Origin of the sequence: Listeria booriae, assembly GCF_000766865.1 — a bacterium.
GTDB lineage: Bacteria > Bacillota > Bacilli > Lactobacillales > Listeriaceae > Listeria_A > Listeria_A booriae.
The window spans coordinates 115,344-576,716 of record NZ_JNFA01000011.1 but is presented as its reverse complement, the minus strand read 5'-3'; the positions used below and the strand labels follow the sequence as shown (position 1 = coordinate 576,716).

The following is a 461,373-nucleotide window of genomic DNA, read 5'->3' as shown; positions in this document are numbered from 1 at the left end:
ACAAAAAAACCAACGCGTTGGTGGCGTTGGTTCCTTCTTTCCATCACGAGGAAGTAATGGAAATCGACTTATTGTTGTGGTCTTACAAGTACTATAATAACCGTTATCCGCGAAATTCTGCTGTGGCGCGCGTTAAAAATTCATGAGATTACTCGAAATTGTATAACGCTGTGCTCAAATAACGTTCGCCGTTGCTTGCTACGATAGCTAACACTTTTTTGCCAGCGCCAAGTTCTTTTGCAAGGTTTAATGCGGCGTAGATTGTTGCTCCTGAGGAAATCCCGACTAGAATTCCTTCTTTTTTCGCTACTTCGCGTGCTGTTTCAAGGGCATCTTCGCTGGAAACTTGGATGATGTCATCGTATACTTTCGTGTCCAGTGTATCTGGAATGAAGCCTGCGCCAATTCCTTGGATTTTATGAGGTGATGGTGCGCTTCCTGAAAGTACTGCGGATTCGGTTGGCTCTAGGGCATAAATTTTGATGTCCGGGTAGTTCTTCTTAAGTACGTGTCCTGCGCCTGATACAGTTCCGCCTGTTCCAACGCCCGCGATGAAGGCATCTAGACCGCTTTTGCCGAATGCTTCGACGATTTCTGGGCCTGTTGTGCGTTCGTGGACTGCTGGGTTGGATGGGTTGTGGAATTGTTGTGGGACAAAATAGCCATGTTCTTTTGCGAGTTCTTCGGCTTTGGCGATTGCGCCTTTCATGCCGTCAGGGCCTGGTGTTAGGACTAATTCTGCACCATATGCTTGAAGCAACTTGCGGCGCTCTAAACTCATCGTTTCTGGCATTACAAAAACGGCGCGGTATCCTTTGGCTGCTGCAACCATCGCAAGGCCGATTCCTGTGTTTCCACTTGTAGGTTCGATAATTGTGTCGCCTGGTTTTAATGCTCCAGATTGTTCTGCGTCTTCAATCATCGCGTTGGCAATACGGTCTTTCACGCTACCACCGGGATTTTGGAATTCTAATTTCACATAAACGTCTGCGCTTCCGCTCTCTGGAAGTCTATTTAATTTCACGATTGGTGTTTTGCCGATTAAGTCTGTAATTGAGTTTGCAATTGTCATTTTCTCAACACTCCTTCAATAATCTTTCTTTTACTTTAATCAATTCCGACCTACTTTGTCAAATATAAAAGACGATTCAAACACTGAACCGCCTTTTAAAAATCAATTTGCTTCTTCGTAAAATTTCTCTAGTTCGGATTCGTCGAAGTGATATTTGTTGCGGCAGAAGTGACATTCAGCTTCCGCGCCGTGGTCTTCTTCGATCATTTGACGGATCTCTTCTTTGCCTAGCGAGATAATCGCGTTGCCGAATCGTTCTTTGGAGCAGTTACATTCGAAAGCGACTGGCATTTTTTCAAGGATTTGGAGATTTTCTTCGCCGCCTGCAAGTCTCGCCAAAATTTGTTCTGGTGTTTCGCCAGCGTCAATAAGTCGGGAAATGGTTGGGCAGTCTTTTAAGTTCTTCTCGATTTCGTCGATGATTGCGTCGTCTGCGCCTGGTAGTAGTTGCAACATGAAACCGCCAGCTGCTTCGATGGTGTCGTCAGGGTTTACGAGTACGCCGACTCCTAGTGATGAGTTGATTTGTTCTGATTTTGCAAGGTAATACGTGAAATCTTCGCCGACTTCTCCGGATACGATGGGAACTTGTCCTGTGAAATTGGTACGGAAACCGATGTCTTTAACGACAGACAGTGTTCCTTCTGTTCCGACACCGCGACGGACGTCTAGTTTACCAAATTCGTTTAGTTCGCTGAAATGGACATGCGGATTTGTTACGTAACCACGGACTTGTCCTTGCGTGTTGCTATCCGTAATGATTGGACCGATGGGGCCGTTTGCTTCAATTTTGACGGTTACTTTTTGGTCTTCTTTTTGCATGGCGCCTAGGAAAAGTGTTGCTGTCATGGATCTGCCTAGTGCTGCTGAGGAAATGGACCATGTGTCGTGGCGACGTTGTGCTTCGCCTATTGTTTCGGTTGTTATTGCAGCGTAAACACGGACCATTCCGCCATACGCTAAGCCTTTTACTAAATAATCGCTCATTCGTGATTAACTCCTTTATTGGTTATTGATTGCGTTCAAATAAAATGCGTAACCCTTTTAATGTTAAAAATGGGTCTACTTTATCTGTTATTTCTGATTTGCCGCTGATTAGTCTGGCAAGACCTCCCGTTGCAACAACGATTGGTTCTGTGGACGTCTCTTGCTTCATTGCCTTGACAATGCCTTCATATTGGCCGATAAAACCATAATAAATGCCTGATTGCATCGAGTTGATAGTACTTTTGCCGATGACTTTCGGGGCTTCTGTAACGTCCACGCGTGGCAGTTTAGCCGCACGATTGTATAGCGCCTCCGTTGAAATCATGATACCAGGCGCAATTGCCCCACCATGATAACGCGATTTTTCGTCAATATAACAAAATGTCGTCGCCGTTCCAAAATCAACAATGATAGCTGGCGCGCCGTATTCTTCAATGACAGCGACAGCATTCACAATTCGGTCCGCCCCAACTTCGCGCGGATTCTCGACTTGGAGATTTAGCCCCGTTTTGATACCAGGACCAACGATTAGCGGCTCAATTTCAAAATATTTAAAGCACATGGCTTCAAGCGAGTGCATAATCGGCGGAACAACAGAAGAAATAATAATCCCTTCGATTGCCTTTGATGAAATCCCACCATATTGAAAAAAATCCAAAACCATCATGCCAAGTTCATCTGACGTCCGGTGACGATCCGTTGTCATGCGCCAATGTTTCAGTAATTCCTTATCTTCATAAACACCGATAGTAATATTCGTATTGCCGACATCAATCACTAAAATCAACTTCGCCACCATCCTTTTTTGCGATTTTTCTAGAGTATCATAACACGGATTTTGTGAAAAGCCGAGTAATTTGTCTTATTTTGACCAATAACATGAAAAGCTGAACGGGCTCGTCCAGCCCCGAAAAAAACTGGAGCGGCCGCAGTAAAAATCCTCTTTTGATTTTTATGGAGGGCGTGAAGTTTTCGAGGGGCTAGCCCGTGAAGCTGGACCGCGAAACAGAGATAAGTCTATCCAAACATAGAATTCCCACCATAACATGATTACAACACTTAGAAAGACCATGACACCCAAAACCAGTAACCAAACCAAAAAATCCAGCATCAAACAAATCTAACAGCGGGAGCACCTTCTTTCGACTTTTTTCGTAGGGTGTGAAGTTCCCAAACAAAACACTAATCGCATAATAGAACCCCAACAAAAAAACCAGCACACAACAATCATGTACTGGCTCAAAAATCTTACTTATTCACCTTTTTTATCATCATTCGGTGTTTTTTCAGCATCTGGAGCTTCTTCAGTCACAACTTCTTTCGGTGCGTCTGATTCTGCTTCCTTCTCTGCTTTTTCTTCTTTATTCTCATAATCCCAAATCTTATCGTCCTTCGCTTCTTCAACCATTTCTTTCTTCTCTTCTTCAAAAGACTTTGGTGCTACTTCGTCTTTCTCAGATGGGAATTCAGACATTTGTTGGTCAGCGTCCATTTCGGATGGCATTACGCCGTCTTCATACAGAGAACGGATTTGGCGTGCGTCTAATGTTTCTACTTCTAGAAGCGTTTCAGCAATCAACGTGTGTTGCGCTCTGTGCTCTAGAATAATGTTCTTCGCACGGTCATAACAGTAACGGATTAAGCTTTGTACTTCGGTATCAATTTCGTAGGCAATCTTATCGGAATAGTTCTTGCCATTACCAAAATCGCGACCCATGAAGACTTGATCATTACCAGATGTGAATTGAAGTGGACCGATTTTATCGCTCATACCCCATTCAGTTACCATCCGGCGCGCAATTTGTGTCGCACGTTCGAAGTCATTACTTGCTCCTGTTGTTACTTCACCAAATTCGACTTCTTCGGCTACACGTCCACCTAATAGACCAGTGATACGGTCCATTAATTCGGCTTTCGTCATTAGGAAGCGATCTTCTTTTGGCAGCATAACGGCATAACCGCCTGCTTGTCCGCGTGGAACGATTGTTACTTTGTGGACTACTTCTGCTTCGTCAAGTACCATTCCGACGATTACGTGACCACTTTCATGATACGCAACGGTACGGCGTTCTTTGACGGAAATAACCCGGTTTTTCTTAGCTGGGCCGGCGATAACGCGATCGCTTGCTTCGTCTAAGTCTTTCATATCAATTTCTTTCTTATCGGAACGGGCTGCAACGAGTGCGGCTTCATTCAGTAAGTTCTCTAAATCGGCACCAGAGAATCCTGGCGTACGTTGTGCGATTGCTTTTAAGTCAACGCTTTTCGCAAGTGGTTTATTACGTGCGTGGACTTGTAGTACAGCTTCACGTCCTTTAACATCTGGACGGTCAACCATAATTTGACGGTCAAAACGACCTGGACGTAGTAACGCTGGGTCAAGTACGTCGGCACGGTTAGTCGCTGCAATAATGATGATTCCTTCGTTACCGCCGAAACCATCCATTTCTACTAGCAATTGGTTCAATGTTTGTTCGCGTTCGTCATGTCCGCCGCCCATTCCTGCGCCACGTTGACGACCAACTGCGTCAATTTCATCGATAAAGATAATACACGGTGCGTTTTTCTTCGCATTTTCAAAAAGGTCACGGACACGGCTTGCACCGACACCAACGAACATTTCTACGAAGTCCGAACCACTGATAGAGAAGAACGGTACGCCTGCTTCACCGGCTACTGCACGAGCAAGTAATGTTTTACCTGTTCCTGGAGGACCTACAAGTAAGACCCCTTTCGGAATACGTGCGCCAAGTTCAGCAAATTTGCGCGGATCTTTCAAGAATTCCACGACTTCTACTAACTCTTGTTTCTCTTCGTCTGCTCCGGCTACATCGGTGAAGCGAACTTTCTTCTTGTCGTCGTTATAAAGTTTGGCTTTACTTTTACCAAAGTTCATAACTCGACCGCCACCGCCGCCACCTTGTGCTTGGCTCATCAAGAAGAAGAACAAGATGAAAATAATAACGAATGGAATGATGGAAGTGAAGAACGTAATCCAGCCACTGTTTTGTTTGGCAGGAACGACTGTCATTTTCACATCATGGTCATCTGCTAACTTGTCCATTTGTGTTAGCAATTGATCGCTGTTGATTGCATAAGTCGTGAATTTCGTTGTTGTTTGGTCTTTGCCGACTTTGCTATCTGTTTTTACTGCGTCTTTTAGTTCTCCATCAATGACGTAAACGCTACGGTCTGGCTGAATGGAGAATGACTTGATTTGATCGTCACCCATTTTCGAGATGAACTCATCGTAACTAATTTCTTTCGCTGTTTCACTATTGTTGTTGAATGTGGCCACAATCCCTATGATTACTAGGAAAATGATAACGTAAAATATGGCATTTCTAAAAAAGCGGTTCATTCCTTACCTCCTCCCACGTAAGAGCTTAGACTAGTTTCTTCACATCTTAAAAATCGGGCGTAACTTGCTGCTCCCTTTCTTTGTGCAAAAACGAATCCGGCTTTTGTTCCCCTTACGAAGACTTTCTATTAAATAAAAGCATGGTTTATTATAATTTCTCAAATAGGCATATTGAGCTAAAAACTAAGACTAATGATAGCATACCGAACGGCAATTTCCCAATGATTTGCATGTTGTGGGTGAGGTTTTTTTATGACAGGAAAAATTTAGCGCGTTCTTGCTACATTGGCTACTGTTTTCTATATGTTAACAAACTTATTTCAATTTGTGAACTAAATTAGTCCGCGTAGATTTCTGGCTTTAGCACGCCGATGTAAGGCAGATTGCGATAACGCTCTGCGAAGTCAAGGCCATAGCCAACAACGAATTCATTTGGAACAACAAAACCGACATAATCTGCGTCAATTTCTACGTTGCGTCCTTCTGGTTTATCAAGCAGTGTTACAAGTTTTACGGATTTGGCTTTGCGGTATTTCAATAGGTCTACTAAATAGCTTAGTGTGCGTCCGCTGTCAATGATGTCTTCAATGATTAATACGTCGCGTCCTTCTACAGATGTGTTTAGGTCTTTAATAATTTTCACTTCTCCTGTAGAGACAGTGCCGTTACCATAACTCGATACGTCCATGAAATCCATTTCTAAGTGCGTGTCGACGCGTTTTAGCAAATCAGTCATGAATGGGGTCGCGCCTTTAAGCACACCAATGACTAATGGAAAACGACCTTCATATTCTGCCGTCAGTTCTTTACCTAACTCAGCAATTTTCTCCTGGATTTCTTCTTCGCTAATCAACACTTTTTGAATTTCGTTGTGCATGTTTTTGTTTCCTCCTAAATTACGATGATATCTTATAATATATTGCTTTGTTTCACGACTTGGTTTGGCTTGATACACAGAAGCTTGAACACCCGGAATCCATAAAATTTCACCCGAGTAGTCCGTCACGATTGGCCATGTATCACGCTCATGTTTGGGAATTTTGGCATCGATGAAAATGGATTTGAGCTTGCGCGTTCCTCCTGTTGTTTTCATGCGATCACCGTTCATCCGACCTCTAATAATTAGCGGCAACTGGATGTCTGCTTGATTCACGATGATACCGTCGAGCCCTGCTGTTTGAACAACGGAACTCTTTGTTTTCAAGCGAATCTCAGCTCCGTCTAGCAGTGTCACGCGGTCACCATCATATAATTGATGATAAAATTCTTGCGCTTTGCTAATCGTCTCTGTTAAAAACGCCAATTCTTCGTAAGCACGTCGCACAGTGAGTCCATTCGGCAAATGAAGTATACCAGATGGATTTTTTTCTGTGTTTAGGCGCATAATTTGGTCGATATGTCCTGCTGATATAAGTGAGATATTGTCTTTAAACAGATATTTCAATAGTAAATGAATTGTGCGGCGTTGTAAAGGTTGGGCTAGTTGCTTCCACTCTGTGAGCGACAACTTCACTTCCTTCTCGCCATAGGTCACCATTCCCAACATGGCTTGCTCTGCCAATTGATTCAAAAACTGAAAATCTGCCGTCGTTTCTTCGGAAAATCGTAAAAATTGCTCATGAACATTGCCATTTTCTTGTTTTAAAAAGGGCAATAAGGCCTTGCGGTATCGGTTTCGCGTGTAGCTGTCTTCTTGATTGCTAGCGTCTTCTAAATACGGTACTTCCTCCGCATCGCAAAACGCAACAACTTCCTCTTTTGTAATTGGTAGAAAGGGACGAATCAGCATTCCATTTGCAAAATCGCGCTTGGCTTGCATCCCGAGCCACCCTAAATCCGAACTCCCACGTACTAAACGCATTAGAATCGTCTCCATCTGGTCATCGGCATGATGCGCTAAAACAAGTTTTTGACAATGGTATTTGCGCATTAAGCCACGAAAAAAGGTGTAGCGGTATTTACGCGCGGTTTCTTCAATTCCGGTTTTCTCCTGTTCTGCTAGATGCCTTATGTCTAATTGCGTTGTTTCGAAGCGAATCCCATATGTATCGCAAACATCGGCAACAAGCTGTTCTTCGTCCACTGATTCAGCGCGCAAACCATGATTGATGTGCGCCACTGTAATCGCATGCCTTGGAACTATCGCAGTCTGGATTAAAAAATGAAGAAGCGCCATGGAGTCGGCCCCGCCTGAAACACCGACGAGCAGCTGATCTTTTTCATGGATAAGTTGGTGCTTCTTAATAAACGCCAATACCTTTTCCCGAGCATTCATGTGCTTCTAACCTCTTTCATTCATTAAATCAGGCAAAAAAAGGAGTTGTACCCAAGCCAAGTAAATCAGACTTTAGTTGACTTTGAACAGCTCCTTATTATTCGCTATTTATTATTAGCTACGTTTCGCGCCACGGCCGCCACGTTTAGACTCCGTTTGACGTTTCAGTGTAGATAAACGGTCTTCGCTATCTTTTAAGAATTTAGACATTTTATCTTCAAAATTCTCTGGACGTACTGGTTCAGCAGCTTTTTTGTTGTATTTAGGTTTGCGAGGTCCGTTATTGTAACTTCTCTCTGGTCTTTCTGGACGTGCTGGTTGATCTACAGCTTTACGAATGGACAAACCAATCTTGCCATCATCGCCAACATTCATGACTTTTACAGTAACTTCATCGCCAACTGTTAAAATATCATTGATGTCTTTTACGTAGTTATCAGCAACCTCACTAATATGCACAAGACCTGTCTTGCCACCCTCTAATTCAACAAACGCCCCAAAATTCGTAATCCCAGAAATCTTCCCTTGTAACTTGTTGCCTACTTCAATCGACATAAAACAATGCTTCCTCCTTAAAATTTCACTCTATCATTAATTATAGCTCATATAAAAAGAGTGTCAATTACACGAACCTGTTTTTCGCAAATTAATTGGACGACTCTTTCTTCTTCTCGTTATCGTCTGGAATATTGAAAATGATTTCCCCCTTCTCAGAAAGGAAATACTCACTCCTAGCCAGCTTTGCGATGTAGTCATCATCATGTAATTTGTTAATCGTGCTCTTTAGTTCTTTCTGTTCTTTCGCTACGGCAAGTGATTTCTTGTCTAATTCAACTTTTTCATTCTCTTTGGCATGAAGTAAACTCACTTGTTGCGAGTATACATACACTAAACCACCCGTAACAACAACGATGGCTGCTGCGATTATTAGTAGTCTCCGAAACAAGGCGACTCTTCTGCGTGAGCGTTGTTTCTTCATGACTGTTTCGTTCTGTACGTAGCGATTATTGATTCTCGTGACATTACGTTGTTCTTTCTTCACACATCATCCCTCATTTCTTTCGTACTAAAACCTGTGCCAGCCTCATTTTGCTGGTTAGCTTTCATACCTATTAAAAACCCCGATTTGAAAATGGGTTCTCGCTTAAAATCATACCAATATTTCAGACTTTTGTCCATCGCTATCCTGTGATTCTGCGAAGTTTTTTGATTGTTTTTGATCTATTTAGTTGCCATTTTTATTTTTTTGTGATTTAGTCATTTTTCTTACGCTCGAAAATTGGTGTGGCAATTGTGATGAATCCTGCAATTTGTATGCGTTCTTGATTTATTTTTCTAGCAAAAATGCTTGCACGGATTTTTCCATTACAAGCATTTCCATATTATTATTTATTCACTGTTTTTTTAAATTCAAACTTCTCCATCCAACCTTTTTTACGTTTTAGGTTCAAATAGCCGATGATGGAGAATGTAAGTGCGCCGAGGAAATCGACAAATAGGTCTTCCATTGTATCGGAAACTGCTGCGCTGCCGGCGAGTTTCGTGCCGTCTTCGAGCATTGTTTTTTGCATGTTCATGCCAAACCAGTTGTCCGCGGTGAACTCGTAGAATTCCCATACTACGCCTAGTGTTACGGCGAAACAAAGGGCGAAAAGAGCCACGAACGCCGGACTTAAATTCATCGTTACGTGTTCGTCTTCGTTTAGGAATTGCACGACCGAGAAGCCTAGCGCTCCAAGCATCGCGCCACTAAACGTATGCAAAATCGTATCCCAGTTTGGAATTAAATAATAGAAACTACGAACTTCGCCAAGATAAATGGCGCAATACAAGAAAATAATAAAAATCAAATACATATTGCCGGGAATTTCAAATTTAAAACGGCGGCCTACGATGGCTGGTAGGAACATCGCTACAAGACCAAGCACACATTGGCTGACCATTAAGGCATAGTCGCTACGTGTTGGATCTCCTTCTGGCGTTCCTGTCGCCGGTGTTGTTAACAAGTTATAAATCGAGAATACTAATGACACTAATAATGACGCAAAGATAAAGATGGCGATAATTTTTGCCCAATTCCACTTTTTCATAAATGATGTACACTCCCTTTTTTTACAAATCATATGTTATTTACCCCATTATAGAGATTTCCAACACAAAAAGGAAGTTTTATCTGAAACAATTTATAAATCGATGAGGTTTTTCTTGATGGCGTACTTCACGATGTCGGCTCGGGACTCTAAATCGAGTTTATTCATGATGTTGGCTTTGTGTGTTTCAACGGTTTTGACGGAGATACATAGTTTGGTGGCGATTTCTTTGTTGCCGTAGCCAAGCGCGATGAGTGGCAAAACTTCTTGTTCGCGATTGGAGAGCTGGACGTAGGAATCACTTACTTCCTCACTTGTATTTTGTTGTAGGAATTGGCGAACGAGTGCGGTTGTGACTTTTGGATAGATGTACATTTCGCCTTGATACAGGGCTCGGATGGCATCTAGTAGCTCGTCGTCTTTGGCATTTTTCAAGATGTAGCCGGATGCGCCTAGTTTGAGTGCGCGGAACAGGTATTCTTCGTCGTCGTGCATCGTTAAAATGAGGACTTTTGTTTCTGGAAAGTTATCCTTGATTCTTTTTGTGGTGACGAGGCCGTTTTCGCCTGGAGGCATGCTGAGATCCATTAAAATGATGTCTGGCTGGTGGCGCTCGGTTTCTAGATATGCTTCAAGGCCGTCTGCTGCATCGCCAACGACCGTCATGTCTTCTTGTGAGTTAATCATAAAGGACAAGCCGCTTCGGACAACCGCGTGATCGTCTACTACGAGTACCTTAATCATGTTGTTCCTCCCCTTTTTGTTCAATTGGAATGCGAACGAGCACTTTGGTTCCTTGGTTTGGCGCGGATCGTAATTCGAAGTCGCCGTGCAAAAGTTCCACTCGTTCTTTCATGTTTAGTAGGCCCAAACCACTTCCTTGCGCTGTGAAATGATCTGGTGAAAAGCCTAAACCTTGATCGTTGATTTCGAGAACAATGCTTTGTTTTGTTTTGAAAAGATAGACTTCGATTTCATCGACGTCTGCATACTTGGCGGCGTTTGTTAGTGCTTCTTGGGTGACGCGGTAAAGCATGGTTTCGACGCTTGCTGGAAAACGCGTGCCATATAATTCGGACACAAAAACCACATGCACCCCAAAAAGTTGCTCATAACGCTTGAAATACGCTTTTAAGGCTGCAAAAATACCGAGGTCATCAAGGGACGATGGGCGTAATTCAACCGCCATGTTTCGCACGTCTTCGAGAATTGTTGCTAACATCGAGTCCATTTCGGAGATGCTGGCGTCATAATCTTCTTGTTCTGTCATGTATTTGATTTTGCGAAGTTCGATGAGTGTGCTGTATAGCCCTTGTGCCAAGCCGTCGTGTAGTTCGCGAGACAGGCGTTTACGTTCGCTTTCTTGGGCGTTGATGACGTATTCGGTCATTGTTTTTAATTTTAGGATTTGTTCGGTGTATTGTTGTTGGGTTAGGTTGCGCAGTAATAGGACGCTGATTTGTTTGGCGTCGTCGATGGCTGTGTAGCTGGCGCTAAATGGGATGTGTTCGCCGTCTTTGGCTTGTAGGTATAGTTGAAAAGCTTCTTTGTCCGTCCGGTCACGCAAAGAACAGCCAAGGCAGGTGCGTTCTTCCGAGGCTGACATGTAGCCGCTGCAATAATTGCAGAACTCGCTTACATCCACATTATATCGTTCTAAAAGCTTTACGGCTGCGGGATTTGAGGCAATTATTTCGCTCTTATTATGCAGCAAAAAGACAGCGTCGCTCATTTGATTGTAGGCCTTCATCAGTAAGTCTGCGGTTAATTCCATTTCCATCATTCCTTTACGGCTAGTAGACTTGGCTCCATTTTGTTTGCGATCGTTTGAAAATCAGTGATGAGCGCTTCTTTTAGTTGGGTAACTTTGCGATTACCTCCAAGCATCACAGCGATCACGGCGCCTTCGGAAAGAATCGGAACGGCAATAATACTGGCCAAATTTTCAGTGAGGGCAATCGGATATTCTTGGATTGGAGCTTGGCGCTCGGTTTTGAGATCTTCGGCGATCATTGGTCTTGCAGTACGCCACACGATGCCAGCGATTCCTTTGCCAACTTGGAGGACAATTTTTTGGTAGCGGTTGTTGCGGTTGCCTGCGACGTATTTCCAGCGTATTTCTTTTTGGTTACCGGTCGCGATAGCCGTTGCAATACCTACAAAGTCGAGTCCTAGTTGGAGACGGATATCGATAAGTTCACTTGCTATATCTTGTTCGGTCATTAGTGTGTCATTCCTTTCTTCATTACTTATTTAGAATAACACGGAGCGAGGTCATTTGGGAATATGTGAAAGGTTTCATTTATGCCCAATCGAGACATTTCTTTTTGAAAAAGGCTTGGTGTGGCTTTGTCTTGCAAAATGACGCCGTCCCACTGCTGATTGGTTAAGGTTCGCGTAGTTATATCGTCGTAGCGCTGGTCAGGGTTGGCGAGTTCAGGTACGACGTAGATGTGTGCGCCTTGTTCGGTGTAATCATAGATGGTATCGAAGTCTGCGGCTGATGTAGTGGCTAGGATGAGGCGTTTGCCAAATAACGGCTTTTCTTCAAACCAGGATGTGGCTTGGCGTTCGGTAACAACTTGTCCTAGCAAAATAATAGCCGGATTCGCCATCGTTGTTGCGGCAAGTCGTTGTTCGATATTTTGTAGCGTTCCAGTCAAAACTTGTTGGCGCCCTAACGTTCCCCATTCGATAATCGCGACGGGAAGTTCAGTGAGCGTCTCGTTTTTGCTAATGTTTTCACAGATTCGTGGCAAGTTCTCGATGCCCATATAAAAAGCGAGTGTGCCGCCGAGTGCTAAATGGCTTAAGTCTTGTTCTGCGAGTTGGCCGTTGCGTCCGTGACCTGTTGCGAATGCGACGTGGGCGTTATGTTCGCGGTGCGTTAAGGGAATTCCCGCATAGATTGCCGCAGCCGAGGCAGCCGTAATGCCTGGCACAACATCGTACGTAAGTCCCACGTCAGATATCGCGCGCATCTCTTCGCCAACCCGTCCGAATATCGCGGGGTCGCCGCCTTTCAGACGGACAACCTTGTTGCCTTGTTTGGCGTACGCGATAATCGTTTCGTTGATTTGCTCTTGGCGCATCGTGTGGTGTTTCGGTAGTTTGCCGCAGTAGATGAGCGTCGCGTCTTGTTTCGCGTGATGAAGCAGAATCGGATTGACGAGACGGTCGTAAATAATGACATCGGCGGTTTGCAAGTGACGCTGGCCTTTTTGAGTTAGGAGTCCTGGGTCGCCTGGGCCAGCGCCGATAAGGTAAACATTTGTCATCATTCGGTAACCAAGAATATTTGGCCGTTTTCGACGACGGTTTCGTATGTTTGGACGCAGCCTTCGTCAGGAGCGGCGACTTCTCCTGTTGTTAGCGAAATTTTATAGTCATGTAACGGGCAAAATACGTGCGTGCCTGAAACGGTGCCTTCTGCTAGTGGGCCCTTCTTGTGCGGGCAGCGGTTTTCGATGGCTTTAATGCTGTCATCAGAAAGGCGAAACAGCGCAATCGCAGTATCATTGAATTGGACTTCGCGCCCGATTAGCGGCGTTAGGCTTGCCATGTCGGCAATATATGTTTTTGTCATCGCAAAATCACACTCTTTCTACGTGATATAGTTTTTGTTTTTCTTCGTCTTGCAAAACTTGTTTCCATGGGTCGTCGCGACCTTCGAGTGCTTCGTCGAGCGATGCTTTTAGTTGCGCTTGTTCGGCTGGGTCTAAGATGATATCGCGAACGTGTTCAAAGCCCATCCGTTCTAGCCAAGGCGCGGTACGTTCCATGTAGACGCCGGTTTCGCGGTAATATTGAACGTAGGCGCTGCAAATGTCTAGGACTTCTTGCTCGGTGGCGACAGTAGTCAGAAGTTGCGCTTCTTTGATTTCGGTTCCGCCGTTACCACCGATGTAGATTTGGAAGCCGTTCTCGACGCCGATGATGCCATAGTCTTTGACACCGGATTCGACGCAGCTTCTCGGACATGCGGAGACGCCCATTTTGAATTTATGTGGTGTGTCTACGAATTCGAAGCGACGTTCTAATGCTTCGCCGAGCGCGAGGGAATCTTGTGTTCCAAAACGGCAGAACTTCGCGCCGACGCATGATTTGACAGTACGCAATGTTTTTCCGTAAGCAAAGCCTGAACGCATGTCGAGTTCTTCCCAGATTTTCGGCAAGTCTTCTTTTTTGACGCCATATAAGCCAATTCGTTGCCCACCTGTGAGTTTTAAAAGTGGAATATCGTATTTTTCGGCGACTTTGGCAATTTTGATCAGTTGTTGTGGATCGGTTTTGCCGGCGTACATTCTTGGAATAACGGAGTATGTGCCGTCGTTCTGGATGTTCGCGTGCAATCTTTCGTTGACGTAGCGGCTTTCTGGTTCGTCTTGGTGGTCGTGCGGCCAAACCATGTTGAGGTAGTAATTGAGTGCTGGACGGCATTTCGAGCAGCCTTCTGGGTTGCGGAAGCCGAGTACGTGTCGGACTTCTTTGGCGTTTTGTAGGGATTTCGCACGAATTTGAATGATAAGTTGGTCGCGTGATAGGTCGGTACATCCGCAAATGCCTGCTGGTGCTGCGTTCACGAAGTCATCGCCTAACGTGTGTTCTAGAATTTCGCCGATAATTGGTTTACATTTTCCGCAAGAGCCGCCTGCTTTTGTGTGTGCAGTAACTTCGCCGATAGTTGTTAGCCCTTTTTCGGTAATGGCGCTGACGATGTCGCCTTTGCAAACACCGTTACAGCCACATACGGACTCGTCGTCTGGCATTTCTGCGATGTTGGTCGCTTCTGATTCGCCTGCCTTGTGAAGGAGGGAAACGAGCGTGAAATCGTCGATCGCTTCTTCTTTTTTGAGCACGTTGTAGAGGCGATTTCCTTCTGTTGTGTCACCGTAAAGCACGACGCCTACTAGTTTGCCGTCTTTTACGAAGATTTTTTTGTATTTGTTATCGATGCTGTTGAAGATGGTTACGCCTTTGACTTCGGCGTTTTCTTTGATGCTGCCTGCTGAGAACAGGTCGCAGCCGGATACTTTGAGTTGGGTGAACATTTTGCTACCTTGATAGCCTAGTGTTTCGATGTCGCACAGATGGTCGGCGAGGACTTTGCCTTGTTCGTAAAGCGGTGCTACAAGGCCGTATGCGATGCCATTATGCTCCGCGCATTCCCCTACTGCAAAAATATCTGGGTCAGCTGTGGTCATAAAATCATCGACTACGATGCCGCGCCCCGTTGGTAGATTGGCGTGTTGTGCTAATTCGATTTCTGGCTTAATTCCGATAGCCATCACAACTAAATCCGTCTCAATCTGCGAGCCGTCCTTGAAGGCTAGACCTGTTACGCGTGATTTTCCGAGGATTTTGGACGTTGCTTTTTGCATCAGGAATTTCATGCCTTGTGCCTCTAGATCAGCTTTTAGAAGTTCGCCTGCTTTGGCATCGAGTTGGGTTTCCATCAGCCAGTCTGCGAGATGGACAACGGTCACGTCCATGCCTTGGTCAAGAAGCCCGCGCGCTGCTTCTAAGCCAAGTAGACCACCGCCAATGACGGTAGCTCGTTCGTATTTTTGGGAGATTTCGATCATTTTTTCTGTGTCGTCGATGGTTCGGAATCCTAGAACACCTTCTAAATCTGCGCCTGGAATTGGTAGAATGAAGGCTCTGGAACCTGTCGCCAAAATGAGGCGGTCGTAGGAGATATTGCGTTTTGTTGTGGTGATAATTTTTGCTTGGCGGTCGATGAGTAGGGCTTTTTCGTTTGTATGTAGTGTGATTTGATTGCCTGCATACCAGGTTTCGTCATTTAGAACGATTTCGGATTGGGTCATTTTGTTTTGTAGAATATTCGAAAGCATGATCCGGTTGTAGTTAGGGTAAGGCTCGTCGCCAATGATGGTGATGTTGTATTTATCTGGATTGCGGTCGAGAATTTCTTCGATTGTGCGCACGCCTGCCATTCCATTGCCGATCATGACTAGATTTTGTTTTTGCATGGTATTCTCCTCCTAGCATTTGTGAATATGTGAACAAATAATGATATGAATAGATAAGTTCATTATAGGAGGATGGGGAGGATTTGGATATTGGGGAAAACACTGAAAAAAAGAGACCGCTTGGATTGGGCCTCTGGGTTTTACTTATTGGATGTAGGTTTTTCGAACATTTTTATGATGAAGCAGCAACTGATACCTGCTAAAGGGATGCTTATCATCAACCATAAGATTGTTCTTGGGAAAATTTCGTAATAATAGTACATGAAAACGGTTAGCCAGATGAATAATACGGTATATTTCAAAAAACGTTTCATAATGTGTTCCCTCTTTAGCTGGATTTATTTTCAAAGCTCTGTGCTTTGTTCGAATTTTTCGCGGATGGCTTTTGTTTTGGTTGGGTCGTTGCCGTTTGTGGAAATCGCGAGTAGGTAGTCTGGTTTCTGGATGGTGGCCATGTTGTAAAAATTGGATCTTTCCTTGGTGGAGCAGTCGTTTATGAGTTGGTGCGGGGCCGCGTCTTTGGTGATTTGTTCGTTGGTTTCTTGGTTGTTCGTGCAGCAGAAAATGAGGAAGGCGTCTTGGATGTGCTCTGGTTTGTACTCGGATTGGATGCGGGCGATGTGCATTTGCGCGAGTTCGGGCGTGCATGTTGGGGCAACGATGGTGATGTTTGCGCCAGTGTTTAGTAAGCCTTGTGCTTTGCGGGTCGCGATTTTGCCGCCGCCGATGATGGTGATGTTTTTGCCTGTGAGTTGTAGTGAAACTGGGTAGCCGCTGTTCATGGTGTGACCTCGGTTATTTTGCGGATGACGGCGGTTATCATTGCCGTGTCTAGGTCTAGGCTGTCTGCTTCGTGCCACTGTGTTCCGCTGATTTCGCTAATTCCAGCGCGGATTTTGTCGACGAGCTGGCCTTGAAAAAGGAAATAGGGCATCCAGTGGACGTTTTCGTGCTTGGCGGCGAGTTCGGTTGCGATGGTGCGGTAGTTCGGTTCGCCGTGAAGCATGCCGAGTGCGACGGGGAGCTGTAGTTGGGTGGCAATCGAGGCCGTGACGGTTTGCATTTCGGTCCTCGGTTCTGCGTAGGATGCGCTTCCGTGGGCGATGACAAGGATGGCGGCGTCTTGGTCGGGACGGGTGGCTTTGATTTTTGCTGCGGCAACTGCGGCGACTTCTTGCTCGGCGCCAAACGTGTCTGCGATTCGGAAAACTACATCGGGGTGCTGTTTTTTTAGTTGCGCGACTTGGTCGGGGATGTCTTTGGTAGCGTGCATCGCTGGGAATAAAAGCATTGGTACGACGGTGATTTCTTTGGCGCCTGCTGCGATGATTGATTCGCCGATGATGGCCATTGTTTCGTCTTCTTTTTCTAGGAAGGCGATTTTTTGACAGGATTCTGGGCGTTTTTGCATAATTTGTTCTACGAAATGGCGGAATTCGCGGTTTTTCTCGGGTAGGCGGCTTCCGTGGGCAACGTACATGATGGCTTTCATTGGTTTTCCTCCTCTTAGATGCGAAAAAAGAGCTTGAAATGGTTGCCCGCTCCAAACTCGATTATTCGTTTATTCTTCTTCTTTGCGTTCTTCTTTTAAGATTGTGTACATTTCGGTTGCGACTTCTTTGCGCGCGTTTTCTTCGAGACGGTCAATTCGTGCGGTGACGGTTTTTTGACCGAATTTGATGATTAGTTCGTCGCCTTCTTTGACGTTCGTGCCTGGTTTGGCTACTGTGCCGTTGACGGAAATGCGCCCTTTTTCAGCGACTTCTTTGGCAACGGTACGCCGTTTGATGAGTCTTGATACTTTTAAAAATTTATCTAAACGCATTGATACTGCCATGATACATCCATCCTTTTTTGGAAAATTTAACTCTATCTTCGCACGGTTAGGCGGAAATTGCAACTATCGCCGGCGGATTTTGGTCGTCAGCCAGAGCAATTTGGAGCCAAATGGCATGAAGACAAGGTCGCGTTTGGTGAGTAAATTGAATTTGATTAAGCAATAGAAAAAAATGATGCCTCCGATTAGGGCGCCAAATAAGGCTTGAACTGCGCTGCCAATGCGGCTTGTGAGTGGCCAGAAGGTTTCCCATGCGACGGGAACGATGATCATCGCTAAAAAGGCTAACAAGGCCCACCCAATCATGTTTTTGCGTATAAATGGAATGGGAAGTTGGCGTTTTAGTAGGATGTAGCAAATGATGAGTGTTGCGCCGAGGCCTATGACGGTGGACCAGGATGCGCCGTATGTGGCGAAACGTGGGACTAGGATGGCATTCGTTACTAGTTTGATGATGAGTCCGATACAGACGGCGACGGCGGGTCCGGCCATGTTGCCGAAGCCTTGCAGAATGCTACTCATAGAGACGATTAGCGAGCTTAGGAATAAGGACAGGATGAATACTTGCAAAACACCTGTGCCTGCCGCTGTTTCGAAAAGCATTTGGTTTGTTGGACGCATAATCGCAATTAAGCCTAGTGTTGCAGCGCCGGAAAGCAAGATGGTGAGCTTGATGATTAACAGAACGGAACGGCGTAATTCTCTTGTTTCTCCGCGTGCTTTGGCGGCTGTAATCATTGGCACGATGGCGAGCGCGAGGCCCATACATAATACCAAACCTAGTTGTAGCAACGGTTGCCCGCGATCGTAAATCCCTTTTAGTTCTTTGGCGGCTGTGGCATCGATTCCGGATGAGCGCATGAGACGGTAAACTTGGAAGGAATCTAATAATTGGAACAAAATGAGCATCGCGCTTGTTGTGCAGACGGCGATGCTTTGCGCCAAGAATTGTTTGGTGAACGCCCAACTGGCCCATTTTTTCGTGAACACGATTTTTTCAGGTTTTTTACGCCAATAAAAATAAATCAGTGTTCCGAAGGCGCCGAGTCCGCCGATAACCGCCCCACTCATTGCCACGGCTCCGGTCATGTATAAGTTCCAGCCCAGCGCTACAGCTCCAGTTGCTCCCGCGATAATAATAACTACGCGCACGAGTTGCTCAATCGTTTGCGATACTGCGGTTGGCATCATTTGCTCGTGCCCTTGGAAAAAGCCGCGCAAACTTGCCAAAAACGGCATGAGCAAAAAAGCAAAACTGATGACGCGAATTAATATTGTCAGGTGATAATCGCCCATAACGCGAGCAATGAAGTCAGCGCCAAAGAAAATTAACAGGAAGAAAACAATCCCCACGCCAAACATGACTTGTAACGAAAATTGAAAAATAGCTTCTCGCTTTGTGACATCTTTTTCTTCTGCGATCATTCGCGACACAATAACGGGAAACCCAACAAGCGCAAGCGTCATCGCAATCCCGTAAATCGGATATACTTGTTGAAAAATATAAAATCCAATATCGCCGACCATATTTTGAAAAGGAATACGGTAGACCGCGCTTAATATTTTAGAAAGCAGTGACGCAAGTGTTAGCCAAACCGCGCCTTGCATGAGGTTCTTAATCGTTTTTTGAGCCATTTTGCGTCACCCTTTCGCTTTATTCTGCTTCTGCTGGAGCAGTTTCTTTTTTCGCTTCGGAAAGCTTGTCTGTTAAGGTTTTCAGTTCGTATAGCCATTCTTGAAGTGGCTTGGCGCCAACGTTTACCGTGATTTTAAGTTGCTGCCCGTCCATGCCTACGCCGATTGCGCGACCATATTCGCCTATGACTTGCATGACCATGTCACCGCGCATATTTTTCGTGCCGTCTTCGGAGAATAGAATGGTGATTTTCGTACCTTCTTGTTTGACAGATTCGATTCCAACGCGCATTGCGTACACTTTTAATTCGGTAATCGTGAATAAATATTCCACTTGCTCTGGGTATTCGCCGAAACGGTCCATCATGTCAGAGCGCAGTTCTTCTAAATCTTCCATATCAAAAACAGTTCTGAAACGTTTGTACATCTCGATTTTTTGACGTCCGTCTTGGATATAATGTTCGGGAATGTAAGCATCGACTGTAATATCGATTTCGACTGGGACGATTTTTTCGTGTTCGTCTTTCGGTTGACGCGCGGCGATGGCTTCTTGCAGCATTTGCGAATACAAGTCAAAGCCGACAGAGTCGATAAAGCCATGTTGTTGCGAGCCTAAAATGTTCCCCGCACCACGAATGGAAAGGTCACGCATCGCGATTTTAAATCCGGAGCCGAGTTCGGTGAATTCTTTGATGGCCTGCAATCTCTTCTCCGCCTCTTCCCGCAAAATTTTATCCTTCTGATACATGAAGTAGGCATAGGCAATCCGGTTCCAACGCCCAACACGACCGCGTAATTGGTACAATTGGGAAAGCCCCATATGGTCTGCATTTTGAACAAAAAGGGTATTTACGTTTGGTATATCAACGCCGGTTTCGATAATAGTCGTCGTCACGAGCACGTCAAATTCGCCTTCAAGGAAGCTCAAAATCACAGATTCCAGCTCTGTTTCCGTCATTTGACCATGCGCCACGGCAACACGAGCATCCGGAACGAGCATCTTAATTTCATCTGCTTTTTGTAAAATCGAATCCACACGATTATGCAAGAAGAAAACTTGCCCGTCACGCGCCAATTCTCGTTCAATGGCTTCTCGTACCAGCACATTATTCTGCTCCACAACATAAGTTTGCACTGGGAAACGGTTAGCAGGCGGTGTCTCGATAACTGACAAATCACGCACACCGAGCATCGACATGTGCAGCGTCCGCGGAATCGGAGTCGCAGTCAATGTCAACACGTCAATTTTAGAACGCATTTGTTTGATTTTCTCTTTATGAGTTACGCCGAATCGTTGTTCTTCGTCGATAATCAGGAAGCCGAGATCATGATATTCCACGTCTTTGGAAAGCAAGCGATGCGTCCCGACTACGATGTCAACGTGGCCTGACTTCAAGCCTTTGATTGTTTCATTTTGTTGTTTTCGCGTTCGGAAGCGACTTAGTAAGCCCACTTCGATTGGGAAGCCTTGGAAACGTTCTTTCATTGTTTCGTAATGTTGTTGCGCCAAAATCGTTGTCGGCACTAGGAATGCGACTTGTTTACCATCCATCATTGCCTTAAATGCTGCACGAAGCGCGACTTCGGTTTTTCCGTAACCAACATCCCCAACAAGTAAGCGGTCCATTGGGCGTTCGCGTTCCATGTCTTTTTTGATTTCCATGATAGAACGAACTTGGTCTTCTGTCGCTTGATACGGGAACGCGTCTTCGAATTCGCGCATCATTTCACCATCAGGACTAAAGCCATAACCGCGCTCTGCCTCACGTTCTGCATATAATTTAATCAAATCGTCCGCAATATCTTGCACAGAAGCCTGAACCCGCGTTTTCACACGTTTCCATTCAGCGCCACCGAGCTTGTTTAACTTCGGCGCCTTACCTTCCGAGCCAACATATTTCTGCACTAATTCGAGTTGCTCCACAGGAATAAACAACTTGTCCTCGCCTTGATACACGAGCAGCAAATAATCTTTGTGAACACCGTTAATATCCAGCGTTTCCATCCCAACATAGCGCGCAATCCCGTGATTCACATGGACAACATAATCACCAACTTTAAGCTCCGAATAACTCTGAATCCGCTCTGCATTCGACAACTTCTGCCGCTTCTTCGGCTTCTGCTGCTTCTTATTGAAAAGCTCCGTTTCACTAATGAAAACAACCTTGGAAAGCGGCAATTCAAACCCATTCTGGAAACTTCCCAGCACAAATTGCGTCTGTCCAAACTTCGGAACTTCCGATTCATCTTTCAAAATAACACTTTCCATTTCATAATCGGCTAGCGTCTGTTTCATTTTCTCCGCACGTTCAATCGACGGCGCCAAAACAACAACCGCATAATTATTCTTCGCCCAGCTGTCCATCTCTGTTTTCAGCACATTCATTTGCCCGTGGAACTGCTGCATTTGCTTGTAAACAATGTTCGTCATTTTAGCAATACGCGCATTGTTCGGCGTTTTTTGGAACAGCGATAAATAAATCCGCGACAACGTATCTTTTTCTAGCAACGAGCGGAAATTATGACTCATCTTCGTATCGCGAACAGTTTCTAGGCGTTCTAGCGTCTCCGTTTGCCACTCCGCTTCTTCTTTTTCTAAGCGCTCATCCGTTTCTTGAATACGCGCAAATTCATCGAATAACAAAATCGAATTTTGTGGGACATAATCAAGTAATGACGCCGGATCAGGATAACTCATCCCAATATATTTGAAAAACATGTCCGGTTTTTGCCCGTCACGAAGCAATTCCAAATCGCCTTCTAAATTCTCCACTAATTGTTGCTTATCGCTATCGTTAGCCATTTGTTTCAGCGTCTCCGCTAAGCGTTTTTCAATCCGTTTCACCAAATCAGGGAAAAATGCCGGTTCCAGCAAAATCTCCGTCGCCGGTGACAAACGAAACTCTTCCACGGTCTCAATCGAGCGTTGCGAGTCCACATCAAAGAAACGTAGCGAATCCACTTCCGTATCGAATAATTCCATCCGGATAGGATGTTCCTCCGTAATTGGATAAATATCAATAATTCCACCGCGAATACTGAATTCTCCCGGCGTGTTAACCATATCACTTTTCGTGTAGCCCATTGTTACGAGCTGTTGGCGTAGCTCATCCGGATTAATCTCCGTGCCCTGAATCAACGAAATATTATACTTTTGCCAAATCGAAACTGGCGGTAAAATTTTGCGAAGTCCTGAAACTGGAACAATGACAATTCCCGGTTTTTTAGACAACAGAAATTGTAGTACCTCCACACGTTGCCCACGTAATTCTGGGCTTGAGATACTAAGTTCTGATGAAATCAATTCATCCGCTGGGTATAAGAAAAGCCTGTCGCTATCTAATAAAGATGACAAATCATCGTATAATTTCTGCGCATGGTATAAATTATGTGTTACAAAGACGACCGGACGCTGCGTTCCTCCCTCTACAACACTGGCAAATAAAGCTCGACTTGACCCAGAAAGCCCCGTAACTAACTGTGATTTTCCTTTTTCATCGAGCTCCTTTAATACGCCGCGAATTTCTTTTTGTTCGTATATAAGTTGCTGTAATCCCTTCACACTAAAAGGCCTCCTTTTATCTGAATATTCCATCTAAATTTCTCGCCGAAAAAAGACGGCTTGTTTATTTCACATTAAAATTGTTCATAACATCTTGAAAAGTCTTGCCTGGCCAAGCTTCGATGGCATCTGCGCTCTGTTTAATTGCCGCGATAATATCTGGCTGCTCCGCTTTCGGAAAATCTCCGAGTACATAGTTAATCACGTCACCATTTGCAGGCCTATCTACGCCGACACGAATGCGGTTAAACTCTTGTGTTTTCAAATGTTGAATAAGCGATTTCATACCATTATGCCCGCCAGCTCCACCTTTTTGACGCAGGCGAATTTTCCCAGTCGGCAAATCTAAATCGTCATACACAATAAGCACGTCTTCTACTGGAATATCGTAATAGTCCATTAGCGGGCGCACGCATTCTCCTGATAAATTCATAAACGTTAATGGTTTCACAAGTAAGACTTTTTCGCCGTTCACAACGATGTTACTTATCATTCCGTTAAATTTCGATTTCTTCCAAGGCGTTTGGTGACGAAAGCTAAGTTCATCAACGACCATAAAGCCCACGTTATGTCTTGTTCGTTCGTATTTTTTGCCCGGATTCCCGAGTCCAACAATCATTTTCATAATTACTCTCCTCAACGAATTAGAGTCTGGAACATAACCCAAATAAATCGGCGACAAGCGCTCGCATTCAGGGAGTTTGGCGGACTTCCGGTTCTCACATACACCAGTATGCTCCGCTTCCGGCTTCCACCAAACTCCCTGAATACAAACGCTTTCGCTCGATTTGTGTAAAGCAAAATTTTTCGTCCTACCCAAAGTAATGGATGGGCGATTTTGCTTTATCTTGAGTTTTATCCCAACCTCGTTCGCACTATGCGTTTTGTTGATTATACCATGATTTCGCCGTGTAAGAAAGCGACTACTGCTTTTAAACTGGAAATTTTTCTAAATTCTAAAAAGTTGAATAGACTTTACAGTGAATACGTCTCCACTACTTCAATCGTTTGACATACCAATAACAAATCTGGCGTGAATGTGCGGCCATATTGCCCTAACTCCCACGTGAAAAACCGCTCGTGTGCGCTGTACCAATAATCATAGCTTAAATCGCCTTCGCCCTCTGATTTCGCAAATGCTTCGGTGACTTCGTTCATTTTGACAAGTTCTACTTTGGTATATTTGATTATAACAAGCGGGTCATTCCTGCCATCTAGCACGATTTCATAGTCATTTACTTTCGGAATTGGCTCGTTTTCGATTTCATGTATGCAATGTGCCGCGCAAGTACCGGTTTTTAACCCCTTAACAACAAGATTTCCTAGTCTATCGGCCATTTCTTCCGTCCCATCGCCGAACATCCATGCGGGCGGGGTTGGCTCTAGTGGCAAATTGTTCTTTCGGGCGTAGGCTTGCCAGAAGTTTTTTACGGTTTCTGATGTCATGTTTTCTCCTCCTAATTTAGCGAAAAAAGATGTTTTTCCTATGAAGTCAGGTCAAACATCTTTTTAGGTTATTTTGAAATGCGTGCTATTTCCTCGTATAGCTCGTACAAAGCGTCTTTACTCGTATCTGGAATCGTGAAAACCGCGGCGCCCTTGTGCATCATCTGAATCTCGCCTCTTTCAGGCATATCAATATCTGCTAACGGCAAATCTGTCGTCAAAAAAGCGGGTGCACTCTTGGCATCGAAATCACTGAAAAGTATTGGCATATCTAGCTTGTTTAACTGTTTCTTTAGCTGCTCCTGATCAGACATTTCAATATAATCTTTCGTAATTAAAAGCGCGTCATACTGCTTTAAATCATCCGCGCCAATATCTTGTATCTCTGTTGTTGGCACATCCTTATACCAACCTAAACTCGCGATTCTCGGTGTGCCTGTCTCAGTCGGTACACACGCCGTCAAAATAATTGCCATCAATGCGACCATAAAAATGCTTCTTTTCATCGTCTCACCTTTTCATGTTGTATTTTTAAAACAAGAAAAACCGTTTTTGCGAGGGAACTGTGTAATCATCCGCCACGATAATATCATTTTTAAGTACTTTTATAGCATTGTCTTTGAGTTCTTGCACTTGGTTTGCTCCGATTTTCTTGACTAGGCGTTCTTCGATTTCCTTGTGTAGCAATGGTCGGCGCGTTGTGTCATGCGCATCTGTCGCTAGGAAATGCACCAACTGATTTTCTAACAAAATTTCGCTTGATTTCTTCGACTTCTTGCCGAATTTCCCATCCAAACTTGACCACGTAAGTTGCGCCAAAGCACCATGAGAAACGAATTCATAGAGGCGTTCTGGATTTTCCATAATCTCGAAATTCCGCTCCGGATGCGCGATGACAGGGACATAGCCCGCCATTTGTAAGTCATAAAATAATTGCTCTGTAAACACAGGAATACTTTGCGTCGGAAACTCAATAAGCGCGTAACGACTACCAGCAAGGGACGCCAAGTCGCCGTTTTTTAAACCCTCAATGATTTCGCCGTGCAGCCTGATTTCCTGGCCAACATGGACCGTTATATTAATATCGTTATCTTTTATCGCCGAATTGAGTTCTGCTACATGTTCCACCACAGAAGGACGCAGATTAAAATAATCGCCTTTTAAATGGTGGGGCGTTGCAATAATATCTGTAAATCCTTCTGCCTCAGCCTGTTGCGCCATGGCAAGACTAGCCGTTTCCGTCTTTGGTCCATCATCCACTTGATTTAAAATATGACAATGTATATCAATCATGCTTTTCATTCCTTCTACTGGCTTATTTTTGTAGACTAGAACTATCTATTTCCGCATAGTTTGCAAAGAATTCTCGCAACGCTGCTTTAATTTTTTCAGTTCCACCGATTTCATCACTCTCTAAGTTTACTGGCATTACTGGTTCATGTAAACTCATACGCAGTAAAAACCAACCGTTCCCGAAAGCGCCATCTGTGTTAACCCTTACGCCCTCTTGATTTGCCGGTTCTATCGCCAGTCCGTCTGTTTTTTCAACAAAAGCTTCAAAGTCTTTCAAAACTGCTAAACCGTACGTCTTAAAATCTTCGGCCAAAATGCTCAATCGAACCTCATCATTATCCGCCGGTACTTGTAAATCCCGTGTCAAGTCCGCCAAATCTTTGCCTTCCTTACGCAGTTTTGCATAGCGCATTAAGATTTTCGCAATTAAGTACGCGCCGTCGTCTAAGAAATAGTTCTCCTTCAAAGCCGCATGACCACTCACTTCAATCGCAATCTCGCTCTGCGTTCCCGCCTCATTCAGGCGAATCGCTTCATTAATCACGTTTCTGTAGCCGCGTTTAAAGCGATGTTGCTTCCCGCCAAGATTCGCAATAAAATGCTCCAAATGCGTAGAAGTCGTCGAATCTGTCACTATTGTCGTTCCAGGATGCTCTTCCAAAACAATCGCCGAAATCACTGCAATCAGCGGGTTCCGGTTCAAACTTTCGCCATCCTTATCCACAATCGCCGCACGATCCACATCCGTATCAAAAATAACACCTAAATCCGCCTTGTTCGCCGCAACAGCCTCTTTCAAGCTCGCCATCGCTTCGTTATTATCCGGGTTCGGAATATGATTCGGGAAATTCCCATCAGGATCTAAAAACTGGCTTCCCGTAATGTCCGCGCCAAGTTCCGCCAACACATCCGTCGCAAAAAAGCCACCAGCACCATTTCCCGCATCCACTACGATATGGCTTCCAGCAAGCGGTCTTTCATAATTCGTCGCATCATCAATACCCGCGCGAATTTTACCGACCAAATCAGCCGCATAATCCTGCAAAAGCGGTTTTTCCGTCACAGTTCCCGCCACTTTCGCAACAAAAACCTGTCCCGCGTTCTCCACAATATAATCAATATCCTCATGCTCCGCCCCGCCATCACGCGTAAACAGTTTCAATCCATTATAAAAATAAGGCAAATGACTCGCCGTAATCATAATCGCCGCATCACACGTGTACCCGTCATACTGCGTCGCCATAAACATCGCTGGCGTCGTCGCCAAACCAACATCTACAACATCCAATCCCGAACGCGTCAAACTCGCCGTCAAAACATCCTTAATCCGTCCCGCCGACAACCGGCTATCATGCCCAATTGCCACCGTCGCCGTTTCGCCAGCACCCTTCACATCTCGCAACCACGCCGCAAAACCAATCGCAATCGCCGCCACATGCTCATCCGTCAATGTCACCTGATACTTATCCGTTTCAATCGCAATACCTCTAATGTCCGAACCATTTTGCAAATCTTTCAAAGCCATAAATTCATTCCTCCATTTTTGATATGTATGTCTTTTCATTGTATCAAAAAACGCTTCCAATAGCGATTCCTGTTTCGTATCAATTTTGTAAATTTAGTTGTTTTCCGAGTCGCCACCTCATTTCACCGACCACACTATCCGGCGCCAACACTTGCATCATCGGCCCAAACGATAAAATCTGAATCACCAATTCTGTCAAATCCCCACGCGGACAATAAATTTCCAATTCAAACACATTTTCCCGCTCCGTTCGAAACGCCTTCTTCTTATAATCCGCAAAATGAATCAGCGCCCGATCCACCGCATTCCGATGGTTCACCACATGGCACCGCACCACAACAGCCTCCATCCCATGCTCCGGCAATTCCCGCACCATCAAGTCTCCCAACTCCACATCCAAAATTTTCGCCAAGTTCAGCGTAAACGGCTGCATATCCATTTTTCGAAAACAAAGTAAGCGAAACTTATCATTCTTCTGCGAAAACTCCAAACGCACCGGCAAAAAAGTCCCCATCAACGCCTTCTGATCCCGCACCTGATACACCAATTCCAATTCACGCTTCTCCTCCAAAGCCCGCAAAATCACACCAAAACGCGTCCGATACCCCGGCTCCAAGTACATATCCCCGCCCTGAAACCCATCAAAACACCAAATCGCATCCAAATCAAACAACGGCTCATAATCCGCCAGCTCCCGCTCCAAATCCGCAATCTCATCATCCGTCAAAAACAGCCCCATTCGCGCGTCTCGCAAAACCGTTTTTAACCAGCGTTTCTCAAGCACGCCCTGCACAGGAATCCAATCATGCCTCAAAATCGGCGCAAACATCCCGTCCCCGCGCTCCTCCAACAAATGCCACTGCTCCGTCAACTGCGGCAACAAATGCAATCCGCTCTCATCAAACCCCAGCTCCCGTACAATCTCCGCTATTTCCCCCTTCGACATCGGCCGTTTCTGCGCCAAAATCTCCAGAATCACGCGGTAATACATCCCGTAAATCTCATTAAATATCTCCAACCATCGTCCCCTCCTCAAAATAAAGCCGGTACATATCCGCCAACTCCGCATAAAACTGCCGTTCCCAAGCATCATCCTGCGCATCAATTTTTTCAATCCGTCCAATAAACGTTCGCAAAAATGGTTTCATCCCGTTCAAATCATACGTCGCAATCGCATACACAAACCGATTCGCCGTCACTCGTGTCAGCGTCCCGTGCCGCCCCTCATTCCGAATCCGCTCCAACATATAACTCTCCCGCACCTCATCAATGCAAAGTGTCACGCGCAACTCATGCACCACTCGCCGATCAAATCCCGCACTCCACATAAACTTGCGAACCTCATCAAAATGCGCCACATCCACCTCAAAATCCGTCGCAACCTCATCCAGCTCCACAAACTCAATCTGATCCAACCGATGAAACGCGAAAAACTGCCCCCGTTTCGATTTCCCAACCACATACCGCCGTCCCGACTGCGCACTCACCAACAATTTCACCGGCATAAACCGCACCGCGCGCTCCCGTCCATAAAGCGACAACAACACCCACCGCTCCGCACGAATCGCCTCCAACAAATCCAAGCACACCTGCTCCTCCAACACATGCATCACGAAATAATGTTTATAACTAAACACAGAATCAAGCGCCCTCTCCTGCTGCAACAAATAATGCCCCAACACACCAAGCGGCGCCATCTCTTTAAAGAACTGCAACGCCATCTTCGCCCGGTCCGCCAACACAACACCAGCCACCCGCGAGAAATAAACCTCCCGCCCACGCGACTCCCGCTGCAACACACCAAGCTCCACATATTCCGCCAATTTTTTCCGCAACGTCAACGCCTCAATCAAAAATCCATCCGCAAAACACGACAAATAATCCGCATCAATCCGCGCCAACACCTGATTCACCGAATACGCCTCGTTCATCTGAAAAATATCCATCAACACAAAATGCAAAAAAACATCATTTTTCGTAAAACTCTTCGCTTGCCATACCGCAAACATCGGATTTTCCGTAATCCCATTCGGATCAATAAACAACCGCAACGCCTTGCCGCTCCCCTGTTGTTCCACATCCACGTATTCCCGCAAATAACTCTCCACCCGCCGACGCACATTATCATAACTACGCCCACTTTTCTCCGTAAAATCCTCACGTTGCTTAAACCCATACACATAAAATTCCCGTACATAATTCCGAATCACAGCGAAATTTTTAATCAATTCATTAAACGACTTTGCCATGTTGCCCTCCGTTCGCACCTTTTTTTATAAGATAAATTGGCGCACATTCTCTATACTAAAACCATAAACGAGAAACGAGGAAAAAACAATGTTCACTTACTATGAAAAAAACGAAACAGCAAAACCAATTAAAATCTGGCTACCAGACCAATCAGCAATTGAAGCAGGATGTCTTGACCAAGCACGCGCTATCGTCAACTTACCGTTCGTCTTCAAATGGCTAGCACTCATGCCTGACACCCATCTTGGCGCAGGTATGCCGATTGGCGGCGTTCTTGCCACAGAAAACACTATTGTCCCTTACGCAGTCGGCATGGACATCGGATGCGGCATGTGTTACATCCAAACCGACATTCACGAAAGCGAAATCCCAAAGAACTTCATCAAAAGTATCGTCAACGAAACACTAGCAACCGTCCCAGTCGGCAAAGCCCGTCACAAAGAGCCACAACAATCTGCGGTCCTAGACATGGCAATCGCCCAACACAAACACTACGAACTCCTGCCAAATGGCATCGAACTCATCGAAAACGCCTACTATCAAGTCGGCACACTCGGCGGCGGCAATCATTTCATCGAATACCAGAGAGACGAGAACGGCTACATCGGTATCATGCTCCACTCCGGAAGCCGTCACCTAGGCGCTCAAATCTGCCAGAACTTCCAAAAAATCGCCGTCGCTCTGAACAAACAATGGTACAGCAACACACCAGACAAAAACCCGCTTGCCTTCTTGCCAACCAACTCACCAGAAGGCATCGCCTACATCAAATGGATGAACCTAGCACTCGACTACGCCTTCGAAAACCGCGAAACAATGCTAGAAGCAAGCATGGCCATCGTCACCAAACACGCCAAGAAAAAACTAGGCCGAACACCAGAATTCATCGACCGCATTAACTGCCATCACAACTACGCATCCCTAGAACACCACTACGGCAAAAACGTCTGGGTCCACCGTAAAGGCGCCACTCGTGCAAGAAAAGGTGAACTCGGCATCATCCCAGGAGCAATGGGCGCAACAAGCTATCTCGTTCGCGGACTTGGCAATCCCGAAAGCTTCCACTCCTCCTCACACGGCGCTGGACGTAATTTCTCCAGAACCCGCGCAAAAGAGAACTTCCCAATGGACGAAGTACTCCAAGACCTAAGCGCAAACAACATCACAATCGGCAAGAAAAACCTCCTAGACGTCGCCGAAGAGAGTCGTTTCGCATACAAAAACATCGACGAAGTCATGCAAAACCAAACCGAACTCGTCGAACCAATCAAAACCTTAACAACACTCGGCGTCGTGAAGGGATAAATAAAAACCGAGATTCCTCACTATGAAGAATTTCGGTTTTTATACAACATGAAATATTTTTTACATTTTTCCGACTGTAAGATATTGCATTTATTTTGTGATACGTTATACTTACATATAAAGGGAGGATGATAAAATGTTGTATTTGGCTGCAATTTTAATTTTTGTAGGCTTATTAACGATTTTTTCAAGGAAAACAAGTTTTAAAAAGGGAATGTCATTATTTCTAGCAATCGGGATGGTTGCGCTGATTTTAGCGGGGTGTAGCGGTTCAGAGGATGACCTGACGAAAGAGACACCGACGAAGCAAGAGAAGAAGACGCCGAAACTAAACATCAAGGCAGAAACGGCATTTACATCGGCGGAAAATGGGACCGTCACAATTACTGGGAAAACAAAACCTAACGCGGAATTAACGCTAACTCCAAGCGGGCAAGCAGCATTAACAACGACTGCGAACGATCAAGGGGAATTTTCATTCACGTTAAATGATATCCAAAACGACGGAACCGCAGTGCTCACGTCCAATTGGGAAGGCCAAGATAAGTCCAAGGAGCTTACATATACAGCCAACGAGACTTACGTCGCAAAAATAGAACAAGAAAAGAAAGTCGCCGAAGCTAAACGTATCGAGGCAGAGAAGAAAGAACAAGCCCGCGTTGCCGAAGAACAGAAAAAAGAAGCCGCTCGTGTCGCAGAAGAAGCTCGCAAGGCAGAGGAAGCACGTAAAGCAGAAGAAAAACGCGTCGCTGATGCAAAAGCCGAACAAGAAAGGCAAGCACAGGCTGCAGAAGAAGCAAGAAAACAAGAAGCTGAGGCTGCACGAAAAAAATCAGCTCAAGCAGAAGTGCAACCCCATTCTAACGAACAAGGCCAAATGGTATACATCACAGCGACCGGAAAACGATATCATTTCGATCCAAACTGTCGCGGTTTGAATAATTCCAACGGCGAAACTCAAGTAACACTTGCCGAAGCACAATCGCGACACCTAACAAAATGTAAATTTGAATAGAAAGAAGAAGCGAGGCACAATTTTGAAATCTAAATTGTACCTCGCTTCTTTTCTTTCTTAATAACTCAATGCTCGCCTCGACAACGCATTAAACGCCCTATTAAATGCAGTTTTGCTAATTTTTGCATTCTTTTTGTTGGTCCACGGGTCGTTGTAGTAGTAATTTCCGCTATCGTACCCTGTAAGAACAACGCAGTGTATATTAAATCCGCTAAGTTTGCCCCAGGCTGCTATTGGTTTGCCTGAGCGCAATTTCGCTTCTAATGTTGCATTGGATGCCCCTGTTAAATTAACTGCTGAGCCGGCGTATTTTTTCATGAGGTTCATTAAGGCTGGTGGGTAAATGGTGTATCCCGACTTCGTGTAGGGATTTCCAACATAGCCTTTGTTCGGGTTGCTAGAATGGCGCGGCATTTCCCTTGCTAACTTCATTTTATCTACCTTCGCGCCTTTGTATTTCAAAACCATGGTCACCGCTACAATCTCGCACCCTGTCGGTAATTGCGGCCGTTGTGCGATGAGCGGGACGTTTAGCAAGACTTTCGCTGTCGGTTTCACCGGTTTTGGTTTGGCTGGCGTGACAGCTTTTGTTGTTAAATAATTTCCTGACACAAATGACTTCTTCCCCTTAAAAGAAATTTGATGCCATTTTCCAGTTTTTGCGACGCTGCTCACTTTTGCACCTTTTGTTAGCCACCCAACAGCTTTGTAGTTAGTTCCAGGTCCGGACCTTACTGTCAGATTCGCGGTTGTGTAGTACGTAGTTGCCGCCGCAACTTTGGCTATGCTAATCGTACAAATAAGTAATACGAGCACTAGGCCAATTAGCCATTTTGCTCGCATCTGTCGGTTCATTATCACGATTGTAGCCCCCCATATTATTAAACTATATTACCTTGTTTAATACCCAAAAAAAGAGACTAATAGTCGCCCATCAGTCTCTTTTTTACTAAATCATGGTGTGTCTTCTAGTGTCCAATTGATCGTCGTTCCATATTCTTGATTGGCACGCGCCACGCCTGGACGGACATTTAATACTAATTCCGAAGCATCCGCCTCATTGAAATTAATTTCCGTTAATCCTAGCGAACCGTTTGCGTTACTAAATACCTCAGTTGCCGTGCCGTTTAATGGTGTCAAAACGGTATTTTCACCGTTATACTGTCTTAAAAATAAACTATCTTTCAGTTCTTTTCCGTCCGCCGTTGCAAATGGAGTCATCATCTGTGCTGTTAGCTTCCAGTTTGTTGCCTCTTTCCGTGTATCCTCGACGGTTAACATCACGTCATCTTCTGGCGTTAAGAACTGTTGTTTCGAACTAATTTTAGCGGTTCCGAAAGAAATTTCTGGTGTTGCTGACTTGAATTGAAGCGTTCCAGCAAGAACTGTCACCGTAATTTCGCGTTCTAAGTCACCGATTTTCAAGGTTACTTTGTACTCTCCAGGTGTTGCTGTAATCGCCTCTGAGCCAATGATTTCTACCGTGTTTGTTACGTCCACACCAGTTGCGATAGCGTACGCTTGCACATTTGCCATATCTAACACCATCGCCTTAAGCGCCGCTGGAGTTGCAGGTACATCTGTTGTTAAAACGGCAAAATTGGTTCCGTGTAAGAAGTAGTCATCGTTTTTGATTGAACTATCGTCTTGTACAAAAACGGGAATCGTGATATCCGCGCTGTTTCCTGCTTTATCAGTCAATGTTACTGTCGCTGTCGTGTAGCCGATTTTAGAAACGTCTGGTGTATTTGTAAGCGCATAACTGATATTATCATCACCATTTCCTGCATTATCAGCCACGTTTTCTACTAAATCACGCGGGTTTGTTGTAAAATCATCGCCCAATGTGATAAATTGTCTAATCGGATCTGCCGTTGGTGCCGTTGTATCTGCGACTGTTTCTTGATTCGAAGCCACACTCACATTTCCAGCAGCATCTTTTGCCACGGCGTAGTAGATTTTGTTCGGCGTTAATGGACGTTTATCCTCAGGAATCGCGATGTTAAACGCACCAGCACCATTCGCCACACCACTTACAAAAATGCTGTCATCCGCTGCATCATAAATCGTCACTTCCGCACCAGCCTCTGCTTGTCCGCTAAAAGTCGCATCTACATCTTTAATCGCCGCTAAAACTGGCGCATTAGGAGCCGTCTCATCTTGAACAACCGTCTGAGCCGTATTATCCTTACCATTCAAAAACGCATACACTTGTACCGTATTGCCCGCCGTCAAAAACTGACCTGCCGGCAACTCATAGCGGTAATTCCCATCATTGTCTGCAATCACGTGGAATTTTGTCGTTTTGTCATCTTCGTTTGGCGAGTTAAGCGTACCCGTCGGAATCGCCGGATCACCAGAAAGTTGCACCGATGCACCCGGATTCGCTTTCCCTGTAATGACATGGCTATTCTCGTTCGTCACCTTATCGCTCAAACTTCCAATCGTCACATCCACATCAGGAATTCCTTCAAAAAGTACCCGTTTGAAATTTTGCGTTCTAAAGTTTGTTGCAAAGCTGTCTCGAATCGCTGCAGAAACCGAGTAACCCGAAGCCGCCGTTACGTTCGCCGCACTATAAGTTACCTTCACGTTAAACATCGGATTCCAAGTGAAATTAGAATTATCATCCAAACCATCCGTCCAAGTTTTCGCGTTCCAGGCTTGAATCGACTGAACATCGACATCAAGATTTCCTGCCATCCGCAACAGACGTGCTCCCGCCGCTGGATTCGTATTATTAAATTTAATATCTACACGTTTCGCATTCGCAAATTGGAATTTCGACGTACCACGCAGATAAACTAAGTTTTTGGCACCCGTTCCATCCGAGCTAACATCGAATACACCATTTTTACCAATCAAAATTGTACCAGTTCCCGTACTAAAAATATCTTGCGTCGAAGTCCCAGTATCCGTTGCTTGCAACTTGAACTCTGCATCATCGCTTACATTCAGGACTCCAGCGCCATAAATATAAAATGGACTACCATAATACATCGCGCCTCGCGCCCTAATATCTACTTTTGCGTTATTAGAAACACTAAACGTACCGGCGTTCATCCAAATTCCGCCAACCGCAGTCCCAGTCGTAGGAACCGCATTATCCATTTTTAGCGTCGCGCCATTACGAACATTAATATTTCCGTAACTAGTGATTCCCGAAACCGCACCATCTGCGACCGTAGCATTCGTTCCAGATGTATAAATATCCAAAATCGAGTTCTCCGCAATATCTACCGTACCGCCTGTATAAATATACATCGCACCACTAGATTCATTCGTTACCTTTACTTCCGCGCCTTCCAAGATATTCATATCACCAACCGCAAACGTCGTCTGATTGGCTAGCGTCGTATAACTTACACCATCAAAAGGACTCACATAACTATTCGTCTGCGCAAAAGAAGATTTTCCTGAAATTTGCGTCGTCGTTGCAGGGGCGTGAATCGCTTGAGAACCGCGGTAATTCACGTTATTGTATATAATCGTATTGGTCGCATTCGTTCCACCAGCCGAGTTGTCCGTATAGAAACCGTAGTAATTTTTCCCATACGCATTTAAATCATTGAATGTAACGACTTTCGGCAATGAGTACGTGTCATATGGCGCGTAAGACTGGTTTCTAAAATCAATCGTATGCCCATTCCCATTTACCGTCAGCGGTCGTTCCGGCATCCGTTGATAGTAAGCACCCGTATTCGTCGGGCTTGCATCCGCCGCAGAAAACGCCGCATAATTAATATCCGCTAAAACATTGATTGTCGCAATATCCTTATTCATCATCGCATTGTGAAACTCCGTCAGCGTACTCACATTCGCGACACTCGCATCATCGATATCCGCACGACTCACCGGCGGCAATTCCACAGCTTTTGGCGTCACATCAGGTATCGTCACAGCTTCCGTCGGTTTCTCCGCCTCAGAAGGCTCCACGGCTTCCTGCTCCACCGTCACACGAAGCACATTCGACTTAATCTCATTCCCGTCAGCATCCTGTTGCACAGCCTCAAACACATAGTCCTGCGCCTTCTCAGCCACCAAAATCAAATCAAAACTACGTTCCGTCACGTCCTGATTCCACGTCACACGCGCAATCCCAGTTTCCGCATCAAACATCAGCGTCCCAGCGTTCACCGCACCATTACGCATCCTCGTTTCCTCAACATCAAGAATCATCCCCGTCGGAATCGCAATTTCCACAAAATCCCCCGTCTCACTAGGCGGATCATCCGAAGCACTAAGCGCCGTCTCGTCCAACAATTTCAAACTAAACTGGCGATTTTCCGTCTGTTTCGGCTTATCCACAACAAGCGACAGCCCCGTCCCAGCCGAAACCCCAGTACCAAACCAACTACTAAGTCCCGCACTATTTATCGGTCCAATCATTGTCATCATCAGAATCAATAAAACTACAAATGGCATCCTCTTCATCTTCTTCATGTATAAAACTCCTCTCCTAAATCACAAAGGCAAGTTTATTAACGTATCACATATTCATATATCTATATCATACACGCCAAACCATCCAAACCAGCCATATTATCAAAAATTTCACGCCCCTCGAAATAAATGATTCCACAAAAAAAGATGCCTCCCAAACGGGACAACACCTTCTCACACCTCTTATAAATCTGGATCTTTCTTAAAATTCAAATGAAAATCATTGTCCTCAAAATAAGGCTCTAATACAAATCCTTTCGCCCGAATCGCTTTCACTAAAGCCGGAATCGCATCCAACGTATCTTCCGTTTCATGCACTAAAATAACCGGTGAGATTTTATGAAAACCATCCAACTCTTGATTCACAAACGAGACCGTCTCTTGCGGTTTCCCTTTATGTTTCCAATCATTACTATCAATATTCCAATCCAACAAACGGAACTTATCTGCCTTCGCTTTTTGCACTTGGTCATTGTTTAAGTACGTACTACCATATGGCGCGCGAATCAACCCGACTTTTTTGCCGACAATATCACTTAGTAGCTTCGATTCCTGCTCCATCTCTGGAATAAACTGGCTTTGCTTATATAATTTATTCGCATCATGCGACATGCTGTGCATCCCGATACTATTGCGATCCTGCACCGCCTGTTTTATATCCGCTTTATATTCATCTTTAATATTGTTCCCTACGAAAAAAAATGTCGCCTTCACATTCTCTTTCTTCAAAGCCTCCACAATTCGTTTGAAGTACTTCGTCGGCCCGTCATCAATCGTCAAGTAAGCCGTTTTTTGGTTTTTGTCGATTGGTTTCGGCTTTTGCGCCAAAGCCTGTTCTTTTTTCGCTTCCTCTTCTTTCACTGCCTCTTTTTCCTTTTTCGCAACTTGACTTTGCTTCTTCGCTTGCTCTGCCTTTTGCTCTTTTTGCTGTTGCTGGAAGAAAAATACACCACCGACACCAAGGCACGCTACAACTAGCAAAATTGACGACATAATTATTATATTTTTTTTCATTCTCTATACCTCCATGCTTGTTGATTATGTCTACGATTTGTCATCATTCAAAAACTTCTTAATAGCCGCCTGATTCTTATCCAAATCCAATTCCAAAACAGCGCCAGCACCAGGATACGTCTTGTCTTCATAACTACCATTCGTTGGAACTGTCAATGAATCCAGTCCTGTAGGTGGGTGAAAATACATTTCTTGTCCCATATTAACGAGTAACTTAGTCGGGATATTCGTTGAAATATTTCCTTGCACAAGCCCGAGCAATGACGGGATTTTCGTAATACTAATATCCGAAACGCTTTGTTTCATCACACTTTGCACGACTTGTTGCTGTCTTTTTACACGACCAAAATCACTTTGCGCATCATATCTAAATCGCGAATAAGCAAGTAATGTCTTCCCATCCATTTGTTGCTTCCCAGGATAAATCGTCATTCCGATATTTTTAGACATCTCCTTGCCCGCCGTTATTGTAACACCATCCGGAAACGCCGTATCAATAATTTTGGCAAAACCACTAAAATCAGTCATTAAATAATAATCCATCTTTATGTCAAAATTCTGCTGAATCGTTTCGCGTAACAATTCGATTCCACCGTACGAATATGCGGCATTTAATTTTTGTTTCCCCCTATTTGGTATTTCCACATAAGAGTCCCTCATAAACGAGACAACTTTCGGCTTTTTCGCTTTAGAATCATAATGTAAAAGAAGTATCGAGTCCGAGCGTCCCTGATCTGACCCCCGCGAATCACTACCTACCAACAACACATTAAAATCATCTAACTTAGGGTCTTTCGTCGATTTAAAATCCTCCCCTTTGGCCGATGTAAAGTCCGCATTCACGGAATGTAACGCTTGATAATACTGCACATAATAGAATGTTAAACAGCCAAGAATCACTAGGAGTACAACAATAAGTATTTTTGCAATAGGTTTAAGTTTCCTTGATTTTTTTCGTTTCAATCGTGGCATACATTTCACTTCTTTCCATTCTATTTTGAGGTATAACTTCATGTTAACAGTGCCACATAAAGAAACTCCCAAGCCAATTTAAGTTTTTCCTAAAGAAAGGTTCAAGCCAGTTTCAAAACAAGAAGAAAACCGTCATTTAACGCACAAAAAAGCCTACCTCAACATAATGTCAAGATAAGCTTCCTTTCAAAATTTATTCAATTCCCGCTAATTTATGTGTCTGAATACTAAGCGCCCATTTATTCTCGCCACGCGTAGCGTTCAGCTGTCCCAATTGACGAATCGTTTCTAGCATATTAAAATCACCATCCACCTCACACGGCGATAAATAATACCGTTTCGCAGGAATCAGAGCTTCAATCTGCGCACAAAACGCCTGAACATCGCCATCCACAACAATCCGCACCTCATCCGCTTGCGACAAATGACGTTTCTCATACATGTTACTGTATAATCGCTTCGGACTCGTCGCCACATAATCAATTTCCACAGGCACATCCTTCAAGCCATTCGTCTCAATCGCCAAATAGTAACCTTCCGCTTTCAAAACTTGCAAAAGTTCCTCAATTCCGCGTTGAATCGTTGGCTCCCCGCCTGTGATAACAATGTTTCGCGCCTCATATTTATGCACTTCAGCCAAAATCTGTTCCCCCGTCATCATCACAAACTCATTATAATTCGTGTCACACCACGGACAATCCAGATTACACCGTCCAAACCGAATAAAAACGCTCGGCATTCCCGTGTTGTAGCCCTCACCCTGCATCGTCTCAAAAATCTCCACAATCCGATACTCGCGATGCATCATGACAGTTCACCCGTATACTCACAAAAAGACGTCGGTGTCTCCCCTAAACGTATCGCCGAAACCGGCAAGTACGGCGCTAACCAATCATAAATCACCATCGCAAGCCCCTCTGCCGTCGAACGACAAGGTAACGCCACTGTTTTCCGCTCCATTTCCTGAAGCAATTTTGCAACGCGGCACTCATTTTCATTTTCCTCAAAATACGCAAAAGCATGATCCAATTTCGCCGTCACATGTTCCTTCACAATCCGCTTAATATCGCCATAATCCAGCACCATCCCAGCGCTAGACCCCGTCGTAATCAGCGCTCCGGCAACTTCCACTTGCAGCGTATACGTATGCCCATGCAAATTATGACATTTCCCGTCATGCCCATCCAACATGTGCCCCATATCAAACGTAAATTCCTTCGCAATCTTCATCATAACGCCGTCCCAGCCTTCTGCGCCAAGTACTCCGTCAAGCCCTTCTCCCGCAACTCACAGCTAGGGCACTCGCCACATCCGCCGTCCACGCCCATATAACACGTATGCGTATGCTCCCGAACATAGTCCAGCCGTCCCAGCTCATCCGCCAAAGCCCACGTCTCGGCCTTCGTCAAATACATAAGCGGCGTCTTCACAACAAACGGAAAATCCATCGCCAAATTCAGCGTCACGTTCATCGACTTCACAAACACATCGCGACAATCCGGATACCCGCTAAAGTCCGTCTCACATACACCAATAATAATATCCGTAATGCCTTGCCCCTTCGCATACGTTCCCGCAAGCAACAAGAACAGCGCATTACGCCCATCAACAAACGTATTCGGATACTCCTCCGATTCCCCTTGCGAAATCTCCATCGAATCATCCATCAACGCATTATTTGTCGTTTGTTTTATAACCGACGTATCAATCACCGTCTGCTTCACATTCAAATCCCGCACAATCCATTTTGCCTTACTCAGCTCAATTGCGTGCCGCTGACCATAGAAAAACGTGATAACCTCCACGTTCTCTTTCCCATAATCCTGAATCGCTTGAAACAAACACGTCGTCGAATCTTGCCCACCAGAAAAAATCACTAACGCTTTTTTATTTGTCATTTTCATTTCCTCCTACCGATTATCCACTTTTTCAGGGTACATATCATGATTCATTAAGCGATGCATCGCAACTTCTTCAAAGCGCGTGCCTGGTTTCCCATAATTCGCATATGGATCAATCGAAATCCCACCACGCGGCGTGAATTTCCCCCATACTTCAATGTATTTTGGCCCCATAAGTTTGATCAAATCTTTCATAATAATATTGATACAATCCTCATGAAAATCGCCATGGTTTCGGAAACTAAACAAATAAAGCTTCAGTGACTTACTTTCAACCATTTTTTCGCCGGGCACATAAGAAATATAAATCGTCGCAAAGTCAGGCTGCCCAGTCATCGGACAAAGACTCGTAAACTCAGGGCAATTAAACTTCACAAAGTAATCATTATCTGGATGCTTATTCGGAAATGCTTCCAACACTTCCGGCGCGTAATCCATCCGATACTCCGTCCCCTGATTTCCTAAATGTGTGACACCAGCTAGTTCATCTTGGTTTCTCATATTTACTTTTCACTCCTTAGTTTTTTATCGTGGGATAGTTTCGAACCACGGAAACTTACTTTCTTAGCTTCTTTTAGAAATTAACACAGTTTTTGGAAATAGTCAAAGAAGAGGCAAAAACATTCAGGGTCGCCAAACCACTGAATATTTCAACCTCTTCTAGCGTTTCTAACAAAAATGTATATTCATTTTTTCCCAATAGCTGGGTAAGTGCTTAAATAAATATTCCCGCCTAACTCCAGAAAAAGCTCGTTTTCTAGAGGAATGTCATTAATCACGTCATGAATGATATGATTAATCAGATTCGCATGTTCCTTTATCAGAGGACCGTGCGAATCTGGTGTTGGCATAATAATAAGGTGAGAATCATAGCCATATTTTCTATATAGATATTTATTCAATTCCACTAATTGCTGAAAACCGTAATCCCTCATTCCTGTATAAAAATAGAACTTTTTATTTTCAACCGTAACAGGGTAACTGGAAAGCAAGCCTTGAAAATCTTTTACTTTTTTCTCAAAATTTGCATCGTTATTAAAAAATAACTTTCGGCCACTTTCTCCATACGGCGCTGTTGATATTCTTAAATCCGGAACCATTCCAAAAACTTTTGTAACGTAGGGATTTATTAGACCGTAAAGCGTTGACCCGACGCCTCCCTTGGAACTTCCAATTAATACGACTTCTTTATAATTATGTTTGCAAATAAATTGCGAAAGTTTATCATTGAAACTCCGGATAATCAATTCTCCATGATCAAACATGTACCAGCCATAGAGTTGTGAGTAATAATCCTCAATAAAAAAGAAATCCAGTTGAGTAATTTGTTCAGAAAGTTTATGGAAATGGTAATAGGTATGCGTATCTTGAATAGATTCTGGACTTACCGTCCCAGCAACAATTTTATTTGCATATTCTTCATTAAACTTGGTGAAAGCTCCTTGAAACACAACAATAAGTGTGTCCGAGCCTCTTTTTATATGTTTTCCCTCAAATCGAATAGCTATTTCGTTTACCTCCTTAGACAAAAACACTAGTTCAAATATTATACTTTCATCTTACCACAGTAATGAAAAAGAGGGAACATTCGTTTGAAATATTTTGACTATAATTGAATCTTATGAACTACACATTTCAGAGCCTCTCCTTCACACGATAAGCAAGCCTACAAACATTCCCACAACTACTAATACAAGACCCACAGAATACGTCACAACTTGATACAAAATAACTTTCTTCCATTTTCGTTCTGCCGATAATTGCACGCTTTCCAATTTGAACGTTGAAAAAGTCGTAAATGCCCCTAAAAATCCCGTTGTCGCGAGCAAATTCCAATCGGTGCCTAGTTGAAGTTGCACAACAACGCCCAACACAAAGGCTCCGCTCAAGTTAATAACTAACGTCGCAATCGGAAAGTCCCATTTTACACGGCGTTTTATCCAAGTCGACAAAGCGTATCGTGCGTTAGCACCGAAAAAGGCGCCAATTGCAATGGAAATCACATGTAGCCACATCACACATCGCCCTCCTTCACAGCTTCTCGCTTCCGCACAAACCGCCGCTCACCCAGCCTAAAACCAAGCCACGCCAACAAATTTCCCGCTAAAAAACTGAGCCCTACATATGTAACCGCTGAAATCGCATGCCCCGACTCAAATAACTGCACTGTCTCCAAAGTGAACGTCGAAAAAGTCGTATAAGCACCTAAAAATCCCGTCCCAATCGCCACGACCAAGTCCGTATTCAGTATCGTCAGCCGAAACAAATACGTCGTCAAATAAGCCAGCACAAAGCACCCACTCAAATTCACAAGCAGCGTTCCTAACGGAAAATCAGCACCCCAAAACGCACCAACTCCCATGCCAACAAAATAACGGCACAGCGCCCCAAGCACGCCCGCCGTTCCAATCATTAAAAACCGTTTCATCCGCGACGCTCACCTCATTTCCTTTTCAAATCAGCAAAACTAATACGTTCCAAATCGTGCGCATCAAACCAAGCCCGAACTCGCGGATCACACAACGTCTCAAGCTCCCGACAACGCGGCGTCGTCATCGAAGAATTATCCAACACAAACTGATCCAAAAAGCCAGCATCAAAATGCATCTCAATAACCTTCGACGTATCCTGCTTAAGCAACGCAAAATCATCGCGCAAGAAATGCTCCACATGCGTTCCCGCCTCGATAAACGGCAAGCCATTAACCTCTAGCAACAATCCCGTCTCCAAATACCCTGGCAATGACGGCCAAACTTTATCCCCGCTATATTTCAGCGTCGTATGAATCCCATATTCCAACGCAATATCATAAAATGCCTGATCCACCGTCTCGTCCCCAACCGCATGACAATCAATATGCTCCGGATAATACCCTAACAACTCGCGAAACCGCTCCACCTGCGCAATCGTCTCCCGTCGCACCTCATCATACACGAAATGCCCTTGCCCACTCCGATAATACGCTGACCGATGAAAATTCCCGTCCGCATCCACCATCGAAGGAATTTTTGCAGGGTCGGAACACGGTTTTCCTAATAAGAAGTTTGTATGCTGTCCAATGAACAAGTCTGGGCAAGCCACGCGCGAAATGTTCACCGCGTGCTCCGCCGCATCCAGATTAGGCATCAACAACGTCGAACTAACAATCCCGTTCAAATACGCCTCCATCACGCCATAATTAATCCCTTTTGACATCCCGAAATCATCCGCATTTACAATTACTTTTTGTCTCATTTTAGCGACCTCCATTCCAAACACTGCTTCCCTATTATGATATACTAATTTTAAAAATAAAGGAAATGAGGAATCATTATGAATATCGTTGTATATTGTGGCGCAAACAAAGGCAATAACCCCGTCTACGAACAAGCCACCATCGCAGTTGGCGAATGGATCGCTAGAAATAATAATACACTCGTATACGGCGGCGGTCGCTCCGGCCTTATGGGTATTTTAGCAGACACCGTTATCGCGTCAGGCGGTAAGGCAATCGGCATCATCCCGACCTTTCTAAAAGAACGCGAACTCGCCCACCCTCACTTAACCGAGCTAATCATCGTGGACACAATGGATGAGCGCAAACAAAAAATGCTTGACCTCGGAAACGCCTGCATCGCATTACCCGGCGGCCCCGGAACACTTGAAGAAATCACCGAAGTCGTCTCATGGTCCAGACTCGGCCAGAACAACAACCCTTGCATTTTCTACAACGAAAGCGACTACTACAGACCAATCCAACAATTCTACGACGACATGGTCCAAAATGACTTCCTAACCGTAGAAGACCGCAGCAAAATCTTATTTTCTAACTCCGTTGACGAAATCCATTCGTTCATCACAGACTATGTACCTCCGATTATACGTACATATTAAAAAAATGCCTCACAAAGCAGCGTTATGCTTTACGAGGCATTTCTTATTTACAGTTCCCCAGCAACAACATTACCGCGGAAAACGGTAGCTTTTCGTGTCGAACGTCGAGCAACTAATTCTGCCGTACAACTCGCATCCACTAAAACAAAATTCGCATCATCGCCCACCTTTGGCCAAACCTGATTCCCGTTTTTATCCAGCGGTGTGACACCATTTGTAATCAAACCTAGCGTTTGCGCCAATCTGTCTTCCGTCACGCGCCCCGTAATTTCACCAAGCCTACCGATTCGTTCCAATAAATCAGCATTACCATACGGCGACCAGCAATCATACACATTATCGCAACCAACATGCACCGTCACACCGGCTTCCTCCAAATCATTAATCGGCGGCATCTGACCACCAATCGGCACACTAGTAACAATAGCAACACGCTCCGTCGCAAGCTCCCCAAAAAGTTCTGCCTTCTCTGCCCCATCAAAATCTCCCAACGCAAACGCATGACTCACGGCCACCCGCCCCTGTAATTGAGACTCTTTCACAAGCTCCAACAACTTCCAAAACGTCGCTTTCCCGACTTCCCCACGGTCATGCACATGAATATCAACACCCGCATTCTCCGCCACAGCAAGCTCAAACATTGTTTCCAACGACCGCTCCACGTCCCCATCCACATTTCCAGGATCAACCCCACCAATCAAGGTTGCCCCATTACGCAATGCCTCTCGTACAAGCGCTACACTGTCCGATCGTAGCAAACCATGTTGCGGAAATGCCACTAGCTCTGACTCCAATTTCCCACTATATCCTTGCAAAACTTCCTGAATTGTCTCCAAGTATTTCAAACCCGCTCGCGGATGCACATCAATATGTGACCGAAACATTGTCGCCCCATTCCGAAGCTCTATATCAATCAGTTTTCTCGCCCGATCCGCCATCCCAACAGGCAAAGCTGCTAACTCGTCTGTCTCTAACGTAAATCGCTCTACAATCGAATTCACTGGCGTCACTGCACTCCACGGCGCACCAAGTTTCGTTTTATCTAAATGGATATGCTTCTCCACAAACGAAGGCACAACAAGATACCCGTCCGCATTTTTCACAGGCAAATTCGCTTTATCCGCCGTCCCCGCTGTCTGTATCTCTGTTATTTTTCCATCACGCACCAATAAATCGAAAAGATCAGTCTCCGTTCCAACAACACGTCCATCGCGCCAAACAAAGCCAGTCTCCAAACGCGCATTACTCAACCAATACTCCATCCAAATCACCCCTACACCATTTTCAAAAAGCCTATCATATTTAGCGTGATTTTCCCACTAATCTAAACTAAAAAACACCCCTTCACAAGCAACCCCAAAAACAGGTTACCCGCAAAAAGGTATTTTCATGCTATCTTATTTCATCTGCTTACGAATCCCGTTAAACAACAGCAAACAAGCAATCCCTTGGAAAATAAAGAATCCGCCGAGAATCAAGCCAACTGTCACAGCAACAATTGCTGAGCTAAATAGGGAAATAATCGCGATAATCGCACCAATAATACCGATAATCAATACGAAAATCCAACCCTTAGAACCTTTTACCGAGAATGCCATCATGATGTTTAGAATCGCCGAAGCAAGTACCCAAATAACAAAAATCAACACGATGAATTTCTCACCGATATTGTTGTTAATCAAAATAATCAAACCAGCAATCAACGAAATCGCTCCGTCAAGCAAAATCCAATTTGATATTTTCAACACTTTGCGTCCCTTAAAATACGAAATAATTTCATTCAAACCATTCAATAATAGTACAATTCCAATGACAAACGTGAACGCAGCAAGCGACGTGCCTGGATTAAACACGAAATAAAGTCCTAACCCAATCATGACAAGCGCCATCACTAAAATAAAATACAAATAAAACTTACGCATTGTTCTCATCCTCCTTCGTTAGCAATTTTGCAAAAACTTTCGCTACCTTACTATACCCTAAAGAAGCCCTATAAATCCAATTTTAAGAAGGAATTAAAACATTTTGCCTACATAAAAAAACCAAGCAGCCATTGACCACTTGGTTTCGTATAATTATTTAGTTCCTAAGAATGGACCGTATGCGTTGGCGAAAGCATTATTATAACTTACACCAGCGCTGTTTTTACCTGCATCCCAGTTTGCTGACCAAGTCATGATCCCTTTAAGCGGAGTTCCCGCCGTTTTCAACATATTGAATGCGTCGTATACATTTTGTGGATTAATAACATAGCCTGTTGCTGCCGCGTCATTATTCGATGGCAAGCCGATAACTAATTTATCCGCTGGGATTTGAAGATAACCGCGCGTGCCATGAATGAGCGAATCCGCCATGTAATACAAGAATTCTTTTTTCAGTGTGTCATTGTTTTGGGCGATCCATTGGTTCGTTTCGTCCACCCAAACACCGTCGCCACCTTGATTATAAAATTGAGGCGCGATATAGTCATAGTAACCAGTTAGTGACGTGATATAGCTTTGATACGCCGCACCTGGTTTCAAATATGGGAACTCCGGAGCCATTGTGATTAGGAAGTTCTTGCCTTCCGCTGCATAGTGATTTTTAACAATTTTTAGAGCTGCCGGAATCACTGTTTGGTTGTTACCAGCCGTAATCGCCGTTTGCTCAAGGTCAATATCCAGCCCGTCAAAACCGTACGTTTCCACTTGGCGAATAATTTCGTTTGCAAAAGCCTGCTCATCACCAGTTTGCAGTTGCACGTGACCATCAGCACCACCAAGCGCTAGCACAACACTGCGTCCCTGTTTATTTAAAGCTGCAACTTGCGCGCGGAACTCACTATCCGTAAGCCCAACCGGTTTGAAAGTCGGGATTCGATTTACGCCGTCACCCTTCATGAAAGAAACCGGAACAACATTGTAAGCCGAATTAACATCTTTTAGCGCGATATCCGCCGAAGTACCTTGTTTGTAACCATCTTTACCCGTGGATTTCCAACTGTGCCAATAACCAACTAGAACTTGTTTCCCTTGAATGCTAGGCATTGCTGACGCATCATCGACCACTGCTTGAGCCTGTGTACCTCCCGTTAAAGACACACCCAGTGCCACCGCTGCCGTTAAAACTCCACCTGCTACCCATTTCTTCGTGTTCTTCCATTCAACCATTCGTAAATCCCCCTCATTGTTTACGCTTTCACCAAGCGCTCTACTTTTTGCCAAAACTACTGACATTAAGCAAATACCCTGCTAAAACAATGCAAAACCTCGAAAAAAATTGGTTCAAAATGTCATGTGTATAGACCAATCCAGATAATTAACCTCATTTGTCAACGCTTTCAAGACTATCCATTGTGTTTAAATTATTACAAAAATAAAATTGGGCTTTTTTTAGACGAAGAAATGGACTGAGAAAGTATTTCTAAATTCGTCAGTCCAGTAAACTATATTTTATTATCGCCTTTTAGTAAATCCTTTTTTACAAAACGAAACAATTCTTGAAGGAAGTTATTTGTATTATTTTTGTCAATAGCCATCACAATATTTTGGCCCTTCGTATCACTTTTTAAATCAATAATTTTGACCCGGTATTTCTCTTCAAGGCTACCATCGTTCATTCCCGAGTATAAGAACGCCAATCCGTTACCTAATGAAACCATTGATAAGCCTTCATCAAGGTCTTTTACATAGTGATTAGCTTTTAAATGAAAGCCGTTTCGAATTCCTTGGTTAATGACATAATCAACAATAACAGGTGACTGCTGCCGTTCAAGCAAGATAAAGGTTTCCTGGCTTAAGTCGGCAAAATCTACTTTATTCTTATGAGCTAACGAATTATTTGTAGGTACAGCGATTTGTAAATGATTTTTCTTGAAAATTACCTGTTCAATATTTTCACTAGCTTGGAAATAAACCGACAAATCAAATACCAAATCATATTCCCCACTACAAAGCCCATCAGACAAGTTCATCGGCGTATCTTGCTTCATTAAAAATTGGAGATTCGGATAGTTCATTTTAAACCGATCCAGCAACTCATACATTTTCCCCATATTGAAATTTGCTAAATAGCCAATCTTTAATACTTGTGGTCTTTCATGCGGGCTAGTTTGAGTATCAAACATATGAGCTAGATTGTCCATGCGTTTCAATACATCATTCACTTCAACTAAAAATTTCTCGCCCTCCTCGGATAATTCAATCTTATGGCTATGACGGATAAACAATGCCACACCTAATTCATTTTCCAATTCCTGTATTCGTCTACTTAACGTTGGTTGCGAAATGTACAGTTTTTCAGAAGCTTTCGTAAAACTACCTTCTGTCGCGACTTCCACAAAATAATTCAAGCTTGATAACTTCATAATGGCTCCATTTCAGACAAAATATTTATAGTACGTTCATTATAAAGTGAACTATTTCATTTGACAAGATATTGCCATCCGTCCATTTTTAGAAAGTCGTTAGTAAAGGGAGTTGAAGATAAGACGCATATTCGCCGCCTGTATGAAGTGTATGAATTCCCTTATTATCAGGCGTACAACCTGGTGTGCCTGGCATCACTGAGCCTAGTTCATCTTTTGTGCTTATAACTATTCTAAGAGTTTCACCTGCTTTGTATGACAGACCAAGCGGGCTTAACACAATATCAAGTGCGATAATTTCTCCACTCGCTAATTTTTCAACACGGTCAAACGTATACGCCGGAATTTCATCTGTTGCCAGCTCCTTATCAATGTGACGCATGGAAGCACGAAGACGTCCCCAAGAACCTTTGTAACGTAGTGCTGATGCTCCTTCTTGCGTGAAATCTTGAAGCGCCGCACCATGATTCGGAACGACAAATTCACTTAAAACATTGCCAAACTTGTCTAACTTTTGCACCCAAACAAAAACATCCATATCATCATATCCATCCACTTCCATGAAAAGTTTTGCTTTAGGATAGCCTACAAATTGGGTTTCTTCATCGAAAGTCATCTGGAAGGAAGTCCGACCTGGTAAGCTTTCCGGAGAATACATTACTGGAAAATCTTCTAACTCTGGATTTTCTTGTAATGTACGGAATTTCCCATTCATGTAGTAGCGTTTGTTCTCACTAGACGCAGGTGGGAAAACTTCCGATTGTAAATCCGTTTGGTTTCCTCCTTGGAAATCGATGAGCGAGTAGCGTACCCTCGGTGTCTTGTCCCAACCGTTGTCTTTTTCAAGTAAATAGTAATCGAAAAAGCGGCGTAATTCTTCCGTGTTATTTTCATCGTAATAATATGGCCATTCTTGACTATCATGGATGCGAAGCCATTTTTCTTGTGAACCTAAGGAACGCCATGAACGGAATGTGCCCATCGTGTGCAACGTATTGGAGTAACTTGCTATAACGAAAGCAGGGACCGTAATAGCACTCGCATCAGCGACTTTATCTTTCCAAACCTCCGCGTCTGCAAGCGGATAAGCTTTCATTTCCTTTACTAAATCCTCCCGTTTAGCACCTTTAGCACTGACATGATTAATTTGTAGACGTTCGATGAAATTTTCATCAGGAATACCACCGATAAAAGCTAAGTCACGATAACCATCTGCAAGCCCTTCTGTAGGGTTGATACATGTCAAATGTGGTGGCTGTGTGGAGGCGATAAACCATTGTGAAAAAGCTAAATATGACGTGCCTGTGAGAGCTGTTTTACCGTTGCACCAAGATTGTGTCGCTAACCACTCAATTAAATCATAACCATCCTCAGCTTCTTGAGAACCAATCATTGTTGTATCTCCTTCGCTATGAGCAATACCACGCATATCAGGATTACAAACAGCATACCCATGTGCACACCAGTAAGCTGGATCAGGTGCTTCGAACTTTGTCAGACCTGAGTTCCATTGATTTCCCATACCTAGCATCTGGAATAGATTTTTGTAACGAGGTGCCGTTCCCGCGCTCTTGCCGTAAGGGCTCCAAGCAATAAGAACTGGCACTTGCTCCTCTGATATTGGCAAGTAGATATCCGTATAAATTGTGACACCATCACGTAATTTCACTGGGATGTCTTTGAGCATTTTAATATCGCAAGTTAGTGGTTTGAAGCCCTCTGCGATTACCTGTCCTTTTTTCAAAATAACTTCCTTTGTTTCAAACGGACTCAAAACTCCATGTTCGATTCCATTGTCAATATATTCAAATGATGGGCTGAAGTACATTTTTTCTGTAATTTTTGTAGTCATTTATATTCCTCCTAGTTCTTATTTGATTTAGTGTTGTGGATTACTTTTAATTATACGAGCCAAAATTATAGAAGTACAATCGTTTTTCTGCATGCTCGTGTTATGTATCTATGTGATATGCGTAAAATGAATATCACTTCATGAAGCTAAAATAAAAAAAAGATATATCCAGCTTTTCATGTGCAGCGCAAGTCCGCGAAAGGGAATTTTTAGGGTTTTCGAATCATCATTTAGCATGTATACTATTATTTGTGTAGGTTATTTTTCATATTCACATACAAAAGAGCGTAAACCCTTCTCACCAAAGGACTTACGCTCTTCTCATTTTATAATTCTTTCCCGTTTGTCTCAATCACTTTCTTATACCAATAAAAACTATCTTTCGGAATCCGCGTCATTGGTGCGTCGTCCGAAATATCACGATCTACATAGACGAAACCGTAACGTTTTTGGTAGCCGTTTAACCAGCTTAATAGATCCGTGAACGACCAAGTGCAGTAGCCAAGCATATCTACGCCATCATTGATTGCTGCTTGAATCGCGCCCACATGTGAGCTCAAATAGTCAATCCGGTACGCATCGTGTACTTCGCCATCTTCTAATTTATCAAAAGCTCCCAAACCGTTTTCCGTAATCAAAATTGGTAATTGGTAACGGCTATCAATACGACGAAGCGCAATGTGTAGGCCGTCAGGATCAATTGTCCAATCCCAATCCGTTGTTTTCACGTATGGGTTTTTCACTTTTTTATACAAGCCAGGAATCCCTGTCTCTTCAGAAGTTCCTTTTTTACCAGTCGTGTTGAATGTGTTGCTTTGACCAACGCCGTCTAATGGATTATGCGCCGCTGTTGCCGATTGGTAATAGTTCAAGCCCATGAAATCTGGTTTTGCAGAGGCTAGAAGTTCCATGTCGCCTGGCTCCACAGTCGGTGCCAAGTCGTTTTCCTCCAAATAGCGCCAAACTGCTTTAGGGTATACGCCCCATGCATAAATATCCATCCAGAAATGGCTGTTCAAATCTTCCGCGTTCTCCGCAGCAAGCACATTTTTCGGATCAGTATCCACTGGATAAAACGGCGTGTACGCAAAACTTGGTCCAATTTTTCCGTCTTTTACGATTTCGTGAAACGCATTGATAACACTAGCATTCGCCAAGTTCGCAATATGGTTTACTTGGTACATACGCTTGTCATCCGTTACTTTCGGTGGGTGTAGTGCCATCGAATAGCCTAACGACACGAAAATGTTCTGTTCATTTAGGGAAACCCAATATTTCACGCGGTCGCCATAACGTTTGAACAAGGCTACGGAATAGTTCGTGAAGTCTTCAATCACTTTACGCGATTCCCAACCACCATACTCGTCCATCAATGCTTGTGGAATATCCCAATGATACAGCGTTACAAGCGGCTCGATATCATATTTCAATAACTCATCAATCAAGTTATCATAAAACTGTAGCCCCGCCTCGTTTACTTCCCCTTTACCAGTCGGGAAAATACGGCTCCAAGCAATCGAAAAACGGTATGCCTTCAGTCCCGCATCCGCCATCAACTTCACGTCTTCTTTATAACGATTGTAATGATCTACCGCCACATCACCATTCGTACCTTCATACGTCGTTCCAGGAATTTTTACAAAATTATCCCAAACAGATGGACCTTTACCGTCCGCATCCCAAGCACCTTCAATTTGATAGGCCGCCGATGCAGATCCCCACAAGAAATCTTTCGGAAAAGCTTGATCTTGTTTATGTTCCATTATTAAAACCTCCAATTAGGTAAACTCTTTACCTCTTCATTTTAAAGTATAATCTTTTAAATTGAAAGCAAGAAGCCGAATTATTAAGTCATAATTTTGTTTCTTTTTGAGCAATCCCCTCAGAAATAGTGTATAGTGAAAGTATAGAACGGAAAATTTAAGGAGGTATTCAAAAATGATACTACATTTATTGGAAGTTGTACTTGTTACAAAAGAGAACGTGCTGATTGACTTGCAAAAAATCGAAGCAATTAACCTAACCAAATACCTGATCACAATTAATTCCGTAGAGTACAGTTTAACCAAAGAATCCATGGATAAATTCATGACCGCATTGAAACAGCGTGATGACTTAACACTCACAACTTACGAATCCCTATAACAAAAAGGCGAAGTGACTGCCGCACTTCGCCTTTTTCTATATCTATTTCCCGGGAAATATTATGCTTTAATATCATTATATTTATCTGGTTTACGCTCGAACTCTGCTTTAGCGAATGGACAAGTTGGGACGATTTTCTTACCTTCAGCTCGCATTGTGTCCGCTACTTTTTCAACAAGTTCAGAAGCGATGCCTTGACCGCGCAGACTTTCATCTACAAACGTATGGTCCAAAATAACAAGCGAATCCCCACTTGGAACCCACGTTACTTCCGCAATTAACTTCCCGTTCTCATCTTCTTTGAAAAAACGATTCTCACCTTTAACAAATTCCATCATCAACAACCTCCTATTTCACTTGATACTTAAGTGCGCCACTTGGACAGCGGTGAATGACTTCTTTGACTTTTTCTGGTGATGCATTATCTGGAACTATCCACGGTTTACGACTCGTATCAAATACAGCTGGGTCACCTTTTACACATTCTGCCGCATGCGCGCAAATCGCCGTATTAAAATACACATTGATTTCCTTGCCACGATATTCACGGTAGCCCTTCTCCATCCAATCACTCATCTTGTCACCTATCCTTCCAAAACATATTTATTGATAGCATGCGCAACACCGCTTTCGTTATTGGATAACGTGATAAAATCGGCCATGTCTTTAATTTTATCAATCGCATTATCCATCGCAACGCCAACACCTGCGTATTCAATCATTGTTGAATCGTTCTCTTGGTCTCCGATACACATAACTTCGCTTTGCTGAATGCCAAGTTTCTTCGCCAAGCGTTCCACAGCACTACCTTTGCTAGCTTCTGGATTCAGAACTTCTAAGAAATACGGTGAGCTACGAACTAAATTATATTTTTCGCCAAATGCAGTTGGAATTTTGGCAATGGCTGGTTCTAGAACTTCTGTTTCATCGATGAACATCACTTTCGACGCCATCACATCTTTCGGAATTTCTTCTACCGGCACATAAAATAGCGGTGTATTCGTCATATAAGATTCATAAACCGTGTATTTTCCAATATCACGATTCGGTGTGTACAAATTATCAACATCACTATAATGCATATGCAGCCCAATTTCGCGGCTCATATTATAAATATCCACAACACTATCATAATCAAGCGTTAAATGTGACATAACTTCTTTCGTAAATGTATCTTGCACCATCGCGCCATTAAAAGTAATAACGTAATCGCCTTCACGTTTCAATTCCAAATCTGTCAAGTACTGCTGAACACCAGTAAGCGGACGACCTGTACATAGAACAACTTTCACGCCTTTTGCCTTTGCTTTATGAATTGCCGTATGAACTTCCGGTGTAATTTCATGGTTATCACTCAGTAACGTACCATCAATATCAATCGCGACTAATTTTATCATTTGTTTAGACTCCTTCAGCTATTCCCTCAAGATGAGAGATATCATTTGCTTTCATTACGCGGAATTCGCCGTCCTCGTACTCGACAACCGTAATTCCAGTGTTCAATAAATGCGGTGTTTCCTCACGATGCGACTGCAAATCAGCACCTTCCAAAGCTACAAAAATCAATATTCGCAAAGCCATTCCGTGTGACACAACCAAAATATTACCCTCTGGCTGCTCATCTAAAATCTGCTCCACGGCTTGTTTTGTGCGTTCCTTCACTTGATGATATGTCTCGCCTTTACTGACTTCCGCTTTATAATGCGCTGGATTTCCCAACATCATCTCGTATTCCACACCATAGTTTTTCAAAATATCGACAAAAAGTTCGCCTTCCCAAATACCAAAACTCATCTCACGAAGTCCGTCAAGCGTCTTCACTTCCAAGTCGCGATCGCCAAGAATATAACCTGTCGTATCTATCGTTCGCTTACTTGGGCTAGAATAAACAGCCGCAAAGTCTACATCTCGTAGCGCCTCACCAGTTGCAATCGCACCCTCAATTCCTTCTGTAATTAGAGGTGAATCGCCCCAACCCTGCATTCTTCTAGCCAAATTCCATTCCGTCTTACCATGCCTTACAAAATAAAAAGTGCGTTTACCCAAAGTATTGCCTCCTCGAAATATTAACTTCCCACTTAAAATTGTACCACTTTTTCGCCAAAAGTTAAATGAAGTTTCGCACTTTTAACCAGTTTTCACATAGTTTAGGCCACATTCTAGCCTCTTGATTATACGGCGCCAAGCCCAATCCGTGCTCCCCACGCTCAAATGTATGCAACGAATGAGGAATATTGTGCCTTTGAAGCGCCGCCGCAAAAATAAAACTATTATTCACCGATACCGATTCATCATTTTCCGTATGCCACAAAAATGTCGGTGGCGTATGATTCGATACATGCAACTCGTTAGACAGCTCCAAAATCTGTTGCTTCGTTGGTTTATCACCTAAAAGATTGTGTTTACTGCCATTATGTGTCGATTCCCGCATCGTAATAACTGGATATCCTAACACCAACACATCAGGTCTCGTGCTATACTGTTGCATCGGATCATCCGCATCTGGCAGCCCGTCCTCAAAATGAGTCGCTAGCGTCGACGCCAAATGTCCACCTGCCGAAAAACCAAGCACACCAACACGCGCTGGATCAATACCCCAATCTTCCGCACGATGTCGCACTGTCCTTATCGCCCATTTTGCATCTTCTAATGGTATTGGATGTTTATACGGCGCAACACGATAATGAACCACAAAAGCTGCAATACCAATACTATTCAACCACTCCGCAACAGGTTTTCCTTCATGGTCAGCCCGCATTTCATAAGCTCCACCAGGAAAAATCAACATCGCCGGAACATCACGCTTACTTGAAACCAAAAACCGTTCTAAACGAGGACAATTTTCATTAGCAACGCCTTCATTTTGAATTTCTGTCATCCTGTTTCCACCACCTATGATTATGTTATCTCCATCATAAGCGAGATGGCATATTTTTGCTAATAATTAGATGTCCGTATCAAGTTCTGTTAAATGCGCTTCAATCTCTGCACGACGATTTTCTAAAGCAGGTGGCAACTCCACATACGTACCCCGCTCTTTCTCAAAATCCGTCTTAAAGCCCGGCCCATCCGTTGCAAGCTCAATCAAAATCCCATTTTCCTCTCTAAAATAAAGCGAATGGAAGTAATGACGGTCTACAAAACCAGAATTCGGGTACCCTAAATCTTGAATATACTCCACCCATTCACGCAACTCCGCGTCATCTTCCACACGAAACGCCACATGATGTACACTTCCGATACCTTCCACAGCATGCGCATCCTTAAAGTTTCCTTCTAACTGAACTTCCGCTCCATTACCACCTTCGCCAACTTGAAAAACAGTAACCAACTTTTCGTCATCCTCAAACGCACCCATACGGTCAAAACCAAGCACTTTCGACAACACACGATCGGTCTTCTCCTTCTTCAATGTAGAAAACAGAACAGGCCCCAATCCAATTATCGCAAACTCGCTCGGAACCGGGCTACCTTCCCAGGGCGTCCCACCAGCAACGCCTTCATTTCGACGGTCCGAAATTAATTGAACAGACAAGCCATCAACATCTTCAAAATCTAACACATTCCGGTCGAACTGCTCATAAACACCACTATGTTTCACGTGAAACATTGTTAAACGCTCTTCCCAATAAGCTAGCGCCTCATCACTTGGTACCCGCAAACCAACACGCGCAATCGAATTGTAGCCTTTACTCCCACGAATCGCATCCGGAATTTCAAAGAAAGTAAGCGTCGTACCTGGATTTCCAATCTCATCCGCATAATATAAGTGATACGTATAAGGACTATCCTGATTCACCGTTTTCTTCACTAATCGCAATCCAAGAACCTTCGTATAAAAATCAAAATTCGCCCGTGCATTTCCTGTAATCATCGAAATATGATGTAATCCCTTTAACCGCATAATTAACACTCCTTAGCTATCTAATTTTTTTAATAACTCTAGTAACTGTTTTTGCTCGTCACGCGTCAGTTTATCAAATTGCGATTGCTGAAACGCTTCCTGCGCCGGAACATTCTCCGCATAACATTGGCGTCCTAGTTCCGTTAGCGCGATATATTTTTCCTTGCCTTGTTTCCTTCTACAAATAAGTCCTTGCATCTCAAGCTTTGCTAACAATTGCGTGATATTTCCCTTCGTCACAACAAGCCGATCAGCCAAAGCCTTCTGCGTACTTTCCTCCGTAGCACCAAGCTGCGCAATGACATCAAATTGAGCCATCGAAAGGTTCGCCTTTTTCAAGTTTTGATTCGTCAGCTTAATATTACGATTGTAAAAACGACTAATTCGGAACCACAAAAGCACGCCCAGTCGTTGTTCTTTTTTCACCATCTCGATTCACTCCTTTAGTTTAGTTCTAAACTATAAAAAAAGCAAGGATTCACTCTTTTTTAATTATACGTTCTAAGTACTCCACGATACTAGCCGCACGACTCGCGTCCCAAACGCCACACATCGCGCCGTACCACATACCATCTAGCGCTACACTCAACAAATCCGCCTGAATGTCACCGATTTCAGGCACAAGTTTTGCAAATTCCCGTTCGTACACATTTTGCCAAACTTTCTTCGCCTCATCATCCGAAACCAATACCTCCATCGACGCCGCGTGGATTTTCACAAGTTCCGAATCATTCAGTTGACGCAAATTCCCATATAAAAAAGCATGGACATGGCGTAAATCATCATTTTCTGGCAATTTATCATATTCTGCAGCAATTGTTTGTTCATATTCTACCACCGTAAACTCCGTCACAGCCCGCATTAAATCCTGCTTATTCTTGAAATAATGGAAGATTGCTGGCTTTGTAATACCTACTACCTCTGCAATTTTGGCAAGACTTAGCTTTTGTATTCCTTCTGCTTGAATCACTTGTATCGCTGCATTCACTAACTCTTGCTTTTTCATCTGACATCGCCCTCTTTCCGCATTTATTCCCGCTATGACTAATGTAAACCAAAGCGCCCCAAGACGCAAGCAAACATAAAAAATATAATTGTTTGGAAAAACTTCATAAAACTGTATTTATGTCCAAAATATACTTTTCAAAGTACATAAAAACGAATATGTACTATAAAAATTATTTTCCGCTACCCATATTTGACTTTTTCCGTCCCGAATTGTGAAAACCTGAATATGTTATGCTATTCACTGTAAATAACGGTTCCAATACAACCATTTTGAATAGAGGTGATTCATATGTTCAAAAAACGAATATCGATGTTACTCGTAGCCCTCATTCTGCCGTTCGGGATGATCAGCACACCATCTGCTTCCACCGTAGATTCCCCAACCATCGAAGAACCCCCACAAGACACCACAGAAACGCCTGACGAAACAGCAGAAACCAGCAACGAAATCGCGGAAACAGCAGAAGTTCCCGATTCAGCCCTAACCGAAGAAACAGCAGAAGCCGTCGTCCCAGAAGAACCAACGACCGAAACCGAGCAAGAGGACACAATACTCGAACCTGACGCCATCACAGAAAAGAACGAAACCGAATCATCACCAACCTCGCCCCCAGCACCAAAAACTAATGAATCAAAACCAGCGACAAAGAACCTCAAAGCAAGCAAACCTGACGCCGACATCGTCTATGCCTCCGACTTTGACAACCAACAATGGCTCATCAACGAAATTGCTCGCCAAATTCCAAGTAAAACAATCGGTTCGACATTAACATTTGGCGATCTCAAGCAAATCACTAATATAAACCTTAGTGATATCAACGGAAGCATTCCACCTGGCATCGAATATTTAACAGAACTATCCTCACTCTCACTTAGAGGATACGGCATTTCTGGCTCATTACCAACATCCATCGGTTCTCTTAGCAAACTAAAAACTATAAATATCGGAGAAACCAGCCTAGAAGGTCAACTCCCAGCTTCACTTGGCAATTTATCCAGTTTAGAAACTTTATCACTTTACGATAACTTAATTACTGGTGAAATCCCCAAAGAACTCGCCGACGCGACAAACTTAAAATCGATTTACCTCGTAGAATCACAACTTTCTGGTGGACTACCAAAGGAACTCGCGACTTTACCACAACTTGAGTCACTAAATCTAGCCTTCAATGAACTCTCAGGTACAATTCCAGCAGAATTTGCATCCGCGTCGTCTTTAGAAATGTTCTACCTTAACTCGAACAAACTCACAGGTATCATCCCTGATGCCATCACCCAGTCATCACTTACTTTTAAATTTTCAAACAACCAACTAAGTGCTAACAACGCGAATTCACTGACATTGACGAATACAGATGGTTCTGCCCGTTACACCAACACATTCGTCACTAATTACCAGCTAGCATCCAAAACAACAATCCCAACCACCACGCACACCACAGTCATCAACCCCTTCGACCCAACAAGTGACACCTACTTTGACTTGCACTATCTCAATCAATCGTCCCGAGGCACGCTCCAATCCGCCCATACCTACAAAATCATCAATCAAGACACCCAAGAAGTCATGTACAACGGCCCTGCCAACCCAGACGTCTCTTTCACCCAATCAGAAAGCGCCAACTACCTTATCATCATGGACGATGCGGTCGGAAACTCGCGTAATACTGCCAACGTCTCCGTCCAAATGAGCATCTTAGAACTCGGAAATATGTCAGAATCCATCAACTTTGGCACCCATAAAATCACTTCCACAACACAGCTCTACAAGCCAACCGAAGACTGGAGCATCCAAGTAAATGACACCCGCACGACAAAAACACCATGGCGACTAAGCGTTGCAACTCCAAGCAAAATGCAAGGCAGTAGCGGCCACACTTTATCCGAAGGTCTCATTTACAAGGCTGAAAACGGCACCGAAACAACGCTCACCAATCAATACCTCGACGTTTACCAGTACACGCCAAATAGCACGGACACGCAGGTCAACATCACGTGGCCAGAAAACACCGGTATTTTTCTAAAAGTGAAGGCTGGTGAGGGCTACGCCGAAAGCTATTCTGGTGAACTCAATTGGACACTCACCGACGCACCGTAACCAAAATCACATTGAAAGGGGTGTTGCCAACCAAGTAACACAATGTACCACCGCACGAAAAAATTTTAGAAATGAGGAATACAAGAATGAATACATTTGCAAAAATCGCCACTATCGGAGTCATCACTGTCGCAGGACTTTTTGGAGCTAGCACACTCGCATCCGCGGATACCACCACATCTACTGGTAAGATCACGTTAGAGGCAGACGATAGCCCCGTAACCCCCCTCAACCCACTTGACCCCGATAGCCCAACCCCAGCCACTCCAGATCCAGCTGACCCAACAAACCCAGGGACAGGAAACAGCGGAGAATTGACCATTGACTTCCTTTCCAACATTGATTTTGGTACGCAAAAGGTCTCTGGTACTAGCGAAACCTACAAAGCTTTAAATACTAATCCATACATCCAAGTGACCGATAAACGTGGTAATGGTGATGGTTGGGTATTAACCGCGAGTGCCACTGATTTCAAAGATGGCGACAACGTACTAAAAGGTGCCGAAATGTCATTTAAAAATGGTCAAGTTCGCACACAAGCTGATAATCAATCAACAGCGCCTACAGCTTCTGACGTAACATTAAACAGTAGCGCACAACCAGTATTCCAAGCAGCTACAAACGCTGGTATGGGAACTTGGATTGACGTTTACTCAGGTACAGCAGGAGCAAACGAAAACGTAACACTCCATGTCCCCGCAGGTAACTTAGCAGGTGACTACGATTCTTCTATCACTTGGACACTAGAAACCTCTCCTTCCGCTGAATAACCTCCTCACCAAAAAAAGAGTCTACCAATCAGGATCTTTGCGCTTGAATCCTAATCGGTAGACTCTTTTTTCGTGCATACATAAAACTGTCTATCAATCGTTTTTATTTTCTGCTCTGCTTCGTATTTTTTTATTAAGGCCGATGTGTATGCTCGCGTAGCACCCGTATTGCGCGCAATAAAGCTTGCCGTCACAATTTCAGGTAGCGCAAGCCCCTCGCTCGTCGGTTTCCCAAAGTTCTCGCTTAAATGCTCGATTAACAGCCGCACCCGCTCCTCTTTTGATTGGCTTAAATGAATGATTTGCGCCTCCGCTAATTCCATCGCGTTCGTGTGCTGTAAGCCATATATCGCATAGAAAAACAGGTTCTTATCTAAATATTCTTTAAAAAAATACGGATCAATCTTGTAAACCGCACTGTTCTCCATCGCCTTCAATGTACTATTCAAGTGAAAAATCGTCCGCGGCCGAATCAGACCCGCACCATAAAACGTGTGTAGCGGCCTTTTCTGAACGTAATAGGTCGGCTTTCCTTTCGCGTTCTCAATCAGTTCCATGAAGCTTCCTTGAACCAAATAATAAATTTGCTGCCCTTGAATGGATGACAATACCTCACCAGGCTTTACTTCCACGTACTCTATCGCCTTCTCATCACCAGCTGATTGCAAAATTTCAAAAAACGCTGTATTTAATTTTTCAACTTCTTGCCAATCATCCGAATTAGCATCATTCATCTTTTCCATTAAGTACGATAATAACTCAGGCATCCCGATTCCCCCCTACAACCGATGAAAAAACACTCACTTCTTCATCTAGTAGCACATGGTCTAGAATCGAAATAACGCCATCATCTCCTCGGATAATCCCGTCGCGTTCCAATTTGCTGAAAGTTTCATTAATCGGAGTCATACTAATATTCGATAAGTTACTCAAATACCTACGCGTGATTTCTTTTGGCAGTACAATTTCCCCGCCACTGGGCATCCCCATCGCTTTGCTGAACAAATGCAACATGTATTTCACATACTTTTCAATCGGAATAATACTCAAAATTTGCGCCCGCCGCAAGTACTCCAATTCCTGCTGAATTTTCACAAAGACGTTCGAAATCAATTCCTCATGTTGCTCCAAAACCGATATGAAAAACTCCTTATCTATCTTGATTAAGCTACTATTCGTAATCGCTTGAAGTTCGTTAATATAATCCGCGCGCTCAATCTTAAAGAAATTCCCCATTCCAACATCATCACCCGCATGCAAAATCGCCACAAAAGTACGCTTCTCCTCTTCCTGAACACCTAAATAATTAACAAAATATCCCGAATGTATGTAGTACAAATACGTATCTACATCTAAAGTCACCCGCTTCTTAGACTTCACCTCTTCAAAAAAACAATAGTTCGGAAAGTTGTCCAAAAGCTGGCTCATGCGATATATATCTAATTTCTCCTGATCCGATTTATAAAGCATCGTCACCCATCCTTTTCAAATAGCATACTTGAAAATACCCTTAAAATTGGAGTTCAAAACGGGAGATAGCGTTACACTTTTTTCGCATTAATTATATTCTGTAAAAAGGCTATATACACAGAAAAACACATACCTCAAAGGTATGTGTTTTTCAATTCGTGCTATACAAGACATCATGCGAACAATCAGCTTGCGGGATTTCAATCCCATTCCTTAAATAAATAATACCAATATCAAACAAATTTGTCAACCAATAAACGCAATCCTGAAAAAAAGCGTTTTATATTCAGATTATCATTATAGTAATGTTGGTTTCTGTCATATCTTACGAAATATTCTTTAAATAATTCTATTTTGCTATCGTGCACTCCTTGACTACAATAGACTTTGTGCAATTTAAAAATCGCTAAAATATCATGTAATTTTTTTATACGAATTTGTTTTTCTGTAAACTTAATTTCTTTTGCTAATGTAGCCAGAAATTGATTTCGCTGTTTTCTTGGATCTAGTGACAGAATTATTGGTTTGCTGTGCGCGGAGGCATTTCTTATATTCTTTGCATACTTCAATAATTCATTGGCACACTTAAAATCTTTTTTATTTATCTTTGTCCGTTTAAAATAAAATTCCACAAACATTGTAAAAGCTCCATAATTCATTAATTCTAACGCAACCCATACAGGTGTTTCATTGTAGTATTTTTGATAAATTAGGGTTTTGTCCACTTGATCACCACTATATTTTTTAATCTCACTTTCGAATAACCTATCTTTAGTAGCCAACGTCTTGTCAAAAAAGTCTGTCATAATACTATATCCATCTTCCGAAGTGTCATTCGTAATATTTCTGAGAATACTCGTTTTTAAAGAATGTTCAATGTCTAGGCACATTTGAAGTAAGATGTATCTTAGTCTCATATCTAGGATAGCAAGATCTTCTAAATACGCAAATTCCAGCTTTTTATATTGACCTTCTTCATCTTGTTCATAATTTTTACGAAAAGCTCCTAATTTATAAAAATACGTGTTAATTTTTAAAGTATTTTCAGCCTCTTCTTTCGTTTTAATATTAAACAGAATCCCTTTATCCTGCATCTTTTTTATCAATTCATCATAACGTAAAAGAGGTTTTCTCTCTATCTCTAAAATTGAACTCTCATTTATCATTTTATGACCGCCATTCTCCGTAGGTATTCTCTCTTATTGTTTATCCGCCATACAATCATACAATTCATTTCTAAATTGATTAAATAAACCCTTAGCCTCGCCTACATTCATATTCGTCAAATCTCGAATTTGCTTAATCATCAAAATATCATTTTCTGACTTCGTTAAAATTTGTTTTCGCATCTCGTCTTTGATTTGTTTTTCTTCGACTTCTGTTAGTTCTCTTACCGTTCTTTTACTGAATAATCCCATAGCGCTACTCCCTCTCTTTATTCATTTTCTTGCTTACATATTACTCCAACAAAATTTGATTTTCAAAGAATAACTGACTAAAAAATGAGAAATTTTAGGCATATTCATGATATTGTCACAATATATCTAGAAAATACATGTAATTGGTTTTTTTAGTGCAAATAAAATAAGTATCGAAATCCAATTTTAGATTTTCGATACTTATTTTTTCTATATTCTCAGTTATGCTAAATCTTCACCATTTGTATCAATCACTTTTTTATACCAGAAAAACGAGTCTTTGCGAGATCTTGCGAGTGTGCCGTTTCCTTCGTCGTCTTGGTCTACATAAATGAAGCCGTAACGTTTAGACATTTCGCTTGTAGATGCGCTGATAAGATCGATTGGGCCCCAGCTTGTATAACCAATTAAGTCTACGCCGTCAGCAATCGCTTCTTTCATTTGCTCGATATGTTTGCGCAAATAATCAATGCGATACGGGTCGTGAATCGCGCCGTCAGCTTCTACTGTATCATACGCACCCAAACCATTTTCCACGATGAAAAGTGGTACTTGATAGCGGTCGTATAACGTGTTCAATGTTACGCGCAAGCCAATCGGATCAATTTGCCAGCCCCAGTCTGAGCTTTCTAGGTATTCATTTTTCACACCGCCCATGAAGTTGCCGCCCGTTTGGTCACGGTTTGGATCAGCTGAAACGGAAAGCGTCATGTAGTAGCTAAATGACAAGTAATCTACCGGATATTCTTGAAGCAACTCAAGGTCGCCATCTTCCATTTTGATTGTGATGTTGTTTTCTGCGAAGTAACGTTTGATGAAGCCTGGGTAGTAACCGCCAACTTGGACGTCCGTGAAGAATAAGTTCATTTGGTTTTGGTGTTGCGCCAAGAGAATGTCCTCAGGATTGTTCGTCGCTGGGTACGTTTCCATACGCGCTAACATACAACCGATTTCGAAATCCGGATTGATTTCATGACCTAATTTGACAACTTTTGAACTCGCAACGAATTGATGGTGCGCCGCTTGATAAGATACTTCTAACGGGTTTTCCACGCGGTCAACAACCACGCCACCGCCAGTGTACGGGCTAATCGCGATGATATTAATTTCATTGAAAGTAAGCCAATATTTCACTTTATCTTTGTAGCGTTTCATCGCCGTTTCCGCATAGCGCACATAATGATTGATAACCTCACGGCTCGCCCAACCATTATATTTCTGCGTCAAACCAAGCGGCGTTTCATAATGCGACAAGGTCACAAGCGGCTCAATACCGTACTTCACCAACTCATCAATCACATTATCATAAAATTTCAACCCAGCCTCATTCGGCGTTAAATCATCACCATTCGGAAAAATTCGCGCCCAGTTAAACGACAACCGGAACGTCTTGAATCCCATCTCCGCAAATAACGCAATATCCTCTTTATAATGATGGTAAAAATCAACCCCGTCACGCTTTGGAAAACGAGCCTTGGATTTCCCCGCCAAAATTTCTTCAATCTCTTCTGATGTTACGTCTAACGCGTGACCATTTCCACGCTCATCTTTCGGAACAAACTTCACCATATCCGCCGTAGACAAACCCTTACCATCTAGGTCAAATCCACCTTCTACTTGATTGGCCGCCGTTGCTCCGCCCCATAAAAATCCTTCTGGAAATTGCTTTTTAATTTCAGTCATTTGTTCGTTCGCTCCTCTCGAATCTTGTTTACTTTTTAAGTATAGTTCATGTAATGCATTACAGAGCAAGAGAAAAACGAGCCGAACTACAAATTAATTTTTTGCAGTTCAGCTCATTAGTTTTATGCTAAGTCAGTTCCATTACTTTCGATGACTTTTTTGTACCAATGGAACGATTTTTTCTTCGAGCGTTCTAGTGTACCTTGGCCTTGGTTGTCGCGATCAACATAGATGAAGCCATAACGTTTCTTCATTTCGCCAGAGCCTGCGCTTACAAGGTCGATACAGCCCCAAGGTGTGTAGCCAATCAAGTCTACGCCGTCTTCAATTGCTTCGCCCATTTCGCGTACATGTTCACGCAAGTAGTCGATACGGTAATCGTCATTGATAGAACCGTCAGCTTCGACTGTATCCACTGCACCAAGTCCATTTTCAACAACGAAAAGTGGTTTTTGATAACGGTCGTAAATCGCGTTCATTGTGATGCGCAGACCTAGTGGATCAATTTGCCAGCCCCATTCGCTCGCTTCCAAATTCGGGTTACGCAATGTTGCAAATACGTTGCCTTCTGTTTCCTTCATGACTTCTGGATCCGCACTTGTTAGACGAGAAGAATAGTAACTAAATGCTACATAGTCCACTGTGTGGTTTTTAAGAACCTCTAAATCGCCGTCTTCCATAACAAGATTGATGTTGTTTTCTTTGAAGAAACGTTTGCTGTAGCTTGGGTAGTAACCGCGCGCTTGTACGTCGATGAAGAAATAGCCTTCGCGGTCCGCTTGCATGGCTTTCCATACGTCTTTTGGATCGCATGAGAACGCATAAGTTGCACCCGCCGCTAACATACAGCCGACTTGGTTTTCAGGATCGATCTCGTGTGCCATTTTTGTAGCTTTTGCAGACGCCACTAATTGGTGATGCGCTGCTTGATATTTCGCTTGCTCTGGATTTGCTTCATTCGTCACGTCCATGCCACCACCGAAGAACGGCAAATGCAGAATCATGTTAATTTCGTTGAACGTCATCCAATATTTCACTTTCCCTTTATAACGATTAAAAATAACCTCACAGAAATTCAAGTAAAAATCGATGCAACGACGATCTTTCCAGCCACCATACTTCTTGAAAAGTTCCACCGGCGTATCAAAATGGTTAATCGTCACAACAGGCTCGATACCATATTTATGGCACTCATCAAACAAACGATCATAAAACTCCAAACCTTTTTCATTCGGCGTCGCGTCATCGCCATTTGGGAAAATACGTGGCCAAGCAATCGATGTACGGAATGATTTAAAACCCATTTCTGCTAATAATTTAATATCCTCTTTGTAACGGTGATAGAAATCAATAGACTCATGGCTTGGATAATAATCATATTCTGTCGCCAAAGCTTTCGTCGGGTTTAGCGCCGCTTCCCAACGTCCACCTTCTACTGACGGTAAAATATCGACTGGCGACAAGCCTTTGCCATCTTCTAAATAAGCGCCTTCACATTGATTGGCAGCAACCGCGCCGCCCCATAAAAATCCTTCTGGAAATGGTGATTTTGTCATAATAATTTTTCTCCTCTCAAATTAAAAATCTGCATTCGTTTCTTAAAATTTTGGTAATAACGAGGCTGCATCTTTGTCTAAAATGACCGTGATAGACGGGTGCAACTGTAATATTGAAGACGGTATCGCATTTGTAATCTCGCCAAAAAAGGCTTGTTTCACAATTTCAGCTTTATGCTTACCGTTTGCAAACATAATAATATTTCGCGCCTGCATCACTGCTTTAGGCCCCATTGTCACATAAAAATCCGGCACCTTCGCAGCATCACCACCAACTTCACCTAGCAAAATCTCACGCATTTCCGGCGTCGTTGGAACAGCAACTGTCTCATCATGAACTTGCGTCGTATTCGGCAGGTTCCCACAAAAATGCCCGTCCGCGCCGATACCAAGTAAAATTACATCCAGTCCGCCATCAGCCTTAAGCCTAGCGTCATGCGTTTCATAATTATTTTCATCCAAGGCATGAATTTGCTCCGCAGGAATCTCAGCAGGCGTGAAAAACGATTTCGCTAAATTGCTAATAGTAACACCAGGCTCATTCGTCCCTTTAAACGGAATTTCGTCAAAATTGTAATAGTGAACATTATCAAAATACGATTTCCCTTTCACCTGCGGGACAAGCTGCTCATACATACGCAACGGCGTGTTACCAGCCGTGATGGACATATTAACCCGTTTATTTTGGTACATATACCCGAGTAAGTGCTGCCCTGCAACCGTACTCATTTCTTCATAAGAATCTGTGACTATAAATTTCATGATTATCAACTCCTGATAGAATTTGAATTGCTTACAAACTAAGTATAGATTGTGTAATGGATTACAGGTCAACCGAAAAGCTGAACGGGCTCGTTCAGCTCCGAAAAAAACTGGAGCGGCCGTAGGAAAAGTCCTCTTTTGACTTTTTCGGAGGGCGTGAAGTTTTCGAGGAGCTAGCCCGTGAAGCTGGATCCGGAGGCGCTGAACAAGACGCACTCCATGGATTACATACTCACTTCGTTCCTATGCATAATGAGGTTCTAATTCAGCAAAGTACGCTTCATAAGAACCACAACAAAGCTGAACACGCCCGTTTAGCCCTGACAGAGCTTGGAGCAGGCGCAGTAAAAACCCTCTTTTGGTTTTTGCGGAGGCTGTGAAAGCTCCGAAGGGCTGAGTAAAAGGAAGGCAGTTTCATTTCATTCAACTGCATATTGAGGCTCTAATCAGTATTTCTCTCTTAAAAAGCCGCAACTTCCCGATTTCGAGTTATTCTAAGCTCACCGTCATAAGAGCCACTGATGGATTACATCTTCGCTTCGCTCTGATGCATATTGAGGCTCTAATTCAGCACAATACGCTTCATAAGAGCCACAACAAAGCTGGATCCGAAGGCGCCAAACACGACGCCCAATCCCCGCATACCCAAGCACAGACTATCTCAAGCCACCAACCAAAAACAACCCAAACCAACACCAATCCCATCACGCTTTTAAAAACGCCCTAGTCTTGCCGTCAGTTCAGGTTATGCCTGGTCGCACCAGTAACAATCCGTCATTTGATTGCCTTTATTCACTTGTCCTGTTTCGCTCTGTCACGCGATGTATGTGAAGCGTCAAATACACGCGTTCATCTTTTGTTAGCGTCGCATGGTGCGCTTTTTGCAAGTATGCATCGATTTTCGCCGTACAGGCAAAGCTCTCTGGATACTTCACTTGCACTTGGTCAAACAGAAAATCATCTCCCGAATCCACGATTTCATTTCGCAAAAGCCGCTGCGCAAAATACTGCAAATGCGTCACAAAACGCGTGTAATTAAGCGACGATTCATCCAAAACAACATTAAAATGATACGTCACAATGTTCAACACGTCTTGTACTACTTGCGTCATGTCAACCGTTGTCTTCATCGCCTGGCCGTCTTGGCGCGCATTCACAATATGAAGCGCAATAAACCCAGCCTCGTCCTCACCAAGCTGAACACCCAGTCGCTCATGAATAATTTCGAGCGCCTTAAGCCCAATCGCAAATTCGTCCTTGTAAAACTTCTTCACTTCCCACAACATCACATTGCGAATCGACATACCCTTCTCATGGCGTGTAATCGCAAAACTAATATGGTCAGTAAGCGTTAAATATACATTGTCACTGATTTTCACATCAAAAGTTTCCTTCGCATAATTCACAATCTCGTCGGCAATCTCTAAGTGTATAGCTGGAATCTCACCAAGCAAATCCATTAATTTCTCAGACAGCTCATCCGTTTCTAAAACAAAAATCTTCTCAATCACTGCATCGTCAATAATATCATCCGGCTTCTTCTGAAACCCAACACCTTTTCCCATGATAACAAGCTCATGACCCTGCTCGTTTACCGCCAGAGCAACATTATTATTTATCGCTTTAACAATCCTCATTGGAGCCTCCTCGCTTTCATGGACGAAAAAAATACCAATATCACACGTTGCAAACGCACAAAAAATACGCGTCCCCCGTCGATGTTGGTAATGCCTGATCGAATCAGTAACAATCCTCTTCTTGAAGATTAGTATAGCACTTTTTCGAAAGCGCTGTCAACGGGATATTTTAAATTTTATTCCAAGCTTTCTGTCTTGCTGTACAAATAGGAAAGTTCTCTCATCACATCGCTTACAATCTCTTCCATAGCAACACATTTCACGGCCTCATCGCGCGGAATAATTCGCCCAATTCGCAACCATTTTTTCGAGTTTTCTAGAAGCTCAGCAAACCGATCACGAACCTCCTGATTTTCCAAATAATCTTGCAGACAAACATAATTATCCAGCTCATCTTCATACGACGTCCACACCTGATACTGGCGCGCGTCAATCCCCAACTCCCGAACCCATTCCGGCAAGTAATCGACCCAGCGCACATGATCCTCATAACTCGTCACCGAATCCGCACTCCGATACGCGTGCCACTCCAAATAAATCCGAAAATTATTCTTATTCAACAAAATCGCAACCATGCTCGCCGAATCCTGCCGCGAAACACCCTTATAATACGCCCAAAAATGCGACCGAACCTGCCAGCCATTCGTCCAACTTTCCACTTTTGGCTTTCCAAAACCAACAGTTCTCTGCTGACATAACGCCGCAAACTCCTTCCAAACATCCCATCGCGCCTTATATTCCGCCTTCACACCTTCCACCAACGTCGGCTGAAACTCCTTCATTTGGCGAAACTGAAAATAATACCGATCAAAAAGCGCAAAATCCGCATCGCTAAACTGCATGATGCCCAACTCCTTCATATATGTACAAAGAGACTGGGACATAACCCAAATAAATCGGCGACAAGCGCTCGCATTCAGGAAGTTTGGCGGACTTCCGGTTCTACTTCGCATACGCTACGCTTAACTTCTCGCATGGTCGGGGATAATACTCCCTCCCTGCTTTCAGTCATCACATACACAAGTATGCTCCGCTTCCGGCTTCCACCAAACTTCCTGAATACAAACGCTTTCGCTCGATTTGTGTCAAGCAAAATTTTTCGTCCTACCCAAAGGTAAATGGCTCGGCGGTTTTGCTTTATCTTGAGTTTTGTCCCATCCTCTATACACTTACTTATTTTGCAGGTGCCGCAATCACTTCCACGCCACCCATATAACCTTGCAACACTTTCGGAATCGCTACAGAACCATCTTCCAACTGATAATTCTCCAAAATCGCGGCAACCGTACGTCCGATTGCTAGACCAGAACCGTTCAACGTATGCACAAACTCAGGCTTCGCGCCTGGCTCACGACGGAAACGAATGTTGGCACGGCGCGCTTGGAACGCCTCAAAATTACTGCAAGAAGAAATCTCGCGGTAGCTGTCACCACTTGGAATCCACACTTCGATATCGTATTTCTTCGCAGCAGTAAACCCTAAATCAGCAGTACACATGCTTAACACACGATACGGCAATTCAAGACGGCGCAATACATCCTCCGCATTATCCGTCAATGCTTCAAGCGCTGCATAAGAATCCTCAGGTTTCACGAACTGTACCATTTCCACCTTATTAAATTGATGCTGGCGAATCAAGCCGCGCGTATCACGACCCGCAGAACCCGCTTCAGAACGGAAACACGCACTGTACGCCGTGTATTTTTGCGGTAGGTCATCGGCACTCATAATTTGATCACGATGGTAGTTCGTCACAGGAACTTCCGCCGTTGGAATCAAGAAATAGTCCTCTTTTTCAATCAAGAACGCATCCTCTTCGAACTTCGGCAACTGCCCTGTCCCAGTCATACTATCACGATTCACCATATACGGCGGCAACATTTCATCATACCCGTGCTCCGTCGCATGCAAATCCATCATAAAATTAATCAACGCCCGCTCAAGTCTAGCACCCAATTTCTTATAAAAAACAAACCGGCTACCCGCAACTTTCGCAGCATTCTCAAAATCTAAAATTCCTAAATCCGTTCCTAAATCCCAATGCGCTTTCGGCTCAAAATCAAATGTACGAACCTCGCCCCACTTGCGAACCTCCACGTTATCGTCTTCCGTTTCACCAATCGGCGTAGATTCATGTGGAATATTCGGAATCGCCAACAAAATGTTGCGTAACTTCTCATCAATCTCGTTCAACTCAATATCAAACGTCTTGATACGGTCACCAACGACACGCATTTCTTCTATTTTGGCGTCCGCGTTTTGTTTCTCCCGCTTTAATTGCGCAATTTCTTGAGAAACTTCATTACGCTGACTTTTCAACGTTTCCACCTCAATAATCAATGTCCGACGACGCTTATCCAGCTCACCAAACTTCTCGAATTCACCAAGGTCTTCCCCGCGATGTGATAATTTCTTCTTCACACCTTCAAAATCCTCACGCAAAACTTTTACATCTAACATCTCAATTCCTCCTCACAAAATGATAATCATTGTTTTGGTTCAAGTTTGAGTTTGTTTGCGTTTATGTTTTGCGTAGAGCAAGTCATTTAAACAACTGGATGATTAACGCGCCGCATTCGCTCTGCCTTATATTTGGGCTCTAAGAAAGCAAAGTACGCTTTCTTAGAGCCCAAACAAAAAGACCCCCAAATCTCTCCCCAAATAAAATACATGGAAAGGGACGGAAGTACCGCGTTGCCACCCTAATTGAGTCTGAGATTTCTCCCATACTCCAGCTTAATTTCAGAATATAACGGCTCACACCGAAGCGGATTACTCACATTTCCTCCACTCACTCCAAGATGGATTCACAAAAGCGTCTTTACTGATTCGCACCACCCATCAGCTCTCTGCATAAAGCGACTTTCACTACTATTTCTTGTCTACATTTTAATTCGTTATTTAAAGCTATTCTAACCCATAACTAGCCAATTAGCAAGTAAATATTCCAACAAAACATTATGTGTTATTCTAGCAAAAAATCAAATAAATAAACAAAATCATAAACCCGAACATCCGTGCTATAATAGATGGACAGACAGGTTTATGATGTGGTTGGCAGCCTATTTTCAAAGAAAGTAGGTGATGCCATGTTATTCGTGGTTATCCCCAGAAAGGATAAAGCATGACTGTGTTTGAGTCATTGACACTAGCAATTGCGCTTGCAGGGCTAGTTGTTATGATAATGAACAGTAAAGATAGCAAAAAATAAAGCCACTCTCAGCTTGACGGCTTAGTGGCTCGCGAAACAATACAGGCTGTCACCATCTTAAATGGTGTTTGTATTTGGAAGTTATGTTAGCCGCATGACTTCCTTATTTGCACCTCCATTATAACATCTCTTTTTCCCACACGCAAATCCTCTTTTATAGTTTGTGAAATTTAAGTCTGCTTGGTGGACAAACTGTCTCGAATTTGCTATAAATAGGTTGGACGTAAAACCATTGAAATTCCATTTAGGAGTGGTCGTGTGATTCTGTTAATCGATAATTATGACTCATTTACATACAATTTGTATCAATATTTATTAGAGCTCGGCAAAGAGGTCAAGATTGTGAAAAATGATCAGATAACCTTAGCCGAAGTTTGTGAAATTAATCCCGAATCGATTGTTATTTCTCCAGGACCCGGCACACCCAACGAGGCAGGAATGAGCCTTGCTATTATCCGCGAATTTAGCGGTCAAATCCCGATTTTAGGAATTTGTCTTGGTCACCAAGCTATTGTTCAGGCATTCGGCGGAGAAATCGTTCGCGCGCCTGAACCTGTCCATGGCAAAGTCTCCACTATTTTAACCGATCAAAAAGGCGTGTTTAATAATCTAAACGCGCATTTTTCCGTGGCTAGATACCATTCTTTAATTGCTGCAGAATCCAATTTTCCGAAAGCTCTAGACATCACTGCAAAAACAGCAGACGACCTCATCATGGCCGTCCGTCATCGCGAGTTTTTAGTTGAAGGCGTGCAGTTTCATCCAGAAGCGATTCTTTCCGAATATGGGCATGAAATTCTAGATAACTTTGTAAAATTAACGGAACGGAGCTACGAAAATGAAAATGCAGTTCGATTTTAACGGGAAAACACAATTATTCTCCTCTCCAGAAGCCATTATTCAGACCGATAATATAGAAGAAGTAACCGAGCGAATGCAACAAGTCGAACAGGCTATTGACCTCGGTTATTATGTTGCGGGCTACGTTGGGTATGAGGCAGCGCCAGCCTTCAATAAACACCTCCAAACTCTCGCACCGGGAAAAATGCCTTTGTTATGGTTTGGCGTATTTAGAGAAATGCGTGAGGTCGCGCAATCAGAAGCTCCTATACTTCAACCGCCAAAGCTTGACTGGCAGCCAACAACCGATTATGCATCCTACGCAAAAGGAATTCGTTTTATTCGTGACCAAATCGCAGCTGGAAATACATATCAGACCAACTATACAATTCGCTTGGAGAGTGCCTTTGCCGAAGATGATGAGAACTTCTACGAGCAATTAAAAGTGGCGCAGCAAGCGGATTATTCGGCGTACCTTTCTACTGGTAGGTTTCATATTTTATCCGCATCACCAGAGCTTTTCTTCCATTGGAAAGACGGCGTGATTAAGACGAAACCGATGAAAGGTACTGCTAGACGCGGTATGACGCAGCGTGATGATGCGAAGGCGCGTGATTGGCTCAGCGCATCAGCCAAGAACCAGGCGGAAAATGTGATGATTGTTGATTTATTACGCAACGATCTTGGTCAAATTGCAAAACCTGGAACGGTAAAAGTGCCGCACCTTTTTGATGTGGAGCGATATCCGACGGTTTGGCAAATGACTTCGACGGTAACCGCGGAAACGTTGCCCGATATTCATTTGACGGCGATTTTTGAGGCGCTGTTTCCATGTGGATCAATTACAGGCGCGCCGAAAGTAAAAACGATGGAACTTATTACGCAAGCCGAGACTTCGCCGCGTAACGTGTATTGTGGCGCCATTGGCTATGTGACGCCAGATAAAGAAGCTATTTTTAATGTCCCGATTCGGACTGTCGTTGTTGATACGGAAGAAAAGACGGCGGAATATGGCGTTGGTGGCGGGATTGTTTGGGATTCACGGAGTGGTGCGGAATATGAAGAAGTTCAAGCCAAGGCTGCGCTTCTGACTACCTATCTACCTAAATTCGAACTATTGGAAAGTTTACGATTAGAAAACGGACACTATTCACGTACTGATCTTCACTTGCAACGCGTCGAAAATAGCGCTAATTATTTTGGTTTCACGTGGAACATTCATGACGCAAAACAAGCCCTAGCAACGTTTGCCGAAGAACACCCTAATGATATTTGGAAAGTTCGCCTCCTCGTGCAAAAAGATGGAACGGCAACCGTTGAAGGTTCGCTGGTTATCTCTGATCCAATCATGTGGACAGCGCATTTCGCAGATAAATCGGTCAACAGCACCAATCCGTTTCTTTATCACAAAACGACGCATCGAACTATGTATGAAAAACGTCGACGTATTGATTATGACGAAACACTTTTATGGAATGAACGCGGTGAAATCACAGAATTTATTAATGGCAATCTTGTCGCGGAGATTGACGGTGAATTAGTTACCCCCGCACAATCATCAGGATTACTCGGTGGCGTCATGCGCCAAACATTACTCGCAGATGGCACTATAACTGAGCGCGTACTACATCGCAATGACTTGCTGCAAGCTACGAAAATCTGGCTAACTAACAGCGTTCGCGGCTGGGCTCCAATCGATTTACATTGAATGAAGAAATACTAGCCAAACATTCATCAATTTCTCATTTTACTCACAGCAGGTTTTCGCTTGCGACCGTTATTATATAACCATAAGCTAACAACAAACGATATTTCATTCTTTTCCCCCTTTTTTGAATGAGATTCGTAAAACTCCCTTTTTGACCAGTGTGGTTACTCCCTTTTCCACGCTGGTTTTTTTATGCAAATTTTAAAGTTGACTTATTTCATCGGAATACTTATAATTAACAAAAAAAGCTAGAAAAAGAGGAGGAACATCATGCATTTTACAAAAAAGGGCTGGATTGCATTATCACTTACAGGACTTGTCTTGCTGGCCGCGTGTGGCAATGACTCAGGAGAAACCAAGGACAAAGCAAGCGAACCAGTGAAATTTCTAGAAACAGGGGAACTACTCACATTAAACACGACCGCAGAAGAAGATTTCGTTAGTTTCACCGCGCAAAATCAAGTTTTTGAAGGACTTTATACATTGGATAAAAAGGACAACTTCGTGCCCGGCGTCGCTGCAAACATGCCTGAAATCAATGCCGATCAGACAGAATATACAATCAAATTACGAAAAGACGCCAAATGGTCTGACGGTTCACAAGTTACCGCCAACGATTTCGTCTACGCATGGCGCCGCGCCGTTGATCCAAAAACCGCGCCAAGTTATGCCGCTCTTTTCAAAGATTCCATCAAAAATGCCACAGAAATCCACGAAGGTAAACTGCCCGTCTCAGAGCTCGGCGTGGTCGCACCAGATGCAGCAACCTTAAAAATCACGCTGAAAAAACCAGTTCCATACTTCATCTCATTACTTTCATTCGAAACCTTCTTCCCACAAAAACAAGCATTCGTGGAGAAACAAGGCGATAAATACGGCACAGACGCCAAGCACACACTATACAACGGCCCATTCGTGATGCAAAACTGGGACGGCAACACCTCAAAAAACTGGACTTACGCGAAAAATCCAGAATACTGGGATAAAAAGAACGTAGACGTCGACAAAATATCCGTACAAGTCGCTAAAGACATCAATGCAGGCGTTAATTTATACAACACAAAAGAAGCCGACCGCGCACCACTTTCTGGCGATTTTGCTAAACAGTACAAAGACCGCGCTGACTTTTTGACCGAAAAAGATGCACTTGTTAGTTATTTGCGCTTCAATCAAAACCGTGATGGCAAAGCAACACCACTCGCAAACAACGCACTGCGCCACGCGCTCAATCTAGCAGTCGACAAAGAAGCATTAACAACTGAAATCCTAGGCGACGGATCATTCCCTGCTAACGGATTACTTCCTAAAGACTTCGTACAAAATCCGAAAACAGGCGCAGATTTCCGCACTGACAGCGGCGATCACCTCCTGTACAACAAAACCGAGGCCAGCAAATACCTCGCACAAGCAAAAAAAGAACTCGGCACAAACACCATCACACTTGAACTTCTAGGCGACGACCAAGACACGACAAAAACCATTTTTGCCTTCCTAAAAAATCAATTTGAAACGAATTTACCTGGCGTGACAATCAACCTCCAAACCATGCCCGCAAAAAGCGCAACCGAGCTAACACGATCCAGCGATTACGACATGTCGCTAGCAGCTTGGATGCCCGATTTCAAAGACCCGTGGACGTATAGCAGCCTATTCCTATCCGATTACTACAACAACAGCATGCACTACAATAGCCCGAAATACGACCAACTCGTCAAATCCACCGACACAACACTAGCAACAGACCCTTCAGCACGTTGGAACGCATTCATCGCATCTGAAAAAGTCCTATTAGACGATGGTGCCGCAATTTTGCCATTATACCAACACCAAGTCGCTGTCCTTCAAAATCCAGATATCACCGGCGTTCAAAAACACACTTTCGGCTCGCCATACAGCTACAAATTTATTCAAGTGAGCAAGAACTAAGCGATAATTAATCATAATGTTACACAATTCACATTGGATTTTAGCACAAATTCGTTATTATAAACGCATAGCTAAACAACAAGTAACTTCAGGTCATCTCCCCTTTTGGCCTGATACTTGATAGCTCTCTTTTAAAACTGGTGTGGTTAATGCCTTTTCCACACCAGTTTTTGCATGCAAAAAAGCAGAAAATCACAAAACTCCTTTATGAGATGTGATCTCTGCTTCACTCCAAATCGAGCACCATTCGCCGATTCATTATATAATCCAGATTTAGAAATTCACAACACGGCCGTAGCCTGCGATGTATTTTTTCCAGTATCCGCTTGAGATTGTGTCGTATTTTACGCCATTGTTTTGGGCATTGATCATTTTGCCGCTGCCTACGTAGATTCCAACGTGTGCGATGCCGCTTCCGTAGTTGAAGAAGACTAGATCGCCAGCTTTTAGTTGGTTAGCTTTGACTTTTGTGGAGGCGTTGTATTGCTCTTTAGCCGTCCGTGGAATGGCTTTGTTGATGGATTGTTTGAAGACATAGCTTGTGTAGCCAGAGCAGTCGAATGATGTTGGGCCAGTTGCGCCCCATTTGTATTTCTTACCTAAGTGCTTCTTTGCTTCGTTGTTAAGCGCTGTGAAAGTTTGCGCCTTGTATGGTGCTAGGCATTTTCCTGATACATATCCCACTTTACCTTTATATGTAATGCGGTACCAATTATTTGCCGTTTTTCCTGTGAAAGTGACTGTCGTTCCTGCCTTGTAGTAGCCGATAATGGCATACTTCACGCTGTCCCCTGTGCGAATATTGCTCTCTACCGTTGTCGTCATTTTGTAAGTCGTCGCTGCATTCCCAGTCTTCGGTAACACTGAAACCCCTACTGCCAGAACCATTACCAGTACCAAAAAAATAACCCCATTACGAAACTTAACTGTCAAGATTTGCACTCCCTTTTCCCCATTTGAGAAACATCATACCAACCGAACATTACAGGACTAAGTCAATCCAACGACAATCCCTTTAAATCCCGATGTTATTTTTCATCAAATTCTAATGTTCCTCACAGCAAAATTTTTTCTGCAACGTTTAATATGTACTTATAAGCTAACAACAAGCAAATAATTTTCATACTTTCCCTTAAGAATGAAAATCCCAAACTCCCTTTTTGACCATCGCGGTTACTCCCTTTTCCGCGGTGGTTTTTTAATGTTTTTTTGTTCCTTAAAATAATGTTCTCAACTCATAATCCCAACCAGCCACCAAACCTCGAGCGGAGCGACAAATGCCCAGATCCTAGGCAAAAGCGAGTACCGAAGCGGAGCGTACTATAGTACGAGAGCATCGGAACGGAACTTTTAACGACGGAGATGGGCGTTTGTCGCTTCGCTCGACCCAAACTCGCTTTTTGACCATGGTTACTCCCTTTTCCGCGATGGTTTTTTATTTGGATTTTATTAAAAAATATTACCTACCCAAAATCCTGACCAGTCACTCTACCAAAAATTTTTTAATTTTTCTATTGAAACCGTTTGCACGATGTGGTATATTAGTTTTGTTGTAAATTTCATGTATATCTTAAAAGGATTGTTACCGTTTATTCGGGCATAACCTAAGTAGAATGGGAATGGCGTATTTATGCGTTTTTCTGAATCTATTTGGGTTATTTTTTTGCATCGATTTCCGCAGCTTCCCTCAGCTGTTGAGATAAATTTTAACAAAAAAAGGAGCAGAAGAATGAAAAAGCAGATGTTAAAAATTTTAATGGTGGTTTGTGGTTTATTATTGGTCGTGGGTTGTAGTAATACGAGTACAAGCGCGGATTCAAAAGACACGGCGAAAAAAGATGGGACAGTTACTTTTTATGTAGTAAGGCACGGGAAAACAATGCTTAATACGACGGATCGTGTGCAAGGTTGGTCTGATGCAGTATTAACGCCGGCTGGGGAAGAAGTTGTAACGAATGCTGGGAAAGGTCTTAAAGACGTGAAATTCGGTTCGGCTTATAGTAGCGATAGTGGTCGCGCGATTCAGACAGCTGATATCATTTTGAAAGAAAATAAAAAATCATCTGGCACTGAACTAAAAACAGACGCTCGTTTCCGCGAGTTCAATTTTGGTAGCTACGAAGGTGATTTAAATCACAATATGTGGACAGATATTGCGAAAAGCCAAGGAAAAACACTAGAAGAATGGCAAAAAGCTGGTATTTCACCGAAAGATTTTGCGAACAGTGTAGCAGCATTGGATAAAACTCGCGTAGAAGAAGGCAGCAACTGGCCTGCGGAAGATTATGCGACAATTACAGCTCGTTTGCAAGATGGTCTAGATGACATCGCGAAAAAAGAAAGCAGAAAAGGGGATCACAATGTCCTTCTTGTATCGCATGGCTTGAGTATTGGAGCGCTTTTAGATACGATTTCTCCTGGGTATAAATTACCTGATGGCGGACTAAAAAATGCGAGTGTTACTAAAATTGAGTATAAAGATGGTAAATATACGATTAGTGATGTAAATGATATGAGTTATGTAGAGAATGGTGAGAAAGAGAAGTAAACACGTAAGATAAAGCTTGTTATCCGATAAAAAGGGGAGCAAGCTTTTTAATTTTCATTAAATTCTCATCTCGATCACAGGCTAATCTCTCATTGTCTCGTTATAATAAAGTCATAAGTTAACAAATTAAATTTTCATTCTTTCCCCTGAGAACGAAAATCCAAACTCCCTTTTTGACCAACGTGGTTTCCTCCCTTATACCCACGTTGGTTTCTTTGTTGGGACTGTTCGAACAAAGTGAGTTACAGGCCCAATATAAGCGTGAACGAAGTGATGGGTTAATCCTTACCGACTGTTCGATGCACTGAGCCACAGCCTCAATATACCTGCGAGTTTGTGAGTAGCGTTCCATCAAGGTTTGGATGCGAGTTCCAAGCGGTTCTGCTACACTAACGTTACGCTTAACTTCTTGCATGGTCGGGGATACGACTCCCTCCCTGCTTTCAGTCATCACATACACAAGTATGCTCCGCTTCCGGCTTCCACCAAACTTTTAAAATGCAAACGTTTTCGCTCGATTTGTGTGAAGCGGAGTGTACGTCTTAACCACTTTAAAAAAAATCGATATTTACTACTTGCTTTGAGTTAGAATAAGAGCCCTGTATCGAAATACGGGACTCTTATTTTACATATATTTAGTTAAACCAACCTTTGACGCCGTCCGTGATGTAATTCCAGATGCCACTGAAGAAGTCGCCGATGCTGTAGAGGGCTAGCATGAACCAGTTGGCTTTGTCGACATTGTCTTTGGTTACGACGTTGATGGTGTCTACTTTCTTGCCATCGACGTAGCCTAGTGTGTCGCCGTCTTTTAGTTGGACGGTCATTGTGCCGACTTTGGTGTCTTTTTTGACTGGGGCGCCTAGTGTTTTCTTGTCGATTGTGATTTGTTCGTTTAGTTTAGGTTCTGTGGTTGTTTTTGGTACTACTAGTTTTACTGCGTCTTTGGTCATTAGGGCCACAGTGTTTTCTTTGCCTTTGTTTACTTTGGCGGTTTCTTTGATTGTTGTGTTGGCTTTGCGGACTTCCATGACTTTGAAATTATTGAATGCGAAATCGAGCATTTTGTTTGTTTCGGTGAAGCGTGTTTTGTCGTGGGCGCTCGTTCCGCCGTTTGCGTGCATGACTACGGTGATAACGCGCATGCCGTCTTGTACTGCGGTTGCTGTGAGACATTGGCCTGCGTAATCGGTTGTTCCAGTTTTCAAGCCGTCAACGCCAGCTCGGGCGTAAATCAAGCCTGGTAGTAGCCAGTTCCAGTTCGTCATGTCGATTTGGTCGCTGGTGCCTGCGCGGAACTTCATTTTTGGAATGCTCGATGTTTTGAGCACGTCTGGGTAGTCTTGAATGATATGTTGGGCAAGTTTCGCCACGCCGCGTGCTGTCATTTGGTTCTCGTCTGTTGCGCTTCCGACTTGTTGTTTGCCTTTTAAGTCGGCGTTGTTAAGGCCTGTTACGTTGACAAATTTGTGCTCGCCGAGTTTGAGTTCGTCGGCTTTCTTGTTCATCATGTCTACGAATTTGGCTTCTGATCCTGCTATTTTTTCAGCGATGGCGATTGCTGCTCCGTTGGCGGAATAGATGGCCATGGCTTGGTAAAGTTCTTCTACTGTGTATTGCTCGCCGCGTCGTAATGGTACGTTGGATAACGAGCGGTCTTGCGAAATTTCATAAGCGTAGTCGGAAATGGTTACTTTGTCGTCCCATGCGATTTTGCCTTTGGCTACTGCTTCGGAAAGTAAGTATTCGTCCATCATTTTGGTCATGGATGCGATGCCCATCAGTTGATCTGGGTTTTTGCCGTATAAAATCTTGCCGGTGCTTTCTTCAATTGTGATGGCTGCGTTGGCGTTAACTGTTGGTGGCGCTACTGCTGCGTCCGCCGTTACTGGCCCGTGTACTAAACTACTCATTGCTAAGGTTGCTGCTAAAAAGACAACACCTATTTTCGAAAAAATTCTCACCTTACCGCTCCTTTATGTGTATCTTGTTTATTGTTTAACTTCCAAGCTCCCTTAGTTTGCCTTGAAAGATACTTTACTTTAGACATACCTTATTATTCTACCATGAATTAAATGGCTCGTATAGGAACTTTAGTCATGAATTATCGGCAGTAAAATATGGGATGGATGTGCTTCGTCGTGCAAAATGGTTTGGTTCGCAATGACACTTTCGGTTGTGTCGATAAAACTCGCGCCAGTGTTAGGGTTAGCATCGAATCGTGGGAAGTTACTGGATGAAATTTCGACACGGATGGCGTGACCTTTTAGGAAAACGTTACTTGTAGACCAAAGATTAATCGTATATTTATGCACGTTTTTTTGTACTTGATCGCCGTGTTGTTTGGACGCGCGGATGATGCCTTCTGTGAGGTTGAATGCTGTGCCATCAGGTAAGACGTCGATTAGTTTTGCGGTGAAGTCGGTGTTGATGGCGTCGGTTTTTGCCCAAAGTACGACTTCGACTGGTCCGGTTACTTCGATATTTTCGGTTAGCGGCTCGCTCGTGTAGCACAGGATGTCTTCGCGTAGCTCTAGTTCGCGCTGGTCGCGTGGCCCGTCCGCTTGAATCGCTTTGTGCAGCGTTCCACCGCCGTGTGAAGGAACAGGATTCTCAGGGGCATACGCAAAATTATCAGTGGGTTCTGTAGCTTTTGGTCGTTTGAAATCCGCGGTGCCATCGCCATTTCGTGTATTTGCATTGCCGTTACTATGGAAGTAAAGCGGCGTGAAATTCGTGTTTTCTAGTGGCCAATTCTTCGCGCCTTGCCATTTGTTGATACCCATTGTGAAAATTTGAATTGGCGCTGTGTGCGGTAGTGGCTCGCCTTTTAGCCAATGGTTAAACCACTCGATGTGGCGTGTGTGCATGTTTGCTTCGCCCCAAGCGTTGGCAGCCGTCCCGAAATCGCGGTCACCAATCATTGAGATGAAGTTGCCGTGCGTCCAAGGACCAATCACGAGTTTGTCTCCGAGACCTTGACGGTGTCCGCCTAAGAAGTTCGCAATTGTTTTGTCTAGGAAGCAGTCATACCAGCCGCCAATGTGCAGACCTGGCGTTTTTACTTTGTCGTAGTTGTCTTTGACGCTCGTATTTTTCCAATGTGGGTGGTCTAGTGGGTAGTCGAGAATTTCTGTGAAATATGGCATCGCGCCAGTGTTTTTAATTGGTGGCCAGGCGTTGATTGGCTTGTATTTGTACCATTCTTCAAGGTTATCTATGTTATTTGCTAGTTGTTCGAATGCAGCTTCACGTTCTTTCGGGTCTGTGATATGGCGCGTAATTAAATCCGGGAGAATCGATTCGATGCTCCACGATGCCCACGCACCCAATTCGAGTGTACCGTCATGGTCATTAAAGACATCCGTCATATTATTTTGAGACATCGTTGGAACAATGACTTTCAGACTCGGTGGCTCAGCCATCGCGGCTAACAATTGCGTGTAGCCGTAGTACGACAAGCCAAACATGCCAACTTTGCCGTTTGCTTGTGGCAGTTTTGCGGCCCATTCCACCGTATCATAGCCGTCATTCGCCTCATTTATGTAAGGAATGAACTCGCCTTCTGACGCATAACGCCCGCGCACATCTTGCACCACAACAATATATCCATTCTCCGCCAACACATCTGGCCGTAAAAAATGCAATCCAAAAATTTTACTGTAAGGAAGTCTTGTTAGTAAAACTGGAAACTCGCCGTCCTCATCTGGTCGATAAACATCTGCATACAACGTCACACCATCGCGCATTTTTGCGGGAACATCTTTTTCAATTTTAATTTTACAATGTTTCACGTGAAACAACCTCCTTTTAATTCTATACCTTATTGTTTCGTATATGCGCCCCAGAGTCAAGAAAAGCGCAAAAAAACCGAAGTAAATTCTACTCCAGTTTAGGCAAACAACGCAACACTTGCCGTCATAATCATAATCGTTACTAATTTGTAACTTTCATTTATTAAAATCAGTCGGAATGGCTTCATTTCGAACATGTAGTTCTTAATTGCGGACAGGATTGCGATGCCTGCAATGAGAAGTCCGCCGAGATAAACCCCAAGGTCCAAATGAATTAAGACGAAGCTAACGAGTAAGGCTACTGCCATTTCCACGACGACCGTTACGATCATTGAGGCCATGGGTGAGCTTTTCTGCACGGTTTCCTCGCTTATTCCGACTGCTTTCATCCACATCTTTCCGAAAAATACGGTGTACCATAAAGCCCCGACCGCGAATGCTACGAGACCAGCTAATAATGCAATAATGATGTTCATAAAATATCCCCCTTCTTTGTGCCAAATCTAATCGTAGCACATTCAGAGGATATTTAACACTGTATGAGTTGATTATATACTATACATAACTATTCCAGTTCGTGCAAAATTAAATCTAGCGGCACTGGTCCAGCAATGCCAATAAAGACGAAATCGGTTGTGCCCGTGTTCTTCATGCCATGTTTTTCACCTGGTCTAGCGACACAAATCATACCTTTGGAAATCTCAACGGATTCGCCACATTCAGGGTAGTATGTGCCAGAATCGCCTTCGATACAGATCCAAATATCGTCTGCCTGTTTATGAGAATGAAAATAAAGTTCTTGTCCTGGTTTTAAACACCAAACCGCCCCTACTGTTTGCCCTGTTTCGTAAAAAACGGTTTTCTTCGCCTGCTCATTATCGAAAGACTTGATTTCATTTACATCAAAAATACGTTCTTTGTAATCTTGTACTTTTTTCGCAAACATCATTTGTTACAACTCCTCTCGAATTTGTGAATGTTATCACAATATTTATTTTACATCGACTCGGAGGAGAAAGCTTTGTTCTTTTCTGCTAGTTTTGTAGTGGGGATTTATCTAAAGGGTCTAAAAATACGTGTGAACTGGGGTGAATTGTCAGACGATATGGCTAGGTGCGCGATTTTTTTGTGTATTTTCGCTAAATGAGAAGGCCCACAAGGTCTTTTTTTCGGGTAAGACGTATTTTTCGCTATACACAAATCGTGATAGAGCGTTTGGTAAAGAAGTTTGGCGTCGAACAGGCTTTAAGGATTAACCCCTCGCTTTGCTCACGCTTATATTGGGACTGTAATTCACTTTGTTCATACAGGCCCAACAAAAACACCGTCCCCATCTCACTAAGGGGCGGTGTTTTCGCAAAGAGAGGTATGAAAAAAGGTGAGAAACATTGCAGTGACCCAAAAGGGAGTTAAGGAGTCACTGCTGTTATCTACTATATTTATCTTAACGGACAGACATGAATTTTATAAGATGAAAGTGTGAAATTTTTGTTAATAAAGTAGTGATCGGTATAGCTCTTGGATTTCTGTCGTGTTTGCTGGGCGCGGATTGCCTCCTGTGCAGACGTCTGCGAGGGCATCTTTGGACAGGGCTTCGATGTCTTGTTCTTTGACGCCGACTTCGCTTAGTGTCGCTGGGATGCCAACGTCTTTGGAAAGCTGGGAAACTGCGTCGATAGCTGCTTTTCGGGCTTCTTCGATGGGCATTGTTTCGGTATTCGGAACGCCCATGGCTCGCGCGATATCGCGGTATTTATCGCCGGTGTGTGCTGCGTTATAGGCCATGACTGTCGGCAGGATGATCGCGTTTGCGACGCCGTGCGGGGTGTCATACCAAGCGCCGAGTGGGTGCGCCATGCCGTGTACTAGCCCTAGGCCAACATTGGAGAATCCCATTCCCGCGATGTACTGACCTAATGCCATTTTTTCGCGGCCAGCGGGGTCTTCGTTCACTGAATCACGTAAGGAACCAGCAATGATTTCGATGGCTTTTATGTGTAGCATGTCCGTCATTTCCCAAGCTGCGTTCGTGATGTAGCCTTCGATAGCGTGTGTTAGCGCGTCCATTCCTGTTGCCGCACAGAGCGATTTTGGCATGGACATCATCATGTCGCTATCGACGAACGCCACAAGCGGGATATCGTTAGGGTCTACACAAACGAACTTGCGCTGCTGCTCTTCATCCGTGATAACGTAGTTAATCGTGACTTCTGCTGCCGTTCCTGATGTTGTCGGCACTGCAAAAATTGGTACGCAAGGCTCCGTCGTATTTGCTACACCTTCCAAGCTCCGCACATCGGCAAAGCTTGGATTTGTCGCGATAATTCCGATTGCTTTCGCGGTATCAATCGGGGACCCACCGCCAATTGCGATGATGTAGTCCGCGCCTGATTCGTGGAAAGCCGCCAGTCCTGATTTTACAACTGCAATCGTTGGGTTCGGAACGGAGCCGTCAAAAATGTCGTATGGCACTGACTCTGCGTCAAGTAGTGCCGTGACTTTTGCGACGATGCCGTGTTCTACTAGCGGTCGATCTGTGACGATAAATGCTTTTTGAAAAGCTGATTTTTGCGCTTCTTCGGTGATTTTTTCGATGCAACCAGCGCCGAAATATGAAGTTTGGTTTAAAATCATTCTGTTATACATTGAATTCTTCCTCCTCGATGATCTTGTCTTCTTTACCATAGCGTTCTTCTTCAATTTCTTTCAATGTTTTGCCGCGTGTTTCAGGGGCTAGGACAAGGCCGATAATTAGGTGGATAATTAGGAAAGCAATCATGACCATTCCTGCTGCTTTGAATCCTAGGAACGTGATCATTGCTGGGACGACGAGCGAAATCAAGCCGACACCAATCCGTACTGATCCGAACATGAGCCCTTGCACCATCGCCCGATATTGTGTTTTGAAAAGTTCGCCAGCCCATAATCCGTAAAATGCTTGTGCGCCAAATCCGGCGGCAACGCCCCATAAGATGATGAATAGTAGTAGTTCTGTCATTCCCATGGAACCAAATGTTAGGATTGCCCAAGCGACGATTCCCATGACTGCACCGATACCGAATAGTAGTTTGCGGTTGACTTTGTCGCCTAGTTTAATGAATACGAAGAATGTGGATAGAATCGTGAATACCCATAGCGTACCTTGCAAAAGATTGGCGTGTGCTGAGGATAGTCCGCCGACAACTTGGTAAATGTATGGCATGAAGTAACCCATGACGCCAGCTACTAAGTTCCAGAAGAAATAGATTCCCATGACTAAAATAATAGCAGTTCGGTTAGCTTTGATTGTAAATAGTTCCTTGATGGAAACTTTTTTGCCCTTATTTTCAAGTTTTGCGTCTTCTTTTTTCTGATCGACCCATACGGCTGATTCACTGATTTGTTGTTGCATTACCCAAGTGATTAAAGCGATTACAAACAGCATCCCAAAAATAATTCGGCTTCCGAGTAGACCAAGTGGTGCTAGTAAAACGGCTAGAAATAGCATTACTGCGGGTCCTACTGACCAAGCGAGTTGCCCGTAACCGACGTGTGCGGCCCTGTTTTTTGCTGGGGCTTCTTCGGCGATGTATGTCCAAGCTGCTGGAATCGCGGCTCCAACGGCAATCCCTGTTACGATATAGCCTGTTAGCAACATACCGAAGTTCATTGACAGCGCTATCAATAAAACACCAATCATGTAAACGATTAAATCATATTTGTAGATGAATTTACGACCGTACTTATCTACGAGTGCTCCACCGATAAAGGCGCCGACTGCGGAACCAAATCCATTCGCACTAACCGCTCCGAGTAGTCCTACCGATGCATCCGATAAGTTTAAGTAATTGACCCATAATGTCAAACCGCCTGCCCCTGCAACTATGGAACCTGCTTCCAAGAAATTCGACATCGACACAGTTAGAGTTGCTTTTAAACTTCCCTTTTTCGCGTTTGCCATGTTTTTTCCTCCTTTTAATTATGCAAGATAGAAAACTTCTGTTAAATTTTTTGAGACTGGACTGTTGTCGCTGTTCGTGTCCATCAGCGGTTCCATGTATGCCCACCATTTTTTGCAAATGTCTGTCGATGCTATTTTCTCGTATTTTTCTTTATTTTCAACTTCTAAGTATGCGAACAGAACGTGTGTATTATCATCGAGGAAAATCGAATAATTCTGTGCGCCATGGGCTTTTAATGCTTGCTCCATTTCTGGCCATAAATCGTCGTGCCGCGCTTTGTATTCTTCGGCAAAACCATCTTTTAAGTACATGATTGATGCGATTCTTTCCATTTTGCTGTCTCCTCCTTTTATTTTGCGGGGAAACTTGGACTGTGCTTCCCCGCTTGTTTGCTTACTTCACGCCAACTTGTAGGTATCCAGATTTTGCGGTAACACCAAATGCGTCCGCCAAATCTTGTAGTTGTTGATCGGTGATTGTTTGTTTTACGCCGCCTTGTGCTTGAACAAGTGTGTAGACTTCTGCCGCTTTTTCAGCCGTTTCAATCAAGCCAAACACTTCGTCCATCGAACTTCCAGCACCAAAAATACCGTGATGTGGCCAAATGACCAATCGGAAATCGCGCATTTTCGCAGCTGTTGCCATGCCAATCGCGTCTGTTCCAGGAACCATCCATGGCAAAATGCCAACACCTTCTGGGAAAACGACGATACATTCTGTGCACATTTGCCATAAAGTACGTGTGAAATCGCGTTCTTCTAGGGAATGCGTGAATGTCATCGCGATAATATTTGTTGCATGATTATGCATAATAATACGGTGATTCGGATCGATTTTTAGTCGTTCGATATGACTCATGAAATGGGCTGGTAGCTCGCTTGTTGGCACGCCGCCATCTGTGAAGCCCCATAATAGTTCAACGCTTGTACCCGTTTGCGCGACACGGATAATGCCGAGGTTTACATCTGGTTCATCGATGACATTTTTAAAGTATTTTCCGGAACCTGTCACGATAAAATATTTTCCTGCCAGTTCGGTTGCGTCGAAAATCATTGGTATTGTGCGGATAACTTGATTTGGATTGATAAACTCGCTCACTTCTTGTTCTGTCAGCAAATAACTAATGTTCCCGCCGTTTCGTTCATCCCAGCCAAGGCGATATAGATTTGCCGTTACTTTCATCATTTCTTGTACGAATGGTGCTTTTATTACTTCATTCATCACTTTTTGCCCCCTTATTAACGTTTCAACAATGTATTTTCTTCATATTTCTTCACTTCTTCTAACCACGCTTCACGAACTGGCACGTTTTGTGCTTCGCAATAGTAATCCCAAACCGCGGCAAACGGGAAGTCTTTCAGTTCTTCTGTTAGCGCCAAACGTGTTGTGTAGTCGCCTTCTAGCTCGATTTTTTTCAAGTATTCGGTTGGTTCAAGCATTGCTTTTAGTAGCGCTTTAATCGTATTGCGTGTGCCGATAACCCATGCTGCGACGCGGTTAATCGTGGCATCGAAGAAATCCAAGCCGATATTCGTTTTGCCGAGTAGATCATTGCGAACTAGCTCGCGGCCGATTTCCTGCAACTCGTCATCCATAATCACCACATGGTCGCTATCCCAACGCACCGGACGACTCACGTGTAGCAAAATACCATCACTAAACAGCGACAAGGAAGACAACTTGTTCGAAATTACTTCTGTCGGGTGGAAATGGCCCGCATCGAGGCACACCAGCTTGTTACGCGTAATGCCATACCCCATATAAAATTCGTGCGAACCCACCGTATACGCTTCTGCGCCAAGCCCAAACAACTTACTTTCCACCGCATCCAGCGTATATTTCTTGTCCAAATCTTCCGCGAAAATCTCATCCAGCGATTCCATCAAACGCTTACGTGGCGCCAAACGATCAATCGGATTATCTTTAAAACCATCAGGAACCCAAAAATTATTGACCGATGTTTGTCCTAATTCTTCACCAAAATACGCCGCAACTTTCCGTGCTCGTTTGCCGTGTTCAATCCAGAAATCACGAATTTTCTTATCTGGATGGCTCAGCGTGAATCCATCTTCGGAATTCGGATGCGAGAAGAACGTCGGGTTAAAATCTAGTCCTAATCCTTGCTCTTTCGCCCATGCAACCCATTTTTCATAATGTTTTGGCTCGATTTCGTCAAGGTCAATTTTTTCGTCTGTATCAATATACATCGCGTGCAAATTCACTTTATGTTTGCCGGGAATGAGTGAAAAAGCTTTTTCTAAATCAGCGCGTAATTGTTCTGGTGTATGCGCTGCACCTGGGTAGTTTCCCGTCACCGAAATGCCGCCAGTCAGCTCTTGATCTGGGTTCATGAAGCCTGCAACGTCATCGCCTTGCCAGCAATGCATGGAGATTTTGATGTCGGCTAATTTTTTCAAAACATCGTCTGTGTTTACGCCGTATTTCGCATAGGCCGCCTTGGCCCACTCGTATTGTTGCTGTAATTGTTCGTTACTCATTTTAAAACGCCTCCTGAAATGGTTTCGTATTTTGCCTTTATTATCGAAAAATTGGTGCTATTACTTGGTTTATATGTAGTTATTGGAACGGATTGGCGAATGATTTCTCGGATTTCCGTCATATTTCGCGCCTCGCCACTCGCAATGAACTGTACCGCCAAATTCCCAAGACCTGTAGCTTCCGTCGGACCCGCGTGAACCATAATCCCCGTCAAATCCGCCGTCAATTGGTTCAGCATCGCGATGTTCGCGCCACCACCAATGATGTGTAGATGCCGTATCGTTTTCCCCGTCAACGCTTGCAATTGCTCGATTTGCAGCGCGTATTGAACCGCCAAACTATCATAAATAACGCGCGCCAATTTTCCCGGTGTTTGTGGGATTTCTTGGTTTGTCTCCGCGCAATAAGCTTGAATCTCGGCAATCATGTTTTCCGGGTTTAGGAATCGATTGTCATCGACGGGAATCAGCACCGCAAAAGGTTCTTCGTGTGCCGCTAATTCGGCGAGTTCTGCATAACTATACGCATAATCTTGCATCCTCGCGACTTCCTGAATGAGCCACAATCCCATGATATTTTTCAAAAAGCGGAAAGTATCGTAGGCGCCCCACTCGTTCGTGTAATTCGCCGCAAAAGCCTCTCGCGTATTAATCGGATTCGGCAATTCCGCGCCCAACAAAGACCACGTCCCGCTCGACAAAAACGCCCAATCATCGCCAACACCTGGCGCACCAAGCACCGCCGAAGCCGTGTCATGCGTCGCAATGACCACCACATCACAATCCGGCAAATCATATTTCTCATGTAAATCGCGACTAACCTTCCCAAGCAACTGTCCCGGTTTCGCAAACGACGCAAACTGCCCCGCAGCCAATCCCACAACATCCAACAATTCTCCGTCAAATTTCCGCGTACAAAGATTCAACATCTGCGTAGAAGAAGCATTCGTCACTTCCGTCACGCGCTGCCCAGTCAACAAATATCCCAAATAATCAGGCACCATCATCACGCTCTCTGCCTGCCTCTTAAGCTCCGCATCCTCCACAAACAACTGATACAACGAATTAAACTGCAAAAACTGAATCCCCGTCTTCTCGTATATATCCGCGGCAGGAACCCGCTTCAAAACAGCATCCATCGCCTGATCCGTCCGTGCATCACGATAACTTACTACCTCGTGTAACCGCTTTCCTCCAGGACCCACTAAACAATAATCCACCGCCCACGTATCAATCCCAAGCGTACAGCTCGCCACACCAGACTGCTTCAACTTCTCAAGTCCAACAAGAATATTTGTGAATATATGATCAATATCCCATAAATCGACACCATCGACCTGCGAAAATCCATTTTTGAAACGGTGCACTTCCGTCAGCGCTATTTTCCCATCAACCAGCTCACCTAACAACAAGCGGCCACTTGAAGCGCCAACATCCACAGCTACATGTTTCATTCTCCAAACCTCCTTCATGTCTTTCATTTATAAGACAAGAATAAACCAAAACAAACATTAAGTCAACATTTTTATTTGTATTTATGTTGTTTTCTATTGTTTTGTGTGAGGTTCATTATAAAACTTGCTTGTAAATATTTCTTTGTTTACAATAAAGAAGACAAGGATGTGATGAAATTGCTAGCTTTTGAGCGAAAAGATAAGATACTATCGGAAATCAAGAAAAATAAAAAAGTTCACGTCTCCCAACTTGCCAAAACATTCAACGTATCAGAAGAAACGATTCGCCGTGATTTGGACAAACTGGAGAAAGAAGGCATTGTCGACCGTAGCTATGGCGGCGCAACACTCAGTCAACACACCAACGAAGACCTCCCATATGCCACAAGAAACATCATCAATGTCGAAGAAAAGAAAAACATCGCAACAAAAACAACATCATTAATCAAAGCCGGTGACTCATTAATCGCCGACACAAGCTCTACTGTTTTCGAGTCCCTCAGCCTTCTAGCGCGCGAGAAAGAGAATCTCACCATCATTACTAACTCCATCACAGCCGTGGACCTGCTCTCTAATTTCAAAGTCCACCTCATTCTCACAGGCGGCACACTGCGCACGAAATCCAACTCACTTGTTGGTTCAGACGCCGCCAACACAATTAGCCGCTACTACGTCGATTACGCGATTATAAGCTGCAAGGGGCTCTCCATGGAAAACGGCATCACCGACTCCAACGAACCCGAAGCCGAAGTCAAAAACCACATGTTAAGACGCGCCAACAAAGTCATCCTAGTAGCCGACTCCTCCAAATTCGACAGAAACGCATTCATCAAAATCGTCGATATTTCGGAAATTGACTACTTGATTACAGACAAGGAACCATCACACGAATGGCAACAGTTTTTGAAAGAAAAAGATGTGACATTGATTTATTAGGCATAAAAATAATACTAAGACTATTAGACGGGATAGGACCCTATCTAATAATCTTAGTATTTCTTTTGCTACATTTTTCTCCAACGATATGCGGTCGTCAAGATAAGAAGTCCACCACCTACGAACCACCAATCATTTTCTTGATCGCCCGTATGAGGTAAAATTTTTGTCTCTGTATCCTCGTCCTTACTTCGAATCTCTGTTTGCAAAGATACCACTGATGGAACTGTTTCTTTTAACCTGCTTGTTGGATCTGGATCTTGAGGCTCTCTAGGTGCAACTAATGAGAATGGTGTCTTTGCTTCTCCTATAGCTTGATATATGAAGGTAACGTGTTGGGAATCAGCTGTATACTTCCCTTTAGTTTGCCCTATTACTTGTAGGACATCATAGCCCTTAATAACTTTTGGTGTTGCTTCATAATTCGTTCCTTCTAAGCCAATTAAACGTGTCTCTGGATGCAGTGTTTTTCCATCTTTGCTCTCGTAGTTAATAATAACTGGTTTTCCTTCCAACCGAACATACTGATAAGTCACAGTTTGAGGAGTCAAAGTAAATGTTCCTGCCGCATTTAGGGGTGAGCTAACCAAGGCATAATGCGCAATATCAATGGCTTTTGTATGATATGCTGTATCAAACGCTCCTTCTAAAAATGTATCTGGCTTCAACTGTTTTCCTTGGTCGTCTAAGTATTGCACAGTAATTGGCGCTCCTTGCTCAGCCTTATACAAAAAAGTAACCGTTTGTGTTTTATCTATGAAGGTACCTTGTTGGTTCTCTGGTTTTTCTATCAATGTATATCCTGGTATCCCTTTTTCTTCTGCCATATACTGCTCGTCTAATTTACCTTGTAGTGTTTCACCTGGCGCGATTATTTTGCCTGTAGTACTTCTATACTCAATCGTCACGGGAGATGCGTCTACTTTGTCGTACACGAAAGTGATGGTTTGTGGTCTTTCTGTGTAGGTACCCATACGATTCTCTGGTGTTCGAACTAGCGTGTAAGTAGGAATATCTTTGGCCGCCGCCGTATAATTGGTGCTATATTCGCCGGTTAACGTTTCATCATCGGCAATGGATTCCCCCTTAGTGTCCACATAACGAACCGTGACCGGCGCTGCTTCTACGACTTCAAACGGAATCGTGACACGACCACTATTATATGAAATTCCTTTTCCATTCTTCTCTCTATATATGAAACTTACGCTTCCCGTTCTTTGCGTAGGGGATATAGGCCACCTAAATTGATTGCCCTCCTCTTGATAAACCCCATCGTCATTTATTGAATCTGGTGCTAATATGGATCCTTTCGTAGACAACACCGGATTCGAAAAGATAAAGTGAGATGCTCCCGTTTTTTGCACAGGTAGTGTCACTTCTTGGCCAGATGTGTCGATAATGTTACTTTCCCAATCTAACATACTGACATCTAAAATACGATTCTTTACAAGTTCAATGTCTGCGTTATGAGTGTTAGCAAGCGGGGAAGCATCTGAGATGTTATTGTAGCCCAATGATACAAACTTCAAGGTAGAAGATACGTTTCTCGCAAATTCGGCACTTTGAATTTGATTTCTACCAAACCATATCCAATTCAACTGTGTCAGTTTCGATAAATCTGGAACTTCTCGAATCGCACACCAATCCATGATGATCCTTTGCAACCCTGTCATCGTGGCCAACGATTGAACATCCGTCAAATTATGGTTTCCTGTCATAATGATTATTTGAAGTTTAGAAAGATTTGCGAGCGGTGTAATATCTTGTATATCGTTTGCAGTAGCATAAAAATAGGTTAGATTCACTGCATACTGTAATCCTTCAAGACTTTTAACATCACTATACCCAATATTTATTTTCTTTACTTTCTTCATCGCTTCTTGCGTAATTGGAGTAGTTCCGTACACTCCTGTCTCCACGCGTACTTCTCGTTCCACCGTTTTATCAGGAAAAGTTACAATCTTGTCCTCTGCTCCGACTGTCGTGTCCGCAATTGCTACTGGCGATGATGTCGAGAATGGAAATGCCAATAAAAGGCCTGCCACCACCATACCTATTCCCAGCCGTATTCTATGTTGCTTTCTCTTGTTCATCCAATATTGCCTCCTTTTCTATGGAGCTTGAAGTAACTCCATTTGTTGTTAAGCATCACTCATATCACAAATCGGCCTACAATAAGATTTGACCTCAGTATAGCATGCTACTCGCTACGATTCGATAGCGTTTCCATTAAAAGTGTGATTTTTTTCGTCTATATGTGTCTATTTTTTGAATTTTACTCATTTAGAACCATTTTTTTGTATTTATATGCTATAGTGAATGCACTGAAAATAGTGTTTACTGCTTTTTCAGATATTAACTAAGGAGGCGTATGCCCATGTCCACACGCATTATTGAAACACCGATTACTTCCCTTTCTGAACTTGAAAGCTTTACCACTATTCAAGCCCGCTACATTGAGCCTTTATCCAAAGATATTGATTGGTTACCCGCCCTCGTCAATATCGTATCACCGAAAGACAAAACAGGAAACTATATTCCCATTGAAAATATAGTGCTAGAAAATATTGTTTTTGACCTTAACAAAAGTAGTCACTATGGGCTTCGGCTTGTCGGCTGTCGCAACATCACAATTAGAAATTGCGTGTTTAAAGGCTATGCTTTCAATCAAAACCAAGTATTCGAAAATATGGCTACAGAGAGTACCTTATATATTAGTGATTGCCAGAATATCATGATTGAGGCATGTCACTTTGTCAACAACGATTCCGGTAAGCCGCTAGAAGTAAATGATTATCAACCCCGCCAACTCAATCGATGTATCACCCTAGAAGGCTATACTACCGCCAACGTAACGATTCAAAATAACCATTTCGGTCCCTCCCCTTCTGGTACGCCTAAACCCGCGATAATCTCCCAAGAAGAATGGGCGGTAGATCAACAACAGCCTATTGTTCAAGGCATTACCTGTGTCGGTTACGCTTTAATTGAAAGCGATTTCATAATTAAGGGGAATACTTTCAAAAACGCGATAGACAATGCCTTGTATCTAACTGCTTGTCATGGCGCAACAATCCAAGACAATACCTTCCAAGAAATCGAAGAAGCCATCGTATTATACGGTTCCGCGAATACAATAGATGAAGCACTAGCTACAGGCTCCTTCACCATCTCAAAGAATCGTTTCTACAATATCTCCAACACTATCCTAGGCATCAGCGGTAATATTCAAAACGGAAAAAACTTCCGATACACGAAAAAAATCGATTTCTGCGCCAATATAATTAATCAGAAATACCAGCGAGACAGCTCCCTACCAGGTGAAAAAGGCACGCCTATTTTCTTCCGTTCTGCGCAAAATCAACTAGGGGAGCCAGAATCTTATAAAGTCCTCACTCTTAACGTTCAGGCTAATGCATTCACGTCACTTCATCGGGATTTTCATGTGTTTCATTTTGGCAATATCGGGGTACTTCATTTTGATGATAATCAACTGGATGGGGATATTAACACAGCGAACCAACGCGCCTTCTTTTTCTGTCGGATGAACCAGCCACTCTCCCCAGGATCAACCATTCGAAATAACCGCATTCGTAAGAAAAAAGATCCGTATACGCATCAACCTATGTTACCGTTTGCGTTTGAGAATACTATTTTGGCGTATACTCCAGGACTTACACCAGCAGATATCCTGCAACATGTCCGGCCAACCGAAACATTTGCGACTTACTACCCGTTACATGAAGGAGATACGACTTTTCAATGGAATGAGTGGGACTCTGTCAAATGGCGTTCTGTATATCAAGGAGCAACATCGCTCACCTCTCATCAAGTGCATGCGGAGCGTTACGAAGCAACATCCCCAACCCCACTTCAGGCAGGACAAACGATACGTTATTTCTCTACGTATACACCCGTCAGTAGTGTCCCTCCCTTTTATACCGAAGATTATGTGTGTCAGGTTTATGCAAAAGGGCTAGTGGCGCAAGACTTCACGCTGGGACAAGACTGGCTACAAGGCACCTGGTTACGGGCGGAACCTTTCACAACAATTCGCCTCGTGATTGATGGAAAGCCATTACAAGAAGTAAAAGCAACACCTGCTCCCGACGGCACATATGATTTCCGCTACTATATGAAAAACCAGCTAACAAGTGAAAACGAAGATGTTCGCCTTCAAGCATTAGGTAAGAAAAATAGTAATTCAGACACCCCTCTGATTCTTGATGAAATTCGTATTCCCATACTTCAAAAAGGACTTTTAACAAGTCATAGCTACCATCAAGAAGATACCACCCTACTCGTCCACGTCACAGAAAACCGGCAACAAGTGTATGCCTTACATAGCTTAGTGAACGAAAAAGTGGTCGCATCTGTTGTGCTTAGTAACGAATCTTCTTTTTATTATCCTGTTCCACCAAAGCTGACACATCAAGATAGTTGGGTAATAGAGGCACATAATATCTACGGAGATGTAGTCGCAAAGTGGACACCGCCTGCTTCTACTGGTGAAGTATGGACCGATATTCCAAGCTATACATTGGACACAAAACCAATTCTTTCCTTAGGTTATGACGGTGAAAAAGTGCATAGCATTCAAATCACGGTTAATCAGGTTCTGATAGCTACAGTGACTTCTTTGCCCTATGCTGCTACAAAAAATGTTCTGTCCTTAGATCTTCGTAAACATGTAAAATCTATTAAAGACCAGGTTCAAATGATTGCATTGGATGAACAGCTACAACCACTTGATAGTATGGATATTCCCATTATATATAACGGACTAGTATTAGAGACCGCGCGCCGACAAACAGATTCATCACAGGTTATCGTCCAAGGACAGCTGGATCTAACACTTGTTCCTGACACAGACTTTCAACGCCCCGCCACACTGGAACAGTGGGCTAAATGCTTTCAGGCGACTATTCTTTCACATACACTCTCCGTCCGTGTAATTAAAATGGAACAGCAACCATCCAGCACGAACGAAATCTACCTATTCACATTGTCCGTAGAAGAATCGAATGCTTCTATTCCTGTCACAAAGCTTCATATAGAACTGCAACACGCACTTGGCTTCCCAATGATGCATGCCGAAACTACCGTCTACATGCCTATTTTGAAAGCCATCCAGCCTTTCACTATCCAGCAAAGCCGTTTTATAACAGGGTCTTTCGATACAACGTTTCGAGCACACCTTACTGGAAAAATAGCCCTACAACTTCGTATAGATGGTGTCTTACAAGGCTCTCCAGCTTACTGGGATGCGGCGCAATTAGACTGGCAACATTACGCGAAAAGCTGGATTACTTTTTCAAAGCAACATGTAGAGCTACTTGTTTATCATGGAAACACAGTGATTGACTGTCGACCCGTCCCATTATACACCTACGCCATAAAATCCGTTTCCACCCTACAACTAGGCAAAACACAACAACTAATCATAATCCTTGCTAAATCTGCTGAATCGTTAACTGGGCTTACGTTATATCGAAATAATCAATTCCACTCTGGCATAGGAGGCGCTTTAAACTCTGCGCTAGAAGAAAAATCACTCACTTTTTACGTCAATGCGACTGATTTTACGCTTAGCGATGTCCTTTCTCTACGAGCCTATATTTCTGGTCGTTTAGTACACGAAATTCCTTTACCAGTAGAAGTTCCTCTTTTTCAATCTGCGGTGTATTCATTAGGGACTACAGATGTTACAGGCACATATCAACAGCATACTAAATCAGAGTGGCAATTGAAATTACTAGCGATTCAGATTGATGACGCTCCAGTTTTAAGCAAAGTTCCTCCACTCACGTCCACTACCTTTAAATACTACGCAAAAGGTAAAATTGATGCTACAAGCAATGTTTATGTATGCGGTTACAATACAGTGGGAGAACTTCTGCAAAAATTTCTTGTTACATTGATATAGACGAAAGAAAAGAGGCCAGCAAGGATAACAAATTTGCTAGTCTCTTTGGATTATTCAGATTCAGTTAATACTATTCATGAATCAAAATCCTTCAATTTCTCCTCCGCCGGAACCATATGACCTCGATAATTCTCTATCTTAAAATCAAGCCGTTCCAACGCTTCTTGCATCACATCAATCCGGTCTTTCAACTCATTTCGCTGTTCTTTCAACAAGTTGATCCGCGTATCAATCGTAGCGTCACCCATCCGAAACAGCGCCAAATACTCAATCAACGCTTCCACAGAAAGCCCCGCATGGCGCATATGTCGGCTAAATTCCAACCAGCGCAAGTCCTCATCATCAATCTGCCGCACGCCATTATGATTTCGCTCAATCGGTGGAACTAAACCAATCCGTTCATAATAGCGAATCGTATCGGCCGAAACCCCTGTGCGTTCACTCGCTTCTTTTATATTCAATGGTATTCTCAGCTCCTTTACAAACTATTATGCAACACAACAATACCTTTTGTCTTCGGATTATGCATTTCTTCCGTCAAATAACGCGCGGCCTCTTTACCAATCGTCGTTGAATAATCGATGAACGGCAACTCGCTCACTTGCTTCCACCCGTTCTTCTCACGCTTCAAATAAACCGGTATCGACACATCCGCGCCATCCTTATACGTAAACTGATAAATCATGATGTCCTCTTTCTCTAAAGCCGCAAAATAGTAAGCGCCATCATTCTGAATCGCTTCCAACGACAAATTCGGTGAATGCTTCGGAATCTCCTCTTTTACTATCGCGAGCGCCGCTTCATTCGGCTCCATTTCCAGACGTACATCACTATCCGCCTCCGCGCTGCAGCCCACTAATAGGAACATTGCTAGTACAACAAATAGCCAACCTTTTCGTTTCATGCCCTACCTCCCGTAAATCTCTTTTGCAATATTAAATGCTGGTCACGCCCAGCCGTCTGTTTTTTTGCTGTCATTGGTATCATCTCCTCATATATCACTTTAACACTTGGAGTTCACTTCAATGCAAGCAATTTTATAAAAAAATCTTACTAGCAAAAAAAGCCGCGCCCAGCTCCACGCCAGGCACGGCTTTTCCCGTTTTACATTAGGTGATTCATATGTCCAAGTTCCATAACCCAGTACGAGCCCATTACAACGACAATTGCGATGAAAGCTGCGAACAGGATGTTACCGACTTGGATGCGTCCATTTTTACCTTCCGTCATGTGCATGAACATGAGTAGTTGTAGTGCTGCTTGAATGAACGCGAAGATAAAGATAACCGTTACGATTACTGATTTATCAAGCGTGGATTCGAAGACAACCCAGACAGCTAGCAATGTTAACGCGATCGATAAGGCAAAACCAATGATATGTTTCCACGGAATGCCTTCTTCGGCATGCGCAGTATTCGCTTTGTTTTTCGCCATATTAATTCACCATCCCTAACAGATAGACACCTGTGAAGATGAAAATCCACACAACGTCTAGGAAATGCCAATAAAGGCTTGAAATGAAGACTTTAGAAGCTGCTTGAGCCGTTAAGCCTCTCATTTTAATTTGAATCAGAATAAATGAGATCCAGAACAAACCGATCGTTACGTGGAGACCATGGGTTCCAAGTAAAACGAAGAATGCGGACCAGTAAGATCCTACTTTCAATGTTACGCCTTCCATTACGTAATGCGCAAACTCGTAAATTTCAAAACCTACGAATCCAGCACCTAGAAGTAGCGTAATAATAGAATAGACCATCAGACGCTTCACGTTCCCTTTACGCATCTCACCAATGGCAAGACCACACGTAAAACTACTTGTTAAAAGCAAGAATGTCATAATCAGAACGAGCGGTAACTCGAACATTTCGGACGGCGGATGACCCGCATTTGAGCCACCACTGTACATAACAAAATAAGTTGCAAACAACGTACCGAATAAAGCAATTTCAGCGCCAAGGAAAATCCAGAAGCCCAAAATGTTTAAACGTCCTTGTTCGGATTGATATTCTAACGGAAGGCTGGAATTTTCTTTTATAGGTTCCATGGGTTACCCTCCTTTATGCCAGTTTTGAATTCACGTGCCGCTTGTTCTTCGGTAGCAATGATTTCAGGAACTTCCACATGATAGCCATCGTCTTTCTTGAATGAACGATAAGCAAGACATGCCAGCACCCCAAGGCCACCAAGGATTCCAAGCCAGTACCAATAGAAGACTAGACCAAAGCCGGCAATAAAGAAGAACACCGACATCACAAAACCTAGCAATGTATTGTTTGGCATATGAATATGTTTGTAATCTTTGTCGTCGTTATACGTTTCGCCGCGTTGTTTTTTCTCCCAGAAATCGTCCAAATCGTTCCATTCTGGCAATTTAGCGAAATTATATTTTGGTGGTACAGCAGAAGAAGTTGCCCACTCCAGTGTACGCGCATCCCATGGATCACCAGTTGTTTCACGTTTAGAGTTCTTGTAACTGTAAACGATGTTCCAGCAAAGAATTAGGAATGCTGCTCCCATTAGGAACGCACCAACCGTTGAAATAAAGTTAAGTGTAGTCCAGCCGTCACCTTGCACATATGTGTGGATACGACGTGGCATACCATCAAGACCTAGGAAATATTGCGGGAAGAAACATACGTTAAATCCAATCACAAATACCCAGAAGAACCACTTACCAATTTTCTCATTCAGGCGATAACCGACGATTTTCGGATACCAATAAATCAAACCTGCGAAACATGAGAACACGGTTCCGGCGATTAAAACGTAGTGGAAATGCGATACTAGGAAGTACGTGTTGTGATATTGATAATCGGCCGCTGCCATCGCAAGCATAACCCCTGTAACCCCACCAATAACAAAGTTCGGTATAAACGCTAACGACCAAAGCATCGGTGTGGTGAACGATATTCGCCCTTTGTACATCGTAAAGAGCCAGTTGAATATCTTAATCCCCGTCGGTATCGCAATCATCATTGTTGTGATTGAGAAGAACGAGTTAACTGCTGCGCCTGAACCCATCGTGAAGAAGTGATGGACCCAAACTAGGAAACTTAGCAAGGAAATGACAACAACTGCCGCAACCATCGCTGGGTAACCAAATAGTTTTTTCTTGGAGAAAGTAGAGATGATTTCCGAGAAAATACCGAATGCCGGCAAAATAACAATATACACCTCAGGATGCCCCCAAACCCAGAACAGGTTGGCCCACATCATCGGAATACCGCCATTTGCTAGCGTAAAGAATGCCGTTCCAAACAAACGGTCAAACGTCATTAAAGCAAGCGCCACAGTAAGTACTGGGAACGCAAAAACAATAATTAAACACGTGATTAGCGATGTCCACGTGAACATTGGCATTTTCATAAGTGTCATGCCCTTCGTTCGCATCCGTAAAATCGTAACCATGAAGTTAATACCCGTCATCAGCGTACCGATACCGGCTATCTGAACCCCGAGTAAGTAGAAGTTAATCCCGTAACCAGGACTAAATTCCTCGGCTAATGGTGCATAGTTTGTCCAACCAGCTGCTGGGCTACCACCAATTACGAAGGAAATATTGAAAAGCATTGCCCCCATAAAGAATGTCCAGAAACTTAAGTTGTTCAAGAATGGGAATGCAACGTCACGCGCCCCAATTTGAAGCGGCACAACGATGTTCATTAAACCAATAACGAACGGCATCGCCATAAATAAAATCATAATCGTTCCGTGAGTCGTAAATACCTCATTGTAATGCTGGGCGTCCAAGAATTCCATCCCTGGCAACGCGAGCTGAGTACGAATCATAAGTGCATCGACCCCACCACGGAAAAACATCAATACTGCTGCCAAAAGATACATGATCCCAAGGCGTTTGTGGTCAACAGAAGCAATCCATTCTGTGAATAGCCACTTCCATTTCTTTGTATAAGTTAGTAACACGACGATACCGATACTGACTAGAGCGATCGAAATTTGGGCTCCTAAAATCAGCGGGTCGCCGGTGATGATAAATTCATCTAAACTCATGTTGAAATACCCCCCTTTTTAGTGTCCCGATTTGTCGTGATCTTTCGCCTCATCGGTATTGATTTCTTTACCTAATTTCTTCATTTCTTCATCATAATGTTTATCTTGCTTATAACCAGTGCCATTTTTGATAATCATTGGTTCCATGTCCATCTGCTCGAAACGCGGATTCGTAATCGTGACTGGACGTGGTGGCAAGATTGGCTTGGTTGTTCGCGTATCTTTGGCGTGCGGATCATGTGGGTTCGTTAATTCAAATCCAAAGCGCTTATACGCATAGAAAACGTACTCTGGATCTGCTGCTGGATCAACAAAGGCCATGTGGGTTCCCGCATAAGACTGTTCTTTCACGTTACCAGGTAATAATAATTTATCATAGCGGTCTTGCGATAACGTTGGTGAATCAGCTTTTGTTTTTAACGCCCATTTCTCAAACTCTGCCGGTTTTTGTGCAACAACATTAAATGTTTGTCCCGCAAAACCTTCTCCATTAAAGTTCGAGTTCCGTCCTTTAAAAGTACCTGTTTCATCGGCTTGCAAATACAAATCCATCGTCATACCACTCATCGCGTACTTCTGTCCACCAAGTTGTGGCACCCAGAAACTCGTCATCGAGTCTGCCGCGGTAAGCTTGAATAATACCGGTCGATTCGTTGGAATATGTACATAATTCACAGTTTCAATCGACTGATCTGGATAACTAAAGAACCATTTCCAGTTTGCGCTAGTCGCATAAATAACAATTGGGTCTTTGTGAGAAGTAACCTCTGGCGCCTTTTCGTTCGCATAAATCGTCTTAACAGTAGGAATCGCTAAGGCAATAACAATCGCAACCGGAATTAACGTCCATAAAATTTCTAATTTGGTACTACCGTGCATGTTTGGTTCGTAGTTGGAGTGATCTTTTCTCTCGCGGTATTTCGTAATCATAATCACGAACAACACGAAGATCGTTAATACAATAATCAGCATAAAAATAATCGAATAAATGATTAAATCGCTTTGACTTTGCGCTACTGGACCTTTTGGATCTAGTACCGTCAAATCACCACAGCCGCTAAGAAGTCCGACAAAGACTAACGAGACTGTAAGTAGTAATGACTTGAGCATTTTTGACACCCGAATCCCCTTCTTTCCTTTTGATGTTTGTGTTGCTGTGTATTTTTGCGCAAAAATACAAACGTAACCACCTCAGATCCCCATCTAAAATGGCCCTCCCTAATTGTATAATCTCGGATTTATGTATCACAATATAAACAACTAGATAGTGAATATTTTTCACAATCTCACTAAACGCTTGTTCGTGAAATTATGAATTTGAAACTGCATGTGCATACTCGTATATCATTATAGCTTATTTAGAATGGAGATTCAAAGTATCCACACTAGTTATTTTTTTCACAAACTCAAGTAATACTTTTTACGTGTTTCTGCTCTATAAAAATGGTTCGCCCTACACTATTTTTTTGGTATTAAAACCCTTTCGTACCAGCATTTTCTAGTTGTGCGGCATATCACAATTATTGCCAATCGACCTAGTATATTTGGATAAGTAAGTGCTTTCTTTGCTCGGGAAACAGAGCTTTATATCCATAACATTTCGCCGCAATTGGTCTAGTCCTTATGCATATTGTTTCATTTTCACCTCATTCCGGTTTATTTTAAAATGCTAGGGTAAACAAAAATGAGCGCGGAAGATGGCTCAACTAATGAAAAGGAGTGTTTTGTTGTATGAGAAAAATTTTGGGTAAATCGGGATTGTTTTTGGCAGCGTTTGCATTATTATTTGCAAGTTTCGCACCGGGAGCATCTGCGCATGGGTATATTTCCAAACCGGAAAGTCGTGCGTATTTGGCGAAACTAGGAGTTAATCAAAATGCAGGACCTATTCAATGGGAACCGCAAAGTATTGAAGCTACAGGCAATTTCCCACTTGGCGGACCAGCTGACGGAACGATTGCAGGCGGCGGAAAATTTCCAGACATGGACGTACAAACACCGGATCGTTGGCATAAAGTCGATGTGTTAGGAGGACAAAATACATTTACTTGGACATTAACAGCGCTTCACAGAACGAAAGAATATAAATATTACATTACGAAAGTCGGCTGGAATCCTAATGCTCCGCTAGTTCGTAATGATTTACAGTTGCTAACAACGATTGATGCGCACAATGAAGTTCCCGCTTCTACAACGGTGACACATCAAGTTCCAGTTCCTACAGATCGCAACGGTTATTATGTGATCCTCGGTGTTTGGGAAATCGCGGATACTGGCAATGCGTTTTATCAAGTGATTGACGCGAATGTGATTAATAATGGAACAATGACATTGAAATAAGCATAGAAAACCCTCTAAGCACTTGGTTTCATCGCCAATGCTTAGAGGGTTTTTTGCATAGATTTTTCTGAATGTACTATCGCTGGAAGAAAAGGATCAGGTTGGGACAAAACTCAAGATAAAGCAAAACCGCCGAGCCATTTACTTTGGGTAAGATGAAAAATTTTGCTTTACACAAATCGAGCGAAAGCGTTTGTATTCAGGGAGTTTGGAAAGGAATAACCGTTCACGTTGTTCACGCTTATATTGGGACTGTAACTCAATACTTCGAACAGTCCCAACAAAGCGGAGCATACTTGTGTATGTGATGACTGAAAGCAGGGAGGGAGTCGTATCCCCGACCATGCGAGAAGTTAAGCGGAACGTTAGTGTAGCAGAACCGCTTGGAATTCACCGTCCAAATCCTGATGGAACGCCTACTCGCAAACTCGTAGGCATATTGAGGCTGTAACTCAGTTTCTTCGAACAGCCTCAACAATGCGACGGCGCTAGTTTTTAAGTTCCACCAAAATATATAGCAATCGTTATATAAACATGCTAATATATAGTTATCGTTATATTATTTGGAGAAGGGAGTGAAAATTAGGACATGCAAAAAGAAGCTGCCTTGTTTGTATATATAGATATTAGTAATAGCCGCACTATTTTCCAGGCAATGAGCGAAGGAACGGCGATTTTGAACGATTTCGCGGACATGCTTAATACGGCGTACAAAGACATTCTGATAACACCGTTTTCTATTAAAGATGGCGACGCGATTGTTGGCGGTGTGCGGGATTTCACGGCTTTACTACACATCTACAGTAACTGCCTCACGCATTATTATTCCGAAGATTTCAAGACCTCATTCAAACATCTACCAGCTGTACAAAATGAAACGCTAAATTTCTATTTTGGCGCTGGAATTGGCTATATTGACACGCAATCAGACAATATCAACATCGTCAACGGAACGAGTATTATCAACGCGATTGAAGCCTCCAATATCGCAAAAACAATTACAAAATCGCAAACCAATCAGAAGAAAAGCGCCGTTTCTAATAACGAAAATTACTTTTTCGCCAAGCAGCCGTTTAAATTTTACTGCCTTGCCGATTCGCAATCGTTTGGAAACGTTATTACCGCCTTATTTTTCTTGGCATTTGAGCAGCTTATTCGAAGTGATAAACAGCAGCAACTTTTTCGTGTAAAAGACGAGCATCCTGAATATAGTAATATTGAAATCGGGATGGAAATGGGCTATAACACGCTGAGTAAGGCGGATATTTCTTCTCGTATCAGTGTTTTAATGGCTAATTCGGATTATTATTTATATACAAAAGTTCGCCAAGATATTATTCATTTTTTGGTGGATTTACAAAAAATTATGAAGGGAGCGCCTAATGACTAACTTACTTTTCCCTTTACTTCTGGGTCATTTTTTAGGAGATTTCGTGTTGCAGACAGACACGATGGCAAATGTGAAGAAAGAGGCCTTTTCATCGCGCAAATTGCGGATTTTGGGTCTCCATGTTTTTATTCATTTTTGTTTGTACTTTTTGGCGGTGCTTGGTTATTGGTTTGTTGGAGGGAATACCGATATTTGGCTTTTGATGGGGATGATTGTTGGTATTTCGTTGTTACATCTCGTAATCGATCTAGCGAAAGCGCCAGTGGAACGTGTTTTGGGAGACTCTAGCCTTGTTCGTCTGTGCACCTATGTTAGCGATCAATTGCTGCACGTTCTCATTATTTTTCTTGCCGTTCGCGCGCTTGCTCCGATTTCACTGGACGGTCTGAGCCTATATGCTAAACTCTGCGCACTCGGTTGTCTCCTAATTGTAATCGTTTACTTTGTTGGCTATTTAATTCCATACATCCTTGAAGTGCTGATGCCAGGGTTTAATAATGAAAAGCGAATCGTTTCTATCACGAAAGTGGACGGAAAAATTCTTCTGACAAAAAATCAAGAGGCCGCGGCCGTGACAAACAAAGAATTGAAAGCTGGGCGCTATATTGGTGGCTTGGAGCGACTGTTACTACTCATTTTCATGGCACTGCAAATCTATTCGGCTATTCCGATTATTGTCGCTTTGAAGACACTGGCACGCTTTAAAGATTTGGAGAACAATCGCGCATTCGCGGAATACTATTTGATTGGTAATTTTCTTAGTATGATTTTTGGTGTTTTGATTGGGATTGTTTTTAATTATGTTTTGTTGCTATAAAAAAAGCTTGTTTGGCGCTTCAAACACCAGACAAGCTTTCGCAAATTAATTACTTTCTAAGTCATGCACGAACAATCCGCTCAGTAGCTTCGGCTCAAACCACGTCGATTTCGGCGGCATGATCTCGCCCGCATCTGCCACATCAAGCAAATTATCCATCGTTGGCGGGTACATCGAGAACGCAATCGTATATTTGCCGGCATCCACTAACTGTTCCAGCTCGCCAAGACCGCGAATTCCACCGACAAAATTAATACGGTCATCGCGACGGATATCCTCGATTCCGAATAATGGCGTCAATACTTGGTCTGCCAAAATGGAAACATCTAGACTTGCAATGACACCGTCACCAGCAAATTCTGGTTTCACTTTCAAGCCATACCACGAGCCATCCAAATACATTCCAAACGTGTTTGGCGTCGCCGGTTTATAAGCCTCTTTGCCAACCTTTTCAACATCAAATTTTGTAGCAATTTGGTCTAAGAAATCAGCAGCAATCGGCACGTCGACCACGCGGTTATAATCGAGAATCTCCAACTGATCTTGCGGGAACAATACGGATAGGAAAAAATTGAATTCCGCGTCCGCGCTTGCCTCTGGATGCTCCGCACGGCGTCTCAAACCGACCTTCACCGCAGATTCCGTCCGATGATGCCCATCCGCAATATAAAGCGCAGGAATCGTCTCAAACGCCTCCGTAAGCGTATTTACCACATCCGCATCATCCACCGTCCAAATCCGATGCGTCACATCATGAAAACTCTTAAAATCATACACCGGGTCATGCTTACTAATCCAAGCATCCACAACCTTATTCACCGTCGCGTCCGACCGATACGTCAAGAAAATCGGACTCGTATTCGCATCCGTCACATCCACATGGCGAATCCGATCCAGCTCCTTCTCCTCACGCGTCAACTCGTGCTTCTTAATCGCGCCACTCACATAATCATCAATCGCCGTACACGTCACCAGCCCCGTCTGAGGCCGCCCATTCATCACTAGCTGATACAAGTACAATTCCGGCTTATCATCCTTGGCAAGCCATCCCTTGTCCTGAAATTCCGCCAAATTCGACGCAGCCTTCTGATAAACCGAAATATCGTATGGCGACACATCTTTTGCCAAATCAATTTCCGCCTTATCAATATGTAAAAACGACAACGGATTCGCGTCACCAAGCACCCGTGCTTCCTCCGTATTCAACACATCATACGGCAATGATGCCACATCTTTCGCCACATCCACACTTGGCCGAATCGCTTTAAACCCTCTAATCTTAACCACAAAAACCCCTCCTTGTTTTATAAAAATAGCCACGACAGAACAATCCATCGCAGCTATTCATTTCTCTTTTAATACGCCGTCACACCAGCAGGTTCAATCACACGAACCCGAATCACGCCCGGAATCGCACTCAGACGCTCCTCAACAGCCGATAAATTGGCTTGCGTACCTTTTTCCATATCAATCAGCGTATACGCATAGTCGCCCTTACTACGGTTCGTCATGTCCAAAATATTAATCGAACCATTCGCGAGCTCCGTCGTCACCTGACCGACCATGTTCGGCACATTATGATGGAAAACACCAAGACGCGGATGCCCATTATAAGGCATATCCACATTCGGAAAATTCACCGAGTTCTTAATACTACCAGTCTCCAAGAAGTACGCCAATTCCTTCGCGGCCATCTTGGCACAGTTCGTTTCAGCCTCTTCCGTCGAAGCCCCTAAATGCGGCAAAACTTCCACATTCGGGTGTTTCACGAACGATTCCGACGCAAAATCCGTGATGTATCTGCGCAATTGACCCGCGTTAAGCGCCTCAACCATCGCATCCTCATTCACCAATTCCCCACGCGAGAAGTTCAATAAAACCGCATTTGGTTTCAGCAACTGCAACGTTTCCCGATTGAACATCCCAGCCGTGCCATCCGTTAACGGCACATGCACCGTCAAATAATCACACGTCGCCAAAACTTCCTCAATCGTCATCGCCCGTTCCACTTCCTTGGCAATCCGCCACGCCGTGTCCACCGAAACATACGGATCATAACCGACAACATCCATGCCCAGCGCTAGCGCATCATTCGCAACAAGCGCACCAATCGCGCCTAAACCAATGATACCGAGCCGTTTTCCAGCAATTTCTGTACCAGCGAACTGCTTCTTCCCAGCTTCCACTTTCTTTTCTAAATTATCACCATCAAGCGTCTTCACCCATTCCGAACCTTCCAGAATCGGCCGCGCGCCCATAAATAAACTTGCTAATACCAGTTCTTTCACCGCGTTTGCATTCGCTCCAGGCGTGTTAAAAACCACGATTCCGCGATCCGAACAAGCCCCAACAGGAATGTTATTCACTCCCGCACCAGCCCTAGCAACAGCTTTGACACTGTCCGGAAAATCAAAATCATGCAAATCATAACTACGCAACAAAATACCATCTGGAGCCTGATTCCCGTCAATTAAATATTTTTCCACATCGAACTTACGTAATCCTTCTTTCGCAATCGCATTGAAAGTCTGAATATTAAACATGTATTTCTCCCCCTTTATGAGTCGCTACAAATTGATCCATCAAAGCAGTGAGCGCTTGTACACCCTCATATGGAAACGCATTGTAAATACTTGCCCGCATTCCACCGACCAAACGATGCCCCTTCAAATTTTCAAAATGAAGTTGCTCCGCTTCTTGAATAAATAATTTATCTAAATCAGGCGAACCCGTGACAAACGGTACATTCGTAAGCGAGCGATCCGCCTTTTTAACAGGAGACGAGAACATCGAAGACGCGTCCAAATAATCATATAAAAGACCCGCTTTCTTCCTATTCAGCGCTTCAATTCCCGCAACCCCGCCTTGCTCTTTAATCCACTCAAACACCAATTTCGACACATAAATCGCAAAAGTAGCCGGCGTATTATACATCGAACCATTCTTCGCTTGCACAGCATAATCAAGCATAGACGGTAATCCAGCGACGTTTCCAATCAAATCCTCTCGAACAATAACGATCGTAAGACCAGCTGGCCCAATGTTTTTCTGAGCTCCAGCATAAATCAAACCGAATTTACTTACATCGTACACACTCGACAAAATATTGGAAGACATATCCGCAACAAGCGGCACATCACCGGTTTCAGGAGGAGTAAAAATTGCCGTACCCTCAATGGTATTATTCGTCGTAATATGCAAATAAGCCGCATCCGATGGCACACGCGGTATTTCTGGAATATAACTGAAATTCTTATCCTTCGACGAGGCCAGAACCTCAATATCACCAATTTTAGCCGCTTCCTCCATCGCTTTTTCAGACCACGAACCAGTATTCACAAAATAAGCTTTCTTCCCGCCCATCAAATTCATTGGAACCATCGTGAACTGAAGACTTGCTCCACCTTGTAAAAATAAAATTTTGTAATTTTCGGGAATGTTCATTAATTCACGCAATAATGACTCTGCTTCCCCTAAGATCTCCTCAAATAAATCTGACCGATGACTTAATTCCATTACTGACATTCCTGAACCCTTGTACGATAATAGCTCCTTTTGCACCTTTTCTAAAACTGGCACTGGCAAAATCGCAGGTCCTGCTGAAAAATTATACGCCCTATCCACACAACATCTCTCCTGTTCCCCATCGTATTTCCAACCTTCAACTACATCTACACCATCTGGTTTTAATACAACTTACTGTAACGAGCCTAAATAAGTGTTGCGAAAAGCCTATTCTACGATTGTTATACGTATCTCATTCCCACTTCCAGCTGAATCAAACCACAGAATAAATACGTATTCTTAACACTTGGATACATTATATCAGAAAATACGAATATTTTCAGACTAATTGCACTCATTGTTGCGGTTTTTATTGAAAAACTTGAAGAAAGCGTCACCATTCGGCTTTACTTACGCTTTTTACGCCTTAACGAAAAAAAACAAGATTTCCTATCCAATCTAGAAATCTTGTCTAGTTATTAAAACGCAGAGGCAATCATAATAATAATCGGTAGTATAATAAGCACAGCTAAAACAGATAAAACAATTTTCCATTCTCTACTCATACTTCTACAACCTTCTCCAATTATTTCCCGGGTAATAATCTCTTCCCTCTAAAAACAAGTAAATAAATCACCAAGAAAATCACCAACGTCACAATCGACCAGCGATACATCAAAGCATAGTTATAATGCGCCGCGATAAAACTCAAACCAAAGCTCCCCAGCGCCATGCCAACATCCATCCCCGATAAAAACGTCCCATTTGCGATTCCCTTTTTATCTGGTGCCGCACGATCCACAGCTAAAGCTTGCAAGGACGGCTGAACCATCCCATACCCAAGTCCAAAGAACAAGGAAGATCCAAAAAGACTCCATGCGCCCATCGCCATCGACAACCACCACAAACCGATTCCCATCAGTAAAATTCCGGGGATAATCACCACGCGATGCCCTTTCAAATCATAAAGACGCCCCGCGAAAACACGACTTACCAATACCATAATCGCTTGCCCGACAAAGAAAATCCAAACCATTTTCACATGTAATTCCAAGCCATAAATCATCATAAACGTCTGAATTCCGCCTAAAGGAAAAGCCATCAACATACAAAGTAAAGCAGGCAATAACGCTCCCTTATCAAAAAGCTGCATCTTATGCTTCACAACCCGCGCCTCTTTTGGCATCTTCAATCTCGTCACTAATAGAAATACCAGCACCATCAAAACAATCGAAAAACCAATCAAGAAATTAAACGAAAACTGGTTCATTAAAATAATCGCGATAATCGGCGCAAGCGACATACCAAGCGCTGTCGTCAAACCATAAAAACCAATCCCTTCACCCGTCCGATTTGGCGGCACCAACGTCGAAACCCCTGTGGCAATCGAAGTCGTCGTAATCCCCCAACCAACACCATGAAAAAGCCGCAACACTAACAGCGCCGAAACCACCGTAGACCAATAAAAATTCACCGTAACCGCAATCAATACAAAAAAGCCTACCAAAATCATAATTTTTGCACCAAAACGATCATTTAGCCCACCCGCAATGACGCGCATAAACAACGCAACCAGTGAGAACAAGCCTACAGCAAGACTAGCCTGCGTCTCCGTTCCACCCAATTTAATAATTTGCGCAGGTAATGTTGGCATAAAAATCTGAAATCCAATATATAAAAACAAACTTGCAATCAATAATATAACATAATCCTTCGTCCATAACTTCGCCTTCAAAAAATCCCTTCTCACTCTAAATTATTTTCAATCCGCGCTAAAATATGTACAAACACTGCTAACTCCTGTTTTGTCAGCCCTTTATAAAAATTCCCACACGTTTCTTCTACAACATTCCGAATCAGCTGCACTTTCTGCTTGCCTTCCACAGACAAAGACAACAATGTGATCCGCCGATCTTTCGCATCCACCGCTTTATCAATCAAGTTTTTGCGAAGAAGAACATCGATAATTCGGTTCACAGTCGGCGCGTCCTTCTCAGCAAATTCCGCGACATGCCGTTGTGAAATTGGCGCTTTTTGATCAATCACATTCAACACCGACCATTGCTCAGGCGTCACCTCAAATCGCTCCAAGCCGTGTTGCAGCGCAAGACTGGCCTTCTTAGCAACTACATTCGTCCGAAACGTCATTTCATCATAAAATTCACGCATCACAGCCACCTCCAAAATTAATTGTCATGACAACTATATCATAAAAAAAGATATGATAACAGCAAATACCGCTATCACATCTTAAAATGAATCTTATTTTTCACTATCTAAAGCAAATTTACCAACAATCGCAGCCACGATACCACCAACGATTGGCGCTACAATGAACACCCACAGTTGAGATAAAGCTTCACCGCCAGCAAATAGAGCTGGACCGATACTACGAGCTGGGTTAACAGAAGTTCCTGTCAACGGAATACCTAGCAAGTGAATTAGAACTAATGTCAAACCGATTACTAGACCAGCAAAAGCAGGATTTCCTTTTTTACCAGTTACGACGATAATAACTAAAACAAATACGAAAGTTAAAATTGCTTCTACAAGAAATGCGCCGCCAGCACCGATATTTCCGAATCCGTTTTGACCTAGATTTTTTGTTGACATGTCTGATAGGTTTAGGAATGATAACAATGTAGCAGTACCAACAATTGCGCCTACTACTTGAGCTACGATGTAACCTACTAGTTCGCTTCCTGAAATACGTTTGTTCAAGAACATTGCAACAGAAACAGCTGGGTTGATATGGCATCCAGAAATAGTTCCAATGCTATACGCCATCGCAACGATTGACAAACCAAATGCCATCGCAATACCTAGCGTTCCAATCCCTTCGATTCCGCCGCCTAATACAGCAGTCCCTGTACCGAATAAGACCAAAACGAAAGTTCCGATAAATTCAGCAAATAATTTCTTACTCATGTGTGTTTTCCTCCTTTTTAAAATTTTTACGCACCTACTATATATACCTCGAAACAGACTAATTGTAAACCCTTATTTTAGTAATATACCATACAAAAAGGGTGATTGTTAACAGTATTGACAAATTAAAACGCTTCCTTTAACTTAAATACTAAGACTATTAAAAAACCTGTTTCACGTGAAACATCGGAAACTGAAAAGGAGACTCCAAATGGCTATTGTTCAATTAAAATCAACGAACCCCAACTTCTCCTTCCTAATTAAGAAAAATCCCGATTCTGGAATGATTTTACGGCAAGTTCGAAAAGGCGTCGCATATGGTTGGTACGGAACGCCTGACACGTATAACGTCTATTTTAAAGATGCGGATAACGAAATATCTTATAGGAAAGAACGCGAGGAAAGCTTCGAATATCTCAATCTAACCCGCTATAATTCAACAATTTTCCCGTTAAATGCCTTGAATGAGTTCTTTTCTTTAAAAGAACTTGATGCGCGCGACGGTGAGGGTTATGCTCACCAATTTCATATCAACATGTTGCACATTCATCGGATTCATTACGTCGCCTTCTTTCAAAAATACATGACAAATTACACTTTTGAAGTGGAGCATCTTGCCGATGACAACTGGTCGGTAACGATTTCCACACGTACGAGTCTTTATGAGCTGCTACACATTGCTAATTTATTTTGCCTGTTTTTCGCCGGATTTAGTCGTGAACACCTGGATATTACCGATGATTTATTGACAAAATATATCAAAAGCGTGCAAATTACTGATCCGCCGTTCTATATTCGGAATTTATTTGTGCATAATTTCTTAAAGAATCGGCGCACATTTAATCGCTTCAAAGAGCAACTAGAAGACACGAATCGCTATCAAATTGCTTTTGATTTCGGTGGTACAGCGACGCAAAGACGTAATTTCATCGCTGAAAACCTGCTTTTTGATAAGACAATGGTGGATGTTGGCTGTGGTGAAGGCTTTTACGCCATTCCATTTGCCGAGAAGACGAAGCTGGATTATTATGCAATTGATATTGACGCTGAAATGTTGCGGATTATCGCTAAGAAAGCGGAGAAAAAAGCGCTCACTAATATTATTACCTACCCATCGCTGGACGCATTCCTAGACAACACCCCAGCAGAAAAAGTAGATGTGATTTTAACCGAAGTTATTGAACATATGCCAAAAAATCACGCTAAACGACTTATTCGCCAAATCATTCAAGCACTTGATTTTGACACGTTTATCATTACGACGCCAAACAGTGAATTCAATGTTTTTTATGGTTTAGAAGGTTTCCGCCATGATGATCACGATTGGGAAATGAGCACTATGGAATTCCAAGAATGGCTCACAGACGTAACGAAAAACACCGATGTAACGGTTGAATTTCAAGCCATTGGCGATGCGGTAAACGGCATTCATACAACACAAGGCGCCATTTTAAGAAAGAAGGAGGTTTGATTGATGGAACTAAAAACACAAGTCCACACGATTTTCATGCTCGTCGGCCCTACAGAATGCGGAAAATCAACATTTGCCCAAAACATACTCTTACCAAAACTCGCATTCACAGCACCCGACAAAAATTTCCATTCCAACGTCCAATATTTGTCCTCCGACCTGATTCGCCAAGAAATTCTCGGCAAAGATTACGACAAATATGCCCAAATCATGTTGGAATCTAGCGATCAAACATTTGAATTCCTATTTAAAAAACTAGATTTAGTCACAAAATTCCCAATCAACGCCGAATTTGTCGTTTTAGATACTACAGGACTCGCCGCTGATTTCCGCGAAAAAGTACGTGAAGTCGCGAAGAAAAACAATTATAACTTGGAAATCATCCTTTTTGACTACCGAAATCGCGATGACTATTATGCAAGCGAGCGCTCCAAAAAAATCATTTCAAGCCATGTAACACGCCTGAAAAAAGAAATTTTGCCGACGATTTCACGCGAAAACTACAAACAAATTCACCGCATTCGCACAAAAAATACAACATCTGAAGATTTTACTGTCACAATTACGAATAAAGACGAGTTTCTCAATACATTGCTGCCGGCCGCTCAGAACTACACCATGATTGGCGATGTTCACGAATGCGTGGATGAACTTAAGCTTTTGCTTCAGAAGGTGGGCTGCCAAATCGACGGAAATACCATCACACATAGCCCTCAAAAAATCGTACTTGTCGGAGATTGGATCGATAAAGGGAAGAAAACGCGGGAAATCACGGAATTTCTTCATGAAAACCAGCAACATTTCCTATTCGTGCTTGGAAATCATGAAAACTTCGTGCATAAATATATTTTAGGTGAAATCAAGGGTGCAAATCAGGAAATTGTCGATAATTACTTCGATTCCATTCCAGATTTAGTCCAAGATCCAGCACTTTTCGCGAAATTTGAGGAACTTTTCCACTTAGCGCAGCCGTTTTATCGCTATATCGGTGAAGATAACGCCTCTTTTTACGTCACGCACTCCCCTTGCAAAAATAAGTATATCGGGAAATTAGATGCCAATTCTGCGCGCCACCAACGAAACTTCCATCTTGATCGCACGCGGCCAGTACAAGAGCAACTCATATTTCTAGAAAACGACGCGGTGCATAATTATCCATACCATATATTCGGCCATGTCGCTGCAAAACAAGCTTTTCGCATCAAAAACAAACTGCACCTCGACACAGGCTGCGCGCATGGAAACACGTTAACCGCGGTAACAATCAAGTACCGCAAAACCAGCTATCATTCCGTAAAATCGGAAAACGGCCAACTGACAGGCGAATTACCAACCCTATTCAAACAAAATAAAACCGTCTCACTCGCTGATTTAGATACCGAATCACTGCGCCGCCTTCATTACATCAGCAAAAACAAAGTAAATTTCATCTCAGGAACAATGTCTCCCGCACCAAAAGACTTAGAAACAAACAATTTGGAGTCACTCGAACAAGGACTAAAATATTTCATCAGCAAAAATGTATCACATGTTATTTTACAACCTAAATACATGGGCTCCCGTTGCAACATTTACTTGCATAAAAATACAAAATCAAGTTTCGCGACCAGCCGAAATGGCTTTAAAATAACACATATTGACTTGTCACCAGTTTATGCAGCTTTACATCAACGTTTCGGCGAATACATGACGCAAAACAACATCCAAATGCTCATTTTAGACGGCGAACTACTGCCATGGCAAGCGCTCGGCAAAGAGCTCATCGAGAAACAATTCCAACCTATCGAAACCGCGATAGAAACTGAGCTCCAATTTTTACAAAACAATGGTTTTGAAGATTCCTTAGCTCAATTGATTGAGACATACGATGCTTCCGACTTTGCCGAAGAACAAAATCAGCTTTCCAAAAAGCAACTCATCGACAAATATAGCTCGCGTTTATACCAGAATTTCAAGCCCTTACAACAAGTCAAACAACATCTCATGCCACTTTCGGAACATGAAAAGGCATTGCAAACATATAAAGAGCAACTGAATATTTATGCGACCGAATCGGAACTAGACTATAAGCCATTTTCTCTCTTAAAAATCATTTTCAACGATGGCACCGAGCAAATTCCAAACTGGCCGACATCGGAAATGTATCGCTTTTTAAATGACGATGATTATGTGTTGCTTGATCTCGCGCAGCCGGATTACCTTGAAATTGCCGAAGCGTATTTTCACACCATCACAACAACGAACAAAATGGAAGGTATCGTCATTAAGCCCGAACACCTGCAAAAGCATACAGCGCCATACATGAAAGTCCGCAACATGGACTACTTAACACTCATTTACGGCTACGATTTCCAATTTCCACACAAATTCGCAAAACTTATTAAACAGAAAAATATCAACAAAAAACTGCGGACTTCTATCAATGAATGGCATTTTGGCACCAAACTGTTAGAAACCAAATTTGCCGACATATCAGAAACGAATAAAACCTTCCAAGAAACCGCAGCAAACCTACTATTCGAAGTGGAGCAAGAACAAACGATTGATCCACGCTTATAATGTTCCACGTGAAACATCAAAAAAGGACGAATCAGGCCGATGCTTATCGTAGCATCTCCTAATTCGTCTTTTATTTTACCCTTTAACAGGTTTAATCACGATATAACGATATGGTTCGCGACCTTCCGAATGTGTTTCCACACGCGTATCTTCGCTTAAAATCGCATGAATTGTTTTTCTTTCAAACGAAGGCATTGGTTCTAAATGCACAACTCGGCGCGTTTTCACTGTTTTATCAGCCATTTTCTTAGCTAGTAAAGTCAGTGTTTCATAGCGACGTTCGCGGTAGTCGCCAACATTAACGACCACATTTTTGTATTGGTCTGTATCTTTATTAGCGATGAGTTGTGTTAAATATTGCAGTGCGTTCAACGTTTGACCATGTTTTCCAATCAGCAGTCCTAAATTGTTACCTGACACTTGGATACTGACTTCTTTTCCTTGTTCAGAGACATCGACGGTTACTTCCGCCCCCATTTTCGTAGCAACGTCAATCACGTATTGGACGGCGGTTTCGATGGAATTATTTTTCTCAATAACTTTAACCATTGCTAGTCTTGAGCCAATTCCGAAGATACCTTTTTTGCCCGCATCCATGATTTCCACGTCTACTTTTTCCCGCGTTGTGCCTAAGTCCTTCAACGCGTTTTGAATTGCTTCTTCAACGGTTTGGCCTTGCGCAGTTATATCTCTCACTTTCTCTTCTTACCTCCCTTTTTCGATGCTGACATTGTCGCTGCTTTCTTTTTAAGCTTTTCTTCTTCCTTCTTAGCTTCTTCTAAAGCCGCGGCTTCACGTTTCGCCTTGAATGGATTGTTGATTAGCATCGTTTGGAAAATCGTGAAGATATTTCCGACTACCCAGTAAAGCGCTAGTGCTGACGGCAAGCTAATACCCGCTACTAAAATCATCACTGGCATGAAGTAAATAATCATGTTCATCGATTTATTTTGTTGTGTTTGACCCATCATCGACAATTTAGAAGAAATAAACGTCGTCAGTGCCGCTAAAATTGGTAAAACGAAATACGGATCTTTGTCTCCCAATGTCATCCATAGGAAATCTTGCGTCTTAATTTCCGCTGTCCGGCTAATAGCTTGATAGAAACCAAGTAGAATCGGCATTTGGATTAATAACGGCAAACATCCCATCATTGGGTTGGCATTGTTTTCTTGATACAGACGCATTGTTTCTTGTTGTAGTTTTTGTTGTGTTTCGCGGTCTTTTGATTTGTATTTTTCTTGTAGTTCTTTGATTTGTGGTTGCAATGATGTCATTGCTTTTTGGCTCTTCAGCTGTTTGATCATTAGCGGCATGATAAGAAGTCTGATAATGACAGTTGTCATAATAATCCCCATTGCATAGTTGCCACCGAATAAATTAGCGAACCAGATAATTACTTCCGATAAAGGATAAACGATGTAATGACTCCAAAATCCCGTTGATTCTGATGTAATTGGTGATGTTGAAACGCCGCAACCTGCTAAAATAGCTACGAGTCCGATCATCAGTCCTGCGAATAGTAACTTCTTCTTCCATTTCATTTTCTTCTTCAAATAGTGCTACCTCCACTCTCCGCCTGTATTATTCCCACAAAATTACCGTTTTTGACCTTGCTTCAAAACTCTTGCAAGTCTCAAAACATGCGTCAAACTCTTCTTAATTTCATGAAAATCCATATTGGCCGCCGGTTTTCTGGCGATAATAATATAGTCATGACCTGGAACGATTTGTTCATTCAGTTCATGAAAGGTTTGTCTAATGCGCCGTTTAATATGATTACGCACGACAGCGTTTCCAATTTTTTTACTTACAGAAAGTCCAATTCGAAAATGCGCCAAATCTTCCCTCTTTAATATGTAGACAACAAACTGGCGATTTGCGAACGATTTTCCTTTTTTGAATACGAGTTGAAATTCATCATCTTTCTTAATACGATATGCTTTTTTCATAAAATCTCCATCTTCAATCAGAATTAATAGGCATCCCTGTTAACCCATCAGCCACATACGTGCATCTTATAGGAAGATACTGATGGATTAACGGTTCACTCCGACGTAGTTTCTTTGCTAAAACACTAGCGCTTTCAACAAAAAAACCACTGAGTCTTTTTCAGTGGTCTACGCAGATAAAACTTTTCTTCCTTTACGACGACGACTTGCTAAAACTCTACGTCCGTTTTTAGAACTCATACGTTGACGGAAACCATGTACTTTTTTTCTTTTACGCTTGCTTGGTTGGTATGTTCTTTTCATTAGTTACACCTCCTATAAAAAGGCCTAATACAAATTCACTCGTATAGACAGTCTTAGATATTGTACAGAAATATATAGAATTTGTCAATATACTTTACTAAAAAGCAAATATAAAAACTCCATCTTCCATAATATCATATTTTGCATGCGAAATATACCCAAAACTGCAACAAAAATAAAATAGTTCCTTTACTGTGGATAATTGCTAATTAACTGGGATAAGTGAACAAATATACTGTTTTTGTGGATAACTTTAAAGATTTTACGAAAGTTATACACAATTAGGGCATAGTTAACCACAGGTAGATGTGGATAAGTCTATTTCACCAATTTTTTTATACAGTTCTAGTTCACAAGTTATGCACATGCTCATATCCTGTGGACATCTTTTTTCCACATCCGCATAACTTTGTGGATAGAATTTGAAATCCCTTGCGATTGTGTTGCTTTTCTGATATTATATCAATTGTCGAATAGAAAAATATTTGGGGATAACATTATTTATCCACAGTTAACTTTTGCTTTGTGGATAACTTCTAAACAACCCCTGTATAACTTTATCCACGGCTTTATAACTCTGTGGATAACTTTTACGTTTATTTAAAAAGGGGGGAAAACAGTGCAGACAATTGAAGATATATGGAAAGAAGCCTTGCGGATCGTCAAACAAAATATGAGCAAACCTAGTTTCGATACTTGGATGAAATCGACCACTGCGCATTCACTGGAAGGCAGTACCTTTATCGTCACCGCACCAAATAATTTTGTTCGAGATTGGCTTGAAAAGAGCTATTCGCAGTTCATATCCAATATTTTGCAAGAAATTACGGGCGAAAATTTCGAAGTTCGTTTTATTGATGGCGAGCAAGATGAAGTTTTTGATAACTATATTCCGCCAAAACCGCGCAATTTAGATGATGACATGGATGAGGAGAATTCCAAACACATGCTAAATCCGCGTTATGTTTTTGATACATTTGTTATTGGATCGGGAAATAGGTTCGCCCACGCAGCGTCACTTGCTGTAGCCGAAGCGCCTGCCAAGGCTTACAATCCGCTGTTTATTTATGGTGGCGTTGGACTTGGAAAGACCCACTTAATGCATGCGATCGGTCATTATGTCTTAGAACATAAAACAAATGCGAAAGTGATGTATCTTTCGAGTGAGAAGTTTACCAATGAATTTATTAACTCTATTCGTGAAAATAAAGCCGAAGAATTTCGGAATAAATATCGGAATGTTGATGTTCTTCTTATTGATGATATTCAATTTTTAGCTGGAAAAGAAGGAACACAGGAAGAATTTTTCCATACGTTCAATACGCTTTATGATGAGCAAAAGCAGATTATTATTTCAAGTGACCGCCCGCCAAAAGAGATTCCAACACTGGAAGACCGCTTGCGTTCGCGCTTTGAGTGGGGCTTGATTACAGATATTACGCCGCCTGATTTAGAAACTCGGATTGCCATTTTGCGCAAAAAAGCTAAAGCGGATGGGCTTGATATTCCAAACGAGGTCATGCTTTACATTGCGAATCAAATCGATTCCAACATTCGTGAATTGGAGGGCGCGCTAATTCGCGTTGTCGCTTACTCTTCACTCGTAAACAAAGACATCAATGCCAACTTAGCGGCGGAAGCTCTAAAAGACATCATTCCAAATTCCAAATCCCACGTGATTCGAATTCCCGACATTCAAGAAGCAGTTGGCGAATATTATCACGTCCGTTTAGAAGACTTCAAAGCAAAAAAACGCACGAAAAGCATTGCCTACCCAAGACAAATCGCGATGTACCTATCCCGTGAGCTAACCGATGCCTCCCTACCAAAAATAGGCGACGAATTCGGCGGACGCGACCACACAACGGTCATCCACGCCCACGAAAAAATCTCACAACTACTAAAAAGCGACCAAAACCTAAAAAACGACCTAGCCGAGATTGAAAAGAATCTAAGAAAACCGCAGAATTTGTTTTAACTAAAGTGCCGAAGAAGCCCGTTAACCCTGACAGAAACTGGAGCGGCCGCAGTAAAAATCCTCTTTTGATTTTTGCGAAGGGCGTGAAGTTTCCGAAGGGTTGGCTTCTGAGGCCGGATTAGAAAGAGTGCCGAACAGGCTCGTTCAGCTCCGACAAAAACTGGAGCAACCGCAGAGAAAGTCCTCTTTTGACTTTGTCGGAGGTTGTGAAGTTTTCGAGGAGCTAGCCTGTGAGGCCGGACTAGAAAGAGTGCCGAACGCGCTCGTTCAGCCCTGACAGAAACTGGAGCAGCCGCAGTGAAAATCCTCTTTTGATTTTTGCGGAGGTTGTGAAGTTTCCGAAGGGCTAGCGCGTGAGGCCGGATTACAGAAAGTGCCGAAGAAGCCCGTTAACCCTGACAGAAACTGGAGCGGCCGCAGTAAAAATCCTCTTTTGATTTTTGCGGAGGTTGTGAAGTTTCCGAAGGGCTAGCGCGTAAGGCCGGACTTCACAAGTCACAAAACCAAACACAATCCCTGTGCATTTTGTGGATAACCGAAACAACTTACTAACAAGTTATCAACATGTGGAAAACTTTCTGAGAGCTAGCTTCAACTATACTTATCCACAAATCCACAGCGCCTATTACTATTACTACGATTTTTTATTAATTAATTAAACATATTCGCTAAGAAATGCTATACTTAGAAAAAGAAATTAAAAATGGGGGTTTTCTCATGAAATTTGTAATTCAGCGCGACCGTCTTGTTCAAGCGGTGAATGAAGTAACACGTGCTATTTCTTCACGAACAACGATTCCAATTTTGACTGGGATTAAAATTACTGTAAATGATGAAGGTGTAACGCTTACTGGGAGTGACTCGGATATTTCGATTGAAGCTTTCATTCCTCTTATTGAAAATGATGAAGTTCTAGTCGAAGTCGAAACTTTTGGTGGTATTGTACTGCAAGCTCGTTATTTTGGTGATATTGTTCGTCGTTTACCTGATGAGAATGTCGAAATTGAAGTAACGACTAACTATCAAACCAATATTCGTTCTGGTCAAGCATCGTTTAACTTGATTGGACTTGATCCCGCGGAATATCCGAAATTACCGGAAGTTAGCGCTGGAAAAAGTATTCAAATCCCGATTTCTGTACTTAAAAACATTATTCGTCAAACCGTTTTTGCTGTTTCGGCGATTGAAGTTCGTCCTGTTTTAACCGGTGTGAACTGGATTATTAAAAACAATGTTCTAACAGCAGTAGCAACGGATAGTCATCGTCTTGCATTGCGCGAAATTCCATTGGCAACAGAGATCGATGAGGAATATAATATCGTGATTCCTGGTAAAAGTTTGTCAGAACTAAATAAAATTTTGGATGAAGGTACGGATTCTATTGAAATGGTGCTGGCCAACAACCAAATTTTGTTTAAATTGAAAGATTTACTTTTCTATTCGCGTCTTTTGGAAGGCAGTTATCCTGATACTTCTCGCCTTATTCCAACTGAAACGAAATCTGATTTGGTTATTAATGCTAAATCATTCTTACAAGCGATTGATCGTGCGTCTTTACTTGCTCGTGAAAATCGAAATAACGTGATCAAATTGATGACACTGGAAAATGGTCAAGTAGAAGTTTCCTCCAATTCACCAGAAGTCGGAAATGTTTCTGAAAAAGTGTTTAGTCAAAGCTTTACTGGTGAGGAATTGAAAATTTCATTCAACGGGAAATACATGATGGATGCGCTGCGTGCTTTTGATGGTGCGGATATTCAAATTTCGTTCTCTGGAACAATGCGACCGTTCGTATTGCGTCCGAAAGATGCGGAAAACCCTAATGAAATTCTACAATTGATTACGCCAGTTCGTACGTATTAATCTAAAATTTGCCTGCCTAATGAGAATTGGGCGGGTTTTGTTGTGTACATAGCATTACATGGTTTGTGTAAGGAGGAAGGACAATGGCGAATATTAAAGACATGACAACGGGAAATCCGACAAAAATTATTTTTTATTTTGCGATGCCGATGCTGATTGGGAATCTATTTCAGCAATTTTATACGATGGTTGACGCGATGATTGTTGGAAAATTTGTTGGTGTGAATGCGCTGGCTGCTGTTGGGGCTACGAATGCTTTGAACTTTTTCATTATTTCGTTAGTGATCGGTTTGATGAGCGGGGTTTCGGTTGTTGTGGCGCAATATTTTGGTTTTCAGGATTATCATCGTTTGAAGCAAGTTATTGCGACGGCTAGTATTATGATTGGATTGGTTTCAGTGGTTTTAACGATTATTGGGATTGTGCTTGCCAAACCGTTGCTACTTTTATTGCAGACACCGAAAGAAATATTAGATGATTCTGTGCTTTTTATGACGACTTTGTTTATTGGTATTTTACCGATGGGGCTTTATAACGGGGTTTTCGCGATTTTAAGGGCGCTTGGGAACTCGATTACGCCGCTTTATTTTCTTATTATTTCGTCCTTATTGAATATTGCGCTCAGCTTTCTTTTTGTGGTGGGATTTGGTTTAGGAGTCGCTGGTGCAGCTTGGGCAACCGTTGTGAGTCAGTTGGTTTCGGCTATTTTATGTATTATTTATGGATATCGGCATGTGCCTTATATGCGTTTGAAAAAGAAGGATTTGCACTTTGATCGCGCGATTTTCAAGGAGATTTTCCGAATTGCGCTGCCTTCTGCGTTACAAGGTTCGTTTATTTCGATTGGAAATATGGCGATTCAAGGCTTGATTAATAGTTTCGGTGCGACGGTTGTTGCGGCTTACACGGCGGCAAGTCGGATTGATTCGCTTACATATCAGCCTGGTATTGCTTTTGGCGCGGCGTCTTCGATGTTTGCAGGTCAAAATATCGGAGCTGGAAAAATTGATCGTGTCAAAGAAGGCTTTTGGTCTGGGATAAAAGTCGTGACGGTTGTCAGTTTGGCGATTACTGTACTAGTACAGATTTTTGCGCATCAGTTTTTGACGTTGTTTTTGGATAGTTCGGCGACGGAAGCTTTGTCTATTGGAACGGGCTATTTGAAAATTGTGTCGTTGTTTTATGTCGTTGTCGGAATTTTGTTCGTCGTTCGGGAAACGTTGCGCGGAACTGGTGATGCGATTGTGCCGCTTTGGATGGGTATTTTTGAACTGGCTTCTAGGCTTGCGATTGGTTTCATTTTGTCACAATTCTTAGGGTATATGGGCTTGTGGTGGGCGACGCCGGTTGCTTGGGTTAGTGCGACAATGCTCGGTTTGTGGCGATATAAATCGGGCCGTTGGATGCGCAAAGCTGTTATCAAGAAAGATGTATAGTAGAATAGATATTAAAGTTAAGATAAAGGAGTAGAATCTAGATGTTTGTAAGAAAATTAAAACCTGAAAAATGGGAAGCAGCTTCAGAATTAAGTGTTTTTCGTGAACAAAAACCGTTTGTAGACTCGGTTGCCGACTCTTTAATGCGGAGTCATGACGAGCCTGCGGATTCAGATCTTGTATTCACGCCGTATGGAATTTATTCAGAGGACCAACTTGTTGGTTTTATTATGTATACATTTGAAAATGACTCGAAGGACAATCATTGGATTTCGGGATTCTTAGTCGATAAAGATTATCAGCACCAAGGAATCGGACGCCGCGCTTTGGAGCAACTGGTGGACTTTGTTTTTGTAAAAAATCCGGAAAGCATCGAAGTAAAAGTCGCCGTGACACCTGAAAACACGATTGCGAAAAACTTATTTTTGTCTATCGGTTTTAAAGATGCAGGTTGGAAGCAAGGAACGAAGGAAGTTTTGTGCTTTAAAAACAAAAATCCGCTCAGAAGCCCCATATTTATTTATAAACCAAAATAATATCCCCCTACTTGGTTTTGCAAAAATAAGCTAAAAAACGCATATATAAATAATTTCGTTGTGTTCTGCCTGATTTTCGAGTAAAATAGAAGAATAGGGCTTATTAAGATTGGACGTGAAAAAATTGGCGGATAGTATTAAAATTAATACCGAATATATAACACTCGGACAACTGCTTCAAATGATGGATGTTATCTCATCTGGTGGCATGGCAAAGGCATTTTTAAGTGAGAATGTTGTGTATATTAACGGGGAAGAAGATAATCGTCGCGGTCGTAAGTTGCGAAATGGCGATGTTGTTTTAGTTCCAGGTGAGGGCAAAGTCCAAATCCAACAAGGCTGATTAAAGAGGGATAAGGGGTTATATGCATTTAGAGAACTTAGTTTTGCGACATTTTCGGAATTATGAAGAACAGGAACTTTCATTCGATAATAATGTCAATGTTTTTTTAGGCGAGAACGCGCAAGGGAAAACGAATCTGTTAGAGGCGATTTTAATACTAGCGGTTGCTAAGTCGCATCGGACAACGAATGACAAGGACTTTATTAGCTGGGACGCTGAATCGGCCAAGATTGAAGGTCGCGTGGAGAAACACGGACAATCGGTTCCACTAGAATTAACACTGACACAAAAAGGCAAGAAAGCGAAAGTAAATCATTTAGAACAGAAGAAGCTAAGCCAATATGTCGGAAATCTGAATGTGGTCATGTTCGCACCAGAAGATTTGTCGCTCGTAAAAGGCGCGCCTGGTGTTAGAAGACGCTTTATTAACATGGAAATCGGTCAAATGCAGCCGGTTTATTTACACGATTTAAGTCAGTATCAGCGAATTTTGCAACAACGCAATCATTTTTTAAAGCAAGCGCAGATTAAGCGGAAGTCAGATCCGACGATGTGGCAGATTTTGACGGAGCAGTTTATTGAAGTAGCTGTGAAGTTGACGAAGCGGCGCGCGGATTTTATTGAAAGATTAGAACAATTCGCTGTTCCGATTCATTTTAAGATTTCGCGTGAATTGGAGCATTTGAAATTAGAATACAAGCCATCCGTGGAGCTAGAAGGTGCAAACCCCGAAGAATGGCAAGCGAACTTATATAAGAAAATGGAATCCATTGCCCAAAGAGAAATCGATCGAGGTGTCACGCTAATCGGCCCACACCGAGATGATCTCTTCTTTTACGTTAATGGGCAAAATGTGCAGGTGTTTGGTTCGCAAGGGCAGCAACGCACGACGGCTCTTTCGGTGAAGCTCGCAGAAATTGATTTGATTTTTGAGGAGACGGGTGAGTATCCGGTTTTGCTGTTGGATGATGTGCTTAGTGAGCTGGATGATTTCCGGCAATCGCATTTGTTGGCGGCGATTCAAGGGAAGGTGCAGACATTTGTGACGACGACAAGCACGGATGGCATCGACCATGAGACGATCAATAGTGCCACGACATTTTTAGTGGATAAAGGTACAGTAACGAAGCAATAGCGCCGAATTTGGCGTCATAATAGATTTAATGAAAAAGAAAGCGCGGTGGAATGTTAGGATGACTGAGGAAAATATGACGAATGTGCATGAAAGTGCGGCTGAATATAGTGACGATCAGATTCAAGTTTTAGAAGGTCTCGAAGCGGTTCGTAAAAGACCGGGGATGTATATTGGTTCGACTAGTCAACGTGGCTTGCATCATCTAGTTTGGGAAATTGTTGATAATAGTATTGATGAGGCGCTGGCTGGATTTTGTACGGAAATTGAAGTAACGATTGAGAAGGATAATAGCATCACGGTTAAAGATAATGGTCGTGGAATCCCAACTGGTATCAATGAAAAAGTGGGACGTCCAACGGTTGAAGTTATCTTTACGGTGCTTCATGCTGGCGGTAAGTTCGGCGGTGGCGGGTACAAGGTTTCTGGCGGTTTGCATGGTGTTGGTGCGTCAGTTGTTAATGCCTTGTCTACAAGCCTAGAAGTACAAGTTCACCGTGACGGAAAGCAGTATTATCAACGTTTTGAACAAGGTAATGTGGTGATGGACTTAGAAGAACGTGGTGAATCTGATTATCGCGGAACGATTGTTCATTTCACGCCTGATCCAGAAATTTTTAAAGAAACGACAGAGTTTGAGTATGACACGCTTAGAACGCGTACGAGAGAGCTTGCTTTCTTAAACCGTGGCTTGAAAATATCGATTGAAGATAAACGTGCAGAACATGAGCAACGCCAAGATTACCATTATGAAGGCGGAATCAAGTCGTACGTAGAGCATTTAAATCGTTCTAAAGAGGTTATTCATGAAGAGCCGATTTACATTGAAGGCGAACGTGAAGGCATTATGGTTGAGGTTTCGATGCAATATAATACAGGTTTTGCGAGCAATATCATTTCGTTTGCGAATAATATCCACACGTATGAAGGTGGAACGCATGAATCTGGCTTTAAAACAGCATTGACGCGTGTTATTAATGACTATGCGCGACGCAATAAGTTGTTTAAAGATAATGATGATAATTTGTCTGGGGAAGATGTGCGTGAAGGTCTAACGGCAATCATCTCGATTAAGCACCCTGATCCACAATTCGAAGGACAAACGAAGACGAAACTTGGAAACTCGGAAGCACGTACCATTACCGATAAGCTATTCTCAGCGGCTTTAGATAAGTTCTTAATGGAAAACCCTACAGTAGCGAAGAAAATCGTTGAGAAGGGTGTTGTGGCGAGTCGTGCGCGTCTTGCTGCGAAACGGGCGCGTGAAGTTGCACGTAAATCAAGTGGACTCGAAATTTCGAGTTTGCCTGGTAAATTAGCCGATTGTTCGTCTAGAAATCCTGAAATCAGCGAACTGTACATTGTTGAGGGTGACTCAGCCGGTGGTTCTGCGAAACAAGGTCGTGATCGTTTATTCCAAGCGATACTTCCAATTCGTGGTAAAATTTTGAACGTTGAAAAGGCTCGTCTAGATAAGATTTTGGCGAATGAGGAAATTAGAACCATTTTTACAGCGATGGGAACTGGTTTTGGTGGCGATTTTGATGTGGCGAAAGCGCGTTATCATAAATTGATTATCATGACCGATGCCGATGTGGATGGTGCGCATATTCGGACGTTGCTATTAACATTGTTTTATCGTTATATGCGTCCGCTTGTAGATGCTGGCTATATTTACATTGCCCAACCACCGCTTTATCAAATTAAGCATGGTAAAACGCAAGAGTATGTTTATAGTGATAGCCAATTAGAAGATTACTTGGCGACTTTAGAAGCTGATACGAAATACGGTATTCAACGCTACAAAGGTTTGGGTGAGATGAATCCTGAGCAATTATGGGATACAACGATGAACCCAGAACATAGAACGTTACTTCAAGTAGGTATTGAAGATGCGATTGATGCGGATGAAACGTTTGAAATGCTGATGGGTGACAATGTAGAGCCACGACGCAAATTCATTGAAGAAAACGCACAATACGTGAAAAATTTAGACGTGTAAGCTCATAAAAATAAATAATATTTCCCGGGAAATAAATGCGATATGATTATTTCCCGGGAAATACATACGGTTTGTAATTTGAAGGAGGTTTCTTAAAAAATGTCAGAAACACCAGAATCAAGAATAACGGAAGTAAATTTAAATAAAGAAATGCGTACTTCTTTTCTAGATTATGCGATGAGTGTTATTGTTGCTCGTGCACTTCCAGATGTTAGAGATGGCTTGAAACCTGTTCACCGTCGTATTTTATATGCGATGAATGATCTTGGGATGACGTCTGATAAAGCGTATAAGAAATCTGCACGTATCGTTGGGGAAGTTATCGGTAAGTACCACCCACATGGTGATACGGCGGTGTACTTCACGATGGTTCGGATGGCGCAAGATTTTAGTTATCGGAATATGCTTGTTGATGGACATGGTAACTTTGGGTCTGTCGATGGAGACATGGCGGCTGCGATGCGTTATACGGAAGCTAGAATGTCGAAAATTTCGATGGAACTTTTGCGTGATATAAATAAAGATACGATTGATTATGTTGATAACTATGATGGTTCGGAGCGGGAACCTAATATTTTGCCAGCGCGTTTCCCGAACTTGCTTGTCAACGGTTCTTCAGGGATTGCGGTTGGTATGGCGACAAATATTCCAACGCATCATCTTGGCGAGGTTATTGACGGGGTGCTTGCGCTTAGTCATAATCCGGATATTGAGATTCGTGAGTTGATGGAACATATTCCAGGTCCTGATTTCCCAACGGCTGGGATGATTATGGGACGTTCTGGGATTCGTCGTGCTTATGAAACTGGCCGTGGATCCATTACGCTTCGTGCTCGTGTTGAGATTGAGACGAAGAACAATGGGAAAGAAACAATCGTTATTACAGAATTGCCGTACCAAGTCAATAAAGCTCGCTTGTTAGAACGGATTGCCGAACTTGCTCGTGAGAAGAAAATTGATGGTATTACTTCTGCCAATGATGAGTCTGACCGTACTGGTATGCGTATGGTTATCGAAGTTCGCCGAGATGTTAGTGCTAGTGTTATTATTAATAATTTGTATAAAATGACAGCTCTGCAAACGACTTTTGGTATTAATATGCTTGCTTTGGTTAATAATCATCCGAAAGTGCTGAACTTAAAAGAGATTCTATACCATTATTTGGAACATCAAAAAATCGTTATCCGTCGTCGTACGGAATTTGAACTGCGTAAAGCAGAAGCTCGTGCGCATATTTTAGAAGGTTTGCGAATTGCGCTAGATAATATTGACGCAGTAATAAAACTAATTCGGGCATCAAAAACGGCAGATATTGCCAAGGAAGGTTTGATGACACAATTTAGTCTTTCTGATAAACAAGCTCAGGCGATTTTAGATATGCGTTTGCAACGTCTAACTGGTTTGGAACGCGATAAAATTGAGGATGAGTTTAATAGCTTGATGGCTTTAATTACAGACCTGAAAGAAATTTTAGCGGATGATGAGCGTATTTTGGAGGTTATTCGTGAGGAATTGACGGAGATCAAAGAGAAATATGCGGACAAACGTCGCACGGAAATTTTGGCAGGTGATTTGGTAAGTTTGGAAGACGAAGATTTGATTCCAGAAGAAGAAGTTGCGATTACGCTTACGAACAAAGGCTACATCAAGCGTTTGCCACTTTCTACTTATCGTAGTCAGCGCCGTGGTGGTCGTGGTGTGCAAGGTATGTCAACGCATGAAGATGATTTTGTAGAGCATCTTGTGGCGACTAGTACGCATGATACGTTGCTGTTCTTTACGAATACAGGGAAGGTTTATCGTGCGAAGGGGTATGAAATTCCAGAGTACAGCCGAACTGCGAAAGGTATTCCGATTATTAACTTGCTCGGTATTGAAAGTCAAGAGAAGGTCAATGCGGTAATTAACTTGCGTGATTTCACGGATGATCAATATTTGTTCTTTACAACGAAACTTGGTGTTGTGAAGCGTAGTACGTTGACGCAATTTGCGAAGATTCGTCAAAGTGGCTTGCGCGCCGTGGAACTTCGCGAAAATGATGAGCTGATTTCTGTGCAAATGACGGATGGCAGCAAGAAAATCATTATTGGAACGAAATTTGGTCAGTCGATTTACTTTGAGGAAACCGATATTCGCGTAATGGGTCGTACGGCGGCTGGTGTGCGTGGTATTCGTTTGCGTGATGAGGATGAAGTTGTTGGCATGGAAATCCTTGAAGACGACGAGAAGGTGCTTGTCGTGACCGAGAAGGGTTATGGGAAACAAACACTTGCCGAGAATTATCCGCTTCGTAATCGTGGTGGTATGGGTGTTAAAACAATCAATATCACGGAGAAAAACGGAAATCTTGTCGCTCTGAAAACTGTTACTGGTGAAGAGGACTTGATGTTAATGACTATCGGCGGCGTTCTGATTCGCTTCTCTGTCGGTGATATTTCGCAAACTGGTCGTAGTGCAATGGGTGTGAAACTGATTCGTTTAGATGATGAGGAACGCGTTGCAACGGTGGCGAAAGTGCCGAAAGAGGAAGAAGATGAGTTTGTGGATGATGAGACTGAGGGCAATGAAGTTGTTGAAACAGTTGAGAATCCAGAAACCGATAATGGAGAAACAACAGAAGAATAATATATGAGGAATCCTGTGAATGAGTTGGCAGGGTTTCTTTTTTGTGCTATTCTATGATTAAAAACGGAGGTTCTACCATGAGCGCATATATTCCAATAACGATGGTAGCAGTTGTCGTGATTATTGTAGCCATATTGACTTTAGTTATTAGAAAATCAATAAAAAGAAATTAGTGAGTCAGACCTTTGGATTTTGTTCAGAGGTTTTTTTCTTGTGGATAAATGAAGAAATTATTCCAAAACTATTGTTATTCACATGTGGATAAGTTAAAATAAAAGGTATGATATTTTTAAAATCGAAAAAGTTCTGGATATGTGGATAACATTTCTGGATAACTTTATATACAGACCAACATTATTAGCTTTGGTGAAAGCGGAGCAAATGTTGATGATACGCACAGGTCATGTGCCAAAATTTATTCGATTGGGAAATCGGGCTTGTTTTTGTGAGCGGATTTTTCTAGGAAGGTGGGTAAAGAATGGAATTTGATACAATTGCTGCGATCTCAACACCGCCAGGCGAGGGAGCCATTGCTATTATTCGTTTGAGCGGTGATGAGGCGATTCAGATAGCGGATCGTATTTTTTATGCGCAAAAATCGTTAGGGGACGTGGAAAGTCATACGATTCATTATGGTCATATTGTGGATCCGAGTACGGGTGAGACGGTCGAGGAGGTCATGGCGACTGTGATGCGGGCGCCGCGCACGTTTACACGGGAAGATGTGGTCGAGATTAATGCGCATGGTGGGATTGTTTCGGTGAATCGGGTGTTGCAACTTTTGCTGCGAAATGGGGCGAAGTTGGCGGAGCCGGGAGAGTTTACGAAACGGGCCTTTTTGAATGGACGGATTGATTTGTCGCAAGCGGAAGCTGTGATGGATTTGATTCGAGCGAAGACGGATCGTGCGATGGGTGTCGCGTTGCAGCAGATGGACGGGAATTTGTCGCGGTTGATTCGCAGTTTGAGACGGGAAATTTTAGATGCGCTGGCTCAGGTTGAGGTGAACATTGATTATCCGGAGTATGATGATGTGGAAGAGATGACGCAACGGATGCTTGTGGAGAAGGCGCAATTGGTGCGTGCTTCGGTGGAGCAGTTGTTGTTGACGGCGCAACAGGGTAAAATTTTGCGTGAGGGATTGGCGACGGCGATTATTGGTCGACCGAATGTCGGGAAATCGTCTCTGCTTAACCAGCTGATTCAAGAGGAGAAGGCGATCGTGACGGATATTGCGGGGACGACACGGGATATTATTGAGGAGTATGTGAATGTTCGTGGTGTGCCACTGCGCTTGATTGACACGGCTGGAATTCGCGAGACGGAAGATATTGTTGAAAAGATAGGCGTGGAACGTTCGCGCAAAGCTTTGCAGGAAGCGGATTTTATTTTGTTGGTGCTAAATCAGCATGAACCGTTGAGCGTGGAGGATGAGGCGTTGTTTGAAGCGGTCGCGGGACAGAATTTCGTGGTTGTTTTGAATAAGACGGATTTGGCGCAGAACATTGATGTAGCGCGGGTTAGACAGCTTGCTGGTGAGAACCCGGTAGTCGAGACTTCGCTTGTGAATGAGGCTGGGATTGCGGAATTGGAGCTGGCGATTAAGGAATTGTTTTTTGCTGGTGAGATTGATGCAGGAGACGCGACGTATGTTTCGAATGCGCGTCACATTGCGCTTTTACATGAGGCGATTCAGGCGATTGATGCGGTGATTGAGGGCGTTGAGGCTGGTATGCCAGTCGATATTGTGCAGATTGATATGACGCGAGCTTGGGATTTACTTGGAGAAATTATCGGTGAGTCGGTGCAGGATGAATTGCTCGACCAGTTGTTTAACCAATTTTGTTTAGGAAAGTGATGTGTTAAAAAATGCAAACTTATGATGCGGGAAGCTATGATGTGATTGTTGTTGGTGCGGGTCATGCTGGCGTTGAGGCTGGTCTTGCGAGTGCTCGAATTGGCGCGAAAACATTGATGCTTACGATTAATTTAGATATGGTGGCGTTCATGCCTTGTAATCCTTCTGTCGGCGGTCCGGCAAAGGGCGTTGTAGTGCGGGAAATCGATGCGTTGGGCGGCGAAATGGGCCGTAATACGGATAAAACGCACATTCAAATGCGGATGTTAAATACCGGCAAAGGTCCTGCGGTTCGTGCTCTGCGTGCGCAATCGGATAAATGGGATTATCAACACGAAATGAAGCATACGATTGAAAAAGAGGAACATTTGACGCTGCGTCAAGGGCTTGTAGATCGCCTTGTAATTGAGGATGGCGTTTGTAAAGGTGTTATTACGAACAGCGGCGCGATTTATCATGCCAAAACGGTTGTACTAACGACAGGAACTTTTTCACGTGGGGAGATTATTGTTGGGGAATTGCGTTATTCGAGTGGTCCGAACAATCAGCAGCCTTCGATTAAGCTTTCAGAGCATTTGGAGGAACTTGGTTTTGAGCTACGTCGATTCAAAACGGGTACGCCGCCACGTGTGAAATCGAGTTCGATTGATTATTCGCAAACGGAAATTCAGCCGGGGGACGATGTTCCACGTGCTTTTAGTTATGAAACGGTAGATTTTATTATGGATCAGTTGCCTTGTTGGTTAACGTATACGAATGAAGCGACGCACCAAATTATAGAGAAGAACTTGCATCGCTCGCCAATGTTTACAGCTACGAAAAAAGGAACGGGCGCGCGTTATTGTCCTTCGATTGAGGATAAAATTGTTCGTTTTAGTGATAAGCCGCGCCATCAAATTTTCCTAGAACCTGAGGGTCGTAATACGGAGGAAGTTTATGTGCAAGGGTTGTCGACGAGTTTGCCAGAAGATGTGCAACGTGAGATGTTAGCGACGATTCCGGGGCTTGAAAATGTGGAAATGATGCGCGTTGGTTATGCGATTGAATATGATGCGGTAATGCCAGATCAGTTGTGGCCATCTTTAGAAACAAAACGTGTGGAAAATCTGTATACGGCGGGACAATTGAATGGAACGAGTGGTTATGAAGAAGCTGCGGGACAAGGATTGATGGCTGGTATTAATGCGGCGCGTCGTGCTTCTGGTAAGGAACCAATTGTTCTTGGTCGCGATGAAGCGTATATTGGTGTTTTGATTGATGACTTGGTGACGAAGGGGACGGAAGAGCCTTATCGTTTGTTGACGTCTCGTGCGGAGTACCGGTTGTTGTTGCGCCATGATAATGCAGATTTGCGTTTGACGGAGATTGGTCATGAGATCGGTCTGATTAGCGATGAACGTTACGCTCGATTTGTGGCGAAACGAGAAGCGATTGAGGCGGAGAAAGAACGTCTGAAAACAACGCGAATTAAGCCGACTGCGGAAGTTCAGAAGATGCTTGTTGATATGGGCAGTACAGAGTTGAAAGATGGTGTCTTGGCGGCAGATTTCTTACGCAGACCGGAGATTACGTATGATATTTTGATGGGAATTGTTTCACGTGAAACATCGCTTACGCCTGATATTGAGGAACAAGTGGAAATTCAGATTAAGTATGAAGGTTATATTGAGAAATCATTGAATCAAGTGGAAAAAATGAAGCGGATGGAAGACAAGAAAATCCCTGAAAACATTGATTACGATGCGATTGGCAGTTTGGCGACGGAAGCTTTGGAGAAATTGAAGAAGATTCAGCCGTTATCGATTGCCCAAGCTAGCCGTATTTCAGGCGTGAATCCAGCTGATATTTCTATTTTGTTAGTGTATATTGAACAAGGCAAAATCGCAAAAGTAAAGTGAGGGAAAAACGTGAATCCAGAACAGTTTAGAGAACAGTTATTGCAACAAGGTATCGCTTTATCGGATGGGCAAATGGCGCAATTTGACGCGTATTTCAAGATGCTCGTGGAATGGAATGAAAAGATGAATTTGACGGCAATTACGGATCGTGATGAAGTGTATTTAAAACATTTTTACGATTCGATTTCTGCGGCTTTTTATGTGGATTTCAAAGAGGTTGGAACGGTTTGTGATGTTGGTGCTGGAGCTGGGTTTCCAAGTATCCCGATTAAGATTTGTTTCCCGCACTTAGACGTGACGATTGTAGATTCTTTGCAAAAACGGATTACTTTTTTGGATGCGTTGGCGGCTGAATTAGGATTGGACCGGGTTCATTTCCATCACGCGAGAGCCGAAGAGTTTGGACAGAATAAGGCATTCCGCGGGACATTTGATCTTGTGACGGCGCGTGCTGTGGCGAGAATGAGTGTGTTGACAGAGCTTTGTTTGCCACTTGCTAAAAAGAACGGTTTTTTCCTTGCGATGAAAGGGATGCAGGCGGAGCAGGAGCTAAAAATTGGTGCGAAAGCCATCGCAACACTCGGCGGTAAAGTGAAAGATCATTTTGCTTTTTCGCTTCCAGTTGAGGACAGTGAGCGGAACTTGTATTTGATTGAAAAAGTGAAGGAAACGCCGAATAAATATCCGCGTAAGGCTGGAACGCCGAACAAGCAACCAATCGAATGATAGTTCAGCGTGCCGACAAATACCCATCTCCGTCGTTAAAAGTTCCGTTCCGATGCTCACGTACTTTAGTACGCTCCGCGTCGGTACTCGCTTTTGCCTAGGATATGGGCATTTGTCGGCACGCTGAGGTTTGGAGATACGGACAGGTTTTGCCGTTAAAATATAATTTTTCTATAGTCTAGATATATTTATGGGGGATTTTCTGCTAGAATGGATAGTAGGTTTAACTAATTAGAAGGGATGATAGGAATGCCTTTTTCGCGTTTGTTCGGAAAGAAAGATAAGGAATACATTGAGATCGAGACGGAAGAAATTGTGGAGGACTTCATGCAGAAAATCGTGGAACTTCCTATTGCAGCTATCATTCCGAATCGCTTTCAGCCAAGAACTGTGTTCGATGCATCCAAAATTGAAGAATTGGCAAGAACAATTAGGATTCACGGTGTTATTCAGCCAATCGTTGTACGTGAATACGAGCCTGAAAAATATGAAATTATTGCTGGTGAACGTAGATTTCGCGCGGTTTCTTCACTCGAATGGGAGCATATTCCGGCAATTATCCAAAGTTTAACGGATGATGAAGTCGCGGCGATTGCTCTGATTGAGAATTTGCAGCGTGAGGAATTAACACCGATTGAAGAGGCTAAAGCGTATCAAAGTTTGCTAGATATGCAAGGAATTACGCAAGAAGCGCTGGCGCAACGTGTTGGTAAAAGCCAATCTGCGGTCGCTAATAAATTGCGTTTGTTACGATTGCCAGAATCGATTCAGCAGGCTGTTTTAGATAAGCAAATCTCTGAACGTCATGCGCGATCGTTGTTAGTTTTAGAAGAGGAAGAGCAGCAATTAGCCGTGTTGGCGAAGATTGTGGAGAATAAATGGAATGTGAAGGAGACGGAGCAATATATCGCTTCTCTTCATGCCAAACCTGAACCAAAGAAAGCAAAACCGCAACGTAAAGCGATTAGTCGTGATGTGCGGATTGCTGTAAATACGATTAAGCAGTCAATCACGATGGTGAAGGATAATGGAATGGATCTTCAAATGGAAGAAGAAGAGTCGGATGATTTTTATCAGATTACGATTCAAATTCCAAAGCAGTCGAAGAAATAAGAATAAGGCTATTTCACAAACAATGTGTGGTAGCCTTTTTGTAGTTAATTTATGTGAAATTAGTAACGAAAAATCACCGCATAAAATATAGAACTTCTCCTTGACTTTCTTGTAAGCGTTTTATATACTGTAGTTAGTTGCTAGAGAATTGAGATAAGCGACTCCTAATTTGTAGGAGTGCGCTTTTTTTGTGCTCTAAAAACAGAAATATTTACCATTTTTGGTGAAAAAGCAGATCGGAAGGGGTTATTTTAACATGGTTTTATCGACAGTTTTATCTCGTGAGGAAATCGTTGAGGCAATGGAAGGTTTGGTTGGGGGCGCTAATGTTGTGACGGATGAAGAGACGTTGCAGCACGCGAGTATTGACCGTTATCGCAAGTATGAGGACATTTCGGGAATTTTTACGCAACCGATTCCTGCTGCTATTGTGAAGGCTAGAAATACGGATGATATTGCGAAGGTATTGAAATTTTGTAATGAGAATGGGGTTAATTGTATTCCGCGGACTGGGAATTCGGCGCTTGAGAGTATGTTGGAATCGGTGAAGCCGAATCATATCGTGTTGGACGGTTCTGGATTGAATAAGGTAATCAAAATTGATGAATATAATATGCAAGTGACGTGTGAAGCGGGTGTGGTGTTAGAAGACATCGAGAACTTGCTACGCGAAAAAGGTTTAACAACGGGGCATTCGCCGCAGTCAAAACCGTTAGCGCAAATGGGCGGTCTTGTGGCAACGCGCAGTACAGGGCAATTCTCCACACTTTATGGTGGGATTGAAGACATGATTGTTGGGCTTGAAGCGGTGTTTCCAAATGGAGAAGTGACGCGGATTAAAAATGTGCCAAGGCGCGCGGCTGGGCCTGATATTCGCCATGTTGTGGTCGGTAATGAAGGGGCACTGTGCTACATTACGGAAGTTACGGTGAAAATTTTTAAATATCAGCCGGAGAATCATCGTTTTTATGGTTATACGTTGGATGATATGTCGGTTGGGTTTGAGATTTTGCGTGAGGTGATGGTGGAGGGTTACAAGCCTTCGATTGCAAGACTTTACGATGTGGCGGATGCTGCGGGACATTTCTCTCATTTTCAAAAGGATAAATGCGTTCTGATTTTCATGGCGGAAGGTCCTGCGGGAATTACGGAAGCGACGGGTGCTGGAATCGAGAAAATCGTGGCGAAATATGAACAATGTGAGCAAGTGAAAAGCCAGTTGATTGCGGATTGGTTCGCGAATTTGAATTGGTTCCCAGAGCAGGTTGCAGAAGAGCGTGAAGAAATCGTAGCTACAAAAAATATGGGATTCACGACCGAAATTGCGGCGGATTGGGGCAATATTAACGCGATTTATGAGTCTGCTTGTCGTCGTGTGAAAGCGGAAGTGCCTGATGTGACTTGGGTTGGCGGACATTCATCGCATAGTTATATCAACGGGACGAATCTTTATTTCGTATATTATTACGATTTGAACTGCGAGCCTACAGAGGAAATTAATAAGTACCATAATCCGATTAACAAAATTATCGTGGAGGAATCGCTGAAACATGGTGGTACGATGGTGCATCATCATGGTGTCGGAAAAGCGCGCGCGCCGTGGATTAAAGATGAGTACGGTTCTTCATTCTATATTTTGAAAACATTGAAGCAAGCATTTGATCCGAATAACGTGATGAACGCTGGAAGCATTATTCCGCTTGAGTTTTTGGATTAAAGCAAGGTAAGATGGTGTTTCAATTCTTCTAGACTGGGAGGATTGAAACACTATTGAAAGTAGGGGAATTAGAATGAGAGAAAATATGTTAGATTTGTTGGCGGATAATCCGATTATTGCCGCGGTTAAGGACGAAGACGGGCTTCAAAAAGTAGTGCAATCCAATTGTCAGCTGGTTTTTATTTTGTTCGGGAATATTTGTAATATTGGTCAAATTGTGGCGCAAGTGAAGGCGGCGGGCAAGGTGGCTTTTGTAGATATTGATTTGGTGGAAGGTACGTCGAATCGGGAAATTGTTGTTGATTTTATGCGTAAAAACACGGAAACGGACGGTATTATTAGTTCGAAGCCATCGATTGTTCGGGCTGCTAAAATGAAAGGTTTCTACACGATTCACCGCTTTTTCTTGATTGATTCGATGTCGTATCATAATTTGCCAAAACAAGTGGCGGCTTCTAAAACGGATTGTGTGGAGATTTTGCCGGGATGTATGCCTAAAGTTCTTGGTTGGGTCCAAGATGCGATTTCGCAACCGGTCATTGCAAGTGGGCTCGTGTGTGACAAAGAGGATGTTCTGACGGCGTTACAAGCTGGTGCTGTAGCGATTTCGTCAACAAGTCCAGATGTGTGGGATAATATTTAATTTAATTTTTTTAAAACGATGATAGGAAAAGACAATTTTAACTAAATAATGTAAGCGTTTTCGAAAGATTAGGGGGCAGACGATGAAAAAGACAAAATTTAGTCGCTGGTTTATCATCGCAATCATTGGTATGACTGGCGGAATGAGCTTTGAGTTACCTTATTTGAAATATAATTATCAAGTGCCGATGGAATCGCTGATGGGGCTTAGTGCCACGCAGGTTGGTTTTATTATGAGTGTGTATGGGACAGCAGCAATGATATTGTATGCGCCAAGTGGGATTATCGCGGATAAGTTCTCTCATAAAAAATTAATTACGTTTTCGATGTTAGTTACGGGAGGTCTGGCGTTTGTTATGGCGCTGTATCCGCCGTATTGGATGTTGCTTGTGATTCAAGTGTTGCTGGCGATTACGACGGTATTGTTTATGTGGTCGGCAACGGTGAAGGCTGTGGCGATTTTAGGGACGGCTGATGAGCAAGGAAGTTTACTCGGTTTTGCGGAAGGAATGCGGGGATTTGGTGCGCTTGTGACGGCGTTTTTGACGTTATGGATGTTCCAATTGTTTGGCGCTGACTCGAATCCGAATAGTTTGAAAGCGGTTATGATAACGTACGGTGTTTTTTATATTGTATTTGGGATTTTGTGTTGGTTTGTTGTGCCTGAAGAGACAAAGCAGGCTCGCGCAAGTATTCCAAAAGCGGAGAAAGTGACGGCCAAGGATATTGTGACAGTACTTAAAAAACGGACGACTTGGTATTGTAGTTTGATTATCATGGGTGTGTATACGATTTTTGCGGTGCTTAGTTATACGACGAGTTATTTGATTGATATTTTTGCGATGCCGGTTGTGATGGCGACGTTTATCGGGATGATTCGGAATCAGGTTTTCCGGACGATTAGTGGTCCTGTGGGCGCGATTGTTTCGGCTAAGACGCGGTTGAAATCGCCGACGAAGATTATTTTTATTGGTGGGATTGTGACGTTTGCTGGGCTGATTTGTTTGATTGTGATTCCGGCGAGTAAGAATATTATTTTCGTGATGATTGGACTTGTGTTGTTGCTTGCGTTCTTTAACTATGTGTCGCGCGGGATGTATTTTGCGACGATTGGTGAGGCTGGAACGCCGAGTAAGACGATGGGAACGACGATTGGTGTGGCTTCTTTGATTGGATTTTTGCCAGATGTGTTTATTTATCCGTTGATCGGAAGTTGGCAGGATACGTTGGAAGCAACGCAGGCTTATCGTAATATGTGGATTTTAGGGCTTGTTGCGACGGGAATGGCGCTCGTTTTCTGTATGTTATTGATGCGCGATATTAAGAAAAATAAGGCGGTTGTAATGGCTGCTGCAGAGACAGTTTAAGGAGGAAAACACGATGAATATTCAAGATTTTCAAATGGACTTCTTTTCTTTGAAGGGCAAAAATGCGATTGTGACGGGTGGCAATTCTGGATTGGGGCAAGCTTTTTCGTTGGCGCTGGCTAAGGCGGGGGCGAATCTTTTTATTCCAAGTATTGTGGCGGATGATGGCACGACGGAGCGGCTGATTGAAGAGGCTGGCAGCAAGATGGTGTTTATGGAGGCCGATATTACGAAGGAAGGCGTGCCAAAGCAGATTATTGAAAACTGTGTGGAGGCGCTGGGGTCGGTGGATATTTTGGTGAATTGTGCGGGGATTTGTAAGCTGGCGGAGGTGCAGGAGTTTGGGCGCGCGCAGTGGGATCCGATGATTCAGATTAATTTGACGGCTGCTTTTGAGTTGAGTTATGAGGCGGCGCAAAAGATGATTCCGCAACGGAGCGGCAAAATTATTAATATTTGTTCGCTGTTTTCGTTTCTTGGTGGGCAGTGGTCACCAGCGTATGCGGCTACGAAACATGGGATTGCGGGCTTGACGAAGGCGTATTGTGATGAGTTGGCGCAGTATAATATTCAGGTGAACGGGATTGCGCCTGGGTATTACGCGACGGAGATTACGACGGCGACGCGGAGCAACCCAGAAACGAATCAGCGTGTGTTGGATCATATTCCGGCGAATCGTTGGGGTGAGACGCAGGATTTGATGGGAACGACGGTATTTTTGGCGAGCAGGGCTTCGGATTACGTGAATGGGCATCTGCTCGTTGTGGACGGCGGCTACTTGGTTCGTTAGATTGGAAAATTTGATAAGAGAGAAAGGTCTAGGATTATGACGAAAAAATACATTATGGGAATCGATGGTGGTTCGCAAAGCTCAAAAGTAGTTATTTTTGATTTGGATGGGAACATTGTTTGTGAGGGAAAATGTGCGTTGCAACCCATGCATATGCAGGAGCCTGGGGTTGTGGAACATCCGAATGATGATTTGTGGGATTCGCTGATTGTGGCGAGCAAGGAAGCGATGGATTATTTCCCGGGAAATAATGAAGATATTATTGGATTGGGTCTTTGTACGATTCGTTTTTGTCGGGCATTGTTGAAGCGTGACGGGAGTCTTGCGGAACCTGTGCTGAGCTGGATGGATGCGCGGGTTTCGAAGCCTTATGAGCATGTGAATCCGGAGGTGGCGTATGTGACGACGACTTCGGGGTATATAACGCATCGTTTGACGGGGAATTTTGTGGATACGGCGGCGAATTATCAGGGGCAATGGCCGATTGATACGGATACGTGGGAATGGGACGAGACTCCGGATGTGATGGGGCAACTTTCACGGGAGATGTTGTTTGATTTGAAAATGCCGGGTGATGTTTTAGGGACGGTTACGAAGGCTGCTGCGGACGCGACGGGGATTCCTGAGGGGATTCCGGTGATTGCGACGGCGAATGATAAGGCGGTTGAGGCGTTAGGTTCGGGATTGCTGGCAGAGAAGACAGCGCTAGTTTCGCTCGGAACGTATATTGCTGCGATGATGCCAGGGCTAGAGAATCCGCGAGATACGACGGCTTTTTGGACTAATTTTGCATCGACACCGCATCAATATTTGTATGAAAGCAACGGGATTAGACGGGGCATGTGGACGGTCAGCTGGTTTAAGGAACTTTTAGGTGATGACATTATGTTGAAGGCGCATCAGGACGGGCATTCTGTTGAAGAGTTTTTGAATCGGGAAGCGCAACATGTTCCGGCAGGTTCAGATGGCTTAATGACAGTGCTTGACTGGCTAGCACCTGGTGATGCACCTTATCGTAAAGGAATCATGATTGGTTTTGATGCAAGACACGGCAGGGCGCACATGTACCGCTCCATTTTAGAAGCGATTGCTTTAACCATGAAAAACCGCGTAGATGACATGTGCGCCGAACTAGGCGTACCTTTGGAAAATTTGATTATATCTGGCGGCGGCTCTAATAGCACATTGCTTATGCAAATTTTTGCGGATGTTTTTGGCGTTCCGACATCGCGAACAGAAGTAAACGGCTCGGCAAGCCTTGGTGCAGCAATTTGTGTAGCTGTGGCGCTCGGCATTTATCCAACCTACGAAGCAGCAACACATAAAATGGTCCGAACACGCGATAAATTCCAGCCAAACCAAGAGAACCAAACACTGTACCATCGCATCAATCAAGAAGTATACAAGGACATTACAAAAAGTACAGATACAATTCTTAAAAAAGCAGCAGCGATATTTCAATAGAAAGTAAGAGTCTGGATATATCATTCAGGCTTTTTCTAGTTTCAAATATGACAATAAAAAACAATATTGGCGCAAATAAAAATAAAATAGGACTTTCTCACACATGGAAGGTGCATTTTTTTGTAAAAACCGATACAATAAAGATAGAACGATAGATAAAGGAGGGGAGCAGTGCATCAAGCATGCGACTGCGAATAATATGGCGAAAATAATTTTTGTAAGAGACGAACAAGATGAATTTCAAGCATATGATTTCCTACACAGTTTGATTACCGAACAACCTTTAATGTCGACCCTTTTATTGCAAGGTTTACTGCAATTAGAAAAGGCTGAAACGCGAAAATTAACAACTGGACGACAAATTCTACCGGAAGTCCATTTAACAATTGGCAAAAATCAATCATATTCACTACAAACGAATAAAATCGAGACTTCTATTGATCAACCAATTCAAGAAATGAAAGTCCATTTTAAAGATAAGAATTGCCGACTTCTTTATTTTACAGCTTTTTCGGACTCAGAAACGTATTATTGTTTCGTAAAAGGCTATTTTAAAGATCGCAATCCATTTAACGACAAAATGAGCGCATATCGTGAAGAAGTGAAGCGCATTTTCTTACGTCGTGCTGAAGCGAGACTTAGTATTGGTAAGGACGACTACGAATTCGAAACGCTAAAAGATTTGGCTTGGCAAAATGAGGCCATTGTTCACTATTTAGGCAGTTTCTCAGCGCGTCTTGGCCAGTTTATCTTCGCAAAACGAGTTAAAAAGAGATGGTCGCAGCTTGATTTAGGTTTGAAATCTGATTTATCGCCGCTCGTTATTTCGAGATTAGAGGCGGGCGACCCTGACATGACCGTGCGCATGTATCAAAAAGCATGTGAAGTGCTAGATGTAAAAACGGATTATGCAGACGATCATTTAACAATCGAATAATGATGTCATTAGAAAATGGTCTCTGTATCGCAGAAGCCATTTTTTAAAAGTTTAGATAAGAACATACATTCCCTTTTACTTGACTTTGCTTGTGAAAACCAGTAAAATGAAAGCTTCACGCAATGAAGGTGAAAAGGGGGAAATTTTTTTGAATACAACAGCACAAGAAAAGCAAGAGTTTAAAACGATACCAATTGTCACGGCTTTCTTAATTGCAGGATTTATAGGCTTGTTTAGTGAAACAGCTTTAAATATGGCACTTACAGATTTAATTCGCGTATTTAACGTGAGTTCAGCAACAATTCAATGGTTAACGACAGGATATTTACTGACACTGGGGATTTTAGTTCCTGTATCAGGCCTGCTGTTACAATGGTTTACAACGCGGAAGTTATTTTTTGCGTCCGTAGGTTTTTCAATTGTCGGAACATTTATCGCGGCAATTGCGCCAGATTTTGGAGTATTAATGGTTGCTCGGGTTATTCAAGCGATTGGAACGGGGCTATTATTACCATTAATGTTTAACACGATTTTGGTGATTTTTCCAGAGCATAAACGTGGCTCGGCAATGGGACTTATCGGTTTAGTTATTATGTTTGCGCCAGCAGTAGGGCCAACGATTTCTGGATTGATTATTGAGAATTTAACGTGGAACTGGATTTTCTGGATTGCGTTACCGTTTTTAGTTTTCTCATTATTGTTTGGTTTACGTTTCATGAAGAACGTGTCGGAAGTTACGAAGCCGCGGATTGATATTTTATCGATTATTTTATCGACGCTTGGTTTTGGTGGAATCGTGTATGGATTCAGTAGTGCCGGTGAGAGTGGTTGGGGCAGCGCGCTTGTAATTACGACGATGATTATTGGTCTTATCAGCTTAGCGTTATTCACATGGCGCCAATTAACGATGGATCAGCCAATGATGGATTTGCGGGTCTTTAAGTTCCCAATGTTCACGCTCGGTTTACTTATTGTTTTCATCGCATTCATGATTATTTTGTCAACGATGATCCTATTACCGCTTTATTTGCAAACAGGACTGGCCTTAGCGGCGTTTTCTGCAGGATTGGTACTTTTACCGGGCGGAGTTATTAACGGCTTGATGTCGCCGGTTACAGGGCGTTTATTCGATGCCTTCGGGGCACGCGTACTTGTTATTCCAGGCTTTATCGTAGCAGTGGTCTCGCTGTTTTTCCTAACACGAATTACGCTAGATACGTCCGCAGTAACTATCATTATTTTGCACAGCGCGCTAATGATTGGCGTATGTATGATTATGATGCCAGCACAAACCAACGGCCTAAACCAACTACCACCAAAAATGTATCCAGATGGTACGGCGGTCATGAACACATTGCAACAAGTATCAGGAGCAATTGGTACAGCAGTGGCAATCACGATTATGTCGGCTGGTCAAAAAGCATACATGACAACAGTGACGAATCCAGGTCCGCAAGATTTGGCGGCATCACTTGTCGAAGGTTCGCGTCATGCCTTTACTTTTGGACTTGTTATGGCCATTATCGGTTTAGTAATCTCATTATTTATACGTAAAAAAGCATAAAAATTAGCCGTGCCTAGGAAATCTGGACGCGGCTTTTGACTATTATCAAATTTATTTTCGCATAAAGTAAGACTAAACCTTATTTTTTTGATAGAATAGAGTAAAAGGACCGTGGCAAAACTATTAATAGGTGAGGGTTGGTGAAATAGATTGAGCAAAGTGATCGCACTGGCAAATCAAAAGGGTGGCGTAGGCAAGACGACGACATCTGTTAACTTAAGTTCAAGTCTTGCGTTTTTAGGTAAGAAGGTTCTGCTTGTAGATATCGATCCGCAGGGGAACGCATCGAGCGGAGTTGGCATTAATAAAGGTGAGATTGAGCATTGTGTTTACGATGTGCTAGTTGATGATGTTGCCCTTAAAGATGTAATCAAGCCAACAGCCATGGAAACATTAGAAGTGGTACCTGCTACGATTCAACTTGCTGGAGCAGAGGTCGAACTTGTTCCCGCAATTTCACGTGAAATTCGACTCAAAAAAGCGATTGATTCGGTACGTGATAACTATGATTATATTATTATCGATTGTCCACCGTCTCTAGGTCTGCTTACGCTTAACGCGCTTACAGCATCTGATACGGTTTTAATTCCGGTTCAATGTGAGTACTACGCGCTGGAAGGTTTAAGCCAGTTGCTGAATACGATTCGAATCGTTCAGAAACATTTGAACGAAGATTTACAAATTGAAGGTGTTCTGCTAACAATGCTTGATGCTAGAACGAATTTGGGCATCCAAGTCATTGATGAAGTGAAGAAATACTTCCAAAATAAAGTGTTCGAAACAATTATTCCGCGCAACATTCGTTTAAGTGAAGCGCCGAGTCATGGCAAGCCGATTCTTTTATACGATGCGAAATCACGCGGAGCTGAAGTATATTTAGATCTTGCAAAGGAAGTGACTGCTCATGGCTAAGGGATTAGGAAAAGGGATTAGCGCGCTGTTCAACAACGTCGACCAAAACGAGGAAGCCGTGCAAAACATTCCTGTGAGTGAAATCCGTCCAAATCCGTATCAACCACGTAAAACGTTTGATCCAACAGCACTTCGCGAATTACGCGATTCTATCAAGCTTCACGGCATTTTGCAACCAGTTATTCTGCGAAAATCCGAAGCGCAAGGTTACGAGTTAGTTGTCGGCGAACGTCGATTCCGAGCTGCCAAAGAGGCTGGACTTGAAGAAATTCCAGCAGTTGTGCGCAATTTAGATGACCGTGAAATGATGGAACTAGCTGTTTTGGAGAACTTGCAACGCGAAGACTTATCGGTGCTAGAAGAAGCCGAATCCTACGACTTACTAATGAAAAACCTAGATATGACCCAAGCCAAATTAGCCGATCGTTTAGGCAAAAGCCGTCCATACATCGCAAATATGGTTCGCCTGCTATCTCTACCTGCAGAAGTACAAGTGATGCTTCGCGATGGCGCGCTATCGATGGGACATGCCCGCGCACTACTAGGTTTAAAAAATAAGAAAAACATCAAACCAGTCGCTAAAAAGGCTGTCACAGAAGGCTTCACAGTACGTCAATTGGAGAAGCTAGTTACCGATATAAATGACAATGTTTCACGTGAAACACCCAAGAAGCAAGAAAAAATCCCAGTTTTCATCAAAGAAAGTGAATCCCAACTGCGTGATAAATTTGGTACAGCAGTATCAATTAAACGTCGCGATAACAAAGGGAAGATTGAGATTGAGTTCTTATCAGATGATGATTTAGATCGGATTTTAGATATTTTAGAAATTCAGTTTGACGAGGACTAAGCGATATGGAACAAAATTTTGGATTGAATGATATTGTAGAAATGAAGAAGCCGCATCCATGTGGAACAAACCGTTGGCGCATTATTCGATTGGGAATGGACATTCGGATTAAGTGTGAGGGGTGTGGACACAGCGTGATGATTCCAAGACGCGAGTTTACGAAGAAAGTGAAGCGAATCTTGGAGAAGGCTGAAGAATGAGAATGAAAAATACGTTGCATGAGTGGTTTGGATACTCGTGCAACGTATTTTTATATTTGAAAGTCAGCGCCTACTATTTTCCGCCAAACAAGTCTTTCACACTATTTACAATATTGCCCACATCGCCAAGTGACTCTGTAATGTTCGCGTTTTCTGTTACTTGATCGATGACGCCACCAGCTTGCTCGCTAATTTGACCAGTAATTTCTTCGGGATTGATTTGTTCTGTTAAGTTTTGTGCTTGCTCTGTAAGATCTGTTGCGCCTCCAGTTACTTGATCGACAACATCACCTGCGCCCCCTAGTAAATCTGTTACTTTCTCAGTTGCCATGTCCTTCAAAAAATCGAATAAAGCCATCTAAATCATCTCCTTTTCTTGCTATTTTCATAAGTCTCGTTTCAAAAAGAGGACGCAAAAAGACCTTACGTAAGAAACGTAAGGTCTCGCAAACAATGATTACATTGCTAGTAAAGCCGGGGTTTCCCCGTACTGACGACTCTACTATTACTGCTACTCCCCTTATCGGGAACGAGAATATGAATTACTTGTAGAATACCATAGTTTCATGGCATGCGCAAGGTCATCCTTATTTTGTCAATTTGAAAGAACCCATTGATTTGAAGTCATAAGACACGATAGAGTTATCGTTAGCGAATGATTGAACGGATAGGTTTGTTCCAGATACGGCTAGGGATGCGCGCAGATTTTTTGCTGTGTAGATGGCGTCTGTTGTCTTTGTGCCGAGTGTCAATGTTTGTGGTGAGTCGAATTGCACGAAGCTACCTGAACTTAGGTAGAAAACATTGCCTTTTGCATTGTTGGAAGTTAGCGCCACATTTGCTATATCGTTAAATGAAATGACAGATTTGGCTGATTTGATAAGTTGTACGGATTTAGCGCCGCCGTTTAGGACGAAGTTAGCGTCTTTTCCTACATCAAGGCCAGTAGAAGCATAGATTAAGCCCGTTGTCCCGTTTGCATCTTGGTTGAACTCAGTGCTTGAATTAGCGCCAAAATTAGCTTTTCCGTTCATATATAAAGCTACGTCTACAGATGTTGTTGTCAGTTTCGAACCAGCTTCTGTCGCGAAAAATGGCGTCGCACCAGTCATGTTGAAAACTTTTTTCGCAGATGTGACGTTGACTGTGGCGTTATTATTAACGTAAACTTTTGGATTTGCTTGAGCCATCAGGAAGGCGTCAGCTGTTGTTTTTGCTGAAAAATTCGAATTTGCGCCAAAAATTAAGACGTTTACTTTTGCAATTTCTAATGTGGATGTTGTTTCTATGTTTGTCGCGCCGTAGAAGGTAACAGAGCCTTTTGGTAAGTAGGCAACTTGTTTACCTGTGAAAGTCAGATTTGTAAAAAGAAGTTGTGATGGTTGATCGGAGCGATAAATTCCGTAAGAACCTGTAGATGTAGCGGTAAGATTCTCGATGGCTACGGCGCCGGCTTGTTTTGCGTTGATTACATATTTGCCCATATCAAGCGTATGATTGTTACCTTGGATAGTCGGGTTATGTTGTCCTGGAATGACGATATCGCTTGTCGCAGTAATGTCTGCTCCAATTGAGATGACGTCGGTCGGTGATGTTTCTAATGCGCTTTTTAGTTCTGCAAAAGTAGTTACAGTCACTGTTTTCACTTCGGCTGCTTGTGCGACAGTGCTAGACGCGCTTTCCCCTAAAGACAATGATACTGGCGTTAGCAAAACTGCTGCGGCGGTTAGAACGGATACACCTAATTTTGTTGTTTTCTTCATTTTTTTCTCTCCTTTTTTGTTATTCTCACTACACTTAACGCGTAGTCCCACCTATGGTATCACGTTCCATGACGCTTTCGTAAGTGACATTTCAGTGAATAAAAATGGCTTAAAATCGCGTTTTTGTAAGGCATGAAAGGTTTTTTGGTAAATTAGCGCATAATCCGCTATGAAAATGAAATCTATTTTATGTTTTACCGTTCACAATTAAAAGAGATCTTGCCCCCACAAGAGCTAATAGTTGTTTTCCGAGCATATGTTTTGTAAAATAGAGTTAGTATTACTTTATAATAATTATAAAAAACGGAGGTAAGATATTAGATGAGTAAAAAATTGACAACAAACCAAGGCGTTACAATCGGTGATAACCAGAATTCGATGACGGCGGGACGTCGCGGACCTACTTTGCTAGAAGATTACGTGTTAATTGAGAAGTTGGCGCATTTTGATCGTGAACGTGTTCCTGAACGTGTTGTACATGCTCGTGGAACTGGGGCACATGGTGTTTTCACAGTGAAGAATAGCATGAAGAAGTATACAAAAGCGGGATTCTTACAAAAAGAAGGACAACAAACAGAAGTCTTTGCTCGTTTTTCTACAGTTATTCATGGCTTACATTCTCCTGAAACATTGCGTGATCCGCGTGGTTTTGCCGTGAAATTTTATACAGAAGAGGGAAATTACGATTTTGTTGGTAATAACTTGCCTGTATTCTTTATTCGCGATGCTATTAAGTTCCCGGATGTTATTCATTCGCTGAAACCAGATCCAAGCACAAACATGCAAGATGGTAATCGTTATTGGGACTTCATCAGCTTGACTCCTGAGGCTACAACAATGATTACATATTTATTCAGTGACGAAGGAACGCCAGCTTCATACCGCCAAATTCGTGGTTCTAGTGTTCATGCGTTCAAATGGACAAACGAAGAAGGCAAAACAGTTTATATCAAAATGCGTTGGGTGCCAAAAGCGGGTATCGTGAACCTGTCTACGGACCAAGCATCACAAATCCAAGCAAAAGAATTCAGCCATGCGACTCGCGATCTTCATGAAGCGATTGAAAACGGCGATTTCCCTGAGTGGGACTTGTTTATTCAAGTACTTGACCCAGCGGACATTGATAAATTTGATTTCAACCCACTGGATGCAACGAAAGATTGGTTTGAAGATGTATTCCCATATGAACATGTTGGTACAATGGTGCTTAACCGCAACCCTGAGAACGTGTTTGCCGAAACAGAATCAGTTGGTTTCAACCCAGGCGTATTAGTACCAGGAATCTTGCCTTCAGAAGACCGCTTATTACAAGGTCGCCTGTTCTCTTATTCCGATACACAACGTCACCGCGTTGGCCCGAACTACTTGCAATTACCAATCAATAGCCCGAAAAATGAAGTTCACAATAACCAACGTGACGGCGCAATGCCATTCAAGCAACAAATGAGCTCGATTAACTATGAGCCAAACAGCTATGACACAGAGCCAAAACAAGATCCGCGTTATGTAGAGGACGAGCAAGACCTAATTGCTGGAAAAGTTGGACGTTTGGAGCAAGAAAAACCAAATAACTTTGGCCATGCGCGTGAAGTTTGGAATCGCTACTCTGATGCTGAACGTGATGCATTGGTAAACAACATTGTTGGCGATTGGGAAGGTGTACGCGAAGATATTAAAGTTCGCAACCTACGCAATTTCTATCAAGTAGAACCAGTTTTCGCTGAACGTGTAGCAAAAGGTACTGGTGTAGACTTAGAAAAACATATTGCTGACTTAAAATAAGATTTTATCAAAACCGGTGAGGTATATGCTTCATCGGTTTTTTTGCGCAAAGATAAGGGAATAGAGAAGCAAAGACAAAGGGGTGAGGCAGATGCGATTCGTGAAAGATCATATTTTGATGATTATTATCATAATTATTGGCTTACTATTTATTATTATCCCCGTGATGATGCAAAGTATCGACAATGAACTGACAATTGACGGCATGTATAACTTTATTGGCTCCTTTTTCGGAATTATTGGGGCTGTTATGTTAGCATTTAGCGAAACAAAGCAACAAAATCGCGTTTTACGTGAAGAAATTGAACTAAATGCGCGCAAAGAACGCGAAATCCAAGCAGAATTTCTATATAAAGAACTGCTTTTTCAAAAAATCGAGCGGACATATGGGCTGCTGAATACCGCAATTTACAAAAACGAGGAAATTATGAGTTTCATCAAAGATACAGGGCAAGTGCTAGAAAGTGAGAAAATTCGAGAACGGCTCATCGAAAACCGTAATGACACGGAGAAATATATACACGACATTGAATTAATGGGCATTTATTTCCCGGCAAATATGGAGAAAGTGCAGGGGATTGTGAGTGTTTTCAATTATAGTAATAAATATTTGAGTACGATGGAACATGAACTATTAGTAGGAGACACGAAAGGGTTTAGGAAGGAATTGGATAATTATAATGCGGTAGTGAAGCGTTTAGTGAAAGTGATGGACGAGTTGTCGATAGATATGATGGAAAGTATGAATACAGAAATTAACAAACTCAATAATATCGGGAGTAGCGTGTGAAGTTTTTAGGCATTTGTTAAATTCTTGTGTCTTTTTATTGGAAAAACCTTTATAATAGATAGAGGTGTAGACAAAATTTAGTCTTAATAAAATGAGGAAAGTGTTGACGCTTTTCGATCAAAGGAGTTCATTTAAATGGCATTAACGGCAGGTATCGTTGGTCTTCCAAACGTTGGTAAATCAACACTTTTTAACGCAATTACAAAATCCAAAGTAGAGGCAGCAAACTATCCGTTCGCGACAATCGAACCGAATATGGGCGTTGTTGAAGTTCCGGATTCACGTTTAAATAAGTTAACGGAACTTGTGAAACCTAAGAAAACAGTACCTACAACGTTTGAATTTACGGATATTGCAGGTATCGTGAAGGGCGCGAGTAAAGGAGAAGGACTTGGAAATCAATTCCTATCACACATCCGCCAAGTGGACGCGATTTGTCACGTGACACGTTGTTTTGAAGATGAGAATATCACGCACGTGGAAGGGCGCATTGATCCGCTAGATGATATCGCGGTTATCAATTTGGAACTTATTTTAGCAGATTTAGAGACGGTGGATAAGCGTATTAGCCGTGTAGAGAAATTAGCGACGAAACAAAAAGATAAAGATGCGATTGCGGAATACAATGTTCTTGTGAAGCTGAAAGAAAGCTTGGAGAACGACAAACCAGCTCGTTCTGTAGAATTCAATGAAGACGAGGACAAAATTGTACGCGGACTATTTTTACTGACACGCAAACCAGTTTTGTATGTGGCTAATGTGAGTGAAGATGAAGTTGGCGATCCAGATAACAATAAATACGTACAACAAGTGCGCGAATTGGCCGCTGGTGAAGGTTCTGAGGTTATTGTGATTTGTGCACGTGCGGAGGAAGAAATTGCTGAGTTGGATGAAGAAGACAAAGCAGAATTCCTAGAAGCGCTAGGCATTGAAGAGTCTGGTTTGGATCAATTGATTCGCGCGGCATATTCTTTATTAGGCCTGTCTACGTATTTCACAGCGGGCGTTCAAGAAGTTCGTGCTTGGACATTCCGCAATGGTATGAAGGCACCAGCCTGTGCGGGGGTTATCCATACTGATTTCGAACGTGGGTTTATCCGCGCCGAAGTAGTTTCATATGATGATTTGTTAGAGCATGGTTCTGAACAAGCTGCAAAAGTGGCAGGAAGACTACGCTCAGAAGGAAAAGAGTATGTGATGAAAGACGGCGATGTCGTTCATTTCCTATTCAACGTATAAAACAGAAACAGGCTACTATATCAACAAATGTTGGTACGGTAGCCTGTTTTTTGGGTTACTATTTGATATTGAAAAGGAAGTCTATGATAATATCACCAATGCGGCGATTTTCTCCTTGGTAAGGGAAGGAGTGAATTTGAATCGCAGGATTGAAGTTAAGTTCAATAATCGCATGTGGTCCTTCAGGGATTGTTTCACGTGAAACAATGATATCAACGCCACAAATGTTGGAGTCCACGACCTTCGCAGCTTTAATAGCCAGTTCTTGATAGTAGGGGTGGATTTTGTCTGTCACGTCGATGCTATCGCCACCAGTACTAATATTCGAATTCTCACGAAGGTAAACAAGTTGGCCTTTTGCTGGAATATCAGACATTTCGTAGCCTTGCATCGAAAGCATCAGCGTTTCTTCTGGGCCTTTTAGAATTTTTTCGAGTGGTTTAAGATGGTCTGTACCGCGCAATGGGTCTAGGTTCTTGTCATCGATTAGTTCTGAAATAGTATGAATGCCATCGCCAGTTACGTTTGCTGGGACGCGTTTTAAGATACCGGCGATTTTTCCGTCGATTACGAGGAAGCGGTATTCGTCACCAGGAATGTAAGTTTCGATAATAATAGAAGAATCGTAGCTAAAAGCGATTTTTAGAGCCTCTTCGAAGTTTTCTTTGGTGTAGGCGTCTTTGAAAATGCTAATTCCAAGTCCGAAGTTGGTTGATTTCGGCTTCACTACGATAGCTTGGTCTGCAAATTTCGCGAAACTATTACGGGCAGCCACTATATCAGAGAAGTCTTGCCCCCGTGGAACTGCGATGCCGTTTTCCGCTAGGATTTCTTTGGTTACGACTTTGTTCTCCATAATTAAAGCGCTGATGTAGCTGTCGCGCGATGTTTTTGTGGCTTGTTTGATGTATTCCACATGGTCTTTTTTCTGCAATCGGAAGAAGTTCTCGGCGCGATCTAGAATATCGATGGCCAGACCTTTTGTGACTGCTGATTTTAGAACGATTTGTGTGGAAAGTTCCATGTCTTCATAGCCGATAAGCTTGTAGGCATTTTGTAAACTGCCGTCTAAATAGGTTTTCGCTTGTTGCATGTGAAAAGGAACGTAGCCTGCGCTATTTGCTAGTATTTGGGCCGCGATTGTTTTGTCGGGATGCTTGGCGATGTCTCGTTGTTCTGCTAATAAGTGCAGAAGTGTGCCATTTTGCGTTAAAGTTGCTACTTTTTCCATGGAAGTAAGCAATTTATTAGCCGCTTCGTCAAAACTGATTTCTGCACCTTCGACATACATATTTGGCTTCGCAAGGCCGTCTATGGCGATTCGGTCTTCGTTCAAGTCTGATTGTTCTTGATGTGTTTTATCAAATGGCTCGCTATCACTTAAAAGACCGGTGATGAGCAGGAGTTGTGTGAAGTGAAGAATCTCCTTTGTGATGCCGTTCGGGTCAAATGGGTTTAAATCTAGAGAACGGATTTCGATGTATTCGACGCCAGCTTCAGCGAGACCGGCAAGTGATTGGTCCGTGTGTGAATTCTTGAGTCGAATAGGGTTGTATAGTTCGCGCATACTGTCGATTTTGCCGCTGTCAATCCATGTTTGAATGCTCGCTATATATTGTTCGAAGCTTTCATAATTAACGTGAAGAGACGCTTTATTTTTATAACCAACGTGGCTATTGCGTAGAGAAATGCCGTTTTTCAGAGCTAAGTCAGATGTTTCACGTGAAACTTCGTTGGCTGCGGGGCTGTTTAAAAAGTCTGGTAAGTAAAGTGGGCTTGCCCCCGTTAAATAAAGTAAAAACCAGCGATTTTGCATGAAAAATTTCGCGACTTTAAGATAAATCTGGTTTTTGAATGCTTGAAGTGATGATTTACAATCAAGTTCGACGCGCAGTGCTTCTAGAAACTCATCGGAAAATGAGAAGTTATAGTGAATGCCTGAAAATAGTTGGATTTTCTTTCCGTATTCGCGGGCAAGGTGTTCACGATATAATCTGCTTGCTGATTGTGGGTCTTGGTAAACAGCGATAGGGATGTCCTCTTCAGCGGGAAGCATCGGCGGATTGCTGTTTGGCCATAAATATTCATCACGAATCCGGTCAGATACAATGTTTTGCAGGTTTTCCAAGGAATTGTACACTGCATCGACAGAGTTGCTGACGGGAGTAATCATTTCGATTTGACTTTCTGAAAAATCGGTTTTGATATATGGATTTTCTTCTTTTAAGCCAAAAATGGCAGGGTGCGGTGTTAGCGCTAAGTTCCCGTTCTTATCTACACGCACGTTTTCTTTTTCAAGCCCGAAATTACCGTCGAACAGCATTTTCTTAAGCTCGTTGTTTTCTTCTAATATTGTCATCAAGTTGTTATTTTTACATAACATGGTTTCACCTTCTTGTAGTCCTATTTGTAACATAGACTTATCTTACAATAATTAAGGTCAATAGTATAGAAAAGGGTTTTGGAATATGTATATTTTCTTAGAAATGTTTTTGAAACAAAAGTGAAATATTTGTAATGTAATCCTTTACTTTTATATAGGGCGTCCGTTATAATAGGTAACATGAGGAGAGTGATACGGATGTACACTGTGAATTCTCAAAGTCATGTTCCAATTTATGAACAAATTGTGGCGCAAATTAGAGACCATTGCATGTTGGGATTGCTCGAACCTGGGGATGAGTTGCCGAGCGTGCGGGAAATGTCTACTAACATGTTGGTTAATCCAAATATTGTAAGAAAAGCCTATGAGGAGTTGGCGCGATTAGGTGTTATTGAAATAAAACAAAATGAGGGCGCCGTTGTTACGCCACTTGAAAAACATGAGTTAAGCGAAGCGCACACGTCATTTCGACAGAGTTTGGAACAATTGATTTTGAATGCAAAAGAATTACGTATTGAGGAACAACAATTGCAATCGTGGGTAAGGGAACACTATTTGCGTCTGGAGGAATAAGCGAATGATGATTGAAAATGTGTCAAAGAAAATCGAGGGGCATCTTGTTTTGGAGAATATTACGTTTGAGTTGAAGCCTGGCGAGATTACGGCTTTGATTGGTCGAAATGGTGTTGGTAAGACGACGTTGTTTTCGATTATTGCGGGGCTTTATTTGGCGGATGAGGGTCGGGTACTGATGGACGGTGCTGACTTACGCAAGAATCCAGTGCTGAAGAAGAATATTTTCTTTCTGGAAGATAATATGAACTATTTTAATCCGTATAGCGTGAAATCGGTCGTGAAAATATACAAAAACGTGTATGCAACTTTTGATGAGGCGTTTTTTGATGAGCTGATGGCGCGTTTTGAATTGCCTAAAAATGTGAAGGTGATGTCTTTTTCGAAAGGTCGGAAAGCATTGTTTTTCATGATTTTGGCGTTTGCGCTCGATGTTCGTTATTTGCTTTTGGATGAGCCGATGGATGGGCTGGATGTTATTGTGAAGAAGCAGTTGTTGCAGTTTATTTTGGAGACGGTGGCGGATCGGCGGACGAGTGTGTTGATTGCGTCGCATCGGTTGGATGAGCTGGAAATGGTGGCGGACCGGGTTGTGGTCTTGAAAGGCACGAAGGTCGAGCTGGATTATTACTTGGAAACATTGCGAGACACGGCCTTAAAAATACAAGTTGCATTTAAAACGAAGCGGGTTCCAGAGTTTGTGAAACAGGAATCGCAGCTGCTCTATCGTGATGGACGGATTTTCACGTTGTTAATAACGGATCAGGCGGATGATTTTGTGAATAAGTTGAAGGCGGAGGAGCCAATTCTTTATCAGGAGATGGCGATTACGATTGAGGATATTTTCAGAGTTCGATTGGCAGACGACAAGGTAGATTACTACGAGATATAGAGGTGAGAGTATTGTTTAATAAGCATATTTGGTTGAAGGAGTTTCGTAGTGTACGCTGGATATTGTTAGCGTTGATGGTCATGTTTTTGTATGCGCAAACTGGGGGATTGTATTCAGATACGCGTATTTGGGAAGATCAATATAATTATTTTCAGTCGGATAGTTTTAGTAAAGACCAGGAGCAAAGTACTGATGATGCTAAAATGAAACCGGAGGATGTGAAGGAAAGTTTAACGTTGAATTACTTTACTACTGGTTTTCCGGGGGATCATTATCAACCGCAGTATACGATGTCACAGTCTTATTTTGCGCTGAGTGTTCTGGTTGCGGTGCTTGGTTTAGCGATGGTTGCTTGGGAGCGCTACACGCGAAAAGATCATTTTACATTGGCGACTCCTTTTAAACGAGTGCATATTATCGGTACAAAAATCTTATTAGGCGCGTTCGGTATTATTGTGTCATATGGTATTAGTTTATGGCTTGGATTGATGCATATGTTTAACGTGATTCCGAGCGAATATATCGATTTAGATATGAAAAAGGTTTATTTAGGCTTGATTGGGAATTTAGGGACGTTTTTGCTGATTTTTCTGTTGGCTGTGTTTCTTGGGACGGTGATGGGAGAATTGTTGTCAACCGTTGTGGCGATTGGTGTTATTGCGATTATGCCTAGTTATGTTTATACGACTTGGATGATATTTATGCAGGCAGTGAACCCGAATGTTGATTTATCGAAATTGGCGAATTGGACGTCTTATATGAATGTTTTTATTGTTTTTGGAAATAGTGATTTCAAGTATGGGCCGTTTGTGCTTCAGATGATTTTGATTGCATTGTTGATTGCCAGCGCTATCTTTTTCTATCATCGGTATTCGGTGGAGAGTAACGGGAAGATTTTCGTTTTTCCGTATATGCGCATTCCGAGTGCATTGCTGATATCTTTTGGCGGTGCGATTTTACTGATTAATTTCTGGGTGAATGGGAGATATGATTCAACGACGCCGTTATCGCTTACGGAACTGTCCATATTTAGTGTTATTGCGTTTTTAGGATGTTTGGCAGTGTGTTATGCGGTGTTGTATCGAAATGCTTGGATGCGAAAATAGGAGGGACTTCATGCGAGAAAAGGGGCTTTGGTATAAGGAATGGCGCGGAATTCGCTGGATGGTTCCGTGTGTTCTTTTAGCGTTTTTGTTGGCTTTTATGGTTGGGTTTGTGAATGAGGCGAATAGTTGGAAGGAAAATAATGCGCATTATCATTCGGCGGAGTTTCTAGAGTCGCAGAAGGTGGATGCGGATTTTGCGATGACGGATAAGGAGATTAAGGATGATTTGACGGTGCGCTATTTGGCGCATGAGACGAAACTAGCGCACGAGGATCAGTATACATATTTCTTTCTAGGTTTTACGGTAGGAGTTCCATTTACACTGACTTTGATTTTTTCGGTGGTTTTTGGGGCTTGTTTGGTGATTTTGGAGCGCTATACGCGAGGGGATCATTTTACGGCGCTGTTGCCATATTCGAAAAAGGCGATTTTTGGTGTGAAGGTGTTGCTCGGGGTTATTGTGATTACGGTGGGCTATTTTGTGAGTTTAGGGCTTGGTTTGCTGTACTTCACAACGCATGTCCCAGCGGAGTTCATTGATTTCGACTTGCAAAAATTATGGATGGATATTTTGGGTTCGTGGCTGGCGTATTTGATTCTGTTTTTAGTACCGATTGTGGCGGGGTATTTGAGTGGAACGGCGCTTGGCGGGATTTTGTTGACGATTGGTGCGTTTTTGTTGCCGAGTGTGGTTTTGCAGTTTTCGATGAATGTGCATCAGCATGTATATGATGGGAAGACGGGGCAACTTAGTTATTGGAGTGATTATTTCCGCGTGTTTGAGCCGTTTGGGTTTGTTCGACCGGCTTATGTGCCGCTAGTTTTGCAAGTGGTGGTTTTGTGTGGGTTGGTTTTGATTGGTTTGTGGGCAGTTGTGCGGGAGTCGTTGGAGACGAATGGGCGGTTGTTTGTTTATCCGAAAATGCGAGTTTGGATGTTAGTTATTGGTAGTTCGATTGTTGGGATGTTGGTGGCGAATATGATTCAAACGTTTGCAAAATTGTCTGATTCGCTGGGATTCTTGTTGTTTATCGCGATTTTTATTGTGATCATGGGGATTTGTGTTTGGAATGGGGCGCGATTTATTTTTGGAAAGCGTTTGTAAATTTATGCTTCTTCTCGGTGCTAACTTAGGTTATAATGGAGTTAAGTAAGTGTGAGGGAGGATTTTATCGGTGACAACAGAAGTAGAAACAGTGAAGCCGCAAATTGACGAGATGAAGTCGGATTTGACGAAGCGTAATTTGCAATATGTACAAGAAGTTGAGAAGCATCTTCGTGAGTTGGGACAGTACGGTGAGGAACAGCAGGCGAATATGATTTATGAAATGACGGAGAAAATACTTGAGAATCAGAAACAAGGTGTGACAGCTCGGAAATTATTCGATGTGACGCCTACAGAATATGTAAAAGCTTTGACAGTGAAGGCTGCGCCAGTTGGTGAAACGGCTGGTAAGTGGTGGATCGCGTTAGATGGCGGTTTGCTCGTACTTGGTGCGATGATGCTAATTAGTGGTGTGAGCGCGATTTTCCAAGGGCAAACGCTTGGCTTGGCAGTGTTGTTCGTGACATTCCTTGTCGGTGGTGCGGCCATGATGGTATTGCGTAAGTACGCTGGTGCTATGCGCCAAGGCGAAAAGGGTGGAACGTGGAAGTATCTTGTGATAGCGATGGTTGTTATTCTGGTTTGGATGACGATTATGACGGTTGTGCAAGTGATTGTTCCGGCAAGCTGGAATTACGAAATGGATCCATATCCAATGGTTATTGTGGGTGCATTGCTTCTAGTATTACGTTTCTACTTGAAGAAAAAGAAAAATATCCCGAATTTGTAAGGGAATTGGATGCTGTTCTGTGATGGACAGCATCTTTTGTTAGGTGCGGATGGTTTTTAGAAATAGAAGGAGGAACTTAGAATGGTGGAAAAACTGAAGATTTTCAATGTGGAGCATCAGCAAATTGGGACGGCGAGCCGCGACGATGTGCATCATAAGGGTTTGTGGCACGAAACATTTCATTGTTGGTTTGTTTCGGAGGATTTGACGGAGATTTTTATTCAATATCGCAGCGACAAGAAGAAGGACTTTGCGGGGCTTTATGATATAACGGCAGCGGGGCATTTGACGCAGGATGAGACGGTGCTGGACGGGATTCGTGAGGTAAAAGAGGAGTTAGGTGTGGCGGTTACTTTTGATGATTTGGTGTCGCTTGGCGTGATTGCCACGAGTTATGTGACGGCTGGCTTTGTGGATCGCGAGTTTTGCCATGTATTTTTGTATAAGTTTGCGGGAACTTTGGCCGATTTTGATTTGCAAGAGGAAGAAGTCGGCGGAATGGTGACGGCGAATTTGCAGGAATTTCGGGCTTTCTTTAAAGGGGAAGCGGATGCGTTGCGTGTTCGTGGATTTAAATTGGGCGTGGAAGAACCTGTGGATGAGATGGTTGGCATGCGCCAGTTTACGTTGGAAGAGAATAATTATTATGGGAAATTGATTGACGCGATGGAGCTTCGGGGAATATTATGAGTTTATTTCCCGGGAAATAATTCACCTTGACAATTTTGACGGATAATATTTAAACTGTTAAAAAACACGGAGTTAACGTATACTCAATTTATAGTATCTGTAGAAATGTTTGGTCGCAATGGTTGTATGGGCGAATATTTTTTGAAAGGATGAGTTGTGAATGTTTCCTTATGAAGTGGTGAGTAAGTTTACGGAGACGGAATTGCATTTATATCGATACATAATGGATAATCCTGAAAAGGTAATGTATATGCGGGTGCGGGAGTTGGCGGATGAGACGCATGTGTCGGCGGCTTCGATTGTGAGGTTTACGAGGAAACTGGGGTATGACGGATTTTCGGAGTTTAAGGTGCAGCTGAAACAGGCTTCTAAGGAAAAGGGCAAGAAGAAGACGGCGGATACGATTGAGGTTTTGGAGGAGTTTTTTGAACGGACGTTGCGTCGGGATTATGATGAGATTCTGGATAAGGCTGTGGATGTGATTGATGATGCGCAGCTGGTCGTGTTTGTGGGAATTGGGACGTCGGGTATTTTAGCGGAGTATGGGTCGCGCTTTTTTTCGAATTTGCAGAAGCGGACGTTTTATATTAAGGACCCGTTTTATCCGAACGCGGCGCAGCAATTTGATAATGCGGTGATGGTTATTTTGTCGGTTTCGGGTGAGACGCCGCAGGTCATTATCCAGGCGCAGAACATGAAACAGTATGGTAGCAAGATCATTAGTATTACAAACTCAAGCAAAAATACGTTGGCGGGCTTGTCGGATATTAATATTCCGTATTATGTCACGCAGGAAATGATTCATGAGACGAATATTACGACGCAGATTCCGGTTTTGTTCTTGCTGGAAGCGATGGCGAAGAAGACGTACAATAGACATCAAATATGAAAACAAGGCGGAAAGCTCCGATTCAGGAATTTTTCCGCCTTGTTTTTTATATTTTAGTTAGTAATAGGTGATGATATGCTGCGCCTAGAAGGCCGGCTTGGTTTTTGTGGGAGACGAGTTCGAGTTCGGTATCGCGAAGGCCGAAGAAGGCCATGTGATGTTTGAGCTCGTCTAGGAAGGTTGGTCGATCTGTGATACCGCCGCCGATGAAGATATGGCTTGGATCGAAGCAGTAAATCAGATTGTACAAACCGCTACAAAGACCTGTGTAGAAGTCGTGAATCAATTTTTCAGCGATAGGGTCATGATTGTCGTACGCCGCAAAAATTTCTTCGCCTGTGACTTCCTGAAGCGCCTTGCCGGTATGTGCCGCGTATTGGCGACGCAAAACGAGCATGGTTGTTGTTTGGTTCATTGTGTAGCTGCCGGGTTCGAAACTGCCTGGACGGTCGCTAAAAAGGTAGCCGAATTCGCCAGCGCGGAATTTAGAGCCGCTGTACAGCTTGCCGTCGATGAAAATGCCGCCGCCGATGCCTGTTCCGACGGTCATACATAGAAAATTATCTAGGTCTTGTGCGCCGCCGACCCATTTTTCGCAAAGGGCAACGCAGTTCGCGTCGTTTTCTACAGTGACGGGAAGACCTGTTTTTTCTTCTAGGTATTCGCGAAGTGGAAAGTTATCGAAAGCGCGGATGGCACCGCCCATCGTGATGAAGCCAGTTTTTGGGTTGATGTAGCCGGGCGCGCTGATTGCAATGCCCGCTACATCATGTTTTTTCGTATAATCTGAAATTCCTGCTAATATTAGTTCGCCATCAAAATCAGGAATTGTCATTTTTTCATGTTGGATAATGGTGCCTTCGCTTGAAACGAGTCCCATTTTTAAGGTTGTTCCACCAATATCAAATGCTGCCAGGTTTTTCAAATTTTTTCAACTCCTATTTTTCAGTAGCTACTGCTGATTCTGTTGCGTTTGCGTCCATTTGCGCGTCACTTGCGGCTACTTTATTAGATACAAGAACGAACGGTAGGTAACACAAGGTTGCAACGGCTAGACAAAGCAGACCGACAAGTAATGCGAGCCAATTTCCTCCGGTACCAAGGAACGGAATTAGTGGACCTGGTGTTGTCCAAGGTACTTGATAGGCCACTGGCGGAATGATTTTGAAGTGAATGAAGAAGTAACCAATTAATGTGTTGATCGCTGGAACAAAGATGAACGGAATAACCATAATCGGATTCAGCACGATTGGAAGACCGAAAATAACCGGTTCATTGATGTTGAAAAGACCTGGTGCAATCGAAAGTTTCGCAATATCGCGGTGATCGGCACGTTTAGAAGCAATGAAAATCGCAATCAAAAGACCGAGCGTCATACCAGAACCACCATAGTTCGCAAAAGCGTCATTTAGACCTGCCCAAGTTGTTGGGTAAGGCGCGCCCCATGAAGAACCGTGTGCGGCTACGTAGTTTAAGTTTGCTAAGTTAGGCTCTGTGAAAATGGTGTCACGAATCGCAGCAATCGTATTTGGTCCGTGAATACCAAGAACCCATAGTAAGTTGGAAATAAAGCCAAGTAATAGTACAGAATAAATATTCGTACCCATGTCTTTTAGCGGTGATTGAATCACTGTATAAACAAGGTCATGCAAGCCATCTGGAGCGATTAAAGAAATCAAATAGTTCAAAACAGAGAACAAAATCATAACTAAGATAACTGGAATCAATACTTTAAAAGAACGAGAAACTGCTGGTGGAACTTGAGCTGGCATTTTGATTGTAAGTCTCGGCGCACGTGCAAGACGGCTGAAGACTTCCCCTGTAATAATACCAACGATTAGAGCTACGAAAAGACCTTGAGCCCCTAAGAATTTTGTAGTCATATATGCTTGGTTATCGACAACTAAGTAAGGCGTGTAGATGATGAAGAACGAGCCTATCGCTGTCAAACCACATAATAAATCATCTTGCTGGAAGAAAATTGCTAAATTACGTGCTACTAAAAATGTAATAAGAATGGCCATAATATTGGTTGAACCTTGTAGTACTGGCGCAAAAATCGCTTGAGCCTCCGCAAGATTCGGGAATATTTTACCCAAGAACAAGATTTTTGCGATAAATCCGTCTGGACTAAGTACCGCGAAGTTAATTAATAGGATGATAGAACCCGCCATAATTAATGGGAAAACTAAAATAAAAGCATCACGAATGGCAGCAATGTGCCGCTGTGAATTCAGCTTATTGGCAACCGGTACAAGCGCTTTCTCCATCCCATGTTCAAACTTTGTCATTAAACTCATTGTATAAACCCCTTTCTAAATTGAAAAGCCGAGCACGCCCGTTTAGCCCTGACAGAGCTTGGAGCAGGCGCAGTAAAAACCCTCTTTTGGTTTTTGCGGAGGCTGTGAAAGCTCCGAAGGGTTGGCGTGTGAGGCTGGATCCGAAGGCGCCAAACAAGACGCCAAATCCTTACATGCCCAAACACCCACTAACCTCCCAATCCCAAGTCATTCTAAGCTCACTGTCATAAGAACCACTAATGGATTACATACTCACTTCGTTCCTATGCATATTGAGGTTCTAATTCAGCAAAGTACGCTTCATAAGAACCACAACAAACCCAGCTTTGTTAACGCTTTCTCTTCAACCAAACCATATTCACCAGACATGCTTCAAACCATGCCTGGTGAACCCTATTTTTACTCGTTAATCAAATTTGCCCCATTTTCTTTAATCGTTTTTTGATACCAATAGAAACTATCTTTCTTATAGCGAGCTAATTCTTTCTCATCATTCTCATCACGGTCCACATAAACGAAACCGTAACGTTTCTGATAGCCGTTTAGCCAGCTTAGTAAGTCGGTGAACGACCATGTGCAGTAGCCTAGCATTTCCACGCCGTCTGTGATTGCTTCTTGAATGGCAATCGAGTGAGCGCGGATGTAGTCGATGCGGTACTCATCATGAATCTCGTTTCCTTCTTCTAATGTATCATATTCGCCAAGACCGTTCTCAGTAATAAGTATTGGTAAACGGTAACGGCTTGCGATACGGCGAAGGCCAACGCGTAAACCAGTTGGGTCAATGTCCCAATCCCAGTTTGTTTTTTCTAAATATGGATTATTAACGTGACGGTAAACACCAGGAAGTCCGCTTTCTTGTGTGGAACCTTTTTCACCGGTTGTGTTCATTTTACCAACGCCAACGCCATCTAGCGGGTTCGCCGCGTTTGTCATTGTGCGGTAGTAGTTCACGCCCATGAAGTCTGGTTTTCCTTTTTTAAGAAGTTCTGTGTCGCCTGGTTCTAAGTCCGGTGCGAAACCGTTGTCTTCTAGCCAGTTCCAGACAGCGATTGGATATTCGCCCCAAGTGTAGACGTCCATCCAAAGGTGCGCGTTGAATTCTTCGCTGTTGTCAGCTGCTAACGCGTTCTCTGGTTTGCCATCAATCGCATAGTTCGGACCATATGCAAAACTTGGACCGATTTTGCCGTCCATGCCTAGTTCGCGGAATTTCGCGATTGCTGAGGCGTTGGAAAGGTTAGCGATGTGGTTGGCTTGGAACATCCGCTTGTCGTCAGTAAGACCTGGCGGGTGAAGTGCCAATTTGTAGCCATGCGAGATGAAAACATTTTGTTCGTTCAAAGTTACCCAATATTTCACGCGGTCGCCATAGCGTTTGAAGCAAACTTCGGCATAATCGGTGAAATCTTGAATGATGCGACGAGATTCCCAACCGCCGTATTCGTCTTGAATGGCTTGCGGAATATCCCAGTGGTAAAGCGTGATAACAGGTGTAATGTTATGAGCTACCAATTCGTCAACAAGTGCGTCGTAGAAAGCTAAACCAGCTTCATTTACTTCACCATGACCTTTCGGGAAAATACGACTCCAAGCGATTGAGAAGCGATAAGCCTTCAATCCTTGTTCTGCCATTAGCGCAACGTCTTCTTTGAAGCGGTGATAATGATCGACTGCCACATCACCATTTGTTCCTTTAAAAGTTTTGCCGGGAATGCGAACAAATTCATCCCAAACTGATGGACCTTTACCTTCTGTGTCCCAAGCACCTTCGACTTGATATGCTGCGGACGCTGAACCCCAAAGGAAATCTTTTGGGAAAGGCTTTAATGTTTTGTGTTGCATAATGCACCTCCGAAAAATTAAAAACGCTGATTTTGTCTTCTTGTTTATAGTTTAAATGTAAACGGTTCCGAGGTGAATGTAAATATTATTTGGCGATTCGGGTTGATGTTTCAGTGGGTTGGAATATGTTTCAGGGGTGGAACGTGGTGTTTCATAGCGGGGAGCTTTGCTGAGTTAGAACCTCAATATGCATAGGAACGAAGTGAATATGTAATCCATTGGTGGTTCTTATGGCGGGGAGTTTAGAATGATTTGGGGTTGGGAGGTTGTTGGTGTTTGGGCATGTAAGGAATTGGCATCGTGTTTAGCGCCTCCGGATCCAGCTTCAAGAGCCAGCCCTTCGGAAACTTCACGCCCTCCGAAAAAGTCAAAAGAGGACTTTTCCTGCGGCCGCTCCAGTTTCTGTCAGGGCTAACGGGCTCTTTCAGCTTTTCAATTTGGGAGACTCCCCCTATTTACAAATCAAACGTATGTTCGTATAATGAATGGTAAGGAGGTGATATGAAGATTTTTACTGTGTGTAAATAGGTTTTTAGTGAATTGTGTATGAATATTGAGTTATTCGAAAAAAAGAATTGTTTTCCAATGTAAAATATGTTACTTTAAAAGTTGGTGAACGCTTTCACCTAAGGGAGAGCTAGAAAAAATACAAAAAACAGAGGAGTTTTTGCATGAAGATGTGGCTGAAAAAAGGGTTGTTAGTCTGGATGGTTATTGCTTTGGTAGTTTCGACTTTACCGGCATTTGAACCGCGGGCTGAGGAAGTCAAGGGAGATGTGTTTCCAACGCCGAAAACGACGGTGCAAGCGAAACCGGTTGAGTTGGTTGAGGAACGTACGGAGAATGAGATTGTTTATGATAATCAGAATGGGACATTTACGAAACAGATTTTCACGGAGCCTGTGAATGTGAAGGAAGATGGCGAGTGGGAACGGGTGTCGAACGATTTGGTGACGACGGAAGATAATGTTATCGAAGCGGAACGTACCGAAATTAAGGCAAGTTTTTTACCGAAGATGGAAGACGGGAAGTATAGCGTTTTTGGCGAGGGGAATGAAGCGATTGCGTTTCGTTTTGAATCTGCTGAGGGCGAGAAGGAACTGACTGCCGTAAAGGACGTGGAATCAAGCGTTGACGGTAATGAAGTGCGATTTAAAGATGTTTTGCCGAACACGGATTTGCGGAATTTGCATTTTAACACGTCTGTGAAGGAAGACATTGTTGTTAATGAATATAATGGATTTAATATGTATAATTTCCGATTGGACACGAAGTTGAAAGTGGAGCAGTTGGAGGATGGTTCGATTACGTTTACGAACCGTAAGGGCAAGGTAGTATTTGAACTGCCAAAACCGGTGATGTCGGACTCGAATGTGGATGAGAAGTCGGGTATTGCGGCGAGTTCGGATGCGGTGGAATTCAAATTGGAGGCTTTGACGAGTACGGCTTATGCGCTACAAGTGGTTGCTGACGCGGACTGGTTGAAGGCGGAAGATCGTGAATATCCGGTGTATATTGATCCGAGTGTGCAGTTGAAGAAAGTGACGGATGCTCATATTGCGAGTGCCTATCCGACGACGAATTATTCGGGAAGTAAGTTGTGGGACGCGGGACAAGGTGAGTATACGTTATCTGTTGGGCAATATGACGGCACGACAGGGATTAACTACGCGTACATTAAGCCGGATGTGTCATCTTTAGCGAAGGCATCGATTGAGTCGGCGACGTTTAAGGCGTATGCGACATGGCATTACTACCCATCTACACCGAACTTGGTGAAATTGGATGAGGTTAAGGGTGCGTGGACGCCGGGCGCGATTACGTGGAATAATAAACCGACAGCGACGAATATTGCGCAAACGAACGTTGGACGGGATCAGTGGGCTAGTTTTAACGTGAAGGATACGGTGCAGGCATGGGCGCAGGGCACGCGGGTGAACTATGGCTTCATGATGCACACGACGAACACGCAAGGTTTTTGGAAGAAGTTCACCGCGACGGAAACTGGCAAAAATGTGCCGTATTTGGAAGTGACGTATTCGTATGCGCAACCTGCCAAAGCGACGGTGAAAACGACATCGAATGGTCCGGGAACTGGCACGGGGTATATGGATTTGACGTGGAACGCGGTGCCGGGTGCGACGGGGTATCGACTGCTTATTTCGAATGGCTATAATTATGAGCATATACCTGTCGGAAACGTGACGACTTGGACATCGAAAGGGAAGAAGATTTTCCCTACGCAAGCAGAAATTGATGAGGGAGAATTTGAGTTTCATACCGATGGCAAGGGTGTGGAATTTGCGAATGATCCGCGAGAACTTTATGAAAATGGATATCAGGCCGGAAGTGGTTTTGGCTTGCGGAATCAACAAAAATATATCGTACGTGTTTTAGCGACATTCCCAGGCGGGGATAGCCCTGCGTCGGATATTACGGACGTATATATGCCAATCGAAACGCCGGAGACGCCAACTGGAAAAGCGTATGCGAATTTGGCGGGAAGTAATAGTGGCTATGTGCAAGTGAACTGGGCGCCTGTTGCAAACGCGGAAGGCTACTACGTCACAATGTTTGACGGAAAGAAAGATGTTCAATTTGATGTCGGAAATAAAACGAGTTGGACGACGCAAGGCAAAGGTTTATGGGCAACGCCAGCCGAGATTGCAGCAGGTGGCTGGGAGCTTCATACAGATGGAAAAGGCGCGGAATTAGCGCAAGACCCGTCGCCGGTATATAAGAACTCGGGCGGAACGCTAGGTCATTTGAAAACGTACGCTTTCCGAGTAAAAGCTTATACGAAGACGGGCAAACAAGCGGCTAGTGCCATTTCGGGTATTTACAAGCCAACGATTCCGCAAGTTGGTTCGCAACAAGGGATGGTGGATTATTGGACATCGATTCCTGTTATTGGCGGCGAAGTGAATGCGACGAATGGGAATTTCTTGTTTAGTGAGACGGATTTTGAATTAGAAGGACGCGGGCCAAGTATTAATATTAGCCGTACTTTTAATAGCCAGAATGATCAGGTTGGTCTTTTTGGGAAAGGTTGGACGAGTACGCTGGAAACGCGTGTGGCGGAGCAACCGAATGGTGATGTGATTTTGTTTGAATCGGATAACAAAACGCAGCTATTTACAAAAAATGACACGAAATATGAGGCGCCTGCTGGTGTTTATAGCGAGTTATCGAAGACTGCGAATGGCTTTTTGCTAGTGGAGCAGGACAAGTCGGAAGTGGCGTTTAATGCTGCGGGGCAGTTGTTGTCGGAGAAGGATCAGAACGGCAATACGTTAATGTACACGTATACTGGTGGTAAATTGACGAGCATGAAGGATGCGTCGGGTCGCACGGTGAGCTTTGGGTATGCGAGTGGCGGAGCGCAGATTACGAAGGTTTCAGGACCGGAAAATCGTGATGTGACGTTTAGCTATGATGCGCAGAAGCAGTTGACGATGTCGACAACGCCGCGCGGGAAGCAGTATCGTTATGGCTACACGGATGGCTTGTTGACGGCGATTTATGATCCGAAACATACGGATCAGAAGCCATACAAGACGGCTTATGAATATACGGATAAGAAACTTGTGAAAGTGACGGATCCGGTTGGAAAAGCGACGACGCTGAGCTATGCGCCTGAGAAGCGCGAGGCGACGCTTGTGAACGCGAAGGGTAAGAAGACGGTTTATACCTACAACCTGGCGGGAAACCCCGAGAAAGTGATTGTGGACGCGGATGGCTTGAAGTTAACTACGACGACGAGCTATGAGGCGAATAACCTGATCAAAGAAGTGAGTCCGAAAGGGCAAGAAGAGACGTATACGTATGACGCGGACGGGAATGTGACGTCGGTGACTGATCCTTATGGAACGGAGAAATACGCGTATAACGAGAATAATGATGTGATTTCTGCAACAGATACGGAGAATCGCGAAACAACGACAGCGTATAGTGGTGCTGACGCAGTATCGGAAACCATTCAGACGGAAGCCAATATGTCTTCTGTGACGCAATATGATGCTTACGGGAATCCGATAAGTGGCAGTGGTGATTTGTCAGCTGCTGGGAATCTATTGTTGAATAATGGTTTCGAAGGCGGCGAAACTCTCCCAAACTGGAAGATGCTTCAAAGCAACACGACGGGCGGTTTAAGTTTTGATAGTAGCGAAAAAGGACCTGGTAGTTTGGGTGGCAGTGGTGCTCTCAAAATTTCGAGTGAAGGAGCAAGTACGGAGAAAGGTTACACAGCAGCGACGCAATATGTGGATGTGGAACCGAATACGACGTACACGTTGAGCGCGACTATTAAAACGGCGAATATGACGAATTCAGATGCTTTCCTAATGGCACGTTTACAGACAGCAGCAAGTAAAGATGTTACGGATGGCAATGTGTGGAACTCGAACCGTGCGGCTACCATGCAAGGAAATCGTAACTGGTTGAAGCGCCAAATGACATTTACAACAACGAAAGAAACCAATAAAGTTTTGATATACCTTATGAGCGAGCAAATGGCTGGAGCAAAAGGAAAAGGCACAGTCTGGTATGATAACGTGCAACTTGAAAAAGGAAGTACTGCGTCGAGCTACAACCCACTTGTTAACAACAGCGTGGAGAATAGCACCGAACTAACAGCAGATGGCTGGGTGCGTGCCGGCAACACTAGTCTAACGGCGATGCGCATCACCGATACAGAAGCATTCAGCGGCGACAGTTCCGTCCAACATGAACGTAAAGCAACGACAGAAGAAAATGCTTTCCTAAGACAAACTGTCACTTTAAATCAAACAACCGCAAAAGCAGTAACGATTACCGGCATGTCCAAATCGGAGAACGCCAAAGCCAGCGGTACAAGCAAACTAAGCGATGACTACGCGTTATGGGCCGATGTCCGCTATACAGACGGTACAAATGAATACGTACGCGCACGATTCCCATTAGGAACCAACGATTGGAACCGAAGTGCAGTTGTTGTGAAACCAACGAAGCCAATCCAAACCATCCGCGTATCTACCATGTTCCAAAACAGCGCGACAGGAAAAGCTTGGTTTGACGACGTACGGATTCTAGACGGCGAAGTAATGACGAAAAACACCTACGATTCAAACGGCAATTACGTGGTCGCTTCCTACGATGAAGAAAACCGCAAAACAGCCTTCACATATGACGTCTACGGCAACAAGCTGACAGAAACCGATGAAAAAGGCAATACGAAGAAATTAGAGTACAACGCGGATAATCAACTGACAAAAACAACATTAGCGAACGGTACGGCGGTTGCTTATAAGTATGATGATAATGGAAATACCACAGAGAAATTCGTGACGGCAGACGGTAAAGAGCAGCAGAACAGTTACGCATACGATAGCGACAACAAAGTCACACAATTTACAGATGCATTAGGACGTAAAATCAGCTATGAGTATGATGCAAATGCGAATGAAACAAAGCTAACTAAGCCAAATGGTGATATTATTGAAAGTATTTACGACTCAGCCGATAGGGCATCAGGAATTAAGTGGAATGGGCAAACAGCATTTAATTTCCAATTCGATCCTAATGGTAATGTGACAAAAGTGACAGATTCAGTTAATGGTGTAGTTCGAGATAAGTCATATGATGATGCAGATAGAATCACCAAACAAGTAGAAAGAGGCGGTAGCACTTCCTGGGTGTATAAAGATAAGCCAAGCAAAGATAATAAAGGGAAGTCAGATAAAATTAGTGAGATAGCAACTACACATGGATCACATAACTATAAAGCTACTTATAGTTATAACAATATCAATCAAAATACAAGAGTAAACGATGGTACGCGTAATTACTATTTGGATTACGATGAATTTGGTAATGTGAGTAGCTTTATTACTGGAAACGGTGTCGGATCCACTTACAATTTTGACGCTACAAAAAAAATTACAGAAGTTCAAATTGGGACGAAAGATGGCAGCACTCTTTTCGAGGAGAGTTATACCTACGATGATGCTGGAAATCGCATTAGTATTGAAAATAAGAAGGACGGAAAAACGTCGTACTCCTATGATTCTATTAATCAGTTAACAAAAGAAACGTTAAGTGATGGAACTGTTAAAGCATATTCGTATGATGGCTTTGGTAACCGTACAAAAGTAATCGATTCTAACAAGACAGAAGATACCATAGCAAGCTATAATGAAGGTAATCAGCTGACTACATGGGATAATGATAAAATTACGTACGATACTAATGGTAATCGTCTAAGTGATGGTAAATACAGCTACACATGGAATATAGCAGATCAATTAACAGCTATCACTAGAAAAGGTGATAGTACACCATTTATCACCTATAAATATGACGATGACAATCGCCGTATTGAAAAAAATAATGAGGGTGAAGTTACAAAATATTATTACCATGGAGACAGTATCGAAGTTCTGTATGAGACTGATGGTACCGGAAATGTTTTAAGACAGTATGTTTATTCAGACAATAGAGTTCGACTAGCAATGAAGGTGGGTACTAAAACACTATTTTATCAATACAATGCACATGGTGATGTAATTGCGCTGACGGACGAGACAGGTACAGTTGTCGCAAGCTATAGTTACGATGCATGGGGAAATGTTTTGAGTTCCAATGAAAAAACAATAGAAGCAAAACAGAATACATTCGGTTTTGCTGGATATAAATACGATAAAGAGATTGGAATGTACTATCTTATTGCTAGATACTATGAGCCAGAGCAAGGTGTATTTATTTCTATTGATCCGGATCCAGGTTCAGAAGACAACCCAATTACAATGAATGGTTACAATTATGCAAATAACAACCCAGTTATGTATTTTGATGCAGATGGGCGTTTAGCTTGGGTCGCGGGTTTTTATTTTGTACCAGGTATAGGTCAAGTAGCAATGGTAGCGACTGCTGTTGGAGCCGGAATTTATGTAGGCTGGAAATATAAAAAGCAAATAAGGAGAGGGGCTAGCCGCGCATGGAAGAAAGTTAAAGGCTGGGGTCGATCGATTAGGAAGTTTGCGAAGGGTGGTAAGCAACGTATAGGAGATACAGCTTTTCAAGGTGTTTCGACTGAAACTTTGAAAGAATGGTATAAAAAGGCTAAAGGCCAAGAAAAGCTGAGGATTAAGAAGGAATTGAAAGCTAGGGAAGAAGCAAATGCTCGAAAAAGACAAGGTAATAAAAAAAGTAAAGGAAAGTCGAAAAAAAATTAGATGATTGGTAAGGAGGTGAGATCTTGTCCAGCAAAGATGAGTGTAATATATTGATTAAGCAAGCTAAAATAGCTTCTGACCCAGATGAATTAAGCAATATTCTCGAAGAGTTGAAAGAATGCCCTTCCAATAAACAAGTTGAATCGTTGTATGAATCGTATGTGGATCATGAAAATCAACTTGTTCGTTGTATTGCTTTTGAAGGTCTAGGGAAATCAGAGAACTTAAGTAATGAGGTGTACCGTAAAGCAATTGAGCATCTGCATGATGAGGTACTTGTGGTGATGAGCTGTATAGAGTTATTGAGTAACTCGAATTTTGAAGGAAGTGTCACTAGTATAGCGGAATTATTAAATCATCCGGATGCTAATGTTCGTTGTGTAGCTGCAGAAGCGTTAGGAAATATGAATAGTCCTGAAGCATTGCCTGACATCATGCGAATATATCAAACCGAGGTGGATGAATTGGCAAAAGTCGGACAAACGTATGCAATATATTTGTTATGTGATTCATCAGAGGAGGATCAGGCTTTAGCTGATATGGCGGATTTGCTATACGCCAATAATGAAACGGCCACTTATCGCGCAATGAATAATTTGATAGCTATTTTAGATGACACAAACGAAAATATGATTTATAAAGCATTTAAGGATAAGAGTAATAGTGCTGCTAGTGAAGCATTTCTGGAAGAATTAAGAGGAAATATGAAGGCATATTTTGAGTAAGTGAGTATTTGTTTATTGGAGAAAGAGTATGTCATATAGAATATTCTTATTGAGAAAGGTGAGTATGATTCAGTAAGTGATATAGCAAAATTAAGTGTTGATAGTGCTTGCTTTATGTGGAACATAGATGGTGATGGTGGCTTCTTAGCTGTTAATGGTGATGCGATAAATGTCCAAGGAAATCATATAGAGATCTTCGCTAAATATTTGTTACAGCAAGAAGGGATGTAAATATGTTTGTTTTGCGCAACATTAGAACAGAGTAAGAGATTTTAAAATTTACGGAGAAAAAATACTATTGCGGGGCTGAATTTTAGCTCCGCACTACATAAATTTTGTTCGAAAAATAAGAGCTGGAGAAGCTTCGGCATGGTAGTGATTTATGGTGTGGCTTATGGTATCGGATTTGGATAATTATATAAAGTAGGAAGGCATATCAAGTCAACGAAGATAGCTAAAAAATGATGTTAAAATTATCGATGTAGAGAGGGCTTTTAAATGCTACTGACAGTATATATACTATTGGTTATTACTAGTATTATAGTGTGCATTATGCTGGAGTCTAAAGGTAAGTCAAAAGTTTTATTTGGACTAGTATTTGCCATGGGTGTATTTTTTACAATTCAAATAGGTCGATTATTGCTGTAAAAAAGAGTGAGTGAGAGGATTTCAAATAGAAATAGTAGACAAAACTATCAAAAAGGAATGAGTATAATTGGATTCTCTATTAAATATATTGATACATCTATTACTGATATTTACCGTCCTGATTCTGGGAGTCATCAAGAAATTTAAAAATGAGTCTGTTGACAAAGTGGTATCGTATATTATGATGGGGGCAATGCTTTTAATTATAAGTATTGGCTTCTATATAACAATATAATATCAAGATATGAGGTAGGTGGAAAATGGAGTTTTCAAATATATACCGTTTGGTTTATTTTGCTGTATTTCTGTTATTGTTCTTGGTTAGTATAGTACTTTATTTTGCGTTTAAGGCTTATGGGCATATTAGATGGTTAAATATCAGCGCTGTCGTTATTTTTTTACTTGTCATTGGTATCTATACGAAATATGCGGTTGATACCTTCATTTATTATGAATAGTTTCGAAAGTAATGAAAGAACATACAAACAAGTTGAGATTCATGAAGAAATTTTAAAGGGAGAATAAGAAATGGAACTGTTGAAGGCATTGGATAAGATAGAAGAAGCCCTAATTGAGAGTCACAGTATCGATATACAATTAAACAAAATCCAACTAAACCTTATATATCCTGATAATGGTGAGAAAGCTACTTTGATTTTTAGGAAAGTTAGTACGTTTTATTTTGTGAATGGATATGAGGATAGTCGTTATGCTACAAGCGATTATGAATACGGCGAAAAGCGGGAGCTGTTATCTATTGTTTACGGCAATTCGAGAAACCAAAGCTTGCTGATAAAGGCCAAAGATAGATTCTATAATGGATTTGATGCTACGTTTAATTTCACATTAGAATTTATGGAAGGTTTACTACTTATTGAGGCGGATGAAATTGAAATTAATGACTGTAAATTTGAGAATTTAATTTAAATATGTTTTTCAAGGGCCAGCATGTATACATAGGTAAATCGAAGCCGCGGATGGCAGATTTATAAAGAAATAAGGGTGTGTTTAAATGATTTTAAGGGGAATTCGAATATTTAGTGATGAATATAATCCGAACGAAAAGCTAGAGGAAGTATTTCATATACAAGCTGAGTCGATGTGTAGCATGTTTTCTAGCTTTGTGTATGAGAAAAAAATTAGGACTAGCGTGACGGTTATCAATATTGAGTGTCGATCTACCAATGCATTAGAACGAACAATAGAAATTGATGGGTTTCTGGATGTTTGTGTACACTATGATGTTAAAAATTTCGCGAAATTTAGTGAGCAACAGAAAAAAGAAATCCAACTGGAAATAATCATGCTAGGTTTGAAAAAGGCGTGCGAACATCTTTCGCTAGAATACGCGCCCTTTGAAGAAATCCAAAAGCAGATTATCTCTTTGAACTACAATCATTGTTTTATTTGGAAAAAGCCAAAATTTTCTCCAAATAGAAAGCGTAAAGTGTTTGTGAAAGTAGACTGGGGAATATACAAGATTGACTTGATGCTAGTTATTGAAGGGAGAAACGGAACTATCTTATTACAAAGAGCAGTGCCCATCAATCATCCAGGCACTATGGGATTGGATATTTTAGGGGAGTTAAAGTGGCTTGATAACGATACGGTGGAATTAAAACATCGTTATATCAAATCGGAAGTGTATACTTTTACTTTATAAGGTGAGTGATAATTCAAGTGTTACTAGTTATTTTTTCTCTTGCTATCGTTGTGTGCATGGTCATCTGCTTTAGGGTGGAGTCTGATAGCAACTTGGCGGGTTTTGATAAATCTTTTTGTCTCTGCTTTGCAATATTATGTGGGGGATACTTTGCTAAGATGCTGTTTTTTGAAATTTTTTGAGAGGAGAAATCAGATGTCGTTTATATACCCAGCTTTAATTTTATTGAGTTTGATTGCGTGTTATATCACGGCAAGGTCCTCAATTAATGTAGTCGTAAAACGATTTTTTATGTGCTTTTTCGTGCTGATAGCTTTTTTAATGACTGTGTTCATAGAAACAGATATGATGGTTTGAATTAGATATTTAGAATTTATTATTATGGAATTGATGGTGAGTGTTTATGCAGCCTAGTTTTAGTAAGCAGAGTGTTTCAAAGAATCAATTTTTCTTACATAAATTAGTTAAGGGGAGTCTGGCAACTTACGAGGTCAAAGGACGTACCCTAGAAATTGTCACGGATAGAGATAGGCTCATTTTTCCGTATGAGACCTATAATCAATTACATTTCGAAATCCAAAAGGCGATTCAGGCTGAGAATAACGATTTATTTTTGTATGTAAGTGACTGGATGGGTGAAGGAAGGCATATTGTACATTTTAGTGATCAAGGGATTAATCCAATTCAAGTTGTGAATGGCCTAATCGACTTTCTAGTAATTGATGAGTATCTGTATATGTTATTTGATGAAGAAGGTTTGTTTGATGAGAATGCGGATAATCAACTGAATTATTATAGTGAAAATGCTTTAGTACGGATGAAGCCTCACAATCAAAGGATAGAAAAAGTATTTCCTGAATCCTATACGCACTCGATTGTTGATGCAGAAACATTTTGCTACGATGGACAAGATGAACTATTTATATATTATTATGCTGACGATGGAGAAGAACGCTGCTTGATGTACAATCTACAGTCTCGAAAAATGAAAGAATATAAGCTATCTAATGTTGGTTGGAGTCGAGCTTCGTGTATAGATGGCCAGTTTACGTATACTACAAATAATACGGAACTGCTAAAGTATGATAGGGACATGATGCTACGCCAATCGTATCCAATATTTAACGAAAACACTTTGAGCATCCATGCGACTGGCGGTTATCAAGATATAGCGATTATGGTAAACGATAATGCTTGTTATTTACTCGATAAATAATGGATGATGTGTAGCTACGGAAATTCTGTTAGAAAGTAGGGATAACATGAAACTGAAGTATGTAACCATCCATGATTACTACGGCGGACAAAGGGATATCATGAAAAATTTTCAAAGACAGGCATCTTGTATGGATACTTTATTTGTTAAGTGCCTGCCAGATGTTGAGACAAAGGCAATTGAATCGCTAATAATAAACTGCTGCCCGACAGAAAAGGTCAAAACTTCTGAGTTAATAGACACCTCATATGAAGTGTACTATGGGTATGATACTAGATCATTTTTGGAGCTATCTGATCAAGATAAAAAGAAAGAGTTGTTAGAAATAATCTGGGAAGGAGCGAAAACTGCAGCAGGAGAGAATGGCTGGTGTATAGCCCCATTTGAAAAGGCGAAAAGAGCTGTTATAGATTTAGATTATAAGAATGCCTATCTGTATAAAAAACCTAAGAGTAGTCCTAATAGGAAGTATAAAGCGGTATATCTAATTCAACACGAGCTATATAGCGCGGAGATATTTCTTGTGATACTAGATAATGCAGAAAATGAATTACAACGAATACATCTTTTCTCAGAGGAACCGGAGGAAGGTCTATTTCTGCAATTAATCAGTGATATCACATGGAGAGGAAATAGTGAGATATTTATAAAAAACCAATATCAGGAATCATTATCCAAAATCGTTACTTTGCAAGTTTAATAATAAGGTAGTGATTTTAAAAGGAGGACAAAATGTCGTTTAACAAAGATAAGTATAACGGATTGATTAACCAAGCTAAAACAACTTCTGACCCAGATGAATTAAGCAATATTCTCGAAGAGTTGAAAGAATGCCCTTCCAATAAACAAGTCGAATCGTTGTATAAATCGTATGTGGACCATGAAAATCAACTTGTTCGTTGTATTGCTTTTGAAGGTTTGGGAAAATCAGAGAACTTAAGTAATGAGGTGTACCGTAAAGCAATTGAGCATCTGCATGATGAGGTACTTGTGGTGATGAGCTGTATAGAGTTATTGAGTAACTCGAATTTTGAAGGAAGTGTCACTAGTATAGCGGAATTATTAAATCATCCGGATGCTAATGTTCGTTGTGTAGCTGCAGAAGCGTTAGGAAATATGAATAGTCCTGAAGCATTGCCTGACATCATGCGAATATATCAAACCGAGGTGGATGAATTGGCAAAAGTCGGACAAACGTATGCAATATATTTGTTATGTGATTCATCAGAGGAGGATCAGGCTTTAGCTGATATGGCGGATTTGCTATACGCCAATAATGAAACGGCCACTTATCGCGCAATGAATAATTTGATAGCTATTTTAGATGACACAAACGAAAATATGATTTATAAAGCATTTAAGGATAAGAGTAATAGTGTTGCCAGTGAAGCATTTTTGGAAGAATTAAGGGGCAATATTAAGACATATTTTGAGTAAGTGAGAAAGGTACGTCATAAGAGCAAGGAGAGGCATGTTATGGTAATAAGTATTTATATTGTTATTATCCTCATTTGTATAGTGGGGTGTGCCTATTGGGATCATAAAAAGGGAATGCAAAAAATCCTCTTTATCCTTTCATATATTTTAGGGACAGTTACGGCGATATTACTTGTAAATTATATTTTTCATTTGTGGTGATTAGGAAGATACAAAGTCATTGGATGTCAGCAAAACAAAATATGCTTTCCAACAAGGCGCTTTATAGAATGGAGAGGGTTAAGATGAATTTTCAGCGTATGGAGACGAGGCAAAAAGAATTACTGTATGATTTACTCAAAGAATTCCCAGAATATATTGATGAGATAGAAAAGAACGGCATAAACAATCTTAATTCTGAAAGCGTAGAAAAAATTATAGATATACTTCTTACTGCTTTTACAAATTACGGTCTAGAAGAGGATGATGAACCGAATAAATATGGTTTAGAAATAGAAGACTTAATCGATATAGTTAATGATGCTGATTAGAGGCTGCTGGATGGCCATAAAGTAGAAAACTAAATAATAATGTTTAACGGCGATATAACAGTTACGAATCTTAAAGATACGCTCAATGGTGTAATCACTTGCGAACAATTATAAGTGAGAATACAAGCAGTACTACATAAAGAAGAGGTGTGAACCAATGGTATGGCGTGAACTAGAAAAATCAGAGGGCAATGTGTGGACGAAATTCAATGAACTATACAGGTTTCACCCGTCATCTGGTATGAATAACGAGATCATTCCCAAAAAGGCATCAACACCCTATAGAGAATATCGTGTGAAAGTAAACATGATTGCATACACGTTCAATGAAAATGAGGATTTGACTCCGACCTATACAGCTGCTGAAAAACAGGTCAGAGAGGCTTTTAAAGAGATATTTGGAGATTTTACATATGCGCTAGATTGGCAGCATACTTGCTACGAATTCAATCCGAATGAAGCCTATCCGCAAAACGAATTTGGAGAATGGCTCGTTCCGTTTTTTCCAGACGGTGACTATCATTTTTTCTTGGATAAAAGTATGCAAGCGGGCTGGCTAGGTCATCCCTGGCGGCGTACGATAACAATTATTGGAGCAAGAGCCATTAACATCGTGGAGGAAAAGCAATTTGATTTTTTGGAATATGGCGTGTAGGGCGTATTTGATGTGCTAAGGAGAACAAAATGTCTGTAAGGGAGTTTTAAAAATGGTTGGGTTAATCAATGACATTCTTTATGTATTTATAGTACTCGCGAGCCTATTGTTAATCAATTTTAAAAGTGAAAAATGGAAAAGCTTTTGGACGGTGATACTTACTGTGTGGTTTATAGCTGTCATAGGTTTAGTAATATATTTATAAATAGGGAGTGGCATGGGTGTACACAGAAGTAAATATTATTTCATTGCTAATTAATGCTATAGTTATAATTACAATGTTGATCATTTATAAAACAAAAATATATAAGACGAAAGAAAAACTGGTTTCATTAGTTACGGTTTCTCTTTTTATCGTAGCAACAATTGCGTATGTGGCGACTAAAATACTTTTTTGGACAGAGTTATAGCACTTTGCTTAAAAGAAATGGTGTATTTCAGTAAGGAGGACAAAATGCCAAACAACATCTATCAAAATCTGTTAATAGCCTTCCAAAACGCGGATTTAGAAGCAATCGAAGCTTTACTAATCGAGCTAAACAATTCAGAGAAAGAAAAACAAATACTGCTAGAGTTCGCAGACTCCACCGACAGAGACGTCCAATCTTTCGTATACTCAAAACTGTACGATTATGATGGAAATGATGTCATCCAAGCGGCCGTCAAAGGCTTGCAAAACGAAGATGAAATCGTCAGAATTAGTGCAATCGAAATCATCGGCAAGCAACAAGTTTTTGAACAGTTGCCAGCTCTCATCAACAGTCTCACTGATTCAGACGAACTCGTTCGATGCTATGCTGCAGAAACCATCGCTTTTCTAGGCACCAACCTGAAAGACCAGCTCGTCATGCAAGCAAAAGCTGAACAAGACGAGGTAGCGCGCACGGGGCTTTATTACGCGCTTTATTCGCTAGGCGCGACAGAATACTTAACTGCACTTTTGGAGCTCCTAGATAGCGAATCACACGTCGTGGTTATCCGAACCGTTCACCATCTGATGGACATCATGAACGCGGCTAACAAAGATGCCATTTTATCAACACTTCACAACTTGAACAAACGGGAACTTCCAGTCTCGATAAAAGAGGTTTTGAATGAATATCTAGACTAAGCTACGCGTTCAATAAATGCTTTCAAGTCGTTCGCAATCACCTCGGCAGAATCCTGTTCATGGTTTTGATAATAAACTTGAGGCTGGCCACTCATCATACACAAAAAATCGCCAGTTCCATCTTCCGCAATCACAACAAAAGCTTCAGGTAACCCGAATTCCCGTGCGATTTTCGTATTTCTCACAATATCATCAAATGTTTTTCGCAAATTCCGCTTATCTTTCACGGGATAAAAAAGCCACTCGCCAAATTCAGGTGCATTCACCAGCTGAACAAGCGCTTTATATTGCGAATCAAGCTGAACACCCAGAAGCTGCTCGGCGTCCACCAAATCTTGAGGCGAAACACCAGTTTTACAAGTAATACTTAAATCAGCATATTTTTTCATTTTCAACATCCTTTCAGTGATACAACGATTTTACCATAAGGAGCGGATACAATTGAACATGAACCAAATTCAACTAACGCAATCGCAATTCTATATATATAGCCCAAATGGCGGTTTTGTAGCTACTTATACTATCCAAAATGAGAAAATCAACATATCATTTGGAAATCAGAATCTCTCATTGGCATATATATTTGACCACCCTAATCTCAAAATATACAATGCTATTCTGACTGAGAATAATGAGGTGTATCTAATTGTTGATGGTTTTTCAGAAACGGAAGCGCTGGCAATTCTTTTTTTGAGCGAAACGGCTTGTGCACGAGATATAGTGGGGCATGGACTTACTGATTTTAAAGTCATTGATGGGCAAGCTTATCTGCTGTATCATGAGGAAGGCTTATTTCACGAGAACAGTGACAACGCGTTGAATGGCTACAGTGGGCATGTTTTACTGAAATGGAATCCTGCGGAAAACAAGATGGAGCAAGTGCTGCCGGACGGATTTCTCGAACTAATCGTAGATGCGAACTCGTTTTGTGCGGATGAAAAAGGGAACTTGTATATCTTTTATTATGGGGATTTTGAAGAGGAGAGCGGAAAATTTTGCTTGAAATATCAGATGCAGACGAAGCAAGGCGAATTTTACCCGGTTTCTGAGTACTATGATGCTTCGTTCTACCAAAATAATCACTTATTCGCATGGGATGGTAAAGGGATCGCCAAGTTTAATGAGCATTTGGAAAGGCTGGACTATTCGCTCATCGATACGGAAGGTTATACTGGGGTTAGCGCGGCGTATCATGAGATGGTTTTTATGAAGCGTGATTCCTGCCATGTTTACCGGCAACTCGCATAGCTTGCCAATCCCCGCCGTTTCACCTATAATGTTAACCTACTAAACAATAAAGGATGGGAACTAAATATGGAAGAAAATGTTTTCGAACGGATGGCAGAGAAGTATGATTCGCCGGATCGGATTGCGCTTGCGAATATTGTGGCGAACAGGGTGAAAGAGGAATTGCGTGACGCGGAAGACAAAACGCTGATTGACTACGGTAGCGGCACTGGTTTGGTTGGTTTGCAGCTTGCGGAACTTGTGAAATCTGCTACGCTCATAGATTCTTCTGAAAACATGGTCAAGATTATCCGTGAAAAAATTACTAATCATCCTATCACGAATGCTGAAACATTGGTTGCTGATTTCACGACAGATACGCTCGATTTAAAAGCTGATATCATCGTCGTTTCGCTCGTTCTGCTCCATATTCCCGATACAAAGGCGATTCTCAAAAGCCTCTATGAAACGCTGAACAAAGGTGGTCGGCTAATCATTATCGATTTCGAAAAAAATCCCAATGTTAGTCATCCAAAAGTACACAATGGCTTCGATTTTGAAGCATTAACGGCCTTGCTTACGGATACAGGTTTTGAGTCGACGGACATTCAAGTTTTCCACCATGGCAAGCAGGTTTTCATGAAACAAGATGCGTCGCTTTTCATTGCGGTGAGTGAAAAATAATAGTCAAATAGGTTCTAGAGTAAGCGCCAATATGGGTTGTTTACTCTGGGGCCTATTTTTTTATGAAACAATGGTTTGTATAGTTTTACCTTTAATTTGTCTATATAATCCAAATCTATCTATGTTAGAATGATTTTGAAAGCGCTTTTTTAGTGAGTTAACTCGAATAAACAGAGAATTTGGTGAAGGAATTTTTAGAAAACGAGGAAAAGGGGTTTTTGCATGCGTAAAAAAAGCTTTATTGCCGCGATTATCGTTGCTTTGTGTATCAGTTTGGTGCCGATGTTTGCGTTGCCGTCGCGGGCTGTTCAGGCGGAGGAAAGCACGAATAAGAATTTCATGATTTATTACCGGGCTTGGCGGGATGTGGAGATGAAGGGTGTTAACACGAGCCTGCCGGATGAGAACTGGATTAGTATGAGTGATATTCCGTATGGGATAAATATTGTGAATGTGTTTAGTTATGTGCCACCTGGTCAGGAGGAGTTGGCAAAACCGTTTTTTGATAAGTTAAAAGCGGAATATGAGCCGGAATTGCATGCGCGGGGCGTGAAGTTGATTCGTGGCTTTGATTATTCGAAATTGCTGGCCATTCCTTATGCGGGGGATTTCCCGACGGAGCAGGAATTTGATAGTTATGCGAAGGCTTTGCTGGATGAACTAATGATACCGTGGGGCTTGGATGGCTTGGATATTGATATGGAAACGCATCCAACTGCGGACGAGGTGAAGATTTCTGACGGTGTTGTGAAGGCGTTGTCGAAATATATTGGTCCGAAAGCCAACAATGGCACGCTCTTTTTGTATGACACGAATGCGCAAAATATGAATCCGTTCAAAAATGTGAGCGATAGTTTTGATTTGCTGGCGTATCAGCAGTATGGCAGTGGGCCGAGCAGGACGGAAATGGCGGCGAATGCTTATGCGCCGTACTTACCGAAGTCGCAATTTTTGCCGGGGCTTACTTTTCCAGAGGAGCAGGATCGGAATCGGTGGTATGATACGCGACTTCCGTATGAGGATTCGAACATTTACCAAGTCGCAAAGCATGTTCGGGAGAATGACTTGGCGGGAATGTTCTTGTACGCCTTCGATCGTGATGGAAAAACCTACAATGAGCCTGACATAAACAGTGTTTCACCGTCGAACCTGCTGTGGACAAAAACGGCGATTCTAGAAGTGAATGGTTATTCTGTCGATACTGCAAAAGCGTTGGCAAAACACCATTTACAGCGGATTAAGTACAACAGAAATCTGACGAGTGAACAAGTAACGGAAGTGGAAAGTGCTATCGATAAGGCGACGAACTTGTACGAGGCGAACGTTGCGATTCTAGGTGCGAATTTTGAAACAGCGCTAAACCCAAGCTACGACCCAATTTTAGAGCAAAAACTAACATCGATTTACCTCACATCAGCATTCAGCGCGCTCGACGAAGCTAACGCGATTCTATCTAAAGTTAAAACGAATTCGGCGGACATCGAGGCATTGAAAAACAACAAGGAAGCTTTAGAAAACCTTATTGGCGGGAAGAAATATTCGGAATCTGAAGTGAATCAAGCTGTGGAGGAACTTTTAAATAGCATCGCAGCCGTTCCAAAACCAGTGACAGTGAGCTATCAAGACACTGATGGGCAAAAATTAGCGGAGGATGTGCAACTTACTGGCAAATTTGGAGGTAGCTATGAAGCACCGCAAAAAGATATTCCGAATTATACATTGCAAGAAGTGAAGGGGCTAGAGCGTGGCACGTTTACGGAAATAGGACAAAGTGTTACGTATGTTTACGCGAAATCTGCACCGAAACCAGCACCAGTCGTTGATGATAATGATCCAGTCGTCGAAGAAGTAAAAGCAGAACCAGCACCACCAGTAGTAAAAAATACAGAAGATACCGCAAAACTTCCACAAACGGGGGATAAAGCGGCAAGTGAATGGCCTGTAGTTGTTGGGGCATTGGCGGTTTTTGCATCGCTTATTGTATTGCGTAGAAAAGGTCTGTAATATAAATAGGTTCTACAGTAGCGAGCTTGGCTGTTACTGTAGAACCTATTTTTTAATTTCTTACGTAAGCTTGTATAATCGCGTGTTTGGCATTGGTTGTAGAAGTTACTCGAATGCGATAGCGCTTTACTTGTTCCGGGACAATGAATGTTTCGCCGTAATGGACTGTGAACGGCGCAAAGGCATCGTTAAGCGATTCTACTTGGATTTGCTCGCCTTCCACGAGATTGAGCATATTCACACTGTCATGCGTATCTAAATCGACGTAATCGCTGAACCAGTGACGGTCTGTTTGGATGAACTCTAGTTCGTGAAGCCCGGTGCTTTCTGAATGAACTTTTTCGTCTTTATGCAAGGTTTTGAATTGATTAATAAGGTTTTCTTTTACCCAACTCGTGGAGCGGTCCATCAGCAAGTTAGGTTCCCCGTGGTCGATATGAACGGGGCGCGGCAAGCCATCTAAGCCTTTACGACCCCAGTCCCACAGTTTGAATGTAAAAATATAAGGTGTCGCGCTGATTTCTAATACAACGGTATCGGGACCGCCACAGTGAATCGTTCCTGGTGGTATTAAAAAATGGTCGTGTTTTTTGACGGGGAAAACATTGATGTGCTTTTCGTCTGGGAAGTTGAAATCGCTGTTTTCGGCGCGTCTTAAGTCTTGAATCAGTGCTTCTTTGGTCGTGTCTTCTTTGACGCCAAGATAAATGGTGGATTTCTCGCTTGCTTGTAAAATGTAATAGCTTTCTTCTTGGGTGTAGTGGATGCCGAACTTGTCTTGGGCGTATTCCACAAGGGGATGGACTTGCAAGCTTAAGTTGCCGCCGCCTACAGTGTCTAGGTAGTCGAATCGAATCGGGAATTCGCGTCCGAAGCGACTATGGACTTTTGGGCCCAGGAGTTCATCAGGGAACTGGTGGACAATGTTTGTTGCGGGAACTTCTATTTTTACATTTGCAAAGCTTAAAATAATGCTGTTTTCTTCGGGAACGCCGTCGAATGCCCAGCCGTAATTTTGGACGTTTGGGTCTAGGTTGAATTGCTCTTTCATCCATTGACCGCCCCAGACGCTGGAATCAAAGTAGGGAACGAGGCGGAATGGCTGTTCTGTGAACTGTTTGAGGCCAGCGCGATAAGCGGCACCGGAGATCATTTTTGGCGTGTTTTTGATATTTGTATCTAGTAGGAAGTCGACGCTGTTGTGCAGGCGGTTTTTGAGGCGGTCTGCGATGCGCCATTCGAAAAAGTAGCCGCGTTTGAATTTGCGTAGCGCGTCATCGTCATGGTTGTCAGCTTTCCAGTTGCTCATGTTTTCGTTGCGGAAGCGACATTGGATTTCCCAACGTGTGATGTCGGCGTAAATTAGAATATCGGCTTCTGCTAAAAGCGTTGCGCCAGTGCCGTAGACGACGATTGTTCCGGTGGCTGCTTTTATTTGTTCGCTGTAGTGCGCCACTTTGTCAGGGTCGAAAAATTCGGCTAGTTCGTAGTGGGACATGACGCCAAATACGCGGTCATCGGTTAGTGTGCGCTTGATGAGGGCGTTAATTTCGCTTACTGGAAGTGTGGCGGCGTCGGCTTGGATTGTAAGTTCTGGGTCAAGAAGGGGGACGAGTTGTGTAGCGATTTCGTCGTTGTTTACGCCTGGATAACATTCGATTGCGATAACTGTACGGCCGCTAATTTGTTTTTTTAGAGCTTGGGCAATGTTTTCGTATCCGTTCCAGCCAGTTTCTTGCGTCGTTATTTTTAGTTCTGGTTTTAAGTCGTAGTGGGACATGATTTAAGTTCCTTTCAGTCTTGTAATATCCATAAAACTTCGTAAGGCGCGAGTATTACTTGTCCGGAAATCTGTTGTTCGTTTAGCAGATTCACGCCGTCTGCCGGAATTTCTTTCGTGATTTCGCTGCACGTGACATTAACGATTCCATAAATGCACTCGTCCGCCGATTTTCTTTTCAAAGCAAAAACTTCAGAACCGAGATTCAAAATTTCTTGTTCAGCAAATGGCGAAAATGCTTGATGTGCGCGCCTGATTTGAATCAAATTTGTTAATGATGTAAAGATTTTGTTGCGGTATGGGTCTGATTCAAGTTGGGACACGAGCTGGTTAATTTCTAGTTTTTCACGGTTGATACGGCGGTTAATGCCTGATTTTTCGTAGCCAGCGATGTCGTTTTTGGAGCCTAGCAGGGAATGGTAGTAAATCGCTGGGACACCTTGGAACATAAGTAAAATGCTATGTGCGGCGATGATTTTCTGGATGACGAGTTGGTCTGTTGTGTCTTCTTCGGGGTTCTTTAAGGCCTCGCCGTAGTTGATATTGAGTTCGTAAACAGATTGTGTGCCGTTAGGATTGTCTTTATAGGAAATTTGACCGCCGTTTTGTACTGTTTTTTGAACCAGATTATCGATTTCTTGCTGGGATAGCAGGCCGGTAGCTGGGCGCATGCCGATGCCGTCGTGGCTCGCTAGGAAGTTGAAATATGTCGCTGTTTCTGAAATCGGCGCGATGCTTTTTGCCCAATTGGAAAGCTGTTCGGAATTATGGCAGGTCATTGTGTGCAGTACGAGTGGCGGTAATGGGAACTGGTAGACCATGTTTGCTTCGTTTTCGCCTTTTCCGAAGTAGCTAATATTTTCTTCGTGTGGCACGTTTGTTTCGGTGATAATCTGCAAGTTCGGATAGAGTTCGTCAATTAACAACCGCCAAAGTGAGATGATTTCATGGGTTTGCTCTAAGTGCATACAAGTTGTGCCGGAAGTTTTCCATAAAAATCCGATGGCGTCTAGTCGAATGCTTGTGGCACCCTGGGACGCGTAAAAGAGAAGCACGTCGGTCAGGGCGGCAAGGCAATCAATGTTTTGAACGTTCAAATCTACTTGGTCTTCGCTAAATGTTGTCCAAAGTTCTCTGCCGTTTTCATAGGTGTGAAATAGCGGGGACGTTCTTGGACGGACAACTTTGCTGTAGTCGAATGTCGCATCTTTCTCAATGAAAAAATGGTCGTAGTGCTTGAACCAGTCGCTCGATTTAGAAATGTGATTGGCGACAAAATCAAGCATGACGCGAAAGTCTGTAGACATTGCGCGCACGTCATTCCAGTCGCCGAGTTTTTCATCGATCGTTTTATAATCGGTTACCGAAAAGCCGTCATCGGATGTGTACGGGAAAATTGGCAAGAGATGGACGTCGGTAATGGTGTCTGCAGCGTGTTGATTTAGAAATGTGTGCAATGTTTGTAATGGCGCCTTGTCTTCTTCAAAAATGCTGTCGCCGTAAGCAATAAGATAAATGTTTTTTTCAGATATGGGCGCGATTGGTTTTTTTGAAGCATCGATGTAGGGCTGAATGCATGTGTCTATTTTTTCTAGATAGGATGGTTGATAAGCGTCTTGATAAATCTTTTTTAGTTTTGCTTCTAGTTCTGTACGCAATTTATTTTCCTCCTAGTAACAGTGTAACGAAGCCTTTTGTCGGGATGTGAATGGATTCGTTTTCGATTTTGGCGATTTTTTCTTCGGCTAGTGAAACGAGCCAGTTTGAGTCGCCCAGTGAAGTGGTTAGGCGAACTTTTTCGTCGTTGTCGGTTGGGTTGAATAGGCGGATGACAGTGCCTTCGACGTCCCATGCTTGTTTGCAGGTGCTCATGAAGATGTTTGGATTGTCGATTTCGAAAAGGGATGTGTGTGCTGGCAATTGTTGTACGGGATAATCGATTTCGAAGCGCTCTATCCGTTCTTCAAATGTGTTTAGTGACTGCAATTGATATGTCGCGATATGGCCCTCAAAAGCGTTGGACTGTGCGAAAAGATCGCGTGCGTTTAGCGCCTCATCCTGAACGTAAACGGCGTATTCGAAAATCATTTCTTCAAGCATTTGTCCGTCCGGTGTTGGCACGACTTTGTTATTGATACCTGAAGCTCGGCCGGGACGCCACATTAAATCATCTTTTCCTAACAAGCCATTACTTCTGAAAAGGGTCAGGGCGATTTCCGCTGATTCTGGCAAAATTTCATATTCTTTCATACCGCCAACGAGTAGCGCGAATGTTTTCTCAGCTTCGGATACGGCGACGATGTTTTCTAGCGGATAAATCGGGACTGGTGCTTCAACAAACCCGTCTTTGCGCCAGTTGGTTAAATAAGGATTGGTCACGCTGCGTTTCATCAAGCTGTAGCCTTGATCGGCATAAGAAAACTGAGGTTTCTCGACATTTGTTTTAATTAGCGCTCTGACGCGGTGGTCTTTGACGTGATTATCAACGCGATGGCGAATACGAGCAAATTCCTCCCCATCAATTAACTCAATTTCTGTCAAAATTTCAAAGGATTCTGTGCGGTTTTTCGCGATTCTAGCATCTAAATCTTTTGGGACCGTTGCGCTGTGTTTTAGGGTCATTTTGCTGTATAGGTCGCTTGTTTCAACGGTTTGCAGCTCGGTTGATGTGATATAAATCGTTTCGTCATCGGCGAGTGGCGAGAAGTCAAAGGAATCGCCGGCATCTGCCACATTTTCGAATTGGATAAGGTTTTTAATGCAATTCTGTGTTTTTTTATTCAAAAGATTGATTTTTCCGTCTTCGAATTGGACGCGGATGGTGTCGTTTTCGATTTGGGATGTAGAGGTTGTAGCTAGATAATTCATGGTTGCATCGGTCGGTTTGATTTGCATCGTCGTATATCCTAAAGCAGGAGCCGTCTTGTTTTTCAAGAAAATTTCTGTGCGGTAGTAAGATGGGACGGCAACTTCTTTTTCACCGTTTGCAGTGACAATGATTTTGCGACCGCCATCGAGTTCTTCTTGGTGAACGACGCTAAATGGCACTTCTTCGCCGTTTGCAGTGAGTGTGAAGGCTTTTTCTGCGGTGAACACGACAAGTTTTGCGACGTTTTGTGCGACGATGGGGTTCGTATGGAATAACACCGCGATGTTTTCATTTTCCGAGTCATTGCTAATTGCTTTGGCGATTTGTTTTTTCAAAAGATTAATAAGATCGTCGGTCATCCGCAGAGCACTCGTAAGTCTGACGACAATGTCATGGTTCGCATCATCAGAATTGGAGGCACCGATACCGTTGTGCGCGTGGCTATCAAAGAGTTTCTTCCAAATGATGTCCAGCCAAGGTTGCGGGTATTCCAGCCCAGCGTCTTTGGCGATAACTGCAAGCGGTTCTAAAATATTCACGATTTTGTTTTCGACGATGTAATTCAGTCGTTTTATATCATAACGCTCGGAACGGCACGTGTTGTGAATCCGCGATTTTTGACAAGCAAGTAGTTCGCCGCTAATTTCATTCGGGAAGGGGTCGCCCGCCCACGCATCATTCATAAACGTTTCATAATCAGAAAGCACAAATGTGTAGCCTAAATTCATCGCGTTCAGTTCTTCAATAATTTCAGGAAAGCCTTTGCGGACAAGCACTTGATCGCCGCCAGCCGGCAAAAGTAAGACGTCCGTATGCGTATTCATCGCAGCAAGCTTATCTAAAATAGGCAAAAGCCGCGTCTCAACATAACTTTTTTCACTACTTAAAAATTTCCCAGGGCCGTACCCGAAGAAAATATTATTCGTTGGAATCGACTCGTTATCCGGTGAAATCCAGTTAAAATGAAGGTCCGTTTTCACTTGGTCATTGTAAACGCCGCGTTGGAAAATGCTGTGCGCCATGTTGAAAGACTTATAAATAGCAGGAAGATAGGCATGCTGTCCGAAAATATCAGGCGAGTAACCGATGCTCATACTATGTCCAAACGCTTCACCCATTTTGTAGCCATAAAGCAGGTTGCGAATAACTGCCTCTGTTTTTACTAAAAGGGAATCGGTTTGGGTGTACCAAGGACCAACAAATAGTTTGCGGTCTTGGATAAGTTTTTTCACACGAGCTTTATTTTGCGGACGAATGTCTAAATACCGCTCAATTACAGACATTTGACCGTCAAAGGAATAACTCGTGAACGATTCTTTCGTTTCTAGAACATCAAGTAGATAATCCAGATTTCGAACTAATAAAATATTGGAATCTTCAATCGTAAAATACCATTCGTGATCCCAATGCGAGTGTGCCACAACGTGAACTATTTTGTTTTTATTCATCATACCTAACCTCTTTCAAGTTGCAGGCGCCGTAGATTTGAGCGCCTGCTTGCTTTTTTCGATTTATTTGTTCTTCTTTTCTTTTCTGCGTATTAAACCGTAACGAACGAAAATATTGGCAAAAGTGATAAAGGCAATACCGACGATAAGACCAATCGCATACGCCCAGAAGTTCTCAACAAGCGGCCAACCCCAGATGGCTGGAAGTGGGAGCCATTGAACGGCGCCAAGAGATACAGCTGTTACCGCGCCGAGCGATGCTCCAATCATATTAATCGGAATCGTGATAAGCGGATTTTGCAGCATAAATGGAATCGCACCTTCTCCAATGGCAATAAAACCAAGGAAAATAGAAGTGGTACCTGCTACGCGCAAATTCTCATCGAACACGCGACGTTTCACGATATATTTATCTAAAACAGTTGCCAAACCAATACCGATTGGCGGAATAACAATAGCTAAAACACGAGCTGTTAGTGGGAAAATACCGTCTGCAGCAAGGCCAATCGCAATGGCTCCAGCGGCTTTGTTGACCGGTCCGCCTAAATCAAACGCTGTGAGACAGGCAATAATAGTGGAAAGTACAACATCACTAGCGTCTTTGTTTTGGATAATAAGGTCTTGTAGCCAAGCATTTAAGCCACCGAATACAGGATCAACCACATAATAATTAGCGAAGAAAATGACGAGAACGGTTATTCCTGGAATGAGAAACATCGGTTTCATGGCTTGCAAATTTTTGTGCAAGTGGATTTTTTCGTTTAGGAATTTAGCGACGAATCCAGCGACAATACCGAGAATCAGAGCACCAAAGAAGCCAGACGGAATCCCGCCATCAACGCCCCAAAGCGTGTAGTGCAAACCAGCAGCAAAAGCGCCACCGATAAAACCAGGGGCAAGTCCAGGACGATCCGCAATCGAATACGCTAGGAAGGCCGCAAAAACAGGATACATGAATTTCATAATCATATTTCCGTATAGACCGAGATAATGAAAAATAACAACGAGATGATTAGAGTTAGTTGCAAATTCTGGATTCGCGATGACTTTTTGCAGGCCGAATGCTGCTGCGCCAAGTTGGGCAATCCCAATCATCAAACCTCCAGCGACGATAACGGGAAGCATGTACGAAATCCCTGTGAGAACGCCACGATAAATTTGTGAGAAGAAACTGCTTTTGCCATTGTCAGAAGAGGTTCCGCCATTATCGTCCGCGCTAACACGACCATCAGGTTTGCTTAGTACGGTTTCAATCATTTCCTTCCCATTTCGAAGTGGGTCGGCAACACGCCGTTGAATAAAAGGCATGCCGTTAAAGCGATGTTTGTCTTTAGCCGCAATATCTGTCGCGAAAATAACAGCTTCCGCGCCTTGTAAAACTTCGGGTGTAATGCGGTTTTCAATACCATTCGCGCCTTGTTTTTCGACGATGACTTGGATGCCGAGCTCCTTCCCAGCTTTTTCGAGGGCTTCTGCGGCCATATATGTGTGGGCAATACCCGCCGCGCATGCTGTAATCGCAACGATTTTTCTTGAATATTCTTGTTCGGTACTTTCTTCTTGTGCACTATCTAGGACGTTCATAAATTCAGTGACACTCGCTGCTTGTTGGATGTTCGTAATAAATGATTCATCGAGTAACCGCTTACTTAATTCTGCTAAAAGTTCTAAATGCGTAGACCCGGCTTCCGCTTCTGGAATGGCAAGCAAAAAGATGTATTTCACTTTGTTCGCAGGATCAATACTCTTCCAGTTCTCGATAGGCTGGTTCAGTCGTGCAAAAGCAAATGCAGCTTTTTGAACGGCTTTCGATTTACCGTGTGGAATGGCAAAACCTTTTTCTAAGCCTGTTTCAGAGATTTCTTCACGTTCTAAAACGGCATTTTTGAATTCCGCTTTATCATTTACAGCGCCTTGTTTATACAAAGCATCAATTAAAGCATCGAAAACTTCTTCTTTCGTACGCCAGTCTTGATTTAAAAAGACGAGTTGTTCCGATGTTATTTGGCTCAATTTCAACGCTATCCGCTCCTTTATTTGCAATCGTTTACCTAGGTTGCTTTTACTATATCATATTTAATTTTGATAAAAGTACGAAAAACGTACAATTGTACGGCAGATGTATCCGTTTTCTTTCAATTCATGTATACTAAGTTGTAGGGAATTGAATATATGGAGGGGTAATCATGTCGTCCATCTCGCTTTACCGGTTATTTGCAAAGAAAATTGAGCTTTTAAGCCCAGCAGAAAAACAAGTTTTTTTCTATATTGATAATCATATTTCTGACGTTGAGAAGATGACACTCGTCTCGCTAGCTGAAACAACGAATGTTAGTACAACAACAGTGATTCGAATGTGCCACAAACTCAAGCTATCAGGTTTTTCCGAACTTAAGTTTCTACTTCAACCTTCGAAAGCCGAGCCAGAAAATCATTCGGAAGACTACGCGCTGACTTTTTTAGAAACGATTCGTTCAGGTGTAGGGCAGCTTCCGAGGAGAGAAATTGAGCAGTTGTCTACGCGAATTGTCTACGCGTCTAAGATTTATATCGCTTGCCTTGGCATGACAAAAACACTCGGTGAATATTTTTCGAAAAGCCTTGTGACATCTAAGAAAAATGTGGTGTTTACGTACGATTCGTTTATTATTGATATTCTCCCTCAAATTGTGGAGAGGGATGATTTGATTATTATTATTTCGGAGAGTGGTAATACCGCGAATACGCTCTCGCTGGCGGAACATTTGAAGTATAATTTGTCGAATGTGGTGGCAATAGTGAACAATCCGAACGCACTTATTTCGCAATATGTGGAAACAGTGATTTACGCTTCGAGCGAGGAATTTGACGAAGATGTATTCAAGCATCATCATGCGCCGTTGTTAATTGTCATCGATTTGATTTTGAATATTTTCGAAAAAAAGAAATAAGCGGTGGACAAATAGCTACAAACCTAGTATTATGAAATCATATTAGAAACGAAAAGAGGTGAGGAATCCATGAAATTCTCAATAGCGCGTTTGAAGTTAGTAAGTAATTTATGCAGTATCATCCGTGCAGTTTTTTCCATTATGTCAGTTACAGGGTACAAGTCTGCCCAATTTCAGTAACTGAATATCGGAAAATAAGAGAAGCATGGATTCCCACGTTGAAATAAAGAAGATAAGAAGCTTGGGCATTTGTCTCGAATTCTGAAGTAAGGCGTTTTGTAACGGTTTATTTGTCAGGGTGTCGAGAAGTTGCTCAAGCTTCTTTGTTGTACAAAAAAATCATTGTTTCACGTGAAACATCGGTATGCTGAAAGCCCGTGTGGCATTGTATTGCGGTTGAAATGCTTCTCGGATAATGAAGAGGAGTAGAAATTATGACGATTGTAGCTTTAAATAATGTAACGAAACGGTTTACAGGTGATTTAATTTTAGAGAAAATTAGTTTGCAAGTGGAAGAGGGCGAGCGGATTGGCTTAATTGGGCGCAATGGAGAAGGTAAAAGCACGATTTTGAAAATTATCGCCCGGCTTGAGACAGTCGATGACGGGATTGTTTCGGTGAAAAGAAGCGCAACGGTAGGGTTATTAAATCAAATGCCTAATGTGTCGGGAAATGCTATTGTTCGGGATTATTTACGGACGGCATTTGCTGATGTGCTAGCGTTGCAGGCCGAGTTAACAGAGCTTGAACAGCGGATGACGACGGATATGAGCGAGAGGATGTTGGCACAATATGGCGAGAAACAGGCGCGATTCATTGATTTAGGAGGCTATAATTTAGATACGAATATGGATAAAATTTTGCATGGGCTAGGAATTCCGCATCTAGCCGAGAAGGTCTGGGAACAGCTTAGTGGTGGGGAACGAACGAAGGTGTCGCTTGCCAAAATGTTGTTAGAAGAGCCGGATTTGTTGCTGCTGGATGAACCGACGAATCATTTGGATTTGCAAGCCGTAGATTGGTTGACGCAGTTTTTGCGGGCGTATAAAGGGACGGTTCTTGTGGTATCGCATGATCGCTATTTTTTAGATGAGGTTGTGCAAAAAATTGTTGAACTGGAAAACAAAGAATTGATTACGTATCACACGAATTTCTCGGGGTATTTAGTGGAGCGGGAAGAACGATTGCTGAAGGAGTTCCGCGATTACAAGGATCAACAAAAGAAAATCAAAAAGATGCAGCAAGCGATAAAAAGACTGCGGCAATGGGCGATGGAGGCAAACCCACCGAATGATGCGTTGTTCCGGCGTGCGAAAAACATGGAGAAGGCGCTAGCTCGCATTGATGTACTGAAAAAACCAGCATTGGAACAGAAAAACATGCGTTTAGAGTTTGAAGAATCGAAGCGTAGTGGGGAAGATGTCGTGATTTTTGATGCGGTTTGGAAGCAGTTCGGGGATCGTGTATTGTTCGATGGGCTTGATTGTCATATTAGGCAGAAAGAGCGGGTCGCGATTGTCGGCAATAACGGCGCGGGGAAATCGACGTTTCTTAAGATGGTGCTTGGCGAGGTTGCTCCGGATGTTGGAACGGTGCATGTTGGGCCGAGCGTTGACATTGCTTACTTATCGCAACATATGGATGTCGGCGATGAGAATCAGACGGTGTTGGAGGCGTTTCGTGATAAGGTCGCTGTTGTGGAAGGGGACGCGAGGCATATGCTGGCAACGTTTTTGTTCTACGGTGAAATGGTGTTCCGCAAAGTAGCGAATTTGAGTGGTGGCGAGCGGATGCGGCTTAGTTTGGCGCAGTTCATGAATCAGCCGGTAAATACGTTGTTGCTGGATGAGCCGACGAATCATTTAGATATCGCATCACGGGAAGTGCTGGAGGAAGCACTACGGAATTTTGAGGGGACGATTATTACGATTTCACATGATCGTTTCTTCATGAATCAGATTTGTGATCGCACACTTTGGTTAGAGAATGGGGAAATAGTGTCGTATGGCGGAAATTATTCGTACGCATCGGAAAAACGAAAAGCGATTGTTTCACGTGAAACATAGGGTCTATATACCTATTGCGAAATACTGTGAAAACAGACGCAAACTCCTTTCATATCAAAATAAGACTGGTTATTTATGCAGGCTAGTGTAAAAGTCAAATTCGTTCAGAAAAAACTGATAATTATCGAACTCTTGACATAAGTCGATATTTCTTGTAGCATTTATACAATTAGCAAAATCTATCGGCGAATCGGACGGTGGTTTCGGAGTAGTTTTTTCTATAGAAGGCTCTGGGGTTTCGAATGTGATGCCAAACTAAATTTAAGGAGTGTTGCGACCCATGTGGGAGACTAAGTTTGCAAAAGAAGGTCTTACTTTTGATGATGTATTGTTGGTACCGGCTAAATCGGATGTACTGCCAAATGAAGTGAGTTTGAAAGTGGAAATGACGCCAACACTTAAGTTGAATGTGCCGATTTTCAGTGCAGGTATGGATACGATTACGGAGGCGAAAATGGCGATTGCGATTGCGCGCCAAGGTGGTATCGGGGTTATCCATAAGAATATGACAGCAGATCAACAAGCAGAAGAGATTGAGAAGGTGAAACGCTCGGAAAGTGGTGTTATCATCGATCCTTTCTATTTAACGCCAGATCATAAAGTATTTGACGCGGAGCATTTGATGGCGAAATATCGTATTTCAGGTGTGCCGATTGTTAATAATGAAGAAGATCGTATTCTTGTTGGGATTTTGACCAATCGTGATTTGCGTTTCATTACAGACTATTCGATCGTGATTTCGGACGTGATGACGAAAGATAACCTTGTCACAGCGCCAGTTGGCACGACCTTAAAGCAAGCTGAGAACATCCTACAAAAGCACCGCATTGAAAAGCTTCCACTCGTGGATGATAATGGTGTTTTAAAAGGTCTCATTACAATTAAAGATATTGAAAAAGTGATTGAGTTCCCGAATTCGGCGAAAGATTCTCACGGTCGTTTGCTTGTTGCAGCGGCAGTTGGCGTGACACATGATACGCTAAATCGTGCGGAGAAACTGATTAAAGCTGGTGCTGATGCTATCGTTATTGATACGGCACACGGGCATTCTCAAGGTGTTTTAAATAAAATTGCCGAAATTCGTGCAGCATTCCCAGATGTTAATATCGTGGCGGGAAATGTGGCGACGGCGGCGGCTACGCGTGAACTTTTTGATGTTGGTGTAGATATCGTGAAGGTTGGTATTGGACCTGGTTCGATTTGTACAACACGTGTTGTTGCTGGTGTTGGGGTTCCTCAAATTACAGCGATTTATGATTGTGCGACAGTAGCTCGCGAGTACGGCAAAACAATTATTGCAGATGGCGGAATCAAGTATTCTGGTGACATCGTGAAGGCACTTGCCTCTGGTGGTCATGCGGTTATGCTTGGTAGTATGTTTGCTGGAACGGATGAAAGCCCTGGTGAAACAGAGATTTTCCAAGGTCGTCGCTTCAAAACGTATCGTGGTATGGGAAGCTTAGCTGCGATGGAAAAAGGTTCTAAAGATCGTTATTTCCAAGCAGATGCGAAGAAACTAGTTCCAGAAGGTATCGAAGGTCGCGTTCCTTACAAAGGTTCCGTTGCCGACGTACTTTTCCAACTAATCGGTGGTATTCGTTCTGGTATGGGTTACTGCGGTGCGCCTGATTTACGTCATTTACGTGAAGAAGCACAGTTCATTCGTATGACTGGTGCGGGTTTACGTGAGTCGCATCCACATGACGTACAAATTACAAAAGAAGCGCCAAACTATAGTATTTCCTAAATAAAGTGAGACTGTTTACACTTCGGTGTAGGCAGTTTTTTTATGCCAATTGATAAAATTCATAATTTCGACAAACAAAAACATACTAAATGTAAAAAAGTCTAGCATATTTAACCCTAACTCGCTATGAATATCGAATATATTCGTATAATTAACAGATTATTCATTCACAAAAACAATATTTATGTATAAAACATCACGTTTTTATAGTGAATTAGTATAATATTTAACTGTTTTTGGAATAAAATTCAGAGGCCGGAAACCCTTGTCAATCCCTTCTTTGCAACATGAATATTGGTGTGATAGAATTTGAAATCGTAAACAAGAAATACCAAAAATAAGGAAATTATTAAGGAGGCGTCATAATTTTTTCGTGTATAAATATAAGTAGTGGTTTATATTTAACGCGCCTAAAAACGATTCTATCAACAATACAAAAGACGGGGAGACAAGCAATGAAAAATAAACAAAAATATTTAATCGTATTGATGACTTTAGTAATGATTTTGCAGTTGGTTAGTTCGGTGATTATTTCGCCAAGAGCTGCTGCTGCGCCTAGTTCTACGGATAGTATTAAAACATCGATTTCAGTACCAACGGGTGAAATTTCAAACCGTGAGAGTGTGACACTGCAAATCAATATTTCAGGAAGTGCGGGTGCTTTTACGGCGGCAAATGGGGACGTGAAGGTGACGATTCCTAAAGATATCGTGTATGATGCTTCTGATTTCACGACGAAATTGGCTGTTCCGCTACCTTTTAAACTGGAAAATGTGACGACGGATGCAGACAATTATATTTTGTCTTTTTCTGTGGATACTTCTTTGATTGATTCGAATGATGCTTTTAATGGTATTTTCCAAGTGAAGTTTGGTGCACCGATTTTGACGATTGGTGATGTGCATCACGATACGCAAACATTTACAGTGGCTTATGCGGGGAAAAACGATGCAGTGACAGCTGATGTTGTGAAGCGAAATCCGATTGTTAGATCTGTTTTTGATAAATGGTATAAAGGTGATTTGGATGAGAACAGTGTGGCGATTTTAAATACGAAAACGCCGACGAATAACAGATTTCAGCTAGTTGTGAACTATAGACAAGCGCAGCTAAATGATGTTGTTGTGTCAGATACGTTGCCAGAAGGTACGTCATTAATCGCATCCAATACGAATTCTGCGATTACTGGGGACAAAATGACAGTGGATAATATTCGGATTTTGAAGGCGAAGACATTCGATGCGGATGGCACTGCTACTAGCTTTGAATATGTGACGGATAAGTTTGCTGATAAAATTAGTTATGATGCTAGTACGCGACATTTTGAAGTAGTTTTAGGGGATGTGGCGCCTACTGATACTTATTTTATTGAATATGCGTTGGATGTTGATGATGTGAATATGAGCAACCAGGTTAATACTGCGACTTTCACGGCTTCGAATATGGCTACGATTACGAAGGTTTTCCCAGTGAAAGTGAGCGATTACTACGGAACTAGTTATGTTCTAAGCAAGAGCGTGGATAAGCAAGTAATTAACTATGATGAAAATACATTGACTTACACGCTAAAATTGGCGCTGCTTGATGGTGCGGATATTCCTGCGGGAACGGTGATTACAGACCCGCTTGATTCGAAAATTCATGTGACATCGATTCTTGATTATGATAAAACGCGCTTCGATATTAAAGCCGAAGATGGCAAAGTGACGATTACGACGCTGGTTGATATTGTGAAAGATGATTCGGTGCAGTGGAGCTTCCAAGCCGATGTGGAGAAATTGAAGGTTGGCGAGAGCTTGCCGAACTCGGCGTACATGGAAGTGTATAATAATACGATTCAGTCCAATTCGGTGACGACGAAGAAATATGACGGCCGTATTGAGATTGTGAAGGCGGATAATTTCGGGAAACCTGTTGCGGGTGCGGAATATCAAGTGAAAGATAGCACGGGTGCTGTTGTTTTCCAAGGTACGACGGGTGCGGACGGTAAACTTGTGACGAGTGCGATGAATTTAGGAACGTACACGGTGACGGAAATTGTGGCTCCGGAAGGGTATGTTTTGGATAGCACGCCGATTACTGTTGTGGTTTCGGATAGTGATAAGACGCCGATTGTGACGCAGACGATGAATAAACTGCAAACGGGTTCGGTGGAATTGACGAAAGTCGATAGCGCGGATCATAAAATCGTGTTAGACGGTGCGAAGTTCAGTCTTCTGAATGAGACGGGGGCTGTGTTGCAGAGCGATTTGACGACGGGTAAGGACGGCAAGCTGGTCGTTTCGGGATTGAATCCTGGGAAGTATAGCTTGGTTGAGACGGCCGCGCCGAGTGGTTATGTGCTAGATAAGACGCCGGTTGCTTTTGAGATTGTGAAGGGTGCGAATACGACGCCGGTGCGTGTGGAGAAAGACAATACGTTGAAAACTGGTTCGGTTGAGCTGACGAAGGTGGACAGTGTGGACCATGATATCGTGTTGGACGGTGCTGTGTTTAGTCTGCTAGATGAGACGGGTGCTGTGTTGCAGGAAGGTTTGACGACGGATGCTGATGGTAAGCTGGTCGTTGCGGACTTGAAGCCAGGGAAGTATAGTCTAGTTGAGACGGATGCGCCAGAGGGTTATGTGCTGGATAAGACGCCAGTTGCTTTTGAGATTGTGAAGGGTGCGAATACGACGCCGGTGCGTGTGGAGAAAGCTAATACGCTGAAAACTGGTTCGGTTGAGCTGACGAAAGTGGACAGTGTGAATCATGATACGGTTTTAGAAGGGGCTGTTTTTAGTCTTTTAGATGAGACGGGAGCCGTGTTGCAGGAAGGTTTGACGACGGATAAGGATGGTAAGTTGGTCGTTGCGGACTTGAAGCCAGGGAAGTATAGTCTAGTTGAGACGGCCGCGCCAGAGGGTTATGTGCTGGACGAAACGCCGGTTGCTTTTGAAATCGTGAAGGGTGCGAACACAGAGCCAGTTCGTGTGGAAAAAGATAATACGCTGAAAACGGGTTCGGTTGAATTGACGAAAGTGGATAGCGCGAATCATGATGTCGTTTTGGAAGGTGCTGTTTTCAGTCTGCTAGATGAAACGGGAGCAGTTTTGCAAACGGGATTGACAACGGATGCTGATGGTAAACTTGTTGTTTCGGATTTGAAACCAGGGACGTATCGTTTTGTCGAGACAGCGGCGCCAGCAGGCTATGTTTTGGATGATTCGCCTGTTACTTTTGAAATTTTGAAGGGTGAGAATAGCGAGCCGGTTCGTGTGGAGAAGGAAAATACGATGACTCCTAAGCCTGTGCCACCGCTAGATCCGGTTAATCCAGTTACGCCGGTTGACCCGGTAGCGCCAATTACACCGAATGATCCGAACAGTCCAGTGAAGCCTGTTACACCGCCAGCGCCAGTGGTTCCTGCGGATGTAACGCCAGTTCCAGATAGCAATTTACCGCTTACTGGTGATGAACTTCCTCTTGATTTTGTCGGTCTTGGGTTATTGCTAATCGCGATGGGCTCCATATTCTTATATAGAACGAAGAAAACAAGATAAAACATGAGGGTATCAGTGAATGAATTTTTGCTGGTACTCTTTTTTGTTGCGAAATAGTGCTTGAAAATGGTGTTTTGCTAGGTTGGAAGGTCTTGAAAAAACGTATTTGGCGAAAAGCCTTCTTTTGTTTTGCGAAAAACGGTATACTAGAGAGATAGAAAATGTTTGTACGGGACATAAAGGTAGGTGTTGGTAAGTGATTGAACAATATTGGAGCAGATCACAGCAGGTTTTGCAGGAGAGTTTCGGGTACTCGACGTTTCGGGATGGGCAAGAGGATGTGTTGCGGAACTTATTTGCGCGTAAGGATACGTTAGCGATTATGCCAACGGGAGGCGGGAAGTCGCTTTGTTATCAGATTCCTGCGCTTGTTTTGGATGGGCTGACGATTGTGGTTTCGCCGCTGATTTCATTGATGAAAGATCAGGTCGACGCGCTGAATGAGCAGGGGATTGCGGCGACTTATATTAATAGTACGTTGACGGGAAATGAGATTGATAATCGGCTCTGGGATGCGGAAAATGGGGCGGTAAAATTGCTTTATGTGGCTCCGGAGCGTTTGGATACGGCGAGCTTTCAGCGATTGGTGGATACGACGGATATTGCGTTGTTTGCCATTGACGAGGCGCATTGTATTTCGCATTGGGGGCATGATTTCCGTCCGAGTTACTTGACGCTGTGCGATACGCTGGATCGGATTCATCCGCGTCCGCTAATTATTGCGTTAACGGCAACGGCGACGCCGACGGTTTCGGAAGATATTATGAAACTACTCGATATTAATTCGGAAAACATTGTGCAGACTGGTTTTGCACGGGAGAATTTAGCGTTTCAGGTTGTGAAAGGTCAAGACCGCGATCGTTATTTGCTCGATTATGTGAAAACGAACGGTGAACAGTCGGGAATCGTGTATGCAGCGACGCGTAAAGAGGTTGAGCGGCTATATGAGATGCTGACGAAGCAAGGGATTCCGACGGGGAAATATCATGGCGGGATGTCTGATAATCAGCGGAATGATTGGCAGGAGAAGTTTCTATATGATGATGTGCGCGTGATGGTGGCGACGAATGCGTTTGGTATGGGGATTAATAAATCCAATGTGCGATACGTGATTCATTATAATTTACCGCGAAATATTGAGGCGTACTATCAGGAAGCAGGACGTGCTGGGCGTGACGGTGTCGCGAGTGATTGTATTTTGCTTTTCGGCCCGCAAGACACGCATATTCAGCATTTCTTGATTGATCAGTCGGAAATGGACGAGGAACGCAAACAACATGAGTATGCCAAACTTCGCCAAATGGCGGGCTACGGCTACACGGAAATTTGTTTGCAGAAATACATTGTGCAATATTTCGGCGAGGAAGGCGAGAACTGTGGACGTTGCGGGAACTGTCTAGACACGCGGGAAGCGCAAGATATTACCGTGGAAGCCCAACAAGTTTTTTCCTGTGTTAAACGAATGCAAGAACGATTCGGCAAGGTGATGGTTGCCAAAGTTTTGACAGGTTCTAAAGATCAGAAAGTGCAGCAGTGGCATTTCGAGGAGCTTTCGACGCATGGTTTGATGAAAGACCGCTCGCAAAAAGATGTTTTGCAACTGATTGATTATTTGGCGGCTGAGAAGTATTTGAGTTACACGGACAGCCAGTTCCCGTCGTTGAAATTGACGAATGAGGCGGTGGCAGTTTTGCGGGGGAAAGAGAAAGTGACGCGGAAAACCGCCCGCAAAGTTACGAAAGTGGTGATTAATGTCGATGAAGGTTTGTTCGGCGAATTGCGTGAGGTGCGCCGTGAACTCGCTTCCAGACACAAAGTGCCGCCATATATCATCTTCTCCGACGAAACATTGCGCCAAATGTGCGAGTATTTACCGCAAGACGAAGACGCATTGCTCGAAATTAAAGGCGTCGGCATGAATAAATTAGAGAAGTACGGCGCGGAATTCTTAGCTGTATTGCAAGAACAGGCGTAAAGAAAAAGCAGTATTTGGGCGTGATTTAAAACCCAGGTACTGCTTTTATTATTTAATTCTGATTCGTGATTCTTACATAGTTTGCGAGGCTGCCGAATGTGTTTTTCAGTTCAGCGGAGCTTGTTGTTAATGTGCCCATGTTTTTGCCGCTTAGAATGTTGCTTAGTTGGAAAACTTCGACGGAATCCCAGCTTTGCGTCGTATTTGCTGCATTCCAGGCGCTGATTTTGCCGCCGTAAATGCTGATGGAACTGTTGCGATAGGCGTACATGAAGCTTGTTTTTGTTGGGCTCTCCAAGTTCAGATACATGGCGTGATCAAAGACATAATCAATGCCGTAGCTGAATGAGAAGCCTTCTGTTGCGTCTGTAGTGCGAACATCAAAGACTGCATTTGGCGCCACTTCGACACGCGCATTTTTTGCTGTATATTCTGTACGAAACATTGGACGGGCACCGTTTGCTGTGAAGCTCGCGCCGTTTTCAATGCTTATTTTTGAGAAGCCATAAATCGCATTTTGGCCGTAACCTGTACCTTTGCTGCCAGGATATAGCTCGACTTTTGCTTGGGGCTCTACGATGAAATTCTTATCGGTATTGCCGACGCCCATTGTGATGACTGTTGAACCGCTTTCGTTAGTGGAACCGCCGCCTTCTGTAGAGCCGTAGTAATACGCGCCAGCTTTGATTGTCATGTTGCGAACGTAGACATTACTGCCAGTCGTCGATTTAATGACATTATGGCCATCAAAAGTAACAACGGTATTCAGTACGTTATTACGAATAAAAAGTGTACCGTTAAATGTGATGTCTTTTGCATTAATATTCATGCCGTAGTTGCTGTTCTCAGAAGTACCGCTGTAAATGCTTCCGTAGACGTTCTTACCAGCGACATTACCACCAAAAATGTCAAATTGGATTCGTTTTCCTGCTGCGTCATTTTTGCTTAAATAATAGTTTGCTGTGTCCATCGTGTAGCCATTCAGATTTAGTTTCGTATCGTCTGAAAGTTGTAGGTTTTTCGTGAAAGTAATGTTATTCATCAGCTTCAGGTTTGTAAGCCCACTTGCTAACGCAGCCTCAAGGTCTTGCGCTGACATGATTTCTGTCGGTTTCGCAGCATCATAAGAAAAATCAATACTACCTAAACGCACTAACTCCACATTTGTTGCTGTAGCAGGTCTGCTAAAAATGATATAAACATCATGTGTGCCACTCACAGTCGTTGTTGGAATGGTATTAAGCGCCCATGTATTCACATTACCAGTTCGATTCAAAACTTTCGTTCCAATCGTTTGGCCTGTTGGGCTATCTAGTTTTACTTCAACCGACGTCGCATCGTAAGGTATTGCCGCCGACATTTGTAAGCTCCCTAGAGATTTATCAAAATTCACGTTTTTATAAGAAACCCAGTTTTTTGTCGAAATGTTCGATAGGAGTAATGTTTTGTCCGCCGTTGTAGGAACTGCATTGATCGCGCCATAGCTTGTATTATAAGCATTTGCCGCTACTTTTCCAGACAACTCAGGCTGTTCGCCAGTGATCGTATGATACACATTGTTCGCCAATATCGCAGCGCCTTTACCGTTAGGATGCACGCTATCAGGTACAAATTCTTTCGCACCAACCGTTGCGGTCTGGTTATCAATGATAGAAACGTCAACATTTGCTTTTTCTGCGGCTTCTACAATTTTTGGCAAAATTTTATCCATGTTTGCTTGGTTAATCGTGTACGCTGTGTTAAATACAACTGGTGGTAGCGTCACATAAACAACAGGTTTTGTCGCCAAGGTTTTATATTTATTGATTAACTTTACGTAATCTCCAACGTATTGATCGATTTTTGCAAAATTAGCAGGTTTAGAATCATTTGTTCCTAGTTGGATAATCACGATGTTAGGATTGGATGCGAGACTTTGCGTATACTGCGTTGTGCGGATATACGGATCATTACCGCCTTCTAGCAACGTTTTCCCGCTGTTTCCATAATTCGTGACATTGTAATTTGCGCCAAGTCGGTTGTTCAGTTGTTTCGGATACGCGTTGTAAAGTACGTTTTCTACATTCATGCCATACGTAATGCTATCGCCAATCGCCGCCACATTTACTGGCTTTGCTTTTGAAAACACATGAATGACACCTTTGACTGTTTTTTGCCCATCCTCCGTTTTTCCGAGTACGGCATGTTCCCCAACGTCGTTAAAAATTTCAGGATTAATACTTTCCCACTGCACTTTCGTTGTTGCTAATTGATATCGGCTATCTGCTTGCTGTACTTCAGAAGGCAGTGCCACGACATCTCCAGCTGTTGTTACAATGTTTACTGTTGGAATAAAGCCGTTTTCCGCTGCTTTCGTTGATAATGGTAGCACCAAAAGAACTGCGAGCATTAAACATGCCATCCAAAAACAAGTAAATAATTTCTTCAAAACTTTCACCCTTTCTTTTTGTCGATCCCACTAAGCATACGAAACTTCAACTCGCAATACCATTCTTTTTCGCCATTTAAAAAAGAGAAAATAGACATTTGTAACACAATGTTCACAAAAAAGCCTTTCCATTCTTAAATGCGTAAAACCAGCCCTTCTTAGTTTTTAAAATCGATTCTTCGGGTACTGGTAAAGGAGGTATTTAAAATTTTTAAAAGAGAGAATGGAGAGGAGTTGGGTTTTTGTGAAGAAATTGATATTACTTTTCGTGTTGCCAATCGTGTTAATAGGGGTATTATTCCACCCTTTGAGCCCACAAGCGGCGGCGAATTTTTCCGTAACGGCGGTTATTCCGGATAACCAAATCGATAAGACGAAGACATATTTCGACTTGCGCATGAAGCCAGGTCAAAAGCAAGATTTAGAAGTTGTACTTAAAAATGATACGGACAAAGAAATCACCATTGAAACCAACGCAAACACTGCGGTGACTAATGATAACGGGATTGTCGACTACAGCCAGACCGACCCGAAACTAGACAAATCCTTAGAAACGCCATTTTCATCGATTGCAAAAACGGATGATGAAGTCGTGCTTCCAAAAAACAGCAGCAAAACAATAAAAGTCACCGTAACGATGCCCGCAGAATCGTTTGATGGCATTATTTTAGGCGGCTTGCAATTCATTGAAAAAGAAGGCGATGACGCGAAAAAAGATAGCGGGGAAGGCGTGCAAATCAAGAATCGTTACGCGTATGTGGTTGGCGTGCAACTATCGGAAAATGATACCGTCGTTGAACCTGACATGAAATTGCACGAGATCAAAGCGCAGCAAATCAATTACCGCAACGCAGTGACAGCGAACCTGCAAAACCCAGAAGCGACACTCATAAAACCGCTTGCCATTGATGCGAAAGTTTACAAATCAGGCGACGACCAAGTGTTGCACCAAGCGAAACGTGACGGCTTGCGAATGGCGCCAAATTCCAATTTTAATTATGCGATTGATTGGGAAAACCAGCCACTAAAAGCCGGGAAATATCGTCTGAAAATGGTCGCAACATCCGGCGATAAAACGTGGAAATGGGACGAAGAATTCACCATCAAAGGCGATGACGCTAAGAAATATAACGAAACCGCAGTAGACCTTGAAAAAGACTATACTTGGTGGTACATTGCCGGCGGAGCATTAGCAGTAATTTTACTTATTTTCTTAGCATTCTGGTTAGGAAAACGTTCGAAAAAAGATAAGGATGAAGACAAGAAATAAGCAGGCGAAGAAGCTCTGAATTAGGGCTTCTTTTTTATTCGACTTGTTCGTACATTTATGATAATCTATATTAAACATAGGTAGCCATTGATATACGAGGAGGGATGAAAATGGACTATGAAAGAACCTCATTGGTGCTTAAGGCTATAGCTGATCCTAAAAGAATGAAAATCATTGATCTTCTTTCGTCTGGTAGTTTGTGCGCGTGCGATGTGTTGAAGCACTTCGATTTCACGCAACCAACGCTTTCGCATCACATGAAGGCATTGGAGAAGGCGGAAATAGTTTCGGTAACAAAACGAAGTCAATGGCACTATTACACGTTACGGGAGGACTTTATAAGCGATTTTATGGATTCCATGACCCAGCTACTTTCCAGTAATAAAGAACAGAATCATACACAGTAAGGGGATAGTTATTAAATGACATATGCACTCGAAATAACAGACTTGAAAAAAAGATATGCGACTGGCGTTGAAGCATTACGCGGCATTAATTTAACCGTAGAAGAAGGCGATTTTTACGCATTACTCGGTCCAAACGGCGCCGGAAAATCAACAACGATTGGGATTATCACATCACTTGTCAACAAAACATCGGGCAAAGTAAAAGTTTTCGACTACGATATCGATACTGATTTAGTCCGCGCAAAACAACAAATTGGCTTGGTGCCTCAAGAATTCAACTTCAACCCGTTCGAAACAGTCCAACAAATTGTCGTTAATCAGGCTGGCTACTACGGCGTTTCTCGAAAAGAAGCACTAAAACGTAGCGAAACATACTTAAAACAATCAAACCTATGGGAAAAACGAGATGTTCGCGCACGAATGCTCTCAGGCGGGATGAAACGGCGATTGATGATTGCCCGCGCCTTGATGCATGAACCGCGGTTACTTATTTTGGATGAACCAACAGCCGGCGTAGACATCGAATTAAGACGCGAAATGTGGGATTTCCTAAGAGAATTAAACATGAAAGGCACAACGATCATCCTAACAACGCATTACCTCGAAGAAGCCGAAATGCTTTGCCGCAACATCGGAATTATTCAATCCGGCGAACTCATTGAAAACACTAGCATGAAAGCACTTTTAGGAAAATTGCAGTTTGAGACATTCATCTTTGACCTCGCGCCATACAGCACAAAACCAGAGATTGCAGGGTATAAATATGAATTTGAAGACGATCTAACGCTTGCCGTTGAAGTTGAGCGAAATCAAGGCGTCAACGAGCTTTTCGAACAGCTCACGAAACAAGGGATACAAGTTCTTTCGATGCGCAACAAGTCGAATCGTTTAGAAGAACTATTTTTGAAAATCACAGAAGACACACATCAAGTGGAGGGGAAAAATGTCTAATCTTTATTTCACGGCCTTAAAAAGCCTAGCAGTCAAAGAAACAAACCGGTACATGCGTATTTGGGTCCAAACGCTAGTACCGCCAGTCATCACAACAATGCTTTACTTTGTCATCTTCGGAAACCTAATCGGCAGCCGAATCGGGCAAGTAGGCGGATTCTCTTACATGGAATTCATCGTACCCGGACTTATCATGATGTCCGTTATCACAAGCTCGTATTCCAACGTAGCCTCCTCCTTCTTCTCGCAAAAATTCCAGAAAAATATTGAGGAATTACTAATTGCCCCAGTGCCAACACACGTTATCATTTGGGGATTCGTCATCGGTGGACTTGGCCGAGGCGTTCTCGTTGGTGCGCTTGTCACGGTTGTTTCCTTGTTCTTCGTACCGCTTTACGTACACTCATGGTTGATTGTTGTTATTACATTGCTCATGACAGCCATTCTGTTCTCGTTAGCAGGTTTGCTAAACGGTCTTTTCGCGCGTTCCTTTGACGACGTGTCGATTATTCCGACCTTCGTTTTGCAGCCACTAACGTATCTTGGCGGCGTATTTTACGCCATTTCGATGTTACCACCATTTTGGCAAGCCGTTTCCAAAGTAAACCCGATTGTTTACATGGTTTCCGGATTCCGATACGGTTTTCTTGGCAAGACCGACATTTCCGTGATGGTTTCCATCGCGATTCTTGTTTTATTTAGCCTCGTGCTTTATATTGCTTGTTGGTATTTGATTGAAAGAGGCCGCGGGTTGAGAAGTTAGGATGAAAAGCCCCATTTGCGTTTTGGCGTAGGTGGGGTTTTTGTGGTTTTGTTTATGTTATATGTCCCATTTTTTAGACGACAATGCAATTATTTTCCTTTATAATGGAGGTATATACTAACATTAGATGGGAGATAGAGATATGACACAAATAAAAGTAACCAGAGAAAAGATGATGCATCACGCGGCAGAACTCGGAGATAGCGTCTCAGGAATGACCCACCATACAAAGAAAAATACGGCAATGTCTTACACTCAGTGCAATTCTATGACCAATTGTCAGAAGGCTTTACTCGATTTGGTGAATTATGTTGATTTATTTGGGAAAGTAGTGCAGGAAGACGCTATTCGTATCAAACAAATTGGGGAAGCTTATGCTGCCAAAGACCGAGAAGTTGGGCAGAAAATGCAACTGGAGGTACGCTAAGATGGAGCTAAGAAGCGAGCAAATTCATCAGACATTACAACAATTAAAGCGAAAGACAGAGCAACAAGAGGATGAACTGTATGCTATAAGACAACGGCAAATACAGCTAGAATACACAGGAACCGAACTTCGGCATATCGAACGTGAAAAAGAAAACCTTATTGCCCAAGCTCATGATGTCTGGCGCGGGAATCATGGCAAAAGTGTGGCTTTTCATGCGGAAGACACAGCACATGAAAGTTGGCGAAAATTACGCAGACATATCGAAAACACGCGGGAACAGCTAAAACAAGAGCAGAAAACCATTCAATCGAGCTTATCTCAAATGGAAGAGGAACGGAAACTGTTACATAAGGAGTTGGTTTTATGACTCGCATCGATATTGCGGAAGTTACGCATTTCTCACAACAATTGCGTGCATCGAATCAGGAACTGAAACAGTATGTAAATGCCGTAAAACAAGCCGTTATCGCTTATATTAATGATACATCGATTAGCGGAGACGCTATTGCCAGCTCGAAAGAATACTATGCAGCTGCCTACTTTCCACTCTGTGCCTCCATTAAGCAAGCGCTTGATTTAAGCGAGAGAAAGTTGCAAAAATATATTACTGATTTCCATTCTCAAGTGGATTCGGCACCTAATTCTAGGCTTGACGTGGATGGTATTCATGATTTAAATCAAAAAATAACAGGTTTCGAAAATCGTTTGGAAAGCGTCACCTCTCAATTAACGGCTATTAATGGAACTGGGCACGCATCCGAACTAAACTATTTAGCCACACAAATCTTCGAAGCACATAAAAAAGAAGATATATTGAATAAATTTATGGATTTCGAACAGAGTCACGGGAATTTTTTCGATGAAGTTGGGGAACTAGCGTATTATATTAAGCAGGCGTTGGATGACATTCAGCAAAACCTTAAATTCGATGGCAAAACTGGCATGTATCAGCTTGAAAAATTAAGACCTGAAACATTTAGACAGCTCACTAAAATGTACGCAAGCCAGCAAGAAATCGATGATAAGATAAAAGAAATTGAAGAAATCGGACTGACACCAAACGTTCCAAAAGGAAATAGTGCGGGATTCATCACGATTGATGGTAAAATGAGTACGGAAGCGACCCTTGATTTTGTGAATCAACAAATGATTTATTGGCAGAGTGAGACTGTTTTTCGAGAAGTGCTTGGTGTAGGTTCGTTTTATCGTGCTGTTTATGGTGTTGATTCTGTCACTGGAGAGAGAGTAAGTATTTCTAGGCGTTCACTGGATGGTCTAACATTATTCGCTCAGTATGGGGTTCCTACCTTAGGTCTAGCTAAATTTACAACAAAATATGCGACCAAGAATGCCTTTAGTAATGCCGAACGACAAATTAGTGCGGCTGAAAAAGTTAAACTTGAAGGTTGGGCATATCCGCCCGACGAAGCAAAGTATCTTAAATATAAAGCTGTTTATGATAATCCTAAATACTATGATCAAAATACTGGTAATATTAATTGGCCTCCAAATAATGGCTTTGAAGGGGTACCTATTAAAGAAAATTTGAAGCCAGGTAAAATTATCGACCGTTATGGAGAGCCCGAGAATGCTTACTTCACATCGCCTGATGGAATTTTATATGAGGAGCGAGCACTGGCTCTGCATAGTGATGAAGCTAGCTATTACAGATATAAAATTGTGAAGGCATTTGATGTGGATTCAGGAAAAGCCGCACCGTGGTTTGATCGAGTCGGTGGAGGTATTCAATATTTCTCTGGAGAGACTAAAATACTCAATAAAAAGGGGCAACTTATTGATGCTACAGTTGAGAATTTGCTTGCCAATAATTATATTCGTCAAATAAAATAGAGAAAGGATGATAAGCATGAATTTGGAACAAGTAGCAAGATTACTAACGGATGAAGGAAAAGAAACACGCTACAACGGTGAAATAATAAAAGAAATACTCCCTCCATATAGCAACTATCATGAGATTTGTAAAGTAGGGGATAATTGGATACTTAATTTGGTCGTTGTGGATCATCAAAATACACCAGTGCACCAACAAATAGCTACATTCACCTCAGAAGATTCTGCGGCAATATATTTTTATATAGATCGTCTTTCATCGTTGTATTCAAAAAAATATGTCCGAAAGTTTATACAGGAACAAAATGATTTAGACGTTGGTGGAGAGTTATTTGACTTACCACTTTTAATAGCAGCTATTGAAAGACTAAAAATCGAGAAATTTTTCTCTAACGGAGTAATAAATTTAAAGCCAATGAGTATTCTACTAAATAATATAAATGAAACGGACTGGAAAATTTGTTTTGTTAACTCAAATATGCAGATTTTAGATGAGTCCCAAATTTTAGATAGAATGGACGCTCTTTTCTACGCTTTTACCAACACCTACCTTTTATCTTTACTGCAATCTAGAGAAAAAGAATTGCTAGATCAAGGAGAAATTACAGAACCGTTTTCTGATGGAGAATATATTCAATTTATTGCATGAATGAAAAGCAATTTGTATTCTACTTATTTTATCTATGGTAGTAGCATTAGATCATTTTAATCGAGTTTAAAAGTGGTATTCACAATGATTATTGACGAATTAAAAAAGATAACCAAAGCAAGGCTTAAAATGGAATTCGATGTGTATATGCAAGAAATACATCTGGTCGAAAGGCAACACATCACAAATCATTTGAAGTGAGGAAACTAATATGACAATAATTGAAAAACTTAATAATGGTCAATACGAGATAGGTGATTTAGAGAACTATCTTAGCATAGGGAATGCCATCGTATTTTACAACACGATGCATGAGATTATTGATAAAAAAATTACTGACCCTTCTATAGTTCAAGCACTTATTAACATTTCTGGAAGAAGAGAGCAAACATTGGAAGATAAAATGTTAGGATTTTATACAGTCGGAGATTTTGCCTTAGCTACTTTAAAAAAATTGGGAATTGATTTGGCTTCCCTCAAAGAATATACACGTTTAGACTCCTTTGAAAAAGAGCTAATTGATGAGCTTGCAGAGTCAGGGGATTTGTAAATTAGGAGTGACACAATGGCTGTTTTCATTATCATGACAAAAGAGTACGAAAATGAGGAAAAAGTCGTTTATAAATACGGTCCTGATGAAAAAATTTCAGGCATTATTGAATATAACAAGGATAGCGGCATGATTAGCTAGCAAGAACCTATTGTTTCAGAATTTTATCCAGATGAATTTTTCTTTAAGCGAGCTGGAAGGTACTTGGCTAGAATCGGAAAAATACGTATCAAAAATCTAATTTTAGATTTTTGATACGTATTTTTTAGGTCAGCAAGCTTATTATTTCAGAATCGTGTCGTTTTTAGCTTTAAGCTACCCCAACTTCCTCTCACGGTTCACGATGATCTAACATAATAAAACTTCGCGTATCATAACGGTGTCGCGAACGAGAATATTCAATCGGACGTCCATCTTTTGAATACACAACTTGCTCCACTTCAAGAACCGGGTCATGTTCACCGCAATTCAAATACAGTTTGTCGTAGTCAGACGGCTTGTCCGCATTAATTTTTCGGAAGGCACCGCTCATAACTAGTCCAAGTTCTTGTTTTAAATAATCATAAATCGAACCGTGCAAAATCGTTTCATTCAAACCAGTGACAACATTTAGCGGCATGAACGTGTGCTCCAAAACATAAGGTTTCTCATCAAGAAGTCGCAACCGTACGATGGAATACACTGGCTCGTCTTTTTTTATCAGCAGTTGTTCTTGTACTTTTGCATTAGGAAAGCTAATCGTAAATTCGATAACCTGGCTTGAAATATGTTCTTTTCCCATCATTTTGGTCAAGCCTTCATAGTCGCGCAAGCTCGCGTCCTGCTTGTTCGCTAAGGCATTTTTCATCACAAAAGTTCCTGCACCACGTTGTCTGTAAACCAAGCCTTCCATCGCCAAAATATCAAATGCTTTTTTTATCGTCATGCGGCTGCAATCGTATGTTTTACAAAGGGTTAACTGGTCTGGCAGTAATGATTCTGGAGGATAGATGCCGGAATGAATTTTGTCCCGAATATCTTTAGAGATTTCTTCGTATTTCGTCATCTTTGCGCCTCTCTTTCTAATTGTCTAGTCAAACATAGACAAATTATAGCGCATGATGAGCAGAAAGGCGAGTTATTCCTGTGTCGCTTCATTTTCACGAGCAAGATTGCTACGGTCAACCAATTTCAAGAATGGATACCAAATCAGGAAGACAATGAAGAAATCGACTACTTGGAGTGCGCCGCCAAGCCATGAATTCGTTGCTAAAATCCCGTTAATAATAATCGGAACTGTCCACGGAACGGCAACTCCGGTCGGAGGTGGAACAATGCCCGCAGCCATAACGAGATAGTTAAATAGCGTAACAACAAGTGGTGCAAGTATCCACGGAATTAAAATCGTCGCGTTAAGAACAATCGGCATCCCAAACAAAATCGGTTCATTCACGTTGAAAAGCCCTGGCCCAAGCGCCAAACGACCAATCTCCTTACTTTGCTTACTCTTCATAAAGAAGGCGAGCGTAATAACCACGGCAAGCGTCATTCCAGACCCACCAAGCCCAACTGTGAAAACTTCCATAAACGGCTTGGTAATAATATGCGGCAACGGCAGCCCAGCTTTATAAGCATCTAAATTTTCGAGCATCAACGTATTCCAAATCGGATCCATCACTGAATTGACAATAATTTGGCCGTGAAGCCCGAAGAACCACAACACCTGAACAAAAAACAGGGCGATCAATGTCGGCACAATTCCAGAACCTAGTCCGACAAGCGGTTTTTGAATTGTTGTATAAATCACATCGTGCAAGTTCGTATTAAACAGCGCCTGCACGAAAATATTAATAAGTAGAAAAATAGATAAAGTTAAAATAGCAGGAATCAAGGCTGCAAAGGACTTAGCAACGGCTGGCGGTACTCCAGGAGGCATCTTAATTGTCCAATTCCGACCAACGAAAAAGCGGTACAACTCAGCAGCAACGAAAGCCGTAATCATACCAATAAACATACCCTTAGCGCCCAAACGATCTAGCGAAAGCGCACCAGTAATCAGTTCTCCCTTTTCACTATTGAAAAAGAATGGCGTTAAAATCAAAAAACTGGCAAGCGCGATAGCCCCGCCGTATATAGCTTCAACTTTATAGTAATTAGAAAGCGCATAACCAATCCCAAAAACGACAAACACGGTCATAATACTCATCGTTGCACTTTGCGCACTTCCCAAATAAAGTTGTAACGTCTCCTTCGTAGAATCGCTCCAAAACGGCAAATTCATTAGAACAACGGCTATCGAGCCAAACATTGTTAGTGGAAACGCTAACATAAATGCGTCGCGTAAACTACCTAAATAGCGATTTTCGCCAAGCTTAGCTGCAAACGGCATTAATTTTTCTCCAAGCAACTCCATAAATTTATTCATGAAAAAACTCCTCCATTTTTAAAATCGCGAAAACGTTTTCTAGTTTTTATTATACGCATTTTATTTTAAATGTCTAGTCTTTTATTTTTAAAAGAATGGACAATAAAAAGAAGATGAATATTGTTTGGCGTCGTATTTAGAATCTCAATGCGCATGTAATCCTTTTCCTGAGTGAAGTTTAGCGCCTCCGGATCTAGCTTTGTTGTGGCTCTTACGAAGCGAATTCTGCTGAGTTAGAAACTCAATATGCAGTTGAACGTAGTGAAACTGCCTTCCTTCTGTATCTAGCCACTCGAAGCTTTCACAGCCTCCGCAAAAACCAAAGGAGGGTTTTCGCTGCGCCTGCTCCAAGCTTTTTCGTGGCTGAACGAGCCGTTTCAGCCTTGTTGTGGTTCTTATGAAGCGAATACTGCTGAATTAGAACCTCAATATGCATGTGAACGCAGTGAGCATGTAATCCTTTTCTATGTTAAAATAAACGTATCTCAAATCCAGAAAGGAATTTTAAAATGACAAAAATAGTAGTTTTAGCAGAGAAGCCTTCTGTTGGGAAAGATATTGCGCGCGTTCTTGGTTGTAAGCAAGGGAAGAACGGGTACTTGGAAGGCTCGAAGTATATTGTTACATGGGCGCTCGGTCACTTGATCACGCTCGCCGATCCAGAGAATTATGACACTAAATATAAATCGTGGAACATGGAAGATCTGCCAATGCTTCCGCAAAAAATGAAACTCGTGCCAATCAAGCAAACACGGAAACAGTATGAAACGGTGAAAAGCTTGATGACGCGTAAAGATGTCAGTGAAATCATCATTGCAACGGACGCGGGGCGTGAAGGGGAACTTGTGGCTCGCTGGATTATTGAATACGCCAAAGTCAAAAAGCCAATTAAACGCCTCTGGATATCGTCTGTAACCGACAAAGCGATTCGTGAAGGCTTCAATCGTCTGCAACCAGGCAAAGCTTACGAAAACTTATATCGTTCTGCTGAAGCCCGTTCTGAGGCTGATTGGGTGGTCGGAATTAACGCCACACGTGCCTTGACGACAAAATATAATGCCCAACTTTCTTGTGGACGTGTGCAAACGCCGACACTTGCGATGATTGCGCAACGCGAAGAGGAAATTCGCCAATTTAAGCCGAAAGAATTTTATCAGCTAACGGCTGTGACGGAACAGGGTAGTTTTTCGTGGAGCAAAGGGCAGACATTTGATGAGGCGGAAGCTGAGAAAACGGCGCGGAGCTTACGTGGCAAAGACGCGATCATTACAGACGTGGCCGTGAAAGAAAAGAAAACACATGCACCAGGCTTGTACGATTTGACGGAGTTGCAACGTGACGCCAATAAACGCTATGATTTTTCCGCAAAAGAAACATTGAATATCATGCAAACCTTGTATGAGCGCCACAAAGTGTTGACATATCCACGTACCGATTCGCGCTTTATTTCGGATGACATTGTGCCGACGTTAAAAGAACGCGTCGAAGCTTGTGGTGTTGGACCTTACGCGAAACCCGCACGTGCCGTAGCATCCAAGCCAATCAAAGCCAACAAATCGTTCGTCGATAATAGCAAAGTAAGCGATCACCACGCCATTATCCCGACTGAAGAAACGCCAAGCTTGTCCGACCTAAACGACCGCGAACGCAAAATTTACGACCTTGTTGTGAAACGCTTCTTGGCCGTACTTTCCGCACCATTCACGTACGAAGAAACAGCTGTCCAAGCTAAAATCGGCGACGAAACATTCGGTCTTAAGGGCAAAGTCGTGAAATCACTCGGTTGGAAAGCCGTCTATAATGAAGACAACGACACAGACACCGTTACCAAACTCAAAAAAGGCGAGCAAATCAAAGTCCGCGACATCCAGATTCACACCGGCAAAACAAAGCCACCAGCCCGTTTCAACGAAGCAACCCTACTTTCCGCAATGGAAAACCCGAGCCTGACGAGCGGTAAAAAAGACCTTGCCAAAACACTCGGCGAAACCGGCGGACTAGGAACTGTCGCAACACGCGCGGACATCATCGAGAAACTTTTCAACAGTTTTTCCATTGAGAAGCAAGGCAAAGACATCATGATTACCTCTAAGGGCCGCCAACTGCTTGATCTAGTGCCAACAGACTTGAAATCCCCAGAGCTAACCGCGATTTGGGAGCAAAAACTATCCAAAATCGCCAATGGCAAGCTGGATAAAACAACATTCACTACCGAAATGCGCGACTACGCCAAAAAAGCCGTGAATGAAATCAAGCAAAACGACAAGAAATTCAAACACGACAATATCACATCTACAAAATGTCCAGACTGCGGCAAACTAATGCTACGCGTCAAAGGCAAGAAAGGCACGATGCTCGTCTGCCAAGATCGCGAATGCGGACACCGCGAAGCCGTTGCCAGAACAACAAACGCCCGCTGTCCAAACTGCCATAAACGCATGGAACTACGCGGCGAAGGCGACAAACAAATTTTCACATGTTCTTGCGGCTACCGCGAAAAGCTCTCCTCATTCAACGCCAGACGCGGCAACGAGAAGAACAAAAACGTCTCCAAAAAAGAAGTCGCTAACTATATGAAGAAACAGAACAAACAAGAAGACGAACCGTTCAATAACCCGATGGCCGAAGCACTTGCCAAATTAAAACTAAAATAAAGCAAAAAATACACGCCCAAATCTCCAAACTGGGCGTGTATTTTTTTATGACTTCGTAAACAACAATGGAATTTTTTCTTCTTTAAGTAACGCAATAAATTTCGCAACATCCGTAATTACCCAAGGACGTTTATTGGAAAGCAACAACCCGCTTTCGTGCAATGGTCTTAAAGAAGTCGACAAATAAGAAGGATTAATGTTCGCTAGATCAGCGAGTAAAGCTAGTGTCACAAACTCAGGCAACTCCACTTGACTGGCCGAAGTATGAAATCCTATGTCCATCATTCGATACATATTAAACAAAGCCCGCTGCGTTGGCGTCAACCCCGATTGAATCGTATTAATATAAAGATGCCGCCGCGATCTGATTAAATGATCAATCAGCAAAGAATTACTAGGGTCCTCCATAGCCGTAACCTCTTGAAAAAAAGCATATTCTACCTTCCATAGAACCATATCCGTCAACGCTATCCCAATCGGCTCATTATTCAACTCATTGTCAATGGTCGGAAACACGATCGAATCGCCAGGCCCCGTCAAAACACTATATTTATGTTCATAATGATTATCAAATTTATATTTCAAATACCCGCTTTCAACAAAAAAGAAATACGGCGTCGCCGAGAACTGGACATGCTCTCCCTTCTTAATCCGTTCCTGCGAGCCATGTTCCAGAAAGTCTGGCCGATTCTTAAATATCTTTTTAACTTTTTCAATAGCCGAAAAATCATTAGCTGGCATTCCTGCGTACATCTAAACCCCTCCTAAATCTAAACTTTACTATTCCTATACCCTAAACTAATATTACAAAATCTAACTAATTTTTCTGGAAATGTGCTACACTTATGGTGATTTGGAGGGGATTCGTGTGTTACATAATGGAGATGTGATTGGTTTGGTGGGATGTTCTAATGCTCGGACGCGGGACCGTGTGGCGGATGTAGAGCGTGTGGAACAATTGTTGTTGGAGCGGTTTGGGATTAGAACGATACGGTCGGCTTCGATTTTTGAGGATGAGGATAGAGAGGCTCGCGTGCGTGCGGCGGATTTGATGGCGATGTATCAAAATCCAGAAATCAAGGGAATTTTTGATATTTCGGGAGGCGATTTGGCGAATGAGATTTTGTCATATTTGGATTTCGCGGTGATTGAGAAGGCGGGGAAGCCGTTTGTTGGGTATAGTGATTTGACGGTGGTTTTGAACGCGATTTTTGCGAAAACAGGGGTTGCTGGGTGGAATTATCAAGTGTTGCATTTGGCGGGGAATGAGACAGAATTGCAATTGCGCCAGTTTGAAAATGCTTTTGTAAGGGGAGAAAATGCGGCGATTCCTTATGAAATGGTTTCGGAAAGTAAGGATATGACGGGGATGGTGATTGGTGGAAACATTCGTTGTTTGCTGAAACTTGCCGGTACGCCTTATTTGCCAGACCCTGCTGGCAAGGTGGTTTTGCTGGAGGCGATGAGTGGTGATCGGAATAAGATTGCGACCTACTTAGCGCAACTCGATCAAATAGGCTATTTTGCGAAGGCGAACGGGGTTATTTTAGGTACTTTTACAGAAATGGAAAAACTGGGTTTGGCGGCGGAAGTTCCTGAAATGGTGCAAGCTTACACGCAGAAATACGAGAAGTTTCTCGTGAAAACAACAGCGATTGGACATAATGAAAACGCGAAACCTTGCCCGTTTGGGAGTAATTTTAACGATAAGGAGTGGCAGAGATGCAGTTCACAATCACAGTGAAAAATAGTACAACACAAGCACTGACACAGAAGATATTTTTATATATTGAAGGGCAAAAAAAAACAACAGCGGTTAAAAAACTAGCAATTGGTGAATCAGAAGATATTGTCTTTGAAACGCACCCATCCGATACAAAAATCATGTTATCGTACTTAAATACAGAAAGCGCCATTATAATTAAAGCAATCGGTGACATAAACAATATATCGCGTCGAAACCTAGAGATTCAAGACATAACGCCACAAGGCACGGTGAAATACAGCTTTACATGAGTGAAAATACCGTAAACTATCATGAAATTCTCATGAATGCCCCTGCATAATCTCATCGAAGCCCTGTATTATAGAGAATGTAAAGCAAGGACAGCAATTAGTTTCCCCCCTTTTTCTAATTGTGTTGTCCCTTAACAAACTCCCTTTTTTTAGACCAGTTTCCCCTGACTGGTCTTTTTTAGTTTGGGGTATACCCCGAATAAATCGGCGACAAGCGCTCGCATTCAGGAAGTTTGGCGGACTTCCGGTTCTCACATACACAAGTATGCTCCGCTTCCGGCTTCCACCAAACTTCCTGAATACAAACGCTTTCGCTCGATTTGTGTAAAGCAAGATTTTTCGTCCTACCCAAAGTAAAAGGCTGGGCGGTTTTGCTTTGTCTGGAGTTTTGGCCCAATCTTTGTTTGTGGATAAATCAAAAAAATAGCTAAATCGCGCCTTAGATTGTTATAATAAACCAAGCATAAAAAAATAAAATAGGAAAGGTTCGCGGTATTATGTATTTTGCTAAGTTAGCTGGAATTGCCTTCGTTGTTTTCCTACTGATTGATGCCATTTGGTTAGGTCTGATTGCCAAAAATTTGTACCGAAATTACCTTGGGGATTTGATGGCTGGAAACGTACGATTTGGCGCGGCGTTATTGTTTTATGTGTTGTTTGTTTGCGGGATTGTGTTTTTCGTGATAGAACCTGCATTGGCTAAAGAGAGTCTTTCATTTGCGATTTTTGCGGGAGCTTTCTTAGGATTGCTTTGCTATGCGACGTATGATTTGACTAATTTGGCGACATTGAAAGATTGGCCTGTGTTGATTACTGCGCTTGATTTAGTTTGGGGCGCATTTGTTACAGCAGCAACATCGGGTATTGTATTTTGGCTAGCAAAGATTTGGCATATTTGAGAATAATAGGGGGAATAAATATGACAGATTTTTTAGACAGTAAACGGCTATATCATGCCTTTTTAGGTGGGGCAAGAGCGGTTATTCATGCAAAAGATGGCTTGAATGCGATTAATGTTTTTCCTGTGGCGGACGGGGATACGGGGAGCAACTTGGCGCAGACGATGCATTCGATTGTCGAAGATTCAAAAATTGGTAATACGGTAAAAGAGACGCTATACACGATTTCAGAAGCGGCATTATTCGGTGCTCGTGGGAACTCGGGGATTATTTTCGCGCAATACATTAATGGCATGCACTTTCACCTATCGGATGATAAACAAATGACGCTACACGACTTCTCAAAAAGCGTTTCTGGCGGTGCGAGTTATGCTTATAATGCGATGGAAAACCCAGTTGAAGGAACGATGATTACGGTTATCAAAGTCTGGTCCGAAGCCATCTCGGAGGCTGCAAACAAAGGTATTGCTTTCCAAGAAGCACTGATGAATGCGCTGGATCACGCCAAAAAAACATTGGAAAACACGCCGAAAATGTTACCGATTCTGCGTGACAAAGGTGTTGTAGATGCTGGTGCCAAAGGATTTTTCACGTTTGTAGAAGGGTTTACGTTGGCACTAGGGAACAAAGCGTATGTTCCAAAAGTGGAAAGTTTGCCGGCTTTGTCAGTTCAGGAGGAATTGGACGAGGCGCCGACATTTCGTTACTGCACGGAAGTATTAGTTCGCGGAGAAGGACTTTCACGGGACGCTATTTCGGCACATTTGAAGCCATTCGGTGATTCGCTGATTGTTGCGGGAAATGAAACGAAAGTTCGCGTGCATATTCATACAAATGAACCGCAGAACGTGTCGGATTTTTTAAGCAAGCAAGGGACGATGATTCAGCAAAAAGTCGATGATATGCAAAATCAATACGATATTATACATCACCGCAAACATCGCATTGCGCTAGTGACTGATTCTGTCGCCGATTTGCCACCAAGTTTACTCGAGAAATACCAAATTCAGATGATTCCACTGCCGATTTCGTGGGATGACAATGTTTATTTGGATAAATTGACGATGACAACCGAGACATTACTTACAAACATTAGTGATAGCAAGGCGTATCCAAGTTCCTCACAGCCAAACGAAAAAGCAGTCGCGAATCAATTGTCGTTTTTGGCGAATCATTACGATGAGATTCTTGTTTTGACGGTGGCGAGGAAACTTAGCGGCACGTACGAAACGATGAAGCGCGCAGCAGCGGGGATTGAGGCAAATATCGCTGTAATCGATACGATGCAAAACTCTGGCGCGCAAGGCCTCATTGTGAAAGCGGCGGCAGAACAAATTGCTGCCGGAAAAACATTTACCGAAGTGCAAGATTTTGTGAAACAAAGCATCACGCGAACGAAGATTTTTGTTAGTGTTCCGAATTTGGACGCGATGATTCGTTCTGGGCGACTAGGCGAGAAGGGTGGCGCGATTGGTAATACGCTAAATTTAAAACCGGTCGTGTCTTTATCGGAAACTGGTGCGGGAGTGGTGAGCGACATTGCGTTTAGTTTATCTGGAAGCACCAATAAAATCGTGAAACGCGTGAAAAAAATGATGGCGCAAGGAAGCGTGGCGGATTACGCGATTGTCCACGCCAACACACCAGAACGTGCGGAAGAATACACGGCACTTTTTACAGATCTTGTTGGGAAAGCACCAGCTTATGTAACGGGAATATCGTCGATCATCGCGATGAATGCAGGAAATGGCTGTGTCGCAATCGCAATACAATTAGAGGGGGAAAAGTAACACAATGGTATATGGAATCGCGGGATTATTATTATGGATTTATTTCACAATCATTTTCATCTGGGCGCAAAAACTAAAAAACAACTCCATCGTTGACTTGGCGTGGGGACCAGGATTCGTGATTGTCGCTATTTACACGTATTTCTGGGGCGGACAAATGACGACGCAAGGCTTACTCGTCACCATTTTCGTATTTCTATGGGGCATGCGCTTATTTTTCCACTTAGCGAAACGGAATATCGGCAAACCCGAAGATTACCGCTACGTCAATATGCGCAAGCGTTGGGGCACAAAGGCTGTCAAACTGAAAACATATTTGAATGTCTTTGTTTTGCAAGGTGTGTTGCTGTATATTATTAGTTTGCCGATTCTGCTTGTGAATACAACGGCGGCCACGGAATTTATGTGGTGGAATTATGTTGGGATTGTAGTTTGGCTAGTTGGCTTTATATTTGAAGTTGGCGGGGATGAGCAGTTGCGCCGTTTCAAGAAGAAACCGGAGAACAAAGGAAAGCTGATGACGACAGGGCTTTGGCAATACACGCGTCACCCGAATTATTTTGGTGAAGCGCTAAGCTGGTGGGGTATTTTTCTAATCACAATAACAAGCGCCGCAACCCTTTGGGGATTCATTGGCCCGCTCATCATCACGCTACTTCTCCTCTTCGTTTCAGGCGTGCCGTTACTTGAGAAGAAGTACAAAGATCGCGCCGACTTCCAAGCTTACGCAAAAAGAACGTCGAAATTCATCCCAACCATACCGAAAAGAGAGAATTAGGCGGATTGAAAGACCAGTTTTAGCAGATTGGTCTTTTTGTTTACTTTTTCTACTATATATACTATAATAGCTGTATGCAAATATAAAGGGAGTGTTACATGTATGAAGAAACTACTAGGAATTGCGCTTTTAGCATCGCTTGCACTTGCTGGATGTGGCGATAACACAGTGGAGAAGGACAATGCAGACTTGAAGAAAGCCGAAGAAAAGATTGAGGCGCTGAGTAAAGAAGTCGACAAAATCAAAGAAGAAAACACCGAACTAAAAGACGCTAACGCAAAAGTAGAGGCATCAAAAAAAGCAGAAGCAGACGCAAAGGCGAAAGTAGAAGCAGAAAATAAAGCGAAAGCCGAAGCGGAAACCAAGGCAAAAGCTGAGGCCAAAGCCAAAGAAGAAAGCACCCAAGAACAAACAACAGCCAGCGCGCAAACAGAAACACCAAAAACCGAGACACCAGCGAAACAAGAGACAACAACCCCAGCAGCACCAAAACAAACACCGAAAGCAGAAACGACAACCCCGGCACCAACGCCAAAACAAGCAGAACAAAAACAGACCGTCCAATCCCAGCCAAAACAAGAATCTGGCACGATTACGGGTGAAGAAAAGGGCCGTCTAATTGCTACTGAGAAGAAAAAACTGAATAATCCTAACCTAACACAATCAGAAAGAAACGCGATTATCGCTGAAATTAAACGACTTGGACAATTACGCGTATCTCATTAATTCTAATTTTAAAAACAAGAGAAGCAAACAGAACTTCTCTTGTTTTTTTCGTGGTACAATAATAGAAAGACTGAACGGAAAGGAAGCAAAGCGATGAAAATAAATACGCAAGAAGCGGAACAGTTTATCACGCAAGCCTATAACGAGCTCTCCAAAAGCAGCGCGGAAATCGAAAGTCGGATCAACGCGATACACGAAGAAATCGCGCAAACAGGTACATACACGCACACGTTAGAAGAACTAACCATCGGAGCAAAAATGGCATGGCGGAACAGTAATCGCTGCGTTGGTCGGCTTTTCTGGGATCGGATTCAAGTCATGGATGCCCGCGAAGCCGTGACGGCGCATGAAATCGAAACCGCATTGTTCGCACATATTGAAAAAGCAACGAATGGCGGGCAAATACGGCCATACATCACTATTTTTAAACCGGGTGAGGACGGACCTCATGTTTGGAACCACCAATTAATTCGGTACGCAGGTTACGAGACAGAGCAAGGCGTGATTGGCGACCCTGCCTCCGTCGCAGTCACCAAAATCTGCGAACAACTTGGCTGGCGTGGTGCGAGGACGCCGTTTGACATTTTGCCATTCGTTTTTCAAGAAAATCATGCGGCGTCTCCGACATACACCGAAATCCCGTCCGAACTCGTACTAGAAGTCCCCATCGCGCATCCCGATTACCCAGGAATCGCCGAACTCGATTTGCGCTGGTACGCCGTGCCCATCATTTCCGAAATGAAGCTCGAAATCGGCGGCATCACCTATCAAGCCGCGCCATTCAACGGCTGGTACATGGAAACCGAAATCGGCGCCCGCAATTTTGCTGATGAGGGTCGCTACAACCAACTCGCCGCCGTCGCAGAAAAAATCGGACTCAACACGAAACGGCTCGACTCCCTATGGAAGGATCGCGCATTAGTCGAACTAAACGTCGCCGTCCTGGATTCCTATCACAAAGCCAAAGTCCAAATCGTAGACCATCACACAGCGGCCCGCCAATTCGGCCAATTCGAAACAAACGAGCAAAAAGCAGGGCGCGAAGTCACCGGAGAATGGGCATGGCTCATCCCACCAGTCTCACCAGCCACGACGCACATTTTTCATCAACGCTACCCAAATAAAATCGTCAAACCGAACTTTTTCTATCAAGAATCACCATTTCATCGCCAAGACATTGTCCCCGTAAAACGCGGCGGCTGTCCATTTCATTGAGTTGCCAAATCGTATGTAAAAATGGTAACATAACAGTATCCACACGTTTGCGTTAGCTTATACGCGAAAACGGATAAATATGTCTATCGAATGGAGTTTTTTACGATGAATTTTGAGAAAACATTGGGGATTATTGGCGCATTGCTAGCGATGGGACTTAGCCTAACCGTTATTTCCGTAGATAGCATTGCACGCGTTTTGGAAGAAGACTCATTAGTGTTCACGATTTTAAACTTCGCAACACTAGCGATGTCATTTGTCGGCCTATTCGGCGCAATTATTATGCATAAAGCTCCACTAAAAGGCGGCGTTATGCTAATTGCCTCAGCAGTAGCCTGCACAATGAGCGTTTCCATGATGTTCTTACTTCCAATCGTTCTTTTGTCAGTAGCAGGTCTAATCGGACTTAGCACTGCAGACGATTTGTCAGAAGCAAAAGCCTAAGCAACACAAGAAAGTCGGTAGGAAAGCCATCACTTGGCGCCTGCCGATTTTTTTAATTCCAGACTAATATTGGTATCCATGAAGCCACTTCATACCAGTACTAGTCTTTTTTCACGTTTTCTCATGTTTTTTAACTCTTCACAAAAAGTTCACAAACACGCTCTACAGCCACTTTTTGACCTATTTTAGAATACCAAAATCCAATTTTCGTACCACCACAAGTACGCAACAACCCCATACATACCACAACAAACCCATCACCCCAAAAGTACAAAAACCAAAAAAGATGTATACTAATCTTGTTCAAAAAATACATTTTGGCTCCGCGAAGTTTGTTCACAAATTCTCTAAAATAAAGTGAGTTTTGTGACGTATAGTTTCCGTCCAGAAAAAAATCACCGTGATATGATATGTATATCGAAAGGCGATTGAGAAAGGAGCTTGCTAACATGAGCTACATGGAATTATTCGACAAGGATGTTATGGAAGAAGAATTTAGCAGCACAGAATTATTACACGTTTTATCAGACAAAACATCTTTTCCTATAGATACAGAAAGAAAAGTATTCCGAAAAAAAGACCAGATAGTAATTGAAAATGAAATACACGATTACATCTACTTCATCCAATCCGGTATTTGTGGCGTATGGAAAAACGAGCATATTAATAGCTTCATCGGCGAAAGCGACATTATCGGCTTCAACGAAATACTAGGAAACGAACCTTCATTCACAAGCGTCATCGCCCTAAACGAAATCGTCACTTGGCGCTTCTCCAAAGAACAAGTCATGAGCAAACTAATGTACTCCCAAGAAGGCGCGTTCTACCTCTACCAATATATGAAACTAATCAACGCCAACCTCTTACAAAAACAAACCCTCCAAACAGAAGAAACCAAAAAACAACTTCTCCTAACGCTCACTTACCTAGGACAACAATACGGCGAAGAAAATCAACATCATATAATATTACCGAAAATTTTCACAAAAAAGATAATTTCGAATTACCTCGGTATGACAAGACAACACATGACGTATCTCTGCAAAGATTTCGAAAGTAACGGGATTTTCGAAACAGACACAAACCAATTCATTTTAAATAAAGACAACATCACCATATCGTATTGAAAATAGTTTATTGAAAAATCAATCTAAAACACAATTCACTCAGGAGGGAAAAACAATGACAAACACACATCAACCTGACTCCAGCTAAATTCGGAAGTATCAGGTTAAAAAAATTCAAACTGTAGTAAGGAGGCTAAGCAATGAGTCAAGGTGGTAATTTAAACCCATTGGTCCCAATGACCGGAGGCGGTCCCATTATCGGCGCAGCAATGCTCCAAGGGTATCCGCTCATGGCAGCAACCATAGGCATTGGAATAGCAGCAATAACAGCCGTTCTTTTATTTGCAAAGAATAAACGGAAGCAACACGATCAAGTATCATAAGCCCATATTTTTACAAAACATCATAAGTGTTTCAAAGAATCAGGAGGAATTATTAACATGTATAAGAAGACAATGAAAAAATGGGGACTTGGCGCTATCACAGGCGTATTGGTTTTAGGAAGCTTAACACCAATTATCCAACCCTACACGACTGTATCAGCAGCAGAAAACACAATCAAACAACTAAAAGCATCTGGTCAAGGTACTATCAGCGATGTTATGTTTGAAGATTTAAACGGAAATTCCGTACAAGATAGCAACGAAACAACAGGCGTAGCCGGCATTAAAGTAGAACTTTACAATGATCAAGGCACACTAGTAAGCACATCTACAACAGGAACAGACGGCAGATATACTTTCTCAAACGTTCCAGACGGCACATACTATTTGCATGTAGATATGTCTACATTACCATCCGATGAAAAACTTTATACAACACAAGGTATCAACGGCGCGGACGGTAACTCAAGCTACTTCACGATTTCTGGTGGCAACACAATCACAGGTTTCCATTTCGGTTTCTACCCACAACAAGGTGCAATCCAAAGCTTTGTTTATAACGATACAAACAAAAATGGACAAAAAGACAGCGGAGAAGCTGGAATTAGCGGCGTTCACATTGCTTTATACAACGAAGCAGGATCAAAAGTAGCCGATGCAACAACTGATAGCTCAGGCGCATATAGCTTCACAGCTGTAAAACCTGGTAAATACTACGCAAAAGCAGATATTCCGTCCGATTATAAATACCAATCAAGCACATACTTTGGTGCTGACGGAACAACAGGTTACTTCTCAGTAGCAAGCGAACAAACGCTTCATAACGAGTTGAACTTAGGTCTAAGCACATTAAACAACTCTGCAGTTAGCGGAACAGTAACAGACGCAGCAACAGGTAACGGACTTGCAAACACACGCGTAGAACTACATGACGTGCAAGGAAACCTAATTGACGCACAACAAACAGACGCAAGTGGTCACTACAACTTCACAGGATTAGCAGCAGGAGACTACTATACAAAAGTAGTAATTCCAAGCGACTATGACTTTGTAAGCAGTAATGGCTTCGGTAGTGATGGAAACAGTAACTACATCCAACTAAACGGTGAAAACACATCATCTAACTACTCGATTGCACTGAAAAAACAAGTAAAAGACAACTCTGCAGTTAGCGGAACAGTAACAGACGCAACAACAAGCAACGGACTTGCAAACATCCGCGTTGAATTACATGACGTACAAGGCAATCTTGTTGACTCACAACAAACAGATGCAAGCGGACATTACAACTTCACAGGTCTAGCAGCAGGAGACTACTATACAAAAGTAGTAATTCCAAACAACTATGACTTTGCAAGCAGTAACGGTTTCGGTAGTGACGGTAACAGTAACTACATCCAATTAAACGGCGAAAACACATCATCTAACTACACGATCGCACTGAAAAAACAAGCAAAAACAACAATCTCAGGCGTTATTAACACACCAAGCGGTCAAGGTGTCAGCGAAAACGTATCACTTTACAACGTAGACGGTACACTTGTTAAGACTGTTGCAACAAACAGCCAAGGTAACTTCAGCTTTGACGGAATTGCAGAAGGTAACTACTATGTGAAAGCGTCCATTCCAGAAGGCTACACATTCGAATCTTCACAAGGTTTCGGTAGCGACGGTAACAGTTTCTACTTGCAAGCTGACGGCACAAGCAACATCTCAAACCTACGCCTAACACTAGCACAAAAAACAGGCCAAATCCGTTCAACAGTCTTCAATGACTTGAACAAAAATGGTACACAAGAAGCAGGCGAAACAGGTGTAGCTGGAGCAACAGTAACACTTTACAGCAACACAGGTGCAGTTGTAGAAACAACAACAACAGACGCTAACGGATTGTACAAATTCGAAACAATTACACCAGGAACTTACTACGTGAAAGTGACACCTCCAACAGGCTATGAAAACCTTGCTAATGCAGCATTTGGTGATGATGGCGTGTCTGGATACATCGCAGTTGAAGCAGAACAAACACGTACAGACATGAACGCATCCGTTGTAGCAACAGTAAATCCAAACGAAGTAAGCGACATGAAGTGGATTAACAACAAAGACGGCTCTAAACCAAGCGTAGGAGACGGCGGAACAATCACTATTGCAAATGATTACTTGGATAGCTACAACAACAAAAATGTGAACGTTCAATTCTTCAACAAAGAAGATCAAGTAGTTTCTACAAAAGGTTGGACTGTAACACTATCTGACCCATCACTACTAACACCGATTACTGGTAACCCTGTATTACTAGCATTCACACACACAGAAAAAACAGGAAGTACATTAGTAACAGTGAAAGACGCAGATGGCAAAGTAGTACGCACATTCACAATCGTTGTCACAGGTCCAGCAACCGTGTTAGCAACAGACATTGATTTGAACACAACAAACATTAACACAACAGTTGGCGCAACAGGCAAAGTAGATGCGACAGTACAACCAACAAATGCAACAAACAAAAACCTAACGTATACACCAGCAGACTCAAGTATTATTTCTGTTGACGCAAACGGCAACTGGACAGCTAAGAAAGCCGGAACAACAACGATTGCAGTGAAGACAACAGACGGATCAAACATCACGAAAACAATCACTGTAACAGTAACCGATCCAAATGCAGTAGCTAATGCGAAATGGATTTACCAAACAGGATTCACACCAGATACGAATCTTGCGAACGGTGACACAATTACTGTACCAAATACGTACAAAGATGGATATAACGAAAATCAAGTAGACGTAGCCTTCTACAACAGTGCAGGTACACTTTTGGATCCTACATCGTATCAAGTGACTCTATCAAATCCTGATTTATTCTCTTCAGTGAAAGCTAGCGCAACTAAAACACATATTGCTTTCACGCACACAGAAAAAACAGGTAGTTCGCTAGTAACAGTGAAAGACGCTGCTGGTAATACAGTACGTACATTCACAATCGTTATTACAGCACCAGCAACGGTGTTAGCAACAGATATCGATTTAGTAACAACGAATATTAACACAACAGTTGGCGCAACAGGAACAATTGGTGCGACAGTAGAACCAACAAACGCAACAAATAAAAACCTAACGTACACACCAGCAGACTCAAGTATCCTCTCTGTAGACGCGAACGGTAACTGGACAGCTAAAAAAGCTGGAACAACAACAGTTCAAGTCAAAACAGCAGACGGTTCCAACATCACGAAAACAGTGAACGTAACAGTAACTGACCCAACCGTGTTAGCAACTGATATTTCACTAGCAGCATCGAGCATCACAGCAGAAGTTAATGACACAGGTAAAGTCGATGCTACAGTACAACCAACAAACGCAACAAACAAAGTATTAACGTACACACCAGCGGACGCAAGCATCATTACAGTAGATGCAAACGGTAACTGGGTAGCGAAGAAATCAGGTAAAACAACAATCACAGTTCGTACAACAGACGGTAGCAATATCAGCAAAATAGTAGATGTAACAGTCAATAAGAGCATGGCTGATCGTATGAAGAGTGCAGACTTAGAATTTGTTCTTGGACGTAATGCTCCAAGCTCAACAAAAGCTTATGTGTACCCTCATTCAGCAGATGTTCCAGCTGGAGTAACTTATCGAGTAGAGTCAGATACTAATCCAGCAAGTACTATACAAGTAGGAACATCTAATGGCGTATATCACCAAGAGATTGAAAGTAGTCTTTCACTCGGTGCTTGGAGCGCAGCAGGTAATGGACCTAATGTTAGGCTAATTGCGACTTATCAAGGTGTAGACTATCTAGTAACAGAAGGTAGTAGTACGAATTACTTGAAAGCAAACTATACTAAACACGTTTTTACAGACTGATACAAGTATCTAGGTAACTAAAACAAGTTAGAAGCTGTGGCCTTACCCCCACATTCGGCATCACGCGTGCCACAGCTTTCTTATAAATTGTAGCAAGGAGGAAAGACGTGCTGAAAAAAAGCTTACTCGGAATCGCATTATGGATTCCGGCACTAATTATGATTGTCTTACTGGTTAGTACGGCCATTTTATTACCACGACCACCTGATGATAGCTTGTATGCTATTTGGATATTGTTAACAATTGGCGCAGGTATTTGCCTAGTTCTATTCTTAAGCATTTGGGGCTTCACAAAACTATACCAGTGGAAGAAAAGTTATTTCTATCTAGCACTTGGTTCTTTAATTATAATCCCTAGAATCATTTGGATTATCTGGATACCAACACATGCTGTTTCTGATTTCTATTACTATCAAGTAATCGCAAGTTACATCGCAGATAACAACAATTGGACAACACTATACAATCAAGGCATTTTATTTTATGCTCCGTACTTTACACATATACTTAATTTTTCCAACATATTATCTATTGTTTACAATATTTTTGGAAATAACTATCTGGTTGGGCAACTGTTTAACAGTGTTTTGACATTAGCAGGAACATTTCTACTTTTTAAAGTCGTTAAAAATTGGTTTCCGCTTGGTGTTGCCGTAGGTAGTAGTTTGATTTTCGCATTATGGCCGGCGTATTTTATGTACAGCACTTTACTTGCGACAGAGCCATTATTTATTTTCCTATTTGTTTTAGCGCTTTTCTTTTATCAACAAGTTGAGCAAAGAGCGCCGAGCTTTATCTGGTCGTTGCTACTTGTACTCACACTAATAGGATTGAACATGATTCGTCCACTCGCTGTGGTTATACTGATTGCCTTTGTGATAACTTCTTTCTTACTTCGACCGAACCGCAAAGAAACGCTAAAAAGATATGCCATAGTGGTAGCTTTGTTTCTTATTTTCCTCGCTGGACAATCAACGATCAATAAATTGGTATACCACATCCCGACTGCAAATAGCACGGTAGGTTACAACGTGTTTGTAGGAGCGAATGAAAAAACTGGCGGACAGTGGAACGAAGCGGATACGAAGACATTCTGGAAATTATACAACGACAATAAAACAAATACAGCAAAAGTGGACAGCACCTTGATGCAAAAAGGTTTAGATCGCTATAAAACAATGGCCGAAGATGGCAAATTAACAGACCATGTCATCGCGAAAATGAAAAATTATAGTAATGAAGGCTATGGTTATGATTGGAATATATATAGTGATGCGCCATATATTTGGTACCATTCTGCTATCATTTTGACTATTTGTAACGTGTTTATGTACATCATGTTGGGGCTTAATTTTCTAGCAGTTGTGTTGGCACTATATTTGAGAAGGATTGCGGATATTTATTTATTCGTGTTACTACAAATTGGTTTCACGGTAGCTACGCTTCTTGTAGAAGTACAAGGTAGATATCACGTGCCTTTACTAATCGGCTATGTCGTAATCGCTGCTTGGGGATGCTGGCAAGTGTACCGACTCGTGTTGGGAAAGACCAAGAAGAAACCAAAAAAAGAAACACCGATGAGTGGAGAAGACATGGGGCTTGAGCTTTGGAATGAAACAAAGGAGCCGTCTCAATAAAAAAGGAATTCATTATATGGAGTGGACGATGATTATGAACAATAAAAGACCGCGGCTAGAAGAAGTCGCATACGCACATGTTTTGAAAAGTATTAAAGAAAATCGACTGAAGATGGGCGATTTTGTGAGTCAACAAGATTTGGCGCAAGAACTTAATATGAGTAGGACGCCAATACGAGCTGCCATTACGAAATTAAGTGGTGAAGGTTACATTCGAATGTTGCCATATCACGGCGCGTTTGTTGCCTTTTATAAAGAACAGTCTGTCGAAGGGCGGGTCCGCGAATGAGAAAAAGAATCATTGCGGCTTTGTGTGTCATGGTACTTTTGGTGGGCGCTATTATTGTTTTTGACTATGTTAATGCGAACTCAGAAACGTTGCCACAAGGTAATCAAGAAAAAGAAATTGCGACGATTCCGAAGAAAACAGCAAAAGCCGCTGAAAAAAGTATCGCGCCAGTACAAATCATTTTCCGCCAAGGGACGAAAACGCAAATTGAAAACCCAGTACGTCCAGTAGGAACGGATAAAGAAGGACGAATGGAAGTACCCGATGGAATTGACGCCGTATATTGGTACAAGTATGGCCCGTCGCCAGGTGATAAAGGCAATGCTATTATTGCAGGTCACCGAGATTGGGGCGGTGAGCTAGGTTTGTTTAAGTATTTGGAAGACATATCGGTCGGTGAAAAAGTCTCCATTGTGTATGCCGATAATGAAAAGAAAACCTTCGAAGTCAAATCCAAAAAATCTTATGCATTCAAAGATTTTCCACAAGAATTAATGGATACGACAAAAGGCAATAAAGTCACGCTCATCTCATGCACAGGCTCATTTGATCGCTCACAAGACGGCTATCAAAATCGCGAGGTTGTCATACTACAACCAGTGAAAAAGTAGGAGCGTCATAAAGAACATGGAGGAGAAAATATATGAATGCGTTATTAACAATTATGGCTGGGGTGAGTGTCTGTCTCATATTTATCTATTTTTCGTATACGAGCTTAATTTTACTACTCCCACCATTTGCAGGAAATAAGAATAGAGTGAGCGAAGATGACGATAGCGAGCTGGAATACGTATTCTTGATACCTTGTTTAAACGAAGAGGTCGTTATTGAAAAAACAATTCGCTCGATTTTATCGCTAGCCTATACGAAAAAAATGGTAATTGTAGTAGATGATGATTCTTCTGATAATACAGTGGCCATCGTTCGCCGAATGAACCTCCCTAATGTTCGGGTTATTGAACGCAAAAAACCAAATGCTCAATTAGGAAAAGGTGAGTCGCTGAATTACGCCTATACAAAAATAACAAAGGCAGCACGCCGTTTAAATAAGAACCCGAACAATTTGATTCTTACAGTTATCGATGGTGACGGTCGCCCGAGTGATAATTTGTTAACGGAAGCCAATCGTGTATTTCGTGACACGGCAGTTGGCGCAGCGCAGGCTCGGATTCGGATTACCAACCGCAGAAGCATTTTACCGATGATGCAAGATATTGAGTTCTACTCGACAGTTGCAGCCATTCAAAATAGCCGAGAATACACCGAAAGTGTTGGATTGGGCGGGAACGGTCAGTTCACACGATTAAGCGCGTTAATCGAACTAGGCATTACCCCATGGTCGAAATGTTTATTAGAAGATTTTGACTTAGGATTATCAATTTTGCTGAAAGGTTGGAAAAGTAAATATATTGGTGAGGCGGTCGTTTACCAACAAGGTTTAACATCTGTTAAGAAATTCATTCGGCAGCGCGCACGATGGGTGCAAGGAAACATTCAATCGATTAAGCGACTGCGAGAAGTTAGAAAATCAGATACGCTCAGCAGTGCCTCTAAGTTAGATATTTATTATTTTCTAGCGCAGCCTTGGATTAATCTACTCGGAAGTATCATCATGATCATTTCTTGGGCGTTAATGCTCATTTTCTTCCGCTCCGTTGACTGGGGCGCAGGATTTTCGAACACAGTTCAAGATTGGGGAGCTCTGCTAGTCATTGTCGGTTTGATTTTTGGACCGGGCTTGGTTTGGTGCATTTATCATTACGAACTTGGCCGCAAAGACAAGGACGGCATTTCCTTTTTACATTGCATGGGCGCAGGGCTTTTCATGCCAATTTATAATTTATTAGCGATCCCAAGTATTTGGATTGCATTTTGGAGACAATCAACAAAAAAAGAAGCATGGGCGAAAACAGAACGTGTCGCCGAATAATAATAAAAGTGAGGTTTTATTTATGATTAAAAAAAGCATTTCCGTATCTCTTTTAGCAGTAGCAACAAGTAGTTTATTAGTATTAGGAGCTTGCGGCACAACGGATTCATCGAGCAGCGACAAGAAAACCGATGATACTAAAACAACGCAGACAACAAAAGAAACAACAACAAAAACCGACGAAAAAGCATTGCTTGACTGGTCATATTCTGGCAGCACAGGCCCATCAGACTGGGGTTCTATCAAGCCAGCATACAAAATCAGCGACACAGGCAAGAAACAATCACCAATCAACATCGAAACAAAAGATGCAAAAGTAGACAAGGCAAAAGTAACGCTAGGCTATAAATACCAACCAACGATGTTTAAAGTGACACGCAAAGACAAGACAGTCCAAGCAGTAGCCCAAGCGGCAAAAGGCAGAGCAGACAGCAAAGTCACCATCGCAAACAAAGACTACACATTAAAAGAAATCAACATCCATACACCAAGCGAGCATCAATTGGACGGCAAAGATTACGCGGCGGAACTGCAATTAAAACACGTTTCAGCAGATAACAAAACGGCCATTATTAGCGTTTTTGTCAAACAAGGCGATAAAAACCAAGCCATTGGCGACATGACAAGCGTTATCGCGAAATCAGAAAACGGTTCAACAACAGCGATGAAACAAGCAGTCAGCACACTCGGACTAATCCCTGAGGACAGCACAGTATTCACATACGACGGTTCACTAACAACACCAGCAACAACAGAGGGCGTGACTTGGTACGTGTACGAAAAACCAATCACAATGTCCAAAGAACAATTAAGCGATCTGACAAAACAACTAAGCGATAACAACCGCCCCGTACAAAAACTAAACGATCGCCAAGTAACAAGTAACTAAAAAAGCAAATGGAGCTTCCAGTATGAAAAAAATAATGATGGTATTTGATACGCCCGAAGAAGCCATGAGAATATGTCCTGTTATTCAAAAACTAAAACAAATGGAATACAAGCCAGTCGTTCTTATCCCTAAGCAGGTTGAGACGGCTGGAATAATGGAGCAAGTTTTGGCGTTATTTGAAGTAGAACCAACACACATATTGAGCGTTGATTTGGAGCCACAAACATTAAATCAGCTGACGGCCTATGCCTTAAATGAGTTAGCAAGAATTGTAAAACATGAAAAGATTGATACAACATTCGTGTGTGGCAGTACGAAAATCGCTTTTATCGCGGCGCTCGCATCGTATTACAACGGTGTACCCGTGACCCAAGCCCAAACTGGCGAGGGCGAAGAAGCAGCCGCCTTCTTAGGAAAAAGCACAGAAGCCTTAATGGCACCATTAGTAACAAATCATGTCGTTCTGGGTTTAGAAACAGCGCTAGAAAAAGCGGCGGATCAGTACGTTCACAGCATGCCAATCGACAACTACGACACACAAAAAATCATCTTGTTTGACTACCAAGGCAAATCCAATCAGCGCCAAATACTCGAAAAAAGCTTCCAAGCAATCAAGCAAATTACCGATATATACAAAGAAGTCATTTTTATCATACCGATTAAATTAACCACCCTAGTAATGGAGTTAGCAAACAAAATTCTCAAAGGGCAAAAACAAGTTTATTTTGTAAAGCCGCTTAACGTTTTAGAATATCAGAGTTTCATGACCCGCGCGTGGCTGGTAATGACAGATCATTACAATAGCCTAGAAATGGCGCAGATTCTACAACTTCCAGTATTAATCATGGAAGGCCCGCGCAACAAGAACAGCCACGACAATTATGGAGTGGGAACCGTTATCCGGTTTTCCAAAGTACAGATTACCGAGTGGATAGAACGGCTGCTTGTGGACAGTGGCTTTTACGAAGAAATCGCCAGACGTCCATCACCGAACAAAAAAATACAGACGATAGAAGAGATGATTGAATCGTTCGTTCAAAAATAGCTAGGAGGAGAGAGGATGTATCACGATTGGCCAGAATTGACCTTTTCAGAGAAACAAGAAATTGAATTTCATTGCACGAATCACTTTTTTATTATTAGAAAAGGAGTTATTGCGATGGAAAGTAAGACGGGAAGCGTCGTAGATTATTTAACGGTAGGAGAGCTTATCGTGACTAATTTAGTAGATGCAGATATTACTTTTTTTGCAAAAACAGAAGTCAAGTTGGAGAAGCGGGGACTCAGCGCCTCAAGCGTCGAAAACTCTGCCAATATGTATAACAAACTGTTGATCGAACGGTTAGATGAATACAAATATGGCGCTCCAGCGAGATTAGGACTTTGCTTGAAGCGACTAGCTACCAAATTTGGAACACCGATAGATAGAGGCATTCAGATTGCTCCAGCCTTTACACAATATGATTTAGCGAATTATTGCAATTTAAAACGAGAATACGTATCGCTATTATTACGAAAATTAGTAGAAGCAGGCATTATTCGTATTAGACCAAAGCCATGGTTAGTTTTAAATATGGAGAAATTAGACGATTATATAGCACGAAACGGTGTCTAATTCACACAAGGAGTATCTCAAATGAAACAAATTTGTATTTTAATACCTGCATATAATGAACAAGAAGCATTGCCATATCTCTATGAACGCTTAAAGCGAATAGCAGATCAGTTAACAAATTATAGTTTTTCATTCTTGTTTGTGAACGATGGGAGTACAGATGGAACCTTAGCTATCATTCATAATTTACAACGGCAGGATAGACGTGTATGTTTTGTCAATTTGTCGCGGAATTATGGAAAAGAAATTGCCATGGTTGCTGGGTTTGACCATGCTTCTGGGGATGCGGCGATATTGCTAGACGCCGATCTGCAAGACCCGCCTGAACTCATCGCGCAGATGTTGGAATATTGGGAAGAAGGCTACGAGGATGTCTATGCCAAGCGAACTTCGCGTAAAGGAGAAACTTGGTTTAAGAAATGGTCTTCTAAAAAATACTATGAAGTACTTCAAAAAATATCCACGATTAATATTCCGAAAGACACCGGTGATTTTCGTTTGCTAGATAGAAAATGCGTCGAGGCACTAAAAGAAATGCGTGAATCACAACGCTACACCAAAGGTTTATTTAGCTTTGTGGGCTTCAAGAAAAAAGAAATTTTGTTTGAACGTGATGCTCGCATTGCTGGGTCTACCAAGTGGAATTACACAAAACTGTTTCAGCTAGCCATTGATGGCATCACTTCTTTTTCTGTGGCTCCGTTGCGATTAGCGGCGCTTGCTGGATCTGCTATTTTGGTTATTTGTGTTTTGATGCTAGTTTTCTTTTTCATTGAAAGTGTGTTTCTAGGTAGGACACCGACTGGAGCCGCAGGAATTATTACGGTCATCTTGTTTTTAGGTGGGATTCAATTGGTCAGCATTGGCTTATTGGGTGAGTATATTGGACGTATTTTTATGGAGACGAAAAATCGACCGCTTTATTTTGTGGAGTCTCAGACCGATAGTTTTGCTTACCAAGATAAATCAAGAAGAATTGGATAAGGAGTGGTAGTTATGGACATCATGGAACATTTTTTACAGACAGAATTGCAAAATCAAGTCGCGTATACGGAGATGTTACAGTTCGTCGCCTCACTCTACATTCGGAGTGGCGAATATGAAGGTGAAGAATATGTGATTCGTAAGCTGGATCATCTTAATTTTATCATTGCTAGAGAGTATGTGGGATTAGACGGGGAGCGGGAAATTAGCAGACCGGTTGTTATTGATCGGCAAGCTCTCGTCGCCAAAATAAATAAGCACGTTCGAGCTCGTGGAATTGCGCTGATAAATGTGTGCGTGTGAGCTGTGCCACAACGTACGATTCCTGTCACGCTACTCCAGCATTTGGCGAAAGAAAATACATTACTGCACGAATTGGAAAAACGATTCATACAAGAAATAGACGTGCTAGATGAACGCGAACTTAGAGAAGTCATAGGCATGTTTCATCGGCACGGCTATATTTTTCTAGTATATACAAACAAAGACGTTATTTGTTGCATCACGACGAAAGGCCGCAAGTTAGCGCATCTTTCGCGGAAGCATTGAATAGATAGGCAAAATAGAAAAAATGGAGGGTTTACTAATGAATAAAAACATCGTCAAAATTGCAGCAGGAACCATGATCGCATCAGCCATTCTTGCTGGAAACACAGAACTACCGTACAACGTGATGAAAGATCCGGTGGCGCATGCTGCAACGACTAACGTACACGGCGTTCCAAAAGAACCGATTTCGGTAATTAGTCTTCAAAATGGTAGCTTCGAACAACCAGCAGTCGTTTACGGAGGTTGGAATACTTTCGATCAATCGCAAGTTCCGGGTTGGCAAACGACAGCATCCGACGGCTTAATCGAAATTCAGAACCATAACGAGAACCGGGACGCGGCGGACGGCGAGCAATATGCCGAGCTAAACGCATACGAAGCATCTGCTTTGTACCAAGACATCGCGACCACACCAGGCGCAAAAGTAAGATGGCAAGTTTCCCATCGCGGCAGACACACGACGGATACGGCAACTGTTGAATTTGGCTCCCCAGGCAATTTGAAGCTCATCGATACGATGACAACATCCGTAGACGCTTGGAAAACTTACTCAGGAACCTATACAATTCCGGCAGGACAAACGACAACGCGATTCCAATTTGAAGCAGTCGGCGGAGACCCAAGAAACGGTAACCTGCTAGACAATATTGTTTTCGCAACACAATCTTTCATCACTGTAGCTGGCAACGTCGACAAAACATCTGTGAAAAAAGACAAAACAGCGACGTATTCTTTTGACGCTAAAAATGAAGGCGGAATGGCATCGCAAAACACGACATTGACCATCCCAATCCCGCAAGAAGTCACGCTAGATTCACCGAATGTTAAGGTAGACGGCGTTTCTGTAGCAGGTTCATATGACAGCAACACCCGCATTTTGTCTATTCCACTCGGAAGCATCACCAAAGACGCAACTAAACACGTTACATTTGATGTGAAAGGCGCAGTCGTAGCAAACAACGTTACAACGCAAGCGACTGTTACCCATCAAGATTTAGGTTTTACAGATGAAGATTACACGAACTACTCCAACGATGTCACTTTAAGTGTACTTGCGAACAATGCGCCAACAATCACAGCAACCGACCACACGTTGAAACAAGGTGGTACATTTAATCCGCTAGCCGATGTGAGCGCTACTGACCCAGAAGACGGCAACCTAACAAGCAGCGTGAAAATCACGGCAAACGATGTCGACACAACGAAAGCAGGCGTTTACCACGTCACATATAGCGTAACCGACAGCGATGGTAATGTAACGACAAAACAAGTGACGGTAACAGTAGTCAGCAATGATTTTCCGACAATCGAAGCAACCGACCATACGTTGAAAAAAGGTGCTACATTTGACCCGTTAGCCGACGTGAGTGCTACAGATAAAGAAGATGGCGACCTGACAAAAGACATTAAGGTTACTGCCAACGATATCGACACAAGCAAAGAAGGAACGTACCACGTGACTTACACCGTGACAGATAGCGACAACAATACAACGACAAAAACAATCACAGTAACGGTAACAAGCAATGAAGTACCGACGATTGAAGCAACCGACCACACGTTGAAAAAGGGCGATACATTCAATCCACTAGCCGACGTGAGCGCAGCAGATAAAGAAGACGGCGACATGACAAAAGACATCAAGATTACTGCTAATGACGTCGACACAAGCAAAGAAGGAACGTATCACGTGACCTACGCCGTGACAGATAGCGACGACCATACAACAACAAAAACAATTACGGTAACCGTGTTAAGCAATGACGCTCCAACAATTGAAGCAACCGACCACAGCTTGAAAAAAGGTACCACATTCGATCCGCTAGCCGACGTGAGCGCAGCAGATAAAGAAGACGGCGACCTAACAAAAGACGTCAAAATCACTGCCAATGACGTCGACACAACGAAAGAAGGCACGTACCATGTAAGCTACGCCGTGACAGATAGCGATAAAAACACAACGACAAAAACAATCACGGTAACAGTAACAAGCAATGACGCCCCAACAATCGAAGCAACCGACCACACATTGAAAAAAGGCGGCACATTCGATTTGCTAGCCGACGTGAGCGCAGCAGATAAAGAAGACGGCGACGTGACAAAAGAAATCAAAGTCACTTCAAGCGACGTCGACACAACGAAAGAAGGCACGTACCATGTAAGTTACGCCGTGACAGACAGCGACAACAATACGACAACAAAAACAATCACGGTAACAGTAACAAGTAACGATGCCCCAACAATCGAAGCAACCGACCACACACTGAAAAAAGGCGGCAAATTTGACGCGCTAACCGATGTGAGTGCAGCAGACAAAGAAGATGGTGACCTAACAAAAGACATTCAAGTCACTGCCAATGATGTCGATACAACCAAAGAAGGAACATACCACGTGACCTATGCCGTAACAGACAGCGATGGCAATACAACAGCAGAAACAATCACAGTAACGGTAACGAGTAATGATGCCCCAGAAATTTTTGCAAATGACCGTACGTTCAAAAAAGGTGGGACATTCGATCCGCTAGCCGACGTGAGTGCAACAGATAAAGAAGACGGCGACGTTACAACAACTGTGAAAGTGACTGAAAACAATGTCGAGCCTGACAAAGAAGGCGTCTATTCCGTGACATACGAAGTAACAGATAGCGACAACAACACGACGACGAAAAAAATCGCTGTAACCGTGACGAGTAATGACGTTCCAGAAATCACAGCCGAAGATCATACCGTGAAACGCGGCAAAGATTTCGACCCACTTCAAGACATAAAAGCGACCGACAGAGAAGATGGAGATGTTACGGATGCAATCAAAGTAACAGAAAGTGACGTGGACACAAGTAAAGAAGGCATTTACCACGTGACCTACAGCATCACCGACAGCGACGCCAATACTGTTTTCAAAACAATTACAGTGACCGTGACAAGCAACGAAGCACCAGCCATCACAGCAACGGACCACACAATCAAAAAAGGCGCCAAATTCGACCCAATGGCAGAAGTTAGCGCAGCAGACCAAGAAGACGGCGACCTAACAAAGAGCATCAAAATCAAATCCAACGATGTCGATACAGCCAAAGAGGGCGTCTACCACATCGAATACGAAGTAACAGACAGCGATGACAACACAACAACTAAAACAATAACCGTGACGGTAACAAGCAACGACAAACCAACCATAGAAGCAACCGATCACACAATCAAAAAAGGCGGCAAATTTGATCCACTAGCAGAAGTTACCGCAACAGATTTTGAAGACGGCGACCTGACAAAAGCCATTAAAATCATTCACAACACAGTAGATATCAGCAAAGAAGGCACATATCAAGTCACCTACGAAGTAACAGATAGCGACGGCAACAAAACGGAAAAGACAATCCAAGTGACCGTTACATCCAATGAAAAACCAGAAATAGAAGCAACCGACCAAGTCGTGACTGCAGGAGACAAATTCAACCCATTGGATATCGTAACAAGCGAGGACAAAGAAGATGGCAACATCACAAACAAAATTGAAGTCATCAAAAACAACGTAGACACATCAAAACCAGGCGTCTACCAAGTAACATATCGCGTAACAGACAGTGACGGCAACCAAACAGAAAAAACAATTTCCGTTACCGTTCTTCCAGTAGCTGCAACACCAGTTCACCCAACAAGTCCACCAGTTAAGCCAGTAGTTGAAATTGCGAGCACAATCACTCCAGATCAACCACAACCAAGCCAAACGGTGGCAGAACTACCAACAACCGGAGACCAATCAAACAAAGGCGCAGTAGCCCTAGGTAGTGGCCTTATCGCACTCGCCTACCTATTATTCAGACGCAAAAAATAACGCCAAAGAGAGCGCATCACTCTATTTTCGGGTGATGCGCTTTTTCTACATACATTAATATTTGAATAAAAAGGAAATATTTGATAGAATGCGTTTGTGCAAGAAAATGAATTTTATATTACATTTTTATTCATGGGATATTTTATCAATAAAACAAAAATGAATATAAAGTAATAAATATTAATTAAATGAATTGAGCGCTACAGAACTGGAGGCTTATTTAAAAACAATAAGTTAATATTCTTAACTAACCCGATTCTCCTTCACTAAAAACATACATATCCTTAAAAAAATAAAACAAAAAACAATCAAAAAAAAGCAACGTAAAAGCGAGAAAGAAAAAATGTGTTCCAAATTTGAAAAAAAACGTGATATTTCTTTGTGAAAAAAACCTAACCGCTATATAACGCGATTTAAAGTGCTGATTTTATATAAAAAATGTAATATTTTTTAGTATATAGTGAGAATGTATAAACGGTAAATGTATCGTTTGTATACTATTACACGTGTAGCTGGGAGGTTGATCTATGAGTCAAGGAGGGAACATAAACCCGCTAGTACCAATGACTGGTGGAGGTCCTGTGATGGGGGTGGTTTTTTTGCAAGGCTATCCATTAGCAGCGGCTGCCATCGGGGTTGGTATGGCCATACTAACTGCAGCAGTGCTAATTGCAAAAACAAGACGCAAACGAAAGGCGATCTAGTAGTAAGCAAGGAGATGACACTTAACAAGGCATCTCTATCTATCTGAGGAGGGGAAAACATGAACAAAAACAAGCTAGTTAAAAAATGGGGCTCTGGCTTACTTGCTGGAACACTCATCATCGGAAGTTTAGCACCTATTGCACACCCATACACAGTATCCGCAGCTGAAAACAAGGTACAACAAGTAGCAGCGGCAGGACAAGGCAGTGTTACAGATACCATGTTTGAAGATTTAAACGGCAATGCCAAACAAGATAGCGGCGAACAAGGCGTAGCAGGAATCAAAGTGGAATTACACAATGATCAAGGCGCACTCGTAGCTACAGCAACAACAGGCGCAGACGGTAAATACGAATTTGCTAACCTAGCAGATGGCACCTATTACCTTCATGTTGATCTTTCCACACTTCCCACAGACGAAAAACTATATACAACAGAAGGCATCAATGGTGCAGACGGCAACTCAAGCTACTTCACCATTTCAGGTGGCAATACTGTAACAGGCTATCATTTCGGCTTCTATCCACAACAAGGCGCAATCCAAAGCTTTGTATACAACGATAGCAACAAAAATGGTCAAAAAGATGGCGGCGAATCAGGCATCAATAATGTGCACATTGCCTTATACAACGAATCAGGCACAAAAGTAGCCGACACAACGACAGACAGCAATGGCGCATACAGTTTTTCAGGAGTAAAACCGGGCAAGTATTATGCAAAAGCGGATATTCCAAACAACTACAAATACCAATCTAGCACGTATTTCGGTAGCGATGGCACAACTGGTTATTTCTCAGTAGCCAGCGAACAAACTGTACAAAACGAATTGAATTTAGGTCTAACAGCATTAAATAATTCTGCAGTAAACGGTGCGGTAAAAGATGCGACAACAGGTGCAGGAATTGCCAATACACGCGTAGAATTGCATGACGTTCAAGGTACTTTAATTCAAACAGTCCAAACAGCTAGCGACGGTACCTATAGCTTTACAGGTCTAGAACAAGGCAACTACTACACGAAAGTGATTATTCCAACAGGATATAACTACGCAAGTGGAAACGGCTACGGTAGTGACGGCAACAGCAACTATATTGCACTTACCGGCGACAACACAGCTAGCGGCTACGCAATCAACCTACAAAAACAAGCAAACGCAACAATCGCAGGCGTACTCAATACACCAAGCGGACTAGGCATTGATGGCCAAAACGTATCCTTGTACACAGTAGACGGCACATTAGTAAAAACTGTGGCAACAAACTCTGACGGTGATTTCCGCTTCGGCTCCCTACCAGAAGGCGACTACTACGTCAAAGCCCCAATTCCAGATGGCTATACCTTCGATTCCTCTTACGGATTCGGTAACGACGGAAATAGCTACTATCTACACGTCGATGGAAATGGCAATATCAATAATCTCCGTCTAACCCTCGCACAAAAAGTAGGCCAAATTCGATCCACCGTTTTTGGTGACCTAAACAAAAATGGCACACAAGAAGTCAGCGAATCAGGCATACCTGGCGCTACTGTAACATTGTATAGCGTGAGCGGAGCCGTCGTAGATACAGCGACTACCGATGCTAACGGTTTATACAAATTTGAAAATATCGCTCCAAATAACTACTACGTAAAAGTTACACCACCAGCTGGATACAATGTATTAGCAAACAGCGCATTTGGTAGCGATGGCGTATCTGGATATGTCCAAGTACAATCACAACAAACAATCACAAACCTAAATGCATCACTTGTCGTACAAGTAAACCCAGCCGAAGTATCAACAGCACAATGGATATACAATAAAGACGGCTCAACACCAGCAGTAAACAATAGCAGTACACTAACAATTGCTAACAACTACTACGACAGCTACAATAATCCAAATATAAATGTCCAATTCTACAACAAAGACGGTGGCGTTGTACAAACAACAGGCTTTACAGCAACATTCTCCAATCCTGGTCTTGTAACACCAATCTACTCGAACTCTCAACTACTTGCCTTCTCTCATAGCGATAAAACAGGAAGTACACTTGTCACAGTTCGCGATTCAAAAGGAAATGTTGTACGCACATTCACAATCGTTGTGACAGCATCTGACGTAAAAGCAAGCGATATCGTACTTGGAGCTTCTAACATTAACACAATCATCGGCGGAACAGGCAAAGTAAGTGCAACAGTACAACCAACTACTACAACAAATAAAACGTTGAGCTACACACCAGCCGATCCAAGCATCATTACAGTTGACGCTAATGGAAACTGGACAGCTCACAAAGCAGGCACAACGACGATTGCTGTAAGAACAACTGATGGTAGCAACATTACAAAAACAATCACTGTAAACGTAGGCGAATCCGTTGTAGTTAAAGAAGAAAACATCCCTAACTATCCAGACGATGTTATTACAGAAGGCAAAAATATCTATATCGATACAGCCTTCACAAACACATACAATTCACACGACATGAACTTCAGAGAATATGATACAGCAGGAAATATGTTGAACAGCAGTAACTACGTCTATACATCTAGTGATACTTCCGTGTTAGCTCCAAAAGCAGATCAAGGAGATAACTGGAATAGACTATTGGTTGTTGGCGCAGGAACAGCAACAATTACAGTGAAAGACAAAGCAGGAAACACCGTACGCACATTCATCGTACACGTAGCCCAAGCGAACACAACGGTCAAAGCGGCAGATCTTACACTGAGCGCATCGAATATCACTGCTAACGTAGCCGACACAGGCAAAGTAAGCGCAACAGTTTCTCCAGCAAATACAACAAACAAAGCACTAAGCTACACATCAGCCGATCCAAGCATTATAACAGTTGATGCTAACGGAAATTGGACAGCGAAAAAAGCAGGCACAACAACAATTGCTGTGAAAACACTAGACGGCTCTAACATCACAAAAACAATCAACGTAACTGTCGCGGATCCAAATGCAGTATCTAATGCAAAATGGGTTTATCACCCAGGATTCACACCAGACACAGATCTTGCAAATGGTGGAACAATCAGTGTACCAAACACTTACAAAGACGGTTATGGTAATGGGCAAGTAGATGTAGCCTTCTATAATAAGGCAGGGGGTATCTTGTTAGCAACTGATTTTACGTATACTCTATCGAACCCAAGCCTATTCACGAAAGTGGGTCCAAGTGGTAACTTAGCAGTATTTACTCTCGATCAAAGCAAAACAGGAAGTTCTTTAGTAACAGTAAAAGATGCATCTGGCAATACAGTGCGCACATTCACAATCACTGTTACAGGAAAATCGATCGCAGATCGTATGAAGAGTGCTGACCTAGAAATTGCTAACTCCCGCCATGGGGCAAGTTCTTGGAAAGCTTACATTTATCCGCATAATGCAGATGTCCCAGCAGGAGTCACATACCGCTTAGACGCCTATTCTACAGTGACAGGTGCCTTAGGATTCAGCACACAAATCGGTACTTCCAATGGCGCATACCATCAAGAAATTGAAAGTGGTACATCCATTGGCGGATGGGGACAAGCTGGTGCGTATAACTTCAAACTATATGCCACATATCAAGGTGTTGAGTATCTAGTAACAGAAGGTATTAACACGGGCTATATCCAGCCTATCGGATCACAACACGTATATACAGATTAATAATATCTACTAATGAAAAAAGTTAAAAGTAACCAAATCAACAAGGGGTCGCCATCACGACAAATGTCGACCCCGTTGATTTATAATTCCCTACTTAGCTATATGACAACGCAGCTACCAGTTGTCATATATATGTGTACGCCACTGGCAGATACAAAGCATACACCTTGTATTAATTTTGGACTAGAAGAGGAGATTTATATGGACGATCGTAAGACACGGCTAGAAGAGAAGGCCTATGAACACATTCTGCAACGTATTATTGATGGCACATATGCAGTTGGGGATTTCGTGAATCAGCGTGATTTGACCGAAGAGCTTCACATGAGTCGAACGCCAATCAAAGCAGCACTATCACGGTTATCTGGTGAAGGATATATTCGTGTTTTTCCATACAGCGGTGCATTTGTATCCCACTATCATAACGAAACCAAAGAAATTGAATGAAAAATTAGAAAGAGGGTTGTTACATTGAAAAAAATGATGATGTCAGTATTAACGGTGATTGCAGGAAGCGTATTTGTATTAGGAGGCTGTGCGCCACATTCCGATACAACAGACAAACAAGCGAGTGCAAAAAAAGAGGCAACATCACAACAAGTAGCAGCAAGCAACACATCAGAAAAAAGAATTCTAGACTGGTCCTATTCCGGCAAAACAGGACCAAAATACTGGGGCGAACTAAATAAAGCCTATCAAATCAGCAATACAGGAAAAGAACAGTCCCCAATCAACATCAACACCCAAACCGCAAGAACAGACACTAACAAAACAACAATCAGCTACCAATACCAACCAACCATGTTTCAAATTACCCGCAAAGACAAAATGGTCCAAGCCGTCGCACAACAAGCAAAAGGACGAGCAGACAGCAAAATAAAAGTCGGTGGAAAACAATACACACTAAAAGAAATAAACATCCATACCCCGAGTGAACACCAATTAGACGGCAATAAATACGATGCTGAGTTACAACTAACACATAAATCCACAGATAATAAAACTTTAATTATTAGTATTTTCATAAAACAAGGCGTTAAAAACCAAGCCGTGGGGGACTTAACTTCCGTCATCTCAACACTAGGAAACGGCAAAACAATGAAAATGAAATCAGCCGTCAGCACATTAGGACTCATCCCAGAAAACGGAAAAATATATCAATACCAAGGCTCACTTACAACACCAGCAACAACAGAAGGGGTAACATGGATGGTTTACCAAATGCCAATCACCATGTCCAAACAACAAATCCAAGACTTACAAAAGAACTTGAATAACAATAACAGACCCATCCAAGATTTAAACAAGCGCACAGTTGTTAGTAATTAAGGGAGTTGTCTAAATGGGAGTTACAAAGGTTCTGTTACAAATCGAAAAAAAGACGAATCAAATGGTGCAACTATTAACGGCTCTAGACGAGACAATGACGTGGTACTCCATTAAGAAAATCGCAATTGATCTTAATGTCACTGTCTCCACCGCGCGCCGTTACGTAGAAGAATTACAAAGTTCCCTGCCAAACGGTTGGGAGATTGCACAGCAAGCATACAAAGGGATTATGCTAATCAAGCCAGCAGATCAATCAATTCAAGCTATCATCCAGTCATGGATTACCGACACCTTGATGTTCCAAATGCTTGAGCTGGGCTTTCGCGAACAAGCATCCAATCTACAAACAATCGCCCAGCAAAGCTACACATCGATACCATCACTCTATAGAATGATCCGCAAAGCAAACGAATTTTTCGAAAAAGACGGTATTACCATCTCCAAAAGCCCTTTTAAAATTCAAGGCAAAGAGGAGGATATCAGAACTTTCTTTTTCCATCTTTTTCGGGAAACCGAAGCGATGACTAAGGTGTTTCCTCAAGATTTGCTAGCAATTATTCACGAGCATGTGGCCCAGCTAGAAAATATAACCCAATTTCACTTTTCCTTCACAGAAAAAAAGAAAATTACCTTGTTCATCGCCATTTGCATCTACCGTTCTAAAAAGAAAAAGCACATCACGACAATAACCCCAACCCAAGAAGACATAGATCATAGCGTTGCTTTCATGATTTTTTCGTTCAATCGGAAATTAAAGGATTTGCTTGGCATGTCATTACCGGTGGAAGAACAGCGCTTTTTAAGCCAAGTATTTCATCAATATACGAGCCGAAGAGTATCCGGAATGCTAGATTACAGCATGATTGAAACCGTTGAAGGCTTTCATTTTTTAGCAGACAGATTAGGACAAATCGCCGGAACCAACCTCAAAAACAACAACACCTTCATTGACTTAATGAACCGCCAACTCAGATTCTTTAGCGAGAAAAACCAGCAAAAAGATTACTTATACTACGATGACGAAAAACTGTTTTTAGAAGTACAGACACGATTTAGAAGCTTGTACCAACAAGTCTCTCTGAGCTATCAATTATTCGACCGCCAATCCGCCATGTATCAAATTGAATCTGAAAAAAATGTCATAGAGATGGTTTTGTTTTTAGTGTCGATTCAGAATAATTTAGAAGTTAAAAAAGTATTGTTATTCATTAATAAAGGACCGATTTGGGTGCATTTTTTGATAGATCTATTGCGAGCCAAGTTTCACCGCGGAATGGAAATACAAATTGTTGATTATATAGATGACTTGTATACCTATGACATGCGGGCAGTCGATTTCGTGATTAGCGATACAGAAGTTGGAAAACTCGCGAAACCAGTAATTGTCATTGCGCCACTACCATCCATTCGCGACTTTAATACAATCGAAGAAATGTTAGTAAAAACACGTACCAAAGAAGGCTACCACATCGATACAAACCAAGAAACAAAAAGAACAATCCAAAATAACTACATGAAAAATTAAAGCGCACTACCAAAGGAGGAAAGTGAATCAGATGAATATCGAATGGAGAAATAGAACCTTTTTCGGGAAACAAGCTTTGGAATTTTCCGAAGAAGATAAATTTTTTGTTATTAAGAAGGGCATTGTGGAAGTGCAGACAAAATCAGGAAGTGTGTTGACATATTTAGGCGTTGGGGACATGGTGATTGCCAATGAGAATCTCGACTTCTTTGCGAGGACAGCACTTGATTTAGAAGAAACGAAAATAGATCTGCCACTATTTCCGGGATATTATGATGCACTGTTAGTAGAGCGATTGGATGAATACCATTACAACGCAGAAGCACGTGTGAGCATTTGCCTTAAAAAATTAGCAGAGAAATTCGGAACTAATAGAGATGGCGAGATTCAAATAACGCCTATCTTCACACAGTATGACATTGCGAACTATTGCAACTTGAAACGCGAATATATCTCCGTGTTGCTCCGCAGAATGGCGGGAAGAAAAATCATCCGCATGAAGCCAAAACCATGGGCAGTACCAGACATGCAAGCACTAGAACAATATATTTCAGAAAATGGCTATTGATTAGAGGTGTCGATTTGAAAGGGTTAATGGAACTATACAGTAAAGAAGAAATTGATAATTTATTCAGCGAAACAAGATTAATTAACCTTTTGATGGATAAATACCACTTGATACCTAAAAAAAGAATAATGACGAAAAATCAAATACTTGTGGAAGAGGGTCTAGACAACGAGCGTGTTTTCTATATTAAACAAGGAATTGTAGCATTTACGCGGAATGAGAGTATTTTTAATTTTGAACAAGAGGGGCATTTTATCGGCTTGGAGACGTTTTTATTCAATGACATCCAACCGTACACCATCGTGGCTATGGAGAAAATGGAAGTATTGCTATTTGTAAAAGAAGAAATTCTTGATATTTTAATGGGGCTGCAAGAAGGTTGGCTATATTTATACTTATTAAACAAAGCCGAACAGCAACGTATTCAAAAAAACTGCATCCATCTGCATTTGAAAGGGAACGACCGCTCAAGAAAGATGCTTGCCGATTTAGCTAAAAACTTCGGAAAAGTTGAAGGAGAAGCCATCGTCTTGCCGAAATGTTTCAGTAAGAAAATCGTGATTAGCTATTTAGGACTGAGCTTCAATACAGGCAAATCACTCATTGAAAAACTACAAAGAGAGAATTTCCTACTCCGACCTGAAAAAGAGAAGTTATTTCGAGTAAATAAGGAGTTTTGTTAATTTATATACAGAATTTTACGTATAGTGTCCGCTTCACGAAATGAAAAACTGTGCCAACAGCAGGGAGGGCCGCAGTTGACACAGTTTTTGCTAGCTGTAAGTGTTAGTCTTTCCACACATGTGTTGTTTGAACAGAGTAGTAATTAGTGGATGGACCTTCTGTCACTAGGTATTTAACGCCTTGATAAGTAGCGTATACTTTGACAGTTTGTCCCGCTACACCCCAGGCAGCTGTTGGATTTTTCGTGTTTTGTAATACTTGGTGATACGTACCATTTGTAACACCAACTGTGATGTTTGAGATTAAGACACCTGTGTCCTTGTAAGTCTCAATCGTATATGTTACACCAGCAGGTACATCTGCGGAATGTGGATAGATGTAAGCATTGGTTCCTGTGCTACCAGTGTTTGGACGTAGGTTGACGAGTTCAACATCTGCACTCTTCATACGATCGGCGATACTCTTATTGACGGTGACCGTTATTGTTTTAGAGAGGTTGCTTCCATCTGTTGTTTTTACTGTGATGGTTGTTGTACCAGCTTTTTTGGCTACCCAATTCCCGTTTGCATCGACCGTAATGATGCTTGGATCTGCTGCTGTATAGCTGACTGTTTTATTTGTTGTGTTGGCGGGTGATACGGTTGCGTTGATTTTGCCAGTATCAGCTACATTTGCAGTGATGTTCGATGCGCTTAAGGAAAGATCTGTTGCTTTGACAGTTGTTGCTGCTTGGGCGACGTGAACGATGAATGTACGCACAGTGTTACCAGCTTTATCTTTTACTGTGATAGTTGCAACGCCAGCACCATTAATCGCCAGTCTACTCCAATTATCGCCATTGTCTGCTTTTGGAGATAATACGGCATTATTGCTAGATGTGTACACGAAATCTTTACTGTTCAGTAATGTTCCCGATGTACTGTATTCTCTGAAATTCATATCGTGAGAGTTATACGTATTTGTAAAATTAGTATCAATATAAATGTTTTTGCCTTCTGTGATCACATCGTTTGGATAGTTAGGGATGTTTTCTTCCTTCACAACGACGGATTCGCTTACGTTTACAGTGATCGTTTTTGTGATATTACTACCGTCCGTTGTTTTCACAGCGATGGTTGTTGTGCCTGCTTTGTGAGCTGTCCAGTTTCCGTTAGCGTCAACTGTAATAATGCTTGGATCGGCTGGTGTGTAGCTCAATGTTTTATTTGTTGCGTTCGTTGGTTGAACAGTGGCATCGATTTTGCCTGTGCCTCCGATTGTTGTATTGATATTTGTTGTAGATAAGCTAATATCGGTTGCAAGGACTTTGTCTGCTGTAATGTTTAGCGTGTATTGACGCACTGTTTGACCTGCGGAATCTTTTACTGTGATGACTGTAGAACCAGTTCCTTTAATCACAGCGGCGTATAGTTGTGCACCACTATTTCCATAAATAACGGTGGCTACGGCTGGATTGCTAGATGTAATTGTATAATCACGAGGGTCTACCGTATTTCCGCGTTTATCAAGTAATGAGAAATTCAGATTATGATATCCGCTTGCGTCTGCATAAGACTGTGAAACCGTGATGTTATCATTGTTTGGGACAATGCGGTCAGCCGATGCATCTTTGTTGTAAATCCATTTTACGTCTTGCGCGCTAGCTTTCACATTGATAGTGTACTGGCGTAATGTATTTCCCGCTTTATCTTTGATTGTGATAACGCTTGAACCAGGTCCTTCAATGGTTGCGGCATACAATTTAGCACCGCCGTTTCCTAAAATGATATTTGCTACAGATGGATTGCTCGAAGTAATCGTGTAATCGCGTGGATCTAAGATGTTGCCATCATTGTCTTTTAAATTAAAATTCAGATTGTGATAGTTGTTTTCGTCCGTATAGTTTTCGAAAACGGAAATGTTATCGCCATCTGTAATTACGCGATTATTTGCTGTGTCTTTATTGTAAATCCAATTTACTGTGCTCAATTGTTCTTTTTTAGCTAATGTGATGTTGTAATTGCTGGCTGTATTATCGCCATTAAGATTGATATAGTCACTGTTTCCGTCGCTGCCATAGCCATTACCAGTTACATATTCATAATCGCTTGGAATAACAACTTTTACATAATAGTCGCCAGCTGATAGTTTGGTGAAATTGTAGTTACCGTTGCTGTCTGTTTGCTGTGTATCAAGGAGATTTCCATTTACATCATGCAGTTCAACAGTTGTATTTGCAAATCCATTCCCTGTATCGGCATTTGTTACTGTACCGCTAATTGCCGAATTGTTTAACGATGCTACAACCGTTGAGGCTGGATCGCTAATATTTCCAGCAATATCTGTAGCAGTTGCTTCAACTACGGCATTGGCTGGTTGTGGTGTGATTGGAATGTTGTAGTTACCATCTGCATCTGCTTTACCAGTACCAATGACTGTACCATCAACTGTCAAAGTAACATCCGAATTCGGTTCTGCAGTACCGCTAGCGCTTGTTGAATCCGTAGTTAAGTCATTGATTGTCGGCGCATCAGGCGGTGTTTGATCGGCGTTTATTACTTGTACGTTTTTGTATTGGGCCGTCATTTTAGTTTGCTCTGAAAAATCAATTGTACGCGCATACAGTAGGAAAGAAATGGTTGCCTCTGTTCCGCTAGCTACAAAGCTGTAATCATAAGTTTTCCAAGCATTATCGTCTTTATCAATTTGCTCTTGTTGAACCACTTGTTGATCTCCAGCATTGTCCAAAACGAGACCTAATATATTTGGTTTCTCTCCTGTAAACGGAGGCTCTGGAATATCTGAGGATAGAAGGCGATAATCAGCTCCAATATGATACGTTTGCCCAGGAATTAAATTCGTAATCTTTTGTTGCACCCAAGCCAATGTAGTTCCCACAGCTGCCTTATTATAGACTTGGACACCAGGTTCGCCATTGATATCAACGTGTTCTGTGTTTGCTAAAATATGATCGTTGGTATCATTTTGAATATCGTATCCGTTTCCATTTGGTATTAGCGGCAGGTTGGTTAGCTTATCCGAACCTATTTGACTCATGTACACCCAGCCTGTGTTCTCATCATTCGTAAATGACGTGAAATCGGGATCTTGAATTAAGTTCTTATTTTGAATAGTGGCCTTTAATGCGTTTTTGGCTGATGTTTCCCCTGTTTTGACTGGTGACGCGTGCGCTAGCGTCGGAGAAACTAATCCCGTAATTAGTAACCCAGACAAAGCGACACACGTCAGTTGCTTCCATCTTTTTCTCTGTTTCATTTCAACATCTCCTTTTATTTTTAATAGGTTCTCATCCTAACATGGAGATTTTGAAAAGTACATAGAAAATTTGGTAATATTAGATACTTATTGTCAATAAATCGTAGAGGGAAGCTAGGTAATTATTTTTAAGAATTTTCAACAGCCTGCTAATTTCAATAAATGGATAAATCTAAATTAAGATGTAGTCTGAATTTTTATGTGTCAAATAGGTTTCTAAGAATCGTCTTATTGATTCGAGGTCTAGTTCTGTTGGCTTTGGGGATACTAAAATATTGTTGGAATCTTCAATCATTAATGGCTGGTCGGAGATAACTATCGCGCCTTGTTGAATGTCATCCCATTCTTCGTCGGTCTCAATGGCCTTGAAAAGCCAAGGCTTAAACTGTAAATTAAATAGATTGATGCAGTGATTTTCATAGGAAACTCCTTTTTTGATGAGTACGTAAACGGTTGGAGTTTGTTGTGTAGATTCCAGTGAGATACTGCGAATGAAAAGCGCCGTTTGAAAAATAATATCGGTATCAGACGCGGTAATCACGTTAAATGGCGGATCGAGTTGCTCATAAATAGTCACAATTCTAGAGAAGAGTTCGGGATGTGATTTCATAAATTTGGTTTCTTCTGAGCTGAATTCGTTCCAACTATTGAATGATGTTTCAGGAAAATAGAATTTAGACATGATATGATGACTAATCATTTGTATAAAGGAGGAATTGTTCGGATTGCTTTTAGGGACTAAAGCGTTGAATTTAACGGCTTGCTGTTCTAAGAGTTTGAATGGACCGTATCCTTCTATTTTCTTTTCTTGAAAAATAATCTGGAAAATTTTTGTTAGTAGCCAAGTCTTGTCATTATCATGAAGCAACATTTTATGATGGTATTGAATAGAGAGCAGGAATTTGATGATTTCAAAATTATTTTCGGGTAATGCTTTTAGAGTCGTTGCGCAGACAGGTATTTCTCGTCTTGTTACAGCGACAATGCAACATATTTCTAGTTGCTTGATGGCGGGTTTTGGTAAATTAATTCCGAGCTCCTGCAAAATTTCATCCAAATCTAGAGGAGATTTTCCGGCTAAATCGGCTTCATTGGCGTAGGTTAATAAGCATAAGTAGAAATTCCGTACTATTTCTTCTTTGCCACGAAGGGACAATGTTTTTTTATCAAAACGTAATTGATGGGGTTCGAGAGCGCTGTTTAAGTGATTGATTAAATCATAAAGCGCCTTCTTAGAGACGAATAAATTATCCGCAGCCTCCGCAACAGTATGGAATCGCTCACTAAATGGAGCAAATACCAATTGGAAAACTAGACTTTGTTGTACAAAAAAAGCGATGAAATCATTTTCCGTTTGGTTAAAGGGTTTAATAAGCTCAGCACCTGTATAAGGATCGATATGAAGGCTCCAATCATTTGGTAGACAACGCCTAATTTCTTCTAAATCATTTTGGACGCTGCTTCTGGAACGATTAACAGCGAGACTAATAGCTCGGATAGATGTTTTTCTAGAGTTGCATAGGTAATTTACTAAGTTTAATAGTTTGTTTAATTTCTTATCTGCTTTTTTTAATAATGATATAACCATGTCAGTAATTGTTCTCCTATCTCACGAGTTTTAAAAATTTATACTATATAATAGTAATTATAATAACAATTGTATCATGGACTATATGAATAGAAAGTGCAAGTGTTTTGCTTTTTTATTATGCTTTTTATTGGTAATTTTAAAGGTTTTTTGGCTGGTCTGTTGGGCTCGTTAAGGATAAGTAAATTATTCACGTTTTTTGATGTAATGTATTTTTTAATACAATGTGTATTCGTTTGCCTTGGTGTTGACTCTAAGGTTTATAATGAAGTAGATATGGAATCATATGGAGGTGGCAAAAATGAATATCAAACAAGCGGCAGAGATGTTCGATTTAACGGTAGACACGTTACGCTATTACGAAAGAGTTGGTGTAATCCCGCCTGTACAGCGCAATTCGAGTGGCTACCGTGATTACGCAACAAGCGACTTAAACTGGATTTACTTAGCCAAAAGTTTACGCAAAGCAGGGCTGTCTGTCGAATCACTTATTGAATTCGCGACATTAGCACAATTACGTGAAAAACAAAATGTCGAAGCTGCGCAAAAACAGATTTTGCGAGATCAATTGAGAGAACTAGAAGACAAATTAGCAGAAATGAACCAAGTTCGTGATTTATTAGTTTACAAACTCGAAACTTACGACGATCATATCGCCAAATTCCAAACAGGCGAGCTAAACGCCGACAATATTGAAAAACTTTGGGAAAGAAACCGCGAGTAAATTGCTTGCTCTGGAGTCGACTCCAAGGTTTATAGTAAGTAAGAGATACAAATGAGGAGGAATTTTTCATGAAAAATATCACGTTAAATAATGGCGTAGAAATCCCAATTCTAGGATTCGGAACATTTCAAATTACAGAACCTGAGCAAGCGGAAACGGCGGTACGAGAGGCAATTCAAGCAGGCTACCGGCACATCGACACCGCGCAAAGCTATATGAACGAAGAAGCAGTAGGTCGCGGGATTGCGACATCGGGTATCCCACGCGACGAACTATTCATCACAACAAAAATCTGGGTAGAAAACGCGAGCTATCAAGGTGTTATCGAATCATTCGAACGTTCATTGAAACGTCTCGGCTTAACTTACATTGATTTACTGCTCATCCACCAACCGTTCGGCGATATCTATGGCGCTTGGCGGGCAATGGAAGAACTGCAAGGTCAAGGCAAAATCCGCGCAATTGGCATTTCAAATTTTGCAGTAGATAGAGCGGTTGACCTTGCCGAATTCAATAAAATCACGCCGCAAGTGAACCAAATCGAAATCAACCCGTTCCAACAACAAACGAAAAACATCGCGGCGCTAAAAGCAGAAGGAATCATGCCAGAAGCCTGGGCGCCGTTTGCAGAAGGTAAAAAAGACATTTTCAACGACCCAATCCTAGTGGAAATCGGCGAAAAGTACAAAAAATCAGTCGCCCAAGTCATCACGCGCTGGTTGGTAGAACAAGATATTATTGTTCTCGCAAAATCTGTGAAAAGAGAGCGCATGAAAGAAAATCTAGACGTATTCGATTTTGAATTAACAGAAGCAGACAAAAACGAAATCGCGACTTTAAATGAAGGCGAGAGCCAGTTCTTCTCCCATGCCGATCCCGAAATGATTCGCTGGATGGCAAGCCGCAGAATGGATGTATAAAATCGTGCAAGAAGCTCATAATTATGGGCTTTTTTTGCGTTTTATGATATAACAATGTTGTACGTTATACAGGAGGGATTGCCATGAATAACTATGTATTAGAATTTGAAAAAATCGATCAAACGAACAAAGCGCTAGTCGGCGGAAAAGGTGCGAACCTAGGTGAATGCGCCCAAATAAGCGATGTTCAAGTTCCAACTGGTTTCTGCCTCACAACCGAAGCCTATCAGAGAGCCGTTAGCGAAAATGAAGCATTGCAGGCATTGTTGCATCAATTAAGCGCACAAAAAATCACCAACCAAGACCAAATCAGCAAAATCGGCCAGTCCATTCGCGTTTTAATAGAAGAAATCGAAATACCTCGAGAAATCGAAGCAGAAATCACCGATCACCTTGCTAAAATTGGCTTCGAGCAAGCCTACGCTATCAGATCCAGCGCCACCGCCGAAGACCTACCGACCGCCTCATTCGCGGGCCAACACGATACCTATCTAAATATCATCGGCAAAACAGAAATCTTAAAACACATCAAAAAATGCTGGGCATCCCTATTCACCGACCGCGCCATCATCTATCGAATCCAAAACAATTTTGAGCATACCGACGTCCAGCTCTCCGTCGTCATCCAACAAATGGTCTTCCCATCAGCATCTGGCATCCTATTCACCGCCGACCCAATCACAGGCAACCGCAAAACCCTATCCATCGACGCCAGCTTCGGTCTCGGCGAAGCATTAGTTTCCGGCCTCGTATCCGCCGATGTCTACAAAGTCCAAGAAAACACCATCATCGAAAAAAACATCGCCACTAAAAAACTCGCAATTTACAGCATCAAAACAGGCGGAACCGAAACAAAATCCCTACCTGCCGCCCAACAAACCAACCAAACCATCACCGACCATCAAATCCTACAACTAGAACAACTCGGCAGAAGCATCGAAGCTTATTTTGGCAAGCCACAAGACATCGAATGGTGCCTCGCAGACGACCAATTTTATATCGTTCAAAGCCGCCCAATCACAACATTGTTTCCCGTCCCCAAAGAAGCGGACAACGAGAACCATGTCTATCTATCCGTAGGCCACCAGCAAATGATGACCGATCCAATCAAGCCACTCGGCCTCGCGTTCTATCTATTAATAACTCCCGCTCCAATGCGCATAGCAGGCGGCCGCTTATTTGTCGACATCACACCGAATCTGGCCGCCCCAGCGAGCAGAGAAATTTTGATCAACGGCATAGGGCAATCCGATCCGCTCATGAAAGACGCCATCGAGACCATTGTAGCGCGCAAAGGCTTCATCGAGACGAACACGACCGAAGAAGCACGCCCAATTCCGACCCCAAGCGCAGACAAGCCAATCGAGAACATCCCAGAAATCGCGACAAATCTCATCGCAAACAACGAAGCATCCCTTGCAAAACTAAAACAAACCATCCAAACAAAATCAGGTTCCGCCGTTTTCGACCTCATTTTAGAAGACATTCCAGAATTCAAACGCGTCCTGTTTAACGCCGACAATCTCCGCGTCCTGCTAAGCGCAATGAATGCCGCAACATGGCTGAATGAAAAAATGCAAGAATGGCTCGGCGAAACAAACGTAGCCGATACACTATCCCAATCCGTGGCCAACAACATCACCGCAGAAATGGGGCTAGAACTACTCGACGTAGCAGACGCCATCCGACCTTACCCAGAAGTCATCGCCTTTTTACAAAACACAAAAGACCCGAACTGCCTAGAGAAATTAGGCGATTTACAAGGCGGAGAAGCAGCCCGCGATGCCATCACGACGTACCTAGACAAATACGGCATGCGCTGCGCCGGCGAAATCGACATCAGCAGAACCCGCTGGAGCGAAGACCCAACCATACTGATCCCAATGATTCTCAGCAACATCAAGAACTTCCAACCAAACGCCAGCCACCAAAAATTCGAACAAGCCCGCCAAGAAGCGCTACAAAAAGAACAAGACCTCCTAGCACGGCTAAAAAACCTCCCAGACGGCGAACAAAAAGCGGCCAAAACAAAAGAAGTCATCACAGTTCTAAGAAATCTTACGGGCTACCGCGAATATCCGAAATACGGCATGATTAACCGTTACTTCGTCTATAAACAAGCCTTACTAAAAGAAGCAGCCCAACTCGTCCAAGCAGGAATCATTAAAGAACCAGAAGACATTTTCTATCTCGATTTTGAAGAATTACACGAAGTCGTGCGCACCAAGCAACTAGACTACACCATCATCACGACCCGAAAAGCCGACTACAATCAGTTCGACAAACTCACACCACCACGCGTTCTAACATCCGACGGCGAAATCATCACCGGCAAATACAAACGTGAGAATCTACCATCAGATGCCATCATCGGACTTCCCGTCTCATCAGGCACCATCGAAGGTCGCGCCCGCGTCATCCTAAACATGGCAGACGCCAACCTAGAAGAAGGAGACATCCTCATCACACCATTCACCGACCCAAGCTGGACACCGTTATTCGTCTCCATCAAAGGCCTAGTAACCGAAGTCGGCGGTTTAATGACACACGGTGCTGTCATCGCCCGCGAGTATGGTTTACCCGCAGTCATCGGAGTAGAAAACGCAACAACACGCATCCAAGACGGCGACCACATCCGCGTCAATGGCACAGAAGGCTACATCGAAATACTGTAACGTCTGGAACATAACCCAAGTAAATCGGCGAGAAGCGCTCGCATTCAGGGAGTTTGGCGGACTTCCGGTTCTCACATACACAAGTATGCTCCGCTTCCGGCTTCCACCAAACTCCCTGAATACAAACGCTTTCGCTCGATTTGTGTAAAGCAAAAATTTTCGTCCTACCCAAAGAGTTAATGGGAGGGCGATTTTGCTTTATCTTGAGTTTTATCCCAACCTTTTTTTGTATTCATATTTTTGACAAAAGCCATCAATTATCTGGAATTCGCCAAGTTTCCCGTTTTTAGATGCTAAACTAAAATCAATAAGCCAGCACTTGGGAAATCACAACCACTTCTAAATAACCTCGAACCAAACCACTCGAAAGGCGGAATTTAAACAATGAAAATTACAGTAGTAGGTCTCGGATACATCGGATTACCAACAGCCATTCTTTTTGCAAAATACGGAAATACAGTAGCAGGCGTCGACTTATCACCCGTGATGACTGCAAACTTGAACGCGGGTCGAATTCATATTGAAGAACCTGGACTCACAGAAGATTTACAAGAAGCTTTAGCACTCGGCAAATTCCACGCGAGCACAACCCCAGTAAGCGCCGATGCTTACATTATCGCTGTTCCAACACCAAATAAAGATGACCAGCATAAATCATGCGATACCACATATGTTGCGTCCGCATTAACGAATATTATCCCCTTACTAAAGAAAAATGACACCATAATCATCGAATCTACAATCGCCCCACGAACAATGGCAGACGTCGTCCAACCAATGATTGAAAAAGCAGGTTTTACAGTCGGTGAAGACATCTATTTAGCGCATTGCCCAGAGCGCGTTTTACCAGGAAACATCATGCACGAACTAGTTCATAACCCACGAATCATCGGGGGAATCACTGAAAAATGTACGGAAAAAGCAGCCGCAGTGTACGGCGAATTTGTAGAAGGTGAAATTATCAAAGCCCAAGCAGGCGAGGCAGAACTAAGCAAACTGATGGAAAACACGTATCGCGACGTCAATATCGCATTAGCTAACGAACTCGCAAAAATCAGTAATCACCTCGGAATCGATGCTTTACGCGTCATCGAAATGGCTAACAAACACCCGCGTGTCAACTTACACCAACCAGGACCAGGCGTTGGCGGACATTGTTTAGCCGTAGATCCATATTTTGTAATCGCCGCCGCACCAGAGCAATCTCCACTTATGCAAACGGCTCGCGAAGTCAATAACAGCATGCCAGAATACGTCGTGTCGCAAGTAAAAGCATTGATGGAAGAACGCGACGGCAATCGTGTTACCATTTTTGGCCTAACATACAAAGGAAATATCGACGACATCCGCGAAAGCCCAGCGATGGAAATCCGCGATATGCTTGTTGAAACAGGACTTGATGTGAAAACATTTGACCCACACGTTGCCTCAGAAGTCCTGACAGGAGAAGAAGCGTGTGCTGACAGCTCATTGATTGTTGTATTGAGCGATCACAGCGAATTCCGCGAAATTCCAGCAACATACACAGACCAAATGCGCGACCCAATCATTTTTGATACGAAAAACACAGTAAAATCAGTTGCTAGCGATGTTACGTATTTGAACTACGGCAACCTACATCAAGCGCCAAAAGTAGCAGTAACCGCTTAATTTAAACAGACTGTCCTGATTTTTGAAAAAACCGATCAAAAAGCTAGAAAATACCGATTTTAAGTCGCATTCTTGATACACTTAAAGTATCAAATAAAGCAAAGGACGTGTGACCCGATTGAAGCAAACAAAAACCTCATTTGTCGCTAAAAACCTCCTGATTGGCAGCGGGACACAAGTCATATTCCTTCTTCTCAGTTTCGTTAACAGAACCGTGTTCATTTACTTTCTCGGCAAGGAGTACCTCGGGCTAGACGCATTATTCACTAACATCTTGATGGTACTATCTTTCGCCGAGCTCGGTATAGGTAATGCCATCATTTTTAGTTTATACCGCAGCATGGTCGATAAAAACAAAGCCCGCATTAAAGCCATCATGGCACTCTACGCCAAAGCTTACCGCATCATTGGTCTCACTGTTTTCATCGTTGGTCTCCTCCTCATGCCGTTCCTAAACCTCTTCATCAAGAATCCCCCAAACATCCCAGAAAACCTATACATCATCTACTTCCTGTTCCTACTAAACACCGCGATTTCTTACATGCTCTCCTACAAAAAAGCCATTTTCTCCGCAGATCAAAAAGAATATGTCATCAACGTCAGCCAACAAATTTTCTTTTTCATCCAATCTGCCATCCAACTTGGCTACCTATATGTTACGCATGACTACATCGGCTTCGTCCTTATCCAAGTCATCGGCACATTCGGACTCAACGTTTTCCTGAGCCTCTACGCCAACAAAAAATACACCTTCCTCAAAGGCAAAACGACCGAAAAACTCGCCAAATCAGAAGTAAAAACGATTTTTCAAAACGTCAAAGCTTTAGCAATGTATAAATTCGGTTCCATCATCATGAACGGCACAGACAGCATCATCATCGCGGCTTTTCTAGGACTAGGCATCGTTGGCATATACTCGAACTACTTGCTTATCATTGCCGCAGTAGTCACCGTCTTATCCCGCGCCTTGAACTCGATTACCGGAAGTATCGGTCACCTCAACACAAGTGATGACACCGCGAAAAAAGAACAAGTTTTCAAGCAGTTATTTTTCATCGTTTCGTGGATTTATTTCGTGCTTGCTATCCTCTTGTTCAATGTCATCAATCCGTTCATCTCCCTCTGGATCGGCGATAGCTTCCTACTTGGCACCGGCACCGTGCTCGCCATCGTTGCAAGCTTTTACGTCAATGGCATGCAGTTCGCCAGTTACACGTACCGCACAACCATGGGGCTGTTCCGTCAAGGCCGCTACGTCCCAATCGCAATGGCCGTCCTCAACATCATCCTATCCATCATCGGCGCCATTTACTTCGGTCTAATCGGCATCATCATCGCAACCATCATCTCAAGACTTGTCACCACAACCATCATCGATCCATACCTCGTTTACCGTTTCGGCTTCCAAAAGAAAGTGCGCAGTTACTTCAAAATGTACCTCACTTACACAAGCATTACTGCACTCGCATTTGCCGCTTCCATCCCCGTCATGAACTGGATTTACCAAGGCACATGGCTAACCCTCATCCTAGGCGCCGCCGTCCTGTTCCTTCTATTAAACCTAACCTATCTCGCGATTTTCTACAAAAAGCCAGAATGCCAAGCCATCATTCGCCGCATCAAAAGCATCGCCAAGCGCCCCAAAACAAGCACCACCCCCGATTAAAATCAAGAAAGGAAGATTCGCCAAATGAAGCACGTAATCATGATCGGTCCAGCATCCGTATCCAAAGGTGGCATCGCAACCGTCATCGCCAATTTCGAAAAAACATTTAACAGCAACGAAGTCCGCATTCATCATATCGCGAGTTGGAAAGAAGGCAATCCACTATTCAAACTTTGGATGTTCCTAAAAGCCATCATGCAATTCTGCTACTTGGCAATCACGCGTCGCATCAGCATTGTCCACATCCACACCTCCCAACGCGGCAGTTTTTACCGAAAAGTAATGTTTATCCAATTAGCCCGAATTTTCCGAGCAAAAGTCATTCTGCATATGCATGGCTCAAGGTTCGGCATCTTTTTCGACAACCAATCCCCGTGGTTACAAAAACGCATTATTCGCCAGCTAAACCAGCTCGACCACCTCATCGTGCTTAGCGAAGCATGGAAAACCTACTACGAAAACCTATGCGACACCCCCGTAACCATCATGGAAAACGCCGTCCAAGTCCCCCAAGCAAACCCCTACAACAACCAAAGCAAAACCATCGTCACATTCGGCAACGTCACCAAAGAAAAAGGTAGTTACGATCTCTTGCACGCCATCCATTCTCTCGGTTCCACTTACCAAGAATACCAATTCATCTTTTACGGCATCGGTGACATCGAAAACGCCCAAAAACACATTCACGAAAACCAACTAACAAACGTCACACTTGGCGGCTGGGTCGAAAGCGAACAAAAACAAACCATCCTAGACAGCGCACTTCTCCACATTTTACCCTCGTACCACGAAGCCTTACCAATGGCTATCCTCGAAACAATGGCTCACGGCATCCCGAATATTAGCACCAACATCGGCGGTATCCCCCAAATCGTCCAAAATAAACAAAATGGCATTCTCATCGAACCTGGTGACACAGACACATTAGAACAAGCCATCGCAACGTTACTACACGACGAAACAACCCGCGACGAAATGAGCCAGAAAGCCCACGAAGCAGTACAAGCCAAGTTTTCCATCGACGCATGCAACGCCAAATGGGAACAATTTTATCAACAATTATAAAAGAAAGGAGTGTGAATCATGGTTGCCTTTTTAATCGCTTTGTTACTATCTTTATTCGCGAGTCTCATACAACAACTCATCCCACAAATCGACGCCATTGATAAAGTAATCGCAGTCATCTTTGCCGTCAGCGCCATCGCGAAACTCGCTTACCTCGAAACAAAACGCCGATTCACACTCCGTCCAAGCGACATCGGATTGTTCGCCATCAGTATTATTTTCATCATTTACTGTTTCATCCCGAACGCATTCCACCAACCAAGCAACACGATGTTCCTCCAAATTTATTCGATGTTTTCCATCCTCAAATTCGTCATTGTCTTCTGGAGCGGCCTATTCCTTTTCCGCAACACAAAATTTCAAAGCACCACCCGTTTCTTTCGCATCATGTCCACAACACTCACAACAATTTTCCTCATCATCGGCGTTCTCAACGTCCCACTACATTTCCTAGAACCGTTCGACATCCGATTTGGCATTGAAACCGTCTCATTCGGCTTCCGCCACCCAGCCCAATTCGCCGCCACAATCATCGTCATGACAATCATCCACATCTTCATTGGCTGGTCCGAACAAGGCAAAATGCCATACTACATCCTTTTTGCCAACTTCATCTTAGTTTTTCTAGCAGGAAGAACGACGTCTATCGGTTTCTATTTATGTTTACTGCTTATCATTCTAATCTTTCCATACATCAAACGCATTCCGATTTACGTATACGCCTTGATTGGCGGGGTCTTTTACTGGTTAGGTAGCGACCGCATTAGCAATCAATTCCTCGGAACAGATGGCGAAGCGCGCGGCGTCTTGCTTGATACTAGCTTCACGATTGCTAACGACCACGCACCATTTGGCGCAGGCCTCGGTATGTTCGGCTCCCACGCATCCCGTCTCAACTACTCGCCACTTTACGAACAATATGGCATTTCCCGCGTTTGGGGACTCACACAAGAAAACCCGAACTTCGTCACCGACTCCTACTGGGCGATGATTATCGGCGAACTCGGCTATCTCGGCATGTTTTTCGTTTTCATCCTCATCGGCTACATCTTCTGGCTACTTTACAAAGAAGTCGCCGGCAGCCAATACCAAATCAAACTCCTCATCTTCTTACCCCTCATTTACGCATTGCTCACCAGCCCAATCGACACCGTTTTAGTATCTAACACAAGCGTCTTCCTTGTTCTAGCAACAATCTACATGGTCGCGCTAAACAACGAATACCGCACGAAAAAACAATAATTCAGGAGGCAAAAACAATGACAAAAACGATTTTTATTACAGGTGGCGCAGGTTTCATCGGCTCCCATTTAAGTGAAATGTACGTCAACCAAGGCTACAACGTGATCTGCATCGACAACCTCGTATCCGGCAACCTAGAAAATCTAGCGCAAATCCGCGATCATGCCAGATTTACCTTCATAGAAGCAGACATTCGCGACCACAAAACCATGCTAGCCTTATTTCAAAAATACCGCCCCAACATTATCAACCACCACGCCGCCCAAAAATCCGTCGCAGATTCCGTCGAAAACCCAAGTTACGATTTAGACGTGAACCTCGTGGGCCTAATGTCCATTTTAGATTGTATAAAAGCCTATCCAATTGAGAATTTCATCTACGTTTCCTCCGGTGGCGCGCTGAGCAAGAAAATCGAAGGCAGCGAGAAATCCAAAGAAACTGACACCCCCCAATTGATTTCCCCATACGCCCTAACAAAATTCACAGGTGAAAAATATGTCGAAATGTACGCCGCCCAATACGGTTACCAATATACCGTAGTCCGTTACGCCAACATTTACGGACCAAGACAAGTTCCCGACGGCGAATGTGGCGTCATCCCCATTTTCCTAAACAACATCTTAGCAGACAAACCATCCATCCTGATGACCTATCCCGACATGCCAAACGGCTGTACCCGCGATTACGTCTACGTTGGCGACGTCGTGCGAATCAACCAACTGGCCACAGAAAGCCCAACAAACACTGTCATCAACGTAGGAACTGGCGAAGAAGTCGCGATTTTGGACATCTACAAAGAAATCCTCACCGTTTTCGAAAAAGACGTCGCCATTTTCATCGAAGCCCCACGCGCCGGCGACGTCAAACGCTCCGTACTAGACGCAACCCGCGCATCAGAACTATTAAACTGGAAAAGCAACGTATCCTTACACGAAGGCCTACTCGAACTAAAAAACCACCTAACCATCACAAAATAAGACATGAAAAAGCAGTGATTCCCCCCAAATCACTGCTTTTTAACATATCACGAACCAAAAATCCATCCAAACCCTAAATAAAGATAAATCAAAAAATCACAAATCAACAACACCTGTATCAAAACAAACAACAAAATATGCTGTAAAAACCGATCATATACATATAATAGCCCTAAAGTGACAAGTAACAACACAATGAAAAGAAAATATTGTATAATCGAATCTGAAGTAATCTCAATATCTCCCCAAATAACCCCACCAAGCAAAAATGTAATGAAAAGTAAAACCCCATTTAGCGTGTAAACCCACTTCACTTTATTCCGTTCAATCAATTCCATGAAATAAAAAAACAACGCACAAAGAAGCAATGCCAACAAAACCTCAAGGATAATCCCAACAAACCCAAGCATAAACAGCCCAGGATTAAAAATAAATCCCAACAAAAAGACACCAATCAAGCAAACCAATAACAAACTAGAAAGAAATCTTCCCAAAAACAAAACTCCTCCATTAAGATATAGATGTATAAAGTATAACAAAAAGCACGTCATAATCCCACCAAACCCTGATTACAGCACATAAAAATACGCTTTTTAACCTTTTAGATAAAAAGACTTCGTAATAAAAAATACACAAGAAACATAGGAAAAGCTGTAAAATTACCTTTTTTTATATTTTTATCCTGTTATTATTAGAAGTGCATTAACGATATACGTTTTTGAGCAACGAAATTAAGAACATTATTGATTTTTGTTCAATCGAAATGTTAAATAACGATCTTAAATGTTATGAAAAAGATCATTAATACGATTTTCAAACATGTAGCTACAATAAACTTACACATAGAAATAAACAAGAAATTCGCTTTCTTCTTGTTTTAATTTTGAAATGCTATGATGCTATGAGGAAAGAAGATATACAAATAACAACTAATTAATTAAAAAATCTAAAAATAACACCGTATGGAAGGGTGGATATCATGATTTCAGAAATAGAAGATCTCTATTCTATGGAAAACGTGGAGGTCGCATTTAATCAACAAAATCTAATTGAATTACTTCTCCAATCTCCACGAGTTGATTATGAGTATCGGAAGTTAAGAAAAAGAAGTAGCCTAGATCCAGTAAAAACAAATGAAGTTTATTTTTTATCAACGGGAGCAATTGTTACAGCACATGAAGAATTTCCAGTCGGAATAAAAAAAGACGGAGAATTCATCGGCTTAGATACAATTATTTTACAATCAGATAGCACCTATCACTATCACACACTTGTAGAATGCGAAGTCATCGTTTTTCGCAAAGAAGATGTTTTAATGGAGCTATTCAGCCATCAAGAAGGTTGGTTATTTTTAGTGTTAGAAATGCAAAAACAAAATAGATTACTCATTAACCGAAGCCTTTCCATGCGAGGAAATAGTATTTCGATACTGAGCGCCACATTCCTTGAACTTGCTTCACGATTCGGCATGAAACACAACGATGCATACATCCTACCAAGATATTTCAGCAAAAAATTCATCGCCGAGTATTCAGGCCTCAGCACAAGTTCCGTCACTAAAACCGAAGTTATCCTAAAGAAAGAAGGATTTATCGAGTTTTCAGATAAAGTTTACGTCGTTCATTTGAATAAATACCATTATTTAGAACCATTATTTTCTTAAAGAGGGGGCTGCCACCTATGGAGAAGTTAAACAATCCGATTGATTCAAGTTAAACCTCTTGAATTCAGTCCAAAAAATAGTTGCGCAACTATAATATACTATTAATTTAAAACAAGAGGAGGACATTTATTAATGTCAGCGAAAAGAAATTTTATCAAAAAAAGTGGAACAATTGCCTTAGCAACCGTATTGGTAGGGAGCTCGCTATTAAATACATTACCATTTAATGTATACGCAAGCGAAGCCGGAATAAAAGCCGCGGCGTTAAAAGCAGCTCCTGCGAATGCAACCGAAGTAGCAACGTACGATCAATTGAAAACAGCACTATTAAGCGCAAGCGTAACGGACATCAAACTGACTGCAGATATCGATGTAACATCAAGCTTCAACTTCACGTCAGCAAAAAATCTTTACGGTAACGGCCATACGATCAACATGAATGATTACAGAATCGGAATCGCAAAAGCAAGTTCTGTCAATCGTATTGAAGATCTAACCATTACAAATCAAGATATTTATCCGTTGTTCTGGTCAGAATATTCTGGCGTACAAGTCACTTACAAGAATGTAACTTCTAGCGGGGAACAATTCGTGTATAACAACGCTGGTACAACCATCTTAGAAGGCAACATCGAAGCAAGCTCTACACGAGAAGAAGTTTACCAAGGTACTACTTTCATCATTAGAAGTGGCGCAAATGTTAACTTCTCATCTACCTCTGGATGTCCTGCACTTCGCGTATACGGAAGCGTAACGCAAGAAGCGAATTCAGATTTTAAAGTAAATTCTAAAGATTATGCAATTTATGGTCATAACAGCAACACACAAATCTCTGTAGCAGGAAACATGGAATTATCAGCGACAGACGAACAAGCTATTTACACATCTGGTTCAGGTGGAAATATGGTTGTTAAATCAGGAGCTAAATTCAAAGCAACTTCAGGTGACACGGTTGAGGAAGCTGTCTCACTTACAAGTGGTAACTTAACGGTTGAGTCTGGTGCAGATTTCGTCGTTAACGCTTCAGGTAAACAAGGAGCTGTACAAACAGGTGGAAAATTAGTATTTGAGAACGGTTCGAACTTTGCAATTACAAACACGAATGACGTGGGATCTGTTTTTGCGAACTACGCGGGTTCTTCAACTAATATTACTATTAACTCTGATAAAGGCCTTTCTACTTGGGATTCAGGTTCAATCAACACAGAATTACCAACACACAACTACAATGACTTTACAACAGCAACTTTTGATTTGTCTGGATGGGATAAATCAAACTTAAGCCAAAAGAACTTGACTTCAAATAGCGCACAGTTCAAATCTCAATTCGTAAGTAAAACAACAGGGAAACTTTTCGGTGGTAGCTACGCGATGACACATATCGCTCAAACTACAATTGATGACCTTACAACAGATTCAACAAAAGTAACTGGTTCAGCAGAGCCAAACGCAACAATCACAATTAAAAACGCTGCAGGAGTAACATTAGGAACAGGTCGCGTAGGATCAGACGGTTACTACGAAGTTACTATTCCTAAACAAGCTGCTGGAACAGAAGTAACAGCAACAGCAACTTCTAACGGTATTTCATCTTCCGCAAAAACAACAGTTAAACAAGCGACTATTGCACAAACAACAATCGCAGCACTAACTACAGATTCAACAATCGCATCTGGAACAGCAGAACCAAATGCAGCCATTGAAATCCTAGCAAATGGTGAAGTTATCGGTAGTGGAACAGTAGGATCAGACGGTAAATACAACATTACCATTTCACAACAAGACGTTGGCACAAGAGTAACAGCAACCGTAACAAAAGGAACAGCTTCATCTTCCGCAACAACAACAGTTACACAAGGCTCCATTGCACAAACAACAATTGCAGGATTAACAACCAAATCAACTGCAGCTGAAGGAACAGCAGAACCTAATTCAACAATTGTAATCAAAAATGCCGCTGGAGATACTCTTGGTAGTGGTCGAGTAGGATCAGACGGCAAATACAGCATTACGATTCCAAAACAATCATTCGGCACAATTGTAACAGCAACAGCAACGAAAGATGGTAAAACATCAACGGCACAAACAACTGTTGTTCGTGGTGAAATTGCTGATACAACAATTAATAAAGTTACAACAGAAACTACTAACGTATCCGGAACAGCAGAACCAAATGCAACAATCGTATTAACAGATCAAGACGGTAATGTACTAAAATCTGGCCGTGTAGGATCAGATGGCGCTTATAGCATGACAATCGCTAAACAAGCAGAAGGTACAGTGATCACAGCAACAGCATCTGCAGATGGATTCACATCAACAGCATCAACAATTGTAGAGCGTGACGGTATCGACCAAACTACAATCGACGCTTTGACAACAGAATCTACAACTGTATCAGGAACAGCAGAACCAAATGCAACAATCGTTATAAAAGACCAAGCTGGTAACGAGCTAAAATCTGGCCGCGTAGGATCAGACGGCATTTACAGCCTTACTATTGCGAAACAAGCAGCAGGAACAGTTGTAACAGCAACAGCAACAAAAGATGGCAAAACATCTTCTGCACAAACAACTGTAGTAGACGATTCTATCCCAGCAGCTCCAACAGTAAATGAAGTTCTAGACACAGCTACAGTTGTATCTGGTAAAGCACTTCCAAACGCTGATGTAACAGTGAAAATTGGAAATGCAACATATACAGGTAAAGCTAACGCACAAGGTAACTACAGCATTACAATCGATAAACAAGTAGCAGGAACAGATATTTCAGTAACACAAAAGAACCCAATTAACAACCGTGTCAGCGCACCAAAAACAGTTAAAGTTAAAGACACAACACTAGGCGCACCAACTATTGCAACGGTTTCAGTTGGAGATACAACAGTTGAAGTTACTGGGGAACCAGGAGCTAAAATCAACTTAACATTACCAGGCGGTAGCACAATGTCAGCCGTAGCAAACGATGCAGGTAAAGCAGTATTCACTATTTCACCAGCAGCTAAAAACAATGACGAATTCTCAGCAACACAAACAGGAGCTAACGGTAAAGCAAGTCCATCAGCATCTGTAAAAGTTATTGCATCTGTTGTTAAAACAATCGTAATTAACGAAAACATCACTACTGCATTCACTGGAACAACACAACAATTCACAGCAACAACAACTCCAGAAGGCGAAGCAGTAACATGGTCAACATCAAACAGTAATTTTGCAACAGTAAACAAAACAACTGGTCTTGTAACATTCAAAGCACCAGGAACAGTAACAATCACAGCGAAACTTGCAGACGGAACAGCAGCAACTAAGAAAGTCGTTGTATCGAACGCAACTCCAGACGTTGTTGAAGCTCCAATCGTAGCAACTGATATTTATACAACAACAACATCTGTAAGCGGAACAGCAGTAGATGCAAGCCAAGTTATCGCTTATGTGAACGGTTTACAAATCGGTTCAGCAACTGTAGCAGCAAATGGTAGCTTCACAATGCCAATTCCAGCACAAGCAGCTAACCAAACAATCGCATTCGTAGCAGAAAACGCGAAGAAAACAGTAAGTCAACCAACAAACGTAACAGTAAAAGCAACAACAATCAAAATCAATGAAGACATCACTACTGCTTACACTGGAACAACAAAACAGTTTACTGCAACAACAACTCCAGCAGGACAAGACGTTGCATGGTCAACATCAAACAGTAACTTCGCAACAGTAAACAAAACAACTGGTCTTGTAACATTCAAAGCACCAGGAACAGTAACAATTACAGCAAAACTTGCAGACGGAACAGCAGCAACTAAGAAAATCGTTGTATCAAACCAAACGGTAGCAGCACCAGTTGTTAGCACAGTAGTTTACGACAATACAACATCTGCATCAGGAACAGCTCCAGCAGGAAAAGTAACAGCATACGTGAACGGTCTTCCAATCGGAACAGTAGCTGTAGCAGCAGACGGAACATTTAAAGTTAACTTCCCGAAACAACCTGCAGGTACAATCATTAACTTTGTTGCTGAAGACGCACAAGGAACTACAAGTGCACCAACAGCAGTAACAGTTAAAGGATCAACAGTTAAAATCAACGAAGATGTAACAGCTGGTCTAGTTGGAGACTCTACAACATTAACAGCAACATCAACACCAGCAGGACAAACTGTAACATGGTCAACATCAAGCGCAGCAATTGCAACAGTAAGTGCAGCAGGTGTTGTAGCATACACAGGTCCTGGAACAGTAACAATTACAGCAAAACTTGCAAACGGTGCAACAGCAACTAAAACTATCGTAGTATCCGATCTTCCACAACCAAAATTAAGTGACGTAAAAGCAACAGACACAGTGGTAAACGGGACAATCGATACAAGCAAATATGATGTAAAACAAATTCTAATCTTAGTAAATGGCGTAAACAAAACAATCGTTAACGTAACAGATGGTAAATTTAGCGCATCAATCGGCGTACAACCAACAGGTACAGTTATCGAAGCTCGCTATAAAGACAAAGACGGTAACTATTTAACAGCAGACAAATATGTTGGTAAAACAACCGTTAAATCAGCAGTTTCCGACAACATCAATGTGAACGACGTAAACTCACTTCAAAAAGTGGTAACTGGTAAATCTACTGTAGCAAACGCTCAAGTTCGTCTATTCGTAGATGGTGTCCAAAAACGTACGTCAACAACAGATGCAAACGGTAACTACTCATTTAGCTCAGGTTACCTAAAAGAAGGTCAAGTAGTGAAAGTAGAACTACGTGAAAATGGCGTAGTAACTGGAACAGCAGAAACCGTTGTTGTAAAAGCAACAGAAGAAATGGTATTAGACGATGTAACAACATCTGATCGTTTCATCACAGGTAAAGGAACTGAAAACACGCAATTCCGCCTAACTGTTAACGGCGTAACAAAAACAGTCGTAACAAGTGACGCAGATGGTCTGTTCAGCTTCTCTACTAAAGCACTTCCAGCAGGAACAGTAGTTAAAGTAGAAATGAAATCAGCAGGAACTTACTCTGTATCAGAAGAAACAACAGTTATCGCTGGCGAAGTATCCGACAATGACCTAACACTAGATCAAACAGATGTTGGCGATACAAAAGTAACAGGAACTACAAAACAACCAAGCACACAAGTACGTCTAAGCATCAATGGCTCAACGAAGAGCACAGCAACAACGAACGCATCTGGCGAATACACATTCACAGTACCAGCATTGAAAAAAGGCGACGTTGTTAAAGTAGAAATGAAAGTTGACGAAGTTTATGCTGTATCAAAACAAGTAACAACAGGTGACGGAAGCGGAAGCGACACACCAGACGCAACATTAAACGTTGACGCACTTTTAGACACAGCAACAACAGTAACAGGTAAAACAGAACCAAACAGCCAAGTACGCATCAGCTTAAACGACGTAACAAAATCTGTTGTAACATCAGACGACAATGGTAACTTCTCATACTACATCGGAACATTAGTAAAAGATGACGTAGTAAAAGTAGAACTATCTGTAAACGGCGCTTACTCTGTATCTAAAGAAGTAACAGTAACATCAGACGATGCAGCAAAAGCACTTACAGTTAACCCAGTTATTGCAGCAGACAAAAAAGTAACAGGAACAGCAACAGCAAGCGCATCATTACGTATCAGCTTGAATGGCGCAACAAAGAGCATCATTTCAGCAGATGCAGAAGGTAATTTTTCATACAACTTGAGCAAACTAGCAAAAGGTGACATCATCAAAGTTGAAATGAAAGTAAACAATGTATGGGCAGTAACAAAAGAAGTAACTGTTCAATAAGCTTGTAACACGTTAGTGACCCAGTCAGATGAACTCTGGCTGGCGTCACTAATATATTGTTAAAAAAATACAAATTTAATCAAAATGAAGGAGTTGCTCATGAAAAAGCAGGCCATTAAATATCTCGCAATACTTTTAGTATTTACAGTTTTCATCGCAGGGTGTGGTCAAACAAAAGACCAAGAAGTTAAAGCAAACAAAGATACCGTGTATAAACAAGGCCAAATAGTAAACGTTTCAGGTTTAAAAATCAATATGGAAAACGCGAAATTATTAGACGGTGACGGCAAAGAAAACGCTGTTGTCCAATTCAACATGAAAGTTACAAACGGAACTGCAGACGTAAGAAGTTTTACAAGTCTCAGTTTAGTTGTTAAAAATGAAGATGGTAAAGAGCTGGACATTTACCCAGCAGAGAATGTTGGAGCAGATATCAAAGCAGGCGATTCAATCTCAGGACCAGGCTTCTATAAAGTAAAAGGCAAAGGCCCATTCAAAGTAACCTACACAGATCCCGACACAAAAAAATCCGCCACATGGGAAGTTAAAATCGATAAATAAGAAACTAAGCGAAATGGAATGTGTAAAATGACAAACAAAACGAAAAATAACCGAAAAGTAGCGCAACAAGTTTTGATTATCGGTGCAGGGGTTGCAGGAATTATCGTCGCTAAGCAGCTCAAAGAACAGCCCGCTAACTTCACACCAATCGCATTTTTAGACGATGATACAAACAAGCACAAACAACACATTATTGATATTCCTGTTGTTGGGAGTATCGCAGCACTTGATAGCGTGATAGCAAGCCATCCTATTGATCTAGTAGTCTTAGCAATCCCGTCACTAAACGACGTAAAGAAAATGCAGTTCATAAAAAAATGCCGTGAGTTACAATTAAATCTACGTATTATAACAGGTGTGAACGATACGATGTTTCAAGAACAAGCCCATATTGATGTCACGATGGAGCAACTTCTTGGCCGCGAGCCGGTAAAATTGGATCAACACCAAGTAAGCGAACAAATTAAAGGAAGTACAGTGCTTGTCACAGGTGCAGGCGGTTCGATTGGTTCTGAAATTTGCCGTCAAGTGTGCTCACTCCAACCAGAAATGTTAATCCTACTAGGACACGGCGAAAATAGTATTTACGCAATCCACATGGAGTTGCGCAAAGCGTTTGGCGAACAAGTCCGAATTCAACCGGTCATCGCGGATATCCAAGATGCCAACCGAATCAACGAAATCATGACGAAATACCGACCAAATGTTGTATATCATGCCGCTGCCCATAAACATGTCCCATTAATGGAACAAAATCCACGAGAAGCTGTGAAAAACAACGTATTAGGCACACGAAATGTTGCTTTAGCTGCGGCCAAAAACTATGTTGAATCTTTCATCTTAGTTTCCTCTGATAAAGCCGTAAATCCCAATAACGTGATGGGTGCCACGAAGCGCATCGCTGAAATGACCGTCCAAATGATCGCGACACAAACCAATAGCCATTTTTCGATTGTGCGTTTTGGGAATGTATTAGGTAGTCGTGGTAGTGTCATCCCACTTTTTAAAGAACAGATTCGACAAGGTGGACCAGTGACGGTAACACATCCAGAAATGACGCGTTATTTCATGACGATTCCAGAAGCAGCAGGATTGGTAATTCAAGCAGGAGGCCTGCAACAAGGTAGCAAAATTTATGTGCTAGACATGGGTGAACCAATTAAAATTACAACGCTTGCCGAGAAATTAATTACAATGTCAGGTTTTACACTCCAAGAAATCAATATTGCATTTACTGGCATTCGTTCTGGAGACAAGCTTTACGAAGAGCTCATGAACGAAGGCGAAATGTACCCAGAACAAATTATTCCGAAAGTGCATATTGGCCGGCCGACGACGTTTTCTGCAGAATCTATTACCCATTTTATCGAAACTTTTAACCAGCTTGACGATGAGATATTAGTACAGACGATTTATGATTTAGTCGCTAAGAAAAAAGTGCTTAGCGTGAAGCAAAGTGAGGTCATTCCCCATGAAAACCTTATTCGCTCATGATCACCGTTTTTTTCAACAAGGAAGCACCATGTTATCTAAAAATGCCTTTGATGCGGCGGTTTGGGATCGATATTTAGAGCATACGGATGAATTAGTCGTTGTGGCACGCGTATTCGACCTTCCAACAGATGCGGATATTTCTAAATACGGGATATCAAGCGCGCCTCATGTGTCTTTTAAATACCTACCAGCTTCGCATCATTGGACAAATATGTTGCCATACAATCAAGCACAACAAAAAATGAACCAAGAAGTTTCCCAAGTGGATGCCGTCATTGCAAGATTACCATCGCGTATTGGGACAATGGCTGTGAAAGCTGCGAAAAAACTAGGCAAGCCGTATGCCATTGAAGTCGTTGGCGACCCAGTAGAAAGCTATCTCCACCACGGTTCTAAAACGTTAAAACTGCTCGCCAAACGCACAGGTAACAGGATGAAAGAAAACATTTCTTCATGCTCACACGTACTCTATGTGACGCAGCGGGACTTGCAAGAAAAGTACCCCACAACGGGTATGCAACGAAGCGCGTCCAACGTTGAAATTGACACGATTTCCGAACATATTGCAAGCGCTCGAGAAGCACGTATTCACACGCAACAAAACAAAATAGTGAAAATTGGGATAATTGCGACGTTAAATACGAACTATAAAGGCATCGATACAGCAATCGAAGCCATGCAATTACTTCAAAATAGCCATCCGCAAACACATCTTTATATTTTAGGTCCAGGAAATCCAGACAAATGGTTACAGCTCGCAGTGAATCATCATGTGGCAGAGGCTGTTACGTTTTGTGGAATTTTGCCCGCAGGAGAAGCCGTGTTGAACTGGCTGGATACGATGGATATTTACATTCAGCCGAGTCGAACAGAAGGCGTTCCAAGAGCACTTATCGAAGCGATGGCACGAGGTTGTGCAGCAGTTGGTTCGACCGCAGGCGGTATTCCTGAACTACTTTCCCCTGAATATATCCACGAAATAGGAAATGCACATGCGTTGGCAGACATACTATCCGACCTGATGCAACACCCCGAGAAACAAATCCAACAAAGCAAGCAGAACATCGCGATGGCAGCTAGTTACACCAAGCCAGTCCTGCAAAAGCGCCGCGCGGAATTATTTGCATCCTTTTTTGACACAGTAAAAAACAAAGAAAGGACACTATCATGACAAAAAAAATAATGGTGACTGGAGCCGCAGGATTTATCGGCTTTCATGTTAGCGCACGTTTATTAAAAGAAGGCTACATCGTGATTGGTGTCGATAATATCAATGATTATTATGATGTCCAGCTAAAACATAAAAGACTAGCTTTATTAGAACATCCGAATTTCACTTTTTACAAGCAAGATTTGGCACATAAAACGGCAATGGAGGGTATTTTTCAAGAGGAAAAGCCAGCGATTGTCATTAATCTAGCCGCTCAAGCAGGTGTGCGTTATAGTTTGGAGAATCCGGACGCTTATGTGCAATCCAATGTTGTTGGTTTCATGAATATTTTAGAAAACTGCCGACATCATGCGGTAGAACAACTCATTTATGCTTCCAGCAGTTCGGTATACGGTGCCAACCAAGCCATGCCGTTCTCGCCACACCAAAGCACAGAACACCCGCTATCGCTTTACGCGGCAACGAAAAAAGCGAATGAAATGATGGCCCACGCGTACAGTCATTTATTCGGCTTAAAAACAACGGGCTTACGATTCTTCACTGTTTACGGACCGTGGGGACGCCCAGATATGGCGTTATTCCAGTTCGCAGATGCGATTTTGAATGATAAGCCACTTCGTTTATTTAATAACGGCGACATGATTCGCGATTTTACGTTTGTCGATGATGTCGTGGAATCGATTTATCGCCTGACACTAACAGAACCTGTGCCAAATCAGGAATGGGACGCGATGCAACCTGACCCAGCAACAAGTAGCGCCCCGTATCAAATTTACAATATCGGCAATCATAGCCCGATTAATTTAATGAAATATGTCACGACATTAGAAGAGAAGCTTGGCAAAGTTGCAACGAAGGAAATGCTACCGATGCAACCCGGCGATGTTCAAAAAACACATGCAGATGTAGAAGACTTGATGAAAGCTGTGGACTTCAAACCAAGCACGACCATCGAACAAGGCATTAGCGCTTTTGTCGAATGGTATGTCACGTATCAGTCAGAAAACAAGCAGGGAGAGGTTTATAAATGATGGATTTAAAAATAGCAGTAGTCGGACTTGGGTATGTAGGATTACCCGTAGCCGCAGAATTCGGAAAAGAGTTGCCAGTCGTTGGCTTTGATATTTCCGACGCACGTATCGCGGAGCTAAAAAACAATTATGACCGCACAAATGAAGTAGACACAGCGACATTAGAAGCAACGACGATTGATTTTACATCGAATCCCGCTAAACTACAGGCTTCGAATTTTATCATTGTAGCGGTACCGACGCCAATCAATGGCAGTAACCAACCCGATTTGACGGCTTTGTTAAAAGCTTCGCAACTCGTCGGTGAAAATTTGACGAAAGGTGCGATTGTCGTTTTTGAATCGACGGTTTATCCAGGGGCTACAGAAGAAGAATGTGTGCCTGTTTTAGAACGCGCATCAGGTCTTACAGAAGGCAAAGATTTCTTTGTTGGCTACTCGCCAGAACGCATCAATCCGGGTGATAAAGTCCACACCTTTCGCACCATCACCAAAGTCGTCTCTGCCAACCACCCAGCAGCGCTTGACATCATCGCTAACACCTACGGCCGTGTCGTAGAAGCAGGTGTGCATCCTGTTGATTCTATCAAGGTCGCCGAAGCTGCGAAAGTTATTGAAAACACGCAACGCGATTTAAATATTGCACTTATGAACGAACTATCGATGCTTTTCCGCATTTTAGATATTGATACGGATCAAGTTTTGAAAGCGGCAGGTACGAAATGGAACTTCTTGAACTTCCGTCCAGGGCTTGTTGGTGGGCATTGTATCGGCGTTGACCCGTACTATTTAACACACAAAGCAGAAAGCGTAGGCTACACGCCGCAAATCATTTTGTCCGGTCGTCGCGTCAATGACAATGTCAGCAAATTCGTCGTATCGAACATCGTGAAAGAGCTTATTTGTAAAGGTATTGATTTAAAAGGCGCCAAAATTTCTGTGCTAGGCCTCACATTCAAAGAAAACGTGCCGGACTTACGGAATTCGAAGGTGTTTGATATTTTGGATGAGTTAGAACAGTATCAATTCGACATCCAAATCGCAGATCCGATGGCGGACCCAGAAGAAGCCAAAGCGGATTATGGTGTGGATTTGATTCCATATAACGAATTGGAACCTGCGGACTTGGTTATTTTAGCCGTCGCGCATGATGATTTCCAAGCGCATTTACCGGAGAAACATTATTTGCTGAAGCAAGATCAACCTGCTTTATTTGTAGATTTAAAACGGGTGTTTGATAAGAAAACAATGCCAGCGTCGATTCATTACTGGGGATTATAAGTCATGAAGCCAACACTCGTGTATGTCGTCACAGCCGCGCGTAGCATTAAATTATTAGACGGACAGTTGGCGTTCATGGCGCAGTATTATGACGTGCACCTCATCGCATCGAGCGGCGAACAAGCGCAAGACATTCCTGCCGACATCATGTTTCACGCTTTAGACATGGAACGGGAGATTTCCATTTGGAAGGACATGCGAGCTTTTGTTCAGATGCTACGTCTGATTCGTCGGCTAAGGCCAGCCATCATCAACTACGGCACACCGAAAGCGTCATTACTCGCCGGGATGGCAAGCTGGTTTTGGCGGGTACCAAAGCGCATTTACACGTTGCGAGGCCTGCGCCTAGAAACCATGACTGGGAAGAAACGCCAACTCCTCCTCACCATCGAAAAACTCATCAGCGCGTGCTCCCACCAAGTCCTCTGTATCAGCCCAAGTCTTCTTGAAAAAGCGGATGAACTACGCCTTGTCAAACCGGAAAAGCTCGCCATCGCGGGTGCGGGAAGCAGCAACGGAATGAATATGACGAAATTCGACGCCCAGCAACAGGCTAGCACACTGTCTCCTTTCCGAGAAGGCGCCCAAGTCATCGGCTTTGTGGGACGGCTCACCAAGGACAAAGGCATCGATGACCTCGTGCAAGCATTCCAACTCCTGACACCCGACTTTCCAAATGCAAAACTACTACTAGTCGGGCGTCTAGACGCAGATCATGGGTTAACGGAGCAAACGATTACGCAGATTCAAAACGACCCAGCGATTACGTTACTGGATTACCAACCAAACATCGCGCCGATTTATCACTGGATGGATATTTTTGTTTTTCCAACTTACCGCGAAGGCTTCGGTAATGTCGCGATGGAGGCTGCTTATAGCGAACTTCCCGTCATTACGACCAACGTGACGGGTGCGAAAGACACGATTATTCCAAACAAGACAGGATATCTCGTGCCGCCGAAGCAACCAGAAGCAATCCGCGTCGCAATCGCGAAACTACTGTGCAATCCAGATTTACGCCGCGAGATGGGAAGTGCAGGTCGAATGCGCATTATACATGACTTCCAACAAGAAACGGTATGGGAGGCCATTTTACAGCAGTATACAGGAATCAAAAAGGAGGAACAGACATGTACCAAGCTATCAAATCCAAAGCAGACATCGTGATTGCGAGCCTATTGCTTGTCCTACTAGCCCCCGTTTTCCTAGTCCTTGCGCTCCTCATCGCGTGCCTGAACGGACGCCCGATTATTTTCAAGCAAGTCCGCGTCGGCAAAGACGAGAAATTATTCACCATCTATAAATTTTGCACGATGAATCACGCCAAAGACGCGTCTGGCAATCTCTTACCTGACGCCCAGCGCCTAACGTTCTTCGGCAAACTATTACGCAAAACAAGTCTCGACGAACTTCCGCAACTTATCAATATTGTCCGAGGCGACATGGCTTTCGTTGGACCAAGACCATTACGTGAGGCATACTTGCCGCTTTACTCGGAGGAACAACGCAAGCGCCACAACGTCAAACCTGGCATCACCGGCTGGGCGCAAGTGAACGGACGCAACGCCATCAGTTGGGAACGCAAATTTTTCTTGGATGTCTATTACACTCATTATGCGAGCTTCCAATTTGATATGAAAATCATCGGGATGACGATTCAAAAAGTCCTGTTCGCCCATGGTGTGAGCCAAGAAGGGCATGTCACCGTCGAGCGATTTCAAGGGAATAAACAAACCATGTAAGAAAGAAGGAGAACCGATTGCACGAGCATATACCGCTTAGTATTCCGCATGTGAGCGGGGAAGAAATGAAATACATGAAGCAAGCCATCGACACGAATTGGGTGGCACCGCTTGGACCAAATGTCGATGAGATGGAACGTTTGGCGATGGAATTTACCGGTGCTGCCGCGGCACTTGCCACGAACTCTGGGACAGCTGCGATACACTTGTCGCTCGCCGCACTAGACATAGGTCAAGGGGATACGGTTTTCTGTCAAAGTTTCACCTTTGCTGCGTCCGCGAATCCGATTGTATACCAAGGTGCTACGCCCGTGTTCATCGATTCGGAGCCGGATACGTGGAACATGTCGCCACAAGCATTGCAACGTGCTTTACATGATGCCGCTGCCAAAGAGAAGCTACCTAAAGCGGTGATTGTTGTGCATCTTTATGGACAAAGCGCCAAAATGGCAGAACTTCAGGCGCTAACCGACCGATACGGCGTGCCGATTATCGAAGACGCCGCTGAATCACTTGGCGCCACCTATCACGGCAAGCAAACGGGGACGATTGGTAAAGCAGGTATTTTCTCGTTTAACGGGAATAAAATCATCACCACATCTGGCGGGGGAATGCTCGTTTCCGATGACATCGCGTTCATCGAAAAAGCACGCAAACTATCGACACAAGCCAAAGAGCAAGCGCCATATTATCTACATGAAAGCATCGGTTTTAATTACCGGATGAGCAATGTTTCCGCAGGTATTGGCATCGCGCAATTTGGTGTCTTGCCAAAACGGATTTTGACGAAGCGTTTTATTTTTGATTATTATAGCAAGCATTTGGTTTCCAACACGGCGATTCAGATGCATTCGGAGTTTACAGGGACATATAATAACTACTGGTTGACGACGCTGACCTTGGATGTCAATCCACATGACGTGATGCAAGCTATGGCGCGCCACAACATTGAAACTCGATTACTCTGGAAGCCGATGCACACCCAACCATGCTTTGCGGGCTGCGCTTTTTACGCTCATGAAGTGAATGAAACATCGATTAGCGAGCAGCTCTTCGCCACTGGCCTATGTTTGCCGTCCACGACGAGTCTCACGGAATCCGACTTAGCTCACGTCGTCGCCACGCTAAACACCGCCGTACAAGCGATACAAGAAAAGCGGGAGATTGAGGTTTAAAAACGTATGGAACAAACCAATTCGAATAAAACTACCTGGTTGCGCATGCTTCTGCATAGTGTGATTTACGTGGCGTGTTTTGCGAGCTTCACGATTGTCAGCCTAGGGACTCCAGCCGCTGGATATGAATGGCTTTCGCTTTTACCGGTCGCTTTTGCGGCAAGTTATGCGCTTGTCTTGGCACCGTCATTGAAACAAGAGCTACGCGTGTTCAACTTGGTCTTGACGCTGATGCAGTTTTTACGATTTGTCATTATGCCGATGTTTCTCGTCTACGCGAACTATTACGGCGGCCGCTCGCCCGTTGCACCACTACCAGAAACGATTCAAAACGCCACGCTACTTATGGTATACGAGTTAGCTATATTATCGCTGACGATTTTCATTCTAGATCAACGCATCAAACGCAAACCAAAACGCGTACAAGCAAAATTAACAAAACGACCGCAAAACGGTATCTACTTCTTGCTTTTTGCCGTATCGATTGTGAGTCTGCTGGCTTTTCCAAGCGTTATTCGCAAAATTGGCTTTTTCATGCCAGGTGCTGGCGGCTCCACAGAAAGCGCGTCGTTACTCACAGCCATGGTCGGTTTCCTATTCATGGTTGCGAAACAACTCTTTTTCCTGATTGTGATTTGGTATTGTCATCAGAAATACGAAACCACTGGCAAAAACCGTTTTGTCTGGTTTGCCGCACTTGCCGTCTTTGTGAACATAGGTATTTTTATGGGAACGAACCGCGCGGATATCGTGATTACGGCGATTGCCTCGATCTTGATTTTCCGGCAGCTATTTCCGCATTTTTTCAAACATCTTTTCTTCGGGGTATGTCTTATTATTCCGACGATGTTATCGGCAATCGCCACGTTTCGGAAGATTTCGTCAATCTCAGATGGCGGGAGCAAGCTCATTGACTATACGGATAAATTACAAGTGTATTTGGCGGGACCGTACAATGTTGCGATTGCGCTGGAAACGAAGCATCTTTTTCCGGAGGCAGGTAATCTTAGCGTGTTTTTCTATGACATTTTCCGGCCGATGATTGGTATTGGGTCCTTCATTGCGGATTGGCCGATTAAATATTCGTCGCTCTACTTTAACGAACGCTATTTTTTCTCCGATCATATGACGCAAATCATCCCGATGGTCGGACAGGGCAATCTGTTCTTTGGTCCGATTTTCGCGCCGATATTAGGTGCTGCGGTCATCTGCTTTGCCTACTATTTACACAGCAAGAAATTACAAAGCCAAAACATCGAGATTTACTACATTTTAACGCTTGCCTGTGCCCGTCTAGGCTTGATGGCTGGGCAAAACCTTACTATTTTAATCAATGATCTGAGTTTCAATTTATCCCTATTCCTGATTGTCTACTGGCTTAACAAAAAAATCGTCTTCACGCGCCAAAGCAGGCATCAGATGGTGACGAACAGAGGAGAATCGTAAGTTATGCATGCCATCAAAAAAATACTCACCAGTTCTTACGGGATGACTTTGTTTAAAAAAGGAATTGTCATTTTAACCGGCTTGTTGTCTGTCGTTTTCTTAACGCGCTATCTTGGTCCGACCTTAAAAGGCGAATATGCGTATTATATGAACATGGTAAACATCGGTGTCTCCGTACTCAATATGGGTATTTCATTGGTTTACGTCAATTACAAACGCCAAGAACAGCGTCCGCGCCAGTTCCAAGCCACCTTCATCGCTTTGTCGATTTTCCAATATCTCTTTTATATCGGAATCGCAGTGGGCATGTACTTCTTGCATCAACCCGCAGACTACGTCACCATCATGGTGCTTATTGCGCTGAACGTTTTATCCATCCAACTCACACAAATTAACCTCGTTGAAAATATCAAAAAACACACGATCATCGCTATTACAACCGCGGTTTCCAATTGCGCGCTGACCGCTGTCGTCTACTTTATTGCCCCACAATACGTATTTATTGCACTACTCGTTTATGCCGCCAAAAATATCGTCCCCATTATCATGACGTTACTGGCGAGCAAACCAGCAAAAACACCGCTTATTAGTCGGAAACAAAAGCGAATTAAGGTTTGGAAATGGCCTAAAATTGCGCGTCAAGGAATTCTCCCGATGGTGGTCACGTGTCTCATTGCCTTGAATTACCGCATGGATATTCTGTTCCTCGGCTGGCTTCACGTGGCTGCATCTGACATCGGATTGTACAGCACGGGCGTTCAACTTGCGGAATACGCCTGGATGTTACCTGATGTGTTCAAAGAAGTCATGCTAAACAAAAACGCGAAACGCGATGCGATTGACAGTCTCACTTTTTCGATTCGGATGGCGATGACATTAGTGTTACTCTTTATCCTTTTCATGGCCGTGTTTGGTCAGTACATCATCATTTTCCTATTTGGAGCCGAATTCGCAGGCGCGTACTTCACTACATTACTGATGTTTCTCGCGGTTCCGTTCATTATTTACTCCAAAATCATCGGCACGCTTTTTAGTGCCCAAGGAAAATGGGGATTCTACCTCTGGACATTGATTATCAGTGTTGTGCTCAATGCGGGCTTGAACTTCCTACTCATCCCGACGATGGGCATTGTAGGTTCTGCGTTTGCCTCGATTTTATCGTACGCCGTCTGCGGTCTTATGTGTGTCCTATGGCTAAAACGCCGCTACCATATCCGTTTTCGCGACCTATTTATTATAAAAAAAGAAGACTATCACATGATTCGAAGCTTTATCAAAAAAAGATAACCATTCCAGGAAGGAGCCGATTTTTTTGCAAAATAGCCAAACCGTTATTTCCATCTTCGACATCTTAAAAATCATCAAAAAGAATATCTGGATTATTCTAGCCATCGTCATTGTTACTTTTGTCGCAGTGTTTACTATCACGAATTTCATTTTAACGCCACAATACAAGGCGACCAACCAAATCCTCGTCGTGCAAAATACAAACAAAGCCGACAGCAACGTCCAAAACTCTGAGGTGCAAGCGAACTTACAAATGGTCAACACGTATAGCGCCATGATTAAAAGCCCGCTCGTGCTAGACAAAGTCTCCGAGAAGCTACGCGGCCAATATTCCACGAACGAACTCAGCAAGAAAATTGTTACCAGCAACGATCAAAACTCCCAAGTTCTAAACATCCAAGTACAAGACGAAAGCCAAGCCATGGCCGCCAAAATCGCCAACGAAACGGCTAGCGCATTCAAGGAAAACTTGCCAGTCATTATGAAAGATAAATCAGTGACAGTGATGTCCCAAGCCAAAGTTCTAAAAAACGCACATCCCGTTTTTCCAAATAAAACAATGTTCTATTTTCTAAGTCTTGTCGCAGGTCTCGTGCTTTCCGGTCTGTTCTGTTTCCTACGCGAAATCCTAGACACCACAGTCAAAACCGAAGATCAAATCATGGAAAAACTCGGCTTACCAGTCCTTGGCACGATTTCTAAAATTCCAGATAACAGCGTCAAAAATAGACCGAAATACGAAGCCATGAACAAAACCCACACGGAGGCGAAACCAGTCTATGAGAAATAAAAATAAGCAAAAGAAAAACAACCGTAAAAAACTCGTGACCTATTTTGACCCAAGATCTCCAATCTCCGAAGAATTCACATCTGTCAAAACAAATATCGAATTCACAACGATTAGCCAAGCCAGCCAAGTATTAATGATTACCTCCGCCGAACCAGACGCAGGAAAATCGATTATGGCGTCTAATTTAGCCGTTGTTTTTGCCCAACAAGGGAAGAAAACATTGTTAATTGACTTAGATTTACGAAAACCAACGCAACATCGTGTCTTTTTTAGTAATAATGAGATTGGTTTAACGGGTTTGCTTGTGAAATCAGAATGTCGAACGAAAGCCATTCAAGATACGGAAATCGACAAGTTGCAAGTATTGGCATCGGGTCATATACCACCGAATCCGACAGAAATTTTAAATGCGCCGAAGCTAGCCGAATTGATTGAGACTTTGCGTGAGGAATACGACCAAATTATTCTAGATGCGCCGCCAGTGCTTGTTGCGTCTGACGCTAGACTCATTGCAAGACTTGCAGATGGCATTATTTTTATCATTAAAAGCGGTGCGTCAGAGTACAAGAAAATCGCTAAATCGATCGAATTGCTGCAACAAACACAGACTAAAATTCTGGGAACGGTGCTCAATAATCCAAACGCGCAGGCCGCCAGAATGTACTACACATACAGTGATAAATAAAAGACGAGGAGTTAAACATGATGCATAAGCAAAAACTAATTCTAATCGGGGATGGCAGTGTTGCTAAAATGGCCAAAGAAATTGTTGCTCTAATGGGGATACATGAAATTATCGCCGTTCTGGATGATAAATATACGACGAGCTACCAAGATGAGGCTGGCGTGCATATTGGACCTTTTACGAACAGTGCCAAGTTTTCGGATGCGGATGCCTATTTCATCGCTATTGGAAATAATGAAAAACGCCAAGAAATTGTTGACGCGCTAAATGTACCGATGACGAACTATGTCAATCTTATTCATCCACGCGCCATTATATCTCCCAACGCCAAAATCGGATACGGCAACTTCATTATGGCAGGCGCTATCGTTAACGTGGACGCAACCATTGAAAACCAGTGTATTGTTAATTCGGGATGTATCGTTGGTCATGACGCCGTTTTTGCGGATTTCAGCCAAGCGTCGCCGGGAACGGTTATTACGGGTTACGTTAACGTGCAAACGGGTGTCAATATGGGCGCTAATGTCACCGTTTTACCGAGTGTTTCTTTAGGCGAGTGGTCGGTTGTTGGCGCTGGCTCAACGGTTACGCGCGATGTAGAGGAACATACTATCGTGGTCGGCACGCCAGCTAAGTTGTTAAAACGACGAGAAGTTAAAGAAGTCATTCATGCATAGTTTTCAAACAAGAGGGATAAGCGATTTTTCCCTCAACATACATAATGAACCAGCGCAGACTTTCTTATCAAATAAGCCATTAGTTCTCTCTAACATCCAAACATTCTCAACTAAAAATAGACATTGTTGGTATTATCACATTCTCGCTTGGCAAGCTTTTTTTGAAATTTAATTACTTGTGCCTATTTTTGCTCGCTAGTCGATTATCATTAGAAAAAACATATATATTGTGTCATAATAGTTAAGGAGATACAGTATATAGTGTTTGAAAGGAAGAGGGAGCATGTACGTTGAAAAAGAAGTAGAGCAATTGGTGATTAAACGAGACGGGCGGAAGGTTGGCTTTGATCTTATTAAGATTCGGAATGCAGTACAGGCTTCGATGAAAAGTTGTGACATAGATGATGCGGCTTATTTGGAACAAGTTTTAGTTGACATTGTGAAGGTTTTACCAAATGATGCGGCGCTGACGATTGATGAAATTCAACATGTGGTGGAGAATCAGTTGATGAAATCGGCGTATCCGGATGTGGCGCGGGCGTACATTGAATATCGGCATGATCGGGATATGAAGCGTTCTAGTATGACGGATATGACGGTGAGTGTGCAGAAGTTGTTGGCGCGGGATAAGACGGTGGTCAATGAGAATGCGAATAAGGATGCGACGGTTTTTAATACGCAGCGGGACTTGACGGCGGGCGCGGTGGCGAAGAGCTATGCGCTGAAATTTATGTTGCCAAAGCATGTGGCGAATGCGCATTTGAAGGGGGACATTCATTTTCATGACTTGGATTATAGTCCGTATCACGCGATGACGAATTGTTGTTTGATTGACATTGCGGGCATGCTTGCGAACGGCTTTACGATTGGAAATGCGAACGTGGAAAGTCCGAAGTCGATTCAGACGGCGACGGCTCAGATTGCGCAGATTATTGCGAATGTGGCGAGCTCGCAGTACGGTGGTTGTTCGGTGGACCGGATTGATGAAGTTTTGGCGAAGTACGCACAGCGGAATTATCAGAAGCATGAACAGGAAGCGGAAAAATGGGTTTTGGCGGAGAAGCGTGAGGAGTTTGCGCAGGAACGGACGCGAAAAGATATTTATGACGCGATGCAAAGTTTGGAATATGAGATCAATACGCTGTACACGAGTAATGGGCAGACACCGTTTGTGACGCTGGGCTTTGGACTGGGCGAGGACTGGTTTGCACGCGAAATTCAAAAAGCAATTTTGAACGTGAGGCTTGGTGGTATTGGGAAGGACCGGCAGACGGCGATTTTTCCGAAGTTGGTGTTCTCGGTAAAACGGGGGACGAATTTGGATGCGGCGGACCCGAACTATGATATTAAGCAGTTAGCGCTGGAATGTTCGTCGAAAAGGATGTACCCGGACGTGCTGAATTATGATTCGTTAGTGCGCTTGGCGGGGGATTTCAAGGTGCCGATGGGATGTCGTTCGTTCTTGCCTGCGTGGCGGGATGAGAACGGGAATTTTGTGAATGCGGGACGGAATAACTTAGGTGTTGTGACGCTGAATGTGCCGCGGATTGCGATTCAAAGCGGCGGTGACAAAGAGCGATTCTGGGAAATTTTCACGGAGCGGATGCAGACTGTGAAGGATGCGCTACTTTTCCGATTGGAGCGGGTTCGCGAGGCGAGACCGGAGAACGCGCCGATTTTGTATAAGTACGGTGCTTTTGGAAAACGATTGGATGATGGGCAGGACGTGGATCAGCTGTTCAATAAGGAACGCTCGACGATTTCGATTGGCTATATCGGCTTGTATGAGGCTGCGACGATGTTTTATGGTGGCGAATGGGAGTCGAATCCGGAGGCGAAGGCGTTTACGATTGAGATTGTGAAAGAGCTGAAAGAATATGCGGATGCTTGGAAGGACGAGTATGGCTATTGGTTCAGCGTGTATTCGACGCCGAGCGAGAGTTTGACGGATCGCTTTAATCGTTTAGACCGCGAGAAATATGGCGACATTAAAGACATCACCGACAAAGAATACTATCAAAACTCGTTCCATTATGATGTCCGCAAAAAAGTGACGCCGTTTGAAAAATTGGATTTTGAAATGGAATATCCGCAATATTGTTCGGGTGGTTTTATTCATTATTGTGAGTATCCGAAGTTGACGCATAACTTGAAAGCGTTGGAGGCTGTTTGGGATTATTCGTATGATCGTGTGGCTTATCTTGGAACGAATACGCCGATTGATCGTTGTTATGAATGTGATTTTGAAGGGGAGTTTACGCCGACTGCGGAAGGATTTAAATGTCCGCAATGTGGCAATACGGACCCAGAGACGGCGGATGTGGTGAAGCGGACGTGTGGGTATCTTGGCAATCCGATGAAGCGTCCAATGGTGCATGGCAGACACGAAGAGATTACGCAACGTGTGAAACATATGGAGTCACCAAATGAATAATCCAAAACCACAGGAATGGCGTGCAGAAGCGCTTTCGGCAAACTATATCGCGGATTATAAGCCATTTAATTTTGTCGACGGTGAGGGTGTGCGTTGTAGCTTATATGTTTCGGGTTGTCCGTTTCATTGTGAGGGTTGCTACAACAAGGCGGCGCAGTCGTTTAAGTATGGGAAGCCTTACACCGAGGAGCTGGAAGACCGAATTATCGCGGACTTGTGGCATGAGAGTGTGCAAGGATTGACGTTGCTTGGCGGAGAACCATTTTTGAATACAGGTGTTTGTTTGCCGCTTGTGAAACGGGTTCGCGCGCTGTTTGACGATACGAAGGATATTTGGTCGTGGACGGGCTATACGTGGGAGGAAATGATGCAGGAAACGCCGGATAAATTGGAATTGCTATCTTATATCGATGTGCTTGTCGATGGGCGTTTTGAGCAGGATTTGTTTGACCCGAACTTGGCATTTAAGGGTTCGATTAATCAGCGGATTATTGATGTGCAGGCGTCGTTAGCAAGTAATAAAGTAGTCCTATATATGTGATGAAATCCAATGATGGTAGCTCGCGTGGCTAGTTATTATCATTGGATTTCGTTTTATGTGTTATGATTGATATAGCGAGAAAGCGTTAATATAGCAACACTTCATATTGTTTTACTTCCTTGCTGTGCGTGGAAAGGGATGAGGACTAGAATAGATACGGGGATTTACCTAAATCGCTGTCTGTAGAGTAAAGCAGATTGCCTATGTTCCTAAATGCGACACAAGCTTGTCAGGTGAGAAATGGTCAGAAAAGTCGGTATAAATAAGATATCAGACTTGAATAATCTAAATCACAAATACGATGGAGGTAAAAAAATGTTAGAAAAGAAAACGATGGGTTTTGTTAATAGTCATAAGGAAAATGAAAAGCGAATTGCCTTGCTGCCTGAACACATTGCGACAATTACGAATAAGGAAAAACTCTTTTTTGAAAAAGGATACGGGGATGCGCTCGGTATTCCAGATGCTGAATATATGGCATTAGGTTGCGTGATTCAGTCCAGAGAAGAAGTATTGCGCCAAGATATTATTTGCGAACCGAAAATTGGTGATTCGGATTTCTTAAGCCGATTGCGCAAAGGCCAGACGGTATTTGGTTGGGTTCACGCCGAGCAGAATAGAGATATCGCGGAGAAATTAGCCCAGTCGGAAGTAAAAGCGTATGCGTGGGAGAACATGGATTACATGAATCGTCATTGTTTTTGGGTGAATAATGAATTGGCCGGAGAAGGCGCGATTATGCACGCGTATCAACTGATTGGCGAAATGCCTTACAATACAAAAGTAGCGATTTTAGGACGTGGAAATGTATCTCACGGCGCACAAAAAATATTACTCAACCTAGGCGCGGAGGTTCATATTTATAATCGGAATCAAGAAGAACTTTTCAAAAAAGAATTACCGAACTATGATGTGCTTATAAATGCGATTCTTTGGGATTTGAAGCGGACAGATCATATTATGTATCGGGAAGATTTACAACGAATGAAGAAAAATGCGATGATTATTGATGTGAGCTGTGATCGTGGTGGCGCGATTGAGACGACTGTTCCGACAACGATTGATAATCCGACGTATATGGTGGATGGTATTTTGCATTATGCGGTAGATCATACGCCTAGCCTGCTTTACCGAACGGCGTCACGGTCTATCTCTGAAGAAATTTCGAAATATATTGACGATTTGATAGAAAGTAGAGCCAATGCAACGTTAGAAGCTAGTGTTGTAGCGGTTATGGATCCGATGTATAAATAATATGCACAAACCCCAATGTTTCGCTGTCATTTTTCATGATTAGCGGTCATCGGGGTTTTTTTGTGTTGGTTTTTAGCTCGCACGATTAACTTCCTCTGCCATTTTCACTGGGTTCACGAGTGCTTCGCCGATAGCTGAGATTACTTGCCATGCTTTTTTCATAATGAACAGCTCCTTTCTACTTGATAACTCTATTATAGCTGGTAAACATGGGAGGTTCCCGCGATTTAAATAACAATTTGCTAAGTTTATCTTACGGTTTTATCATAATTCTTGTAAGGGTTTAAAATTTACAAGCCGCCAACAAAATCGACATACCTTCTCAAAAAAGCCTTAACATTACTAAGTTACACTTGATGGGTGAGTGAAATTCAATTTAGGGGGAGTAAAAAATCGTGAAAAAGTGGAGATCAATGTTTATTGGCTTGTTAGTTGTGGCTATTCTAGTTCAAATTGGGGCTACATATGCACCGAGTGTGGTAAAAGCGGAAGATGCAACGGGAGATGTATTGCTTGCGAAACAATCGGATTGGAAGTATTGGGATAAAGGGACATATCCGGGAGACACATGGCGTGATGCGGATTTTAACGATACAGCTTGGAAAACGGGGAAAGGAGCACTTGGCTATAATCCGAAAAATGCGGATGTAGGGATTAATACGACGATTTCGTACGGGGATGATGCGAATAATAAATACCCGGTTTACTTTTTTAGAAAAGAAATCGATGTGAAGGATGCAGGCAAATATTTGCGGGCGAACTTGGCGTTGAAAGCGGATGATAGTGCCGTGGTTTATGTGAATGGGACGGAAGTGAAACGGGTACGGTTAGCGGATGGCGCGATTAATTTTAATGATTATTCGGGTGAATTAGGGCCGGACGCGATGGAATATGAGGGCATTAAGTTGGGCGCGATTCCGCTGAAAGAAGGCAAGAACACGATTGCTGTGGCGGTTTTTCAACAGAAGGGATCGAGTTCGGATGTGACGTTTGATGCGGAATTGACGGCGTTTACGACGGAGGACACTGGTGAAGTCGCGGATTATACGCCTTCTAAAATTGCGGTGACTTTCTTTGGCAATACGCAAACGCAAAAAGGTTTTACATGGCATACGAAGGTGGACGCGGGTTCTGATTTGCAGTACGTGAAAGCGGTGGCTGGTGTGACGACGCCAAATTTCGGGCAAGCGCAAACCGTGACGGGGAAAAGTGAAGCGAACGACGCTGCGATAGGCGGATACTCGCATCAGGTGGCGGCGAAATATTTGGATGCGGGCGCAACATATTGGTATCGTGTCGGTGATAAGGCGCGCAATGTGTGGACGGAACCTGCGAAATTTACGACGCAAAAACGGGATACGAAGGCTTTTGACTTTTTATATGTGACGGATTCGCAAGGGAGCAGTGAAGAGGAGTATAGTTGGACGGATGCGACGCTGAACAAAGGTTTTGGGCTGTTTCCAAAGTCAGAATTTATTTTGCAAACGGGGGATTTGGTGAATACGTCTTCTAGTCCTGCAGAATGGGGATGGCTGTTTGGGACTTCGCAGAATTTGTTGAGCAACACGACAATTGCGGCTGCGACGGGGAATCATGATGCGTTTAATAATTCGTTCCGCCAGCATTTTTACTATGATCACCCGGCCAATGCGAATAATTTGAACAAAGGTGTGTATTATTCATTTGATTATGGTCCTGCGCATTTCATGATGTTAAACACGAACGACCAAGATTCACGAGCGCTTGATCCGACGCAACTTGCTTGGTTAAAAGCGGATGCCAAAAAAGCGCGTGAAGATGGTGCGAAATGGCTTGTTGTTGCGTTCCATAAAGGAATTTATACGGTGGCTAGTCATATGACGGATAGTGAAATTGTGACGCTGCGCAATCAGTTGGCGCCAGTTTTTGATGAAATTGGTGTGGATATTGTGTTGCAAGGCCATGATCATAGTTATTTCCGTTCGGAGCAAATGGACGGGATGACACCGATTGCGACGGACACGATTGGCAAGGAGACGGAAGATGGTGTTACGCGTGATGTGGACCCGGGCGGGCAAAGCTATCACGTGATTAATACGAGTGGTTACAAGTTTTACCAACCGCAGTCGGAAGCCAAGATGAAGGAGTCTGGCGTGTATCCAGCGAAATACGCACAACCGATGTTGCAAATGTTCGCGGGAATTAGTTTTACAGAGGATCGTTTCACCTATAAGGCTTACACATATGACGCGAAATCAGCTCAAACAGCGCGCGTAGGAACGGATGCGACACTTTTTGACACGTACGGTATTTTGAAAACAGACCGAGCGAAAGCCGTAACTTCTGAAATCGAAGCCCTACCAGCAAAAGTGGCACTGACAGACGAAGCGGCAATTTTGGCGGCAAAAGCTTCTTATGACGGACTTGATAGCACGCTGCAAAAATATGTTAGCAATGCGTCGGTATTAACGGCGAAACTGGCGGATTTAGAGGCATTAAAAGCGGAAGAACCTAATCCAGTGGACCCAGATCCGAATCCAAACCCAAACCCAGATCCTGACCCAGAGGTTACCAATCCAGACCCTGATCCAGAAGTGACAACCCCAGTAACACCAGGGAATGAAGAGACTCCAGTTGTGCCAGGCGAAACACCGACTACGAATGACCAAGCCACAGAACAAGTGACAGATTCAATATCAGTCACGACACCAAAACCAGTGGCAAGCGAAACAACGGAATCGGTAGCAGAAGGCGACACAGCACAGTCCGACCTTCCATCAACTGGAGATACAAACACCTTGTGGGCGCTAATTGTTCTTGGAGCCAGTTTCATCGTACTAGGCACATCTCTACTATGGCGCAAAAAACTTAAATAAGCATAATAAAAACTAGTCTTTCACAGGGCTAGTTTTATTATGTTTGGAGTTGGCGATTCACGGGAAAAATTTGGAGAAAGCGTTGTAACATCATCTAGCAGACAAGACGAGGGGGAATAGACAAATGATAAACCGCGAAAGATTAGTGGAAACATTTATGGAGCTTGTTCAAATTGATTCGGAAACAAAGCATGAAGGGCATTTTCAAGCGTATTTAATAGCACGTTTTAAGGCATTGGGGCTTGAGGTATTAGAAGATGATTCGATGGCAAAGACAGGATTTGGTGCTAACAATTTATTGTGCCGTTTACCGGCTACGACGAATGCAGACGCGATTTTCTTTTCATGTCATATGGATACGGTTACACCGGGTGTGGGCATTAAGCCGCAGATTAAGGATGACGTGATTTATTCAGATGGAACAACGATTCTGGCGGCGGACGACAAAGCCGGCATCGCGATTATGATAGAAACGATTCAGCAAGTAAAAGAACAAAATACCCCGCATGGCACGCTCGAATTTGTCATTTCAGTTGGAGAAGAAAGCGGACTGATTGGTATCAAAGCTTTTGATATGAGTTTGATGCAAGCAGATTACGGTTTTGTTTTAGATACAGGTGGTCCAGTCGGAAGTATCACGGTTGGTAGTCCGACGCATGCGGGATTGGAAATAAATATTCATGGCGCCGCAGCACACGCAGGAATTGAGCCAGAGAAAGGGATTTCAGCACTGGAGATTGCCGCAAAAGCGATTTCGCAGATGAAATTAGGACGTATTGATTTTGAAACGACAGCAAATATTGGTATAATTGAAGGCGGAACCGCAACAAATATCGTCATGGAAAACGTCAGAATGCGTGCGGAAGTAAGATCTATTTCGAGTGAATCATACGAGGCACAAATCAAACATATGAAAGAATTATTCGAAAAAACAACAGCAGAAATGGGTGGGGCGATAACAATAAAAGTAGACAAAATGTACGGTGGCTTCCGATTTAATGACGAGACGCATGTCGTACAAATAGCAACAAAAGCGTTGGCAGCAATCGGCCTCAAAGCAAATCATGAAGTGAGCGGTGGCGGTAGTGATGCTAGCATTTTCAACGAACAAGGAAAAGAAACAACCAACTTATCAATCGGCTATGAAAAAATCCACACGGTTCACGAGTACATTCCGATTCACGAACTCGAAAAAGGCGCGGAATTAGCATATGAAATCGTGAAACAAGTCGGAACAACAGCGGATTAAAAGTGGAGATGAACCCTTCGCAAGTCGACAGATTGATAAGACAAATTAGGATAGAAGGTGTTTAAATGAAAGATTTAGCGAAACAATTCGGACTCGTAGCAGTTTCCATCGCGCTTATCGGGGCAAGTATTAACTTGTTCTTAGGCCCACATCACATTGCAGCAGGCGGTGTTAGTGGGATTGGGATTTTAGTGGAGCAGGCATTTGGAATTAACCGTGCTTTGACAGTATTGGTTTTGAATATTTTGATGCTCGTATTAGCCTTTGTTTTTCTTGGACGCGCGGTATTTTTACGGTCGTTCTTGGGAAGTTTACTATTGCCATTGTCGCTTGCGCTTATTCCAGAAGTGATGCTTGCGCAAGATCGATTATTGTCAGTTATTTTTGGAAGTATGATTTTTGCGATTGGTGTGGCAATTCTGTATCGCATTGGTGCTTCAAGTGGCGGGACAACGATTCCACCACTGATTTTGCATAAGTATTTCCATTTGAACACGTCACTTGGCTTGTTTTTAGTAGACACGATTATTGTTGTTTTCAATATTTTCGTGTTTGGTGTAGAAGAATTTCTATTCGCGATTCTCTCACTTATTTTAGTTGCAATCATTATGAATTATTTAGAAACAGGACTCAAAAAACGCAAAGCCGTGATGATTATGAGCGACGAAAAAATGGAAGAAATCAAAGCAGGTTTACTAGAAGAAATGGGACGCGGCGTTACTGTTTTTGCAGTATCGGGCGGTTATACAGGCAGTGAAAAATCGATGCTGATGGTTATTCTGGAGAGCCGGGAATATCCTGCGGTGTTGAAGATGATTAATTCCTATGATAAGCATTCTTTCGTCATCGCCTACTCGGTTTCGGAAGTGCACGGTTTAGGTTTTAGTTATCATACAATTGAATAAAAACAACAGGCTTAACAAAATGGGGGGATTTATATGAATCCAGTTACAGCTTTTACGATTATTATGCTTATTTGGGCAGTCAGTGATTTTGTGGCGAAAAAGACGAAATCATTAGTTTCATCGCTACTTGTGGCGTCTATTATTTTCTTGGTTGGCTTTAAAACGAATGTATTTCCAGAAGACCTGTTGACGAGTTCTTCTTTGTTGGCGCTAGGTCAGACGGTTGTTGGCTTCATCATTGTTCATATTGGGACGATGATTAGTATTGACGAATTGAAAAAACAATGGAAAACCGTTGTTATCGGTGTTGCGGCAGTGGTTGGTATCGCCGCGTTTATGTTCCTTATCGGTTCGCTTTTCTTAGATCAAAATTACGTTATCGGCGCGATTGGAGCGGTTAGTGGTGGAACTATTTCCGTCATCATCGTTCAGGACGCAGCGCTGGCATCAGGGTTGGTCATGGTTGCCGTTTTCCCAGTTTTAATTGCGGCTTTCCAAGGGTTGATTGGTTTCCCGCTAACTTCTCTTATTTTGCGAAAAGAAGCGACACGGTTAAAAGGGGAATATCGCGCAGGAACGCTAAAAGTAGAGAAACCAGAAGAACATCACGAAGCAGAGCCAAAGACCATTTTGCCAAAAGCGTTGCAAACAACGGCAGGAACGCTGTTCGTAGTTGGTGTGGTCGTTATGGTTGCGGCGTACGTGAATAACATTACGGATGGCGTGCTAAACAAGTTCGTTGTTGCCTTGTTACTCGGTATTTTACTTCGCGCGTTTGGTGTTTTGAAACCGAATATTTTAAGTGGTATTGATGCCTACGGGTTGATGATGTTAGCTATTTTAATTATTATTTTTGGACCGCTTGCCACGTCTTCGGTGGATGATTTAATTGCGCTTGTTGGACCGCTTTGCATTGCGTTTGCAGTTGGTGTGTCAGGAAGTGTTGTTTTCTCCGGAGTGATGGGAAAAATTCTTGGTTACAGTATTCCAATGTCGATTGCGATTGGCCTCACGACGCTATATGGGTTCCCAGGAACGATGATTTTGAGTCAGGAGGCCGCGAGAAGTGTTGGTGAAAACGAACAAGAAGTCGCGGCAATTGAAGGCCAAATTTTGCCGAAGATGATTATTGCTGGTTTTTCGACAGTGACGATTACTTCGGTTGTGATTACGAGTATTTTGGCGGAATTTATACATTAAAGGAGGAGACTCTGGTTGTCATATGGCAGCTGGAGTTTCTTTTTGTTGATGACTTTACAAATAAGTTTGTGTGTAAGTAAAATAGGTTATGGTAGTGAAGAGGACTATAAAAAGGAGATGACTCACTATGGCATTACTCGGTGGAAATAAAAGCGATTCAGAACACGACGAAATACAACTATTTTACGGAAAAGGTTTATCAGAGCAGCCATTGCCACGATATGAAATTCCAAAAGATACAATGCCAGCCGGTGCTGCGTACGATTTTATTATGGATGAACTGCGTGATGAAGGCAGTGCGCGTCAGAACTTAGCGACATTTGTTCAAACATGGATGGAGCCAGAAGCGCAGCAATTGATTATGAATACGCTAGATAAAAATGCGGTCGACAAATCAGAATATCCGCAAACGGCAGAAATTGAAGAGCGTTGTGTCAACATTATTGCGAACTTATGGCACGCTGATCAACGCGATGAATTCATTGGGACATCGACGGTCGGCTCTTCCGAAGCTTGTATGTTAGGCGGAATGGCGGCACTTTTCCGGTGGAAGAAACAAGCACGCGAATTAGGCTTAGACATGAGTAAACGGCCAAATTTGGTTATTTCTTCAGCGTATCAAGTCGTTTGGGAGAAATTCGGCGTGTATTGGGACGTGGAATTACGCGAAGTTCCTGTTACGAAAGAATGCCTTGCGCTCGACCCAGAAAAAGCGATTGAGTTAATCGATGACTACACGATTTGCGTCGTTGGTATCATGGGCTTGACGTACACAGGTCGCTATGATGACATTAAAGCGCTGGACGCGGCGATTACGACCTATAACGAAACAAGTAAGGTAAAAGTCTACATTCATGTGGACGCAGCGTCAGGCGGCTTATACACACCATTTATGGAACCCGATTTAGAATGGGATTTTCGTCTCGATAACGTCAAATCAATCAACACATCAGGTCACAAATACGGACTAGTTTATCCAGGTGTCGGTTGGGTTTTGTGGAAAGACAAAACATGGCTTCCCGAAGAACTGATTTTCAAAGTAAGTTATCTCGGCGGTGACATGCCAACGATGGCTATTAATTTTTCCCGTCCAGCCAGTCTCATCGTCGCACAATATTACCTATTCCTGCGCCTCGGTTTCGAAGGCTTCCGCCAAGTGCACGCCCGCACGCAAAAAGCAGCCAAATACATCACCAAAGAAATCGAAAAACTGGACCTGTTCGAAGTCATCAATGGCGCAGACCAACTACCGGTCATCGCATGGACATTAAAAGAAGACCCAGGTGTAGCATGGGATTTATACGACCTATCCGATTTCCTACGCATGCGCGGCTGGCAAGTCCCTGCTTATCCAATGCCTGCGGACTTAGAAGAAATGGTCGTTTTACGCGCAGTAATCAAAGGCGATTTCAGCTACGATTCAGCCCTATTATTCGTACGCGACCTCAAAGCCTCCATCGAAAAACTAAACAAATCACATATCATCCCAAACGCAAACAATCACCCAAAAACATCCCACGGTTTCACACACTAATTCGATGGATAACCTAAATAAATCGGCGACAAGCGCTCGCATTCAGGGGATTTGGCGGACTTCCGGTTCTCACATACACGAGTATGCTCCGCTTCCGGCTTCCACCAAATCCCCTGAATACAAACGCTTTCGCTCGATTTGTGAATAGCAGGAAACACGTCTCACCCAAAAAGGGGGCTCGTGGTTTCCTACATATTTTGCGTGAAAATTTGTTTTGTTTCAAACTGTTTTTCGAATAAACTTCTGAAAAAGGCTTGACGCCAGGGCTGAAAAATGATTTAATAAGGAAGTGCCAAAAATGGTGCAGCAAAAAAGGTTCCGTGGTGTAGGGGTTAACATGCCTGCCTGTCACGCAGGAGATCGCGGGTTCAAATCCCGTCGGGACCGTCAAATAAGAATCGCGTTTTGTGCTTAGAGATGACTCTAAATTACGAAGCGCGATTTTTTTCATTAGCAATACCTATTGTTACATTTTTGCTTCATAGTAACATTCAAATCTTGATTTATGGTATGATTATAGTATTCTTATCCAAACGGGGAATAGGGATGCTTAAAGCACGTAAGACATAGACTACATAACACGAAATATCCAAATGAAGGGGTCAAAATCTAGCAATTCCAATTAAACTAAGAAAGCAAGGGGGCTTCAATAGATGTCAGGCTTTTTTCGGAAGAGAATGCTAAAATATCCGTTGTATGGGCTAATCGCAGTCGTACTTGTCCTGACAGTTGTCACTTTTTACTACAAGTGGTGGTTGGCAGTACTTTTATTTGTTGCTGTAATGTCACTCGTTATTTTGCTGTTATTCATGGAGAGTTGGATGACGAAAGAAGTCCAGCAGTATATTTCGAATCTATCGTATCGGATTAAGCGGAGCGAAGGTGAAGCGCTCGTTGAAATGCCGATGGGGATTTTATTATATGATGAAGATTATAATATTGAGTGGTTTAACCCATTCATGGCAAAATATTTTGGGCAGGATGATGAGATTTTAGGGTCGTCACTTGCCGATGTCGGACCGGAATTCTTGGCGGTGATTCGTGGTGAAGAGGATCAAGGAATCCAGTCGATTGCATGGCGGGAGCACCGATTCGATACGATTGTTAAACGGCAGGAACGGATTATTTATTTGTATGATAGAACGGAATATTATGATTTAAACAAACGATATCAAGCGGATAAATCGGTTTTTGCGATTATTTTTCTTGATAATTATGATGAGTGGACGCAAGGCATGGATGACCGTCGTCGCAGTGCGCTCAACAATCTCGTGACGTCAATGCTAACGAACTGGGCGAAGGAGCACCGTATTTATTTGAAGCGGATTTCCTCAGATCGGTTTATGGCCTTTTTGACAGAGGCGCAGTTGGCACAGCTAGAAGAAGAGAAGTTCCAGATTCTTGATCGGATTAGGGAGCGGACGTCCAAGCAAAATATCCCACTCACGCTCAGCATTGGGATTGGGTACAATGAAGAAGATTTGATTGAACTTGCTGATTTAGCGCAGTCAGGGCTTGATTTGGCGCTCGGTCGTGGCGGGGATCAGGTCGTAATCAAACAACCAGAAGGTCAAGTCCGTTTTTACGGCGGTAAAACAAATCCGATGGAAAAAAGGACACGGGTTCGCGCACGGGTTATCTCGCAGGCATTGCAAGAGCTCATTACGCAAAGCGATCAAGTCTTTGTTATGGGGCATCGCTATCCAGATATGGATGTCGTCGGTTCCAGTCTCGGCGTGATGAAAGTCGCAGAAATGAACGAACGTCAAGGTTTTGTAATCGTCGAACCTGGTAAAATGAGTCCGGATGTGCAGCGTTTAATGCGTGAAATCGAGAAATATCCCGATGTTATACGCAATATTATTACGCCACAAGCAGCGCTCGACATGATTACCGACAAAAGTCTGCTCGTCGTAGTGGATACGCACAAGCCGTCGATGGTTATTAATAAAGAACTACTAGACACTGCGGCACACGTCGTTGTTGTCGATCACCATCGTCGTTCTGAAGAATTCGTCGAGAACCCTGTACTTGTCTACATCGAGCCATACGCTTCTTCAACGGCGGAACTAGTAACCGAACTTTTCGAATACCAACCAGCCACTGAAAAAGTCGGCAAAATCGAGGCTACGGCGCTTCTTTCGGGGATTGTCGTCGATACGAAGAACTTTACGTTGCGCACCGGATCGCGTACCTTTGATGCGGCGAGTTATTTACGCTCACTTGGCGCTGATACCGTTCTCGTACAACAATTTCTAAAAGAAGATATTGAGACGTTCAGACAGCGGAGTCGCTTGGTCGAATCACTTGAGGTGTATCACGATGGTATGGCGATTGCGATTGGGCGTGAAGATGAAGTTTTTGGCACCGTTATTGCGGCACAAGCAGCTGACACGATGTTATCCATGGAAAGCGTTCAGGCATCGTTCGTCATCACGCTACGTCCCGATAAAATGATTGGCATTAGCGCCCGCTCACTAGGCGAAATCAATGTGCAAGTTATTATGGAGAAACTGGGCGGCGGCGGACATTTATCCAACGCGGCAACTCAGCTTAAAAATATCACAATAGTAGAAGCAAAACGGCAACTTTTAGAAGCCATCGATGCTTATTGGAAGGGAGAAAACTAAGATGAAAGTTATATTTTTAAAAGACGTAAAAGGCAAAGGTAAAAAAGGTGAGGTTAAAGACGTGGCAGACGGCTACGCGCAAAACTTCCTAATCAAAAATGGCTATGCAACACCAGCAACAAACAGCAATATCAGCGCCCTAGAAGGTCAAAAGAAAAAATCAGCTAAAGAAGCAGCGCAAGAACTAGCAGATGCCAAAGCGTTAAAAGAAACAGTCGAGAAACTAACGATCGAATTAAAAACAAAATCAGGTGAAGGCGGCCGTCTTTTCGGTTCCGTAACATCTAAACAAATCGCCCAAGCCCTAGAGAAAGACCACAAAATCAAAGTAGATAAACGCAAAATCGATCTTCCAGAAGCGATTCGTACACTCGGACATACAAAAGTTCCAGTAAAACTACACCATGACGTAGTCGCAACTTTGGACGTTCATGTTAGCGAAGAATAAATCAAACGCGATGAAAATACTATTTTCAAGCAATACGTTGGAAGGAGGCCAAGTGAGTGGATAACATACAAGATCGAACACCACCTCAAAATGTCGAGGCTGAACAAGCCGTTTTAGGTGCGGTTTTTCTGCAACCAGAAGCGCTGATTACGGCCTCTGAAATATTAATGCCCGATGACTTTTATCGTCAGGCGCATCAGCTGATTTTTGAAGCGATGTTGGAATTGAGTGACCAAGGCAAAGCGGTCGATGTCGTGACAATCTATGAAGCGTTAGCCTCTACTGGCAAGATTGAGGACGTTGGTGGATTGCCATATTTGACGGAGCTATCAGGCGCGGTACCAACTGCGGCGAACTTGGAATATTATGCCCATATCGTAGAAGACAAAGCCTTGCTACGTCGCTTGATTCGTACGGCGACACAGATTGCAACAGACAGCTATGCCCGTGAAGATGAAGTCGAACTGCTGATGGACGAAGCCGAGAAGAACATCCTCGAAGTTTCCTCACGCAAAAACGTCGGAGCTTTTAAAAACATTAAAGATGTTCTCGTAAAAACGTACGATGACATTGAAATTTTGCATAATCGAAAAGGGGATATTACAGGGATTCCGAGTGGATTTAGCGCGCTCGATCATATGACGGCAGGTTTTCAGCGCAATGATTTAATTATCGTGGCCGCCCGTCCTTCCGTAGGTAAAACCGCCTTCGCACTTAATATCGCGCAGAACGTTGCTACAAAAACAGATGAGAACGTCGCGATTTTCAGTCTCGAAATGGGCGCCGAGCAGCTGGTCATGCGGATGCTCTGTGCAGAAGGCAATATCAATGCGCAAAATCTGCGTACAGGTTCTTTAACCGCCGACGATTGGCAAAAACTTACCATCGCGATGGGGACTTTATCGAATTCAGGCATTTACATTGATGACTCACCAGGCGTGCGCGTCAATGAAATCCGTTCGAAATGTCGTCGCTTGCAACAAGAAGCAGGACTTGGCATGATTGTAATTGACTATTTGCAGCTCATCGCAGGAAGTGGCCGTGGCGGCGAAAACCGTCAACAAGAAGTATCGGAAATTTCACGTTCCCTAAAAGCCTTAGCGCGGGAATTGAAAATCCCAGTCATTGCCCTGTCACAGCTATCTCGTAGCGTAGAGTCCCGCCAAGATAAGCGCCCAATGATGTCGGATATTCGTGAATCAGGTTCCATCGAGCAAGATGCCGATATCGTCGCGTTCTTATACCGTGATGATTACTACGATCATGAAAGTGAGAATGACGGCACCATCGAAATTATCATTGCAAAACAACGGAATGGCCCAGTTGGAACAGTTCAGTTGGCGTTTGTGAAAGAATACAATAAATTCGTTAACCTAGAAGTCAGGTATGACGATATGCAAGTTCCCTCGGGAGCTTAGAGGAAGATTAGAACAGCAATATGGAGGGCTAGATAGCCACTATGTTGCTGTTTTTTGTTATTTCGTTTAAATTTTGACAAAAAGGGCGAATGGTATTATAATTTTGGTGAGGTATATTGACGCGGTTCAATTTGCATAGTTGTACGAAATAGATAATTATTCTGAAATATTACGAGAATTGGAGGAGAAATAAGATGAGAAACAGCTTTAGAAATGTCTTTCAATCGTATAGAAATTTGTTTTATGCTGTGAAGAATATGTTTAGCCGTCGTGAGAAAGTGGTTACTAAATCGGTTGACACTAAGAAATCGAGCAATCAGGCGGAAGAATCCAGACGTATCCGTAATGACTTTTACGTTATCGGTCGTGACATGGAGGTGGCGATTAACAAGTATGAGTCAACTAGATAATGAGCTTGCAGACGTTTCGTGTGATGACATTACAGAAATACTAGACACTGTGCAACAAATGCCTGATGAGAGACAGGAGGAAGTTATGATTTCACTTGAAATGCATTACGGTCCTATTCCTCATCCGTCCATTCTAGGAAGATACGAAGAATTAAATCCAGGTGCTGCTAAGCTTATTATTGAAAATGGAGTAGCGGAATCAACACATAGGCGCTCAATGGAGAAAGCCACGCTGCATAAAGAAGTTAGAGACAGACAACGAAGCCAGTATTTAGGTTTCACAATTGGGATTATTGTGATTGTCCTTGGTTTTATTTTAATATTAAATGGACATGCAATAACAGGAACAGCTCTTTCGGGGGTTACTGCGTTAGGTTTGGTGGGTTCTTTTACAGGAATTCCTGCGAAGGAAGTAGATACAACTGACGAGAGGATAAATGAGAAAAACATAGCTTAGCTAGTCCGTCAGCGTTTGTAGACACGCTGAGGTTTGGAGATACGGACAGGTTTTTTTATAGTCTAGGAGCTTTCACTTATGTGGAGGTTCTTTTTGTGTTTGCCTAGCCAATTATGAAAAAAGCCTGCGACAGAATTGTTCGCAAGCTTGGAGTGGTTATTTTGTTGTGTTGTAGGTCATCGTGTAGTCATCCATAATAAAGTTGTTGCCGACGTCGGTGATTAGGGCTTTCTCTACGGTGAAGCCCATTTTTTTGTAGGCTTCGATGGAGTTGCTGTTGTATTTGTTGACGTAGAGGCGGATGGTTGGCAGGTTTTGTTCTTTGGCGTGGGTTGTGACGCGGGCGAATAGGGTTTTGCCGATGCCTTGGCGGTGGTGCGATGGGTCTATGTAAAGCTTGCTTAGGAAGAGTTCGTTTTCTTGTTGGTAAAATGCGGTGTAGCCGACGAATTTGTCTTCTTGGTAGGCCATTAAATAGATGGTGCCGCTTGTGATGTCGGCTTCGATGGCTTCGGGTGATTGGAATTTGGCGAGCATGTAGTCGATTTGTTCGGTCGTGATGATGGTTGGATAGTGTTCGTGCCAAATTTTATGGGCTAGTGTAGAAATGTCTGCACTGTCTTTTTTTGTTTTTGCGGTTTTGATTTGCATGGTGGTTCTCCTTTTTTGAATTATAGTAGCATATTTGGCTGGATTTAGGAAGTGAGCGGGTTTGGGGTAGACAAAATTTATAAATGTAGACTTATCATAGTAAATGGACGCAGGTCATTGATTTTCGAAAAATAGCCCGATATACTGAGAATGAAAACGAATACAAAAATTGAGTATATGCGGGGTTGGGATAGATATGAAGAAAACGGCGTACATAATTTCACATTCACATTGGGATCGGGAGTGGTTCTTGCCACTGGAGTCGTTGCGGTATCGACTTGTTACGTTGGTGGATGAGGTTGCGGATTTGTTGGAGAATAAGGATGGATTTGAGTATTTTCATATGGACGGGCAGACGGTTATGTTGGATGATTATTTGCTTGTGAAGCCTGATGAGCGGGCGCGGATGGAGCGGTTGGTTCGTGACGGGAAACTGCGGATTGGTCCTTGGTATATGTTGCAGGATGCTTTTTTGACGAGCAGTGAGGCGAATGTGCGTAATTTGATTTATGGGAATCAGGATGCGCTAAAATTTGGTGCGGTTGAGAAAATTGGTTATTTCCCGGATACGTTTGGGATTTATGGTCAGGCGCCGCAACTTGTGAAGCAGGCCGGGATGGATGCGGTGATTTTTGGTCGTGGTGTGAAGCCGACGGGATTTAATAATCAGGTTTTTGAGAGTGATTATACGTCGCCGTTTTCGGAGATGTATTGGCAGGCGCCGGACGGGACGCGGGTTTTGGGTGTTTTGCTAGCGAATTGGTATTCGAATGGGAACGAGATTCCTGTGGATGCGGAAAGTGCGAAGGCGTTCTGGGACAAGAAGCTTGGGGATGCGGAGAGTTACGCGTCGACGGGAGCTTTGTTGTTTATGAATGGCTGCGATCATCAGCCGGTGCAGGTGGACTTGCCGGAGGCGCTGGATGTGGCACGGGAATTGTATCCGGACGTAGAGTTTAAGCATAGTCATTTTGCGGAGTATGTGACGGCATTACAGGAGTTGGTGCCGAGTGATGATTTGCAGGTGATTGAGGGGGAACTGACGAATCAGCGGACGGATGGCTGGTCGACGTTGGTGAACACGGCGTCTTCTCGGATGTACTTGAAGCAGGCGAACCAGCGTGTGCAGCAGTTGCTTGAGAAGCAGGTGGAGCCGATTGCGGTGATGGCATCGCGGGTCGGGACGGCGTATCCGGAGGAGTATTTGAAATTCACATGGAAAATGCTGATGGAAAATCAGATTCATGATAGTATTACGGGCTGTAGTTTGGACGCGGTGCATCGGGAGATGGAGACGCGGTTCATGAGGGCGGAGCAGGCGGCGCGTGCGATGCTTGCGGATAGTGTGACGCGGATTGTGCGGCAGGTGGATACGACGACGGCAAAATTGGATGGGAAGACTGTGCCGATTGTGGTGTTCCATACGTCGGGTTATGAGGCATCGCGGGTTGTGACGGTGGATGTGGAGCTGGACCGGACGTATTTTGCGGAGATGCCGTTTGAGGAGATTCCGGCGTATTTGGACGGGTTGCCGCGTGCGACTTTGGAAGTTCGGGATGCGGACGGAAATTTGGTGGACGCTAGTGTGACGGAGCTTGGGATGCAGTTTGATTATGAGTTGCCGGATCGAGCGTTCCGGAAGCCTTATTTTGCAAGGCGTTATCGTGTGACGTTTGTTGCGGAAGGTTTGCCGAAGATGGGGTTTGCGACGTATTTTGCGACGCCTGTGGCTGAAAAAGAGCTAGTAAGTCTTGAAAGTGACGCGAAGCATTTGGAAAATCAGTTTTTGAAGGTGGACATTGCGGAGAATGGCAGTTATGCGGTGACTTGTAAGGAAACTGGGCGCACTTTTGCGGGGCTTGGTGGTTACGTGGATCAAGGCGATATTGGTAACGAGTACATGTTTAAGGAAACTGGCGATGGCCTGCGGGTGACGACGGAGAATCTGACGGCTAATTGTGTGGTGACGGAGGATTCTGCGGTGCGCAAAACGGTGGAGATTACACATGTGATGATGTTGCCAGAATCGGCGGATAAGGTGAGTTTTGCAGATGAGAAGGCGCGCGTTGTTTGGCATCCGGGACGTGTATCGCCGCGTTCGGAAAAGTTGCGCGAGTTTGTGATTCGGACTTCACTGACACTAGAAAAAGCAGGGCATGCGCTAAAAGTGGATGTTCAGATGGAAAATCAGATAGAAGATCATCGTCTGCGCGCGATTTTCCCGACTGGGACGAAGCGCGAAACGCATTTTGCAGATAGCGTTTTTGAAATTGTGGAACGTCCAAATCAGGTGAGCGAGGAATGGCAAAATCCAAGCAATGACCAGCGTCAGCAAGCTTTTGTGGCACTTGGTGGCTTGATGGTTGTGAACCATGGTTTGCCAGAGTATGAGGTGAACGCGGATGGTTCGGAAATCCGTCTGACATTGCTGCGCGCGAATTCGGAGATTGGCGATTGGGGTAACTTCCCAGCTCCTGAGGCGCAGTCACTTGGTGAGCAGGTAGCGCAGTTTTATGTGATGCCATATAAGGAAGAGGAACTTCGATCGGAAGCCGCTAAATGGGCGTATGAGTACCAAATGGAGCCATTCGCGGTACAAGCAGATTCGCAACATGATGGGCGACTTTCCAATCGTGAAGAGTTCGCAATGTGGCAAGATGCGCCAGGCCTTATTTTCTCAAGCTGGAAACGGGCGACGAGCCAAGATGCGGAAGTTTTACGTTTTTATAATGTAACAAAAAGCGTGCAGGAGCTCGAATTACTGCAAAACATGTGCAAAACGACAATTTTAGAAGAAAAAGTAGCGACCGAATCGGCAAAACGTTGGAATGTAGCGCCGAGTGAAATTATCACGTGGAGAAAAGAGGACAAGAAATGACGACGAAAAATGTGCCGAAAAGCTTTCAAAAAATGATTGATACCGTAGCAAAAACATTTCCGGAGTATCCAAAATTACAGGAAATGTTTCAAAAATGCTTTTTAAATACGTATGCGACAACGCTGACAGAAACGAAGGAAGGTTTGCCGTTTGTCATTACAGGAGACATTCCAGCGATGTGGTTACGCGATTCAACGAGCCAAATCAGACCGTATTTGATGGTGGCAGAAAGTGACCCGGAAATGGCGGAAGTGATTGCGGGACTTGTGAAGCAGCAAATGCGTTTCATCCAACTGGACCCGTATGCGAATGCGTTTAACCAAGAAGCGAACGGCAAAGGTTTTCAAGAAGATAAAACGGAGATGTCACCGCATGTTTGGGAACGTAAATACGAGATTGATTCGCTTTGTTATCCTATTCAATTAGGCTACTTATTATGGCAAAGCACGGGCAGTACGGCGCATTTCGACACTGATTTTCGCGAAGCTACGGCTACGATTCTGGATGTTTGGGAGACGGAGCAACGCCATGAGACAGATTCGCCTTATTCTTTTGAGCGTGTGGATGTTCGCCAATCGGATACGCTAAATCGCGATGGCAGAGGCACAGAAGTTGCGTACACAGGCATGACGTGGAGCGGTTTTCGCCCGAGTGATGACGCCTGCCTTTACGGTTATTTAGTGCCTAGCAACATGTTCGCGGTCGTGGCTCTCGGCTACCTCGAAGAAATCAATGCGGCATGCTGGCAAGACCAAGAACTCACAACCCGAATCACAAAATTAAAAAATGAAATCGAGCGGGGCATTCAAGAATTCGCCGTTCAAGAACATCCATATTACGGCGATATTTACGCCTACGAAGTCGACGGCACAGGACGCAAAAACTTCATGGATGACGCAAACGTTCCGAGTCTACTCGCAGCGCCATATCTTGGCTACGGTGCTTTCAATGATCCGAAATATATCGCAACACGCCGCTTCATTTTGAGTCGAGAAAATCCGTTTTACGTAGAAGGTACGCAACTAACAGGAATCGGTAGCCCGCACACGCCAGACCATTACGTATGGCCAATCGCGCTTAGCGTACAAGGGATGACTGCAACGAGCATTTCCGAAAAACTAGCCATTTTAGAAATGCTTATCGAAACGGATGGCGATACAGGGTTCATGCATGAAGGCGTTAACGCGAGCAACCATCACGAATACACACGCGAATGGTTCGCTTGGTCAAACGCAATGTTCAGCGAATTTGTCCTCAGTTTGTGCGGAATCTATGTCAAAGGCTCGCCGCTAGCCAAAAATAACAAATAATAATCACGAAGAGTGCGCCAAATCAGGCTCGCTCTTTCGTTGTAGGAGTTGGGATACAATGAATAAAGTTGAAAAAATAGATAAGTTTTTCGTTGCCAGCCAATGGCTCATCCGTTTTGTTTGGGCGAACTTGGTTTGGATGTTCCTCATCATTATCGGTCTTGGTATTTTCGGTTTCATGCCAGCCACTGCCGCACTGTTCGCCGTTACGCGCAAATGGTCGCAAAAAGATATCGATATCGCGATTTGGCCTACCGCTTGGAAAGCCTATAAAAAAGCCTTCCTCGAAACGAACATTGCAGGACTTTGTTTTGCGGGGATTCTCGGTTTTCTTTACGTTGATTTACGCATTGTTTTTGCGACGATGAATGGCTTGGTGTCAAGCTTGCTGTACTTCTTTTTGTTCTTCCTATTTGCGATGACATTGCTTGCGCTGGTGAATTATTTTTCCGTCTATGCGCACTTTATCTACCCATTGCGAGGCTATCTCATGCAGTCATTCCTGCTCGCATTCACTAGTTGGAAAACATCATTGCTACTAATCGCAGGGTTCGGCGTCGCCGTCTACCTCATCGCCCAAGTACCAGCGCTCGTCCTGTTTATTTCCGGCGTCCTGCCAGCCTACTGGGTCATGAAAGTCAACCTCATCCGCTTTCAAAAAATGCAAGCTAAAATGACAGCCCAATCAGCAGAAAGTGTGGCATAATAAGGACTGGGGGGTGTATACAATTTGAGTGCTAACAAACGAAAACGGCGAATTTTCCAACGAATGCTTCTCGTATTTTCTCTGACATCACTGTTCACCGTTGGATTATTGCTGTTTTTCATATCTAAATACTATACGAACATTAAAGTCGACGCAGTGTTGCAAGAAACGAAAGCGGTTTCAGAATCGCAAGTTGTTGCCGTAGACCGAAAAGAACAGGCGCTCGTTGGCATGACGCAAGAAATTTACAAAAACAGTGACCTCATGAACGACGTCCAAATTGCGATGACACACGATTACGCGGACTACATCCAGAAAAACATCGATAACTACTACGCAAAACAAGGTTTTTACAGCGTTGATCTACAAAGTTTTCTACGTTCCTATTTTACATATGACGACGATGTCATTGCCGTACAGCTCGTGTCCGCGGACAAAGAATTCACCTACACGTTTCCGACCAACTACAGCAAATGGCAACCCCTCTTTGAAAAATACGGCGAGCAAAAATTACTACAAGCCGTGTCGCGTAAAGAAAACATTTTCCGTCTTGACGCGAGCATCGTATTCAAACAAGTCGTCAATGACCCGAGTACGCTACAACCGCTTGGCACGGTGTTGATGTACACCGACGAAGACTTTCTCGCGGACCTCATTCCAAAAGCAAAACAAGCATCAACATTCGCCGTCATGAACAGCAACGATGAGCGTCTGTACAGCAATCACCTCCTGCCGGACATCACAGACGCCGATCAAGAAAACGGCTACCGTCCTGGCAGCGGCTACCTACAAACCACCGAACCGCAAGCATCAGGCGCATTCGGCCAAGTCATTGTTCCCGAAAGCCAAATCGGCGGTATTCCCGTTCTACAATGGACTTTGTTTGGCGTCGGCGTTGGACTTGTCCTCATCTCAATCACCATCAACTTCTTCATTAGCCGTCGTTACTCCAACCGCATTCAAGTCATCGTTGACGGCATGGATCAGATGGAAAAAGGCGGGCTTGACGCGAAGCTTCCCGTCGACGAACGTGAAGACGAATTGACGCTAATCAGTCAAAGTTTTAACAAGATGGGTGACAGTTTGAACGATTATATTAAACAAGTATACACGCTCGAAATCGAGGAACAGAAGGCCCAGCTGAAGGCGTTGCAAGGCCAAGTCGAGCCGCACTTTTTGTATAATTCGCTAGAAGCTATTCGGATGAACGCGAGGCTTGAAGGCGCGAAAGTGACGAGCAACATGATTTATCATTTATCGACGTTGCTTCGCTACACGGCGGATAATATTGAAATGGTGACGCTGGCCGATGAAGTGGGATACGTTCGTCAATATTTGCAATTCATGGAACTGCGCTACCAGCAAGAGGTCCCATTTTTCTTAGAGGTGGAGGAGCCGTTGTTGGAGCACCCGTTTTTGAAGTTTACGCTACAGCCTCTTGTGGAGAATTTCTTCAAGTATGCGCGGCATGATGATCGGCGCACGAGCCTGACGTTTAGCGCCAAGCGGGTTGGGGATGTGTTGGAAGTGAGGATGCGCGACGATGGCAAGGGGATTACGGAGCAGAAAATGATGCAGATTAAGACGGATTTGGGAGGCGAGCAGCAAGGTCGGATTGGACTCGTGAACATTCACCGCCGGATTCAGCTTTATTTTGGAGAGCAGTACGGTTTAGAAATAACGAGTATTCAAAACCAAGGCACGGAAGTCGTTCTGCGCGTTCCGTACACATCTGATGGGAGGAAAAACTATGTTGAAAATGCTTTTAGTAGATGATGAACCGTTGATTGTGCAAGGATTGCAGGCCGTGATTCGGGAATTTGATGAGGAAATTGAAATTATCGGGACGGCGAAAAATGGGATGGAAGCCTTGACGCATTTTGCGACGCAACCGTGTGATTTAGTGATTACGGATATTAAGATGCCGAAAATGGACGGTTTGCAGTTGATTGAGGCTTGGAAGAAGGAACAGGACACGACGAAATTCATTGTTTTGTCGGGATTCCAGGAGTTTGAGTATGTGAAGCGGGGGCTGGCGATTGGGATTGAGAATTATTTGTTGAAGCCGCTGAATGAGACGGAATTATTGGAGACGATTACGCAAATCAAGGAGAAAGTGGAGGCTGATTTTCAGGCAACGGGAGATGATGAGGCGTATTATATTTTGCGAGACAATGCGCTGTGGCGTTGGTTGAACAACCGAATTGGGACGGAGGACTGGAAGGAGCGGATGGCGCTGTACAAGATGCCGCTTGCGCAAGACCAGATGACGGCGCTGATTTGGATTCAGCCGATGTATGGACGGCGTGATTGGACGGCGGACGGGTGGCGAAAATTGCAGTCGTATTTGCGTGCGGAATATCCGTTCATGTTGCTAAATCCTGAGGAGGAACTGCTGATTGGCTTGATGGCAGAGGATGAGACAGGAATCGCGACGCAGATTGCCAAGGTGTACGACGAGATAAGCGCGATTGTTGGCGCGGAGCAATGTTTCTTTTTGATGAGCGAAGTCGGAACTGGGACGGCCTATTTTCCGAAAGCCTTCCGCCAATTGGAGCAACTTTTGCAAGAACGGCTTGTTTCTTCACCCGGCACACTTATTTCCGCAGACAAAATTTTGCCTCATAGATGGCGCCCGAATTTTAGCCAACATCAGCTAGCTCGCGCCCTTGTTTTGCGAGAAAAAGAGGAAACATTGGCTTGGCTCGATGCCTTTTTTGCGGAATGGGAGCTTCATTTATACGAAAGCGACCCACATCAAGTCATCCGCGTCCTAAGCGAAGTTGCCCTCATGATGTCCGAATCCGACCCGGAACAACTGCTCACCGTAATTCGCAGGCTAGACGGCGCAATCACCCCATGCGAACTCAAAAACACAATGTTAGAACTCATCCACCCGTTTTTTGACCGCAAACAACATGACGACAACAGCAAAAGCCCAATTATCCAAAAAATCCTAACCTACGTCGCTGAAAATTTCACAGAAGGCATGTCCTTAAAAACACTCGGCGCAAAATTCCACATTAACGCCGTCTACCTCGGTCAACTTTTCCAAAAAGAAGTCGGCGTCCATTTCACAGACTACCTAAACCAATTCCGCGTCAACCACGCCAAAGAAATCCTAATGGGCACCAAACAACCCGTCACAACGATCGCCGAAGAATCAGGCTACACAGACATGGCTTATTTTTACCGTCAATTCAAGAAATACACCGGCTACACACCAAACGGCTTCCGCAAAAAAGAGACCGTACAGTAAAGCGCAGTTGTTATTTGCCAAGTAGAAAGCACAAGACTATAATAAAAGTAGATTGTGAAAAAATACGGCGTCTATACGTGTGAAGTGGGGGAGCAAGAAATGAATACCCGTATAAAAGTAATGCTCATTTTGCTAGGCCTCATCTTAGCTGTTCTACTTGGTTATGTGTTATACAAAGATTACTACGCTGATTTCATGCTGTTCCTTGACCCAAAAGCAGATAGGGCGCATTTAATGGCTAGTATTCGCGATCATAAACTAAAAGATGCGTTGTTACTCGTCGCCTTGACCGCTGTTATGTGCGCCATTCCAGGTGTGCCAAACTCCGTCATCGGTGTTTTTATCGGGGTTGCATTTGGTCCTTGGTTAGGTTTACTCATGAATGTTACTGGGAATTTAATTGGTAACCTAATCGTTATTCTACTGTTGCGCCGCTTCGGATTATCTAACAAGGCGAAAGACCCAAGAGACATCATGAAGAGCATTTCACATATGAAACGCCCCGCTGTAGGTATTTCGCTCGGCTATATGGTGCCGGTCATCCCGTCCGTCATTGTAAGCTACACAGCCGTTAAACTAAAAATAGCTTTTAAATCGCTATTGCTAGCCGTGACCGTTGGCGTTTTACCGACCTCTTTTTTGTACGCATTTGGAGGAGACGCGCTGCTTAAAGGGAACACCAAAATCGCTATTATATCCATCATTTGCGTGGTATTGCTCGTTTTTCTAGTTCGATTTATTCGCAGAGGACAAGTGAGAAGTAACGCCTAAATGTGGAGTTTTAGATAGTTTATAAACGATGAGAGTGAGTGAAGTGACATGACAAATAAAAAAAGAATTTTAGTGGCCGTTGATGGTTCGGAACAGTCAAATGATGCGTTCCAAGAGGCGCTGAGACTGGGAACGTTAGAACCAGTTGAGTTTATCTTTTTGACCGTGATTGTTGAAATAATGCCGAATAACGACGAGTTATATTTATCGTTAAACGTACGCCCAGAAATGGACGATGTGTACAGAGCTTTGGCAGAAAAACGACTAGAAGAAATGACTGCAGGACTTGGTTCCGACGTTAGCTACAAAAACGAAGCAGTACACGGTGACGCAAAAAGAAGCATTGTCAGCTATGCAAAGGATAACAATGTGGATTTAATCGTCATCGGCGCAACAGGAAGAGGCGCGCTAGAACGATCACTTATTGGCTCAACCACAGCGTATGTAGTCAATCATGCGCCATGTAATGTGTTAGTGGTGAAGTAAGGACAAAAAACACTGTGAAACTTTTGAAAATAGAATGCTTGAAAAAACAGAGTTGTATACGTTAGATGCCGTGAATGGGATTTCCCATCAGCATTTATTTAGTAAGCTTATATTTCATGTGGCATACATGATGTATAAGCTTTTTTCTATGGTTAAGCCGTGAGAACTGAATCAGAGCCATCAAGAAAGACGCTGATCCAGACCTTACTGCGATTAGTTTGCCACTTCCACTGGAACTTTTGCGGCCTGGAAAGACGCTGTTAATTCGGGGGATAGTGACTGGTCTGTTATGAGTCGGTGAATATCGTCTATTTTAGCAAATGTGGCGATGGAACTTTTGCCGAGTTTGCTGTTATCGATAAGTGCGATTGTTTTATGAGCGGTTGCCACCATTTCGCGCTTGAGTTCGACTTCATATAAACTAAAATCAGTCAGGCCATCAGAGGCATTTAGTGCATAAGCGGATGTGAATAAGGTGTCTACGTTCACTTTCTTCAATAATTCGTGACCAATCAAGCCTTCAATAGAGTTAGAGCCACTGCGAACAATGCCTCCAATGATAATAACGGTCAAATTCGGATTCTCTTTTAGCATCGTTGCTGTTGTTAAGCCGCTTGTCACAATCGTTAGACGCTTTGTTGATTCTTTAATGAACTTCGCGAGTTCAAAACAGGTTGTGCTGGCATCGAGTATGATGCATTGACCATCTTCAATATATTCAAAAGCCACAGCTGCAATACGTTGTTTCTCGGAGCGATGTTTTTTTTCACGAATGGCGTATTTTTTGTCGATGTCTTCTTTTTCTTTCATCATGGCGCCACCGTGTGTTCGTATAAGTAATTCTTGTTTTTCCATGGCGTTTAAATCTGTGCGGACAGTGGCTGCAGAGACGTTTAATTTCTCGCTTAGCTCCTGAACGGATACTGTTTTTTGTTCTTGAATCATATGAAGAATCTCATTTCGACGTTGATTTGCGAACATGGATTTTCACCTACGCTTTCATATAATAGTGTAATTCATCGTTTTTTTCTATTTGCTTTCAATAAATCACACTTTTATTTTAACACATGCCTAGCCATAATTGTAGTATCTGGAAAGTAGAAGAGAGCCCAAGTCAGCATCCGCCACACTCAGACTCTCATTACTTAATTTTTTTGTAGTGTTGCTAAAATTTGATTTGCTATTTTGGTAGCGGAGAATCCGAAATCTTCGGCGAGTTCTGCGCCAGGACCGGATTTTCCGAATGTATCGATGGCGATAATCGTGCCTTTGTTGCCGACATATTTGTGCCAGCCTTGAGAGGATGCCATTTCGATTGCTACGCGGTGTGTTATTTCACTTGGAAGAACGGTCTCTTGGTAGTCTGCGGATTGGCGTTCAAATAGTTCCCAACTTGGCATGCTGACAACGCGAGCGCCGAGTTGTTCTGTCGCTAAATAGTCGCGAACTTCCATTGCTAAGGAAACTTCGGAGCCGGTTGCGATTAGGAGAATATCTGTCGTATCTATTGGCGATTCGGCTAAGATATAAGCGCCTTTTTCGACGTCTGTGCTAGCTTTTATGTCTGTGGTTGGTAAATTCGGCAACGCTTGACGGCTAAGCACGAGCATAACTGGATTTTCTTGCTGCGTTAGCGCGTATCTGTAGCTGGCGACTGTTTCGTTGGCATCCGCGGGTCTTAGAACGACAAGGTTTGGCATGGCGCGGAAGGAAGCTAAATGTTCGATTGGCTCATGCGTCGGGCCATCTTCTCCAACCATGATAGAGTCGTGTGTCATCACGTATGTTACTGGAAGGTTCATGAGAGCTGCCGAACGAATCGCGCTCCTTAAGTAATCTGAGAATACGAAAAAAGTCGCGCCATAAGGCTTTATTCCACCGTGCAATGCCATTCCATTCAAAATGCCACCCATCGCAAATTCGCGTACGCCAAACCAAATATTTTTGCCTTCGTAATGGTTAGCGAGGAAATCGTCGCTGTCTTTAATCATTGTTTTGTTAGAAGATGATAGATCTGCTGAACCGCCAAACAAGCTTGGTAATTGTGGCGCGAGGGCGTTTAAAACGGTACCTGAAACGTCTCTTGTTGCCATCGGAGCATCATTTGTCGTATAGGTTGGTAAAATGAGCGTCTGATCTGTCGTTTCTTGGTTATCGATGAGGCGTTGCAGTTTTTCTGCTTCTTCTGGGTAGTCGTTTCGGTATTTGTTGAAGGCTTGGAGCCACTTCGATTCGTGATGATTTCCTTTGGATAGGTAGTAGTCTTTCTGATAGCCGACTGCTTTTGGTATTTCGAATGGTTCTAGTTCCCAGCCATAATTTTTCTTGATTTGAGCGATTTCTTCTTTGCCAAGTGGCGCGCCATGTGCTGCGGCTGTGCCTGCTTTGCTCGGACTTCCGTCGCCAATCACGGTTTTTATTTCAATCAAGGTCGGTTTTGTCGTTTCTGCTTTTGCGAGACAAATGGCACTGTCAATCGCTTCGACGTCATTTCCATCAGGGACGCGCAATGTTTGCCAACCCGCCGAGCGAAAACGCAAATCAATATCTTCGGAAAAACTTTGCGCAAGATCGCCGTCCAAAGAAATATCATTGGAGTCATATAGAACGATGAGTTTGCCGAGTTTTAAATGGCCAGCAAGGGAACTTGCTTCATAAGAAATGCCTTCCATCAAGCAACCATCGCCGCATAAGACAAAAGTGTGATGGTCAATTACTTCGTGGGTCGCCTTGTTAAACATTGCCGCAAGATGCGCTTCGGACATCGCCATTCCAACGCCCATTGCGATACCTTGGCCTAGTGGACCTGTTGTAGCGTCAACGCCAGGCGTGTGGCCGAATTCTGGATGCCCTGGCGTCGCGCTGTCTTTTTGCCGGAAGTTGCGCAGGTCTTCTTTACTAACATCATAGCCGAAAATATGAAGCAAACTATAAAGTAGGGCGGAGCCATGACCCGCAGAAAGTATGAATCGGTCTCGGTTGAACCAGTTCGGATGTGCCGGATTAAATTTTAAATGATTTTTCCAAAGACAAAAAGCCATTGGTGCCGCGCCCATCGGTAGGCCTGGATGTCCGGAGTTGGCTTGTTCGACCATATCCATTGATAGTACGCGGATTGTTTTTATCATTTGTTGATTCATTAATGACATGTGCGTCCTCCTTTTCTATTTAATCGTGTAACCGCCGTCGATTACTAGATTTTCACCGGTTATTAAATTAGCGGCGTCGCTTGCTAGGAACAGGGCGGATGCTGCGACTTCTTCTGGATAGCCGAAACGACCAATCGGAATCTGCTTTTTCATTGCTTCGCCGACTTCTCCGGCCCATGCTTTTTTGCCCAGCTCGGTTAGGATGACAGTGGGAGAGATGGCATTAACATTGATTTTATGAGGCGCCCATTCCATTGCCAAAACTTGCGTCATCGAGACAATCGCCGCTTTACTAGCGCAGTAAGCTACATGTTTATCCAGCGCTACGACGGAAGCTTGGGAAGCAATGTTGACGATTTTCCCGCCGCGTCCTTGTTGTATCATCGCATTTCCCGCCGATTGTGCGATTAGGAAGGATGCCTTGAGATTCAGCTCCATTGTTTTGTCCCAATAAGATTCAGGAAGGTCTTCAGCTTTTTCCAAAAGGGCGATGCCGGCTGAGTTCACAACAATATCGATGCTACCGAATTGTTCAGAAACTGTTGCGATGACGCGTTCCACGTTTTCTTTTTTAGTAATGTCAGCTTGGATGCCTAGGGCACGTGACTTCCCGATTTGTTCCGCGATCTCAGCTACGTCAGGTTTGATATCAACAAGCACGACTTTTGCGCCTTTATCTAGAAACAGTTCTACGATAGCTCGGCCAATCCCGCTTGCACCACCAGTTACGATAGCGACTTTATCAGTTAATGCAAAATTTTTATCGAACATGATCTAATCACTCCTTGTTTTGATTTTTAATCTAATACGCTTTCTGGTAAACTCACGAGAAAATTCGTCAAAATTAGGTAGGCAGACGTTGCGCCAGGGTCTTGATTGCCAAGAGAACGATCGCCGAGTCTGCTGGAACGCCCACGTTTGGATAGCAAATCAATGGTCGAAATCATGCCCGTTTCTGCTGCACTAACCGCCACGCGAAATGCTTCTTCAAAATTACCAGACGCTGTAAAGGAGTCTTCTAATGCAATTCGTGCCGGTTCTAACGTGTCAATCATCGTTTTATCGCCAACTTCTGCTTGGCCGCGTTCTTTCACACCGCTCATAAATGCCAGCCAAAAAGCCGTTAAATCGGTGTCGCTGAGCACGTCTTTTCCTTTAATTGCTTTTGCTCCTCGTAAAAATCCAGTCGCGTAAAGCGGACCAACCGAAGAACCGACTGCCTCCAAAAAGGTTTTGCCAGCAAGAATCGCTAATTTTGAGCAATCCAGTGTCTCAATGGCTTCTTGTTGCGCCAGTTCTGCCTTAATGGCTTGCCAACCAATCGACATTGTCACGCCATGATCACCATCACCTAATTTTCGATCGAGTTCGCACAAATAATCTTTTTCCCGTTCCATCGTTTCTGTTACGTTGTTTAAAAAATCGCGAAAATTCGCCGGATAATACATCCTTATCACGCCTCCTTATTTTTGAACATACATTGGGCAATCAGCAGGGTAGTCAATACATTGCTTGAGCTCTGCATCCAATTTTATTAGCGTCACGGAGCTTCCGCCCATCTCAAGCGAAGTGCTGTAATCACCAATAAATGACCGATAAATGCGAATACCACGTTCTGTCAAAATTTCCTCCACACGCCGGAACATAATGAGCAGTTCCATTCGCGTTGTTGACCCCAAACCATTGACTAGCACAGCGACTTCTTCACCCGTTTCGATTGGCATATCTTCTAAAATCGCCGTAACGAGATGATCCACCACTTTATCAGCCGTCTCCAATTTGCCTTTTTTAATACCAGGCTCACCGTGATGACCGAGACCAATTTCCATCTCATCCTCCGCAAGCGTAAAACTTGGCTTCCCAGTTTGCGGTAACGAACAAGGTGACAAGCCTACGCCCATCGTCCGCGTCACGTCATTCGCGTGATTCGCAAGTCGCGTCACACCCGCCAAATCATGACCCAGCGCCGAAGCAACACTCGCCACTTTCGTCACGAAAAATTCACCCGCGATACCGCGCCGTTTCTCCTTCTCATGACTAGGAGCCGAAGCAACATCATCCGTCACAACAACCGACGACACCTCAATGTCATGCTCCAAATCCGCCATCTCAGCAGCCATCCCGAAGTTCATAATATCACCAGCATAGTTCCCATAAACATAAACCACGCCTTTGCCTTGATCAATGGCTTCCGTCACAGCAACAATCGGTCCAGGAGGCGGCGAAGCGAAAATATTCCCGACCGCAACACCGTCCGCCATTCCCGCACCAACATAACCCATGAAAGCTGGCTCATGTCCCGAACCACCGCCAATCAAAACACCGACTTTGTCAGCATCCAGCGTCGAACGCACCAACGCACGAGGATTTTCCAGCTGTTTCACATATTGTGGAAATGCCTTCACATAGCCGTCAATCATTTCTTCTACCACAGAATCTGCGTTATTGATTAGTTTCTTCATTGTTCCACACTCCCCATCTTCAAATATGCCTGTTCCTGATTCGTAATCTGATCAATTTTCCGTTTCGATTGACCGCCTACAAACTGCACACCAAGGTACGCGTCCACGATTTTTTTAGCCAATTCCAGTCCAATAACCTTCGAACCTAGCGTTATAATTTGCGCATCATTACTAAGTTGGGCGCGCTCCGCCGAATACACATCATGGCACTGCGCCGAGCGAATGCCCGGCACCTTATTCGCCGCAATGGACATCCCGATACCCGTCCCACAAACCAAGATGCCACGTTCCACCTTATCCTGTTGAATCGCCGTCCCAACCTGAAACGCGATATCCGGATAATCTATCTCACTCTCCGAGAAACAGCCGAAATCAATGACCTCATTACCCGACTGCTCGATATGCCGTCGCAACGCCTCCTTCATTTCAAACGCATTATGATCCGAACCAATTCCAATTCTCATTTTCCAACACTCCAATATATTTATTCCACTGTGCTAGCCGGTACGACAACATCGTGATTTTTCGGCAAAGTCACGAATTTCATCAAAAAGGCACTAAAAACATAAAGTCCCGCGAACACCCAAATGACACCAACCGTACCAAGACTTCCAATAAAAATTCCAACAACAGCAGGCCCTAAAAACGTGCTCAGTCCCGCGCCTAAATTCAAGATAGACATCGCAGCACCCTTATTTTCAGGAGCAAGCGTCGGCATAATCGCCGAAAGTGGCACATAAGCCGCCAAACAAGCACCGAAGCAACCCGCGATTAGCATCGTCAGCAAGAAGTTCGCGCCAGACCAAAGCGGCACATAATAAAACAGAACCGTAAACGTCGCGCAACCCATTCCGCCAAACCACATCACCGTATTTCGCCAACCGAGCCGATCACTAATAACCCCAAACAATAAGTTGAAAATAATATTCACCGACCAAAGGCAAGCATAGATTTGCAGCCACTCACCACGCGTAAAGCCAATCTCCATAAAGAACAGCGGCATAAACACCGTGAAACCATACGCAGCTGATGTATTAATCGTCCGAACAATACCGCCCATACCGATTTTTGGCTTCTCAAAAGCAATCGTAATTCCTTTCAATAAATAGCCTAAACTTGGTCTTTCACCCGTAGCCTTCTTCGCTACTTTTTCGCGATTCAAAAAGATGGCGATCGTCGCGCCGATAACAACGAAGATTAGCGCGCTCCACAACGTCATCATTTCGCCTAAATACGGTAGCGCAATACTTGAGTACAACGCACCCAAAACATTAAGCCCACCACTATAGCAAAACCAGAAAATTCCGACTGCTGATCCTAGTTTTTCTGTAGGCGCTTCATAAGCTACCCAAACGAGGAACGAATAAGCAAACAACGGATAACCGAAGCCGCGAAGGGCATATGTCGGTAACATCACGTACAAATTATGGCTCGGTAGTCCAACCGAAATAAAGAAGACAGAACCAATAATAAAGATAATCACACCAGCAGTCATCACTCGCTGCGCTCCGAAAATTTCCGATAAAACACCAGAAAACCAAGCCGCAAGCGCCGCCGCGATGCCATAAACACTAAATAATAAAGCGGACTGTTGAATAGAAAGTCCACCGCTGATTAAGAACGGTGATAACCAGCCTTGTTCTAGACCTTCACCCATCATAAAGACGACAAGTCCCGCATAACCCATCATTAATTTTGGAGGCAAACCGATTCTGTTCGTTAAGCTTTTCATCTCATGATCCCCTTTCGATTACAAGTTTGGATTTAATACAACTTTCAGCGAATCTGCACCACTTCTTACTAAATCAAAACCATCCTTAAAATCTTCAAGCGGCAACGTATGAGTAACAACACCTTCTGTTGGTAAGTCTCCATTTTGAATGCCTTCAATCACGAGCGGATAACAATACGGCCCTAAGTGTGAGCCAAGAACGTCAAGCTCCTTCCGGTCACTAATAATACTCCAATCCACCGTCACTGGCTCTTTAAACACCGAAAATTCCACAAAAGTTCCCAGTTTACGAATCAGCGTCAAACCTTGTTCGACCGATTTTTGCGCCCCAGTTGCTTCAATATAAATATCGCAGCCATAGCCATCCGTCAAATCCTTAATAATCGTGACAACATCATCTTTCGCCGGATTTAGCACCATATCAGCACCAAATTTCTTCGCAAGTTCCAAACGATCGTCAAACAAATCAAGAACAATCAACTTCTGAGGACCTGATTTTTTAATCGCACCAATCATTCCTAAACCAAGCGTCCCAGCCCCAGCAAGCACGACCACATCACCTAATTGGATATTGGCACGCTGCACCGCATGGAAAGAACACGCATAAGGTTCAATCAAAATCGCTTTTTCAATCGGCAAATCCTCTGGAACTAAATAATTTATCGCTTCTTTCGTAAATTTCATATATTCCGCCATGCCACCGTTTACATTTTTCTGGAAACCATATAAATCATGTTTCTCACACATCCAATACTGACCGCGCTTACAAAAACGACAATCCCAACACGGTACAATCTGTTCCGAAATAACACGATTTCCGAGCTCAAACTCCGTCACTTGGTCCCCATAACCAACAACGTGTCCAATAAACTCATGACCCGGAATCATCGGCGCCTTTATGTAAGCAGGTTGCTTCTCGTCACCCCAAAAACTAGGAGCCCCGTCAAAAGCTTTCAAATCTCCCGCACAAATGCCGCACGATTCCACTTTCACTAAAATCTCGTGAGGTCCAATCTCAGGAACAGCAACTTCCTCCAAACGATAATCTCCAGGGGCATAAGCGACAATAGCTTTCATTTTTTGAGGGATATCTTTGCCTAACACCACATTGTCTGTACTCTTTTGACACATAAGAACATCTCCTTTTATTTTGATAAAGCGCTTTCTTGATTACTTCCCCATTATATTTTTATTTTCTGACTTTGTCAATCATTTGTTTTCGTTTGTTTTCGTTATTTATCGATTTAGTGAAAAACAAGAATACTATATTGCGATTGAGATACAATTGGCTTTATTATGCTAACACTTAGTTAAAGAGTATCCCTTTCCTAATTTTGTCCACAAATCTATATTTCCACCACTATCCCGACCTGCCAGAAAAAAGGTACACTTATTATGTTGAAAACACTTACAAAAAGCGGGGTGACACGAATTGACGAAATTCTTCAAACAGCTCTACGCGAATAAAATTTGGCTATTCATGGTTTTACCGGGGGTTATCTGGTTTTTAATTTTTGCTTATTTACCGATGTTCGGGACTGTGATTGCGTTTAAAGATTACCGCGTAGATGGAAACGGTTTCATTTCAAGCCTTATGAACAGTGATTGGGTTGGATGGGACAATTTCAAATTTTTATTTAGAACAGATGATGCATTTATTATCACAAGAAATACCGTGCTTTACAATTTAGTCTTTATTATTGTGGGATTATTGCTAGGCGTGGCTTTGGCGATTGTCTTTAACAGCCTCGTGAACAAGCGAATGGCAAAAGTATATCAAACTGGTATGCTATTTCCGTACTTCTTGTCTTGGGTTGTTGTCAGCTACTTCCTTTACAGCTTCTTGAGTGAGGATAGCGGGCTACTTAATTCGCTTATTGTCTCCTTTGGCGGCGATCCGATTTCGTGGTATAGCGACCCACACTACTGGCCCTTTATCCTGATTTTTATGAATATCTGGAAGGGAATGGGTTACGGCAGTATCGTGTATCTTGCGGCGATTGCAGGCATCGATCGGAACTATTATGAAGCAGCAATGATTGATGGCGCGGGTAAATGGCAGCAAATCCGCCACGTCACGATTCCAGCTTTGACGCCACTGATTATCATTTTAACAATCTTGAATGTCGGCAAAATTTTCAACTCCGATTTCGGTTTGTTCTATCAACTTCCGCGAAATTCAGGGCCACTTTTTCCAGTGACGGATGTTATTGATACATACGTTTACCGTGGTTTGACTTCACTTGGAGACATCAGTATGAGTGCTGCGGCCGGACTTTATCAGTCTGTTGTCGGTTTCATTCTCGTTATGCTGACAAACTATATCGTGAAGAAAATCGATCCTGAATACGCACTATTTTAGAAACGGAGGCGAGTTAATTGGCAGAACAAATCGAACGAGTCGAACAATTAGAGCAGGTCAATGGAGACTTACGCCTGCCAAAACGCGAAAAACGCAAAAAAGCAAAACCAGATGTTGTCGACTTCGGGAAAAACATGAACGTCGCAATGAATATCTTACTTGGTTTTCTAGCCATACTATGTGTTTTTCCATTCTTGTACATCATTGTTATTTCATTCAGCAGTCAAAATTCACTAGCAACAGATGGGTTTCGGCTGATTCCAAATGAGTGGAGTACAGAGGCATACAAGTACTTATGGAACATGAAAGGGCAACTGATTCAATCTTACGGAATTACGATTGCCGTGACGGTCATTGGGACGGTATTCAGTGTCGCGATGATTGCCCTATACTCATACGCGATTTCACGTCCACAATTCCGCTATCGCAAGCAGTTCACATTTTTAGCATTTTTCACGATGCTATTTAGCGGTGGAATGGTTCCAGCATACATCGTCATGACACAAGTACTACAATTGAAAAACTCTATCTGGGCACTGATTTTGCCACTCGCAATGAACGCTTTTTACATCATGATTATGCGGACCTTCTTCATTCGCTCGATTCCAGAGCCAATCTTAGAAGCTGCACGAATCGAAGGTGCGAGCGAACTGCGAATCTTATTAAAAATCGTGTTGCCATTATCACTTCCAGGTATCGCAACGATTGCCTTGTTTAGTACACTAGGCTACTGGAATGACTGGTTCAACGCGTCACTTTACATCGATAACCCACACCTAGTTCCACTCCAATCCTTATTGATGAAAATTGAGAATAACTTAGAGTTTATGCGTCAAAATGCAGATATTGCGTTCACATCAGGTGCTTTTAAAGGCATTCCGCAAGACGGTGCGAAAATGGCGATGGTTGTTATTTCGACATTGCCAATCGCGATTACGTATCCATTTTTTCAAAAGTATTTTATTAGTGGGTTGACCATCGGCGGCGTCAAAGAATAGTTTCAGCGAGCGGACAAGCATTCATCTGCGTCGTTAAAGACTCTGTTCCGATGCTCACGTACGTTTGTACGCTCTGCTTCGGTACTCGTCTTTGCCTAGCAGCTAAACGCTTGTCCGCTCGCTGAGATTCGGCGGATGAGTCAGATATTTAGGGACAGTGTGTTTTTTGAAAGATGATGATAAAATGGGGGTTAGAGGGATTTCTGGCCCCAATAAAGGGAGGATTTTTGATGAAGAAGAAAATGTTTCTGATGTTGATTTTGAGTGGGATTTTGTTGGTGATGGCGGCTTGTGGCAGTGATAAGTCGGCGAGTGGGGATGATGCGGTGACGTTGAAGTGGTATATGATTGGTACGCCGCAGAAGGATCACGACAAAGTTATGAAAGAAGTGAATAAATATACGCAAGAGAAGCTTGGCTTTGGTGTGGATATGACGCAAATCGACTGGGGCGACTACGGTAGCAGAATGCAGACGATGATTAATTCGGGGGAAAATTTTGATATCGCTTACACGGCGGCCGGAGAGTTTGCAACATACTCGCAAAAAGGCGCGTTCATGGATATTTCGAAGTATCTAGATAAAGAAGGTAAGAAAATGAAGGCGGAGCTTAATGATGAGCTTTGGAAAGGTGTGACGATGGACGGGAAAGTCTATGGCGTGCCTTCAAACAAGGAAATCGGCGAGCAACAAGTGTATGTTTTCAATAAAAACCTCGTAGATAAATACAAAATGGATGTTTCAAAAGTTAATTCGCTAGCTGATCTTGGGCCACTTTTGAAAGTGATTAAGGAAAATGAGCCGAGCATCACGCCGATTGGTGGGAATAAGGACTTTAAACCGGTGACGCCGTTTGATTACTTGATTGATTCGGCTGTTCCGCTACCATTTGCAGTGAATGAATATGACGATACTGGCAAGATTGTGAATTTTTACGATCAGCCTGAAACGAAACAAATTTTGAAAGACTTGCACACGTTTTATCAAGATGGTTATGTAAGTAAAGACATTGCGACGTCTACGGACCCGTGGTCTTATGAAAAGGAAAACTGGTTTGTGCGTATTGAGAAATATCAACCATACGCAGAATCGATTTGGAACAAGCAAACAAATGGTCAATATGAAGTTGTCACACAACCGATTATGAAAACACCGGTTATCAAAAATAGTTCGGTAACTGGAGCAATTCAAGCAGTTTCTGTCACATCGAAACATCCGAAAGAAGCTGTGGAATTCTTGAATCTATTAAATACCGATCCATATTTGCGTAATTTGGTGGACAAAGGAATTGAAGGCACGCATTACAAAGAGCTTGATGACGGCCGTATCGAAGACTTGCCAGCGCGCGTGGAGAACTACACAATGCCAACATATGCGCTTGGAAACCACTTCATTTTGAAATTGTATGAAGATGAGCCAGCAGACAAATGGGTGAAATTTGAAGAGTTCAACGCAGAATCCAAACCATCACCAGGTCTCGGTTTCTACTTCGATTCTAAAAACGTCCGCACAGAAATCGCGGCAATCACCAACGTATGTAATGAGTTTGGCCCAGCGCTACTAACAGGAACCGTTGATCCAGACACCTACATGCCGAAATTCAAAAAGAAACTAAACGACGCGGGCATGAAAACCGTAATGGAAGAAATGCAAAAACAATATGACGCGTTTAAAAAAGAGAATCAATCTTAAAAAGTAATCACAAGCCATCTATCCCTATCGAAATGTGGGGCTAGGTGGCTTGTTTTATTGGGCGATTCTGCAAGATTTTCCAATAATTTAGTTTGATGTAGTCACGATTTACGGTATACTAAAAGTAGAAAATGACAAACAACAGAAAAGGGAGATTACAATTATGAGAAAAACAGCAAGGCAACGCTTATCAGGAGTGTATTTTTATTCATTTATCGTTTGGCTCGTGTACATGTATGTGACGAATGAGATGGGATTCAACCAAGTTGGGTTTGGAGATTATACAATTAGTATACCGACTTTAGCGGATTTATTCCCTGACACCATCTTAATTTCCATCGTTTGGGGCCTCATTTATTTATTCATTATTTTACCGCTTGGTGCCTCGATGGAATGGTTCTTCTTAGATATTGCGGACAGTGAGAAACCAAGTTGGCGCACGCTTTTATCTGTGTTTACAAATCAGAATTATATGCGCTTTTTCGTGGCGAGTTTACTCATTTTGATCTTTCTTTTTTTATGGTCGCTACTACTGCTTGTGCCTGGAATTATCAAATCGTTTAGTTACTCGCAAACGTTCCGATTGATGCGGGAAAATCCAGAAATGGGCGCGCTAGAAGCAATAACGGAGAGTCGGAAACGGATGAACGGTATCAAAACCGAACTTTTCATTCTGCAACTGAGTTTCATCGTCTGGCTGATCGTGCCAATTATCGTCCTCATAACAGGTATCGTGATGGACAGCCAAGCGATTAGCGCAACTGCGGACATCCTATTCTTCATTGTTTGGGCGTTCATCGGACCGTATTTCCAAACAGCAAATGCCGTATTCTATATAGAACAAATTCGAAAAGCAGATTGGGAGGAATAAACATGGCTGAAACAGTAGAACAATATATGGCGGATTTAGAAATGGACGAACAACGCCAATGGACAGCAAAATTCGTAACGTTTATGCGTGAAAATTACCCTGACTTTGAAGAAAAAATATCCTATCAAATTCCAACTTTCAAATTTGGCAAGCAATACATCGCTTTTTCAAACGCCAAAACCCATTTTTCCGTGCATACGCTTGATTTTGAACTAGTTTCCGAGATGAAAAATCGTCTGCCAAACGCGAAATTTGGTAAAGGCTGTGTCAAAGTGAAATTTAAAGACGAAGACGCGATTCCAGTACTATTTGATTTTTGCCGAGAAGTCGTCGTTCGTAATCAGGTCGGTTAAGGAGGGCAAAGCGATGAATAAATATCCAGCCATCCATAAAGCAGCGCTACAACTAAAAGGCGCAACGCATGATTATAAAGAAGAATGGACAGCCGACCGTTATTTTGTGGGTGAAAAAATATTTGCAATGTTAGGTACGAACAAAGAAGGTCGCGACATTTTGACAGTGAAAGTGGAACCGAGTCAAGGTGAGATTTTGCGAACAGAGAACCCTGCGATTATTCCAGGCTATCATATGAACAAGTCGCATTGGGTTTCCGTGCTGTTGGACGAAGAGAAGAACGAAGAATTCTTGGCTAAACTGCTGGCGCATGGTTATGAACAAGTTCTGCGAAAGTTGCCGAAGTATAGACAGAGAGAGATCGAAACTATGTAAATAACGGGTATTTTAAAGGTTGTGATTTAGGATACGATTTCCTGAATTGCAACCTTTTTGCGAGCAATAAAATGAGTAAAATTTAACATCTCAAGGAAGCGCTTGCCTATATATATTTGCAAAAACAAAGGGATATAAAGCACATATTGTTGGCATTTCATAGTTTTTCTTGCCAAATGTTCACAAAAAATTCACAATTGAACCTAACAAATATTAGCTTTTATTTGCTATAATTACAGAGATAACTCAAATATGAGCTATTGATTTTATAAAAAAAGAAGGAGTTGAATGGCATGTCAGGACAAATTAGAATGAGTCCAGCAGAACTACGTGATCGCTCAAAAACTTACGGTCGCAAAGGACAAGACATCGAACAAATTTTAAGAGAATTAGAACAGTTACAAGAACAATTACGTGGTGAATGGGAAGGGGAAGCATTCCGTAAATTCGATGATCAATTCCAACAATTGAAACCGAAAGTAACGGATTTCTCTAACTTAATGCACCAAATCGAACAACAATTAAGCAAAACTGCAACAGCTGTGGAAGAAAACGATGCAGCTCTATCTCGCAACTTCGGCTTAAACTAAAGCGCTACCAGAAATTGCATGAAGTATACATATTACTAGTCTTTATGCAGTTGTCAAAAGGCCATGCAACCAAGAGTGTATGGCCTTTTCTTAATTTTATAAGTAGAGATGAACGATCATCTGAAAAAAAGAATTTGATGATTCGAAGTACAGGGGTGCTTCTTCTATATAACTAACTACGGGAGTGGATACAAGTGAAAAAAATAAAGTGGAGCGTGCTGGTCTTTTTTGTGCTGGCCTTGCTTCTTTCTGCGGGGACTTCGTTCTTAGCATTAGAACAAAATGCAACGAAGAAGGAAACAGAAGGAACGATTAAGAAGTTATCAATCGCACTTGTGGATAATGATAGCGGGACGGTAGTAAATGGCAGGGATATTAATTTTGGAGAAGCACTAACAACCAAGGTTTTAAGAGAGAATGACCAAGAATGGCAAACGGCCCCGGCTAATTTTGCTAGAAACGGGCTGAAAAGTGGTACATATGATTTGATGATTACAATCCCGCAAAATTTTTCCGAAAAAACAATGTCTATGGACTCGGAAAACCCAGAAAAAGCGACGATTGAATATCAAATTAGTAAAACAGGTAATAAAGACGCCGAAGCGGAAGCTGAACGTGTGGCATTAGAGAAAGTCAATGAACTGAACGAACGTGTTATCGAGGTTTATTTTGGCACGATTTTAAACAGTTTACAAACAGCGCAGGATAGCATTCAGAAATTGGTAGCGAAAGAGGAAACATACGGCTCCATCTACAATGACCACGTGAACGCACCACTGTCACAATATACGCAACAATTCAAAACTGTGCAAGATTATACAGGCACATCCAAAGAGAGCTTTCGTAGCTTACAGGACATTCTAAAAGGGTTCGGAACAGGGCTTGCAGACGGCACTAAAACCAATGAAACCTATTTCCAATCCCTCGAAAAACTAGCAAAAAACCAAGAAACCAATGCGCTAGTGACGAAATCATTCGCAGAAAAAATGACACAAAACGACCAAGCGATGTCAACAGGAGACGTCTCCGAACAATTGGCTAACCTCAAAAGCTCCAATGACGCCATTTACGCACAGTTTCAGAAAATGGAAGAAAACAAAACAATGGCAGTCCAAGTCGACAATGTTCAGAAATATCTCGACACAATAAATGAGCAAGTAGCTATGATCAACGACGAAGTAACAACAAAAATGGGCGATGGCCTCACAGAAAACGTCCGAACAGATTTGCAAAACTACATTTCAGGGCAAGACTCAGGAAACCCTAAAACGATATCGCTAAATGATTTGGCGGACAGCAAGTTACACGATCGCTTTAACGATGCTATTTGGCGGGCGATGCAACAATTGAGCAACCACGATAAGCGCGTTTTTGAGAAAGCGATAGAAGACGGTGCTTATGATGCCGGAACGTATTTAAACGTCCTGAAACTAGCAGAAAAATACGCATCCGAGAATAACAAAGATTGGGATTACAGCATTTCAGCTAAATTACCGCGTGATAAAGAAGTCGACGATGCGATGGCGGCTTATATGACGGAGAAATTGGATGAAATTAAAGCTGTAAGCAGCAGTGTATCAGGCTATTATCGCTATCCAATCACGACGGAAGTCCAAATTGAGCCATCGAAAGGAACACAGCGATTGTATTTTGCGGTTCCACGTGACTTTTACATTTTTGAAGGAATCGACGCTGTTAAAATTAGTTCAGATGCGCATCCAGATGCCATTGCTGATATTAGTTACGATGCGGATAAAGAGCTGTGGTATATCGATTTGAAACCGGAAGTTACGGCAGAAACCGAACAGGCATTTAGGGCGAAATTAGCGATTGATTTGTATATGAAGCCGGAAACGTTAACGAGTTCGTTTATCCAGCAGCCGATTGCGATTGACTTGTATAAAGAAATTACGACACCATCAGAACCAGTGACACCGATAGATCCAACAGATCCAACAACTCCAGGTGAAGAAGAAGGCGAAGGTGGAGAAGAACCGGTAACACCAGTAGTGCCAGACCCTCCAACAGTGGAAACGAGCCGTATTGGAATCGACACGCAGTACATGTTGAAACCAGAAGAAGTCGAGCAAAAACGCCAAGAAGTGCTAAACGACTTGCGATCAACCGTTAAAAGCACTGCAGATGATACCGCAAAATACGTAGCGCCATATTATCGTCTTGCAGAACTATTCCGCGTGTATTACGGCATCAATGCAAGCAATGAAACGCTTGATTTAGACGGAAAACGACTCACAGAACTGGCAACTGCTAATTCATACTACACACAATTCAACAACGACCGCATCGCAGCCATTGTTTCGGCAATTACCGATAGCGTCACAAGATTCATCCAGCGAGACCTCACAATTTTTAAACAACAAGTAGACGAATCGCAAACACGCGTGGCGACAACGAAAGAAAATGCCAACGTGCTCACAGAACGCCTAAACGAAACGACCGCACAAGCCGCAACGATGAACCAAAGCGTCGCAAAAATGCTTGAAAACGTCGAAGCGTGGCGCAAAGCAAGCCTTGAATTACTTGACAAAGGCGGTGTTGTAGTCACCAATACAGGCGATGAAAAGTCAGCAACATTAGCACTAGGTAGCGAATTCCAAACACTGCTTACACAAAGTAAATCGCTTGCCGATGCTTCCACATCCAACCTTAATTCCGCAGACAATGTTTACAAAACATTCGACGCCATCGATCAACAAGCTAAAAACATTCAAAATAGCGGACTCGGTATCGTCACGCAAGCCCAGCGACTATCGACAAACATGTCTGATAAATTAGGGCAAGACCAAACATTTGCTGGTAATTTTGCTGATGTGATGAAAAATAGTCGTGTCGGCGATCGTCCGAACGAAGATCTATACAATTTCTTGAGTAACCCGGTAACGAAAGTAAAAGGGGACACGATTGCAGCGGGAGACACGTTTACACCGTATTTGATTGTATTAGTATGCTTTATTGTGGCGCTTTTCACAGGCTATGTTATCGCGGCACAAGAACGTAAACGTAGGCAAGAAGATGATTTTGAAGAAGAGATGGCGCTGGCTTACCAAAACACGCCGATTACATTGCTGACAGTTGGTATCGGACTCATTGAAGGGGCAATTATTGGCGCGATTTCTGCGTACTTCCTTGATTTGCATAACGTCCTTTTTGTGTCATGGATGGGGATTATTGTCCTTATTATGCTCGTATTCGTAACGATTGCGACGTACTTGTTACGCCAACTACGAATGATTGGGATGTTCCTGCTCCTCGTGATTTTGGCGATGTACCTATTCTTAACCGAAGCAGTTGGTCTGAAAATTGATAAGGACTCGATATTAGCAACCGTGCGTTCGATGTCACCACTACAATACGTGGAGAATTTGCTCAACAGTTTTGCGAGTCGAGCGGATGATTGGTTGATCTTGATGTATAGCTTAATTGGTGCGGCTGTTATTGGTATCGCAGTGAATCTCTTTGTATGGCACCGCAGCAAACAAGTAGAAGGAGACGATGATCATGACGCATAAAAAAATAACACGTTTCCTCTTCGCCACTAGCATGGTGGTTGGCCTTAGCCTCGCGCTTCCAACCGCTACGCTAGCTGCAACAGACGAGGATTCCTATCTCGGTGATGACGGCAAAATGGAAGTCCAAGTAGACCGCGCTACAAAAACCGAAGCAGAAAAAGCTGCCGAAAAAGACAAAAAGCAAACGGCGGCCGAAGAATATCAACTCAATTTGTTCTCCAAAGAAAATGAAGCACGCGACGCTGAAATCAAAGCGTATGAAGATAAGCAACTAAAAGATTTGAAAGCCTCCTTATTTGCAGACGAAGGCACGAAAGTCGATGCGTCAAAAGTGACACGAGCTACATTGTTCAAAGAAAACACATCGGCTGCACAAATCAACACAACAGATGCAAACGAGACGGAAAAAGAAAGCAAGACGATCTGGTGGGTACTCGGAGGCATCGCGGTTCTTATTTGCGGGTTGCTCTACACACTAGTTCGTAAAGTATGGGAATAAAGAAGGGAGCATAAAACAATGGCACAAGACACACATATCAACGTCACAATCAATTTTAAAAAATGGGGTGGCCGGACGCATGACTTGCGAATTCCGAAACACCAACCAGTCAAAGCGTTGCTGCTCAACCTTGTCGAAACGTTAAAAATGACGCAGCCAAACATGTCGCACTGCGCGATTAAAGTGGCGAATAAAGAATTATTGCTTACAGACGACGACAGACTTACCGATTTTCAAATTACAGACGGGGACATTATTGAAATTTTATAAAAGGGAGACTAGAGAAAAATGATTACAAGAAAAATAATGGTAGATGCGATGGAATATAATTTTCAAATAGATGGAGCGAAATGGCAAGTTGGTTTTTCAAAATCGCAAACAAAGGTAAAAGACATGCGTCAATTGGCGTTATTAAAAGAACGGTCAAACTTCTTTGTGCCAGCAGATTTCGAAGATAAAGGAGAAGCACTTACGATCACGTTTGATACGGAAGACAAGATGACATGGGAGAACTTGCAAGCGCTTGGTCGTAACGATAAACTACGTGCAGTCGGCAATGTCGCGCGTTTTTCCGAGTTGTTGAAGACACGATTTACGTTTTTCCTACATCCGGATAACATGGTTTTTGATGTGAATGAGGTGCCGTACTTGGTGTACCGCGGGATTCGGGATGTTTTGCCGCCGTATACGATGACGGAAGAGAAATTTTTGAAGCAATATAAATGTCTGATTGTGGCGCTTTTTTCGAAAAAGTATTCGTACGATGAGCTGATTTCGGGGTCGCTGAACAATGCGAAGGGCACGGCGTTTGAGCGCAGCGTTATTGATGCGAAAGATTTGGCGGAGATTCAAACGATTTTGACGGAAAGCTATACGAAAGAAAAAGCATCCGTGGAGCGCAAAATGACGATGGTACCGCGTAAAAATTACCGTTTGTTTAAAGGCTTGACGATTGGTTTTATCATCGCAGCACTAGTTTTGGCAGTACCGGTTGTTTATTTTTCGTTTGTGAAAGTGCCGTTTCAGGAGAAATTGTTGAGCGCGAATGCGGCGTTTGTGGCGGGAGATTATGAGAAGGTAAGTACGGAATTAGAAGATGTTGACGCGAAGAAACTGCCTGTGGCGAGCAAGTATGAACTGGCGAAATCGTATTTGGAAATAGCGAGTTTGGCGAATTGGCAAAAAGATAAATTGCGTAAGCAGCTAACGTTGAAATCACCAGAAGACTTCATGTTGTATTGGATTTATGATGGCCAAGGCGAACTAGCGAAGGCGAAAGAAATTGCGATGGCACAGGAAGACACGCAATTGCGCCTTTATAATTTGTCTCGAGAATTGGATCAAGTAAACGCGGATAAAGAGATGAAAGCTTCCAAACAAGTGTCAGAGCGCGAACGAATCAAGAGCGAAATGACCAAAATCCAAGAAGACCAGAAGAAAACAGAAGAACAAATGGCGAAAGATGCTGCCGACCAAAAAGAAAAAGATAAAGCACAAGCAACATCGGAAGTAGAATAGGGGGATGGCAATGGAGAAGCAACTACTCACGATTAGTTATGGCAACCAGCTACATAAATGCCAATTAGATATAAAAAAAGAAGTGACGATCGGCGGCGATTTGCATCATACGGTGACTTATGAGAATTTCGCGGATACGTTGCAAGTGGCGTGGAATGAGGACGCAGAGCAATGGTATTTGGGAGATATGCCGCTTGCGTTGAATGAGCGTCTGAATTTGGAAACATCGGACGGGCAAGTGTTACAGCTTTATTTGACGGAAGATGTGGCGTCGCAAGTTTTTGATACGACGACGAAATATTCGATTACGTTTGGCGAGAAGGATTTTAATGATGTGGTGATTGCGGGTACGACGGCGGATTTGTTGTTTATTCGTGAAGAACTGGGTACGCCGTTTAAATTGAGCGTGTACGGCGGTGTCGTGTACCACAATTATTATCGCGTGGAATCGGAATGTTGGCTACAAGCTGGCGATCAGCTGTATTTCGACGGGGTGACAATGCGAATTGGGAAGGAAGACATCGAAGTGATGGCTGGCGAAGGCCGTGTGCATGCGACGCTAGCTCAACTTGTGGCGCCAGATAATGCGTTTAGTGATGATTATCCAGATTACCACCGTTCACCACGGATTATTTATCGCGCCCCAGAAAGCAATATTACGATTGCAAAACCACCTAGTAAGCCGTCAAAACCAAGTGAAGAACTGATGAAAATCATTATTCCGCCGCTAATTATGATTGCCATGTCGATTGTGATGATGATTTTGCGACCGAATCCGATTTTTGTATTGATGACACTCGGGATGACTGGCGCAACGCTAATTTTCTCGATAGTAACGTATGTGAAAAACCGCAAGAAATATAAAGTGGATATGAAAGAACGGGACGCGAGCTATCGTCGTTATTTGAAGGACAAAACATCCGAACTTCACGCGGCAGCCGAAGAACAAGCCCATTCGCTCCATTATCATTTTCCGACAGTATCAGAAGTGCGTGATATGGCGCTCTCTGTCGATTCCCGAATTTACGAAAAGACGATGTTCCACCATGACTTTTTGACGTATCGTGTTGGGACTGGGGAAGAGAATACCTCGTTTAATGTCGAATTTCAAGAGGAAGAATTTACACAAGACAAAGACGAGTTAGTAGACAGCGCAAAAGAGCTGAAATCGCAATATTATTCGGTAAAAGACGTGCCGATGGGGACGGATTTAATGCACGGACCAGTTGGCTATATCGGGCACCGTTCGCTAGTCATTGAGCAGTTGCAGCTGTTAGTAATGCAAACCGCCCTTTTCCACAGCTACTATGATTTGCAATTCATCACTGTTTTCCCAGAAGAAGAAAAAGAACAGTGGGACTGGATGCGTTGGTTGCCTCATGCGAGCCTGCGTGACATCAATGTTCGCGGTTTCGTATACCATGAACGTTCGCGCGACCAAGTGTTGAACTCACTGTATCAAATTTTGAAAGACCGTAAGATGGCGATCGATGAAAAAGGCAACAAGAACGAGCAAATGTACTTCTCACCGCATTACGTAGTATTAATCACCGATGAAAAACTAATGTTAGACCATACCGTCATGGAATTCTTTAACGAAGACCCGAGCGAGTACGGCGTGTCCCTTGTCTTCGTGCAAGACGTGATGCAAAGCTTGCCAGAACACGTAAAAACCGTTATTGACATCCGCGACGCAAAAAGCGGTAACATTTTGCTAGAACAAGGCGAACTAGTCAATCGTCATTTCGCACTGGATCATTTCCCAGCAGACTTCGACAAAGAAAGCGTCAGCCGAGCATTGGCGCCACTAAACCACTTACAAAACTTGAAAAACTCGATTCCAGAAGCCGTGACATTTTTAGAAATGTATGGTGTAGAGCGCGTGGAAGAACTAGGAATCAGTGCACGTTGGGAACAAAATGAGACCTATAAGAGCTTGGCCGTTCCATTAGGTTTGCGCGGAAAAGACGACATCGTCAACCTGAACCTACACGAAAAAGCCCACGGGCCGCACGGTTTGGTCGCAGGTACAACAGGTTCCGGTAAATCCGAGATTATTCAGTCCTACATCATCTCACTTGCCGTGAATTTCCACCCGTACGAAGTCGCGTTCCTGCTCATTGACTACAAAGGCGGAGGCATGGCGAATCTATTCAAAAACCTGCCCCATCTATTAGGAACAATCACGAACTTAGACGGCGCACAAAGCATGCGGGCCTTAGCATCCATCAAAGCCGAACTACAAAAACGTCAACGCTTATTCGGCGAACACGACGTCAACCATATCAACCAATATCAAAAACTATACAAACTAGGCGAAGCAACAGAAGCAATGCCCCATCTATTCCTGATTTCCGATGAGTTCGCCGAGCTAAAAAGCGAACAACCAGAATTCATGAAAGAACTAGTCTCCACCGCCCGTATCGGTCGTTCCCTAGGTATCCATTTAATCCTAGCAACCCAAAAACCAAGCGGCGTCGTGGATGACCAAATCTGGTCCAACTCGAAATTCAAACTAGCATTGAAAGTACAAAACGCGTCCGACTCCAACGAAATCCTAAAAACACCAGACGCAGCCGAAATCACACTACCAGGACGCGCCTACCTCCAAGTCGGCAACAACGAAATCTACGAACTATTCCAGAGCGCATGGAGCGGCGCCGACTACGTCCCAGACAAAGACGACCAAGAACAAGTCGACACAACAATTTACGCCATTAACGACCTCGGCCAATACGAAATTCTAACCGAAGACTTAAGCGGCCTAGGCGACAAAGAAGACATTTCAAAAGTACCATCAGAGCTTGACGCGGTTATTGACTATATTCATGACTACACAGAAGAAGCCAACATCGCGATGCTGCCACGTCCGTGGTTGCCGCCGCTAGAAGATATGATTTATTTGCCGGATTTGCACGTTGTGGATTACAAAGAAGCGTGGGCGAAAGAGAAATCCGAACTAGCGCCAGTCATCGGCTTCATGGACATTCCCGAAATGCAAGACCAACGACCAGTGGAAGTAAACCTATCGAAAGACGGACATATCGCCGTGTATTCAAGCCCAGGTTACGGGAAATCGACTTTCCTACAAACCGTTGTTATGGACTTAGCTCGCGCGCATAATCCAGCACACCTACACATTTACTTACTAGATTTCGGAACAAACGGGCTACTACCACTACGCGATTTACCACACGTTGCCGATACAATCATGCTAGACGAAGAAGAAAAAGTCGGCAAATTCGTTCGTCGTTTTGACCGCGAATTAAAAGACCGTAAACGCAAACTAAGCCAATTCGGCGTAGCAAACCTAGAAATGTACGAAAAAGCCAGCGGTGAAATTTTGCCAAATATCGTGGTTATTATTGATAACTTCGATCCTGTCAAAGAATCACCATTCCAAGAAGGCTTCGAAAAAGTAATGACACAAATTGCGCGTGAAGGTGCCGGCGTTGGTATCAACCTAGTCATCAGTGCAGGCCAACAAAACGCGATGCGCACGCCATTACTTTCTAATATTAAAACGCAAATTCCGCTTTACTTAATCGAATCATCCGAAGCACGAGGAATCATCGGACGTACCGAATTAACAAGCGAAGAATTACCAGGACGCGGCTTAGTCAAACACGATGACATTTCCGTATTCCAAACCGCGCTACCAAACCGAGGCGAAGACACATTACAAATCATCAGCGCAATCCAACAAGAAGCAAAAGAAATGTCCAGCGCATGGACTGGCACACGACCACTCCCAATCCCGATGGTTCCAGAATTACTACCATTCCAAGATTTCGCCTCATGGCAGTCTACACAAAGCATGTTAGCTCAAGGAATGTTACCATTTGCCGTTGATTTCGAGAACGTCGAACCAATCCCACTAGACTACAAAGAAAATCAAAACACACTAGTTATGAGTGATCGCACAGAACTTATCGAATCCACGATGGTTACCCTACTAGACGTGATGGTGGTCAACCCACAAATTGATATTATTCTGACGGACAATCCAATGTTGCGCTTTGCAGCATACAAGCCAAACGTAAACGCATATGGAAACGACACAGACACAATCACAGCCATTTTCAAAGAACTGCACAACCTTCTAGAAAATCGCCAAGACGGCTTCGCAGCATTGCAAAAAGAAACAGGTGGTCTAACAACAACAGCCGAATTCCTCAAAGACTCCCGCCCAGTTCTAACAGTTATCGGCGATCTAGATGTTATCGTCAATGGCATCAGCAGCGATCTAGAAACAGACTTTGTCAACCTGCTTGAAAACGGTCCAAGATTCGGCATCTACTTCATCATTGCCGGCAACACCAGCACAATGGGCCGCGGCTACAGCAAAGTCAGTGACACAATCAAAAAACAAAAATCCGGAATCGCACTATGCAAAGTCAGCGACCAAACCGTCATCGATGTCAGCAACAAAAACTACAAAGAACCAAACCTACTACCATTCGAAGCATACTACATCCGCAACGGCATAGCAGAAAAAATCAAAGTTGTAAAACCAGCGAAATAAGGAGGGATTTTAGTGGTACGAATTTTAGGAATAGACATCATGTCGAGCGAACTCGAGAAAAAACGAGACGATTACGACCGCTTGCATGACCGATTAAAAGATGCTATTCGAGAACACGATAAGCTAATAGGGGAAGCCAGAAATGCGCTTTCCTCCTATAAGAGCGCACATCCTAATTTCAACAATTCCGTGATTCCATCCAAGCATTTCGATTCGAAACGTGAGGAATTGACCACGAAATTAGAGAGCTACATTAACGACGCTAGCGATAAGCGTTCCAGTTTAACCGCAGCACGAGATAAGGCCTACGAGCGATATGTCCACTATAGAGATGCCGCGGCAAAGGAGGGGTAATTCATGGCAGATAAAGTAACGATTTACGGAGATAAAGCAATTGAAGCCAAAACCATCGCTAAAGAAATCGACAACTCGCTAAAAACAACTTACACCCAAGCAAAAGACTTACAAAACTACGTTAACGGAGTCTCATGGAAAGGAAAGTCCAAAAAAGCCTTCGTTGCCTATCTAGATATCATTGTTCAATATCATAACGACGTCAAATCAGCAATGAAAGAACAAAGCAAAGCTCTAGAGAATCTTGAGAAATACATCCAAGCTTACGATAGCGAAGCAAAAGTACGGGAGGTCAAAAACCTATGACAGAACAACACCATCCCAATGACTATTTTAGCTTAGAAGAAATGTATTTATTATTAGCGGCCACTGATGGCAATGTCCTATTTGGTTTTCCAGGCAAAGAAATGTTCCTTTTGCGCGATGATGACCCAATGGCTTTTGCCCATCAGCAACTCATCGCCAAAGAAATCCTAACCCCAGAAGGTGCCGTAACAAAAAGCGGGGCCTTCGTAATCAATAAATTATCCGCCTACCACCAAAGTAAAAAATACGTACGGTGCAATAACATCATGTTTTCATTCCAAGAAGAGAACAAAGAAGAAGTCGTTCTCATCATTGAAGCCGAAAAGAATAAATACTACCGACTACTCGTTTTATCCAAAGCACACGCGCTAAAAGTTCTTTACGACGGTTTTCCAATCGTTTCACGTGAGCCTGCAGAAGACGAGAAAACCTTCCTTACAGCCGAACTAAGCAACCAAGAAAAAAACGAAATCAAAGCCATGGAACTAAGCGACCCAGTATTCAATTTAGAAGTTTTTTACCTAGATAACTATCCAGCCGACATCACCGAACCAAGCTTCTATCAGAACTGGCTACTTTTCCTATACGGCGACAAACTCATCACACTAGACATTGCCCGCCAACAATATCAACAAGTTAGCCAATACTGGTTTATGAAGCAATTGTTTGATGAAATGGAGTTCCCATACAAGGAGGTGGCACAACATGGCTAATCAAATGATGGAAGGCGCAGGAGCAGGCGGTGGAGCAGCAGACATCTCCATTAGCGTCGACGAAATCTCAGCTATTTTCAACAAAATCAACGCGATTATAGTCGAACTCGAGAACCTTAATAAAACCACAGATGCCATCGGGAAAATCAAATTTTACGAAGATGGAGAAGCAAAAAAAGCGTTAGAAATATACGATAAAGCCAACAAAAAAGCAATGGATTTATACGACAACTATTCTCAGATTGCAGGACTAGTCGCGTATACCATTAATACGATGATGGAGCAAGACCAGTCACTCGGTCAGGAATTCTACACCAAACTAGACCTACCCGAGTAAAGAGGGGGAAAGCAACAGATGGATGTGAAATACAGCAACAATTCATGGGACAAGTCCAAAAATGCCCTAAAAACCCTGATCGGCCTCGGTTGGGGAAAAGGCGTCACAGACTATTTAAAAGACATCAATCGAAACTTCGAAGACGCCCAGAATGATATCCGTAAAGACGACCGCGACGGCGTTATCTCATTTAGTTTTACGGACAGAGAAAGCAAATACCAACAACTATTCGAAAAAATCGAAGTGCTGCACGACTACGCAAGCGACGCAGGCAGTATGGTCGAACGCGTCATTGACGAACCATTCTACAAAGACATCGACAAATTCGCCGAAAAAATGCGCGACCTATCCATTGACGATTACGAAACAAAAAATACCATCGGTGCCACGACCATCGTATCCACAGGCGCATACGGTTATGGCTACGGACAAACGACGACGGAAGTACCAAAAGACAGCATCAAACTGAGCGACATCATGGCAGGCGACAACTTCTTCGCAACAAACTTGAAAGCCCAATTCGCCGAATACAGCAAACAAAATCCCGACCAAGAATTCACATACGAACAGTACCAATCCGCGGTATCCAGTTCCCGAGCGTTCGAATACGAATCCATTCGAGACGGCCAACAAAACATCGAATTCTGGCGAGACATCGGCATTGCCGTCGTCATCATCGCAACCAGCATCGTCTGCCCACCCGCAGGATTGGCACTCGGCATAGCATATGGTACACTAGAATTGAGTAGCGCAGCGACCGGAAAAGACTGGCTAACAGGACGAGAAATGGACGCCGGAGAACGCGCGACCCGAGGCGCTTTTGCGTTGCTAGACATTATTCCGGGCGTAAAAGGCTTACACGCATTCAGCACAGCAACCAAAGCTGGCGGCGTAGCACTGGATGCCGTACAAGCAGGAAGTAAGCTAACATTGAAACAGACCGCAAAACAAGGACTATCCAACTTGGACGCGATGGGCAAACAAGCGTTGCGTGAGAGTGCAGAGCGGATAAGGAATGTGCCGAAGGTGTTGAAGGATGTTGCCAATATAACCTCGACCTCAATGAAAACACAGATGAAGAATGGCGCTGTACAGACAGGTAAAATACTAGATGTCTTGGAGGCTGGGGGAAGAAACCTTAACCCAAGAAGAATTGCTGTGTTACAAGATACAACTGGTAGCTTACATATAGCTCATAATACGGCAGAAAATGTGCATAGATTTGAGACTCTTGCCAAAGGCATCGGGGGAGCAAATATTAAGGATATCAGTAAATTTATTGAGGGATCTAAGAAGTTTGAAGATGTTCTAGGTGACTATGCTAAAATATACAAAGAGGCTGTGGAGTCCAATAAGCCTTGGTCTTGGGATGATACAATACCAGGTGGAGACAGCTTATCTGCTTCACAAAGAAGAAAAATAAAAGAAATGGCAATAGGTAAAGGGCATATTCCTGATGTGAAAGTTCATAAATCGGATGGAATGAGATATGGATTTGCTGATTTTGCTGAAGCAGGTGTGGTTGAAGAGACAGTTGATTTACCTGAATCACTCTGGAAATTATCTGATAAGGAACAATTTAGATGGCTAGATAAAAAAATTGGAGGAACAAGATCGGGAAGAACATGGCATCACACTGAGACACCAGGAAAGATGGAACTAATTCCGTTTGGTATACACAATATTACACCACATAATGGAGGAAGAACAACAGGAATGTGGGCAGATGCACCAAGATAATATATTTAGGAGGAGTAAAAATGGACATTAGAGAGGGAACGATTATCACCCCTTTACCAGAAGAAACACTTTTATTGGATAGAGAACGCAAATGGCGAGTAAAGTTACCCATCGCATATAAGGAATTTATAAAAAAGTACAATGGATCCTCACCAATCAAAGATAGCTTTTTGTGTAATAAACATGAGTATACAGTAGATCGTTTTCTATGTATTCTACAGGTTACTGGAAACAATGAAAATGAATATTATGATATCGGTGTTGTTAAAACTCAATTAGATGAGCGTATTGTTACAGATGAGGATTTGGTTGGTACTGAATTGTTGCCGATAGCTGTATTATTTGCAGGGGATTTTGTATGTTTAGATTATAGAGATAGTACTGAAGAACCTACTGTGTGCGTGTGGAATCATGAAGAGTCAGGAGATTTAGATCCCGTCACATATTTTTTGTGTGATAGTTTTACTACTTTCTTGAACTTATTAAGATAAAAATTATCAAACAGTAGCTATATAAATTAATTGATATATTGGCTAAATGTTGCCCCATTTTTAGCAGTATGGGAATAAAGAGTGGAGTCTATGGCTTAAGAATAGTTAGAGTCCCTATAGCAAAGATTTGAATAGATGTAAAAAAATAGAGAGAGCTATCGATATAGGTATTATGGCTCTCTCTGTATACTAGATTTGAATAAGTCTCGCTACATAAGAATAGCTACCTATGTGTTTATTAAAGCTAGGTGAGTACATATGATTTTAACATTCAATTTGTGCGCCTCTTTGTTATAGAAACTCTATTTGTGACAATTGATTGCTAGCAATTTACTTGGTTTAAGGAAACAAACACTGCGCGAGAGGGCGAAGTGAACTTGAAATGTGCCAAAAATATGACTCCCAATCAACTAAGCAGAACCTATCTAAATGTTAGAACACATTGATTTTCAAAGGAATGAGGCAGATGGACAATATTTTTTCAGACTTCAAAGCAGTTGAATCTGCTAGTCAAGAAATCATTAGAGAATATGAAGACAGTCTTCCAAAAGAAATAATAGATATTTGGAGGCTACATGGATTTGGTAGTTTTTTTAATGGATATATAAAAGTTGTCAACCCAAATGATTATAGGCAAGTTTTAGAAGAATCATATTTCAGAAATGATGTAGCGATACCAATATTTACAACTGGATTAGGCGATATTATAACATGGGAAGAGAATAAATACTTGATGCTAATTAAGTATAGAAAAAGCCAATTAAAAGGTATATCTTTTAAATATTTTTTCTCAGATTTAGAGGATGAGGAATTTGTTGAAGAAGAATTAGATTCCACTCAGTATTTTTCGGCTGTAGAAAAGCACGGGTCATTAAAACAAGAAGAGTGTTTTGGGTATACTCCACTTTTAGGATTAGGTGGGGCTGAAAAAGTAGATAATCTAAAAAAAGTTAAGCTAAAAGAACATATAATGATTATTACTGAATTTATGGGGCCAATTCAATAAGTTGGTAAAGGGAGCGGGCTATGGATGAAGCAGTTTAAAAGAAGTATCAATGGTAAGAGTGTAGCTGTTAAAGCTGAAGCAAAACTTAAACCGCAAGTTGATTTACTTTATAAATTTTTGTCAAATATTGAGACTAGCAATATAATCGATGGCTATTCCATTCAAATTGGTTGGGCTGTTTATTTTATAAGAGGAGCGGGTGACTCCTTTCAGCTCACTGTGCCTAATTTCAGTACCAACCCATTTGAAGATGAGACAACCGATCTCACAGTGGCTTTATGGATTCAGTTGCAACAATCTCATTTTTTGCGAAAAGTGAACGTAGATGGTGAGACAATCAAATTCAGTGATAAGGTAGTTGTAGCCAAGAATATTCTCCAGAAATCCGATATATACTTACAGCGTAGTGATGGGCAAGAAAAAGGAGACTCTGGCTGGTATAGTGGGGCGGTCAATGAAGTAGATGATACTGATGAGTTAGAAGCTTTTTATGCTTATCAGTTATTAAAAATCAGACCAGAATTGATTAAGGTTCTTGCGTTACCTTTTGAGTATATGGTTATTTTTAATAATGATGAAATCAAAGCAGTTTTGGATGCTGAGGATAATGATATATGGCTTAGCACAAAATAAATAATCTTTTTATAGCCCATAGAAGAGATGAGTTAACGAAACAATCATAAGGAGATAAATAAGATGGGAAAAGTAGAATAGCAATTTGCAGATGAAGTAGTAAGTTTGGAAGGTATAATCGCAATTCAAGAGTATTTAGGAATTAAGTTCCCAAACGATTATGTTGAGTGTGTCCAAATAAATAATGGAGCTAGTTTAGAACCAGAATTATTTGAATTAGAGACAGGCGCTGAGAAGGTTTTTGGTACATTATTGTCTTTTGACAAGGATAGTGATGAGTTCATTTTAGACGTTTTTGATGATTATAAACCCACTGTACCTGCAGATGTTATTCCTTTTGCTTTTGATCCAGCGGGAAATCTTATTTGTTTTGACTACAATAACAATGGAATCAGCCCAACTGTAGTTTACTGGAACCATGAGAATACTGAGGCAAAAGAGACTTTGATGCATGAAGCAGGTTTAAGCGCTGAGCAAGTTGAGGATTTGGCAAGAGAACATCTAACAGGTATAGCAACCACTTTTACTGCTTTTTTAGAAAAGATGCACGACTGAGGCAATGCAAAGTTAAAATGAGGTGCTGTGGACTAAATCAGTTCACAGTTCTTTGCTTAATTTAGATGGGAAACAGACTTTGTTTGAAAGTGCGGGACGGATACTGGATCTGATTGTATAGGGCAAGGCTACTTGCTGATGATTCATAGCATTGTAAAAATTCAGTTGAGCCAACTATTTGGTATGAAGTCATAAGGAGTTTGCAGAATTTAATTTGGTAACTCCCCCCTTTGACATGAATTTTGGAGGGGTTCTGCTTAGTTTTAAGCGTAAAAATTGTCTAGGTAAATTTCTAGCAAGGAGACAAAATTATGAGAGATAAGATCAAGCAAAAAACATATTTTAAAGCATACTTAGAGAATGAGGACCGTAAAATTGAAAAATACAAAATGATGGCGAACAAGGTGAGGGAAGAGCGTGGAGAAGATGATGAAGGTTTAAGAAGAGCATATATAATTATTCAAACATCATATTTCAACAAGCTCAATTGCCTATATTCAATGGGAGCGGAAATTGAGGAAATAAAAAAATTATATCCAAGTCTAGTCGAAATAATGACAAAAGTATGGAATAAAGAGAGTGGATATGTCCGGTTGCTATGGATGATTTCGATTGGAATCATGTTGGACATAGAAATAAAATATGTTAAAGAATTAGAAAACCTAGTGAAAGGTGACGCTCTTGAAGATTATTTAGTTGACTATTTACTTAGTTGTTGGGATAAAGAGTGGTCAAGTAGTTCAGAAACTTTCGTCTTCCCAGAACCGTATGGTGAACTTTATAGAGTTATAAATGAGCCAGATAAAGATAGTGCTTTAGATAAGCTGTCTCAGTATTTGAACGATTTATGGTATGCGGGGCATGATGATATATCTTGGTATGACTCGCATAAAGGAAAGAATGACACATATAACGGATATTGGTGCTACGAAAGTGGAGCGCTAGTAAAGATACTGAAACTAGACGATTCTAGCTTACAAAATTCCCCTTACTACCCATATGACATGGTTAATTACAAGTAATATAAAAATTTTTCATTAAATCATTGATAAATATTTTTTGGAATACCCAGAGAGTTCAATTTGATATTGGTTGTTTGAAGGGCTGTAAATAATCTTTTGTAGCCCTTTAGCATAGCTAAGTTAAACAATTAAACAAGATAAGAAAAATACCATAGCAGTTTGCAGATGAGATAGGAAGTTTGGAAAATATAGTCGTAATTCAAAATTATTTAGGAATTGAGCTCCAAGCGATTATGTGCAGTGTATTTAAATAATGTAGCTAGCTTATTTGAATTGGAGATGGGTACTAGGCGTTTAGATGCTTGTTGAAGTTTATTAAGTACATATGATGTTAATAATCAATTTGTGGTTCATTATCTAAAATCAACTCTTTCCGTGCTGATTTATTGTTAGTAATTTTATCAAGCAAAGGAAAAGCGGCTTAAAAAAGAAATACGAACACGCCAACGAACTCGTCACTTTAGCTGGTCGTATACACAAAGAAGTCATGCAAAACATTGACGGAAAGATTACCCAAGCAATGAATGACGCAGTAAAAACACTCGATAATGTCAATGAGGGGAACAATACCTACAAAACAAACAAACTCACATTTGACCAAACACACACCATCACTGATACTTATTCTGGGATGACTTCGACCTACACGACACAAAGCAAATACACCTTAGATCAAATACTGAACTCGAGTGACACACCTATCCATGCAGCTAAAATACTCTACGACGAACGCGTAAAACTAATCAATCAACTCATGGAAAATGGCGAAATTACAGACAAAGACACCATCAAAGAATTAAAAGGAATGAGCAACGACGACTTAGTCCGCGCATTCTATCCAACCCAACTAGGCGAATTTGAAGAACTAAAGTCAACCTGGCATGAAAACAATGCGGGCTGGCTAAAATGGGTAGACATCGGTTTAAGCGTCGTGGTAGGCGTGGCCTTAGTAGCCTCCGCATTTGTCACAGGTGGCGCTTCCCTCCTGTTAGCAGCCCCCGCGCTCGCTTATTTAGGCACGAAAGCCGTCGTCGGAATCACAGGCGGCACAAACATGATTACAGGAGATATACTAGACACTGAAGACAAAGTATGGCTAGGCGTAGATTTCATCGCCTCAAGCCTATCGTTCGGAGCAGGAGCCCTCGTGACAAAACTAGGAACAAGCCTAAAAGAAGGCTCAACACTCGCAAGCACACTCAAACTCGCAGGCAACGCAGAAAATATAGCGGGAAAAATCGACCTAGCCGTAACAACCATCAAAAACCCACTACTAGGCATGACACTAATCGGAGGAGAAAAAGGCATTGGCCTCATCGCATCCAAAGTCATCAGCAAATTCAACGTCCGCCGAGTAGCCGCAGCAATTGACGAATCCAGCCTAGGCAAAGGCTGGCACGATTATTTCGACACCTCGGATTTTAATGATTTGTATGGTACTCAGCGAAATCGTCTGAAAGACCTGTCATCGAAACTAGGTGGTGGCTTTACCGAAGAACAATTGGCTATCATTAATAAGTACTATGATTTCCAATTGCCACATGGTGTGGGAGATGGGGCTTATACGGGGATTGGGATTAGAGAATGGCACAATGGGATAGACATAGATATTGATGATCAAGCAACTGTAGATAAATTCATTAAAAAAGTTGTTCAATTCAATGATGACAATTCGTTACGGATAAACGTACTATCAAATGAACAAAGCAAGCACTTAAAAGGCCTTGCAGAAGGGACAACTATACGATTGATGAAGGATGGTATTCCAGAAGAATTCTGGAATGATATATACAGTAAACTCAATATTCCCAAAGGCATAAGAGGTATTGAAATACTAGGGAAATGATGAATAGTGAGGTGTGCAGACATGAGTTTTTTTAAAAAAATACTGGGTGGAATTAATTATAATAGTGCCAAAAATCTATACGGAACAGTGGAAGATTGGGAAGCGGCGAGTCCAAGTGAGCTAAAAAAATATAAAGAAAACATTGCCCAAGCTGTGGAAGCAAAACATATAACACCGGGAATGTTAGGACGTTTTCTCATAGTAACAGGTGATGCTGAAGAGGGAGAGAGGATTCTTAACAATGCAGTTCAAGACGGTGTAGAGAATGCTGAAAAGGATTACTCAGATACTTTGGCTTATTACTATGTGCAAAAAGGGAAGTATAATACAGCAGTGAAGCAGGATAAGTGGTTCAATAAATGGATAAATGCCAGTGAAAAATGCGTAGAGCAAGGTCAAAAAAATGCAGAATCAAGTTTGGCGAATATTTACACAACTTGGTATGGTATAAATGATTCTGAATTCGAAAATATAGTGGGAAGGATTGTTGATTTGTTTGAGGTAGCTACTACAAAACATCAATCTATGGCAGCACTGAATTATGGAAGGTTTATTGAGAGTACACTAAGTAGCGATGATTATAGGCGGAGAAATACACCGAACTACAGATCTTTACAAGATGCTGAAATATATTTTATCCAGGCAGTAAAAGATGAAAAAGGAACTCAGTTTGAAGAATCTGCTCATAATTCTCTCGTTAGCTTCTACTCAAGTTTAGTAAATCTAAGGCTACATGAGATTTTGGATTCCTATTTCAAACAGGAAGAATTTTCTACTACATCTAAGGAAACTGTATCTATATATCAAAATGGATTAAAATATCTTAAACAAAATGATGAAGTATCCAAGGCTGTCAAGAAGTCATTGGATAATTATATGGCACATTTTGATTTTGTAATATTAGCCAGCATATTGAGAAAAAACAAAGATTTCAAAGAGATTGCAGATAATTATGTTTGGCAAGTAAGTAAAAAACATTTTCCAAATGCACATGTAACTATTCCGAAAGATGAATGTCTCACTGAAATGACAACCTATTTTATGGGAAATGAAGATGAATTAATCAAAGAACATAACTTTAGTCAAGCATTCTATGATTTTATAGAAAAAATATTAGCGAAGGCTTAAAACCAGTGCAAATACAAAATGAAATGATAAGGTACTAAAATTTGTAGTAGCTTATCATTTCTTACATAGCAAAGAGAATATAGTCTTGAAATAAGATGCCTTTAATATAGGTTACTCAATTTAGGGACAGTTAAATTTATAGAAAATATAGCTGGAGGTTAATTTAATGGAAAGAGAATTAAATAGTCAATATAAGAAAATAGCGGAATTAGTAAATAAAATGATTCCCGAGCCTTGGGAAATAATACATTTGTATGCGCAGATTTCAGATACAGGTGGTGGAGTCTATTTTTATTACAAATCAGAACAGTATGAGGACTATGTATATAGTTTAGAACTAACTAAACTATATAATATAAATAAAGCAGAACATGATAAGAATGAATATGAGCTATATAAATTGGCAAAAAAATTACAGGCGATTTTCAAAGAAAATGATCAAGAACCTTGGTACTCTTTTACGATGAGTTTACAAAAAAACGGCAAATTTAAAATGCATTTTGATTATACTAATTGGTTTGATACAGAATATAGTTTTAGCGACCAGATGACAATTTGGAAGTATAAGTATTTAGATGAAAAGCCACAAGACATGAAATTGCAACAAGTCATTGAAAAATATTTAGCAGAATATCCATCCAATCCTATTTAATCCAAATAGACTTGAAGTACGCGGTGCAGAGTCTATTTTTAATAATCAAAAATACATTTATTCCGTAAGAGCTTAGCGCAGGAGGTCAGACATTATGATAAATTTACCAGATTTTAAAAAAGTTTTATCTATGCCACAAGAAGTAATAAGTGGATATGAAGGCAAAATACCCGAAGAATTACTCTCGGTGTGGAAAGATTCGGGTATTGGTAGCTTTTCAAATGGATATTTAAGAGTAATAAATCCTAATGATTACTTGGAAATATTAGAAGAGAGTTATATTCGTTTTGAAAAAGCAATTCCTATTTTAACAACTGGGATGGGAGATATTCTTGTGTGGGAAGATGGTTACGTTTTACAACTCAAATATCGCAAAGGGGAGGTTGAAGTTGCAGCTGGTAAATTCAAGTTCTTCTTTAAAAATGCAGTGGACGATTATTTTTTAGAAAAGGCACTTGATTGGGGTTCATATGAAGAAGCAATTAAAGTATATGGCGAGCCAGATTTTGATGAGTGTTTTGCTTACACACCATTGCTCGGCTTAGGTGGACCTGAGAAAGTAGACAACTTACAAAAGGCTAAGTTGAAGGAGCATATATACTTAATTACTCAGTTCATGGGCAAATTAGAATAGCAAATTGTTGTTTAAACCGGATTGTTGGATAATATTTCTATAGTCCGGTTTTTGCATAACCTGTATCAACACTAGGATACAAAGGAGTATTTATGAAAAAAACAGAATTTCATCAACCTACAGGTGAGGTAATTGAAAATATAAGTATTGACCAAATGAAGAAGTACGTTATTGATGAGTTTATAGAATACTGGAAACAAGGCAGTGGAGATGGATTCATTAATTATTAAGGTATGTAAAGTAGTTACTGATTCAAATAAACTAAATTATTCTTGGAGCAGAGTTTATTTGATGGGGAGCAAACAAATGTCATTGATATAATAGAGCGTGGGAAATACATAGATTAGCGTGAGGGTGAATAAAAATGATTGAAAAAGTTGAGGATATTTGCTCAAGTGAGCAGGCATTATTGTTATTAGCGCTATCAGAACATATTAGTGTACAGTTGTCTGATTTCGAAGATTTTTCCATTGCTCGGCAGGCTTTGAACGCTTGTTGGGATAGGTTAGTAGATAAAACAATAGATCCGGACAGCTTATATTGGTTCTTAGAGAATCTGGACGATACAGGTATTTTAACCGTCATGCAGTCAGAAGATGATGCACGAAAATTAAAAGTATGGATTTGCATAGCTAACGCGATGGTGCTTATTCTTAAAGAGGCATATGCTTCTCAGGCTGACGAGTATTTACCAGCGACTATAGAAGCAGCAGACATAAGGATCGTGGAAGAATTTTTTAATAACTTTCAAAATGTTTGTGAACATTCACGAATTATTATAAATAAAGTATTAACTTATTTAATGGAAATTGATGCTGTTGAGAGAATTAATAGGGCTGAAATCTTAGAGTTAGTGGGTATTTGCGATAGCAAGTCATCAGATAAACATGAAAAAAAGTGTTATCCAAGTATGTAGCTACTTGATCCAAGCAAGAATAGGAGCAGAATAAGAAGCTTATAGATGAATACCATTTAGGAGGAATAAATATGAGCTTTGAAACAGAATTAAACCAAATATATCAAAAAATAGCGCAGAAAATTAATGACATGATTCCAGTGGAATGGAAAGAGTTTCATTTCCATGCAGAGATACAGGATGGGGATGGGGGAGTTTATTTCTTCTTCCAACCCTCTAACAAGCAAGAATATGTATATAGCTATTTCATACCTGAAGTATATGGTGTAGAGAAATCAAGCTTTGATAATTCTGAGGATGAATTATTTGATTTAGCTATTGATTTACAAAGTGAATTTATAGAAAATGAAATGGAGCCTTGGTTTTCGGTTACTTTAAGTGTAGATGAAAATAGAAAAATAAAAATACATTTTGATTACTTAGATTGGAATAAATCAAATTTTGGTCCATCAGATAGAATGAAATATTTTCAATTCAAGCAATTGAACGCGTTAGACTTAAATGAAAATAATAAAAAATTAGTCGATGCGATGAGCGAATATGAAAAAATAAATGCTTAATAAGAATTTGTAGCATTCGACTAAAAACATAGGAGAAGATTGCCTTGATGCAAGACAACCAACAAATTGCTAAACATATATTAGAAAATGTGGGTGGACAACCTAAGGTCATTAAGTACAGAGATGCAAATGAAGCATCAGCAATTGATATTTTTATGGCTGAAAATAAACCCCAGCTGGGAGTTACAACCTGTGCAACGATAGGATTATCTGAAAGTTCCATAGGTCTGGTATTGGGAACTGGTAAAGAGTTAAGAACAGAATTTATTGGAGTTTACGGTAATAACTTCACTAAATTTCCCAATATAGTTAGCAGTTGCGCATTCAATATTATGAATGATAATTTTCTATGCAGACCAGGAACTGTATATCCCAATGTTATAGACGAATATTACAAGGATACTGAAATGAAACATGTATTACTTACTTCACCCTTCTTATGGGAGAACCTAACTAACATTGAGACGGAAAGTAAAGTGATCACTTGGTTACTACTAATTCCAATTTCTGAATCTGAACTTGAATATCTTAATGACAATGGAAGTGATGCACTGGAGAGTTTATTTGAAGAGGAGCAAATAGACATTTTCGATATAAATAGGAAATCCATGCTGTAATGATCTGGTCTGCTTTCAACTTCCAATAAGAATAAACATATTCGTTAAGCCTCATCATTTATGTTATAGGAATCAAATTGTGTCATCCTTCAATTTAGACAACATTTTACGCTCTTTTTCTCCCAATCCCACCATACCCATCATATAAACGAACAATCTAGAACATCTTTTCACAAATCGTTCGATAATTGATTGACTATTGAAATGACAAACGGTACAATTAAGAGTGGAAAAAGTATGGGATTCCGTACTTAAAAGATCAATTAAATGAGGTGTTTAGATGTCTTCAGTTGTTGTTGTAGGAACACAGTGGGGCGATGAAGGAAAAGGAAAGATTACAGATTTCCTTTCGGAGAATGCAGAGGCAATCGCGCGTTACCAAGGTGGTAATAATGCGGGTCATACGATTAAGTTTGATGGGGAAACGTACAAGTTGCACTTAATTCCATCGGGTATTTTTTACAAAGAGAAGATTAGTGTAATCGGAAATGGTATGGTTATTGACCCTAAGGCGCTTGTAACCGAGCTTAAATACTTGCATGACAGAGATGTGGACACTAGCAACTTGCGTATTTCTAACCGTGCGCACGTGATTTTGCCGTACCACATTCGCATTGATGAAGCTGACGAAGAGCGCAAAGGCGCAAACAAAATCGGTACAACGAAAAAAGGAATCGGCCCTGCGTACATGGATAAAGCTGCCCGTGTGGGAATCCGCATTGTTGATCTTTTAGACAAAGAGACATTCAAAGAGAAATTAGAACATAATTTACAAGAGAAAAACCGTTTATTAGAGCGTTTTTACGAGCTTGAAGGTTTTAAAATTGAGGATATTCTTGAAGAGTATTACGAGTATGGCCAGCAGTTCAAACAATATGTTTGCGATACAGCCGTTGTTTTAAATGACGCGCTTGATGATGGCAAACGTGTTCTTTTTGAAGGTGCGCAAGGGGTTATGTTGGATATTGACCAAGGTACGTATCCTTTCGTAACGTCGAGTAACCCGATTGCTGGTGGTGTAACGATTGGTAGCGGTGTTGGTCCGTCGAAAATTAACCATGTTGTTGGTGTGGCGAAAGCTTATACAACGCGTGTTGGTGATGGCCCGTTCCCGACAGAATTAGATAATGAAATCGGCGACAGAATCCGTGAAGTTGGCCGCGAATATGGAACAACGACAGGCCGTCCGCGCCGTGTAGGTTGGTTCGACAGTGTTGTTGTACGCCATGCCCGCCGTGTAAGTGGTTTAACAGACCTTTCCTTGACACTGCTTGACGTATTAACAGGCATTGAGAAATTGCAAGTTTGCGTAGCCTACAAATTAGATGGCAAAGTAGTCGAAGAATTCCCAGCGAGCCTAAAAGAATTAGCCCGTTGTGAACCAGTTTACGAAGAACTACCAGGCTGGACAGAAGACATCACAGAAGTAAAATCCTTAGACGACCTACCAGCAAACGCCCGCCACTACATGGAACGCATCGCCCAGCTAACCGGCGTCCAAGTCTCCATGTTCTCCGTAGGACCAGACCGCTCACAGACACATGTGGTTAAGAGTGTGTGGCGCCTATAAAGCCGAACGGGCTCGTCCAGCTCCGACAAAAACTGGAGCGGCCGCAGTAAAAAGCCGCTCTTGCTTTTTGCGGAGGGCGTGAAGTTTTCGAGGAGCTAGCCCGTGAGGCTGGATTCGGAGACGCGAAACATGACGCAACCCAAGGAACGAATGCTCACGTTGTTCGCACTCATATTGAGGCTCTAACTCAGTGAAAGACGCTTCATAAGAGCCACAACAAAAACTGGAGCGGCCGCAGTAAAAATCCTCTTTTGATTTTTATGGAGGGCGTGAAGTTTTCGAGGAGCTAGCCCGTGAGGCTAGATTCGGAGACGCAAAACAAGACGCAACCAAAGGAACGAATGCTCACGCTATTCGCACTCATATTGAGGCTCTAACTCAGCTAAAAACGCTTCGTAAGAGCCACAACAAAGAGAAGTTCAGGACTCACCCCCTAACTTCTCTTTTTTCGCGTATACATAATCTCCATCCCATTTTCAAAATCAGGATTCAGCGCAAAATCAAATCTTTTCAACAACCTCAAAGACGCCAAATTCTCTTTATGCGTCACAGCATCAATCAAAAGCAAATCCGTCTCCTCAAAACCATACGCCAATACAGCCTCCAGCGCCTCCTGCATATACCCAAATCCCTGCGAATCAGGCATCAACTCATACCCTAAATCCGCTCGCGTAAGATTTTCAGAATAATTCCAAAGACAGATCGTTCCAATAAACTCATCCGTTTCCTTCAAAGTCAAAGCCCAGAAAATCCAAGCATTATTCGCCACTCCCGCATTAATTTTCTCAATAAAAGCCAGTGCTTCCTCCAGATTTCCCTGCAATGGCCGCTCTTGAAACGCAGCAACGCTCTCGTTCGAACGCAATGCAAAAATCGAATCGCAGTCATCATTAGTCATTTCTCGCAACGTAAGCCGCTCCGTGTACAGTATCGGAAATTTCATCCTACTTCCCCTCCTATTTCTTCGAGCATAAATCATCCATTTCCAAATAGCAACTAAGTGCATAAATAACTTGATTTACTTTAAAGTTTATCAAAAAGCGCATGCTTGACATTATGGTTCATTATTTTGTATAATTCATTTAAGATAGCGCTTTCTATTGATTAACCATTAAGTTTATGTAAGCGTTTCTTATTTTCGAGAGGAGCGATATAAATGTTAAGAAAAGAATATCCACGACCGCAATTTGTACGAGAAAACTGGCTTAACTTAAACGGAAAATGGGAATTTGCCTTTGATGATGAAAACATTGGCTTGCGAGAAGGCTGGTTTCGCGAAGACGCCGAGTTCCCACACGAAATCGAAGTACCATTCGCCTACCAAACAGAACTCAGCGGTATCAACGATCAGACCCACCACAATATTGTTTGGTATCGTCGCGAATTCACGCTGGACAACGAATTGGCCGGCAAAGAAGTAAAACTGCATTTTGGAGCGGTAGATTACCAAGCAAGCGTCTTTGTAAATGGGCAAAAAGTTGGCGAACATGAAGGCGGGCATACCTCGTTCACGCTTGATATTACGCCATTTGTTGCTGCGAAGGAGTCCGTGAATTTGGTTGTCCGCGTGTACGATCCCCAAGACGACGAAACGATTCCGCGTGGCAAGCAAAGTTGGACGCCGGAACCCGATGCGATTTGGTACACAAACACAACTGGAATTTGGCAAACCGTTTGGCTGGAAATCGTGGACGCGATACATATCGACAAACTCCGCATGACGCCTAACGTTGATACAGGTATGGTCGAATTAGATTTAATTTTCGCAGGAGGCACAAAAGGTAAGCGCTTACGATACGTGATTCATTTTGACAAAACACTCATCGCCGAAGACACCGTGACACTAACAGAAAACCACCTCCAACGCGATGTCGCGGTTTACCAAAAACACATTTTCCGCTCACCAAACCATAACGATGGCTGGAATTGGACACCAGAAAATCCGAACCTATTCCAAATCCAATTTTGCCTTGAAGATGATTCTGCCATTTACGATCAAGTTTCCTCCTATTTTGGCATGCGAAAAGTCCACACCGAGGCTGGAATGGTCTATCTAAACAACCGCCCATACTATCAAAAACTGGTGCTCGACCAAGGCTACTGGCGAGAAGGACTGTTAACCGCGCCGTCTGACGAAGCATTGCGCCACGACATCGAACTAGCCAAAGAAATGGGTTTCAACGGCTGCCGCAAACATCAAAAAGTAGAAGACCCACGATTCTTGTATTGGGCAGACACATTGGGATTTCTAGTCTGGGGCGAATGCGCGGCAGCACCAGTTTACACAGAAGACGCTGCGACACGACTAACCCGCGAATGGCTAGAAATTATCGAACGCGACTATAACCATCCAAGCATCGTGACCTGGGTGCCAATTAACGAAAGCTGGGGCGTGCCAAACATTCATAATAACCGCGAACAACAACACCACACCCAAGCGATGTATCACCTAATTCACTCACTAGACAAGACGCGCCTAGTCATCTCAAACGACGGCTGGGAAATGACTGAGACCGATATTTGCGCCGTGCATAATTATTCCCATGGCCGCGAAGACGAACCAAAAAAATATGCAGATTTCAGCGCAACAATCCACACCAAAGAAGCCATCCTAAAATCCCAATCCACACTAAGAGCCATTTACGCAGCAGGCTTCGAACATCAAAACACCCCGATTTTACTAACAGAATTCGGCGGAGTAGGCTATCAAACCGGTGAACAAACAGGCTGGGGCTACACATCCGTCAAAAACGCGGAAGAATTCATCGCCGATTATGCACGAATCATGGATGCCGTATACAGCTCCAAAGCACTGCACGGCTACTGCTACACCCAACTAACCGACGTCGAAGTAGAAATCAACGGTCTGCTAACATACGACCGCGAGCCCAAATGCGATTTAAGCAAAATCCGCGCAATAAACGACCAATATTTCAACCAAATCGTCGAATAAAAAATATACAATAAGATGTGTGAAATGTTTGCCAAGCAGCAACGAAAGTGCTAGAATGAATCTTGTCGATAAAAACATTTTATCACATCGGGTTGTTAGCTCAGTTGGTAGAGCAGCTGACTCTTAATCAGCGGGTCGGGGGTTCGAAACCCTCACAACCCATCTTAGAGCCTTAACGGTTTTCACCGTTTATGAAGGCTCTTTTTTGTTTGTGAAATTGCAAAAAATTGCAAGTGTGATTTAAAAAAGGTTGTCGATGTTATCTGACATGCTCTTTTGCTTATTAGGAAAGAGGTGTCCGTAGGTATCAATTGTTGTTGTAATACTAGCATGTCCCATACGTTCTTTTATGGCTGTTAGTTCTTCTTTATTATTAATCAATAGAGCGACGTGTGAGTGTCTGAAATCATGTAAACGAATGGGTGTTAGATTAGTTCTAGTACACAGTTTGTTTATTTTTTTTGTGCTGAAATTATCTCTATCAGGTATTTTATCATTGTATTGGAAAATATGAGTTTTGCTATCGACTGAAATCCCGTACGAAGCTAGTAGCTCTTTTTGTATTTTCTCCCACTCTAAAAGAAGTTCTTTATATTTTTTATTATAAGTAACGCGACGTATCCCAGCCTTTGTCTTTGGTGCAGTAGTTACGTGTTTGCCATGAATTCTACTTTCTGTTTTGTTTATGTCGAATTCCTGTTTAGTATAATCATTATCTTCCCACAATAATGCTGTCGACTCTCCAGCTCTAAGACCTGTTAAATACTGCGTATAGTAGTATATGATAAACACGAAATTTTCGGGGTGAGCATCTTTCGTTTCTTCATATGCTTCCCTAGTTGCATCTATAAATATTTTAAATTGTTCGAGCGTCCAAAACTTCATTTTCTTTTTTTCGACCTTTAATTTCTTTATGTTAATGCAAGGGTTACTAGTGATATATTTTTTTTCGATTGCGACATCGAATATCTTTTTTAGTAAAATGAGATGCTTGTTTATACTGTTATTTGAGAGAGTTCCTTTATCAATTAAATCTTTCTGAAATGCCCTCACTTCTGTAGGAGATATTTTGGTAATATTAGTGTTTTTAAAGAAAGGAACTAGATGATTTTTTGAATAACCTTCTTGTGTATTGACATAGGTGGGTTTTTGATTGAATGTATAGTCAGTAAAGTACATTTTACTAAGCTCTGAAAATGCGATATTAGTTGAAGTTGGAAAGTCATTGTTTTTATATCTGTTCTTTAAATCGGTATAGATTTGCTCAGCTTCCGCTTTGGTTCTTATATTTGAGATGCGTTTGCGTCGGTGTTTTCCTGTGATAGGATCGAATCCTAAGCTGGCAGTTATTTGATAGTTGTGTTTAGCCACTTTTTTGATGGGCATGCTGTTCATCTCCTTGTAGTACTTTAAATATCAGTTTGTATAAAAACGATTAGAACATACGTTCTTTTTGGAGGTAAAAAAAATATTGTAATAATTATAGTTATCGAAAATATTCTGGAGACGCTGATATGCTATTTCTTCTGGAATATTGAACATGTCACTGACTTCCTGAATTAGATTATCTGATTCAAAATTGATAAATCGGAACATATGAATTGGTATGGCTAAATATAATGAAAAATGGCAAGCTTCTTGTTCGAAATTACTGCATTGTGTTAGGTATATGTGATGTTCAAAGTGATTATGGCTTAATTCATGTAAGAACTCGAAATTTTGTTGCTTCGAAGACTTATGCTTGTTGATGGTAATGAGACGGTACTCATTCACAACAATATAGCTGGAGGCGTTCCCTAAGCGATAATCTAAGTTTTCTAATGCACATATTTGTTCTATGTTTATATCGCTTGGTTTGTGAATGCCTAGTGTTTTCAAATATTGAGAAGCTTTTTGTTCAAGGTAGTTTCCAACGTAGTTAATCCCCATAGCTCCATTCACCTCGTTGTAGAATCTATTTGTTATTCTTATCTCTAGTTTTTCTTTTTAAAGCTTCTATCATGGTTTCAATATATTCTATATCTTCATCTGTTAAATTTTCTTTTTCAAAATAGTGGACTGATACATTATCACTTTCGCCAGAAGTAGGGTTGTTTGTTCGTCCAAGTAAATAATCTATAGTGGTATCGAAGGTTTCAGCAAGCACTGTTAAATTGGCATTATCAGGTTCAATAATGTTGTTTTCGTATTTTGAAATTGTAACTTGGGAAATACCTAATTTTTTAGCAAGTTCCGATTGCGTAATTTTATTTTTTTTACGTAATGATTTTAATCTATCGCCGAATGTATTCATTTTTAATTCTCCTAAAATTCATTTATGTTATTATTATAGAATAAAATTCATTATAGGAATATAGACAGCGCTTTATTATACCTTATTTGCATATTTAGTTGATATTATTCTTTACAATAATATAACTTTATGGTATATTATAAATAAATAAAACGGTTTTGGAATTATTGGAGGTGTAGAAATGAAATTTTTAAACGCTAAAGAAGTTGCAGGTTTAATGGGGATTAGCGTTTCTGGTGCATATGATATTATTCGAAAACTAAATGCAGAGTTAGTGCAGAAAGGTTATCGAGTGAAGAGTGGCAAAGTAAACGAGTTGTATTTTAAAAAGGTATATGGATTTACTGATTTAGGGGAGGAAGAGCATCATGAATTACGAGCAAACGCATAATTTAATGAAAAAAGCTGTTCCATTGGCTCGAAAAATGGAAGGTGATTGGAATATTAGGATGAGTATAGCATTGCGTAGTGTGACGATAGACCACTTACTAGGGCTTCCTTTTTCTAAGGATACAATTAAAAGTCTTTTGCAAAAAGGAGTCTCCTATCGACGTATCTGCAAGAATTACGGGGTATATCACCGTGATGTGACAGCAATTTTACAATGATTGCTTGGTGTGAGTGTAGACCACCAAGGGCAACCCAAATGACAGAATCGAGAAATGTTGTCAGGGCTGTTCTTTGACAATTACATATTTGTATAGTTGATAAATGGCTGTACAAAAAAAGAAACGCCCCTGATAAATCAGGAACGCTCAGTAAAACTTCGACACTTTTATTGTAGCGCAAATGATTAGAAATGTCACGTGCGATTTCGAGTGAATGCAGTTGCCACTTGATAAACGATACTGTAGCAGGCTGGAATGAGCGTGTGCCAAGATTGCGCTGGTGAAAACAATCTGATGGTTATAATATAACCTACTATATACCGCGAAAATCTATGAGTATAGGGAGCGGTTGATAAGCGCTGTAATGGAGACAGAACCTAGCGATAAGATGAATTGCAATAAAAATACGCACCAAAATTATCCATGATGAAACTGGAATTAAAACCATATTTTACCTTGACATTATAAACGCTACCGTTTATAATGTTGTGAGTGTTACGAATAACATTCAATGAAAATAAATAAAGGAACAATGAATAAATCACTGCTCCTTCATTTATTTAAAACTTATCGTGGGGATAAGTTTTGAATGTGTTTTTCTTAGCTATTTGAAAATGCTAAGAAAGCTAGGATGCCTAGAGTAATACATGTTAGGATAGCCGCGATATTTGTTGCAATAATAATTATTGTGGCTATCATCGCTGTAGCGCCTACAACTGAGAAACCTATGGATGAAATATTTCCTCCGTAGCTGAACAGCTGGTTTAATCCGTATTTAGTACAGAAAAAACCTATACTTCCTAGAACTAGTATAGTGAAAGCTAGTTTTGGAAAAACGGACAAATCTGCAAGAAGCTGCATAGAAGTTACCCTCCTTTATGGTTATTTAGGTTTTTGGGTTAGGGATGCACCTATAAACCCTATTATGTATCTAATTAAAAAAGCCCCTAAATGGATTAGGAGCTTGTAGTAGACGGTAAGGCAAGGTATGCCATGATTACATTTATCTTGTCAAGGTCCTATAACATGTAAATTATCTGATTGCATTACAATTAGACATTTTAACGTTATCATAAAAAGTATTGCATGTAAAGTGAAAAGATTTTTCCGGGAATTTATTTAAAAATGGATATATTGGTTGTGAGAATGTAGGGATGAACAAAGTAGCTTTATTGAAGCCACGTGTGAAAGTTTAGAAGCGAGTTGTTATTGTAAATGAATAGCCAGTTGAAGTTATGGAGTTACTGATGGCAGTAGCTTATTTTTTATGCCTAGTTTACTAGAAAAGGAAATGGAGTAATAGCTATATAGATGGAACTTTCCGTAAACAAGGGCTTTTCGATGATAAATAGATGGAAGTGGCTACTAATAACCAATTGCTGTTGGAATATCAATGCAATCATAAAACGATTGAATAAAAATAATAAGAAAAAGCAAGATAGCCCTTGTAATTTTACAGAGGCTAATTTTTATGGATTGGAGGCGTGGCAAATGGCTCTTATAGATGATTTGATTTACGAGTGTGCAGTAGATATTGGTGATCATTTCAGAAGAGATTATCCGACTTTGTCAAAAACAGATATCAGAGACATAGAGAAAGAAGCGGTAAGGCTCATGTATAGATATTTGGAGCGTATCCGTGAAGGTGGGCGAGAGCCAACAGAGTCCGATGTTATATATGATGCAGGAAGAGAGGCAGAATCATATATAAGAGGAGCATTGTTTGATGAAGCGATACATCGTTCTTTTTATTCTGAGGAAAGATTTTTTGATATGTATGTGTATGAATGCACGGTTACGTCAGAAGTAATAACAATTCCTAAACCTTATTTGTTATCTCGAGAGAAACCATATGTAGCGGCTCTATATGAGTCCTTACTAATGTCATACGAAACTGGCGAAGATGCGTTCGCATATGCAACTTCTGAGTGTTTGACGTTGTTCCAAGCCTGTGTTGATTTACGGTTAGAAGGCTATATTGAAGATTATAACCGAGAATTACAAAAATATGGGTTAGCGTGATATACGCACTTAAAAGTTATTTTAGTTTGTATATGGTGGTGGTATGTATGTTCAAGAAAAAGCCAGAAGAGAAGCACATTTCTTACGAAGCATTTGCAGAAGGTTTTCGAGATGATTGGTTGGCGCCTAAATTCGAGGATGCTCGTTTGTTTAAATTTGTGTGGGATGCGATACAAGGGGATGTAAAAGCGAGCTATGTGTATTATTTGGAGACGCCAGATGGTCAAATTCGCTGGCATTATAGTACATTAGAAATTATGGTTTTTGAAGATAAGTTTGAAGAATTTATCGAAGCGTATAATGAAATTTATGCAGACGAAAGCTGGTGAATATGTATGGAAGATATACAGGTATACATCGTGAATCTTGGTAAATATACGGAAGGTGTTTCGCAAGGCGCATGGTTCACGCTACCAGTATCTTTAACGGAAGTCGCCGAGAAAATCGGCTTGAATGAACAGTATGAAGAATTTGCGATTCATGATGCTATAGCTCCATTTAAAATTACAGAATATGAATCACTGGATAGACTGAACGCTATCGCCGAAGCGCTAGATAGAGAATCCGATAATCCAATTGCGAAATATGCTGGAGACCTAGTCGAAGAAGGCTGGTATACAGATATATTAGAAGTTCTGGAGGACTTAGATAGAATCTATGCGTATGAAGACTGCAACTCGATGGGAGATGTTGCATATGATTTCTTGACGGAAAATGGTTATCTAACAGGTCTTCCCGATATCATTTCTAATCATATTGATTACGATTCCCTTGGTAGAGAGCTAGAATTAGAAGGTTGTTACTATGACACGGGCGACGGTATGATTCTACAAATATAGAAGTACGAAAAGGCGTCACATATGTGGTGCCTTTTTTCATTACAAAAAAGAAAGTAGGAGAAAACATGACATTACAAAATTTTTGTTTAAAAGAATCGGAATTTGGCACATTGGCTTTTAGTAGTCGAAAAGAAATGAATGATTTGACCACGGGAACAGGACGAAATCGAAAGGTAACGCATCATTGCTACTTTTTATATGGACAAAAACATGCAGGTGGCTTAGATGTTTTTGTACCAGTAGATGCTGTTGTTCCAGCACTGGAACACGACCAAACGGTTCGATTGATAAATCCTGTTGTAGAAGGGTTGGCACAACGATCCGATGGCGGCGGTATTATTAACTGGGTCGTTAAAGTCGATACACTGGAAGCACTTTAAAAAATAGGAGGAATGAAAAATGACAATTCGTATTAACAAACAAAATCCATTAACAAGTGACAAAATTGATGTGGAAAAAACATTTGGTAAATTACTATTCTTAGGTGAAGATGGCGAGCAAATGGAAGCTATCGAAGGGGAATACACAGGGGCGATTAAAGCCTACCGTTATGGCGTTAAAAGTGAAGCGCAGAATGATATTTTGAATGTATTTTTACCACCAACGAGTGACCGTATAGACCTGCCGTATTTAACAGAAGTGAAGCTAGACGGGGTGGCGATTGTACCATTTACTTCTTACTCGGTGGCAGGTAATTTAATGGTTAATTATAAAATTGAAGCTGGGAGTATCATACCAGTTTCAGGGGGGAACAAGTCGAAACCTCCTGAAAATGCGAAACCGGAAGAAGGAAAACAGAAATAAAATGGGGGAATAATGGATGAAAGCATTTATTGCGAAGCACATCTATCAATATCGTGGTACGCGGATTCGCTATGACAGCCGCCATTTGCTACGACGAGTGGGGATAAGTTTGTTTATCCCTGCTTTTTTTATAGCTTTTGTTCTAGGGCTGTGGGTGGTGCGAATCTTACCAACATACCCATTTCCATGGCATTCGGTTACTTTTTCGGCGAATGGTTGGGATGAGTTGCAACGCTATTTACAAGCAATTCAATATATGCGTATGTTATACATCCTCATCGGCAGTGTGATATTCGCAGTTGTCTGCCTATTTTTATGCAAGATAGTCTTCTTTGAACGCTATTTGTTTATGAAGCAACGGCAAATGATTGCTACGTTTATCATTGACCGTGGGTTATTTGACATGGAAATGGTACAAAAAGAGAAAGAAAAGATGTGGGATTTTTCTTTAAGTAATCAAGCGAATGCGCACAAAACAGTTACCAAAGAACGGATTACTTATTTTCCTAAAATCTATTATGAGGTGACGAAAGATAAGTTAATCCGTATTCGTTTTCCGCTGGATGGTCGTAAATATCAAGATACCTTTTTAACGTTTGCGAAAACGCTAGAGAAAACGCTCTATTGCGATTTGGATAAGGTGATTGATGAGGAAGGCTTTATTTGTTATCAGTTCATTTATGGTATTTCACGGGATCGTTTGACGATTCAAGATTTGGTATCAAAAGCAGGGAAGCTGCCACTCATGAAACGCGTGATTTGGGATTTCGATAAATTGCCGCACATGCTGATTTCGGGTGGAACAGGCGCAGGGAAATCGATTTTTATTCTGTCGATTATTAAAGGTTTGCTGAACGGCGCTTGTCAAAAAGAAGACATGAAAATCTGTGACCCTAAGAATGCAGATTTGGCAGATTTAGAAGGCATTTTCCCTTCTGTGTATTCGCAAAAAAATGGGATACTCATGGCAACAAGGTTGTTCAAAGAAGAGATGTTGGCTCGTTCTGGAGAAATGAAACAGATGGAAAACTATCGAACAGGGAACAATTATCGTGCTTTAGGTTTACGTCCACAATTCTTGATTATGGATGAATTAGCATCTTTTATTGAAATGCTAGATATGAGAGATAAAAGTGAGTATATTTCCAATTTGAAACAGATAGTCATGCTGGGTCGACAAGCAGGCTTTTTCTTAATTGTTGGCTTGCAACGACCAGACACGGAATACCTTGGCGGTGGTATTCGCGACCAATTTAATTTCCGTGTGGCATTAGGAAGCAACTCCGAGATTGGTTATCGCATGATGTTTGGTGATGTGGATAAACAATTTGGTTTTAAGACGGTCAAAGGATTTGGCTATGTAGATGCTGGAAAAGGCGTTATATCGGAGTTTTATAGTCCCTATGTGAATCCAGAATATGATTTTTTAGCAGAGTTTGAAAGCATTGCATAGTTTTCATGTAAGTTAATTAGAAAAGGAGGAATTTGGAATGAAAAAAATGAATACTTGGTGGCTAGTCGGATGTATCCTGATATTCTTGTTTAGCATGGCAACATCACCTCAAGGAAAGGTGAATGCGGCAGAAAATCCAACGCTGGATAATGTCACTGTAACCTATCCAGATGGACAAACAAGTGCCACAGCTTTTGCCGATACATTCTCCCTTCATTTCGCGCTGGATATGCCTAAAATGACAACGGGGGAGCGGACACATATTACATTGGAACAGCCAAATGCACTAGGGTATAATCATGCCACGTTTGCTATTGGCGATGCTTTTCAAGTTACGCCAGATGCGACAGGTTTTACACTAGAAGCTTCACAAAATACGACGGCTCAACTTGTGCAAGTTACATTACCAGTCAACTACACAGAGAATGTGTCGGGAACAGAGACGGTTCCTTTGTCAGTAGAACTAAATGGACAAAGCATATCCTTAGATATGGTCATTCAAGAATATAAAGATATGGTTGATAAGAGCGAACTTATGAAAAAGGTACCCCTTGGTTTTGCGGCTAATGGGAATTTACAATGGGTAGCGTATTACAATTATAATCAATTAGATGTGGTAGGGACAGAAGCATACCCATTTATTTTTCAAGATGTCGTTGGTTCTAATCAGAAGCTAGTTAAAGATAGTATTAGTGCGTATCAAGTTGCAGAACCCATCACAGCCGATGGTTCACGTAATCTTTCGCATGATGGTTATGATTTTGATATGAGTCATTTCTTACAAACGGAAGCAACGGATACAGGATGGCACTATGAAAATGCTTCCTTCCAAGGGTTTCCAACATTGACTGGCGGAACATTACCTACTACATCTAGTTTTTATATCATCTATGAAACACAAATTACAGATGATGGGGCGAGTCTTTATACGAATGAACTCTATGCGCAAGGTATGATTAATGGTAATGGTAGCGAACCAATCCGTGTACAAGGGCAATCTCCTGCCCAATATCAATCTGCGGGAGAAGGTTCAGGAGATAGTGAATCTCAAGTAGGCGCCCTTACTTTTGAAAAGGCGGATAGTGCGGATGCTACGGTTAAACTAGCAGGCGCTGAATTTGTGTTGATGGATCAAGCGACACAGGGAGTATATGCAACGATTACGACGGATGAAAACGGCGTGGGTAGCTTGGCGGATATTCCATATGGCTCGTATGTGTTACAAGAAACGAAAGCGCCTGATGGCTATCAAATATCCGATGTCACCTATCCTGTGATTCTTTCATCGGAAAACCAAACGGTAGATTTAGGAACGATTTCAAATGATAAGACACCGCCAGTTGTAGAAGCAACAGGTTCCCTTGTATTTGAGAAGGTGGATAGTTCCGATACGAGTATTAAACTAAAAGGTGCTATATTTACCTTAACGAATCAAGCCACGCAAGATGTGTATGCGACTATTACGACAGATGACAAAGGCGTGGGAGCTTTAAACGATATACCAGCAGGGTCCTATGTGTTGCGAGAAACAAAAGCCCCCGCAGGTTATCAATTATCAGATAAGACTTATTCTGTCGAAATTTCTGCAGAGCAACAAGCGGTAGATTTGAAAGAAGTACCCAATACAAAGGTTCCTAGTAAGCCAGACGAACCTAATAATACGCCAGAACAACCGAATGAGCCAAATACTCCTGATGTACCTGATACGCCAAATCAGCCAAGTACACCAAGTCAACCAAGTACACCAAGTCAACCAACATCTCCAGAACTGCCAAAGGTTGTCCCTGTTTCTCCAGCAAAGATAGCAGTGAAAACACCTGTAACGCATTCTAAAGTGGCTCCTGTAAAAAGCGAGAAAGCAACAGAGGATGCTGTTTTAAGTGTATCTCCAGCGTCATCTGTGGATTTCAAACCACTTCCAAAAACAGGGGATACATCGAATAAAGGTTTCGTTTATTTTGGTGGTATACTACTTCTTGGAGCGGGTAGCTATCTCGTCTATCGTCGGTATCAAAAGAAAAAAGCAATGCATTAATCTTCAAAAAAGTGTGTGTCTTTTTATAGGATGCACGCTTTTTTGATTCAAAAGGAGGGATGAGAAATGACAAGGAAGCACTGGTTTATGCTATTATTTGTGGTAATAGGAGGGATACTGATGCACAATATACAAGGTCACGCCCAGTCTTTACCACGTATGTCTGGCATGTTTATTCGGAATGATTTAGTCGCTTCACCAGAAGAAGCAAAGCAGAAACAACAGAAGGTATGGGGACAAGCGCAATATCAGAGCATCTCGAACAACCTCGCTAAAGCAGGTATGACAGTGCTTATTCCGCAAATTGCTGTAAATTATATAGATGCGAACCACCAAACATTTTATTACCCTACGAAGCGTTTTCAGGCGACGGACACTGCATCTGCTTCTGAGCAAGCGCAATTAGGTTATGCACTACAAAGTGCCAAAGACAATAACTTGGGTGTCTACTTACCGTTACAGTTAAGTGAAACGGCTTGGTTCCAAGCCTTGTACAATCATTTCGATTCCAAAGAAAATCAAGCGTTTTTGAAAGAGAGTGCGACATTTTCGATTCAAATTGCAGACGAAATGATGCAACTTTATGAATCATCTTACGGTGCGCAGATAAAAGGTTTCTATCTCCCTTTTGAGGTAGATAATGCAAATTTATATGAAGGAAAAGCGCTGGATCGTTGGATTGAAGATTACTTACAACCAGTAACCACCCACTTACGAAAATTGTTGCCGAAAGGGCGAATTGTGACCAGTCCGTTGCTATACACGAACTTGAAGCAACCTTCCGAAAGTGAACTGTCCCAATGGAACACCATGTGGCAGAATGTGTTCTTTCGGACGGAACTAGATACGCTGATGCCACAAGATGGTGCAGGATGGGAAAGTGCATCAGCTGACCAATTGGGTGCATGGTATCGTTCCATGGCGGATATGATAACAACTAGTAATGCAGATAGAAAACTACAAGAACGCTCTGCAACAATCGAATTGTGGAATAATCCAGAATCATATAGTATGTCTGGTTCTAACACGATGGATATAACGCGGTTGGAGAAAAATATGCAAGCCGTTGAGCCTTATGTGCAACGCCATATCTCATTTAGTGCGCACAGTTTGATGCCGATGAGCCAAGATTTTCTTGCGGGGCAAGCGAATAATGAGGCGTATTATCAGGCGTATACAGAAAGCCAACGCATTGGCTATGTACCAACAAAGCTTGTGCAGAAACCAAAGGTTACTTATGATGTGCAAAATCAAAATAATATCGAATTTCATGTCACGCGTGTTGGAGATGAAACAGGCTATGTACTTTATCGTACGATTGCTGGAAAACGCATTAAAATAAAAGAGATGAATGCAGAAAAGGAACAAACAACATTTACTTTTACGGATAACCAAGTGCTACCGCATGCCAGTGTTCGTTATGAATTGATGGCATTTGATGCTTACGGCAATCGAAGTTTACCCTACACATGCGAGTTATCATTGCCAGCCACCATTGCGGACGGCATTTCTGATTTTTCGAAAAAAATAACAAAGGTAAATGCTCAAGCGCTTTCTACTGGTTTGCCAGTCCAAACACTCACCTTTGCAGAACAATCCGAAGGGTTTGCGTATGAGGGGAATACAGTGGTGGCTACTCGCTTAACAGAGCATCGTCCCTATGCGCCTTGGACAGAGAAGCGAGAAGATTACACGGTTCAAGAACAAATATATACGGATGCCGAAGGGTTTGCACATCTTCGTTTAGATTTAGGAAAGATACAAAAAATCCAAGCAATTGGGATGTCTTTTGTGCAAGACCGTAATGCGTCTATTCGTATCCCAGCGACTATCCAATACGAAGTGGATGGACATGCCTATGCAACAGCCGAACAACCAAGTATGCCGCAAATTGATTTCACAAAACCTGTGGTGGGTGAAAATACGTATCAAGCAGGTGAGTATTGGTATTGGGGCTTCCCAAGAATGTCGACACAAGGTCGGATTGTAGATATTAAAATACGTTTAGAATACAATGTCTTTCTATTCATGCGCGAACTTCTGGTTTTATAAACTTTAGGAAAGGGACTATCTAATAAATAGGTATTGTTTTATTTCATGAAGCGATGGAAAGAATTTAGGCGTACTATATAACATGCACAGATTGGCTTAGGTTTGGAACAATACCGTGCCAAAATGTGTATGCCAACAACTGAAATTATAATGAAAGGCGTTAGTAGTAGCTATGTTTCGCGCGTGCCACGTCGGCGACCAGCGGGAGCCAGTGGCAACGTAGGGGTGCGCGCGAAACAGAGCGAGAACCCCCCACTACTAACAGGGGGGTAGAGGAAGACACAGAAACAGCGTTGCGACTTAGCACGCCAATGGATAAAGCCAAATGAAAATGGAGGTTGATTTAAGTGAAATATGGACCTGCAGAGCCAATTAGTGGCAAATTAGATTATTTTCGAATGACATTCAAACGTCATGATATAGAGCATTTTCTAGAAACAGTCATACGGATTAAAAAAGCTTATTTTTACAATGACGCAAGCTCTAAATTTGGGTATGCTGAATTATTCCAGCTAGACCAAATTCGTATCTATAACTCGTCTCCTACAGATGAAAGAGGCATCATGATAGAGCTTGGTGGACAGGGCTGTCGACAGCTCGAGGGCATTTTACAAGCACAAGGGCGTGACTGGTTTATGTTTCTAGAACAGTGTTTGCAAGAAGGCGGGAGAATAACGCGTCTGGATATTGCCATGGATGACCGTCATGGTTATTTGGCAATTCCTGAAATTATGATGCAGGCGCAATTAGGCTATATCGATTCCCATTTTAGAGCCTTCGATTTCCATGGTTCGGGCAATTTAAGCACAGGTGCTGTGGAAGGCGTGACGCTTTACTTTGGTTCAAAGAAAAGTGCGGTCTATATTGCGATGTATCAAAAAGACCATGAGCAAGCTAAAAAATTAAATGTGGATGTTGAAGATATCGGCTTTTGGAATCGTTATGAAATCAGGCTGCGTGATGAACGCGCGGACACAGCGTTGCGAAAACTATTAGAGACACGCAATTTCATTTTTTTAAGTCAAGGCATTCTGATGGAATACTTGAGATTTGAGGCGCAAGAAGTGCCTACAGACAAACGAAAATGGCAACAAACAAAGAAAGGTTGGAAACAGTTGCTCTTAGACACAGAGGCGTTAAAGTTGACCAGTGTACCTGAAACGGCATTTTATCGAAAGACGGAGTATTGGTTGAAATCGCAGGTTTCCGCATCTATGAAATTGGTGCAAATGGCAGACGAAATTTTAGGCAAAGAATCCACTTTGGAAACGATGATAGAGGAAGCTGTACTGTCAGATAAGCATAAGGCAATGCTAAAAGTATTAACAGCTGAGGTACAGGATATGATAATTGTTACATGATTTTGTGAAATTGCAGATAATATTGTCATAGGTCTAAATAAATTACATAACATATTAAAAACCGTATCTCATGGAACGGTTATTTTTTATGTTAAAAATGGAGTGAATGACATGCTAAAGATAGGAGACACTATACAATTGATTGAAAAAGTAGAGGATATACAACTAGAAGTGTACGGATATTATGAGGTATTTGACATTATGTTTGATGGTTCGTTTGTCTATCTGCAAGACGGTTTTGGCGTATATAAAGTGCCAAGAACTGCTATACAGATAGTATCTTGAGGTGGTGATAAGTTATGCAGACAGTGAATAGAGCTTTCCAAGCTTTGGGTTTTAATGTTGGAATTCCTTACTATGTGTTCACGAAAGACATTGGTAAATACACGATGCTAGTAGTGGAAGGTGAACGATTGCGAGGATACCGAACCGCATCTGGTAAGCTAGTGCGTGGATCATCTGAATTGAAGTACACCTTTTATAAAGCTAGGTATCAAAAACATATGAATCAAAAACAGACACGCTATGATGTTTATTGCAGACAGGCATCCATTCAAGAAGTATTGTCGCGTGTAGACGGTTTTTTGAGAAGACAAAAAGAACGGCAACATCATGGTATTTAGCCAAAAGAAAGGGGGATTTAGGCATGCAAGCCACTTATAAAATATATTATTTGCAACGAGACTGTGTCCCAGAACTCGGAGGAGCAATCTTTGAAGAGTTACGGAGACAACTAGTAGATATGGTGGCACAAGGGAAAGCGTTAGATGCAACTAATATTACAGACCAACGCTTACTGCACGCACTAGACGCCGACCGAACGTATATTAAATACTACTGCTAAAAGCCTAATCCAAGAGGCTTATTTTTTATGGAAAGGAAGGGATGAGCATGGAAGAAGTGCCAAAAAAAAGTTGGTGGAGACGAATCATAGCAGGGGCTAAAACACTTGAACGTCCTAAAAAACAACGAGGTAAGTTACAACGAGACCATTCGCGATTGCTTGCTTTTTGGCTGTATACCTTGTTGTTCACGATTTTGTTTTTCGCGTGTATAGGGATTTTATTAGCTTTGAATACGCGGTCGATTGTGAATGACCTAGAGCGTGAGTCTGTTCAACCGAAAGTAACGAGCGGGGGTGACACTGGAATCAATGTGGTGGCAGGAAATAATTTTTTACAATCCTTTATTCAAACGTATATGACGGTAGTCAATGATGCGCAAAAGCTGGAAGAACGCGAGAAACAGTTACAGGTATATATGGTCAAAACGGCAGATGGGGAACAAACGACATCGATTTTTTCCGTACAGGACATCAAAGGTAATCGTACGTTGAAATCGGTAAATCTCTATAATACACAAACCACAAAAGAAGGTACGTTATTTCAGTACAAGGTTTCGTATGTCAATGAGCTGCCAACGACAAAAGTAGTGGAGAAAGTCGTGCCAGCAGGAAAAGGAAAAACGAAGAAGGTAAAGAATACTGTCAAAACAACACAAGCCGTTAGCCAAGAAGCGCTGTTGAATATTCCCGTTGTTTCCAATGGGGAAGGCTATGCTGTGAAGGAGGCACCATACTTTACAGAAATTTATCCTTTGCAAGCCAAGGTGACGCAAAAGAAAAGCGAGCCACCCGCGGAATACGATGGCACGGAGAAAAAAGATATTGATACGTTTGTTGTTGATTTTTTCTCCAAATATGCGTCGGCTTCTAAGGCAGATATGGCTTACATGATGAAAGAGCCAGAAAGCTTAGAGGGTATGTTAGCGTTTGATAACGTCGTGGATACGTATGTTGTAAAGACAAAGACAGGATTCCAAGTACAGGCGACCGTACAGTTCCGAGACAAGACGGTTCAAATTCCGACTTCCGAGTCGTTTACCATAAATATTATTAAAAAAGAGGGACAATATTTTGTTACCAAGTTGTCCCATGAAAGGAGCGAATAAACCATGCACGGATTCATTATAGGCGCATTACCTACATTGGCTACCATTCAGCATTGGGTACTCACAGTCTTTACACAAGCGGTTGTTATTCTGGTGGCTTGGCAAGTAGTTAAACATTTTGCGAAAATGAGTATTGGCAAAATTATTGTAGCGCTTATTGCTGGAGGGTTTGTAGGATTTGCGATTACGAATTATACCTTGATTACAGGCTGGGTTACTAGCTTTTTCAAAATGTTATAAGGGGGCAATCTTATGCGTATGATCTTTAATTATCGAAAGGCGATGCGGCAACCGAAGCAGATTCGACATCTGTACAATGATGTGAGCCTACCCTTTGCGATTGAACTGGTACCAGCGATTAATTTTATTCTTTTTGCTGTTCTCACTTTTTTTGTGGGATATGGTATTCGACGCATGGGGTTTCCTCATGCGTTTTCTCATACGTGGTTTTTCTTTTTAGTAGGCATACCCTTGGGATTAACTTTTTTAATTATCAAGATTAAACCAGACGGGAAGAACATTTATTTATATCTGTACGACCTTAGCAAATATCTTTGTACTGTAAAGTGGCGAAAGCGAACTTTCTGCCAAGATGAGCCGACAGATTTATTACAAGAGAAAAAAATAACATTTCGAACTTTAGTAAAGGTGGTGGAAGAGCGACATGCAACTAAAAACGCCGATGAAGGCAATCAAAGAGAATTTACTGTTAACGAGGAAGGGCGACGTGTTCGCGTATTATCGTATCAAAAGCCAGTCGATACCGATGCAGAATAAGGATGTCGTGACGGGCTATAAAACGCGATGGCGACGCTTCTTTGAAGAAGTGACGAAGTACGAAGATTTTCATTTGAGTATGTACCCGCAAGATTATCAATTGGAAGCACGTTTTGGAGAATTAGAAGCGGATATTGCGATGGATGCGGAGGATTTGGCAGGCTATTATAACACCGAAGCTGTCCGTATTTTAAAAGCGAGATTGGGACAATTAACCAAGTATGATTTTCTAGTAGGTATTAAATTAAAAACAAGTGCGATTAGTTTGGATGCTAATTTAAAAGAAAATATACAGTCTGTGCTAGCTACAACGACGGATACATTGTTAAATGTTTTTGGAATGGAACGAAACAAAACCGACCAATTTTTTGCACAGTATGATGAAGTCGAGGACAGTTTGGCACAAGTAATGGCAAGTGTGCAAGGACAGCGTATTACAGAGGATGACTTGATTTATTTTAATCGGTATAACTTTATTCGAGGTCTAGAACATGAGGTAGGAGTAGAACAAGAAAATAACACGGTGGGGGCTATCACTAATACGGTGATTGATCCAACGCAGATGGATACGCTACGGCTGTCCAGTAATTTTGAAACAGGATTTACGACTTTTCTAGTTGTCGATGAATTTCTAGATAACATGGCAGAATCTGATTTGTTTTATGAAGCGCAGTCTTTACCGTTTAATGTAGAAGTCAATATGAAAGTGCATGCGGAGTCAAAAAGTGTGACAAAAGCATCGCTTGGTATGAAGAAAACGCAATTACGAGAGACGGAGAAGGAGCAGAATCTATCGGGCGACCATGCGGATAAATCCGTGGTACGGAGCGAACAAATGATTCGTGGACTCCAAGAAGATATCAAAGAAGACAACATTAATATGATGAATTGGTTGGCAACCATTGTCATTACAGGAGAAAGCAAAAGGGAATGCCAGCGAAAAGCCAACATTGTTCGACGTCATCTCAAAGGCGCGGGTATCAAATGCCAAGTGCCTGCCGCAGACCAATTATATCTGTTTTATAAGATGTTACCTGGCGCGGTACTCGAAGCAACAGATAAAAATTGGATTCAAAAAACGACACAAGATGGGCTAGGTGAATGCTGTTTTGGCGTCAATGCCGAAGTAGGTAGCAAGATTGGTTTTCACATCGGTTGGATTGACCGATTTAATGAGCATACGGATTTGGAAAGTGCCATTCAGTCAAGCAGGGATTTTGTTTTGTATCACCCATTTATGGCGAATAGACAAATTAAAGGCTCTAAGACAAGAAGCCCACATGTGCTTATTACAGGAGATACAGGTAATGGCAAATCTTATTTGGCAAAAATGCTATTTTTGTATATCTCCATGCTTGATGTGAAAAGTTTGTATATTGACCCGAAAAAAGAAATGCGAAAGTGGATACGTAAAATCATCAAAAATAGAGAAATACGAGAAGAGTATCCGCTCTTTGTAGCGCATTTAGAGAAATTGCATTATGTCACATTGGATGCACGTGAGCCAGAGAATTGGGGCGCATTAGACCCAATTGTTCTGCTTCCAAGTATGGAGGCAAAAGAGCTGTTACAGGTAGTCTTTCAACAGGTCTATGATTTTAAGGGGAAGGACGTGGTGCATACTGCCTTTTTAAAAGCGATTACGTCGGTGATTGAGCGGAAGCAAGCAGGGGAACAAGTGGGTTCTGTACAAGTCATTGAAACAATGGCAACATCCGAGAACAAAGCAGTTCAGGAAGCCGCCGCATTTTTGCATGAAATTGTGGCAGATTCGATTTTGAAATTAGTGATTCATGATGGTTCGAATCCAGCTCTTTCATTAACGGAGCGAATTAGTATCATTGAAATTGAAAACTTAGATTTACCAGAGGCAACAGATGAATTTGCCAGTTATACGGATAGCCAGTTAAAATCATGTGCGATTATGTTTTGTCTGGGTAAGTTCTGTGAACTATTTGGTCAAAATAAAGATGAAAAAACGCTAGAGTTTATCGATGAGGCGTGGATGATTACGGCGAGTCCTCAAGGAAAGAAAGTTGAAAAAAGCATGCGTCGCGTAGGACGTTCTTATGATAATGCGTTGTACTTTATTTCTCAATCTACGAAAGATGCACTTACAGAAGAAGATAGCGGCAATTTTGGGATGGCATTTGCGTTTGATGAACCAAACGAACGACAATCGGTACTACGCTGGATGAACATGGAGACCACGAAAGAAAATGAGGACATGTTGGAAAGCATGTTTCAAGGGCAATGTTTATTCAAAGATTACTATGGGCGCACAGCTAAAATCAGTGTCGAATGTCTATTCAGCGAATGGGAAGGCGCACTCGCGACCATTGAAAAATCGAGCGTCGCCTATGCGGAAGAACGCTATCTATGAAGGAGGTGTCATGACATGAAACTAGCCTTGCTGAATAGTCTGGTTATCACCAATGCAGGCTGTTATAAAGCCAAAGAAATATCGACGATGGAAGCAAAATGTTTGATACGGTCGTATGCACGTACCAATGGTTTAGAAAGCTACATTGGACATACATCTACAGCTTCCTTTTTATCACAGTTAATAGGAATACCAGTCGAAGTTAATCGACAACGATTTAAACAACGGACGCATCAGCCTGTCATTTGTTTTAAGCTGTATGATCGTTTGCCTGAAAATAAATGCTTACATGTCCAAGATTTAAAAACAAGCGCGTATGCGTTTTTTTTATTGCAAAAAATTGAATAGAGAAAGGAGGTGCCTGTATGAAGAAACGAAAATGGTTACTCGTAGGGTTGTTTTGTTTGTTGCTTGTGTCAATCCCGCATCAAGTGACGGCAGATGATGCGTCTGCCACACTCCAAGAAGTAAATACGCAAAATGCGGAGAAAGCTGTGAAAGACCCAAATAATGTGACACAGCCAAAAGAAGTGAAAAAAGCTGGGGTAAGTTTACACATTAAACGATTTCCTTTATCACGGTATCAAGCGAATAATGAAGCAGCGGATTCAAAAATTAAAGGTGCCTTTCTAGGCTTAGCGAATGTTTTTGCCTCACTCTCTCAGATGGTTGTGAACATTGTCGATACAGGAATGGATGTACTGTACAACTTAAAACCAATTGACACTTTTGCAACGAAGCTAACGCAAGTGTCTACGGATATGTATCAAGTTTTTAAAGCGAATTTTGGACAGTTATTTTTTATGTTAGGTATCGGTTTTATCGCCTACTTGTTTTTCATAAAATTAAACGCACAAGAAGCTATCAAGCGATTTATTATGATGCTTTTAGTAATAGGAATCGGTGGATGGTGGATGTTAAATGCAGGGTATATGATGCAAACTATGAATGCCGTGTCCATTGAAGCGCAAGGAAAACTTATGAGCGTGGGAAATATAATTGTCCATACATTTGGGGGTTCAGGAAATTATGAAGATACAAATAAGATTCAAGCTGGAAAAGAGGTGGAAGGGACAGTTGCAATTATGCGTAATGTGTATTTTGATATGGCTTTGCAAAAGCCATTTTTGATTGCTAACTTTGGTTCTACAGATGCGTCTAAGATTAATAGTGTTGCGAAGGAGGCAAAAGGGTTAAATCGAGTAGATACGTTATTAAGTTTTAAACTGACAAGTGATGGTGAAAAAGCGAAATTGGATTACATTGATAAAACGGAAATAACAAAATATCACAATGAAGAAATGGCGGATGGAAATGTGTATACACAGTTTGGCGTAAATTTTGTCGGCTTTATGGGTGCTATTGCTTTGGGCATTCCATTTTTAATGTTAGCGTTCTTTAGTTTTTTACTCCAGTTACTGGCATTAGGTATTGCGTTTATTTTGCCTATCATGTTCTTTGTTGCTTGGTTGCCGTGGATGGCGAATTCAGGGTATGTTGGCTTGAAGCGCTTGATTTCCGTGTTTGTTATTAAGGCGTTACTCGGTCTCTTAGTCGTGGGCGTTTACCTTATGTGTTTTATTGTCGATTTAATGATTCCACCATTGGGTTTTGGGTTGTATGCCTTAAATTTAATTGTGACAGCTGGGCTACTTATTTTATTATACATCAAGCGTGATAAGGCGATTTCCTATGTTACAGCAGGAAAAATAAAAAGCGTGGATAATAAAATGATTGAGCGTGTGCGTCAAGAAGTTGTTCAGCCGTCATGGGAAGCCGCGAAGAAAACAGGACATGTTGCGGGGGCAACGATTAATACAACAATTGTTAAACCATCACGATGGATTGCATCAAAAGTTTCAAAGAAAAAGGAGTCACCTAGTTCGACGGGAGAACCTGAATCGCCTGAGAATGTGGAACCTGAACGTACCCCACAAGTGTATACACCGATAAATGATGAACCAACGACACCCGAAGTGCGTACGTCACAAAAAGATGTCAGGCGAGTAGGAGCTATGAACTCAAGACAAACAACACAGCGTAAACGAGAAGTGATGCAAAGTGTAGGAAGTGAACACAGGTTAGAAACAGAATCTACATCGGCAACACCGACACAAACGAGTACCGCAAGTCGAAAACCAGCGTCTTCAAAAGCAACAGCTTCTATTTCTGATGAACAAGCGAATGTACAAGTACCATTATCGAGAACACCACAGCAAAAAATGTCCAAACCGTTATCGGAAACAAGCAACACCAGAACTAAACAAGAAAGAGCGAAGCAGGAAGAAGCTTCAGATGTGCATAAAAGGAGCCAGCATAAAGATACTAGGCATATTGTGTTTGAGCAAAGAGACACCAAAAGCACAGGAACAGATATAGAGAGGATGCATACGGAAACAGAAAAGAGGGATGTGACATGATGTGGAAAATACTGCTTCGATGGGGAGTTCCGTTACTCCCTTTCGTTAGCATGTTGCTTTTGTGCTTGATTGTTGTCGCTGTTATGGCTGGTTCGGGAGACGACGGGGAACAAGAATCGACGAATTTAGACACAAATGATAGTGCATACAGCTCGACAGGATTAGCTCCAGAAATTGAACGTTTTCGTCCATTATTTGAGAAATATGCGCAAAAGTACGGGATGACAGCGCAGTTGAACGTGATTATGGCACTCTCAATGCAAGAAAGCGGTGGACGTGTGTTAGATGTCATGCAAAGTTCCGAAAGCATTGGTTTACCACCGAATAGCATTTTAGACCCTGAACGTAGTATTGATGTAGGCATTCAACATTTTAAGAATGTGTTCCAAAAAGCACATGGGGATATTAAACTCACCTTGCAAAGTTACAATTATGGGGGTGGTTTTATCGATTATGTATTGGCACGTGGAGGTGCTTATACTAAAGAGCTAGCCCTGTCTTTTAGTAGCTACGAAGCGAGTAAATTAGGATGGCAGTCTTACGGTGACCCATCCTATGTGGATCATGTGATGCGTTATTTGAAAGCAACATCAAGTGGTGGAAGTACGGTAGCATCTGGCGATTTTAAGAAAGTATTGGATGAAGCGCTTAAATACCAAGGAAACCCTTATGTATGGGGAGGTGCGAATCCTGCGAGCGGTTTTGACTGTTCAGGTCTTACTTCATGGTGTTACCGAATGGCAGGTGTGCAATTACCAAGAACGGCACAAGAACAATTCAATACAGCAAAAAGAGTTAGTGAAACGGAAGCAAGAGCAGGTGATTTAGTGTTCTTTTCAGGAACATATGCAGGAAAGTTGATTACCCATGTGGGCATTTACCTTGGCGGAGGTAAAATGTATAACAGCAACGATTCAGGAATTGAGTACAGTTCAATCACAACGGGGTATTGGAAAGCTCATTTTTACAGCTATGGTCGTGTATTGAATTAGGAGGAGGTAGAAATGAAGAAGGTCATCTTTTGTATAAGTGTAATCACATTACTTGTAATAGTCGTATGTGGATATCTGGTTCAACAAAGTAGGGCGGAGGAACAAAGTGTAAAAGAAAAAATGCACGTGATGGCGCAGGAAAAGAAAGCATTGAATGTGCAGTCTAAGGCGACGGATGTTAATCAAGCTTTTCTTCGCATGCTTTTTGGTAATCAGAGTATAGAGGACAAACAAAAACAGGCGAAAGTAAAGACAACTGCGAAGGGATTTGCGATGGCATTTCCAAGCGCAGGTGAGCCTCAGAAAGAAACTGACTTGCAAGTTGTCAATGAAATAGACCATATCGAGATGTATCATAGAGAAGGGAATGCAGCTAGCTATCAATTTTTGACGGTGATAGAAGTCACCACATCTGTAAATAACATTCGCAGTACAAATAAAATGTTGATTCAAACGATTTTAGTGAAGCAAAAGCAGCAATTTTTAGTAGATAACGTATTAATTTTAACGAACTTATAGAAAATATTGGATTCTTCTGAAACGTGTTGCTATACTAATCGAAAAAAGGAGAAAATGACATGAAGAAAATAGGAATGCTCGGATTGATGTTGATGTTTTTGGTAAGTTTAGTAGCATGCGGTGGAAGTAAATATGATGAAGTGATTGATAAAGTAGTTGCGCAAGATAAGAAGTCGATGTCATCTAATTATATGTCAGATATTGCAGATGAACTAAATAGAAAAACTGCAGATGTGAAAGTGTATGATGACGGCAAATATATTGAGTTGAAATTCGGAAAAAATAATTACGAGTCCTTTTTTAAAAGAATGTCTGATGGTAGCTATGAAGAGGCATCTTATGATGACAAAGAATATGTAAAAGAAGATGCTAAATTAGAATACGAAGAAAAGAATGGGAGGGAGGTAAAACCTTCGAATCAATGATAAGTCCTTGTTATTATTTTAATATTGCCCAAACGATAGATGTTTAATTAAGATGGATGCCTATCGTTTGGTTGGGTATGCTTTTTATTAAGATGTATAGAAAAAATGAATACTTGTAAAGTTCACAAAATAGACACATGTTTCGCTTTCAAGAAATGATATACTGATTATGGGAATATTTAGATGAGAAGGAGATTAAGTTTATGCGTGAAATAAAAGTAGACGAAGAAAATTTGCAGAAGTATGCTACTTTGTTTGGCAAAATAGATAATAAAGCATATACACCTTTAAGAAATGGCAATATGAGCTATACTAGAGCTAATTCTATTAATGAATTTCGAAATAACTTGGTTGACTTAGTATTAGCAGTTGAAAAAATACAGCAAGCTGTTAGCCAAGATGCGTTGAGAGTGAAGCAAATGGGTACGGCATTTGCTAAACAAGACCGAGCGCTAGGGCAAGAGATTGGACAAATGGAGGTAAGGTAATGGATAAAGACAGCCACTTGATAGAAACCTCGCTGAGAACAAATAAAAGACAACAGGAAGAGGAAGAAGAAAAGGTGTTTCAATTGCGGCAAAAATTGCAAGGGCAACAATGGCTAGGGGAAGATTTGGAACATATACATAAACAAGAAATGCAACTACTAGATACATTAAGGAAAGGCTGGCAAGGCGCTGATGCGAGGGGATTTCATAATTATTTGGAGGAGCAACAGCAGAGGGATTTGAGTAAATGGAAAAAAGAAATTCGACAACAAGAAGATGCGATAGAAGAGTCAATACAGGAAAGTAAAACGCGACTTTTAAATTTCCAAACTGAACAACAAGAACTACAAGCGAGGTGGTTTAAATGAGTCGAATTGACATTGGAGAAATTGAGTCATTTTTAAGAACGCTTACAAATTCGAATGCGGATGCTAAAATTGTATTGCGAGATTTTCAGCGCACAATAAACTCTTATGTCGGTGATAAAAGCCTAACAGGACAAGCGATAGATGCTTCAAAAGCATATTTTGAAACGGGTTATGGAAGGCTTTGTGATGCTGTGCTACAGGCAATGGATGAGAGTGAACAGCTGTTATCGAAGTATATTCAAGATTTTTATAATCAAGTCAGTTCAGCATCTGATACAAGAATTGATGCAGATGTTTTGCAACAAGTTGCACAAGAAGTCCAAACACTTAAAAGGAAAAAGGAAGAATTGCAACAGTCGTTAAGCATTGGTACTGCAACCCTTCATCAGGGACAAGTGCAGAAATTTTCAATGGAATTGTATGATGCGATGGAAGAAGAGCAGATTCTAGAAAAATATCTTGCCTTTGAACAAAGTCATGCCCATTTTTTTGAATCATTTGGTACACTTGTACACGCGATTCAGCGTGCAATTGATCAAATATTACATCAAGTTAATTTCAGTTCTCAAACAGGTGTTTACAGCTTCTCTATAGGATTCTTGCCAGCTATGAAGGACTTAAATAAAGAACTTCAAAAAGCAAGAAAAATTAACCCTAAACTTGAACAAGAATTAGATAATTATCAGGTTTTAGCAATGGTTTACAAAGGTAAAAATGGAGAGCCACAAATTATGTGGTTATTAGAAAAAAACGGTGTAGGAGTGAGCAATAGCGAACTAAATCAATATTTAAATCGATGTGGGAAATACCTTGATGCTAGTAAGTATAGTATAATAACATCGGATGAGTTGAATAGGAAAATTAATAAAGCATGGGAAGATGGTGTATACTACCTTACTGGAGAAGTCTATTCTGGAGCAACAGGTTCTATACTTAAAGCTTCAGCCCATGTAGAAGAATGGAAAGGAAAACTAGATGAAAGTGGACTATACGATGCTGTACTGGGGCTTGGACTAAGTACAGCGGCAATTATGTATAAGAATGATATTAGTTCATTCGGTAACATGAGTTCAGAGGATGGTATTAGATATAATCAATACTGGAAGGATGTAGCTAAGAATTCTTCAAATCAGCAGTCGGAATTATACAACTTAAATCTTCAAGTGGTAGGAAAGCAGGAGTATAGTTTTGATACTTACAATGCTGACCCCGCCAGAGTAGTTTATGGATCAGGGAAAAATTCTAACCCTGTTGAGTGGAATGAGACAATTAATAATTTAAAAAATCAGAACGTAGAAGTTGTTATGAAAGAGAATGGTACCATGGGATATGCTCCTAAAACGGATTTCCAACAACCACAATTGAATATTGATAGCAAATCTTCCTACAGTGCATTAATACATGAACAACAGCATTACTTAGATGATGCTGCTCAAGGATTTAAAGGAAATGCATTCAATTTTCAAATTAAGAATAGGGTGCAGTTAGAGTTTAATGCGTACATGAAAGAAATACAAATTGCAGAGCGGACAGGGAATAGACAGTTAGCAAATCAATTATTTGAGAATTATATTCGTGAAAGAAATCAAATCATATTTGGTCAATCTCTACATTAAGGAGTTGGTATTATGGAATCAGCATTTAAAATAGCTAAAAAAATAAGTGAACAACAGTATACATCCGAGGATATTTGTCAATATTTAAATTCGGCTAGTATATCAGTAGTTTATCAAACATTAAAGGAGACTGCGGAAAGGTCATTGCAGGAAGAAAATGTACTAAATGAAGTGAAGGCTATTGCAATGGATGAAAGAGAAATCTCTGGGAAAGGCTTAGGCGCAACAACAATGAGGATTATAGCTATAGCAACTTTAAAAGAATTAGGTTATAGCGAGCTATTTGATTCGTTAGACGATGATGGTAAGAATTTGGTTATGGGAGCTTTTTTATAGAGTATATTTAAGGAGCCGCAAGATATTGGAAATTTAAAGCAGTTTGGGTTGTGAAACTTAGGCTGTTTTTACTTTATACTAATTGATGAGTTTGAGAGTGCAAGATATTTGTAAATAGAATGTAGCGATTATTGTGGCAGGTAATAGAAAAAAGTTATATATCAATAGAATAGGCACAGAAAAGAGAAATTAAATAATACGTGAGGTTAAGGCATTAAAGGAGATGACATAAAATGAATCAAACCAATATTTTTGATGACTTTAAAACGGTCCTTGCTGTTGAAGAAAACTTGAAAATACAGTATGCTGACAAAATTCCAAACGCTATGATGAAACTATGGAATGAGCTTGGTTTCGGTTCTTGTATGGATGGATATTTAAAAATAGTAAATCCTGAGGAATATAAAGAAATACTGACAGAGTCATGTCTTCGAAGCGAGAATACAATAGCTTTATTTGCAACGAGCATGGGGGATTTAATTTTATTAGAGACGGAAGCTGACGGAGATACTTATGTGGTAATGGTTAATTATAGATGGGGAAAAACAAGAGTCTTAGCATCGAATTTTGATTATTTTCTGCGTTTTTTAGAAGAAGATGAATTTAGATATAGAGCCTTAGAATGGTATCCATATCAAGGGGCTAAGGAAAAAAACGGAACCCCTGCCTATGAAGAATGTTTTGGCTATGTTCCATTACTAGCACTCGGGGGAGCTGAAAAGGTAGATAACCTAAAAAGGGTGAAATTAAAAGAACATATCTTATTAATATCGGCTTTGGTAGGACCTGTTGAATAGTTGAAGCGTATCTTGACTTACGGGAAGTTAAAAAAGGGAGTATTTATGAGGAAATCTATAATTCGGTTTTGTTATGCTATATTTTATAGTAAAGAGAGCTTTCAGTATCTATTAAAAAATTAAATGTAGCATTTAAAGTTGGGAGGTAATAACATGGAACATAAAGTGATGAATGGCTTTATTTCGATAGATCAAGTAACAGAAGATGTGTGTACAAAATATAGTGGAAGCGTCCCTGACGAATTAGTGAACATTTGGCGAGAATATGGAGTGGGTACTCTTTTAGGCGGATATCTTAAACTCATTAATCCTGATAATTTCCAAGACATTTTAGAAGAAGGCTATTTTAGAAGTGAGGTATCAATACCTATATTCGCAACGAGTATGGGAGATATAATTACTTGGGAAGATAACAGATACGTGAGAAAATTAAATTATCGGATGGGAACCTTTGAAGGAATAGCGGCAGGATTTGATTTTTTTCTTGATGATTTGGCAAGTGATTATTTTAAAGAAAAGTATTTTGAATTGGCGCAATATCAGGAAGCTGTTGAACAATTGGGGGAGACAGCCTACGACGAATGTTTTGGCTATATGCCATTATTAACACTTGGTGGTGCCGAAAAAGTGGAGAATCTGCAAAAAGTAAAATTGAGGGAGCACATCCTCTTGATTTCTGCTTTGGCATGATCAATGAAATAAAACTTAATAGCAAATAAATTTTCTGAAAAACAAGCAGTTTAACAAACTAGGGATAGTAATAGCGATGATTAGAGTGCTACATATCATTTTTTGTGACTTAGAATCAAGTAGCGTAACAGGTTCTATACTGGGAGGGAAATTTATTAATTGGGCTAGCTCATCTAGAGGCGCGGTTTTTCTACGGCCAAGTAATCAATATAATCTTCGGAATTGCACACGTGCAGTTTTCGGCATATTTCAAATCCATGTTTATAATAGTCATGATTTCGCCAAGGACAATGACTTTCATGTATAAAATGTTGAGTTAAACATTGAAGTTATTGGGATGAAATGGTACTATGTATGTATCCAAATTTAAATAAAATATGGAGGTGGAATTTATGGAAAAAGATTTAGTATTTTTATTTAGAGAACTGTACGTTCAAAATGCAATAAAAATAGATTTTAGACAAAAAGATGGAGAGCAAGGTATCGAGAGAAAGGCTGTAAAAGATGCGGTAAAGAATTATAACTCTAATAAAACAAATAAGCTTGAAGAGAAGGAACTTGTTCAATCAATTTTCAAATGCATTAGGCTGATTGATAAGTATACTAACCATAATAAGTTAAACGAGAATGATTACTTATTGCTTGGAGATTTGGAAGAGGCTTTTGGTGAGGAAGAATTGACGAAGCTTATGATAGAGAAAGAGCTAGAAAAATCTTTTGGGTATAGTGTACTTACAGGTATAAAAAGCGAGATTCTAACCAAGCGTTCAGGAGATAATAGAGTTAATATTTTGGCTTACCATCACGGCATACATATTACTTCAGTAAATATGGATGGAGTAGAGACTACGACATCTTTAGAACTGAGAAAAGAAGATGTAGACTTATTTATAGAGGCAATGGTTAAAGCATCAGATGATATGAATGAGCTTGAAAAATCTTAATTAAAGGGATGAAAATAATGCTAAAGCAAATGGAAGGAATGGATTTTTTCGAACAGGAAAAGTTAATTTCGAAAAGGATACAAGAAGCGTATTTAAAGGTGGAGCCTGAGTTTATTAAGGATTTAGATCAAGAATGCTCTGGTGTGGTAGATAAGAGAATGGAATCTACAGAAACATCTTTTGGAAATTTGTTTTTAAAATATTATTTTTCTAGAGTATCTGAAAAACATTTAAGTATAGAATTGAAAAGCAATATTATGTCTGGGATGCCTGTTGTTAAAGGAACTAGAGTGAATATCACGACGATTTTAGGTTACCTAAAAGATGGAGAAGAATTTTCCGCAATAGAAGAAGATTTTAAAATTACTAAGAATGAATTCGAGGATGTTCTTTCTTACACTATTAATATTTTAAGTGAGCCTTACGAATGATGGGGAAAATTTCTTTGTTACTCGATGAAAATATAACTCCTCAAGCAACGGCATGTTTTGAACAACTAGGTTATGAATGTACGCATATTCGGGATTTGGATTTAGTAGGTATAACTGATGAAAAGGTGCTAGACTTAGCAATTGAGAGGGAAGCGTGCTTATGTACTTGTAACGGTAAAGACTTTGTTGTTCAAGTACCGCCCAATCTTAATTTTAGGGTGAAGCAGCATGAAGGCTTGTTTTGGAATAAGCATAGGGCAGGTTGGACAAGAAAAGCTAATCCAGATATATGTAATGCCATTAATATTTATATAGTGTCTAATTCAGCAACAGGTTTTAGAAATCATATCGTTAACGTAAAAAAGGACCAGGGAAGATTTATATGTACAACTAAATTTCCTATCAGCTGATAACGCAGAATATAGCGATTTGTGTTGCAAATAAATAGCAACTTGCATAATAAATATCATAAAACAAGCAATTTCACAAACTAGGTGTAGCTATAGCAATGATTAGAGAGCCTAATATCATTTTTCGTGACTCTTAATCAGCGGGTCGGGGGTTCGAAACCCTCACAACCCATCTTATAAAACCGTTTAGGCTGTGGAGCTTAGGCGGTTTTTAATTTTTGAAAATAGAGGTTAAAAAGTGAAGAAAATGCTTCCGTGGGCAGAGCGTGGGTAGAGACATCTAAAATGGCTTTTTGAAAGACTCTGCGGCTTTCTTGTGTGTCTCTTGTAAAACGTGTGCATAGGTATCAGCGGTTGTTATCATTGATTTATGTCGTAATCGTTCTTGGACCACTTTAATATGCTCGCCTTGCGATATAAGCAAGGTACCGGACATGTGGCGCAAATCATGGAACCTAATGTGTGGTAAACTATATCTTTTGGTAAAACATGTCCAACGCTGATATATGCTGTCTGGACGTATAGGTTTCCCCTCGATATCTGCAAAGAGGAATTTGTGACCTTCCCATTTACCTGTTCCTGATTCAACATCCTGTAAATATTCAACGATTAAATCTGTTAACCACTGTGGAATGTCCACACTGCCAATCACACTATTTTTTGTATCTTGAACACCCTTAACACCTTCACCGACTACCTCAATGATCATTTGCTCAAATCGAATTTTATTTTCTTTAACATTGATATGCTTTTCTTCAAGTGCTACTAGTTCGGCTTCACGGCATCCAGTGACGACATCGCCGTTTAACATTAAGTAATAGAAAGGCCCCTCGAATTTTGTTTCGAGGGGTTTGTTTTATTCATTTATGACATTCTCACGTGCGATGTACTTAGAGCCGTCTTCTTCATATACAATAACTTTAGTGGGCTGGTTATCGCCATTAAACCTATACAGTTTAGTTCCTACATCTAATGAATTGGACTCGTTATTTTGAGTAGGTGAAGATTCTCTATCTAATCGTTTACTTATTTTTCCGATAAAGTCCCCAGTAGAAGCTTCATCAGCGGGTTCATTGGTCGGTACGAAGTTGGTATCGTCAACCCTTATTAATGAAGGAACCTCTTTACTCTGTGTGTTATTGTAGATGAGGATTCCTGCGATTACAATACCAACAATACATACAATTGAAATTATAAGTTTCTTATTCATACTAGAGCCCCTTGTTTATTGATTTTTTGCCAAAATATATTCTTTCTTAACTGTGCTAGTGTATTTTGTAGAAGTACCGGTCAGCATATTTGCACCGTTGTATTTTTTAACTGTATACGTGTTTTTGTATGTGTCGCCATAAACAGCTGGTCTAGTCCATTTATTTATATTTGAAGGAACAAGGTATCCAGAACTTTTATTTTTATCAACACTCAAGGAGATAGGGCCATATCCCAAACTTACTGACAGAGTAGATTGTTGTGTTGAGCTGAAGTAATAACCCGCAACATTGTATTTATAGGCTTTAAAGTCTGGATGCCAGCCGATGAAAGTATTTGTTTTTTGTTTTACTTGAGATTTAAGAGTCCACTTTTCATAACCCAGCATAGCACTGCGAAGCATTGGCGAACTTGGTGTTGAAGACGTATCACGAACTAGAAATTCATCAGGAGTGTTTCCTGACGTGGCTTCATCAAGTGTCAGCACTGGAAGAGGGGTCTCTTCTGATGTTGATATTTCATTTGCTATCGCTGAAATTGGCGAAAGCAATGGTGCAGCTACAAGCGTAGTAGCTAGTAGTGGTATTAAAACGATTTTCCCGATTTTATTTGCTTGCATAATTCTTACCTCTTTCTGTTTGTAGTTTGTTCTTCTTTAATTTACCATAGCACATATGAATTGTCAAAATAATGTATATTTAATAATCCAGTTGGTGAACTAAACTACAAGAAGACCGCCAGCATTGGACGATTGGCGGTCATTATTTTGCCCTTTTCCATGGGTAGGGCGTGGGCAGAGGGAAACGTTTTTTAACGATTATTGAAGTTTATAAACGACTATACGAAAACGAGAAACCGCACAACGGAGCCATTAACGACTATTAAAGCATCTTAACATCTATTCACAAAGTGAACTCTTAATCAGCGGGTTGGGGCTTCGAAACCCTCACAACCCATCATAAATAGTTTTTTTACTCGTTTCAATGGATAAAATTGATTGACTAACGGAATTTATAATACCAGCACTGGGGATATTAGGTCACATTTTTTCAATACAGGTTTAAATTATTGCTCATGATTCAACTTTCAGCTTGTTCTTGCTGATGGTATCCCCTGTTTGCAATAAGGTCAGCGAATATATATTTGAGTGTGGCAAAGGCTATAAACGGACTTTATAAAGGTGTGGAGTGGATTAAATGGTATTAAAGTAAGCATGGGGAAAGAAAAAACAAACAAGAAGATGTAGGGAGATAATTTAAAAAAAGGAAAATAGCTTGTTATACAGGGTGGGAATGTGGAGGTAATAACTGATATTTCTATTTACAAGTAGGTCGCGTTATTTGTTACTTAAATTAAGATGAGAGTGCTCTTGCAATGTTAAGTGATAGGTAATAAGTATCTCTTTTAGTCATATAGATTGAATAGACAGATTAACGAATTTATATGCCCTCTTTAATTAGGAGTCTTGAGATAACTGCATGTAAAATAATTGATGGCATTCAACGGTTGTATTTTTTGATAATACATGCAGTTTCTTAATACTTTACTCTGTATCTTCGAATGATAACAATTAGAAAACTTTAGTGACTACTTGAGCAACAAAGTTAGGTAGATCTAAGAATTTGGGAGGTTCTGTTTCAATAGCTAAATCAATCCAATTGTAAGAGTTTATGTATAATTCTTGGATTTCATTTTTGTGAGCTATTTTTTTTACCTCGCATAAAGTTATTATTTGTAATTTTTTGCGTTCTTTCCTGGCTATATAGGTATGCATAACTCTCAAGTAATCGTTAATTTGATTAGCCGTTATTTCATCGCTGAAAAAAGAAGGAGGCAAAATATACACCGCTCTTGAATTATTAAATTTGACATAGACTTTTGCACTGTTGTTATCTGTGAGTGATATCTCAGAAATATATCCATTCGCTTTGATAATTTGCCCAACATCTTTTTCGCTGATTTGATTTAGTTCTCTAGAATTGATTCTTGGACTTCTGACACGAGTACCATTTTGTTCAGTTTCTGTTAGCACATCCCCGGTACCATCTGTATTTAATTTTGCATCAATGTAATTTCTTGGATTTTTTGAATCACTCTTAATTTGATTCGCATTCTTACCCTTCGTAGTATCAGTTGCCCTAGTAGGGATGTATAGTTTTTTGAAAAAATCTTTATTTCTGCTTTTTAATTTAGCGCGAGTCAGCCCACCCTCAATCTCTGCTATTTTCTCGCCTTTTCGCTTTAACTCTTCTCTATCAAAATTTAAAATACAGTCTTCAGAATGGTTATCCCCCCTATAAGTCCTTAAGTAATTCAATTCTTTTCTAGAAGCGAAAGTTAGTCTTGAATCGCAGTTTTTTGTAGAGCAAATCAAACGGTTTTTTATTAGATTGAAATCTTCATGCAGTGCTATTTCTTCTAATGTCATCTTTCCTATTCCAGTAACAAAGGCATCGTTAATTCGGGCCATTATATACCTCCTTTTATAGTTAAGTAATTTTTATTTATCAACCTTACTAAATCAATTAAAGCATTCTTTACATCGACTTAAAGAAAGCGATTACATTATAGGCTAATCATGATATAATTGAAGAATAGTTTTAATTAATAGAATTGGATGATATACCCTTATTATAACAGAATCAATAAAAGGCGCAATCTATTACGCGAGTATTAGTTAGAGTTTTTCAAGTTGTAATATTTGAATGAAACTTTGTATTTACACAAATGTGAATAAAAATATAGGGTGCTAGTGAACCAAGGGAGTAACTTTAGAAATGAGGGATTTGAGTGACAGATGAAAAAAGTATTAAATGTAGAACTATTACCTAAATCTACAAAGGGAATTTTGTTAAATCCATTTGCGAAATCCTTAGATGAAGCAATTGGAGGTGTAGTTGGAGCTGTTCTCAAGCCGTTTGTCAAACTAAGCATCCTAAACGCGGCTAATATTGAAGCCTATCGTGAGAAAATCAAAGCACGGTATGAATTAATTCCAGAAGAAAATAGAAGTTCTGAAAGAATTGGCTTAGTCCTTAAAGCTATTGAAGATTCTAAGTATCAATTGGAAAATAATCTTTTACAAGATTTTTTTGCTAGTCTTTTAGCTCAGACGGTTGATAATCGAAGTAATGCAGATATCTAGCCCTGTTTTTCTTCTATTCTTGAGAACTTATCATCGAAAGATGCGGAGCTCTTAAAAAATTTAAATGAAGAAAGGGCCATGGCTCTTGTGCACATACGTTCTATTGCTGAGGATAGTAACGAGAGGGTTACCATGATCTTAGAAGAGGATATTCTATATAAGCAATCAGGATGTGTTTACAAATATATATAATTTGTCTATTTCTAATTTAGAGAGACTGGGTTTGATAAGGATTGAATCTGATAAAGCAATGATTGCTATAAATGAAGGCTTAATTGCGAAATTTAAAATGTCTACGATATACAAAGCTGCTGTTAGTGAGCTTCCAATTTTCGAGAAATATGAAACTCACCACTATGTATTTAAAGAACCGTATACAATTAATGCTCGTGTTGTGGTTACCCAATTAGGTGAGGCATTGCTTGAAGCTGTTTTACCAGAGTACAAAGATAATTTTAAAGTAATGAGTGATAGTTAATTCTACAGTATTTTATTAGGAGCTGTATTTTTAATCTATTGACTTTAAGATTTAAGTAGAAGAGTCTTTTGGGATATTTAACCTATATTTATAGAGAGAAGGAAGGTTTAATTGTTTTGGATAGCTATCAAAAAGCAAAATAAAAAGAGCCGTTCATCTTCAACTCAAAGACAAACGGCCCTTCCCATCACCCATTCCCAGTAATCAAATTCCACACCAACAACACCAAAGCCAAAACCAACAATAAATGTATCAGCTTCCCACCAATCCGCAGAATTAAGCCAATCATCCATATCACAAATAGAACTACAATAATGGTCCAAAGAATTCCTGACATATGTAACCTCCTCAAGCTTTGCCATCCTTCTCTTTACCACCCTACAAAAAGCTAAAACCTCCCCCCAATCCAAAAGAAGCAATCAAAAATCACAATCAAACACAGGTTTATGCTATTATTAGTGTTAAATAGGAGGGATACTGATGCAAAATATCCAAGGTCACGAACCGTCTTTACCACACATATCTGGAATGTTTATCCGAAATGATTTGGTTGCTTCACCAGAAGAAGCAAAGCGGAAACAACGACACGTATGGGGACAAGCGCAATATCAGAGCATCTCGAACAATCTTGCCAAAGCAAACATGACAGTCCTTATCCCGCAGATTGCCGTCACTTATATAGATACGCACCACCAAATATTCTATTACCCAACAAAACGTTTTCAAGCCACAGACACAGCATCAACTTCTGAACGAGCGCAATTAGGTTACGCGCTGCAAAGTGCCAAAGACAATAACCTGGATGTCTACTTACCACTACAACTAAGCGAAACGACATGGTTTCAAGCTCTGTACAATCATTTCGATTCCAACGAAAACCAAGCATTTTTAAAAGATAGCGCAACATTTTCGATTCAAATTGCAGACGAAATGATGCAACTTTACGAATCAGCTTACGGCGCACAGATAAAAGGTTTCTACCTCCCTTTTGAAGTAGATAACGCGAATTTGTATGAAGGAAAAGCCCTTGATCGCTGGATTGAATATTACTTACAACCAGTAACTACACACTTACGGAATTTGCTACCAGAAGGGCGCATTGTCACCAGTCCGTTACTATATACAAACTTGAAGCAGCCGTCCGAAAATGACCTATCTCAATGGAATACAATGTGGCAGAATGTGTTCTTCCGGACGGAGCTAGATACGCTGATGCCGCAAGATGGTGCAGGATGGGAGAGTGCCTCGGCTGACCAACTAAGCGCGTGGTATCGTTCAATGGCGGATATGATAACAACGAGTAACGCAGATAGAAAATTACAAGGTCGCTCTGCCACGGTGGAGCTATGGAATAATCCAGAATCGTATAGTATGTCCGGTTCCAATACGATGGATATAACGCGGCTAAAGAAAAATATGCAAGCAGCGGAACCTTACGTGCAACGCCATATCTCATTTAGTGCGCACAGTTTAATGCCGATGAGCGAAGATTTCCTTGCAGGACAAGCGAATAATGAGGCATATTACCAGGCATATACAGAAAGCCAACGCCTCGGCTATATCCCAACGAAACAAGTGAAAACTCCCGAAGTAACACATGCTATCCAGAATCAGAACAATGTGGTCTTTCACATCACACGCGTTGGAGAGGAAACAGGATACGTTCTTTATCGCACATGGAACGGCAAACGCATCAAAATTAAAGAAATGAATGCAAAAATAGAACAAATAGCGTTTACCTTCACGGATAACCAAGTGCTACCACATGCAAGCGTCAGTTATGAGTTAATGGCATTTGATGCTTACGGCAATCGAAGTTTTCCATACACGTGCGCGCTATCACTACCAGCCACAATTGCGGACGGCATTGCTGATTTCACGAAAAAAATATCGAAGGTGAATGCCGAAGCTCTGTCTACCGGTTTGCCTGTCCAAACATTCACTTTTGCGGATCAATCTGAAGGCTTTGCATACGAAGGGAATACGGTGCTGGCCACGCGTTTAACAGAGCATCGCCCCTATGTGTCTTGGACTGAAAAACGAGAAGATTATACCGTTCAGGAACAAATATACACAGACACCGAAGGATTCGCCCATCTTCGTTTAGACTTAGGAAAGAATTGCCCCATCCAAGCGATTGGAATGTCTTTTCTGCAAGACCGAAATGCGTCTATTCGAATCCCTGCATCCATTCAATACGAGGTGGATGGACATGCCTACGCGATAGCCAAACAACCAAGTATCCCCCAAATTGATTTCACGCAACCTGTGACTGGTGAAAATACGTATCAACCAGGCGAGTATTGGTATTGGGGCTTCCCAAGAACCGTGGCGCAAGGCCAGATCATAGATATTAAAATACGTATAGAATACAATGTTTTTCTATTCATGCGCGAACTTCTGGTTTTATAAAACTTATATAGAGTCCTGATACACGTAAGAAAAATAACAGAAATTGAGCTATCTAGTTGATTTCTCCATTTTCAAAGTGCTAAGCTTAAATTGTAAGCGCTAACAATAAATGAGGAGGAGCAAAAATGAGATTAAAAGAGAAAGTAGCGATCATTACTGGCGGAGCAAGTGGTATTGGAAAGGCTACAGCGGTTAAATTTGCGGAAGAAGGAGCCAAAGTTGTCATTGCTGATTTTTCGGAAAAAGGGGAACTTGTAGCGAAGGAGCTTCGCGAACAAAATTTTGAGGCGCATTTTGTTAAAACGGATGTCACGAATGAGGCTGAAATCGAAAATATGGTCAAAGAAACCGTCCGTGTTTTTGGCCGCTTGGATGTTTTATTTGCGAATTCAGGCATTGCGGATGATGGGAATATCGACGCGTTATCGTATGAGAAGTGGAAACGAACGATAGACATTAATTTAAATGGTGTATTTTTGTCCAATAAATATGCGATTGAGCAGATGTTAAAGCAAGGCGATGGCGGCTCAATTGTGAATGCAGGCTCGATTCATAGTGTGGCCGGAAAAGAAGGAGTAACGGCTTACGCATCGGCAAAAGGTGGCGTCAAACTGCTTACGCAAACGCTTGGTGCTACTTATGCGCGTAAAGGCATTCGTGTCAACGCGGTCGGACCAGGTTATATTGATACTCCGCTCATCGAGGCAGCACAAGGTGAGGCACGCCAATCATTAATTAACCTCCATCCAATGGGTCGACTTGGAAAACCAGAAGAAGTAGCCAATGCAGTTTTATTCCTTGCGAGCGAAGAAGCATCATTTATTTCAGGCACAATTCTCGTAATCGACGGTGGCTACACAGCCGTTTAATAGCAAAAACTAAATCAGTGAATCTAGAATTCAAAACCCATCTTAAAGCCTCAATGGATTTCATTTCTGTTGGGGCTTTTAATTTGCCGCTTGAATAGCCAACCCCGTCACCAAACACTACTAACTGTAAACAAACATACAAAAACCCGAACTTCCCCTCTCGCCAAGCTCCATCTAAAAAACAGCTCTACCAAATAACTCCAAGCCTTCCTCACAAAAAAACCTACAATTTCACAGTAAAATTCCCCCCATTTGGATAAATAGATGCAGGTGAAAAGAAACATATAGCTTGATTGTCTCCGGTTATGTAAATTTTATTACCTATTTTTCCCTTTATTCGTATCCTTCGCTCTAGTATAATGGCAGAGTAAGCAAATTCCAAAGAAGGAGCTGAAGAAATCGCAGAGGTTGGTGAAAGTGTCACTAATTTTAAGGTAGAAGATAAAGCGCTTATTTTATGCATCAATTCCCATTTGACGACATCTTAAAAGCGCTAAAAGTCATCATCGATTTTTGAAAAGCGAAAAAGATAGTAAGCGCTTAATAAACAAATGAAAGAGCATGGATTGAGAGTTGTAAAAACCTTGCTCCACGCTTTTTTTGTTTTAAGCAAACGAACAACAGAACTACAGAGCTATGTATCAACGGAATATAGCTTGAAAAAGGAGGAAAACAGAATGAAACAAAACAACAAATGGTATCGGATTCTGGTAGGGTGTCTACTCATTTTCTTAATTGGTATGGTAGCATTCCCACAGGGTAGCAAGAGCGAAGCAGCAGGAACATCGACAGTGAAAAGCGTGACAATTACTTATCCAGAGGGGCAAACAAGCGCAACTGCTTTTGTAGATACACTTTCTCTTCACTTCACGCTAGATGTACCAAAAATGGCAGAAGGAGAACAGACACATATTACATTTGGACAACCCAATTCACTAGGGTATAATCGCGCTTCTTTTAATATCGGTGGAGCATTTCAAGTGACGCCGGATGCGACTGGATTCACGCTGACAGCTTTGCAAAATACGACACCACAGCTTGTGCAAGTCGCGATTCCAGCTAACTACACAGCAAATGTATCAGGAACAGAGACGATTCCTTTGTCTATAGAGCTAAACGGACAAACCACATCGGTAAACATGACAATTAAAGAATACAAAGATACCGTGGATAAAAGTGAGCTGGTGAAAAAAATCCCACTTGGCTTTACAGCTGACGGAAACCTAGAATGGGTGGCATATTATAACTACAATCAGTTAGCCGTGTCAGGATTACCTGACTATCCATTCGTTTTTCAAGATACAGTAGGTGCGAATCAAGTTTTAGTTAAGGATAGCATTAGCGCGTACAAAGTTTCAGAGCCAATCGCAGCAGATGGTTCACGTAACTTAACGCATGACAGTTATGATTTTGATATGAGTAATTTCTTGCAAAAAGAAGCTACAAACACAGGCTGGAATTACGAAAATGCATCTTTCAAAGGGTTCCCGTCGCTAACAGGAGGAACATTACCAAACACTGCGAGTTATTATATCGTTTATGAAACAAAAGTCACAGATGACGGCACGAGCCTTTACACCAATGAGCTGTACACGCAAGGAGTTATCAATGGTAACGGAAGTGAGCCGATTCGTATCCAAGACCGTTCTCCAGCGCAATTTCAAGCAGCAGGACAAGGATCAGGCGATAGCGATAATCTAGTAGGATCACTCGTATTTGAAAAAGCAGATAGCGCAGATACGAGTATCAAACTAGCAGGCGCCACATTTACATTAACAGACCCAACAACACAAGAAGTTTTCGCAACAATTACCACGGATGAAACAGGTACTGGAAGCCTTGGTGATATTCCGTACGGTTCCTATGTGCTGCAAGAAACCAAAGCCCCAGAAGGCTATCAACTATCAGATAAAACATATCCAGTAACCATTTCCGAGGATCAGCAAAAAGTCGATTTAGGAACAATCTCGAACGACAAAACACCGCCACCTGTGGAGCCAAAAGGATCGCTGACATTCGAGAAAGTAGATAGCGCAGATCCAACGATTAAGCTAGCAGATGCAACGTTCCAATTGACAAATCAAGCAACTCAAGAAGTCTTTGCAACGATTACGACAGACGAAGCAGGTCTAGGTAACCTGAATGATATCCCGGCAGGCGAATACACATTACAAGAAACGAAGGCCCCAGAAGGCTATCAACTATCAGATAAAACCTTCCCTGTAACAATTTCAACAGACCAACAAAAAATTGATTTAGGAAAAATTTCGAATGACAAAACACCACCACCCGTTGAACCAAAAGGATCGCTAACATTCGAGAAAGTAGATAGCACAGATGCAGCAATCAAGTTGGCAGACGCGACATTCCAACTAATAAATCAAGCAACCCAAGAAGTTTACGCGACGATTACTACAGATAAAACAGGTTTAGGCAGCCTAAATGATATCCCAGCAGGCGAATACTCATTAAAAGAAACAAAGGCTCCAGAAGGCTACCAACTATCGGAAAAAACATATCCAGTAACCATTTCCGAAGATCAGCAAACAGTTGATTTAAAGAATATACCAAACACAAAAGTACCAAGTAACCCCGTGACACCTGTCGAACCAATGACACCAGACCAACCAGAAAAGCCTAGCAAACCAATTACTCCAAGCTGTCCAATAATACCAAGCGTCCCATCAACTCCAAGTGCAAGTACACTAATAACTCCAGTGGACGTGGCAGGAAAGCCGACTCGTATTGTATCAGAAGTAACGCCATCAGCACCAATACAAACATTACCTACAACGGGCGATACATCAAATGATACACTTCCATTGTTTGGAGGACTGCTTATTCTAAGTACAGGCGGCTATTTCTTAATTCGTCGCAAAGGCTAAAAATAATAGAACGCGTATCTTGTTTCGGCAGGATACGCGTTTATTATGAACCGCTATTGCATAAAGTCAGCAAAGTGTAAAATAAATTATGTAAAAAGTAAATGGAAAACACAATTTTTGCGTATCTTATCGTACGTTATTGTTCTCCCGCGTGGTGTCTTCTAAAGAACGATGAGCGTGTAAAAATGAGTCCTAGAACCATTATAGTAACTATTTATCAGTATACAACCGAAATAGGAGTATTCGCACTACACGATACAATTTACAAAAAACATCAATAATAAGTTGCTCCATCGAACTAACCATGATATAATATTTTTGGAAACGGTTACTTCATTTTGAATTCAGGAGGAATTTTGATGGAAAACAGTATGCTAAGGGAAGAAACAGGTGGCGAAAAGGGTTTTTACAAGTTGTCTTGGTTGCAGCGGATTGGTTTTGGTTCTGGGGATATGGCGCAAAACTTAATTTACAACACGGTGTCAACGTATTTGTTATTTTTCTACACGAATGTTTTTGGGTTAAATCCTGGTTCTGCGGCGACAATGTTTCTAGTTGTTCGTATCATTGATGCAGTGTGGGATCCGATTGTTGGAACGATTGTGGATAAGCACACGACGCGGTTTGGGAAGTATCGGGGCTATTTAATTTTGGTTGGATTGCCATTGTCGATTTTCGCAATACTTGTGTTTTGGAATGGTTTTTCGGGAAGTTTGTTGTATGCTTACATTACGTATGTGGGGTTGTCGATGCTTTATACGTGGATCAATGTTCCTTACGGTGCGCTGAATGCTTCGCTAACTCGTGATAATGACGAAATTACAAAATTGACGTCTACGCGGATGTTCTTGGCGAATCTTGGTGGACTTGCTGTGGCTTACGGTGTGCCTGTTTTGGTTAAGTTATTTTCTACAGACGGATCATGGGATACGAAAGCATCGGCCAGTGGTTGGCTCATCACAATGACGATTTATGCGGTTGCAGGTTTTGCTATTTTAATTTTCTGTTTTACGCAGACGAAAGAACGCGTTGTTATGGAAGTGGAAAAACAAGATGAGGTGAAGGTTTCTGATTTGCTGACGGAATTTAAGCGAAACAAACCGCTACGTGTCTTGGCTTTCTTCTTTATTACTGCTTTTGCAATGATGTCTATTGGTAATGCTGGCGGGGCTTATTATATGCAATATGTTGTAAAAGCTTCTGACTCGGTGCAGTGGTTCAACGCGCTAGGCTCGATTCCGGCGTTTATTTTCCTACCTTTAGTTCCATCCATCAAAAAAGCGATTGGTAAAAAGCAATTATTCATGGTCTTTCTTGGAATTGCGGTTATTGGGATGATGGCGTTATACTTTATTCCGAATCCTCAAGATCATGTGACGCTAGTTTTGATTGCGCAGTTCATTAAATCGACTGGGGTTATCGTTGCTACAGGTTATATGTGGGCGCTTGTTCCGGAGGTTATTTCTTACGGAGAGCTTCAATCGGGACGCCGTATTTCTGGTATTGTAAACGCTTTAACCGGATTCTTTTTCAAATTTGGTATGGCGTTGGGTGGCGTAATTCCTGGCTTTGTTCTTAGCATTACTGGTTACAATGCGAACAGTGAGGCGCAGTCGGCATTTACGCAAGAAGGGATTCTGTGGCTTGTAGCTGTATTGCCAGCAATTTTGCTGATTGTGGCGATGATTATTATTTCTAAATATGATATTACAGACGAGCGTTATCTCGAAATTAGCCGTGAAATCGAAAGTCGTAAAGATAATTAAAAGTAGGAGGTAAAGGGGTATGCAAATTGAAAATCCAGTTTTAACAGGTTTTAATGCTGATCCGTCTATTATTCGAGTGGAGGACACGTATTATATTGCAAACTCAACGTTTGAGTGGTTTCCAGGCGTGCAGATTCACGAGTCAACCGATTTAGTTCATTGGCAGCTTATCGGGCATCCGCTGTCCACAACAACATTGCTTGATATGAAGGGAAACAAGGATTCAGGCGGGATTTGGGCGCCGGATTTATCGTATGCAGACGGGAAGTTTTGGCTTGTGTATACGGATGTTAAAATAACGGAAGGCGCTTTTAAAGACGCTACGAATTATTTAACGACGGCAGAGGACATTCGCGGACCTTGGACGGACCCGATTAAACTAAACGGTGTTGGTTTTGACGCTTCTCTTTTTCATGATGACGATGGCAAAAAATACTTGGTTCAGATGGAGTGGGATCACAGAGAGTATCGCCATCCGTTCAACGGTATAAAGCTGACGGAATACTCGGCGGAAGAAGAGCGTTTATTGCCGGAAACGGGACGGATTATTTATCACGGAACAGATGTGAAGTTAGTTGAAGGCCCGCATATTTATAAATTATTTGGGTACTATTACCTTTTCTGCGCGGAGGGCGGGACGCTGTTTTCGCATCAGGAAGTTGTGGCGCGTTCCAAGACATTGTTTGGGCCTTACGAAACGCAGCCGGGTGAGGTGTTCTTGACGGCTTTTGATTCGCCGGACAGCTATTTGCAGAAAACGGGGCATGGCGCGCTAGTTGAGACGCCTGCCGGTGAGTGGTATTTTGCGCATTTAACGGGTCGCCCTTGGCATCATGATACGGAGTCAAGCCATGATCCGCGAGGCTGGTGTACACTTGGACGGGAAACCGCGATTCAAAAAGTGACATGGGATGGGGATAACTGGCCTCATATTGTTGGCGGGAAACAAGGCAGTCGTTTTGTTGATGCGCCAAAAGACGCGGTGTCGCAAGTTTATCCGCTTACGTATGATGAAAAAGATGATTTTGATGCGGCTTCGTTGAATATTAATTTCAATACGTTACGTGTACCTTTTGATGAAAAAATGGGCTCGCTTTCTGCTAATCCGGGGCATTTGAGGCTGATTGGGAAAGGGTCTTTAGCGAATGAACATGAGTTGTCGCTCGTTGCAAGACGTTGGCAAGCGTTTCATTTTGAAGCGGAAACGGCGGTTAAATATGAGCCGACGACGTTCCAACAGATGGCTGGATTGGTCAATTATTACAATTCGCAACACTGGTCGATGATTCACGTGACTTGGAATGAGATAAACGGCCGGGTCATTGAAGTTACTCAAAACGATTGCGGCAATCTGACGAGCTTTTTGAAAGAAGAAGCGATAAGCGTTCCGGACAGTGCGGAGTATGTGTATTTCAAAGTTCGCGTGGAGAAGAGTCATTATGTGTACGCCTACTCATTTGATGGCGAGAATTGGCAAGATATTAAGCCAAAACTAGATGCCAAAATTTTATCTGATGACTATGTCGTGCAGTCATATGGCGGTTTTTTCACAGGTGCTTTTGTCGGAATGGCGAGTGTCGATTACTCTGGCTACGATTTGCCGGCTGATTTTGATTATTTTGCTTATAAGGAAAAATAAAAATGTGAACCACTGTACTAGAAATAGGCGGTGGTTCTCTTTAACTTTTAACATGACGATATGTTATACTTTTAAAAAAAGGCAGTAGGAAAGGGACGTATGGTATGACTAAAAAAACTGATCAGGATGTTATGAGAGAAAACAATAAAAAATTAGTATTAAAAACTCTATTTAATGCTGGTCAGACGTCAAGGAGCTCGATTGCAAGTGCGGTTCATCTACAGAAATCTACGGTGTCTTCTATTATTCTTGAACTGCATGAGGACGGGCTTATTGAGGAGCTTGGCATTGGAGAGGCTTCGAACGCGGGTGGACGGAGACCGAATTTGATTCAATTTAATTATCGATACGGCTATGTGCTGGCCTTTGATATGGGCGCTAGGCATTTACGGTATTCGGTTAACTATATGAACGGCGAGGTTATTCAAAAAGAGTCGCTGCGTCTAACTGGTCACAGTATCAAAGACGTTTTTCAGATGATGCAGCAGGTCATTTCTGGCTTGCCTGCTTTTGATACGATGAACGGGTTGCTAGGAATTGCTGTTTCGGCGCATGCCCCTGTTCACGAAAATGAGATTCGATATAGTCCGTTTTTGGAACTCGATTCGTTTTCGTTATTGGAGGCGTTGCAGGGAATTGTGGATGTTCCGATTCGTTTTGAGAATGAGGCTAATTTGACGGCGATTTCGATTCGTGATTTCTGGTATTATTCGGGCGAGGAGCCACTTAGCAGCTTGCTAGCCTTGAATATTCATAACGGGATTGGCGTCGGCACCATTATTAACGAGCAACTGTATCACGGTATGCAAGGGCTGGCCGGGGAAATCGGGCGTTCGGTCATTTACAAGGATGGCCAAGTGTATCGATTAGAAGAACTGTATTCTGAAAAAGCGGTCATGGAAAAAATAGCGCAACAAAACGGTAAACAAGAACTAACAGTAGAAGAGTTCGTCGCCTTAATCAAAAGTAAAGACAGTTTTGTTTTGGCGGTCGTTGATGAATGGGTCACGGCGATTGCGCAAATAACGTATAACTTAGTACAATACGGCGCGCCAGAAGCAGTTTTCTTATCATCGCGTTCTTTATCGCAATTTCCGGAGTTGTTAAACCGAATTTATGAGGAGTACAAAGCATTAAATCCGCTAGGGGAAACACGAATTGAGTTCACACAACACGATATTTACGAATCCTCGTTGCTCGGAGGTGTCGCGCTTATTGCACGGCAAGTTCTAGGTCTAGAATCACAAGACCTCATTTTCAAAAAATAAGTATCGATAAAACTGCGGACGTGTATGTTCGTGGTTTTTATTTGGAAATTTTGATGAAAACGCTTTACAAAAAGGAAGAGACGATGTATGATATTTGTATAGTTAGTTCGACAGACCAACTAATTAAAACAAGCGCGACAATTTTATGAGGAGGCTATATTATGAGCTATTTTCCACAAGTAGAAAAAATCCAGTTTGAAGGTAAAGAAACGAAGAACAAGTTTGCATTCCGTCACTATAACGCAGATGAGATTGTTTTAGGGAAGCCGATGAAGGAACATTTGCGTTTTGCTGTGGCGTATTGGCACACAATGACGCAAGATGGCAGTGACCCATTCGGTATGCCGACAAATGAACGTACTTGGATTGGCGCAACAGAAATGGAAACGGCTAAAAATCGCGTCGAAGCATTCTTTGAAATTCTTGAAAAACTAGGCGCAGAATATTTCTGTTTCCATGATATCGATGTGGCTCCAGCAGGCGATTCGATTGAAGAATTCATGAACAATTTGGACGAAATTACAGATCTAATCAAAGTGAAAATGGACCAAACTGGCATCAAATTACTTTGGAACACAGCAAATATGTTTTCACATCCTCGTTTTAATAATGGTGCAGGTTCGACGAATGATCCGGAAGTGTTCGCCTATGCAGCGGCACAAGTGAAGAAAGGCTTAGATATTTCTAAAAAACTAGGCGGCGCAAACTACGTATTCTGGGGCGGACGTGAAGGTTACGAAACGCTTTTAAATACAGACATGAAGTTCGAACAAGACAACATCGCGCGTCTATTCAAAATGGTAATTGCTTATGCAGAAAAGAACGGCCATAAACCACAGTTCTTAATTGAGCCAAAACCAAAAGAGCCATCCAAACACCAATATGATTTCGACGCTGCGACTACGATGGCGTTTATCCAAAATTATGGTTTAGAAGGCGACTTTAAGTTAAACTTAGAAGCGAATCACGCGACTTTGGCTGGTCATACTTTCGAACATGAATTGCGTGTGGCACGTGAATACGACGCGCTTGGCTCAATTGATGCTAACCAAGGCGACATGTTACTTGGCTGGGATACAGATGAGTTCCCAACGAATGTACTTGATGTGACGCTTGCGATGTATGAAATTTTGCAAAATGGTGGTATTGCGCCAGGTGGTATTAATTTTGATGCGAAAGTTCGCCGTTCTTCTTTTGCGATGGAGGATCTGCTGTTAGCACACATCGCGGGAATGGATACGTTCGCTCGCGGCTTGAAAGTTGCTGCCAAATTAATCGAGGACAAGTTCATTGAGAATGTCATTGCAGAACGTTATGGCAAATGGTCAAGTACGGATATTGGTAAATCGATTTTGGCAGGGGAAGAGGACTTAGAGTCACTTTCTACTTATGCATACAAACATGGTGACACGATTAAATTAGAATCAAGCCATATTGAATATGTTAAATCTGTTTTGAACGACTACTTATTTTAAGCGAAGGAGTTTTAGCTGATGAGTTATGTATTAGGCATTGATCTTGGAACGAGCTCCCTCAAAGGTATCCTGATGAATAAGGCGGGGCAAGTGATTGCGGAAGCTTCAGCAGAATATGACATTGATTCACCAGCGCCAGGTTTTTCCGAGCAGCATCCTGAATATTGGGTTGTTGCTTGCGAAGAAGTGCTGACAAGACTGAGCATTGAAGTCGCAGATTTTGGTGCAGAGCTTGAGGCTATCAGTTTTTCAGGGCAAATGCATTCGTTAGTGACGCTTGGCGATGAGGATACATTGGCATATCCGGCGATTTTGTGGAATGATGTGCGGACGACGAAACAGTGCCAGCAAATTATGGACACATTCGGCGAAACAATCATCGAAATCACGAAAAATATCGTACTAGAAGGCTTCACCTTACCCAAAATTCTATGGCTACAGCAAAATAAACCAGAAGTTTGGGAAAAAGTCCGAAAAATCATGTTGCCAAAAGACTACTTGGCGTTCATCCTGACTGGAAATATGCACTGCGAATATTCAGATGCCGCAGGAACATCCCTTTTTGACATCGAAAAGCGCGAATGGTCCGCAGCAATTTGCGAGAAGTTCGCCATCGATATGTCGATTTTACCACCAGTTGTTTCGTCCGTAGAGCAAGTTGGCGTGGTAAATGCTAGCTACGCCAAACGTTTCGGCTTGCAAAGGGAAGTCAAAGTGTTCGCCGGTGGTGCAGATAACGCGTGTGCTGCACTTGGTGCGGGCGTCGTGAATGAAGACTATGCACTAGTTTCCCTTGGTACGAGCGGTGTTTTCAGCTCATTTGAAGCAGAAATATCGAATTACAAAGGCAAACTGCACTTCTTCAATCACGTCATTCCGAACGCCAATTACTCGATGGGCGTAACACTTGCCGCAGGAAATTCCTTGAACTGGTTTAAAAATACATTCGGCAAAGGCTTGAGTTTTGCAGAATTATTGGCTGATGTGTATACCGTGGCACCAGGAAGTGAAGGCTTGCTTTTCACACCGTATATCGTTGGCGAGCGAACACCACACATCGATTCGAAAATTCGCGGCAGCTTCATCGGAATCGATACACGACATGAATTGAAACATTTTGCGCGCGCCGTATTAGAAGGCATTACTTTCAGCTTGAAAGACGCTCAAGTTTTGATGGAAGAAGCAAAAAACAAGAAATTCAAGCAAATCATCAGCGTTGGCGGCGGAGCAAAAAATGCCGATTGGATGCAAATGCAGGCAGATATTTTCAACGCAGAAATTATCCGCTTAGAAGTAGAACAAGGCCCAGGCGTTGGCGCATGTATGATTGCAGCTGTCGGCAATGGTTGGTTTGAAGATTTCGAAGCATGCCGCAATATCTTCGTCCAATACAAGGACGCGACATTCACACCAAGAGAAGAAAATGTACAGAAATACGAACAATTATACGATGTATATACACAAGTTTACCCAGCTACAAAAACGATTTGTAGTACATTAACGAATTTTAATGAATAAACAGTACCGCTTAGGCTATAAAGCTTAGGCGGTTCTTTTTATGTGGCACTATAGAAAAAACGACAAACCCACAAGGAGCTCATCGCTTTATTTTATATTCTAATTTTTAGTTACCTTACTCCGCATACTCGCCAAAGAATCAGCAATTTTCAATGTAGTTTTTACAGCTTTTCGATTTAAAGTGCCTTTATAATGTTTAATCTTCGCATTCATTTGCAGGTTTTCATCGATGCTTAACTGTAATTTCTTCTCGGTTTGAGCAAGTTCGGATTCTATTTTCTTATTATCTTTTTCATGCGTTTCTATTTTTTGTTTAAACTCCGTCCGTTCTTGTGCCGCGGATTTCTTTAGTTGCGAAAGCTGGTAATTCACGCGATTCACATGATATCGTAGTTTAAAATCATGGCGCTCTTCCGATAAATTAGTGGCAGTTTTCACGCGTTCCAGCATGTTTTTAGCAACTAATTTTGTAATCGGATCAGCACTAGAAGGAAAGTCAATCGCTTGTACTAGCGAATCTAGAGGTGCGGATTTTCTGTTCTTATCTTCTTTATATATATGTTCCAGCCCATTCGTATCTAAAAAGTCAATATAGTTATCGAAGTTACGAGCCTGCACTTTCTCAGCAGACTTCAAGTCCACCTTGCTAAGCAACTCATTCACATCCGATATGTTCTCCAGCTCATCGATGGTAACGTGCGTCAACGCATGATAAGAAGCCAATTCCCGCATTCTAGCATCTTGCACGAAAGAAATATTAGGCGTCCCAACAATTGTCGGAATCACATTACCATGTAAACGAGAACCGATACTAAAATCCGTATTTTTCGCAAAATCATACCAACTTGGCATACTCGTGAAATACTTGACGCGTCCTTCTTGATAATATTTATGGTGAATCGATGTCGGATATCCTTGAATATCACTGCTAATATCAGGCCCACCAGCAAACATCAAATGAAATTCATCTAAATGCTGCGGAATGAAATGATAGTCTTTATGTGTCTCAATCATATTGTTTAAGAACTGTATCGCAATGTCAGAAGAGGTCGGGGAGGCGTTGATTGCGATAGAAGACTGCTCCGTCAATTGCAAATCCCGTATTTTCAGCTCTCTGCCAAAAGTATAAAGAGAAGGGCAACCGATAACACGATAGTCCACATCTTCGTTAAAACCTAGTTTTTTCAAATAATCAGCTGTGATTTGGCCACGTACACCAATTTGAGCAGATTTCTCGAGCACCGCTTTTACGAAATTAGTCACGTCCTCATCAAATGAAAAACCTTCTTCTAACTGAGGTTCATAGTTAGCGCGCAAACCAACCCCAGTAACGATAACTGGTATTTTCAAACGACGAATTAATTCTGTATAGTTGCGCAATGTTTGGCGGAAATCGTCCCGAAAAGCATCAGCTAACGGAACAACGTATAAATCATAATTCTCATTAATGCTCTCAGCCAAATTTGGATTCGATGATAATCCATCGGCGTCTATTTCCACATCTTCATTCCATAATGTACGATAAATACTGTATTGATAAGCTAAATTCCCGTTGTTAAAGCCCGTTCTATCTTTTAAATAAATATCTTCTGCTGTATAAATATCTGTAGGGCGCATGCCTGACCTAATGAGTACTCTTTTCATTAAAATGTCACGTCCTTACAATTTTATAATCAATTCCTATAAAGTATAGCAAAATGTTGGTTTGGTTAACATTATTTCTTCTTTAAAGTTAGGAAGCATCTCGGCAGTATTATTTAATTTTCAAATCTTTATATATGTAAAGCATCAAAAACACAAAACTAATACAAAAAAAGATTATCGGAATAGGCATCAGCCCAGTTCCCAAAAGATCCGGATAAGCACTACCATCCAGTAAGCCGCCTTCAATAGCTATTTTCTTTACAAAATCAAGCGACTGCGCAACAAACAACAGAATCAGACCAATTGCGCCACTAATGTAAAAATATCTAAAATACATCATTTTCCTCCCTTTTTTCATTGTTTTATGGTAACATCTTAATAATACCACTAAAATAATGGAAATTGAATAGATAAAATATACTGTAAAAAAGGCTAATACAACACACTAACCAGTATTCCCATTCGATTTATTCAATAATTTCAAATACTCCCTTTGTCCAATAATACACTAAATATACACCCCACACTATCTGTATCAATCCATAATACACTAACCGAAACCACATTAATACCCCCCCCTAAACCATTGCCCCACAATCAATCATCCAACAATACACTAAACTTGGCACAAAACTTGCAATATCATAAACGGGTAGCAAAAATAAATGAATCATATTAGGAGGGAAAAAGATGGTAGGAATTATCCTCGCAACTCACGGTGAATTTGCTGAAGGCATTTTGCAATCCGGAACGATGATTTTCGGAGAACAAGAGAACGTTAAAGCAATCACTTTGATGCCAAGCGAAGGCCCGGAAGATCTTAAAGCTAAGATGGAAGCAGCAATCGCATCCTTCGATAACCAAGATGAAGTACTATTCTTAGTCGATCTTTGGGGAGGAACACCATTCAACCAAGCAAACGGTCTTTACGAACAACACAAAGATAAGTGGGCGATCGTAGCCGGACTGAACTTGCCAATGTTGATTGAAGCTTTCTCATCACGCTTCACAATGGAATCTGCGCATGAAATTGCAGCAGCTATCCAAGCACCAGCTAAAGAAGGCGTTCGCGTCAAACCAGAAGAATTACAACCTCAAGAAGCAGTCACTGAACAAGGCCCGGCAGAAATTACTGCAGTCGGTGACGGTAAAATCGAATTTGTTCTAGCACGTGTCGATTCTCGTTTATTGCATGGCCAAGTAGCCACTGCATGGACAAAATCAACGCACCCAACAAGAATCATTGTCGTGTCAGACGCGGTTTCCAAAGATGATTTACGTAAGAAATTAATCGAGCAAGCAGCACCACCAGGGGTTAAAGCAAACGTTATTCCAGTTAGCAAAATGATTGAGATTTCCAAAGACCCACGTTTTGGCAACACAAAAGCACTTTTATTATTCGAAAATCCTCAAGATGTTTTACGCGCTATTGAAGGCGGCGTAGAAATCGAACAAGTAAACGTTGGTTCTATGGCTCACTCAGTCGGCAAAGTCGTTGTAAGTAAAGTACTTTCAATGGGAGAAGACGACGTGGAAGCCTTCGAAAAACTAAAAGAAAAAGGCGTTAAATTCGACGTACGTAAAGTTCCAAATGACTCAAGTGCAAACATGGAAGACATACTTAAAAAAGCAAAAGCAGAACTAAAGGCAAAATAAAAAAAGTAAAATAGGAGGTTTATTATGTCTGTCATATCAATAGTTTTAGTCGTACTTATTGCATTTCTAGCAGGTATTGAGGGAATCCTAGATGAATTCCAGTTTCACCAACCACTAGTAGCATGTACATTGATTGGATTAGTAACAGGTAACTTAACAGCATGTATCATCCTTGGCGGAACACTTCAAATGATCGCGCTTGGATGGGCAAATATCGGAGCAGCCGTAGCACCAGATGCCGCGCTTGCCTCAGTAGCTTCAGCAATTATATTAGTTTTAGGTGGCCAAGGGGTCGCAGGTATTCCATCTGCAATCGCAATCGCAATTCCACTTGCAGTAGCAGGACTTTTCTTAACTATGATCGTTCGTACATTAGCAGTTCCAATCGTTCACTTGATGGACAGAGCAGCAGAAAAAGGGAATATACGAACCGTCGAATGGCTTCATATCGGCGCAATCTGTATGCAAGGTGTTCGTATCGCAATTCCAGCAGCAGCACTTTTATTCATTCCAGCAGACAGCGTTCAATCGTTCCTAGAAGCAATGCCAGCATGGTTAACAGATGGTATGGCTATCGGTGGAGGAATGGTAGTAGCAGTAGGTTATGCACTTGTTATTAACATGATGGCAACAAAAGAAGTATGGCCGTTCTTCGTTATCGGTTTCGTTGTAGCCGCAATTTCTCAATTAACACTTATCGCAATTGGTGCTCTAGGTGTTGCACTAGCTCTTATTTACCTTAACCTTTCTAAAATGGGTGGCGGTAATTCAAATGGCGGCGGTGGCGGCGGAAACTCGCGCGATCCACTGGGCGACATATTAAACGATTATTAATCAAAAAAGGAGGAGAAGAGAATGGCAGAAAAAATCGAATTGACAAAAGGAGATCGCTTACGCGTAGCATGGCGCTCTACGTTCATTCAAGGTTCTTGGAACTATGAACGTATGCAAAATGGTGGCTGGGCTTTCTCTATGATTCCCGCAATTAAAAAATTATATAAATCAAAAGAAGAACGTTCATCTGCATTAAAACGTCACTTGGAATTCTTCAATACACATCCATACATCGCGTCACCGATTCTTGGTGTAACACTTGCACTAGAAGAAGAACGTGCAAACGGCGCAGAAGTAGATGATGTAGCAATCCAAGGGGTTAAAGTTGGTATGATGGGACCGCTAGCTGGTGTTGGTGACCCAGTATTCTGGTTTACAATCCGTCCAATGTTAGGAGCGCTAGGTGCTTCTCTTGCCTTGAGTGGAAACATTCTTGGGCCAATTTTATTCTTCGTTGCTTGGAACATTATCCGTTGGGGCTTCATGTGGTATACACAAGAATTTGGCTACAAAGCCGGTTCGAAAATCACAGATGACCTTTCTGGTGGCTTACTACAAGACATTACAAAAGGTGCCTCGATACTCGGGATGTTCGTGCTCGCCGCCTTGGTTCAGAGGTGGGTAAATATTCAGTTTGCCCCTATAATCTCGAAAGTTAAACTTGATGAAGGCGCGTATATCGACTGGAGTCACCTTCCACAAGGAGCACAAGGAATCAAAACAGCATTAGAACAACAACAAGCAGGCTTAGCATTATCCGAAATTAAAGTAACAACACTGCAAAATAACTTGGACAACCTAATCCCAGGACTTGCAGCAGTAGCACTTACTTTCCTATGTATGTGGTTGCTTAAGAAGAAAATCAGCCCAATCATTATCATTCTAGGACTGTTCGTAGTAGGTATCGTTGGTCACCTAATCGGACTTCTGTAAAAATAAGCTGATCCAAAAAGAGGCTGGTGCAATTAAAACACTAGCCTCTTTTTGTTTTGAAATATGGTATAATAAGCAAAACAAGCGAAAAGAAATGGAGCGAATACAGTTGGTTCAATCGATTAATACGAAGGTAGACTTAACAATAGATGCCACCGCTTATACAGGACTCACAGATTACGGCAAAATTTTGATTGGCGATAAAGGGTTTGAGTTTTTCAACTCACGCGATGTCCGTAAGTTCATCCAAATCCCTTGGGAAGAAGTAGACCAAGTCATCGTTTCCGTTATGCTAAAAGGCAAGTGGATTCCCCGCTATGCCATCAAAACAAAACGCAACGGCACCTACACATTTGCCTCAAAAAAACCAAAAGATGTCCTGCGCGCAATAAGAGTCTATGTCGATCCGGCCAATATGGTGAGTTCACTTAGTTTCTTTGACGTGATGAAGCGCTCATTCAAGGCCATATTTAGCAAGAAGAAAAAGAAGTAAGCAAGCCCCAATAAAGCCTCAATGGATACTAAATCTGTTGAAGCTTTTTTGCATCATCGCCCAATACATAGTAAAATAAAAGCAATCACGCGAATTAAAAGGGAGGCAGCCAAAATGAAGAAACCAAGAATCTACACCATGTCATTCGCCAGCGTATACCCACTATACATACAAAAAGCCGAGAAGAAAGACCGAACCAAAGCCGAAGTAGACGAAATCATCTTTTGGCTAACCGGTTATGACGAAGCATCCTTACAACAAGTTTTAGATCAGGAAATCGATTTTGAAACATTTTTTGCACAAGCACCGGCAATGAACCCAAACGCATCACTAATTACAGGCGTGATTTGCGGCTACCGCGTCGAAGAAATCGAAGACAAAGTGATGCAACAAGTCCGCTACCTAGACAAACTAATCGACGAACTAGCAAAAGGCAAAACAATGGAAAAAATACTGCGAAAATAAGACCAAAAAAAGAGCCCTGAATTGTTGCTGAGGCTCTTTTTCATTTACGGTGTATCACTTAAAATCCAAGTCAATGTTGACTGATACTTTTCATCTGCGAGTTTCTTGGACTCGGCGGGAACATGCAATTTTATACCTGTAGTCGTACTTTGTTCGCTGTTATCTGTATTATTTCCAAAGGCATTCGTCCAAGTTCCCATCCCTTTTTCTGTATTTGCTGTTAAGATGTTTTGAGGTGTGTTGCTTAGTGTAATGGAGCTGGATGAAACGGCGGGCGCAAAAGAAGTTGGCAAAACAGAGTTCACTTGAGCGTTGGATAGACTTAATTGCGCTCCTCGTAGTTCTTCGCCGTCCGTTGTTTTAAAAGGGGAGCTAGCCAATGACAACTGCCAGCCGCTGTTCGCACCACGATTGTCCGTCACTTGTACGTACGGAGCCACGTATTTCTTCGGTCCAACAGGCTCAGATTTGTCATTAAGGGGTTGAATTTCGGTAAGAAGGGCATAATAATCCTTATCAGAACCAGAAATTTGTTGTTCACCAAAACTGATTTGTGAGGCATAGTCGATTCGCAGTGCGCCTTGACTTGGCGAAACAGTGTCGCTTGGCGTAACAGATGTACTAGGATCAGTCGGATCAATTGGAGTTGTAGTCCCAGAATCATCGGCATAAAACATCACATGTGAATCTGATTGTGCCGCTTCTTCAGCCGCTGATACCAATAAACCGTGACTAGAAAAAGAAGCAAATAAGATGGTGCAGAGAAGACCTATTTTTAGCGATTTCATTGGGATTCTCCTTTCATGAAGAGGTTGGGACAAAACTCAAGATAAAGCAAAACCGCCGAGCCATTTACTTTGGGTAAGACGAAAAATTTTGCTTTACACAAATCGAGCGAAAGCGTTTGTATTCAGGGAGTTTGGTGGAAGCCGGAAGCGGAGCATACTGGTGTATGTGAGAACCGGAAGTCCGCCAAACTCCCTGAATGCGAGCGCTTGTCGCCGATTTACTTGGGTTATGTCCCAGACTCATTTTAAAGATATTATCAGTCTGGTGTGTCAGTTAACGTCCAAGTCAATGTTGTTACATATTTTTCGTCAGCTGCTTTCTTCGTTTCACCAGGTACGCGCAATGTTACGCTGGCATTTTCAGAAGTTTCGTCCGCGCCGATTGTTTTACCAAATGCGTTTGTCCAGACACCCATACCGGAGTTTTCAGGAGCGTTTACCACGTCTTGTGTTAAGCTATTTCCGCTCAAAATAACGGTGCTTGCGTTTGTTGGTTTTGATACGTTTGCTGAGTTCAATGTTGCGTCTTTTAATGTCAGAACGGCGCCAGTTAATTCTTCTGTGCCCGCTTTGAATTGGTCGTTGCTTACTTGTAATTTCCAACCAGCATTTGTTCCGCGGTTATCCGTTACTTGCGCAAAAGTTGGTACGTATTTCTTCGTTACACCATCACTTTGCAAAACTTCGTCATATTTGGCTTTATATGTTGTGTCGCTACCAGAAATAGTTTGTTCACCAAAGTGAATATTAGATACATAATCCAAGCGTAATTTACCAGTTGTAGGTGTTGGAGCGTCAGGATCTGTTGGTGTTACATTGTCACCAGGATTTGTTGGATCAACTGGGTTTGTAGGCGTTGTGCCGTCGTCATCCTTGAAAGTAATATCTGCTTTGGATGTAGTTGAACCTACTTCGGCGGCGAATGACGGGCTGGCATAAATCGCTAAACTTCCTGCTGCAACGATACCTACTAATGCTAATTTGCTAAATTTATTCATGTTTTTTGTTCTCCTTTGTGTTTTGTTTTTTATATAAATAGGTTTGAAAAGTAAACCTGATTTATCACGGGGCATCCTCGAGTGTCCAAATGATTTTTGTGCGGTATTCTTTATTGGCGTAGATCATGCCGGGCTTCATGTCCAGCACGATGGAAGCATCACCTCCCGTATTTAAATCTATTTCTGTCACACCTGATTGCGGATTATTATTAGCAAAAACTTCTGTGGCAGACTGAACGCTAAGCGATGTCAATGTACCGCCATAATCGATGGCTAGAGAATCGGGAAGTGTATCGCCATCTTCTGTTTGTAATGGACTTTCTAGTTGTGCGAATACTTTCCAATTCGAATTTGTCGAACGAGTATCGCTAATTTGAAGTTTCACGGCGGTTTCAGGTGCTATTTTGTGGTTGTTCGAGGTGATTTTTTGTGTGCCGAAAGAGATGGTTTCTGTGACATCGGTGAATTCGAGCGAACCTTGTGTGACGGTGACGGTGATTTGTTTTTCGAGGTTTTTCACTTGTAAGGTGATGGTGTATTGACCTGGAGTGCTTGATAGACCGCCTTTGTCTGTGATGCTTACTTGGTTTGTGATGTCAGCGCCTGTTGTGATGTCCCAAGCTTTTACTTTAGCGTGAGATAAAATGAGGCTGTCTAGCGCGGCGTTACCTGTAGGCACATCTGTTGTTAAAATTTTAAAATTACTAGCTTGAAGCATTGCTTGGTCTGTTTTTGTTGTGTTGGAGTCTGTGATGAAAACAGGGATCGTGATGAGTTTTTCGTTTCCTGCTTGGTCGCGGAGGCTAACGGTTGCGCTGGAATAGCCTACGGAATTTGTGTCGGGTTTCGTTTTGATTGTGTAGGTGATATTTTCTGTGCCCGCATTGTCGTAAGCGTCTGTGACAAGCGTTTTTGCGTCCGTTGTGAATGTGTCGCCGAGAGTGAGGTATTGCGTGAGTGGACTAGCTGTTGGTGCGGTGGTGTCACTGACGATGATAGCTGTAGAATAGGGGCTTATATTGCCTGCTGCGTCCGTTGCTGTTGCGTAATAGGAAAGGTACGGGGAAATGGGCCGTTCGTTAACAGTGAGGCTGTATTGCCCGTTAGAACCTGCTGTTCCAGATGCTAAAATGGCATTATCCAGTACATTGTAAACCGTCACAGTAGAGAGAGGCTCCGCCGTTCCTGTTATGGCAGTGGAAGTATCTTGAATGGGATTTAATGTTGGTGCATCTGGTGCTGTTTCGTCGAGCACTGTTGTCGTATCTGTCTGGGATTTTCCGTTTAAATAACCGTAAGCCGTGACTTCATTACCCGCTTTTAAAAATGTATTTTCAGGCAATGTATAGCTGTATTTCCCGTCCCCATCAGCAATCACGTGATATAAATTCGTGTCATTGAAATCTTGAGAAGCAATGGTTCCCGCTGGAATGGCTGAGTCACCGGATAATCTAACATACGCGCCTGGTGTTGCGACGCCTGTGATGACGTGGCTATTAGTCGCGGTCTTATTGTCGGATAACGACTGGATTGAAATACCGACATCGGGAATACCTTCAAACAATACACGTTTAAAATTTTGCGTACGGAAGTTTTGCGTGAAGCTCGTTTGGGTGGCTAGGTTGATTGAATTTCCAACCGCCGTTGTGACATTGGTTCCAGAATAAGAAATTTTCATGCCGTACATCGGGTTCCAAAGATATGTTTCACCAGTGTCACCGCTTGATCCGATTGCGTTCCATGCCTTGACAGATTGCACGTCGACAACAAGTTTTCCGGCAGCACCGTACATATAAATGAGGCGGCTACTCGCGCTTGTATTATCTAATTGCAAATTAACCCGTTTCGCATCAGCAAATTGAAAAATGGCATTTACGCCAATCCGAATCAAGTTCTTTGTACCAGTTCCATCCGATGTGACATCGAAAGTACCGTCTTTAGCGATGATAAAACTACAATTGTCACCCGTATAAATAGAGGAACCGTAAGATGTCTTTGTATTGCGACTGTTCACAACAAGTTTAGCGCCAGAATCAACTCTGAACGCCGCGCCAGAAGCTACGTAAATCGGATTTCTCCCATCCGTTAGAGCCCCATTTGTCGTCACATTTAATGATGCGTTTTCGTTCACATTGATTTGCGTTCCGGTATTGTTTAGTGTGATACCACCACTTGTACTATCTTGACTTGTCGTAATATTCAAAATTGCGTCGTCATGAATATTTAAATTTCCGTCGATACGGAATGCTGTTGTTCCTTCTTCGCCAGCACTGCCACCACGTGTTAAATCTACGCGCGCATTTTTGGCAATATCCGCTGTACCGTTGTAGCTAAGCCAAATGACCGTAGCATTTTCAGTAGAACCAACATAGTGTGAGTTTTCAAGAAAGTTGATATTGGTGACTTCCAGATTTACTTGGTTTCCTAATGTAATATAAGTCAGTCCGTCAAATGGCGATACATAGCTGTTCACCGAGGAATTGACGACATCGCCAACAATATTCACATCCGCTTCATAAGAACAAGTTAGCTGTGCGCCGGTATATGTCACATTTTCGTACGTTAGTTGCGCACCTTTCTTAGCAGTTCCGCTCAGTCTAAGCGGCCCCCAGTAATTTCGGCCGAACATGGAAATATCTTTAACGACAACATTCACAGGAGTACTACCAAATGTCATCAAATAACCACGACTTCTAAAATCAACAGTATGTCCGTTGCCATCAATCGTTAAACTTCGAGTTGGAATCGCCAAGTTCTGTTCTGCCGCGCTACCCGTTGTATAGTTAGAAAAATTAATGTCATTCATAATCTCAATTTCGGTAATGGCGCTGTTTTTCATAGCGGCCTCTAATGTTAAATAATCCGTTACTTCGGCAACATTCGGAGCAGCCTTTAAGGAGCCCTTTACTTTTGTCGTTTCCGTGGTGTTACGAATGTCAGTCTCAGAAGCTTTGGCAATAGGTGTGAATTGTCGAATGAATACTTGATTTTCCATGACAGGAAGGAGCGCTAACGTGCAGACCAGTGATGTAATCAACAGACGTTGAACCTTCTTCAAAAATGTTCACCTCGTTTTCGTTTCGATAAACCAATCATACTATCAAAAAGAAATCTGTGTTTTTATGGAAAAAAGGACAATTCTGAGTTGGAGGTCGAAAAGTAGGTATTAATACTTGTATTTTTTTAAAAAGAAGCGCATATGGCGATTTTGTTCTGCGGAATTTAGACATTTTGTGAAGATTAACGATGGCATGTTTTTTACGAATTTAGGTATAAAAATATCTAAAAGAAGCCAAAATAGGTATTTTTGTGCCTAAAAAATGTACGTGGTTTGCGCAACCAAGCTTTTAGAAAAAAGCGCAGACTTATTTATAGTAGATAGTTGCGAACGCTAATTAGCTATGATATAATATTTAATCGTGAGTAATTAAAAATTATTCCTTGCTCGTTTCCAGTTTGGAAGTACGCGAAATGCTATGAAAATACTGGAGATAAGGCGTTATTTTAGCGTTTTATCAGAGCCGCTAAGACCACAAGGAGGTGTAAAGAGATGGCAAGAACATATGAAATTATGTACATTATCCGTCCAAACATTGAAGATGAGGCGAAGAAAGCTGTAGTTGAGCGCTTCGACGGCATTTTAACTGACAATGGTGCGGAAATCATCGAATCGAAGGATTGGGGTAAACGTCGTTTGGCTTATGAAATCGAAGACCATAAAGACGGTTTGTACCAAATCACTCGTATTTCTGCGACAACTGCAGATTCTATCAACGAATTTGACCGTTTAGCAAAAATTTCGGATGATATCATTCGTCACATCGTTATCAAAGAAGAAGCTTAATATTCCCCGGGAAATGACCGGATTTTTTACAAAAAACGAGAGGAGGTTGGTTCTACAATGATGAACCGTGTTGTATTAGTTGGTCGTCTGACAAAAGATCCTGAATTGCGTTATACTCCTGCTGGTGTTGCTGTTGCGACTTTTACACTTGCTGTAAACCGTAACTTTACTAACCAAGCTGGCGAACGTGAAGCAGATTTCATCAATTGTGTTGTTTGGAGAAAACCAGCCGAAAACGTTGCGAACTTCCTTAAAAAAGGTAGCTTGGCAGGCGTTGACGGTAAAGTTCAAACACGTAATTATGAAGGTCAAGATGGCAAACGTGTCTATGTAACAGAAATCCTTGCTGAAAGCGTCCAATTCCTAGAGCCTCGCAGTGCAAACGGCGGAGCAAATGGTGGCGGTGGCTACAGCAATAACAGTAACGGTGGTGGACAGCAATCGTCATATAACAGTGGCGGCGGCTTCAACCAACAAAGCGATAATAGCTACGGACAACAACCGCAACAACAACCTCAATCTCAGAGTTACCAAGCGCGTAACACTGATCCATTTGCTAGCGATGGTAAGCCAATCGACATTTCAGATGACGATTTACCGTTCTAATAAATAGAATGAGATAGTAACGTGATTGGATTTTTAATTTGAATAGGAGGGAAACCTAATGGCTGGAGGACGTAGAGGCGGACGCCGTCGTAAAAAGGTATGTTACTTTACTGCGAACGGTATTACGCATATCGATTATAAAGATGTAGAATTATTGAAGAAATTCGTTTCCGAACGTGGAAAAATTCTTCCTCGTCGTGTAACTGGAACTAGCGCTAAATACCAACGTAAATTAACGATTGCTATTAAACGCTCACGCCAAATGGCACTATTACCATTTGTTGCGGAAGAAAAATAAGATTTAATTAGGGCCCCCAGAGATGGGGGTCTTTTTGATAACAAATAAATTTTTACAAATTTAATGTGCAGTATCTTTTTTTATTGTATAATGATGGTAAGGATTACATAAAAAGGGATGTTGGATCAGTAGATGGGGCTACTAATCTGAATAACGTAATCCCAATGTCAAGTCGAGGGGGACAGCTAATGAATGAAGAACGATTTAAGAAAACCTATACACAAGGCAAACTAAATGTCACTGAAATTTGGGTAGATCAAGAAACAGGCGTTCAATATGTATTTCATATGGCAGGATATGCGGGTGGGATGACACCGCTACTAGATGCAGATGGGAAACCTTGCATCGCTGACCTTACGAAAGACGTTTGAAGATAGGGATGAAGTAGGACTATAGAGTAAATAGCATCATACAGGAGGAGAGAGAACTATGGTTACATCTGTTTTACGATATGTTGAGGAACACGGGACATCCATTATCGCCTATTGGAGAGATACGTATTATGTGAAGACGTCGGAATATCAGCGACGCAAGCAAGTGCCTGGATTTTTAGAGGCTAAGGAACAAGAAACGCTGGCTCTTTTTCTAAAAGCACACCAGCAAATTCAAAATGGTCAGATTGATTACACGATTTATGAAGCGATTGGCGAGGATCGATTTGATATTCAGACACCATTTTCTGAACTTGTCGAACTTCCGCAAACGCTATGTACCGCTATTTTAGAATATTTATTTGAGAAAATTAAATCGGGTGATCTGACGATTCCTGATGAGACATTGTTTGACTATATTTTGTTGTTACGGGAGATTGAGACTCGTTTAAGAGACGGCTTGGTGACTGGTTATTTAAAACAAGATGGAGCAGCTGAATTTGGGTCGTTTTAGGGAAAAATAGGCCAGACCTTCGAAAAATAGAGGATTTGGCTTATTTTTGTGTTTTTATTGTTTAACACATTGACGCGAATATGCTTTAAAGGTATGATGTATGTAGATTAAAAATAACATTTCACATATTAAGGGGCTAAATTAAAATCATGTTTTTAAAATCACTTTTGAGAAAGAAACCGTTAGAATCGCTTATTCATAATAAGAGTGAAAGTATTCATTTAAAGAAAATGCTTGGCGCGATGGATCTGATTTTCCTAGGTGTTGGGGCTATCGTTGGAACGGGGATTTTTATTTTACCAGGAACGATTGCGGCGCTTCATTCGGGACCGGCGATTGTTATTTCATTTGTTATCGCAGCGATTGTTTGTGCTTTTGCGGCGCTTTGTTATTCGGAATTTTCTTCGTCTGTACCTGTGGCTGGGAGTGCCTATACTTACGGCTACGTGATTTTCGGGGAACTGATTGCTTGGCTATTAGGTTGGGCGTTGTTGCTTGAATACGGCCTTGCTGTGGCGTCTGTAGCCAGTGGTTGGTCTTCGTACTTCCAGTCGTTACTGTCCGGCTTTAATATTCATATTCCGACGGCGATTTCAGGTGCGTTTAATCCAGAAGCAGGCACGTACGTTAACATTCCGGCGATTGCGATTGTTGCGATTATCGCGTACTTGTTAACACGAGGCATTCGCGAATCGACACGAGTAAATGCGTTTATGGTTATTTTGAAAATTAGTGTTATCTTATTATTCATTCTTGTCGGCGCGTTTTACGTGAAACCAGACAATTGGCAGCCATTTATGCCATTCGGATTTAGTGGTGTATTGAACGGTGCGGCGTTAGTATTCTTCGCGTATTTAGGGTTTGACGCAGTTTCATCAGCCGCTGAAGAAGTAAAAAATCCACAGAAAAATATGCCGATTGGGATTATCGGTTCGCTACTTGTATGCACGGTTTTGTATATCGCCGTTTCGATTGTGTTAACGGGAATCGTGTCTTATCAAGACTTGAACGTTGCTGATCCAGTAGCTTTCGCATTACAAATTATTCATCAAGATTGGATTGCGGGAATCGTTTCACTTGGTGCAGTCGTTGGGATGATTACGGTTATCCTTGTTATGCTGTACGGCGGAACACGTCTGATTTATGCAATGGGTCGCGACGGTTTGCTACCAAGAAGCATGGCAAAAATCGATGAAAAAACGAATGTTCCGATTAAAAGTACATGGGCTTATTCAGTTGTCATCATGTTTTTCGCGGGCGTTGTACCGCTAAACAGGTTGGCAGAATTGGTGAACATGGGTACGTTATTCGCATTCATGATGGTATCAATTGGGATTATCTTTTTGCGACGGAATAAGACAATTACGAATCGTGGTTTTAAAACGCCATTTTATCCGGTATTGCCAATTATATCTTTTGTGATGTGTGTATTCTTGATTACGCGATTATCTGCAGAAACATGGATCGCATGCGGCATTTGGTTTGTATTCGGTTTGATTTGGTATTTCACGTATGGACGAAAGCACAGTTTGTTGAATAAGTAAGAGAAATGGGACCGCGGACAGTATGTTGTTTGCGGTTTTTTGTGTTATAATGGGCCTGAAATTACTATACAAAGTGAGGTTTTGCAGATGCTCGAAAAAGATTATTTAGCGGATATGTATCGTGACCCCTATTTTCCCGATTTCCTTGTAGATAAAATTAAGACGCTTTTAAAAGAAGTGGTGGCGCTCTTAGAGAGTGGTGAATCGGATTTGGAAGTTATTCAAGCTGCGTTTGACAAGGCGACAATTGGTATTAATGAGCTAGAAGAAGAATTTGATGATAATGATAGTGAAATAGAGACGGCGGCGCGTGAATCGATTGGTGAAACGGTGGATTTAATTTTGGTGCATTATAAAGTGGCTATTGATTGTGAAGAGGCTATTCGCGAACGAGAGTGGTAATTGCCTAAACTGTGAAGGAGCGTGGAAAAATGTCAGAAATATCTTTTGAAAGTGGTAAAATTGTAAGCGGTTTGTTGTCGAATTATCAACTTGTGAAAACGTCGGGTGTCATGGCGGTGGATAAGCGAATTCGGTTTCTTATCGCGCAGTTATTTACGAGTGAAAATATTGAAATTAACGCAGAAGCTTTTAAAGAAACGGTCACTTTGTTTAAAAAGCAACTCGGTTTTTTCAACACGCTGGATGGCAATACGCGGGCTTCGTTAGCTGGGCTTTTGCAGGTCAATGGGCAGAATGATGCGGAGACGGTGAAGCGTTTGATTGACCATTATGAGTTATTGATAGAGAGTGGTTTTAAGCGGACGAACTTTACTTATTTTGGTGCGTATTTGTTGCTACGAGCGGATAATCCGCGACGGGTGGCTGAGCGGGCGAAGGCAATTTATGTTTGTTTGCGCAAGCAACATCCGTTTTTAACTGGTGCAGAGGACGTGACTTCGGCTGTTCTGTTGGCGCAATTAGATACGCCGCTATCACCAGAGAAGCTTACGGAGATTAACGAGTATTATTTCACAGAATTTAATCGTGCTGGATTCCGCCGAAGCGATAGCCTGCAATTTTTGGCGGCGACATCGACATTGATTTTCATGGAAAAAGACGCAGAACACGTGAAAAAAGTGATTGCATTGGCTGAGGAGTTAGACCGCGCGAGTGTGAAAGTGCGGCCGATTCATTATGCGACACTTGGTATTTTGGCGTATGTGCGCGATAGTGTAGAGTTGGACGCGTCGTTCTTTGATTTAATTGAAGCGATGCGGGAAGATGCCGGTTTGCGCTGGAATCGGGAGTTTTCGACGGCGATGGCTTTGAGTTTGTATACTGAAGACCAGGCAAGAAACATGACGAAAGAACAAGTCGAGAGCTTGATGGTATCGATTCATGTGCTTATCGCGATTGAGCGTGCGGCAGCGGCGAGTGCAGCAGCGGCAGCAAGTGCGGCAACAGCAGCTAGCAGTGGCTCCTGAGTTATTAATTGACTTAAGCGTGAGGGCGTGTGAAAATAAGAAAGTAAGCGTCACCCAAATAAGATAAAGAGGTGTTTTCCATTGAACAAAATTAATCTTGGTAACAGTGGTTTAGAAGTACCTGAAATCGCGCTAGGTTGCATGCGCATGGCAGATTTGTCAAACGACGATGCCCAAAAAGTAATCCAAACAGCGATGGACGCAGGCATTAATTTCTTCGATCATGCAGACATTTATGGCGGCGGAAAATCAGAAGAAGTTTTCGCAAAAGCGGTTGGAATGAATCCAGCGGTTCGCGAAAAAATGATTTTACAATCTAAATGTGGTATTCGTCCAGGTATGTTTGATTTTTCAAAAGAACATATTTTAGAATCGGTAGATGGCATCTTAAAACGTCTAGACACCGACTATATCGATATTTTATTGCTCCACCGTCCTGATACATTAGTGGAGCCAGAAGAGGTTGCAGAAGCCTTCACGTCGCTTAAGAAGAGCGGTAAAGTGCGCGAGTTCGGCGTTAGTAACCAAAATCCGATGCAAATCGAACTTTTAAGCAAATATGTAGAACAGAAGTTAGTCGCGAATCAACTGCAATTAAGCATTACCAACACAGGCATGATTGACGCGGGACTTAACGTAAACATGAAGATTGACCGTTCTGTAGACCGCGATGGTAGTATTTTAGATTATTGTCGTCTAAAAGACATCACAATCCAAGCTTGGTCGCCATTCCAATTTGGCTTTTTCGAAGGCGTTTTTCTAGATAATCCGAAATTCCCAGAACTAAACAAAGTCATCGACCGCATTGCCGCTGATAAAGGCGTTAAAAACACAGCCATTGCAACAGCATGGATTTTGCGTCACCCAGCGAAGATTCAAACAATCGTTGGAACGATGAATCCGCAACGTTTGCAAGACATCAGCGCAGCATCCGATATTACATTAACAAGACAAGAATGGTATGAAATTTATTTAGCAGCAGGAAATGAATTACCTTAATACGAATCGAAAAAAAGTTAGATGCCATCATCACGCGCATCTAACTTTTTTGTATGGCTAAACCCTGCAATCAAATATTAATTTTCACAGGCAAAACGGCTGTAAATAACTTATCTAAATGCGCCCAATCATAAGGCTCATCGGTATTTCGCGCCCAATGCAAAATCGCACCAATATTCGCCGCGTAAATATACGTCAATAGGTCTGGCGGAAAATCTTCCGATAGCGTCAATTTATCAATATTACTCTCAATATCCCGCTGAAACTCCGCTAAAAAATAATCCGCAATCGTCTTCGAAAACGCCTCATCCTTTTCCTGCTTGTCCAATATCGACTGCAAATCAATAAAAACAATCGAAAATGCCGACTGAAACGGATGGTTAATTCGCTGTTTAATATCCAATGAAAAATACCCTTGAAACTGCTCGCGCAACACGTACACCAACAAATCATACTTATCATAAAAATGCTTATAAAAAGTCGTCCGATGAACCATCGCATTCTCGCAAATACTATTCACCGTTATCGTCGAGAGCTCTTGTTTTTCCAACATCCGTGACAAGGTTTGTGACAACGCTTTCTTCGTTTTTAGCACTCTTAAGTCATTATCGTTCATCGACACTTCCCCTTTTTTGTAGTCTAACTATACAAAGTTAGCATTATGATTCTTACATTTTGCCCCAAAATCCTGTAATATACACTGTATGCTTATAATTATACCGTGAAACGAAGGAGGAAACAAATTAAGTGGCAAATTTACTTTACAAATTAGGACAAACATTTGCTAAACACAAATGGAAAACCATCATTTCATGGTTTGTCGTACTAGGAATTATTGTGGCTGTACTAGCCATAAAAGGGATTAATTTTTCCGATGACATCAAAATGAGTGGTCTAAAATCATTAGATACATCCGATAAAATCGAACAAGAATTCAATCAGGATAGCCAGAAGGGGAGCATCCGCGTTGTTTTCAAAAGCGATCAAGATAAAGGGATTGTAACACCAGAAGCCCAAGCGTCCATCACTAAAGTTTTAGCAGAAATCAAGAAAAACGACGCGAAAATCGAAAGCATTGCCAATCCATACGAAGCAAAAACAATCAGTCCAGACATGACAACGGCTTTCGCAGACATCAACTACAATGTTAGCGCAATGGCAGTAAACGAGAAATCGATTAATAAAGTCAAAACTGCGCTAAAAGACATGGACAACAAACATCTTCAAACCGAGTTGACAGGGAACGTCATGATTTCACCAATGGAAATCGGCGGCTCATCAGAAGCAATCGGTATCGTTGTAGCACTTGTCATCCTAATCATTGCCTTCGGTTCCGTAATCGCAGCAGGACTACCAATTATCACGGCATTACTAAGCTTAGGAACAAGTATCGGCATCATCGCCATCGTCTCAAGCTATGTCGACATGCCAAACGTCACACTGACCTTAGCAGTCATGATCGGTCTAGCCGTAGCAATCGATTACGCCCTATTCATCCTATTTAAATACCGCCAAATTATCCGCACCGAGGAAGACCATCTAAAAGCAATTGGTCTAGCAACAGGAACAGCAGGTAGCGCGGTCATTTTTGCAGGGATTACAGTAATTATCGCTGTTTGCGGTCTATCACTAGTCGGCATTGAATTCCTAACCATCATGGGACTAGCCTCCGCGGTCAGTGTCCTATTCGCGGTCCTTTCCGCACTCGTCTTAATCCCAGCGTTCATCGGCCTACTACACAAAAAAATTAAACCACAAAAAACAAAAGCCGGGAAACCAAACGATAACATTTGGACGAAATTCGTTGTTGGCAAGCCATTCATCGCGTTCCTACTTTCCGTTCTCATTTTAGGCGGTCTAAGTATTCCGTTCGCATCAATGGAACTAGGAATTCCAGATAACGGCGCCAAACCAAACGATTTCACCGAGAAAAAAGCATATGATATTCTATCCGACAAATTCGGCGAAGGTTTCAACGGTCCACTAGTCATTTTGGCAAACGTCAAAGATAAACAGGACGCAGCGAAACTAACCGATGTCACTAAACACATTTCCGAAATGAAAAACGTAGCCATCGTCACACCACCAATGCCAAACAAAGCAGGCGACTACGCACTCATTTCCGTTATTCCAAAAACAGGTCCAACAGACAGCAAAACCTCACAACTCGTTCACGACCTAAGAAGCTACGCCAAAACAACAGATAGCAAATACAATATCAATATGGAAGTCACAGGACAAAGCGCCATCAACATTGACATGTCACAAAAACTAAATGATGCCATCCCTGTTTTTGCTGGAGTTATCGTCGTACTAGCATTCATTTTGCTAACCGTCGTATTCCGCTCACTACTCATTCCATTGATTGCCGTACTAGGATTCGTGCTATCCCTAACCGCAACACTCGGATTCACGACGCTTATCACGCAAGAAGGAGTTTTCAAAGAACTATTTGGCATTAGTACCACCGGCCCAGTTCTAGCCTTCCTGCCAGTCATCACGATCGGCATCCTGTTCGGACTCGCCATGGATTATGAAGTATTCCTGATGTCACGCGTTCACGAAGAATACACACTAACCAAAGACAACACGCATTCCATCAAAACCGGCCTAAGAGAAAGTGGCCCAGTCATTGTCGCTGCCGCCCTAATCATGTTCTCCGTCTTCATCAGCTTTGTCTTCGCACCAGACGCCATGATTAAATCTATCGGTATCGCGCTCGGTTTCGGCGTTCTATTCGACGCATTCGTCGTCCGCCTAACCATCATTCCAGCCCTAACGAAACTATTCGGCAAAGGCTCATGGTACATGCCAAAATGGCTCGACAAAATCCTGCCATCCCTTGACATCGAAGGCCATCACTTAAAAGATAAATAAAAAAAGAAGATTGTTTACACCTCACATTGGGGCGTAAACAATCTTCGTTTTTTTATTAAGAAATAACAACAGCAGTTCCAGAAGCAGTAACCATCAACATGCCGTTGTCTGCGCCGAGCACTTCATAATCAATATCCACGCCAACAACTGCGTTAGCGCCGATCTGTTCTGCGCGAGCTTCCATTTCCCGAATCGCTTCCTCACGAGCACTAATCAGCTCCTGCTCATAGCCTTCCGAGCGTCCGCCGAAGAAGTTCCGCAATCCCGCACCAATATCTTTCACAAAATTAACCCCGGTAATTACTTCACCAAAAACAATTTGTTTATACTCCACAATCTCTTTGCCATTAATGCTCGGTGTTGTTGTAGAAATCATTCCATTACCTCCAAAAATTTCGTCGTTATCCATAAAATATCATAATCGGCGGCAAAACACAAAGAAAGCGCCGAATCCAAGCTCGGCGCCTCATCAAAATCGAATTATTGAACTTCCTTCATCGCATCGTCTAATACTTTTTTCAAAGTTGAAGCAGACGCAGCCATTTGTTGTTTTTCAAGGTCGTTTAGTTTCATTTCAACGACGTGGCGAACACCTTTACGGTTTACAACGGCTGGTGCACCGATGTATACGTCATTTAGACCGTAGTGGCCGTCCATGTATACCGATAGCGGTAAAATCGCATTTTCATTATTAAGAATCGCTCTCGTAATACGTGCCAGTGCCGCAGCAATCCCGTAGAACGTAGCGCCTTTTTTATTAATAATTTCATAAGCGGCATCACGAACACTTACGAAAATCGTGTCCATCGCGCCTTGCTCGTTTTCTTCAATCCATTCTGTAATTGGCAAACCACCAACAGTTGTATGGCTCCAAGCAGGGAATTCCGTATCGCCATGTTCACCAAGAATGTAACCATGGACATTACGCGCATCCACTTTCAAATAATCCGCAATCGACATACGGAAACGCGCAGTATCAAGGCTTGTACCAGAACCAATAACACGTTCCTTAGGCAAACCAGAGAATTTCCAAGTCGCATATGTCAAAATATCAACCGGATTCGACGCAATCAAGAAAATACCGTCAAAACCACTTGCCATAACTTCATCTACGATAGCTTTCATAATACGTATATTACGGCTGACAAGATCCAATCTCGTTTCACCAGGCTTTTGCGCAGTACCCGCTGTTACAACAACAAGGTCCGCGTCATGACAATCGCTATAGTTCGCGGAATAAATCTTTTTAGGCGCTGAGAATGGTACCGCATGACTTAAATCAATCGCATCCCCAATCGTTCTATCCTTATCTATATCAATAATCCCGAATTCTTGCCCAATGTTTAAATTCACACAAGCAAAGGCGTAACTAGAACCAACCGCTCCGTCCCCGACTAAAATGATTTTTTGATGATCTTTCATTTCTAATTCCTCCTTCAAAAAATACAATCTACTAGTACAGTATAACACGATACTTTCATTTGTGAAACCTTGAACGACTTAAAATTAAAAAAGTGTTATATTAAATTTATGAAAACGCTATGATACAGATTTTGGGTGTCTGAAAGCGTCATCTGATGATTTTTCATGGAAGAAGACTTCTCCTATCTTTACCTTTATACATGAATTGTAAACCCTTTTTGTTTCATTTTTTTCGCCAAAGGGTATATGATAGAGTCGTAGAACATAAATTGAATGAGTGGAGTGATTTTTTTATGGCAACAACATTAGAGGTCCAAAAAAGAGAAACAAAACCGCATTCGAACATAACGTCTATCCGTAATGCAGGTAGAATTCCAGGTGTTATTTATGGTTACAAGGCAGACAATGTCTCTGTATCTGTAGACTCTTTAACATTTATTAAAGCAGTTCGTGATAATGGCCGAAATTCGGTATTTTCTGTATCGATCGACGGAGCAAAATTAAATGTACTACTGCATGATTACCAAGTTGACCCGTTAAAAGGCGACATCGAGCATATTGATTTGCTTGCGGTAAACATGTCCGAAGAAGTAGAAGCCAACGTTAGCGTGAACTTAGTTGGTGAATCCAAAGGCGTGAAACTTGGCGGCGTCTTGCAACAAGTACTGTATGAAATCACAGTAACAGCAACGCCAGACAAATTACCAGAAACCATTGATTTAGATATTACAGATCTTGATGTTGGTGACACAATCGCCGTATCAGATATCCCGAAAAACGGTGATTACGAAGTGATTACCGACGTGGAAGAAGTCATCGCAACCGTAGCAGCACCGCGTGTAGCCGATGAACCAGAAACAACAGAAGCCGCAGAACCAGAAGCTATTCATGGCGCTGACGACGCGGAATAAATAACGAGAAGCTGGGCATTGGAGGAGCTAATTCCTTCACTGCCCGGCTTTTTTTGTGCCTATTTTTCTTTAAAAAGTAAAGCCCGGAGCGCCGCAATATCCTCAAGTTTCCACGGTTTTTTATGTGTCACTAAAATCCCTTTACCACGCAATTCCCCAAGCAACGTCACCGTATAGGAACGAGAAGTAGAAGCCAGTTCCGCAAGCAATGTATAATCTAAAAAACGAGGAAACTCCGCCCGATTTTTCCCTGTCACCAAACTAATGTCCAGCAATTGCAGCAACGTATAGTAAATCCGATCCGCAGCCTCCATCCGATCCTTAACGACCAGCTCATAAAGCCGCGATTTTACAAACAAAAGATTATGAAGCACCACATAACTCCGCGGGTCCTCCGAATAAAGCACCTTTTTGAAAAACTGAAAATCAATTTTCCACCACCTAACATCTGTAAGCGCTGTGAGACTAATCGATTCAGGCATTTCCTCTTCGGTCGTAGCAAAAATAGGGAAGTGAGGCGGCTTCACAATGAGGTGAAACTGGATGTTCAATATATCGGTATATGTCTCCTTCAAATACCCCGATTCGAGCATATAAAAAAACTTGTTCTTACTATCAAGCATGAGCGTATCACCCTTCTTCAAATGTTCTTCCACACAAAATTGATTGAACTGCAAATCTCTTTTCAGTAGTTTCACCAAATTTTTAGGTGACGCAAATACTTCCATGATATTTTTAGGATACAAAATAATTCCCCCTTCTATGTTTGATATCAGTATACATTATAAGAGTAACAGACTAATTCGCAATAAAATAGTCTTTAAGAATACACTTGGATTTCTAGGTGGTTCAAAATTGTACCATCCTATTAAAATATGCAAAAATGCAATATGTCACAAACTGTTCACAAATAACCTTTTTAAAAATAGATTAGTAGGGCAAAAAGTTTATCTACTAGACGAATTATCGTTTATTAGTACAGTACAATAACCCTCGATTTTTGAAAAAACCTCAAAAATATAAGTGAGAATCGCAACACAAGTATATAATTATCTTATCGAGCAAAAGCACATGAAGATGAGATTACGAATGTAACAAAAAGTACAAACAAAACCTTCAAAAAATCATAATCGCACCCAGTTTCGCATCACTATTCAATCATAAAAGGTGATATACTATGTACGTTAAATAAAAATGTAATCCATTGTACATTCATTTATAACCGAGCCACCTGTGCTTTAGGGACAAAAATCGTGATGGAGGCGTGACACAAATGTATAGAGACATGTTAGTAGAATTATACGATAAAAACATAATTGAGAAAAATTTCAATAGTACGGTTTTTCTAGAAAATCTTCTTCTAAGCGATCACATACACCCAAAAGAATTAGAAATAGACAAGAAACAAACCCTCATTGAAGCCGGCGTCCACAACGAGAACATTTACTTCATCAGAAGAGGCATTGTATCCTCATCGCTTGGCTTTATGGGAAAAGGAAGGTTCTTAGGCTTAGACACATTAGTCATGAATGACAAGCCATTGTGTACAATACAAACAATAGAGCCTTGCGAACTTTACGTTTTTGAAAAACTAGAAGTAATGGAATACCTATTTAGTCTCCAAGAAGGCTGGCTATTCCTATATTTGATAGAGAAAGAAGAACGCAATTTACTACTAAAAAATCATTCCTTCTTAACTTTGAAAGGCTTAGAAAGAATGGAGGCAGTGCTCATTGATTTAGCACAAGACTTCGGTGTTAGAGAAGATGATATGGTTATTCTACCTAAAAGCTTCTCGAAGAAACTGATTGCTGAATACGCGAACTTGAGCGTAAACACAATCACGATTCTCATTAAAGAACTCAAGAAAGAGCATTTCTTAAAAACAAAAACAGCGAACAATCTATTTTATATCAACGGCTCGAAGGTTCCTATGAAATAGGCATAAGAAAGCAACGCATTTTTATTCCGCGAAATAAAGATGCGTTGCTTTTATTGTTTAATAAGCGTTATTCATCCAATTGGCTACTGTGTTGCCGATGAAATACTGGCCTTCGTCATTAGGATGTACGCCATCTTGCAAGGTATAGTCGTACATTGATTTCTGGCTGTACAGGTCTAAACATGGTGCGTTGTATTTTTGCGCGATGTTTTTTATTGCGGTGCCGTAGTCGTTTAAGTAAACACCGTTCGTATTTGTGTAGTTATCGGAATCCTTCGCGTCTCCAGCTAGTTGTCGTGAGCGCCACATCGGAGTGATGAAATAGATTTTCTTATTTTGTGCGGTTAGCTTTGCTGCAATTGTATTTAGCGCGCCGTAAAACGTGTTTTTATCAGTGCTATTAAGCGAGCCAAGCGGTGTATCGTAATAGAAATCATTGGTTCCTCCGAAGATGACAACATCCGTGATTTTGGACGTGTCGATAGCTTCTAGTCGTTGTACTAAAGATTGTACGGTGGATGCGCTGTTTTGTGCCACTGTAGCGCCGCTGATGCCTTCGCTTTGCAGTGTTGGGAAGCGTAATTGTTTCGAAACAATGCTTGGATAGGCGATGTTTGCTCGAAGTCCAGCCGTGATACTGTCACCTAAGAAGAGTACATTGGACGCTTTCCATTTGGCGATGCTAGGCGGAGTTTCCTCGACATTTAGTGTCGTTGTTTCGAGGAGCTCGCCTTTTTTGTTATAGGTTTTTATCGTAACGGTATCGGTAGCCTTCGTTATTTTGCCTTCGATGTAGAACTTGAGTTTATGATTGATGACATCGCCGCCGTAATAAACTTTCTGGTTGACTTGGACGCTCATTTGCGTGACATCAGGGTTGCTGTAAATCCCTGTTATGTACTTATCTCCCAACATAAAATCATCTACAAAAACTTGCGTGGTTTTCCGCACGGTTTGTGTCAAATTACCGCTAAATGTACCGTCGTTGTTCCGCCATGTGAGTTGGTTATTCCCAGCTTCGTCCCATGTAAGATAGTCGTTATCCAAATGGTATGCCGTAGCGGTGTTTATTGTCAGCGGTTGCCCGTCTTTATCTTTTAGAAGCATCGATGTCGTATCGCCAACGCTTGTCGCTGGTGCACTTACATGTTGATTGATGGCGAAAAAACTATCCAAGTTCGTCATATTCTTCAAAGGTGTGAGGTTCGTCAGATGGTTGCCAGATAGATTTAGTTGTTGCAAAAGCACGAGGTTTTGTAATGGTGAAACATCCGTCAACGCGTTATCCGCAAGATTAAGATAGGTCAAGGCCGGAAAATAACGAACGACACTCGCGTCTTGCATCTTGTTTTCGTTCGCTTTTAAGTAGGTTAAGTTGGTGAGTTTCGCTAAGCTACTCATGTCGGTGATATTGTTTCGCGTGAAATCTAGACTGGTCAATGTTGTTAATTGGCTAATTGGCGAGATGTCGCTAATATTGTTGGCAAATAAACCCAGAACGGATAGTGCTGGCAAATGCTGCAATGGTGAGACATCTGTGATTGCGTTGGAATTGAGTTGCACTGATTGTAAAGTTGTTAAGTTAGCTAATGGTGTGATGTCTTGAATACGATTCATGCCTAAATCTAAAGTCGTTATTTTTGGTAGTTTTGCTAGTGGGCTGATGGAGCTGATTTGATTCGTGTAGACGTTCAAGCTTGTCAGATTGGTTAGCTGGCTTAATGCTGTGATGTCCTTTATTTGATTCCCCTGTAGTTGCAGACTCTTGGTGTTGCTTAGTTTTTGAAGGGCTGTAATGTCTGAGATTTGGTTGTAAGTAAGCGTGATCGTTTTCAATGCTGTTAGATTGGCAATCGGTGTTAAATCAGCGACATCTGTATTGGTGAGTTGTAGTCCAGTGATGTTGGTTAAGTACTCCAAACCAGTCAAATCACGGACTTTTTGATTTTTGATGACGAGCGAGCCGAATTTGGTTAATTGTGTTTTTGTTACGGTATCGCTAGGGCTTTTTTTGAGTGTAGTAGCGATGGTTTCGGCAAGAATTGGGTCGGGAAATAGGTCGGAAATTTTGTATTCTTGCTCTGCCGCTGCTGTTACGAGATGGAAATTACTTAATAAAAATACCGGAATTACGAATAAAATAATGCATTTTTGAATAAATCTGTTCACTGAAAAAACTCCTTTTTTTGTCTATTGTTTTTGTGAATAAGGTTTTGTATGTGGAAGCAAAGATAGTAGATAAGGAACGCAAAACAGGTGAGTAGCAAAGTAATCCATGTTGGGTAGGCCGCGTTTAATGACTGGTGCGTGAGTATTTTCCATCCGTTGGCATAGAGCATTAGGAAAAAATAATGTGTCCCCATGATAACTAAGGAATGCCGTCCAAATAATCCCCATAACTTGGACTTGCCAATACGCTTACAAATCAGGCAGAAAACAAGAATGCCAAGAATCGCGGCGACAGCGAAAACAAAGAAATTCCCCAGATTATTGCTTCTGAAACCAACAATTTGCCCTTGGTTTAGGTAAAAAACGGCTAATACATAAGAAAGCGCCATTAGTAAGATAATATACTTTTTCTGGAGTAATTTCCATGTTAAAAAATACCACGAACGACATTGGAAACCAGCATAGTAAAATAACCAACTTAGCGGCATGATTTGCAAGCCCCACGTGAGGCGAATGCCGCTTTTGGTACTGAGAAAGACGGCGAGTATCAGAAACAAGAGAGCAACTAGCCACTGCCATTTGGAAAAATAGCGCATCATAACAAAGAATATGACTTCCACGCTGAATAAAACGACTAAAAACCAAAGCGGACTATTGAATCCTACGTCTCCGTTTAGAAAGAAGAACTGTTGTAGCATGGTAATTGGCGATGCGGTTAATTGCTTGGATGCTACGAAAGTTAAGGCACCAACGACGACAAATGTGATGATTTGAAAAAGGAAAAACGGGACGAGTAGTTGTTTGCATTTTTTCTTTAAAAAGGCAGGAAGTGAGATGGCATGCGTCTTGTACAGGTAGCCCGAAAGAAAGAAGAAGAGCGGCATGTGAAAGCCATAAATGATAATTTTTAAAGTATCACTTGCATAGAAATGTCCCCAAACGACGAGAAAAATACCGATTCCCTTTGCTGTATCAATCCAATCCATCCGTTTTGTCGTCATGTGTTACCTCCCGTTAATGGTTTGAAGTGTTTGGCGCAACTGGGTGGAAGAGGTGCCTTTCGTGTACGGCAAATACTCGATGGAAACGCCAACTTTGCTGAAATCCGCTTCGAATTGGTTCCAAGTGTCGCTTCCTTTCCAATCGTCACCCACGAAAATAGCGTCAAATCCTAGTCGTTGCCATGCTTCCATTTTATTCATGTTGACTTGCGGGACGACTTCATCGACATAGCTAATATGTTTCACGATCTCGATGCGTTCTTCAAAGGGGATGATAGCTTGTTTTTTCTTATAGGAAACGAGTTCGTCTATGGTTACTCCGACAATGAGGTAGTCGCATTGGGCTTTGGCTCGTTTTAATAGATTTAAATGCCCGATGTGAAACATATCGTAGACACCTGTTGTATAACCGATTTTGTAGTGTTTGCGCATGATTGATGGGTCTCCTTTAGTGGCAAATTGCCTTGATTTTAGTTGCGATGGTACTTGCAGCGTGACCTGTTTCGCATTGTTGGATACTTGCATTAAATGCCGCAAGTTGTTGGCTGTAGTGGCTTTCATTGAATTGGTAGACTTGCTGTATTAGTTCTGTTGGTGTGTGGGCAAGTGGGAACGGTAGTGCCTGGATGTCAAAATACAAATCGCGTTCGGTCGCCAGATATTCCTGGATGTCGGGTGTGTAGAGCATCACTTTTTTGCCGGCGATCGCCATGTCGAACATGCTGGAGGAATAATCGGTAAGCAGTAGGTCTGTTGCGACAAGGAGTTCTTGCATATCGGGATAATCCGTGGCCTGCAGAACATCGGCGTCTGTTAGAAATTCAGAAGCAAGGTGTGCGACATTGGGATGAAGGCGAATGAGGATTTTCCAATCGCTGCTAAACTTGGTTTGTAACGCCTGTTTTAGTGCTGTAAATGCGTGTAAGTATGCCGATGCTGTTTCGTTTTTTCGGAAAGTTGGCGCGTATAAAGCAATATTGGTGGTGCTTGGAATGCCGAAATGTGTTGTGACGCGTTGCTTGATGGCTGTGTTCGCTTGGAAAAATACATCGCATCGTGGGGTTCCAGTTAATAGAACCTCGCCTTGGAACCAAAAAGCTTTTTTGTACATCTGTTGGCTAAAGGTGGAGCCAGCTAGCATGTAATCACATTTCTTGGCATCTCGTTTGGCGCGATCCAAGTAGGCCGCAGGTAGCTGGTTTTCCGCGTCTTTTTCGATTTTTTTGAGGCGGAGTGGGCTGTGCCATGTCTGAATGTAGCGCTGTTTTTTTCGTTTGGGTGGGCTATATTTTTGGCGGCAGTTGTCAATCCACACTTGGGCTGTGGCTAGTTCGCGTAATGCTTGTCTGGAGCCGTATAGCACTGGGCGGACACTTGTTGGTAGTGAGGATTCTTGTCCTTTTTGGATAAGCCACACGATATCGAAACCCTGATGTAGCAAAGCCTCCACGATGTATTTCGGACTGTCACCATATCCGCGGCCGTAATGGGCGGTGACAACAATTTTTTTCGACTGAATCGGGAGAAGCCAGTAATAGTAGGCAAAATTGCCGAATCGGAAACGTTGTTGAAAGAGACGAAAAGCTTTTTTAAGTTTCAGAAACATCGATTTTTAGCTCCTTTGTAGCGAAGATATGGCGGTTTTTCCACACGATGAGACCTCGGTAAAGCAATACGGTAAATTGGGAGACGAGGGTTACGTAACAGAGCGTATGCACGGTGAAAATGCCTGTGAAAAATAGCAAGGATAAGCCGATAATTTGAACGACCGCGGAAATCATTGTCGAACGGTTCGCGTGTCTGGCCAGTCCCATTGGAGATAGTGTTGGGAAACCTAACAAGTACACGAGTGGTGTCATGGCGATGATTGGTAGTAAGATGCGCAAAATCGAGCCAGCATCGTAGAACGCGGGACCGAGAAACCAAGCCATGAATGGATTTGCATAAATACCCAAAACGATACACCCAATGATAAGTGGTGGCATGATCAGCCAGAGAATTTTTTTTAGCAAGCGAAAGTCGCGATTTTTCACCATATAGGGATATAAACTATCCGCAATGGGAGAAAAAGCAGTTTTGGCAGTGCCTACGAGCCGATCTGAAGCGACATACATACCAACGTTTACATTGCCAGGCGTGTACATGAGACCTAAGAAGAACGTGTTTGTCACTTGGTATACCGTGGCTGCGATGCGTGAGAAGAAGAAGGGGCTCGACTCGCGAATCGTGTGTTTCAAATAGCCTTTTTCTAGTGGTACGAACTTTATTTTTAACGAGCGAGATACGTGTCGTTGTGCCAAAATCAGCGCAACGGCGTTACCGATTAACGTAAACAATGGCACGAAGTAATACTGTTGAGGGGTTTTTAAAAAGAGGAAAATCATGCTCACAAAAAAGGCTTGGATAGCGACAGTACGAATCGTGATGCGTTTCATCGTTTCTAAACCGCGATACAGAAAATCAGGTAAGAACGCGCTCACTGCAACAGATGCAAAGGTCAGGATGTATAATAAGAAATCTTGCCGAAGCATCGGAATGGCGTAACAAATCCCTACTAGAACAACGAGACTAAGCCCCGTCAAAAGCCCTTTCGCGTACATAACAGCCGTGTATATTTTCGCAACTGCTTGTTTGTTCTCGCGATGCTTGGAAATGTCTGCGGTGGCCGACAAAATAAAGCCAAAATCAATAATTAAGCGGAAATAAGTCATCATAGCGACCGCAAAACCTACTTTTCCGTAGAATTCAGGCCCTAAAATCCGCGTTTGATATGGCACCGTAATCAGGCTGAAAAAGTAGCCCGAGAAAGTCAAGAGATATAAAAAGATAGTATTCTGCAATAATCGTTGTTTTTTCGTGTCTTTCATCGTTTCCAGCCTTTCCTAATTCTGCGGATTGCTGCGCGCATTTCTAGTCGTTTACTTAGCATAAAAGGTAGCGGAGACGCCTGACGCAGGTTTTTGGCGTAGCCGCGGCTATCCATGTATAATGTATTCCGTCGCCAGATGAGAAAATCGATGGCTGCATCAGACTTGGCTTGCTTACTCGCAACATCAAGTTCTCGAACTACTCGCAACTTCGAATCGTACGACGCTTGACTCTGATAAATATTGTTTTGCATAATCGAGCCAGCGCGATATCTTCTTTTGAAAAAAGGTTGCGCAATGTATTGGAAGGTTTCCGCTTTTGTGAATAACTGCGGAGTGAACAGTTCGTCTTCATGCAAAACGCCAGCCAAAAAACGAAGGTCGTGTTTGGCAAATAGTTCGGCGCGAATGAATAGTAACCAAACGGGCGAATTGTAATGGTTTCGCTGCGCTTGAAGCCATGCTTGTTGATTGTAGATGCGTGTTTCTGCAAGCCATGGTCTGGAATCGTAGCTATTCGTGATTGTCATACCAGCTTCGGCAAACGGCTCCGCATCGAATTTAATCACATCGACGTGATTACGTTCCGCCAATGAAAAGCAAGCTTCCAACATATCGTGCTGCAAATAATCATCCGAATCCAGAAAGTACACATATTTCCCCACGACCTCCTGTAATCCTCGGTTTCGAGCAGCAGATAACCCTTGATTCGGCTGTGAAATAATCCGTAACTGGGGTAAAATTCCCTGATATGCCTCTAAAATCGCTAAACTCTCATCCGTACTACCATCGTTCACAGCAATCATTTCAAAATCCTGAAACGTTTGAACACACAAGCTATCCAAGCACGCTTTCAAATAGGGCGCCACATTATAAACCGGTAAAATAATCGAAACACTAGGCAAAAACAGCCCCTCCTACGCGCGCGCGACCAATCGAATAGTACTGTAACCCAGCTTGTTCTGCGGCTTTCACAGAAAAACAATTGCGTCCATCGTAGACCCGCGGTTCGCGCATCGTATGGAATAGCGCCAAATCCATCTCCTTAAACACAGCCCATTCGGTAAAAATGAAACAAGCATCGGCGCCTTGCAACACGCTAGCTACCGATTCGCCGTAATGCAGGCGAGAACCAAACACATTCTCCAAGTTAGGCAGGCCAACCGGATCATACACATGAACGTCCGCGCCTTCATTTAACAACATCTGCAAATTAGGAATGGAAGGAGCTTCCCGCAAATCATCCGTTCCTGGTTTGAATGTCGCGCCTAAGACGGCAATTTTTTTCCCAGCAAAAAGTGGGATGTCCTTGCGCGCAGCTTGCATCAGTTTGAAGCGTTGTTTTTCATTCACATCAATCGCGGCCCGAATGGTTTTTAACGTATAACCAGCTTCTTCGGCAAGCCAATGCAAAGCCTTCGTGTCTTTCGGAAAACACGAACCGCCATACCCAATCCCGGGAGCTAAAAAGCGAGAACCAATTCGTGAATCCGCGCCCATACCACTCGTTACTTCATCAATATCCGCGCCCACAGCCTCACACAAATTCGCGATATCATTCACAAACGATATCTTCAACGCTAAAAAGTCATTCGAAGCATATTTCACCATCTCCGCACTACGACGGTTCATTTTTAAAATGGGTTGGTCAAAAGGCGTGTAGATTTCTGTCAATATATCCGCTGCTTCCTGACTTTCCGTCCCAATTACAATTCGCTCTGCTTGAAGCGTGTCGCGTAAGGCCGTTCCTTGCGATAAGAATTCCGGATTCGAAGCAACTTCCACCCAGCTTTTACGAGAGTCGCCAAGTAACTGGTCAAAATAAGCCGCTAATCGATCATTTGTCCCAATTGGTACGGTGGATTTCACGACAACGAGGGTTGGTGATGTAATCGAAGTCGCGATTTGTTCGCAAACTTGATATAGTGCTTGTAAATTCGCGGAACCATCGGTGTTTTCCGGTGTTGCTACGCCAATCATAATGACTTCTGCCTGGCGATACGCAACGGCATAATCCGTAGTGAAATGCAGTCGGCCTGCATCTTTCGCTTCGACAATTTCGGCTTCTAAACCAGGTTCATAAATAGGGGACTCGCCTCGTCGTAATTGTGCGATTTTGCTTGCTTCTTTATCAACGCAGAATACCGTGTGCCCAATTTTGGCTAAACATGTACCTGTGACGAGTCCAACATAGCCCGTTCCTGCTACTGCAATTTTCATTCTTTCATTTCCTCATTTCTATTTGGAATATACTCGTATCAACTGAATGAACAACATATAAACATAACTTCCGATATATTTCGGATGCCATTTCGTTTGCGAAAACCGTTGTAAAATAGCTTTTTGCCGCTGCCATTTGCTTTGCGTTTGATCAGTGGCGATTCCCCGATTCACAATGGATAACAGGAAAGCATCGCGCGCGGCTTGGTTCACGGGCATCGTTTGAATCCATTTTTCTGAGAAATGCCAAACATTGGATTGCCCAACCCGTCCAGCAGGCGCAATATGTTGATGATAAATGGTTTCAGCGCTTTCTACTTGTTTTATTACGACGCCTGCCGAAGCCATCCGCAACAGCAAGTCCCAATCTTGATGTTTTTTCAAGCCATCCGTAAAAGGGATTTCTAATAATAATTGGCGCGGAATTAATAATGTCGACGTTTGAATAAAGCCCATTGTCCGACGTCCTTTCCGGCTAAATAAATATTCGCCTACAGTCGTTTGCGCTTCTCTCCAAGAAATCAGCGGTAATACAAAACCTTGTTGCGGCTTCTTTGGCTGGTACGTGGAAACCGATGTAAATGCCACATGCCGCGCCGCATCATCAAACTCTAGCAACGCCAACTGTTTCTCAATTTTCGTAGGCAAAAATTCATCATCGTCATCCAAAAAGGCAATCCAGTTCCCCGACGCCATCTGTACCCCTAAATTTCGCGCTGTACTGCCGCCAACACCTTCTGTTTGTAGTATTTTGATCGGTATGTGCTGGTCAGCATACTGGCTTAACAAATGTTTAGTTACCTCATCGGGACCATCGATTACGACGCAAATTTCAAGATGCGTATACGTCTGACGCAATACACTCTTAATCGCGCGTTCCAACATTCGGGCCCGATTTCGCGTCGGAATTACGACGCTTACTAGGTGCTCCATCATTCTTTCTCCTGATAATAATAATGATCTTGCTTTTGTTTCTGATTATTAAAGACAGCCCCTAGAAATAACTTAGAACTCTGCTCCAGTCGCGTGCTAGCCTTACGAGCGCGTTCTGTCACGGTGTAATCATTACGAATAACTAACACCGAAGCATCTGTCATCCCCGATAATATTTGTGCATCCGCAACAGCCAAAATCGGCGGCGTATCGACAATAATCTGGTCAAATAACTCTTCCAACTCCGCAAAAACTTCTTTCAACCGCTCCGACGCTAAAATTGATGTCGGATTCGCCGGTATAATCCCAGCCTGCAGAATATATAAATTCGGGCTATCACTCTCAAAAATCGCGCCCTCAATCGTAGACTCCTTTTTCACTAAACCCATTAAACCGAGCGAAACTTCATTTCGAAAATACTTATGGATTGTTGGTTTTCGTAAATCGGCGTCAATGAGTAGTGTTTTCTTTCCCTTTTGCGCGAAAGCCACAGCTAGATTACTCGAGATAATCGATTTTCCAGAACTCGGATCGGCGGACGTGATTAGCAAGGATTTAATTTTCTTATCAATGCTCATCAATTCAATATTTTCAACAATCATCCGAAACTGTTCGGCCAAAGGAGACAATGGCTTGTTTTGTACGATTAATTTCTGATCGTCACGTTGGGAATCTTTCGGTTTACGTCGTATCATTTTTTCTTCCGCCTCCGTATCGAGTTTGAACTCATCACATTCTCTGTTGCCGTAATGTTACCGACTGTGCCAATCACAGGAATTTGCAGGCGCGCAACAATTTCTTCTTCTTTCTTAAATCGCTCATCAAAAATGCGTCTTGCAAAAGCAATGCCAATTCCTAAAACAAGTCCGCCAAGCAATCCTGCCAACAAACCAATTTTCGTGTTTGGACTGATTTTTGTTGCTGTCGTAGGGTTTGCGAGTAGTTCGACATTGGATACTTTCATCATGCCGGGCGTTTCTTTCAAGAAGCTTTTCGTCACAATTTTAGCGGCTTCGATGGCGCCCTCTGGCTGAGCGTCCACCACATGAATATTAATCACTTGGGAATTCTGAACGCTATCCACCGATACTTTACTGGCGAGCGTCTCTACACCTAGATTCGGATTAATCTCTTTCGCCGCACTTTGTAAAATACGCGGGCTTTTAATCACGACACTATACGTATTGACCATCTGAATATTGGCTTGAATCTCCGAGTTTTGCACCGCGGAGTTCTGATCTTGAGCATTTTGAGTAATCAACACTTGCGAGACAGCCTCGTACTGCGGTGTCACGAACAATTGTAGATAGCCAAATGCAACGCTCGCACACACAAGCAACGAGGCTACTATAATCCAGATATTTTTCTTGAGTGTTTCAGCAATTTCTTTTAATGAAATGGTTTCTTCCATAGGACTTCCTTTCTTAAATCGGGGCGCCTGCCTTCATCACCAAAAGCAATACCGATGAAAAAGAAGGTAATAACGCCAAGATTAGTAGTTAAATACAGTTCTGTGAACAATGAAGTTACCGCGTACAAGAACAAAACGAGTGTAAACGCCTGAATTCTGCCGGAACGTCGGTTAATCATGAGTAAAAAAATCACCAAGATCATCGCAAAACAAGCAATGCCAATATATCCGAACTGCGCAATAAACATCGCGATGTAACTATCATTCAAATATTGCGGATTGTCTCGCGTAAAACCGTAGTAGTCGTAAAACCGCAACATATCATAGAGTGAAGAATAATTTTTTACCGAACTTCCGGAACCAAATGAGGCAAAACCAGCGCCAAATGGGGCGTACATATCGGCAATTTTAAAAGCGGCCTGATACAACAAGCTTCGCGCAGATGTCGTGGAGGACAGTAATCGCGTATCGATAACTTCCCAGAAACTAGCTACGAGTGTGACGACCGGCAAAATAAGATAACTGATTTTAAAACTTTTTGTTTTGGCGTAGTGTTGAAATAGCAGCATGAAGAAATAAATCGCGATGAAAATCAAGCCCTTATTTCGCGCCGCAAAAAAGATTAAAATACTTCCCATAGCGAGGAATGGGATATTGTGACGTACATTTTTTAAACCGAGGAATAACATGCAGAAAAATGTAGTGGCACTTAAATAGGTGGCGTGGGGGAATATCAAGTATTGTGTTTTGATTCCCATTCGTATTTCTGTAGAAGGCCAGATCGGGTAGACGAGGTTCACAAGTAACAAGAGGAAGAGAATACCGATGACCCATTTCCCATACAGGACTAACCGATCGATTTGTGAGGAGAAAAAGCCTGGTTTAAACGCGAGTCGACCGAAGAAATAAGCGACGAAGCACTTGGAGATGCTCCACATATCAAGAACGATGAATTTCGTACCGTGAATGCCAGACACCGTATTTCCAAAAATACCGAGGCAAATAATGATCAGTAGCAATGCCAAAATCAGATATTCCTGCGCCATCCATGCTTTTGGCTGCTTGAGTTGGAATAAGAGAATCGCGCCAAGGCATAGGAATGTGACCATATTGTCTAAATTAAGCGATGACAAGACGGGAACATTTTCAAGTACGGGTGAAAATAGCATCACGGTTATAAAAGCGAAGAATAGGAAAGTAGCTACTTGATCGCGACGAGTTTGCTGCATCGGCTAGCTATCCCATTCTGAATACAGTTGATTCCATTTGTGAATATACGCTGGCATGGAAAACTGGGTTTTGATTTTTTCAGCAGCGGCTAGGCTCATTTTTTCGCGTTCTGCATCTTGCTCGATGAGTGTGGATAAGGCCGCGAGCAGTAATTCATGATCACCAGGATGAATCAAGAAACCGTCTTTGCCAGGCTCGATAATGTCTGGAATGCCTCCGACATACGTGCTGATATTCGGGATCCCGTGAGCCATCGTTTCTAGAATCGACATCGGCAGGCCTTCTTGATAGGATGGCAGCAGATGAATCATTGTTTGTTGCATCGCTTTTTCTTTTTCGGTAGCTGTAATCCAGCCACCAATTCGGATGTTTTTTAGTTGTTTCGCACGGATGATTTCTTGGGCTTGCTTGATGTCGCCATCACCATATAAGTGAATCGTGACTTCGGGATGTTTGGCGTAAAGCGCAGGCGCGATGGCTAGAATGTCGTAGGTGCCTTTGCGCTCACCGAGTTGTCCGAAGCTACTGATTTGCGTTCGTTCGGCAGGGCTAGTCAATGTTTCTGGTATCGGTACGGCATTTTGGATGATTTCCATGGGAATGCCGAATTTTGCGAAGTAGGTGGTGACGTCTTCATTAAGTACGATGATGCGATCTGCTTTTCGCAAGGTTCGGATTAGGTTTTTCTGGAGCCACGGCGCGCTTTCTTGATGGTATTGGTCAAAATGGGAGCCGTGAATGTGTAGCAGGACGCCCGCGCCGCTCCATTTGGCTAATCGTGTGGCAATCGCTTTGCGGAAATAGCTACCGTCTTGCGCCATATGAATATGAACCATGTCGATACGGTTCTTTTTAATTTGAAAAGGTAGTAAAAAAAGACCGCGTGCGGAGTGGAACGTGCGTCTCAAAAGGCTGCCTTCTTTCCAGCTTTCTAGATGAAACATCGTATGTGTGTCCGAGTGGAAGTGGTCTTTGAAGTTCGCAATGACGGTCGCAATGCCGCCTTTTGTTTCGTGATTAGGTCCAAACATTAGAATTCTCAAGTCTTAAACCTCTCTTTTCCGTGCGAATTTTGCTTGTAATACGTGTTTTATAAAAACGGCATTGCCGATGATATAGCGTTTGCCGAGTCGTTTCGGTTCTTGAATCATGCGGTAAAACCATTCTAAGTTGAGATGCTGCATCCATTTTGGCGCGCGTTTTAGTTCGCCAGCAATCACATCGAAGCTCCCGCCAACGCCGATAGAGACGGGGACAGCCATTTCTGCCAGATGTGCATCGACGAAAAACTCTTTTTGCGGGCTTGGTAATGCGATGAAAAGAAGGTCCGCGTGGCTTGCTTTGATGTCAGCTACGACGCGAGCTTCTTCTTCTGGTTGGAAAAAACCGTGATGGGCGCCTGCAATCGTGAGTGTTGGGTAGTCGTGCTGGACGGTTGCGATGAGTTTTTCTAAGATGGGTTCGCTTGTTCCGAGAAAGTAAGGACGGTAGCCTTTTTCTGCGGATAGTTCTAGTAAGCGAATCATGACGTCAATGCCAGCGACGCGTTCTAGTTGTGGTTGGTTGCATAGTTTGGCGGCTAACACGACGGACATGCCATCGGGATTGATTAGGGCCGCTTCATTGATTATTTTTTTGAAATGTGGATTTTTCTTCATCAAATTTATTTTATCGGCATTGACGCCTGTGTGATGTATCGGGTTGCGGTGGTGTATATGGGTTTCGATTTGGTGTATCGTTTCGTCGAAAGTATGGGTATCGAGATTGGCATCTAGAAATTGAATGCGTTGCGTCACTAAATGCCACTTCCTTTACCTGTTAGCTCGCGCCATGTTTTCATCAGGATAATGAAATTGAACTTGATGGAGCGGTTGCGAATGTAGTGTAGATCTAATTCAACCATCTCTTGAAAGCTCAATTTATTGCGACCACTTACTTGCCAAAGCCCTGTGCAACCTGGTTTTACAGCGAGGCGCATCATGTCGTAGGATGTGTACCGGGCGACCTCATTGGGCAATGGGGGACGCGGGCCCACGACGCTCATATGTCCTTGTAACACATTGAGCAATTGCGGGAATTCGTCAAGACTGGTTTTCCGTAAAATTTTGCCGATTTTAGTAATGCGTGGGTCGTCTTTCATTTTGAACATGTGGCCTTCGACTTCGTTTTGGGCGAGTAGTTGAGCTTTTTGCTGTTCGGCATCTACGACCATGGTACGGAATTTGTACATGTTGAATGCTTTGCCGTCGCGTCCGATTCGTTTTTGGTGGAAGAAGACAGGGGCTTTAGGTTCAGTACATTTAATAATGAGCATGATAATAAGAAGTATTGGCGAACTGATGAGCAATGCAAATGTTGCGATAGTAATGTCTAAGATGCGATATCGTTGTTCGTTTTTCTTGTTTCGTTGTACTTTTTTTACTTCTTGTGACGAATAGAACAATTGCTATTCCTCCTTATTTCTTTGGAAATGCTAGTAGCCATTCTGCTGCGGGTTCTTGACCTAGTGACACAGCATAATCCATCCATCCTTTTTCTAAATCAGCGGGGATTTCATAATAGATGTTGCCAGTCACCGTCTTACCTGCTTCTAATTCTTGACCAAGACTGTCGGCTTTTAGTCCGTAGTTATCGTAGTTCTTGCCGTCATCGTCTTTTAAATTGAAGTTTCCTGCACCGATTCCGATGGCTTTCTTAGAGTTGTTTTTTACTTGGACGACAACTTTTAAGATAGCTTTGCGGTCGCTTGTGGCTTTTTCGCGGGTTACTTTCGTTGGTGTGACGGTGATTTCTTTATTTCCTAGTGCTTTGTTTAGATCCGTGTCGTCTTGTTTAGTGCCACAACCTGCTAATGCTGTGATGAGAAGTAATGATGCAAATATTGCGATTAGTGTTTTTTTCATCTGTTTCCTACCTTTACTTTTCAAAAGGGAACTATCGTAAATATGTGCTATTTACTGAGATAGTTCCCTTTCGTTTGATTTAGTCTATTATTCTGCGATAGTTACTGTTTTTTGTGATAGTAAACCGTTGTTTGCATCGTAACCATATACGATGACTGTGTCGGTAGCTTTAATTTTCTTGTCTAGTACGTAGAATTTATACGTGCCGTTCGTTGTAAGTGAGCCACCATAGTATTTTGTACCATTGACAGAGACAGCAAGTTTGCGAATATCGCCTGCGAATGTACCTGTGATGTTTGTAGCACCAACTGTGTAGTTCGCTGTGGAGATTTCTGATGATGCAGTAGCGATAACTACTTTTTTAGATGCGATCAGGTTGTTGTTTGCATCGTAAAAATTCATAGTGACGTCGGCGTTCGCGTTTTTGATTTTATCTGCTGCGAAGAATTTCGCGTTACCATCTTTGACGTCGCCGCCCCAGTATTTCGTGCCATCTACGACAATACCGATTTTAGTGATTTCTGGGTAGTTGTATGTGGCTGTCAAATAGTTGTCGCCGATTTTGTAGTCTGTAATGGTAATCTTAAGTGCTTCAAAAACGGTCACTGTGATTGATTTTTGGATTTGTTTGTTTGTGTCATATAAGTTTAAAGTCACGACATCGCCTGGTTTTAGGTTTTTATCGCCAACATAGAACTTGAATTTTCCATCAGCGATTGTACCACCATAGTAGCGTTTGCCATTGATGTCTACGCTTAGTGCTGTTGCTGGACCAGAGTATGTGCCTGTGATGTTTAGGTCGCCGACAGTGTATTTCGCAACAGTGCCATTGATTGGATTGCGTGTGTTGATTTGCGCTTGTGCTTTATCAACTTGTGCTTGTAATTCTGCTTTCACAGCTGGATCTGTCACCGCATTTACTTTCACTTGAGCAGCATCAATTGCAGCTTGTGTCGTTGTGTCTTTGATGTTGTTGGCTGGGTTGTTCCCAATGAAAAGGTCATTGATAGCTGCTTTTGCTTCTGCTTCGCGTTGTGCTTCTGCTGTGCGTGCGTCAAGTTCTGCTTGTGCTTTATCCAACGCTGCTTGTAGTTCCGCTTTGACAGTAGCGTCTGTTACAAGGTCTATTTTTGCTTGAGCAACATCAATTGCCGCTTGATCTGTCGAAGGTTTGATACCTTTTGTAGCGTCGTTATCTACGAATAAACCATTTGTTGCAGCTTTTGCTTCTGCTTCGCGTTGTGCTTCTGCTGTGCGTGCGTCAAGTTCTGCTTGTGCTTTATCCAATTCTGCTTGTAGTTCTGCTTTGACAGTAGCGTCTGTTACAAGGTCTATTTTTGCTTGAGCAACATCAATTGCCGCTTGATCTGTCGAAGGTTTGATACCTTTTGTAGCGTCGTTATCTACGAATAAACCATTTGTTGCAGCTTTTGCTTCTGCTTCGCGTTGTGCTTCTGCTGTGCGTGCATCAATTGCCGCTTGTGCTTTGTCTAGTTCTGCTTGTAGTTCTGCCTTCGCTGTAGCATCTGTGACGTTGTCAATTTTCGCTTGTGCTGCATCAATCGCGGCTTGGTCTGTTGTCGGTTTGATATCTTTGGTAGGGTCGTTATCGACAAATAGCGCATCCGTGGCTGCTTTTGCTTCACTTGTGCCAGTGCTAGAAGCCTTTAAGGAAACGCCGAAGAGGTTATTTCCAGTTGTGTTAATGGTTTGCCAAATAATGCTAGAGGTATTATAGTAGTCTTGTGTAGGTGTTCCAATGACAGCATAGATTCGTGTGCGTGTGGATTGTGCGACAAACGTAGTGGATTGTTTGGTGTCTGTTGCTTTAACTAAGGCTAATCGTTCGGTTGAGTTAGTATTACTTGCGAAGACGTTGATACTTCTAGCTCTATTAAGAGTAGATTGAGTATAGGGATTATAATCATTTGCTGTGTACGTACCCGATTGAGAGAGCATATATTCTTTTCCGATGACTGTATTTACATCTTGATAAACTACGATAGCCCCTTTCTCATTAGTGGTTGCGCCTCTTGCTGATACCACTAATGAGTTACTACCATTACTATTTTCGATTTTAACTCTCTGAGGAGCGAATGTCCCATTCATAATCATGTAGCCCGGTTCAGTAGTATTAGCATCAAAAGTTAGGCTAAATGCTGGACCTACGCAACTTGGGCTGGTTAAATCACTTGTGCGAGAAGCTATGCTTGTTGTTGTCCATCCAGTGAAGAATTGTGCGTCAGGATAGATTCCTACTATATCTAATTTACTGTTCGATAATAGTTCATCTTGTGTTGTTGCTTGAACTACTTGTCTTTCTGATTTAGTTGATGTTGTTTCTGCTGCATTTACTACTAGGCTAAGTGGTTGTGCTAATACTGAAAAAGCGATGGCTCCTACTGCTGTTAGTTTTAATGATTTTTGTATCAATTTGTTAGTACTCATTTTTTATTTTTGCTCCTTTTAATTAAATAAATTTTGTTTGTTCCTACGGTGCCTTACCTTATTTCTTACTTTCAGGCAACACCTCCTTTTAAATAATCCTCTGAAATATAGAATATTATTTTAATTATTCGATATTTTTGGTATGAATTATGAACTGGCCGGCTTCTTTTTTGATGATTTTTTTTGCGATTAATTCTTCGCTGAAATCAGAAACACTGCGAGGACTTAAGTTTGTCATGTCGGCAATACGTTTAATTGTGAAGCATCGTGGAATACTTACCCAGTAACCATCTTTTGAAATGTCGCCGCATGCGTGGCATAATGTTTGGAATGTTTTCAATAAGCGGACACTGCCTTTTTGATAAAGTAAGTCGATTTTTTCAAGTAGCGCTTTTTGAAGGTCTTTTTCATACAAATAGTGGTAAAGCATACCTTCTTGCATGCTGAATAATAACTCCATGACTTGTTTGCGGTCGAACATCAGTAACTCACAGTCGGTATATGCTTGGATATCAAAGGTTTTTTCTTGAAAATCAAGCACCGTTCCTAATCCGATGAATTGATGATCGATTAAAACTGCAAGGGATTCATTTTCGTAGGAGAGGTGGGCAATACCATGTTCTAGATAGTAAATATGTTCTTGTGTATCAGTAACTGTATCGAAATATCTGTTTTTAGGAATCATGATTGTCGTAGAGTCAACTAAGCTAGAGGTTAGTAATTCGTGTAGTAGTTTTTCTTGGTTAAAGTTTGTTCGAATAATGTCCATATTGTATAGTTGGTCTAGTTCTGTGTACATGACTAGTCATCTCTTTCGTTTAATTTTTTGTTGCATGTATGAATGACAACCTCGAATCTATTGCTTATTATACATGCGTTTTTAAATGGCGATATTGAAGTTTTTCCACTATTGTCGAAAACTTTTTGTACTTTTTGTTACATCCTCTTGTTTTAAGAACAATGCTATTATACACCGGCCGGAAAGCTTGTTATATTTGATGATTAGTCTAGAATAGTAATAATTTTAGGGTATAAGGTTATTGTAAAAGATGAATTCTATGTTATTTTTGTTATAAAAATAGAGATTGTGTCAGGTTCTTTAATTTATTGAAAAGTGGCCTTTGTCACAAAAGCATTGCTCGGAAGGAATCTATTACGTGTGATACGTGCTCTTCTATATCAAAAGCCAGCTAAAATGTTTTTTAGTAGACTATTAAAATTCAGGGGGAAAGCCAAATGTATAATGAGCGTGATTTAGAAGCGTTTTCGAATGCTAAGAATTTAGTGAAGTTAATGAAGCGATATACTGATTTTAATAAGCATACGCTGGATGTGACGATGAATAAAGGCGAATCGTTCTCTCGTAGGGAAGCGCATCGATATTGTTATTTAGTGAAAGAAGGCTATTTCAAAATCAATGCAACAAACGAACAAGGCGACCATTTTTTAATGCTGATGGAGGCAGGACACATTATTTTCTTCCCATTATATTATTCGATAGTTTTTAATGACTTGGTAGCTACTGCTCTAAGTGAGGCCCATTGTTTACGAATTGAATCTGAGTTTCTAAAAAAGGTTATCGCGCTAGAAGATCCGCATAATCATATTGCACTACGGTATTTGACACAAGTATCCAGACATTTTTATTCTTCGTTGGCTCTGATTACGCTTAGTTCAAAACAGCGCATTATTTATATATTAATAGAACTTATTGACACATTTGGACGCCACACCAAGGCTCGTGAAATCGAATTACCGAGCTTTGTAAACTATGAGACTATTGCGGAGTTTGCCAGATGCTCCCGTTCTTATACGATATCTGTATTAACGACGCTGCGAAAACAGAATATTATATCTTCAAAAAAATCGAGATGGATTGTCTTGGATGAGGATTTGCTGCGAAAAGAAGATTATGGTCAGAAAAAGAGATATGTATAGAAGAAAAGAGATGTGTGTTAGTTCACGCAAAAACTTATCCACAGAAAAATGGAGCTTGTGGATAATTAACAAGCTAATCCTATAGTTAAACCTGAGAAAGTATTGATAATAGAGGGTTCATTCAGGACAGATAGCAAGGATAAAAATAAAGAGTATGTGTATAACCTGTGGATAATAATATTGATACGCATCATTATATAGTAGAGAACATATATTCTACCACAAAATCCAGATAAGCTTGTGGATATCCTTCTATATTCAGGGGATAAAGTGTGAATAACTAAGTAAAAACCTGTGTATAAAAAATATCTTGAAATTAATTGGTATTAGCGTATACTACAGGTAGTATGAAATGAGGGATTTTTGTGAGAAGTGTTATATATAGCTGTGAAGAACATGTAGAAGAGGCTTTAGATGATTGGGTTTATGGAGAAGAAACTTTTCCAGAATTTGAAAAGCTAGAGGATGCGGATGGTGTGTGGATAACCTGTGGATACTGTAAAAATCAAGCGATATATATGGTAGGGAACGAATGTTCAGACACAAAATATAGAAAATGATTGTGGATATGTGCATAACTTTGTGGATAACTTGTTAGTAAGGAGTGAATAAATTGTGAATATCCAAATTATAACAGTTGGGAAACTGAAAGAAAAATACCTTATTCAGGGAATCGCGGAATATACAAAACGACTTGGCGCTTACGCGAAGATAACGATGGTTGAAGTTCCGGACGAGAAAGCGCCTGAAATTTTGAGTGAAGCAGAGATGGTGCAAGTGAAGCAAAAAGAAGGAGAGCGGATTTTAGCGAAGGTAGCGGATGATGTGCATTTGATTGCGCTAGCGATTGATGGTAAGCAGAAGAGCAGTGAGGAGTTCGCGGAAGGGCTTGATCGGTTAGCTACATACGGGAAGAGTAAAGTCGCTTTTGTGATTGGCGGATCGCTGGGCCTTAGCGAAGCGGTTTTGAAACGGAGTGACGAGAAACTATCATTTGGTAAACTGACATTGCCCCACCAGCTGATGCGGTTGGTTTTAGTGGAGCAAGTGTATCGGGCGTTTCGGATTAATCGGGGGGAACCGTATCACAAATGATGATATTTTTTTGATGGGAATGGCTGTGTGGAGCGGTTTGTGGAAGTAGGGATTTAGATTCATTTTTTCAGGGTTAAGTGAGGCTGTATCAGGATGGACTGGTCTGCCTCATTTTTTGTGTTTCGGATTAAAAGAGGCTGTACGTAGGAGATTTTAATTGTGTATTGACTTAATTTGTAAACACCTATAATATAATATTGAAACCTTTCAACTATAATTTTACAAAAGTAGTCTAGACGAACGCTATTAGATTGCAGAAAATAGGTGACCTTATGCTAAAAATAGAAAATTTAACACTCATTACAAGGGAAAAATTATTAGAAAATGTAAATGCTGAATTTGAATTAGGCTCAGCCAATGGATTAGTTGCACCTAATGGATCAGGTAAGACAACGCTGCTTCGTGTTTTAGCGGGATTGACAAAAGCAGAGGCAGGAAAAGTTTACTTAGAAGAGGATAGCAAGGTTTTAGATTTGGTCTCATCAAGGAAAAAAATATTTTACTATGAGAGTTCCGATTGGTTAGACAAACATTTGTCAGCGTGGGATTATCTCCAATTCGTTAATGATAGATGGGCTGATAGTAAAGTAGATGTGAATGAAGTTGTTGATTACTGGGAATTAAATGAATTTGTTAAGTTGCCAATTCGGAAATATTCTTTAGGTATGAAGCAAAAGACTGTTTTAGCAATGTATGCAGTCAGTAATACAGATTATTGGCTAATGGATGAGCCGATGAATGGACTTGATGAGGCTAATCAAACAAGGTTTATAGAATTTATGAAAGAAGCTAAGCGACGGGGCACATGCATTGTCTTTTCATCTCATCAAAATGATAGTCTCCACAGTATCTCTGATAAAGTTTATTATATATCTGATAAAAAATTATGTGAGACAACTACAGATAAACAGGAGGACTATAAATAATGGGACAGCAAAAGTTATACTTTAAAAAATTTTACAAAAATAAAGGGAATTGGCTACCTATAATAGTATTCATTGTAGCTATTTTATTCGTGCTGATAATGAATACGCGTGTAAGTGAAGATCGTGATTTCACTGCAATGGCTCAAGATGAGATAAAGGCAAATAAAGAGATACTAATTTTAAATGAGCAAACAATGAAAGACTCAGCTAAGACTGAGAAAGATAAGGCCGATTTTGAAGCGAGTGAGAAAATAAATAAGGCTCGGGTAAAAGAACAAGAGAAGATGGTAGATTTATATACAGATGGAAAGTGGGCAGAGGCTTATAGAATAAAGATTCATCTACTCAAAGAATCATTTGGACTATACACTGGTGAAATGGAAGCGCCTGCCGAGCTTAAGGAATCAATTTATCGACAAATTGCCATATATACGAAGTTAGAGCAACTAAATATTAAATCCGATCAAGAAGATATGGAAACACAAGGAGCGACATTTCTATATCGAACTTTAGCTAATTTTGTGCCTGTCTTGTTTGTGATAATACTTTGCTTTACTTTAAATACTATCTTCACTGACCGTTTTCGGAATAATTTAGATAGAGATTTATTATTGCCGCAAAAATATACAAGAGCTACGTCTGAGAGATTGCTTTTTGGTTTACTGTTATCAATTACCTTCTATGTAATTAGCGGTGTTATTGCTTATCTATCTGCCAGTTTATTATCTGGGGCAGGGAGTTTTTCTTATCCGATTGCAATAAATATAGAGCCAAATATAGTTACTAAACCAGTAGGAGAGCTTTTGTTTCAAACGATATGCCTACAAATATTGACTATTGTCCTAGTTGTTCTAACGTTAGATCTTGTTAGTAAACTATGTAAGCGAGTGATGCCAACACTATTTATTTCATTACTCGTTTTGATTAGTCCAGTCCTTGCAGTCGGGAAAATAGAACCACTTAATCGATTGGCTCACCTTCTACCCGGGACATATTTCAATGCCACATCTATAAGCGATAGCTACTTATCTATGCTATGTGATAACGGAAATATTAATTTTGAGAATGGTATACTTGTGTTATCCATCGCTATTCTGGTTTTGTTGCTAGTAAACTATGTAATTGATAGCCGCAGAGGCATTAGCTTAACATTAAACACAAATCAAACAAGAGTACAGTAAACTATTGACAATCATTTTTTTGCATTGGTATGATTAGGTAGTCAAGTGAATAAAAGGGAGGTTTTTTTGTATGAAAACAGGTAAAAAAAGAGGTCTTTTGTATCGTTCTTTGTTAGTGTTTATTTTACTAGCGGGATTAGTAGTGGCAGTTCAACCAGGGGCGTATGCTAAATCAGTTCCTTATTGGGAAAAATTTGATATTAATTCTTATACTGGTAAAAGAAGTACTGTGTCTACGCAATCGAGGACAGTCCCTAATAATGCATATTGGTCTTATACGACAACCGATAAGATTAGCAGTGGATGGAATTATAATAGATATATCACACTATTGCATTACTATGATAGCAGTACTAAAAAGTATTATCATTAATATGAGACTGCACTACCTCATTTCAAGTAGACAGTTTAGAGAAGAAGTTGAATTTAGCGGAGTACCTTTTTTGCTATACTAATATCTTCATTTAATGGCCTTATTTCGATGCTAGCTCGAAGTAAGGCCATTAATCTTGGTGAGAATATGTTCGTGCGGGTAAAGAACGGTATAGTTGTGAAAAGGCTAAGATTAACAATTTTCATCTTTGACGGGAGGTATCCGATACTTAGATTTGAAATAAACCCAAATATAAATAAATATTATATTCAAGAGTCAATGTCTAACACAGGCATTGGCTCTATTTTTATGCAGAAAGGAGAAAAACATGTGTATTTTCACTAAAGAACGTTTTCAAGAAACACTGTGGTTGGAGGGTGTAGGCATTATTCCAGAAGAAGCGATACAAGAACATCTGCAGTTGCTACATCGCCAAGGATTGGACAAAAGCTATAGCCAACATCTTCCTAAGAAAAAGCTACCAGACCTACTCTTTGTCCGAACGTGCCAGTATGAAGCCTGGAAAATGGTCGTCATTTCAGATGGAGACACCGATAGTCCACTCTATTCCTTGCTATTTCAACATCAAAAACTATACCGCTTCACAGAGTTGGAAGAAAACTAAAGGTGTCATCAAATCCAAAAGGAACATAAAAAAGAGGTGAAAACATGCAAGAAAATCTAATCTGGTTTCAACAACAAATGAAACAACGCTATCAGCTTTCTATTTCTATAGAAGAGATTGGTTATGAAACCGTCGCGCTAGTTCTGGAAGAAACGGCACCTGAGATAGCGAAAAGCCTCCAAGAGCTACAAATGACCGCACACGAAATCAGCTTTCTAACGATGCAATATCTACAAGAGGATAAGGAGTATACCGCCAGTATCAGTCAACATCCAGAAACGCATGAAAATGACCTCGTGATTTGGCAAATGAATGGCAAAGTCGAGGCTATTCTGCTATGGAAAGCGAAGGGAGAGTCACAGAATGCCACCGAAATATAGAACCAGGGCTATCGATGCAGAAATCCCATTTGAAATTCAAGGCAGAAAGAAAAAACATATGGTTTACCAAGAAACCTCCTCTAAATATCCAATAAAATACTTCACAAATAAGACACAATTTTAGTCAAGTAAACTATATTTATATAAACTTCATATATAGACTCAGCCAAATTTAGAATGATATAGTTTCAAAATATACTTAATAGGTAGAGAGCTAATACCACCTATGAATTGCTAGCAAATAATATCTATCAGCAATCTCATAAACTATACTAATGCATAGGAGAGGAAGCAAGTGAGAAAAGAAAAATGGATGATCGTACTAATGAGTGTAGGTTTGAGTATCGGAAGTTTAGCAGGATGTTCAGCTACACAAAATAATGGAGACAATACAGATAATTCAGAACCACCAAAAAAAACAGAAGTAAAAGATGAGAATAAAACAGGTGTAAAGGATGAGAATAAAACAGAAGTAAAAGATGAGAATAAAGCAAATACAACTAGTTCAGATTCCACAAACGAATCAGAGGTAAAAGAAGATAACTCTACCTCATCGGAGAAATCGGAAACAGATGCGGACACTACAGATAAGAATAGTGTTACAGTAGATGAGAAAGGTGTTACAATCAGTGATGGCGAAGGAAACAAAATGACAGTCGATAAAGATGGTGTTACTGGCGAGTCATCAGATGGAGCAAAAGGGACAATTAAAAAAGATGGCACCATAACAGGTGATGACGGACAAGGAAATAGCAGTGATGAAAACGGTAACGCACAATCATCCGACGGTGCAAAACGTGTAGTAAACCCTGACGGTAGCGTAACTGTTGATGACGGAAATGGTACAGTTGTTACAACAGATAAAAACGGTAAAGTAACAGTAGAAAGTAAATAATCACAATTAGCTAGTATGAGTCAGTTCAATCCCACTGACTCATACTAGCTAATTTTATTTAGAATCATGTATAATAAAAGCCATACATAGAAGAAAATCAAATCTCACTACGTAAAATTCCAATTTGGAGGACTAAAAATGCTCTTTTTAAAAAAATATGGTTTCTATTTTCTATTATTGGGTGTACTAAGTGATTTTCTAACACCGTACATTCTTGGCTTATTTTACCCTGAAATGAATCAAATGACGATGGTAATGAGCGTGTTTGGCGATGTGGCCAGCCCAGTTCGGGGCGCTTTTTTGGTATGGTCGGTGGTTTCGGGTGTGTTATTCGTTTTGGCGTTACCAGCAATATACGAAACATTTCGAGCAACATCTCGAACACTGGCTAGTCTACTCGCCTTGGCTATCGGCTTATATGGCGTGGGAGACTGCATATTCACAGGATTATTCAGCATCGATACGGAGCAATCAACCTGGACTATTTCCACATGGATTCACAATATCGGATCAGGCCTAGGCTACGCAGGATTTCTAATCTTCCCGCTCTTTCTAATCATCCTCTACCGCAAACAAGGAAAAGTAAGGCAAAGTAACATCTACTTACTATTATTCATCATCAGCCTTCTATCGGCAGGAGTGTACGGTTTAGCACGCATTCCGGCAATCAATGATTTACCAATTTTAAACAAAATCGGTTTTTGCCAACGTATTAGTTTCTTCTTGAATTATTTACCAATAGTAGCATTCGCTGTAAATCGAATCAAAGGCAGTAAAAACAAGGTGTAATTATAAAACATATTACTGACATCCAATAAAAACCTTCACAAAAAAGACATTTTTATAGTTAAAAAAATAACAAAATCATAATTTTTTCGTATAGACCAAACATAGTAAACAGCGGTATAGTTTGGGAGTGAGAAGTTAACAGGCTCACAATACATTACATTTTAGGAGTGAAGCAGAAGATGTCAGTAAAAAAAGGTCTAGTCACATGTCTAGCTATCGCAGCAGTATGTGCAACATTTCAACAAACGGTAAACGCAGATGAGGTAAGTGGTAAACAGTACACATCTAGTACTGTCAATCAATTAGTAAGTGGAGTGAAATCTGTCTCAGATAGAGCAAGTCTGTCAGGTCTAGTTACTTCGCCATTAGTAGTTGGTACAACAAGCATCTCAGGTATAGCTGTTGCTAATGCTAAAGTAGATGTTTGGGTAAGCGATTCATTAAAAGCATCAGTATTAGCAGATGCTAAAGGTAATTGGACAGCGCAAGTACCAGCTTTAGCAAAAGGTCAAATCGTGCAACTACACTCAACACTAGACGATTGGTCTGCAGATGGTGAGCGCTATCAAGTTGTAGCCGAAGAACCAACAGTAATCTCACCGCTTGTAACTGGTGAAACAAAAGTAGCTGGAGTAGCAGCCCCAAATTCTAAAGTAGATGTTTGGGTAAGCGGATCAATCAAAGCAACAGTTTATGCAGATGTAACTGGTATTTGGGTAGCAAAAGTACCAGCCTTAGAGAAAGGTCAAATTGTACAACCACGCGCAAGCATCGGAAGTTGGTATGCGGACAGCGATCGTTATCAAGTGGTAGACAAAGCACCAACATTAATCACACCGCTTGTAACTGGTGAAACAAAAGTAGCCGGAGTAGCAGCCCCGAATTCTAAAGTAGACGTATTGGTAGGCGGAACAATCCAAGCAACAGTATACGCGGATGAAGGCGGTATCTGGGTAGCGAAAGTACCAGCTTTGGAAGTTGGAAAAACAGTCCAAGTGACAGCAAGTGTGGGCAACTGGTCTGCAGAAAGCGTGCGTTACCAAGTAGCAAGTAAAGAACCTGTAGTAATCACAGCACTTGTTGCAGGTGAAACTAAAATTGGGGGAGCAGCAGTACCAAATTCTAAAGTAGATGTATGGGTTGGCGGCTCAATGAAGGCGACAGCATATGCAGATGAAACAGGAATTTGGAGCGCGAATATTCCAGCACTAGTAACAGGACAACAAGTACAGATAAGATCAAGTGTTGGTAATTGGTATGTAGATAGCACTCAATATCAAGTGGTAGATAAAACACCATATCTATTAGTAACACTTAAAGCTGGAGGAACAAAGGTAGCTGGAGTATCAGCACCAGGTTCAAAAGTAAACGTATGGATTGATGGAGCTATCGAAGCTACAGTAACTACAGATGAAACAGGCATTTGGGTAGCAAAAGTCCCTGCTTTAAAAGAAGGACAAGTTGTTCAAGCTAAAGCTAATATCGGTGAATATTGGTATGCTGAAGTCGCTAGCGTTACAGTTGTAAAATAATCAAAATAAGCACCTCCAGAATTAGAAACCACCCCTAATTTTGGAGGTGCTTTTTACATAAATTCAATATAGCGAATAATTAAATCAATTCTATGTTAAACTAAGGAGTAAGAAATTGACTAGGAGTGATGAACGCATGCAAGACTTAAAAAAATCATATCAAAATACGACGTATAAACTAGGAAATCATAGTCCTCGCAATGTGGCTGTACTCAAAGAAGCATTCGAAAATGTTGATGCAAACCTGGAAAGCGATATTTATGGAACGGGTGCAATTATCGAGGATTTCCAAGCTAAAATAGCGACAACGTTAGGCAAAGAAGCCGCGGTGTTTTTCCCGAGTGGCACGATGGCGCAACAAATCGCCTTACGAATCTGGGCGGATAAGAAGCAGAATCCAAAAATCGGGTATCATCCGTTGTCTCATTTGGAAATCCATGAACAAGATGGTCTAAGAGAATTGCAACACATCGAGCCGATTTTGCTATGCGATGCAGATAAACTGATCACTTTGGCGGACATTAAAGCACTAGATGCATCTGTATCCTGCGTTTTACTAGAACTACCGCAGCGCGAAATCGGTGGACAATTACCAAGTTTCGAAGAGTTGGAGGAAATTTCGCACTATTGCCGTGAAAATGGTATTCAATTACACTTAGATGGCGCGCGTTTGTGGGAAATAACCCCTTACTATCAAAAATCAACCGAAGAAATCAGCGCGCTTTTCGATAGTGTGTATGTTTCTTTTTATAAAGGTCTAGGCGGGATTGCGGGTGCGATTTTGGCTGGGGATGAGGATTTTGTGAAGGAAGCGAAGGTTTGGAAACGTCGTTATGGCGGGGATTTGATTAGCTTGTATCCTTATATTTTATCGGCGGATTATTATTATGATAAGCGAATCGGCAAAATGGGGCATTATTATGAGGCGGCGAAGGAGTTGGCTGGCCGGTTCAATGCTTGTAGTGGCGTGAGTACTTTACCAGAAGTTCCTGTTTCCAACATGTTTCACGTTTATTTTGATGAGTCAGCGGAAGTCATCGAATCAATTTTAGCAAAAATTCACGCGGAGACTGGTGTCGGTTGTTCGGGGTATTTGCAAGTGAAACCGGACGGTAGATGTGCGTTTGAATTGTCACTTGGAGACGCGATTACGGAAGTTCCAGCGGAGAAGTTAGCGCAGGTTTTTGAGCAGTTAGGAAACATGAAGTAATTTTGTGTGGAGTCAGTGTCTTTTTTAGATAGTGGCTCTTTTTTTAATATAGAAACAATTTATCAACATTTTGGGTGTATAATGTAGGCAAAACGGTGAGGAGTTGCGAACTTTGATTAATATTTTAGTGGTGGAAGATGATGTGAAGTTGAATCATATTACGTGTACATATCTTGCTAATAGTGGTTACGCGGCGAAGGGATGCTTTAATCCGCAAGAAGCGTATGATTTGATGTATAGTAATCGCTATAGTTTAATTATTTCTGATATTATGATGCCAAAAATAGATGGTTTTGAATTCGCGGAAACGGTGAGAGGGCTGGATAAGGATATTCCGATTCTGTTCATGTCTGCAAGAGATGATTTAGCGGCGAAACAAAAGGGTTTTAGGCTCGGAATTGATGATTATATGGTGAAACCGATTGATCTGGATGAGCTGGTACTGCGTGTTACGGCGCTACTTCGGCGGGCGAACATTGCGACGGAACAAAAACTAGTTCTAGGAAGTTTGACGATGGATGCGGCGGCGCTAACTGCGATGATTGATGATGTGGAAATTCCCATCACGGTGCGCGAATTCAACGTCCTTTACAAATTATTATCCTATCCAAATCAGGCTTTTTCGCGAGCACAGTTAATGGATGAGTTCTGGGGGATGGAAAGCCAGACGAGCTTGCGGGCAGTGGACATTTACATTACAAAAATTCGTACAAAATTCGCATCCTGCACCGATTTTAAAATTATGACGGTTCATGGTATCGGGTATAAGGCGGTGCTGGCATGAGCGATAATGTTTTGAAGAAAGTGAGTCGTTTTTCTTGGCTGGAGTATATTGGTGTTTTGCTGGCGTTAGGAGGTCTCGCGATGCTTCCGGCGTTGATGTTTGGGGCGGATATTTTGAAAGAGTCGGGTCCGTATATCGGCTGGTACGTCTTGTATTGGGGAATCATTGCGGCGCTTTTCTGTCTTCTCACGGGTTACCAAAAATACATTGCTTTTGACAAGCCGATGCGCGAGTTAAGTTTGGCTACAAAGCAAGTGGCAGAGGGCGATTTCACCGTATATTTAAAACCGCTGCATACCGTGAATAAACATAATTATATCGACACGATGTTTCAAGATTTCAACAAGATGGTCGAGGCTCTCGGTTCGCTCGAAACAATGAAAACCAACTTTATCGCCGATGTCTCCCACGAAATCAAAACACCATTATCTATCGTTCAAAATTACGCAGCAGCCCTCAAAAATGAAAATATGGCGCCAGAAACAAGAATGGAATATGTAGAAACGATTATTTCGGCATCGCAAAGCTTATCGGTTTTGGTGAGCAACATTTTGAGTTTGAATAAGTTGGAAAATCAGGGCATTCAGTTGCCGGAGGAGCCATACGATGTTTGCCGACAGCTATCGGATTGCATCCTTTCATTCGATGACTTGTTAGCGCAAAAAGAGATTCAGGTTGAGGTGGATATTGAAGAGCAGGCCTCTATTTACGCCGATCCTGATTTGATGGAAATTGTGTGGCGCAACTTACTTGCCAATGCGCTGAAATTTACCGAACCAGGTGGTGTTATCAAATGCACGCAAACCTCCACAGAAAATTCCGTGAGTATCGTGATCTCTGATACTGGTTGCGGGATGGACGAAGAAACACGAAAACGCGTTTTTGAAAAATTTTATCAAGGGGATTCTTCGCGTTCCAAGGAAGGCAATGGCTTGGGGCTGGCACTTTCATTGCGAGTCGTTGAACTTGTCGGTGGAACGATTACGGTCGAAAGCGAACTTGGCGAAGGCACGACTTTTGTAGTTACATTAAATGCGGGATATTAAAAATAGCAGTCTTAGATTCGAAATCGGAATCGGGGCTGTTTTTTTGTGCAAATTAACATTTCAGAAACATTTTAGATGCAAATCGCAAACATCTATTGATTAAGATAGGTACATCAAGTAAGTGAAGGAGAGAGGAAAATGAGTGGTAGAGCGGATTTCATTGGCTATGAGTATAAAGATATTACGGTTAATCAGGAGCAAGAATCACTATTTGTCGATGGCTACACTAACTTTGGCTGGGAGTTGGACAGCATTGCTAAGCCAATAAAACCTTTAGCCAGTTTAAAAATAAAATTTAAACGAGACCGTAAAATTCGGAATAAGGCGGAATTAACAAGGCTACAACGCCAATTCGATGCGTGTGTTGATGAGATGGAACAGTTGGAGCGGTCTAAAAAAACAATGGCACAAATCGTCGCTTACGGTATTGCATTAATTGGAACGATTTGCATGGCAGGTTCGGTTTTTGCAGTGACGGGCGGGCTTATCACATTGTCTGTCATTTTCGCGGTACCAGGTTTTATCGGCTGGATCATTCCGTATTTTTGCTATAAGAAACTGTATCAGAAGAAATCGGCGGAAGTTGCGATATTGATGAATCAAAAAGAAGATGAGTTGTATGAAGTGAGTAAGAAGGCCAATAGTTTATTACCAAAGTAAAGGCTTAGAAAAAGGGGAATAAAGACGTGAGGGATAGATATACACGGTGCATGTATTTTACAAGGATAGCCGTTCCATTTAATGCGATATTAGCGCTTGCCAGAATTATTTTAGGTGTCTTTTCACTTTCTTTTATTTTATTCATTCAAGCTTTATTCAACATTGGGATGGCATTAGCGAAACATACGGCTGTGAGAACGCATGGCGCGGCACCAATGAATGAAGCGGAGCAACAGGCAGTGCAGCTTAAGTCGTATCGGAGTATCGGTTGGATGATTGTGTTTTCAAGTGGAACGTTTATCCTTTTCTGCAGTGTGTTGACTTTCTCGAACACGGAGATTAAATATGATCCGCATATCGCGGTAATAATTGCTACGGTGACCTTCACGGAACTGGTTTTATCGATTCAAGGGATTGTGAATGCGCGGAAAGACAAGAAATTAATCATGGAAGCTGTGAAACTGACTAATTTTGCATCGGCGTTAGTTTCGCTAGCAATGACGCAGGCGGCGCTTTTATCTTTTACGTATGAAGGCAATGCGGTTGGTTATAATATGATTTCTGGGCTTATATTCGGTACACTTTCTGTTTTTATTGGCTTATACATGATTTTGAAGAGGAGGTTGGCATGATGTTGCTAATTCAAATAATGCTTTTTATCGTCGGGACAATCGTACTTTACATTGCCATCTCGGACATATTTCACATGCTAGACAAAATAAAGCAAGGGAAGTGACAACTATGAAAAAACTAATTATCGGTATTGTTAGTGTTCTAGCCGTTTCAGGCGGTATTTTAACGTATAAAAAACTTCGTAAATAAAATAAAGAAATGAGGGCGATTTTTATGAAAGCAGCAGTATATTATGGTGAAAAAGGTATTCGAATCGAGGACAAAGAAGTGCCGCGAATTGGCGAAAAAGATGTTTTAGTGCGAAACTTGCGGGCTGGAATTTGCGGAACGGATATAAATATTGTGAGAACCGGTGCTGGCGACCGTGGTATAAGCCTTGGCGCAGAATTCGGACATGAGATGGTTGGCGAAATTGTCGAAGTTGGGGCGCAGGTCTCGAAGCAAATTACGACGGGCATGATTGTCGGCATTAATCCAATCACTGCAAAACGAGTAGGTCGTCGGAAATCCCTAGAAGCATCAGGTTTTTCAGAGTATGTATTAATTGAAGACGCGGCGCTCGATTATAATTTATACGATATGGGCAAAGCAGTTTCACTCGATGCGGCCGTGTTGATGGAACCGATGAGCGTTGGGAGACATGGCGCATTCCGGACAAACCCAAAACGCTCTGACAAAATTGTCGTGTTAGGCGCAGGACCAATTGGTATTTCAGCAGCGGCAAGTCTTATCGCAGAAGGATTTCTGAATGTATGCGTAGTGGATACGAACGATTGGCGATTACAGAAAGCAAAACATATCGGCGCGAGCGTTCTGAACACAATGCAACAAGATTTGGCAGCAGGATTAAGCGAGCATTTTGGTGAATTAAACGTTTATGGGCAACAAGTTCCTGACGTAGACATCTTCATTGATGCAGCAGGAGCCCCAATTTTGTTCGAAAGTGTCATGCAAATTATCAAACCAGGGGCTAAAATTTCGATTATCGCAGTGTATAAAGAGGAAGTGCCCGTTAGTTTGGCGCAAGTAATGTCCAAAGAAGTGAGTATCCAAGGCGCGAGTGGTTATACAGACACCGATATTCGCAAAGTAGTCGACCATATCAAAAATGAGAAAACCGATATTGCGACGATGGTCACCCAAGTTTTCAAATTAAAAGATATTGAAGAAGCCTTTCGTGTCGCGATTAAAGGCGAAGGAACCGTCAAAGTAATTATTGATTTGACATAAAAATAGTATGAAAACACATGTTCGTATGTTATGCTGAATATGTGTTTTTATTTTGTTCGGAGACAGGAGTGATAAGCATGCAATATGTACGATGTTTTGAGTTGTCTAATCACGAAGTTAGGAATCCAAATATTTACCCGTATAATGTGTTAAAAGGAAAGTCTGGCGAGGTTCTAATCCTTGATGCAGTCACGATTTTGTATGG

414 protein-coding genes, 2 tRNA genes, 1 riboswitch and 1 other annotated feature (1 of these 418 cut by a window edge) are annotated in these 461,373 nt (G+C 42.2%); of the genes, 263 read left to right on the top strand and 153 right to left on the bottom strand.

Annotation, left to right across the window (positions count from 1 at the left end; translation table 11 throughout):
* Nucleotides 1-148: 148 nt before the first annotated feature.
* The 14 genes from cysK to nirB form a co-directional block, all read right to left on the bottom strand.
* Nucleotides 149-1,072 (bottom strand): cysteine synthase A, encoded by a 924-nt coding sequence (gene cysK / locus EP57_RS05860; RefSeq protein ID WP_036084994.1) that lies wholly within the window; start codon nucleotides 1,070-1,072, stop codon nucleotides 149-151.
* A 102-nt stretch (nucleotides 1,073-1,174) separates the two neighbouring features.
* Nucleotides 1,175-2,059 carry an Hsp33 family molecular chaperone HslO gene (gene hslO, locus EP57_RS05855; protein ID WP_036084991.1) on the bottom strand — a complete coding sequence of 295 codons (885 nt, stop codon included), beginning with the start codon at nucleotides 2,057-2,059 and terminating at the stop codon, nucleotides 1,175-1,177.
* Between the two features lie 22 nt (nucleotides 2,060-2,081).
* On the bottom strand, nucleotides 2,082-2,846 hold the full coding sequence (locus EP57_RS05850) for a type III pantothenate kinase (RefSeq protein WP_036085135.1): 765 nt from the start codon (nucleotides 2,844-2,846) through the stop codon (nucleotides 2,082-2,084).
* A 465-nt stretch (nucleotides 2,847-3,311) separates the two neighbouring features.
* Nucleotides 3,312-5,420 (bottom strand): ATP-dependent zinc metalloprotease FtsH, encoded by a 2,109-nt coding sequence (gene ftsH / locus EP57_RS05845; protein WP_036084989.1) that lies wholly within the window; start codon nucleotides 5,418-5,420, stop codon nucleotides 3,312-3,314.
* A gap of 337 nt (nucleotides 5,421-5,757) precedes the next feature.
* Entirely contained in the window at nucleotides 5,758-7,695 is a 1,938-nt protein-coding gene (gene hpt, locus EP57_RS05840) for a hypoxanthine phosphoribosyltransferase (protein WP_036084988.1), read from the bottom strand.
* 114 nt (nucleotides 7,696-7,809) lie between these two features.
* Complete coding sequence (locus EP57_RS05835; RefSeq protein WP_036084987.1) at nucleotides 7,810-8,250, bottom strand: S1 domain-containing RNA-binding protein; 441 nt, start codon at nucleotides 8,248-8,250, stop codon at nucleotides 7,810-7,812.
* A 91-nt stretch (nucleotides 8,251-8,341) separates the two neighbouring features.
* A complete protein-coding gene (locus EP57_RS05830; protein WP_036084986.1) occupies nucleotides 8,342-8,737 on the bottom strand; it encodes an FtsB family cell division protein in 396 nt (131 codons plus the stop codon).
* A gap of 343 nt (nucleotides 8,738-9,080) precedes the next feature.
* On the bottom strand, nucleotides 9,081-9,785 hold the full coding sequence (locus EP57_RS05825; protein WP_036084985.1) for a DUF2238 domain-containing protein: 705 nt from the start codon (nucleotides 9,783-9,785) through the stop codon (nucleotides 9,081-9,083).
* 93 nt (nucleotides 9,786-9,878) lie between these two features.
* On the bottom strand, nucleotides 9,879-10,529 hold the full coding sequence (locus EP57_RS05820; protein WP_036084983.1) for a response regulator: 651 nt from the start codon (nucleotides 10,527-10,529) through the stop codon (nucleotides 9,879-9,881).
* Nucleotides 10,522-11,559 (bottom strand): sensor histidine kinase, encoded by a 1,038-nt coding sequence (locus tag EP57_RS05815; RefSeq protein WP_159106419.1) that lies wholly within the window; start codon nucleotides 11,557-11,559, stop codon nucleotides 10,522-10,524. The genes EP57_RS05820 and EP57_RS05815 overlap by 8 nt, the downstream gene beginning before the upstream one ends.
* Before the next feature lie 5 nt (nucleotides 11,560-11,564).
* Nucleotides 11,565-12,008, bottom strand: a complete 444-nt coding sequence (locus tag EP57_RS05810; protein ID WP_036084981.1) for a GAF domain-containing protein — start codon at nucleotides 12,006-12,008, stop codon at nucleotides 11,565-11,567.
* A 26-nt stretch (nucleotides 12,009-12,034) separates the two neighbouring features.
* Entirely contained in the window at nucleotides 12,035-13,066 is a 1,032-nt protein-coding gene (gene cobA / locus EP57_RS05805; protein ID WP_077916796.1) for a uroporphyrinogen-III C-methyltransferase, read from the bottom strand.
* Nucleotides 13,063-13,371 (bottom strand): nitrite reductase small subunit NirD, encoded by a 309-nt coding sequence (gene nirD, locus EP57_RS05800; RefSeq protein ID WP_052167577.1) that lies wholly within the window; start codon nucleotides 13,369-13,371, stop codon nucleotides 13,063-13,065. The genes cobA and nirD overlap by 4 nt, the downstream gene beginning before the upstream one ends.
* A gap of 7 nt (nucleotides 13,372-13,378) precedes the next feature.
* Complete coding sequence (gene nirB, locus EP57_RS05795) at nucleotides 13,379-15,778, bottom strand: nitrite reductase large subunit NirB (protein WP_036084980.1); 2,400 nt, start codon at nucleotides 15,776-15,778, stop codon at nucleotides 13,379-13,381.
* Nucleotides 15,779-15,868: 90 nt separating this feature from the next.
* Here nirB and EP57_RS16940 point away from each other — a divergent pair, with 90 nt between their 5' ends.
* The gene (locus EP57_RS16940) at nucleotides 15,869-16,030 is read left to right on the top strand and encodes a hypothetical protein (RefSeq protein WP_159106418.1); all 162 of its coding nucleotides are present in this window, start codon (nucleotides 15,869-15,871) and stop codon (nucleotides 16,028-16,030) included.
* A gap of 92 nt (nucleotides 16,031-16,122) precedes the next feature.
* Here EP57_RS16940 and EP57_RS05785 read toward each other — a convergent pair whose 3' ends face one another.
* From EP57_RS05785 to EP57_RS05730, 12 genes are all read right to left on the bottom strand, one after another.
* The gene (locus EP57_RS05785) at nucleotides 16,123-16,560 is read right to left on the bottom strand and encodes a precorrin-2 dehydrogenase/sirohydrochlorin ferrochelatase family protein (protein WP_036084978.1); all 438 of its coding nucleotides are present in this window, start codon (nucleotides 16,558-16,560) and stop codon (nucleotides 16,123-16,125) included.
* Nucleotides 16,557-17,270, bottom strand: coding sequence for a sirohydrochlorin chelatase (locus tag EP57_RS05780; protein ID WP_036084976.1), 714 nt, complete (start codon nucleotides 17,268-17,270; stop codon nucleotides 16,557-16,559). Before EP57_RS05780 ends, EP57_RS05785 begins: the two co-directional genes overlap by 4 nt.
* 69 nt (nucleotides 17,271-17,339) lie before the next feature.
* Nucleotides 17,340-17,603 (bottom strand): RNA-binding S4 domain-containing protein, encoded by a 264-nt coding sequence (locus tag EP57_RS05775; protein WP_277619746.1) that lies wholly within the window; start codon nucleotides 17,601-17,603, stop codon nucleotides 17,340-17,342.
* 75 nt (nucleotides 17,604-17,678) lie between these two features.
* The gene (locus EP57_RS05770) at nucleotides 17,679-19,250 is read right to left on the bottom strand and encodes a putative polysaccharide biosynthesis protein (protein ID WP_036084973.1); all 1,572 of its coding nucleotides are present in this window, start codon (nucleotides 19,248-19,250) and stop codon (nucleotides 17,679-17,681) included.
* 19 nt (nucleotides 19,251-19,269) lie between these two features.
* A complete protein-coding gene (gene mfd, locus EP57_RS05765; protein WP_036084971.1) occupies nucleotides 19,270-22,812 on the bottom strand; it encodes a transcription-repair coupling factor in 3,543 nt (1,180 codons plus the stop codon).
* Between the two features lie 64 nt (nucleotides 22,813-22,876).
* A complete protein-coding gene (gene pth / locus EP57_RS05760) occupies nucleotides 22,877-23,437 on the bottom strand; it encodes an aminoacyl-tRNA hydrolase (RefSeq protein ID WP_036084970.1) in 561 nt (186 codons plus the stop codon).
* 350 nt (nucleotides 23,438-23,787) lie between these two features.
* Nucleotides 23,788-24,258 carry an ASCH domain-containing protein gene (locus EP57_RS05755; RefSeq protein WP_036084967.1) on the bottom strand — a complete coding sequence of 157 codons (471 nt, stop codon included), beginning with the start codon at nucleotides 24,256-24,258 and terminating at the stop codon, nucleotides 23,788-23,790.
* Between the two features lie 68 nt (nucleotides 24,259-24,326).
* Nucleotides 24,327-24,764: a hypothetical protein gene (locus EP57_RS05750; protein WP_036084966.1), complete on the bottom strand. Its 438-nt coding sequence runs from the start codon at nucleotides 24,762-24,764 to the stop codon at nucleotides 24,327-24,329.
* 25 nt (nucleotides 24,765-24,789) lie between these two features.
* Nucleotides 24,790-25,551: a tyrosine-protein phosphatase gene (locus EP57_RS05745; RefSeq protein ID WP_036084965.1), complete on the bottom strand. Its 762-nt coding sequence runs from the start codon at nucleotides 25,549-25,551 to the stop codon at nucleotides 24,790-24,792.
* A 22-nt stretch (nucleotides 25,552-25,573) separates the two neighbouring features.
* Nucleotides 25,574-27,115 (bottom strand): phosphohexomutase domain-containing protein, encoded by a 1,542-nt coding sequence (locus EP57_RS05740; protein WP_052167585.1) that lies wholly within the window; start codon nucleotides 27,113-27,115, stop codon nucleotides 25,574-25,576.
* Nucleotides 27,116-27,155: 40 nt separating this feature from the next.
* Nucleotides 27,156-28,094, bottom strand: a complete 939-nt coding sequence (locus EP57_RS05735; protein WP_036084963.1) for a WYL domain-containing protein — start codon at nucleotides 28,092-28,094, stop codon at nucleotides 27,156-27,158.
* Nucleotides 28,081-29,325: a WYL domain-containing protein gene (locus EP57_RS05730; protein ID WP_036084962.1), complete on the bottom strand. Its 1,245-nt coding sequence runs from the start codon at nucleotides 29,323-29,325 to the stop codon at nucleotides 28,081-28,083. The genes EP57_RS05735 and EP57_RS05730 overlap by 14 nt, the downstream gene beginning before the upstream one ends.
* An 88-nt stretch (nucleotides 29,326-29,413) precedes the next feature.
* On the opposite strand from EP57_RS05730, the gene EP57_RS05725 reads away from it, so the two are divergent.
* Complete coding sequence (locus tag EP57_RS05725; protein ID WP_036084961.1) at nucleotides 29,414-30,631, top strand: RtcB family protein; 1,218 nt, start codon at nucleotides 29,414-29,416, stop codon at nucleotides 30,629-30,631.
* A 136-nt stretch (nucleotides 30,632-30,767) separates the two neighbouring features.
* A complete protein-coding gene (locus tag EP57_RS05720; protein ID WP_036084960.1) occupies nucleotides 30,768-31,646 on the top strand; it encodes an Ig-like domain-containing protein in 879 nt (292 codons plus the stop codon).
* 57 nt (nucleotides 31,647-31,703) lie between these two features.
* Here EP57_RS05720 and EP57_RS05715 read toward each other — a convergent pair whose 3' ends face one another.
* The 12 genes from EP57_RS05715 to EP57_RS05660 all read right to left on the bottom strand — a co-directional run bounded on the left by EP57_RS05715 (nucleotide 31,704) and on the right by EP57_RS05660 (nucleotide 43,210).
* On the bottom strand, nucleotides 31,704-32,501 hold the full coding sequence (locus EP57_RS05715) for a C39 family peptidase (RefSeq protein ID WP_036084959.1): 798 nt from the start codon (nucleotides 32,499-32,501) through the stop codon (nucleotides 31,704-31,706).
* A 99-nt stretch (nucleotides 32,502-32,600) separates the two neighbouring features.
* The gene (locus EP57_RS16460) at nucleotides 32,601-36,089 is read right to left on the bottom strand and encodes a pectate lyase-like adhesive domain-containing protein (protein WP_052167576.1); all 3,489 of its coding nucleotides are present in this window, start codon (nucleotides 36,087-36,089) and stop codon (nucleotides 32,601-32,603) included.
* 183 nt (nucleotides 36,090-36,272) lie between these two features.
* Nucleotides 36,273-37,103: a polysaccharide deacetylase family protein gene (locus EP57_RS05705; protein WP_036084958.1), complete on the bottom strand. Its 831-nt coding sequence runs from the start codon at nucleotides 37,101-37,103 to the stop codon at nucleotides 36,273-36,275.
* Nucleotides 37,104-37,133: 30 nt separating this feature from the next.
* The gene (locus tag EP57_RS05700; RefSeq protein ID WP_036084957.1) at nucleotides 37,134-38,075 is read right to left on the bottom strand and encodes an LCP family protein; all 942 of its coding nucleotides are present in this window, start codon (nucleotides 38,073-38,075) and stop codon (nucleotides 37,134-37,136) included.
* A gap of 193 nt (nucleotides 38,076-38,268) precedes the next feature.
* A complete protein-coding gene (locus EP57_RS05695; RefSeq protein WP_036084956.1) occupies nucleotides 38,269-38,883 on the bottom strand; it encodes a 7-carboxy-7-deazaguanine synthase QueE in 615 nt (204 codons plus the stop codon).
* Entirely contained in the window at nucleotides 38,880-39,308 is a 429-nt protein-coding gene (queD, locus tag EP57_RS05690) for a 6-carboxytetrahydropterin synthase QueD (protein ID WP_036084954.1), read from the bottom strand. The genes EP57_RS05695 and queD overlap by 4 nt, the downstream gene beginning before the upstream one ends.
* Nucleotides 39,305-39,973, bottom strand: a complete 669-nt coding sequence (gene queC / locus EP57_RS05685; RefSeq protein ID WP_206539126.1) for a 7-cyano-7-deazaguanine synthase QueC — start codon at nucleotides 39,971-39,973, stop codon at nucleotides 39,305-39,307. The genes queD and queC overlap by 4 nt, the downstream gene beginning before the upstream one ends.
* Before the next feature lie 12 nt (nucleotides 39,974-39,985).
* Nucleotides 39,986-40,477: a preQ(1) synthase gene (gene queF, locus EP57_RS05680; RefSeq protein ID WP_036084950.1), complete on the bottom strand. Its 492-nt coding sequence runs from the start codon at nucleotides 40,475-40,477 to the stop codon at nucleotides 39,986-39,988.
* 10 nt (nucleotides 40,478-40,487) lie between these two features.
* A riboswitch (PreQ1 riboswitch) is annotated at nucleotides 40,488-40,532 on the bottom strand.
* A 130-nt stretch (nucleotides 40,533-40,662) separates the two neighbouring features.
* Nucleotides 40,663-41,505 carry a hypothetical protein gene (locus tag EP57_RS05675; protein WP_143812828.1) on the bottom strand — a complete coding sequence of 281 codons (843 nt, stop codon included), beginning with the start codon at nucleotides 41,503-41,505 and terminating at the stop codon, nucleotides 40,663-40,665.
* 120 nt (nucleotides 41,506-41,625) lie between these two features.
* The gene (gene crcB, locus EP57_RS05670) at nucleotides 41,626-41,991 is read right to left on the bottom strand and encodes a fluoride efflux transporter CrcB (RefSeq protein WP_036084946.1); all 366 of its coding nucleotides are present in this window, start codon (nucleotides 41,989-41,991) and stop codon (nucleotides 41,626-41,628) included.
* On the bottom strand, nucleotides 41,991-42,404 hold the full coding sequence (crcB, locus tag EP57_RS05665) for a fluoride efflux transporter CrcB (RefSeq protein WP_036084944.1): 414 nt from the start codon (nucleotides 42,402-42,404) through the stop codon (nucleotides 41,991-41,993). The genes crcB (EP57_RS05670) and crcB (EP57_RS05665) overlap by 1 nt, the downstream gene beginning before the upstream one ends.
* Before the next feature lie 14 nt (nucleotides 42,405-42,418).
* Nucleotides 42,419-43,210, bottom strand: a complete 792-nt coding sequence (locus tag EP57_RS05660; RefSeq protein ID WP_036084942.1) for a ChbG/HpnK family deacetylase — start codon at nucleotides 43,208-43,210, stop codon at nucleotides 42,419-42,421.
* A gap of 78 nt (nucleotides 43,211-43,288) precedes the next feature.
* Between EP57_RS05660 and EP57_RS05655 the strand changes: the two genes are divergently transcribed.
* Nucleotides 43,289-43,849, top strand: a complete 561-nt coding sequence (locus tag EP57_RS05655; protein ID WP_036084940.1) for an LOG family protein — start codon at nucleotides 43,289-43,291, stop codon at nucleotides 43,847-43,849.
* A 47-nt stretch (nucleotides 43,850-43,896) separates the two neighbouring features.
* Here EP57_RS05655 and EP57_RS05650 read toward each other — a convergent pair whose 3' ends face one another.
* The 6 genes from EP57_RS05650 to EP57_RS05625 form a co-directional block, all read right to left on the bottom strand.
* Entirely contained in the window at nucleotides 43,897-45,111 is a 1,215-nt protein-coding gene (locus tag EP57_RS05650) for an amidohydrolase (RefSeq protein WP_036084938.1), read from the bottom strand.
* Nucleotides 45,112-45,246: 135 nt separating this feature from the next.
* Nucleotides 45,247-45,771, bottom strand: coding sequence for an HdeD family acid-resistance protein (locus tag EP57_RS05645; RefSeq protein ID WP_036084936.1), 525 nt, complete (start codon nucleotides 45,769-45,771; stop codon nucleotides 45,247-45,249).
* A gap of 153 nt (nucleotides 45,772-45,924) precedes the next feature.
* Nucleotides 45,925-46,998 carry a chitinase gene (locus tag EP57_RS05640; protein ID WP_036084933.1) on the bottom strand — a complete coding sequence of 358 codons (1,074 nt, stop codon included), beginning with the start codon at nucleotides 46,996-46,998 and terminating at the stop codon, nucleotides 45,925-45,927.
* Nucleotides 46,999-47,273: 275 nt separating this feature from the next.
* A complete protein-coding gene (locus EP57_RS05635; RefSeq protein ID WP_036084932.1) occupies nucleotides 47,274-48,194 on the bottom strand; it encodes a LysR family transcriptional regulator in 921 nt (306 codons plus the stop codon).
* A gap of 88 nt (nucleotides 48,195-48,282) precedes the next feature.
* Nucleotides 48,283-50,046 (bottom strand): CocE/NonD family hydrolase, encoded by a 1,764-nt coding sequence (locus EP57_RS05630; protein WP_036084930.1) that lies wholly within the window; start codon nucleotides 50,044-50,046, stop codon nucleotides 48,283-48,285.
* Between the two features lie 326 nt (nucleotides 50,047-50,372).
* Nucleotides 50,373-51,809, bottom strand: coding sequence for a glycoside hydrolase family 1 protein (locus EP57_RS05625; RefSeq protein ID WP_036084928.1), 1,437 nt, complete (start codon nucleotides 51,807-51,809; stop codon nucleotides 50,373-50,375).
* Between the two features lie 175 nt (nucleotides 51,810-51,984).
* Between EP57_RS05625 and EP57_RS05620 the strand changes: the two genes are divergently transcribed.
* Nucleotides 51,985-52,191 (top strand): hypothetical protein, encoded by a 207-nt coding sequence (locus EP57_RS05620; protein WP_036084925.1) that lies wholly within the window; start codon nucleotides 51,985-51,987, stop codon nucleotides 52,189-52,191.
* Nucleotides 52,192-52,250: 59 nt separating this feature from the next.
* Here the strand turns inward: EP57_RS05620 and EP57_RS05615 are convergent, their stop codons facing one another.
* From EP57_RS05615 to EP57_RS05580, 8 genes are all read right to left on the bottom strand, one after another.
* On the bottom strand, nucleotides 52,251-52,529 hold the full coding sequence (locus EP57_RS05615) for a GNAT family N-acetyltransferase (protein ID WP_311773304.1): 279 nt from the start codon (nucleotides 52,527-52,529) through the stop codon (nucleotides 52,251-52,253).
* Between the two features lie 10 nt (nucleotides 52,530-52,539).
* Nucleotides 52,540-52,767 carry a (4Fe-4S)-binding protein gene (locus EP57_RS05610; protein ID WP_036084923.1) on the bottom strand — a complete coding sequence of 76 codons (228 nt, stop codon included), beginning with the start codon at nucleotides 52,765-52,767 and terminating at the stop codon, nucleotides 52,540-52,542.
* Nucleotides 52,768-52,775: 8 nt separating this feature from the next.
* Nucleotides 52,776-53,588, bottom strand: coding sequence for a sugar-phosphatase (yidA, locus tag EP57_RS05605; RefSeq protein ID WP_036084922.1), 813 nt, complete (start codon nucleotides 53,586-53,588; stop codon nucleotides 52,776-52,778).
* Nucleotides 53,589-53,592: 4 nt separating this feature from the next.
* Nucleotides 53,593-54,237: a histidine phosphatase family protein gene (locus EP57_RS05600; RefSeq protein WP_036084921.1), complete on the bottom strand. Its 645-nt coding sequence runs from the start codon at nucleotides 54,235-54,237 to the stop codon at nucleotides 53,593-53,595.
* A gap of 61 nt (nucleotides 54,238-54,298) precedes the next feature.
* A complete protein-coding gene (locus EP57_RS05595) occupies nucleotides 54,299-55,069 on the bottom strand; it encodes an alpha/beta hydrolase (protein ID WP_036084920.1) in 771 nt (256 codons plus the stop codon).
* 66 nt (nucleotides 55,070-55,135) lie between these two features.
* Nucleotides 55,136-56,095, bottom strand: coding sequence for a ring-cleaving dioxygenase (locus EP57_RS05590; RefSeq protein ID WP_036084919.1), 960 nt, complete (start codon nucleotides 56,093-56,095; stop codon nucleotides 55,136-55,138).
* 12 nt (nucleotides 56,096-56,107) lie between these two features.
* Nucleotides 56,108-56,524: a MarR family winged helix-turn-helix transcriptional regulator gene (locus EP57_RS05585; protein ID WP_036084917.1), complete on the bottom strand. Its 417-nt coding sequence runs from the start codon at nucleotides 56,522-56,524 to the stop codon at nucleotides 56,108-56,110.
* 49 nt (nucleotides 56,525-56,573) lie between these two features.
* Nucleotides 56,574-57,101 carry a TetR/AcrR family transcriptional regulator gene (locus tag EP57_RS05580; RefSeq protein ID WP_036084915.1) on the bottom strand — a complete coding sequence of 176 codons (528 nt, stop codon included), beginning with the start codon at nucleotides 57,099-57,101 and terminating at the stop codon, nucleotides 56,574-56,576.
* A 291-nt stretch (nucleotides 57,102-57,392) separates the two neighbouring features.
* Between EP57_RS05580 and EP57_RS05575 the strand changes: the two genes are divergently transcribed.
* Complete coding sequence (locus EP57_RS05575) at nucleotides 57,393-59,201, top strand: leucine-rich repeat domain-containing protein (protein ID WP_036084914.1); 1,809 nt, start codon at nucleotides 57,393-57,395, stop codon at nucleotides 59,199-59,201.
* An 86-nt stretch (nucleotides 59,202-59,287) separates the two neighbouring features.
* Nucleotides 59,288-59,971 (top strand): WxL domain-containing protein, encoded by a 684-nt coding sequence (locus tag EP57_RS05570; RefSeq protein WP_052167575.1) that lies wholly within the window; start codon nucleotides 59,288-59,290, stop codon nucleotides 59,969-59,971.
* 50 nt (nucleotides 59,972-60,021) lie between these two features.
* Here the strand turns inward: EP57_RS05570 and EP57_RS05565 are convergent, their stop codons facing one another.
* From EP57_RS05565 to serS, 10 genes are all read right to left on the bottom strand, one after another.
* Entirely contained in the window at nucleotides 60,022-60,738 is a 717-nt protein-coding gene (locus EP57_RS05565; RefSeq protein WP_036084911.1) for a cyclic nucleotide-binding domain-containing protein, read from the bottom strand.
* Nucleotides 60,731-61,441: a Crp/Fnr family transcriptional regulator gene (locus tag EP57_RS05560; protein WP_036084908.1), complete on the bottom strand. Its 711-nt coding sequence runs from the start codon at nucleotides 61,439-61,441 to the stop codon at nucleotides 60,731-60,733. Before EP57_RS05560 ends, EP57_RS05565 begins: the two co-directional genes overlap by 8 nt.
* A gap of 233 nt (nucleotides 61,442-61,674) precedes the next feature.
* The gene (locus EP57_RS05555) at nucleotides 61,675-62,607 is read right to left on the bottom strand and encodes an Abi family protein (RefSeq protein WP_036084906.1); all 933 of its coding nucleotides are present in this window, start codon (nucleotides 62,605-62,607) and stop codon (nucleotides 61,675-61,677) included.
* Between the two features lie 33 nt (nucleotides 62,608-62,640).
* Nucleotides 62,641-62,859, bottom strand: a complete 219-nt coding sequence (locus tag EP57_RS05550; RefSeq protein WP_036084905.1) for a hypothetical protein — start codon at nucleotides 62,857-62,859, stop codon at nucleotides 62,641-62,643.
* Between the two features lie 222 nt (nucleotides 62,860-63,081).
* Nucleotides 63,082-64,542, bottom strand: coding sequence for a glycoside hydrolase family 1 protein (locus tag EP57_RS05545; protein ID WP_036084903.1), 1,461 nt, complete (start codon nucleotides 64,540-64,542; stop codon nucleotides 63,082-63,084).
* A 122-nt stretch (nucleotides 64,543-64,664) separates the two neighbouring features.
* Entirely contained in the window at nucleotides 64,665-66,098 is a 1,434-nt protein-coding gene (locus EP57_RS05540) for a 6-phospho-beta-glucosidase (RefSeq protein WP_036084902.1), read from the bottom strand.
* A gap of 42 nt (nucleotides 66,099-66,140) precedes the next feature.
* Complete coding sequence (locus EP57_RS05535; RefSeq protein WP_036084901.1) at nucleotides 66,141-66,860, bottom strand: glucosamine-6-phosphate deaminase; 720 nt, start codon at nucleotides 66,858-66,860, stop codon at nucleotides 66,141-66,143.
* Nucleotides 66,861-67,648: 788 nt separating this feature from the next.
* A complete protein-coding gene (gene licT / locus EP57_RS05530) occupies nucleotides 67,649-68,497 on the bottom strand; it encodes a BglG family transcription antiterminator LicT (protein WP_036084900.1) in 849 nt (282 codons plus the stop codon).
* Nucleotides 68,498-68,673: 176 nt separating this feature from the next.
* A complete protein-coding gene (locus tag EP57_RS05525; protein WP_036084898.1) occupies nucleotides 68,674-69,339 on the bottom strand; it encodes an HI_0552 family protein in 666 nt (221 codons plus the stop codon).
* 331 nt (nucleotides 69,340-69,670) lie between these two features.
* Nucleotides 69,671-70,957, bottom strand: coding sequence for a serine--tRNA ligase (gene serS / locus EP57_RS05520; RefSeq protein ID WP_036084896.1), 1,287 nt, complete (start codon nucleotides 70,955-70,957; stop codon nucleotides 69,671-69,673).
* Between the two features lie 213 nt (nucleotides 70,958-71,170).
* Nucleotides 71,171-71,391: a binding site (T-box leader), on the bottom strand.
* 575 nt (nucleotides 71,392-71,966) lie between these two features.
* Here serS and EP57_RS05515 point away from each other — a divergent pair.
* The 3 genes from EP57_RS05515 (at nucleotide 71,967) to EP57_RS05505 (ending at nucleotide 76,182) form a co-directional block, all read left to right on the top strand.
* Nucleotides 71,967-72,569 carry an anthranilate synthase component II gene (locus EP57_RS05515; protein WP_036084894.1) on the top strand — a complete coding sequence of 201 codons (603 nt, stop codon included), beginning with the start codon at nucleotides 71,967-71,969 and terminating at the stop codon, nucleotides 72,567-72,569.
* Nucleotides 72,547-74,256, top strand: a complete 1,710-nt coding sequence (gene pabB, locus EP57_RS05510) for an aminodeoxychorismate synthase component I (protein ID WP_036084892.1) — start codon at nucleotides 72,547-72,549, stop codon at nucleotides 74,254-74,256. Before EP57_RS05515 ends, pabB begins: the two co-directional genes overlap by 23 nt.
* A gap of 270 nt (nucleotides 74,257-74,526) precedes the next feature.
* Nucleotides 74,527-76,182, top strand: coding sequence for a peptide ABC transporter substrate-binding protein (locus EP57_RS05505; protein WP_036084891.1), 1,656 nt, complete (start codon nucleotides 74,527-74,529; stop codon nucleotides 76,180-76,182).
* A 273-nt stretch (nucleotides 76,183-76,455) separates the two neighbouring features.
* On the opposite strand, the gene EP57_RS05500 is transcribed toward EP57_RS05505, so the two are convergent.
* Entirely contained in the window at nucleotides 76,456-77,070 is a 615-nt protein-coding gene (locus tag EP57_RS05500) for an NlpC/P60 family protein (protein WP_052167583.1), read from the bottom strand.
* A gap of 841 nt (nucleotides 77,071-77,911) precedes the next feature.
* Between EP57_RS05500 and EP57_RS05495 the strand changes: the two genes are divergently transcribed.
* Nucleotides 77,912-78,730: a histidine phosphatase family protein gene (locus EP57_RS05495; RefSeq protein ID WP_036084887.1), complete on the top strand. Its 819-nt coding sequence runs from the start codon at nucleotides 77,912-77,914 to the stop codon at nucleotides 78,728-78,730.
* Nucleotides 78,731-79,365: 635 nt separating this feature from the next.
* Here the strand turns inward: EP57_RS05495 and pbpD1 are convergent.
* From pbpD1 to rhaB, 10 genes are all read right to left on the bottom strand, one after another.
* A complete protein-coding gene (pbpD1, locus tag EP57_RS05490; RefSeq protein WP_052167582.1) occupies nucleotides 79,366-80,643 on the bottom strand; it encodes a D-alanyl-D-alanine carboxypeptidase PBPD1 in 1,278 nt (425 codons plus the stop codon).
* A 180-nt stretch (nucleotides 80,644-80,823) separates the two neighbouring features.
* Nucleotides 80,824-82,524, bottom strand: coding sequence for a CocE/NonD family hydrolase (locus EP57_RS05485; RefSeq protein WP_036084884.1), 1,701 nt, complete (start codon nucleotides 82,522-82,524; stop codon nucleotides 80,824-80,826).
* Nucleotides 82,525-82,622: 98 nt separating this feature from the next.
* Nucleotides 82,623-83,000 (bottom strand): DUF1761 domain-containing protein, encoded by a 378-nt coding sequence (locus EP57_RS05480; protein ID WP_036084883.1) that lies wholly within the window; start codon nucleotides 82,998-83,000, stop codon nucleotides 82,623-82,625.
* A gap of 89 nt (nucleotides 83,001-83,089) precedes the next feature.
* Nucleotides 83,090-83,473, bottom strand: a complete 384-nt coding sequence (locus EP57_RS05475; RefSeq protein ID WP_230910966.1) for a cupin domain-containing protein — start codon at nucleotides 83,471-83,473, stop codon at nucleotides 83,090-83,092.
* 542 nt (nucleotides 83,474-84,015) lie between these two features.
* Nucleotides 84,016-85,170: a lactaldehyde reductase gene (gene fucO, locus EP57_RS05470; protein ID WP_036084882.1), complete on the bottom strand. Its 1,155-nt coding sequence runs from the start codon at nucleotides 85,168-85,170 to the stop codon at nucleotides 84,016-84,018.
* Entirely contained in the window at nucleotides 85,163-86,464 is a 1,302-nt protein-coding gene (locus EP57_RS05465; RefSeq protein WP_036084881.1) for an MFS transporter, read from the bottom strand. The genes fucO and EP57_RS05465 overlap by 8 nt, the downstream gene beginning before the upstream one ends.
* Before the next feature lie 18 nt (nucleotides 86,465-86,482).
* On the bottom strand, nucleotides 86,483-86,797 hold the full coding sequence (gene rhaM / locus EP57_RS05460) for an L-rhamnose mutarotase (RefSeq protein WP_036084880.1): 315 nt from the start codon (nucleotides 86,795-86,797) through the stop codon (nucleotides 86,483-86,485).
* A gap of 61 nt (nucleotides 86,798-86,858) precedes the next feature.
* Nucleotides 86,859-87,689: a rhamnulose-1-phosphate aldolase gene (gene rhaD, locus EP57_RS05455; RefSeq protein WP_241480708.1), complete on the bottom strand. Its 831-nt coding sequence runs from the start codon at nucleotides 87,687-87,689 to the stop codon at nucleotides 86,859-86,861.
* A gap of 14 nt (nucleotides 87,690-87,703) precedes the next feature.
* The gene (rhaA, locus tag EP57_RS05450; protein WP_036084878.1) at nucleotides 87,704-88,963 is read right to left on the bottom strand and encodes an L-rhamnose isomerase; all 1,260 of its coding nucleotides are present in this window, start codon (nucleotides 88,961-88,963) and stop codon (nucleotides 87,704-87,706) included.
* On the bottom strand, nucleotides 88,960-90,417 hold the full coding sequence (rhaB, locus tag EP57_RS05445; RefSeq protein WP_036084877.1) for a rhamnulokinase: 1,458 nt from the start codon (nucleotides 90,415-90,417) through the stop codon (nucleotides 88,960-88,962). The genes rhaA and rhaB overlap by 4 nt, the downstream gene beginning before the upstream one ends.
* A gap of 171 nt (nucleotides 90,418-90,588) precedes the next feature.
* Here rhaB and EP57_RS05440 point away from each other — a divergent pair, with 171 nt between their 5' ends.
* Nucleotides 90,589-91,353 carry a DeoR/GlpR family DNA-binding transcription regulator gene (locus tag EP57_RS05440; RefSeq protein WP_338151740.1) on the top strand — a complete coding sequence of 255 codons (765 nt, stop codon included), beginning with the start codon at nucleotides 90,589-90,591 and terminating at the stop codon, nucleotides 91,351-91,353.
* 68 nt (nucleotides 91,354-91,421) lie between these two features.
* On the opposite strand, the gene EP57_RS05435 is transcribed toward EP57_RS05440, so the two are convergent.
* Nucleotides 91,422-93,446 carry a MucBP domain-containing protein gene (locus EP57_RS05435; protein WP_036084875.1) on the bottom strand — a complete coding sequence of 675 codons (2,025 nt, stop codon included), beginning with the start codon at nucleotides 93,444-93,446 and terminating at the stop codon, nucleotides 91,422-91,424.
* 284 nt (nucleotides 93,447-93,730) lie between these two features.
* Here EP57_RS05435 and EP57_RS05430 point away from each other — a divergent pair, with 284 nt between their 5' ends.
* A complete protein-coding gene (locus tag EP57_RS05430) occupies nucleotides 93,731-97,279 on the top strand; it encodes a right-handed parallel beta-helix repeat-containing protein (protein ID WP_036084873.1) in 3,549 nt (1,182 codons plus the stop codon).
* Nucleotides 97,280-97,353: 74 nt separating this feature from the next.
* Here EP57_RS05430 and EP57_RS05425 read toward each other — a convergent pair whose 3' ends face one another.
* The 6 genes from EP57_RS05425 to qoxA form a co-directional block, all read right to left on the bottom strand.
* Entirely contained in the window at nucleotides 97,354-97,740 is a 387-nt protein-coding gene (locus tag EP57_RS05425; RefSeq protein WP_036084871.1) for a MerR family transcriptional regulator, read from the bottom strand.
* 17 nt (nucleotides 97,741-97,757) lie between these two features.
* Nucleotides 97,758-98,183: a hypothetical protein gene (locus EP57_RS05420; protein WP_036084869.1), complete on the bottom strand. Its 426-nt coding sequence runs from the start codon at nucleotides 98,181-98,183 to the stop codon at nucleotides 97,758-97,760.
* A 200-nt stretch (nucleotides 98,184-98,383) separates the two neighbouring features.
* The gene (gene qoxD, locus EP57_RS05415) at nucleotides 98,384-98,713 is read right to left on the bottom strand and encodes a cytochrome aa3 quinol oxidase subunit IV (RefSeq protein ID WP_036084867.1); all 330 of its coding nucleotides are present in this window, start codon (nucleotides 98,711-98,713) and stop codon (nucleotides 98,384-98,386) included.
* A 1-nt stretch (nucleotide 98,714) separates the two neighbouring features.
* Entirely contained in the window at nucleotides 98,715-99,326 is a 612-nt protein-coding gene (qoxC, locus tag EP57_RS05410) for a cytochrome aa3 quinol oxidase subunit III (RefSeq protein WP_036084865.1), read from the bottom strand.
* Nucleotides 99,314-101,293: a cytochrome aa3 quinol oxidase subunit I gene (qoxB, locus tag EP57_RS05405; protein ID WP_036084863.1), complete on the bottom strand. Its 1,980-nt coding sequence runs from the start codon at nucleotides 101,291-101,293 to the stop codon at nucleotides 99,314-99,316. Before qoxB ends, qoxC begins: the two co-directional genes overlap by 13 nt.
* A gap of 18 nt (nucleotides 101,294-101,311) precedes the next feature.
* On the bottom strand, nucleotides 101,312-102,412 hold the full coding sequence (qoxA, locus tag EP57_RS05400; protein WP_036084859.1) for a cytochrome aa3 quinol oxidase subunit II: 1,101 nt from the start codon (nucleotides 102,410-102,412) through the stop codon (nucleotides 101,312-101,314).
* Between the two features lie 612 nt (nucleotides 102,413-103,024).
* Between qoxA and EP57_RS05395 the strand changes: the two genes are divergently transcribed.
* The 3 genes from EP57_RS05395 to EP57_RS05385 all read left to right on the top strand — a co-directional run bounded on the left by EP57_RS05395 (nucleotide 103,025) and on the right by EP57_RS05385 (nucleotide 105,840).
* Nucleotides 103,025-103,633, top strand: coding sequence for a lytic polysaccharide monooxygenase (locus EP57_RS05395; protein ID WP_036084856.1), 609 nt, complete (start codon nucleotides 103,025-103,027; stop codon nucleotides 103,631-103,633).
* 589 nt (nucleotides 103,634-104,222) lie between these two features.
* Entirely contained in the window at nucleotides 104,223-105,023 is an 801-nt protein-coding gene (locus EP57_RS05390) for a hypothetical protein (RefSeq protein ID WP_036084854.1), read from the top strand.
* Nucleotides 105,016-105,840 carry a DUF3307 domain-containing protein gene (locus EP57_RS05385; RefSeq protein ID WP_036084852.1) on the top strand — a complete coding sequence of 275 codons (825 nt, stop codon included), beginning with the start codon at nucleotides 105,016-105,018 and terminating at the stop codon, nucleotides 105,838-105,840. Before EP57_RS05390 ends, EP57_RS05385 begins: the two co-directional genes overlap by 8 nt.
* A gap of 45 nt (nucleotides 105,841-105,885) precedes the next feature.
* On the opposite strand, the gene EP57_RS05380 is transcribed toward EP57_RS05385, so the two are convergent.
* The 6 genes from EP57_RS05380 to EP57_RS05355 all read right to left on the bottom strand — a co-directional run bounded on the left by EP57_RS05380 (nucleotide 105,886) and on the right by EP57_RS05355 (nucleotide 112,272).
* Nucleotides 105,886-107,127, bottom strand: coding sequence for a DUF1015 domain-containing protein (locus EP57_RS05380; RefSeq protein ID WP_036084848.1), 1,242 nt, complete (start codon nucleotides 107,125-107,127; stop codon nucleotides 105,886-105,888).
* A gap of 68 nt (nucleotides 107,128-107,195) precedes the next feature.
* On the bottom strand, nucleotides 107,196-108,383 hold the full coding sequence (locus tag EP57_RS05375; RefSeq protein WP_036084846.1) for a phosphoglycerate dehydrogenase: 1,188 nt from the start codon (nucleotides 108,381-108,383) through the stop codon (nucleotides 107,196-107,198).
* On the bottom strand, nucleotides 108,376-109,464 hold the full coding sequence (serC, locus tag EP57_RS05370; RefSeq protein ID WP_036084844.1) for a 3-phosphoserine/phosphohydroxythreonine transaminase: 1,089 nt from the start codon (nucleotides 109,462-109,464) through the stop codon (nucleotides 108,376-108,378). The genes EP57_RS05375 and serC overlap by 8 nt, the downstream gene beginning before the upstream one ends.
* Nucleotides 109,465-109,930: 466 nt before the next feature.
* Nucleotides 109,931-111,079 carry an MFS transporter gene (locus tag EP57_RS05365; RefSeq protein ID WP_052167574.1) on the bottom strand — a complete coding sequence of 383 codons (1,149 nt, stop codon included), beginning with the start codon at nucleotides 111,077-111,079 and terminating at the stop codon, nucleotides 109,931-109,933.
* 11 nt (nucleotides 111,080-111,090) lie between these two features.
* Nucleotides 111,091-111,513 carry a MarR family winged helix-turn-helix transcriptional regulator gene (locus EP57_RS05360; RefSeq protein ID WP_036084838.1) on the bottom strand — a complete coding sequence of 141 codons (423 nt, stop codon included), beginning with the start codon at nucleotides 111,511-111,513 and terminating at the stop codon, nucleotides 111,091-111,093.
* 93 nt (nucleotides 111,514-111,606) lie between these two features.
* Nucleotides 111,607-112,272 carry an MIP family channel protein gene (locus EP57_RS05355; RefSeq protein WP_036084834.1) on the bottom strand — a complete coding sequence of 222 codons (666 nt, stop codon included), beginning with the start codon at nucleotides 112,270-112,272 and terminating at the stop codon, nucleotides 111,607-111,609.
* A 211-nt stretch (nucleotides 112,273-112,483) separates the two neighbouring features.
* Between EP57_RS05355 and EP57_RS05350 the strand changes: the two genes are divergently transcribed.
* Together EP57_RS05350 and EP57_RS05345 are read left to right on the top strand one after the other, a co-directional pair.
* Nucleotides 112,484-113,743, top strand: coding sequence for a class I SAM-dependent methyltransferase (locus EP57_RS05350; protein ID WP_036084831.1), 1,260 nt, complete (start codon nucleotides 112,484-112,486; stop codon nucleotides 113,741-113,743).
* A gap of 3 nt (nucleotides 113,744-113,746) precedes the next feature.
* A complete protein-coding gene (locus EP57_RS05345) occupies nucleotides 113,747-116,302 on the top strand; it encodes a metallophosphoesterase (protein ID WP_036084829.1) in 2,556 nt (851 codons plus the stop codon).
* Between the two features lie 75 nt (nucleotides 116,303-116,377).
* Here the strand turns inward: EP57_RS05345 and jag are convergent, their stop codons facing one another.
* The 4 genes from jag to rpmH all read right to left on the bottom strand — a co-directional run bounded on the left by jag (nucleotide 116,378) and on the right by rpmH (nucleotide 118,557).
* Nucleotides 116,378-116,998: an RNA-binding cell elongation regulator Jag/EloR gene (gene jag / locus EP57_RS05340; protein WP_036084827.1), complete on the bottom strand. Its 621-nt coding sequence runs from the start codon at nucleotides 116,996-116,998 to the stop codon at nucleotides 116,378-116,380.
* Nucleotides 116,995-117,858, bottom strand: coding sequence for a membrane protein insertase YidC (yidC, locus tag EP57_RS05335; RefSeq protein WP_036084826.1), 864 nt, complete (start codon nucleotides 117,856-117,858; stop codon nucleotides 116,995-116,997). Before yidC ends, jag begins: the two co-directional genes overlap by 4 nt.
* A gap of 42 nt (nucleotides 117,859-117,900) precedes the next feature.
* Nucleotides 117,901-118,254, bottom strand: coding sequence for a ribonuclease P protein component (gene rnpA, locus EP57_RS05330; RefSeq protein WP_036084824.1), 354 nt, complete (start codon nucleotides 118,252-118,254; stop codon nucleotides 117,901-117,903).
* 168 nt (nucleotides 118,255-118,422) lie between these two features.
* Nucleotides 118,423-118,557, bottom strand: a complete 135-nt coding sequence (rpmH, locus tag EP57_RS05325) for a 50S ribosomal protein L34 (RefSeq protein WP_036084822.1) — start codon at nucleotides 118,555-118,557, stop codon at nucleotides 118,423-118,425.
* Between the two features lie 619 nt (nucleotides 118,558-119,176).
* On the opposite strand from rpmH, the gene dnaA reads away from it, so the two are divergent.
* The 22 genes from dnaA (at nucleotide 119,177) to EP57_RS05215 (ending at nucleotide 146,510) form a co-directional block, all read left to right on the top strand.
* Nucleotides 119,177-120,535, top strand: a complete 1,359-nt coding sequence (dnaA, locus tag EP57_RS05320) for a chromosomal replication initiator protein DnaA (protein WP_036084821.1) — start codon at nucleotides 119,177-119,179, stop codon at nucleotides 120,533-120,535.
* Between the two features lie 717 nt (nucleotides 120,536-121,252).
* Nucleotides 121,253-122,398 carry a DNA polymerase III subunit beta gene (gene dnaN / locus EP57_RS05315; RefSeq protein ID WP_036084819.1) on the top strand — a complete coding sequence of 382 codons (1,146 nt, stop codon included), beginning with the start codon at nucleotides 121,253-121,255 and terminating at the stop codon, nucleotides 122,396-122,398.
* Nucleotides 122,399-122,481: 83 nt separating this feature from the next.
* Entirely contained in the window at nucleotides 122,482-123,834 is a 1,353-nt protein-coding gene (locus EP57_RS05310) for an MATE family efflux transporter (protein ID WP_036084818.1), read from the top strand.
* A gap of 41 nt (nucleotides 123,835-123,875) precedes the next feature.
* Nucleotides 123,876-124,370, top strand: a complete 495-nt coding sequence (locus EP57_RS05305; protein ID WP_036084817.1) for a GNAT family N-acetyltransferase — start codon at nucleotides 123,876-123,878, stop codon at nucleotides 124,368-124,370.
* A 124-nt stretch (nucleotides 124,371-124,494) separates the two neighbouring features.
* Nucleotides 124,495-124,713, top strand: a complete 219-nt coding sequence (gene yaaA / locus EP57_RS05300; RefSeq protein ID WP_036085123.1) for a S4 domain-containing protein YaaA — start codon at nucleotides 124,495-124,497, stop codon at nucleotides 124,711-124,713.
* A 22-nt stretch (nucleotides 124,714-124,735) separates the two neighbouring features.
* Complete coding sequence (gene recF, locus EP57_RS05295; RefSeq protein WP_036084816.1) at nucleotides 124,736-125,848, top strand: DNA replication/repair protein RecF; 1,113 nt, start codon at nucleotides 124,736-124,738, stop codon at nucleotides 125,846-125,848.
* 58 nt (nucleotides 125,849-125,906) lie between these two features.
* Nucleotides 125,907-127,847 (top strand): DNA topoisomerase (ATP-hydrolyzing) subunit B, encoded by a 1,941-nt coding sequence (gene gyrB / locus EP57_RS05290; RefSeq protein ID WP_052167573.1) that lies wholly within the window; start codon nucleotides 125,907-125,909, stop codon nucleotides 127,845-127,847.
* Between the two features lie 99 nt (nucleotides 127,848-127,946).
* Nucleotides 127,947-130,472 (top strand): DNA gyrase subunit A, encoded by a 2,526-nt coding sequence (gene gyrA / locus EP57_RS05285; protein WP_036084815.1) that lies wholly within the window; start codon nucleotides 127,947-127,949, stop codon nucleotides 130,470-130,472.
* A 478-nt stretch (nucleotides 130,473-130,950) separates the two neighbouring features.
* A complete protein-coding gene (gene mnmE, locus EP57_RS05280; RefSeq protein WP_036084814.1) occupies nucleotides 130,951-132,330 on the top strand; it encodes a tRNA uridine-5-carboxymethylaminomethyl(34) synthesis GTPase MnmE in 1,380 nt (459 codons plus the stop codon).
* 11 nt (nucleotides 132,331-132,341) lie between these two features.
* Nucleotides 132,342-134,228: a tRNA uridine-5-carboxymethylaminomethyl(34) synthesis enzyme MnmG gene (gene mnmG / locus EP57_RS05275; RefSeq protein ID WP_036084813.1), complete on the top strand. Its 1,887-nt coding sequence runs from the start codon at nucleotides 132,342-132,344 to the stop codon at nucleotides 134,226-134,228.
* A 9-nt stretch (nucleotides 134,229-134,237) separates the two neighbouring features.
* Nucleotides 134,238-134,954, top strand: coding sequence for a 16S rRNA (guanine(527)-N(7))-methyltransferase RsmG (gene rsmG / locus EP57_RS05270; protein WP_036084812.1), 717 nt, complete (start codon nucleotides 134,238-134,240; stop codon nucleotides 134,952-134,954).
* A gap of 249 nt (nucleotides 134,955-135,203) precedes the next feature.
* Nucleotides 135,204-136,067, top strand: a complete 864-nt coding sequence (gene noc / locus EP57_RS05265) for a nucleoid occlusion protein (RefSeq protein WP_036084811.1) — start codon at nucleotides 135,204-135,206, stop codon at nucleotides 136,065-136,067.
* A 256-nt stretch (nucleotides 136,068-136,323) separates the two neighbouring features.
* Nucleotides 136,324-137,784: an FAD-binding oxidoreductase gene (locus EP57_RS05260; RefSeq protein WP_036084809.1), complete on the top strand. Its 1,461-nt coding sequence runs from the start codon at nucleotides 136,324-136,326 to the stop codon at nucleotides 137,782-137,784.
* A gap of 73 nt (nucleotides 137,785-137,857) precedes the next feature.
* A complete protein-coding gene (locus EP57_RS05255; protein ID WP_036084808.1) occupies nucleotides 137,858-138,427 on the top strand; it encodes a glycerol-3-phosphate responsive antiterminator in 570 nt (189 codons plus the stop codon).
* Nucleotides 138,428-138,509: 82 nt separating this feature from the next.
* A complete protein-coding gene (locus EP57_RS05250) occupies nucleotides 138,510-139,793 on the top strand; it encodes an MFS transporter (RefSeq protein ID WP_036084807.1) in 1,284 nt (427 codons plus the stop codon).
* A gap of 13 nt (nucleotides 139,794-139,806) precedes the next feature.
* Nucleotides 139,807-140,583: an SDR family oxidoreductase gene (locus EP57_RS05245; protein WP_036084806.1), complete on the top strand. Its 777-nt coding sequence runs from the start codon at nucleotides 139,807-139,809 to the stop codon at nucleotides 140,581-140,583.
* A gap of 36 nt (nucleotides 140,584-140,619) precedes the next feature.
* Nucleotides 140,620-142,047 carry an FGGY-family carbohydrate kinase gene (locus EP57_RS05240; protein ID WP_036084805.1) on the top strand — a complete coding sequence of 476 codons (1,428 nt, stop codon included), beginning with the start codon at nucleotides 140,620-140,622 and terminating at the stop codon, nucleotides 142,045-142,047.
* Nucleotides 142,048-142,246: 199 nt separating this feature from the next.
* Nucleotides 142,247-142,984, top strand: coding sequence for a helix-turn-helix domain-containing protein (locus EP57_RS05235; RefSeq protein ID WP_036084804.1), 738 nt, complete (start codon nucleotides 142,247-142,249; stop codon nucleotides 142,982-142,984).
* A 142-nt stretch (nucleotides 142,985-143,126) separates the two neighbouring features.
* A complete protein-coding gene (locus tag EP57_RS05230) occupies nucleotides 143,127-144,548 on the top strand; it encodes a DHA2 family efflux MFS transporter permease subunit (RefSeq protein WP_185491789.1) in 1,422 nt (473 codons plus the stop codon).
* Nucleotides 144,549-144,698: 150 nt separating this feature from the next.
* Entirely contained in the window at nucleotides 144,699-145,460 is a 762-nt protein-coding gene (locus EP57_RS05225) for a ParA family protein (protein WP_036084800.1), read from the top strand.
* On the top strand, nucleotides 145,453-146,310 hold the full coding sequence (locus EP57_RS05220; protein WP_036084799.1) for a ParB/RepB/Spo0J family partition protein: 858 nt from the start codon (nucleotides 145,453-145,455) through the stop codon (nucleotides 146,308-146,310). Before EP57_RS05225 ends, EP57_RS05220 begins: the two co-directional genes overlap by 8 nt.
* 5 nt (nucleotides 146,311-146,315) lie before the next feature.
* A complete protein-coding gene (locus tag EP57_RS05215) occupies nucleotides 146,316-146,510 on the top strand; it encodes a DUF951 domain-containing protein (RefSeq protein ID WP_036084797.1) in 195 nt (64 codons plus the stop codon).
* 73 nt (nucleotides 146,511-146,583) lie between these two features.
* On the opposite strand, the gene EP57_RS05210 is transcribed toward EP57_RS05215, so the two are convergent.
* Nucleotides 146,584-146,868, bottom strand: a complete 285-nt coding sequence (locus tag EP57_RS05210; RefSeq protein WP_036084795.1) for a hypothetical protein — start codon at nucleotides 146,866-146,868, stop codon at nucleotides 146,584-146,586.
* A gap of 229 nt (nucleotides 146,869-147,097) precedes the next feature.
* Nucleotides 147,098-148,273, bottom strand: a complete 1,176-nt coding sequence (locus EP57_RS05205) for a pectate lyase-like adhesive domain-containing protein (RefSeq protein WP_036084794.1) — start codon at nucleotides 148,271-148,273, stop codon at nucleotides 147,098-147,100.
* A gap of 321 nt (nucleotides 148,274-148,594) precedes the next feature.
* Here EP57_RS05205 and EP57_RS05200 point away from each other — a divergent pair, with 321 nt between their 5' ends.
* From EP57_RS05200 to ychF, 3 genes are all read left to right on the top strand, one after another.
* Nucleotides 148,595-150,055: a catalase gene (locus EP57_RS05200; RefSeq protein ID WP_036084793.1), complete on the top strand. Its 1,461-nt coding sequence runs from the start codon at nucleotides 148,595-148,597 to the stop codon at nucleotides 150,053-150,055.
* A gap of 91 nt (nucleotides 150,056-150,146) precedes the next feature.
* Nucleotides 150,147-150,845: a hypothetical protein gene (locus EP57_RS05195; protein ID WP_036084792.1), complete on the top strand. Its 699-nt coding sequence runs from the start codon at nucleotides 150,147-150,149 to the stop codon at nucleotides 150,843-150,845.
* 135 nt (nucleotides 150,846-150,980) lie between these two features.
* Nucleotides 150,981-152,084, top strand: a complete 1,104-nt coding sequence (gene ychF, locus EP57_RS05190) for a redox-regulated ATPase YchF (RefSeq protein ID WP_036084791.1) — start codon at nucleotides 150,981-150,983, stop codon at nucleotides 152,082-152,084.
* A 58-nt stretch (nucleotides 152,085-152,142) separates the two neighbouring features.
* Here ychF and gshAB read toward each other — a convergent pair whose 3' ends face one another.
* Complete coding sequence (gene gshAB, locus EP57_RS05185) at nucleotides 152,143-154,467, bottom strand: bifunctional glutamate--cysteine ligase GshA/glutathione synthetase GshB (protein ID WP_036084790.1); 2,325 nt, start codon at nucleotides 154,465-154,467, stop codon at nucleotides 152,143-152,145.
* A 198-nt stretch (nucleotides 154,468-154,665) separates the two neighbouring features.
* On the opposite strand from gshAB, the gene EP57_RS05180 reads away from it, so the two are divergent.
* The 7 genes from EP57_RS05180 (at nucleotide 154,666) to EP57_RS05150 (ending at nucleotide 160,452) form a co-directional block, all read left to right on the top strand.
* Nucleotides 154,666-155,040 carry a GntR family transcriptional regulator gene (locus tag EP57_RS05180; RefSeq protein ID WP_036084788.1) on the top strand — a complete coding sequence of 125 codons (375 nt, stop codon included), beginning with the start codon at nucleotides 154,666-154,668 and terminating at the stop codon, nucleotides 155,038-155,040.
* A gap of 4 nt (nucleotides 155,041-155,044) precedes the next feature.
* Entirely contained in the window at nucleotides 155,045-155,932 is an 888-nt protein-coding gene (locus tag EP57_RS05175; protein WP_036084785.1) for an ATP-binding cassette domain-containing protein, read from the top strand.
* A gap of 2 nt (nucleotides 155,933-155,934) precedes the next feature.
* A complete protein-coding gene (locus EP57_RS05170; RefSeq protein WP_143812827.1) occupies nucleotides 155,935-157,038 on the top strand; it encodes a hypothetical protein in 1,104 nt (367 codons plus the stop codon).
* Between the two features lie 10 nt (nucleotides 157,039-157,048).
* Nucleotides 157,049-158,143 carry an ABC-2 transporter permease gene (locus EP57_RS05165; protein ID WP_036084780.1) on the top strand — a complete coding sequence of 365 codons (1,095 nt, stop codon included), beginning with the start codon at nucleotides 157,049-157,051 and terminating at the stop codon, nucleotides 158,141-158,143.
* Between the two features lie 70 nt (nucleotides 158,144-158,213).
* Nucleotides 158,214-158,873 (top strand): DUF1129 domain-containing protein, encoded by a 660-nt coding sequence (locus tag EP57_RS05160; RefSeq protein WP_036084778.1) that lies wholly within the window; start codon nucleotides 158,214-158,216, stop codon nucleotides 158,871-158,873.
* Nucleotides 158,874-158,954: 81 nt separating this feature from the next.
* On the top strand, nucleotides 158,955-159,563 hold the full coding sequence (locus tag EP57_RS05155; protein ID WP_036084777.1) for an NUDIX hydrolase: 609 nt from the start codon (nucleotides 158,955-158,957) through the stop codon (nucleotides 159,561-159,563).
* Between the two features lie 160 nt (nucleotides 159,564-159,723).
* Nucleotides 159,724-160,452 carry a MurR/RpiR family transcriptional regulator gene (locus tag EP57_RS05150; RefSeq protein WP_036084775.1) on the top strand — a complete coding sequence of 243 codons (729 nt, stop codon included), beginning with the start codon at nucleotides 159,724-159,726 and terminating at the stop codon, nucleotides 160,450-160,452.
* A 46-nt stretch (nucleotides 160,453-160,498) separates the two neighbouring features.
* Here the strand turns inward: EP57_RS05150 and EP57_RS05145 are convergent, their stop codons facing one another.
* From EP57_RS05145 to EP57_RS05135, 3 genes are all read right to left on the bottom strand, one after another.
* Nucleotides 160,499-161,377 carry an ROK family protein gene (locus EP57_RS05145; protein ID WP_277619744.1) on the bottom strand — a complete coding sequence of 293 codons (879 nt, stop codon included), beginning with the start codon at nucleotides 161,375-161,377 and terminating at the stop codon, nucleotides 160,499-160,501.
* A gap of 13 nt (nucleotides 161,378-161,390) precedes the next feature.
* Entirely contained in the window at nucleotides 161,391-162,752 is a 1,362-nt protein-coding gene (locus EP57_RS05140; protein WP_036084773.1) for a PTS sugar transporter subunit IIC, read from the bottom strand.
* 399 nt (nucleotides 162,753-163,151) lie between these two features.
* A complete protein-coding gene (locus tag EP57_RS05135) occupies nucleotides 163,152-164,597 on the bottom strand; it encodes a glycoside hydrolase family 1 protein (RefSeq protein ID WP_036084771.1) in 1,446 nt (481 codons plus the stop codon).
* A gap of 671 nt (nucleotides 164,598-165,268) precedes the next feature.
* Between EP57_RS05135 and EP57_RS05130 the strand changes: the two genes are divergently transcribed.
* The 10 genes from EP57_RS05130 to EP57_RS05075 all read left to right on the top strand — a co-directional run bounded on the left by EP57_RS05130 (nucleotide 165,269) and on the right by EP57_RS05075 (nucleotide 179,793).
* Nucleotides 165,269-171,808 carry a DNRLRE domain-containing protein gene (locus EP57_RS05130; RefSeq protein ID WP_077916790.1) on the top strand — a complete coding sequence of 2,180 codons (6,540 nt, stop codon included), beginning with the start codon at nucleotides 165,269-165,271 and terminating at the stop codon, nucleotides 171,806-171,808.
* A gap of 23 nt (nucleotides 171,809-171,831) precedes the next feature.
* Nucleotides 171,832-172,533 (top strand): HEAT repeat domain-containing protein, encoded by a 702-nt coding sequence (locus EP57_RS05125; RefSeq protein WP_114982836.1) that lies wholly within the window; start codon nucleotides 171,832-171,834, stop codon nucleotides 172,531-172,533.
* A gap of 1,176 nt (nucleotides 172,534-173,709) precedes the next feature.
* Nucleotides 173,710-174,108 (top strand): YxiG family protein, encoded by a 399-nt coding sequence (locus EP57_RS05115; RefSeq protein WP_036084765.1) that lies wholly within the window; start codon nucleotides 173,710-173,712, stop codon nucleotides 174,106-174,108.
* Nucleotides 174,109-174,193: 85 nt separating this feature from the next.
* Nucleotides 174,194-174,844, top strand: coding sequence for a hypothetical protein (locus EP57_RS05110; protein ID WP_036084762.1), 651 nt, complete (start codon nucleotides 174,194-174,196; stop codon nucleotides 174,842-174,844).
* A 403-nt stretch (nucleotides 174,845-175,247) separates the two neighbouring features.
* Nucleotides 175,248-176,060 carry a hypothetical protein gene (locus EP57_RS05105; protein WP_036084760.1) on the top strand — a complete coding sequence of 271 codons (813 nt, stop codon included), beginning with the start codon at nucleotides 175,248-175,250 and terminating at the stop codon, nucleotides 176,058-176,060.
* A 46-nt stretch (nucleotides 176,061-176,106) separates the two neighbouring features.
* Entirely contained in the window at nucleotides 176,107-176,760 is a 654-nt protein-coding gene (locus EP57_RS16455) for a hypothetical protein (RefSeq protein ID WP_052167572.1), read from the top strand.
* Between the two features lie 32 nt (nucleotides 176,761-176,792).
* Nucleotides 176,793-177,497 carry a HEAT repeat domain-containing protein gene (locus EP57_RS05095; RefSeq protein ID WP_036084757.1) on the top strand — a complete coding sequence of 235 codons (705 nt, stop codon included), beginning with the start codon at nucleotides 176,793-176,795 and terminating at the stop codon, nucleotides 177,495-177,497.
* Between the two features lie 284 nt (nucleotides 177,498-177,781).
* Entirely contained in the window at nucleotides 177,782-178,027 is a 246-nt protein-coding gene (locus EP57_RS05090) for a hypothetical protein (protein ID WP_241480707.1), read from the top strand.
* Between the two features lie 157 nt (nucleotides 178,028-178,184).
* The gene (locus EP57_RS16450; protein WP_052167571.1) at nucleotides 178,185-178,682 is read left to right on the top strand and encodes a DUF2716 domain-containing protein; all 498 of its coding nucleotides are present in this window, start codon (nucleotides 178,185-178,187) and stop codon (nucleotides 178,680-178,682) included.
* Nucleotides 178,683-179,136: 454 nt separating this feature from the next.
* Nucleotides 179,137-179,793: a HEAT repeat domain-containing protein gene (locus tag EP57_RS05075; protein ID WP_052167570.1), complete on the top strand. Its 657-nt coding sequence runs from the start codon at nucleotides 179,137-179,139 to the stop codon at nucleotides 179,791-179,793.
* On the opposite strand, the gene EP57_RS05070 is transcribed toward EP57_RS05075, so the two are convergent.
* Nucleotides 179,790-180,182, bottom strand: a complete 393-nt coding sequence (locus EP57_RS05070) for an SMI1/KNR4 family protein (protein ID WP_036084753.1) — start codon at nucleotides 180,180-180,182, stop codon at nucleotides 179,790-179,792. The two genes, EP57_RS05075 and EP57_RS05070, sit on opposite strands and share 4 nt — an antisense overlap.
* Nucleotides 180,183-180,234: 52 nt before the next feature.
* On the opposite strand from EP57_RS05070, the gene EP57_RS05065 reads away from it, so the two are divergent.
* The 3 genes from EP57_RS05065 to EP57_RS16645 all read left to right on the top strand — a co-directional run bounded on the left by EP57_RS05065 (nucleotide 180,235) and on the right by EP57_RS16645 (nucleotide 183,708).
* Nucleotides 180,235-181,041 carry a hypothetical protein gene (locus EP57_RS05065; RefSeq protein WP_036084751.1) on the top strand — a complete coding sequence of 269 codons (807 nt, stop codon included), beginning with the start codon at nucleotides 180,235-180,237 and terminating at the stop codon, nucleotides 181,039-181,041.
* Between the two features lie 66 nt (nucleotides 181,042-181,107).
* Nucleotides 181,108-181,704, top strand: a complete 597-nt coding sequence (locus EP57_RS05060) for a class I SAM-dependent methyltransferase (protein WP_036084748.1) — start codon at nucleotides 181,108-181,110, stop codon at nucleotides 181,702-181,704.
* A gap of 222 nt (nucleotides 181,705-181,926) precedes the next feature.
* Nucleotides 181,927-183,708, top strand: a complete 1,782-nt coding sequence (locus EP57_RS16645; RefSeq protein WP_077916787.1) for an EndoS/ChiA family endoglycosidase — start codon at nucleotides 181,927-181,929, stop codon at nucleotides 183,706-183,708.
* Nucleotides 183,709-183,760: 52 nt separating this feature from the next.
* Here the strand turns inward: EP57_RS16645 and EP57_RS05050 are convergent, their stop codons facing one another.
* The 4 genes from EP57_RS05050 to EP57_RS05035 form a co-directional block, all read right to left on the bottom strand.
* Nucleotides 183,761-185,488, bottom strand: a complete 1,728-nt coding sequence (locus EP57_RS05050) for a class I mannose-6-phosphate isomerase (protein ID WP_036084746.1) — start codon at nucleotides 185,486-185,488, stop codon at nucleotides 183,761-183,763.
* A gap of 14 nt (nucleotides 185,489-185,502) precedes the next feature.
* Entirely contained in the window at nucleotides 185,503-187,146 is a 1,644-nt protein-coding gene (locus EP57_RS05045; protein WP_036084744.1) for a sugar phosphorylase, read from the bottom strand.
* 1 nt (nucleotide 187,147) lies between these two features.
* The gene (locus EP57_RS05040) at nucleotides 187,148-189,805 is read right to left on the bottom strand and encodes a glycoside hydrolase family 38 N-terminal domain-containing protein (protein ID WP_036084742.1); all 2,658 of its coding nucleotides are present in this window, start codon (nucleotides 189,803-189,805) and stop codon (nucleotides 187,148-187,150) included.
* A 63-nt stretch (nucleotides 189,806-189,868) separates the two neighbouring features.
* Entirely contained in the window at nucleotides 189,869-191,824 is a 1,956-nt protein-coding gene (locus EP57_RS05035; RefSeq protein ID WP_036084741.1) for a fructose-specific PTS transporter subunit EIIC, read from the bottom strand.
* 167 nt (nucleotides 191,825-191,991) lie between these two features.
* Here EP57_RS05035 and EP57_RS05030 point away from each other — a divergent pair, with 167 nt between their 5' ends.
* The 5 genes from EP57_RS05030 to recQ all read left to right on the top strand — a co-directional run bounded on the left by EP57_RS05030 (nucleotide 191,992) and on the right by recQ (nucleotide 202,065).
* On the top strand, nucleotides 191,992-192,735 hold the full coding sequence (locus tag EP57_RS05030) for a MurR/RpiR family transcriptional regulator (RefSeq protein ID WP_036084738.1): 744 nt from the start codon (nucleotides 191,992-191,994) through the stop codon (nucleotides 192,733-192,735).
* A gap of 434 nt (nucleotides 192,736-193,169) precedes the next feature.
* Complete coding sequence (abc-f, locus tag EP57_RS05025) at nucleotides 193,170-194,801, top strand: ribosomal protection-like ABC-F family protein (RefSeq protein WP_036084736.1); 1,632 nt, start codon at nucleotides 193,170-193,172, stop codon at nucleotides 194,799-194,801.
* 280 nt (nucleotides 194,802-195,081) lie between these two features.
* Nucleotides 195,082-196,548 (top strand): IMP dehydrogenase, encoded by a 1,467-nt coding sequence (gene guaB / locus EP57_RS05020; protein WP_036084734.1) that lies wholly within the window; start codon nucleotides 195,082-195,084, stop codon nucleotides 196,546-196,548.
* A 455-nt stretch (nucleotides 196,549-197,003) separates the two neighbouring features.
* Nucleotides 197,004-200,090, top strand: coding sequence for a SpaA isopeptide-forming pilin-related protein (locus EP57_RS05015; protein WP_052167569.1), 3,087 nt, complete (start codon nucleotides 197,004-197,006; stop codon nucleotides 200,088-200,090).
* 196 nt (nucleotides 200,091-200,286) lie between these two features.
* Nucleotides 200,287-202,065 carry a DNA helicase RecQ gene (recQ, locus tag EP57_RS05010; protein WP_036084733.1) on the top strand — a complete coding sequence of 593 codons (1,779 nt, stop codon included), beginning with the start codon at nucleotides 200,287-200,289 and terminating at the stop codon, nucleotides 202,063-202,065.
* Between the two features lie 52 nt (nucleotides 202,066-202,117).
* On the opposite strand, the gene EP57_RS16445 is transcribed toward recQ, so the two are convergent.
* Nucleotides 202,118-204,454, bottom strand: a complete 2,337-nt coding sequence (locus EP57_RS16445; protein ID WP_052167568.1) for a GDSL-type esterase/lipase family protein — start codon at nucleotides 204,452-204,454, stop codon at nucleotides 202,118-202,120.
* Nucleotides 204,455-204,716: 262 nt separating this feature from the next.
* Here EP57_RS16445 and EP57_RS05000 point away from each other — a divergent pair, with 262 nt between their 5' ends.
* The 10 genes from EP57_RS05000 to EP57_RS17275 all read left to right on the top strand — a co-directional run bounded on the left by EP57_RS05000 (nucleotide 204,717) and on the right by EP57_RS17275 (nucleotide 211,505).
* The gene (locus tag EP57_RS05000) at nucleotides 204,717-205,763 is read left to right on the top strand and encodes a WxLIP family cell surface protein (RefSeq protein ID WP_036084731.1); all 1,047 of its coding nucleotides are present in this window, start codon (nucleotides 204,717-204,719) and stop codon (nucleotides 205,761-205,763) included.
* A gap of 110 nt (nucleotides 205,764-205,873) precedes the next feature.
* The gene (locus EP57_RS04995) at nucleotides 205,874-206,170 is read left to right on the top strand and encodes an ArsR/SmtB family transcription factor (protein WP_036084729.1); all 297 of its coding nucleotides are present in this window, start codon (nucleotides 205,874-205,876) and stop codon (nucleotides 206,168-206,170) included.
* Nucleotides 206,171-206,185: 15 nt separating this feature from the next.
* Entirely contained in the window at nucleotides 206,186-207,121 is a 936-nt protein-coding gene (locus EP57_RS04990; RefSeq protein ID WP_036084727.1) for an ABC transporter ATP-binding protein, read from the top strand.
* Complete coding sequence (locus EP57_RS04985; protein ID WP_036084724.1) at nucleotides 207,114-207,884, top strand: ABC transporter permease; 771 nt, start codon at nucleotides 207,114-207,116, stop codon at nucleotides 207,882-207,884. The genes EP57_RS04990 and EP57_RS04985 overlap by 8 nt, the downstream gene beginning before the upstream one ends.
* Nucleotides 207,885-208,026: 142 nt before the next feature.
* Nucleotides 208,027-208,311, top strand: coding sequence for a DUF3130 family protein (locus tag EP57_RS04980; RefSeq protein ID WP_036085098.1), 285 nt, complete (start codon nucleotides 208,027-208,029; stop codon nucleotides 208,309-208,311).
* A 1-nt stretch (nucleotide 208,312) separates the two neighbouring features.
* Nucleotides 208,313-208,681: a DUF3958 family protein gene (locus EP57_RS04975; protein ID WP_036084722.1), complete on the top strand. Its 369-nt coding sequence runs from the start codon at nucleotides 208,313-208,315 to the stop codon at nucleotides 208,679-208,681.
* Entirely contained in the window at nucleotides 208,678-210,165 is a 1,488-nt protein-coding gene (locus EP57_RS04970) for a T7SS effector LXG polymorphic toxin (RefSeq protein WP_052167566.1), read from the top strand. The genes EP57_RS04975 and EP57_RS04970 overlap by 4 nt, the downstream gene beginning before the upstream one ends.
* Nucleotides 210,166-210,181: 16 nt before the next feature.
* Nucleotides 210,182-210,814, top strand: a complete 633-nt coding sequence (locus EP57_RS04965; protein ID WP_036084719.1) for a hypothetical protein — start codon at nucleotides 210,182-210,184, stop codon at nucleotides 210,812-210,814.
* Nucleotides 210,815-211,025: 211 nt separating this feature from the next.
* Nucleotides 211,026-211,364: a hypothetical protein gene (locus tag EP57_RS16440; RefSeq protein WP_052167565.1), complete on the top strand. Its 339-nt coding sequence runs from the start codon at nucleotides 211,026-211,028 to the stop codon at nucleotides 211,362-211,364.
* A 15-nt stretch (nucleotides 211,365-211,379) separates the two neighbouring features.
* Complete coding sequence (locus tag EP57_RS17275; RefSeq protein WP_255309230.1) at nucleotides 211,380-211,505, top strand: hypothetical protein; 126 nt, start codon at nucleotides 211,380-211,382, stop codon at nucleotides 211,503-211,505.
* Nucleotides 211,506-211,695: 190 nt separating this feature from the next.
* On the opposite strand, the gene EP57_RS04950 is transcribed toward EP57_RS17275, so the two are convergent.
* Together EP57_RS04950 and celB are read right to left on the bottom strand one after the other, a co-directional pair.
* Nucleotides 211,696-212,409, bottom strand: a complete 714-nt coding sequence (locus tag EP57_RS04950; protein ID WP_036084716.1) for a GntR family transcriptional regulator — start codon at nucleotides 212,407-212,409, stop codon at nucleotides 211,696-211,698.
* Between the two features lie 72 nt (nucleotides 212,410-212,481).
* Nucleotides 212,482-213,768, bottom strand: a complete 1,287-nt coding sequence (celB, locus tag EP57_RS04945; RefSeq protein ID WP_036084714.1) for a PTS cellobiose transporter subunit IIC — start codon at nucleotides 213,766-213,768, stop codon at nucleotides 212,482-212,484.
* Nucleotides 213,769-214,277: 509 nt separating this feature from the next.
* Between celB and EP57_RS04940 the strand changes: the two genes are divergently transcribed.
* Nucleotides 214,278-216,422: a DNA topoisomerase III gene (locus EP57_RS04940; protein ID WP_036084712.1), complete on the top strand. Its 2,145-nt coding sequence runs from the start codon at nucleotides 214,278-214,280 to the stop codon at nucleotides 216,420-216,422.
* Nucleotides 216,423-216,467: 45 nt separating this feature from the next.
* Here the strand turns inward: EP57_RS04940 and EP57_RS04935 are convergent, their stop codons facing one another.
* On the bottom strand, nucleotides 216,468-217,175 hold the full coding sequence (locus tag EP57_RS04935) for a Crp/Fnr family transcriptional regulator (RefSeq protein ID WP_036084711.1): 708 nt from the start codon (nucleotides 217,173-217,175) through the stop codon (nucleotides 216,468-216,470).
* A gap of 115 nt (nucleotides 217,176-217,290) precedes the next feature.
* On the opposite strand from EP57_RS04935, the gene EP57_RS04930 reads away from it, so the two are divergent.
* The 29 genes from EP57_RS04930 to EP57_RS04795 all read left to right on the top strand — a co-directional run bounded on the left by EP57_RS04930 (nucleotide 217,291) and on the right by EP57_RS04795 (nucleotide 249,797).
* Nucleotides 217,291-218,166: an LD-carboxypeptidase gene (locus EP57_RS04930; RefSeq protein ID WP_052167564.1), complete on the top strand. Its 876-nt coding sequence runs from the start codon at nucleotides 217,291-217,293 to the stop codon at nucleotides 218,164-218,166.
* A complete protein-coding gene (locus tag EP57_RS04925) occupies nucleotides 218,145-218,438 on the top strand; it encodes a hypothetical protein (protein ID WP_036084709.1) in 294 nt (97 codons plus the stop codon). Before EP57_RS04930 ends, EP57_RS04925 begins: the two co-directional genes overlap by 22 nt.
* A 494-nt stretch (nucleotides 218,439-218,932) precedes the next feature.
* The gene (locus tag EP57_RS04920; RefSeq protein ID WP_036084708.1) at nucleotides 218,933-219,337 is read left to right on the top strand and encodes a DUF2177 family protein; all 405 of its coding nucleotides are present in this window, start codon (nucleotides 218,933-218,935) and stop codon (nucleotides 219,335-219,337) included.
* 20 nt (nucleotides 219,338-219,357) lie between these two features.
* Complete coding sequence (locus tag EP57_RS04915) at nucleotides 219,358-221,127, top strand: DegV family protein (RefSeq protein WP_036084706.1); 1,770 nt, start codon at nucleotides 219,358-219,360, stop codon at nucleotides 221,125-221,127.
* Nucleotides 221,128-221,131: 4 nt separating this feature from the next.
* Nucleotides 221,132-221,905: a DUF1295 domain-containing protein gene (locus EP57_RS04910; protein ID WP_036084704.1), complete on the top strand. Its 774-nt coding sequence runs from the start codon at nucleotides 221,132-221,134 to the stop codon at nucleotides 221,903-221,905.
* A gap of 102 nt (nucleotides 221,906-222,007) precedes the next feature.
* Nucleotides 222,008-222,631, top strand: a complete 624-nt coding sequence (locus tag EP57_RS16435; RefSeq protein WP_052167563.1) for a hypothetical protein — start codon at nucleotides 222,008-222,010, stop codon at nucleotides 222,629-222,631.
* 93 nt (nucleotides 222,632-222,724) lie between these two features.
* Nucleotides 222,725-223,846, top strand: coding sequence for a nitric oxide synthase oxygenase (locus tag EP57_RS04900; RefSeq protein WP_036084703.1), 1,122 nt, complete (start codon nucleotides 222,725-222,727; stop codon nucleotides 223,844-223,846).
* A gap of 105 nt (nucleotides 223,847-223,951) precedes the next feature.
* Nucleotides 223,952-224,290, top strand: a complete 339-nt coding sequence (locus EP57_RS04895; RefSeq protein WP_036084702.1) for a hypothetical protein — start codon at nucleotides 223,952-223,954, stop codon at nucleotides 224,288-224,290.
* Nucleotides 224,291-224,739: 449 nt separating this feature from the next.
* Nucleotides 224,740-225,417, top strand: coding sequence for a Crp/Fnr family transcriptional regulator (locus EP57_RS04890; protein WP_036084701.1), 678 nt, complete (start codon nucleotides 224,740-224,742; stop codon nucleotides 225,415-225,417).
* Nucleotides 225,418-225,557: 140 nt separating this feature from the next.
* Nucleotides 225,558-225,740 (top strand): hypothetical protein, encoded by a 183-nt coding sequence (locus EP57_RS04885; protein WP_036084700.1) that lies wholly within the window; start codon nucleotides 225,558-225,560, stop codon nucleotides 225,738-225,740.
* 57 nt (nucleotides 225,741-225,797) lie between these two features.
* Nucleotides 225,798-229,616, top strand: a complete 3,819-nt coding sequence (locus EP57_RS16430; RefSeq protein WP_052167562.1) for an SdrD B-like domain-containing protein — start codon at nucleotides 225,798-225,800, stop codon at nucleotides 229,614-229,616.
* A 107-nt stretch (nucleotides 229,617-229,723) separates the two neighbouring features.
* Nucleotides 229,724-231,253, top strand: coding sequence for an ArnT family glycosyltransferase (locus EP57_RS04875; RefSeq protein WP_036084699.1), 1,530 nt, complete (start codon nucleotides 229,724-229,726; stop codon nucleotides 231,251-231,253).
* Nucleotides 231,254-231,287: 34 nt separating this feature from the next.
* The gene (locus EP57_RS04870; RefSeq protein WP_159106417.1) at nucleotides 231,288-231,542 is read left to right on the top strand and encodes a GntR family transcriptional regulator; all 255 of its coding nucleotides are present in this window, start codon (nucleotides 231,288-231,290) and stop codon (nucleotides 231,540-231,542) included.
* Nucleotides 231,539-232,153: a class F sortase gene (locus tag EP57_RS16425; protein ID WP_052167561.1), complete on the top strand. Its 615-nt coding sequence runs from the start codon at nucleotides 231,539-231,541 to the stop codon at nucleotides 232,151-232,153. The genes EP57_RS04870 and EP57_RS16425 overlap by 4 nt, the downstream gene beginning before the upstream one ends.
* Before the next feature lie 32 nt (nucleotides 232,154-232,185).
* On the top strand, nucleotides 232,186-233,472 hold the full coding sequence (locus tag EP57_RS04860) for a glycosyltransferase family 2 protein (protein WP_052167560.1): 1,287 nt from the start codon (nucleotides 232,186-232,188) through the stop codon (nucleotides 233,470-233,472).
* A 22-nt stretch (nucleotides 233,473-233,494) separates the two neighbouring features.
* Entirely contained in the window at nucleotides 233,495-234,361 is an 867-nt protein-coding gene (locus tag EP57_RS04855; RefSeq protein ID WP_036084697.1) for a carbonic anhydrase, read from the top strand.
* 22 nt (nucleotides 234,362-234,383) lie between these two features.
* Nucleotides 234,384-235,406 (top strand): UDP-N-acetylglucosamine 2-epimerase, encoded by a 1,023-nt coding sequence (locus tag EP57_RS04850; protein ID WP_036084695.1) that lies wholly within the window; start codon nucleotides 234,384-234,386, stop codon nucleotides 235,404-235,406.
* Between the two features lie 15 nt (nucleotides 235,407-235,421).
* Complete coding sequence (locus EP57_RS04845) at nucleotides 235,422-235,976, top strand: helix-turn-helix domain-containing protein (protein ID WP_036084694.1); 555 nt, start codon at nucleotides 235,422-235,424, stop codon at nucleotides 235,974-235,976.
* A gap of 21 nt (nucleotides 235,977-235,997) precedes the next feature.
* The gene (locus EP57_RS04840) at nucleotides 235,998-236,960 is read left to right on the top strand and encodes a glycosyltransferase family 2 protein (RefSeq protein ID WP_036084692.1); all 963 of its coding nucleotides are present in this window, start codon (nucleotides 235,998-236,000) and stop codon (nucleotides 236,958-236,960) included.
* A gap of 12 nt (nucleotides 236,961-236,972) precedes the next feature.
* Complete coding sequence (locus tag EP57_RS04835; RefSeq protein WP_036084690.1) at nucleotides 236,973-237,263, top strand: hypothetical protein; 291 nt, start codon at nucleotides 236,973-236,975, stop codon at nucleotides 237,261-237,263.
* A 3-nt stretch (nucleotides 237,264-237,266) separates the two neighbouring features.
* Entirely contained in the window at nucleotides 237,267-237,509 is a 243-nt protein-coding gene (locus EP57_RS04830; RefSeq protein ID WP_036084689.1) for a hypothetical protein, read from the top strand.
* Nucleotides 237,510-237,546: 37 nt separating this feature from the next.
* Complete coding sequence (locus tag EP57_RS16420) at nucleotides 237,547-241,344, top strand: immunoglobulin-like domain-containing protein (RefSeq protein WP_052167559.1); 3,798 nt, start codon at nucleotides 237,547-237,549, stop codon at nucleotides 241,342-241,344.
* Between the two features lie 527 nt (nucleotides 241,345-241,871).
* Nucleotides 241,872-242,048, top strand: a complete 177-nt coding sequence (locus tag EP57_RS16935) for a hypothetical protein (protein WP_159106416.1) — start codon at nucleotides 241,872-241,874, stop codon at nucleotides 242,046-242,048.
* 59 nt (nucleotides 242,049-242,107) lie between these two features.
* A complete protein-coding gene (locus EP57_RS04820) occupies nucleotides 242,108-245,692 on the top strand; it encodes an SdrD B-like domain-containing protein (RefSeq protein ID WP_036084687.1) in 3,585 nt (1,194 codons plus the stop codon).
* Nucleotides 245,693-245,893: 201 nt separating this feature from the next.
* Complete coding sequence (locus EP57_RS16930) at nucleotides 245,894-246,139, top strand: GntR family transcriptional regulator (RefSeq protein ID WP_159106415.1); 246 nt, start codon at nucleotides 245,894-245,896, stop codon at nucleotides 246,137-246,139.
* 33 nt (nucleotides 246,140-246,172) lie between these two features.
* On the top strand, nucleotides 246,173-247,021 hold the full coding sequence (locus tag EP57_RS04810) for a carbonic anhydrase family protein (protein ID WP_241480710.1): 849 nt from the start codon (nucleotides 246,173-246,175) through the stop codon (nucleotides 247,019-247,021).
* Nucleotides 247,022-247,034: 13 nt separating this feature from the next.
* Nucleotides 247,035-248,546, top strand: coding sequence for an AcpB/EbpR/MafR family transcriptional regulator (locus EP57_RS04805; RefSeq protein ID WP_036084683.1), 1,512 nt, complete (start codon nucleotides 247,035-247,037; stop codon nucleotides 248,544-248,546).
* 31 nt (nucleotides 248,547-248,577) lie between these two features.
* Nucleotides 248,578-249,114, top strand: a complete 537-nt coding sequence (locus EP57_RS04800; RefSeq protein WP_036084682.1) for a Crp/Fnr family transcriptional regulator — start codon at nucleotides 248,578-248,580, stop codon at nucleotides 249,112-249,114.
* A gap of 14 nt (nucleotides 249,115-249,128) precedes the next feature.
* Entirely contained in the window at nucleotides 249,129-249,797 is a 669-nt protein-coding gene (locus EP57_RS04795) for a Crp/Fnr family transcriptional regulator (RefSeq protein ID WP_036084679.1), read from the top strand.
* 103 nt (nucleotides 249,798-249,900) lie between these two features.
* On the opposite strand, the gene EP57_RS04790 is transcribed toward EP57_RS04795, so the two are convergent.
* Both EP57_RS04790 and EP57_RS04785 read right to left on the bottom strand, forming a co-directional pair.
* Nucleotides 249,901-253,053: an Ig-like domain-containing protein gene (locus EP57_RS04790; protein WP_036084677.1), complete on the bottom strand. Its 3,153-nt coding sequence runs from the start codon at nucleotides 253,051-253,053 to the stop codon at nucleotides 249,901-249,903.
* A gap of 172 nt (nucleotides 253,054-253,225) precedes the next feature.
* Nucleotides 253,226-254,641 (bottom strand): helix-turn-helix domain-containing protein, encoded by a 1,416-nt coding sequence (locus tag EP57_RS04785; RefSeq protein ID WP_036084676.1) that lies wholly within the window; start codon nucleotides 254,639-254,641, stop codon nucleotides 253,226-253,228.
* Between the two features lie 301 nt (nucleotides 254,642-254,942).
* On the opposite strand from EP57_RS04785, the gene EP57_RS04780 reads away from it, so the two are divergent.
* The 8 genes from EP57_RS04780 (at nucleotide 254,943) to EP57_RS04745 (ending at nucleotide 265,560) form a co-directional block, all read left to right on the top strand.
* Nucleotides 254,943-255,365, top strand: a complete 423-nt coding sequence (locus EP57_RS04780; RefSeq protein ID WP_036084675.1) for a MerR family transcriptional regulator — start codon at nucleotides 254,943-254,945, stop codon at nucleotides 255,363-255,365.
* Nucleotides 255,366-255,433: 68 nt separating this feature from the next.
* Nucleotides 255,434-256,285 (top strand): aldo/keto reductase, encoded by an 852-nt coding sequence (locus tag EP57_RS04775; protein WP_036084674.1) that lies wholly within the window; start codon nucleotides 255,434-255,436, stop codon nucleotides 256,283-256,285.
* A gap of 83 nt (nucleotides 256,286-256,368) precedes the next feature.
* On the top strand, nucleotides 256,369-258,960 hold the full coding sequence (gene ppsA, locus EP57_RS04770; protein WP_036084673.1) for a phosphoenolpyruvate synthase: 2,592 nt from the start codon (nucleotides 256,369-256,371) through the stop codon (nucleotides 258,958-258,960).
* A gap of 384 nt (nucleotides 258,961-259,344) precedes the next feature.
* Complete coding sequence (locus EP57_RS04765; RefSeq protein ID WP_036084672.1) at nucleotides 259,345-260,610, top strand: nucleotide sugar dehydrogenase; 1,266 nt, start codon at nucleotides 259,345-259,347, stop codon at nucleotides 260,608-260,610.
* A gap of 118 nt (nucleotides 260,611-260,728) precedes the next feature.
* Complete coding sequence (locus tag EP57_RS04760) at nucleotides 260,729-262,276, top strand: lipopolysaccharide biosynthesis protein (RefSeq protein WP_036084671.1); 1,548 nt, start codon at nucleotides 260,729-260,731, stop codon at nucleotides 262,274-262,276.
* A 24-nt stretch (nucleotides 262,277-262,300) separates the two neighbouring features.
* The gene (locus tag EP57_RS04755) at nucleotides 262,301-263,341 is read left to right on the top strand and encodes a glycosyltransferase family 4 protein (protein ID WP_036084670.1); all 1,041 of its coding nucleotides are present in this window, start codon (nucleotides 262,301-262,303) and stop codon (nucleotides 263,339-263,341) included.
* Nucleotides 263,342-263,359: 18 nt separating this feature from the next.
* A complete protein-coding gene (locus EP57_RS04750) occupies nucleotides 263,360-264,583 on the top strand; it encodes a hypothetical protein (protein WP_052167557.1) in 1,224 nt (407 codons plus the stop codon).
* A gap of 17 nt (nucleotides 264,584-264,600) precedes the next feature.
* The gene (locus EP57_RS04745; protein ID WP_036084669.1) at nucleotides 264,601-265,560 is read left to right on the top strand and encodes an SDR family NAD(P)-dependent oxidoreductase; all 960 of its coding nucleotides are present in this window, start codon (nucleotides 264,601-264,603) and stop codon (nucleotides 265,558-265,560) included.
* A gap of 47 nt (nucleotides 265,561-265,607) precedes the next feature.
* On the opposite strand, the gene EP57_RS04740 is transcribed toward EP57_RS04745, so the two are convergent.
* Nucleotides 265,608-266,054 (bottom strand): hypothetical protein, encoded by a 447-nt coding sequence (locus EP57_RS04740; protein ID WP_036084668.1) that lies wholly within the window; start codon nucleotides 266,052-266,054, stop codon nucleotides 265,608-265,610.
* A gap of 485 nt (nucleotides 266,055-266,539) precedes the next feature.
* On the opposite strand from EP57_RS04740, the gene EP57_RS04735 reads away from it, so the two are divergent.
* The 29 genes from EP57_RS04735 (at nucleotide 266,540) to EP57_RS04590 (ending at nucleotide 303,696) form a co-directional block, all read left to right on the top strand.
* Nucleotides 266,540-267,223: a Crp/Fnr family transcriptional regulator gene (locus EP57_RS04735; RefSeq protein WP_036084666.1), complete on the top strand. Its 684-nt coding sequence runs from the start codon at nucleotides 266,540-266,542 to the stop codon at nucleotides 267,221-267,223.
* A 132-nt stretch (nucleotides 267,224-267,355) separates the two neighbouring features.
* Nucleotides 267,356-273,022, top strand: coding sequence for an Ig-like domain-containing protein (locus EP57_RS04730; RefSeq protein ID WP_052167556.1), 5,667 nt, complete (start codon nucleotides 267,356-267,358; stop codon nucleotides 273,020-273,022).
* Between the two features lie 99 nt (nucleotides 273,023-273,121).
* On the top strand, nucleotides 273,122-273,583 hold the full coding sequence (locus tag EP57_RS04725; RefSeq protein ID WP_036084664.1) for a hypothetical protein: 462 nt from the start codon (nucleotides 273,122-273,124) through the stop codon (nucleotides 273,581-273,583).
* 27 nt (nucleotides 273,584-273,610) lie between these two features.
* The gene (locus EP57_RS17270; protein WP_052167555.1) at nucleotides 273,611-275,077 is read left to right on the top strand and encodes a polysaccharide biosynthesis protein; all 1,467 of its coding nucleotides are present in this window, start codon (nucleotides 273,611-273,613) and stop codon (nucleotides 275,075-275,077) included.
* A complete protein-coding gene (locus EP57_RS04715; RefSeq protein ID WP_036084663.1) occupies nucleotides 275,055-276,248 on the top strand; it encodes a glycosyltransferase in 1,194 nt (397 codons plus the stop codon). The genes EP57_RS17270 and EP57_RS04715 overlap by 23 nt, the downstream gene beginning before the upstream one ends.
* Nucleotides 276,245-277,279 (top strand): NAD-dependent epimerase, encoded by a 1,035-nt coding sequence (locus tag EP57_RS04710; protein ID WP_036084661.1) that lies wholly within the window; start codon nucleotides 276,245-276,247, stop codon nucleotides 277,277-277,279. The genes EP57_RS04715 and EP57_RS04710 overlap by 4 nt, the downstream gene beginning before the upstream one ends.
* Nucleotides 277,279-278,559 (top strand): nucleotide sugar dehydrogenase, encoded by a 1,281-nt coding sequence (locus EP57_RS04705; RefSeq protein WP_036085079.1) that lies wholly within the window; start codon nucleotides 277,279-277,281, stop codon nucleotides 278,557-278,559. The genes EP57_RS04710 and EP57_RS04705 overlap by 1 nt, the downstream gene beginning before the upstream one ends.
* Nucleotides 278,560-278,562: 3 nt before the next feature.
* Nucleotides 278,563-279,726 (top strand): glycosyltransferase family 4 protein, encoded by a 1,164-nt coding sequence (locus EP57_RS04700; protein ID WP_052167554.1) that lies wholly within the window; start codon nucleotides 278,563-278,565, stop codon nucleotides 279,724-279,726.
* Nucleotides 279,702-280,301, top strand: a complete 600-nt coding sequence (locus EP57_RS04695) for a sugar transferase (protein ID WP_277619745.1) — start codon at nucleotides 279,702-279,704, stop codon at nucleotides 280,299-280,301. The genes EP57_RS04700 and EP57_RS04695 overlap by 25 nt, the downstream gene beginning before the upstream one ends.
* 17 nt (nucleotides 280,302-280,318) lie before the next feature.
* A complete protein-coding gene (locus tag EP57_RS04690; protein ID WP_036084659.1) occupies nucleotides 280,319-281,476 on the top strand; it encodes a DegT/DnrJ/EryC1/StrS family aminotransferase in 1,158 nt (385 codons plus the stop codon).
* A gap of 6 nt (nucleotides 281,477-281,482) precedes the next feature.
* Nucleotides 281,483-282,922 (top strand): hypothetical protein, encoded by a 1,440-nt coding sequence (locus EP57_RS04685; protein WP_036084655.1) that lies wholly within the window; start codon nucleotides 281,483-281,485, stop codon nucleotides 282,920-282,922.
* 3 nt (nucleotides 282,923-282,925) lie between these two features.
* Nucleotides 282,926-284,209: a lipid II flippase MurJ gene (locus EP57_RS04680; RefSeq protein ID WP_036084653.1), complete on the top strand. Its 1,284-nt coding sequence runs from the start codon at nucleotides 282,926-282,928 to the stop codon at nucleotides 284,207-284,209.
* Nucleotides 284,210-284,234: 25 nt separating this feature from the next.
* On the top strand, nucleotides 284,235-284,999 hold the full coding sequence (locus tag EP57_RS04675; RefSeq protein WP_052167553.1) for a YveK family protein: 765 nt from the start codon (nucleotides 284,235-284,237) through the stop codon (nucleotides 284,997-284,999).
* Entirely contained in the window at nucleotides 284,989-285,684 is a 696-nt protein-coding gene (locus EP57_RS04670; RefSeq protein ID WP_036084650.1) for a CpsD/CapB family tyrosine-protein kinase, read from the top strand. The genes EP57_RS04675 and EP57_RS04670 overlap by 11 nt, the downstream gene beginning before the upstream one ends.
* Before the next feature lie 17 nt (nucleotides 285,685-285,701).
* On the top strand, nucleotides 285,702-286,361 hold the full coding sequence (locus EP57_RS04665) for an acetyltransferase (protein ID WP_077916777.1): 660 nt from the start codon (nucleotides 285,702-285,704) through the stop codon (nucleotides 286,359-286,361).
* A gap of 283 nt (nucleotides 286,362-286,644) precedes the next feature.
* On the top strand, nucleotides 286,645-288,795 hold the full coding sequence (nrdD, locus tag EP57_RS04660; RefSeq protein ID WP_036084646.1) for an anaerobic ribonucleoside-triphosphate reductase: 2,151 nt from the start codon (nucleotides 286,645-286,647) through the stop codon (nucleotides 288,793-288,795).
* A complete protein-coding gene (nrdG, locus tag EP57_RS04655) occupies nucleotides 288,788-289,336 on the top strand; it encodes an anaerobic ribonucleoside-triphosphate reductase activating protein (RefSeq protein WP_036084644.1) in 549 nt (182 codons plus the stop codon). The genes nrdD and nrdG overlap by 8 nt, the downstream gene beginning before the upstream one ends.
* Nucleotides 289,337-289,651: 315 nt before the next feature.
* Nucleotides 289,652-290,590: a N(5)-(carboxyethyl)ornithine synthase gene (locus EP57_RS04650; protein ID WP_036084642.1), complete on the top strand. Its 939-nt coding sequence runs from the start codon at nucleotides 289,652-289,654 to the stop codon at nucleotides 290,588-290,590.
* Nucleotides 290,591-290,985: 395 nt separating this feature from the next.
* A complete protein-coding gene (locus tag EP57_RS04645; RefSeq protein ID WP_143812825.1) occupies nucleotides 290,986-293,445 on the top strand; it encodes a metallophosphoesterase in 2,460 nt (819 codons plus the stop codon).
* Between the two features lie 124 nt (nucleotides 293,446-293,569).
* The gene (locus EP57_RS04640) at nucleotides 293,570-294,694 is read left to right on the top strand and encodes a M20/M25/M40 family metallo-hydrolase (protein WP_036084638.1); all 1,125 of its coding nucleotides are present in this window, start codon (nucleotides 293,570-293,572) and stop codon (nucleotides 294,692-294,694) included.
* 65 nt (nucleotides 294,695-294,759) lie between these two features.
* A complete protein-coding gene (locus EP57_RS04635; protein ID WP_036084636.1) occupies nucleotides 294,760-295,599 on the top strand; it encodes a YitT family protein in 840 nt (279 codons plus the stop codon).
* 33 nt (nucleotides 295,600-295,632) lie between these two features.
* Nucleotides 295,633-296,799, top strand: a complete 1,167-nt coding sequence (locus EP57_RS04630) for a hypothetical protein (protein WP_036084634.1) — start codon at nucleotides 295,633-295,635, stop codon at nucleotides 296,797-296,799.
* Nucleotides 296,800-296,926: 127 nt separating this feature from the next.
* The gene (gad, locus tag EP57_RS04625) at nucleotides 296,927-298,333 is read left to right on the top strand and encodes a glutamate decarboxylase (RefSeq protein WP_036084633.1); all 1,407 of its coding nucleotides are present in this window, start codon (nucleotides 296,927-296,929) and stop codon (nucleotides 298,331-298,333) included.
* A gap of 314 nt (nucleotides 298,334-298,647) precedes the next feature.
* A tRNA-Asp gene (locus EP57_RS04620) sits at nucleotides 298,648-298,720 on the top strand.
* Between the two features lie 266 nt (nucleotides 298,721-298,986).
* Nucleotides 298,987-300,963 (top strand): DHH family phosphoesterase, encoded by a 1,977-nt coding sequence (locus EP57_RS04610; protein WP_036084629.1) that lies wholly within the window; start codon nucleotides 298,987-298,989, stop codon nucleotides 300,961-300,963.
* A gap of 1 nt (nucleotide 300,964) precedes the next feature.
* Nucleotides 300,965-301,411, top strand: coding sequence for a 50S ribosomal protein L9 (gene rplI / locus EP57_RS04605; protein WP_036084627.1), 447 nt, complete (start codon nucleotides 300,965-300,967; stop codon nucleotides 301,409-301,411).
* 56 nt (nucleotides 301,412-301,467) lie between these two features.
* Nucleotides 301,468-302,829, top strand: a complete 1,362-nt coding sequence (gene dnaB / locus EP57_RS04600; RefSeq protein WP_036084625.1) for a replicative DNA helicase — start codon at nucleotides 301,468-301,470, stop codon at nucleotides 302,827-302,829.
* 194 nt (nucleotides 302,830-303,023) lie between these two features.
* A complete protein-coding gene (locus EP57_RS16815) occupies nucleotides 303,024-303,239 on the top strand; it encodes a hypothetical protein (RefSeq protein WP_036084623.1) in 216 nt (71 codons plus the stop codon).
* Nucleotides 303,223-303,696 (top strand): DUF2335 domain-containing protein, encoded by a 474-nt coding sequence (locus tag EP57_RS04590; RefSeq protein WP_052167552.1) that lies wholly within the window; start codon nucleotides 303,223-303,225, stop codon nucleotides 303,694-303,696. The genes EP57_RS16815 and EP57_RS04590 overlap by 17 nt, the downstream gene beginning before the upstream one ends.
* Before the next feature lie 156 nt (nucleotides 303,697-303,852).
* Here EP57_RS04590 and EP57_RS04585 read toward each other — a convergent pair whose 3' ends face one another.
* Nucleotides 303,853-304,347, bottom strand: coding sequence for a GNAT family N-acetyltransferase (locus EP57_RS04585; protein WP_036084620.1), 495 nt, complete (start codon nucleotides 304,345-304,347; stop codon nucleotides 303,853-303,855).
* 196 nt (nucleotides 304,348-304,543) lie between these two features.
* Here EP57_RS04585 and EP57_RS04580 point away from each other — a divergent pair, with 196 nt between their 5' ends.
* From EP57_RS04580 to EP57_RS04550, 7 genes are all read left to right on the top strand, one after another.
* Nucleotides 304,544-307,225, top strand: coding sequence for an alpha-mannosidase (locus EP57_RS04580; protein ID WP_036084618.1), 2,682 nt, complete (start codon nucleotides 304,544-304,546; stop codon nucleotides 307,223-307,225).
* Nucleotides 307,222-308,535, top strand: coding sequence for a glycoside hydrolase family 125 protein (locus tag EP57_RS04575; protein ID WP_036084616.1), 1,314 nt, complete (start codon nucleotides 307,222-307,224; stop codon nucleotides 308,533-308,535). Before EP57_RS04580 ends, EP57_RS04575 begins: the two co-directional genes overlap by 4 nt.
* Nucleotides 308,536-308,593: 58 nt before the next feature.
* Complete coding sequence (locus tag EP57_RS04570; RefSeq protein WP_036084615.1) at nucleotides 308,594-309,241, top strand: YesL family protein; 648 nt, start codon at nucleotides 308,594-308,596, stop codon at nucleotides 309,239-309,241.
* A 24-nt stretch (nucleotides 309,242-309,265) separates the two neighbouring features.
* The gene (locus EP57_RS04565) at nucleotides 309,266-311,017 is read left to right on the top strand and encodes a sensor histidine kinase (protein WP_036084613.1); all 1,752 of its coding nucleotides are present in this window, start codon (nucleotides 309,266-309,268) and stop codon (nucleotides 311,015-311,017) included.
* Nucleotides 310,992-312,500 carry a response regulator transcription factor gene (locus EP57_RS04560; protein ID WP_036084607.1) on the top strand — a complete coding sequence of 503 codons (1,509 nt, stop codon included), beginning with the start codon at nucleotides 310,992-310,994 and terminating at the stop codon, nucleotides 312,498-312,500. The genes EP57_RS04565 and EP57_RS04560 overlap by 26 nt, the downstream gene beginning before the upstream one ends.
* A gap of 99 nt (nucleotides 312,501-312,599) precedes the next feature.
* A complete protein-coding gene (locus EP57_RS04555) occupies nucleotides 312,600-313,271 on the top strand; it encodes a TVP38/TMEM64 family protein (RefSeq protein WP_036084606.1) in 672 nt (223 codons plus the stop codon).
* A gap of 48 nt (nucleotides 313,272-313,319) precedes the next feature.
* Complete coding sequence (locus tag EP57_RS04550; protein ID WP_036084604.1) at nucleotides 313,320-313,757, top strand: universal stress protein; 438 nt, start codon at nucleotides 313,320-313,322, stop codon at nucleotides 313,755-313,757.
* Between the two features lie 213 nt (nucleotides 313,758-313,970).
* Here the strand turns inward: EP57_RS04550 and EP57_RS04545 are convergent, their stop codons facing one another.
* The 8 genes from EP57_RS04545 to EP57_RS04510 all read right to left on the bottom strand — a co-directional run bounded on the left by EP57_RS04545 (nucleotide 313,971) and on the right by EP57_RS04510 (nucleotide 322,231).
* Entirely contained in the window at nucleotides 313,971-314,738 is a 768-nt protein-coding gene (locus EP57_RS04545) for a DeoR/GlpR family DNA-binding transcription regulator (RefSeq protein WP_036084603.1), read from the bottom strand.
* 164 nt (nucleotides 314,739-314,902) lie between these two features.
* The gene (gene tkt, locus EP57_RS04540) at nucleotides 314,903-316,906 is read right to left on the bottom strand and encodes a transketolase (protein ID WP_036084602.1); all 2,004 of its coding nucleotides are present in this window, start codon (nucleotides 316,904-316,906) and stop codon (nucleotides 314,903-314,905) included.
* A 15-nt stretch (nucleotides 316,907-316,921) separates the two neighbouring features.
* Complete coding sequence (locus EP57_RS04535) at nucleotides 316,922-317,677, bottom strand: SDR family oxidoreductase (RefSeq protein WP_036084600.1); 756 nt, start codon at nucleotides 317,675-317,677, stop codon at nucleotides 316,922-316,924.
* Between the two features lie 26 nt (nucleotides 317,678-317,703).
* Nucleotides 317,704-318,354: a dihydroxyacetone kinase subunit DhaL gene (gene dhaL / locus EP57_RS04530; protein ID WP_036084599.1), complete on the bottom strand. Its 651-nt coding sequence runs from the start codon at nucleotides 318,352-318,354 to the stop codon at nucleotides 317,704-317,706.
* 15 nt (nucleotides 318,355-318,369) lie between these two features.
* Nucleotides 318,370-319,368, bottom strand: coding sequence for a dihydroxyacetone kinase subunit DhaK (locus EP57_RS04525; RefSeq protein ID WP_036084598.1), 999 nt, complete (start codon nucleotides 319,366-319,368; stop codon nucleotides 318,370-318,372).
* The gene (gene rpiB / locus EP57_RS04520) at nucleotides 319,365-319,832 is read right to left on the bottom strand and encodes a ribose 5-phosphate isomerase B (protein ID WP_036084596.1); all 468 of its coding nucleotides are present in this window, start codon (nucleotides 319,830-319,832) and stop codon (nucleotides 319,365-319,367) included. The genes EP57_RS04525 and rpiB overlap by 4 nt, the downstream gene beginning before the upstream one ends.
* 20 nt (nucleotides 319,833-319,852) lie before the next feature.
* A complete protein-coding gene (locus EP57_RS04515; protein WP_036084595.1) occupies nucleotides 319,853-321,100 on the bottom strand; it encodes an MFS transporter in 1,248 nt (415 codons plus the stop codon).
* A gap of 18 nt (nucleotides 321,101-321,118) precedes the next feature.
* Nucleotides 321,119-322,231, bottom strand: a complete 1,113-nt coding sequence (locus EP57_RS04510) for an MDR/zinc-dependent alcohol dehydrogenase-like family protein (RefSeq protein WP_036084594.1) — start codon at nucleotides 322,229-322,231, stop codon at nucleotides 321,119-321,121.
* A 349-nt stretch (nucleotides 322,232-322,580) separates the two neighbouring features.
* Between EP57_RS04510 and EP57_RS04505 the strand changes: the two genes are divergently transcribed.
* The 32 genes from EP57_RS04505 to EP57_RS04360 all read left to right on the top strand — a co-directional run bounded on the left by EP57_RS04505 (nucleotide 322,581) and on the right by EP57_RS04360 (nucleotide 353,493).
* Nucleotides 322,581-323,462: an ABC transporter permease gene (locus EP57_RS04505; RefSeq protein ID WP_052167579.1), complete on the top strand. Its 882-nt coding sequence runs from the start codon at nucleotides 322,581-322,583 to the stop codon at nucleotides 323,460-323,462.
* Between the two features lie 17 nt (nucleotides 323,463-323,479).
* The gene (locus EP57_RS04500; RefSeq protein WP_036084590.1) at nucleotides 323,480-324,460 is read left to right on the top strand and encodes a carbohydrate ABC transporter permease; all 981 of its coding nucleotides are present in this window, start codon (nucleotides 323,480-323,482) and stop codon (nucleotides 324,458-324,460) included.
* Between the two features lie 166 nt (nucleotides 324,461-324,626).
* The gene (locus tag EP57_RS17265; RefSeq protein WP_260443468.1) at nucleotides 324,627-324,761 is read left to right on the top strand and encodes a hypothetical protein; all 135 of its coding nucleotides are present in this window, start codon (nucleotides 324,627-324,629) and stop codon (nucleotides 324,759-324,761) included.
* A complete protein-coding gene (locus EP57_RS04495; RefSeq protein ID WP_241480709.1) occupies nucleotides 324,703-326,151 on the top strand; it encodes an ABC transporter substrate-binding protein in 1,449 nt (482 codons plus the stop codon). Before EP57_RS17265 ends, EP57_RS04495 begins: the two co-directional genes overlap by 59 nt.
* Nucleotides 326,152-326,314: 163 nt before the next feature.
* Nucleotides 326,315-327,022 carry a DUF975 family protein gene (locus EP57_RS04490; RefSeq protein WP_052167551.1) on the top strand — a complete coding sequence of 236 codons (708 nt, stop codon included), beginning with the start codon at nucleotides 326,315-326,317 and terminating at the stop codon, nucleotides 327,020-327,022.
* A 2-nt stretch (nucleotides 327,023-327,024) separates the two neighbouring features.
* Nucleotides 327,025-327,375, top strand: coding sequence for an iron chaperone (locus tag EP57_RS16415; RefSeq protein WP_052167550.1), 351 nt, complete (start codon nucleotides 327,025-327,027; stop codon nucleotides 327,373-327,375).
* 13 nt (nucleotides 327,376-327,388) lie between these two features.
* The gene (locus tag EP57_RS04480; RefSeq protein WP_036084586.1) at nucleotides 327,389-327,751 is read left to right on the top strand and encodes an MmcQ/YjbR family DNA-binding protein; all 363 of its coding nucleotides are present in this window, start codon (nucleotides 327,389-327,391) and stop codon (nucleotides 327,749-327,751) included.
* Nucleotides 327,752-328,044: 293 nt separating this feature from the next.
* Nucleotides 328,045-328,341: a WXG100 family type VII secretion target gene (locus tag EP57_RS04475; protein WP_036084585.1), complete on the top strand. Its 297-nt coding sequence runs from the start codon at nucleotides 328,045-328,047 to the stop codon at nucleotides 328,339-328,341.
* Between the two features lie 194 nt (nucleotides 328,342-328,535).
* Nucleotides 328,536-331,871 (top strand): type VII secretion protein EsaA, encoded by a 3,336-nt coding sequence (gene esaA / locus EP57_RS04470; RefSeq protein ID WP_036084583.1) that lies wholly within the window; start codon nucleotides 328,536-328,538, stop codon nucleotides 331,869-331,871.
* Nucleotides 331,861-332,370, top strand: coding sequence for a type VII secretion protein EssA (gene essA / locus EP57_RS04465; RefSeq protein WP_036084582.1), 510 nt, complete (start codon nucleotides 331,861-331,863; stop codon nucleotides 332,368-332,370). Before esaA ends, essA begins: the two co-directional genes overlap by 11 nt.
* An 18-nt stretch (nucleotides 332,371-332,388) precedes the next feature.
* On the top strand, nucleotides 332,389-332,640 hold the full coding sequence (locus tag EP57_RS04460) for an EsaB/YukD family protein (RefSeq protein WP_036084580.1): 252 nt from the start codon (nucleotides 332,389-332,391) through the stop codon (nucleotides 332,638-332,640).
* 18 nt (nucleotides 332,641-332,658) lie between these two features.
* Nucleotides 332,659-333,888, top strand: coding sequence for a type VII secretion protein EssB (essB, locus tag EP57_RS04455; protein ID WP_052167549.1), 1,230 nt, complete (start codon nucleotides 332,659-332,661; stop codon nucleotides 333,886-333,888).
* Between the two features lie 10 nt (nucleotides 333,889-333,898).
* Nucleotides 333,899-338,413, top strand: a complete 4,515-nt coding sequence (gene essC, locus EP57_RS04450; RefSeq protein ID WP_036084578.1) for a type VII secretion protein EssC — start codon at nucleotides 333,899-333,901, stop codon at nucleotides 338,411-338,413.
* Between the two features lie 12 nt (nucleotides 338,414-338,425).
* Nucleotides 338,426-338,767, top strand: a complete 342-nt coding sequence (locus EP57_RS16410) for a hypothetical protein (protein WP_052167548.1) — start codon at nucleotides 338,426-338,428, stop codon at nucleotides 338,765-338,767.
* Nucleotides 338,768-338,770: 3 nt separating this feature from the next.
* Nucleotides 338,771-339,073 (top strand): WXG100 family type VII secretion target, encoded by a 303-nt coding sequence (locus tag EP57_RS04440; RefSeq protein WP_036084573.1) that lies wholly within the window; start codon nucleotides 338,771-338,773, stop codon nucleotides 339,071-339,073.
* On the top strand, nucleotides 339,070-339,786 hold the full coding sequence (locus EP57_RS04435; protein ID WP_036084571.1) for a DUF5081 family protein: 717 nt from the start codon (nucleotides 339,070-339,072) through the stop codon (nucleotides 339,784-339,786). The genes EP57_RS04440 and EP57_RS04435 overlap by 4 nt, the downstream gene beginning before the upstream one ends.
* Entirely contained in the window at nucleotides 339,779-340,123 is a 345-nt protein-coding gene (locus tag EP57_RS04430) for a hypothetical protein (RefSeq protein ID WP_036084568.1), read from the top strand. Before EP57_RS04435 ends, EP57_RS04430 begins: the two co-directional genes overlap by 8 nt.
* Before the next feature lie 18 nt (nucleotides 340,124-340,141).
* The gene (locus tag EP57_RS17145; RefSeq protein ID WP_241480705.1) at nucleotides 340,142-341,863 is read left to right on the top strand and encodes an HNH endonuclease signature motif containing protein; all 1,722 of its coding nucleotides are present in this window, start codon (nucleotides 340,142-340,144) and stop codon (nucleotides 341,861-341,863) included.
* 20 nt (nucleotides 341,864-341,883) lie between these two features.
* Nucleotides 341,884-342,354 carry an SMI1/KNR4 family protein gene (locus tag EP57_RS04420; RefSeq protein ID WP_036084567.1) on the top strand — a complete coding sequence of 157 codons (471 nt, stop codon included), beginning with the start codon at nucleotides 341,884-341,886 and terminating at the stop codon, nucleotides 342,352-342,354.
* Nucleotides 342,355-342,820: 466 nt separating this feature from the next.
* A complete protein-coding gene (locus EP57_RS04415) occupies nucleotides 342,821-343,360 on the top strand; it encodes a T6SS immunity protein Tdi1 domain-containing protein (protein WP_036084565.1) in 540 nt (179 codons plus the stop codon).
* A gap of 24 nt (nucleotides 343,361-343,384) precedes the next feature.
* Entirely contained in the window at nucleotides 343,385-343,993 is a 609-nt protein-coding gene (locus EP57_RS04410) for an immunity protein Imm33 domain-containing protein (protein ID WP_036084563.1), read from the top strand.
* Nucleotides 343,994-344,098: 105 nt separating this feature from the next.
* Nucleotides 344,099-344,548 (top strand): SMI1/KNR4 family protein, encoded by a 450-nt coding sequence (locus EP57_RS04405; protein ID WP_241480704.1) that lies wholly within the window; start codon nucleotides 344,099-344,101, stop codon nucleotides 344,546-344,548.
* A 311-nt stretch (nucleotides 344,549-344,859) separates the two neighbouring features.
* On the top strand, nucleotides 344,860-345,570 hold the full coding sequence (locus EP57_RS04400) for a PoNe immunity protein domain-containing protein (RefSeq protein ID WP_036084560.1): 711 nt from the start codon (nucleotides 344,860-344,862) through the stop codon (nucleotides 345,568-345,570).
* Nucleotides 345,571-346,057: 487 nt separating this feature from the next.
* The gene (locus tag EP57_RS04395) at nucleotides 346,058-347,416 is read left to right on the top strand and encodes a hypothetical protein (RefSeq protein WP_036084557.1); all 1,359 of its coding nucleotides are present in this window, start codon (nucleotides 346,058-346,060) and stop codon (nucleotides 347,414-347,416) included.
* 21 nt (nucleotides 347,417-347,437) lie between these two features.
* On the top strand, nucleotides 347,438-348,544 hold the full coding sequence (locus tag EP57_RS04390) for a hypothetical protein (RefSeq protein WP_036084555.1): 1,107 nt from the start codon (nucleotides 347,438-347,440) through the stop codon (nucleotides 348,542-348,544).
* Between the two features lie 166 nt (nucleotides 348,545-348,710).
* Complete coding sequence (locus EP57_RS04385; RefSeq protein WP_036084553.1) at nucleotides 348,711-349,196, top strand: immunity protein YezG family protein; 486 nt, start codon at nucleotides 348,711-348,713, stop codon at nucleotides 349,194-349,196.
* A 94-nt stretch (nucleotides 349,197-349,290) separates the two neighbouring features.
* The gene (locus tag EP57_RS04380) at nucleotides 349,291-349,830 is read left to right on the top strand and encodes a T6SS immunity protein Tdi1 domain-containing protein (RefSeq protein ID WP_036084551.1); all 540 of its coding nucleotides are present in this window, start codon (nucleotides 349,291-349,293) and stop codon (nucleotides 349,828-349,830) included.
* A 92-nt stretch (nucleotides 349,831-349,922) separates the two neighbouring features.
* A complete protein-coding gene (locus EP57_RS16925) occupies nucleotides 349,923-350,060 on the top strand; it encodes a hypothetical protein (protein WP_159106413.1) in 138 nt (45 codons plus the stop codon).
* A 134-nt stretch (nucleotides 350,061-350,194) separates the two neighbouring features.
* Nucleotides 350,195-350,746, top strand: coding sequence for an Imm6 family immunity protein (locus EP57_RS04375; RefSeq protein WP_036084547.1), 552 nt, complete (start codon nucleotides 350,195-350,197; stop codon nucleotides 350,744-350,746).
* 71 nt (nucleotides 350,747-350,817) lie between these two features.
* On the top strand, nucleotides 350,818-351,306 hold the full coding sequence (locus tag EP57_RS04370; protein ID WP_036084546.1) for an immunity protein YezG family protein: 489 nt from the start codon (nucleotides 350,818-350,820) through the stop codon (nucleotides 351,304-351,306).
* Between the two features lie 47 nt (nucleotides 351,307-351,353).
* The gene (locus EP57_RS04365; RefSeq protein ID WP_036084545.1) at nucleotides 351,354-351,923 is read left to right on the top strand and encodes a suppressor of fused domain protein; all 570 of its coding nucleotides are present in this window, start codon (nucleotides 351,354-351,356) and stop codon (nucleotides 351,921-351,923) included.
* Between the two features lie 280 nt (nucleotides 351,924-352,203).
* Entirely contained in the window at nucleotides 352,204-353,493 is a 1,290-nt protein-coding gene (locus tag EP57_RS04360; protein WP_036084544.1) for an adenylosuccinate synthase, read from the top strand.
* A gap of 433 nt (nucleotides 353,494-353,926) precedes the next feature.
* On the opposite strand, the gene EP57_RS04355 is transcribed toward EP57_RS04360, so the two are convergent.
* Entirely contained in the window at nucleotides 353,927-354,436 is a 510-nt protein-coding gene (locus EP57_RS04355) for a GNAT family N-acetyltransferase (RefSeq protein WP_036084541.1), read from the bottom strand.
* A 213-nt stretch (nucleotides 354,437-354,649) separates the two neighbouring features.
* Here EP57_RS04355 and EP57_RS04350 point away from each other — a divergent pair, with 213 nt between their 5' ends.
* Both EP57_RS04350 and EP57_RS04345 read left to right on the top strand, forming a co-directional pair.
* A complete protein-coding gene (locus tag EP57_RS04350) occupies nucleotides 354,650-356,446 on the top strand; it encodes a glycoside hydrolase family 2 protein (protein ID WP_036084537.1) in 1,797 nt (598 codons plus the stop codon).
* Between the two features lie 89 nt (nucleotides 356,447-356,535).
* Nucleotides 356,536-356,608: transfer RNA gene (locus EP57_RS04345), tRNA-Lys, on the top strand.
* Nucleotides 356,609-356,686: 78 nt separating this feature from the next.
* Here EP57_RS04345 and EP57_RS04340 read toward each other — a convergent pair.
* From EP57_RS04340 to EP57_RS04330, 3 genes are read right to left on the bottom strand one after another with little or no spacing between them, the layout of a single operon-like run.
* The gene (locus tag EP57_RS04340; RefSeq protein WP_036084536.1) at nucleotides 356,687-357,832 is read right to left on the bottom strand and encodes a tyrosine-type recombinase/integrase; all 1,146 of its coding nucleotides are present in this window, start codon (nucleotides 357,830-357,832) and stop codon (nucleotides 356,687-356,689) included.
* A gap of 30 nt (nucleotides 357,833-357,862) precedes the next feature.
* On the bottom strand, nucleotides 357,863-358,375 hold the full coding sequence (locus EP57_RS17340) for an ImmA/IrrE family metallo-endopeptidase (RefSeq protein ID WP_036084533.1): 513 nt from the start codon (nucleotides 358,373-358,375) through the stop codon (nucleotides 357,863-357,865).
* A gap of 25 nt (nucleotides 358,376-358,400) precedes the next feature.
* Nucleotides 358,401-358,739 (bottom strand): helix-turn-helix domain-containing protein, encoded by a 339-nt coding sequence (locus EP57_RS04330; RefSeq protein ID WP_036084530.1) that lies wholly within the window; start codon nucleotides 358,737-358,739, stop codon nucleotides 358,401-358,403.
* A gap of 181 nt (nucleotides 358,740-358,920) precedes the next feature.
* Between EP57_RS04330 and EP57_RS04325 the strand changes: the two genes are divergently transcribed.
* Nucleotides 358,921-359,130: a hypothetical protein gene (locus EP57_RS04325; protein ID WP_036084527.1), complete on the top strand. Its 210-nt coding sequence runs from the start codon at nucleotides 358,921-358,923 to the stop codon at nucleotides 359,128-359,130.
* Nucleotides 359,108-359,347: a hypothetical protein gene (locus EP57_RS04320; protein ID WP_036084524.1), complete on the top strand. Its 240-nt coding sequence runs from the start codon at nucleotides 359,108-359,110 to the stop codon at nucleotides 359,345-359,347. The genes EP57_RS04325 and EP57_RS04320 overlap by 23 nt, the downstream gene beginning before the upstream one ends.
* A gap of 600 nt (nucleotides 359,348-359,947) precedes the next feature.
* Here EP57_RS04320 and EP57_RS04315 read toward each other — a convergent pair.
* Nucleotides 359,948-360,208 (bottom strand): hypothetical protein, encoded by a 261-nt coding sequence (locus EP57_RS04315; protein WP_036084517.1) that lies wholly within the window; start codon nucleotides 360,206-360,208, stop codon nucleotides 359,948-359,950.
* 450 nt (nucleotides 360,209-360,658) lie between these two features.
* On the opposite strand from EP57_RS04315, the gene EP57_RS04310 reads away from it, so the two are divergent.
* From EP57_RS04310 to EP57_RS04170, 30 genes are all read left to right on the top strand, one after another.
* Nucleotides 360,659-361,369: a hypothetical protein gene (locus EP57_RS04310; protein WP_036084515.1), complete on the top strand. Its 711-nt coding sequence runs from the start codon at nucleotides 360,659-360,661 to the stop codon at nucleotides 361,367-361,369.
* A 47-nt stretch (nucleotides 361,370-361,416) separates the two neighbouring features.
* Nucleotides 361,417-361,698, top strand: a complete 282-nt coding sequence (locus EP57_RS04305; protein WP_036084513.1) for a hypothetical protein — start codon at nucleotides 361,417-361,419, stop codon at nucleotides 361,696-361,698.
* A 6-nt stretch (nucleotides 361,699-361,704) separates the two neighbouring features.
* Nucleotides 361,705-362,208, top strand: a complete 504-nt coding sequence (locus EP57_RS04300; protein ID WP_036084512.1) for an antirestriction protein ArdA — start codon at nucleotides 361,705-361,707, stop codon at nucleotides 362,206-362,208.
* A gap of 65 nt (nucleotides 362,209-362,273) precedes the next feature.
* A complete protein-coding gene (locus EP57_RS04295) occupies nucleotides 362,274-362,588 on the top strand; it encodes a DUF961 family protein (RefSeq protein ID WP_143812824.1) in 315 nt (104 codons plus the stop codon).
* A 19-nt stretch (nucleotides 362,589-362,607) separates the two neighbouring features.
* Complete coding sequence (locus EP57_RS04290; RefSeq protein WP_036084508.1) at nucleotides 362,608-363,012, top strand: DUF961 family protein; 405 nt, start codon at nucleotides 362,608-362,610, stop codon at nucleotides 363,010-363,012.
* Nucleotides 363,013-363,028: 16 nt separating this feature from the next.
* Complete coding sequence (locus EP57_RS04285) at nucleotides 363,029-364,465, top strand: cell division protein FtsK (protein ID WP_036084507.1); 1,437 nt, start codon at nucleotides 363,029-363,031, stop codon at nucleotides 364,463-364,465.
* A gap of 37 nt (nucleotides 364,466-364,502) precedes the next feature.
* Complete coding sequence (locus tag EP57_RS04280) at nucleotides 364,503-366,500, top strand: LPXTG cell wall anchor domain-containing protein (protein WP_036084506.1); 1,998 nt, start codon at nucleotides 364,503-364,505, stop codon at nucleotides 366,498-366,500.
* Between the two features lie 120 nt (nucleotides 366,501-366,620).
* Nucleotides 366,621-368,552, top strand: coding sequence for a DUF4434 domain-containing protein (locus tag EP57_RS04275; RefSeq protein WP_036084504.1), 1,932 nt, complete (start codon nucleotides 366,621-366,623; stop codon nucleotides 368,550-368,552).
* A 347-nt stretch (nucleotides 368,553-368,899) separates the two neighbouring features.
* The gene (locus EP57_RS04270) at nucleotides 368,900-369,913 is read left to right on the top strand and encodes a replication initiation factor domain-containing protein (RefSeq protein WP_036084502.1); all 1,014 of its coding nucleotides are present in this window, start codon (nucleotides 368,900-368,902) and stop codon (nucleotides 369,911-369,913) included.
* A gap of 138 nt (nucleotides 369,914-370,051) precedes the next feature.
* Entirely contained in the window at nucleotides 370,052-370,198 is a 147-nt protein-coding gene (locus EP57_RS16920) for a hypothetical protein (protein ID WP_159106412.1), read from the top strand.
* A gap of 14 nt (nucleotides 370,199-370,212) precedes the next feature.
* Nucleotides 370,213-370,536, top strand: coding sequence for a hypothetical protein (locus EP57_RS04265; RefSeq protein WP_036084499.1), 324 nt, complete (start codon nucleotides 370,213-370,215; stop codon nucleotides 370,534-370,536).
* A gap of 23 nt (nucleotides 370,537-370,559) precedes the next feature.
* Nucleotides 370,560-370,757 carry a hypothetical protein gene (locus EP57_RS04260; RefSeq protein WP_036084497.1) on the top strand — a complete coding sequence of 66 codons (198 nt, stop codon included), beginning with the start codon at nucleotides 370,560-370,562 and terminating at the stop codon, nucleotides 370,755-370,757.
* Nucleotides 370,758-370,804: 47 nt separating this feature from the next.
* Nucleotides 370,805-371,863, top strand: a complete 1,059-nt coding sequence (locus EP57_RS04255) for a conjugal transfer protein (RefSeq protein ID WP_052167547.1) — start codon at nucleotides 370,805-370,807, stop codon at nucleotides 371,861-371,863.
* 3 nt (nucleotides 371,864-371,866) lie between these two features.
* Nucleotides 371,867-372,103 carry a TcpD family membrane protein gene (locus tag EP57_RS04250; RefSeq protein ID WP_036084491.1) on the top strand — a complete coding sequence of 79 codons (237 nt, stop codon included), beginning with the start codon at nucleotides 371,867-371,869 and terminating at the stop codon, nucleotides 372,101-372,103.
* A 12-nt stretch (nucleotides 372,104-372,115) separates the two neighbouring features.
* On the top strand, nucleotides 372,116-372,640 hold the full coding sequence (locus tag EP57_RS04245) for a conjugal transfer protein (RefSeq protein ID WP_036084490.1): 525 nt from the start codon (nucleotides 372,116-372,118) through the stop codon (nucleotides 372,638-372,640).
* Nucleotides 372,528-375,023, top strand: coding sequence for an ATP-binding protein (locus EP57_RS04240; RefSeq protein WP_149028032.1), 2,496 nt, complete (start codon nucleotides 372,528-372,530; stop codon nucleotides 375,021-375,023). Before EP57_RS04245 ends, EP57_RS04240 begins: the two co-directional genes overlap by 113 nt.
* A gap of 15 nt (nucleotides 375,024-375,038) precedes the next feature.
* Complete coding sequence (locus tag EP57_RS04235) at nucleotides 375,039-375,371, top strand: STIV orfB116 family protein (RefSeq protein WP_036084487.1); 333 nt, start codon at nucleotides 375,039-375,041, stop codon at nucleotides 375,369-375,371.
* A 17-nt stretch (nucleotides 375,372-375,388) separates the two neighbouring features.
* The gene (locus EP57_RS04230) at nucleotides 375,389-377,443 is read left to right on the top strand and encodes a CD3337/EF1877 family mobilome membrane protein (protein WP_052167546.1); all 2,055 of its coding nucleotides are present in this window, start codon (nucleotides 375,389-375,391) and stop codon (nucleotides 377,441-377,443) included.
* Nucleotides 377,440-378,435, top strand: a complete 996-nt coding sequence (locus EP57_RS04225; RefSeq protein ID WP_036084485.1) for a bifunctional lytic transglycosylase/C40 family peptidase — start codon at nucleotides 377,440-377,442, stop codon at nucleotides 378,433-378,435. The genes EP57_RS04230 and EP57_RS04225 overlap by 4 nt, the downstream gene beginning before the upstream one ends.
* 12 nt (nucleotides 378,436-378,447) lie before the next feature.
* The gene (locus EP57_RS04220; RefSeq protein ID WP_036084484.1) at nucleotides 378,448-378,954 is read left to right on the top strand and encodes a hypothetical protein; all 507 of its coding nucleotides are present in this window, start codon (nucleotides 378,448-378,450) and stop codon (nucleotides 378,952-378,954) included.
* A gap of 59 nt (nucleotides 378,955-379,013) precedes the next feature.
* The gene (locus tag EP57_RS16405; protein ID WP_052167545.1) at nucleotides 379,014-379,379 is read left to right on the top strand and encodes a hypothetical protein; all 366 of its coding nucleotides are present in this window, start codon (nucleotides 379,014-379,016) and stop codon (nucleotides 379,377-379,379) included.
* A gap of 203 nt (nucleotides 379,380-379,582) precedes the next feature.
* Nucleotides 379,583-379,867 carry a DUF3130 family protein gene (locus tag EP57_RS04210; RefSeq protein WP_036084483.1) on the top strand — a complete coding sequence of 95 codons (285 nt, stop codon included), beginning with the start codon at nucleotides 379,583-379,585 and terminating at the stop codon, nucleotides 379,865-379,867.
* Nucleotides 379,867-380,235 carry a hypothetical protein gene (locus EP57_RS04205; protein WP_036084482.1) on the top strand — a complete coding sequence of 123 codons (369 nt, stop codon included), beginning with the start codon at nucleotides 379,867-379,869 and terminating at the stop codon, nucleotides 380,233-380,235. Before EP57_RS04210 ends, EP57_RS04205 begins: the two co-directional genes overlap by 1 nt.
* A complete protein-coding gene (locus EP57_RS16400; RefSeq protein ID WP_052167544.1) occupies nucleotides 380,232-381,851 on the top strand; it encodes a T7SS effector LXG polymorphic toxin in 1,620 nt (539 codons plus the stop codon). The genes EP57_RS04205 and EP57_RS16400 overlap by 4 nt, the downstream gene beginning before the upstream one ends.
* 12 nt (nucleotides 381,852-381,863) lie before the next feature.
* Complete coding sequence (locus tag EP57_RS04195; RefSeq protein WP_036084481.1) at nucleotides 381,864-382,187, top strand: hypothetical protein; 324 nt, start codon at nucleotides 381,864-381,866, stop codon at nucleotides 382,185-382,187.
* A 233-nt stretch (nucleotides 382,188-382,420) separates the two neighbouring features.
* Nucleotides 382,421-382,984, top strand: a complete 564-nt coding sequence (locus EP57_RS04190) for a T6SS immunity protein Tdi1 domain-containing protein (protein WP_036084480.1) — start codon at nucleotides 382,421-382,423, stop codon at nucleotides 382,982-382,984.
* A 153-nt stretch (nucleotides 382,985-383,137) separates the two neighbouring features.
* Nucleotides 383,138-383,674, top strand: coding sequence for a T6SS immunity protein Tdi1 domain-containing protein (locus EP57_RS04185; RefSeq protein WP_036084479.1), 537 nt, complete (start codon nucleotides 383,138-383,140; stop codon nucleotides 383,672-383,674).
* Nucleotides 383,675-384,066: 392 nt separating this feature from the next.
* A complete protein-coding gene (locus EP57_RS04180; RefSeq protein ID WP_036084478.1) occupies nucleotides 384,067-384,618 on the top strand; it encodes a hypothetical protein in 552 nt (183 codons plus the stop codon).
* Between the two features lie 17 nt (nucleotides 384,619-384,635).
* Nucleotides 384,636-385,049 (top strand): DUF433 domain-containing protein, encoded by a 414-nt coding sequence (locus EP57_RS04175; RefSeq protein ID WP_036084477.1) that lies wholly within the window; start codon nucleotides 384,636-384,638, stop codon nucleotides 385,047-385,049.
* Nucleotides 385,046-385,459 carry a DUF5615 family PIN-like protein gene (locus tag EP57_RS04170; RefSeq protein WP_036084476.1) on the top strand — a complete coding sequence of 138 codons (414 nt, stop codon included), beginning with the start codon at nucleotides 385,046-385,048 and terminating at the stop codon, nucleotides 385,457-385,459. Before EP57_RS04175 ends, EP57_RS04170 begins: the two co-directional genes overlap by 4 nt.
* Before the next feature lie 280 nt (nucleotides 385,460-385,739).
* Here EP57_RS04170 and EP57_RS16810 read toward each other — a convergent pair whose 3' ends face one another.
* From EP57_RS16810 to EP57_RS04150, 4 genes are all read right to left on the bottom strand, one after another.
* Nucleotides 385,740-386,270 (bottom strand): tyrosine-type recombinase/integrase, encoded by a 531-nt coding sequence (locus EP57_RS16810; RefSeq protein ID WP_114982816.1) that lies wholly within the window; start codon nucleotides 386,268-386,270, stop codon nucleotides 385,740-385,742.
* Between the two features lie 45 nt (nucleotides 386,271-386,315).
* A complete protein-coding gene (locus EP57_RS16805) occupies nucleotides 386,316-386,669 on the bottom strand; it encodes a hypothetical protein (RefSeq protein ID WP_036084475.1) in 354 nt (117 codons plus the stop codon).
* Nucleotides 386,670-386,684: 15 nt separating this feature from the next.
* Nucleotides 386,685-387,287 carry a C2 domain-containing protein gene (locus EP57_RS04155; protein ID WP_052167543.1) on the bottom strand — a complete coding sequence of 201 codons (603 nt, stop codon included), beginning with the start codon at nucleotides 387,285-387,287 and terminating at the stop codon, nucleotides 386,685-386,687.
* 951 nt (nucleotides 387,288-388,238) lie between these two features.
* Complete coding sequence (locus EP57_RS04150) at nucleotides 388,239-389,138, bottom strand: hypothetical protein (RefSeq protein ID WP_036084474.1); 900 nt, start codon at nucleotides 389,136-389,138, stop codon at nucleotides 388,239-388,241.
* A 327-nt stretch (nucleotides 389,139-389,465) separates the two neighbouring features.
* On the opposite strand from EP57_RS04150, the gene EP57_RS17420 reads away from it, so the two are divergent.
* Together EP57_RS17420 and EP57_RS04140 are read left to right on the top strand one after the other, a co-directional pair.
* The gene (locus EP57_RS17420) at nucleotides 389,466-389,813 is read left to right on the top strand and encodes an Abi-alpha family protein (protein WP_036084473.1); all 348 of its coding nucleotides are present in this window, start codon (nucleotides 389,466-389,468) and stop codon (nucleotides 389,811-389,813) included.
* A gap of 223 nt (nucleotides 389,814-390,036) precedes the next feature.
* Nucleotides 390,037-390,291 (top strand): hypothetical protein, encoded by a 255-nt coding sequence (locus EP57_RS04140; protein ID WP_114982813.1) that lies wholly within the window; start codon nucleotides 390,037-390,039, stop codon nucleotides 390,289-390,291.
* Between the two features lie 187 nt (nucleotides 390,292-390,478).
* Here the strand turns inward: EP57_RS04140 and EP57_RS16795 are convergent, their stop codons facing one another.
* Nucleotides 390,479-390,580, bottom strand: a complete 102-nt coding sequence (locus tag EP57_RS16795) for a lmo0937 family membrane protein (RefSeq protein WP_376701630.1) — start codon at nucleotides 390,578-390,580, stop codon at nucleotides 390,479-390,481.
* Between the two features lie 191 nt (nucleotides 390,581-390,771).
* Here EP57_RS16795 and EP57_RS04135 point away from each other — a divergent pair, with 191 nt between their 5' ends.
* From EP57_RS04135 to xylB, 8 genes are all read left to right on the top strand, one after another.
* Nucleotides 390,772-392,703, top strand: coding sequence for a DUF4434 domain-containing protein (locus EP57_RS04135; RefSeq protein WP_036084471.1), 1,932 nt, complete (start codon nucleotides 390,772-390,774; stop codon nucleotides 392,701-392,703).
* Nucleotides 392,704-392,828: 125 nt separating this feature from the next.
* Nucleotides 392,829-393,572, top strand: coding sequence for an SDR family NAD(P)-dependent oxidoreductase (locus EP57_RS04130; protein WP_036084470.1), 744 nt, complete (start codon nucleotides 392,829-392,831; stop codon nucleotides 393,570-393,572).
* 677 nt (nucleotides 393,573-394,249) lie between these two features.
* On the top strand, nucleotides 394,250-396,457 hold the full coding sequence (locus EP57_RS04125) for an LPXTG cell wall anchor domain-containing protein (protein ID WP_036084469.1): 2,208 nt from the start codon (nucleotides 394,250-394,252) through the stop codon (nucleotides 396,455-396,457).
* 359 nt (nucleotides 396,458-396,816) lie between these two features.
* Entirely contained in the window at nucleotides 396,817-398,223 is a 1,407-nt protein-coding gene (locus EP57_RS04120) for an MFS transporter (protein ID WP_036084468.1), read from the top strand.
* A 19-nt stretch (nucleotides 398,224-398,242) separates the two neighbouring features.
* Nucleotides 398,243-399,862, top strand: coding sequence for a glycoside hydrolase family 43 protein (locus EP57_RS04115; RefSeq protein ID WP_036084467.1), 1,620 nt, complete (start codon nucleotides 398,243-398,245; stop codon nucleotides 399,860-399,862).
* Between the two features lie 104 nt (nucleotides 399,863-399,966).
* Nucleotides 399,967-401,130 carry an ROK family transcriptional regulator gene (locus EP57_RS04110; protein ID WP_036084466.1) on the top strand — a complete coding sequence of 388 codons (1,164 nt, stop codon included), beginning with the start codon at nucleotides 399,967-399,969 and terminating at the stop codon, nucleotides 401,128-401,130.
* Between the two features lie 161 nt (nucleotides 401,131-401,291).
* Nucleotides 401,292-402,605 (top strand): xylose isomerase, encoded by a 1,314-nt coding sequence (gene xylA, locus EP57_RS04105; RefSeq protein WP_036084464.1) that lies wholly within the window; start codon nucleotides 401,292-401,294, stop codon nucleotides 402,603-402,605.
* Nucleotides 402,606-402,623: 18 nt separating this feature from the next.
* Nucleotides 402,624-404,123: a xylulokinase gene (gene xylB, locus EP57_RS04100; protein WP_036084463.1), complete on the top strand. Its 1,500-nt coding sequence runs from the start codon at nucleotides 402,624-402,626 to the stop codon at nucleotides 404,121-404,123.
* Between the two features lie 99 nt (nucleotides 404,124-404,222).
* Here the strand turns inward: xylB and EP57_RS04095 are convergent, their stop codons facing one another.
* On the bottom strand, nucleotides 404,223-405,767 hold the full coding sequence (locus tag EP57_RS04095) for a polysaccharide pyruvyl transferase family protein (RefSeq protein ID WP_036084461.1): 1,545 nt from the start codon (nucleotides 405,765-405,767) through the stop codon (nucleotides 404,223-404,225).
* 109 nt (nucleotides 405,768-405,876) lie between these two features.
* The gene (locus EP57_RS04090) at nucleotides 405,877-406,104 is read right to left on the bottom strand and encodes a hypothetical protein (protein WP_036084459.1); all 228 of its coding nucleotides are present in this window, start codon (nucleotides 406,102-406,104) and stop codon (nucleotides 405,877-405,879) included.
* Between the two features lie 353 nt (nucleotides 406,105-406,457).
* Between EP57_RS04090 and EP57_RS04085 the strand changes: the two genes are divergently transcribed.
* From EP57_RS04085 to EP57_RS04065, 5 genes are all read left to right on the top strand, one after another.
* Complete coding sequence (locus EP57_RS04085; RefSeq protein WP_036084458.1) at nucleotides 406,458-407,423, top strand: mannose/fructose/sorbose PTS transporter subunit IIA; 966 nt, start codon at nucleotides 406,458-406,460, stop codon at nucleotides 407,421-407,423.
* Between the two features lie 24 nt (nucleotides 407,424-407,447).
* On the top strand, nucleotides 407,448-408,257 hold the full coding sequence (locus EP57_RS04080) for a PTS mannose/fructose/sorbose transporter subunit IIC (protein WP_036084457.1): 810 nt from the start codon (nucleotides 407,448-407,450) through the stop codon (nucleotides 408,255-408,257).
* 21 nt (nucleotides 408,258-408,278) lie between these two features.
* The gene (locus tag EP57_RS04075) at nucleotides 408,279-409,190 is read left to right on the top strand and encodes a PTS system mannose/fructose/sorbose family transporter subunit IID (RefSeq protein WP_036084455.1); all 912 of its coding nucleotides are present in this window, start codon (nucleotides 408,279-408,281) and stop codon (nucleotides 409,188-409,190) included.
* 109 nt (nucleotides 409,191-409,299) lie between these two features.
* Nucleotides 409,300-409,683, top strand: a complete 384-nt coding sequence (locus tag EP57_RS04070) for a DUF956 family protein (RefSeq protein ID WP_036084454.1) — start codon at nucleotides 409,300-409,302, stop codon at nucleotides 409,681-409,683.
* Between the two features lie 114 nt (nucleotides 409,684-409,797).
* The gene (locus EP57_RS04065; protein WP_036084452.1) at nucleotides 409,798-410,148 is read left to right on the top strand and encodes a DUF2200 domain-containing protein; all 351 of its coding nucleotides are present in this window, start codon (nucleotides 409,798-409,800) and stop codon (nucleotides 410,146-410,148) included.
* Nucleotides 410,149-410,192: 44 nt separating this feature from the next.
* On the opposite strand, the gene EP57_RS04060 is transcribed toward EP57_RS04065, so the two are convergent.
* From EP57_RS04060 to EP57_RS04050, 3 genes are all read right to left on the bottom strand, one after another.
* Nucleotides 410,193-410,936, bottom strand: coding sequence for a WxL domain-containing protein (locus EP57_RS04060; protein WP_052167542.1), 744 nt, complete (start codon nucleotides 410,934-410,936; stop codon nucleotides 410,193-410,195).
* 257 nt (nucleotides 410,937-411,193) lie between these two features.
* Nucleotides 411,194-411,934, bottom strand: coding sequence for a WxL domain-containing protein (locus EP57_RS04055; RefSeq protein ID WP_036084451.1), 741 nt, complete (start codon nucleotides 411,932-411,934; stop codon nucleotides 411,194-411,196).
* A 64-nt stretch (nucleotides 411,935-411,998) separates the two neighbouring features.
* Nucleotides 411,999-414,992 (bottom strand): pectate lyase-like adhesive domain-containing protein, encoded by a 2,994-nt coding sequence (locus EP57_RS04050; RefSeq protein WP_114982810.1) that lies wholly within the window; start codon nucleotides 414,990-414,992, stop codon nucleotides 411,999-412,001.
* 492 nt (nucleotides 414,993-415,484) lie between these two features.
* On the opposite strand from EP57_RS04050, the gene rpsF reads away from it, so the two are divergent.
* The 9 genes from rpsF to EP57_RS04005 all read left to right on the top strand — a co-directional run bounded on the left by rpsF (nucleotide 415,485) and on the right by EP57_RS04005 (nucleotide 421,537).
* On the top strand, nucleotides 415,485-415,778 hold the full coding sequence (gene rpsF / locus EP57_RS04045) for a 30S ribosomal protein S6 (protein WP_036084450.1): 294 nt from the start codon (nucleotides 415,485-415,487) through the stop codon (nucleotides 415,776-415,778).
* 57 nt (nucleotides 415,779-415,835) lie between these two features.
* The gene (gene ssb / locus EP57_RS04040; RefSeq protein ID WP_036084448.1) at nucleotides 415,836-416,384 is read left to right on the top strand and encodes a single-stranded DNA-binding protein; all 549 of its coding nucleotides are present in this window, start codon (nucleotides 415,836-415,838) and stop codon (nucleotides 416,382-416,384) included.
* 58 nt (nucleotides 416,385-416,442) lie between these two features.
* Complete coding sequence (gene rpsR / locus EP57_RS04035) at nucleotides 416,443-416,682, top strand: 30S ribosomal protein S18 (RefSeq protein ID WP_036084446.1); 240 nt, start codon at nucleotides 416,443-416,445, stop codon at nucleotides 416,680-416,682.
* A gap of 188 nt (nucleotides 416,683-416,870) precedes the next feature.
* Entirely contained in the window at nucleotides 416,871-417,053 is a 183-nt protein-coding gene (locus EP57_RS04030; protein ID WP_036084443.1) for a DUF6440 family protein, read from the top strand.
* Nucleotides 417,054-417,111: 58 nt separating this feature from the next.
* Nucleotides 417,112-417,567 (top strand): hypothetical protein, encoded by a 456-nt coding sequence (locus EP57_RS04025; protein WP_036084441.1) that lies wholly within the window; start codon nucleotides 417,112-417,114, stop codon nucleotides 417,565-417,567.
* 149 nt (nucleotides 417,568-417,716) lie between these two features.
* Nucleotides 417,717-419,111 carry a branched-chain amino acid transporter BcaP gene (locus EP57_RS04020; protein WP_036084436.1) on the top strand — a complete coding sequence of 465 codons (1,395 nt, stop codon included), beginning with the start codon at nucleotides 417,717-417,719 and terminating at the stop codon, nucleotides 419,109-419,111.
* Between the two features lie 87 nt (nucleotides 419,112-419,198).
* Nucleotides 419,199-419,513 carry a DUF5713 family protein gene (locus EP57_RS04015; RefSeq protein ID WP_114982808.1) on the top strand — a complete coding sequence of 105 codons (315 nt, stop codon included), beginning with the start codon at nucleotides 419,199-419,201 and terminating at the stop codon, nucleotides 419,511-419,513.
* A 29-nt stretch (nucleotides 419,514-419,542) separates the two neighbouring features.
* The gene (locus EP57_RS04010) at nucleotides 419,543-420,538 is read left to right on the top strand and encodes a DUF4003 family protein (RefSeq protein WP_036084433.1); all 996 of its coding nucleotides are present in this window, start codon (nucleotides 419,543-419,545) and stop codon (nucleotides 420,536-420,538) included.
* Nucleotides 420,539-420,619: 81 nt separating this feature from the next.
* On the top strand, nucleotides 420,620-421,537 hold the full coding sequence (locus EP57_RS04005; protein ID WP_036084432.1) for an aldo/keto reductase: 918 nt from the start codon (nucleotides 420,620-420,622) through the stop codon (nucleotides 421,535-421,537).
* Between the two features lie 70 nt (nucleotides 421,538-421,607).
* Here EP57_RS04005 and EP57_RS04000 read toward each other — a convergent pair whose 3' ends face one another.
* Nucleotides 421,608-422,153 carry a TetR/AcrR family transcriptional regulator gene (locus EP57_RS04000; RefSeq protein WP_036084430.1) on the bottom strand — a complete coding sequence of 182 codons (546 nt, stop codon included), beginning with the start codon at nucleotides 422,151-422,153 and terminating at the stop codon, nucleotides 421,608-421,610.
* Between the two features lie 131 nt (nucleotides 422,154-422,284).
* Between EP57_RS04000 and EP57_RS03995 the strand changes: the two genes are divergently transcribed.
* Nucleotides 422,285-424,414 carry an MMPL family transporter gene (locus tag EP57_RS03995; protein WP_036084428.1) on the top strand — a complete coding sequence of 710 codons (2,130 nt, stop codon included), beginning with the start codon at nucleotides 422,285-422,287 and terminating at the stop codon, nucleotides 424,412-424,414.
* A 55-nt stretch (nucleotides 424,415-424,469) separates the two neighbouring features.
* On the opposite strand, the gene EP57_RS03990 is transcribed toward EP57_RS03995, so the two are convergent.
* Both EP57_RS03990 and EP57_RS03985 read right to left on the bottom strand, forming a co-directional pair.
* On the bottom strand, nucleotides 424,470-424,790 hold the full coding sequence (locus EP57_RS03990) for a putative heavy metal-binding protein (RefSeq protein WP_036084427.1): 321 nt from the start codon (nucleotides 424,788-424,790) through the stop codon (nucleotides 424,470-424,472).
* A 104-nt stretch (nucleotides 424,791-424,894) separates the two neighbouring features.
* Nucleotides 424,895-425,836: an L-lactate dehydrogenase gene (locus EP57_RS03985; RefSeq protein ID WP_036084426.1), complete on the bottom strand. Its 942-nt coding sequence runs from the start codon at nucleotides 425,834-425,836 to the stop codon at nucleotides 424,895-424,897.
* 293 nt (nucleotides 425,837-426,129) lie between these two features.
* Here EP57_RS03985 and EP57_RS03980 point away from each other — a divergent pair, with 293 nt between their 5' ends.
* A complete protein-coding gene (locus tag EP57_RS03980; protein WP_036084425.1) occupies nucleotides 426,130-426,747 on the top strand; it encodes a 50S ribosomal protein L25/general stress protein Ctc in 618 nt (205 codons plus the stop codon).
* Between the two features lie 59 nt (nucleotides 426,748-426,806).
* Here EP57_RS03980 and EP57_RS03975 read toward each other — a convergent pair whose 3' ends face one another.
* Nucleotides 426,807-427,493, bottom strand: a complete 687-nt coding sequence (locus EP57_RS03975; RefSeq protein ID WP_036084424.1) for a cyclic nucleotide-binding domain-containing protein — start codon at nucleotides 427,491-427,493, stop codon at nucleotides 426,807-426,809.
* Between the two features lie 527 nt (nucleotides 427,494-428,020).
* On the opposite strand from EP57_RS03975, the gene EP57_RS03965 reads away from it, so the two are divergent.
* Entirely contained in the window at nucleotides 428,021-428,689 is a 669-nt protein-coding gene (locus tag EP57_RS03965) for a Crp/Fnr family transcriptional regulator (RefSeq protein ID WP_036084420.1), read from the top strand.
* A 57-nt stretch (nucleotides 428,690-428,746) separates the two neighbouring features.
* Here the strand turns inward: EP57_RS03965 and EP57_RS16395 are convergent, their stop codons facing one another.
* From EP57_RS16395 to EP57_RS03885, 17 genes are all read right to left on the bottom strand, one after another.
* Entirely contained in the window at nucleotides 428,747-430,858 is a 2,112-nt protein-coding gene (locus tag EP57_RS16395) for a leucine-rich repeat domain-containing protein (protein ID WP_052167540.1), read from the bottom strand.
* Nucleotides 430,855-431,859 carry an acyltransferase family protein gene (locus tag EP57_RS16390; protein ID WP_052167539.1) on the bottom strand — a complete coding sequence of 335 codons (1,005 nt, stop codon included), beginning with the start codon at nucleotides 431,857-431,859 and terminating at the stop codon, nucleotides 430,855-430,857. Before EP57_RS16390 ends, EP57_RS16395 begins: the two co-directional genes overlap by 4 nt.
* Nucleotides 431,860-431,862: 3 nt before the next feature.
* Complete coding sequence (locus EP57_RS03950; protein WP_036084418.1) at nucleotides 431,863-432,291, bottom strand: FAD synthase family protein; 429 nt, start codon at nucleotides 432,289-432,291, stop codon at nucleotides 431,863-431,865.
* Nucleotides 432,292-432,307: 16 nt separating this feature from the next.
* Nucleotides 432,308-433,465, bottom strand: a complete 1,158-nt coding sequence (locus EP57_RS03945; protein ID WP_077916797.1) for a CDP-glycerol glycerophosphotransferase family protein — start codon at nucleotides 433,463-433,465, stop codon at nucleotides 432,308-432,310.
* Nucleotides 433,449-434,726 carry an oligosaccharide flippase family protein gene (locus tag EP57_RS16385; protein WP_052167537.1) on the bottom strand — a complete coding sequence of 426 codons (1,278 nt, stop codon included), beginning with the start codon at nucleotides 434,724-434,726 and terminating at the stop codon, nucleotides 433,449-433,451. Before EP57_RS16385 ends, EP57_RS03945 begins: the two co-directional genes overlap by 17 nt.
* Complete coding sequence (locus tag EP57_RS03940) at nucleotides 434,723-435,631, bottom strand: glycosyltransferase (RefSeq protein ID WP_052167536.1); 909 nt, start codon at nucleotides 435,629-435,631, stop codon at nucleotides 434,723-434,725. Before EP57_RS03940 ends, EP57_RS16385 begins: the two co-directional genes overlap by 4 nt.
* On the bottom strand, nucleotides 435,624-436,946 hold the full coding sequence (locus EP57_RS03935) for a UDP-glucose dehydrogenase family protein (RefSeq protein ID WP_036084417.1): 1,323 nt from the start codon (nucleotides 436,944-436,946) through the stop codon (nucleotides 435,624-435,626). The genes EP57_RS03940 and EP57_RS03935 overlap by 8 nt, the downstream gene beginning before the upstream one ends.
* Before the next feature lie 18 nt (nucleotides 436,947-436,964).
* Nucleotides 436,965-437,879, bottom strand: a complete 915-nt coding sequence (locus tag EP57_RS03930) for a glycosyltransferase family 2 protein (protein ID WP_052167535.1) — start codon at nucleotides 437,877-437,879, stop codon at nucleotides 436,965-436,967.
* Nucleotides 437,879-438,574, bottom strand: a complete 696-nt coding sequence (locus EP57_RS03925) for a CpsD/CapB family tyrosine-protein kinase (RefSeq protein ID WP_036084415.1) — start codon at nucleotides 438,572-438,574, stop codon at nucleotides 437,879-437,881. The genes EP57_RS03930 and EP57_RS03925 overlap by 1 nt, the downstream gene beginning before the upstream one ends.
* Nucleotides 438,571-439,290 (bottom strand): YveK family protein, encoded by a 720-nt coding sequence (locus EP57_RS03920; RefSeq protein WP_036084413.1) that lies wholly within the window; start codon nucleotides 439,288-439,290, stop codon nucleotides 438,571-438,573. The genes EP57_RS03925 and EP57_RS03920 overlap by 4 nt, the downstream gene beginning before the upstream one ends.
* Complete coding sequence (locus tag EP57_RS03915) at nucleotides 439,269-440,519, bottom strand: hypothetical protein (protein WP_036084412.1); 1,251 nt, start codon at nucleotides 440,517-440,519, stop codon at nucleotides 439,269-439,271. The genes EP57_RS03920 and EP57_RS03915 overlap by 22 nt, the downstream gene beginning before the upstream one ends.
* A 3-nt stretch (nucleotides 440,520-440,522) precedes the next feature.
* Nucleotides 440,523-441,563: a glycosyltransferase family 4 protein gene (locus EP57_RS03910; RefSeq protein ID WP_036084409.1), complete on the bottom strand. Its 1,041-nt coding sequence runs from the start codon at nucleotides 441,561-441,563 to the stop codon at nucleotides 440,523-440,525.
* Nucleotides 441,564-441,566: 3 nt separating this feature from the next.
* Nucleotides 441,567-442,316, bottom strand: a complete 750-nt coding sequence (locus EP57_RS03905) for a WecB/TagA/CpsF family glycosyltransferase (RefSeq protein WP_036084408.1) — start codon at nucleotides 442,314-442,316, stop codon at nucleotides 441,567-441,569.
* Entirely contained in the window at nucleotides 442,316-442,963 is a 648-nt protein-coding gene (locus tag EP57_RS03900; protein WP_036084406.1) for a sugar transferase, read from the bottom strand. The genes EP57_RS03905 and EP57_RS03900 overlap by 1 nt, the downstream gene beginning before the upstream one ends.
* Before the next feature lie 13 nt (nucleotides 442,964-442,976).
* The gene (locus EP57_RS03895; RefSeq protein ID WP_052167533.1) at nucleotides 442,977-443,423 is read right to left on the bottom strand and encodes a DUF4352 domain-containing protein; all 447 of its coding nucleotides are present in this window, start codon (nucleotides 443,421-443,423) and stop codon (nucleotides 442,977-442,979) included.
* A gap of 87 nt (nucleotides 443,424-443,510) precedes the next feature.
* Nucleotides 443,511-445,871, bottom strand: a complete 2,361-nt coding sequence (locus EP57_RS03890; RefSeq protein ID WP_036084402.1) for an immunoglobulin-like domain-containing protein — start codon at nucleotides 445,869-445,871, stop codon at nucleotides 443,511-443,513.
* A 124-nt stretch (nucleotides 445,872-445,995) separates the two neighbouring features.
* The gene (locus EP57_RS03885) at nucleotides 445,996-446,670 is read right to left on the bottom strand and encodes a Crp/Fnr family transcriptional regulator (protein WP_036084401.1); all 675 of its coding nucleotides are present in this window, start codon (nucleotides 446,668-446,670) and stop codon (nucleotides 445,996-445,998) included.
* A 437-nt stretch (nucleotides 446,671-447,107) separates the two neighbouring features.
* On the opposite strand from EP57_RS03885, the gene EP57_RS03880 reads away from it, so the two are divergent.
* From EP57_RS03880 to EP57_RS03790, 18 genes are all read left to right on the top strand, one after another.
* On the top strand, nucleotides 447,108-447,809 hold the full coding sequence (locus EP57_RS03880; protein WP_036084400.1) for a Crp/Fnr family transcriptional regulator: 702 nt from the start codon (nucleotides 447,108-447,110) through the stop codon (nucleotides 447,807-447,809).
* 365 nt (nucleotides 447,810-448,174) lie between these two features.
* On the top strand, nucleotides 448,175-448,369 hold the full coding sequence (locus EP57_RS03875) for a CxxH/CxxC protein (protein WP_036084399.1): 195 nt from the start codon (nucleotides 448,175-448,177) through the stop codon (nucleotides 448,367-448,369).
* Nucleotides 448,370-448,424: 55 nt separating this feature from the next.
* On the top strand, nucleotides 448,425-448,904 hold the full coding sequence (rlmH, locus tag EP57_RS03870; protein WP_036084397.1) for a 23S rRNA (pseudouridine(1915)-N(3))-methyltransferase RlmH: 480 nt from the start codon (nucleotides 448,425-448,427) through the stop codon (nucleotides 448,902-448,904).
* A 272-nt stretch (nucleotides 448,905-449,176) separates the two neighbouring features.
* Nucleotides 449,177-449,830 carry an ATP-binding cassette domain-containing protein gene (locus EP57_RS03865; protein WP_036084396.1) on the top strand — a complete coding sequence of 218 codons (654 nt, stop codon included), beginning with the start codon at nucleotides 449,177-449,179 and terminating at the stop codon, nucleotides 449,828-449,830.
* A complete protein-coding gene (locus tag EP57_RS03860) occupies nucleotides 449,830-451,011 on the top strand; it encodes an MCP four helix bundle domain-containing protein (protein WP_036084395.1) in 1,182 nt (393 codons plus the stop codon). The genes EP57_RS03865 and EP57_RS03860 overlap by 1 nt, the downstream gene beginning before the upstream one ends.
* A gap of 70 nt (nucleotides 451,012-451,081) precedes the next feature.
* Complete coding sequence (locus EP57_RS03855) at nucleotides 451,082-451,384, top strand: hypothetical protein (protein ID WP_036084394.1); 303 nt, start codon at nucleotides 451,082-451,084, stop codon at nucleotides 451,382-451,384.
* A gap of 328 nt (nucleotides 451,385-451,712) precedes the next feature.
* Entirely contained in the window at nucleotides 451,713-452,009 is a 297-nt protein-coding gene (locus EP57_RS03845) for a hypothetical protein (protein WP_036084392.1), read from the top strand.
* Between the two features lie 44 nt (nucleotides 452,010-452,053).
* The gene (locus EP57_RS03840) at nucleotides 452,054-452,389 is read left to right on the top strand and encodes a hypothetical protein (RefSeq protein ID WP_036084391.1); all 336 of its coding nucleotides are present in this window, start codon (nucleotides 452,054-452,056) and stop codon (nucleotides 452,387-452,389) included.
* A gap of 295 nt (nucleotides 452,390-452,684) precedes the next feature.
* Nucleotides 452,685-453,284 (top strand): hypothetical protein, encoded by a 600-nt coding sequence (locus EP57_RS03835; protein WP_036084390.1) that lies wholly within the window; start codon nucleotides 452,685-452,687, stop codon nucleotides 453,282-453,284.
* A gap of 138 nt (nucleotides 453,285-453,422) precedes the next feature.
* Nucleotides 453,423-454,073, top strand: coding sequence for a DUF998 domain-containing protein (locus tag EP57_RS03830; RefSeq protein WP_036084389.1), 651 nt, complete (start codon nucleotides 453,423-453,425; stop codon nucleotides 454,071-454,073).
* A gap of 179 nt (nucleotides 454,074-454,252) precedes the next feature.
* Complete coding sequence (locus EP57_RS03825) at nucleotides 454,253-455,605, top strand: hypothetical protein (protein ID WP_036084388.1); 1,353 nt, start codon at nucleotides 454,253-454,255, stop codon at nucleotides 455,603-455,605.
* 136 nt (nucleotides 455,606-455,741) lie between these two features.
* The gene (locus tag EP57_RS03820; protein ID WP_036084387.1) at nucleotides 455,742-456,815 is read left to right on the top strand and encodes a threonine aldolase family protein; all 1,074 of its coding nucleotides are present in this window, start codon (nucleotides 455,742-455,744) and stop codon (nucleotides 456,813-456,815) included.
* A gap of 112 nt (nucleotides 456,816-456,927) precedes the next feature.
* A complete protein-coding gene (locus EP57_RS03815; protein WP_036084386.1) occupies nucleotides 456,928-457,599 on the top strand; it encodes a response regulator transcription factor in 672 nt (223 codons plus the stop codon).
* The gene (locus EP57_RS03810; RefSeq protein ID WP_036084385.1) at nucleotides 457,596-458,645 is read left to right on the top strand and encodes a HAMP domain-containing sensor histidine kinase; all 1,050 of its coding nucleotides are present in this window, start codon (nucleotides 457,596-457,598) and stop codon (nucleotides 458,643-458,645) included. Before EP57_RS03815 ends, EP57_RS03810 begins: the two co-directional genes overlap by 4 nt.
* Before the next feature lie 138 nt (nucleotides 458,646-458,783).
* Nucleotides 458,784-459,305 carry a hypothetical protein gene (locus EP57_RS03805; protein WP_036084384.1) on the top strand — a complete coding sequence of 174 codons (522 nt, stop codon included), beginning with the start codon at nucleotides 458,784-458,786 and terminating at the stop codon, nucleotides 459,303-459,305.
* A gap of 26 nt (nucleotides 459,306-459,331) precedes the next feature.
* The gene (locus tag EP57_RS03800; RefSeq protein ID WP_143812822.1) at nucleotides 459,332-459,937 is read left to right on the top strand and encodes a hypothetical protein; all 606 of its coding nucleotides are present in this window, start codon (nucleotides 459,332-459,334) and stop codon (nucleotides 459,935-459,937) included.
* 214 nt (nucleotides 459,938-460,151) lie between these two features.
* Nucleotides 460,152-461,168, top strand: coding sequence for a zinc-dependent alcohol dehydrogenase (locus EP57_RS03795; RefSeq protein WP_036084382.1), 1,017 nt, complete (start codon nucleotides 460,152-460,154; stop codon nucleotides 461,166-461,168).
* A 77-nt stretch (nucleotides 461,169-461,245) separates the two neighbouring features.
* Nucleotides 461,246-461,373, top strand: partial view of an AAA family ATPase gene (locus EP57_RS03790; RefSeq protein ID WP_036084381.1) — the 5' end (the start) only. It continues 688 nt past the right edge of the window; 128 of the gene's 816 nt are visible here — the first part of the coding sequence; the start codon lies at nucleotides 461,246-461,248; its stop codon lies beyond the right edge, outside the window.

Excerpts from the sequence above, each read along its gene's own strand:
- EP57_RS04805 (WP_036084683.1), top strand. The coding sequence starts at position 247,035 with ATGGGAGTTACAAAGGTTCTGTTACAAATCGAAAAAAAGACGAATCAA.
- EP57_RS04085 (WP_036084458.1), top strand. The coding sequence starts at position 406,458 with ATGGTAGGAATTATCCTCGCAACTCACGGTGAATTTGCTGAAGGCATT.
- EP57_RS05560 (WP_036084908.1), bottom strand. The coding sequence starts at position 61,441 with ATGCTTTATAAATCGGATCAGGAGAAATTAGATATATATCGCATGAGC.
- celB (WP_036084714.1), bottom strand. The coding sequence starts at position 213,768 with ATGAATAAATTTATGGAGTTGCTTGGAGAAAAATTAATGCCGTTTGCA.
- rpsR (WP_036084446.1), top strand. The coding sequence starts at position 416,443 with ATGGCTGGAGGACGTAGAGGCGGACGCCGTCGTAAAAAGGTATGTTAC.
- EP57_RS04185 (WP_036084479.1), top strand. The coding sequence starts at position 383,138 with ATGGAACATAAAGTGATGAATGGCTTTATTTCGATAGATCAAGTAACA.
- EP57_RS04590 (WP_052167552.1), top strand. The coding sequence starts at position 303,223 with ATGAGTCAACTAGATAATGAGCTTGCAGACGTTTCGTGTGATGACATT.
- EP57_RS05695 (WP_036084956.1), bottom strand. The coding sequence starts at position 38,883 with ATGATGCATCGCGAGTATCGGATTGTGGAGATTTTTGAGACGATGCAG.
- EP57_RS04130 (WP_036084470.1), top strand. The coding sequence starts at position 392,829 with ATGAGATTAAAAGAGAAAGTAGCGATCATTACTGGCGGAGCAAGTGGT.
- EP57_RS05810 (WP_036084981.1), bottom strand. The coding sequence starts at position 12,008 with ATGACCGAACAAGATATAGCAAGTGAACTTATCGATATCCGTCTCCAA.
- EP57_RS04685 (WP_036084655.1), top strand. The coding sequence starts at position 281,483 with ATGGAACAAACCAATTCGAATAAAACTACCTGGTTGCGCATGCTTCTG.
- EP57_RS04025 (WP_036084441.1), top strand. The coding sequence starts at position 417,112 with ATGGTTACATCTGTTTTACGATATGTTGAGGAACACGGGACATCCATT.
- gshAB (WP_036084790.1), bottom strand. The coding sequence starts at position 154,467 with ATGTTATGTAAAAATAACAACTTGATGACAATATTAGAAGAAAACAAC.
- EP57_RS04555 (WP_036084606.1), top strand. The coding sequence starts at position 312,600 with ATGAATACCCGTATAAAAGTAATGCTCATTTTGCTAGGCCTCATCTTA.
- EP57_RS04745 (WP_036084669.1), top strand. The coding sequence starts at position 264,601 with ATGACAAAAACGATTTTTATTACAGGTGGCGCAGGTTTCATCGGCTCC.
- EP57_RS05060 (WP_036084748.1), top strand. The coding sequence starts at position 181,108 with ATGGAAGAAAATGTTTTCGAACGGATGGCAGAGAAGTATGATTCGCCG.
- EP57_RS04370 (WP_036084546.1), top strand. The coding sequence starts at position 350,818 with ATGAGCTTTGAAACAGAATTAAACCAAATATATCAAAAAATAGCGCAG.
- EP57_RS05820 (WP_036084983.1), bottom strand. The coding sequence starts at position 10,529 with ATGATTAAGGTACTCGTAGTAGACGATCACGCGGTTGTCCGAAGCGGC.
- rhaM (WP_036084880.1), bottom strand. The coding sequence starts at position 86,797 with ATGGAAAGAATCGCATCAATCATGTACTTAAAAGATGGTTTTGCCGAA.
- EP57_RS03985 (WP_036084426.1), bottom strand. The coding sequence starts at position 425,836 with ATGAAAGATCATCAAAAAATCATTTTAGTCGGGGACGGAGCGGTTGGT.
- EP57_RS05355 (WP_036084834.1), bottom strand. The coding sequence starts at position 112,272 with ATGAGTAAGAAATTATTTGCTGAATTTATCGGAACTTTCGTTTTGGTC.
- EP57_RS04285 (WP_036084507.1), top strand. The coding sequence starts at position 363,029 with ATGAAAGCATTTATTGCGAAGCACATCTATCAATATCGTGGTACGCGG.
- EP57_RS04650 (WP_036084642.1), top strand. The coding sequence starts at position 289,652 with ATGTTAGAAAAGAAAACGATGGGTTTTGTTAATAGTCATAAGGAAAAT.
- EP57_RS05130 (WP_077916790.1), top strand. The coding sequence starts at position 165,269 with ATGAAGATGTGGCTGAAAAAAGGGTTGTTAGTCTGGATGGTTATTGCT.
- ychF (WP_036084791.1), top strand. The coding sequence starts at position 150,981 with ATGGCATTAACGGCAGGTATCGTTGGTCTTCCAAACGTTGGTAAATCA.
- fucO (WP_036084882.1), bottom strand. The coding sequence starts at position 85,170 with ATGTATAACAGAATGATTTTAAACCAAACTTCATATTTCGGCGCTGGT.
- EP57_RS17270 (WP_052167555.1), top strand. The coding sequence starts at position 273,611 with ATGACAAACAAAACGAAAAATAACCGAAAAGTAGCGCAACAAGTTTTG.
- EP57_RS04560 (WP_036084607.1), top strand. The coding sequence starts at position 310,992 with ATGTTGAAAATGCTTTTAGTAGATGATGAACCGTTGATTGTGCAAGGA.
- EP57_RS05745 (WP_036084965.1), bottom strand. The coding sequence starts at position 25,551 with ATGATTGATATACATTGTCATATTTTAAATCAAGTGGATGATGGACCA.
- EP57_RS16415 (WP_052167550.1), top strand. The coding sequence starts at position 327,025 with ATGGCTGAAACAGTAGAACAATATATGGCGGATTTAGAAATGGACGAA.
- EP57_RS04265 (WP_036084499.1), top strand. The coding sequence starts at position 370,213 with ATGCAGACAGTGAATAGAGCTTTCCAAGCTTTGGGTTTTAATGTTGGA.
- qoxC (WP_036084865.1), bottom strand. The coding sequence starts at position 99,326 with ATGGAACCTATAAAAGAAAATTCCAGCCTTCCGTTAGAATATCAATCC.
- EP57_RS04090 (WP_036084459.1), bottom strand. The coding sequence starts at position 406,104 with ATGTATTTTAGATATTTTTACATTAGTGGCGCAATTGGTCTGATTCTG.
- EP57_RS05435 (WP_036084875.1), bottom strand. The coding sequence starts at position 93,446 with ATGAACAAGAGAAAGCAACATAGAATACGGCTGGGAATAGGTATGGTG.
- rpiB (WP_036084596.1), bottom strand. The coding sequence starts at position 319,832 with ATGAGAATTGGAATTGGTTCGGATCATAATGCGTTTGAAATGAAGGAG.
- EP57_RS04730 (WP_052167556.1), top strand. The coding sequence starts at position 267,356 with ATGTCAGCGAAAAGAAATTTTATCAAAAAAAGTGGAACAATTGCCTTA.
- EP57_RS05395 (WP_036084856.1), top strand. The coding sequence starts at position 103,025 with ATGAGAAAAATTTTGGGTAAATCGGGATTGTTTTTGGCAGCGTTTGCA.
- EP57_RS04910 (WP_036084704.1), top strand. The coding sequence starts at position 221,132 with ATGGTATATGGAATCGCGGGATTATTATTATGGATTTATTTCACAATC.
- EP57_RS05240 (WP_036084805.1), top strand. The coding sequence starts at position 140,620 with ATGACGAAAAAATACATTATGGGAATCGATGGTGGTTCGCAAAGCTCA.
- EP57_RS04970 (WP_052167566.1), top strand. The coding sequence starts at position 208,678 with ATGACTCGCATCGATATTGCGGAAGTTACGCATTTCTCACAACAATTG.
- EP57_RS04205 (WP_036084482.1), top strand. The coding sequence starts at position 379,867 with ATGGATAAAGACAGCCACTTGATAGAAACCTCGCTGAGAACAAATAAA.
- EP57_RS04260 (WP_036084497.1), top strand. The coding sequence starts at position 370,560 with ATGCAAGCCACTTATAAAATATATTATTTGCAACGAGACTGTGTCCCA.
- EP57_RS05075 (WP_052167570.1), top strand. The coding sequence starts at position 179,137 with ATGCCAAACAACATCTATCAAAATCTGTTAATAGCCTTCCAAAACGCG.
- EP57_RS16385 (WP_052167537.1), bottom strand. The coding sequence starts at position 434,726 with ATGAAAGACACGAAAAAACAACGATTATTGCAGAATACTATCTTTTTA.
- EP57_RS05110 (WP_036084762.1), top strand. The coding sequence starts at position 174,194 with ATGATTTTAAGGGGAATTCGAATATTTAGTGATGAATATAATCCGAAC.
- noc (WP_036084811.1), top strand. The coding sequence starts at position 135,204 with ATGCCTTTTTCGCGTTTGTTCGGAAAGAAAGATAAGGAATACATTGAG.
- EP57_RS05475 (WP_230910966.1), bottom strand. The coding sequence starts at position 83,473 with ATGATGTTTGCGAAAAAAGTACAAGATTACAAAGAACGTATTTTTGAT.
- EP57_RS04170 (WP_036084476.1), top strand. The coding sequence starts at position 385,046 with ATGATGGGGAAAATTTCTTTGTTACTCGATGAAAATATAACTCCTCAA.
- EP57_RS04715 (WP_036084663.1), top strand. The coding sequence starts at position 275,055 with ATGAAAACCTTATTCGCTCATGATCACCGTTTTTTTCAACAAGGAAGC.
- EP57_RS04665 (WP_077916777.1), top strand. The coding sequence starts at position 285,702 with ATGATGCATAAGCAAAAACTAATTCTAATCGGGGATGGCAGTGTTGCT.
- EP57_RS04680 (WP_036084653.1), top strand. The coding sequence starts at position 282,926 with ATGCATGCCATCAAAAAAATACTCACCAGTTCTTACGGGATGACTTTG.
- EP57_RS04230 (WP_052167546.1), top strand. The coding sequence starts at position 375,389 with ATGAAGAAACGAAAATGGTTACTCGTAGGGTTGTTTTGTTTGTTGCTT.
- EP57_RS04390 (WP_036084555.1), top strand. The coding sequence starts at position 347,438 with ATGAGTTTTTTTAAAAAAATACTGGGTGGAATTAATTATAATAGTGCC.
- EP57_RS05595 (WP_036084920.1), bottom strand. The coding sequence starts at position 55,069 with ATGACAGAAATTCAAAATGAAGGCGTTGCTAATGAAAATTGTCCTCGT.
- EP57_RS05640 (WP_036084933.1), bottom strand. The coding sequence starts at position 46,998 with ATGGTTGAATGGAAGAACACGAAGAAATGGGTAGCAGGTGGAGTTTTA.
- EP57_RS05465 (WP_036084881.1), bottom strand. The coding sequence starts at position 86,464 with ATGGCAAACGCGAAAAAGGGAAGTTTAAAAGCAACTCTAACTGTGTCG.
- EP57_RS04735 (WP_036084666.1), top strand. The coding sequence starts at position 266,540 with ATGATTTCAGAAATAGAAGATCTCTATTCTATGGAAAACGTGGAGGTC.
- essB (WP_052167549.1), top strand. The coding sequence starts at position 332,659 with ATGATTACAAGAAAAATAATGGTAGATGCGATGGAATATAATTTTCAA.
- EP57_RS04765 (WP_036084672.1), top strand. The coding sequence starts at position 259,345 with ATGAAAATTACAGTAGTAGGTCTCGGATACATCGGATTACCAACAGCC.
- EP57_RS04125 (WP_036084469.1), top strand. The coding sequence starts at position 394,250 with ATGAAACAAAACAACAAATGGTATCGGATTCTGGTAGGGTGTCTACTC.
- nrdG (WP_036084644.1), top strand. The coding sequence starts at position 288,788 with ATGAATAATCCAAAACCACAGGAATGGCGTGCAGAAGCGCTTTCGGCA.
- hpt (WP_036084988.1), bottom strand. The coding sequence starts at position 7,695 with ATGAATGCTCGGGAAAAGGTATTGGCGTTTATTAAGAAGCACCAACTT.
- queC (WP_206539126.1), bottom strand. The coding sequence starts at position 39,973 with ATGACAAATAAAAAAGCGTTAGTGATTTTTTCTGGTGGGCAAGATTCG.
- EP57_RS05835 (WP_036084987.1), bottom strand. The coding sequence starts at position 8,250 with ATGTCGATTGAAGTAGGCAACAAGTTACAAGGGAAGATTTCTGGGATT.
- EP57_RS04505 (WP_052167579.1), top strand. The coding sequence starts at position 322,581 with ATGGTTTTACCGGGGGTTATCTGGTTTTTAATTTTTGCTTATTTACCG.
- EP57_RS05245 (WP_036084806.1), top strand. The coding sequence starts at position 139,807 with ATGAATATTCAAGATTTTCAAATGGACTTCTTTTCTTTGAAGGGCAAA.
- EP57_RS05705 (WP_036084958.1), bottom strand. The coding sequence starts at position 37,103 with ATGAAAAAAAATATAATAATTATGTCGTCAATTTTGCTAGTTGTAGCG.
- EP57_RS05545 (WP_036084903.1), bottom strand. The coding sequence starts at position 64,542 with ATGACTGAAATTAAAAAGCAATTTCCAGAAGGATTTTTATGGGGCGGA.
- EP57_RS16810 (WP_114982816.1), bottom strand. The coding sequence starts at position 386,270 with ATGTTAAACGGCGATGTCGTCACTGGATGCCGTGAAGCCGAACTAGTA.
- EP57_RS04535 (WP_036084600.1), bottom strand. The coding sequence starts at position 317,677 with ATGTTCGATAAAAATTTTGCATTAACTGATAAAGTCGCTATCGTAACT.
- EP57_RS03945 (WP_077916797.1), bottom strand. The coding sequence starts at position 433,465 with ATGTTTCTGAAACTTAAAAAAGCTTTTCGTCTCTTTCAACAACGTTTC.
- EP57_RS05815 (WP_159106419.1), bottom strand. The coding sequence starts at position 11,559 with ATGGAATTAACCGCAGACTTACTGATGAAGGCCTACAATCAAATGAGC.
- EP57_RS16400 (WP_052167544.1), top strand. The coding sequence starts at position 380,232 with ATGAGTCGAATTGACATTGGAGAAATTGAGTCATTTTTAAGAACGCTT.
- EP57_RS03920 (WP_036084413.1), bottom strand. The coding sequence starts at position 439,290 with ATGGAAGAAACCATTTCATTAAAAGAAATTGCTGAAACACTCAAGAAA.
- EP57_RS04415 (WP_036084565.1), top strand. The coding sequence starts at position 342,821 with ATGGACAATATTTTTTCAGACTTCAAAGCAGTTGAATCTGCTAGTCAA.
- EP57_RS04075 (WP_036084455.1), top strand. The coding sequence starts at position 408,279 with ATGGCAGAAAAAATCGAATTGACAAAAGGAGATCGCTTACGCGTAGCA.
- EP57_RS04870 (WP_159106417.1), top strand. The coding sequence starts at position 231,288 with ATGAACAATAAAAGACCGCGGCTAGAAGAAGTCGCATACGCACATGTT.
- gyrB (WP_052167573.1), top strand. The coding sequence starts at position 125,907 with ATGACTGAGGAAAATATGACGAATGTGCATGAAAGTGCGGCTGAATAT.
- EP57_RS04095 (WP_036084461.1), bottom strand. The coding sequence starts at position 405,767 with ATGAAAAGAGTACTCATTAGGTCAGGCATGCGCCCTACAGATATTTAT.
- EP57_RS04950 (WP_036084716.1), bottom strand. The coding sequence starts at position 212,409 with ATGACGAAATACGAAGAAATCTCTAAAGATATTCGGGACAAAATTCAT.
- EP57_RS04030 (WP_036084443.1), top strand. The coding sequence starts at position 416,871 with ATGAATGAAGAACGATTTAAGAAAACCTATACACAAGGCAAACTAAAT.
- EP57_RS04280 (WP_036084506.1), top strand. The coding sequence starts at position 364,503 with ATGAAAAAAATGAATACTTGGTGGCTAGTCGGATGTATCCTGATATTC.
- EP57_RS16445 (WP_052167568.1), bottom strand. The coding sequence starts at position 204,454 with ATGCTCGCAGTTCTTTTGGTGCTACCATTATCAACGAAAGCAGCGGAA.
- EP57_RS04060 (WP_052167542.1), bottom strand. The coding sequence starts at position 410,936 with ATGAAATCGCTAAAAATAGGTCTTCTCTGCACCATCTTATTTGCTTCT.
- EP57_RS16795 (WP_376701630.1), bottom strand. The coding sequence starts at position 390,580 with ATGATTGGCTTAATTCTGCGGATTGGTGGGAAGCTGATACATTTATTG.
- EP57_RS03990 (WP_036084427.1), bottom strand. The coding sequence starts at position 424,790 with ATGATTTCTACAACAACACCGAGCATTAATGGCAAAGAGATTGTGGAG.
- EP57_RS16460 (WP_052167576.1), bottom strand. The coding sequence starts at position 36,089 with ATGAAGAAGATGAAGAGGATGCCATTTGTAGTTTTATTGATTCTGATG.
- EP57_RS04360 (WP_036084544.1), top strand. The coding sequence starts at position 352,204 with ATGTCTTCAGTTGTTGTTGTAGGAACACAGTGGGGCGATGAAGGAAAA.
- EP57_RS05215 (WP_036084797.1), top strand. The coding sequence starts at position 146,316 with ATGGAACAAAATTTTGGATTGAATGATATTGTAGAAATGAAGAAGCCG.
- EP57_RS05420 (WP_036084869.1), bottom strand. The coding sequence starts at position 98,183 with ATGAAACGAAAAGGTTGGCTATTTGTTGTACTAGCAATGTTCCTATTA.
- EP57_RS04670 (WP_036084650.1), top strand. The coding sequence starts at position 284,989 with ATGAGAAATAAAAATAAGCAAAAGAAAAACAACCGTAAAAAACTCGTG.
- EP57_RS04240 (WP_149028032.1), top strand. The coding sequence starts at position 372,528 with ATGCAACTAAAAACGCCGATGAAGGCAATCAAAGAGAATTTACTGTTA.
- EP57_RS05715 (WP_036084959.1), bottom strand. The coding sequence starts at position 32,501 with ATGAACCGACAGATGCGAGCAAAATGGCTAATTGGCCTAGTGCTCGTA.
- EP57_RS05555 (WP_036084906.1), bottom strand. The coding sequence starts at position 62,607 with ATGATAAATGAGAGTTCAATTTTAGAGATAGAGAGAAAACCTCTTTTA.
- EP57_RS16390 (WP_052167539.1), bottom strand. The coding sequence starts at position 431,859 with ATGACGACAAAACGGATGGATTGGATTGATACAGCAAAGGGAATCGGT.
- EP57_RS05015 (WP_052167569.1), top strand. The coding sequence starts at position 197,004 with ATGAAAAATAAACAAAAATATTTAATCGTATTGATGACTTTAGTAATG.
- EP57_RS05825 (WP_036084985.1), bottom strand. The coding sequence starts at position 9,785 with ATGAAAAAGTGGAATTGGGCAAAAATTATCGCCATCTTTATCTTTGCG.
- ppsA (WP_036084673.1), top strand. The coding sequence starts at position 256,369 with ATGAATAACTATGTATTAGAATTTGAAAAAATCGATCAAACGAACAAA.
- crcB (WP_036084944.1), bottom strand. The coding sequence starts at position 42,404 with ATGAAACGGTTTTTAATGATTGGAACGGCGGGCGTGCTTGGGGCGCTG.
- EP57_RS05095 (WP_036084757.1), top strand. The coding sequence starts at position 176,793 with ATGTCGTTTAACAAAGATAAGTATAACGGATTGATTAACCAAGCTAAA.
- EP57_RS16925 (WP_159106413.1), top strand. The coding sequence starts at position 349,923 with ATGAAAAAAACAGAATTTCATCAACCTACAGGTGAGGTAATTGAAAAT.
- cysK (WP_036084994.1), bottom strand. The coding sequence starts at position 1,072 with ATGACAATTGCAAACTCAATTACAGACTTAATCGGCAAAACACCAATC.
- EP57_RS04820 (WP_036084687.1), top strand. The coding sequence starts at position 242,108 with ATGAACAAAAACAAGCTAGTTAAAAAATGGGGCTCTGGCTTACTTGCT.
- EP57_RS04525 (WP_036084598.1), bottom strand. The coding sequence starts at position 319,368 with ATGAAGAAACTAATCAATAACGCAGATTCTGTGGTAGAAGAAATGATT.
- crcB (WP_036084946.1), bottom strand. The coding sequence starts at position 41,991 with ATGTGGCTACATGTGATTTCCATTGCAATTGGCGCCTTTTTCGGTGCT.
- xylA (WP_036084464.1), top strand. The coding sequence starts at position 401,292 with ATGAGCTATTTTCCACAAGTAGAAAAAATCCAGTTTGAAGGTAAAGAA.
- EP57_RS04700 (WP_052167554.1), top strand. The coding sequence starts at position 278,563 with ATGAAGCCAACACTCGTGTATGTCGTCACAGCCGCGCGTAGCATTAAA.
- EP57_RS05350 (WP_036084831.1), top strand. The coding sequence starts at position 112,484 with ATGGCTATTGTTCAATTAAAATCAACGAACCCCAACTTCTCCTTCCTA.
- rpmH (WP_036084822.1), bottom strand. The coding sequence starts at position 118,557 with ATGAAAAGAACATACCAACCAAGCAAGCGTAAAAGAAAAAAAGTACAT.
- EP57_RS04490 (WP_052167551.1), top strand. The coding sequence starts at position 326,315 with ATGAGAAAAACAGCAAGGCAACGCTTATCAGGAGTGTATTTTTATTCA.
- EP57_RS05550 (WP_036084905.1), bottom strand. The coding sequence starts at position 62,859 with ATGGGATTATTCAGTAAAAGAACGGTAAGAGAACTAACAGAAGTCGAA.
- EP57_RS04640 (WP_036084638.1), top strand. The coding sequence starts at position 293,570 with ATGATAAACCGCGAAAGATTAGTGGAAACATTTATGGAGCTTGTTCAA.
- EP57_RS16815 (WP_036084623.1), top strand. The coding sequence starts at position 303,024 with ATGAGAAACAGCTTTAGAAATGTCTTTCAATCGTATAGAAATTTGTTT.
- EP57_RS05135 (WP_036084771.1), bottom strand. The coding sequence starts at position 164,597 with ATGCAACACAAAACATTAAAGCCTTTCCCAAAAGATTTCCTTTGGGGT.
- EP57_RS05500 (WP_052167583.1), bottom strand. The coding sequence starts at position 77,070 with ATGGTTCTGGCAGTAGGGGTTTCAGTGTTACCGAAGACTGGGAATGCA.
- abc-f (WP_036084736.1), top strand. The coding sequence starts at position 193,170 with ATGACGATTGTAGCTTTAAATAATGTAACGAAACGGTTTACAGGTGAT.
- EP57_RS04495 (WP_241480709.1), top strand. The coding sequence starts at position 324,703 with ATGTTTCTGATGTTGATTTTGAGTGGGATTTTGTTGGTGATGGCGGCT.
- EP57_RS04810 (WP_241480710.1), top strand. The coding sequence starts at position 246,173 with ATGATGATGTCAGTATTAACGGTGATTGCAGGAAGCGTATTTGTATTA.
- EP57_RS17340 (WP_036084533.1), bottom strand. The coding sequence starts at position 358,375 with ATGGGGATTAACTACGTTGGAAACTACCTTGAACAAAAAGCTTCTCAA.
- nirB (WP_036084980.1), bottom strand. The coding sequence starts at position 15,778 with ATGCAAAAACAAAATCTAGTCATGATCGGCAATGGAATGGCAGGCGTG.
- EP57_RS04275 (WP_036084504.1), top strand. The coding sequence starts at position 366,621 with ATGCACAATATACAAGGTCACGCCCAGTCTTTACCACGTATGTCTGGC.
- EP57_RS04515 (WP_036084595.1), bottom strand. The coding sequence starts at position 321,100 with ATGAAAAGCTTAACGAACAGAATCGGTTTGCCTCCAAAATTAATGATG.
- EP57_RS03895 (WP_052167533.1), bottom strand. The coding sequence starts at position 443,423 with ATGAAAAAAACACTAATCGCAATATTTGCATCATTACTTCTCATCACA.
- EP57_RS04175 (WP_036084477.1), top strand. The coding sequence starts at position 384,636 with ATGCTAAAGCAAATGGAAGGAATGGATTTTTTCGAACAGGAAAAGTTA.
- EP57_RS04395 (WP_036084557.1), top strand. The coding sequence starts at position 346,058 with ATGCAAAACATTGACGGAAAGATTACCCAAGCAATGAATGACGCAGTA.
- EP57_RS04365 (WP_036084545.1), top strand. The coding sequence starts at position 351,354 with ATGCAAGACAACCAACAAATTGCTAAACATATATTAGAAAATGTGGGT.
- EP57_RS05150 (WP_036084775.1), top strand. The coding sequence starts at position 159,724 with ATGTTTCCTTATGAAGTGGTGAGTAAGTTTACGGAGACGGAATTGCAT.
- EP57_RS05525 (WP_036084898.1), bottom strand. The coding sequence starts at position 69,339 with ATGCAGTTTAGCGATGCGGATTTTGCGCTTTTTGATCGGTATTATTTT.
- EP57_RS17420 (WP_036084473.1), top strand. The coding sequence starts at position 389,466 with ATGAAAAAAGTATTAAATGTAGAACTATTACCTAAATCTACAAAGGGA.
- EP57_RS04255 (WP_052167547.1), top strand. The coding sequence starts at position 370,805 with ATGGAAGAAGTGCCAAAAAAAAGTTGGTGGAGACGAATCATAGCAGGG.
- rhaB (WP_036084877.1), bottom strand. The coding sequence starts at position 90,417 with ATGAAACATGTAGCTGTGGATGTTGGCGCTTCAAGTGGCCGCTTGTTG.
- EP57_RS04850 (WP_036084695.1), top strand. The coding sequence starts at position 234,384 with ATGAAAAAAATAATGATGGTATTTGATACGCCCGAAGAAGCCATGAGA.
- ssb (WP_036084448.1), top strand. The coding sequence starts at position 415,836 with ATGATGAACCGTGTTGTATTAGTTGGTCGTCTGACAAAAGATCCTGAA.
- EP57_RS04725 (WP_036084664.1), top strand. The coding sequence starts at position 273,122 with ATGAAAAAGCAGGCCATTAAATATCTCGCAATACTTTTAGTATTTACA.
- EP57_RS05000 (WP_036084731.1), top strand. The coding sequence starts at position 204,717 with ATGGAGAGGAGTTGGGTTTTTGTGAAGAAATTGATATTACTTTTCGTG.
- EP57_RS05625 (WP_036084928.1), bottom strand. The coding sequence starts at position 51,809 with ATGGAACATAAACAAGATCAAGCTTTTCCGAAAGATTTCTTGTGGGGA.
- EP57_RS05165 (WP_036084780.1), top strand. The coding sequence starts at position 157,049 with ATGCGAGAAAAGGGGCTTTGGTATAAGGAATGGCGCGGAATTCGCTGG.
- EP57_RS04055 (WP_036084451.1), bottom strand. The coding sequence starts at position 411,934 with ATGAATAAATTTAGCAAATTAGCATTAGTAGGTATCGTTGCAGCAGGA.
- EP57_RS17145 (WP_241480705.1), top strand. The coding sequence starts at position 340,142 with ATGGATGTGAAATACAGCAACAATTCATGGGACAAGTCCAAAAATGCC.
- EP57_RS03845 (WP_036084392.1), top strand. The coding sequence starts at position 451,713 with ATGTGTATTTTCACTAAAGAACGTTTTCAAGAAACACTGTGGTTGGAG.
- pbpD1 (WP_052167582.1), bottom strand. The coding sequence starts at position 80,643 with ATGAGTAGTTTAGTACACGGGCCAGTAACGGCGGACGCAGCAGTAGCG.
- EP57_RS05070 (WP_036084753.1), bottom strand. The coding sequence starts at position 180,182 with ATGAAAAAATATGCTGATTTAAGTATTACTTGTAAAACTGGTGTTTCG.
- EP57_RS04750 (WP_052167557.1), top strand. The coding sequence starts at position 263,360 with ATGGTTGCCTTTTTAATCGCTTTGTTACTATCTTTATTCGCGAGTCTC.
- EP57_RS05730 (WP_036084962.1), bottom strand. The coding sequence starts at position 29,325 with ATGGCAAAGTCGTTTAATGAATTGATTAAAAATTTCGCTGTGATTCGG.
- EP57_RS03830 (WP_036084389.1), top strand. The coding sequence starts at position 453,423 with ATGCTCTTTTTAAAAAAATATGGTTTCTATTTTCTATTATTGGGTGTA.
- EP57_RS04975 (WP_036084722.1), top strand. The coding sequence starts at position 208,313 with ATGGAGCTAAGAAGCGAGCAAATTCATCAGACATTACAACAATTAAAG.
- EP57_RS04980 (WP_036085098.1), top strand. The coding sequence starts at position 208,027 with ATGACACAAATAAAAGTAACCAGAGAAAAGATGATGCATCACGCGGCA.
- EP57_RS04400 (WP_036084560.1), top strand. The coding sequence starts at position 344,860 with ATGAGAGATAAGATCAAGCAAAAAACATATTTTAAAGCATACTTAGAG.
- hslO (WP_036084991.1), bottom strand. The coding sequence starts at position 2,059 with ATGAGCGATTATTTAGTAAAAGGCTTAGCGTATGGCGGAATGGTCCGT.
- EP57_RS05385 (WP_036084852.1), top strand. The coding sequence starts at position 105,016 with ATGACTAACTTACTTTTCCCTTTACTTCTGGGTCATTTTTTAGGAGAT.
- EP57_RS04940 (WP_036084712.1), top strand. The coding sequence starts at position 214,278 with ATGACAAAAATAGTAGTTTTAGCAGAGAAGCCTTCTGTTGGGAAAGAT.
- EP57_RS04150 (WP_036084474.1), bottom strand. The coding sequence starts at position 389,138 with ATGGCCCGAATTAACGATGCCTTTGTTACTGGAATAGGAAAGATGACA.
- EP57_RS04110 (WP_036084466.1), top strand. The coding sequence starts at position 399,967 with ATGACTAAAAAAACTGATCAGGATGTTATGAGAGAAAACAATAAAAAA.
- EP57_RS03805 (WP_036084384.1), top strand. The coding sequence starts at position 458,784 with ATGAGTGGTAGAGCGGATTTCATTGGCTATGAGTATAAAGATATTACG.
- EP57_RS16425 (WP_052167561.1), top strand. The coding sequence starts at position 231,539 with ATGAGAAAAAGAATCATTGCGGCTTTGTGTGTCATGGTACTTTTGGTG.
- EP57_RS05585 (WP_036084917.1), bottom strand. The coding sequence starts at position 56,524 with ATGGTGAAAAAAGAACAACGACTGGGCGTGCTTTTGTGGTTCCGAATT.
- EP57_RS04020 (WP_036084436.1), top strand. The coding sequence starts at position 417,717 with ATGTTTTTAAAATCACTTTTGAGAAAGAAACCGTTAGAATCGCTTATT.
- EP57_RS05700 (WP_036084957.1), bottom strand. The coding sequence starts at position 38,075 with ATGCCACGATTGAAACGAAAAAAATCAAGGAAACTTAAACCTATTGCA.
- EP57_RS03825 (WP_036084388.1), top strand. The coding sequence starts at position 454,253 with ATGTCAGTAAAAAAAGGTCTAGTCACATGTCTAGCTATCGCAGCAGTA.
- recF (WP_036084816.1), top strand. The coding sequence starts at position 124,736 with ATGCATTTAGAGAACTTAGTTTTGCGACATTTTCGGAATTATGAAGAA.
- EP57_RS03855 (WP_036084394.1), top strand. The coding sequence starts at position 451,082 with ATGAAAACAGGTAAAAAAAGAGGTCTTTTGTATCGTTCTTTGTTAGTG.
- EP57_RS16930 (WP_159106415.1), top strand. The coding sequence starts at position 245,894 with ATGGACGATCGTAAGACACGGCTAGAAGAGAAGGCCTATGAACACATT.
- EP57_RS04575 (WP_036084616.1), top strand. The coding sequence starts at position 307,222 with ATGACGACGAAAAATGTGCCGAAAAGCTTTCAAAAAATGATTGATACC.
- xylB (WP_036084463.1), top strand. The coding sequence starts at position 402,624 with ATGAGTTATGTATTAGGCATTGATCTTGGAACGAGCTCCCTCAAAGGT.
- EP57_RS04900 (WP_036084703.1), top strand. The coding sequence starts at position 222,725 with ATGAAAATAAATACGCAAGAAGCGGAACAGTTTATCACGCAAGCCTAT.
- EP57_RS05375 (WP_036084846.1), bottom strand. The coding sequence starts at position 108,383 with ATGTTTAATATTCAGACTTTCAATGCGATTGCGAAAGAAGGATTACGT.
- EP57_RS05540 (WP_036084902.1), bottom strand. The coding sequence starts at position 66,098 with ATGACAAAATCACCATTTCCAGAAGGATTTTTATGGGGCGGCGCGGTT.
- EP57_RS04325 (WP_036084527.1), top strand. The coding sequence starts at position 358,921 with ATGAAATTTTTAAACGCTAAAGAAGTTGCAGGTTTAATGGGGATTAGC.
- EP57_RS05720 (WP_036084960.1), top strand. The coding sequence starts at position 30,768 with ATGTTGTATTTGGCTGCAATTTTAATTTTTGTAGGCTTATTAACGATT.
- EP57_RS04780 (WP_036084675.1), top strand. The coding sequence starts at position 254,943 with ATGAATATCAAACAAGCGGCAGAGATGTTCGATTTAACGGTAGACACG.
- dnaN (WP_036084819.1), top strand. The coding sequence starts at position 121,253 with ATGAAATTTGTAATTCAGCGCGACCGTCTTGTTCAAGCGGTGAATGAA.
- EP57_RS04460 (WP_036084580.1), top strand. The coding sequence starts at position 332,389 with ATGGCACAAGACACACATATCAACGTCACAATCAATTTTAAAAAATGG.
- nrdD (WP_036084646.1), top strand. The coding sequence starts at position 286,645 with ATGTACGTTGAAAAAGAAGTAGAGCAATTGGTGATTAAACGAGACGGG.
- EP57_RS04550 (WP_036084604.1), top strand. The coding sequence starts at position 313,320 with ATGACAAATAAAAAAAGAATTTTAGTGGCCGTTGATGGTTCGGAACAG.
- EP57_RS04545 (WP_036084603.1), bottom strand. The coding sequence starts at position 314,738 with ATGTTCGCAAATCAACGTCGAAATGAGATTCTTCATATGATTCAAGAA.
- EP57_RS05615 (WP_311773304.1), bottom strand. The coding sequence starts at position 52,529 with ATGATGGAATTTGTTAAAGGTGAGAATCGTTTTTTCAAAGAAGATGAG.
- EP57_RS05645 (WP_036084936.1), bottom strand. The coding sequence starts at position 45,771 with ATGCGTAAGTTTTATTTGTATTTTATTTTAGTGATGGCGCTTGTCATG.
- EP57_RS03930 (WP_052167535.1), bottom strand. The coding sequence starts at position 437,879 with ATGGAGCACCTAGTAAGCGTCGTAATTCCGACGCGAAATCGGGCCCGA.
- ftsH (WP_036084989.1), bottom strand. The coding sequence starts at position 5,420 with ATGAACCGCTTTTTTAGAAATGCCATATTTTACGTTATCATTTTCCTA.
- EP57_RS16430 (WP_052167562.1), top strand. The coding sequence starts at position 225,798 with ATGTATAAGAAGACAATGAAAAAATGGGGACTTGGCGCTATCACAGGC.
- EP57_RS04235 (WP_036084487.1), top strand. The coding sequence starts at position 375,039 with ATGAAACTAGCCTTGCTGAATAGTCTGGTTATCACCAATGCAGGCTGT.
- EP57_RS03860 (WP_036084395.1), top strand. The coding sequence starts at position 449,830 with ATGGGACAGCAAAAGTTATACTTTAAAAAATTTTACAAAAATAAAGGG.
- EP57_RS05740 (WP_052167585.1), bottom strand. The coding sequence starts at position 27,115 with ATGAAAAGACATACATATCAAAAATGGAGGAATGAATTTATGGCTTTG.
- EP57_RS05235 (WP_036084804.1), top strand. The coding sequence starts at position 142,247 with ATGGCGAAAATAATTTTTGTAAGAGACGAACAAGATGAATTTCAAGCA.
- EP57_RS05570 (WP_052167575.1), top strand. The coding sequence starts at position 59,288 with ATGAATACATTTGCAAAAATCGCCACTATCGGAGTCATCACTGTCGCA.
- guaB (WP_036084734.1), top strand. The coding sequence starts at position 195,082 with ATGTGGGAGACTAAGTTTGCAAAAGAAGGTCTTACTTTTGATGATGTA.
- EP57_RS03865 (WP_036084396.1), top strand. The coding sequence starts at position 449,177 with ATGCTAAAAATAGAAAATTTAACACTCATTACAAGGGAAAAATTATTA.
- EP57_RS04475 (WP_036084585.1), top strand. The coding sequence starts at position 328,045 with ATGTCAGGACAAATTAGAATGAGTCCAGCAGAACTACGTGATCGCTCA.
- EP57_RS16645 (WP_077916787.1), top strand. The coding sequence starts at position 181,927 with ATGCGTAAAAAAAGCTTTATTGCCGCGATTATCGTTGCTTTGTGTATC.
- EP57_RS05580 (WP_036084915.1), bottom strand. The coding sequence starts at position 57,101 with ATGAAAAAGCAAGAGTTAGTGAATGCAGCGATACAAGTGATTCAAGCA.
- EP57_RS16405 (WP_052167545.1), top strand. The coding sequence starts at position 379,014 with ATGAAGAAAATAGGAATGCTCGGATTGATGTTGATGTTTTTGGTAAGT.
- EP57_RS16450 (WP_052167571.1), top strand. The coding sequence starts at position 178,185 with ATGGTATGGCGTGAACTAGAAAAATCAGAGGGCAATGTGTGGACGAAA.
- EP57_RS04915 (WP_036084706.1), top strand. The coding sequence starts at position 219,358 with ATGACAGATTTTTTAGACAGTAAACGGCTATATCATGCCTTTTTAGGT.
- EP57_RS04785 (WP_036084676.1), bottom strand. The coding sequence starts at position 254,641 with ATGGTTATATCATTATTAAAAAAAGCAGATAAGAAATTAAACAAACTA.
- EP57_RS04195 (WP_036084481.1), top strand. The coding sequence starts at position 381,864 with ATGGAATCAGCATTTAAAATAGCTAAAAAAATAAGTGAACAACAGTAT.
- EP57_RS05660 (WP_036084942.1), bottom strand. The coding sequence starts at position 43,210 with ATGAGACAAAAAGTAATTGTAAATGCGGATGATTTCGGGATGTCAAAA.
- EP57_RS05155 (WP_036084777.1), top strand. The coding sequence starts at position 158,955 with ATGGTGGAAAAACTGAAGATTTTCAATGTGGAGCATCAGCAAATTGGG.
- EP57_RS05250 (WP_036084807.1), top strand. The coding sequence starts at position 138,510 with ATGAAAAAGACAAAATTTAGTCGCTGGTTTATCATCGCAATCATTGGT.
- EP57_RS05590 (WP_036084919.1), bottom strand. The coding sequence starts at position 56,095 with ATGCGGTTAAAGGGATTACATCATATTTCGATGATTACAGGAAATGCA.
- qoxD (WP_036084867.1), bottom strand. The coding sequence starts at position 98,713 with ATGGCGAAAAACAAAGCGAATACTGCGCATGCCGAAGAAGGCATTCCG.
- EP57_RS04180 (WP_036084478.1), top strand. The coding sequence starts at position 384,067 with ATGGAAAAAGATTTAGTATTTTTATTTAGAGAACTGTACGTTCAAAAT.
- EP57_RS03820 (WP_036084387.1), top strand. The coding sequence starts at position 455,742 with ATGCAAGACTTAAAAAAATCATATCAAAATACGACGTATAAACTAGGA.
- EP57_RS05755 (WP_036084967.1), bottom strand. The coding sequence starts at position 24,258 with ATGACATCAGAAACCGTAAAAAACTTCTGGCAAGCCTACGCCCGAAAG.
- EP57_RS05140 (WP_036084773.1), bottom strand. The coding sequence starts at position 162,752 with ATGAGTTTAATGACAAAGTTTGAACATGGGATGGAGAAAGCGCTTGTA.
- EP57_RS04310 (WP_036084515.1), top strand. The coding sequence starts at position 360,659 with ATGGAACTTTCCGTAAACAAGGGCTTTTCGATGATAAATAGATGGAAG.
- EP57_RS04355 (WP_036084541.1), bottom strand. The coding sequence starts at position 354,436 with ATGAAATTTCCGATACTGTACACGGAGCGGCTTACGTTGCGAGAAATG.
- EP57_RS05565 (WP_036084911.1), bottom strand. The coding sequence starts at position 60,738 with ATGCCTGAGTTATTATCGTACTTAATGGAAAAGATGAATGATGCTAAT.
- tkt (WP_036084602.1), bottom strand. The coding sequence starts at position 316,906 with ATGTCATTAATGAATCAACAAATGATAAAAACAATCCGCGTACTATCA.
- EP57_RS04375 (WP_036084547.1), top strand. The coding sequence starts at position 350,195 with ATGATTGAAAAAGTTGAGGATATTTGCTCAAGTGAGCAGGCATTATTG.
- EP57_RS04080 (WP_036084457.1), top strand. The coding sequence starts at position 407,448 with ATGTCTGTCATATCAATAGTTTTAGTCGTACTTATTGCATTTCTAGCA.
- EP57_RS03890 (WP_036084402.1), bottom strand. The coding sequence starts at position 445,871 with ATGAGTACTAACAAATTGATACAAAAATCATTAAAACTAACAGCAGTA.
- EP57_RS05655 (WP_036084940.1), top strand. The coding sequence starts at position 43,289 with ATGAATATCGTTGTATATTGTGGCGCAAACAAAGGCAATAACCCCGTC.
- EP57_RS05635 (WP_036084932.1), bottom strand. The coding sequence starts at position 48,194 with ATGAAGTTATCAAGCTTGAATTATTTTGTGGAAGTCGCGACAGAAGGT.
- nirD (WP_052167577.1), bottom strand. The coding sequence starts at position 13,371 with ATGACAAAAACATATATTGCCGACATGGCAAGCCTAACGCCGCTAATC.
- EP57_RS05630 (WP_036084930.1), bottom strand. The coding sequence starts at position 50,046 with ATGACTACAAAAATTACAGAAAAAATGTACTTCAGCCCATCATTTGAA.
- cobA (WP_077916796.1), bottom strand. The coding sequence starts at position 13,066 with ATGATGACAAATGTTTACCTTATCGGCGCTGGCCCAGGCGACCCAGGA.
- EP57_RS04800 (WP_036084682.1), top strand. The coding sequence starts at position 248,578 with ATGAATATCGAATGGAGAAATAGAACCTTTTTCGGGAAACAAGCTTTG.
- yidA (WP_036084922.1), bottom strand. The coding sequence starts at position 53,588 with ATGATAAAATTAGTCGCGATTGATATTGATGGTACGTTACTGAGTGAT.
- EP57_RS05030 (WP_036084738.1), top strand. The coding sequence starts at position 191,992 with ATGTCGTCCATCTCGCTTTACCGGTTATTTGCAAAGAAAATTGAGCTT.
- EP57_RS04320 (WP_036084524.1), top strand. The coding sequence starts at position 359,108 with ATGAATTACGAGCAAACGCATAATTTAATGAAAAAAGCTGTTCCATTG.
- EP57_RS04585 (WP_036084620.1), bottom strand. The coding sequence starts at position 304,347 with ATGCAAATCAAAACCGCAAAAACAAAAAAAGACAGTGCAGACATTTCT.
- EP57_RS04435 (WP_036084571.1), top strand. The coding sequence starts at position 339,070 with ATGACAGAACAACACCATCCCAATGACTATTTTAGCTTAGAAGAAATG.
- EP57_RS05575 (WP_036084914.1), top strand. The coding sequence starts at position 57,393 with ATGTTCAAAAAACGAATATCGATGTTACTCGTAGCCCTCATTCTGCCG.
- EP57_RS05650 (WP_036084938.1), bottom strand. The coding sequence starts at position 45,111 with ATGGAGTATTGGTTGAGTAATGCGCGTTTGGAGACTGGCTTTGTTTGG.
- EP57_RS05195 (WP_036084792.1), top strand. The coding sequence starts at position 150,147 with ATGCGATTCGTGAAAGATCATATTTTGATGATTATTATCATAATTATT.
- EP57_RS04885 (WP_036084700.1), top strand. The coding sequence starts at position 225,558 with ATGAGTCAAGGTGGTAATTTAAACCCATTGGTCCCAATGACCGGAGGC.
- EP57_RS03925 (WP_036084415.1), bottom strand. The coding sequence starts at position 438,574 with ATGATACGACGTAAACCGAAAGATTCCCAACGTGACGATCAGAAATTA.
- EP57_RS05535 (WP_036084901.1), bottom strand. The coding sequence starts at position 66,860 with ATGAAATTTATAGTCACAGATTCTTATGAAGAAATGAGTACGGTTGCA.
- EP57_RS05200 (WP_036084793.1), top strand. The coding sequence starts at position 148,595 with ATGAGTAAAAAATTGACAACAAACCAAGGCGTTACAATCGGTGATAAC.
- EP57_RS05220 (WP_036084799.1), top strand. The coding sequence starts at position 145,453 with ATGGCTAAGGGATTAGGAAAAGGGATTAGCGCGCTGTTCAACAACGTC.
- EP57_RS16935 (WP_159106416.1), top strand. The coding sequence starts at position 241,872 with ATGAGTCAAGGAGGGAACATAAACCCGCTAGTACCAATGACTGGTGGA.
- qoxB (WP_036084863.1), bottom strand. The coding sequence starts at position 101,293 with ATGAGTTTAGATGAATTTATCATCACCGGCGACCCGCTGATTTTAGGA.
- EP57_RS05050 (WP_036084746.1), bottom strand. The coding sequence starts at position 185,488 with ATGTCCCACTACGACTTAAAACCAGAACTAAAAATAACGACGCAAGAA.
- EP57_RS04995 (WP_036084729.1), top strand. The coding sequence starts at position 205,874 with ATGGACTATGAAAGAACCTCATTGGTGCTTAAGGCTATAGCTGATCCT.
- EP57_RS16435 (WP_052167563.1), top strand. The coding sequence starts at position 222,008 with ATGAAGAAACTACTAGGAATTGCGCTTTTAGCATCGCTTGCACTTGCT.
- EP57_RS04985 (WP_036084724.1), top strand. The coding sequence starts at position 207,114 with ATGTCTAATCTTTATTTCACGGCCTTAAAAAGCCTAGCAGTCAAAGAA.
- EP57_RS04860 (WP_052167560.1), top strand. The coding sequence starts at position 232,186 with ATGAATGCGTTATTAACAATTATGGCTGGGGTGAGTGTCTGTCTCATA.
- EP57_RS04420 (WP_036084567.1), top strand. The coding sequence starts at position 341,884 with ATGGACATTAGAGAGGGAACGATTATCACCCCTTTACCAGAAGAAACA.
- rpsF (WP_036084450.1), top strand. The coding sequence starts at position 415,485 with ATGGCAAGAACATATGAAATTATGTACATTATCCGTCCAAACATTGAA.
- EP57_RS05040 (WP_036084742.1), bottom strand. The coding sequence starts at position 189,805 with ATGAATAAAAACAAAATAGTTCACGTTGTGGCACACTCGCATTGGGAT.
- EP57_RS04790 (WP_036084677.1), bottom strand. The coding sequence starts at position 253,053 with ATGAAACAGAGAAAAAGATGGAAGCAACTGACGTGTGTCGCTTTGTCT.
- EP57_RS04835 (WP_036084690.1), top strand. The coding sequence starts at position 236,973 with ATGGACATCATGGAACATTTTTTACAGACAGAATTGCAAAATCAAGTC.
- gad (WP_036084633.1), top strand. The coding sequence starts at position 296,927 with ATGGCATTACTCGGTGGAAATAAAAGCGATTCAGAACACGACGAAATA.
- EP57_RS04775 (WP_036084674.1), top strand. The coding sequence starts at position 255,434 with ATGAAAAATATCACGTTAAATAATGGCGTAGAAATCCCAATTCTAGGA.
- EP57_RS03935 (WP_036084417.1), bottom strand. The coding sequence starts at position 436,946 with ATGAAAATTGCAGTAGCAGGAACGGGCTATGTTGGACTCGTCACAGGT.
- EP57_RS05310 (WP_036084818.1), top strand. The coding sequence starts at position 122,482 with ATGGCGAATATTAAAGACATGACAACGGGAAATCCGACAAAAATTATT.
- EP57_RS04705 (WP_036085079.1), top strand. The coding sequence starts at position 277,279 with ATGGATTTAAAAATAGCAGTAGTCGGACTTGGGTATGTAGGATTACCC.
- EP57_RS04300 (WP_036084512.1), top strand. The coding sequence starts at position 361,705 with ATGGAAGATATACAGGTATACATCGTGAATCTTGGTAAATATACGGAA.
- EP57_RS05105 (WP_036084760.1), top strand. The coding sequence starts at position 175,248 with ATGCAGCCTAGTTTTAGTAAGCAGAGTGTTTCAAAGAATCAATTTTTC.
- EP57_RS04000 (WP_036084430.1), bottom strand. The coding sequence starts at position 422,153 with ATGAACGATAATGACTTAAGAGTGCTAAAAACGAAGAAAGCGTTGTCA.
- EP57_RS04115 (WP_036084467.1), top strand. The coding sequence starts at position 398,243 with ATGCAAATTGAAAATCCAGTTTTAACAGGTTTTAATGCTGATCCGTCT.
- EP57_RS05205 (WP_036084794.1), bottom strand. The coding sequence starts at position 148,273 with ATGAAGAAAACAACAAAATTAGGTGTATCCGTTCTAACCGCCGCAGCA.
- EP57_RS05090 (WP_241480707.1), top strand. The coding sequence starts at position 177,782 with ATGAATTTTCAGCGTATGGAGACGAGGCAAAAAGAATTACTGTATGAT.
- pth (WP_036084970.1), bottom strand. The coding sequence starts at position 23,437 with ATGAAAATGATTGTTGGACTCGGGAATCCGGGCAAAAAATACGAACGA.
- EP57_RS04290 (WP_036084508.1), top strand. The coding sequence starts at position 362,608 with ATGACAATTCGTATTAACAAACAAAATCCATTAACAAGTGACAAAATT.
- EP57_RS03915 (WP_036084412.1), bottom strand. The coding sequence starts at position 440,519 with ATGCAGCAAACTCGTCGCGATCAAGTAGCTACTTTCCTATTCTTCGCT.
- EP57_RS04845 (WP_036084694.1), top strand. The coding sequence starts at position 235,422 with ATGTATCACGATTGGCCAGAATTGACCTTTTCAGAGAAACAAGAAATT.
- EP57_RS04630 (WP_036084634.1), top strand. The coding sequence starts at position 295,633 with ATGAATCCAGTTACAGCTTTTACGATTATTATGCTTATTTGGGCAGTC.
- EP57_RS04245 (WP_036084490.1), top strand. The coding sequence starts at position 372,116 with ATGCGTATGATCTTTAATTATCGAAAGGCGATGCGGCAACCGAAGCAG.
- EP57_RS05505 (WP_036084891.1), top strand. The coding sequence starts at position 74,527 with ATGCATTTTACAAAAAAGGGCTGGATTGCATTATCACTTACAGGACTT.
- EP57_RS04890 (WP_036084701.1), top strand. The coding sequence starts at position 224,740 with ATGAGCTACATGGAATTATTCGACAAGGATGTTATGGAAGAAGAATTT.
- EP57_RS03880 (WP_036084400.1), top strand. The coding sequence starts at position 447,108 with ATGTATAATGAGCGTGATTTAGAAGCGTTTTCGAATGCTAAGAATTTA.
- EP57_RS04925 (WP_036084709.1), top strand. The coding sequence starts at position 218,145 with ATGCAGTTCACAATCACAGTGAAAAATAGTACAACACAAGCACTGACA.
- EP57_RS04210 (WP_036084483.1), top strand. The coding sequence starts at position 379,583 with ATGCGTGAAATAAAAGTAGACGAAGAAAATTTGCAGAAGTATGCTACT.
- EP57_RS04430 (WP_036084568.1), top strand. The coding sequence starts at position 339,779 with ATGGCTAATCAAATGATGGAAGGCGCAGGAGCAGGCGGTGGAGCAGCA.
- EP57_RS04315 (WP_036084517.1), bottom strand. The coding sequence starts at position 360,208 with ATGCAGCTTCTTGCAGATTTGTCCGTTTTTCCAAAACTAGCTTTCACT.
- EP57_RS04855 (WP_036084697.1), top strand. The coding sequence starts at position 233,495 with ATGATTAAAAAAAGCATTTCCGTATCTCTTTTAGCAGTAGCAACAAGT.
- EP57_RS04755 (WP_036084670.1), top strand. The coding sequence starts at position 262,301 with ATGAAGCACGTAATCATGATCGGTCCAGCATCCGTATCCAAAGGTGGC.
- gyrA (WP_036084815.1), top strand. The coding sequence starts at position 127,947 with ATGTCAGAAACACCAGAATCAAGAATAACGGAAGTAAATTTAAATAAA.
- EP57_RS05620 (WP_036084925.1), top strand. The coding sequence starts at position 51,985 with ATGATACTACATTTATTGGAAGTTGTACTTGTTACAAAAGAGAACGTG.
- EP57_RS04220 (WP_036084484.1), top strand. The coding sequence starts at position 378,448 with ATGAAGAAGGTCATCTTTTGTATAAGTGTAATCACATTACTTGTAATA.
- EP57_RS04295 (WP_143812824.1), top strand. The coding sequence starts at position 362,274 with ATGACATTACAAAATTTTTGTTTAAAAGAATCGGAATTTGGCACATTG.
- EP57_RS04120 (WP_036084468.1), top strand. The coding sequence starts at position 396,817 with ATGGAAAACAGTATGCTAAGGGAAGAAACAGGTGGCGAAAAGGGTTTT.
- EP57_RS04385 (WP_036084553.1), top strand. The coding sequence starts at position 348,711 with ATGGAAAGAGAATTAAATAGTCAATATAAGAAAATAGCGGAATTAGTA.
- EP57_RS04710 (WP_036084661.1), top strand. The coding sequence starts at position 276,245 with ATGACAAAAAAAATAATGGTGACTGGAGCCGCAGGATTTATCGGCTTT.
- EP57_RS05785 (WP_036084978.1), bottom strand. The coding sequence starts at position 16,560 with ATGAACAGCGGCTACCCAGTTTCACTACAACTCACAGGCAAAAACATC.
- EP57_RS03810 (WP_036084385.1), top strand. The coding sequence starts at position 457,596 with ATGAGCGATAATGTTTTGAAGAAAGTGAGTCGTTTTTCTTGGCTGGAG.
- EP57_RS03980 (WP_036084425.1), top strand. The coding sequence starts at position 426,130 with ATGGCAACAACATTAGAGGTCCAAAAAAGAGAAACAAAACCGCATTCG.
- EP57_RS04610 (WP_036084629.1), top strand. The coding sequence starts at position 298,987 with ATGTCAGGCTTTTTTCGGAAGAGAATGCTAAAATATCCGTTGTATGGG.
- EP57_RS04510 (WP_036084594.1), bottom strand. The coding sequence starts at position 322,231 with ATGTGTCAAAAGAGTACAGACAATGTGGTGTTAGGCAAAGATATCCCT.
- EP57_RS05430 (WP_036084873.1), top strand. The coding sequence starts at position 93,731 with ATGTCCACACGCATTATTGAAACACCGATTACTTCCCTTTCTGAACTT.
- EP57_RS05480 (WP_036084883.1), bottom strand. The coding sequence starts at position 83,000 with ATGAACATCATTATTGCATTATTAGCTGGTCTCGTAGCATTCGCGGTC.
- EP57_RS04010 (WP_036084433.1), top strand. The coding sequence starts at position 419,543 with ATGTCAGAAATATCTTTTGAAAGTGGTAAAATTGTAAGCGGTTTGTTG.
- rhaA (WP_036084878.1), bottom strand. The coding sequence starts at position 88,963 with ATGAGTAACGAACAATTACAGCAACAATACGAGTGGGCCAAGGCGGCC.
- EP57_RS04225 (WP_036084485.1), top strand. The coding sequence starts at position 377,440 with ATGATGTGGAAAATACTGCTTCGATGGGGAGTTCCGTTACTCCCTTTC.
- EP57_RS05175 (WP_036084785.1), top strand. The coding sequence starts at position 155,045 with ATGATGATTGAAAATGTGTCAAAGAAAATCGAGGGGCATCTTGTTTTG.
- EP57_RS04380 (WP_036084551.1), top strand. The coding sequence starts at position 349,291 with ATGATAAATTTACCAGATTTTAAAAAAGTTTTATCTATGCCACAAGAA.
- EP57_RS03795 (WP_036084382.1), top strand. The coding sequence starts at position 460,152 with ATGAAAGCAGCAGTATATTATGGTGAAAAAGGTATTCGAATCGAGGAC.
- mnmG (WP_036084813.1), top strand. The coding sequence starts at position 132,342 with ATGCAAACTTATGATGCGGGAAGCTATGATGTGATTGTTGTTGGTGCG.
- EP57_RS05260 (WP_036084809.1), top strand. The coding sequence starts at position 136,324 with ATGGTTTTATCGACAGTTTTATCTCGTGAGGAAATCGTTGAGGCAATG.
- rnpA (WP_036084824.1), bottom strand. The coding sequence starts at position 118,254 with ATGAAAAAAGCATATCGTATTAAGAAAGATGATGAATTTCAACTCGTA.
- EP57_RS04015 (WP_114982808.1), top strand. The coding sequence starts at position 419,199 with ATGCTCGAAAAAGATTATTTAGCGGATATGTATCGTGACCCCTATTTT.
- EP57_RS04570 (WP_036084615.1), top strand. The coding sequence starts at position 308,594 with ATGAATAAAGTTGAAAAAATAGATAAGTTTTTCGTTGCCAGCCAATGG.
- EP57_RS04135 (WP_036084471.1), top strand. The coding sequence starts at position 390,772 with ATGCAAAATATCCAAGGTCACGAACCGTCTTTACCACACATATCTGGA.
- EP57_RS05495 (WP_036084887.1), top strand. The coding sequence starts at position 77,912 with ATGAAAAAGCAGATGTTAAAAATTTTAATGGTGGTTTGTGGTTTATTA.
- EP57_RS17275 (WP_255309230.1), top strand. The coding sequence starts at position 211,380 with ATGGCTGTTTTCATTATCATGACAAAAGAGTACGAAAATGAGGAAAAA.
- EP57_RS05440 (WP_338151740.1), top strand. The coding sequence starts at position 90,589 with ATGAAATTGCTAGCTTTTGAGCGAAAAGATAAGATACTATCGGAAATC.
- EP57_RS03840 (WP_036084391.1), top strand. The coding sequence starts at position 452,054 with ATGCAAGAAAATCTAATCTGGTTTCAACAACAAATGAAACAACGCTAT.
- EP57_RS16455 (WP_052167572.1), top strand. The coding sequence starts at position 176,107 with ATGAAACTGAAGTATGTAACCATCCATGATTACTACGGCGGACAAAGG.
- EP57_RS04190 (WP_036084480.1), top strand. The coding sequence starts at position 382,421 with ATGAATCAAACCAATATTTTTGATGACTTTAAAACGGTCCTTGCTGTT.
- EP57_RS04895 (WP_036084702.1), top strand. The coding sequence starts at position 223,952 with ATGAATTTTGAGAAAACATTGGGGATTATTGGCGCATTGCTAGCGATG.
- rplI (WP_036084627.1), top strand. The coding sequence starts at position 300,965 with ATGAAAGTTATATTTTTAAAAGACGTAAAAGGCAAAGGTAAAAAAGGT.
- essC (WP_036084578.1), top strand. The coding sequence starts at position 333,899 with ATGGAGAAGCAACTACTCACGATTAGTTATGGCAACCAGCTACATAAA.
- EP57_RS05210 (WP_036084795.1), bottom strand. The coding sequence starts at position 146,868 with ATGGCTTTATTCGATTTTTTGAAGGACATGGCAACTGAGAAAGTAACA.
- EP57_RS04840 (WP_036084692.1), top strand. The coding sequence starts at position 235,998 with ATGAAACAAATTTGTATTTTAATACCTGCATATAATGAACAAGAAGCA.
- pabB (WP_036084892.1), top strand. The coding sequence starts at position 72,547 with ATGAAAATGCAGTTCGATTTTAACGGGAAAACACAATTATTCTCCTCT.
- essA (WP_036084582.1), top strand. The coding sequence starts at position 331,861 with ATGACGCATAAAAAAATAACACGTTTCCTCTTCGCCACTAGCATGGTG.
- EP57_RS04480 (WP_036084586.1), top strand. The coding sequence starts at position 327,389 with ATGAATAAATATCCAGCCATCCATAAAGCAGCGCTACAACTAAAAGGC.
- EP57_RS04965 (WP_036084719.1), top strand. The coding sequence starts at position 210,182 with ATGAATTTGGAACAAGTAGCAAGATTACTAACGGATGAAGGAAAAGAA.
- EP57_RS04990 (WP_036084727.1), top strand. The coding sequence starts at position 206,186 with ATGACATATGCACTCGAAATAACAGACTTGAAAAAAAGATATGCGACT.
- EP57_RS04330 (WP_036084530.1), bottom strand. The coding sequence starts at position 358,739 with ATGAATACATTCGGCGATAGATTAAAATCATTACGTAAAAAAAATAAA.
- licT (WP_036084900.1), bottom strand. The coding sequence starts at position 68,497 with ATGAGGATTGTTAAAGCGATAAATAATAATGTTGCTCTGGCGGTAAAC.
- EP57_RS16420 (WP_052167559.1), top strand. The coding sequence starts at position 237,547 with ATGAATAAAAACATCGTCAAAATTGCAGCAGGAACCATGATCGCATCA.
- queD (WP_036084954.1), bottom strand. The coding sequence starts at position 39,308 with ATGATGAAGATTGCGAAGGAATTTACGTTTGATATGGGGCACATGTTG.
- EP57_RS04935 (WP_036084711.1), bottom strand. The coding sequence starts at position 217,175 with ATGTACGCAGGAATGCCAGCTAATGATTTTTCGGCTATTGAAAAAGTT.
- EP57_RS04580 (WP_036084618.1), top strand. The coding sequence starts at position 304,544 with ATGAAGAAAACGGCGTACATAATTTCACATTCACATTGGGATCGGGAG.
- EP57_RS05115 (WP_036084765.1), top strand. The coding sequence starts at position 173,710 with ATGGAACTGTTGAAGGCATTGGATAAGATAGAAGAAGCCCTAATTGAG.
- EP57_RS05305 (WP_036084817.1), top strand. The coding sequence starts at position 123,876 with ATGTTTGTAAGAAAATTAAAACCTGAAAAATGGGAAGCAGCTTCAGAA.
- EP57_RS04305 (WP_036084513.1), top strand. The coding sequence starts at position 361,417 with ATGTTCAAGAAAAAGCCAGAAGAGAAGCACATTTCTTACGAAGCATTT.
- EP57_RS16805 (WP_036084475.1), bottom strand. The coding sequence starts at position 386,669 with ATGAATAAGAAACTTATAATTTCAATTGTATGTATTGTTGGTATTGTA.
- EP57_RS05725 (WP_036084961.1), top strand. The coding sequence starts at position 29,414 with ATGTTCACTTACTATGAAAAAAACGAAACAGCAAAACCAATTAAAATC.
- EP57_RS04440 (WP_036084573.1), top strand. The coding sequence starts at position 338,771 with ATGGCAGATAAAGTAACGATTTACGGAGATAAAGCAATTGAAGCCAAA.
- EP57_RS04350 (WP_036084537.1), top strand. The coding sequence starts at position 354,650 with ATGTTAAGAAAAGAATATCCACGACCGCAATTTGTACGAGAAAACTGG.
- EP57_RS16440 (WP_052167565.1), top strand. The coding sequence starts at position 211,026 with ATGACAATAATTGAAAAACTTAATAATGGTCAATACGAGATAGGTGAT.
- EP57_RS04065 (WP_036084452.1), top strand. The coding sequence starts at position 409,798 with ATGAAGAAACCAAGAATCTACACCATGTCATTCGCCAGCGTATACCCA.
- serS (WP_036084896.1), bottom strand. The coding sequence starts at position 70,957 with ATGTTAGATGTAAAAGTTTTGCGTGAGGATTTTGAAGGTGTGAAGAAG.
- mnmE (WP_036084814.1), top strand. The coding sequence starts at position 130,951 with ATGGAATTTGATACAATTGCTGCGATCTCAACACCGCCAGGCGAGGGA.
- EP57_RS05180 (WP_036084788.1), top strand. The coding sequence starts at position 154,666 with ATGTACACTGTGAATTCTCAAAGTCATGTTCCAATTTATGAACAAATT.
- dhaL (WP_036084599.1), bottom strand. The coding sequence starts at position 318,354 with ATGTATTATCCGGCGAATTTTCGCGATTTTTTAAACAACGTAACAGAA.
- EP57_RS05610 (WP_036084923.1), bottom strand. The coding sequence starts at position 52,767 with ATGAGTGATTGGATGGAGAAGGGCTACCGTGAATATCGTGGCAAGGAA.
- EP57_RS05750 (WP_036084966.1), bottom strand. The coding sequence starts at position 24,764 with ATGAAAAGAAGCATTTTTATGGTCGCATTGATGGCAATTATTTTGACG.
- EP57_RS05770 (WP_036084973.1), bottom strand. The coding sequence starts at position 19,250 with ATGGCTCAAAAAACGATTAAGAACCTCATGCAAGGCGCGGTTTGGCTA.
- EP57_RS04340 (WP_036084536.1), bottom strand. The coding sequence starts at position 357,832 with ATGCCCATCAAAAAAGTGGCTAAACACAACTATCAAATAACTGCCAGC.
- EP57_RS05360 (WP_036084838.1), bottom strand. The coding sequence starts at position 111,513 with ATGCGTGAATTTTATGATGAAATGACGTTTCGGACGAATGTAGTTGCT.
- EP57_RS05775 (WP_277619746.1), bottom strand. The coding sequence starts at position 17,603 with ATGCGTTTAGATAAATTTTTAAAAGTATCAAGACTCATCAAACGGCGT.
- EP57_RS05345 (WP_036084829.1), top strand. The coding sequence starts at position 113,747 with ATGGAACTAAAAACACAAGTCCACACGATTTTCATGCTCGTCGGCCCT.
- EP57_RS04155 (WP_052167543.1), bottom strand. The coding sequence starts at position 387,287 with ATGCAAGCAAATAAAATCGGGAAAATCGTTTTAATACCACTACTAGCT.
- EP57_RS03885 (WP_036084401.1), bottom strand. The coding sequence starts at position 446,670 with ATGTACACAGAACTAGACCAACTATACAATATGGACATTATTCGAACA.
- EP57_RS05390 (WP_036084854.1), top strand. The coding sequence starts at position 104,223 with ATGCAAAAAGAAGCTGCCTTGTTTGTATATATAGATATTAGTAATAGC.
- queF (WP_036084950.1), bottom strand. The coding sequence starts at position 40,477 with ATGAGAAACCAAGATGAACTAGCTGGTGTCACACATTTAGGAAATCAG.
- EP57_RS03950 (WP_036084418.1), bottom strand. The coding sequence starts at position 432,291 with ATGCGCAAACACTACAAAATCGGTTATACAACAGGTGTCTACGATATG.
- EP57_RS04410 (WP_036084563.1), top strand. The coding sequence starts at position 343,385 with ATGAAGCAGTTTAAAAGAAGTATCAATGGTAAGAGTGTAGCTGTTAAA.
- EP57_RS05780 (WP_036084976.1), bottom strand. The coding sequence starts at position 17,270 with ATGAAAGCCATCATGTACGTTGCCCACGGAAGCCGCCTACCCGAGAAA.
- EP57_RS04635 (WP_036084636.1), top strand. The coding sequence starts at position 294,760 with ATGAAAGATTTAGCGAAACAATTCGGACTCGTAGCAGTTTCCATCGCG.
- EP57_RS05255 (WP_036084808.1), top strand. The coding sequence starts at position 137,858 with ATGAGAGAAAATATGTTAGATTTGTTGGCGGATAATCCGATTATTGCC.
- EP57_RS03965 (WP_036084420.1), top strand. The coding sequence starts at position 428,021 with ATGTATAGAGACATGTTAGTAGAATTATACGATAAAAACATAATTGAG.
- EP57_RS04250 (WP_036084491.1), top strand. The coding sequence starts at position 371,867 with ATGCACGGATTCATTATAGGCGCATTACCTACATTGGCTACCATTCAG.